Source organism: Duganella sp. CF402, from assembly GCF_900109645.1.
Lineage (GTDB): Bacteria > Pseudomonadota > Gammaproteobacteria > Burkholderiales > Burkholderiaceae_D > Rugamonas.
Map to the genome: position 1 here is coordinate 563,476 of NZ_FOBG01000001.1, position 457,740 is coordinate 1,021,215.

A 457,740-nucleotide genomic window follows, 5' to 3' on the forward strand; every position below is an offset into this window, starting at 1 on the left:
ACCCAGCGCGCCATGTTGAGCAACTGGCGCTGCGACGAGATCCAGGGCTATCACTACAGCCGTCCGTTACCGGCGGCATCCGCATTGAACTTCCTCGAAGGAAGCCTGCAGCTGCAGGCAGCATAATTAGGAGATTGCCATGAAATGGTTCTGCAACCTGAAGATCGCCAAGAAACTCAACGTGGTGGTCGCCGCCGTGCTGGCGCTGATGATGGCGCTGGGTGTGTTTTCCGTGTTCCAGCTGTATGAACTGGACCGCGTGACCAACGAGATTAACCACCGCTGGGCGCCGGGCGTACGCAATGCGCTCGAAGTCAAGTACGGCCTGACGCGCTTCCGCACCTTTGAGCTGTTCCACGTGGTGTCGACCGAGCCGGACATCCTGCGCAAGTACGAGCAGGACATGGAAAACCAGATGCAGCAGGTGCAGCAGTCCCTCACCGCGTATGGATCGCAGCCGCGCAGCAGCGAGGAGATGGCGATTATCGGCCGCTTGCAAACCTCGCTGAGCGCCTATCGCGGCGCGGTGCGGCAAGTGGTGGCGCTGTCGCGCAGCGGCGATGACATCGGCGCGCTGGCGGTGGTGCGCGGCGAGTCGCGCAAATATGATTTCGAGGCCATGAACCTGATTGACAAGCTGGTGGCGATCAACGAGAGCGGCAGTGCGCAGGCGGCGCAATCGGCGGACCAGACCTACCTGCATGCGCGCCACCTGATTTTCGGCTTCATGGCGGGGGCGCTGGTGCTTGGCCTGCTGATGGCCGGCCGGGTGGCGCGACTGATCTCGGCGCCCTTGGCGCGCGCCGTGGAAGTGGCGCGCCGCGTGGCGGAGGGCGACTTGCGGGTTGATCCTGAGGTGGCGGGCAAGGATGAAACGGCGGAACTGCTGCGCGCCATGAACAAGATGAGCGCCAACCTGCAAGTCATCGTGACGCAGGTGCGCAGTGGCACCGACACCATCGCCACGGCGTCGGCACAGATCTCGGCCGGCACTGCCGATCTGGCGCAACGCACCGAGGGGCAGGCGGCCACGCTGGAAGAAACCGCAGCCACGGTGGAAGAACTGACGACGACCGTCGCCGCCAACGCCGACAAGGCGCAGCAAGCCTACAAGCTGATGGATCAAACCGCGACGGTGGCGCGCGAAGCGGAAGTCGCGGTATCGACGGTGACGGCGATCATGGAGCGTATCAATACATCGTCGCGCAAGATCGGCGACATCGTTGGCCTGATGGACAGCATCGCGTTCCAAACCAATTTGCTGGCCTTGAACGCTGCGGTGGAGGCGGCGCGCGCCGGTGAGCATGGCCGTGGTTTCGCCGTGGTCGCCGGCGAGGTAAGGGCGCTGGCCCAGCGCAGCGCGCAGTCGGCCAAGGAAATCAAGGACTTGATCGCGCACTCGCTGCAAGAGGTCAGCGGCGGCAGCCGCGCGGTGCAAGACGCCGGCGCCACCATCGACGATGTGGTAAAGGGCGTGCTGCGCGGCGCCGCGCTGATGGGCGACATCAGCAACGGCACGCGCGAGCAAAGCCTTGGGCTGCAACTGGTGAACCGCACGCTGGCCACGATGGACGGCGTCACCCAGCAAAACGCCACCCTGGTGGAAGAATCGCTGGCCGCCATCGTCTCCCTGCAAGAACAAGCCGAACGCCTGGCCCGCAGCGTGAGCCTGTTCAAACTGGCCGCTCCGCGCGAAGCGTTGACCGTGATCGAAATGCCGGTAACGGCAACGCCAAGGGCGAAAGCTCGCCCGGTACCGTCGAACAACGGCCTCAATTACATCGCGGGGCTGGTCTGAATGTATTTGATGTATGCTGGCGTTTTAGGTACCGGAGCATACAGGCCATGCGGCGCATCTATCTGAGTTTAATGCTGATGTTCGGCGCGGCAGGCGTGCAGGCCGCGCAAGTTGCCGGCGTGGTGGTGCAAGCCAGCGGCGCGATGAGCGCGCGCTCGCCGTCTGGCGCGGTCAAGGCTTTGCAGGTGAAGTCGGAAGTGGAGAGCGGCGATACGCTGGTCACTGCCGCCGGCGCTTATGCGGTAGTGCGGTTCATCGACAACAGCGAGCTGGCGCTGAAGCCGGGAACCACGGTGAAGATCGACCAGTTCGCGTTTGATGAGGCCAAGCCGGAAACGGATCGCGCAGCCTATACGCTGGTGAAGGGCGGCCTGCGTTCCATTACCGGCCTGCTGGGCAAGCGTAACAAGGACAAGTTTGCGATGAAGACGCCCAGCGCCACCATCGGCATACGCGGCACCACTTTCTTCCTCGAATACCTGACCGGCAAGGGTGACGTCGATGCCTCGCCCGGCCTGGAGCCGGGCTTGCATGTCCACGTGAGTACCGGCGGCATCTCCATCGTCAACGGCGCCGGCGAGTTTCGCTACGATACCGGGCAGTTTGGTTTCATCAAGGATGACAAGACCAAGCCGGTGAAGATGTTCACCAATCCGGGCATGCAGTTCACTCCACCTGCATCCTTCGGCGATGCCGAACGCCTCGCACCGTGATGGACAGGCTGGATGCATTGAAGGTGTTTTGCGCCGTGGTGGACACGGGCGGTTTTAGCCGCGCCGCCGCCAAGCTGGGGATTTCAACATCGTCGGTCACGCATCAAATCGGCCAGCTTGAGACGCACTTTGGCGTCAAGCTATTAAACCGCACCACGCGCAGCATGTCGCTGACCGACGAGGGCCGCCGCTGCGTCGAGCAAGCGCGCCGCCTGCTGGACGAGATGGATGACCTGGAGTCGAGTTTGAGCGACTCGCTGCACGAGCCGCGCGGCAGCCTGCGTGTCGACATGCCCGGCATCCTGGCGCAGCGCTACGTGGCGCCGGCCTTGCCGCGCTTCCTGGCCGCCTATCCTGAACTGAGCGTGCGCCTCACGGCCAGCGACCGCTTGATCGACATGGTGGACGAGGGCGTGGACGTGATGCTGCGGATCGGCGAGCTACCCGATTCCTCGCTGGTCGGCCGCAGCATCTTCAAGAATCACTACGTCTGCTGCGCCTCGCCCGATTTCCTCGCCCGGCACGGCAAGCCGGAACACCCGGACGATCTTGAGCTGCTGCCATGCCTGACCTTCCTCTATCCCAAGGCGCGCCAGTTGCGGCCCTGGAGCTTCCAGCAAGACGGCCAGCCATTCACCACCATGCCGCGCGGCGCGGTCGCTATGGATCACGTGGATTCGCTGATTGAAATGGCGGTGCAGGGCGGCGGCATCGTGCAGCACCTGTCGGTGTCGCTGATTGCGCAGCTACGCAGCGGCGCGCTGGTGCCCGTGCTGGAACAGTGGCAGGCTGCGGGGCCGGACGTCTCTGCGCTGTACCCGCAGCGTCAACAGCGCGCCGCCAGGATCAAGGTGTTTGTCGATTTCGTCGAGGACGTGTTCAAGTCCGCCGCAGCTTCTTTGCCGCCATCGGCTTGATGGTGGCTGCGCACTCGGCGCAGAAACCGTACAGCGACAGCGAGTGCTCGTGCAGCACGAAATTGCGCTCGGCCGCTATCGCCTCCTGGCGCTGCTCGATCTCGGTGTCGCAGAATTCCTCCATGCGGCCGCAGTTGGTGCAGATCAGGTGATCGTGGTGGCCGCCTTCGTTCAGCTCAAACACCGAGGCCACCGATTCGAAATGGCGTCGGATCAGGATGCCCGCGTCGGCAAACTGCATCAGCACGCGGTAGACCGTGGCCAGGCCCATGTCGATGTTTTCGTCGTGCAGCAGGCGGTAGACATCATCCGCGCTTAAATGCTTGCTCTTGGTTTCCTGGAACAGTTGCAGGATGCGTAAGCGGGGCAGGGTGGCCTTCAAGCCAAGTTTGCGCAGTTCTTGTGGGATATCCATGTGCCTTGAAATGATAATGATTCCTATTCTCACTATATCTGAAAAATATTTTCTTGGCAATGGATGACTGGATTCCATGTCTTTCTATCATCAGAGTTGGCGTAAATGCAGCCAAAAGTGTGATTTTTTGTGAGAATTTGCTCCAAAGTATCGACAGTTGCCACAAGGAAGGATAAAGTTGCCGACTCCCCTCTCCAACTGAACGAGCGCTGTGCTGCGCGGATTGTGCTCGCGCGTAAGGAACATGTGTATGAACGCCAATATTGCATCGCTGCGGTCCACCGTGGCCGTCTTTTCCCTGCTGGGCTGCGCTGCCGCCCTGGCAGGCGAAGACGCGCCATCGGTGAACATCGGCGGCTTTGGCACACTGGGCGTGGTACACAGCAATAATAATCAGGCCGACTTTACCGCCAACGCCCTCAATCCGGGCGACGCCGGCGCCACGCGCGGGTGGAGCGCGGCGGTCGATAGCCGCCTGGGCGTGCAGATGGCGCTGAATGTGGACAGCAAATGGTCGGCAGTGCTGCAGCTGGTGTCCGAGCGCACGCTGCGCAACGGTTACGCGCCGGTGGTGGAGTGGGCCAATGTGCAGTACCAGGCGACGCCGGATTTGAGCGTGCGCGTGGGCCGCATCGCGCTGCCGCTGTTCCTGGCCGGCGATTATCGCAAGGCCGGCTATGCGCTGCCGTGGGTGCGTCCGCCGGTGGAGCCGTATGGCGCGATTCCGCTGTCGAACAGCGACGGCGTGGACCTCAACTACCGCTGGCAAGCGGGCGATGTGCACAACGTGACGCAGGTTTCGTTCGGCCGCGCCGACATGTCGTTGACGCCTGATGCGCGTGCGCAGGCGCGCGGCTTGGCTGGCATCGCCAACACCGCCACCGCTGGTGCGTTGACTGTGCGTGCCAGCGTGCTGACGGCGGAACTCAGCGTTGATATCGCGCGTCCGTTGTTCGATGGCTTGCGTGGCTTCGGCGCGCCGGGCCATGCGCTGGTCGAGCGTTACGAGCCGTCGGCCAAGCGCGCGTGCGTGGCGTCGCTCGGTTTTAACTATGACCCGGGCCAGTGGTTCATGATGGGCGAGATCGGCCGCATGAACACGCGCTCCTACCTCGGCGACAAAACCGCCGCTTATCTCGGCGCCGGCCGCCGCTACGGCGACTTGACGCCGTACGCAGTGTATTCGGTCTCGCGCGCCAACATGGAAACCCGCGTGGCGGGCGTCGATGTGAGCGGCCTGCCTGCACCGCAGGCGACGGCGGGGGCGCAGCTGAACGCAGGGCTGAACCAATTGCTGGCGGCGATTCCACGCCAGCGCAGCGTCAGCGCCGGGCTGCGTTGGGACCTGTATCCGAACTACGCCCTCAAGCTGCAATACGACCGCATCACGCCGCAGCAGGGCTCCACCGGCACCTTCATCAACGTGCAGCCGGGCTTTAAATCCGGCCAGCCGATCACGGTGCTGAGCGCAGCCCTCGACTTTGTGTTCTGACCATGCGGAAGCTATTCTCATTATTCCAATGTGGGCTGGCGTGCGTGCTGCTATGGTGTGCGGCGGCGTCGGTATCGGCTGCGGAATTCGTGGTGGTGGTGTCGGCTAAAAATCCGGTGGCCACGCTGCGTGCGGAGCAGGTGGCGGCCATCTTCCTGTCGCAGACCGGGCGCTTCCCCGGCGGCGAAGAAGCGACGGCGCTAGACCTGCCGGTCGGCAGCCCGCTGCGCGATGAGTTCTACAACAAGATCGCGGCACGTACGCCGGCACTGATGAAGGCCTACTGGACCAAGATGGTGTTCACCGGCCGCGGCCAGCCGCCGCGCGAATTGCCCAACAGCGCCGCCGTGCGCAGGATGGTGGCCGACAACCCGGCCATGATCGCCTACATCGACCGCGCGGCGCTGGACGCCAGCGTCAAAGCCATACAGGTGACGCCATGAGCCCGAACAAAGAATCGCTGCGCGCGCGCTGGTTGCGGCGCGGCCTCGATACCCACGTGTCGCTGCCGCTGTTTGCCTTGCTGCTGCTGGTGGCGATCTGGGTGGTGACTTTCCATGAGATCGACGCCGAGCGCGAACACGCGCAGGAAGCCGCCGCCGACTCGCTGCAGGAAATGCTGGGCACCTACGAAGCGCAGGTGGCGCGCAGCCTGGATGGGATCGACCAGACCTTGCGCATGCTGAAGTACGCGGTGGAGCGCAAGGGCGCGCTGGGCGCCTTGCCGGAGCTGGGCCGCGAAGGCTTGCTGCCGCCGGGCGTGGTGTTCGTGGTTAGCATCGTCGACCGCAACGGCATGACGGTGGCCAGCAATCCGCGCGCGCAGCCGATTTCGGTGGCGGACCAGAATTACTTTAAATTCCACATGGAGCGCGACAGCGGCACCACCTACGTCAGCCCGGCCACGCGCGACGCCGCCAATAGCGAGTGGCATTTGCACTTCACGCGCCGTCTTGACGACGCCAGTGGCAACTTCGCCGGCATCGTCATCGTGGAAACCGATCCGGCCTACTTCACCAGCAGCTATGAGCGCAGCCGTCTGGGCGAGCATGGCATGCTGGGACTGGTGGGCGCGGACGGCATAGTGCGCGCGCTGCGCAGCGGCGACAAGATGACTTTCGGCCAGCAGCTGGACGGCAGCATTGGAAAATATAGCGGCGTGCGCGAGCTGCATGGCATCGGCCTGAATGTGCTGATTGGGCTGAGTGAAACAGAATTGATGGCCGGCTTTGAACGCCAGCGGCGCGAGAAACTGATTCAGGCGAGCGCCCTGAGCGCTGGCCTGCTGGTGCTGAGTGGCGTGCTGTGGCTGTGGTCCTGGCAGGGCGCGCGCAGCCGCGCACGCATGCGGCGCGCGCAGGAAACCTATGCGGCGGCCTCGGCGGCCAGCCTCGACGCCTTCTTCGTGATGCGCGAAGTGCGCAACCAGCAGGGCGAGATCGTCGACTTCAAGGTCATCGACGCCAACCAGCGCGCGGAGCAGATGACCGGCTGCAGCAAACACTATTTGTGCGGTACCACCTTGTGCACCCTGATCCCGGAAGCGCGCGACAACGGCATGCTGGAGCACCTGATCGATGTAACCCGCAAGGGCGGAGTGCATGAGCAGGAGTGGCAAAGCACCTTGCCGCAGTTGCGCGCGCGCTGGCTGCATCAGCAGGTGGTGGCGGTGCGCGGCGGCCTGGTGGCCATCGTGCGCGATATCTCGGAGCGCAAGCTGGCAGAGGAACGCATGGTGCATCTGGCGCACCACGACACGCTCACCGGCCTGCCGAACCGCAGCCTGATCTCCGACCGTCTGGACATGACCATCGCGCAGGCGCAGCGCAATGGCGGCTCGGTCATGGTGGCCTTTATCGATCTGGATGGCTTCAAGCTGGTGAACGATGGCCTCGGCCACAACGCCGGCGACGAGTTGTTGAAAGTGGTGGCCGAACGCATGTCCGGCTGCCTGCGCGCTACCGACACCGTGGGCCGCTTCGGCGGCGATGAATTCGTGCTGCTGCTGACCGAGCCGGGCCCCGTGGTTGACGCGGCGCCGGTGCTGGAGCGCGTACGCGAAGCGGTGCTGCAGTCGATCAGCCTTTGCGGGCAGGAGGTGCAGGTCAGCTGCAGTATCGGCGTGGCCGTGTACCCGAACGACGGCCATGACGTTGAAACCCTGCTGATGAACGCCGATGCAGCGATGTACCGCGCCAAGGAGCTGGGCAAGAACAACTGCCAGTTCTACACCCGCGAGATGAACGCCAGTATCGAAGAAAAGCTGGTGCTGCTGGAAGGCTTGCGCAATGCGCTGGACGATGGTCAGTTCCGTCTCGTGTATCAGCCCAAGGTGGACCTGAACACAGGCCGCGTGTTCGGCGTGGAGGCGCTGGTGCGCTGGGACCATCCAGAGCACGGCACCATCGGGCCTGATCGCTTTATCCCGCTGGCCGAGGAAAGCGGCATGATTATCGCGCTGGGCGAGTGGATCCTGCGCAGCGCCTGCCGCCAGAACCGCGCCTGGCAGGACGCCGGCTTGCCGCCGCTGTGCGTGTCGGTCAACGTGTCGCCGCGCCAGTTTGAGGAAGCGCGACTGGTCGAGCGCGTTCAGCAGGCCTTGAAAGACAGCGGCCTGGCGCCGCAATGGCTGGAGCTGGAAGTGACGGAGGGCGTCATCATGCGCGACCTGCAGCAGGCCGTGGGCAAAATGGCGCAGGTGAGGGCGATGGGCGTGGCCTTGTCGATTGACGATTTCGGCACCGGCTATTCGAGCCTGTCGGCCCTGAAGTCGTTCCCGATTTCGACGCTGAAGATCGACAAATCCTTTGTGCGCGACCTTGGCCGCAGCAGCGGCGACGAGGCGATCGCCAGCTCCATCATCGGGCTGGCGCACCGCCTGCGCTTGCGCGTGATCGCGGAAGGCGTGGAGACCGAACAGCAGCGCGCCTTCCTGCGCGAGAACGGCTGCGATGAAATGCAGGGCTATCTGTTCAGCCGTCCATTGCCCCCGCAGCAGCTGGAGGCGTTACTGCGCGCCCCAGCCATGTTGGCCGCTTAGTAGGACCAAGTCAACGTCGCGCTACCGTTGCGCGGCGCGGCGTAGTAAGCCTGGGTCCAGTACAAACTGGTCAGGTGCTTCTTGTCGTTGACGTTATTCAGATTGACCGACAACGACAGGTGCTTGTCGATCTCGTAGCGCGCCATCAAACCCAGCGTCGCATACGATGCCTGCACGGTGCGAATGCCGCTGCCCTGGTCGATCGACGTCTCGCTCTGCCATGCCAGTGTGCCGCCTACCTTCAGCGCCGGCAAGGCAGGCACGCGGTAGGTGGTGTTCACACGCAGCGTGGTACGCGGCACGAAGGTACGCACCGCCTGGCCGTCGTCGCCTTTCAGCGAAGTCAGTCGGGTCAGGCCCGCGCTGGCTTGCCAGCCTTTGCTTAACTCACCGGACAGATCGAACTCAAAGCCCTGCGATTCCGCGTTCACGCCACGGTAGTAGTTCTTGGTGCCGATCACGCCCGCCGCTTCGGCGGTGTTGTCCTGCTGCGTCTTGAAGATCGCGGCCGAGGCATTCAGCTTGTCGTCGAACAGCGCGGCTTTCAGGCCTGCCTCGGTGGTCTTGCCTTCGATCGGATCGAGCGGCGTGCCGGTGGCGTCGATTTCGCTTTGCGGATTGAAGATCGCCGTGTGGCTGGCGTAGGCCGACAGTTCGCGGTTGATGTCATACACCACGCCCACGTACGGCGTGGTCTTGCTGGCCGACTTGTACTTGCTGGTGCCGTAGGAATTGCCGTTGCTCTTGGCGCGGGTGGAATTGAAACCGGTCAGCACCTTCCAGTCGTCGGCCGGGTTGAAGCGCGCCGCCAGATACACGGTGTTGCGGCGGTCTTCGTAGCTGCTGCCGTCGGTGGCGGCGTCGAAGCTTGGCATCGGGTAGCTGCCGTCGAAGGCGCTCTGGCCCAGCATCTCGGTGCCGATGCCCTGGCCGTAGCGCGAGACGTCATTCAGCTTGGAGCGCGACCAGCTATAGCCGAAGCTCAGGTCATGCTGGCGGCCGCCCAGGTTGAATTTGCCGTCGACCGAAATATCGGCCAGCGTTTGCTTCTGGTCCGCCGCGTATTGCGATGGGTAAGAATAGAGGCCGCCGCCTACCTTGTTCGGCGTGCCGTAGACGTACAGCAGGTCCGAATCCGATTTGTCGGTGATGTAGCTGACGGTGCCTTGCACGGCCCAGCCCTGGCCCAGGTTCTGGTGCAGTTCCGCGAAGGTTTTATTGGTGGTGGTGTCCCAGCGCGACCAGTTGGCCGACGTGCTGGCCGATATCGGATAGTTGGTCGGGCTGCCGTCCGGGTAGTACAGCGGCAGCGCCCCCCACATCACGCCCTTGCTGCGATTGGCCTCGTAGGTGTGGCCGACGGTCAGCAGGCTGTCCTTGCTTAGCTGCGCTTCGACCACGGCGTAGGCCACGGTTTTCTTCGGCGAGTAGCGGTCGAGGTAGGAATCACTTTCCTGCTGCACCAGTACGGCACGGCCATTGACGGTGCCGCTCTCATTCAGCTTGGTGCTGACGTCGCCCTCGATGCGGCGCTTGTTCCACGAGCCGAGTGTGACGCTGGCGCTGGCCGTGGTGGTGGCGGTCGGGCGCTTGCGGATGAAGTTGACGGTGGCGGACGGATTGCCGGTCGACGCCATCAGGCCGTTGGCGCCGCGCACGATGTCGATGCGCTCATACAGCGCGGTGTCGATATCGCCCTGTACATTGCCGAACACCTGCGGCATGCCGACGCCGTCGTACTGGAAGTTGACCACGTCGAAGCCGCGCGCGGTGTAATAGGTGCGGCTGGTTTCGACCTTTTCCACGGTCACGCCGGTGGTGGCGGCCAGCACCGAGTTGATGTCGTCGAGCTTGAAGTCGTCCATCAAGGCGCGGGTGACGACCGACACCGATTGCGGCGTTTCGCGCAGCGTCAGGTCCAGCTTGCCGGCCGACTTGGTGGAGCGGGTGGTGTAGTTAGTGTCGTCTGCCGTGCCGGTCACCGTGACGGTTTGCAGCTGGGTGTCGGGTGCATCGGCTGGGACGTCGTCGGCGGCGACGCTATGGCCGGCATAAATCAACGACAGCGCCAGCAACATCGGGCGCAACGGCAGGTGACGGGGCATGCGGAACTCCTTGAATAAGAATGAGAATGATTCTTATTATAGTTCCTTGATGACGTACACGCAACGTCTGGCCCCCGACAGCATGTGTTCGACCCGGCCGACCGAGCAATCCGGGCCCAGCACGCGCTGGAATACGTCCAGCTCGGAGCGGCAGAATTTCTGGCATTGTTTGGCGGCGGCGCAGATCGGGCAGTGATTTTCGATCAGCAGCAGGCTGCCGTCGTCCTGCGCTTCGAGCGCGGCCATGTAGCCCTCGGCGCTGCGCGCTTGCACCAGCGCCTGCACGCGTTCGGGCAGGGTGCGGGCGGCGGCCAGGTGCTGGCGGTAATCGCGCTCGCTGGCCGCTTCGCGCGAGCCGATCAGCTTGTCGAGGCCGGCGTCGCCGAACAGCGTGCGCACCTGGTCGATCAGTTGCAAGGTCAGCTCGGCGTGACGGTCGGGGAAGCGGGCGTGGCCGGCCTCGGTCAGCAGCCAGCGGCGCGACGGGCGGCCTGGCTTGTCGGCCACGTCTTCGTAGGTGACCATGCCCTTGTCCTGCCAGGCTTCCAGTTGCTTGCGCGCGCCCATCGAGGTCAGGTTGAGCAGCGCGGCCAGTTGCTGGGCGGTTTGCGGGCCGCGCGTCTTGATCAGGAACAGCGTCTGTTCGGCGGTATTCATGGCAGCGCGCCTTCCACGCGGGCGCTCATGCTGCGGTGCCAATGCTGCATGCGCCAGGCCGACCAGGCGCTGAGGGCGGCGCCGAGCAGCAGGATCAGGCGGGTGTCGATCAGCGTCAGCACCGCGCCGGCCAGCGCCATGATGATGTTGGCGAGGCAGAAGGTGGTCGAAATCAGACCCATCACCGCGCCCTGGCCATGCGCGCCGCCGAAGCGTTCGGCGCAGTAATTGGGCACGATGGCGTTGTAGAACGAATGGGGAATCCCGTACAGGATGATGCAGGCGAGGCCGAGCGTGGCGTTGCTGGCGGCCAGCAGGGCAATGATGGCCGCCACCGTGAATGCATAGCGGCGCGCGCGCAGCAGCGGTTCGCCGGTGAACGGGCGGCCGGCGACGATGGTGGTGGCCGTCATCACGGCGCACATGGCGGCGGTGACCCATGCGATGCCTTGCGCGCCGTAGCCGGGCACCTCCACCAGCCACAGCGGATAGAACTCGTAGAACGCCGTCACGCCGCAGGTGTAGGCCAGCGTCACGATGAACAGGCTGCGCAGGTCTGGTTCGCGCAGCAGATTCAGTGAGTGCTGGTCGCGCGCCACCTGCCACCACGAGGTGGTCGCATGTGAGGCGGCTTCGCGCGGCAGGGTAACGGCCACCAGCGCTGCCACCAGCAGCAGGGCGGCGACCGCGACCCAGAATGGCGTGGTGATGCCGAATTGCAGGGTCGCGCCGGCCAGCAGCGGGCCGGCCAGCCAGCCCATGTAGAAGGCGCCGTTCAGCCAGGACAGGGCCTTGCGGCGCAGATCGCCGTCGAGGCGGTCGGCCAACAGGGCGCGCGCGACCGAGCCGCTGCCTTCCAGCAGGCCGGTGGCGAAGCGGGCAATGATGAACAGCGGGTAGTTCTCGATAATCAGCGCCCCGGCGGTGACGGCGTGGCCGATGGCGGCGCCGACGGCGGTAATCAGCAGCACGGGGCGGCGGCCGTAGCGATCAGACATCGGGCCAAGCAGGGCGGAGCCGATCAGCAGGCCGAGCGGATTAATCGTCAGCGCCAGGCCGAACAGCAGCTTGGGCGGCAGGCCAAGAAAAGTATTGAGGCCGTTGGTAGCGCCGGCGGCAAACAGCGGCGGCAAGATCGGATAAGGCAGCGCTGCGCCAATGGTGGACAACAAGGCCAGCAGGCAGGCGGAAGCAATCAGCAGATGAGTTTTCATGCCCTCCACTGTACGCCTTGCTCAACAATAAGTAAACAAAAGCGTTTATAAATTAAAAGCTGACCCTGAATTGGGTATGATGCGTTTTTTCGATTGGGCTTGGTATGAAGGACTGGTTTGCCGGCGAGCGTGGGGCGTATTTTTTCTTGTGGCTGGGCATCGGCCTGATCGCGCTGTTTGGCGTGCTCGAATATCGCTTTCCCAAGGCGGAGCAGTTGGAGGCGGCGAATGGGCGTGTGACCTGGCAGCAGGAGACGCGCGGGGCGCTGTATTTCCGCTTGGCGGACCAGCAGCAGTTGGTGTTGTACGCCAAGGGCGATGCCGACGGCAAGCAGCGCGCGGCGATCCGCGACGCGGCCATGTATCCAATCACGGTGCAGTTCCTGCGGGCGCAGAAAACTGGCATCGGCTTTGCGCCCGGCGAGTTCTATACCGCTTACACGGTGGCGGTCGGCGGCAAGCAGGTGGCCAGCCTGGCCGCAGTGCGCGGCGACTATCGCCATGACAATCTTATCGCGCTGGTGATGGGGATTGCCGCCGCACTGGCTGGCTGTTGGCGCCTGCGCGCGCTCGGCGCGGCTACGTCACGTCGCGCTGGCGGCGGAAGGCCAGCCAGCCGGCGATCACGGTAAAGCTCGCCACTATCACGACCACGATCAGGAAGCCGTGCGCCGATTGCGCCAGCGGGATCCCGCCGACGTTCATGCCCAGCAGGCCGGCGATGATGTTGATCGGCAGCGCCAACACGGTCACCACGGTCAGCACGAACAGGCTGTGGTTGTTGGCCTCGCTGGCCAGTGCCGCAATTTCCTCTTGTATCAGCTTGATGCGCTCCTGCAGCGACGCCATGTCCGCCAGCACCATCGAGAATTCCTCGGTCGATTGACGCAGTTCTTGCACGTCGCTCTCGGCCATCCATGCCGGCGGCTTTTGCAGCAGGCGGAATAGCGCCGCCGGCTCCGGCGCCAGCAGACGTTGCAGCCGCACCAGTACCCGCCGCAAGGCGCCCAGGCTGGCGCGCTTGGTGGTCAGTTTGCCGGCCAGCAGATTGTCTTCGATGCTGTCCACCGTGCTGATGGCGTCGCGCACGATTTTGATCAGGGCGTCGGCCTGATCGCGCAGCAAATGGGTCAGCAGTTCCACTGATGAGTGGATCGGTTCGCCGCCGCGCACGGCGTTGCGCAGGCTGTCCACCGCGCGCAGCGGCTTGCGGCGCGCGCTGATGACGATTTGCCGGTCCACGCTGAGCCACAGGGTCGAGATGTCGGACGGCTCGAACGAGAAATCGTGCAGCACGTCGTTGACCACCGCGATCAGGGTGTCGTCGGCCAGTTCGATGCGGGTCGAGCGCGGGCCTTCGTGCAGGCTTTCGTAGAATTCCTCCGGCAGCGCCATGTGCTCGTGCAGCCACTTTTCGCTGGCGGTGTTGGCCAGGTTGTAGTGCAGCCAGATGAACTCCTGCGGATGCTGCTCGCGCTCCTTGAGCCACGCGCACGCAGCATCGGTGTCCAGCGGCTGGCCTTTGCCGTCGGCGCTGCGGCCGAACAGGTAGCCGCATACCAGGCCGGATTGGTCGGAACCGTAGGACTGCGGCGCGCTCTGCATCCGGCCTACACCAGCAGCGCGGCGCTCATCTCAGCCGCATCGCGCTTGGCTTCTTCCAGCATGGAGGCCAGCCGGTGCTCGTCGATGAACAGGTCGATGGCGGAGTCGGAGTGCGGCGGCAGGTCGCGCTGCGGTTCCTGCAGCGGCGATTTCACCGGCGTCAGGTGATTGGCCAGCAGCAGGGTGTCGAGCAGGGTGTCGGGCGGGATCGACATGAAGCTGTCACGCAGGCCTTCGATGGCGTCGGCCACCGGCTCCGGGATGCACAGCTTGCGCATCACTTCGCGGGTGATGATTTCCTCGCTGGCCGAGTGCCAGTTTTCCGGATCCTCGTCCAGCAGGCCGGGGAATTCCTCGGCGCGCGACAGCAGGTAGAAGCCGCCCACCTCGTGCACGATGCCGGCGAACAGCGCGGTGTCTTCGTTCACGCCGGTCACGTGGCGCGCGATCAGGCGCCCCAGCGCGGCCACAGCGATGGTGTGGTCCCACAGTTTTTCGGCCTTGTTGCGCAGCGCCGGGTCGGAGATCTTGCTGCCGAACTGGCGCACCACCATCGCCGCCGCCAGCGCGAACAGGTTCTGGTAGCCGATGCGCATGATGGCGCCGCGCACATTGGTCACCACCGGCGCGCCGGCGCGGGTGAACATGGCGGAATTCGAGATGGCCACGGTTTTGGCGGCCAACAAGGGCTCGGCCAGTACCAGGCTGATGGCGGTATCGATAGGGCAGTCGGGGTCGTCCAATGCCAGTTGCACGCGCAGCGCCGCGTTGACGCTGGTGGGGAAGACGAGTTCGCCACGGATGGCCAGGGCCGCGATGTGGCCATATGCTTCGAGTTTGTTCATGGTCAAAATTATACGCAGGTGTGGCCTCAATCTCAACGCCATGCGGCAGGTTCTCGTCGGCGATGCGACAGAATGGCGGCGCGCAGGATGCGCGGAGGGGGCAAGGCGTGCGCGGGGAGGCGGCGCGGAAGGGAGGCATTCGCGGCGCCGGGATGGGGGCGCCGCGAACGAGGGGAAAGCTAAATCAGGCGTTGACCAACTCGGGATGGCGCGCGCCGCGCTCGTTGCTGTAGCGGCTGACCGACAGGTCGTCGGCGCGGATCGCCGGACGGCGCGACGAGATCAGGTCCGACAGCAGTTGCGCCGAGCCGCAGGACATGGTCCAGCCCAGCGTGCCGTGGCCGGTGTTGATGTACAGGTTGCGCAGGCCGGTGCGGCCGACGATCGGCGTGCCGTCCGGCGTCATCGGGCGCAGGCCGGTCCAGAAGCTGGCCTGGGCGGTGTCACCGGCGCCGGGGAACAGGTCGTTGACCACCATTTCCAGCGTTTCGCGGCGGCGCGGATTCAGGGTGCGGTCGAAGCCGGCGATCTCGGCCATGCCGCCGACGCGGATGCGGTCGTCGAAGCGGGTGACGGCGATTTTGTAGGTTTCGTCCAGGATGGTCGACACCGGCGCGGCGTCGGCGTTCACGATCGGCACGGTGATCGAGTAGCCTTTCAGCGGGTACACCGGGATCTTCACCAGATCTTTCAGCAGCGCGGTCGAGTAGGCGCCCATCGCCACCACGTAGGAATCAGCGGTGACCAGCTCTGGGCCGCACTGCACACCCTTGAGCTGCTCGCCTTCGCTGACCAGGCCGGTGATATCGACGCCGTAGCGGAACTTCACGCCCAGCTCTTCCGCCATCGCGGTCAAGCGGGTGGTGAACAGCTGGCAGTCGCCGGTTTCATCGTTGGGCAGGCGCAGGCCGCCGACCAGCTTGTTGCGGGCCAGGCCCGGCTCAGCGCTGATCAGTTGTTCGCGGCTCAGCAGTTCATACGGTACGCCGGTTTCTTCCAGCACGGCGATGTCCTTGGCGGCGGCGTCCATTTGCTCCTGGGTGCGGAACAGCTGGGTCGTGCCTTGCTGGCGGCCTTCGTATTCGATGCCGGTGGAGGCGCGCAGGGCTTTGAAGCAGTCGCGGCTGTACTCGGCCAGGCGCACCATGCGTTCCTTGTTGACGGCGTAGCGTTCGGCATTGCAGTTCTGCAGCATCTGCCACATCCATTGCAGCTGGAACAGGGTGCCGTCCGGGGTGATGGACAGCGGTGCGTGACGCTGCAGCATCCATTTCATGGCTTTCAGCGGGATGCCGGGGGCGGCCCACGGCGAGGCGTAGCCGGGCGAGATCTGGCCGGCGTTGGCGAAACTGGTTTCGAGGGCGGGGCCGGCTTGGCGGTCGAGCACGGTGACGTCGTGGCCGGCCTTAGCCAGATAGTAGGCGCTGGTGACGCCGATGACACCGCTACCCAGAATGACTATACGCATGCTTGCCCCCGATTATTTAACTGCATTAGATTCCGCTATGGTATTCTCGTTATCGTAGTGTTTGTTACTGTATATATTCGATAAAACAGTGGATTTTCATGAGAATTCAGAAAGAATCGGTCCGGGGCCTGGACAAGCTTGATCGAAAGATATTGCAGATCCTGCAGGAGGATGGGCGCATCTCGATGAAGGACCTGGGCGAGCAGGTGGGTTTGTCGACCACGCCGACCATCGAGCGCGTCAAGCGGATGGAGCGCGATGGCGTGATTACCGGCTACCACGCGCGCATCGATCCGCCGTCGCTGGGGGCCAAGCTGCTGGTGTTTGTGGAGATCACGCTGAACCAGAAGTCGGGGCCGGCGTTCGAGCAGTTCCGGCGCGAGGTGCTGCGGATACCGGAGGTGCAGGAGTGTCATCTGGTATCGGGCGATTTCGATTATTTGATCAAGGCGCGCATCCACGAAATGGCCGAGTACCGCAAGCTGCTCGGCGAAATGCTGCTCAGCCTGCCTGGCGCGGCGCAGTCGAAAAGCTATGTGGTGATGGAGGAAATCAAGGAGACGCTGACGCTATCTACCGAGGTAGTGCAGGGCTGATCTATATCAAAGTGTGCGGCTTGCATTCGCCGAAGGGCGGCGCATACTGTTCCCATGAACTCCGTCGACTCCACCAAATGCCGTAAGACGCCTGAAGAGGGCGGCGTGCCCCCCGAGCAGGCGACCGCGCATGCGGACGCGCTGGGAGAGGTGCTGGAGGGGCTTGCTTCCAAAGAGTGGGTGCGGACGGAGCTCGCGCAGCAACTAGGGGCGCTCAAGTTCGATATGTTGAAGTGGATGATCTCCTTGTTCGTCGCCCAGAGCAGCCTGACCATTGGCGCTGTCATTGCGCTTATCCGCTACCTGCCGCACTAAGCCCGCTTCAGTTACAATGCCATAATGGCATCACAACCAACTGGAGCAGGCGTGAATCCTCCCTCGCAGCTCGTCGTGCGTTCGCTGGACGAGCATTTGTCGTCCGACCAGAGCTTCAGCTCCGCCTACGCGCGGGCGGTGGGCGCGATCGCCGGTAATGAAGGCAGCCTCACGCTGGCCCAGTTCGCCGCCGTCACCGACCTTGCCGGCGATGGCCAATCCTCTGCCGTCTTCACTGCACTCGTCTTGAACGCCATCGAATCTGGCGTGGAAGTTGACTGGGCGCTGAATGCGCTTAGTCGCAGCTGCACCGGTATCGACCAGGCCGCGCGCGAACAGGCGCTGGATATGACCATCCCGCTGCTGGCGCTGCACGGCGCCGAGGCGCGCGCACTGGCGCAGCGGCTGGCCAAGGCGCTATCGGTGCGCTTGTCGCCGGAAAACCTGGAACGCCTGCCGGCCGCCGAAGAGCGCGGCATCCTCGCCAACCTTGGCGAACAGGCGCGCCGGCTGGTGCGCGGCCGTTCGCTGGCAGATGCGGTGGCGGATTTCGGCCGCACCGCAGGCCAGCGCGAACTGGTCGATCACGCGCGCCATTTCCAATCCGGCGAGATCGACCAGGCCGCGCTGCGTGAAGTGGTCAGGAGCACCACCGCCGCCATCGCGCAGGACATCAGCATCTATCAGGAGCAGGCGCGTCTGCTGTCGGTGGGCGAGGCGGCGGCCAGTTCGCTGGTCAACGCCGCCGGTGATCTGAAAAGCCAGGTGACCCAGCGGCTGGTGCTGGTCGAACAGCGCATCGCCCACGAGCGCCGCCTGATGATCGAGGAAATCGACGACGCCGTGCATGATGCCGGCAACGCCATTGAACTCGCCATGACGGACCGCCTCAACACCGACAAATGGAAAGATGAAGACGTGTGGGCCAGCATGGGCCGCAACCAGTTCGGGCAGGAGATGGAGCGGCGGCTGGACCGCATCGTGCGGCGCAAGGAACAGGCCTTGCTGCTGTTGCAGGAGGATTTGCGGCTGTTCCAGTCGGGGATGAAGCTGGGGCAGGCGACGGTGTTCCAGCGTCAGCACCACGCGGCGCTGGCCAAGCTGATGCCGCGCCTGCGTATTGGTACGCGTATCGTCAACAAGCTGGATACGGCGGCGAATATCACGCTGGCCGGTGGGGCGGCGGTGGCGGCCAGCACCGGCACGGCGGCTTACCTGATCGGCGCAGCGGTGGTGTTGCCGGTGGTGGCGCCGGTGGCGCCGTTTGTCGGCGGCGCCGTGCTGCTGGCTGGCGCGTTCAAGTGGTTTACAGATGGTGGTAAGCGCAAGCGCACCGAAATCCGCGACAAGCGCATCGCGTTTGAAGAGGAGCTGCGCAAGCAGCTGATGGCGGCAGAGCAGTCGTTCAATGCGCAGTTGGAGCAGGTGGCTGAAGGCTTCCGCGATTCGGCCGTGCAGCTATTGACACCGATCCTGCTGGAAGCCGAAGCCGCCGGCCGCGTGCCCGGCATGCGCCAGCGCATCGCCGATCGCGTCATCACCCAAGCCCAAGCCGCAATCCGTCAGCTGGATGCCGAACTGCGCTAGCGAATTCGGGGTCAGAGCCGACAATCGGACAAATGTCCGATTGTCGGCTCTGACCCCGAATTTTTAGAGGTTGCGGGCGATGATGGCGTCGGCGGCGGTGGCGGCTTGTTGCAATGGCTGTGCCAGCGCTTGGGTGGTGTAGACCGGCGTTTGCGGCATCGCCGCGCCCAGCACCGCGCCGTCGGTTTTGCTGATGTCCACCGAGACGGTGGTCGACAGGCCAATACGCAGCGGGTGCTCTTTCAACTCCTTCGGATCCAGCGCAATGCGCACCGGCAGGCGCTGTACCACTTTGATCCAGTTGCCGCTGGCATTCTGCGCCGGCAGCAGCGAGAACGCGCTGCCTGTACCTGCCGACAGCCCCACCACGCGGCCGTGGAATTCGACTTTGCTGCCATACATATCCGCTTCCACTTTGGCCGGCTGGCCGACGCGGATATTCTTCAGTTCCGATTCCTTGAAGTTGGCGTCCACCCACAGCTGGTCCAGCGGCACGATCGCCATCAGCGAAGTCCCCGGCGTGGCGCGCGCGCCAATTTGCACGCTGCGCTTGGCCACGTAGCCCGACACCGGCGCCAAGATCGTATTGCGGCGCGCCGCCAGCCACGCCTGCACGTAATCAGCTTTGGCCGCCTGCACCGCCGGATGCTGCGCCACGCTCACGCCGCTGACGCCAGCCTTGGCCGCCTCTTCCTGCTTGACCGCCACCGCAATCGCGGCGCGCGCATCTTCCACTGCCTGGCGCGCGTGCTCCACTTCTTCGCCCGACACGGTATGGTCGGCCGCCAGGGGCTTGCGGCGCGCCAGGTCGGCTTCGGCATTCTTCAGCTGCAGCTTGCGCAGCGCGACGGTGGCATCGTACTGCGCCACGTCGGCAAAGCGCTGGCGCTGCTGGCGCACGGCAGCGCCCAGTTTGGCTTCGGCTTGCGCCAGCGCGATGTCGGCATCGGCCGCATCGAGCTGGATCAGCGGCGCGCCTGCTTGCACCATCTGCGTTTCATCGGCGCGGATCTCGGTCACATTGCCGGTCACTTGCGACGACAGGTTGACCAGGTTGCCGCCCACGTAGGCGTTGTCGGTCTCCTGCACTTTGGACAGTACGCTCGCGTAGTAAACCGCGTAAGCCGCACCGACGGCGATGAAGGCCAGCGTGATCCCCGCCAGCATGGCCTTGCGTTTTCTCTCGTTTGGTTTGGTGATTTCAGTGCTCATGATGTGATGTCCTTATTTGATCGCGGTCGCCAGCGGCGCTTCTTCGTGATAGCCGCCGCCCAGCGCATTGGTCAGCGCGACTTCGGCCAGCAGTTGTACTTGTTGCAGATACAGGTCCGCATCGCGCTGTTTGAGCAGCGACAGGCGCGCATTCAGCACGCTGCTGTTGTTGGCCAGGCCGTGGTCCATGCGCGCTTGCGCCGACGCCAGCTGCGCGCGCGCCAACGTGGTAGCCGCAGTTTGCTGCACGATTTGCTGCTCGATGCCTTGCAGTTGCGCGCCGCCTTGCGCCACTTCGCGCACGGCTTCGACGATGGTCTGGTTGTATTCGGCGATGCGCTCGTTGCGGTTGGTGCGCGCGCCGTCCAGTTGCGCATCGAGGCGCTTGCTGTCGAACAGCGGCAGCGACACGCTCGGGCCGATGTACAGGGTGCGGCTGGCCAGTTGCAGCAGGTCTTCGGCCTTGACGCTATTCAGGCCGATGGAGCCGGTCAGGTTGACGTCGGGATAGAACGCGGCCTTGGCGGCGTCGATCTTGCTGAGCGAGGCTTCCAGCGTCCAGCGTGCCGCTTGCAGATCCGGACGGCGCGCCATCAGTTCCATGCCGAGGCGTGCGGGCAGGGCGTGCGGCGCGGGGGACACCGCCACCGGCTTGAGATCGGCCAGCGCTGTGTTGTCGGCGCCTGCCAGCGCGCGCAGGGCTTCGCGTTCATATTCGATATCGGCCCGGAGCTGAGCCTGCTGTTTGCGGATCAGGTTCAGTTCCGCTTCGGCGGCGCGCTGCTCGTCGGCGCTGGCCAGGCCGCGCGCGATGCGCTTGGCCCTATCTTGCACCAGCGCGGTTTGCGTGGCCGCCAGTTGATCGGTATTTTCCAATCGCGCCCACGCGCCTTGCAGGCGGAAGTAGCTTTGCGCAATCGATGCTGCCAGCGCCTGTTCGGCTTCGGCATAGGCGGCGCGGCCGGCATTCAGTTCGCCGACGGCAGCCGACACTTGCGCGCGGTTCTTGCCCCACCAGTCGAAGTTGTAGCGCAGGTCGAGGCGCAAGGTCTCTTCGGTAAAGTAAGCGCCGCCGATCGGCGCCGGGAACAAGCCGGTTCCCGAGTAGCGCTGGCGGTTGGCGTTGCCGTTCACCGTGCCGGAGATGCCCAGGTCGGCCACGCTGCGCGACAGCGAGGAGCGCGCGCTGCCGATGTGCGCCGCCGCCACTTCCAGCGACGGGCCGGAGGCCAGCGCCTGCTTGATGATGGCGTTGAGCTGCTCGTCATGGTAGGCGGTCCACCATTGCACTTGCGGCCAGCCTTCCTGCGCGAGCTTGATGTTGGCCGACAGTTCGGCGCCGGCGATGTCGCGCTTGGCCAGCGCGTTGCGGTCCGGCGGCACGCTGGCGCAGCCGGCGAGGGCGATCGCCACGGCGGCCGCCACGACCAGTATGGTTGGTGTTTTCATTTCGGTTCTCCTCATTCCATCGCAGCGTGATCGACTGCGGCCGGCGCGTTCTTAGCCGGCGGTTTAATCAGCAACAGCAGCGGGATCACGCACAGCGTCGCAATCATCATCAGCCAGAAGTCGTCGACGTAGGCGATCATCGAAGCCTGGCGCGTGATCTCGTTGTTGAGCGAGGCCGCCGCTTGCGGCGTGGCCAGGTTGTCCAGCAAGGCCGGGTTGGCGCTGGTGACGTGTTCCGTCAGCGAGGCGTGCACGGTCTGCGTGTTCCGCGCCAACAGCGTCTGCACCAGCGCGATGCCGATCGAGCTGCCGATATTGCGTATCAGGCTGTAGATGGCCGTGCCTTCGGCGCGCATTTCGGGCGACAGGGTGGCGAAGGTGGCGGCGCTCAGCGGCACGAACACCAGGCCCAGGCCCAATCCCTGGATCACGCCCGGCCACACGATGTCGCTTTGCGACAGCACCAGCGTGTACTGGGTCATCTGCCACAGCGAGAAGGCGGTGATCAGGAAGCCGGTGCCCAGCAGCACGCGCAGGTCGATCTTGCCGACCAGCCGGCCCACCACCATCATCGCCACCATCGTGCCGATGCCGCTTGGCGCCGTCACCAGCCCGGCGATCTTGGCCGGATAGCCCATCAGGCTTTGCAGCATCGAGGGCGTCAGCGCGCGCGTTGCGTACAGCACCAGGCCGACGATGAAGATGAACAACAGCCCGCTGACGTAGTTGGAATTGCGCAGCAGGCGGTAATCGAAAAAGGATTTGCCGGCAGGGCGGGTGGCCGTGTGGGCGACAAAGTAGGCAAAGCTCAGCGCCAGGACGATGGCTTCGATCCAGGTTTCGGTGGAGCTGAACCAGTCGTTCTGTTCACCACGGTCGAGCAGCATTTGCAGCGCGCCGATGGCCAGGCTCAGGGTGGCAAAGCCGAATGCGTCGAACTGCATCTTGCGTGGCGCCTCGGTCTTCTTGATGTAGCGCCAGATGCCGTAGAACGCCATCGCACCCACCGGCACGTTGATGAAGAACACCCAGCGCCAGTCGTAGGCGTCGGTCAGCCAGCCGCCCAGCGTCGGCCCGAGAATCGGGCCGATCATCACGCCCATGCCCCACACCGCCATCGCCGAGCCGTGCTTTTCGCGCGGGTTGATGTCGAGCAGGGTGGCTTGCGACAGCGGCACCAGCGCGGCGCCGAAAATGCCTTGCAGCAGGCGCGCGATGACGATTTCCACCAGCGAGCCGGACAGGCCGCACAGCACCGAGGCGACGGTGAAGCCGGCCACCGAGGCCAGGAAGATGTTTTTCTGGCCGAAGCGGTCGCACAGCCAGCCGGTCAGCGGCGTGGCAATCGCAGCCGCCACGATGAAGGAGGTCAGCACCCAGGTGATCTGGTCCTGCGAGGCCGACAGGCTGCCCTGCATGTGCGGCAGCGCGACGTTGGCGATGGTGCCATCCAGCGCCTGGATAATGGTCGCCAGCATGATCGAGATGGTGATCATGCGGCGGTTCAGGCCGTCGTCCACGGTGCTCATGGCTGGGTCTCGATGTTGGCCTGGAGGGCCTCAAGGAAGGTGGTCACGGTGCGCAGGGTCTCGGGATCGACATTGCCCAGCAGTTCACGGCGCAGCGCGTCGGCTTCCTGCCACACGCTGTGGTAGACCTCCTGCCCGGCCGGGGTCAGGCTCAGCAGTTTGACGCGGCGGTCGGTGGCGGAGGGCGTGCGCACCATGTAGCCGGCTTTCACCAGCCGATCGACGGTCGACACCATCGTCGGGTCTTCCACGCCGGCGCGCGCGGCCAGCCGGGTTTGCGAGGGCGGTTCGGTTTCCTTGGCGGTCAGGGCGATGGCCATCCAGCTGGCCTGGCTCAGGTTCAGGTGCTTGAGGCGGCGGTCGATGGCCAGCCGCCAGGCGCGGGCCGAGCCGTGCAGGGCGGCGGAAAAGCGTTCTTCTATAGAAGACATATGATTTTGAGGCTAATGGTTAGATGTCGAACCATTAGTTTAGCACAAGCAATTTATGTTCGCTAGCGCACGGAAATTTAGCCCGGCAGCGGCTATGATAAGAACTGAGCACCTTCGCTCGTACTACAAAAATGAGACTGATCATGAAAGCCAAGTTACTCGCCGCCAGCCTGCTGGCCTTGTCCGCCTCCGCCTTTGCCTCCGATGTGGCGATGTCCATCAGCGTCGGCCAGCCCGGCTTTTACGGCCGCATCGACATCGGCGATTATCCTGCCCCGCAGCTGATTTACCGCCAGCCGGTGATCATCGAGCGTCCAGTACGCTACGTCGAAACCGCGCCGATCTACCTGCGCGTGCCGCCAGGCCACGCCAAGAACTGGGCCAAGCACTGCCGCCACTACAATGCCTGCGGCCAGCGCGTGTATTTCGTGCAGGATAACTGGTACAACAATCAGTACGTGCCGCGCTACCGCGAGCGCCACGGCGGCCCAGGCCCGGACCGCCGCGACTATCGCGACGACCATCGTGACGACCACCGCGACGATCGCCGTGACGACCATCGCGACGATCGCCGCGACGACGGTCCCGGCAAGGGCCACGGCAAAGGTCATGGCCACGGCCACGACCGCCGCGACTAATCACGCGCTCGCCAGCGCCGCCACCAGGAGACAGTTTTGCAGAGCAAATTCGTGATTGTTGGCGGCGGAGCGGGCGGGCTGGAGCTTGCCTGCAAGCTGGGCCGCAAGTTGGGCCCCGAGGCCGTGATGCTGGTGGATAGCCGGCTGTCGCATATCTGGAAACCGTCGCTGCACGAGGTGGCGGCCGGCACGCTGGACGTACACCAGGAAGGGTTGTCGTACCAGATGCTGGCGCACGACAACGGCTTCACCTTTGTCTACGGCCCGATGCAGGCGCTCGATGCCGGGCAGCGCCTGGTGACGGTGGCCGCCATCGGCAGCGGCGAAGAACAAATCCTGCCCGAACGTCACATCCGCTACGACCAATTGGTGATTGCGGTCGGCAGCACTTCCAACTATTTCGGCGTGCCCGGCGCGGCCGAGCACACCATTTCCCTGAATGCCACCGAGGACGCGGAGCGCTTTCGCCTGACCTTGCTCAAGCGCCTGACGCTGGCCGAATTGAAAAAAGATGGGGGCGTGGACGTGGTCATCATCGGCGGCGGCGCCACCGGCGTTGAACTGGCGGCTGAGTTGCGTGAGGCCAGCGGCGTGTATGCCGCCTACGGCTTCCGCCAGTTGCAAGCCGAGCGCGATGTGCGCATCACCTTGCTTGAAGGCGCGCCGCGCATCCTCGCGCCGCTGCCGGAAAAAGTGTCCAGCGCCGCGCTGTCGTTGCTGCGCCAGCGCGCCGTGACGGTGGTGACCGATACCCGCGTCACCGCCATCGATGCTGCCGGCGTGACGGCCGGCGATACCCGCTATCCGGCGCACATGGTGGTGTGGGCGGCTGGCATCAAGGCGCCCGATTTTCTGAAAACACTGGGGCTGCCAACGGTTAAATCCGGGCAGCTGGACGTGGACGGCACGCTGGCCGTCAAGGGCGTGGCGGGCGTGTACGCACTGGGCGATTGCGCCGCTTGTGCCGGCCCGGACGGCAAACTGACGCCGCCACGCGCCCAGGCCGCACACCAGCAGGCCGACTACCTGCTGGAGACTTTCCTGCGCCAGCACAAGGGCCGGCCGCCGCAAGCCGGACCCTACGTCTATCGCGATTACGGCTCGCTGGTGTCGTTCGGCCAAACGACCTCGGTCGGCAGCCTGATGGGATCGTTGAAGGGATTGAGCTGGTTTGTCGATGGCTTCGTGGCGCGCATGATGTATGTCAGCCTGCACCTGATGCACCACCAGGCGGTCTTGGGAACGGTGCGCACGGCGGTGTTGGCGCTGGCGCGCTTCCTGATCAAACGCAGCACGCCGCTGGTCAAGCTACATTAGTTAAGCTACATTAAGCGGCAGCCGGCTTGGGCAGGATCATGGTGAGCGTGACGCCGCCGGTCGCGCCGCTCGTCAGTGTGAGCGTGCCGCCGAGGTAGGCCGCGCGTTCGCGCGCCATGCGCAAGCCGAACTTGCCGGCGGTCTCGCCGGCCGGCACCGGGCCGTTCAGGCCGACGCCGTTATCCTTCACCGTCAACATGACTTCGTCCTCGTTATCGTCGACGATGACGTCGACCTCGGTCGCCTGCGCATGCGCGATGATGTTGCGCAGCGCTTCTTCCAGCGTATGCAGCAAGACGATGCCGTGGCTGCGCGGGCAGTCCAGCTCGTCGTCGGGCAGGCTGCAGCGGGCCGTGATGCCGCGCTGCTCGCCGAACTGCGCGACCAGCTCGTCGAGCGCCACCCGCACGCCGAGGAATTCCAGCTTGTCGTTCCACAGCTTGAGCTGCATCTGGCGGTTGGTCTCGACGATTTGCCCCAGCAGTTTTTTCATGTGGCCGGCGCGGTCCTGCAGCGCCGGGTCGGGCGGCAGCTTTTGCATCAGCAGGCCGAGGTGCATGGTGAGCGCGGTCAGCGACGAGCCGAGCGAGTCGTGCAGCTGGCGCGACAGCGAGCGCCGTTCATTGTCCCAGCAGGTGTGGACGTGGCCCAATAGCTCGCTCAGGTCCGCGCTGCGCAGGGCGTCGTGCTGGGGTGATTGTTGGTCGTGCGAGGCCGGTACGGACATGGTTTTCTCTGTGAAGACAGGGGTTGCTGCGATCATACCCGAGCTTGGGAGGAAAGGGCGCACGGCTACTGCTTGACCGCGACCTGCGCGCAGCTGTCGATGATGTCCATCAGCTGGTCGATGTCGACCGGCTTGACCAGGTGGCGGTCGAAGCCGGCGTCCATCACGCGCCGCAGGTCTTCGGCCTGGCCATAGCCGGTCAGGGCAATCAGCTTGATGGCGCTGGTGGCCGCATCGGCGCGCAGCCGGCGCGCCACTTCATAGCCGTCGATGCCGGGCAGGCCGATATCGACCAGCGCCAGATCGGGCTGCCAGGCGCGCGCGGCGGTCAGGCCCAGCAGGCCGTCGGCGGCCGCTTCTATTTCGTAGCCGTAGCCGCTCAACATCATGGCCATCATTTCGCGGCCGTCGTCGTTATCCTCGATCAGCAGCACGCGCGGCTTGCCGTGGGCGCTGTGCGCCGGCGCCGGCGGCGTGGCCGCCTGCTGCGCAATGCGCGGCAGCCGCAGCGTGAAGGTGCTGCCGTGTTGCGGCCCCGCGCTCTCGGCCTCAATGCTGCCGCCGTGCAGTTCGGCCAGGCGCCGCACCAGCGACAGGCCGATGCCCAGCCCGCCTTGCGAACGGTCCAGCGTGCTGCTGCCTTGCACGAACACGTCGAACACATGCGGCAGCAGCTCGGCCGGGATGCCGACCCCGGTATCGCGCACGCTCAGCACCACCTCGTCATCGTCCTGCCAGGTGCGCACCTCGACGCGGCCGCCGGGCGCGGTGTACTTGAGGGCGTTGTCGATCAGGTTGCTGGTGATTTGCTCCAGCCGCGTGCTGTCGCCATCGACCCAGCCGGGCGCGAGGTCCTGGTCCAGTTCGTAGTCGGTGCTGCGGCCGGTGGCGCGGTAGGTTTCCAGCGTCTGCGCCACCAGCGCGGCCAGGTCGAGCGGCGCGCAGGTCAGCAGGATCTTGCCCGACATGGCGCGCGACAGGTCAAGCAAATCGTCGACGATGCGGCCCAGGTGCTGGCTCTGGCGCTGGATGATTTTCTTGGCGCGCTGCACGCCGTCGACCGACACCCCGGGCAGGCCGATCAGCGAGGCCGCGCTGCTGATGGCGCTGAGCGGATTGCGCAGCTCGTGGCCCAGCATGGCAAGGAATTCATCCTTGGCGTGGTTTTGCCGCTCCACCGTCTGCCGTTCGGCGATCTCGCGCGTCAGGCGCTGGTTGGTGGCGATCAGCTCGGTGGTGCGCTGGCTGAGCTGGCGGGCCTGGTTCTTCAATTCTTCGTTTTTCACGGCCAGCGCCACGAACACGGAAATCTTGGCATACAGGATTTGCGGGATCACCGGCGTGAACAGGAAGTCGACGGCGCCGTGCTGGTAAGCCTTCAGCCGGTCCAGCTCGTCCGCGAGAAACGCGGTGACGAAGATGATGGGAATGTCGGCCGAGCGCGCGCGCGCGTGGATGGCGGCGGCGGTTTCAAAGCCGTCCATGCCGGGCATGTTGACGTCCAGCAGAATTACGGCGAAGTCGTGCAGCAGCACCTGGCGCAGGGCGTCCTGACCCGATGGCGCCGCCAGCACTTCATAGCCCTCCTGCCCCGACCACTGGGCGAGCAGGCTGGTCAGGGCAAACAGGCTGTTGGCGTCGTCGTTGACCACCAGGATCTTTGGTTTGTCCATCAAACGATCATAGCAAGCACATATATGAATGTCAAAACAGCATGGTCAATCGAGCGCAACAATGGGGAGGTGGGCTTGCGCACAGACCCGGCGCGGCCGCGCTGGCAAAGTGGAGCGGGACATTTAAAGGAGGCTGTGATGAATATCGATACTGTCGTGGACAAAGATTATGTGGGTCTGAGCTTCCGTGCGCTGGCCGATGCGCCGACCAGCGCGCTGCGCGGCGTCAGCGCCAAGGACGCCAAGGCGCTGGCGCAGGCATTCAATGTGCATACGGTGCGCGAACTGGCGGCGCTGGACGTGGTGAAGTGGGCGGCGGCCATCACCACCCTAGCGGAGCAGGAGCAGCAAACGCCGGCCGAGCTGGCGGGCGAAACCTTGCTCGACAGCGCCGTCGAGATGACGTTCCCGGCCAGCGACCCGGTGTCGGTGGACGCCGGCATCACGCGCATCGAGGTGGCGCCGGAGACGGTGGATGCGCACGGCGACCATCAGAATGCGCGCCAGGTCGAGCAGAGTACCCGCAAGGGCTTGAAGGAGGGCGCGCAGCACTGAGCGCGCAGCGCCGCCGGGCTCCAGGTGCCTGGCTCAGGCCGGCGTGACTACGCTGGCCGACTGGACATGGCGCTGCTGCGGCGGCGCCGGCAGCGTCTGCGCGGTGCAGCAGCGGTTCTTGCCCGAGCGCTTGGCTTCGTACAGGGCGCCGTCGGCGGCGGCGATCAACGGCGCCACTTCGGTCGCATCGTCCGGGAAAATGCCGACGCCGATGCTGGTCGACAGCTTGAGCGTCACGCCGTTGACCACATAGGGCTGGGAGACGGCGTCGATCAGCTTGTTGCACGGCTCCTGCGTGTCGGCCACGCTGGCGATGCCGCCCATCACGATCACGAACTCGTCGCCACCGACGCGCGCCACCGTATCTTCCTTGCGCGAGCAGCCGATCAGCCGCTGCGCCACCTGCTTGAGGATTTCGTCGCCGTAGGCGTGGCCGTGGGTGTCGTTGATGGGCTTGAAACCGTCCAGATCGAGATACATGACGGCCGCGCGGTGCTGATGGCGCGTGGCGTGCTGCAGCACGGTGGAGATGCGGTCTTCCAGCAGCCGCCGGTTGGGCAGGCCGGTGAGCGGATCGTGCAGCGCCAGTTCCTGCTGCTGGCGGCTGTACTGCGCCAGCTCGCGGTATAGCAGGCGCACTTCCAGCATGTTGTGGATGCGCTTGTGCACTTCCAGCAAATCGAAGGGCTTGCTGATGAAGTCGCGCGCGCCCGCTTCCAGCGCGGCGATCTTGAAGCTCGGCTGCGCGGTCAGGGCCAGCACCGGCAGGTAGCCGCCTTGTTCGATTTCCTTCAGCCCCTTCATGACCTGGAAGCCGTTCAGGCCCGGCATTTGCAGGTCGAGCAAAATCAGGTCGTAGCAATGCTGGCGGTGCAGGGGGCACACCTGCTCCGGCAGCATGGTCGACGCCACATTGGTGTAACCGGCTTCGCGCAAAATCTCCAGCATCAGCTCGACGTTGTCTGCGCTGTCATCCACCACCAGGATTTTGGCGTTCAGGATTTCGTCTCGGCTCGGCATGTTGATGGTCTCGCTTAGTCTCGGTATGGATAGTATTTCGATAATAGCCCAGGTCGTCGTATTGCGGCGCACACAAGTGCGCATCGGTTTCTGTGCGGAAACTATTGTACGCCTATTTTTATATTATTGTAGTCTACCAAGAGATTTTCACATTGCTTGTAGGACATCGCCGCGTCTGCAAGTAGGAGAGAATCATTTCCATGCGGAAAAATCAAACGTCGCGCTGGGTGGCGTGGGTGGCCGCCACCTTGGCGATCAGCTCATCGGGTTCGACCGGCTTGGCCAGATGCGCGAGGAAGCCGCTGGCCAGGGCCCGGCCACGGTCCTCCGCATGGGCAAACGCGGTCAGGGCGATGGCCGGCAGGTCGCCGCCGCGCGACGGTCCCAGCGCGCGGATGCGGTCCAGCAGGCCGTAGCCATCCATGCCCGGCATGCCGAGGTCGCTGACCAGCAGGTCGGGGCGCTCGTGTTGCAGCAACTGCAAGGCTTCGGCGGCGGTGGCGGCGGTCAGCACCTCGGCGTTGCAATCGCTGAGGATGCGCTTGATCAGTTCGCGCGCGTCGTCTTCATCGTCCACCACCAGCACTTGTACCCCGCTCAGATCCTGCACCGCAGCATGCGGCTTGGCCGGGGCCGGCGGCGCGGCCGGCGCCGGCAGGTGGTGGTGGGCCGGCAGGCGCAGGGTGAAGCAAGCGCCCCGGCCTTCGCCCTCGCTGGTCACGGCGATGGTGCCGCCGTGCTGCTCCACCAGGTGCTTGACGATGGCCAGCCCCAGCCCCAGGCCGCCGTGCTGGCGGGTGGTGGTGGCGTCGGCCTGGCGGAAGCGCTCGAACACATGTTGCAGGAAGCCCGGGGCGATGCCGATGCCGCTGTCGCGCACGGTGATGGCGATCTGGTCGCCGTCGCTGCGCACGCCGACCGTGACCGCGCCGCCGCGCGGCGTGAACTTGATGGCGTTGCTGAGCAGGTTCCACAGGATCTGCTGCAGGCGGTTGGCGTCGCCGGACACCATGCCCGGCGTGTGCTGGAAATCCTTGTCGATGTGGATCTGCTTGGCGTCGGCCGCCGGGCGCACCGACTCGATGGCGGCGGCGGCCAGCGCGTCCGGCGCCAGCGGCTGCATTTCCAGCCGCACCTTGCCGGAGGTGATGCTGCTCATGTCGAGCAAGTCCTCGATCAGCTGGGCCTGCGCGCGCGCGTTGCGCTCGATGGTTTGCAGGCCGCGCTGCAGGTCGGCCGCATCGCGGCTGCCGCGCCGCAGCACCTGCGCCCAGCCGAGGATGGCCGTCAGCGGGGTGCGCAGCTCGTGCGACAAGGTGGCCAGGAATTCATCCTTGAGCTGGTTGGTGCGCTCGGCTTCGGCGCGCGCCTGGCGTTCGCTGTCGAGCAGCACCTTGCGCTCCTCGGCGGCCTGGCGCGCCGCTTCGTACAGGCGCGCGTTGTCGATCGCCACGGCGGCCTGGGCGGCGATGCCGGCGATGATGCGCTCGGTGCGCTCGCTGAACATGCCGGGCTGCGGATGGCCGAAGAACAGGCTGCCGATGACATCGCCGTTGCCTAGCGCCACCGGCACCGCCAGGTAGCTGCGCACCGGCGGATGGCCGGCCGGAATGCCGGCGTGCGGCGGGTTGTTGCCGTAGCGCGGATCCTGCAGCACGTCGTCGCAGCGGATGATGCCTTCGCCGCGCAGGCTGGGGCCGAACAGGGCGGTGGCACGCGGCTGGCCGAACTGCGAAAAGGCGGCCGGCGCGCCGGTCGACAAGGTGTGCAATACCAGTGTCTCGCCGGCGCTGTTGGTGCTGTGGTAGAAGAAGGCGCCGAAGCGCGCGCCGGCGATGCTGGTGGCGGCGTCGGTCACTTCCTGCAGCAGCGGCTGCAGGTCGCGCTGCGAGGCCAGCATGGCGCCGGTGCGGTTCAGCAGCTCCAGCACGGCGGTTTCATCGCGCAAGGCTTCCTGCACCCGCTTGACCTGATCGACATCGGTGCTGGTGCCGAACCAGCGCAGCACGTTGCCGTCGCTGCCGTGGACCGGATTGGCGCGCATCAGGAACCAGCGGAATTCGCCGTCGGCGCTGCGGATCGGCACCTCCAGCTCGAACGGCGTGCCGCTGCGGCGCGAGCTGTCCCAGTGCGCGCTCATGGCATCGAGGCAGTCCGGCGCGTACACCGCCTGCCAGCCGTCGCCGGCCATTTGTTCCGGCGTGGTGCCGGTGTAATCGTACCAGCGCTGGTTGTACCACACCATCGCGCCGTCCTGTTCCGCAATCCAGGCCAGTTGGGGCATGGAATTGGCCAGCGCGCGCAATTCCAGCTGGCTTTGCTGCAAAGCTTCCCTCGCGCGCAACAGCTCTTCATGCGCGTCCTGCGCGACAGACGGGCTGGTGATGGGGGCGTTCGGCATCATGCGGCTATTTTAGCGCCAACCTCGGCACCGGCTCCGCACGGTTGGCGGGGCCTGTGCAGGACAATCACTGCGCCGCCAGCCCGGCGGCAATTTGATCGAGCGCCGTTTGCAGGTGTTCGATATCGTAGGGCTTTTGCAGCGAGCGGGCCGGGAATTCAAGGCGGCGGGTCAGCTCGTCGCCATAGCCGGAGGCAAACAGCAGCGCCATGCGCGGATGCTGGCGCAGCGCCTGCCGCGCCAAGTCCACGCCGGACATGCCGGGCAGGCTGACGTCGGTGAACAGCACGTCGAACGGTTGTGCGGCCAGTTGCGGCAGGGCGTCCTCGCCGCTGGCCACCGCCTGCACTTCGTGGCCGAGCGCGCGCAGGGTCTCGCACACCAGATAGCGGGCGTCGGCGTTGTCTTCCACTACCAGCAGCCGCAGCGGCGCGGTGTTGCCTTCCAGCGGCGCGATGCTGGTCGCGGCCAGCGTGCACAGGATGCCGCGCACGTTGTCGCCGTCGCGCACCGGGGTGTAATACAAGTCCAGCGCCTGTTGCTCGATGCGGCCATTGCGCCAGACCGGCAGGCGGCAGCCGTGGTAAGCCTGGCTGCGGCCGTCGTGGGCGGCGGCGATGGCGGCATGGTTCCAGCTCCAGGCGGCCGGCTGCATGGACGGCACGCTGCCGCCGGGCGGGCGCAGGCTGGGCAGTCCGACCAGGTCGGCGTAGGCCTGGTTGTAGACCATGACGGACTCGCTCCCCCACATCAGCAGCATGGCTTGCGGGGAGTTCAGCAGGATGTCGATGGTCAGGCGCAGGGTAGGGGGCCAATGGACGGGATCGCCGAGGGCGGTACTCGACCAGTCGGGGGCGGGTGGCATGACGGCGGATGGGGCGTTCATGCGATGCATCCTACACGGGAAAAAAAAAGCCCGCTACTGGAGCGGGCTAAATCTATTTCCTTGGAGGAGAATAGAGGAGACAGGTGAATGATGCGTTACCGCGCGATCGAAATCCAATTTATATTGATAATGTACGTAATCACTGGCATGAATGAAGCCAGCAAGGAGAGCCAATGGCAACGGTAGTAAAGCATCGGAAAGTCAACATTGTGGTGCTGGCGCAGGGCGAAGAGATCGCCGGGCATTGCCGGGAAGGAGATATTGCCATCCTGACAGACGATGCTGGCTGGTGGGTCAAGTTTGTCGGCGCGGCCGGCCAGGTGGATTGTTACGGCGACCCTTATCCCAGCTATAACGAGGCCTTGTGGTCGGCCAAGGCGGCGGCGGAGTTCGGCACCTGAATTTCGTTGCTTTGCAGACAGTGCTGGACAAGCCAGAGGAGTATCCCTATAATGCTGCTTCTTTCGAACGGCACGCTGTTTGAAAGAAATGCAGCAAAGCAGTTTTGTGAAGTGGTTGATTCGGCGGGCAGTGTGCCGAACCAACTAAACGATAGAAAATATCTAACTTTGCAAAATAAAATTAATGCTTTATAATGCTTGCACAGTGCGGCTGTAGCTCAGCTGGATAGAGTACTTGGCTACGAACCAAGGGGTCGTGGGTTCGATTCCTGCCAGCCGCACCAGAATTTGAAGTTAAGCAGACTGTCGAGTCTGTTTGATAGCAGTGGAAGTTGTAAAAGTTAAGCGGCTGTAGCTCAGCTGGATAGAGTACTTGGCTACGAACCAAGGGGTCGTGGGTTCGATTCCTGCCAGCCGCACCATCAGTTTTACCGGGAGAGTTGGAAGATTCTTCTGTTTTCGGCAAGAAAGTGATGTTATAATTTTCTTGTTTTGCGCGGCTGTAGCTCAGCTGGATAGAGTACTTGGCTACGAACCAAGGGGTCGTGGGTTCGATTCCTGCCAGCCGCACCAAACATGTAGAAGGGCCTGAAGAGAAATCTTCAGGCCCTTTTGCTTTGCACGATTGGATATTCACTTAGTTGAATGCGGATTTGAACAAGCGGCTAGCTCATCACGCTACTAAGGCTGAGCTGGAGCGCGAGAAACAGGATACGCGCAACTGGATGATTACTTTCGGCATCTCCGTCCTTACATTGCAAAATATCCTGTTATTGATCTTCTTCGAGCTGTACATGCATTTGGGCTAGCCGGTTCGCCGCACACATCCCTATTGGCATTTTCTTAAAAATGCCCGATGATCTGTCGATCATTACACTGGGAGACGGCATGACCATCATCACCAATATTGAAGACCTGCGGGTGCTGGCCAAGAAGCGCGTGCCGCGCATGTTTTACGATTACGCTGATGCCGGCTCATGGACCGAGTCCACCTACCGCGCCAACAACGAAGACTTCGCCAGGATCAAATTCCGCCAGCGCGTCGCCGTCAACCTCGAGAACCGTTCGCTCGCCAGCACCATGATCGGCCAGGACGTCGCCATGCCGGTCGCCCTCGCGCCCACCGGGCTGACCGGCATGCAGCACGCCGACGGTGAAATCCTCGCCGCCAAGGCAGCGGAGAAATTCGGCGTGCCGTTCACCCTGTCGACCATGAGCATATGCTCGATCGAAGACATTGCCGCCCACACCAGCAAGCCGTTCTGGTTCCAGCTGTACGTGATGAAGGACCGCGATTTCATCAACCGCCTGATCGACCGCGCCAAGGCCGCCAACTGTTCGGCGCTGGTGCTGACGCTGGACCTGCAAGTGCTCGGCCAGCGCCACAAGGATTTGCGCAACGGCCTGTCCGCGCCGCCCAAGATGACCGTCGCCAACCTGATCGACCTCGCCACCAAGCCGCGCTGGTGCCTCGGCATGCTGGGCACCCAGCGCCGCAGCTTCGGCAACATCGTCGGCCACGCCAAGTCGGTGTCGGACATGTCCTCGCTGTCGTCGTGGACTTCGCAGCAGTTTGACCTCAGCCTGTCGTGGAAGGATGTGGAATGGATCAAGCAGCGCTGGGGCGGCAAGCTGATTATCAAGGGCATCATGGATGAGGAAGACGCGCGCCTGTGCGTGGAAAGCGGCGCCGATGCGCTGATTGTCTCCAACCACGGCGGCCGCCAGCTCGATGGTGCCGAGTCCTCGATCGGCGCGCTGCCGCGCATCGCCGAGGCGGTCGGCAAGCAGATCGAAGTCCACATGGACGGCGGCATCCGCTCAGGACAGGACGTGATCAAGGCTCTGGCGCTGGGCGCCAAAGGCGTCTACATCGGCCGCCCGTTCCTGTATGGCCTCGGTGCGATGGGCCAGCAGGGCGTGAGCAAATGCCTTGATATCATCCGCAATGAACTGGATTTGACGATGGCCTTCTGCGGCCTGCGCGATGTGCGCCAGGTCGATAAAAACATTCTTTTACCGGGGACTTTCTGATGCTGGACCAAGCCCTAGGCCATACCTATATTTTTGCCGAAACGCTGGCGCCAAGCCAGCGCATGCACATGGTGCTGCTGGGCGTGAACGACGTAGCGAACTCGGCGCGGTTTTATGAAGCGCTGGGCTGGAAGCGCTCGCCGACCAGCAGCGACGGTTTCGTTAAATTCAATATGGGCGGCTACGCCATCAGCCTGATCAACCGCAGCGACCTGGCCAAGGATGCGCTGGAGCCAAGCGGCGACAAGGCAGGCTTCTCCGGCGTCGCCTTGATCCACATGGCGCGCAAGCCGGAAGACGTGCCGCGCATCCTGGCGCAAGCCGAGGCGGCGGGCGGCGTCATCGTCAAGCCGGCGACCCGCACCCACTGGGGTATCGCCGGCTACTTCAAGGATCCGGACGGCCACTTGTTTGAAGTCGACTACGAGCCGGTGTGGGTATTCGATGATGCCCACCATCTCGTGGTGGACAAGCTGAATTAGCGGGCTTCCAGCATTTGCAGCACGGCGGTGGTGATTGCTGCCGGTTCTGCTTGTGGCACTTCCATCACGCGGATGTCGCCGAATGGCTTGCGGGCCTTGCGCAGTTGATCGGCGCTGGTGTCCAGACTATCCAGTTCCGAGGCGCGGGCGCGCCAGTAAGTCAGCTTGTTGGTTTGCGCCGCCTGGGCTGCCGCCAATGCCGGGCCGATGTCGCCGTTGATGCTTGATGCAGGGTAGCTGCAGCCGGCGCCCGGCTTGCCTTGTTCGGCCGCGTTCAGGCAGGCGACTACTGCATCGAGTTTGGCTGCGCGGTCAGCAGGCAGCGCATCTTCATGCATCGCATCCACCAGTACCAGTCCGCTGACGCTGGCGCCGCGCGAGCGCAATGCAAAGTGCTGCGCCACCATCGCGCCGTAGCCGGCGCCCACCAGCACGAACGGGCCTTCCATGCGGGCGTTCTTGATCAGGAAGTTGAGATCCTTGCTGGCATTGGCCACCGTCGCTGCGCGGATGATCGGATCGCTGGAACCGAGGCCGGCGCGGTCGTACACGCAAGCGCGCGTGCGCTGTGCTACTTCCGGCAGCACCGCCGACCAATCCCATCCCGCACGGCCGGCGTCGGCCTCGAACAATACTGTCGGCGAGCCCTTGCCGGTGCAGTACAGATTGAGCTTGCGCCCACCGACATCGACCTTGACTTGCGGGCCGGCGAGGGCGTCTTGTCCGGCCGGCGGCGCCGCGTGCGCAATGCCGCCTAGCAATGCCGCGATCAGCACCAGTACCAGGCGCTTCATGGCGTCACCACATTGCGCGGCGCGCCGGCGTGCCAGGCTTCGACGTTGTCGATGAGTTGGTCCACCAGTGTTTGCATGGCTTGCGTGCTGGCCCACGCCGAATGCGGCGTCAGGATGAAATTGGGGAGGCGCAGGTTGAGCAGCACGTTGTCGGGCGGCGGCGGCTCGACGGGTAAAACGTCGAAGCCTGCGCCGGCGATCACGCCAGCGTGCAGCGCATCGGCCAGCGCCACTTCGTCCACCAGTCCGCCGCGCGCGGTGTTGATCAGCAGGGCGTTGCGCTTCATGCGGATCAGCTCTTTGGCGCTGATCATATTGCGCGTCTTGTCCGTCAGCGGCAGGTGCAGGCTGATGACGTCTGAGGTTTCAAGCACTTCGTCGAAGCTGGCTTCGCGCACGCCGTCGGCGGCGGCATCCGGCAGCGGCGAGCGATTGTGCACGATGACCTCCATGCCGAACGCGCGCGCGATCTGCGCCGTCGCCTTGCCCAGCGCGCCGTAGCCGAACAGGCCCAGACGGCTGCCGGCCAGATCGGAGATCGGGTGGCCGAACAGGCAGAATCGCTCGGACTTCTGCCACAAGCCGGCTTCGATATCGGCGCGGTACGCAATCAGCTGGCGGCGCAGTGCAAGGATCAACGCAAACGTATGCTCGGGCAGCGTGTGCACCGCGTAGTTGCGGATGTTGGACACCACGATGCCGCGCTGCGCAGCCGCCTGCAGGTCGATGATGTTGGTGCCGGTCGCCGCCACCGCGATCATCTTCAGATCCGGCAGCTGCGCCAGATCGTCGGCCGACAGGGGCACTTTATTGGTGATGCAGATGGTGGCGCGCGCATCGCGCAGGCGCTGCACGGCCTCGCCAGCGCGCGTGGCCGGATACTCGGTCCACTCATGCGCAAACGACGGCTTGCGCACGTTGGCGATCACGCTGTCGCGGTCAAGGAAAACGATGCGTTGGGTCATATGGTTATCTCCATCGATGGCGTGCGCGCTGGCCCTTTCGGCAGGCGCATCGCCGGGTGATTCGAAAACAGTTCGGCGATCCACTCAACGAACACGCGCACCTTGGCCGACAGGTGGCGGTTCTGCGGGTACACCACGTGCACCGGCAGCGCGTCGCTGATCCAGTCGTCGAGTATCGTCTCAAACAGGCCGTCTTTAATCATGGGCTCCAACAGGAAGTTCGGCATCTGCACGATACCCAGTCCCGCCAGTCCCGCCGCCGTGTAGGAGTTGGTGTCGTTCACTGCGATCAGGCCGGGCAGGGCGACCTGCACACGCTCGCCGTCGCGGGTGAAATCCCAGTCGAAGATTTTACCGGTACGCGAGGAAAAATAGTTCACGCAGCGATGGCGCAGCAAATCGTTCGGATGAGCGGGACGGCCAAAGCGCTCCAGATAGCCTGGCGTGGCGCAGGTGACAAAGTGCAGGATGCCGACCCGCCGCGCGATCAGGCTGGAATCGCCCAGCTGGCCGCCGCGCACCGCGCAGTCCACGCCTTCCTCGACCAGGTCCACCGTGCGGTCGCTGGCGCCCAGCTCCAGTTGAATGTCCGGATAGCGCTCGAAAAAATCGGGCAGGGCGGGGACGATCACCTCGCTGGCCAGGCCGGTCGGCGCATCGACGCGCAGCCGGCCGGAAGGACTGAGCCGGGTGCGCGACAGCGATTCCTCCGCCTCGCGCACGTCCGACAAAATCCGCAAACAGCGTTCATAATAGGCGGCGCCGTCCGCCGTCACGCTGACGTGGCGGGTGGTCCGGTGCAGCAGCTTGGCCGACAGCGAGGCCTCCAGCGACTGGATCAGGGTCGACACCGTGGCCTTCGGCAGTTTCATGTTTTCCGACGCGCGCGTGAAGCCGCCGGCGTCCACCACCTGCACAAACACTTCCATCGCTTGAAGTTTATTCATCTTTCATCCTCATTGTTCGGGATTCTGAACAATCAATTCATCTTTGTCGTATTTATCGGATTGTAGAACAAGTTTAAGATTGCTGTACTGCACAAAGCAAAAGATGAAGAAAGGAGGACTTATCATGAAATATCGGGATGCATTTTTCGCAACGATGGCACTGGCGGTGACGTCGGTGGCACTGGCAGGCGTGGTATACACCGACGCCTATTCACAAACCGCGCAAGCGGAAGTTCATGGCGTACGCGCCCTCACGCTGGTAGCCAGCGGTGACGAGATCAAATGCGATCCTGTTACCATGTTGTCCTCCAACGAATCGGGCACGGTGCAACAATGAACAACCCAGCAGAGAAGCTGCCGACACTGTCGGACCAACTGAAAATCCGCAGTCTTGAAGTCAAAGGTGCGGAAGGTCCCTTGGCGGCGCGTCTCTACACCAGCGGCGAAGCGGGCAACAAGCGCGACACGCTGCTGGTCTTCTTCCACGCCGGCGGCTTTGTCGGCGGCGACCTGGAAGACGCCGACATCTTCCTGCGCCATTTGGCAGACGACAGCCCGCATGTCAGCGTGCTAGCCTCTGCCTATACGCTGGCCACTGAAAAGCCATTCCCGGCGGCGGTGGAAGATGCGCACGCAGTACTGTTGTGGGCCAAGAAGAACAAGGCCAAATTGGGCTGGACCGGCAAGCAGCTGCTGGTGTCTGGTATTGAAGCGGGCGCCAACCTGGCGGCAGTGGTGGCATTAATGTCGCGTGATCGCGGCGGCCCAGCACTGACGGGCCAGATCCTGATCATGCCGATGCTGGATCCGGGCCTGACCACCTGCTCGATGCGCGAGATGCAGGCCGCGCCGGAGCTGCTGGACGTGGCTGACGCTTGCGCGAAAGCCTACCGTGGCTACCTGCCGAATGCCGCCGACCGCACCCACCCGTATGCGTCGCCGCTGCAATCGAGCCGTTTGAAAAACCTGCCGCAGGCATTGATCCTGTCGACCGAAGATGACCCGCTGCGCGACGAAGCGGAACAATATGGCGCCAAGCTGATTTCGTGCGGCGTCAAGACCACTGTCCGGCGTATGCAGCCGGCGCCCCTTAACGATGTTGGGGCACGCAACGAATGCGCTTGTCGATGTCAAGCGCTGGGAGAAATCGCCGGCTTCATCGCTGGCCTGGACCGGTCCGAGACGCCGCCAGCCGCATAGGATTCCCCAAACCTAAAGCAGTAAAGAGTCACGTCCCCACTGGCTTGCCGGCGGGGCGCTAGTACCGTGTTTTCTCGATTTTCCCTGAGACCGCCCGGTGCCGCCTTTTCTATTAATAATTTTCATACAAAAAGGATTTAAAATGAAAAACGTTAAATCAATGACCGCTGTAGCCCGGCCGCTGGCCGCCGCTCTGGCGCTGGCGGGCCTGGCCGCAGTAGCCCTTTCCGGCTGTGGCGAAGCCACCGGCAAGGCAGCAGAAGCACCGGCAGGTGCGGGCGGTCCTCCGATTTCGGCTGCGGCCGTGGTCGAGAAAACCATCATTGAGACGCAGGAGTTCTCCGGCCGTCTGGAAGCCATCGAGCAAGTGCAGATTCGTCCGCGCGTCGGCGGCTTCATCACCGCAATCAACTTCAAGCCCGGTTCGCAAGTGAAGAAGGGCGACGTGCTGTTCGTGATCGATCCGCGTCCGTATCAAGCGGAAGCCAACCGCGCCGAAGCCGCCGCCAACTCGGCGCGCGCCAAGGCCGACCTGGCGAAAGTGGAGCTGGTCCGCGCCGAAAAACTGCTGGCCGATAAAGCCATCGCGCAGCGCGAATACGACGCTTCGGCCTCGGGCTACAAGCAGCTGGACGCCGACGCCCGCGCCGCACAAGCACAGTACGAAGCGGCCAAGCTGAATCTGAGCTACACCCAGGTGACCTCGCCGATCAACGGCCGCGTATCGAAAGCGGAAATCACCCTGGGCAACCTGGTCGACGCCTCGGCCGTGCTGACCTCCGTGGTGTCGCTGGATCAGATCTACGCTTCGTTCGATGGCGACGAAGACACCTACCTGCGCGTCGGCGCCGCTGCCCATCAAGGCAAGCCGGCCACCGTGAAGATCGGCCTCGCCAACGAAACCGGCTTCCCGCATGAAGGCAAACTGGAATTCGTCGACAATCAGCTGGACGTGCGTAGCGGCTCGGTGCGCATGCGCGCCACCCTGGCCAACAAGGACGGCGTGCTGGTGCCTGGCCTGTTCGCCCGCGTGCAGCTGGAAGGCAGCACCGGCGCCAAGCAAGCGATCCTGATCAACGACCGCGCCGTCAACACGGACCAGAACCGCAAGTTCGTGTTCGTGGTCGACAAGGACAACAAGGCCGAATACCGTCCGGTCACGCTGGGCCAGCAAGTCGACGGCCTGCGCGTGGTGCGTGATGGTCTGAAACCGGGCGAGAAGATCGTCGTCAACGGCCTGCAGCGCGTACGTCCCGGCGCTCCGCTGACCCCGACCGTGGTGCCGATGGATTCCGATCCGCTGGCAGCCAACGTGGCCAAAAAAGAAGAGAAAGTCGCCGTTGCTGATACCAAAAAAGCCGGCACCTCCAAGGAATAATTAAAATGAATATCTCTCGATTTTTCGTCGACAAGCCGATCTTCGCGGCGGTGCTGTCGATCGTTATCTTTGTCGCCGGCTTGATCTCCATCTTCAAGCTGCCGATCTCGGAGTACCCGGACGTGGTGCCGCCGTCGGTGGTGGTGCGTGCGCAGTATCCGGGCGCGAATCCGAAGATCATCGCTGAAACCGTGGCCGCGCCGCTGGAAGAACAGATCAACGGCGTCGAGAACATGCTGTACATGTCCTCGCAAAACACCTCGGACGGCGCGCTGGCGCTGACCGTCACCTTCAAGATCGGCACCAACGTCGAGCAGGCCGAAACGCAAGTGCAGAACCGCGTCCAGCGCGCGCTGCCGCGCCTGCCGGAAGAAGTACGCCAGATCGGCGTGACGACCGTCAAGGCATCGCCTAACCTGACGATGGTGGTCCACCTGAATTCGCCGAACGGCCGTTACGACGACCTGTATCTGCGTAACTACGCGGTGCTGAACATCAAGGACCAACTGGCGCGCCTGCCTGGCATGGGTGAGGTGCAGCTGTTTGGTTCGGGCGACTACGCCATGCGCGTCTGGCTCGATCCGCAGAAAGTGGCACAGCGCGGCCTGACCGCAGGCGACGTGGTGAACGCCGTCCGCGAGCAGAACGTGCAAGTGGCTGCCGGTGTGATCGGCCAGGGGCCGAGCAAGGGTGCGGACTTCCAGCTGACCGTGAACACGCAAGGCCGTCTGCAGTCGGAAGAAGAATTCGGCAACATCATCCTGAAGACCAATGCCGACGGCGCGGTAACGCTGCTGAAGGACGTGGCTCGCCTGGAGATGGGTTCGAACTCCTACGCACTGCGCTCGCTGCTGAACAACAAGTCGGCAGTGGCGATCCCAATTTTCGAAGCACCGAACGCCAATGCGCTGCAACTGTCGTCCGACGTGCGTGCGACGATGGCTCGCCTGTCGAAAGATTTCCCGGAAGGCGTCGAATACAGCATTGTGTACGACCCGACCCAATTCGTGCGTGAATCGATCCGTTCCGTGATCCACACCCTGGTTGAGGCTATCATCCTGGTGGCACTGGTGGTGATCGTGTTCCTGCAAACCTGGCGCGCATCGGTGATCCCGCTGCTGGCCGTTCCTGTCTCGGTGGTGGGTACCTTCGCCGTGATGCTGGGCTTTGGCTTCTCGATCAACACGCTGTCGCTGTTCGGCCTTGTGCTGGCCATCGGTATCGTGGTCGATGATGCGATCGTGGTGGTGGAAAACGTCGAGCGTAATATTCATGACGGCCTGGCGCCGCGTGAAGCGACCATCCAGGCGATGAAAGAGGTGAGTGGTCCGATTATCGCGATTGCACTGGTGCTGTGCGCCGTGTTCGTGCCGATCGCTTTCGTATCGGGTCTGTCGGGCCAGTTCTACAAGCAGTTCGCCCTGACCATCGCGATTTCGACCGTGATCTCGGCATTCAGCTCGCTGACCCTGGCGCCAGCACTGGCTGCGGCCCTGCTGAAGCCAACCAACGCACCGAAAGATGCGCTGACCCGTGGCATGGACAAGATCTTCGGCGGCTTCTTCGCCTGGTTCAACCGCTTCTTCAACCGCGCTTCGCACAGCTATGAAACCGGTGTGACCGGCGTGTTGAAACGCAAAGGTTCGTCGCTGGTGGTGTACGCCGTGCTAGCTGTTGCAGCAGGCTTCATGTTCAAGGTAGTGCCACCGGGCTTCGTGCCGGCACAGGACAAGCAGTACCTGATCGGTTTCGCACAGCTGCCTGACGCAGCCTCGCTGGACCGCACCGATGCCGTGATCCGCAAGATGTCGGACATCGCCAAGGAAATCCCTGGCGTGGAGAACTCGATCTCCTTCCCAGGCCTGTCGATCAACGGCTTCACCAACGCGCCTAACGCAGGTATCGTGTTCACTGGTCTGAAACCATTCGACCAGCGTACCAAGAAGAGCGAGTCGGCCGAAGCGATTGCCGCTGAAATCAACAAGCGCATGGGCGCCATTGAAGGTGCGTTCGTGATGGTGCTGCCACCACCGCCAGTCAATGGCCTGGGCACCACCGGCGGCTTCAAGCTGATGGTCGAAGACCGCGACAACCTCGGTTACGACGCGCTGTACAAAGCCGTGCAAGCGGTGCAGATGAAAGCATGGCAGAACCCGAAACTGGCCGGCGTCTTCTCGAGCTACCAGATCAACGTGCCGCAGCTGTTCGCCGATATCGACCGCGCCAAGGCCAAGCAACTGGGCGTGCCGCTGAATACGATCTACCAGACCTTGCAGATCAATCTGGGTTCGCTGTATGTGAACGACTTCAATCAGTTCGGCCGTACCTATCAGGTGCGTGTGCAGGCTGACCAGCAATTCCGTTCGCACGCAGAAGACATCGCCCAGCTGAAAGTCCGCAACGACAAGGGCGAGATGATTCCGCTGTCCTCGCTGATGCGCGTGAAAGACAGCTATGGCCCGGATCGCGTACAGCGCTACAACGCTTACGTGGCCGCAGAGATCAACGGCGCACCGGCTCCTGGCGTATCGTCGGGCGAAGCACAGGCCGAGATGACCAAGATCGTCAACGAAGTCCTGCCGAAGGGTATTGGCTACGAATGGACGGAACTGGTGTATCAGGACATCCTGTCCGGTAACACGATGATTTACGTGTTCCCACTGTGCGTGCTGCTGGTGTTCCTGGTGCTGGCTGCGCAATACGAGAGCTGGACCCTGCCGCTGGCTGTGATCCTGATCGTGCCGATGTCGATCCTGTGCGCGCTGATTGGTGTGAAGCTGACCCACGGCGACAACAACGTGTTCACGCAGATTGCGCTGTTCGTGCTGGTTGGCCTGGCGTCGAAGAATGCGATTCTGATTGTGGAATTTGCACGCGAACTTGAACATCATGGCCGTTCGATCGTGGAAGCCGCGCTGGAAGCTTGCCGCCTGCGTCTGCGTCCGATCCTGATGACGTCGATCGCATTCATCATGGGCGTGCTGCCGCTGGTGTTCTCGCACGGTGCGGGTTCGGAAATGCGTCATGCAATGGGTGTGGCGGTGTTTGCCGGCATGCTGGGCGTGACCTTCTTCGGCCTGTTCCTGACGCCGGTGTTCTACGTCCTGCTGCGTACCCTGGCGGTGCGCATGGAGAAAAAACCAGCCGTGGCGGCTGATGTCGCCCCGGCCAAACTGGAAGGGACCCACTGATATGAACAAGCTGCATATGATCGCAAAAGGCGTCGCGCCTATCCTGGCTGCCTTGCTGATGACCGCGTGCGCTGCACCGGAATTCAAGCAGCCTGCGATGGACGTGCCGACCGCCTTCAAGGAAGCTCAAACGCCGGCGGAGGTGAAGATCGCCGCCGACGGCAGCACCTGGAAACAGGCGCAACCTGCAGAAGCGCAGCCGCGCGGCGAGTGGTGGCTGGCCTTCAATGATCCAGCCCTGAATGAGCTGATCAACGAAGCCACCCGCGCCAATGCCAACCTCGCGGTAGCTGCGGCCCGCGTCAAGCAGGCCCGCGCCATTGCCGGTATCGCCGAAGCGGACCGCATTCCGCAAGTGGGCATCGCAGCCGGTGCGCAGCGCGTGCGCCAGTCGGACGTGGAACTGGGTCTGCCTGCCGGTACGCCGGTGGCGCCGGCCAAGGTGTTCAACGCCAACCTGACGGCCAGTTACGAGGTCGATTTGTTCGGCCGCGTATCGTCCAACGTGGCGGCGGCGCGCGGCGACGCGGCTTCGGTCGAAGCCAACTACCGCTCGGTGCTGCTGGCCGTGCAAGCTGACGTGGCGCAGACTTACTTCCGTCTGCGCTCCACCGACGCCGAGCTGGAAACGCTGAACCGCACGGTGCAGACTCGCGAAGAAAACGTCAAAGTCAACCAGCGTCGTTTCGACCTGGGCGACATTGGTGAATTCGACCTGTCGCGCGCCAAGACCGAGCTGGCGACCGCCAAAGCAGAAGCTATCGGCCTGCAGCGTCAGCGCGCGACCACCGAGCATGCGCTGGCGGTCCTGCTGGGCAAGCCGGCGGCAAGCTATACGGCAGGTAACAGCCCGCTGTTGGATACGGCCCTGCTGCCGGTGATTCCTGCTGGCCTGCCGTCGTCGCTGCTGGAACGTCGTCCTGACATCGCCGCTGCACAGCGTTCGATGGAAGCGTCGAATGCACGTATCGGTGTGGCGCGTTCGGCCATGTTCCCGTCGCTGATGCTGAACGCGAATGCGGGCGGCACCTCGGCCAACACGGTGGCGGATGTGTTCAAGTGGAGCAGCCGTTCGTGGTTGCTGGGCGCGGCGTTGTCGATGCCGCTGATCGATGGTGGACGCAACAAGTCCAACATCCAGCGTAGCGAAGCGGCGTTGGAAGAATCGGTTGGCACCTATCGTCAAAGCGTGCTGACGGCGTTCGCCGAAGTGGAAGACAACCTGGCGGGCCTGCGCATCTTGGCTGGCCAGACCGCGCAGATTGACGATGCCGTGGTATCGGCACGCCGCTCGGCCGACCTGGCGCAGAAGCTGTACACGGCTGGCCGTTCGAGCTACCTCGATCTGCTGGACGCGCAGCGCAACCTGGCTGCGGTTGAACGCAGCGCGGTGCAGTTGCGCGGCAATCGCGCAGTCACCACTGTGGCGCTGATTCGCGCGCTGGGCGGTGGCTGGGGCGATGCGCCGCCAACCACGCTGGCGCAGAAGTAAATGAAAACGGGCCAAACGGCCCGTTTTTTTCGCACGTCATTCCGGCGAAGGCCGGAATCCATGCTGAGCAAGCGTTTTATGAGCTCCGGCTTTCGCCGGAGCGACGGCATTACTTGGTGACGACAGGAGCAGGGGCGCTGGTAGTTGCTGCGGCTTCTGCTTTCGCTGCCTTGGCGTGGGCCTTGGCTTTGGTCTTGGTGGCCTTGGCGTGAGCGTCTGCCTTGTCGGCTTTCTCTTCAGCCTTGGCGACAGCGACGTCTTTCTTGGCGTCGGCTTCTACCTTGGCGGTCTTGGCTTCTGCCTTGATCTCGGCCTTGGTTTCTTTGGCTTCTGCTTTGACGGCAGCCTTGGTTTCTTTAGCTTCGGCTTTAGCGGCAGCAGGCGCTGCAGGGGCTGGGGTCTGTGCGAATGCAGCGGTAGCGAACAGGCCGGCGATCAGGGTAGCGATTACTTTAGTCATGATTCAATCCTTTAGTCTTCAGGTTTCGGGCCCGGGACAATTCCCGCGTCTCTGAGCAAAAAACGCCGGCCGGATTGTGTCCGTTGACGGTCCTTACAATCGCTTACATGTTCGTCACCGCACGGTATGAGCGCTTGCCCGCGCTTACAGTAGGCGCATGAAAGGTTCACTCACCAGCTACAAGGCCAAGCGCAACTTCGCCGTCACGCCGGAACCTGCCGAAGGCGGCGAGGAGGGCGCCGGTGTGTTCGTGATCCAGAAGCACTGGGCCACGCGCCTGCATTACGACTTCCGCCTTGAACTCGACGGTGTGATGATGAGCTGGGCCGTGCCCAAAGGGCCGAGCTACGACACGCACGACAAACGGATGGCGGTGCATGTCGAGGACCATCCGATTTCCTACAACGATTTTGAAGGCACGATACCGCCCAAGCAGTACGGCGCGGGCAAGGTGATCATCTGGGACAAGGGCACATGGCTGCCGCTTGATGATCCGCACAAGGCGCTCAAGGCGGGCAACCTGAAGTTCGAACTGCACGGCCACAAGATGCACGGCCGCTGGGTGCTGGTGCGCATGAAGGGCAAGGGCGAGAAGCAGGAGCCGTGGCTGCTCATCAAGGAGCATGACGAGTACGCGCGGCCCGCCGAAGAATTCAGCGTGATCGACGAGATGCCCGACAGCGTCAAGGCGCTGCCGATGCCAGCAGCTCGCGGCGCCGTGACGCGCGTTGCGGCTGCAAAAGCCGACGAACGCGCTGCGCCAACGATGGCGCTGCCGGAAACGCTGTCGCCGCAACTGGCCACCCTGGTGGATGCGCCACCAGCGTCGACGGAGGATTGGCTGTTCGAGATCAAGTTTGACGGCTACCGGCTGCTGTCACGCATTGAAGGCAAAGACATCCGCCTGATCACCCGCAACGGCAACGACTGGACCCATAAACTGCAACCGCTGCGCGCCGAATTGGCGCGCCTCAAGCTGCCCTCCGGCTGGTACGACGGCGAAATCGTGGTTCACGATGACAACGGCCGTCCAGACTTCGGCCTGCTGCAAAACGCCTTCGACGAAGACCATCCTGGCGACATCGTCTACTTCCTGTTCGACATCCCATTCCACAAGGGCCGCGATCTGCGCGACCTGCCGCTGGAGGAACGCCGGGCGGTCCTGCAGGACATCATGGCCAAACGCGAAACCGACAACGTCCGCTTCAGCGCCGCACTGAGCGCGCCGCCGCAGGAGATGATCGCCGCCGCCTGCCAGATGGGCCTTGAAGGCATCATCGGCAAGCGCAAGGACTCGCGTTACACAGCGCGCCGCAGCGGCAGCTGGATCAAACTCAAATGCGGCCAGCGCCAGGAATTCGTCATCGGCGGCTATACCGACCCGCAAGGCTCGCGCAGCGGTTTTGGCGCGCTCCTGCTGGGTACTTACGATGAAAACGGCAAACTCCAATATGCAGGCAACGTCGGCAGCGGCTTCAACGCCGCCTCGCTACGCGACTTGAAAGCGAAAATGGACAAGCTCCGTGCCGATCAAAGCCCGTTCGCGCCCAGCCGCGACATCGACAAGAAAGCCCACTGGCTCAAGCCCACGCTGGTGGCCGAAATCAGCTTCAGCGAATGGACCCATTCCGGCTCCATCCGTCACGGCGTGTACCAGGGCCTGCGCAAGGACAAGCGCGCCGCCGGCATCACGCGCGAAAGGCCCGTCCACATCGAACAGGAGCAACCCGCCATGCAATCCGCGCTCGCCTCAATGAAGATTACGAATCCGGACCGCGTCATCGACAAGCAAAGCGGCGCCACCAAGATCGCCTTGATACGCTACTATGCGCTGGTCGCGGACCTGATGATCCCGCACCTGAAAGGCCGTCCGGTATCGCTGGTGCGCGCGCCGGAGGGCGTGGGCGGTGAACTGTTCTTCCAGAAGCACGCGGAAATCAACCGTATGCCGGGCGTGAAGCAGTTCAAGCAGTCGCTCGATCCCGATCATCCGCCGATGCTGGAAGTGCCGACCGAGGAGGCCTTGCTGTCAGCTGCGCAAATGAACGTGGTCGAACTGCACACGCAAAACGCCAGCGGCAGCAGCTACGAAAAGCCCAACCGCATGATCTTCGACCTCGATCCGGGCAAGGACGTCAGCTGGGACCAGATCAAGGAAGCGGCCCACCTGATGCGTGCCTTTCTCACCGAGCTTGATCTGCCGGCCTTTCTGAAGACCAGCGGCGGCAAGGGGCTGCACGTGGTGGTGCCGCTCAAGCCGGGGTATGGCTGGGATGACGTCAAAGCCTTTTCGCAAGCCATCGTCGCGCACATGGCGCAGACCATCCCGGAGCGTTTCGTGGTGAAGAGCGGGCCGCGCAACCGCGTCGGAAAAATCTTCATCGACTACCTGCGCAATGGACGCGGCGCTACCACCGTCAGCGCATGGTCGGCCCGCACCCGGCCCGGCCTCGGGATTTCCGTGCCAATTACCTGGGATGAGCTGGATAGCCTGCAGAGCGCCGATCAATGGAACGTCAACAACGTCCACGACCGCCTCGATGTCGGCAACGCGCCGTGGGACGATTACGCCAAGTCAGCCAAAGGCCTGGCCGCCGCCATGAAGCTGATGAAGTTCAAGCCCGGGCAGGGCTAAGCGGCCTTGCGGCTGGCAGCAGGCTTGCGCTTGGCTGCTGCCTGGCTTGTGCTCTTCGCGGCGGACTTGGTGCTGGTGCTGCTCTTGGCGCTCGTGGTCGACGTGCTGCGGCGCGCAGTGCTGCGTGCCTTCGGCTTCGCTTCTTCCTCGTCGTTGTCATCCTCTTCCTCGATCGGTGCCGGCTTGGCCTTGGCAGCCGCACCCTTGCCTCCGCGCTTGCCGAGGCTATTCTGCAGCAGCGCCACCAGATCCACCACGTTGGACGCTTTCGGCGTGGCAGTCTCTTTGTCTGGCGCGGTGATGGTCTTGGTCTGGCCGGCCTTGATTTTTTTCTTCACCAGGGCCAGCACGTCTTCCTTGTAGGTGTCGTGATACTGTTCCGGATTCCATTCCGCGCTCATGCCTTCGACCAGCGACAGCGCCATCTGCAGCTCCTTGTCGCTGATGCCAACCGCCTTCAAGGTCTTGGGCGGCAGCTTGAGTTCCTCGGCGTCGCGGATCTCGGTGGCATAGCGCAGCGTATTGAGCACGATCTTGTCCTCGACGCACACCAGCGCGCACAGGTGCTGCTTGGTGCGCATCACCACCGTGGCGATGCCGATCTTGCCGGCCTTGCGCAAGGTCTCGCGCAGCAGCGCATAAACTTTGTCGCCGCCGCGTGAGGGCGCCAGGTAGTAGGGCGTTTCGTAATACGTGAGCGGCACCTCGGCCGCATCAACAAAGGCGGTGATGTCGATGGTTTGGGTGGCTTCCACGTTGGCGCGCTTCAGGTCTTCGTCCGACAGCACCACATATTCATCGGTCTCGTATTCGTAGCCTTTGACGATGTCGTCCCACGTCACTTCCTTGCCGGTGCTCTTGTTATAGCGCTTGTAGCCGACCGGCGAAAAGTCGCGCTTATCCAGCATGGTCAGATCGAGGTCGTGCTCCTGCACGGCCGTGTACATCTCGACCGGAATGTAGACCAGCCCAAAGCTGATCGCCCCTTTCCATAGCGCGCGCGCGGCCACGATTCAAGCACCCACGGAGCCGGTCACCGGCAGCACGATGCCCGAGATGTAGCTGGAGCAGCAGGGCGCGGCCAGGAACACATAGGCCGGCGACAGTTCCTGCGGCTGGGCGGGGCGCTTCATGTCGGTATCGGCGCCGAACTGCGCGATCTTCTCGGGCGGTGCGTCGGCGGGGTTGAGCGGCGTCCACACCGGCCCCGGCGCCACCGCGTTGACGCGGATCCCTTGCTCCATCAGGTTGGAAGCCAGCGACTTGGTGAACGCGTGGATCGCGCCTTTGGTAGCCGAGTAGTCCAGTAAATGGCCCGAGCCTTCCAGCCCGGTCACCGAGCCAGTATTGATGATGGACGCGCCGCGCTTGAGGTAGGGAGCCACCGCCTTGGCCATGTGGAAGTAGCCATAGATATTGGTTTTCATGGTTTGGTCGAAGCGCTCTTCGGTGATATCGGCCAACTTGTCCGCATGCTGCTGGTAGGCGGCGTTGTTGACCAAAATGTCCAGCCGACCGAAGCGCTCGTGCGCCTGCTGGGCGGCGCTTTGGCAGAACGCCGCATCGCGCACGTCGCCGCGCAACAGCAGGCAGTCCTGGCCCTCGGCCTCGACGTAGCGCCTGGTGTCTTCCGCGTCCTGGTCTTCGTTCAGGTAGATGATGGCGACGTCCGCGCCTTCGCGTGCGTACAGCACCGCTACGGCGCGGCCGATGCCGGAATCGCCGCCGGTGATCAGTGCTGCCATGCCGTCAAGCTTGCCGCTTCCGCAATAGTCGGGTGCGAGAAATTCCGGTTTTTGCTGCATGTCCGCTTCCAGCCCCGGCTTGTCCAGATGCTGGGCCGGCTGCGGCGGATGCGGGTATTGGGGATCGAGATTGGGCATGACGGTTCTCCTCGCGGTTCACTACCAGTATGGCGTGCGCCGGCCGCACGACCGTGCGTGTCCTCACATATGCAGGCAAACCACGCCTGAAGAAAAAAACTGATCTTTAATGCAAAAAATATTGCTATTTATGAACTTTATGGCACACTAGTAGAGCGAGACATTTTTAACATCAAAATTATTAGAAACTAAGGTGGGGAGTATCATCATGGCGGACGTCGTTAGCCGAGTGAATAGCACGGGCGTGTATTTCAACCCCAGCGCCGAACGGCGCGCTGAGTTCCAGTCTATCTGCGCGGAGATGTTTTCCCAGCTGTCGCTGTGCGACAACGTGGACGCCACCGGCGCTGCGCTGGTCAAACGTGACACCGGCCTGCTGATCCTCGACCTGAACGGGTTCGACCATCTGAATGAACTGGCCGGCGTCGGCGCGCTGATCCGCAGCCGAGCGGGCGCCCCGATCCTGATCCTGTGCGCTTACGAACACAGCGCCTGGCTGCCGGAGCTGATGGCCTACGGCACCTTCGATTACCGCATTTGCCCGATCCTGAGCGATGAGCTGCAGCAGGCCGTGAAGCGGGGCCTGACGGAGCCGGACGACCTGGCCGCCGCCATGCAGCAGGAATTGCTGGACAAGGAAAAAGAGTTGCGCGACCTGCTGGGCGTGCAGCGCAGCCTGCAGCGCGCACTGGGCGGCATCGACAATATCGCCATGATGTCGTCGCAGATCTGCCTGGCTTTGTGTAATTTCCCCGGCGTGCGTCACACCTCGCTGCTGCATATGAAAGCGCGCGGCGACCTGCAACTGGTGGCGCAGGAATCGCGCAATCATCTCGATCTCGGCCGCCTGCTGCAACGGCGCGACCGCCTGCTGCAATCGCCGCTGCGCGATACCTTCCCGCCGCTGATGGCGGTGGCGCGCGGCGAATTGGTGCTGCTGGACGCGCCGGAAAAATCGGGCGATCCGGAACTGGCCATGCAGCTGCATGACCGTAACGTGCGCATGGTGCTGGCGCTGCCACTGCGCGCCGAGCCGGGCGGCCCTGAAATCGGCGCGATCTGCCTGATGTTCGACCGTCACATCACCTTCTCGCGCGAGCAGTTTGCCTGCTTCGCCAGTCTGGCGCAGTTCGTCAGCTTCGGCCTCGGTATGAGCGAATTGAAGCATCAGAATGACGCGCTGTCGGGCCAACTGTCGCAGATGAGCACCGTGGACGCGGTCACCGGCGCCGCCAACCGCCGCGCCGGCGAAGACAATCTGGATAACGAAATTCGCCGCGCGCGCCGCTATGGCCTGCCGCTGTCGGTGCTGACCTTCGACGTCGGCAGCTTCCGCTCCGCCAACGATTTATATGGTTCGGCCGTTGGCGATCCGGCGCTGCGCAAGGTCGCCGAAACCGTGATGGGCCGCCTGCGCACCTCGGATACGCTGGCGCGCATGCGCGGCGAAGAATTCCTGATCGTCGCCACCCACACCACTTCGGTGGACGCGGTGCGGCTGGCGGAAAAACTGCGCACCGCGATCACCGAAGCGGATCTGCCGGGCGCTGGTTTTGGCGCCACGGTCAGCATCAGCCTCGGTGTCACGCAGGTGGGTGCGGACGAGGGCGCGGCCACCGTGCTCGATCGGCTCGACACCGCGCTGCACCGCGCCAAGCGCGCGGGCCGCAACTGCATCGAGCTGGCGACGGTTTAGATCTTCTCCAGAATGGTGGCGATGCCCTGGCCGCCGCCGATGCACTGGGCGGCCAGCGCGTAGCGGCCGCCGGTGCGCTTCAACAGCGCCGCCGCCTTGCCGGTGATGCGCGCGCCGGTGGCGCCGAGCGGATGGCCGATGGCCATGCCGCCGCCGTCGATATTCAGCGCCTCCGGCTTGATCCCCAGCTCGCGCACGCAGGCCAGTGCCTGCGAGGCGAAGGCCTCGTTAATTTCCGCCACATCGATATCCTCCGCCTTCAGGCCCGCCAGCCTGAGGGCTTTTTGCGTGGCCGGAATCGGGCCGATACCCATCAGCGCTGGATCGCAGCCCACCGCCGCCATCGAGACGATGCGCGCGCTTGGTTGCAGGCCGTGCTTGCGGGCGAATTCCTCGGTCGTTACCAGCACCGCCGATGCGCCATCGGTCAGCGGCGACGAGGTGCCGGCGGTGACCACGCCGTGTTCCGGATCGAACACCGGCTTCAGTGCTGCCAGCGCTTCCAGCGTGGTGCCGGGGCGGATGCAGCCGTCTTCCGCGATCACCTCGCCCTTGTTGTCAGTGATGGGGATGATTTCGTCTTTCAGCAAACCGGCGGCGCGCGCGGCGGCGGCCTTCTGGTGCGATTGCAGCGCCAGCACTTCCTGGTCGGCGCGCGACACTTCGTATTTGCGGGCGACGTTTTCTGCGGTGTCGCCCATGCTGATGTAGGCGTCGGTTTCGGCCTGCAACTGCGGGTTAGGGGAGAAGTTGAAGCCGCCCTGCGGCACCATCGTCATCGACTCCACGCCGACGCACAGGTAAGCCTCGCCCAGCCCGGCCTCGATATTGGCGGCGGCGATGTGGACGGCCGACATGGACGAGCCGCAGAAACGGTTGATGGTCATGGCGCTGACTTCATGCGGGAAGCCGGCCAGCAGCGAGACGATGCGCGCCAGGTTGTTGCCCTGCGAGGACTCGGGATAGGCGCAGCCGAGAATGACGTCGTCCAGTTCGCGCGGATCGATGCCGGTACGTTGGATCAGGCCTTTCACCACCTGCGCGCCGAGATCGTCGGGACGGACTTCGGCCAGCTTGCCTTTGCGGGAGAAGTGAAAGGGCGAACGCGCGTAGGCGCTGATGACTGCTTTCATGATGGCTTCCTTTAATGATGGTCGTAATGTTTGATATATTACGCTCGTAATGTATAATGTCAATACGGTAGAAGTGGGAGACGAGCATGAAAGTCAGCAGGGAACAAGTGGCGCTCAACCGCGAGCGCATCGTGGAAACGGCAGCAAAGCTATTCCGCGAAAAGGGCTATGACGGCATCGGCGTGGCCGATTTGATGAAGGGCGCCGGCCTGACGCATGGTGGTTTCTACGGCCACTTCGAATCGAAGGAAGACCTGCTGGCCGAAGCCGCCGCGCACGCGCTGAAAAAATCGGTGGCGCGCTGGGAAGGCTATGTTGCCGAAGACCGCGCTACGGCGCTGGACAAAATCGGCGACGGCTACCTGACAGTCCAGCACCGCGACCATCCGGAAAAAGGTTGCTCCGTCACCGCGCTGGGTGCGGACATCGCCCGCCTTGGCCCGAAAGCGCGCCATGCCGTGACCGAGGGCGCCAGCGGCCAGATGGCCGTGCTGCAGCAACTGATGCCGGGCGCGGACGACGCCGAAAAGCGCAAGCAAGCATTGGCCACTTACGCCGCGATGGTCGGCGCCATCGTGCTGTCGCGCGCGGTGGACGACGAAGCCTTGTCGCAGGAAGTGCTGCAAGCCGTGCGCGACTCGCTGCCGGGGTGAGTACTCAATTTCGCCGACGGTTTGGTAAATTTCGTAATTGAGCTGGCGCACTGCTACGCGCAGAATGTGCGGCATGAAAACCACACGCCGCAGTTTTATGATGTCGGCCGGATTGGCGATGGCCTTTCCGGGTTTGGCGCGCGCCGCCGTCCAAGCTACCACGCGTGGCGCGCAGGAGAGCCTGTCGCTATGGTATGAGCAGGCCGCCGGGCCGTGGGTGGAGGCGCTGCCGGTCGGGAATGGCCGGCTTGGCGCCATGAGCTTCGGGCGCATCGCGCAGGAGCGCATCCAGCTCAATGAGGACACGCTGTTTGCCGGCGGTCCGTATGATCCCAATAATCCGCTGTCCGCCGCTGCGCTGCCGCAAGTGCGCGCGCTGATCGACCAAGGGCAGTTCAAGCAGGCGGCGGACCTGATTTCCTCGACCATGATGGCGCTGCCGAACACGCAAATGCCGTATGGCGCGGCGGGCGATCTGCTGCTGGATTTCAAGGGCCTTGCGGAAGGCACGGCTTACCGCCGCTGGCTGGATCTCGATACGGCCATCAGCTCGACGCGCTTCAATAACGGCGCTATCCAGTACAAGCGCGAGGTGTTCGCCAGCGCGCCGGACCAGGTGATCGTGGTGCGCCTGACTGCCACCGGCGGCGTGATGAACTTCGACCTTGGCTATCGCCATCCGATGGAAACCAATTACGGCGTCACTGATTACACTGGCGCCAAGACGGCGACCGTGGCCGCGCCGATGCCGTGGGATTACCGCGAACCGGTGCGGACGTCCGAGCGGCCGGCTACTTTGTCTGTGCGGCCAGATGGCGGCGATGCGCTGCTGATTGAGGGCCGCAACGTGGCCGTCGCCGGCATTCCGTCCGCGCTGCGTTACGCGGTGCGCGTGCAGGCGCTGGGCGATGGCGCCATCACGGCGCGCGAGGACCGTATTGAACTGCGCGGCGCCAGCACCATCACGCTGCTGGTTGCCGCCGCCACCAGCTACGTCAACTACGCCGACGTCAGCGGCGATCCGGTGAAAACGGTGCGCACGCAGACTGCCGCCGCCGCGCGCAAGCCGTATGCGCGCTTACGCAGCGCCCATGTGCAGGCGCACCAGCAGCTATTCCGCCGCCTGTCGCTGCGCATAGGCTCCGGCGCCGCCGATCCTCGCCCGACCAACCAGCGCATCGCGGTGGCCGAGCAGCAGCCAGATCCCGGCCTGGCGGCGCTGTATGTGCAGTATGGCCGCTACCTGCTGCTGTCGTCCTCGCGACCCGGCAGCCAGCCGGCCAATTTGCAGGGGCTCTGGAACGAGGGCACCAATCCGCCGTGGGGCGGCAAGTACACCATCAACATCAACACGCAGATGAACTACTGGCCGGCGCAATCGGCCAACCTGCGCGAATGCGTCGAGCCCTTGCTGCGCATGGTGGAAGACTTGAGCGTGACCGGCGCGGTCGCGGCCCGCAAAGGCTACGGCGCGCGCGGCTGGGTGGCGCATCACAATACCGACTTGTGGCGCGCGGCAGCGCCGATCGATGGTCCGCTGTGGGGCATGTGGCCGTGCGGCGGCGCGTGGCTATGCCAGGCCTTGTGGGATCACTACGAATACAACCTCGATGAGGCGTGGCTGCGCCGCATCTATCCGCTGCTGAAAGGCGCGTCGCTGTTCTTCGTCGACGCGCTGGTGGAGGATCCGCAGGGCAGGGGACTCGTCACGTCGCCGTCCATCTCGCCGGAGAACGAGCATCACAAAGGCGTGGCCACGTGCGCCGGTCCGGCGATGGACCGCCAGATCATCCGTGATTTATTTAGCTGGACGCTACAGGCGCACGCACTGTTGAAGGATGGCGACGCCGCCTTTGCCAGCGAGCTCGCGGCCAAACGCGCACGCCTGCCGGCAGACCGCGTCGGCGCGCAAGGGCAGTTGCAGGAATGGCTGGAAGACTGGGACGCTGGCGCGCCGGAGCAGCAGCACCGCCACGTCTCGCATCTGTACGGCGTCTACCCGAGCGAGCAAATCAACGTGCGCGACACGCCGGCGCTGATCGCCGCCGCCAAGGTCACGCTCAACACGCGCGGCGACAAGTCGACCGGTTGGGCCACCGCATGGCGGCTGGCCTTGTGGACGCGCATGGGCGAGGGCGAGCGCGCCTACGCGATTTTGCTTGGCCTGCTCGGCCCCGAGCGCACCTACCCGAATATGTTCGACGCCCATCCGCCGTTCCAGATCGACGGCAATTTCGGCGGCACGGCGGCGATCCTGGAAATGCTGGTGCAATCATGGGGCGGCGAAATCCACTTGTTGGCGGCCTTGCCGAAAGCCTGGCCAGAAGGCTCGGTACGCGGCGTGCGCGCCCGTGGCGGCGTCGAAGTGGACCTCGACTGGTCACAATGCCGCGTGCAGCGCGTCCAATTGCGCGGCAAGCCGCACCAAAAGCTCAATATCCGCCACTCCGGCCGCCTGACCGCCATCACCCTCGACGCCAAAGGCCGGGCCGCCTTATAAGATTTTTGCATTAGCTAATAAGGAATTCGTATTTAAGGTAAACTGTCGCCATTTTCTGCATCTGGATTAGAAATGCTGCAATGGTTGAAGTTCTACCGGCGTGACCAGCTCCCCGGCGATATCAGTGCCGGGCTGGTGGTGGCGATGATGATGATCCCGCAGGGCATGGCCTATGCCCTGGTGGCCGGACTGTCGCCGGTGGTTGGCATCTATGCCAGCATTCTTCCGCCCATCGTCTACGCGCTGTTCGGCAGCAGCATGACCCAATCCGTCGGCCCGATGGCCATCGTCTCGCTGATGACCGCCGCCGTGATAGGCCCGATGGCGCCGGCCGGTTCGGCGCTGGCCGGTGTGCTGGCCGCGCAGCTGGCGCTGGTGTCGGGTGCGGTGCTGCTGCTGTGCGGCTTGCTGCGCATGGGCTTCCTCGCCAATTTCTTCTCGCGCCCGGTGATGAGCGGCTTCACGGTCGGCTCGGCCATCGTGATCGCGTTCGACCAGGTGCACACGCTGCTCGGCGCCCAGCTGCCGCACGTGCACCTTCCGAGCGCTGCGCTGGGCGTCGGTTCGCTGCTGCTGCTGGTGCTGGCGCGCTTCTATCTCGCGCCGCTGCTGAAACTGTGCGGCCTGCCGCCGGTGGCGGCCGATATCGGCGCCAAGCTCGCGCCGATGGCCGTGGTCCTCGGCGGCATCCTGCTGATGTCCACCACCGGCCTGGCTGAGATGGGCGTGCGTACCACCGGCACGGTGCCTGCCGGCCTGCCGCACTTGAATCTCGCTTCGTCCAGCGCCCACTGGCGCCCCTTGCTGCAACCCGGCCTGCTGATCGGCTTCATCGTGTTCCTGATGTCGATGTCCGGCGCGCAGGCGCTGGCGCAGAAGCGCAATGAGAAGCTGGTCAGCAATCACGAATTGATCGGCCTGGGCGCGGCCAATGTGGCCAGCGCGCTGTCCGGCGGCTTTCCGGTGACGGGCAGCTTGTCGCGTTCGGCTGTCAACTTCGCGGCCGGCGCCAACACGCCGCTGGCCAGCCTGATCACCGCCGTGCTGCTGGCCTGTGCGCTGATGGCGCCGACCGGCTGGCTGGCGCTGCTGCCGCTGCCGGTCTTGGCGGCCACCATCATCGTCGCGGTGCTGGGCATGCTGGAGATGGGCATCCTGCGCACCGCCTGGCAGTACGATCGTGGCGACGCGCTGGCTTGGGGTGCGACCTGTCTCGGCGTGCTGGTGCTGGGCGTGGAGGCCGGCGTGATGATCGGCGTGGCGCTGTCGATGGGCACTTTGATCTGGCGCGCCAGCCGTCCGCACATCGCGGTGCTGGGCCGCATCGCCGGCACTGAGCATTTTCGCAATATCGAACGCTATCCGGCCGAGACCCAGCCGGAACTGCTGGTGCTGCGCATCGACGCCAATCTGTTCTTCGGCAATGTGGAGGCGGTCAACCAGCGCATCGAATGCGAACTGGCGACCCATCAGAGCGCGCGCCACCTGGTGCTGGTGATGTCGGCGGTGAATTCGATCGACACCACCGCCCTGATGGCGCTGGCGGAGCTGAACCAGAGCGCCAAACGGCGCGGTATCGGCCTGCATTTCGCCGAAGTGAAGGGGCCGGTAATGGATCGTCTACGTAATAGTACGTTGTTGCAGGAGCTAAACGGCAAGCTGTTCCTCAGCACCGCCAACGCCTGGGATCAATTGCATACTGCTAAGGATGTTGCTTGAGCGCAAATTTACATGGACTTCATAGGGGATAGCCCCTATGATCTAAGTCGAAGCAGGAAACGATTAACCCCAAAGAATGGTTATCTCCGATGTTGGCCCGACTTGTCCGCCGTTTAGGTAGAGTATCTATCGCCGTTTTCGTCAGTGTGACGTTGACTGCGGTGGTGACTTTGGTGCTGACGACTTTTGCGCTGTATTTCTATCAGGTCGAACGCGCGCAGCGCTGGGAACAGCTGCATAAAACGCTGGCCAACAGCGCCGACGAACTGGCCGCCGCCGTCGCGCTGCCGGCCTGGAACTTCGACGAAACCCAGATCGTCACCATCATGAAGAGCGGTTTGAGCAACCGCGATCTGTACGCCAGCGCGGTGGCCCCGGTGGCCAGCAACCGTCCATTTATCCTGATTCGTAACGCCCAGCAGCAGCTGCTGCCGTCCGAGCATTTGCCGACCGATCCCGAGCTGCTGTCCGAGCAGCGGCCCATCGTTGCTGGCGGCCAGAATATCGGCACCATCACCGTGTATGCCTCGCCGGCGGTGCTGATCGAGCAGTTGCGCCAGCGCCTGTACGCCATCGCCGGCCTGATTTTCGTACTGGACGTGACGCTGGTGTTGTCGCTCTACCTGCTGCTGTGGCAACTGATCCTCAAGCCGCTGACCAATATCGAGCGCTACGCGGCCAGCGTGAAGGCCGGCCAGAATCCCGGCGCTGCGCCGCCGCGCGACTGGTATACCGGCGAGCTGAAAACGCTGAATGCTTCCATCCGCGAGATGGTGCGCCTGATGGAGAGCCGCTACGTCGCCATGCACGCCAGCGAAGAGCGCTTGCAGATCGCGTCCAGCGCGGCGGCGATCGGCATCTGGGACTGGAATATCGCCACCGACGAAATGGTGTGGGACGAGCAGATGTACCGCCTGCACGGGCTGGAAAGCGGCGGCAAGCTGCAACGGCCGGACGACCAGCTGCGCGAGCTGTTGCACCCGGACGACGCCATCCCTACCATCATGCTGTTGCAGCAGGCACTCAAGGGCACGGCCGAATTCGACGTCGAGTTCCGTATCATCTGGCCGGACGGTTCGCTTCACTACCTGAAGGCCGACGCGATGGTGTTCCGCGACGCCGACGGCCAGCCGATGCGCATGGTCGGCGTGAACTACGACGTCACCGCCAGCCGCACGGCGGAGGCGGAACTGCGCCGCCATCGCATCCACCTGGAAGAACTGGTGGCCGAGCGCACCAACGCCTTGTCGGTGGCGGTGCGCCAGGCGCAGGGCGCCAACCGCGCCAAGAGCACCTTCCTCGCCAATATGAGCCACGAGCTGCGCACGCCGCTCAATTCCGTGATCGGCTTCTCGCGCCTGATGGCGGACTCCAAGAACATGCTGCCTGAAGAGAAGCGCAACCTTGCCATCATCCACCGCTCCGGCCAGCACCTGCTTACCCTGATCAACGACATCCTCGAACTGTCCAAGATCGAGGCCGGGCGCGCCGTGCTGCAGACGGAAGTGGTCAACCTGAACGACATGCTGCAGGAAGTGATGGACATGGTCAGCATGCGCGCCGGCCAGAACGGCGTGGAGCTGGTGCTGGACAGCGTCGGCCTGCCGGCCAGCGCGCGCGTGGACGGCACCAAGCTGCGTCAGGTGCTGCTCAACCTGATGTCGAATGCGGTCAAGTTCACCGCGCAGGGCAGGGTGACGCTGCGCGTGCGCGGGACCTCGCGCAACGGCTTGTGCGAGCTGGCGTTCGCCGTCATCGACGACGGTCCCGGCATCGCGGAAGAAGATCAGTCCCGTATCTTCGAACCATTCATCCAGGCCGACGGGCCGGGCGCGAAAGAGGGCACGGGCCTGGGCCTGACCATCTCGCGCGACTTCGTCCAGCTGATGGGCGGCACGCTGTCGCTGCAATCGGTGGTGGGCGCCGGCGCGACGTTCTCGTTCACGGTAGCGGTGCAGGTGACGGACGAAGCGCCGGGAGCGGGCGAGGAAGAAGTGACGCCGCTGGAACCGCAGCAGCGCCGCCGCATCCTGGTGGCGGACGACAACGCGGACGGCTGCACGCTGCTGGAAAGCCTGCTCACGCCGCTCGGCTTCGAGGTGGCGGTGGTCGGCGATGGCGCGCAAGCGCTGGCGATGGTCGATGTCTGGCAGCCCGATCTCGTGTTCATGGACTGGCGCATGCCGGCGCTGGACGGCCTGAGCGCCACGCGCCAGATCCGCGCCAACAAAGAGGGTCCGCAGCCGCGCATTGTGATGCTGACCGCGTCCGCCTTTGCCGAGGAACGCCAGGAAGCGCTGAACGCCGGCGCCGATGAATTCATGCGCAAGCCGGTCGAGCAGGAACAGTTGTACGCGGTGCTGGAACAGCAACTGGACCTGCAATTCGTGCGCCGCCATCACGGCGCGCGCCCGGTCGCGCCGGCGCCGCTGGCGCGCGAGGACTTGCAGCGCCTCGACCCGGCGTTGCGCGCCGAACTGAAGACCGTATTGCAAGAGTTGAACCTGTCGCGCGTCAGCCTGCTGCTGGCGCCTTTGCCGCCGGAGTTGGGCGAGGTGGTGGCACGTATTGAACACATGATCCAGCTGCACCAGTATCCACAATTGTGCGCTTTGCTGGACGAAGTGGGTAACGAGTTGGAATCGCAGGCTTGACGGGTATATCATAGTAGCTCGACCAGGGCGGGAAAGTTTTACATGCATCGGGATTTGTCGGAACAACACACCAAGGGTGAAGTGCTGATCGTGGAAGACACGCCGGCTTCGCTCAAGCTTCTCAGCGACCTGCTGACCGAGGCCGGCTACTACGTGCGCCAGGCGCCGAACGGCGAACTGGCCTTGTGGTCGGCGCAATCGCGTCCGCCGGAATTGATCCTGCTCGACATCCGCATGCCCGGCATCGACGGCTTCGAAGTGTGCCGCCGCCTGAAGGCGACGCCGGAACTGAGCCAGGTGCCGGTGATCTTCCTGTCCGCGCAACACGACACCGACGACAAGGTGCGTGGTTTTGAACTGGGCGCGGTGGACTTCATCGCCAAGCCGTTCCAGACCGAGGAAATCCTGGCCCGCACCGACGCCCACGTGAAGCTGGGCCGCGCGCAGAAAGCGCTGGCCGAGGAGCGCGCCTTGCTGGAAGAGCGCGTGGCCGAGCGCACCGCTGAACTGGCCAAGGAAGTGGAACAACGCCGCGCCAACGAGGAATTCCTGCGCCTCGCCAGCCAGGTGTTCGAAGCGACGCAGGACGCCATCGTGGTGACCGACCGCGACGGGCGCATCGTCGCCACCAATCCGGCTTTTACCCAGATCTCCGGCTACACGGCGGACGAGGTGTTGGGTCAGAACGTGGCCTTGCTGCACGCGGGCGAGCCGGATGCGTCCTCGTTCGGCTCAATGGTGCAGTCGGTGCTCGCCACCGGCCACTGGTCGGGCGAGATCCTGGCGCGCCGCAAGAACGGCGAGACTTACCCCGGCCTGCTGAGCGCTTCCGTGGTACGCGATGAGCTGGGCCACGTGATTAATCACGTGGCGGTGTTCATGGACATCACCGAACGCAAGGCCGAGCAGCACCTGATCGATTTCCTCTCCAATCACGACGCGCTCACCGGCTTGCCGAACCGCATGCTGGCGCGCCAGCGCTTCGTGCAGACGCTGGGCGCCGCGCGCCGCGAGGGCCGCTGCGTGGCCGTCATGTGCCTGGACCTGGACCGCTTCAAGAGCATCAACGATACCTATGGCCACGACATGGGCGACAAGGCGCTGCAGGTGGTGTCCAGATACCTGAGTGAGACCGTGCGCGAAGGCGATACCGTCACCCGCCAGGGCGGCGACGAATTCCAGATCATTGTCGACGACGATGCGCAGCTCACTGCCACCATCGCGCTGGCGCAGAAAATCCTGTCCGGCTTACGCAAGGAACTGGTGATCGACGGCCAGCAAATCACGGTCACCTCGAGCATCGGCATCGCCGTCAGCCTGACCGACGGCGAGAGCTTCGATGAACTGGTGCGCAACGCCGACACGGCGCTGTTCCGCGCCAAGGAAATTGGCCGCGACAACTACGCCTTCTTCACCGAGCGCATGGACGCCGAAATCCGCGATAAGCTGGCGATCCAGGGCCAGTTGCGCGGCGCCATCGCGCGTGACGAATTTGAACTGCACTACCAGCCGCAGGTCTGCCTGAAAACCGGCGCGATGGTCGGCGCCGAAGCGCTGCTGCGCTGGGACAGCGCGGTGCTGGGCAAGGTGCCGCCGAACCGTTTCATCCCGTTGGCCGAGGAATATGGCCTGGTCAATTCCATCGGCGAGTGGGTGCTGGAAAGCGCCTGCGCACAGATGAAGGTATGGCAGGACCAGGGCCTGGGCCAGATCAAGGTGTCGGTCAACCTGGCGGCCGGGCAGTTCGCCAACGACGCCACCGTGCCGTACGTGGAAAGCACGCTGCGCAAGTTCGGCGTGGCGCCGGAGTACATCGGCCTTGAAATCACCGAGGGCACGGTGATGGGCGATCCGAATAAAGCCGTGGCCTCGCTGCGCCGCTTGAAGGATATTGGCGTCAGCATTTCGCTGGACGACTTTGGCACTGGCTATTCAAGCCTGAGCTATCTGAAACGCTTCCCGATCGACGTGCTGAAGATCGACAAATCCTTTGTCGACGATGTGACCACCAACAGCGCCGACGCCGCGATTGCGCTGTCGGTGATCTCGCTGGCGCACAACCTGAACATGCGCGTGATCGCGGAGGGCGTCGAAACGCGCGAGCAAGTGCAGTTCCTGACCGAGCGCGGTTGCGACGAGATGCAGGGCTATTATTTCAGCCGCCCGGTCAACGCCGAAAGCTTTACCGCGCTGCTGCGCGAACGCCGTAATTTATTGGACATGTAATCACTCCCTGGAGCCTTATGGATAAGAAGTTCAGCACCGCCATTGCCGGTGCAGTCATGCTGGTATGCCTCAATGCCGGCGCTGCGCCTGTTGTTAAACCCGGTCCCGCCGACGCCCAGTTCAAGGCGATCTACACGCAGGAATGGAAATGGCGCCTGAGCCAGAAGCAGGAAGACGGCGAGGATGACGATGACAGCGGCGTGTCGCCATCGCTGCCGCGCATCGACCTGGCCACCCAGAACAGCCGCCTGGCCTACTGGCAGGGCGTGATGAAGAAGCTGGATGGCATCAAGGAAGCCAAGCTGTCGGCGCCGGAGCGCATCAACTACCAGGTGTACAAGGCGCAGATCGCGGCCTTCATCGCCGCCCAGCAGTTCCGCGAATACGAAAAGCCGCTGAACGCCGATAGCGCCTTCTGGTCCAACATGGCCGGCACCGCGCGCCGTCCGATGACCAAGGAAAAAGAATTCCGCGACTACCTGAAGCAGCTGACCGACGTGCCACGCTACTTCAACGAGGAAATCGTCAACATGCGCGCCGGCATGGCGCGCGGCTTCACGCCGCCGAAAGTCACGCTGGTGGGCCGCGACAGCTCGATCACCTCGGTGACCGACGCCAAGACGCCGCAGGAAACCGTGTTCTACCTGCCGTTCAAGAAGATGCCGGCCTCCATGCCGGCCGCGCTGCAGGAAGAACTGCGCGCGCAGGCGGTGAAGGTGATCCAGTCCACCGTCATCCCGGCGCACCAGTCGCTGCTGAAGTTCATGCGCGAAGAGTATGTGCCGAAGGCGCGCGAGGAACTGGCGGCGGAAAGCCTGCCGGATGGTAAAGCCTACTACCAGTCGAAGATCGTCGAATTCACCACCACCTCGCTGAGCGCGGACCAGATCCACAATATCGGCGTGGAGGAAATGGCCAAAATCCGCGCCGAGATGCACGAGGTGATGAAGCAGGTTGGTTTCAAAGGCGACCTGCCGGCCTTCCTGCAATTCCTGCGCACCGATCCGCAGTTCTACGCCAAAACGCCGGAAGAACTGCTGATGCGCTCCGCGTGGGTGGCCAAGAAGTTCGACGCCAAGGTCGGCCAGTACTTCGGCTACCTGCCGCGCCGCCGCTTCGCGGTGATTCCGGTGCCGGACGACCAGGCGCCGTTCTACACCTCGGGCCGTGGCGGTCCTGGCGTTTATCTGGTCAACACCTACAACCTGCCGTCGCGCGCGCTGTACAGCATGCCGGCGCTGACGCTGCACGAATCGGCGCCGGGCCATGCGTTCCAGATGCCGGTGGCGCTGGAGCAGAAGGGCCGTCCGCCATTCCGCAACGCCTACATCTCGGCCTACGGCGAGGGCTGGGCGCTGTACAGCGAACGCCTCGGCGTGGAGATGGGCATGTACGAAACGCCGTACGAAGTATTCGGCATGCTGAGCTACCAGGCATGGCGTGCCTCGCGGCTGGTGGTCGACACCGGCGTGCATAGCAAGGGCTGGACGCGCAAACAGGCGCAGGACTACCTGCGCGAAAACACCGCGCTGTCCAATCACGAGATCGAGACGGAGGTGGACCGCTACATTTCGTGGCCGGGCCAGGCGCTGTCCTACTATCTGGGCGAGATGAGCATCATCAATGCGCGCAAGAAGGCCGAGAAAGCGCTGGGCCAGAAGTTCGACATCCGCGCCTTCCACGACACCGTGCTGCAACTGGGCTCGGTGCCGCTGCCGGTACTGGAAGCGCGCATCGACCAGTTCATCGCGGAAGGCGGCAAGAGCCCATATCCGGACCTTGAGTGACAATCCGTGCATTTCTGGAGGGGGTCTGTTGGCTACAATGCTGCATCACAGACCCTCTCCAGTTATGCTTTGAAAAAGACTCTCTTCGCCATTACGGCAGCCAGCGTGATGCTGGCCGCTCCCGTCTACGCAGACAACGAGGTAGCGCCGGCACCGAAGCCGCTGCCCGAAATCCTCACCAAAGAAAACGCCGCCACGCTGGCGCAAGCGGGCAAGGAGCTCCGTGCGGCGCAGGGCAAGGAGCGCAACTTCGCCAAACAGCTGGATATCTACAGCAAGTTCGAATTCTCGCCTGAGTTGCGGCCGAAGCTGAAAGAGATCTTCGGCGCCGAGCGTCCGTTCCCGCTGCAGCGCGCGCCCGGCGCAAAAGGGCAGGTCAACTACGTCGGCAAGCTGGCGCCGCACCTGTTCGTGCAGGGGAATGGCACGGATTTCAGTTGGACCGAACTCACTGCAAAAATCTCCACCGATAAAACCGGGCGCAGCGTCAACGGCGTCGTCGCCTGGCCATCGCTGGTGATCGCGCGCCCGGATGGTTCGGCGCGGCTGCTGGACATGGCAGTGACCAGCCGCCAGCAGCTCGGCGCCGACGGCGTGGCCTACGGCACGGCGGACTTCAGCATCGGCGCGATCACCGTGCATGAAGCGGCGGTCGGCGGCAAGGAGGCGAAAGAGGTGATGCGCTTTGAGGACCTGCGGGCGCGTTCGGAGACGGTGCGTCGCGGCGCCAAGGCGGAAATTGGCTACCGTTCCACGGCCAAGGCCATTGTGTTCGGCAAAGAGCGCGTGGAACGCGTCAGCTTTGCCTTCCGGCTGGTGAATATTCCGGCCAAGGCGATGGCGGAACTGGACCAGTCGCTGCGCGCGCAGCAGAGCCTTGATCTGGCGCCGGGTGCGCAGCAAGAGCTCATGCTGCGCACCTTGAAGGACGCCGGCAAGCGCCTGATCCAAGCCGGCGCCGTGTTGAATATCGAGGATATCAGCGCCGCATTTCGCGGCAACACGGCCTCGATCAAGGGCCGCGTCGCGTTCCAGAAAACGGTGGATTCCGATTTCGAAAGCGTCCCTGCGCTGATGAAAAAACTGGTGGCGCACTTCGATGTACGGGTGCCGGTGGCGCTGATTAAAGACATAGGCCGTGCCGTCGCCGTCGTGCCGCCAGGCGCGCCGGATGCCGACAAACAGGCCGAGGCCGGCGCGGACGGTTTAGTGAGCCTTGTGGTCGGCAAGGCGGTTACCGGCGGCTTCGCCGTGATCGAGAACGGCGAGCTGCGTTCTTCCATCGACTACAAGAACGGCGCGCTGACCGTGAACGGCAAGCCCCTCGCGGTGCCGAACATGAACATCAAGCCAAAAAATGAATAACGAAGAACGACTGAGGCTGATCGCGCGCTCTTCCAAGTGGTTCATGCCGGCCTTGCGTACGGCGCGTGAATTGGGCCTGGCATCGTGGTGCCTCGGCGCCGGTGCGGTGCGCAACCTGGTGTGGGATGCCTTGCACGGCTATTCCACGCCATCCAGTCTTGCTGATCTGGACCTGGCTTATTTCGATGCGTCGGACCTGGATCCGCAACGCGAGCTGGATCTCCAGCATCGCCTGTGCGCGGCGATGCCCGAGATACCTTGGGAAGTCACCAACCAGGCCTCGGTCCATCACTGGTTCGAGCGGTATTTCGGCCACGCGGTCGAGCCCCTGCAGTCCTTGTATCACGCGGTGGGCACGTGGCCGGAATATGCGACGGCGGTCGGGCTGCGCCTGCGCGCCGACGACACGATAGAAATCATCGCACCGCATGGGCTGGACGATTTGTTCAACTGCGTGATCCGGCACAACCCGACGCGCGCCAGCCGCGACACCTACCGCATGCGCGTGCTGCAAAAGCGCTATGATCTGCGCTGGCCGCGAGTCAGCGTGGTTTATCCTTAAGCCGCCAAGGCCAGCACGTATGACGGGTCGTTGGCGCAGGCTCGCGCCTGCACCGACACCGGCTGCTCTTCGCTAAGCAGCGTCACCATCGCCGCCACGTCGACGCCGTTGATGGCGGCCTGGAAGCGGCGCACCAGCTCGCGGTTGAGCTTTTCGCCAGTGCTGCTTTCGTTTGCCGCCTCGCGCAGCCGGCGGCGGGCGCGCGCCAGATGCTGGCGGGCGTTGACAGCCTTGGTGCCCAGCGCCGCCGCAATGTCAGCATGTTCGCATTCAAACACTTCATGCAGCACCAACGCCAGCCGTTCGGACGGCGACAGGCAGGCCAGCAGCCGCGCCAGTGCTTCGCCTATTTCCGCGCGCCGCAGCAGCGTGTCTTCCGGCGGCGCAGGCGCAACGCCGGGCGCCAATTCCATTGCAGCGTTGGCGGCGACGGCATCGCGTCCGCGCTTGCGCAGGCGGTCGATGGAATGGTGCTGTACCACCGTTGTCAGCCACGCCGCAGGCGTCGTCAGGGCCGTCTTCTCCGCGCTCTGCCACTTGAGAAAGCAATCCTGCACGATATCCTCGGCTTCCGCCTCGCTACCGACAATGCGGCAGCTGATGGCCGTCAGGCGTGGACGCATTTGCTCGAAGATGGCGGTATCGATAGTCATGGCGGTTCTCCTGTCATGGGCTGGCCTGCCATGACGCCCGGCGCAGCCCGGATGTGACATGCGGGCGAAATATTTTTTGGTCGGTCACACGGCGAGGGGGCGCAGCGTCAAGCGGGCAGTCGTTCCACTCTACCGCAAAAAGGACCATCATGACCGGCTTGATCCCAACTGTCGTCGAACAAACAGGGCGTGGCGAACGCGCTTTCGATATCTACTCACGCCTGCTGAAGGAGCGGGTGATTTTTCTGGTGGGGGAGGTGACCGAGCAATCGGCAAATCTGCTGGTGGCGCAGCTGCTGTTCCTTGAATCGGATAATCCCGAGAAGGATATTTCGCTGTACATCAATTCGCCGGGCGGCTCGGTGTACGCCGGCATGGCGGTCTACGACACCATGCAGTTCATCAAACCGGATGTGTCGACGCTGTGCACCGGCTTCGCCGCCAGCATGGGTTCCTTCCTGCTGGCGGCGGGCGCCATCGGCAAGCGCTATGCCTTGCCGAATGCCCGCATTATGATCCACCAGCCGCACGGCGGCGCGCAGGGCGTGGCGGCAGATATTGAAATACAGGCGCGGGAAGTGCTGTACCAGCGCCATCGCCTCAACACCATCCTGGCCGAACGCACCGGCAAGACGCTGGCGCAGATCGAAAAGGATTCAGACCGCGACAACTTCATGTCGGCGGCCGATGGCGTAGAGTATGGATTGATCGACCGCGTGCTTACCAGCCGCGAGACGGACTAGCGCAGCATGTCCTTGGCGATCCAGTCCAGCACCGGCGGGCGATGCGGCTGCCAGCCCAACTGATTGCGGGCGCGTTCGCCGCGCACGCGGCTGTTGGAGCCGAGGCCGTAGGAGGCCATCTCGTAGCCCCATTCTTCCTTGGCCTGTTCCAGCGGCCAGTCCTGCGCCTCGCCGAGATTCAGCGCCTTGGCGATAGCGGCGCTCATGTCTCGGAAGGCCGCCTCGCCGCTTTCGACGAAGTAGAAGGCGCCGGCTTCGGTCTTCTCGAGCGCCAGCAGGTACAAGTCCACCACATCGTCGATGTGCACATTCGACCAGATATTGCGGCCCGGTCCCACGTGGCGCACGATGCCGCTCTTGCGGGCTTGCTTGAGCAGGCGTGGCAGCTGCACCGAATCACGCGGCAGCGCGCCGTGGCCGTAGATCAGGGTATTGCACAGCACCGCCGAGCGCACACCCTTGTTGGCGGCATCCAGCACCAGATTATCGATAGCGACGCGCGCGGCCTTGTCCGGCGTTGGATCAGGGAGATGGTCTTCGTGGTAGATCTTGTCGGTGCCTTCGCCGCCGGATGCGTCGCCGACGATGCTGGAGCCGCTGGTGTGCAGGAACACCTTGCCCGAGCCGGCGAGGGCGTCGACAAACGCCTCCACCGCCGCGCGGTTGTCGCTGCTGGCGGCGTTGATGACGGCATCCGCCGCCTGCGCTTGCGCGATCAGCAGATCGCGGTCCGTGAGCGAGCCAAGCACGCCGGTGACGCCGATCTTTTTCACTTCATCGAGTTGTTCCGGCTTGCGCACCAGGCCAACCACTTCATGTCCGGCCTTGACCAGGCCCGCTGCGATCGAGCCGCCGATAAAACCAGCCGCGCCGGTGACGAATACTTTCATGCTGCTCTCCATTCCAATTCTGAAGGCAGCAGTATGGGGACGAAGTCCGGGCGCAAAAAGTCATCAACGCGCAAAGGTCAATTGAGCGAAGGTCAAGAATGGAAACTGTAACTGCAAGAGGAGGATTTCGCGCGGGTTTGGGCGCTGGGTATTGCGGGCGCGTAGCCAGGTTTGCGGGCTGCGGCGGGTAGATCTGATTAGAAGTACACGGTCGCGGTGATGGTCGACTTGTAGGTGTCTGGCTGCGGCGTCGCTTGTGCCGGGATGTTGCCATGCACGGTCAGGTTTTGAAGCGTGCCGGTGCCGGTGCCGGATACGGTGTCGGTGCCTTGCGTGTTGCCCCAGTTGGCGCCGCCCGAGGTTTGGGTCAGGGCATAGCCGACGGTGCTGGTGTTGGCGCCAGTGCCGCTCATCACGCGCGCAGCGATGGTGGAGCCGGTGCCGGTGCCCGCGCTCAGGCCGACGTTATAGGGCGTGGTGTTGGTGCAGGTGACGTTCAGCGTGCTGCTGCCGGTGACTGCAGTGGCCAGCACGCCCTGGGTCTGGCCGAAATCCAGCGTGTTGGTGGCGATGATGCAGTCGGCGATGATCTTCAAAGTGACATCGAAAGTAGCTGTGCGGCTGCCGTTGCTATAGACAGCGGCACCGCTCAGCAGCGGCAGGGCGGTGGCGCCAAGTGCGGCAACCAAGGCTACGCGGGACAGGGACTTGCTGATCATGACGGGCTCCTTAGGGTTAATAGGTCGACGCATGCTGGTACAACTTTTATTTCCGCGCCTCAATGGAATAAATTATTGTCCAACACAAAAAACGGCGCCTTTGTGCGAAGTGGAGAAACTTTTGGTTGCGTAGAAAACGCAAAAATTTTTTGCTGTGCGGCACTTTTTTACAACAGTCGAGATTTTGCCCAATGTGAAAACGCTTGGTTTTAAAGCGAAAAACATTTGATGCACGGAATTGGTGCGCCGCGCTGCATCCTGGTGCGTGCTAGTAAGGGAAGGCCGTATTTCCGCTGGCACAAGGTTTGCATAGGTCAGAACATTATTTATTTTGTTCGACCATATGCCAGACTGCACCGCACCGCGCGACTTTGCCGCCAGCACCAGCCACAGTGCCTGGCAGGCCAGTCTCACCCTCGGTTTTGCAGACGACGAGGGCACCACGCGGCTGTTCAACAAGCTCCACTACGGCCCGCTGCGGGTGCAGAAAGCGCTGTACCCGGAGGACAGCAAGGTATGCCAGGCCATCATCGTTCACCCACCCGGTGGCGTGGTGGGCGGCGACCAGCTGGAGATCGACATCGGCGTCGGCGACAACGCCCACGCCTTCATCACCACGCCCGGCGCGGCCAAGTGGTACAAGGCCAATGGCAAGGTGTCGCATCAGGCGGTGCATCTGCATGTCAATGAAAACGCGGCGCTCGAATGGCTGCCGCAGGAAACCATCTTCTTCGATACCGCCGACGTGGTGCTGGACCAGCACGTGGAACTGGCCGCCGGCGCCACTTTTCTCGGCTGCGAAATCCTGTGCATGGGACGGCGCGGCTCGGGCGAGGTATTCAACACTGGCCGCATCCGCCAGCGCAGCAGCATCCGCCGCGAAGGACGGCTGATCTGGTGGGAGCAGGGCGACATGATCGGCGGACGGCTCGGCAGCCCGCTGGCGCTCAACGGCCGCACCGTGTGCGCCACGCTGGTCGCCGCCGGCAAGCCGCTGCCGGCCGCTGTGCTGAACGACTTACTGGCTCAAATCCGCACCGACATCGCCGCCGACGGCGCGCATGTCTTTGGCGTCACACACACCAAGGGCGTGCTGGTCGCGCGCCATCTCGGCGACGACAGCGAAACCGCGCGCCGCCTGATGCTCACCGTGTGGCGCCGACTGCGCCCGCATCTGCTGGAGCGCGAGGCCGTCACGCCGCGCATCTGGCAAACCTGAAAGAGAACATACACATGGACCTGACTCCACGCGAAAAAGACAAGCTGTTGATTTTTACCGCGGGCATAGTGGCCGAACGCCGCCTTGCCCGTGGCCTGAAGTTGAACTACCCGGAAGCGGTGGCGCTGATTACCTGCGCCATCATGGAAGGTGCCCGCGACGGCAAAACTGTCGCAGAACTGATGTCCGACGGCACGCGCATACTCACGCGCGCCGACGTCATGGAGGGTATCCCCGAAATGATCCCTGACATCCAGGTCGAAGCGACGTTCCCCGATGGGAGCAAGCTTGTGACTGTCCACAATCCCATCCCATAAAGGAGTTCATCATGATCCCAGGTGAATACAAGCTTGAAGAAGGCGAGATCGGCCTGAACGTGGGCCGCGAAACCGTTACCGTCGTCGTCACCAATCAGGGCGACCGCCCGGTGCAAATCGGCTCGCATTTTCATTTTTTTGAAGTCAACTCGGTACTCAAGCTGGAACGCTGGAAGGCCTACGGCATGCGCCTGAATATCGCCGCCGGCACCGCCGTGCGCTTCGAGCCGGGCCAGCAGCGCACCGTCGAACTGGTGAAGCTGGATGGCGACCAGGAAGTGTATGGCTTCAACGGCAAGGTAATGGGCAAGCTGGCTTCCACACCACCCAAAGACTAAAGGCTCTCATGGCTACAATCTCGCGCCGCGCCTACGCGGAGATGTTCGGTCCCACCACCGGGGACCGCATCCGTCTGGCCGATACGGAACTGTTTATCGAAATCGAGAAGGATTACGCCATCTATGGCGAGGAAGTGAAGTTCGGCGGCGGCAAAGTGATCCGCGACGGCATGGGCCAGTCGCAGCGCGTGGCCGCCGACGTGATGGACACGGTCATCACCAACGCGGTGATCGTCGACCATTGGGGTATCGTCAAGGCCGATATCGGCCTGAAGAACGGCATGATCGCCGCCATCGGCAAGGCCGGTAATCCGGACATCCAGTCGCATGTGACGATGGCGATTGGCGGCGCTACTGAAATCATCGCGGGCGAGGGCATGATCGTCACCGCCGGCGGCGTCGACACGCACATTCACTTCATCTGCCCGCAGCAGATCGAGGAAGCGCTGATGAGCGGCGTGACCACCATGATCGGCGGCGGCACCGGCCCGTCGGCCGGCACCTCGGCCACTACCTGCACGCCGGGACCGTGGCATTTGCATTCAATGCTGCAGGCGGCCGATGCGTTCCCGATGAACCTCGGCTTCCTTGGCAAGGGCAATGTCAGTTTGCCGGCGCCGCTGGAGGAGCAGATCCGCGCCGGCGCGATTGGACTCAAGCTGCATGAGGACTGGGGCAGCACTCCGGCCGCCATCGATAACTGCCTGACGGTGGCGGACGAAATGGATATCCAGGTTGCCATCCACTCCGACACGCTGAACGAAGGCGGCTACCTGGCCGACACGCTGGCCGCGTTCAAGGACCGTACCATCCACACCTTCCACACCGAGGGCGCGGGCGGCGGCCATGCGCCGGACATTATCGCGGCGGTGGGCGAATCGAATGTGCTGCCGTCGTCGACCAATCCTACCCGGCCTTATACCGTCAACACGCTGGACGAGCACCTCGACATGCTGATGGTATGCCATCACCTCGATGCCGCCATTACCGAGGACGTGGCGTTTGCCGAATCGCGCATCCGCCGCGAGACTATCGCGGCCGAAGATATCCTGCACGACATCGGCGCGATTTCGATGATGTCGTCCGACTCGCAGGCGATGGGCCGCGTTGGTGAAGTCATCATGCGCACGTGGCAGACGGCGCACAAGATGAAGGTGCAGCGCGGGCCGCTGGCGCCGGATTCTTCGCGCGCCGATAACTTCCGCGTCAAGCGCTATGTCGCCAAGTACACCATCAATCCGGCCATCACGCATGGCATCGGGCATGCGGTGGGCTCGGTCGAAGTGGGCAAGATCGCTGATCTGGTGCTGTGGAAGCCGGCTTTCTTCGGCGTCAAGCCGACTACGATTCTCAAGGGCGGCATGATCGCCGCCGCGCTGATGGGCGATCCGAATGCTTCGATCCCGACGCCGCAGCCGGTGCACTACCGGCCGATGTTCGGCTCCTACGGCGGCGGCTTGAAAAAGTCGTTCACCTTCGTGTCGCAAGCCGCGTACGATGCCGGCATCGGCGATCAGCTCAAGCTGAATAAGACGCTGATCGTGGCCAAGGGAATGCGCGCGTTGCGCAAGTCGGACATGATCCACAATTCGCTGGCGCCGAAGATGGACGTCAATCCTGAAACCTATGAAGTGCGCGCCAATGGCGAGTTGCTGGTGTGCGAACCGGCTTCCATTCTGCCGATGGCGCAGCGTTATTTCCTGTTCTGATTATGCTGACTTTACACACGAAAATTCCGCAAGCCGAGACGATCGCCGCGCAACTGGTGCTGCCGTACGAATTGCGCGAAAAGTGCCGCCTGCGCGCCACGCTGGATACCGGCGAGGACGTGGCGGTGTTCACCGTGCGCGGTACCGTGCTGCGCGACGGCGACTTGCTGACCGGCGAAGACCAGCGCGTGGTGCGCGTGGTCGCTGCGCCGGAGCCGACTTACAAAGTCACCTGTGCCGATGCTCACGCTTTGCTGCGTTGCGCTTTCCACCTCGGGAACCGTCACACGCAGGCGCAGGTCGGTGATGGCTTCCTGCGCATTCGCGCCGATGCGGTGCTGAAGGAAATGCTGGTTGGCCTGGGCGCGACGGTGGTGGAAGAGCAGGCCGCGTTCGAGCCGGAGTCCGGCGCGTATGGCGGCGGCCACGGTCACCATCATGATGGTCCGCTAGCGCCTATCCCGCTGCGCCAAAAGATCCACCGTCCGGGCGACGCCAAATAATGCAAGCTTCCGCGCTTCTGCATCTGCTGCAATTCGCCAGTCCGGCATTGCCGATTGGTGCGTACAGCTATTCGCAAGGGCTGGAGGCGGCGCTGGAAAGCGGCGAGGTGCGCAATGCCGACACCGCGCGTGCGTGGATCGTGCGTCACCTGCATGAAGTAGTCGCGCAATGGGAAGCCCCCATCACATGGCGCCTCATGCAGGCCTGGTCGGCGCGCGACTGGCGTGCGGTCAGTGAGTGGAGCGAGAAATTCATCGCCTCGCGCGACAGCGCCGAATTCCGCGCCGAGACTATCCAGATGGGCTACTCGCTCACCAAGCTGGTGGCGGAGCTGGGCATTACCGACACCGAAACGCTGGTGCAGCTGCAAGCCGAAAACGAAGTCGCACTGCCAACGGCCTTCGCCTGCGCCGTCGCCGCGCTGGACATTCCGCACGCCGAAGCGCTGCTGGCCATGCTGTTTGCATGGGCCGAAAATCAGGTGCTGGTGTGCGTGAAGTCCGTGCCATTGGGGCAGGTGGCCGGGCAGCGCATGCTGTTGTCGCTGCGCGAAGAGATCGAAGCCGCCGCCCGCTACGCGCAAACCGTCAGCGACGACGACATGTGCAACTGGGCGCCGGGCCTGTCGCTGCTGTCGATGCAGCACGAAGTGCAATACAGCCGTTTATATAGATCGTGAAAGAAGAAAATATGACTACCTCCAATCCTCTGCGGGTCGGCATCGGCGGCCCTGTGGGCTCGGGCAAGACCGCGCTGTGCGAAATGCTGTGCAAGGGCATGCGCGACCATTACGACATGGCCGTCATCACCAACGATATCTACACCAAGGAAGACATGGAAATCCTGCTGCGCGCCGATGCGCTGCCGGCCGAGCGCCTGATGGGCGTGGAGACCGGCGGCTGCCCGCACACCGCGATCCGTGAAGACGCCTCCATCAACCTGGAAGCCATCGCCCGCATGCAGGCCGACTTCCCGGACCTCGATTTGATCTTGGTGGAATCGGGCGGCGACAACCTGGCCGCCACCTTCAGCCCGGAGCTGTCGGACCTGACCATCTACGTCATCGACGTCGCCGGCGGCGAGAAAATCCCGCGCAAGGGCGGCCCCGGCATCACGCGTTCGGACCTCCTGATCATCAACAAGACCGACCTCGCGCCGCACGTGGGCGCGGACCTCGACATCATGGCGCGCGACGCCAGGCAGCAGCGCGGCAGCCGTCCCTTCATCTTCACCAACCTGCGCAGCGGCGAAGGCGTGACCAAGGTGATCGACTTCATTCGCGAACAAGGCCTGCTGGGCCAAACCCCACACTAAGGAACAGACCATGAAGAAAATCGCAGCCTTCGCTGTTGCCACCACGCTGGCCCTTATCAGCACCGCCGCCTTCGCCCACACCGGCGCAGGCGCGCACACGCACGGTTTCCTGGCCGGCTTCGCGCATCCATTCACCGGCCTCGATCACCTGCTGGCGATGCTGGCCGTGGGTGCGTGGAGCGTGCGCCAGCCGAACGCCAAGTGGCTGCCGGCCACCTTCATCGGCATGCTGCTGGTGGGGATGGCGACCGGCGCTGCCGGCTTGACCGTACCGGGTCTGGAAACCGGCATCGCCTTGACGGTGGCGTTGATGGGCGTCCTGCTGGCCGCCGCCGCGCGCCTGCCTGCCGCCGCCGGCGCCGTGATGGTCGGCGCCTTCGCCGTCTTGCACGGCAATGCGCATGGCCATGAACTGCCGCAGGCGATCAGCGCGGTGGGCCTGTTGGCCGCCAGCCTGCTGTTGGTCTATGGTGGGAATCTGTTGGGCCGCGTCAGCCCGGCGCTGGCCGTGAAGGCCTCGGGTGCGGCAATCGCCGCCACCGGCGTGATGCTGGCGGCGACGGCTTAAGAGGACTTAGTTGCGCAGTTACTTGCGCTCGTCGCTACGGCGTTCCTGCAGCACGATGGGCGCTTCATTTTCCGGATAGCGGCCGTGATGGCCGGCGTAGACGGCGGCAATTGCCGCCATGTCGGCCTGCTGGTCGCCGGTCAGGTGCAGGTGGTCCACCACGGCCAGCGTCTTGTTCGGATAATCGATGTAGACCAGGCACAATGGCACCTTGGCTTCCAGCGCCAGGTGATAGAAGCCGCTCTTCCAGTGCGGGCGATAGCCGCGTGTGGCTTCCGGCGTGATGCCGACCCAGTACCAGTCGGCCGCGTTCATGCGTTCAGCCTGGGCGCGGATCATGCCTTGCGGCGCGCTGCGGTCGACCGGCTCGCCGCCGAGATAGCGGAACCAGCCGCCCAGCGGCGACTTGAACAGCGAGTCCTTGGCCAGCCAGCGGAACGGCAGGTTCAGCGCCCACTTGCCGAACAGGCCGATCATGAAGTCCCAGTTCGAGGTGTGCGGGTACACCACCGCGATGCCGCGCGGACCCGGCAGCGGGCGGTACAGCATGCGCCAGCCGAACAGGTTCAGCGTGCGCAAAGCCGCGCGCTGGCCCCAGCGGGGCAGTGTCGCCGGCTTTAATTCGTATTCGTTCATCTCACTACATCCCGTTATTTTTAATTTATTTGAACTATTGACCTATTGACAGGTTGTTATCCACCTGTTCAAAAAAGCAGCGCGCATTCTATATTGGCCTCGGCGGTGGCACAAGCTTGAACTTTCCTCATCATTGCCCGTCCAATAAGCATGACGACGAAATCGATACTCTGCGTGGGCGTCGGCGTACCGCGTCTGCCGGCGGACTGGGAGCTGATTGCAGCGGCCACGCCGGCTGAAGCGCGCCGTCATTACAAGGCGCGGCCGTGCGCCGTTGGCCTATTAATAGTGCAGGAGGTCGATCGCTGCGACGACCTGCACGCCTTCCTGCTCGACCATTGGGCGGTGCACTGGATCGCCGTGCTGCCGCCGGCCGCGCTGGAACAGCCGGCATGGCGCCAGCTGGTGCGCGATCACTGTATCGATTACCACACCACGCCGGTGGATCACGAGCGGCTGCGCCATGCGCTGGGCCACGCGCTCGGCATGGCCGCCTTGCGTCACGACGCTGGTCCACCGCGCGCCAATGACGACGCCATGCTGGCCGGGCAAAGCACGGCCATCCAGCGCCTGCGGCGGCACATCGTGAAAGTGGCGGCCGCCAGCGCGCCGGTGCTGATCTGGGGCGAGAGCGGCAGCGGCAAGGAGCTGGCGGCGCAAGCCGTGCATGCGCACTCGCCGCGCCGCAAGGGACCGTTCGTGCCGATCAACTGCGGCGCGATTCCGGCGGCGCTGATTCAGTCGGAACTGTTCGGCCACGAACGCGGCGCCTTCACCGGCGCGGCGCGCGACAAGCGCGGCCTGATTGAAAGCGCGCAGGGCGGCTCGATCTTTCTCGATGAAATCGGCGATCTGCCGATGGAGCTGCAAGCCAACCTGTTACGCTTCCTGCAGGAGAAAACCATCTACCGCGTCGGCGGCACGCGCAGCATTGCGGTCGACGCGCGCGTGATCGCCGCCTCGCACGTCAACCTGGCGCAGGCCGTGCAGCGCGGCGCTTTCCGCGAAGACCTGTACTACCGCCTCAATGTGCTGGCGCTGGATGTGCCGCCGCTGCGCGAACGGGGCGAAGACTTGCTGCCGCTGGCCGAACATTTTTTCCATGCCTTTGCCAGCGAGCGCGCGCCGCGCGTGAGGGGCTTCAGCAGCCGCGCCGCGCAATCCATGCGCGACTATCACTGGCCCGGCAATGTGCGCGAGCTGATTAACCGTGTGCGCCGCGCGATGGTGATGGCGGAAGGACGGCTGATCCAGCCGCAAGACCTCGGCCTCGGCGCGGCGGCTGCAGCACCAGCGCCGCTGCAGCTGGACGACGCCCGCATCCGCGCCGAGCGCGACGCCATCGACGCCAGCCTGCTGCGCGCCGGCCGCAACATCACGCTGGCGGCGCGCGACCTGGGCGTCTCGCGCATGACGCTATACCGCCTGCTGGCCAAGCATGGGATAGCTGCGCCGTCGCACGCAAGTTACACCGACGGCCAGAGTGAGTGAGCGTCCTGGCTGTCACGCCGGTGTGACGTAACGCGGCCGCAGCGCGCGCCACACGCTGGCGGCGACGGCGCTTAGTCCTTGCAGATCAAGGCCTTGCCGCCGCTGGCATCGGGCTTGCGAAAGAAGTGAGACCGGGGATAGACGCCCTGGTCCCATCCCTCAACCAGTCAGGTAGGAGCAACCATGAAAAAAACGTTGATCGGCGCGGTAATCGCGCTGGCCTTTACGCAGGCTTATGCACAAACGGCGACCACGCAGAACGGCGCAGGCGCCAGCGCCAACGATAATTCCAGCGCCTCGCAAGATAGCAGCACCAGGAATGCAAACGGTAATAACAACAGCGTCGGCGCCGCCACGGCCGCAGCGCAGGCCGGCGTGGCTGCCAACAATGGCGGCACTGCCACTTCGGCGTTCAGCAATTCGTACAACACCACCAGCGCCAACGCCACCAGTACCCTGAACGGCACGGTGGGTGGCAACACGGTAAGTGCGATCGGCAACTACGCCGACAACAGCGGCAGCAGCAGCGGCGGCCTTGGCTACGGCGGTATTGGCGGCGATGCGCGCGGCGGCCGGGCCTGGTCGAGCGGCGGATCGGGCGGCGAAGCTTATGGCGGCAACGGCGCCAGCGGCGGTAGCGGCGGCGGCGCCAGCAATGGCAGCGCCTCGAACGGCTCGCCGTACGTGGGGGCGACCTCCGGCGGTAGCGGTGGCAGCGGCGGTGGCGGTGGCTGGGGTGGCGATGGTACGGCAGGCGATACCGGCGCTGTATCGGGCAACGGTGGTGCTGGCGCTGCGGCGGGTGCCGGTGCTGCCGGCACGGGCGGCACCGCCAGCAACGGCAATCCGACCAATGGCAGCTCCACCGGAGGCGCCGGCGCAGCTGGCGGCGCTGGTGCGTCCGGTACCGGCGGTGCAGGCGGGATCACCGGCGCCACCACCGGCGGCGCGGCTACCGCCGGCAATGGCGCAGGCGGCACTGGCGGGGCTGGCGGTCCGGTCTCGGTCGATGCGGGCACCTTCAATCTGTCCAACAGCATGAGCAGCGTCGGCCAGTCGGCGGCGGGCATCATGGTGGCGGCGCAGAACAGTGGCATTTCGGCGCTGATCCAGCAAAGCGTAAACGTGCAGTCCAACCTGACGCTGGGCCATTAAACCAAGGGCGGGGCGCTTGCGTCCCGCCTTTTCACGGAAGGGAGGACAGGTATGCTCATCGCTTCAATTACCGTGGCGGCGGTGCTGGCCTTCGACAGTGCGCCGGTGACGGACGAGCGTCTCGCCACGCTGCATGCCGGCACCGACACGGTCAGCAACGAGATGCGGCTGAACGGCGCGGTCACCGGGAACACCACGTCGAATGTCGTCAGCGGCGCCAACACCATCAGCAATGGCGCGTTCAGCAATGCGTCCGGTCTGCCGGTCGCAATACAGAACTCCGGCTCCAATGTGCTGATCCAGAACGCCACCATCATCAACATCCAGATGCAATGAAGACCATCGCCTTGCTGATGCTGGCGTGCGGCGCACATGCCAATGCCGCCGAGCTGCCGGTCCCGAACGGCAGCTACACGCTGCGCGTCACCAGCCTGAAGGAAGCGCGCTTTCTCAGCACCGTGCGGCAGCAGTTCGATTTCAGCTGCGGCTCGGCGGCGGTGGCGACGCTGCTCAGCTATCACTACAACACGCCGGTGTCGGAACAGCAGGTGTTCAACGCCATGTATGCGCAGGGCGACCAGCAGAAGATCCAGCGCGAGGGCTTCTCGCTGCTGGACATGAAGCGCTACCTTGCGCAGCAAGGCTTCCTGGCCGACGGCTACGCGCAGCCGTTGCAGAAGCTGGCGGAAGCGGGCTTTCCCGCCATCGTGCGACTGGTGGAAAACGGCTATTTGCATTTCGTCGTCATTAAGGGCGTGGCTGAACAGCGAGTGCTGATCGGCGATCCGGCCGGCGGCACGCGCGCCATGCGGCGCGATGCGTTCGAGGCGGCGTGGCCGGACCGCTTGCTGTTTGTAATCCACCACTGGGCCGGCAAGCCGCTGTTCAACCAGGCCAGCGACTGGAATGTGGCGCCGCGTGCGCCGCTAGGCGAGGCCATCAACCGGTCCAGCCTGACCGATATCACGCTGCCCAAGAATGGCAGCGGCAATTTTTGAAAGGAGGTGACGGCATGCGCAAGATCTTGTCGGGCTTGCTGCTGGCCTGCGCGGCGGCGGCAGGCCATGCCGATCCCACCGATGACTGGGCCGCCGTCGACGACCGTCAGCTCGAGCAGGCGTGCGGCGGTTTTGATCTCGGCAACGGCATGTTGGTGTCATTAGGTGTCGAACGTTTGGTTTCGATCAATGGCACTGTTGTAGCGAGTACCCATTTTTCCATCCCCGATATGACACAGTTGAGTGCTGCGGACGCACTGACGGCCAGCGACACGATGGCCGCCGTGCTGGTGCAGAACAGTCTCAACGACCAGGCCATCCGCACCCAGACCACGATCAACACCACGGTCGCGAATCTGGCGCTGCTCAAGGCCGTTAACTTTGAAAGCAGCCTGCGCAACGCACTCAGTGGCGCAGTCGGCAAATAGGGGGATGCATATGCAAGCAAAGGCAATCTGGGTGGCCGCAGCGATGCTGGCCAGTGGCACCGTCATGGCCGAACCGGATCCGGTGGGCAGCGCGCCGCCGCAGGATGGCCGGCCGCCGGCTGTGGCGCCGTTGTTCGAGCAGCCGGGCGTGCTGACGCCGCGTGGCCGTATCGTGCTGGAGCCGTCGCTGCAGTTCGGCTATTCGTCCAGCAACCGCGTGGTACTGGTGGGCTACACAATTATCCCGGCGCTGCTGATCGGCCTGGTCGATGTGCGCGAGGTCAAGCGCAACACCACCACTGCCGCGCTGACGGCGCGCTACGGCTTGAATAATCGCACCGAACTGGAGATGAAGGTGCCGTATGCCTACCGCTCCGACTCCACCGTCAGCCGCGAGCTGTTCACCGGCACCGGCGTCGACCGCGTGTTCGACACCAGCGGGCGCGGCGTTGGCGACGTGGAGCTGGCGGTGCGCTACCAGCTCAATGCCGGCGGCCCGGACCGGCCGTACTACGTGGCCGGGCTGCGCTTCAAGTCGCGCACCGGCACCGATCCGTTCGATGTGGTGACCGATTGCAGCAAGCGCTGCGTCGGTCCCAACGCCACCGGTACCGGGCTGCCGCAGGAGCTGCCGACCGGTTCCGGCTTCTACGCGCTGCAGCCGAGCCTGACATGGCTGTATGCCAGCGACCCGGCCATCCTGTTCGGCACGGTAAGCTACCTGCACAACTTCAAGCGCAACAACGTGAGCCGGCAGGTATTGGCAGGGGAGTTCGAGGCGTTGGGGAAAATTGAACCGGGCGCGGTGATCGGCTTTAACTTCGGCGTCGGCCTGGCGCTGAACGAGCGGGCGCTGATCAGCTTTGGCTACGACCACAGCTCGATTGCGCGTACCCGGCAAAACGGCGTGCCGGTGGCCGGTTCGGTGCGCACGCAATTGGGCACGCTGCTGACGGGGTTCTCCTACCGCATCAACGACAAGCGCACACTCAACATCGCGGTCGGCGCCGGGCTGACGCGCGATACGCCGGACGTGCAACTGTCGTTCCGCTTGCCCATCACGTTTTAACAAACTTCCGGTATTTGCGGTATTGTAGTGCTCCTGACAATTTTTAAAATAGGGGAGTCATGAGCAAACGTACGTTGACCGTCATCGCAGCGCTGCTGGCCAGCGCCTCTGTGCAGGCCGCAGCGCCGATGGCCAGGTTCCAGGCGCCGGGCTTTTATCGCACCACGCTGGGCGACTTCGAAGTGACGGTGCTGAACGACGGCACGCTGGATCTACCGGTGGAAAAACTGCTCAAGCAGCCGCCGGCCAAGACCATTGCCGCGCTCGACAAATCGTTCCAGAAAAGCCCGCTACAAACCTCGGTCAATGGCTTCCTGATTAATACTGGTAGCAAGCTGGTGCTGATCGATACCGGCGCGGCTAGCCTGTTCGGGCCGACGCTGGGGCAGCTGGTAGGCAACCTGAAGGCGGCCGGCTACAAGCCGGAGCAGGTCGATGAAGTCTACATCAGCCATATGCATGGCGACCATGTAGGCGGGCTGGCGTCCAACGAGCAGCGCGTGTTCCCGAATGCGGTGGTGCGGGCCGGCAAGCTGGATGCGGATTACTATTTGAATCAGGCCAATCTGGACAAGGCGTCGGCCGAGGCCAAGGATAACTTCCAGGGGCCGATGGTGTCGATCAATCCGTACGTCAAGGCGGGCAAGTTCCAGCCTATCGTGGCCAACAGCGAGTTGGTGCCGGGGATTAAATCGTACTTCAATGGCGGGCATACGCCGGGCCACATCACGTATGTGGTGGAGAGCAAGGGGCAGAAACTGGTGCTGCTGGGCGACCTGCTGCATGTGCAGGCGGTGCAGTTTGACGATCCGGGCGTAGGCATCCAGTTCGACACCGACAGCAAAATCGCCATAGCCGAACGAAAAGAAGCGTTTGCTGCGGCGGCCAAAGAGGGGTACCTGATCGGCGCGCCGCACTTATCCTTCCCTGCGCTGGGCCATGTGCGGCCCAACGGCAAGGGCGGTTACGTGTTCGTGCCGGTGACGTACACGCAACCGCGCTAGCTACTTAGGCCAGTGCCGGGTAGTCGGTATAACCTTCTTCGGTGGCGCCGTAGAAGGTTTCGGCTTTCCACGGATTCAGTGGTGCGTCGGTTTTCAGGCGCTCCACCAGGTCCGGGTTGGAGATATAGTCCTTGCCGAACGCGATCGCATCGGCATTGCCGCTATCCAGCACGCTCTGCGCCACTACCTTATCCATCTTCTCATTAGCGATGAAGATGCCGCCGAACTCCTTCTTCAGCAGCGGGCCCAGGCTGTCTTCGCCAACCGCTTCACGCGCCGCGATGAAAGCGATCTTGCGCTTGCCCAGCTCGCGTGCCACATAGCCGAAGGTCTCTGCCGGGTTGGCATCGCCCATATCGTGCGAATCGCGGCGTGGCGCCAGATGCATGCCGACGCGGTTGGCGCCCCAGACTTCGATCACGGCGTCAGTCACTTCCAGCATCAGGCGCGCGCGGTTCTCGATCGGACCACCGTACTGGTCGGTGCGCTGGTTGGTTTTCGATTGCAGGAACTGGTCCAGCAGATAGCCATTGGCGCCGTGAATCTGCACGCCGTCGAAGCCGGCCTTCTTGGCGTTTTCAGCGGCCTTCTTGTAAGCGGCCACAACGCCGGCCAGCTCTTCGGTGTCCAGCGCGCGCGGCACCGGGTAAGGGCGTTGTGGGCGCAGCAGGCTGACATGGCCCTCGGCCGCAATCGCGCTGGCCGACACCGGTGCTTCGCCATTCAGGAAGCTCGGATCCGAAATACGGCCCACGTGCCACAGCTGGGCGAAGATCACACCGCCCTTGGCGTGCACGGCGGCGGTGACTTGCTTCCAGCCTTCCACCTGCTCATCGGACCACAGGCCCGGCGTGTCGGCATAGCCCACGCCTTGCGGGGTGACGGCGGTGGCTTCGCTCAGGATCAGGCCGGCGCTGGCGCGCTGCTCGTAGTACTTGGCCATCAGCGCGTTCGGCACGCGGCCGTCGCCGATGGCGCGGGCACGGGTCAGCGGCGCCATGACAACGCGGTTTTTCAGGGTGAGGTCGCCTATGGTGATCGGATCGAACAGGGTTGGCATGATAAAGATTCCTTATAGTTGCATTTGGTCGACGAAGGCCTTGATGACTTCTTCGTCACGTTTAAAGTAATTCCACTGGCCGACGCGCTGCGACGTCACCAGCCCGGCCTTGACCAGCACGGCAAGGTGGGCCGACATCGTCGACTGCGACAGGCCGGCGCGCCGGTCTATCATGCCGGCGCAGACTCCCAGGCTCAGCGGATGCTGCTGCTCCGAGAAGAAAACGTCCGGCTCCTTCAGCCACGCCAGAATCTGGCGCCGCATCGGGTTGGCGAGAGCTTTGTGGATCGCGTCTATGTCCATGATGGCCTATATGTATCGTGTTTTTCCGATTTCAATATCGCCATCTTACGATATAAAAGAAAATCGTGCTGGCGGCTGAAAAATCCTTTATGTTATGGGAATATTGCTGGAAATCTAACGAGGGCGGAATGTCGAGTCATTATCTGGACGTGGCGGTGGGGCTGTCCTACACCTTCCTGGCCGTGAGCCTGCTGTGCAGCGCCACGCGGGAGGCGATCGCCTCGCTATTCCAGACCAGGGCCAAAGTGCTGCTGGACGGCGTGCTGACCATGCTGCACGAATCGGCGGCGCGGCCCAGGCTGCGCGGCGTGTGGCCGTCGGTACTGCGCCTGTTGCGGATCGAGGGCGGTTTCGGGCTCGACAAACTGGACGACCAATCGCTCACGGCGCAAGTGATGCAGCATCCGCTGATCACCGGCATGGCGCAGCAGGGGCGCATGCCGTCGTATATTCCATCGGCCATCTTTGCGCGGGCGTTTGTGTCGACGCTGACCACCAGGTATGGCAAGGAGCAGACCGCCGTGGCGTTGCTCAATAGCGTCGGCAACCAAGGCCTGACACGGACCCTGCTGGCGTTGATGGGCGAGGGGCCTGGCGATGCTGCCGCGCTGGAGAACGCCGTGCGCATCTGGTACGACACCGTGATGGAGCGCATCAGCGGCTGGTACAAGCGGCGCTCGCAGTTCGTGCTGTTTTTGGTGGGATTGTTTTACGCGTGCGTGATGAACATCGACGCGCTGCAACTGTCGCAGCGCCTGTGGAACGACTCGGCGCTGGCGGCGCAACTGGTGCAGAAAGCCGAGCGCGTCACGCCCGCAGTCGCGCCGGCGCCGGACGCCACACCGCTGGAGCTAACCAAACAAGCCAAGGCACAAGCGCAGACCGTGCAAGCGTTGCCGATCGGCTGGCCATCGGCGCGCTTTGAGAACATCAGCGGCTTCTACGCCATCAGCGCCGCGCTATTTTTCGCCGTGCTGGGCTGGATCGCCACCGCCTTCGCCGCTTCGCTCGGATCGCCATTCTGGTTCGACGGCATCGGCTGGCTGCTGGCTCTGCGCGGCACCGGCGCCAAACCGGAAACCACCACCACGCCAGCCCCGGCGATCACACTGCCGAGTTTGAGAAAAACTGAATGAACGATTTTGAACGGAAAAAAGAAGCTTCGCTCACCCTGCTGCGCAGAACCCGCATCAAGGAAAGGAACTACCTGCCGCCGACGTTCGCGTTCCTGTGGAAGTTCGGGGTGAAAATTCCGCCTCCACACTTCCTCAAGATCGTTCCCTTGGTACTCATCATGGGCTTACCGTTTGGCTTTTGCGGCTTGGGCCTGTACATGATGGACCTGGATAGCAAACCATTTTCATTCGAGGCAGCGAGCTCTCTGGTGCTGCTGGTGACGGCATTCTTCGGCGGCGGAATCAGCTTTTACTACCGCACCAGCGCACGACTGCACCGTCTGCCACGGTGGACCGAACTGTAGCTTTAGCAGGATTATCTTCAATGAAGTACGTGCTGCGTACACCTTTACCACATCATCATGCTGAGCTGGGCGGTTGGATCAGCGATGCGGAGCAGTGCCTGCGCTGGGCAGGGCCCGCGCTTGCTTTTCCTTTCGACAGTCAGATGCTACCGGCATTGCTTGAGACGGAAGTCTGCGATTCATACGCGCTGGTTGACGAGGATGATCGCCTGGCGGGATTCGGCCAGATTTTTCGGCGCGAGCCGGAAACAGGGCATTTGGGCCGCATCATCATCGACCCGCAGCGCCGTAAGCAGGGCGTGGGGCAAATTCTGTGCAAAGAGCTCATCGACGCAGGCGCGCACCGGCACGGGTTCCGTTCAATGACGCTGTGGGTCTTCACCGACAACTCGGCAGCTGTTCGCCTCTACAGCGCGCTGGGGTTTTTGCCGGAAGCACGTGAAGGCATGGCGGGATGCCAGTTCATGCGGCTAAGTTTCGCTGTACCTGATGGGGCTGATTAATCTGAGTTTGCACAAGTGCTGGCGGACTATCATTGCCCTCTTCAAAAGTTGGTCAGCCGATCTGTGCGATAGGAGCATCCTTTGCATGAAGTCGACTCGCCAATTGCAGCGTTACGCTTCCACGTTAGTTACCAACTAGGTGAATACCTGAGGATAGTTACAGCCCATGTTATTGCCGAGCTGGAACGCAAAAAAATTGAATAGACGTTCAATTTTTGTATGAATATTAAACTGCCTGAAGAACTTCCAACTCTACAGACCCGCAGGGTAGAACTCAGGAGCATGGTCTATAGTGATAGCTTGGCGCTTTATGAAATTTACAGTGACCCTACAGTAATGCGCTATACGGACGAGACACCATTCGAAAGTTTGGTAACGGTCTCGGTGATGCTTAATAGTATTGAAATGCTTCTGAGAGAAGGCAAGTCGTTGGAATGGGGCATCGTAGTTAAATCAAGCAAAAAGCTAGTTGGGACATGCGGATTACATCGCTTTAATGAGTCACTTCAGATGGCAGAGATTGGCTGCCTGCTAAACGTGTCCGCATGGGGATATGGTTATATGGCGGAGGCACTCGGCCTCATAATTTCGTATGCGAGGGACGTAGTTCGTTTAAAAAGACTTGCGGCAGATGTCAGTAATGAAAACGAACCTGCGCAACGTCTCTTTACTAGCTTGGGATTTCACCGAGTCGGTCTAGAGTCTTGGGAAATGCCGATCGCGCTTTCAGTGTAATCTGAATCTGCAACGTGGCATCAGCGAACGCGGTTAGCTGTTCGCACAAATGAAAAAGCCGGAGCAGTGCCCCGGCTTTTTGTTTGCTGCGTCGGCGATTACGACGACTTGATCAGGCCCGAAATGTAGGTCAGCGAGGCGGTGATCTTCGGGCCCAGGATGGCCAGGCCGGCGGTGATGGCTGCGGCGATGGCCGCTGCCATCAGGGCGTATTCGATGGCGGTGATGCCGGCTTCGTCGTTGATGAAGTTTTTGACTGCGTTCATGATGGACCTCGTTTAAGTTGATAGAGTAGGGTTTTTACTGCTCAACTAAAACGGGGTTCAGGTTTTAGGTGCTGCTTGTTTGTGTACTGCCGATGAGATGCATTCTACGCACCGTCATGCGCCACATCATCGGACAAACGTCACTTTGTTTCGTGACATTTATCACTCCCTACAGCGTTGGCCCAGCTAGCGATGCCAGGCGTGCACGATTAGCAGCGACCCAAGCTGGTAAGTCGTCGGCAGGCATCGGCTTTGCAATGAGAAAGCCTTGTGCCAAATCACAGCTAAGGTCGCGCAGTAAATGCCAATCCGATAGCGACTCAACTCCTTCTCCAACCGTGGTCACGGCCAGCTTTACCCCCATTTCGATGGAGGTTTCCAGAATCGCTCGCCGGTTGGGCCGCTCAGCGGCGCCGTCGACGAAAGCCCGGTCTATTTTCAGTTCCGTGAACGGGCAGCGGGAGAGCTGTTGCATCGACGAGTAGGGCCGGTAATGCAGTCGATGAAGCCACGATCGCTCAGGTTCTCGGCAGAGAGATTGATAGACACATCGATAGACAATTCGCTGCTGCGCCACGCCGCCATATCACGCAGCACCTGCTCAATCAGCAAGAGCGTCATCTTTGCCATTAATGGTGTGCCCTCCAGAATGGGGATGAAGAAAAACGGCGAGACGATCCCCTGTACCGGATCCCCAGCAGTGGCAGCTTGGCATCCTCTGCGCCCATACTTTCCACCACTTCCAGCAATCGCGGATCGCGGGCGCTGGTGGCAATGATGTGCTGAGCATAGGCGGCATCGGTGATACGTTGGGTCAGCTCGATGCCATCCATGCCGGGCATGTCCAGGTCAGTGATGACGAGGTAGAGTGGTTCGGACGCGACTTCCTTCAATTGACGTAGCGCTTCGACGCCGTCGGTCGCCGCCAGCACACGGCCGAAGCCCAGCTCCTGGAGCAATCTGATCAGGTGAACGCGCTGCGTTAAGCTGTCCTCGACAACCATCACCGTGTAGTTTGACCAAGTGTGCATATAGACTTTTCCTTGGCTGATCTTATGTGCCTGACTCTACGATAAGCCAGAAAGCTTATTGGGTGGCGCTCGCTTTGAGGAATATTCAGTCGCTACAAATAAAAAAGCCGGAGCTAGCTGCTCCGGCTTTTAGTTTGCTACGCTCATGATTACGACGATTTGATCAGGCCCGAGATGTAAGTCAGCGAGGCGGTGATCTTAGGACCCAGGATGGCCAGGCCGGCGGTGATCGCGGCGGCGATGGCGGCGGCCATCAGGGCGTATTCGATGGCGGTGATGCCGGCTTCGTCGTTGATGAAGTTTTTGACTGCGTTCATGATGGACCTCGTTTAAGTTGATTGAGTAGGGGTTTTTACTGCTCAACTAAAACGGGGTTCAGGTTTTAGGTACTGCTTGTTTGTGTACTGCCGATGAAATGCATTCTACGCACCGCCATGCCGCTCATCATCGGACAAACGTCACTTTAATCAGTGACATTTGTCACTTCTGCAGTTGCGCGCACCTGGAGGACTGGATCGCGCGCTCGGTGATGCTGTCGATACTCTTGATGGCATCCGCCGTGCACGAGGCGTGGTCGACGGTGTGGACTTGCGGCTTGCTATTCATTTCCTTGTAGCCGGTGACGACCAGCGCCGCTGTGGCGCAGGCGAGCAGGATCCAGTTGAATTTGGTTTGCATGCTCAGGCGGCGAAGTGCAGGGCCAGGCCGATCACGGCGGGCAGGGTTTGAATCAGCAGGATGGAGCGCTTGACGGTCACGCCGCCCCACACGCCAGCCACCGCCACGCAAGCCAGGCCGAACACGGTGAAGGCCGAAGCGGTCGCCGCATCAGGGTGCACGAAGCCGACCACCAGCGCGGCGACCAGGAAGCCGTTGTAGCAGCCCTGGTTGGACATTGCCGGTTGCACGATCTCGGCCTTTTCTTTACTGAGCCCGAACACGCGGCGCCCGCGCGAATTGAACAATACTGTTTCCAGCAAAACGATGTAGACGTGGATCAGCGCCACCAGGGCGGTGACGATTTGCGCAGCCAGCTGCATGAGGGTTCCTTTTTCTTAGAATAATAAATTGGCGCGGGTGAGATAGTACCATTCGCTGTTGGCCCCGGCTTCGCTGTCGGGGAACAGGATGCGGCCGTCGAACCCGGCCAGCACCGGCGTGCCGTCCACGCGGCGGCCGATTTCTTCGCCTTGCCGCACCGGATCGAAGCTGGCCCAGTTGCGGCTGAAGGTGTCGCCGGCGTCCTGTTTGTCGTAAACGGAGACCATGCTGAGCGCTTCCATGTTTTCAGGCGCGACCGGTTCCGGCGCGGGTGCGTCGACCAGGCCGAGGAAGGCGAGGGTGTTGAGGATGGCGCGGTACGCCACTTCCGGCGCTTGCGGATCGGTGTGCTGGCCGCATTCGAGCGTGAGCGCGTAGCCGCCGGTGGTGCGCATGTATTCGGTGGTGCCCATGCCGTAGCGCAGGACGGTTTGCAATTCACTGCTGCCGCTCATGCGGCGCTGCACGCCGGCGCCGTAGGTGCGCAGCCAGCCATCGACGAAGCGGCGTACGCCGAGACGACGTGCCAGCGCGCGTTCCTGCTCTTCATGATTGAACGGCTCGAGCGGACCATCGTTGTTGCGCGGACCGACCATGACAAACGGCTCGCCGCTACCGCTGAACGAATGCAGGTCGAGCAGCACCTCATGCTGTGCCAACAGAGGGCACAGCCAGTTGGCCACGCGGTCTTCGAAATCCTGCGGATCCGCGTTCGGGAATAGATTGCGGTTCAGATTACGTTCGCCAGCGCGCTCGCCCTTGGCATAGGCCAGTGGGTTGGTGACTGGCACAAACGTCACCGCGCCACGGCGCACCAGCAGCGCGCCGCTATCCAATTCCTGCATCACGCGCTGGATCGCCTTGGAGCCGCAGGTTTCATTGCCATGCACGGCGCCGGTGACAATCAGCTTGACGCCGGGATATTGGGCGCTGTACTGGTGGGACTTGAACTGCAGGCGATCAGTCCTGAGGATCATTTTTAACTTGAGGATCGTGCTTGAACTCGAGACCGTCAGCATCCTTGAAGTTGAGCGTAAAACTGATCGTAACGTCGGACGTATTGGCGTCACTGAACGTCAACTGCTTGCCGCTGAGGCTGACGCTTGCTGGGCTCAGTTGGTCGTTACCCAAGGTCTGGATCGTCATGCCGGTGAAAACGATGTTCTGGTTGTCATCGTCGTAGATCTGGTAGTTGATAATGGTGTCTTTTTGCGTCACGGCGGGCACTTTTGGGGCGGTCTGCACATCATAAGTACCGGGCGTGTCGCCAGCTTTGACCTTGACCATAACGTTGAGGAACGGTGTGGAGGCTTTAACTTTGCTCATGAGTTCGCTTTCTTGGAGGGGTGGGTGGAGATATATTGCAGATAGGTGGTATCGCGATAGGGCATTGCTTCCAATTGCTTCTTGATAGGACCTACTTGCTCGCTTTGATTCATGCAGACGTGGGCTTTCACCCAAGGCGCCAGCAAAAGAAAATCGGAACTATTGTTTACTAACGGACGCAGCAGCGTGCGTACCGTATCGCAGTGGCTTTGTGCAGTGGCGCTGGCGCGCAGATGCTCAAGGTCGGCATTGAGCAGCAGTGCCTCGATGAGCACCTTCATAATCACTTGGTCGGATGGGACTGCGCCATGCAGCTGGCGCAACTTGTCCAAGGCTGGCTGTAATTCTTTGGCAGCGGCAGTGGCATCCCCTTGCTGCAATAGCACGGCGGCTTTGCGCTGCTGCACCTTTGCAACCAGCATTTGCAGGTTTAAGTGTTTGGGATCCAGGCTGCTCAGCTCGGAGAAGTGCCGTTGCAGTTGCCCTAGCTGTGCTAATGCCTGTTCGGGAGTTCGTGATTGGGTGTCAGTGTCGAATAGACGTAATTCTGCGATGTACAGATTGCGTTGCCAGTTGCGATTGCTTCGGTCCTTGTCAACGATGGCCTGCAGCAGCGATTGCGCCTGGCGAGCATCCTCGTGGGCGCCACTCAGTTGACCTAGCGCCTGTTTCAGGTCGGATTGGTGGGACCAGGTCGCGGCCAGTTCATTCACCCACGATACTTCGTCGGGATAGTTCTGGTGGAGGGTTTGCAGCAGCGCCAGGCTACGGGAATACAGGGCTTTGGCTTCTGCCAGCTTACCTTGCTGCATCCTGGCACTTGCCTGCCAGGACAGGCTGTCAGCCAGATCGGCAGCAATTTGCTTGTCCGTGGGTTTGTGAGCGTAAGCCCGGGTTTTTAGTTCCACCGACAGCGCAAATTCGTCGGCCGCATTGGCTACGTCGCCGCGTCTCAGCGCTACCGTGCCCAAGCTGCTGTGGGCGAATGACTGCTCAATCCAGCTATCGACGTCGGCCGGTGCGGCGGCTGCCAGTTGATCGCTGTGGTCGCGGTACTCGCGGAAGTAGCGCTCGGCCGGCTCCCATTCTTTTTGATCGAGGTGAATTTGCCCCAGCCAGAACGCGTTTTCCCCGGCGCTCTTGCGCAGAGCGAGGTCTGTTGGGTGGTTTTGCAATTGCTGCAGCAAGATGGCGCGGCCTGCCAGCAACGCGGTGTTGGCGCCCACCGGGTCGGCGCGGGCGATGCGCACCTCGGAAATCAGCTGTAATGACTTGGCGCGCTGGGCCAGTGCGGTATCGCTATCTGTCATACGCGCTGGATCAGACAGGTATTTCAATGCGCGTGTGCTAACGCTGTCGAGCAGGTCGAGTTTGCCGAGGGGCCGCAGTTTATCGGCAAATTCGCCGAGCATATAGCCCATCAGTCCTTCCGCCTCTGCCCGATGCGCTTCGGCCTGCGTTTGCGCTGAGCGGGCGGTAAGACCGAGGACGCCGGCGAGGACTGCCAGGCTGGTGACGACGGCCATCACAGCCATCCGCACGCGTTCGCTGCGGCGTTCGCTTTGCAGGGAGAGTTGGATGAACTGCTGCTCTTGCGGTGTCAGGCTGAGGCTGCTTGCAGTTTGCAGCTGGCGCGCCTGGTTGGTCTGGGTGCCGGACGGCAGCAGCATGTCGCGCTTGCGGCCGCTTTCTTGCCAGCGTTTGGCCTGGGCGCTGATGCGGCTGCGCACTTGCAGCGCTTGCCGGTGCTCTTCGACCCATGCCACCACGCGCGGCCAGCGCCGCAGCAGGGCTTCGTGGGCCAGGCCGAAGGTGGGCGCGCCGCCTTGCAGGTCGCTGACGAACAGGTGGGCGTCCACCAGCGCCTGCACCAGCTGGTTCTCGGCCTCGTTGCGCAAGGCCGACCACGGCACGCGGCGCGAGCTGACGGTGGTTTCGTCTTCCGCCACCAGCACCAGCTGCGACAGCACGTGGGGCAGGGCGGCGATCTGCGCCGTGCCCAGCGCGGAAATGACTTGCTCGGCGCGCGCACCGATCGAGCCTTCCAGCCCGCCCATCGCACGGAAGGCCTCGTGGCTCAGCTCGCCCTCGGGACTGCGCTGGCGGTACAGCTCCTGCAGACAGTATTGCAGCAGCGGCAGGCTGTCGGCGCCGGACAGCGCGGCCCGGCACAACAGCTCGTCCAGCCCTTCGCCATGCTGATCGACCGTGTAGCGCAGCTGCGCCACCTGCGCCGGGTGGCGCACGATCTGGCCGATGTCGGCGCTGCCGGGCGGCGTCAGATCGTAGTGGCCGCCGCTCAGTTTCAGGTTCATCAGCGCCGGATAGGACGCCAGCTGCGGATAAAAATCGTTGCGGCAGGCCAGCACCAGTTGCATGCTGCCGGAGCGCGCCCACTGGTCCAGCACATTGATGAAGACGGCGCGCTCGGCGTCGCTCACCTGCGGCAGCCGGAACACGGCCTCGAAACGGTCGATGAACAGCAGCAGCTGGATGGTCGGCAGCTGGCGCTGCACGTGTTCGATCAGCCCCGGCAAGTCATGCGCCAGACGCTGGGCCAGTGCGGCCGCGCTGGTGTTTTCAAACAGCAGCTTGCCGTCGATTTCCGCATCGAGCAGCACGCTGGCCAGGGTTTCCAGCAAGCCGGACTGCCCCATGTCGGCGCAATCGAGCTGCACATGCGCGCTGATGGCGATGCCGGACTCGGCCGGCGCGGCGCCGGCCTTCAGCGCCGGGATCAAGCCGGCCTGCACCAGCGAGGTCTTGCCGGCGCCGGACGGCCCCAGCACCAGCACCATCGCACAGGCGGCCTGGGCCTGCGCGACCACCACCTGCACCAGTTGGTCCACGCTCAGCTTGCGGCCGAAGAAGATGGCGGCGTGCTGTTCCTCAAACGCTTCCAGCCCGCGGAACGGTGAAGCGTGCAGCCAGCTGCCCTGGCTCACTTCATCGTCGTAGCTGAGCTCGGCCAGCAGGCGGTAGCCGCGCTTGCGGATGGTCTCGATGTAGCGCGGTTCGGTGGCCGAATCGTCCAGCGCGCGGCGCAGCTGGGTGATGATTTTGTGGATCGCATTGTCGCTCGGGGACACATCGCCCCAGCAAGCGTCGAGCAGGGTTTCGGCCGAAACGACCACGTGCGGGTGGCGGCAAAGATACAGCAGCACGTCCATAGCCCGTGGTTCCAGCTGCCGGTTGAGCACCCCGCAGCTGAGTGTATTGGTGGCGGGATCGACTCGCCACTGGCCAAAACGGAAACTCTTGTGCTTCATCCTGCCTCGAATAATTCTATTCCAATCAACGGCTTAGGTTCCGGAAGGTTTTCGGAAGGCCCGCTTGGCGACGCTTCGGTAAAGTTATTGCGAGGAAAATATTAACATTATCCCGTTACAAATAGTTAGACAATGACCACGGAGTTTCAATGACCGTTTTAACCGGCGTCCAGGCACCATTTGAATTGACTCAGTACGCCATCGCGATCAAGCAGCAGGGGATCGATTTTGTGATTCGGCACTACAGCCACCAGTCCGGCAAGAGCCTGTCGCTGGCCGAGGCGCGCGCGCTGACCGACGCCGGGTTGCAGATCGGCGTGCTGTGGGAGGGGCCGGACATGCAGCTTGGCTACTACAGCCGGGCCCAGGGCTGCGCCGATGGCGCGGCGGCTTACCTGATGGCGCAGTCGGTGATCGCCCAGCCTTCCGGCTCGGTGATTTACTTTGCCGTGCCGGATGCGGCCGCGCCGGACGGCGCAGCCGTCCGCTACTTCGCGGGCGTCAACCAGGCCTTCGGCGCCGCCGCGCCGGGCGAGCGGCAGTATCAGGTCGGTGTCTACGGTTCGGCCGCCATTTGCGAGGCGATGCTGGCGCACGGGCTGGCCACGCTAAGCTGGCTGGGCGAAGACGGCGAGCAGGCCTACGACGGCTACAGCCTGCGCCAGCGGCGCGGCGCAGTGCTGCCGGTGGACGACGGACAGCGCATCAGCGTGGGGATGTTGTGCAATAGTCCGGGGCGTCCGGCCGGCCTGTTCCGGGTGCTGTGACGATGAATATCTGCTTTACCGAGACGCCGTCGCGCAAGACGGTCAAGCCGTCACGCACGGTTTTCCTGAACAATACGGGGCACGATCTGACCCTCCACTTTGTCACCGCGCCGGATCTGCAACTGGCCGCGTACACCATCAGCCCCGGCGTCAGCGCGGCGATAGACCGCATCCGGCTGGGGCCGACGGAGTATTTTTCCTGCCACAGCCAGAACGTCGCCATCCCCGGCGATTGCACGGCGGTGCTGACCATCGCCAACAGCGTGCTGACCATGAGCATTTCAGGTTGATGTTCTGCTATCATCCGGCCCATGAATCCCACGCTCACCGGCCGCAACTACGGCCTCGACACCTTGCGGGCGCTGGCCATTGTGCTGGTGTTTACCAACCACTACATGATCTTCGTCAGCGGCGGGCCGACGTTTGGCTGGGTGAGCGAGATCGGCTGGGCCGGCGTCGACCTGTTCTTCGCGCTGAGCGGCTATTTGATCGGCAATCAGATCTTGACTGGCATCCGCAAGGAGCAGGCGGGCACAGGGCGCTTCTCGCTGGCGCGGTTTTATGCGCGCCGCCTGCTGCGCACTTTGCCGAACTTTTACGTGGTGCTGGCGCTGTATGCCTTGTGGCCGGCCATGCGCGGCACCAGTTCGATGCCGCCGCTGTGGCAGTTCCTGACCTTTACACAGAATGTCGACCTCAAGCCGGGGACGGCGTTTTCGCACGCATGGTCGCTGTGCGTGGAAGAGCAGTTCTACTTCCTGCTGCCGGCGCTGGCCTTGCTGATTGCGATGCTGCGCAAGTCGCTGGTGTGGGCTTGGGCGGCGGTATTAGCCGCACTGGTCGCGGGCATGGTCACCCGCAGCACCCTCTGGAGCGGGCTGACCGAGGCGGAACTGGGCAACGGGATTTACTACACGAAGATCTATTACGCCTCGTGGTGCCGTTTCGATGAACTGGTATGCGGTGTAGCGGTGGCGCTGCTGAAGAATTATCACGCTGGCGCCTGGACGCGCGTGACTTCGTTCGGCAACTGGACACTGGCGGCCGGCGCTGCTTTGCTGGCGCTGAGCTGGAACCTGCTGCTGGAAGATCACTACGGCTACGCGATGACAGTCTACGGCTATCCGCTGCTGGGCCTGAGCTACAGCCTGCTGCTGGTGGCGGCGCTGAGTTCTGGCTCGCTGCTGCAGCGCTGGCGCGTGCCGGGTGCGGCCAGCCTGGCATTGTGGTCCTACGCCATCTACCTGACCCACAAGCAGTTGTGCGTGCTGCTGCGCGCGCCGTTGCTGGAGCAGGGCTGGGGGCCGGAAAGCTGGCAGGCGCTGGTCATCATGAGCGCGGCCAGCGCCTTGGTGGGCTGGCTGCTGTACTGGCTGGTCGAGACGCCGTTCATGAAACTGCGCGACCGCTACGTGCCATCCAACTTTGCTAGTTCATCTCAATCACATCGAACGGTGACTGCGTAGAGCCGAGGAAGGCCATCACCGCGCGGGCGCGATCGCCGGGATCGTGGTCGCGGGTGGAGTCCACCACGCTGCGCAGGCCGGGGATGATCTCGCTGATGTGCGGGCTTGCGTAGGCTTGTACCAGCAGCACCGCCAGCTCGGTGGCGCGGCCGCGATTATTGCGCATGCGTTCTTCCAGCACTGCCAACAGCGCGCGCTGCATGCGCGGCGTCGGGTTGACGATATAGCCGAACACCAGCGGCGTATTGCTGATCGCATCGCACAAACGGCGCTCAATATCATCCGGCTTCACATCGGAAGCAATATCGAAATACGCGCCATTCCAGCGCGTGCGTTCATACGGGTGACCTGGCGGGAAAGAGTCCGCCGTCTCAAAGCCAAGAATGTGGCTCAGGCGGCGCAGCCATTTAAGTAGAGTTTCCATCATCCCGGCATTTTATCCTCAGATTCGTGAGATCGCTCAATCGACCCTCGGCTTACTCTGGATATGCTTCCTGAACCGCTGCTGTTTAATTTTCAGCTGCGTAAGCAGGTTCGCGGTTTGCTGGCGGAGCGCGAGCGTAAGACTGCGCGAAAAAAAGGGCCGGGGGTAGCCCGGCCCAAGTAGGGAGAGTGTATTCGGCAGCCGCAGGCGCGGGCGGTCCCCGCCTGCTGGCTGTTGTAACTTTTACGCCTGGGCTTCTTCGCCCAGTTTGCCGGCGCGGAAATCTTCCACGGCAGCGAAGATTTCGGCTTGGGTATTCATCACGAACGGTCCGTATTGCGCGATCGGCTCGTTCAGCGGCTGGCCGGCGATCAGGATGAAGCGGCTGGCCTCATCGGTGCTGACGATCACCCCATCTGAACCCTTGGTGTTGGCCAGAATCGCCATGCGGCCCGTCGCCACTGCCTTGCCGTCCACATTCACCGATCCACGATAGGTAAAGATGAAGGCGTTGTGACCTTCCGGCAGCACCTGGCTGAAGCTGGCGCCAGCTGGCAGGTGCACGTCGAGGTACAGCGGTTCGGTGACTTCGCGCTGCACCGCGCCGTCCACGCCGTGGCTGCGGCCTGCAATGACCTTCACCTTCGCGCCTTCGGCGGTTTCGAACACTGGCACGTCGGCGCCGTTGAAGTCGCGGTACCACGGGTCACGCAGCTTGTCCTTGGCCGGCAGGTTGAGCCACAGCTGGAAGCCTTCCATCACGCCGTCTTCCTGCTCCGGCATTTCGGAGTGGATCACGCCACGGCCGGCGGTCATCCACTGCACGCCGCCGTTGGTCAGCAGGCCTTCGTTGCCGGCGCTGTCTTTGTGGCGCATGCGGCCTTCGATCATGTAGGTCACCGTCTCGAAACCGCGATGCGGGTGGCTAGGGAAACCGGCGATGTAATCGTTGGCCTGATCGCTGCCGAAGTTATCCAGCATCAGGAACGGGTCGAGGCGGCGTTGCAGCGTCTGGGTCAGGACACGGTTGATCTTCACGCCCGCGCCGTCCATGACGGCCTGGCCGGTGATGATGCGCTCCACGCTGCGTGCGGTGTTTACTTGATCGGTCATGTCCTTCTCCTTTTTTAAACCAGAATGGAGTTGATTTCTGCTTCTGCCTCGGCTTGCGCTTTGGCTACTGCTTCCGGACCCATGCCCAGGCCTTCGGCGAATACGTACTGCACATCGGTCAGGCCGACAAAGCCCAGGAAAGTCTTGATGTGCGCCAGTTGGGTGTCGCTGGGGCCGTCGCGGTGGATGCCGCCACGCGACAGGGTTACGTAGACTTTTTTGCCGGTCAGCAGGCCGACCGGGCCGGTTGGGCCGTACTTGAAGGTCACACCGGCGCGGGCAATCGCGTCGAACCAGGTTTTCAGCTGGGCGGTGATACCGAAGTTGTAGGTCGGCGCGCCGATCACGATCACGTCGGCCGCTTGCACTTGGGCGATCAGGGCGTCGTCCAGTGCCACGCGGGCAGCTTGTTCGGCGCTGCGCTGGTCAGCCGGGGTGAACAGGGCCTGCAGGGCAGGCTCGTCCAGCACCGGGTGTGGATCAGCGGCCAGGTCGCGGCGGGTTACTTGGGCGCCGGCGTTGGCGGCGGTGATTTTGGCGACCAGTGCATCAGCCAGACGGGTCGATTCGGAACCGGTGCTACGGGCGCTGGAATTGATTTGCAGGATGTTCATGGTGTTACTCCTTGTGTTTGGTTGAGTGCTGCGTCGATGGAGTAACTTTAATCGTTTCAAATACGATGCGGAAGCCGTTAAAATGGATAACATTAATCCACTGATGGAACAATCAATATGGAAATCGATCCCGGCGACCTGCTTTTGTTTGCCCGCATCGTCGAATGCGGCAGTTTCAGCCTGGCGGCGGAGCGGGTGCAACTGCCCAAGTCCACCGTCTCACGGCGCATCACGCTACTGGAAGGCAAACTCGGTGAACGCCTGCTCCAGCGCACCACGCGCAAGCTGGTGCTGACCGAATTCGGCGCCAGCCTGCTGGAGCATGCGCGCAAGGTGGCCGACGAGACCGAGGCGGCCGGGGCGCTGGCCCAGCACCGGCAGGGTGCGCCGAGCGGTTTATTAAGGGTATCGATGCCGGCCGACTTCGCCAACGTGGCGATGAGCGAGGTGCTGGCGCAGTTCATGGACCGTTATCCGGCCATTTCGCTGGAGCTGGACTTATCGCCGCGCAGGGTGGATCTGGTGGCGGAAGGCTACGATCTGGCAATCCGCATGGGCAATTTGCCGGACGACGCCACGCTGGCGGCGCGGCGCATCACCTTCAGTTCGCTGGCGCTGTATGCCTCGCCCAAGTACACCAACTTCCGTGGCTTGCCCGAGCATCCGGATGATTTGTTCAAGCATGATCTGCTGAGCTTGCCTCCGCGCCTGAATGGCTTGATCCGCTGGCATCTGCTGCGCGGGAAAACGTCGTGGGAGCGCGAGCTGCCGGTGCGGCTGCTGGCCAATTCGCCGGAACTGCTGGTGCGCATGGCGGCCACCGGCATCGGCATCGGCGCGTCGACCGAGGCGATTGCGCGGCCTTATGTGCAAACGGGGGAGTTGGTGCGGGTGCTGCCCGAGTGGGGCTTCCCGCAGGTGACGGGTTGGGCGGTGTTCCCGGGACGGCGGCTGATGCCGGCCAAGACCCGGGTCTTCATCGATATGCTGGAAGCGGCCTTTGCGGGCCAGGATGGACTTACTTGAGCTGTGCCATTTCCTCGCCCAGCTGCACCGGACCGGCAGGCTGCCAGGCCGGGTTGAACTTCAGCACATCCTTCTGGAACAGCATCACCACGGTGGAACCGAGCAGGAAGCGGCCCAGTTCATCGCCTTTTTTCAGCACGATGTTTTGGTCGTCGTATTTCCATTCGGTGACTTGCGCCAGGCGCGGCGGGTTGACCACGCCGTGCCATACGGTGGCCATGCTGCCGACGATGGTGGCGCCGACCAGCGTCATCACGAACGGGCCGTGGGCGGTGTCGAACACGCACACCACGCGCTCGTTGCGGGCGAACAGACCGGGAATGCCGCGCGCGGTGGTCGGGTTGACCGAGAACAGCTCGCCTGGCACGTAAATCATGCGCGTCAGCTTGCCGTCGATCGGCATGTGGATGCGGTGGTAGTCGCGCGGGCTAAGGTAGAGGTTGGCGAAGCTGCCGTGCTGGAATTGCGCGGCCAGTTGGGCGTCGCCGCCGACCAGCGCGGTGGTGCTGAATTTGTGGCCCTTGGCCTGGAAAATCTGGTCGTCTTCAATGTTGCCGAACTGGCTGATGCGGCCGTCGACCGGGCAGATGTAGGCGGCGTCGGCCAGCGGGCGGGCGTCGGGGCGCAGGGCGCGGGTGAAGAACTCGTTAAAGGTCTTGTAATTGGCGATATTCGGATCGAGCGCCTCGTCCATATTGACGTTGTAGCGGCCGACGAACCAGCGGATCAAGCCAGTCGTATATTTACCGGCCTTGGCGCCGGCGACACGGCCGGCGAAATTGGTCAGCGCGCTCTTCGGGAGCAAATATTGCGGCAAAACGGCAAGACGATCGGACACGATAGCAAATCCATACAAATTAGCGATCGCGCATTATAGCGCCCGACTCCGGGGTCAGGTCCCCCATTTCAGCATGAGCTTGTGTAGAAATGGGGGACCTGACCCCGGAGTTGGGGCATAATTGCTAAATTAACTCATCCTACAACTTGCCAAATACGTATGACGCCGATTCGTGTGATGCCTGTCGCTGTGCTTTCCGTTTGTGTAGCCGCCGGGACGGCGCGTGCCGAGGTGGAGAAGCCCAAGCAGGAGGAAATGCAGCAGGTGGAGATCAAGGGCTCCGCCGCCAAATATGATGCGCGCCGCGATGATACCGCTAGCAAGACCGTGGTCAACGCCGAGGAAATCCAGAAATATGGCGATACCTCGGTCAACGACGTGCTCAAGCGCCTGCCCGGGATTACCATCGGCGGCGCGGCCGGTCGCGGCGGCGGCGAGATCCGCATGCGCGGCCTCGGCGCCGGCTACACCCAGATCCTGATCAACGGCGAACGCGCCCCGGCCGGTTTCTCCATCGACAGCCTGGCCCCGGATGTGATCGAGCGCATCGAAGTGCTGCGCGCCGCCAGCGCGGAGTTCAGCACCCAGTCCATCGCCGGCACCATCAATATCGTGCTGAAGAAGTCGCTCAAGCCGGCCCAGCGCGAGCTGAAAGTCAGCTACGCCACGGGCAGCAAGGGCACCACGCCCAGCGCCAGCCTGCAGATGTCGGACAAGGACGGCAGCATCTCGTATTCCTTCGGCGCCAACGCATGGCACTTCGAGTACGACCGCATGACGCCAACCTGGGAAAACGGCACCAACGCCGAGGGTACGCCGAACCTGTCGCGCGCCTCGACCTGGGATGACCACGGCCACGGCGACGGTTTCAATCTCTCGCCGCGCATCAACTGGCTGCTGGACAACGGCGACACGCTCACCTCGCAAACCTTCTTCAACTGGAACCGCTTCGCCAGCAGCAGCCACGGCCGTACCCAAACCGAATTCGGCGCCGCGCCCGACTACGACCGCACCGACAACACCTACAGCAACCACAACGCCTTCGGCCGCACCGACCTGAACTGGGTGCACAAGCTGGGCGATGGCGCCAAGCTGGATCTCAAGGCCGCCGTCAGCGAAGCGCGCAACAGCGCCGATTCGCTGCAACTGGCGGGCAGCCGTGGCTTGCCGCCCAACTTGTACCGTACCGTGACCTCGGCCAGCAGCGAGCAGGGTTTCAGTACGCAAGGCAAATTCTCGACCCCATACGCCTTCAGCAAAGCGGCCGAGGGCGAGCCGGAAGCCACCGAGCATGCGTTGTCAATGGGCTGGGACGCCGGGGTGACCCAGCGCGATGACGTGCGCGTCCAGCACGACGCCGATTTGCCGGGCAGCTCGCCGATGAACAGCGACGAGGGCTTCAGCGCCAAGGTCACGCGGCTGGCGCTGTACGGCCAGGACGAGTGGAACATCACGCCGCGCTGGTCGATCTACACCGGCCTGCGCTGGGAAGGCCTGGACACCCGCGCCGACGGCGGCAGCATCGACGCTGTGCAAAACCGCTCCAGCGTGTTCAGCCCGCTGATGCAGACGCTGTTCAAGCTGCCGAACAAGAAGGATCAGCTGCGCCTGGCGCTGACCCGTACCTACAAGGCGCCATCGACCGCCGCCCTGATTCCGCGCAAATTCACCTCGATCAATAACAGTCCGACCGATCCCGACCGTCGAGGCAATCCCAACCTGAAGCCCGAGCTGGCGCTGGGGCTGGATGCGTCGTTCGAGCATTACTGGGGCGACGGCGGCCTGTTGAGCGCCAGCGCGTCGGTGCGCCGGATCGAGAATTACACGCACCAGGGCCTGCTCTACGAAGACCAGCGCTGGTTCTCGACCGCCATCAACGATGGCCGCGCCGAAACCCGGGGCATCGAACTGGAAGCCAAGTTCCCGGCCCGCGCCATCATCGACCATGCACCGAACCTTGACCTGCGTGCCAGCATCAGCCGCAACTGGTCGCGCGTCGACAGCGTGCCCGGCCCGGACAACCGCCTCGACCAGCAAGTGCCGCTGAGCGCCACCCTCGGCATCGACTACAAAACGCCCGACGGCCAGATGAGCACCGGCAGCAATTTCAGCTTCCGCAACGGCGGCCTGGCGCGCCTGAGCGGCACGCAGGGCGGCTACACCTCGGTGCGCCGCGACCTCGACGTCTACGCGCTGTGGAAGCTCGATCCGCAAAACAACCTGCGGGTGGCGGTATCCAACCTGTTGGCCCAGGACTACACCACTGAAAGCCTGTACAACGACGCCAACGGCTCGCTCAACCGCACCACTGTGGCGGGCGGCGAAGCCCAGCTGCGGGTAACGGTAGAGACACGCTTCTGAGGGTGGTATCATGCTCTGGTGAAAACACCGGACGCCACCGATAATTTTCAGACCGACGACGCCAGCCTGCGCCTGGCGCTGGCCGAGGTGCGCGATTTGCAGCGCACCGTGGCGGCCTTGCGCTCCGAACTGGAACGGGCGCACAGCGAGCGCCAGCGGCAGGTGCAGGACGCCGTCTCGGCCGCGCAGGGCGATATCCTGCAACTGCGCGACACTATCGTGGCGCTGCGCACCAGTCTTGAGAAAGCGGCACAGGAGCGCATCGACGCGACGCAAGCCGCCTCCGCCGCCCACCATGCCGAAATCGCCCAGCTGCACGACACCATCCGCGCGATGCGCGACGCGCTGGAGGCCAAGGCATGACCGCCGCCGACCAGCCCGCACTCCACGCCCAGCGCAAGCGCTTGCGCCAGGTGGAGCTGCTGCTGGAAGTCTCGCGCCGCATGGCCGCGTATGACACGCTGGACGAAATCCTCACCGCGCTGGTGGAAGTCACCACCGAAGAACTCGATGCCGAACGCGGCACGCTGTTCCTCAACGATGCCGAAACCGGCGAGCTGTTTTCCCGCGTCGCCCAGGGCAATATCCAGCGCGAAATCCGCTTCCTCAACCACACCGGCATTGCCGGCCACGTGTTCACCACCGGCGAGCCGGTCATCATTGCCGACGCCTACGCCGATGCGCGCTTCAACCGGTCGATCGACGAGCAGACCGGCTTCGTCACGCGCAACATCCTGTGCGTGCCGATCAAGACCTTCAAGGGCGAGATCATCGGCGTGTCGCAGACGCTGAATAAGCGGCGCGGCAAGTTCACCCGCAATGACCTGCAATTGCTGGAAGCGCTCACCACGCAAGGCACGCTGGCGCTGCAGAGCGCGCGCTTCCTTGAAAGCATGAAGAAGATCCGCCGCCAGGAGATGGAGTTCATCGACGTGGTGTCCGAGGTCACGGCCGATATCAAGCTCGGCTCGCTGCTGCAAAAGGTGATGGGCGAGGCCACGCGCCTGCTCAACGCCGAGCGCTCGACGCTGTTCCTCAACGATGAGAAGACCGGCGAGCTGTGGTCTGAAGTGGGGCAGGGGCTGGAGTCGCTGCAGATCCGGCTGCCCAACAGCGCCGGCATTGCGGGCGCGGTGTTCACGTCGGGGAAGACCATCAACATTCCGTACGCTTACGCCGACCTGCGCTTCAATCCGGCATTCGACAAGAAGACCGGCTACTTCACGCGCTCGATTTTGTGTGTGCCGATCGTGAACAAAGCCGGCAAGATCATCGGCGTGACGCAGGTGCTGAACAAACGCGGCGGCCCGTTCAGCGCCGAGGATGAATCGCGGCTGCGCGCCTTCACCGCGCAAATTTCGATCGCGCTGGAAAACGCCAAGCTGTTTGCCGATGTCCAGCAGATCAAGAACTACAACGAGGCCATGCTGGAATCCATGTCCAACGGCGTGATTACGCTGGACAGCCAGGAAAAAATCGTCACCTGCAACGAGGCCGGGCAACGCATCTTGCGCGCCCAGGGTACGGTCATCGTCGGTCAGCAGGCGGGCGAGTTCTTCGGCGCGGCCAATACCTGGATCATGGACCGGCTGCGGCAGGTGGAAGTCAACGAATCGGCCGAGCACCTGATGGACGTCGAGCTGGTGCTGGGCGACGAGAAGCGTTCGGTCAACCTCAGCGTGCAGCCGCTGCTGTCGATGGAAAAAAAGCGCATCGGCTGGATGCTGATGATCGAGGATATTTCGAGCGAGAAGCGGCTGCGCTCCACCATGTCGCGCTACATGGACCCCGGCATCGCCGACCAGATGGTGGCCAACGGCGCCGAAATGCTGGGCGGTAAAAACGTGCTGGCCACGGTGCTGTTCTCCGATATTCGCAGCTTCACCACCATCACCGAGCAGCTCGGCGCGCAGGGCACGGTCACCATGCTCAACGAATACTTCACGCTGATGGTCGATTGCATCCAGCGCGAAGAAGGCATGCTCGACAAGTTCATTGGCGACGCCATCATGGCCGCGTTCGGCATCCCGGTCGGCCACGAGGACGACCCGGACCGCGCAGTGCGCACCGCCATCGCGATGGTCAATGAGCTGCGCAACTGGAACCAGCTGCGGGCCGGGGAGGGCAAGCCGCCGGTGGAGATCGGCATCGGGCTGAACACCGACCTGGTGGTGTCCGGGAATATCGGCTCCAAGAAGCGCATGGACTACACCATCATCGGCGACGGCGTGAACCTGGCGGCGCGGCTGGAATCAGCCTGCAAGCAGTACGGCGCGCGCATCCTGATCAGCGAATTCACCTACCGGGCGCTGCGCGGCACCTACCGTACGCGCGAGGTCGATATCGTGGTGGTCAAGGGCAAGACCAAGCCGGTGTCGATCTACGAGGTGCTCGACTATCACACCGAGGACAGTTATCCCGGGTTGCAGGAGGCGATGGGTCTGTTCCGCAACGGACTGCAAAGCTACCGCAAGCGCAACTGGAACGCCGCCTGCAAGCTGTTCGAGGAAGTGCAGGCGCTGAATCCGAACGATCAGGTGGCGGAGCTGTACGTGGACCGCTGCCGCCACATGGCGGTCAATCCGCCGCCGGCCGATTGGGACGGCACATTTATTATGGAATCGAAGTGAATGAAGATACCCCGGAGTACGCTGGAACAATGGCAGGTGCTGCAAGCGATCGTCGAGTGCGGTGGCTATGCCCAGGCGGCGGAAGCCTTGCATCGCAGTCAGTCCTCGGTCAGCTACATGGTGGCCAAGCTGCAGGAACAGCTGGGTGTGGAATTGCTGGAGATCGACGGCCGCCGTGCGCGGCTGACCAAAAACGGCGAAGCCTTGCTGGCCAAGGCGCGCGAACTGCTGGGAGACGCCTTCCAGCTGGAACAATTGGCCGGCAGCCTGGTCGAGGGCTGGGAGCCTCAGGTCAGCATCGCGGTCGACAGCCTGTTTCCGGTGGAACTGCTGGTGCAGGTGCTGCGCGATTTCGAACCGTGGGCCAAGCATACGCGGGTCAACCTGGAAGAAACGATTTTGTCCGGCTCCGAGGACGCGCTGCTGGAGAAACGGGTGGACCTGGCGATAGTCAGCACCATTCCCAATGGTTTTCTAGGCGACGCGCTGATGGATATTGAATTTGTCGCTGTGGCCCATCCCTGCCATCCGCTGCATGCGTTGGGGCGGGAATTGGAAACCGATGATTTAAGCCGCAACTTGCATATCGTGGTGCGCGATTCCGGTACCAACCCGCGCGATCACGGCTGGTGGTTGAATAGCAGCCAGCGCTGGACTGTCACCAGTCCGCATACTCGGATGGAAATGATTTGTAATGGAATCGGCTTTGGCTGGCTGGCCACCCACAAAATCCAAAAACAATTAGAGGAAGGTTTGCTCAAGCCCTTGCCATTGCGCGTGGGGCAGCGGCGCAAACTCTCCTTATCGCTGGTGGTGACGAATCCGGAATTAGCCGGACCGGCGGCCTGCCGATTGGCGAATTTAATCCGCAAGGTAGTGGTAGATGGAATACAGCGGCGCCCTTTGTGTGAATGAGTGGTAGAAAATATTCATTTTTATCGCTATATTGGGATATAGCTAGAGTGCGGCCGCCAAATTATGGTAAATTGCGCGTATCAAATAACCCCTCGCGATGAAGGAATTAAGATGACGACTTACCAGGAATACAAAGCGAAGATCGCTGAACTGGAAAATCTGGCCGAATCCGCCCGTAAAAACGAAGTTACGCAGGCTAAAGAGAAAATCTTCACCATCATGCGTGAATACGGCCTGACGGTTGCGGATCTGGGCGGCGTGGCCAAGGTAAAAACGTCGAAACCGCGCGCGCCGGTGCCAACCAAGTACCGCGACGACACCACCGGCGAGACCTGGACCGGCCGTGGCCGCGCGCCGAAATGGCTCGAAGGCAAGAACAAAGACGATTATCTGATTAAGTAATTTTCTTTTCAATGCCGGGCAGGCGGAGTTTATATTGAAGCGTAATCGACTTGCAGTATTAATCTCCGTCTTAATCGGCATATTCTCTCCTGCGGCGCACGCCGCAGACACCCTGTTAAGCCCCGCGCGGGTGTGGACTGGCGAGGGCCAGCCGCATACCAATTGGTCGGTGCTTATCAGCGGCAACAAGATCGCCGCCGTCGGGCCGGCCGATAAAATGAATATCCCTGCGGGCGCCGAGCGTATCAACCTGCCGGACGCCACCCTGATTCCCGGTTTAATGGATTTGCACTCGCATGTGCTGCTCCATCCATATAACGAAACCACGTGGGATGACCAGGTCTTAAAGGAATCGGTCGAATACCGGACTTTGCTGGCAGGCCGCCACGCCGCTGCGACTTTACGCGCGGGATTTACCACGCTGCGCGATCTCGGCACCGAAGGCGCCTTGTATGCCGACGTCGCCATTAAAAAAGCGATTAATGACGGCGTGATACCGGGGCCGCGATTATTTATTGCCACCCGGGCGATTGTCGCCAGCGGCAGTTATGGCCCGTCGCCGCGCAGTTATCGCGCCGATGTGGATTTGCCGAAAGGCGCGCAGGAGGCCAGCGGCGTCGACGAGGTCGTAAAAGCGGTGCGCGAGCAGGGCGCGCGCGGCGCCGACTGGATCAAGGTCTACGCCGACTATCGCACCGGTCCTGACGGCAGCGCCCACGCCACCTTCTCGCAAGCGGAACTGAACGCGCTGGTGCAAGCGGCGCATGAATCGGGCCGCAAGGTCGCGGCCCACGCCAGCACCGACGAGGGCATGCGCCGCTCGGCCTTGGCCGGCGTCGACACCATCGAGCACGGCTACGGCGGCAGCGAGGCCACCTTCAAGCTGATGGCCGAGCGCCATGTGGCTTATTTCCCGACCCTGACCGCTCCCGAAGCCACCAGCGAATATTTCCAGAAGCATCAGCGTGGCGGCGCGCCAACCCCGTCCATGCAAGCGGCGGCGCGCGCCTTCCAGCTGGCGCGCAAACTGGGCGTCAGCATCGGCAACGGCAGCGATGTCGGCGTGTTTGCACATGGCGACAATGCGCGTGAGCTGGAGTGGATGGTCAAGCTGGGCATGACGCCGCTGGAGGCCTTGCGCGCCGCCACCGTGGTCAACGCGGCGGTGCTTGGACAGCCTGCATTGGGGCAGCTGCGGGAAGGCTATCTGGCGGACGTGGTCGCGGTGCAGGGCGATCCCACGCAAGATATTTCAGTCTTGCGAAAAGTGCAAATGGTCATAAAAGACGGAACGATTTTCATTCGACCATGAACCGGGGTCAGGCATTTCGTGAGATCATAGCGAAATGCCATCAATCCCTCTTTTTCCGCTGAAAACGATTCTGTTCCCTGACGGCCATTTGCCGTTACAGGTGTTTGAAGTGCGCTATCTCGACCTGGTCAAGCGCTGCATCGCCAAGGGTGAAGAGTTCGGCGTGGTCTCGCTGCTGGACGGCAGCGAAGTGCGCGTCCCCGATCAACACGAAACCCTGTCCGGCTGCGGCACGATGGCGCGTATCCTCGACTGGAGCGCGCCGCTGCCGGGCCTGCTGCAAATCTCCTGCATCGGCACCACGCGCTTCCAGGTCAAGACGGCCGAGCAGCTCAAGCATGGCTTGTGGATGGCCGAGGTGGAGGAGGTGGCGGAGGATATGGTGGTGCCCATCCCGACCGAGCAGCAGGACGTGGCCAACGCGCTGGGCGCGCTGATCCGCTCGCTGCAGAAGAAGCAGATCTCGACCGCCAATATGTCGCTGGCGCCGCCGTATCGGTTGGACGAGGCCGGCTGGGTGGCGAACCGCTGGTGCGAATTGCTGCGGCTCGATATCGAAGAGAAGCAGCGCCTGCTATTGCAGGAAAATCCGGTGCTGCGGCTGGAGCTGATCCAGGATGTGCTGAGCGAGAGCGGCCTGCTCGATAATCACTAAATCAATCGGCGTGCGCTTCGCTCGGATCATCGAGTGCGTGCACGCGCACCGACCACATCACACCCGCAATCAATAACGCCACGGCGGCAATTTCCAGCGCGCGCGGCAACTGCTGCTTGTAGATGAAACCGTACAGCAGCGCGAACAGCGTTTCGAACAGGATCAGCTGGCCGGACAAGGTCAGCGGCACCTTGCGGCTGGCCACGTTCCACAGGTGGTTGCCGATCACCGAGGCGCCCAGTGCCAGCAGCGCGTTGACGATCCAGAACACGGTCCAGTCGCGGCCGCTGGCAACTGCTGCGGCGCCGGTCACGTCGCCGTGGAAGATGGCCAGCGCCACCAGCGCAATCACCATCGCGATCAGACCGCTGGAAATACCGTACAGCGACGACCACTCGCCGCTGCTGAAGTGCGGATTGCGTTTCAGGTAGCGCGCGTTATCGACCGAGTACCAGGTCCAGCAGGCCAGCGCGCCGGCGGCGCACAGCACGCCCAGCAGCTTGGCGTTGAACGGCATGCCGTTGCCGACGTCGTGCGTGAACACATCGATGTTGATGCAGGCGATACCGGCCGCCACCAGCAGCAGCGGCAACACCAACTGCCTGAGCGGCACCGAGCCATGATCCTTGTGGCCCATCAGCGTGACGGAAATCGGCAGCACGCCGATGATCAGAGAGGTGGCGGCCACGCCGGCCAGTTTCACGCCCAGCGCAAGCAGCATGTAGTAGACGATGTTACCGGCCAGCGCGTGCTTGATCATGGCGATGACGTCGTCGCGGTCGAGCCGGCGCAGCAGCGGCGCCAGGCGCGTGCCCATCAGGCTGGCGGCGATCAGGCCGTAGGCGATGTAGCGGCCGCAGGCCATTTCCAGCGGCGTGAAGGCGCTCAGGAACACCGGCGTAATGAACACCATGCCCCACATGGCGCCCGCCAGCAAACCACACAACACGCCGTGCCACATCGTTGAAGTCCTCAGTAGAGTGTGCAAAGCCACCATATCGCCGCCACGTTGGCGACGGCGCTGCACCAGAAAGCGATTTGAAACGAAGTCTTGACCGTTTTATGCCGCAGCGCCTGCTGCGCCAGCCAGCCGCCCGGCCAGCCGCAGCACAGGCCCAGCAGCAGCAAGGTGCGCTCGGAAATGCGGCGGCGCTGGTGGATTGCCGCCGATTTGTCGATGGCGTAGGCGATGAAGCAGGCCACGCTGGCGACGCCGTAGAACGACGCCAGCCACAGCCAGGTCAGCGCCGGCGGCAGCTGCTGGTTCAGAAGTAGCTCAGGCCGAGGGCGGCCTTGACTTCATCGGCGGTCTGGGCCGCCACTTCGCGTGCGCGCATGGTGCCTTCTTTCAGCATCTGCATGATGTAGCCCTTGTCCTGCGCCAGCTCTTCGCGGCGGGCGCGGATCGGCGCCAGCATTTCCTGCAGCACCAGTTCCAGGCGTTTCTTGACGATGGAATCGCCCAGGCCGCCGCGCACGTAGTGGGCTTTCATTTCTTCCAGCTTGTCCTTTTCAGGATCGAAGGCATCCAGGTAGATGAAGGCAACGTTGCCTTCCAGGTGGCCCGGATCTTCCACGCGCAGGTGCAGCGGGTCGGTGTAGACCTTCTTCACGGCGGCGGTGATTTCGGCGGCGCTGGCGCCCAGGTTGATGGTGTTGCCCAGCGACTTGCTCATCTTGGCTTTGCCGTCGATGCCCGGCAGGCGGCCGATGTCCGGCACCAGCGCCTTGCACTCGACCAGGATGTTCTTGTCGGCGATGCGGTTGAAGCGGCGCACGATTTCGTTGGTCTGTTCGATCATCGGGATCTGGTCTTCGCCGACCGGCACCAGCGTGGCCTTGAAGGCCGAGATGTCGGCCGCCTGTGAGGCAGGGTAGGTCAGGAAGCCGGCCGGGATGTCGCGCTCGAAGCCGCGCAGGGCGATTTCGGTTTTCACGGTCGGGTTGCGCTCGAGGCGGGCTACGGTGACCATGTTCAGGTAGTAGAAGGTCAGCTCGGCCAGCTCGGGAATCTGCGACTGGATCAGGATGGTCGACTTGGCCGGGTCGATGCCGACTGCCAGGTAGTCCAGTGCCACTTCGACCACGTTGCGGTGCACCTTGTTGGTGTCGTCCATGTTGTCGGTCAGCGCTTGCGAGTCGGCCAGCATGATGAATTGCTTGAACTGGTGCTGGTACTCGACGCGGTTGCGCAGGCTGCCGACGTAGTGGCCGAGGTGCAGCGGGCCGGTCGGGCGGTCGCCGGTCAGGATGATTTGCGGACCTTTAGGTGCGACGGCGACGGCTTCGGTGTTGGACTGTTCAGGCAGACTCATCAGGGTTCCTTGGGATTGCTAGGTTTTGCCCCGGTCTGGATGTAAAAACGCCACCAGACGAGGGCGGCGTTGATAAAAATATCACATCACTATTGGGAAAGTGGCCGCTCGCGCTAGGAGCGGCGCCAATACATGCAGGCGTGAAGTGGGGCAGAAAAAATCATGGCCGTATGGTTGCAGTTCGTGGCCGGTCTGTCAAGGTGGGGAACTCTCCGGCGCGGCAGGCGGTCTAAGCTTAAAAGGAGAATAATATGGCTAACAACTTCAATATGGTGGCATTCATGGACGCACTGGTGGAAGGTGGATTTAGCGAACGGCAGGCCAAGGCGCTGGCGTTGGCGCTATTTGAGGTCATTGACAGTCACTTGGTCACGAAAGACCATTTGGACATGCGTTTGGCGCAATTGAAATCCGAGATGATTCAATGGATGGTCGGCCTTTTGCTAGCTCAATCAGGCGTCATCGCTGTGCTCTTTAAACTCCTGCATTAATGGTACTATTGCTCCATTGGAAACTTTCCGTTGGAGTCGATATGCGTCGTAGCGTTGTTGCCGCCTTGCTTGCTTTTTCTTTCCCTGCCTTCGCGCAGACGCCGGCGATGGCGCCGGATATTCCGGCCAAGTTCGATACCGTCATCCCCAACGCCGACTACATCAAGCGCGATGTCATGATCCCGATGCGCGACGGCGTCAAGCTGCACACCGTGATCGTGATCCCGAAAGACGCCCAGCGCGCGCCCATCGTCCTCTCCCGCACCCCCTACAACGCCAGCGGCCGCGCCAGCCGCTACAACAGCCCCAGCATCGCCGCCACGGTCGGGCAGGGCGATGAAACGATGGTCGGCGAAGGCTACATCCGCGTGTTCCAGGACGTGCGCGGCAAGTACGGCTCCGAGGGCGACTATGTGATGACCCGCCCGCTGATCGGTCCGCTCAACGCCACCCGCACCGATCACGCCACCGACGCCTGGGATACCATCGACTGGCTGGTCAAGAATGTCCCCGAGTCGAACGGCAAGGTCGGCATGATCGGTTCCTCCTACGAAGGCTTCACCGTGCTGATGGCGCTGACCGACCCGCACCCAGCCCTCAAAGTGGCCGTGCCCATGAGCCCGATGGTCGACGGCTGGCGCGGCGATGACTGGTTCCACAACGGCGCCTTCCGCATGCCCAACCTCGGCTACATTGCCGGCCAGACCGGCGCCAAGAGCGGCGGCAAGTCGCTGGCCACCGGCGTTTATGACGATTACGAAGGCATCCTGCGCGCCGGTTCAGTCTCGGCCTACGCCGCCAGGTTCGGCCTCGACCAGCTGAACTTCACCAAAAAATTGTTTGAACATCCGGCCTACGACAGCTACTGGCAGCACCAGGCGCTGGACAAGATCCTCGCCAAGAAACAGCTGAAAGTACCGACCATGACCGTGGTTGGCTACTGGGACCAGGAAGACATCTACGGCGCCTACGCCGTCTACGACGTGCTGGAACCGAAGGACACCGCCAACAACAAGAACTTCCTGGTGGTCGGCCCGTGGCGCCACAGCGGCGTCAACTACGAAGGATCCGGTCTCGGCGTGTTCAAGTTCACCGGCGACACCGCGCTGGAATTCCGCCGCGACTACATGCAGCCTTTCCTCGACCAATACCTGAAGGATGGCGCACCGGTCGCCGACACGCCGCCGGTGCTGTTCTACCAGACCGGCGTCAATCGCTGGCAGAAGCTGCCGAAATGGCCGTTGGCGCAGCAGCTGAAACCGATCTACCTGCAGAACGGCTTCAAGCTCGGCTTCGACGCCCCGCAAGAGGGTTACGATGAATACGTGTCCGACCCGGCCAAGCCGGTGCCGTTCGTGCCGCGTCCGGTGCGCATGGGCGATGGCAATGTGTGGAAGCCGTGGCTGGTGAGCGACCAGCGCGCCGTGTCCGACCGCACCGACGTGCTCACCTACGTCACCGAACCGCTGAAATCCAAGGTGCAGATCGCCGGCCAGACGATGGTCAACCTGCTGGCCTCCACCAGCGGCACCGATGCCGACTGGGTGGTGAAGCTGATCGACGTGTATCCGGACGAAGTGCCGTCGCAGCCGGAACTGGGCGGCTACCAGCTGGCCATCGCGATGGATATTTTCCGTGGCCGCTACCGCAACAGCCTGGAAACGCCGTCGCCGATTCCGGCCAACGAAGTGCAGCGCTACCGCTTTGCGCTGCCGAACGCCAATCACGTGTTCCTGCCGGGCCACCGCATCATGGTGCAGGTGCAGTCGAGCTGGTTCCCGCTGTACGACCGCAATCCGCAAACCTATGTGCCGAATATCTTCTACGCCAAGCCTGCCGATTTCCAGAAGGCCACGCTGAAGGTGTTCCACAACAGCGCGCTGGAATTGCCGGTGGTGGAAGCCAGATAAAGTGGGTTAGCGCGGACGCACGCTGTCGTTCAGCACGTCCGCGCGGAAGTAGTGCAGATAGCCGTCCATCACCTGGTTCGACTTGCCAGCTTTTTCCAGCGCCTCGCGGATGGTCGCCATGTCCTCCGGCTTGAGCGCATTGGACAGATAGGCGCCGCTGTGGTGCCACGGCAGTTCGGGGATGGCTTCGGTCTTCAGCTTGTCCTGCAGGCCGTGCACGCGAGCATCGCGGCGGATGGCGCCGGCCATCAGCGTCGGTCCCATGATGGTGAGGTCGGCCGAGCCGGCATGCAGCAGGCGCGCGATCCCCACCACATCCACCTCCACGAACAGGCGGCCTTGCTTTTGCAGCTCGTCGATCAGCGCGGTGTACGCCTCGCCGTAGTCGAAGCCGCGTACCACGGCCACCCGCAGTTCCTTGCGCGCCAGCAGATCCTGCGCGCTGGTGATGGGCGCGCGGCCGTTGCTCACCGAGATCAGCATGGCGCGATGGTTAATCATCGGCACGAAGATGCCGAACTTGTCGCGCGCCGGCGTGCGCGATGCCGGCACCAGCACGTCCGCCGTGCCGGCGCTGAACATCGCCACCTGGCGCGCGCGCGGCACCACCGTGAACACGAACTGACAGCCGGCCTTGGGGCCGATGGCGCGCAGCAGGTCGGGATAAATGCCTTTCACCGTCAAGCCTTCGACGATGACGCTGGCGCCGTTGGCCGACACCGGCGCGTTAATCTCGCGCGAGCAGCCGGCCGCCGCGTTTTGTGCGACGAGGGCCGCAAACAGCCACGCCAGCTTCATGCTTGCACCGCGTGCTTGCTGAAGTAGCGCTGCGCCACGAAGATGGCCAGCGTCTGCATCACGGCGCACAGGTAGAAGGTGCTGCCGATGCGCCAGTCGGTGGACGCCAAGTGGCTGACTTCGCCCAAAATGGCGGAGCCCAGCAGCGGCATGAAGATCACGCCCACGCTGCTGATCGATTGCAGCGATCCCATCAACTCGCCTTGCTCGTTGGGCGGCGTCTCTTTGGAAATGATGCTTTGCAGGGCAGGGCCGATGGCAAACGACAGCACGTTGCACAGGATGAGCACATACATCATCCAGCCCTGCGTGGCGAGGCCGTACAGCAGATAGGTGATCGCGCCCGACACCATGCCCAGCACCGACAGCCGCACTTCGCCGAAGCGCTTGATGAGCACCCCGAGCAGGCCGGCCTGCACCACCGCCGCCGTCAGGCCGACGCAGAACAACGCCGCGCCATTCTGGCCCGGCGTCCAGTTGAAGCGGAAGGTGGTGTACAGCACCCAGGTGGTTTGCAGCATCATGGCGGCCAGCGTGACCAGCGTGTAGGTCACCACCAGGCCACGAATATCGGTACGGCGCGCCAGCTTGGCCAGCGCGCCCAGCGGATTCAGCTTGGCCAGTTGCAGCGGTGCGCGGCGCCCCTGCGGCAGCGATTCCGGCACGATGAAATAGCCGTAAATCAGATTGGCGACCGACAGCGCGCCGGCCACGTAGAACGGCAGGTGCAGGTCCACCGTGCCCAGCAGGCCGCCCAGCATTGGGCCGCAGATGAAGCCGAGGCCGAATGCGGCGCCAACCTTGCCGAAGCTCTTGGCGCGGTTGTCGGGTGTCGAAATATCCGAAGCATAGGCCGAGGCCACCGACATGCTGGCCGAGGACATGCCGCCGATCACGCGGCCGATGAACAGGCAAGCCAGGTTGGGCGCCCAGGCGGTGGTGAAGAAGTTGATCGCCATGCCGGCCATCGAATACAGCAGCACCGGGCGGCGGCCAATGCGGTCGCTGATCGCGCCCAGCATGGGCATGAACAGAAATTGCATCAGGCCGAAGGTGGCGCTCATCACGCCATACCAATACGCTTGATTCTCGCGCGTGCCGGTGAATTCGCCCACCAGCACCGGCAGCACCGGCACGATCAGCCCGATGCCGAGCATGTCGATAAATACGCAAATCAGTACAAAATTCAGGTTGCCAGCAGCTACAGGTTTGCTCATGGGTACTCGATATTCGTTACGGCGCGGCCGGGCTCGCAGCCCATTCGGCGATAAAGGTGTCGCGGAAGGCGATCAGTTCGTTCAGCCGGGTTTCGGCCAAGCGACGGCCGGCAGCGGTCTGCATCTTGCCGGGCAGGGTGGCCAGCTTGGTGTCGATGTGGTCCAGCGCGTAGGCCTTGTCGTTCAGATCGCGGTGCAATGCCATCGGATCGTCCGGGTGCGCCAGCGCCGAATCCATGCGGCCGGCGGTGTAGAACAGCCGCGCCAGCCCGACCGCGCCCAGCGCGTCCAGCCGGTCGGCATCCTGCACGATCTTGGCTTCGATGGTTTCCGGGCGGATGCCGGCCGAAAAACTGTGGGTTTCGATGGCGTGCGCCACGGCGGCCAGCTTATTCGGCGGGAAGTCCAGCTCGGCCAGCTGGCGGCTGGCCAGCCGCGCGGCCTGGCGCGAGGCGAGGTGGCGCTCGGGATGATTCTTGGGCAGGTTGACCAGATCGTGGAGATAGCATCCTGCCAACACGATCAACGGGTCGGCTTCGGGATAATCGTCCAGCAGCAGGCTGGCGTTACGCCAGACGCGGTGCAGGTGATTGGTGTCGTGCGCGCCGTCTATCCCTTGGGCTGCGTTAGCCAAAGCGACCAGGCGTGGGTGCCAGCTGTTGAGCAAGCTATTCATCGTTCTCCCTGAGTGTCGACGATTTTTGTCAGATCATACAGGCTCGCGCCGGGCTTGTGCAGGGGAATCAAGGTAGCCGAAATAATAATCTGATTCTTGCAATAAGTTTATTTATTGCTGTGACGCATTTATTTGCTGCATTGGAACTTTACTTGGGGTAACATTACGCCAATCACTTTATCTATGAAGGAAAAACCATGTCTAACGTAAGCGAGCTGCACGCCGCGTCGTCGGTTGGCGCCGAGTATCTGGCCTTTACCCTGGGCCAGGAAGAGTACGGCATCGATATTCAAAAAGTCGGCGAGATCCGCAGCTATGAAGCGCCGACCCGCATCGCCAATGCGCCGGACTTCGTCAAGGGCGTGGTCAACCTGCGCGGCATCATCGTGCCGATCGTCGACATGCGCATCAAGTTCAACCTGGGTACTCCGACCTATGACCAGTTCACCGTGGTCATCATCCTCAACATCGGCCACCGCGTGGTGGGCATGGTGGTGGACCGCGTGTCGGACGTGACCACGCTGCTGCCGGACCAGATCAAGCCGACCCCGGAAATCGGTTCGGCCCTGAACACCGAACACATCGTCGGCCTGGGCACCATCGAAGACCGCATGCTGATCCTGGTCGATATCGACAAGCTGATGTCGAGCGCGGACATGGGGCTGATCGAGACCACCGCACTCGCCGCATAAATTCACGCCGGGCAGGCCCCGATGCTGGATCCGTAGTTTTGTTTTTGATTTACTGTGAGAGGTAGGTGCAAGAATGAATATGTTGGCGAATATCAGTATCGGAAAACGCCTGGCGCTGGGCTTCACGATCATCCTGGCGTTTGCGATGCTCATCACCGGCATCAGCGTATGGCGGCTGCAAGGCGTGGCGTCGGCCACCAGCGAAATGATGCAGGTGCCGCTGGCCAAGGAGCGCATGATCTCCGACTGGTCAGGCAAAATTGATAGCGGTATCCGACGCACCACCGCCATCGCGCGCAGCAGCGACGCCTCGCTCGGCGCCTACTTCGCCGAAGAATCCAAGGCCTCCTCGGCCGCTTCCTCGGAACTGCAAAAGAAAATCGAAACGCTGATTTCGGATGCGGACGAGAAGGAGCTGTTCACCCGCATTGGTGAGCAGCGCAAGGTCTACCTGTCCTCGCGCGACCAGATCGCCAAGCTGAAAACCGCCGGCGAGCTGGACGAAGCCAGCAAGATCTTCGATACCGTGTTCCGTCCGGGCACGGCCAAGTACCAGGAATTGATTGTTGAACTGCTCAAGATGCAGCGCGCGAAGATTGACGCGGCGGCAGAGCATATCGAAGACGTGGCGAACAGCAGCCGTAAGCTGCTGTACACGCTGGCGGTGCTGGTGCTGGCCTTCGGCGTGACTTGCGCGTGGATGCTCACCACCGGCATTACCGGTCCGCTGCAAGAAGCAGTGACGGCGGCGCGCCGCGTCGCCAGCGGCGACCTGACCGGCCATATCGACGATAGCGCCAAGGATGAAACGGGCCAGCTGCTGTCGGCCCTGAAGGAGATGAATTCGGCGCTGCTCGGCATCGTGACCGAGGTGCGCAGCGGGACCGATCACATTACCACGTCGTCGTCTGAAATCGCGCAGGGCAACCAGGACCTGTCGCGCCGCACCGAGCAGCAGGCTGGCGCGCTGGAAGAAACCGCGTCCTCGATGGAAGAACTGACGTCCACGGTCAAGCACAATGCGGACAATGCACGCCAGGCGAATCAGCTGGCGGCATCGGCTGCGCAAGTCGCCGTCAAGGGCGGTGATGTGGTGGCGCAGGTGGTCGGCACGATGGATTCGATCAACCAGTCGTCCAGCAAGATCGTGGACATTATCGCGGTGATCGACGGTATCGCGTTCCAGACCAATATCCTGGCGCTGAATGCGGCGGTGGAAGCGGCACGCGCCGGTGAGCAGGGCCGTGGCTTTGCGGTGGTGGCTTCCGAGGTGCGCAATCTGGCGCAGCGTTCGGCATCGGCCGCCAAGGAGATCAAGGCGCTGATTGGCGATTCGGTGGAGAAGGTTAATCTGGGCAGCAAGCTGGTGGCCGACGCGGGCAGCACGATGGGTGAGATTGTCGCCAGCGTGCAGAAGGTCAGCGACATGATCAGCGAAATCACTGCAGCCAGCAGCGAGCAAAGCGCCGGCATCAACGAAGTGAATCAGGCCATCCTGTCGATGGATGCGGTGACGCAGCAGAATGCGGCGCTGGTGGAGGAGGCTGCAGCTGCGGCGGAATCCATGCAGCATCAGGCGGCATCGCTGGCACAGGCGGTCAGCGTGTTCAAGGTGAATGACAATGTGGCGGCGTTCGCGCCGCGCAGCAGCACCGCTGCTCCGCGCGCGCCATCGTCGAGCCGCTTAGCCCTGAAGCTCGCGAAGCGCGCCTGATCAGCCGTTGATGGCTTGTTGCGACAAGCGGTCCGCGTCGCCGTTGCGGTGGCGCGGCACCCAGCGCAGCTGGACGCCGCCCAGCTTCGCCATCAATTCGACCACGCGCGCGCGATGCTCTTCCACTCCCTTGGCCCCGCGCACCGCGCCGAGATTCACATCATTGACTACCACCTGGCTATCGCCGCATACGGCCAGCCCGGTCGCGCCCATCTCGACGGCCGCTTCCAGCAAGGCCGTTAGCGCCAGATACTCCGCCTCGCTGCTATTGCCATGTCCCGCGCGGCGGCTGATCTCCACGCGCTGTCCGTCCGGCCCGCACAGCAGCGCACCAATCCCGATCTGTCCGGGATTCGGATGCGCCGATCCATCAAACCAGCCGCGCCAGGCCGCCGCCGATGGCTGCAAGCTCGCCTTGCGCAGCGCCAGCTTGTGCGCGGCATGCGCCTGTCTTGCCAAACGCCGTTCCTCATCGCGCATGCGCAACTGCTCGCGCTCGGCCAGCAACTGCGCCAACCCAGCCGCACCGGCGGCCAAAGTCAGCACCTGCAGCAAAGCCTGCGCCTCGCTCAACTGCATGCGCGCCACCAAACGGCGCGCGGCCACGCGCTCGCCCTTGAAGGCGGCCGTGGCCAGCGTATCAAACTCAAATTGTTCCATTAATCGCGTCGACGGTTGTCCGGATGTGCATCATACCTGTTCGGCACACCGTCGCCATCGCGGTCGCGGTCATAGCGGTTAGGGACGCCATCGTGATCGCGGTCGCCGTAGCCACGGCGGTCGCCATGATGGTCGCGGTAGTCGCGCCGGTCGTCATGGCGGTCGTAGCGATTCGGGACGCCGTCATGATCACGGTCACCGTTCGGACCGCGCTCCCAGCGTGCCGCTTCGCGATACCAGCGGCCGTCATGTTCGACCCAGCGTGGCTGCGCATACACGTAGCCTGGCCGCATAACGACCCAGCTGCCGCCTACCCACACATGGCGATTCGATCGCCAATCCCAATAGCCGGGCGACCAGACATAGCCGGGACGCGGATCAGGAATGCGTTCATAGCGCGGCGGTGGCGGTGGATTGCCGATCACGACGCTGACGCCGACTTGGGCCGAAGCGGTTGTTGGTACAAAAGCTGCTGCGCTCAGGGTGAGCATCGTGGCAGCGAAAAGTGGCTTGATCATGATCTGTCCTCCGTCGTTCTATGTACGCTGGTTTCAGCGCTTGGAGGAACTATATCAAGCGGTACAAGGACTCGCCTTGAATGATGCAGTTTTTTACATATGACACAAAGCTGTGCATTACGGCGTGCATCGCAGTGTGCGCTGACGCACAGAGATCAGATTGCGCTGGTTTTTTTGGCTTCGGCGGCCAGGGTGTTGGCGCGTTCTTCCAGTACCGATTGCAGCTTCTGTTCAGGCGTCATGCGCTTGGCGCTGACCACCACTTGCATGTTGTTGTCTTGTGCTGGTGCAGCCGATTTATCCAGGGCGTAGGTAGCGCCGCAAGCCAGGGCCACAGTCACGACGAACAGGGCTTCGAAGTTTTTCAGGACGTTCATTTTGCTTCCTTTCGACGGTTAAAGTGTGTTTCGATGTGTTCACTGTATCCAAAGGCCCGTCAAGCCGCGACGTGATTGCGACGGGCGGTGATTTTTGCGGTGCAAAATGCGTTTTAGCGCGATGAAGAGCGTGTTTTTCCTTGTCCCCCTGCTAAGAAAAAGCGGATTCCAACAAGGGGCGAGGGGCACATGCCGCGATTCATACACACCATCCTGCAAGCCTGGGCCGAGCGCCGCCGCGCCCGTCGCCGCAGCGCCAACCTGCGCGCCGGCCAGCGCAGCCGCCCTGAGATGAAGCTGGTCCGGCCCAGAGCCGCTGCCTGCGCCGTCACCGCCGAACGTGGCCCCGGCGACGGAACTGGCGTGCGCGTGGGCGCCGCCTCGCGCGCTGCACGTCCTCGCCGCACGATGCCTGCGCACGCGGTCTGGATTGCGGCAGCTGGGATGTGCGCCATGCTTGGCGGCGGGGCGCTGATCGCTGGCCATGCGCGCCATCTGGCGGCGTCCACCGCCAGCACACCGCAATCGGCCGCCAATGTCCGCGCGGCCAACGCCTACCAATCCGTCCTGCCAGGCATCGCCTTCAGCGTGCCCGAGCAGGCCGGCATCAGCGCTACACTGCACCCCGGCGGCGCCTTGCTGATCGCCTCCGGCCTGCAAGCCGCACCGCCAGTGCGCGTGGATCTGTGCAGCCAGATGCGCAGCCCAACCGATCCGCGCCTGCTGCCGCTGCGCCTCGGCTACCGCTTCGACGACGTCAAGCGCTGGGTCTCCCGCAACCAGGAGGCCGATGCGCAAATCGCACTGCGCAACGTCCTGCTGGTGGCCGATCGCAGCGCCGACGCCATCCCCGAAATCCAGATCGAAGGCACGGCCCGCGCCGACTTCATCGATCCCCTCAGCGAACCGCTGCAACTGAGCTGGCGCGGCAAGCAAGCCGACATCCGCTGGCTGAGCGACGCCAGCTTCGGCCAGATAGAGCAGGGCGCGAGCGGACAAGTGTCCCTGCGCCAGCAGGGCTGGCTCCTGTGGGGCACAACGTCCGCGCTGCGCATTGAACGTCGCGCCAACGCCATGTGCCCTCAAGCGGGTGAACTGCTGGTTCAGATGTATCGCCCGGCCGCATCGGCCGACGGCCCGGCGCTGGTCACCGCGTTCCCCGCGCGCGGCCGTGCCGTTAATGCCTGGCTGGTGCCTGGCCAGTATCAGGTTCCGCAGGCCGCTGCGGGCGCGCTGGAAGATCAGGCGCTGTTCGAACAACTGCAAGCGCAAGGCCTGATCCGCCTGAACGCAAGCGGCGCGATCGAAATCGCACCGCGCGATTTGCCGCAGTGGCAGGCGGCAGCTGGGAGCGAGCGCGCCGCCGAACTGCGCGACTGGCAGCAAGTCGCTACCGGCCCTGCGACGCAAAAACTCTTTAAGCGCTTGTACTACCAAGCCGACGGCGCCTACGTCCGCCAGCAAATCGATATCTACAACAGCGAACGCCGCCTGCTGGCATGGCGCATCAAGGCGCCCGATGGACTGGCGCTGGACTGGACCGCCAGTATCGGCGGCAACCAAGCGCACCGCGCGGGCACCGTGAATGGCGACGCGCCGGTGATGATCGCGACCACAGGCCAGATGCCGGTGGCTGCATCGCGTCTGTTCGCATCGCTGCCGCAAGGCTGGCAGCAATGGACCCGTATCGCGCGCTGGCCGCAAGCAGGCGAGGGCAATGGCGCCCGTCCGACAGTGCGTCTCACACTGTCCCTGCCCAACGCCGCCAGCGGCGGAGAAACCCTGCACATGCTCATCGCCGGCCGCGTGGGCGATGTCAGCGGCGCCAGCGCCCAATTTGCTCCTGCATGCACCGGCCGCGCGTGCGCCAGCAGCAGCGATGTCCAACAGCTCGCGCTCACGTTGCAGGCCGGCGCGCGCAGCGTGCAACTCGAGGTCCAGCCGCTGGACTTCAACGCACCGGAAGACCAGAAGTACCGCCACCTGCGCGTCACCGGCGGCCGCCTTGCGTGGCAAGCGCTCGCGCCAACCGACAACATCGCCACCCGCAGCAACGCGTCGTCGCCAGTCCAGCTGCAAGACCGCAACGGCACCACCTTATGGGCCGACGGCGCACCGACTGAATCCGCCATCGAAGCCGGCCTGGCGCCGCTGCTCGGGATGAATCCCGAACACGCCAACAGCATCGCTGGCATGCTGGCTCGCCTGCCCGCAAACGATGGCACAGTCAACGCCCGCCTTACACTCGACCTGCCGCTGCAGGCCCTCAGCCAGCGTGTCCTCGATTGCGTCGCCATGCAGCGCGGCCGCTGGGATGGCAGCCGCTGCACCGGCGCCCAGCCAGCACCGGAAGGCCGCCACGCCGGCATCGTCATCCTTGACACCGAAACCGGCGACATCCTCGCCGCCGCAGGCGCCGGAGCAGGCCGCATCACCAGCACCAATTGGCCCGAAGTCCGCGACTTCGACCGCACCAGCCCCGCGCGCAGCCCATTGCGTCTGCCAGCCCTGCAGCACGACGGCGGTGTCCACCAAAGCCCCGGCTCCACCTTCAAGGTGGTGAGCGCGCTCGGACTCGAAATCGCCGCCCAAAACGATCCACAAATCGACGCACTGCTGGGCGGCATGCCGCTGCCCGCGATCAACCGGCTGGCCGCGCAGCGCGGCTTCGGCTTCCAGACCGATGCCGCCAGCTACCCGCTCAATCCGCGCCTCGCCCACATCACCAACTACCGTGAACAAAGCCTTGACCGTCGCGCGCAGGAAGGCCGCCTCGGCCTGGCGCAAGCGCTGACCTACAGCCTGAATACCTGGTTCGCCTGGTCGAGCGAACTCAGTGACGGCAGCCTGTTCGGCCGTCCCGACGGCGGCGCCCCCGACCTGCAAGCGCTTGATCCCGATGCGCTGGACAGCATCCGTCCCATCGTCGCCGCCGCGCACCGGCTCGGATTTGAACAAACCCTGCGACTGGACGGCGGCCTGCTGCCCTCAGACTTCAACTGGCGCGCATGGGACGCACTGCAAGCGACACCAGCCCACATGGATCCGATCCACACCCGCCATGAACTGCGGCAGATGGCGATCGGTCTGCGGATGCAGGTAACGCCGCTGCAAATGGCGCTGGCGTCGGCGGCCGTGGGGCAGGGGCGCGTGGTGGCGCCGCGCATGCTGCTGTCGCTGGGCCGCAAGGACAGCGTTACGCCAGCCGCGCCGCCGCTCGCCATACGGTTGGACCGCATCAAGGCGGGCATGAAAGGCGTGGTCGATGTCGGCACCGGCGCAGGCGCATTCCGTGGCGCGGCATTGGCCGGCGTGCGTCCCGGCTTGTACGGCAAGACCGGCACCGCGCCAAGCGGCGAGGACACCGCCACCGTCTGGTTCACCGGCTGGCTGGAGGCGGGTAGCTTGCCGGGACAAACGCACCGGCTGGCGATGGCGGCTTTCGCCAGCCATTCCGGCGTCACCGGTGGCGAGCATGCTGCGCCGGTGATTGCCGCCATCCTGTCCACGCTGGCCACTCAGAACGTCGAACAGAAGGGGAAATAGCCTTGTAAACGGAACAATGAAGCCCTTCTTTTTATGGCATGCTTGAAGAGCCATTTGATTCATCCAACTTACACAGGACTTTATGCGCTTGCCAGGAACCCGGTATCAGGAGCACGGCTGGGAACAAGTGCGCAAGCTGCTGGGACACTGCTCGTTGCAGGCCTTCCGGCAGATTGAGATGCACCATGTGCTCGAACCCGAGCAGCACGCGGCACTGCTGGACGCCTATACCGATGCGGTAGCGGCGTCTTTGCGCGTCCACGCCCGCCGCGCGCGCGGCGAGGCCGAGGGCAATAGCTACGGCGAGAGCGTGTATGAATTGTCGCTAGGCCTGCTATATGAATTGCAGGCACAGACGTCGTATTGGTCGGCGTTTGTCGCCGCGATGGCGAGCGAGTATGCGCGCAGCGGCGCGTTCTGGCACGATGCCGCCGCCGAGGGCGTGCTGCGCAAGAAGGTCAACGACATGTACGCCACGCTGCGCGACAAGGTCGATGCCGACAACTATATCGTCGCCACTGGGCGCGAGTGCTCGCCCAACAAAATTTATACCTACCGCATGCTGGACACGGCGTATCGCGAGATCGCCGATTTGTTCACGGCGTGGGAGCAGAATGCCGCGCAGGTTGGCGCGATTCTGGGCCGCCCGCTGGCAGGCACGCCGATTGAGGTGCGGCAGATGAAGTCCATCGGCGGCTGCAAGGCCGAGTGGATTATTCGCTGGAGCGAGTCGCAGGAGCAGTTTGGCGGTTCGCCTGGGCCGCTGCATACCAAGTCCAAGCGCTTCGCCAGCCTGAAAAACAGTCCGGAGCGGATCGCGGAGCTGCTGGCGGAGATAGGCGATTACGAGGAGCTGTCCGCCAATATGGACAGCGCCGAGGATTGGCAGGGCGAGGCAGGGGAGGCTGCTGCGTGGCTGGAAGACTATTGGCGCGTGCTGGGCGAGTCCGAGCAGGCCGAGGCCAGCGGCCCGCCGCACGACGATGACCGCATCCTCGCCGCCCCGCCATCGGATGATGACGATCCTGACTACACGCAGGCCGACATCCAGCACCCTGCCGACCTGCCTGACGAGGCCGAATCGGCCATCGAACAGGCGCGGGCGGGCGAGCTTTCCCTGCCCCTCCGCTATCTTGAATTGGCGCGGGCAGCGCAGGATGCCGGCAGCTGGACCATCCGCATGATGCGTGATGAATCGCTGCCGATCCGTCTGGCCGTCTACCACAAGCTGCTGGGTGCATCCGACGATACCTATCCGGACGCCTGGCTGGACCCGGCCACCGGCGAGCTGCCAAGCCTGCAAAAGCTGGCGGCGCTGGACCAGATTTCGATGCCGACGCTGCGCAAGCGCCGGAATGAAGCAATCGCCAGGCTGCAAGCAGCGGGCGCGCGATGAAGGAGAACGATTTGAACTCAGCACAAAATGATCTGGATGCGCGCCTGCGCGAGCGCGTGCTGCTGTCGCGTCCCGCGCCGGGCGACCGCCTGATGCTGGCCGACGCCACGCTGCTGGCGGCGCTGGACGGCACGCGCCCCCTGACGCCGAACGAGCGGCAAGCCTTGTCCGCATCGCCGCTGACCCTGCGCCGGTTCCGGCAACTGTCGCTGGAACGGCATGCAGCCTCGCAGTCCAACATACAACCGGCAGCCAACGATCCGGTGTGGACCGGCAGCAGCGGCATGCTGCGCGCCGCCTCCACCGCATCGGCGGCCGATGAACTGGAAGCGCTGGTAACCGACGATGGTCACTGGACCTTGCACTTCCTGCCGCAGGATGGCGGCTGGCAGGTGATATTGAGCCTGTCGGCGGAGGCGCCTTTCGCGGCACGCCTGCTCAGCGAACAGCCGCAATTGCGGGTGATCGACGGCGGCGGCGCGATTGTGCTGCAAGGCCGCCTCGATGCGGATGGCGAGTGTGAACGCGCATGGCCGTTCGCCACCGCGCCGGGATCGCATTTTCAACTGTATGGAGCCGGCTTTGCCGTTGAACCGGTAGCGCCGTAATTTATGGGATTGTTCAGCCGTCGCCGAAAGCCGGCCGTCGATATGGGCGGACTGGGAGTGTCCTTGATCGCATTGCGGGTCGAGGCGGGTGATGTTGTGCCGGCGTCTTGTACGGTGGTGGTGTTCAATGCGGCCGGCCATGCGCGGCGTGCGGCGGCTGGCAAGGTGTCGTGCGAGCAGGGTGAGATGGCGTTCTGCTTCCATCCGGGGCCGTACACGGTGGACCTGACGCCGTTTGCCGCCGCGCCGGAGTGGGGCTTGCGGCTGCGGTTTGTGGTCGATGCGGCCAATCCACGCGTGTCGCAGCAGCGCTTTGATTTGTATTTGTGCAGCGAGACGGCGGGGCGCTTGATGGTGGCGGATTTTGCGGCGTCGGCGGAACTGGCGTTGCAGGCCGAGTTGGCGCAAGGTGCGCTGGACCTGCCGCCTTGCACCACGCTGGAAGAATGGCACGCCTTCCGCGCTGGCCTGAATCAGTTGATGTACACGCGCTATGGCGTGACCGTGGACGACTGCGTGCCGGTCGACCTGGGCGAGCAAATCGATTACGCCACCATCCTCCGCCGCCGCGCCGAGCAAGAAGCCGCCCGCATCGCCGCAGCCGATGCCGCCGCCGCCGCCGCCGCAATCGCAATGGCGCCCGCGCCGACCGCCGCCGCAACCGCTGACACCGATGCCGTCGCCAGCCCCGCCACCGCAGTTGATGCCGCCGGCGCAGCCATCGCCGACCGCGCCGCCGCCGTCGCCGGTCGGGGCACCGCGCACGATGCCAATGCTGCCGCTGCTGCAGCCGTCCCGGCAACTCGCGGCGCAGCAGAGCAGGACGCGCGCGCGTTGCGCCGCCTGTTCATCGAGTTGCCTGCGCTGGCCAGTGAACTGCGTCTGCTCACGCTGCCCGAAGGATCGACGATCTTCCAGCAGCATCAAGCCTTGCTGCTACGCCTCGGCATGGCCGCGCTGAACGTCAACACCATGCCCGCACTGGCCTGGGCCGCGCCGGACCAGCCGCTATCCGCTGCCGACCAGTCCCGCCGCAGCGCCCAAACACTGATCGCCCAATCCGCGCTGGACGAAAGCTGGTCCCTGCTAGGCCGCCTTCAGCTAGCCAGCCCGCAGCAATGGCCGCAACTGCTGGACGAAGCAGACCGCATCTGCGCCAATCTCGAAACCGGACTGGCATTGCGCCGCGTGCCGCACATCCCGCGCATGGAGCCATCATTATGAGCACTATCTCCACCAGCGCCGTCCCGGCCAACGCCGAATGCCGCAGCGTGCTGGCCGACGGCCGCACCGTCACCATCACCGTCAGCCGCCGCCCGCGCGCCAACCGCGCCGACGTCAAATGCACGGTGCCCAATGCGACGGCGATTGCAGAACGCATGCAGCAAGTCGTCCGCCTCGCACGCCACACCGAAGTGCGGCTCGACAGCCGCGATCAAGTGGTCCTCAGCATGGACATCACACCCGCCGCCACGGAGCGCGACTGGGAACTGGCCGCCGTGCTGGCCGACCGCATGGTGCGCGGCCTGCATCCCGCCGCAACAACCAGCGCCCAAGGCAGCTCTGAAGCCTGGCACCTCGGCCGCGTCACCGGCACCGTGGACGCGCTGCAAATAACCCATCTTGGAGCGCTGAGCGGCCATGCCGACTTGTCGGCCGCCGTCTCCACCGTCCGCACCTGGTTCCCGCTGCACAGCGGCGGCATCAACGATGCGCTGGGCTGGCTCGAAGTCAGCGTCTTCCCGCTGGACGCGCCCGCAGCCAGCGAAGAAGACAGCATCGCCGCCCCGGGGCTCGATCTGGCAGCCCAGCAGGAGGTCCGCCACACGCTGGCCGCCGCCCGTCACTTCGACGGCAAAGGCCTGCACCGCTGGCGCACCGTGGTCCGTTTCGGCCAGCCGCGCTTCCAGGGCGACTCCTACCAACTGGCCCTGGTGATGGCCGACCGCCTTGCGCGCGGCCGCGAGTTCGTGCCGCGCGGCCGCCTGATCGCCACCGGCTGTTCCAGCGCCTGGCACGCCGGCCGTGTCGACACCGTGGAAGGCCGCGAACCCAAGCTGGCGTTAATACTCAATCAAGTAAATAATGGCGACCGCGTGCTGTTGCCCAAGGACTGGCAGGACCAGCTACCTCCCGGATACGCCGCCGGACTGCGCCAGAAAGGCGCCAGCCTGGCCTGTATCGACAAGATTGGCATGATTTAACCGTGCGCAAGAAGCAAACCGGGCGCGCCCTGCTAAAATCGACAGATCGCAGGATGGCCCCAGAGATGAATCGTAGAAGGAGTCTGACATGTTCCAAATGTTTGGTTTTGGCGGCGTTAAATGCCCGCGGTGCGAGCACAAAAACGACGGCCAGTCGGGCTACTGCAAGCACTGCGGCCTGACGCTGGGCGCGCCGCGCAGCGAACCAGTCCTGCGCGACAATCGCTGGATCCCCGGCGATAACGAACTGGCCGTGTACTTCGGCGTCAGTACGCTGTCCGGCATCTTCACCAAGACGCTGCGCGTGCCGGCCACCACCCGCGCCTACATTCTGCAGGCCGACAAGGCCACCGAAGTGCCGCAGGGCGAGTACGAGATCGAAGGTTTCTTCACGCGCCTGAACCATCTGCTGCGCAACCAGAACGCCGAAATCCTGATCACCCGCAGCCTTCCGCTGCCGGTCGAGTTCTCGTTCAGCGACTTGCATACCGCCGAACACCTGAAGATATCGGCCCGCTTCACGGTCTCCATCCGGATCGAGAACGTGCCGGCCTTTGCGCAGCATTTCATGACCGTGCCGGGCGTGGTCAGCACCCTGCATCTGCACGAGCTGCTGGAACCATCGGTGCGCCAGCTGGCGGCAGAATTCGTCGGCAGCCGCTCGATGCGCGAGATGGCCGGCAACGCCGACCTGCGCCTGCAACTGAACGAACGCCTCCAAGCCGCGCTCAAACAGCGCCTGGTCAGCTACGGCTTGGCGGTGGATGGTGTAGAAACGGCCGCGCTGCGTCACGATAAATTCGACCATAACCGCGAACGTGTCGGCACCATGTGGCTGGTAGCCGACGAGCGCCATGTGCAGCTGGAGCACGTCAAGCAGCTGGATGAAATCTACAACGAGGAAGAATGGCAGGGCATCCTGCGTGAAGAGCAGAAGATGCATGCCGATTTCCGTCGCGCCGAATTGCGCCAGGACGCCAGCATCAACAAGGCCGAACTGACCTTGAAAGAGGCCGAGCGCGTGCAGGCCCTGCGCGCGCGCGAAGTGGAACTGTATAGCCGCGTGATGGAATCCAAGACCCGCAAGGTCGCCCTGGATAAAGGCGCCGGCACGGTGCTGGCGGATCTTGAGCACGAACTGGCACGCAACAAGTCGCACCGCGTAGGCGAGCAGGCCGATTGGGAGCATGTGCGCCACCTGGCGCAAATCCGCATGCGTACCGAGCTCGAAGTGCTGCAGCAAACGGCGGCTGAACAGCGCCAGTTGGCGCAGCAGCGCCTGTCGCACCAGCTGCGCCAGCAGGCGATCGAGAACCAGATCGCGCAAGCGCTGCGCATCGAGGAAGAGTCGCAGCGGCGCGCGGAGCTCACCGCCTTGCGCCAGCGCGAGAAGGACGAAAAGGCGCGCGAACTGCAAATCGAAGCGGAAGCGCATGCGGCCCGCATCCACGGCATGACGATGGCCAACGCCGCTCGCCGCCGCGAGGCCGAGCGTGTGCAGGAATGGGAAGACCAGCTGGCGTTGGCCCGCCAGCGCGAACTGCTGCGCGAGGATGCTGTCAAGGACGCGACCAACGCCGTGCAGCTGGCCGAGATCAACCAGAAGATCGAAGACCTCAAGCGCGCCGGCGCCCAGGCCGACGCCGTGGCGCAGTACGAAAAACTGCTGCGCACCATCGAGGCCGACGGCATCCACGCGCGCCAGAACCAGTCCAACGCCAAGCAGGCCATGCTGGACCAGCTGGCGGTGGAGGAGCAGCGCCTGATCCTGCGCCAGCGCGAGCAGGAAGCCGCGTGGCAGCATGAGTTGAAGAAGTTTGAGCAGGAACGCGCTGCGGCGTTCAGCGTCCAGCAATCGCAGCAGGATCACGAGATCCGCCGCATGGAAACCGTCAACCGCCTGAGCGACCTGGCGATTGCCGCTGTCGCCGCGCCGTCGAATGTGGAAGCGGTGGCGCAGATCATGAAGATGCAGATTCAAGGCGGTATGTCGCCGGAGCAGATCCAGGCGCTGGCACAGGTAGTGGCGGCGGAACACGGCGTGTCGCCGCTGGAGGCGGCCAAGCTGGCGTACGAACGCCTGCTGAAAGAGCGCGAACAGCGCGATGCGGAGTAACGGGTAAAGATGCAGACAGCAAGGGACAAGATCCGCGAACTGCGGGCCTTACATGATGACGGTTTGTTGAGCCTGCAGGAGTTCGACCGTCGCAAGAACGCCATCCTCGACGCGGAATACGCGCCGCCGGGAGGCCATGCCGCGCCGGTTGTCCTGCCGCCGCGCCAGGGCACGGAGCTGGGGCTGATGACCGGGCAAGAGATCGGTCCGCAAAACCGCCGCTACCGGCTGGAACGCCTGATCGGTATGGGCGGCATGGGGCAGGTGTGGCTGGCCACCGACCTGGCCACGCACGCGGAACTGGGCCACAGCGACCAGGTGGCGCTGAAGATCCTGCCGCCGCAGCTGACCCAGAGCGCCACCCACGCCAAGCTGCTGATCGAGGAAGCCACGCAGGCGCGCAAGCTGGCGCATGAAAATATCGTCCGCGTGTATGAGTGGGCGCAGGACCCGGCGACCTCCAGTTACTTCATCATCATGGAGTACCTTGAAGGGCAGGATCTGGATGCGTATCTGGCCGAGCAGGGCACGCTGGCGCTGGACGCGGTGATCAAGCTGCTGTCGCCGGTGGGCGATGCGCTGCAATATGCGTGGGACAAGCACAAGCTGGTTCACCGCGATATCAAGCCGGGTAATGTGTTCCTGACCAAACGCGGCGAGATCAAGCTGCTGGACTTCGGCATTGCCTCGCGTGTGCGTAGCGCCGGCAGCAGCCTCGGTTTGCAGACGCCGAATGCCGGCACCGCAGGCTATCGCGCGCCGGAGGCGGGCACGCATCAGCGCCAGCCCGCGCCCAGGCTGGATGTGTATGCGGTGGCGGTGATGATCTACCAGCTGCTGGAAGGCCGCATGCCGTTTGACGATATGCGGACAGCCGACTTTCATCCATCGCCGCCGCGCGGCCTGAATGAGCGACAGTGGAAGGTGCTGCAGGACGGCTTTGCGTATCTGCAGGAGCGCCGGCCGGCGTCGGTGCCTGCGCTGCTGTCTGCCCTGCGCGAAGCGGCCGGCCCGAGCGACGAGGAAGTGGCAGCCCGCGCCGAACAGGCTGCCCGCGACCGCGCTGCCCGCGAGGCGCATGATCAGCAACGCCAGAAGGAGCAGGCGGCGCAAGAGGAGCGTGCACGCGAGCAGGCGCGCGTGCAGGAGGAACAGCGCAAGGCGCAGGCGGCTGAACTGGCGGCGCGCCGTCAGGCCGAGGCCCAGGCTGCGGCGGTGGAAAAGCAGCGGCAGGAGCAGCAGCGCCGCGCGCTGGAAGCCAGGCAGCGCGCCGAAGCCGAAGCAGCGGCGCAGGTACGCAAGCAGCTATTGCGCGAACAACTGCTGGCGCGGCGCGAAGCCGATGCGAAGAAGGCGCGTGAAGAACGCGAAGAGCAGCAGCGCAAGGCTACGCAGTTGAAGGCGGAAGCGGCGTACCGTCAAGAGCAGGAGCGGCATCGCAAGCAGCAGGCCGAGCGCCATGCGGCGGAGCTGGCGGCGGTGGCGTCGCACACGCCGGTGGCCGACGCCAGCGGCGTGCTGCGCGACCGCTTTCTTGACGGCTCGGGTGCAGGGCCGGATCTGGTGCTGATACCGACCGGCCGCTTCCAGATGGGCTCCCACGAGCACGAGCAGGCGGTGGCAATCAAGGCCGGAGCGCAGAAGAACTGGCTGGAGCGCGAGCTGCCGCAGCGCTGGGTGGGCATCGAACAGTCGTTTGCGATGGGGCGCTATCCGGTGACAGTGGCGCAGTGGCGGCAGTTCGTCAAGGACACCGGCTGGGAGTCGCAGTCCGACACCGACTGGCGCGCGCCGGGCTTTGCACAGTCGGACGATCATCCGGTGGTAGGCGTCAGCTGGATGGACGTGCAGCTATATTTGCGCTGGCTATCGCAGAAAACCGGGCAGGTGTACCGCCTGCCGACCGAGGCGGAATGGGAGTATGCCTGCCGCGCCGGCACTAAAACGGCGTTCAGCTTCGGCGACACCATCAGCCCTGACCAAGCCAACTACGACGGCCACTACACCTACAACGGCGGCCAGCGCGGCGCCTACGTGCAGGGCACCAGCAAGGTCGGCGCATACCAGCCGAATCCTTGGGGGCTATTCGACATGCACGGCAACGTGTGGGAGTGGACGCAGGACGTGGTGCACAATAATTACGTTGGCGCGCCAGCGGATGGCCGCGCGTGGGAGGAGGGCGGCGACCCGGTGAGGCGTGTACTGCGTGGCGGATCGTGGCTGTACAACCCGCGCTATCTGCGTTCGGCGGTGCGCAATGGTTTTTCGGCGGTGCTGGCGAACGACATTGTCGGCTTCCGCGTGGCCCGCAAGCTGGCATGAGGTATACTCACGGCCTTTGAAAATCAGGATTCCCTATGAGCACCTTGCCACCATGCCCGAAATGCAGTTCCGAATATACCTATGAAGACGGCGCTAACCTGGTGTGCCCGGAGTGCGCGCACGAGTGGACTGCCGGTGCTGCTGAAGCGGCGGAAGAGGGCGCCCGTGTGTACCGCGACGCGGTCGGCAATCTGCTGCAGGATGGCGATACCGTCACCGTCATCAAGGATTTGAAGCTGAAGGGCGGCGGTGGTGTGGTCAAGGTCGGCACCAAGGTGAAGAACATTCGCCTGGTCGATGCCGATCACGATATCGACTGCAAGATCGAAGGCTTCGGCGCCATGAGCCTGAAGACGGAGTTCGTTAAAAAGGTGGTGTGATCGTCACCGTGGAGAAGTGCGAATGCACGCTCCATCCCAGTGTCGCGTAGAGCCCCCGGCCTGCCTCGGTTGCCACCAGCACGCGCTGCGCGGCTTGTGATTGCTGCGCTGTTCCCAATGCCGCCATGATCGCCGCGCCCAGTCCTTGATGCTGGTGCGCGGGTGCGGTGGCGATGCGGTCGAACACAAATACCCGTTCATATTCCGCTGCATAGCCAGTGGCGGCGAGCGTGTCGTCGTCGGCGAAGATGCGCGCGGTGGTGACGCCGGATTCGGTCTGCATTTGCAGCCAGTAGCCGGGCGGCAGCGACGGCACTGGATTGCGGCCAGTTTCCCTGGTCATCAAATAACCAGTGGGCTGCAGCTGCCAGCGGTGCGGCACCAGCGACTGCAAATGCGCACCCGGCCCGCACATCTTGATAAACACATACGGCTCGTGAATCTCCTGCGCGAGTTGCGTGATGGCGGGCGAGGGGCCCGCGAACACATAGCGCCGCAGTTCTTCCGGCATCGCCGTATCGACGCGCAGCCCGCCGCGATCCGGCACCGGCTGCGGCAAATGCCGCGCCATCGAGCGCGCCCGCAGCCATCCTTCCAGCAGTTCAGCATCAGCCAGTTTGTTCATAGGTTTCGTGAATATCGACAGGATCTTATTTTTGTAGTTTAACTTAGCCGCTCCAGCGCGAAGTCGACGAAGCTGCGGACTTTGGCGCTGGGGCGCGCTTCGGGGCGGCGCAAGATGTGCATGGCGCGTGATGGCAGTTCCCATTTCGGCAGTAGCCGCACCAGTTGGCCGGCTTGCAGGGCTGGCTCCATCAGTACATCCGCTTGCAGCACCACGCCCATGCCGGCTATCGCCGCAACCACCAGCGATGTACCGGTATTGCTGACCAGCGTGCCGCGTGCCTGCACGTCCACTTTTTCTTCGCCGCGCTTGAAGTGCCACGTGGCGCCGGCGCCGGCGAACACCAGGCAGTTGTGCTTCGTCAGGTCAGAAGGATGGCGCGGCGTGCCATGCTGTTTCAGGTATGCCGGACTGGCCGCCACCAGCACGCGCCCAGGCTTCAGCGGACGGGCGATCAGTGTATTGTCGGCGATGGGGCCGGAACGGATGGTGACGTCCACACCTTCCTCCGCCATGTCGATCACGCGATTGCTCAGTACCAGTTCGATGCTGACTTTGGGATAGCGCGCCGCATATTCCGCAATGACTGGCGTCAGGCGCTGCTCGCCGTAGGTGGCCGGCGCCGAGATGCGCAAGCTGCCTTGCGGCTCGGCGCGCAGGTTCTCCGCCACGTGGTCGGCCGCCGCCACGCTGGCCAGCACGTCGCGGCAGCGTTCCAGATAGGCGATGCCGATCTCGGTCAGCGTTTGACGGCGCGTGCTGCGCTCAATCAGTCGCGCGCCAAGCTGCTGTTCCAGCGCCTGCACATGCTTGCCGACCATGACCGCCGATATGCCCAGCGCCTGTGCCGCTGCCGCAAAACTGCCCGCCGTTGCAGCCGACACAAACACTTCCATGCTGCGTAGCTTGTCGCTCATATTCGAAACAATTAATTAGGAATGAATGAAAGTTTAGCGTATTTATCGTTGATCGGCTTGTGATGATAATGAAGCCTCATACATACCAAGGAGGTCATCATGGCAGCATACGCAATTGGATTCGCAACCCTGCGCAGCACGGAATGGCAGAAGGAATATGGCGCTCATATGCCAGCGCTGACGGCAAAGCACGGCGGCAAGCTGGTGGCGAAGTCGGCGCCACAGGCGCTGGAAGGCACGCCGGCACTGCCAGAGGCGATGGTGGTGATCGAATTCCCTTCCGCCGCTGACGCGCAAGCATGGTATGACGATCCGGAACACGTCAGTCTGAAAGCGCTGCGCCAGGACGGCGCCGATTTCTCGATGGTGCTGGTCGGCGCGTAGGCTTTTAGTAGAAGCGCAAGCCCTTCATTCGGTGTACATTGTGGGTTCTGAGTTTATTACCGAACTAGCTGCCACAAGGAACACCGAATGACTATCAAAGCCCTGCGTGATCAATCCCTGCCGATGCGTCACATCCTCCATGTGCGCAATCACATTATCTCGACCGATGGTTCGGTGGAAGAGGGCGGTAATGACGCCGGCCCATCGCCGCACGACCTGTACGACGCCGCCCTGAGCGCATGCAAGGCGCTGACCGTGGTGTGGTTCGCCAAGCGCAAGAACATCCCGCTGGAGCACGTGGAAGTGAGCATGGAGCGCGACGCCAGCGAAGAGCGCCAGGGCATCTACCGCCTGACCGCCACCTTGCACGTCACCGGCGACCTGACCGAAACGCAGCGCGCCGAATTGCTGGCCGCCGCGCAGAAGTGTCCTATCCATAAGCTGATGACTTCCGTGACCACCGAAGTGACCACCGTGCTGGGATAAGACCATGACCATCTCGAATCTGTTGAAGGGCCACGAAAAGGATCTGGGCGGCGGCTTTGTGGTGCGCCGCTACCTGCCGTCCGCCGTCAAGCAGGCGGTGGGTCCGTTCATTTTCTTCGACCATTTCGGCCCGGTCGATGTGCCGGCCGACGCCGACCATGATGTGCGTCCGCACCCGCACATCGGCCTCGCCACCGTGACGTATCTGTTTGAAGGCGCGATGGACCACCGCGACAGCCTGGGCACCTACCAGCGCATCGAGCCGGGCGCCATCAACTGGATGACGGCCGGTCGCGGTATCGTACACTCCGAGCGTACGCCGAAGGATCTGGTTGGCGTACCGCACCGCACGCACGGCTTGCAACTGTGGGCCGCGCTGCCGGCAGCGCATGAGGAAACGGAGCCGGGTTTCTGCCACACGCCATCCAGCGCGATTCCCGAATTGACGGTCGATGGCGCCGACATCCGTGTGCTGATCGGCACCGCCTTCGGCCAGACCTCGCCGGTGCAGACCTACAGCCAGACGCTGTATCTGGACGTCGCACTCAAGGCCGGCGGCGAGCTAGCATTGAGCGATCTGCCAGCCGAGGCGGCGATCTATCCGATCAGCGGTGCACTGGAAGTGGATGGCGCTGCGCTGGAACTACACAACATGGCGCTGCTGGATAGCGCCAACACACGCCGCGTGAAAGCCAATAGCGACGCGCGCTTCGTCGTCATCGGCGGCGAACCGCTGGATGGCCATCGCTATATGTTCTGGAACTTCGTCTCATCGCGCAAGGAACGCGTGGTGCAGGCGGGCGAAGACTGGGAGGCGCAGCGCTTCCCGCAAGTGCCGGGTGAAACGGAGCGGATTCCTCTGCCGGCCAGGAAACCGGCGGCGTAACGAGGATCAGGCGGTGGACATGGCGTTCGCCGCCACGGTGCTGTAGATATCGGTGGCGCCGGTGCGGATGATCCAATGCTCCGGATACGGATCGCTGGCGAAGCGGGTATGGCGCGGCACACGGCTCAGTTTATCCAGAGAGACAGTCGGCGCCAGCGCGGTCTCCTTGCCGGTCAGTTGGTCGAGATGCCAGAAGCCGCCGTCGCGGTGGAACAGCAGCGGCAGCGCGGCCGCATGCGGCGCGGCTGCAAACGACTTGACCGGGTAGCCGGGATGCGTCTCCGGCGCCAGCAGGTAGAAGCTCTCGGCATTGGCGCCGTGGTCCACGCGGTGCAGGATCACGCCGTGCGGCATGATGGCCGATACCGCCAGCGTCACGATGTCCTTGATGCTGGCGCTGAATTCGATGCGCATACCGAGCCGCAGCGCGGTCGGTTTGTGCTTGCCCGGCCAGACGCCATCCAGCAGGATGCCGTAGCGCGACACGTCTTCAATTTCAAACCCCAGGCCGGAACGGCGGATCACCGCATGGCGGCCGGACAGGCGGCGCGTCAGGCCGTTGGTGTCCTGGCCGTCGGCGCTGTAGTGGGTGAGCAGCACGTCCGCTTCCGGATCGACCAGCTCAAAGCGGCCGATCACGCATTCTTCCATCGCGAACAGGCGGATCTGGCGCTGCGCCCCGGCTTCCGGCGCGGCGTTCACCAGCGAGGCGGCGGCGCTTGGATGCGGGTGCAGCGCGGCCGCTTGCGGCATGTCGATTTCGATCAGGTCTTCGTCCCACGCGATGGTGGAGAAGCCCAGGTCCACTTTGCCGGCCGGCGCATTCAGGTCCAGATGGGCGATGCCGGCGTTGCGGGCGGTGACGTCGATATCGAGGCTGTCGCCGCCTTGCGCGCTGACGCGGGCAATCGAGGCATCGTCCGCCATCACGCGCACATTCTTGTGGGTGCTGAGGAAGATGCGGTGGATCTCGGTCAGCGTGGCGTCGAGGCGCGGCACCAGGATCACGAAGGTGCACACCCATTTGCGTGCGGCCATGCCGGCATGCTGGCTAAGCAGTTCGATGCTGATCTGGTACTGGCCGTGCTCCTTGCCGCGCGAGGAAAATTCGACAAACACAGGGCGCCAGTCGCCATCGACGGCGCGCACGAAGTGCTGGCGCGCGGCGCCGTGCGGAATCAGGTCCGACTGCAGTTGCAGCGTCAGTTGCGGCGCGCAAGCTTCGGGCATGCCGCGCAGTTCCATCTTCAGGGTCTGGCGACCGCCAGCGGCGCGCGGGTCGAAGCCGCTGATGTGCAGCTGCGGGCGTTCGGCATGCATGCGCTGCAGCGGACGGGCGTAATGAGTAGGCGTTGGTTCGGAAGCAGGGACGGCATCCAGCGCCGTGGCCGGGGAGGCGGCACGGGTGGTGCGCAGTGCAGTCAGCAGATCGAAGCTGGAGGGTTCCGCTTGGGCGTGGCCGCCTTCGCAGGTTTGCGCTCCTGACATGACCCAATAAGTGCAATGCGGGTGCTGGGCATTACTGCATTTTTTCATGACAAACCGACCGATGGGATACCCGTCAGTTTATGCGGTTTTCACTCTGTTTGGCAAACTTTGCAACTCGTTTTTTTGGTCCGTCTGTGCACTGGTCAAAAATGCGACGGAATTGGTGCGGTGGGCAGTGCTGTTTCGTCAACATTGCGTGCAAAACGGATCACGATCGCGCTCAGGTTGTCGATGTGGAGCTGGGGCGGTGGGTTGTGCGCGTAGTCGCTGAACAGTGCGTCGATGGCGGGACCGGCGGCGCCGCTCAGCAGCGATGGCCAGCGCGCGATCCAGGCTTGAGGACGGGCGCATGACCAGAAGCCGTCGGTGGCCAGCAGGTAGGTGGCGTCCGGATGGACGGTGAGCGCGCGGCGGTCGGCCAGGTGGCGCAGGAAGGGCGGCAGGTTGGATGCATCCAGCGGCAGCAGGCCGTCGTCCAGCACTTGCGGATTGGCGAAGGCGTTGCCGAGGATGTAGGCCTGCGAGATTTGCGCGCGGTGCTCGCCGTGCACTTGCTGCCACCATTCGTCCTCGCCCAGCAGGCCGTGCATGGCGAAGGCGGTGGCGGGCACGTGGTCGATGGTCAGCGGCTGCGCACCTTGTGCGGTGATTTCGTACAGGCGCGAGTCGCCGGCGTGGTACAGCATCGGCGGCTGGCCGGGCGGGATTTCGAGCAGCGTGAGGGTGGTGCCGGGACGGCGGAAGGTGTCGTGGTCGTCCGGGCGGCTGAAGCGGGCCTGCAGTTCGTGGTGCAGTTGGTCGAGGCGGCGGCCCAGTTGTTCCAGCGTGGCGCAGGCGGGGATGGCCAGCAGGCCGGCGGCGACGGCTTCGGCGGCTTCTCGTCCGTGACCGTGGCCGCCCATGCCGTCGAGGACCGCCAGGCGCACGTGGCCTTGCGGCCAGTCGGTCAGCTGGACGGTGTGCGGCGACTGGTCGCGCAGCAGCACGGCGCGGCCGTTGGCGTCGACGAGCAGCAGGTTGTCCTGGTTCTCCGGCGTCTGCAGTTTGCTGATGCTGGCCATGCTGTGGGCGGCGATGTCCAGTGCGGGGCCGAAGTCGAGTTGGTCGGTGATGCGGGTCATCGAGGCTGGCGCCGGAGCGCGGGATGTGAAAGGCCACAGCTTAGCTGAAAATTTGCCGGTGGCGGTGGACGGCGCGTGGGTCATTCGCCGCTCCGGCGCAGCCACAGGCTGCTGGCCCAGCCGGTTTGCGTGCGGCCATCGAGGACGGTGCTGACTTGCCACCAGTCGCCGTCGTGCTGGCCGGTGGGCGTGACGATGGCGCCGGCCGGCACTACGATTACGCGCGTGGATTGCACGCCGGGAGCTGCGCGCAGGTTCAGGTCGCGGTGGACGCGGAATGGCTGGCCGACAGTGCGCGAGTCTCCGGCCCGCACGGCGTCGTCGGCGTGTGAGGGCAATGCGGCGGTGTGTGTCGGTGCCGCGCGCGCGCTGCCGGCTGCTGTGGCCGGGGCGTGCGTGGCGTACAGAATCATGCTGCCGAAGCCCCACGCGCCGGCCACCATGATGAACAGCGCGCGCGCGTTGGGACGCTTCCACCAGCCGCGCGGCGTCAGGTAAGCCGCAAGTACCAGCGTGATGATGAGGCCAGCGACAAACGCGGCGACGGCGTGAAGTGTGATCGCGTCCATGATGGCTCAGGCTTCGAAACGCAGCACGTAATGGCCTGCCACCAGGTGGTGACCGTGCGGCAGCAGGTAGGGCGCTTCGCCCAAGCTGGCGACGAATTGCAGCTTGTCGTCCAGATGGTAGAGCGCTTGCGTGGCGCTGAGGCGGGCGATGGTATAGCCCTTGGCCACGGCCTCGAAGCTGAAGGCGTTGCGCGACAGGCCGATGCGGTCGGTGCTGGTGGCGCCGCCGTTGCCAGCGCCATCGGCTCGTTTGAGGAAGCGCGGCGAATCGAGCAGGCGCAACGCGGAAAGCATAGGCGAGTTGCGGCCGAAGGTGAAGCGCGCGCCGCTGGCGACGCCGTTGCTGACCGCTTGCGCGAGGCAGACGATGGCGCGGTAGCGGTCCGCCATCTCTGGCGCTGCAGGCAGCAGGCGCAGTGTGCGTGCATCCACCGGCGTGAAGGTGGCCGGGGCGTCGATGCGCTGGCGTCCTTCGGCGGTGATGGCGTGCAGCTGGTCGGCCGCGTCCACCATCAGGCTGATGACCGGTTGCGCGTCGGTGGTCAGCGCGAGGTCGCGGTTGAACGGCAGCTCGATGGCGAGCGCGCCGGTCTCGCGATAGCGGCTCAGGCGCGGCAACGCCAGCGCCACCAGGCTGACACGCTGCTGCGCGACCGGCGCATAGGTTGCGTCGCTTTCGCCGGGACGGTTGGCCGGCTTGTGGCTGGCGGCGGCTGGGACGGCGGTCAGGTCGATGGCCTTGGCATTCGTGTCGGCTCGTTTTTGCCAGACGGCGGGAGGTGCGGAGGGCGCGACTGGATGGCTTGCGCGCGCGGGTGCTGCGGTGGTGCGCGCTATTTTCAATAGCAGGCGCTGGCCGTCCGCCGCTTTGACGGTGTAGTAGCCGGCGCGTGGATCGTAGTGGCAGTCGAACGCGCCTTTCGGTCGCATCTGCACGACTGGCGCGGCGTCGGGGCCGTCGTTGAGGATTAACAGCGCCGCATCGGAGCCGAACGGCCAGCCTGGCACCGGCACGCCGCCATCGCCGCCGATCAATGCCAGCCGCTGGTTGGGATAGATGGCGCAGGCGGTATGCCAGATCGCGCTGTCGCGCGAGACGCTGACGTTGTACAGCATCTTTTCGTCCGGCGCGGGCAGGTACACGGCGTGGCCGAATTTGACCTCGATTTCGTCCGGCGCAAGGGTGGCGTCGCCGACCACGTCATAACGCACTTCATCACCGGCCAGCAGATCGCCGAAGTCCTTCTGATGCAAGGCCGCCAGCGTTTGCGCCAGGTCGCGGGCGCGGGCGCCGCGCGTGAGGTGGTAGTCGTCGTCGACTTCTTCCTGCGGCAGCACCAGCGTCACATGTGAGAAGCAGCGCGTGGTTGCGCGGCCCTTGTGTTCGCGAGGGCTGCGTTCCAGCAGATCGCGCAGCAACGGACGGCGCGAGAACAGCGCCAGGCCGGGCGTCTGCCAGATCGCCTCGGCGTTGAAGACGTCCGGAATGCGTCCCAGGACGGCGTGTTGGACATAGGTCGGCATGATTCAGGCTCCTTCGGAAGATATCGCACTGAAGGTAAGCAGGGGGCAGAGGAAAAACAGCAGGTGGCTGCCGCCGGCCGACAGAAAACTCATCGGCTGCCCCATGATCGGGAAGATGGCGAGGTTGGTGCCCCACGAAAGCAGGAAGTGCCCCAGTACGAAGGCGCCGCCGCCGCACAGGGCGAAGTAGCGGAAGCGGCCCAGCCATGCGTGGCGGAAGTTGCGGGCGCCGGCGCCATCGCGGTAGGCGCGCATGGCGGTCAGCAGGATCCCGGCCAGGAAGGCGGCTTGCACGCTCCACAGCAGCAGGCCGCCCAGCAGGCCGTGACGGTTGAGGAAGAAGGAGGCGGCGAAGTCGTCCTGCACGGCGGGGATTTGCGTGACGCTGCCGGCGGCCTGGCCGAGCGTGCGCAATCCGAGCCAGTGATCGGCGCCGAGCCAGCCGCCGTCGCCGATGGCGCGGGCGCCGAGCAGCAGTTGCTGGCCGGTGTGTGGATGCTCGGCGGGATTGAGCCAGACCAGGAAGCGGTCGGCGTAGAAGCCCCAGCGTATCAGGTCGTCGGTGCCGTTGAGGCGCAGCCAGGCGACGGCGCTCACGGCGAGCAACGCGGCGATGAGCAGCAAGGCGGCGAGCCAGCGGTTGCGGGCGGCGATGGCGTAGGCCATGCCCATGCCGGCGCTCCACACCAGCAGCAGGATCAGTGGCGAGAAGTCGTCCACTTGCACCAGCGCGAGGCCGAGCAGGGCGAGGAACAGCAGTGCGGGGGCGATCAGTTGCAGCCAGCGCGCGCTTTGGTCGGCCAGTCGCTGCGGGCCGTTATGCCAGTTGAAGCGCAAGGCGAGACAGTGGGCGGTGAGGGCGGCGAGGGCGAGTTTGCCCAGTTCGACCGGTTGCAGATCGAAGACGCCGGTTTCATCGCCCCACAGGACCTGCGCCGCCAGCGCGGCCAGCGCGACGGCGGCGAACAGGGCGAGCAGCCATTCGATGGTGCGCTGTTGCAGATGCGCGCCGCGTGCTGTGCGAAGTTGTGCCCATAGTTGCAGCAGGCCGCCGAGGCCTGTGCCGATGGCCAGCAGCGCGGCGGATTTCTGGTAGTAGCGCAGCCAGGACGATTCCGGCGCGCCGAGGCCGAGCTCCAGTTGCGCCAGCAGGCCGATGGCGAGCAGGGTGACGCCGGCGGCTTTGGCCAGCGTCAGGCGGCCGGGCAGGGCAAGCCACAGCAGCAACGCGCTGGCGCCGAGCAGCAGCGAGCACGCGGCGGCCGGCGCATATCCCGCCCGTTGCGCCACCAACGCGACCAATCCGGCGGCCAGCAATCCCGTCACAGCCAGCGGGGCAGCCAGGCGAGTGGCGGTGCTGAGGGCGATGCCGGCGGCGCACAGGGCGAGGGCGATGTGGATGGTGTTGGCCGGGCCGCCGCGCCACAGGTCGCGTTGCTGCCAATGCCAGTTCACTTGTGATGGCAGCTTCAGTTCCGGCTCGCTGTAAAGTTTGACGTGGCGGCTGGGATGCAGCGTCAATTGCTTGCCGCTGGCGGTCAGTTGCAAGCGCGTGTGCCCGACCGTGATTGCGTTCACGCCGTCCAGCGCCGACTCCTGCTTGCGCAGGTCCGCTTGATCGGCCAGCACGGCGGCGCGGTCGCCATCTGGATTGCCTGCGGTGAGCTGCAAGCGGCCGTTCGCGCGGCTGATTTGCGCCGCGCCCGGCGTCACCTGCGCCAGGCCTAGCCGGTTATCGCAATGCAAATTGCCGCCGAAGGTCAGCGGACGTGCGATCGTCAACGGCATGACGCGGTTCCACACTGACAGCGCCTTGCTGGCCAGCCGCGCATCCGGGCAATTCGCTTGCGGCACGCCGTCGCGGTATAACAGCGCGCCGTCGTAACGCCATTCGTGGCCATCGCGCGTGAAGGTCACGGAGCGCGCATCGGTGCGACGGACATCGAACACTGCGCCGTCAATCTGGAAGCTAGCCAATCCCTGCAATGCCATGCTGCCCAGCCGCTGCTCCGACGAATCGCGTATCAGCACTACCTGTTTGGCCGCGCTCATATTGCGGACGAACCAATTACCATCAGTGTCGCGGCGCAGCGAGATGTGATTGCGGTCGGTCTGCGGCGCGGCCAGTTCGCGCTGGCCGAGGGTAATGTTTTCGCCGGCAGCCAGATCGACCGTGATCGCCGATGGAAGCCAGGCCGCCGGAGCGCGCAGCAAAGCCAGCGCCTGCAAGCCGCACAGCACGGCCAGCACCGCCAGCGTGAGCGCCATGCCGCTGTGGCGAGCGATGGCGCTGGCAATCATAGGCAGTAAAGAGCGGCGCGGCGCCAGACGATACGATACATTGCGCGTCGCCTGGCGGGAAGGAGAGGAGGAGGCGATCATCATGCCCCCAGCATGGTTTGCCAGCCGTTGATCGCCGACGGGCGATGCATGCCCAGCGCCGGATCCAGCGCGTCAAACGCGCCGCGCAGCGGTTTCGTTCCCTGCACCGCGTTGAGCATGCGGCTGATCTGGATGGCGTGCCGTGGCCGCAGCGCCGGATCCACCTGCAGCAAGGCGCGCAGCAAGGCCAGCGCCGCATCGCGCCGACCGGCCGGGATGGCGGCGGCAAAGCGCTGCTCTTCTTCCGGCATCAACGCGCACGGAATCTCGCCGCCGTGCCGGCCGCGCAGCACATCCGCTCCGGCCACGTGATGCTCACGATAAGCCTGTCCGCAGTCGACGCAATAGCGCAGCGGCAGGCCGGCGATTAAGAAGTACAGCACCGCGCCCAGCGAAAAATAGTCGCTGCGGACGCTGGTGGCATAACCGCCGGCGTCGGCTGGGAAGAACTGCTCCGGCGCCTGCCAGTTGGCGGTGCCGGCATAGGAGTGCGCCTGCAGGCTGCCCAGCGCCCGATTGGTGCCAAAATCCGCCAGCTTGACCGTGCGCAGGTGCGGATCGAGCAGCACATTCGCCGGTTTCAGGTCGAGATAACGCCAACCGTATTGATGCACCTTGGCCAGCGCCTGATTCAGCTGCGCGATCCAGTCCAGCGCCTGCGCCGGCGCTACGTGCTCGCTGCGGCCGCGTAGCGCCACCACGTGCTTGCCGAGGTCAGTCCCCATCAGCTCCAGCGCCAGCACCGGCAAGCCTTCATGCCAGCCGCTATCGAGCAGGCGCACGATGTGGCACTCGTCCCAAGGTTCCAGCGACTGCAAAAACGCGATCTCGTTATTGGCAGCGCTGATCCAGCGTTCGCGCTGCTCCGGCAAGGCGCGCTCCATCTGCTCTTGGTTGATTAATTTGATGGCGACGTCACGCGTCGCCTGCGGCCCGCTGGCGCGCCAGATAATGCCGTAGGCCGAACCGCCGATCTGCTCGCGCAGCCGGTAGTGGCCCAGTTCCAAAGCGATGAATGCGTCTGCTGTCGTCATGTTTTCCCCCGTCGCAGATGCCTAGCGGAGGGACGAAAAAAAGCCCCGGACTTCGGGGCTTTGAGGGGGGTATTAACGATCCCAGCGATCGTGGTGGTGGTGATGGCGACCTTCGCGATAATAAGGGCGGGCCGGTTCAACGTAGACTACACGTGGAGGCGGCTCGTAGTAGCGTACCGGCGGCGCGTAGTACACAGGAGCAGGACGCTCGTAGTACACCGGCGCAGGCTGCGAATACACGCGGGTCTCGACGTAGCCACGATCGTAACCACGGTCACGGCCGCGATAATAGCGGTCATCCGAAGTGCGGATGCTGTTGCCGACCGCCGCGCCAACCAGGCCGCCGACGATGGCGCCATCGCGTCCACCGGCGCTGTTGCCGATTGCCGCGCCGACCACAGCGCCGGCCACCGTGTTGAAATCACGGTCGCCTGCGTACGCCGACGACGATACTGCTGCTACGGCCAGTAACGCTACACCCATCATTTTTTTGCTCAACATGGTAATTCCCCTTGCTGCGGCCCGGATCGGAATGATTCGTTAGCCAGTGACTCCACTATAAATCCCAGCAAAATTATTACCACGTCTTATACACATGCTTACAAACCGGCCTTGCCGGTAATAGCTTGTAACAATTGGAGATGTAATTAAAGATATTGTGCTTCCCACTCGGGGCGCAGCAAACTGAAGATGGTCACATCCTGGTAACGGCCGTTGATGAAGAACGACTGGCGCAGCGTGCCTTCGGCGCGGAAGCCGCATTTCTGCGCCACGCGCACCGAGGCGACGTTCTCCGGCGCGGTCAATAATTCAAGCCGGTGATAGGGATGGACCTTGAACAGGTAATCCACCACCAGCTTGCAGGCCTCAGTCATGTAACCGTGCCCGGCCAGCTTGGGATCGAACAGCCGGTAGCCGATTTCGCGCGTCACCGGCGTACGGCTCTTGAAGTGGGTGATGACGCCAACCACGTGGTGCAGCGCGTCCTCGATCACAAACAGCTCGCTGTCGTCGGTGACAAAGCCGTGTTGCATGAACTCCTTGCGCATGGTTTCCGGCGATTTGAAGTGTGTCGAAAAATAGTCGCCGCGCGACGGCAGGTCGTTGACCAGCGCGATGAAGGTGTTCAGATCGGCGGTCACGAGGTGACGCACGGTGCAGAGTTGGCCCTTGAGCATAGGTGCTTTCTTCCGAAAGTTGAAGTTACATCGTAGAGCAAGTGCGATAGCAAATCAACATGGATGACAAGATCATCATGATCGGTTATCGTTTCTGGCTCATCCCTCTTAATCTGTACAGGAACCGCATGAAATCCGTTCTCCAGAAATCCCTGTCGCTGACCGTGCTGGCCACAAGCCTGCTGAGTGTTGGCGTTAGCGCCGCTCCCAACGACCCCGCCACCCTGGGACAAATCCGTGACAACGCGATACAAAGCGACTGGGCCTATGAACGGCTGGCCGACCTGACCGACCTGGTAGGCCCGCGCCTGTCCGGTTCGGCCGGCGCGGCGGCGGCGGTGGACCAAGTGGCGGCGGCGATGCGCAAAATCGGCGCGACCGTGACGCTGCAGCCGGTGAAGGTGCCGCATTGGGTGCGCGGCGCCGAGACGGCGGAGCTGGTGGAATATACCGGCCGCCCGGCCGGCATCACGCAGAAAGTGGTGCTGACGGCCCTCGGCGGTTCCGGCGCCACCCCGGCCGCCGGCCTGACCGCACCGGTCATCATCGTGCGCAGCTTTGATGAATTGAAGGCCAAAGGCGCGCAAGTGAAGGGCAGCATTGTGCTGTTCGACGTCGCATTCGATCAGGAGATGGCGGATCGCGGCCACGCCGGCCCGGCTTATGGCCGTGGTGCCGGCTTCCGCTTCGCCGGTCCTAAACTGGCGGCCGACATGGGCGCGGCGGCGGCGCTGGTGCGCTCGGTCGGCGGCGCCAATTACCGCATTGCGCACACTGGCGCTACCGGCGTGGTGGACGGGGCGCGCATTCCGGCGGCGGCCGTGACGGCCGAAGACGCGATGCTGATGAGCCGCCTGTCGGCGCGCGGTCCGCTGAAAATGCACCTGACCCTGACCCCGCAAACGCTGCCGGAAGCCGACAGCTACAACGTGATCGCCGACCTGCCGGGCACCGACAAGGCCGATGAAGTGGTGATTGTCTCCGGCCACCTCGATTCGTGGGACCTGGCCACCGGCGCCCACGACGACGGCACCGGCGTGGCTGGCGCGATGGCGGTGATCGACACCCTGAAGAAGCTGAATCTCAAGCCGCGCCGCACCATCCGCGTGATCGCCTGGATGAACGAGGAAAATGGCACCCGTGGCGGCAAGGCCTACTTTGAGGCCAACAAGGATAAGCTGGACAAGCACTTCGCCGCCATCGAATCGGACAGCGGTGGTGGCCGTCCGTTCGGCTTTATCGGTAGCGTGACGCCGCCGATGGTGAAGTATTTCGCGCCGCTGAAAACCGCGCTGGAGCCGATCGGCGCCGGTATCTTCGAGCGTCACGACATCGCCGGTGCTGCCGATACCGGCCCACTGGAGCGCGCGGGCGTGCCGGTGTTTGAACCGCTGGTCGATTCCAGCTCCTACTTCAGCTATCACCACACCCCGGCCGATACGCTGGACAAGGTGAGCCCACTGGAGCTGAAGCGCCACGTGGCGGTGCTGACCGCGCTGACCTGGTATCTGGCGAATATGGAAGAGAACATCGGCCGCGTTCCGCAGCAGCCTGAATAAAAGCAGGCGTTTTGCGATGGTGGTATGCTGGAATCCTGAGTAAGGAGGCCACCATGAGCAAGCTCCATTACAAAGGCTGGGATATTCTCCCAACCGTGCTGCCGACCGCTGATCACAAGTGGTCGGCCAGTTGCGACCTGGTTGAGCACAGGGGTGCCGGCGACACCGAAGTGTTTGAAGGCGCCACCATGCAGTTCGTTCGCGATACCGAGGACGAGGCCCTCGCGGCGGCTTGCCACGAGGCGGCCATCCAGATCGATAACATTCTCGCCAATCCATCCGTGCGGCTGGCGTGAACGATGCACCCGGCTTGTGATAACATTGTCGAATGACCGTTCTGTTTCGATCCTTTGTCGTTTGGCTGATGCTGTTGGCGCTCCCGTACCAGGGCTACGCGTCGGCGCAAATGCTGTTGTGCGTCGCTCCGGCGACGACGGGGGCGGCTGCGGCCATGAAGATGGCAATGCCCGACGGTCCTCACGACCATGCCGCCATGCTGGCCGCGCAAAAGAGTGAAAAAGCCAATCCCCACGCCAATATGAAGTGCAGCGGTTCCGCATGCTGCTCTGCCGCCGCGCCGCTACTGGCGCTGGCCATTCCCGCGCCGCTGCTGCCATCCGCAGCCGTCGTGCCGTTCTATTCCGACTTCCTCCCAGCGGTCGACCTGGCCCACCCTGAACGTCCGCCTCAAGGCCGTCTCGCCTGATCACACCCAAGCTCCGTCTGCGAGCTGCATTTTCATCACCATTTTTTGAGGTAGAGACATGAACTGTCTGTATAAACGCGCCGCTAGCGCTGCTGGAGTTGGCATCGCGCTGCTGCTCGGCGGTTGTGCGTCGCTGTCCGGCGATGGCGGCTTCAGCGCCGCCGCCGGCATCAGCGAATCGCGTACCGGCGCCAGCGCCAGTGTCGCCGGTCGTTTGCCGCGCAATGAAGACGATGCCCGCGCGCTTGCTGCGGTCATCAGTAAGAAACTCGAGCAGCCGCTGGCTGCCGACGATGCAGTGCAGATCGCGCTGCTGAACAACCGTGGCCTGCAGGCCAGCTATTGGTCGCTCGGCGTGGCCGAGGCGGATCTGGTGCAGGCCGGCCGGCTGCAAAATCCGGTGCTGGACTTCAAGCGCAGTCACGGCGGTGGCGAGGTTGGGATCGAACGCACGCTGACCTTCAATCTGGTCAGCCTGATTACCGCGCCGATGGCCAGCCGTATCGAGGGCCGCCGCTTTGAGCAAACCAAACTGCTGGTCGCGAATGAAGCACTAAAGGTCGCCGCTGACACCCGCCGCGCGTGGGTGGATGCGGTGGCGGCCAGCCAGATCGCTGATTATGCGCGGCAGGTGGAAGCGTCGGCGCAAGCCGGCGCCGAACTGGCGGGGCGCATGCGCAAGGCCGGCAACTGGAGCTCGCTCGACCAAGCGCGCGAGCAGGCCTACCACGCTCAGACCGTGGCCGATGCCACGCATGCGCAGAAAGCCGCCGTGTCGGCACGTGAAAAGCTGACTCGCTTGCTGGGTCTGAGCGGCGAGCAGGCGGCGTCCTACCGCCTGCCGGATCGTTTGCCGGACCTGCCGGCGGCGCCGCGCGAATTGGCCGACATCGAGCAACTGGCGGTGAACGAACGCCTGGATATCCAGGCCGCCAGGATCGATACCGAACAAACCGCAGCCACGCTGGGCCTGACCCGCACCACGCGCTTCATCAACGTGCTGGATCTTGGCGCGGTGCGCAACACCGAAGGCGGCACCGCCACGCGCGGCTACGAGCTGTCGCTGGAAATTCCGCTGTTCGACTGGGGCTCGGCCCGCGTCGCGCGCGCGGAGGCGACTTATATGCAGTCGGTGAATCTGCTGGCGCAAGCGGCGGTCGATGCACGCAGCGAAGCGCGCGAAAGCTATGCCGACTATCGCGCATCCTACGAACTCGCGCGCCACTACCGCGACAGCGTGGTCCCGCTGCGCAAGGAAATTTCGGATCAAACCCTGCTGCGCTACAACGGCATGCTGATGAGCGTCTTCGAACTGCTGGCCGACGCGCGCGAACAAGCCACCGCCGTCAGCGGCTACATCGCCGCGCTCAAGGACTACTGGACCGCGCAAGCCAATCTGGAGGCCGCGCTGGGCGGCCGTCTGCCAACCAATAAAGGAGTACAACCATGACCACCCGCAGGAATTTTTTGAGCGGTGCGGCCACCCTGATCGGCGCCGGCATGGTGAGCAAGGCCGGCGCGGCGACGCTGCCGGAGGCGCCGGTGCAATCGTCGGCATCCACGCAAGGCCCGCTGATGCCGCCGAACGGCCGCCCATATAATCCCGTCGTTACCTTGAATGGCTGGACGCTGCCGTGGCGAATGAAGGACGGTGTCAAGGAGTTCCACCTCGTGGCCGAACCGGTGGTACGCGAGATCGCGCCCGGCATGACGGCCAACCTGTGGGGCTACAACGGCCAGAGTCCCGGTCCGACCATCGAAGTGGTGGAGGGGGACCGTGTGCGCATCTTCGTCACCAACAAACTGCCGGAGCACACCAGCGTACACTGGCACGGCCAGCGCCTGCCGAACGGCATGGACGGCGTGACCGGCCTGACGCAGCAGGGCATCGCGCCGGGCAAAACGTTTGTGTACGAGTTTGTCGCCAAAAACGCCGGCACCTTCATGTACCACCCGCACGCCGACGAGATGGCGCAGATGGCGATGGGGATGATGGGCTTCTGGGTCACGCATCCGCGCGATCCCAAGCTGCATGCGGTGGATCGCGATTTCGTGTTCCTGCTGAACGCCTATGACATTGAGCCGGGCAGCTACACGCCCAAGGTCAACACCATGACCGACTTTAACCTGTGGACCTTCAACAGCCGCGCCTTCCCCGGCGTGGATCCGATGGTGGTGCGCAAGGACGACAAGGTGCGCATCCGCGTCGGCAACCTGACCATGACCAACCATCCGATTCACCTGCATGGTCATACGTTTGAAGTCACCGGTACCGATGGCGGCTGGGTGCGGCCATCGGCGCGCTGGCCGGAGGTGACCACCGATATCGCGGTCGGCCAGATGCGGGCTATCGAGTTCGTGGCCGATGAACCGGGCGACTGGGCCTTCCACTGCCACAAATCGCACCACACCATGAACGCGATGGGGCACGATGTGCCGAACATGATCGGCGTGGACCACAGCGGCGTGGCGCGCAAGATCAGCGATCTGGTGCCGGGCTATATGGTCATGGGCGACAAGGGCGGTTCGATGGGCGGCATGCAGATGCCGCTACCGGAAAACACGCTGCCGATGATGATGGGCGAAGGTCCGTTTGGAGATCTCGAGATGGGCGGCATGTTCACGGTGGTGAAAGTGCGGGAAGGGCAGGCGCGCAACGACTACAAGGATCCTGGCTGGTACAAGCATCCGAAAGGCACCGTGGCGCACGAGTGGACCGGCGAACTCCCGGCCGCCCCGCGCGCCCCAGGCGCTCCGCCATCCAAGCCGTCGGAAGCGATGGACGTAAAGCGCGACGGCGATATGCATCGCCATCACTAACCGTAAATTAACTTGGCAGCCATACCCAGGATCGCCAGCACCACGACGATCTGGCTGCCAAGCATCCATCGCATGAAGGTGTTCGTTTCGTTGACCGTGGACTCAATCCGCTCAAATCGGCGGTTCATCTCGTCTTGCATTTCTGCAAACCTCCGGTCCGTGGCTTCCCGCTGTTCCGCAAACCTGCGATCAACATGCTCAAACCTGCCATCAACATGCTCGAACCTGCCATTCATGTCTTCCCGCAGTTCGCGAAATCGCCGATTCGTCTCCTCTCTCATTTCCGTGAATCGCCGCGCCATGTCTTCTCGAATGAGTGCGGTATTGTTGGCTAAGTCTTCGCTGGCTTTTTTAAAATCGCGCTCTTCTGCGCTTCGCAGCATGTCAAAGCGTAGCTCCATGTCCGATCGTATCTCGGCAAAGCGGCGGTTCATCTCGTCTTGCAGGTTGCCGATGCGGTAAAGCGTTGATTCGTTGTCGGCCTTTTTCTGGTGTAGCTCGCTCAGCGCGGTTTCGATACGATTGAATCTGTCGTTCATAGCATTCTCCAACGCAGCAAGCGCGGCGGCGTTGCTGTCGGACTTGGATTCCAGAGTTGTCAGGCGTTCTTCCATCATGAAATCGTCCTCCTGTTGTGCTGTACTGGCAATGGCGGGCCGGTAAGGTGTTAGACCAATCTGCGCCGAGTTTGATCCATCTCAGCGGATTTGTTAGTATCCCTAGCTCTATGAGGAAACTATCCCGCTATCCGGAGCAAATCGCGCTGTTGCCGTACATTGGCAAGTGGACTGCGCTCGCCGGGCTGATTGCGGTGCTGAGTGGCACTGCGTCGGCCTTTTTTTTGTTTGCGCTCGATGTCGCCACCAACTGGCGCGAGGCGCACCGCTGGATTATCTGGCTGCTGCCGCTGGCCGGCTTCGTGGTCGGCTGGGTTTATCTCAAGCTGGGTAGCAGCGTGGAGGCGGGGAATAACCTGCTGATCGACGAAATCCACGATCCTAAAAAAGTGGTCCCGCTGCGCATGGCGCCGCTGGTGCTGATCGGCACCGTGGTGTCGCACTGGTTCGGCGCCTCGGTCGGGCGCGAGGGCACGGCGGTGCAGATGGGCGGCACGCTGGCAGATCAGCTGACCCACATCTTCCGCCTGCGCCACGCCGAGCGCCGCATCGTGCTGATGGCCGGCATCAGCGCTGGTTTTGCATCGGTGTTTGGCACGCCGCTGGCCGGCGCGATCTTTGGCCTTGAAGTGCTGGCCATCGGCCGCCTGCGTTATGACGCCATCTTCCCGTGCATGGTGGCCGCCATCGCCGCCGACCAGGTGGGTATGGCGTGGGGCGTGCATCACACCCATTACGCCATCAGCGCCATCACGCCGATCGGCTTCTGGAGCGTGGCGGCGGTGCTGGTGGCGGGCATTGTGTTTGGATTGGTGGGCATGGCCTTTGCCAAGTCGACGCATGCTGCGTCGGCCTTCATGAAGCGCCACATCACCTACGCGCCATTGCGGCCGATGCTGGGCGGCGCAGTGATCGCGCTGGCCGTGTGGTGGCTGGGCACGCGCTACATCGGCCTCGGGATTCCGGTGATGGTGGAATCGTTCCAGCAGCCGGTGGCGCCGTGGGACTTCCTTGGCAAATTCATCTTCACGGTTGGCTCGCTGGGCAGCGGCTTCAAAGGCGGCGAAGTGACGCCGCTGTTCTACATCGGCGCGACGCTGGGCAATGCGCTGGCGCCGCTGCTGCACCTGCCGTTTGCGCTGCTGGCGGGACTGGGCTTTGTGGCGGTGTTCGCTGGCGCGGCCAACACGCCGCTGGCGTCGACCATCATGGCGATCGAATTATTCGGCCCGCAGATCGGTCCTTACGCGGCGCTGGCTTGCGTGGTGGCCTACCTGTTCTCTGGCCACAGCGGCATCTACCGCGCCCAGCGCGTGGGCCTCGTCAAACACCGCCTGCCGCCGGTGGCGCGGGATCGGAAGCGCTAGCCGGCGCGCGGTGCCATTCTTCTTTTGGGATGACGTGCGGCGAGGGCGGCTCCTGCATGAAGTGCGGAGAGGTCATTTGAACGCCGTACTCGTTGAACACATCGATAATGTTCTGGTGCAGCCGGTTCAGCACATCGGCGCGCTGGCGCGGCGCTTCGGCGGTGACGTAGGCCACCAGCCGGTATGCCGGATAGAAGTCCGTCAGCGCCGTCTGCACCACATACGGCTTGGGCGACTTGGCGATATCGCCGGTGCGGTGCGCCGCCAGTTCCAGCATGGCGTGCACCTGCCGCCACGGCGTGTCGTAGCCGATGGTGACGGTGGTGTCGAGCACGAAGCCGGCGCCGGGATAGGCGCGCGAATAATTCTTGCTGGTGTTGGACAGCACCCAGGCATTCGGCATGGTCACTTCTTCGCCAAGCCCTGTGCGCAGGCGCGTTTCGAACATACCCAGTTCCACCACCGTGCCCTCTGCATCGCCGATGCGCACATATTCGCCCTTGCGCAGCGAGCGCGAATACATCAGGATCAAGCCGCTGGCGCCTTGTCCCACAATGCTGGATGCGCCGATCGACACCATCAGGCCGACCAGCACCGACAAGCCCTGGAACGCCGCCGTCTTTGCGCCTGGCAGATAAGGGTAGGCCATCGCCAGCGCAAACAGCCAGATCACCACATTGGCGATGCGGCGTGTCGGCACGGCGGTGTCCTTGTCCAGCCATCCAGCTTGCAGCTCGCCGCTTTCCACGCGCTGGAACACCGATTCCAGCGTCAGCATCACCAGCCTCGCGATAACGGCGATAACCGCCACCAGCACCAATCCTGGCAGGGCGCCGAGGATACCCTGCGCGACATCGCTTACCACCGCGATCAGGTAATCCTGCAGCCGTTCGCCCCAGCTGCGCGAGTAAGGAATTTTGCCGAGCACGAAGGCCAGCCACAGGTAGGCGGCGATCAGGCGCAGCGCCCAGATCAGCAGGTTCACGCAATGGCGCATGAAGCGCAGATAGTGTTCGGCATCGAGCACGCGCACGTTCTTCACCTTGACGCGGCCCAGATGGCGGCTGATGCCCTGCGCCAGCCGCTTGCCTATCCAGCGATGCAGCATGAGCAGGCCGCGCAGCACCAGCGCCAGGAGCAGGGTGGCAGCGGCGCACAGTGCGCCGGCAATCAGCAGGTAGCGCGGGCTGGCTTGTTCGCGGCGTTCGGCCAGCGCCTTGGACAGCTGCGCCGCGCTTTCGGTGGCGACGCTGTCGGTGGTGTCGCCGGCCAGCGGGTTGATGTCGGCCGGCGTGACGAGGAACAGCAGCGCGCCGTCCAGCATCACCTGCGTGCCTTCGTTGATCGGATGGATGGCCGGGCGCTGCGGGCCGTTGGCGGCGAGGGCGGCGTCGAGCCGCTTGCGCGCGCCGGCGGCGCGGTCTTCTGGCGTGAAGCCGGCCAGCGCGGCGCGGAACAGGAAGATGGTGCGGTTGGCGAATTCCAGCTTGGCTGGCGGCGGCGGAGCTGCGGGGACATCGGCGGCGATAGCGGCGCCGCACAGCAGGGTAATCAGCAGGGCGCACAGCAGGCGGCACAAAGCGGTCATAAACATCCTCGAGGCATCGGTATTAGCAATGATGCCATGTTATCGGATTCTCTAGTTGTCTGGCAGTTATGGATGGTTCATGGCATAATATCGGGCTTGTGTGGGCCTCGATGGTGAAATTGGTAGACACAGGAGACTTAAAATCTCCCACCGCAAGGTGTGCCGGTTCGATTCCGGCTCGAGGCACCACCCCTCTCTTTTCTTCCCTGAAGTCGAGCCGAACATGGCATCTGAAAAAACCGTGAAGTTGGTCATCGCTGTGGCGATGGTGGCCGTGGTGCTGGGCGTGGCCGGCTACGTGGTGGTGTTCTGGCATAACTACACCGGCTGCCAGCAGTTGGAGGCGGAAGCCGCCAAGAACGGCAAGCCGATGTCCTGCGCCGATATCAAGGCCGCCGCGAAAGCGCAGCGTCAATAAAAAAAGCCCGCAGATTTGCGGGCTTTGTCGTCTCAGCAGTGGTGCTTACGCGCTTTCCACCAGCTTGAAGCCGGCCCACGACAGCGTGGTCACCTCCACCACCAGCACTTGCGGCTCGGCCTGGATCGAGCTGGCCAGGCGGAACACGGCGTCGCGCACTTCGTTGATGGTTTCATTGCCGCTGTAGCAGTACTCGCCTTGCGGCAGGTAATAGCCCTTGCCATCGTCCGACTTGATGGCGCCGGCCACGTTGAACTTGGCCAGTTCGACGTTGATGCGGTCGTAGGTGTCGGCGTTGGCGGCAGGGTAGGAAACGCGAATGATGTAGTTAACCATGTTAAATCCTTATTGTTGACACCGGCATCATGGCATAAAAAAACGCGCCGTAGCGCGTTTTTTGTTGAAGCAGGGAACAATCAGCCTTGGCGGCGACGGCGTGCGGCGAAGCCCACCAGGCCCAGGCCGGCCAGCAGCATGGCGTAGGTTTCTGGTTCCGGTACGGCGGCAACGGCCGACACCGCATTGGTGGTGAAGGTGGTGTAGTTGCCGTACTGGTTGTTCACGAAGCTCTGGCTGCCCGGTACGTTGTAGCCGCCGTAGTAGCTGGAAATACCGACGGTGTTTTCACCCACCGAGACATTGCCCAGCTTGATGGTGAAGGTCGCGGTCGAGCCGATCTGGTAGACCGATTCCGTGTACTGGCCCCAGAAGGTGAAGGTCTTGTAACCGGCCAGGGGATCGATATTTTGCGAGGTGTTCGAACCGCCCAGTGCCAGGTCCAGGCCGGTGGTCGAGAAGCCGGTGCTCCAGAAGCCTGGCGCGTTGTTGGCGCCGACGTAGGCGTCCGGCACGGTGGCGCCGAGGAAGCTGGCGCCGGTTGGCACGTAGATGGTCAGGCCGTCCAGGCCGGTCTGGGTGCCGGCATAGCCCTGGCCGACGTTTTTCACGGTGTAGGTGAACACGTACTGGTTGGTCTCGCCGACCACGGCTGCGGCGGACGAAGTGATTTCATATTGGCCGGTCAGGTTGGTTTCAACCGCGCCAGCCAGGCTGCTCATGGCAGCGGCAACAGCGAATGCAACCAACTTGAGGGAAGTTTTTGCCATCATGATATTTCTCCGTGGAATTAATATTTACTGGAATGCATTCACGATAGCATGAACTTAGGATAATGTCGTTATCAGAGTGTAATGATCGTTGCAATTTCGCAAAAAAACAAAGCCCCGATCAGGCAGGGGACCTGTCGGGGCTTTGCGTCAATTGGCGGAGAAAGCTCGTTTGACTGAATGGAAGTGTAATTTTGCTTTCTTAAAACCGCCTTAGTAGAATGCTGGACGGATTCGAAGGATACCTATGCAGATCAAAATTAATGAAACACTGCGCGCTTACATCGAGCCGCTGACTGAAAGTGAATACCAGGCGCTGGAGCGCAGCATTCTGACCGAAGGCTGCCGCGACGCGCTGGTGTTGTGGGAAGACGTGCTGGTGGACGGTCACAACCGCTACCAGATTTGCCAGGAGCACGGCATCCCGTTCAAGGCCATCGAGAACACCAGCTTCCGCAGCCTGGAAGACGTGAAGCTGTGGATGATCGATAACAACCTGGGCCGCCGCAGCATTTCCGACTACCAGCGCGGCGTGCTGGCGCTGCGCAAGAAGGAAATCATGACCGCGCGCGCGCTGGAAATGGCGGCCGAAGCGGCAGCCGAAGACGCCCGCATTGCGCCGGAAGAGGGCGAGGCCGCCGCGAAGAAGCCGGCCGCCATGCCGCTGGCTTCGCGCGAGGACATCGCCCGCGCCGCCCGTTTGAGCAGCGCGACCATCGGCCAGATCGAAAAGATCCAGAAGACTGCGACGCCGGAGCTGGTGGAGGCGGTACGCGCCGGCACCATCTCGATCAACGCCGCCGCCACCGTGGCGTCGTTGCCGGAAGAAGTGCAGCTGGCGGCGGTTGCCGGCGGCAAGAAGGAGTTGCAGAAGGCGGCAAAGGAAGTGCGCGAACTGCGCGCTGCCTCGCGTCCGGCCAAAGAGCCGAAGGAAGGCAAGGCCGCGCCAGCCATCGATTACAGCGATATTCCGACCGACGTGCAGGAACTGCGCACGGAGAACGCCATGCTGCGGCAGAAGAACGCCGCCCTGCTGGAAGAGATCACGGCCCTGCAGCGCCGTATCTCCGAACTGGCGAGCGCTTGATATGCGGACGCCGCTCGCTCTCGTATGTTTAGTTTCGGTGGGCGCAGCGGCTGCAGCAGCTGCAGCGCCTGTGGCTCCGGTGAGCGAAGCGGTGCGCCTGAAGGCCGCCGCCAAACGCGTCATCATCTTGCGTGATAAATGGGGCATCCCGCACATCTACGGCAAAACTGACGCCGACGCGGTGTTCGGCATGGTCTACGCCCAAGCGGAAGATGACTTCCACCGCGTGGAGCTCAACTTTATCAATGCGATGGGGCGGCTGGCGGAAGTGGAGGGCGAGGCCGAGCTGTATAAAGACTTGCGCATGAAGCTCTTCATCAATCCCGATGAATTGAAGCGCCAGTACGCGCAAGCGCCTGCGTGGCTGAAGAAGCTGATGAACGCCTGGGCCGATGGCCTCAACTACTACCTGCAAACGCATCCCGATGTGAAGCCGGCGCTGCTCACCCGCTTTGAGCCGTGGATGGCGCTCAGCTTCAGCGAAGGCAGCATCGGCGGCGATATCGAAACGGTGGACATCAAGCAGCTGCAAGCCTTGTATGCCGATGGCGCCAAACTGCCGCTGATGCCGCCGGTGCTGGTGTCATCCATCGAAGGTATTGACATGGACAAGGAGCCGGGCGGTTCCAACGGCTTCGCCATCGCGCCGTCGAACACCAAAAACGGCCGCGCGCTGTTGATGATTAATCCGCACACCTCGTTCTACTTCCGTCCCGAGATCCAGGTGCGCAGCGAAGAAGGCCTGAACGCGTATGGCGCCGTGACCTGGGGTCAGTTCTTCGTCTATCAAGGCTTCAACGACCGCGTGGGCTGGATGCACACTTCCGGCGGCGGCGATGTGATCGACGAGTACCTCGAGACCATCAGCGAAAAAGACGGCCAGTTCTTCTACCAGTACGGCAGCGAACAGCGCCCGCTGAAGGCCGTGGACATTGCGCTGCCATACAAGACCAAGGACGGCATGGCCAGCAAGACGGTGCGCGTCTACTACAGCCACCACGGCCCGATCGTGCGCGCCAAGGACGGCAAGTGGGTCGCCGTGCGCCTGATGAACGAGCCGTTGAAGGCACTGACGCAATCCTTCATCCGCACCAAGGCCCGCAATTACAAAGACTTCACCAAGTCGATGGAGCTTCGCACCAATTCGTCCAACAACACCGTGTATGCGGACGCCGATGGCAATATCGCTTACTTCCACGGGAACTTCATCCCGCGCCGGGATCCGCAGTTCGACTGGAAGCATCCGGTGGACGGCAGCAATCCGGCCACGGAATGGAAAGGCCTGCACGAGGTGAAAGAGACCATCACGCTGTTCAATCCAAAGAACGGCTGGATCCAGAACACCAACAACTGGCCGTACACCGCTGCCGGTGCCTACAGCCCGAAGGTCAAGGATTATCCGGCCTACATGTCGATGAATCCCGAGAACCCGCGCGGCATCCATGCCGTCCGCGTTTTGGAAAACAAAAAAGACTTCGCCATCGACAGTCTGATCGCCGCGTCCTACGACAACCAGCTGCCGGCGTTCGAGCCGCTGCTGCCGCAGCTGTTCGCCGCCTACGACGAACTGCCGGCCAATGATGCGCGCAAGGCCGCACTGGCGCCGCAGATCGCTGCGCTGCGCGGTTGGGATATGCGCTACACGCTGGAATCGACCGCCACTTCGCTGGCGATCTACTGGGCGCAGGATTTGTGGACCACCTACCAGCCAGCCGCCAAAGCCAAGGAAGTGCAGGTGCTGGACTACATCCAGGCCGCCATCACGCCGCAGCAGCGCATCGAAGCGCTGGAGCGCGCGGTGTCCAGGCTGACCAAGGACTTCGGCCACTGGCAAACGCCGTGGGGCGAGATCAATCGCTTCCAGCGCTTGACCGGCGACGTGGTGCAGCCGTTCGATGACAGCAAGCCTAGCTTGCCGGTGGCGTTTGCCTCGGCCAACTGGGGATCGCTTGCGGCGTATGGCATGACTTCCAAGCAGACCACCAAGCGCATTTACGGCGAGCGTGGCAATAGCTTCGTGGCGGCGGTGGAGTTCGGGCCGCGCATCAAGGCGCGCAGCATTCTGGCGGGTGGGCAGAGCGGCAATCCGGCCTCGCCGCATTTTAACGACCAGGCCGCGATGTACGCGCGCGGGGAATTCAAAGACGTGTTGTTCTACAAGGCGGACGTCGAAAAGAACCTCGAACGCCGCTACCATCCGGGCGAGTAATCAGGCTGCAGGGACCTCGGTTTCTTCAGCCTTGGCCCACTGCAGGTTCTCGACCTTGTTGTTGCGGACATTGCCGTCCTTGTGGCGCACCACCGGATACTTGTTCGGATTGGGCAGGTAAGTCTCGGCCACCAGCTCGTGCACGAAGAACTCGCCGACGCGGGTGCCGCCGCGCAGCTTGACCTTCAGGCCTTCCGGATACAGGGTCGGCTTGAGGGCGCTGACCTTGGAGCCGGCGGCCAGCAGCACGCGGCCGTCCCTGGACACTTTGTAGTAGTCGCTGCCTACCACCGGCTTGGCGCTGGCAACGATGATCGAATAGCCAAAGGCCAGCGCGAGCAGGAGGGCGATAATGAGTATGAATTCCATGCGCAGAATATTAGCAGCTAAATAGCGGCTAGCGAACTGCGAATATCGGCCTTTAAATCCTCTAAATCTTCAATTCCCACGGAAAGCCGGATCAAACCGTCGCCAATTCCCAACGCCGCGCGCTGGGCCGGCGGGATGGTGGCGTGGGTCATCAGGGCCGGGTGCTCGATCAGGCTTTCGACGCCGCCCAGGCTTTCGGCCAGCGCGAACACTTTAAAACTTTCGAGGAAGCGGCGCGCGCCTGGCAGGTCGGTATCAAGATCGATCGAGATGATGCCGCCGAAGCCCTGCATCTGCCGTTTTGCCAGTGCGTGCTGCGGGTGCGATTCAAGACCGGGGTAGAATACTTTGCGTACCTTGGGCTGCTGTTCCAGCCAGCGGGCCAGTTCCAGCGCGCTGGCGCAATGGCGTTCCATGCGGATCGCCAGCGTCTTCACACCGCGCAGCGCGAGGAAGCTGTCGAACGGGCCGGCAATCGCGCCGACGGAGTTCTGCAAAAACGCCACCTGTTCGCACCACACCTTCTGATGCGGCTCGCCGCCCACCACCGCGATGCCGCCGATGATGTCCGAGTGGCCGTTCAAATACTTGGTGGCCGAATGCACCACGATGTCGAAGCCGTGTTCCAGCGGGCGCTGGACCATCGGGCTGGCGAAGGTGTTGTCGGCCACGGCGATGATGCCGCGCTCGCGGCAAATCCGTCCGATCGCCTGCAAATCCGCCAGCTTGAGCATGGGATTGGTCGGTGTCTCAACCCACACCATCTTCGTTTCGGGCTTGATTGCCGCCAGCAGGTTTTCGGGATTGGTCAGGTCGACATAGCTGAAATCGTGGCCGGCGCTGCGGCGGCGTACGCGCTCGAACAGGCGGTAGGTGCCGCCGTACATGTCGTCGCCGGCGATGATGTGCGAGCCGGCGTCGGCCAGTTCCAGTACGGTCGAAATCGCGGCCAGACCGGAGGCGAAGGCGAATCCCTGCGCGCCGCTTTCCAGGTCGGCCACGCAGCGCTCCAGCGCCCAGCGGGTGGGATTGTGCGAGCGGCCGTAATCCAATCCCTTGTGCACGCCGGGGCTGTCCTGCACGAAGGTGGACGTGGCGTAAATCGGCGGCATGATGGCGCCGGTGGACGGATCGGGTGATTGGCCGGCATGGATCACGCGCGTGGCCAGCGCTGATTTTTTCTCATTCAAGATAGCGTCCTTCGCAGGTGGTTGAGCAAATCGTAGCGGGTAATCAGGCCGTAGAAGGTGGCGCCTTCGGCCACCACGGCGGTCAGGCCGCGGTCGAGCGTGTCGCGCAGCGCATGCAGGTCGGAGGAGGGCGAGAGAATCTCCAGCCGCCGCGTCATGGTGGCCCCGACCGGATTGTTGAAGCGCTCCGGCTGCGTGCCGACCGACAGCAGCAAGTCCGATTCGTCGATGATGCCCACCAACTGGCCGCTGGACAGCACCGGCAATTGCGCCACATCGGCCGCGCGCATGCGGTTGAAGGCGATCATCAGCGTATCGTCGGGCGTGACGCTGATGACTTCACCGGCGTCGAAGCGGCGGCCGATCAAATCGCGCAGATCCCGGTGCTGCGGGCGGTCCAGCAAGCCCTGGTCGCGCATCCAGCCGTCGTTGTAGACCTTGGACAGGTAGCGCGTGCCTGTGTCGCACACAAAACTGACCACGCGCTTGGGCGTGGTTTGCTCGCGGCAGTAGCGCAAGGCGGCGGCCAGCAAGGTGCCGGTGGACGAGCCGCCCGGGATGCCTTCTTCCTTCAGCAGCACGCGGGCGGTGGCGAAGCTTTCGCGGTCGTCGATGGTGTAGGCCTGCTTTACCGCCGTCATGTCGGCGATGGCGGGGATGAAGTCTTCGCCAATGCCTTCGACCGCCCACGAACCGCTGGTGTCGGACACGCGGCCGGTCTTCACATACTCGGCGAGGATGGAGCCGGCCGGATCGGCCAGAATGAAATCGACATGCGGCGCAACCTTGCGGAAGTAGCGCGTCAAGCCGGTCAGCGTGCCGGACGAGCCGACGCCGACCACGATGGCGTCCACCTGATGCGCCATCTGCTCCCAGATTTCCGGCCCGGTGGTGGTTTCGTGCGCCAGCGGATTGGCGGGATTGTTGAACTGGTCCGAGTACCACGCGCCCGGCATCTCGGCGGCCAGCCGCGCGGCGTAGTCCTGGTAATACTCGGGATGGCCCTTGCCGACATCGGAGCGGGTGGTGCGGACCTCGGCGCCGAGCGCCTTCAGGTGCAGCACTTTTTCGGTCGACATTTTATCTGGCACCACCAGCAAGACGCGGTAGCCTTTCAGCCGTCCGACCAGTGCCAGGCCGAGGCCGGTGTTGCCGGCGGTGGCTTCGATGATGGTGCCGCCCGGCTGGAGCAGGCCATCGGCTTCGGCCGCCTCGATCATGGCCAGGCCAATGCGGTCCTTGATCGAGCCGCCGGGGTTTTGCGATTCCAGTTTGAGGAATAGTTGGCAAGGGCCGGTGTCGAGGCGGGTAACCTCAACCAGTGGCGTCTTGCCAATCAGGGTGAACAATGCGGGTGTGCGCATGAGAGTCTCCTGGCTGCATGAAAAGCAAGTATGCGCCATTTCCGCTCATGCTGCATTTCCTCAGCCGGCAACGTCGTCCGACGTCTGTTTATGGGTTTTGCGGTAGGCAGCCAGTTCGGCTTTCACCTCGGCGCGGGTTTTAGGCTGCACCGCAGGCAGGCCGACGCGTGGATCGGGATATTGCTCGCCATCGCGCAGCTCGCCACGGGCGATGGCGGCCAGCGTTTCGGCTTTCACTTCGGCGCGGGTCTTGGTCGAGACGAAGCTGGTGTTGCCGGCGTATTCGCCGAATTCTTGCGCCGAGACGGCGGCGGAAGCGAGCAGGGCGGCGGCGGACAGGGCGAGGGCGATGGTTTTCATGGTGAGGCTCCTTAAGTTTTGTTGGCTGGGCGTTGTTGCCCGATGTGTGAATATTAAAGCGTATCCGATTAAAGCGAAAGCGATATATATTAATCGGAGCGATAGAAATAATTGATCGGGGCGCATATAATCCGGGCTTCAAGGGCACAACAACAGAAGGCTTGCAGTGGCAAAACTCTATTTCCGATACTCTGCGATGAACGCAGGCAAATCCACCGCCATGCTGCAAGTGGCGCACAACTATGAAGAGCAGGGCCAGCAAGTGCGCCTGTTCACGGCCGCGATCGACAACCGCTACGGCGTAGGCAAGGTCACGTCGCGGCTGGGACCGCAGCGCGAAACGGAAGTGTTCAACGCCGACACCGACTTCCTGCTCACCATCGACAAGAAAATCGCCTGCCTGCTGGTGGACGAAGCGCAGTTCCTGAGCAAGGAGCAGGTCAAGCAGTTGCACCAGCTGGCGCAAGTGCGCGGCGTGCCGGTGATCACCTACGGCCTGCGCTCGGACTTCCTGGGCGAACCGTTCCCGGGCTCGGCCTACCTGCTGGCGCTGGCGGACGATATCGAGGAAATCAAAAACATCTGCAGCTGCGGCAAAAAGGCGACCATGAATATCCGTGTTGACGAGAACGGCAAGCGCATCAAGGAAGGCGAGCAGATCAGCATCGGCGGCAACGAAAGCTACCGCCAGGCTTGCGGCCGCTGCTTCTACAGCGAGATCCACTAAGCTCATGCGGCCCGCGCTGACCGATCTTCCCGCGCTGGATAATCGGCGCGTCAAAACCAGCACCGAGGATGTGCTGGTGGACCGGGTTATTCCGGGCGAGATATTGGTGATTGCGTTTGGCTTCTTGTCGTGGGATACGCGGCCCGATTTCGATTTCTACGGCCGCCTGAAAAAGCTGGAGCAAAACAGCGGGCGCCACATCAACAAGATCCTGGTGCGCGATTCGGGCAACGCCTGGTATCACCGACGCATTGATGGCTTGGGCATGCACCCGGATGAAACGGCGGAGGGCTTGCGGGCGCTGATCCGCGAGATCCGGCCGAGCAAAGTCATCACCATCGGCCAATCGATGGGCGCATATGCGGCGGTGATGTACGGGCTGCTGCTGGATGTGCAGCAAGTGCTGGCCTTCGGGCCGCTATCCTTCCTCGATCCGCAGCAAGCCTTGCTGTACCACGACCGCCGCTGGCTGTCGGTGATGCGTGACCTGGCCGCGAATCCGCCGGCCTCGGGCTACTATGATTTGCAAGCGCTGGGCCGTGGCAAGACCGGCGCGCTGCCCGACATGCACATCATCTTCGGCACCAAGCCGGACCAGGGTGGCAAGGAGTCGGTCAATCTGGACGCCATGCATGCACAGCGCCTGGCGGCCATCGATAACTGCACACTGTACCCATATCCCTGCTCAGGCCACACCGTGGTCCAGCACCTGATCGACACCAAGCGCATCAACGCATTGCTGGCGAAAATCATCATGAACCTTGAATTGCCGGAAGAGGCGATGGAAGTCACCGCCAACTGGCACAGCTGGATCGCCGACAATCTGCGCCTCGGCAGCCCGCCGGAAGAGCTGGTGGAAATCCTGAAACATCACGGCTTTTCCCACGCCAGCAGCGTCGCTGCGGTGGCTGGGCAGAAACCATAGAGGCTGAATCCGCCCGCATCTCATGAGCGCGAAGTTTTATATTGCGACCGGCGGTTTCCGCCCCTAAGGCGACATTCGGTCTTTCTCGATGGTCACCCGTCATCGTCAAGCGTTGCTGTCTACAGTGACAAAGCACGTACATTCCAAGTTCCGGATCCAAAATACTTTAGCGGGAAGTCGAGGAGACACCTCTCTCACTTTTTTTGACCGACTCACATTGGAAGAGACGGGCATGGGCCAACCGAGGAATGGATGAGTCGCATCGAAACCAATTCCCCCGGAATCCACTCCCTGGCGGTCTACCAACGCCGCACTACATAATTCATCAAGGTCAAAAATATTCTCTTGATCCTCTCTTGTTTGTCGAAAAAACAACCTCAACTCATGCGCATTCGACAAATCAGAGAGAGACATGAACCGATACCCAATCTGGAAGTACGTCCTGATTGCCGTCGCCATTGTGCTAGGTGCGCTATACGCCGCACCGAATTACTTTGGCGAAGTGCCGACGGTACAGGTGATCAGCGGAAAATCCAACGTCAAGATTACACATGAGATTCGCACCCAAGTCGCCGACGTACTAGCGAAAGGGGGCATCGAATACAAAGAGCTTAGCTATGACAACACATGCGCCTACCCCATCATCAGCGCCAGCTTCGCTAGCCCGGATATCCAGTTCCGCGCAAAATCTGTGCTGGACAGAGGCTTGAATTCCGACCTGAATGATCCGGCCTACATAGTTGCCCTGAACCTGCAGGCTGATACGCCCAAGTGGCTGCAAGCGTTACGCGCAGTGCCGATGTATTTGGGCCTCGACTTACGTGGCGGCGTCCACTTTCTCATGCAGGTCGACACCAAGGCCGTGCTCAACAAGCGCATACAGGGAATACAAGCATCCACTCGCAGCATCCTGCGCGACAAGGACGTGCGCCACGCCGGCGTTGCGCGCGAGGGCGATACGATCGAGATCAAATTTCGTGAAGACGCTAACCGGCAGCGAGCGAAAGAGGTATTGGCTGGACAACTCAGTGGAATGGCATTTACCGAGACCGGTGAAGGCAACGACCTGAAAATTACTATGCGCCTAAAGCCGGAAGCACTGAAGCAAATCATTGCCGATGGCCTGCAGCAAAACATAAACACGCTAGCCAAGCGCGTGAACCAGCTGGGCGTCGCGGAGCCGGTAATACAGCAGCAAGGCATCGACCGTATTGTGGTTCAACTGCCAGGGATGCAGGACGTGGCGCGCGCACGTTCGGTAATTGGCCGTACCGCCAGTTTGGAAATTCGCATGGTCGATGACGCGATCACGCCTGGCAGTGAATTGTCCGCAACGATTCCGTTCAACGACGAACTACTCACTGGCGGCAAGGGTGCCCCAGTAGTCGTAAACAAGGACGTGATACTGACTGGAGACTACATCACTAGTGCTATCGCCGCCTTCGACCAGAACCAGCGTCCCGCCGTGAATGTGGATCTAAATAGCGAAGGCCGACGCCGCATCAGTGAAGCCACCACCGGTAAAGTCGGCAAGCATATGGCAATCGTATTATATGAAAAAGCCGACAAGCCAGAAGTTCTGTCCGTCCCTATGATTCAGCAGGAACTCAATGGCAGCGGATTCAATATCACCGGCATGGCGACGTCCGATAATGCCGCAGAGCTGGCACTGCTGCTGCGCTCCGGCGCGCTGTCGGCGCCGATGGAAGTGATCGAGGAACGTACCATCGGCCCGGCACTGGGCGCCGAGAACATCGCCAAGGGTATCCACTCGACCATGTACGGCTTTGCCGCGATTGCAGTCTTCATGATTGCCTACTACATGATCTTCGGTTTCTTCAGCGTGTTTGCGCTGGCGTGCAACCTGCTGTTCCTGCTGGCTATCCTGTCGCAGATGCAAGTGACCCTGACCCTGCCGGGCATGGCCGCTATCGCACTGGCGCTGGGTATGGCGATTGACTCGAACGTGCTGATCAACGAGCGTATCCGCGAAGAGCTGCGCGCCGGCGCTACGCCGCAGGCGGCAATCACGGCTGGCTTCGACCGCGCATGGGCCACCATTATCGACTCCAACGTCACCACCCTGATCGTTGGTGTGGCGCTGTGGGTGTTCGGTTCCGGTCCGATCCGCGGCTTCGCCGTGGTGCACACGCTGGGTATTTTGACCTCGATGTTCTCCGCCGTGTTTGTCTCGCGTGGTGTGGTCAACCTCTGGTACGGCCGCAAGAAGAAGCTGCAATCGATCGCTATCGGTACCGTCTGGGTACCGGGCCAGAAATAATCAGGGGCACAGAAGATGGAATTTTTCCGCATTAAAAAAGACATCCCGTTCATGCGCCACGCGCTGGTGTTCAACGTCATTTCGGCGTTGACCTTCGTGGCGGCCGTGTTCTTCCTGATCAACAACCCGCTGCACCTCTCGGTGGAATTCACCGGCGGCACCGTGATGGAGCTGCGCTACCAGCAGCCGGCCAACCTGGAACGGATACGCCACACGCTGGAAACCATCGGCTACGAACAGCCGGAAGCGACCGGCTTCGGCACCGCGCACGACGTGATGCTGCGTCTGCCGGTGGTGAAGGGCATCACGCCGAACGAAGCGTCGGCACAAGTGTTCGACGCACTGTGCAAAGCCGAAACCGGCAGCCTGAAGCAGATCGACACCGTGACCGCCAAGGGCGAGCACGTGGTCAAGCAATCGTGCGCCGGCGCGAACGATGCCGAGCTGGTGGCGCTGCAGAAGGTGGAATTCGTCGGCCCGCAGGTGGGCGACGAGCTGACCCAGAACGGCCTGAACGCACTGGTGATGGTGGTGATCGGCGTGATGATCTACCTGGCCATTCGCTTCGAGTGGAAGTTTGCGGTGGCGGCGATTATCGCCAACTTGCACGACGTGGTCATCATTCTGGGCTTCTTCGCGTTCTTCCAGTGGGAGTTCTCGCTGACCGTGCTGGCCGGCGTGCTGGCAGTGCTGGGTTACTCGGTGAATGAGTCGGTGGTTATCTTCGACCGTATCCGTGAAAACTTCCGCAAGCAGCGCAAGGCGAGCGTGCATGAAGTGATCGACAACGCGATCACCTCCACCATCTCGCGTACCATCATCACCCACGGCTGTACGCAGATGATGGTGCTGTCGATGCTGTTCCTGGGCGGCCCGACGCTGCACTTCTTTGCGATGGCGCTGACCATTGGTATTCTGTTCGGCATCTACTCGTCGGTGTTCGTTGCTGCTGCTGTCGCCATGTGGCTGGGCGTGAAGCGCGAAGACCTGATCAAGCCGGTCAAGGAAAAAGACGAAACCGACGGCGCCGTCGTTTGAACTAGTGCCACCTTCCACCTTCTCGGACCTTCGAATGGAACCTCGGGGTCGACCTTCGAATGAACCTCGGGGTCAGTTCCGGCAATACGCCGTTTGTCCTGTTGCCGGAACTGACCCAGTCGCGCTGGTGGAAATCCTGAAACACCACGGCTTTTCCCATGCCAGCGGCGTCGCTGCGGTGGCTGGGCAGAAACTTCAGTCTCTTACGCAAGCATAGTAACCATGCGCCTCCTAGCAATAGTAGTCATCCACGTTAGGCGCTTCGCCTGGACTTCCCGCCTCAACCCACGACAATTTCTCTTTTAAGAACGTCAGTGCAACTGCGACGCTTTGCTGCTTTTCTTCCAGCGTGGCGATCTGCTTGCGCAGCACTTGTATGGTTCGTGCCATCGACCTTTTCCCATGCCGGTATTCGGCATTGAGCGCGGCGATTTCCCTCAGCGAATATCCCAGTGACTGCTGTAGCCGAATCATGCGTGCGGCAGTCACGTCCTCTGCCGAAAAAATCTGATATGAGCGAGAGCCGCCGGTAGTGCCGCGCGTTGGATGTAGCAGCCCTTTACTGATGTAGAACCGGACGGTATCCACAGGCAGTCCGGTATGGCTTGCAAATTCTGAGATCAGCATGTTTATCTTGACTATGGACTTAACTCCACAGTTATAACATAAGTCCTGCAACCTATTGGAGAACTATATGACTCTCAAATTGACTGACTTACCGCGCGTAATGCTGGGCGCAGATGGACCGCTGATCGGCGCACAAGGGCTGGGGTGCATGGGCATGAGCGAGTTTTATGGCGCCACCGATGCCGTGGAAGCGCGGGCCACACTGGAACGCGCGTTGGAGCTTGGTGTGAATTTGTTCGATACCGCCGATATGTATGGCACCGGTGCCAACGAACAGTTTCTGGCGCCATTTGTGCGTGCGCACCGCGAAAAAATCGTCATCGCCACCAAATTCGGCTATACGCGTACTCCGCAGACCCCGGACGACTGGAGTGTCGACAACCGGCCCCAATATATCCGCGCGGCTGTGGAGCATTCCTTGAAGCGACTAAACGTCGAGGTGATCGACTTATACTATATGCATCGGCGCAATCCCGAAGTTCCAATCGAAGACTCGGTTGGCGCAATGGCCGATCTGGTCGCTGCCGGCAAGGTGCGTTGGTTGGGTTTGTGCGAGGTGTCGGCTGAGGAACTGCGCGCCGCCCATGCAGTCAGTCCGATCAGCGTCCTCCAATCTGAGTGGTCGCTTTTCAGCCGACAGGTTGAAGGGCCGATACTGTCGGCGGCGCGAGAGTTGAATATTGCGATTGTCCCATACGCGCCGCTTGGCCGCGGACTGTTGGCGGGAAAGGATGCTACTGCCAACCTGGCAGCAGACGATGCGCGACGCAACTTCCCCCGCTTCCAGGGAGACAATCAGCAGGCCAATGCGCAGCTCGTGACACAATTGGAGCAACTGGCTCGCAGCCGCCATATCACTGTTGCGCAGCTGGCATTGGCCTGGATTTACCATCAGGCGCGGCGCTGGGAAGTGCCGGCAGTACCAATTCCGGGCACTCGCCGCCGCAGCCGGTTGGAAGAAAATCTTCATGCTTCAACCATCGTCCTCAGCGAGGCGGAGATGGCCCTGCTCGATGATGTTGCGGCCTCGGTCAAGGGCGTCGCTGTATAGCATGAAGAATCAAACAAACGGGATTAAGCCGCGTCGAAACCTCGGGGGCTGAAGCACCTTAGCGCTCAAGTGGCGTTTTGAAGCGGGGCGATCATCAATCGCGGCATCGGGGTCACGGCATCGGGGGCAGCCCCCCTCTTTACGCGCGAGCTTATCAATGACTGCTATCTAAAGTCGAGAGCGTGTAGAAATGGGGGACCTGACCCTGTTGCCATGATTCATTTTAACTGGCTCTTCTTGGTGCAAAGAGCCTTGTTGAACCAGGTCGCGTTGGCAACATCGATGTAGGCATCGAGATCGGATGGGGGAAGCCCCAGCTCGTCCTGGCTGCTGACTTTGCCAGCAATCGTCCGGTTCAACGTTTCCAGGCATTCTGTCGCGTTGCCATCGTGATATTGCGAGAGTGCGAGGTCATTCAGCATTCTTTCCTTCTCAATCCAAAACAGGAAATCGTCACATTGCGCCATCATTGCGGTGAGCATATTTGTAGCTTCTGCATAATGTTTGGCGCGATACGCGCGCATAAACCGAGCTTGATGCTGCTGTTTACCAGCATCGGTGCACATCGCCGGAGGTTTGCTGTAGATGCCGTAAACATCGGCCCTCATCCCACAATAATCACGGCATGCGTCTTGGGTGATGGGCCCAACAACGACTTTCGTACCGCTGACGGAAATGGAAATGTCACATTCAGCAGAGTCGATGTCTTCGAAAAGCTTATCGGCATGCCCTTTGCTTCCCGATATCGTGCCAGACATTGAGCAAATGTGAGCGTTGTCACCGACGGTGTCGATATGAAAAGTGCCTTTATCTTTTTCGTAAAAACTTACAACAAGTTTTCCGCTGTCTCCGCTGCGGATATACACCCCGGATCGTTGCTCCTGTGATGCGGCGCAAACAACAAGGGAGGCAAGTGTCAATGTGAAGAAGGTTATCGTACGCAGCATTCATTAATCCTTATTCCCAAACTGCACGCTCTGCTTGGCCGGACTCAGTTACTCCTCCAGAGTAGCATGTTGCAGCTTGGGAAGTGCGCGGAAAAAGAAAAAAAGCCCACTCCGAAGAGTGGGCGTTGAGGGATCAACGAGGAGATAAATCAGGCGGCATCGGGCAGCGGCTCGATGTTGCGCATCACCGGGGTCTTGAATTCGAAGCGCTTGATTTCGCCCACCATCAGCAGGTAGCACAGGATGGTGACCAGCGCATTGGCGCCGACGAACACCAGCGCACCCGAGAACGAGCCGGTTTTCTCCAGGATGTAGCCGATCACGATCGGCGTGGTGATGCCGGCCGTGTTGCCGAAGGTGTTGAACAGCGCGCCGCTCATGCCGCCGGCTTCTTTCGGCGAGGTGTCCGCCACCACCGCCCAGCCCAGCGCGCCGATGCCTTTGCCGAAGAAGGCCAGCGACATCACGGTAATCACCAGCCAGTCCGCCTCCACGTAATTGCAGACGATCATCGAAGTCGACAGCAGCATGCCGCCCACGATCGGGATTTTGCGCGCCGCCGATTGCGATTTGCCGGACTTGATCAGGCGATCCGAAATTACGCCGCCCAGCACGCCGCCGAGGAAGCCTGCCACCGCTGGCAAGGCCGCCACGAAGCCGGCCTTCAGAATCGTCATGTGACGCTCCTGCACCAGGTACACCGGGAACCAGGTCAGGAAGAAGTAGGTCAGGGTGTTGATGCAGTACTGGCCGATGTACACGCCCAGCAGCATGCGGTTGCCCAGCAGTTGCTTGATACAGGACCAGGTGTCGAGCTTGGTCGTGGCCGCTGCCTTGTCCTTGCTTTCCAGGTCGACCAGCGCGCCGCCGGCTTCGATGTAGGCCAGTTCCGCCGCATTGACGCGCGGGTGGTCTTTCGGGCCGTACACGGTTTTCAGCCAGACGAAGGCCATGATGATGCCCAGTCCGCCCATCACGAAGAACACGCTCTCCCAGCCGAACGAGTGCACCAGCCAGCCCATGATGGGCGCGAACAGCACGGTCGCAAAATACTGCGCCGAGTTGAAGATGGCGGCGGCCGTACCGCGCTCGCTCACCGGGAACCACGACGAAGCGATGCGCGAGTTGCCGGGGAAGGACGGCGATTCCGCCGCGCCGATCAGCAGCCGCAGCACGAACAGTGCCGTGACCGCCGCCGCGCCGGTGAAGAAGCCAACGCCACCCATAAACATGGTGAACAGCGACCACAGGAAGATGCTGAAGAAGTAGGTGATCTTGGAACCGAAGCGGTCGAGCAGCCAACCGCCCGGCAATTGCGCCAGCACATACGACCAGGCAAACGCCGAAAATACCCAGCCCATTTGCGACGCTGACAGGCCCAGTAGCTTCTTCAGCTCCGGCCCGGCGATCGCGATGGTGGCGCGGTCGGCGTAGTTGATGGTGGTGACGGCGAACAGTACGGCGAGGATCATCCAGCGGACGCGGCTGGCTTGCGGTTGGTGCGAGGTCATGCAGGTCTCCTTACTTTTGGTCCGACGATCATAGCCTAGATATCGGACATCATACAACTTAATATCTGCTTGCATCTCGCTTGTAAACGTTTAACTTGTTGATTTTTATACACATGCACCATGCAGGTGCGCCCTGAGGTTGTATGATGACAAGAAACCCTAGGCTGAGAAGGGCAACGTTTGCACAAACAGGGGGGCAAAGGTTTAAAATAACGGGCGAATTACTCCACAGATCCTTACGAGGGAACGAACATGGCATCACAAAAACCTAAGATCATCTACACGCTGACGGACGAAGCGCCACTGCTGGCGACTTACTCCCTGCTGCCTATCATCAAGAAGTTCACGGCACCGGCAGGCGTCGACGTGGTGTCGAGCGACATCTCGGTCGCGGCCCGCGTGTTGGCTGAGTTCCCGGAATTCCTGACTGAAGGGCAAAAAGTCCCGAACACCCTGGCCGAATTGGGCGCGCTGACCCTCAAGCCGGAAGCCAACATCATCAAGCTGCCGAACATCTCGGCCTCGGTGGCCCAGCTGCAAGCGGCGATCCGCGAACTGCAAGGCAAGGGCTACAAGCTGCCGGACTTCCCGGAAGATGCCAAGACCGACGAAGAAAAAGCCCTGAAGGCCCGCTACAGCAAGTGCATCGGCTCGGCCGTGAACCCAGTGCTGCGCGAAGGTAACTCGGACCGCCGCGCGCCAATGGCAGTGAAGAACTACGCCCGCAAGCACCCACACTCGATGGGCGAATGGAGCCAGGCATCGCGCACTCACGTGTCGCACATGCACGCCGGCGACTTCTACCACGGCGAAAAGTCCATGACCCTGGACAAGCCGCGCAACGTCAAGATGGAACTGATCACCGATTCGGGCAAGACCCTGGTGCTGAAACCGAAGGTCGCGCTGCAAGCCGGCGAGATCATCGACTCCATGTTCATGAGCAAAAAAGCGCTGCTGGAGTTCTACGAGAAGGAAATCGACGACGCCTACAAAACCGGCGTGATGTTCTCGCTGCACGTGAAAGCGACCATGATGAAGGTGTCGCACCCGATCGTGTTCGGCCACTGCGTGCGCATCTTCTACAAGGACGCGTTCGAGAAACACGCCAAGACCTTTGAAGAGCTGGGCGTAAACGTCAACAACGGCATGGTCAACCTGTACGAGAAGATCGAAAAACTGCCAGCATCGCAGAAAGACGAGATCCTCAAAGACCTGCACGCCTGCCTGGAACACCGTCCAAAACTGGCGATGGTGGATTCGGCCAAGGGCATCACCAACTTCCACTCGCCGAACGACGTGATCGTGGACGCATCGATGCCTGCGATGATCCGCATCGGCGGCAAAATGTGGGGCGCCGATGGCCGCACCGCCGACGTCAAGGCTGTGATGCCTGAGTCGACCTTCGCCCGTATCTATCAGGAGATGATCAACTTCTGCAAATGGCACGGCAACTTCGATCCGACCACGATGGGCACCGTGCCTAACGTCGGTCTGATGGCGCAGCAAGCTGAAGAATACGGCTCGCACGACAAGACCTTCGAAGTACCGGAAGGCGGCACCGCCAACATCACCGATCTGGACACCGGCGAAGTGCTGCTGACCCAGACCGTGGAGCAGGGCGACATCTGGCGTATGTGCCAGGTCAAAGACGCGCCAATCCGTGACTGGGTCAAGCTGGCCGTCACCCGCGCGCGCAACTCGGGCATGCCTGCCGTGTTCTGGCTGGACCCATACCGTCCGCACGAAAACGAAGTCATCAAGAAAGTACAGGTCTACCTGAAAGAGCACGACACCAAGGGCCTGGAAATCTCGATCATGTCGCAAGTGCGCGCCATGCGTTACACCCTGGAGCGCGTCTCGCGCGGCCTGGACACCATCTCGGTGACCGGCAACATCCTGCGCGACTACCTGACCGACCTGTTCCCGATCCTGGAACTGGGCACCTCGGCCAAGATGTTGTCCATCGTTCCGCTGATGGCGGGCGGCGGCATGTACGAGACCGGCGCTGGCGGTTCGGCTCCTAAGCACGTGAAACAGCTGGTGGAAGAAAACCACCTGCGTTGGGATTCGCTGGGCGAATTCCTGGCGCTGGCCGTGTCGCTGGAAGAGCTGGGCATCAAGGAAGGCAACAACAAAGCCAAGATCCTGGCCAAGACCCTGGACGCCGCCACCGGCAAACTGCTGGACAACAGCAAGTCGCCATCGTCGCGCACCGGTGAACTGGACAACCGTGGCAGCCACTTCTATCTGGCGATGTACTGGGCGCAGGCACTGGCAGCGCAAACCGAAGACGCGGAACTGGCCGCTTACTTCGCACCGCTGGCCAAAAGCCTGACCGACAACGAGTCGAAGATCGTTTCGGAGCTGAACAGCGTGCAGGGCAAGCCGCAGGATATCGGTGGTTACTACTATCCGGATCCAGCCAAGACCGCAGCGGTGATGCGTCCAAGCGCCACCCTCAACTCGGCGCTGGCCTAAGTACCGCGTCATCCCGGCGTAGGCCGGGATCCAAGCAGAGTGTGCGTATCAGGCGTGCGTTCTATGGATTCCGATCTCCGCCGGAACGACATTGACTGCCTGCGGCGTCCGTGCGAGGATGCCGCATGAGCAGCCTGTTTGAATGTAGCGTGCTGGCGCCCGATTGGCTGTGCCGGCATAGCGACATCCTCATCTATCTGGCGCCGTCGTTGGTATTGGCGCTCCTGATCCGTGCTTTATCGGCGCGGCACCCCTTCTTTTTCCTCTTTACCGTTGCAGGCACGCTGTGCCATGAACTGGCCCATTTCGTCGCCGGCATGCTGACGGGCGCGCGTCCGGCCGCTTTCACGGTGATTCCGCGCCGCGTGGGGCAGGGCTGGGAGCTGGGCTCGGTGCGGCTGACGCGGGTACGCTGGTACAACGCCGCACCCTCGGCGCTGGCGCCGTTCGTGGTGGCGGTGCTGCCGTTCGTCGTCGCTTGGTGGCGCACCCGCAGCGGGCTGGATTTCCAGTGGATCGATGTGGCGCTGGCGTTTGCCGTGGCGCCGCAATTCCTGGCCTGTTGGCCGTCGAGTACCGACTGGAAAATCTCGCTGCGTTCGTGGCCCTACCTGCTGATCGGCGCTGGCGGCTGGTGGGCGATCACTATGTTGCGTTGAGATCGGCGCGCAGCTGCGCCGACCGTTCACGGATGGCGGCGAGGTCTTCCTCGCTGATGCGCTGCAGCTGCTTGTACATCATCGCCATGCGGTGATTGCCTTCCAGGCGTTCCCGGTTGCGGTCCAGGAAGTCCCAGTACAGCGCGTTGTACGGGCAGGCGCGTTCGCCCACGCGCTGCTTCTTGTCGTAGTGGCAGCCCTTGCAGTAATCGCTCATGCGGTCGATGTAGGCCGCGCTGGAGATATAGGGCTTGGTGGCCAGCAGGCCGCCATCGGCGTACTGGCTCATGCCCAGCGTGTTGGGCAGTTCCACCCACTCGAAGGCATCGATGTAAATTCCGAGATACCACTGGTGCAGCTGCTGCGGCGAGAGGCCGGCCAGCAAGGCGAAGTTCCCGATCACCATCAGCCGGTTGATGTGGTGGCTGTGCGCGTGTTCCAGCGACTGGCCGATGGCGCTGGCCAGGCAGCGCATGCGCGTCTCGCCATTCCAGAACCACCACGGCAGCGGCGTCTCATGGCCGAACGCATTCAGCTGGTCGTAGCCAGGCATGCGATGCCAGTAGACGCCGCGCACGTATTCACGCCAGCCGAGGATTTGGCGGATGTAGCCTTCCGCCGCCGCGATCGGTGCCTGGCCGTCGCGCCACGCTTGCTCAACGCGCGCGACCACGGTGTGCGGCGACAGCAGCTTCACATTCATCGCAAACGACAGCAGCGAGTGGAACAGACGCCAGGCCTTGTAGCTCATCGCGTCCTGGAAGCGTCCGAAGTGCGGTAGCGCGTGTTCGACGAAGGCTTCCAGCTGCTGCAGCGCTTCCTCGCGGTTCAGTGGCCAGCGGAAGTTGTCCGCCTGCGGCTGGCCGAAGCTGCGCACGCCGGCCGCCTCGATGGTGGCCCATAGCGCGCCGTGATCGTGGCCTGGTCGCGAATCGCCGGGTTCCCACGGCGTGCCGCGCCAGGCTTCACGGTTGTCGTGGTCGAAGTTCCATTGGCCGCCGGCCGGTGCGCCGGTCTGGCTGACCATCACGCCGTGGCGCAAGCGCATGTGACGATAGAAGTGCTCCATCACCCAACGGCTGCGCTGGCCGAAGAATGTGGCCGCCTCGTCGCGCGCGCTGTAGAAATGCTCGGTGTCGGCTATCTCGGTGTAGATCGACAGAGTGCGCGCGTAGTCGTGCAGCTGTTGGTCGAGCCGCCATTCATCGGGCGCCTGCCATGCCAGTGCGGTGGCGCGGTAGGTGGCGATCAGCGCGTTGAGATTGTCGGGCAGGGACTGCAGGTTGTCGGCATCGTCGATCGCAATGTAATGGACCTTGTGACCATCCGCATGCAAGCGCGCTGAGAAGGCGCGCATGGCGGCGAAGATGGCGATGATCTTCTGCGCGTGGTGCAGCACGTAGTCGGTTTCCTGGCGCACTTCCATCAACACGTAGATGACGTCATCGCGTACTTGCTGGAACCAGCTATGTTCGCAGTTCAGCTGGTCGCCGAGAATCAGGCGCAGCGTGGTCATGCTGTTGCCGACAGTTTGCGGCGCAGCCAGCGGATCGGCGCGCCGACCACCGGCAGTTTTTGCAGCAGCTCTTCCGCCGCGTCCCAGTAATCGCGGTGCAGCGTCACCAGCCCCTCTTCGTTGAAGCGGAAGTGCGATGCGCCGGCGATTTCGTAGACGCGGCCGCGCAGCGTGCAGACAAAGGTCCAGGTGGCAAACGCCTGCTGGCCTTGCACGAAGCGTTCGCCGATGATGAAGTGTGGATGCTCCGTATTGGCGAACATGTGGCGCATGATGGTTTCAATCTTCGCCACGCCGCGCACGTCGTTGAACGGATCGCGGAAGTGGGCGTCGGCGGCGTACAGCTGGCCGGCGCGGGCGATGGTGTCCGGCGTCATGGTGGCGTACCAGTCGAGCAGGGCGTCTAGCTTGGTCATGGGTGTACCAGTCGTGAAATCAGCGGGAATCGCAGGCAATAGGGCAGCCAGCGCAGTAGTTTAAGTGCGAGCGTGAAGCGGCGCGGGAAGTGTATCTCGAATCGCCCGGACGCGAGGCCACGGCGAATCGCGCGCGCGGCCGCTTGCGGCGTTTGCAGGGCCGGCATGGCGAAGTCGTTCTTGGCCGTCAGCGGCGTTTGCACGAAGCCGGGGTTGATCAGGTAGACGCTCAGGCCGCGCGGGCGCAGGTCGACGTACAGCAGTTCGGCCAGGTTGATCAGTGCCGCCTTGGTGGGGCCGTACACGCTGGCGTTGGGCAGGCCCAGATAGCCGGCCACGCTGGCGACGATGGCGATGCCGCCGCTGCCGCGTTCCAGCATCGCTGGCAGCACGGTGGAGAGGCCGGTGTAGACGCTACCGAGATTGGTTTGCAAGGTGCGCGCGGCGCTGGCCGGATCGACTTCCCAGCTGCGTTCGGGGCGGTAGGTGGCGGCGCAGAACACAATCAGGTCGATGGCGCCGAACGCCTGGCAAATCTGCGCGTGACGTTCGCGCCAGGCGTCGACTTCAAGAATGTCGAACGGCGCTACCAGTGCTTGAGGATGGCCGCCTGCCACCGCCTGCAAACGCTCGGCGCGGCGGGCCGACAGCGCCACGCGGGCGCCAGCCTGCAAGGCTTCCTGCGCCAGTGCCGCGCCGATGCCGCTGGAGGCGCCGATCACCCACACGCGCATTCCGGCCCAGTCGCGCAGGGGGAGGTTCAGGGTTCGCATGCGCGCCTCCGGAAGGTCAGCGTCACCTGGCCAAGTTCGATGCCGAACTTGCGCATGCTGGCGCGGTTCATCATGGTGCAGCGGTCGATCAGGAACATCCAGTCGTCGAACTGCATTTCGTAGGTGGTGCCGTCGACCGGCAGCAGCAAGGTGTATTGCCAGCGCAGCGCGTTGCCTGCGACCTCGCCTTGGGCCTCGCCCTTGACGTCGGCCGCTGTGCCGCGCCACAGGCCGTCGTTGCCGAGCGTCAGGCGCCACACGCGCTGTTGCTTGCTGCCGTCGTCATAGCGGAAACGTTCGTCGAGCGTCAGCTTGTTTTGTTCGCGCGTGCCGGTGATCTCGACGTGGAAGCGCTTGACCACTTCGCCATTGCGGCGCTGGAACATGCCCCAGGCGTCGGTGGTGCCGGTGAAGTACTCGGCCAGATCGAGCGCCGGTGTCACCGATTTGTATTGCTGTACGTCGGGACCGGCGCAACCGGCCAGCAGGACGGGGAGTAGGAGCAGGTGTCGTAGCTTCATGTTGGATTCCTCAGGGTTGCCATCGCCAGCAGTTTGAGTAAGCAGGGCAGTACTGCGTAGGCCAGTATCAAACTGGCTCCGCCGCCTGCGCCGGGTTGGTAGCCGAGCCACGCGAGCAAGGGCAGTGACAGGCCGGCCAGCGCCAAGGCCAGTTTGCCCAGCAGGGTGAACAGGCCGAAGCCCGCGCCGGGACCGAGGCGCTCGCCCAACGATTCCGCGAGCAGCACCGGCGGCAGCGCGAGGTCGGCCCCCAGTGCTGCGCCGGCGGCGATGCAGACGGCGGCATATGGCAGCAGGTCGCCTGGGCCGAGCAGCGCTGCGCCGCAAAAGCCCAGCACGGATAGCAGCATGCCGAGTCGCCAGCAGCGCAGCGGGCCTATCTTGCGGGCCAGCGCTGTCCATGCGGGCAGGCCGCAGGCCGCCGCGCCAAAATAGCAGGCGAGGAAAACGCCGGCCATATGCGGCGCGCCTAGCTGGTCTTGAATGTAGAACAGCGCCAGCGTGGCCGGGATGGCGACCGATAGCGCATTGATAAAGTAAGGCAGTAGCAAAGCACGCAGCGCGCGGTTGCCCGCCAACTCGCGCACGGTGTCGCGCCAGCCGTCGCCGCCACTGCGCTTGGCTCCGGACGGCGGCGGTGCGTGACGCAGCAGTGCCAGCATCGCCGCTGCCAGCAGTAGCGCGTAGCCGGTGCTGTAGGCGGCCAGGCTTGGGCGCACTTGCGCGCTGTCGGCGGCGAGGATAGCGGCCGGTATCAGGCTGGCCGCCAGCATGCCCGCCAGTCCCAGGCCTTCGCGCCACGCGACCGGGGCCAGCGCGGCTTGCAGGCGTGCGCCCCAGGACAGGTAGGCGATGTTGACCAGGCTGTGCGCGCCGTAGGCCAGCACCAGCATCAGCGCCAGCCACGCGCCCGGCGAGACGGCCGGCGGCGGCAGCCACAGGGCGGCAAACGCCAGCGCCAGTACCAGCGCGCCGACCATCATCCAGCGGCGCTGGCGACCCTCGGCGCGATCGAGCAGGTGGCCGAGCAGCGGGTCTTGCAGCATGTCGATCAGGCGCGCGGCAAATAGCACGCCACCGAGCGGCGCCAGCGCGACGCCGAGATGGGTGGCGTAGTAGGCAGGCAGTTGCACGAACAGCGGCAGCGCCGCCATCGCCAGTGGCGCGCCCAGCAGGCCGTAAGCGGCGTTGCTCATGGCGCGGCGCCCATCAGACGTTGGCGCAGCCGTTGATCGCGGCTGTCCGGGTTGAGCCAGATGTCGAAGAAGGCGCGGGCCAATGCCTCGTCGTTCAGTTCGGCCAGCAGGCGCTGGCGGTCGTACAGTTGCATGCCTTTGCCGGGCAGGTAGACGCCGGTCAGTTCATCGCCGTCGCGCACATCGACGAAGGCGGTGTTCAGCAGCGCTTCCCAGCGTGTCAGTGTCGCGGCGGGCAGCGGCGTGGGGCTGAGGCGGCGGATTTCATCAATGCTGGTGTTCACCAGCCGTTCACGGCTGATGCTGCGGTAGTAGTGTAGTTGCAGCGCGAATGGCTGCGCGGCGTCGAACGGCCGAGTGGCCGACCACAGGGTGGCGCGGTAGATGCGCAGGCCGAACCACGTCAGGTCGCCGCCGCCAAGCACCTGCGCTTGCGGCAGCTGCGCGCGCCAGTCGGCGGAGGCGGCGCTAGCGCCAGCAGCAGCGGCAGCGTTGGTCGCGCTGGCCACGAGGGCCGCCAGCGTCAGCGCGACCAGCCAGCGGCGGCGCTCAGGCTTTGTGCAGGAGGAATTGGACGACATCGGTACGGCCCTCGTCAAAAGCGGCTTCGCAGTACGCGAAGTACAAGTCCCAGATGCGCATGAAGTGCTCGTCGAAGCCCTGCGCCACCACCTGCGCGTGCGCGGCATGGTAAGCGCTGCGCCAGCGCCGCAGGGTCTCGGCGTAGTCGCGGCCGAATGCGTAGGCATCATCACAGAACAGGCCGGCGCGCGCGGCGCTGCGTTCAAAGCGCTTGACGCTCGGCAGCATCCCGCCGGGGAAGATGTACTGCTGGATGAAGTCGGTGCTGCTGCGGTAGCGCGGGAAGTGACGCTCGTCGATGGTGATCGACTGCACCAGCGCCTTGCCGCCTGGTTTGAGGCGCGCTTGCACGGTGTCGAAATACTGCGGCCAGAAACGTTCGCCAACTGCCTCGAACATTTCAATCGACACCACAGCGTCATACACGCCATCGATATCGCGATAGTCGCGCAGTTCGAGTTGTGCCAGCTCGCCCAGTCCGGCCGCCGCAATGCGCTGCTGCGCGATCGCCAGCTGCGATGGCGAAATGGTCAGGCCGTGCACGTGGATGCCCTGGCGCGCCGCATGCTCGGCAAAACCGCCCCAGCCGCAGCCGATTTCCAGCACGCGGTCGCCCGCGCACAGCCCCAGAGAGTTAATCACGCGCTGGTATTTGCGCTGCTGGGCCAGCTCCAGCGGCTGGCTGTAGTCGCCATCGAAGATCGCTGCCGAGTAGGTCCAGCTGCGGTCCAGCCACAAGCGGTAGAAGTCATTGCCGATATCGTAGTGGCTGTGGATGTTACGGCGGCTGCCGTTGCGTGTGTTGGGACGCAGCCAGTGCCGCAGCCGATACCAGCAACGCGCCAGCACGCCGCCGAACACCGCCGGCTCCAGCGCCGCTTCGTTGCGCAAGGCCAGCCGCAGCAGCGCCACCACGTCCGGGCTGTCGATCCAGCCTGCGCCCCAAGCTTCGCCGAGGCCGATATCGCCGGCGCGCAAAATGCTGGCGCAGGCGCGCCAGTCGTGCACTTCCAGCGTGGCGGCGGGGCCGGCGTGGGCATCGCCAAACACCATGCGCGTGTGGTCGGGCGTGATCAGTTCGAGGTGGCCGTGGTTGAGACGGCCCAGCAGGGTCAGGAACAGCCGGGCGGCGGCGGGCGCGGTCTGTGTGGCGGACGACAGCGTGTGGTTCATCGGAGCGGCTCCTCGTGGATGGTGGTGTGGTTGGCGGAACGCGGCGGCTTGCGAAAGAAGGGCACGCCCTTGATCCAAAGGCGCAAGGCCTGCCAGTGAATTCGGAATACGACGCCAAGGCCCAGCAGCGGATAGCGCAGCAGGGCCAGCGCCAGTGCGCGGTCGCGCATCGGCTCGGCACGGCCAGACAGCGTGGTGCGGATCAGCAGGCCGTCGTGGTCGTGATAATCGAGAGCGGTGCGTGGCGCAGCGCCGGTCGCATGGAAGCGGAAACGGTAGCCACCAGTCAGCGGACAAAACGGCGACACGTGCATGTGCTTGACGCAGGCGGCGCTGCCGTCGTCCGCTACTTGCAGCAGGTAGCGGTGGGTTTCGCCGAAGGTGTTGTTGACCTCCGCCAGCACGGCGCGCAGGCGGCCCTGCGCATCATGGCAGTGCCAGAAGCTGACCGGGTTGAAAGCGTAGCCGAACACGCGCGGGAAGGTTTGCAGCCAGATCTCCCCATCGGCGGCGATGCCGTGCGTGGCCAGCAAAGCGCGCATCCATTGTTGCAGGTCGGAGCCGTCGTGCGGGCCGTAGTCGCGGGTACGCAGCGACAGTGGGCGGCGACGGTCAACGCCGAACCAGCGCGACTGGCATTCGTCCAGCCGTGCCAGGTTCAGGCGCACATAAAACACCGGATAGACAAAGCGATGCAGCACCGGCCGCAGGCGCGCATGCATGACACGCGCGTGGATCAGCTGCGCTGGCGCGGATTGGCTCATGGCAGCGTGGCCCAGGCCGGAGCGGCGTCGAAGGCGGCGGCGACGCGCAGCGCCGACTTCAGGCCGTCCTCGTGGAAACCATAGCCGGTCCAGGCGCCGGCGTACCAGATGCCACCACCGCCCTGGATCTGCGGCAGCGCGCGCTGCGCGTCGATGGCCGGCTGGTCCATGATCGGGTGGTCGTATTCGAAGCGCGCCAGCACCTTGTCGGCCGCCGGCGGCGCAGGCGGATTCAGGGTGACCACCACCGGCTGCTTGAACGGCAGGCTTTGCAACTGGTTCAGCCAATAGCTGACGCACACCGGCTGGCTGCCGTCGCGCTGCCGCGACGACAGGTAATTCCATGCCGACCACACCTTGCGCAACTGCGGCATCAGGCCTGCATCGGTGTGCAGCCATGCGGTGTTGGGCTGGTAGCGCACCGCACCAAGGATGGCGCGTTCACGCTCGCTGGCGTCGGCCATCAGCGACAGCGTAGCTGGCGCGTGGGTAGCAAAGACCACCGCATCAAACGCTTCCACCTGCATCAGCGCACCGTGGCGGACCTGCACCTGCCCGCCGCTGCGGCGCACCTCGTGCACCGGCGTAGTGAGCCGGCAATCGGGCAGGGTGGCGGCGATGGCTTGTACGTAGTTGCGCGAACCGCCGCGCACCGTGCGCCACTGCGGCCGGTCATTGACCTGCAACAGCGCGTGATTCAGGCAGAAGCGCAGGAAGGTCGCGGCCGGAAAGCGCAGGATATCTTGCGGTGAGCTGGACCAGATAGCGGCGGCCATCGGCAGCAGGTAAGCGTCGCGGAACATGCTGCCGTAGCGGTGGCGTGCCAGCAGCTGTTCCAACGTGACGCGGTCCGATTCGCACTCAGCGAGAAAATCCTCGGCATGGCGGTTGAAATGCAGGATATCGCGCAGCATGCCGAGGAAGGCGGGCGAAGCCAGCCGGCGGCGCTGGGCGAACACAGTATCGAGACTGGTGCCGGCCCATTCCAGCGCGCCGTCGTTCATGGACACGCCGAACGACATATCGCTGGCAATGCTGGCCACGCCCAGCTCGTCGAACAGGGCAATCAGGTTGGGATAGGTTTTTTCGTTGTAGACCAAAAAGCCGGTATCGACCGCGCAGCACTGGCCTTCCAGTTCGATGTCCACGGTGTTGGCGTGGCCGCCGAGATAGCTGCCCGCCTCGAACAACACCACGTCGTGGCGGCGGTTGAGGAAGTAAGCCGTGGCCAGGCCGGAGATACCGGCGCCGATCACGGCGATACGTTTGCGTGCTGTAGTCATAGTTATGGTGGCGTTTTTATACCGACGTGGTAATATTACTACCAATAAACCAGAAACGCTACTGATTAGTAGCGAAAATTTACCAATGAGTATTCTTTCCAAATTCAGCTTCAAAGACCAGGCCTTCAAGCTGCGCGAAAACGCCATCCTGGATGCGACCACGTCCGTGCTGGGCAGCAAGGGCTATGACTTGATGACGATGGATGACGTGGCAGGGGCGGTCGGCATCTCCAAGCCGAGCCTTTACAAGCACTTCAAGTCCAAGGAAGACCTGGTGGGCGAGGCGATGATCCGGCTGCTGGATGGCGCGATCGAGCAGGTAGCCGGACTCGATCCTGCACTGGGTCCGGTGGACAAGCTGTCGGCGTTGCTGGAGTGGGCGCTGCGGGTACGGCTGGATGGCGGCTTGCCATTCCTGCCGTCGACCAGTCCGCATGTGCGGGATATGTTGATGCGCAACGTGAAGTACATGCTGCGCGTGGTGAAGTTGAATCGCCAGCTGGAAGCGCTGGTCAAGCAGGGGCAGAAGGACGGGCTGCTGAACAAGGCGCTGCCTTCCGACGCCATCCTGTTCAGCTACTACGCCCGTACCTGCGATCCTGCGGTGGAGTATTTGCAAAAGTTCAGCAAGATGGCGAACGACGATATCGTCCGGCACATGCTGACGGTGACGTTTAGTGGGCTGCGTTGAGCGGCTTGACTGGCGCGTCGACCACCACTTTGCTGCGTACCTTTTTGGCGTCTTCAAATTCCAGCGTCAGCGGGATTTTGTCGCCTTCCTTCAGCGGCTGCTTCAGTTCCAACAGCATCAGGTGATAGCCGCCGGGCGCCAGCTTGACCGGCTGGCCGGCCGGCAGATCCACCGCTGGCATCTGGCGCATGCGCATCATGTCGTTTTCCATTTTCATCTCATGCATTTCGACCACGCCGGCCGCCGGGGAGCTGACGCCCACCAGTTTCACCGGCTGGACCGAGGTCAACGTCATGAAGGCGCCGGTGGCTTTTTGCGCGGCTACGGTGGCGCGTACCCACGGTTCGCCGACCGTCACCTGCGCCAGCGCGGGCAGGGCTGCCATCAGCAGCAGGGAGAGTAGTTTTTTCATTGGAATAGTCCTTTCAGGAAGCCGGTTTCTTTTTTCGGATGCATCAGCAGGCGCACATCGGCAGCGACCTGCTGGGCAGTTTGTTCGTGCTTGACCGCCAGGCGGATCTTGCCGTTGGCGTCGAACACATAGGTGAGGGCGGTGTGGTCCATCGTGTAGGAGCTGCCGCTTGGCACCTTGCGGTAGAAAATCTTGAAGTCCTTGGCGGCCTTGGCGGTCTGCTCAAGATTGCCGCGCACCGCGACAAAGCTCGGATCGAAAGCGCGCATATACTCGGCCAGCAGCGGCCCGGTGTCGCGCTCGGGATCGACGGTGACGAACACCACTTGCAGCTTGTCGCCATCGGCGCCCAGCAGGCGCTTGATTTCGGTGGCGCGCGCCAGCGTGGTCGGGCACACGTCCGGGCATTGGGTGAAGCCGAAGAACAGCATCACATACTTGCCCTTGAAGTCGCGCAGCGAGGCTGGCTTGCCGTCGCTGTAGGACAGCTGGTAGTCCGGGCCGAGGTTGGCGCCGGTGATGTCGATGGCGGTGAAGCCGGCGGCGCGGGCGGAACCAGCCACCAGCGGTAGCGCCACCAACGACGATATGAAGGTACGGCGTTGCATAGAGAATCCTGTCAAACGAATGATGCGAAGGCCGCGCTGGGTGGCAGCACGGCGGAGCGATGCGAGGTTTCGTCTCAGGCTGCGGGTGGTCCGCGCGGCTGGGCAGCCGGGCGGAAGCCTGCCGGCACCGGCGCGGCGCGGTGTGCCAATGGGTAATCGTCGTGGCCTTCCAGTACCGCTAGCAGGCCGGCCGATGGCGGCGGGGCCTCGCTGCCTGCGTGGAACGCGCAGACAACGCAATGCTTGGCGAGATGGGGCGGCAGCTTGGCCGGCGCCTCTTGGCCGTCGCGGCCGGGTGCGGCGCGGCACACTTCCAGTGCCAGCGGATCGGCGACCAGTGTGGTCACCGCTTGCCCGATCGCTGGCGCGCAGGCATTGAACAAGATCGCCATGAAGACGAGCAAGCTGGCCAAGCGTCGATGCTGGAAGAAAATACGCATGCCGCGATTATAACGTCTGCCGGATGACAGTGTATTGAGGGCAGTTGCCATAGTGAAAATTCGTGAACTTTGCCAACAAATAAACATGCTATGCTGAAAGTCAACAGCTTATCGATCAACACGATCAACAACTAACAAGCTCGTCAATATGAACAAAAAATTTCTTGTGAACGTTCCTCTCGGTGCCGGTGTTGGAACTGCAATTTATCAGGCTCTAATGAACGGCATGTCTCATGTCGACTGGTACAGGGTTGCAACCGTGGCGCTAGTTAGCTTCTTCATTGTCGCATTACCGATAGCTTACTTTTCCCGTCCGAAAAAGTAAGCGGCAGCGATCGGCCAGAAGCAGACCACTTACGAATCTATTGAATTTATGTCGCATACCCAAATTACCCATCTACTCTTAGCGATTTGTTTCATGATCTCTTCGTGCTCCGTATTGCCAGGAGATAGTTTGTTTGGAAAATCAGCCAATGAAGTATTCGACGACAAGAAGGTTGTTAGTCTGGTCAATCTGGCAATGCGACATAACGAAATGGGAGTGAAGCAGGAAATTGGTTCGGGAGCAGATATCAACAGCTCTGGCCAGCGCGGAATGACGCCACTGATCTGGGCCATTGTAAAACGGGATCCAGAGGCTGTCTCGTTGCTGCTCAAGTTAGGGGCGAACCCCAATTTTTACCAAGAACAACCCAATGGCACCATTGGATTAGCTCCTCCCGTCTTTTTGGCCGCTTCCGCAGGAGAATCAAAGATTCTTCGCTTGCTTCTCGAGCATGGTGGCGCACCAGGCACCGAACACAATGAAGTTAGTGCACTGATGCATACCTTGGACGCGCAGCATTATGATTGCGCTGAAATTCTATTGGCGCACGGCGCAGACATCAATTTCACCAGCGGCGCATCTGAACTTTCAGCCTTCATAAAGGCGGCGTCGGTCGGCTATTATGATCGCGCACTATGGATATTAAATCATGGATATACCCATCGGATGGATCTAGCACAGCGCGCGTTGCTCCAGAAAACGTCCAAAGTACGTCCTGGTCAGGAAGAATACAGGGAAAAGGTTCTGAAATTCGTCGCGGACTATCTGGCCCAGCATCCCGCCAAACAGAGCAAGAATAAAGATGCACGGTAACGCAGTCGCTGCAACCGGACAGTAGCAGCCATTCCGCCGCCAGAAAGCGAATAATCAACCGAATAACCAATGAAGCCGTACGAAATTTTTGAATTGATCTGTCAGTGGATTGGCATGGCCTCTCTAGTCATTGGCGCCTCGACGTTTTGGGGGGGCTGTCGTTGCTGGCATCGCCAAGGTCTCATTTGACATGGGACCGGGACGAGCACTGCTTCTGGTCGGACTTCCCGTTGCACTGCTGATTGCAGCCTTCCTTATCCCAAGAATTAAGAGCATTATGGGCTATGCATGACGCAATCCGGCCATATTCGGCCAATAGCAGACCACTCCAAACCAATGCTTATACGATCCACAATAATTGCATCCTTTGAAAACGAAACGACTAGGTGAGCGCACAAGTGGCTTGATGTTTGCCCCTATATTCTTTTAGATCGACACCTTCTAGATCGGCAATAGGCCCCATGAACAAATCTTCAAATCCCGAGGGAGTACCCTTGATTATGGCAGTAAGTGCGCCGCTGAAGCTAATAGGAAAAGATGGTCGTGACGCATGGCGGCCAACGCTAGAAGACATAAATCGCCGAACGTACGATTATCTGAAACTCAATAGGGCTAGTGGGTTCATTGATGGAAATGTTGCCCCGTACATGATGTTGGTAGGTTTTGATGGGAGCTTGGCAATGCCCGCGCTTCCTGAGTTCGCAGAACCAGGAAAGGCGCTCAAGATATTCAATCGCGTTTTCCTCGAGATGCTCCTTGGCGGCATCTATACAGAAGGAGCGGCTCCGTCTGATATATGTTCCGGCTGGTTGTTTAATACGGGATATACCCGGCTGCATGGTGGTCGGAACAGAAATTCAGCATTACACTTTGCGCTCAGAGATAAGACGGCAAGCATCAGCGATAATATCGTGCTTCTAGATCGGAAGCCTATTACTCTCTCGGCTCTCGAAAGGGCAATCAAACGTGGGAGAAACATCCTTTCTAAGAGCGAGCCAATAAGTCACGAGGTGGCACTTGCGGGTACCACCCATTACGTCGCGGGTGCGCTTGCAGAGGCGCTGACCTGTTTGTGGACGTGCGTTGAGCAGTTGGTCAGTAAGATTTGGCGGGATGAGGTGGAAGCTAAAGCTCACGGCGACTCGATTCCAAATCGTAGTAGCTTTTTGAAGGATTACAGGGTTTGGACCACCTCTGCACGGATCGAGCTTTTATTTCAAAAGGGGATTTTGAGAGTTGAAACGTACCGTTACTTAAATGAAGCTCGAAAGGCACGTAATGAGTTTATTCATCGAGGTGATCAGCCTAATCTTGATGAGGTGACGGCGGCTCTTTCGGCTATGTTCCATCTCCTATCTGCGTGCGCAACCAAATTCAAGAGCGTAAACCTCCTTGATAAGACCTGCAAAGAAGTAATTGCAAGGTGCGTGATCAGGCCGCGATCGAATGATGAAAAACTTGAGCCGAGCTATTGGCGTGATATGGCGCGAGTACCTGGCGAAGCTCAATTTGAAGGCAAGTTCAAGCCATTTGATTTGAAGCTGCGTCCCATATCTGAAATCGACCCCAACTACGAAAAGAAGGCGTTACGCAAAGGTATATTATCGAAGGAAAGGGCGAAAGATGGACAGTAAGGAGCTTTGGCAACTTAGTCGAATCGTCAACCAAGTACATTTGAGCGATTTTTCTGAGGATGATGTATTTATTTTACTTATGCTACTTCGGCGTTACGCAAAAGTTGGGGGGGCTTTACGTGAGTTTGCCGATTTCCTCGCACATAGAGAGAAGGATAGAGGGCTGATCTTTGACTACATGACAGAAGTAAAAAATGCTCTTGATCGCCCACCACCATTTGACGGAAAAATAGAAATTCGTCCGATATTTACGGTCGATGACATAGCTACGGAAATTAATTCGATTCTCGGACACGAACAGCTAGTCCCTTTTTCCGCATTGCAAATGAATCACCTAATGATCTGCATAATTTCTCTTTTGCAATGTACCGAGATCTGGAAAAAGGACGGTACCTCCATCGGCCAGCTTCATGTAGCTATTTCATCGAAGGAAATTTTTCTTATCGGAAAAATTCGACTCGTCAATTTTGGCTCGATTTACGTAACGTTTGTGGCATTGACTGCAAAAAATGATGTGCTGGATATCGTTGACCAAGACGGCCAAGCTTGGATTCAATTTAACGGTGTGAGCTGGGCGAAAACAAAAAATAATGTCTTTGCTATCAATCAGTACCAAACGACCTTTCTTGGCTGAATTTTCTCTGCCTGCAGCAGCCCATCGCGAGAAGAACATGAAGAACAGCGAGAGAATAGCCAGCGCTTGGGAGGTAAAAATTCTGGCTCCCCTGACCGCCCCATACGCCCAGGTTAAATCGATGTTTTTTGCTTTATAAAACGTTAATCATCATCAAATAAGCACTCATGACGATAAATCAGAAAATCTATAGACAGTTCATTTCATTGGTTTCGCCACGTCGCAAACGAACTTTTCGCCCACTATTTTCGCTTTTCAAAGTTGCTGTCGCTGCAGTAATTTTAGTGTTTATTGTTAATCTTTTTTCGATTAATAAAAGTACATTTGGCGAATGGGGGGATTTTTTTGGCGGCGTACTCAATCCGATTCTTACATTTCTCACTTTCATGGGCTTGTTGATAACGATAGTTATTCAGCAAACCGAGTTGCGCGAATCCCGCGTCGAACTGAAGCGTTCAGCCGATGCTTTGCGGGATCAAAACGACAGCCTGAAAAAACAAAACTTTGAGAACACTTTTTTTCAGATGCTGGAAATTCACAACCAGATTGTCAATTCAATCGACTTGATAGGTGATGGGGGTAAGGTTACGAGAGGCAGAGATTGCTTTAGTGTTTTTTATACGAGATTCAATAAGATTTACCGCGAAAATAAGGAAAAGGCGAATGGCAAGCATAGCGAAGAATCCGTAGTTATGCTGGCATACCAACTATTCTGGAAGGATCATCAAACGGAGTTAGGGCACTATTTCCGTTATCTATACAATGTTTTTAGATTTATCAAGGATGAAAACCAAACAAACGGCCCATATTTGCGTTTAATTCGAGCACAATTGTCCGATCAAGAGCTATTGCTGCTTTTTTATAATTGCATCTCATCCAATGGTGGCAACTTCACGCCATTGGTAGAAGAGTTTGCTCTCTTGGACAATCTTCCCTTAATTCGACTGCTACACAAAAAACATCAAAGCATGATTAGTTCAAAAGCTTTTGGTGTACAACAGGCCTTAAAACAAATCGTTCCACCGGACTTGGCGCAGCACGGTGTCCCAGTTCGGTGAATTCAAACGTCGACCGTCCGCCTTGTAGAGCCACAAAGGTCCGCAACGGGGCGACATCCGCCAGCCAAGCAAGCGTACTACCTCTACTTTGTGAACGAGTGCGCACCAGTTGTCCACGTCGTCGAACAGCCGATCCAGTAACGGTGAAATACGCAAGGGTATCGGATTACCGTCCAGCCCAAGTTGGCGCAAAAACAGTTGTTTGAATAAGAAAAAGGCCGCGCCCGTTTTCACGGGGGCGGCCCAGCTCAGGCGCGAAGGAGCGGATTACTTCAGCGCCAGGTACTGCTTTTGTTCGTTGCGCAGCTGCGGCTTGCCGTCATTGCTGCCCAGCTTAAAGATGCGCACCACGTCTTCCAGTTCGTGCGCCTGTTCCTGCAGCGCGGCTGCCGCTGCGGCGGCTTCTTCCACCAGCGCGGCGTTCTGCTGCGTCACCTGGTCCATCTGGGTGATGGCTTCGTGCACTTGGCCGATGCCGGCGCGCTGCTCTTCGCTGGCGTGGCTGATCTCGGCCATGATATCGGTCACGCGGCGCACGCTGTCCACCACTTCACGCATGGTGGTGCCGGCTTGTTCCACCTGCTTGCTGCCGACTTCCACTTTGCCGACGGAGTCGTCGATCAGTTCCTTGATTTCCTTGGCGGCGGTGGCCGAGCGCTGGGCCAGGTTGCGCACTTCGGAGGCGACCACGGCGAAACCACGGCCCTGTTCACCGGCGCGCGCCGCTTCCACGGCAGCGTTCAGCGCCAGGATGTTGGTCTGGAAGGCAATGCCGTCGATGACCGAAATAATGTCGGCGATCTTGCGCGACGACTCGGTGATCGAGCCCATCGTATCCACCACCTGCGCCACCACTTCTCCACCTTTGGCGGCGATGCCCGAGGCGGCCAGCGCCATCTGGTTCGCTTGCGAGGCGTTCTCGGCGTTCTGGGTCACGGCGCTGCTCAGTTGTTCCATCGAGGCGGCGGTTTCTTCCAGGCTCGACGCCTGTTCTTCGGTGCGGCCCGACAGGTCCAGGTTGCCTTGGGCGATTTCGCTCGAAGCGGAGGTGATCTGCTCGGCGCCACGGCGCACCTGGCCGACCACGTCGGACAGGTTGTCGCTGATGTTGTTCAGCGAGCGCAGCACCAGGCCGATTTCATCCTTGTTGTCGATCACGAGGTGCACGTCGAGGTCGCCCTTGGCGATGCGGTCGGCGGCTTCGGTGGCGCGTGCCAGCGGACGCGACACGACCGAGCGCACCAGCACGAACAGCACGCCGGCAAACAGCACCAGTGCGACCAGGCCCAGCAGCGCGTAGCGGTTGCGTAGCTGGCGCGCTTCCTGGGTGATTTCTTCGGTGTAGGTGCCGCCCACGATCAGCCAGTTCCACGGCTTGAAGGTGTGGAACTCGACCATTTTCTCGCGCGGGGTCTCGCCTTGCTTGTCGGCCCAGTCGTAAGTCATGCTGCCCGATTTGGCTTCCAGCATGTCCTTGACGAAGGGACGGTCGTCGTTGCTCTTGCTGTCCAGCAGGCTGTTGCCTTCCTGGGTAGGGTGGACCAGCGCGAAGCCCTGGTTCTTGCCGGCGGCCGCGTTCAGCACGTAGACATAGCCGGTCTCGCCGATCTTGATGGCCTTGATCTTTTCCTTCAGCATGGCCAGGTTCTTCGAGATATCGAGGCCGATGAACAGCACGCCGATGACCTTGCCGTTGCTGTCCTTGATCGGGTCGTACTGGGTGATGAACTGCTTGCCGAACAGGGTGGCCAGGCCGATGTAGTTATTACCAGCGCGCAGCAGCGGGTAGCTCGGGTGGGCGTGGTCGAGCTGGGTGCCGACGGCGCGGTCGCCGTTTTCTTTTTTCAGCGAGGTGGTGACGCGCACGAACTCTTCGCCGTCGGCGGCAAAGATGGTGGCGATCACGCCGGTCTCGCCGGTGAACTTGTCGGGAATGCTGAAGTCCAGGTTCAGTGCCTTGCCACCGTGCTTGAGGGACGGGGTCGGCTTGCCGCCGATCTCGACAGTAGCGGACGGGTCGAGCGTGAACTGGCCGCCGCTGAACTGGGCGGCAAACAGGCGCGCGAAACTCGACGCTTCATTCATCATGGCGGTGTTGAACACTTCCACCGTATTGGCGATGCCGCCCAGCGTGTTGGCCACATTGGCCTTGGCGCGGTCTTTCAGCATGGCCGAGGTGCTCATGTTGATCAGGGTGAGCAACAGGGCCAGGATCACGCTGATCAGGCCGAAAGTAAAGACGGTAATCTTGCTACCGACGCCCCAGTTACGGGGATTCATTATTGTTTTCATTAGTGGCTTCGAGAAAAAAAACTGCGGTTGAAGTCGCTCGGATTCGAGCATGCTCCGGGGCGCCCGGGAGCAACTGCATGAGACTAGTGGGCGCTGCCGCTGTGATTTCGCGAGGCAGGGCCGTCAGGTGAAACTACATCAAGACCAGAATCATACCAGATTTTTTCCGTAAAGCAACTGTTTGGAGTATGTCCTCGAAAACTTTTGTTTTATAAAACAATGACTTGAACAACGATAGTCGGAATATCTGTTATTGAAAAATTGTATTTCAGCGCGCCTTAAGCTTAGCCAGAGAAACTCGAAATTACCAGTGCCGTGTTGCGGCTGCTATCCTGTAGAATGAAGCAGCAGCAAATATTGATTAATATCGTTTCGGAGTAAGCCGATGAAGAAGCAAATGCTGTTGGTGGCCGTGTTGGCGGCCCTGTCAGTGCAGGCCGGCGCCGCCGTCCCAGAGAAAACGGCTGATACCCAGCTCAAGCCTCAGCCGGGCCAGACCCAGGCTGCCCTGTGGGCCACGCGCGTGCTGAGCAAGCTGCACTACAAACCGGCGCCGCTGGACGACGCCATGTCGGAGAAAATCTTCGACCGCTACTTCAAGTCGCTGGACGCGGAGAAAATGTTCTTCACCCAGGCCGACATCGACCAATACGCCATCGTCCGCACCCGCCTGGACGACGCCATCACCGGCGAAAACCTGAGCGTGCCGTTTGCCATCTTCAACCTGTACCAGCAGCGCTTCAACGAGCGCATCGCCTATGCGCGCGAACTGGTCAAGCAGGGCAAGTTTGAATTCAACTCCGACGAAAGCTACCAGTACGACCGCGAAAAGGCCGAATGGGCCAAGAGCGACGCCGAGGTTAAAGAGCTGTGGCGCAAGCGCGTCAAGAACGAATGGCTGCGCCTGAAACTGGCCGGCAAGGAAGACAAGGCCATCCGCGACACGCTGGACAAGCGCTACGAGGGCTACCTGAGCCCGTCGCGCAAGCTGACCAATGAAGACGTGTTCCAGATCTTCATGAATGCCTACGCCATGTCGATCGAGCCGCACACCAACTACCTGGGCCCGCGCGCGGCCGAGAACTTCGACATCGCCATGCGCCTGTCGCTGGAAGGCATCGGCTGCGTGCTGCAATCGCGCGACGACTACACCGTGGTGCGCGAAGTGGTGACCGGCAGCCCGGCCGGCCTGTCCGGCAAAATCAAGGTCGGCGATAAGATCGTCGGCGTGGCCAAGGACGAGAAAACCCCGATGACCGAAGTGTTGGGCTGGCGCCTGGACGACGTGGTGGCGCTGATTCGCGGCCCGAAAGATTCGACCGTCAAGCTGGAAATCATCCCGGCCGACGGCGGCGCGGATGCCAAGCACCAGTTCGTCTCGCTGGTGCGCCAGAAGATCAGCATGGAAGAGCAGTCGGCCAAGAAGTCCATCTATGAAGTCAAGGATGGCAATACCAAACGCCGCGTGGGCGTGATCTCGCTGCCGACTTTCTACATGGACTTCGAAGCGCGCCGCAAGGGCGACAAGGACTTCAAGTCGGCCACGCGCGACGTCAAGCGCCTGCTGGGCGAGCTGAAGAAAGACAAGGTCGACAACGTGCTGATCGACTTGCGCAACAACGGTGGCGGCTCGCTGACCGAGGCGGTGGAACTGACCGGCCTGTTCATCGACAAAGGCCCGGTGGTCATGCAGCGCAATGGCGAGAACAAGGTCGAAGTCGAAAGCGACACCGATCCGGGCATGGCCTGGGACGGCCCGATGGGCGTGCTGGTCAACCGTGGTTCGGCCTCGGCCTCGGAGATTTTCGCGGCGGCGATCCAGGATTACGGCCGTGGCATCATCATCGGCGAGCCGAGCTTCGGCAAAGGCACGGTGCAAACCCTGTTCGGGCTGGACCGTTTTGCCCAGAACGACAAGGTGCACTATGGCGAGCTGAAGTTCACCATTGCGCAATTCTTCCGCATCAACGGCGGCACCACCCAGCTGCGCGGCGTCACGCCCGACATCAAGCTGCCGACGATGGGCGACTCCGACACCTTCGGCGAATCGAGCTACGAGAACGCCTTGCCGTGGACCCAGATCAAGCCGGCGATCTACATCCCGACTGGCGACATGAAGGAAATCGTGCCGCTGCTGGATAAAAAGCACGAAGCGCGGGTGGCCAAGGACAAGGATTTCCAGTACCTGGCCGAAGACATCGCGCTGGTGAAAAAGCAGCGCAAGGAAAACTCGATCTCGCTGAACGAAGCCGTGCGCCGCAAGGAGCGCGACCAGCAGGAAGCGCGCGCCAAGCTGCGTGAAGCGCGTTTGCTGTCGACCACGCCGGGCGCGGATGATCCTATCCTGGTGCCGGATCCGAAAGAAGCGCTGAAAAACGCGACGGGCGCCAAGCCGGCGAATGGGAAGAAAGTTGCGGCCGTCAAAGGCGCGCTGCGCAGCGATGACGGCCTGCAAGGCGCCGAGCGTTCGCTGGCGGCCGAGCTGGAAGCGGAAAAAGCCGCCAAGGCCGCGAAAGACGTGCTGCTGAACGAAGCGGTCCACATCTTGGCGGACGAAGTGGCGGTCCTGAAAACCGACAACCGCATGGCCTCCCGCGTGCTGCCGTACGCTGCCGATACCAAGTAAGGCTGTTATTCGCTTAGTGAATGTCTGGCATTGGAAAGATAAATTGGACTGATATGCTGTAACGCAGCATACTTCACCTGTCTCCTCTATCTCCTCCAAGGAAATAGACTTCAGCCCGCTCCCTGAGCGGGCTTTTTTTTTGGCCGGAGCCCAGCCCAGGCGTGTTAAGATTTCCATAAGTCAACGTTTAGGTTCTGGCCAGTGTCTCCAATTCAATTCAAACTTATTCTGGCCGCGATCGCCTTGGGCGGTGCGGCGCTTGGCGGCGGTGTCGCTTATGTGGTGGTGCAGAAGCAGGCGGCGCATGACGATGCCGATCCCGGCCCGGTGGCGCGGCCGTCGGCGGCGCAGGGCACGCAGGCCGGCTGGCATGCGCGCGTGACCACGCTGGCAGGCGATGGCTTGCCGGGCGCGCTCAATGGCGGCGGCCGCCGCACGCGCTTTGCCGATCCATTCGGCGTGGTGCTGGACCAGGACGGCAATCTCTACGTCGCCGATGGCGGCGACAACAACACGATCCGCAAGATCGACGCCAACGGCGCTGGCACCGTGCTGGCTGGCGGCACGGAAGGCTATGCGGAAGGCAAGGGCGCCGCCGCGTCGTTCAACACGCCGTCCGGCATGGCGATCGATGCGGCCGGGAACCTGTATGTGGCCGACACCGGCAACAACGCGATCCGCAAGATCACGCCGGACGGCACGGTATCGACGCTGGCCGGGGATGGCCTGGCGGGCGACAAGGACGGCAAGGGCGCCGGCGCGCAGTTCAACGGCCCGGTCGGCGTGGCGCTCGACGGCGCCGGCAATGTCTATGTGGCCGATACCTACAACGACCGCATCCGCCGCATCGCGCCGGACGGCACGGTGACCACCATCGCCGGCGGCAAGCGCGCCGGTAATGCCGACGGCCCGGCGGCGCTGGCGCTGTTTGATACGCCGACCGGCATCGCGGTCGGCGCAGACGGCGACATTTACGTGGCCGACACCGCCAATCACGCCATCCGCAAGATCGGCAAGGGCGGCACGGTCAGCACCATTGCCGCCGCCAGGGAGGACGACCGCGATTCGCTGCTGCGCTCGCCGGTGGGCATCGCCCTGACCAAGGATGGCTTCCTGTACCTCGCCAGCAGCGCGCATGGCCGCGTGGCGCAGATCACGCCGGCCGGCGAGCCGGTGGCGCTGAAGGATGTCGATCATCCGGCCCAGCCGGGCTACGGTGCGGACGGCGGCGTGCGCCTGTATTCGCCGCGCGGCATCACGCTGGCCAGGGACGGCTCGCTGTTCGTGACCGATGGCGCGACGTTCCGCCTGCATCACATTGAGATCGCCAGCGGCGATGAGGAACCGGTGCCGGATGGTCCGGCGCCAGGACTGCCGTCGCGCAGCGCCACCATGAAGTGGCCGGTCGCGCCGCAAAACAAGCCGCATGAAGTGGTCGGCCTGATGGGCGAGGTGCGCGGCAATTTCGACGGCGAGAGCCGCGATCATTTCCACACCGGCCTCGATGTGCAGGCCGCGATCGGTACGCCGGTGCAGGCGGTCACGGCCGGCAAGGTCACCGACCCGCGCGCCAGCTGGGGCTATGGCGAGTTGTCGGAAGGGCTGGCGTTTGGCGGCATGCAGTATGTGCATATGCGCGTCGGCCGCGATCCCAGGGACAAGGCCATCGATCCGCGCTTCCTGTTGTCGAAGAACGAGAAGGGCGTGGCGCAATCGGTGCGCGTCAAGCGCGGCACCCGTTTTGAACAGGGCGAAACGCTGGGCACCATCAACCGCATGGCCCACGTCCACCTCGACTACAAGCCCAATGGCGGCCCGCTGAATCCGCTGCTGCTGCCGTTTATCGATCTGGAAGACACCATCGCGCCGGAGATCAACGGCATCAGCGTGGTGGGCGCGGACGGCAAGCCGCTGACTGAAAAGCGCGATGGCCGCCTGGTGATTCCGCAAGGCCTGAAGGAAGTGCAGATCGTGGTGGACGCCAGCGACCAGATCAACGGCAACCAGAAGCGCCGCCGCCTCGGCGTGTACAAACTCGGCTACCAGTTGCTGAACCAGGATGGCGACACCATCCCCGGTATGACCGAGCCGCTCATCACGCAGCAGTACGACCGCTTGCCGCGCAACCGTGAGGCGGTCAAGCTGGCGTATGCGGCCAATAGCGGCATCACGGTGCATGGCGCAGCGGAGACGCGCTTTGCCTACGCCATCAACAACCGGCTGATCAACGGCAGGCTGACGCCGGGGGCGTGGAAGGTGGGGGAACTGGGGCCGGGCAATTACATCCTGCGCATCACGGCGGAGGACTATGCCGGCAACGCCGCCAATCGCAACCGCGATCTGGCGGTCACGATCGACTAGCGCGGAAACAACTTAGGCGACGTTACCGGACAGCAGGAACGGCACCATGACGGCGGTGGTCTCCAGCTTGGCCTGCAGTTGGTCCTTGTCGGCGGCCAGCGAGGCGGCCGACGGCAGATTGATTTCTTCCGGCACATGGTCCGGATGCAGGGTAATGCCGATGCCGGCCAGCGCGGCCACCGGGTCGGCATGCAGTTGCTCGCGGAACTGGCTGTCTCCTGCCAGTTTGTCGATGATAGCGCTGAGTTCGCTAGAAGTATGCATTGATTGTTATCCCTAAGTTGGATGATTAATGACAGCGCATGGTCGCGCTGCCGAAGGCATGCTACGGCAAACGTATTTCTTTGCCAAGGGGCGATGCCATAGGCTAGACTGCGGGCACCTTTTTTATCCGCCGAACCGACTATGAAGATCCGCCGCTGCGCCGTGCTGTACCTTGAATCCCGCGAAGAATTATCCATCGACTGGCGCGCGGTGCTGGCCGGCAGCAGCGCGCTGGCCGCCAGCACGCATTGGGTGGCGCTGGCGCCGCATCTCGACCAGGAGTTGAAGGTCAGCGCCGATGAGCTGGCCGCGTTGGGCGGCGCCAGCCAGACCGTCTGGCGCGCGCGCGCCGAGGCCGAGCAGCAGTACGGTGCCGACTGCATCGCGCGCTTGCTGGAACTGGGCTTGCTGGTCAGTGACGAGGCGCCGCACACGGCCGTGCGCGAACGCGACGAGACGCTGCGCGCCACACACTGGCGTCCGCTGTCGGCGCTGGCGCACACCTTTGGCCGCTGGCGCGAAGTCAGCAGCGAAACCGGCATGGAGGCACCCAGCTTCCAGGCCTTGCTGGAGCGATTTGGCGAACCGCCGCCACCGACGATGGAACTACCGGCGCAAGGCGCGCTGAAGTTGCCGCCAGCCGGCGGCGGTCGGCTGGACGAGCAGTTATTGCAGCGCTACACGGGCCGCAATTTCGACCTGCAGGCCAGCGTGCCGCTGGACGTGGCGGCGCGTCTGCTACACCGTGCGTTTGGCGCGCAAGAGGTGCGCAAGGTCGGCCCGCATGCCGAGGTGCTGAAGAAGACCAGCCCGTCCGGCGGCGGCCTGCATCCGATTGAAGCGTTTGTGCTGGCGCAGCGCGTGGATGGCGTGGCGCCGGGCTTGTATCACTATCATCCGATCGCGCATGAGCTGCGTCCACTGCGCCAGCTCGACAGCGAGCAGGCGGCGGCGATGGCGCGTGCCATCCTGGCCGACCAGCGCTGGCTGGCCGATGCGCCGCTGCAGGTGCTGCTGGTCGGGCGCACCGAGCGCAGTTTCTGGAAGTACCGCAACCACCAGAAGGCCTACCGCGCGCTGGCGCTCGATGCCGGCCATCTGTCGCAGACCTTTTACCTGCTGGCGTCCGAAGCCGGCATGCCGGCGTTTGTCACGGCGGCGATCAATGATGCCGATATCGAGCAGATGCTGGGCCTCGACCATTTGCGCCACGCGGTGGTGGCGGTGTGTGGCTGCGGCCCGGCACGCGAGGGTGAACGCGCGATGGTGGAACTGCGTTACGGCGAGACCGACGCGATCTGATCGGGTTCGCGGCCGTCCTGCGCCTGCAAGCCGTCCAGCACCAGTTCCAGCGCAGCGCTGAAGGCGGCAAGTTCATCGGTGCATTTGGTGCGGCGCGGCGACAGCAGCAGTTGTTCCAGTTCGCCGGCGGCGCGGTGCAGTGCCTGCATCGACAGGTTGCCGGCGGCGCCGCGTACTTTGTGCACCAGCAGCGCGGCCTGGTCGTAGGCGCCGGCTTCCACGGCCGCCAGCAGGCGCTGTGGCGCGCTCTCGAAATCGAGCAGGAAGCGGTCGAGCAGGGCGCTCAGCAACTGGCGGTTGCCGCCCAGCCGTGCCAGCACGTGCGCCAGCTCGATGCCGGGCAGGTCGTTCATGGCCTCGGCCGCTGCCGATGCCGCGTTCGCGCCAGCCAGGCCGATGGCCGCAACCGGCGCCGCGCCGCGCGTGGCCAATGATCGGCCGATCTGGCCGGCCAGCACCGCGAACAGGCGCTCCGGATCGATCGGCTTGGTCACGTAATCGTTCATGCCCATGCCCAGGCTGCTTTCGCGGAAGCCGGCCACCGCGTGCGCCGTCATCGCAATCAGCGGCAGCTGCGCGTGCTGCGGTTTGCTGCGGATGCGGGCTGCAGCTTCGTAGCCATCCATGCCCGGCATCTGGATATCCATCAGCACCGCGTCGATCGGCTGCTGGTCGACCATCAATACCGCCTCGGCACCGCTGCCGGCCAGCTCCACCAGCACGCCTGCGCGCAGCAGCACTTCGCGCGCCACCTGCTGGTTGATCACATTGTCGTCCACCACCAGCACGCGCGCGCCGGCGATGCGCTGCGCCGCGTCCGACAGCGGGGCTGGCACTGCGCCCGCCCGGCGCTGCGGCAGCGCCAGTCCGAGTCCGACCAGCACCGCCTCCAGCAACTGCTGCGGATGTAGCGGCTTGATCAGTGTGGCCGCAATGCCGGCCTGGCCGGCCGCCTGCGACGCCGGTTCGCGCGTGAATTCGGTCATCATCAGCACCAGCGGCAGCTGGGCGTGCGCGGCGTCGGCGTGGATGCGGCGTGCCGTCTCGCCGCCATTCATCAGCGGCAGATCCCAGTCCAGCAGCACCAGGTCGGCCGGCTGGCGCGACAAGTAATCGAGCGCGGCCGCGCCGCTGTTGACCAGATGGACCGCAAAACCCTCATGCCGCAGCTGGCGTTCCAGCACGTCGCGCAACATGGCGTTGTTGTTGACCACCAGGATGCGCTTGCCGACGGCTTGCGGCGGCAACGGTGCCGATGCCGGCTGCGCGCCCGGCTGGCATGGCAGCGCCAGGTCGAAACTGAAGCGGCTGCCGTGGCCCGGCTGGCTGTCGATGGCGATCTCGCCGCGCATGGCCTGCACCAGCTGCTGCGAAATTGCCAGGCCGAGGCCGGTGCCGCCGTACAGGCGGGTGGTGCTGGTGTCGGCTTGCGAGAAAGCGCGGAACAAGCGCGCCTGTTGCTCGGCGCTGATGCCGACGCCGGTGTCTTCGACGATGAAGCGCAGCCGCACCGGCTGCGCTTGCACGGCTTGCACCAGCTCGACGCGCAAACCGATGTGGCCGCGCGCGGTGAATTTCAGCGCGTTGCCGACCAGGTTGACCAGCACCTGATTCAGCCGCAACGGATCGCCGATCAGCCGCAGCGGCACCTCCGGCGCGGCCCAGGCCACCAGCTCCAGGCCTTTTTCCGCCGCCTGCCACGAGAACATGTCGGCCAGCTGGGCCAGCGTGTCGCCAAGGTCGAACGGCACGGCCTCCAGTTCCAGCTTGCCCGATTCGATTTTGGCGAAGTCCAGCACGTCGTCGATGATGCTGAGCAGGTTTTGCCCGGCGCGGCCGATCTTGGTGAAGTAATCGCGCGGCTTGGGCGGCAGCTCCTGCAGATGCGTGCCCAGCCCGGCAAAGCCGAGAATCGCATTCATCGGGGTGCGGATTTCGTGGCTGATATTGGCCAGGAATTCGCTCTTGGCGCGGGTCGACGCTTCGGCGTCGGCGCGGGCGCGCTGGATGGCGCCGATGGCGCTGGCTTTCTGGAAGGCCGACACGAACGGCTCCTTCAAGGCCTTGAACATCTCGATATCCTTGCGCGCGAACGGCGTGCCTTGCTTGAACACCAGGTAGCCCTGCACCTGCTGCAGTTGCTGTTCCACGCAGATGCGGATCGCCAGCATGGTGCGCTGCTTGAGGAACATGTCGGGTTCGACCACCACGGCGGCGTCGACAAACTGTGCCTGCGCCGCCGCCAGCGACATGCCGGCACGCGCCGACGGCAGCGCGTCGTGGCCCCAGCTGGCGCGGATCGCCAGCGGCCCGCCCGGTGCTTCGCAGATCAGCGCGTAGGCCACGCCGACTTCCCCGATGGCGCTCGATTCGCGCAGGATGGTGTGCAGCAGGGCGTCGAAATCGAGTTCGTCGTTGATCGACTTGACGATGGCGTGCACGCGCTCCAGGTGCAGGGTGCGCGAATACACTTGCTGCTGCAGGTTGCGTACGCGCCAGCGGTAGACGCCGAAGGCCGCCGCCAGCAGCGCCAGCGCGCCGCTGGTGCGGGCCCACCAGGTCTGGTACCAGGCCGGCAGGAAGTGCAGTTCCATACTCAGCTCGTGCGGGCTCCAGGCGCCGTCGCGGTTACTGCCGCGCATCGATAATTTGTAGGTGCCGGGCGGGACGTTGGCGTAGGTGGCGGCGCGGCGCGTGGCGTCGGTTTCCACCCAGTCCTTGTCGTAGCCTTCGAGCTTGAAGGCGTAGCGGTTGCGCGCGCTGGCCGAGTAGTCGAGCGCGGCCACTTCGACTTCCACCTTGCGGGTGCCGGGCGGGATGGCCAGCGCCGGCGCGCCGGGCGCCAGCAGCGGCGCCGCCGCCGCGCTGTCGCGGTCGAGCCGGATCGAGCTGACCACCAGCGGCGGCTGGTAACGCCACGGCTGCGCCAGCTCCGGCTGCACCACCGCATAGCCGCCCGAGGTGCCGAACACATATTCGGACTGCGCCGTCTTGCCCACCGCGCCGGCGATGTAGGGCTGGAACACCAGGCCGGCCGCGCGGTCCAGCACCTGTACTTGCAGCGTGCGGCTGTTGATGGCGGCGATGCCGTCGGCGGTGGCGGCCCACACGCGCTCGCCGGCCCCCGCCTGCAGCGCGGCGATGCTGTTGCTGGGCAGGCCGTTGCCGAGGTCGATGCGGCGGAAGCGCCGCCTGCCGTCGGCATGGCGGCCTTCGAGGACGCCGATGCCGTTGTTCAGGCTGGCGGCCCACAGGCGGCCTTGGGCGTCGAACGTGATGCTGGAGATCATGCTGTGCGGCAGGGTGTCGGCACCGGCGCCGGGCAGGATCTGCTCGGCGCGGCCAGTGGCCGGGTCAAAGCGGTTCAGGCCGTTGCGGGTGCCGACCCACAGCGCGCCGTCGGGATCGGCGCGCAGCACAGTCACGCGGTCATCGGTCAGGCCGCCGCTACCGGCCGGGCCCTGGCCGTACAACTGGGCGCTGCGGCTGCGCAGGTCGTAGCGCAGCAGGCCGCCGGGCACGCCCAGCCACAGCAGCTCACCCTGGCGCAGCAGGGCGCCGATGCGCGGATGCGGATCGGCCTGTGGCAGCGCAACGCGGCTGACGCGGCTGCCCTTGCCGCTGGTGTGGTACAAGCCCATCGCGGTGCCGATCCACGCTTCCTGCGGTTCGGCCTCGACCATGTTGAGGATCAGGCGCTTGGGCAGGGCGCTGTCCGGCCGGGCCGGATCGGGACGCAGGCCGGCGCGGCGGCTGCCGTCGGGCGCGATCAGGTCGATGCCCTGGTCGCCCAGCGCCACCCACAGCCGGCCGGCGCTGTCGTTCATGAAGGCGAAGGCGGAAATCTCGGGCAGGCCGACGCCGTCGAGGATGGTGTCGACGCTATGGTTGGCCGGGTTGTGGATATCGACGCCGCGCTCGTTGGCCACCCACACCAGCCCGCTGCGGTCGCGCCAGATGGCGGCCACGCGGTCGTGGGACAGGCTGATCGGCATGGCCGGGCGGTGCACGATGCGGCGGCCCTGGCCGCTGGTGTTGAACTCGATCACGCCGCCGCCATAGGTGGCGGCCCACCAGGTGCCGGGCAGGGTTTCGACCAGCGACAGCACCATCGCGCTGTTGGCGTCCTCGACCTGGTCGATGGCCAGCAGGCGCGCGCCGTCACCGGCCCGCGCCACGCCGATCCCGCTCTTGAGGGTGCCGAACACCACCTCGCCGGCGCGGCTGCTGGCCAGCGACAGCACGGCGTCGGCCGGACCGTTGACGAACGCCTGATCTTCAATCACGCCGCGGGCCGCATCGCGCCGTGCCAACCCGGCGTTGGAGCCGATCCACAAGGCGCCGGCGCTGTCGACAGCTAGCGCGCGGATCTGGTTGGCGCGCGCGCCGCCGTCGGCGCTGGCGTCGCGCGGGTAGTGGCGGATCAGGCCGCCGTGCGCGAGGTCGATGTAGTCGAGGCCGGCGGCGGTGCCGACCCAGATGCCGTTGGCGTCGCTGGCCAGCGATGAAATCGCCGGGCTGCTCAGGCCGTTCGGCCCGGCCGGGTAGCGCACGAAGCGTTCGGTCTGCTTGTCGTACATGGCGACGCCGCCGGTGGTGGTGCCCAGCCACAGCCGGCCCTGGCGGTCCACATGCAGGGTCTGCACGAAGTCGCCCGGCAGGCTGTGGTTGTCTTCGGCGTTGAAGAAGAAATTGCGCATGCGGTAGCCGTCCCAACGGCCGAGGCCGGACTGGGTGGCAAACCAGATGAAACCGTCGCCATCCTGGGCGATGCTCATGGTGATCGGATTCGGGAAGCCGCGCTCGGCCGGGACCAGGTGCTCAAACAGGGTGGGCGCCAGCTTGTGCCACGGCGTTGGCGCGGCCAGCGCGAGCAGCGGCGTCAGCGTCAGGGTCGCCGCCAACAGTCGGCGGCCGGCAAAAGAAGAAAAGAAATCGCGCACAAAGAACCGTTCAAGATCACCCATGCCCGATGGCAACGGGTATTGCGTCTGGAAGGATACGGAATTGTTGGTCAACTGTCTATTCAATAGCGCAAGTTGTGTAATGTTGTGCACTGTTGCGCACAGGCGTTGACAAAAAATATTTATCAGAATATATTTTGGATTCGCGATTGGAATCGTTTCCAATTTGTTCGGAGTGTGGATAAAGGAGACATAAATGAAACAACAGAAGTTCGTTTTGTCCGCCGTCGCCGCCAGCCTGGTGCTGGCCTATGGCATGCCTGCAAAGGCCAGCGTCACCAGTCCCGTCATCGGCGCCTTGCTGTGGTCGGAGGAGTTCAACGGCACGTCGCTCAACACCAGCTTGTGGAACACCTACGACGGCAACGGCTGCCAGATCAACCTGTGCGGCTACGGCAACCAGGAGCTCGAGTACTACAGCCCGAACAACCTGAGCATCGTCAACGTGCCGTTTGAAACGGCGACGCGGGCGCTGGCGATCCAGGCGCGCAGCCAGACCGTGGGCAGCAACGTCTTCACCTCGGGCAAGATCGATTCCTTCAATAAAGTGCAGGTGCAGTACGGCATGGTGGAAATCCGCATGGCGCAGCCGGCGCTGGGCGTGGGCCTGTGGCCGGCCGCGTGGATGCTGGGCGTGAGCCCGCAAGTGTGGCCGCGCAAGGGCGAGATCGACATCATGGAATCGGGCCACAAGGCCAGCGGCCGCGCCGCCGCCGGCTCGCCGACGCCGTCGATTGATAAGTTTGTCGGCTCCAACGTGATCACCTGGCAGCAGGCCGCCTGCGTGACCGGCAACGAAAGCTGCGCCGCCTCGACCGCGTGGCAGACCAAGAACTGGTACGTGCCGTCGCAATCGTTTGCCAACCGCTTCGTGATCTACCGTTTCTACTGGACCGAATCGCAGATGCGCTTCACCGTGATCGACAACGGCTTGGAATACGACATGTACAACAGCCCGTTGCCGGTCAACTCGACCGCACTGCAGGCGCCGTTCTACCTGCTCTTTAATCTGGCGGTGGGCGGCAACTTCACCGACGCGGCGACGCCGGCGCAGGTGACGGCGCCGCTGCCGGGCACCATGTACGTCGACTACGTGCGGGTGTACCAGCTGGACGGCAAGGGCGCGGTCAAGCTGGGCAACCAGACGCCGGCGGAAGTGGGCAAGTTCGGCGTGTACACCGACAACACCGTGGTCAACAACAAGCTCGAGGCGGGCAATACTTCGGACATCTTCGTGTGGAACACCGCGTCGACCTCGGCCGGGACGATTGCGCCGTATGAGGGCGCGAACGCCATGTCGTGGAGCTTCAACACGCCGGGCTCGTGGTTTGGCGGCAGCGTGCAGTCGAAGCAGGCGCGCGACATGAGCGGCTTCCGCAACGGCAATATGAAGCTGAAGATCAAGATTCCGGCCAACGTGGCGTTCACGGTGGGCATCCAGGATACCTACACCAACCAGAACGCGGTGAAATTCCCGGCCAACGCCACCACCTACGGGCTGGTGCGCAATGGCGACTGGGGCACGGCGACCATCCCGATCACCGACCTGGCCGGGCCGAAAGTGGCGCTGCAATCGATGCTGGACATGTTCCAGATCGCCAGCGATGGCGCGGCCTTGCCGCAGTCGGCGTTCCAGATGTCGATCGACGACATCGTCTGGGACAGCGGCGTACCGGCGCCAACGCCGACACCGACGCCAACGCCGACACCGACGCCAACGCCAACGCCAACGCCTACCCCGACGCCTACTCCAACGCCAACGCCAACGCCTACGCCTACTCCAACGCCGGCGCCGGCCGTCAGCCAGACCAGCTCCACGATGTTGAAATTCACCGTCAATACCTCGAGCTGGGCGGACGTGCACTACACGGTCAACAACGGCGGCCAGCTGAACGTGCGGATGACGCAAGCAAGCGGCGTCAACAGCTACACCGCGAGCGGGCTGAAGGCGGGCGACGTCGTGCGCTACAACTTCACCTACTGGGACACCGCCAACAACTACGCCGTCGACACCGCCCAGCAAACCTACACCATGCAATAAATTCGGGGGCAGGTCTGCCAATCGCACACGGGCTCATGTACCAATGGCAGACCTGACCCGGGTTAAGGTTTAAGGGGCGACGCTGGCCTTGAGCGGGTGGGCGGCGCGGGCGGTTTGGAATTTGATTTTTTCCTGCCACTCGGCCGCCGTTTTCACGTGGCCGGCGCGGTCCCACGCGGCGCCGAGGTAGTAGCGCAGCGGTTTGCCGGATTCGACTGGCGCCAGGATCAGCTCGTTCAAGGCGTCTTCCGTTGTACCGGTCGCGCCCGGCAGCACGATGGCGGTGCCGAATGCGCCTTTGGTGGCTTGCGTCACCCATTGGCTCAAGGCTGCGCTGTCGCGGCCGACGGCGATTTTTTCGTCCTGATTCTTGTCGGCCGGCTTTTTGTTCAGGCCGACCGCCACCACCAGCTGCGCCGGGCCGCTGAAGGTGAAGGTGCTGTCCATCGTATCGAAGTCCTGGCCGGCGTCGACCGTGAAGCGCTTGACTTCGCTGACCTTGGTGCCGGCCGCATCCCAGCTGTCGTACGTCAGCTCAAACACGGTGCGGATCGGGCCGTTGGCCAGCACTTTCCACGCGGCGTAGTTGCGGCCCACGTACAGCTGCTTGCCATCCCATACGCCGGTGCCGCCGGCGCCGCGCGATTTGCCGACGTTGTACATGTCCATGCCTTCACCTTCGTCATGGTGGTAGTGGTCATGGCCTTTGTTGTACCAGCGGTCGACGATGGGGTAGCTTACGCGCTTGAACCAGATGTCCAGCCCGCTCGTCACCAGCACTTCCTTGCCCACGCCGGCGGTGTCCGGCGCACCGAGCGCCGGGCCGTAGGTGCGATGCGCAACGTGGTCGTTTTCCCAGCCGAAGTCATCCAGGCGTTCCGGCACGTAGCGGGCGAAGGTCTTGGCCGGGAACGGCGGCGTCACGGTTTCGGTTTTTTCGACCGTGAAGGTGGCCTGTTTTTCGCCGGCCGCAAAGCTGTGCTGGAAGTACAGCTCGCCATACGCGACGCCGATGCCTTGCGGATCCTTGGCCTGCGGCTTCACATTGCTGACCTGGTAGGGCAGCACATTGCCCTTGCTGTCCTTGACCGCGATTTTCTGGATCAGCGCACCCGGCAGCGCACGGTTGATCTCGCTCCACGGGATGGCGATGGTTTCCGACGGCCGCGCCATGTCGAGGTCGTTGCTGACGGTGATGCGCGCCAGTTCGGCCGCCTGCGCGGCGCCGCCGGCCAGCAGGGCAATAACTGGCAACAGATAAGTACGCATGCGCATCCCCTTATTCGTGGCTGTAGTTGGTGGCGCCCGCATCCTTCGGCACGTAGTGGTAGGTGCGCAGCTTGACCTGGATGTCGATCTTCGGATTGTTGAGCAGCTTGATCATCTCGGCGCCGGCCAGCAGGGTCGGGCCGTAGCCGTGCAGTGCGTCGACGCTGGTCGGACGGTTGTAATAGTAGATGTGATCGCTCGCGAAGGTGGTGCCGACGCAAATGCCTTCCACTTGCCCGCGTGGATTGATGCGGGTTTGCAGGCCGATCCAGCCGGCTTGCGCGATCGAGCCGTAGGTCGCCGGGCTGATCCAGCCTTCGTTGATGGCGTGCGCGATCACGTAGGTGAACATGGCGCTGGCCGAGGTTTCAAGATAGGAATCGTGACGGTCGATCATCTGGTGCCACAGGCCGCTGCCCGATTGCTGCTCGGCCACGCCGCGCAGGGTCAGGCGCAGTTGTGCCAGCACTTTCGGATAGCCAGGATGGTCTTTCGGCAGCACGTCCAGCAGGTCGCTCATGGTCAGCACCGCCCAGCCGTTGGCGCGCGCCCAGTAGAAGCGCGGCGCGTCCGGATTGTTGGCGTTCCAGCCGTGGGTGTACAGATTGTTTTGCGGATTGAACATGTAGCCGGTCATTTGCAGCACGTTCTTCACCGCGTCGTCATAGTATTCACGCTTGCCGGTCAGATGGCCGATTTCACCCAGCGGCATCACGCCCATGTACATATCGTCGGCCCACAGCGACACCGCCTGCGGACGCTCGCGCGCCAGCGTGCCGTCCTTCAGGCGGAACTGTTTCTTGGCCACCCAGTTGCTGCACACGTCGATGAATGGGCTCATGTCCGGGCCGATCTTGGCGAAGCGCGCGCGGATCAGCGCGGCGCACATCGAGCCCGCATCGTCCAGCGAACGCGGTTCGATGAAGCGGGTGAAGCTGTTGGCGCGCTTGAGGTGGAACTGCTCTTCCTGCGCCTTGAAGTAGGGCAGCTTTTCCTGCATGAACTGCAGGTGGCGGGTGGTCATGGCGGTGTATTTGCTGTCGCCGGTGATCGCCGCTGCCTTGATCAGGCCGCTGTGCACAATGCCCATCTCGTAGGCCTGGATATGCCATTCCGCGCTGCTCGGTTCGAGAATCGCGTCGGCCACCGGCTTGCTGAAGTCGGTGATCTGCACGCCCGTGTCCTTGTGTACCACCTTGGTCGGCGTGGTCGCTTCCATGTAGCCGCGGATGCGGTCCAGCGCAGACGTGATTTCCGCCACGGTCGGTTTTTTATAGGGCACGTTGTAGGTGCCTTCACCGGCGTCGTAGACGGATTTGTTGTCGGGATTGCGGTACGGGCCGTCGGCGTGAGCCGGCAGGGCGAGCAGGGTGGCGGCGACAGCCGCGATCAGGGCGGAAGGGGAAGTCACGGTTGGGGTCTCTTTATTGTTAAACGTTTATTTGGTCAGACCATTCTAGATTGGTCCGGCCAATTTTGCAATCCGGACAGGCCACTTTTGTGGCGGGAGAAAAAGCTTGCGAGAAAGTGAACAAAATTGGCCATTCTGTCGCCCTATAAAAAGAAGCATGGGAGTACAATCGTTTTGAACGGTCGTGCTTTTTAGCCGAGCAGAACAATAAGGAGACAGCATGGATTTGACTTACACGGCTGCGGATCTGGCGTTTCGCGACATGGTGCGGGGCTTCCTCGACACCAACCTGCCAAGCGACCTGCAAAAGAAAGTCCGCAACCACCTGCGCCTGAGCCGCCAGGACTACGTGCGCTGGCACCAGATCGTCGCCCGCCAGGGCTGGGCCGCGCCGGGCTGGCCGGTCGAGCACGGCGGCACCGGCTGGAGCGCCACCCAGCGCCACATCTGGGAAGAGGAGTGCGCGCGTGCCGGCACGCCGCCGATCCTGCCGTTCGGCGTCAACATGGTGGCGCCGGTCATCATGGCCTTCGGCAACGAGGCACAAAAAGCCCGCTACCTGCCGCGCATCCTGAGTTGCGAGGACTGGTGGTGCCAGGGCTATTCCGAGCCCGGTTCGGGCTCCGACCTCGCCTCGCTGAAAACCAGCGCCGAGCGCGACGGCGACTACTACATCGTCAACGGCCAGAAAACCTGGACCACGCTGGCCCAGCACGCCGACATGATCTTCTGCCTGGTGCGCACCGACAGCACCGTGCGCAAGCAGGAGGGCATCTCCTTCCTGCTGATCGACATGAAATCGCCGGGCATCACCGTGCGCCCCATCATCATGCTGGATGAGGACCACGAGGTGAACGAGGTCTTCTTCGACAATGTGCAGGTGCCGGTGCAAAACCTGATCGGCCAGGAAAACAAGGGCTGGACCTACGCCAAATACCTGCTGGGGCACGAGCGCACCGGCATTGCGGCGGTGGGGCGTTCCAAGCGCGAGCTGTTGTTCCTGAAAAAAATCGCCTCCGAACACTACAAGCACGGCAAGCCGCTGATGCAGGATCCGGTCTACGCGGCCAAGGTGGCGAGCCTCGAAATCGAGCTGATGGCGCTGGAAACCACGGTGCTGCGCGTGCTGACGCGCGAGTCGCACGCGCCGGGGCCGGAAGCGTCGCTGCTGAAAATTCGCGGCTCGGAGATCCAGCAACAGCTGACCGAATTGATGGTCGAAGCGCTGGGGCCGGACGCGCTGCCGTTCGACACCGATTATCTCGAAGGCAAGGCCGACCACGCCGTCACCGGCGACGACGCGGCTGCGCCGCTGACCGGCTACTACTTCAACTTCCGCAAGACCTCGATCTACGGCGGTTCGAACGAGATACAAAAAAACATCATCACCCAGATGATCCTGGGGCTGTAAGGGAGCGGCGATGGATTTCAATTTGACGGAAGAGCAACAGCAATTTGCCGACGCCCTGCGCCGCTGGGTGGACAAGGACTACGGCTTCGAGACGCGCAAGCGCATCGTGCATTCGGCCAGCGGGGTGTCGGACGTGGCGTGGGATACGCTGGTCGAGCTGGGCATGACGGCCTTGCCGGTGCCGGAAGCGCAGGGCGGCTTCAGCGGCACGGCGGTCGACCTGCTGGTGGTGATGCAGGAACTGGGGCGCGGGCTGGTGGTGGAGCCGTACTTCGCCACCGCATGGGGCGCCAAGTTCCTGCAACTTGCAGGCAACCAGCATCATCGTCTGGAAGATGTGGCGAAAGGCGAACTGAAACTGGCATGCGCGCTGGGCGAAAAGCATGCGCGTCATGACCTTGCTGATATCAAGACCATTGCCAGCATCAATGGCGAAGGCTACCGGATCGACGGCACCAAGACCGTGGTCATCCACGGCGGCCAGGCCGGGGCGCTGATCGTCTCGGCGCGCAGCGCGGGCACCCAGCGCGACACCAATGGCATCAGCCTGTTCGTGGTGCCGGTCGACACGCCGGGCGTGATCATCCGCGACTACCGCACGATTGATGGCCAGCGGGCGGCGACAGTGCAATTCAATCACGTAGCGGTGCCGGCCTCGTCGCTGCTGGGGCGGATGGGCGGTGGCTGGGATTTGCTGGAAGAAGCGGCTGACTATGGCGTCAGCCTGCTGTGCGCGGAGGCGGTGGGGGCAATGGACGCCATCTTCAATGCGACGCTGGAATATGTGAAAACCCGCAAGCAGTTCGGGCTGGCGATCGGCAGCTTCCAGGCCCTGCAGCACCGGATGGCGGACATGTACATCCACCTCGAGCAGGCGCGTTCGATGGCGATGCTGGTGGCGGCGCGCATGTCATGCGATGCCGAGGAGCGGCGGCGGGTGGCGTCGGCGGCGAAAGTGCGGATCGGGCAGGCGGCCAAGTTCATCGGCCAGCAGGCGGTGCAACTGCACGGCGGCATGGGCGTCACCGACGAACTGCCAGCCGCGCATCACTTCAAGCGCCTGAGCATGATCGAACTGACATTGGGCGACGTCGACCACCACCTGGAGCGTTTCACCGCCCAGCGCGGTTTTCAGCAGCACTCGTAATTAATTGCAGACTTATTTCGTCGCATTTACCTGGCGATAAAGGCATCAATTAAATCGAATGAATTAGTAGCCTGGAATAATTCAAAATGAATTACTGGTTATTTAAAATAGAAAAGATATAAGGCGATATTCTTTTTGACCGCAGCGGCCTGTGCCAAATTTTGGTGTAATTGCGCCAATCTTTGGCACGAGGTGAGAGCGATTAAGCACGCATTGGCGAATAGGCGGAGGGAAGTCGCATTGGAAGATTATTACCTAGGTCGAACTTTAAAACTTGGCTGAAATTCAGGGTCAGCTCTGTCATTTGGACATACACGCAAGAGATTTGATAAATATCAATGCGCTCATCCCAAATCCAGGTCATTAACTGGCCTGATTTAGATCAGCAATATATGAGCGTGCTTTGATATTTCGCAATCGTCATTCACGCGTGTCCAAATGACAGAGCTGACCCTGAATTGTTTACAGGCAATAGCGGTTGCGGCCGGTTTGTTTGGCGCGGTAGAGGTTGGCGTCGGCGGTGCGGATGATGGGGTTGGGATCGGTGCTGTCGGGCGTCGGTAGCAGGGTCGCCAGGCCCATGCTCAGGGTCACTTGCGGCGTGGTCGGCGAGGCCGCGTGCGGCAAGGCCAGCTTGCGCACTTCGTCCAGGATGCGGTTGGCCACCACTTCCGTGCCCTCGGCGCCTTCCTGCGGCAGCAGCAGGATGAATTCTTCGCCGCCGTAGCGCGCCAGCAGGTCTTGCGGTCGGGCCGCGCAACGCTTCATGGCCGCGCTGACTTGTTGCAGGCAGGTATCGCCGGCCTGGTGGCCGTAGTGGTCGTTGTAAAGCTTGAAATGGTCGATGTCGATCATGATCACCGACAGCGGCAGCTGCGCCCGCGCGCAGCGGCGCCACTCGGCGTCCACGGTGTCGTTGAAGTTGCGGCGGTTGGCCACGCCGGTCAGGCCGTCCGTCATGCTCAGCTCGCGCATGGCGTCGGCCTGGCGCTTGATGGTCAGCTGGCTGCGCACCCGCGCCCGCACCACCGCCACGTTGAACGGCTTGCTGATGAAGTCCACCGCGCCGCCTTCCAGCGCCCGCGTTTCGTCCTCCGGCTGGCTCAGCGCGGTGACGAAGATCACCGGGATGTCTTGCAGTCGCGGCGAACCGCGCAGGGCCGCCACCACGGCGTAACCATCCATGCCGGGCATGACGGCATCCAGCAGGATCAGGTCCGGTTGTTGGTCAAGCGCGATTTGCAGCGCCTGCTCGCCGTCCAGCGCGAACAGCACTTCGTGCTCGTCGCGCAGCGCGTGGTGCAGGATCTGGATGTTTTCCATTGCATCATCCACCACCAGAATGCGTCCATTCCGGGCCAGATCGGTCCAGCTCATGCACTTTCCTTTCGCTGCAGCATTTCTTCCACCATCTGGCGCGCAACCTTGAAGTTGAGGGTTTCCACTGCCTCGCCGAGCGCTTGCGCTTGCCCGGCCGAGGCCAGCGCCGGACGCAGGGCCCGGAAATGTTCTAGTGCTTTCAGGTTGTTATTTTGAAGCAAACTTTGTAACTCCGCCAGTTTTTGCTCGAGGTCCGGTGTTTCGGTGTTGCTCGCTGGCATGTCCTGGCGTGGCGCGGCCAGGCCGCGCGCGGTGCGGGTGACCAGTTCCAGCGCCTGTTGCAGCCGGTTGAGGGCGGCCGGCAGCGCCAGCGTATCGGCCGCCGGGTCGTGCAGCACGGCTTCGGCGTCGGCGGTCAGGCGCGCCACGTCGGCCGCGCCGAGGTTGGCCGCCACGCCGCGCAGCTTGTGCAGCGCTTGGCCGGCCTGCTGGCGCTGGCCGGCGGACAGCAGGGCGCGCACCTCGGTGACGGCGCCGCCCTGCGATTGCTCGAAACGCTTGAGCAGACCGGTCAGGGCGTCCTGGTTGCCGCCCAGCCGGCCCAGCGCGGCCTCGACGTCGATGCCCGGCAGCGGCGACAGCGGCGGCATCAGGCTGGCGGCCGGCGGCGCTGCGGCCGGGCGCGCCGGCACCGGCGCCACCATGTCGCGCGAGGCGCCGCGGATGGTCACCAGCCGGGTCAGCACGGCGATCAGTTCTTCGACGTCGATCGGCTTGGCCACATGGGCGTTCATGCCGGCCTCGGCCGCACGGCGGCGGTCGTCTTCCAGCACGTTGGCGGTCATGGCGATGATCGGCAGGGTCAGCAAGCCCAGGTTGCGGATTTCGCGGGTGGCGTCGTAACCGTTCATGACCGGCATTTGCACGTCCATCAGCACCACGTCGTAGCGCTCGGGCGCGGCGCTCAGCAGCTCCACCGCCAACTTGCCGTTGGCCGCTACTTCCACCGTGGCGCCCGCGTGCAGCAGCATGTACTGCGCCACCTCCTGGTTGATTTCATTGTCTTCCACCAGCAGGATGCGCATGTCGGCCAGCCGTCCATACAGGGGCGAGTGCTCTACTTGGGGCAGCACGGCGGCCGTGGCCTGGTCGCCGGCCAGCAGCGCGCTGACCCGTTCCAGCAGCCGCGCCGGGCTGACCGGCTTGGCCAGCACGCCGGCCAGCCCCAGCGCCGCCGATTGCTGGCCCAGCGTGACGGCCAGGTGTTCGGAGGTCATCATCAGCACCGGCGGCAGTGCGAGGCCCTCCGGCAGTTGCAGCAGCAGGGCCGGGCCGTCGGTGCCCGGCATGTCGCGGTCCAGCAACAGCAAGTCGTAGTGGCGTTCCTGCAGCAGGGACAGGGCCTGGGCTGCGCCGGCCGCGCATGCCATCTGCCAGCCGAAGCTGCTCCCGGCCGCGTGCAGCGCTTGCCGCACGCTGGCGTTGTCGTCCACCACCAGCACCGACAGCGCCTTGCCGGCCGCCGCCGGCGCCGCCTCGGCCGCCTCGGTGCATTCAAGCGGGCAGGCAAACAGGAATTCGGCGCCGCGTCCCGGCGCGCTGGTGAGGCTGATGGCGCCGCCCATCATGTCGGCCAGCTGGCGGCAAATCGCCAGCCCCAGCCCGGCGCCGCCGAATTGGCGGCTGGTGCCGCTGTCGACCTGCGAGAAGGCGTCGAAGATGCCGGCCTGCTGCTCGGGCGCGATGCCGATGCCGGTGTCGCGCACCACGAATTCCACCAGCAGCGCGCGGTCGCCCGGCCGGGCCGTGCCGCTGGCGCGACGCACCGTCAGCACCACCTCGCCTTGCGCGGTGAATTTGATGGCGTTGCTGACCAGGTTGAGCAGCACCTGCTGCAGCCGCATCGGGTCGCCCGCCAGCCCGGTCGGCATGGCCGGGTCGATGTCGTACACCAGCTCCACGCCCTTGTCGGCGGCGCTGCCGCTCAGCATGACGCTGATGCTGTCCAGAATATGCTGCAGGTTGAAGTTGGCGTGTTCCAGCACCAGCTGGCCGGCTTCCACCCGCGAGAAGTCGAGGACATCGTTCACCAGGCTGAGCAGGGACTGGGTGGCGAACTGGATCTTGTGCAGGTAGCCGCGCTCGCGCGGCGCCAGCGGCGCTTCTTCCAGCAGCCGTGCCAGGCCGATGATGGCGTTCATCGGGGTGCGGATTTCGTGGCTCATATTGGCCAGGAATTCGCTCTTGGCGCGGCTGGCCGCCTCGGCGCGGTCGCGCGCCACCACCAGTTCTTCGTTCACTTCCTGCAGGTGCAATTCGGTTTCCTTGAGCTCGGTCACATCAGAGACTAGCATAAAGAAACCCTTCACGGCACCGCGCTCGTCGATATCGGGAATGTAGTTGATCCAGGTGTGGCTGGTCTCGCCCGACGGCCATTCCAGCTTGCCGGCAAAGCCCTGCGCCTCGCCCGCCAGCGCGGCCTGGATATACGGCAGGCGCTCCTCGTATTGTGCCTGGCCCACCACCTCCAGCATGTGGGCGCCGATGGCCTGCTCCTCGCTGACGCCATGCCAGTCGAGGAAGTAGCGGTTGCCGAAGCGGCAGTGCAGCGCGGCGTCCCAGTAGGCCACCTTGCCGGGCAGGTTGTCGGTCACAGTGCGCACGAAGTGCTCGCTGGCGGCCAGGCGCTCGGCGGTGGCGCGCAGCTGCTCCTTGTCTTGCTTGCGCTCGGTGATATCGAGCGAGATGCCCAGCACGTGCGTGGCCGCGCCGTGCTCGTCGCGCAGCGCCACCTTGCGCGTGGTCAGGTAGCGCGTGCCGCTGGCGGTGACCAGCGGTTCTTCCAGGATCTCGGTCACCGCACCAGGCGCGCTGGCCAGCACGCGCAGGTCGTCGGCCCTGAAGCGGTCGGCTGCGTCGGCCGGCACCAGGTCGTGGTCGGTCTTGCCGACGATGTGCTCGGCGCTGGTGCCCAGCATCTGCGCGCCGTAGCGGTTGAAGATCTCGACGCGCAGGTCGCCGGCGCGTTTCAGGAACACCATCGCCGGCATGTTGTCCAGTACCGAGCTGAGCAGATGGCGCGAGCGCAGCAGCTCGGCTTCCACCCGCTTGTGCGCGGTCACGTCCAGCAGCAGGCCGGTGATGCCGATGATCTGGCCGTCGGTGCCGAACTGCGGGTAGTAGCTGACCACCCAGTGACGCAGCTCGTCGGGCGAGGAGGCCGGATAGCCGCTGCGCTCGATGCCGGTCAGCGGCTTGCCGCTTGCCAGCACGATGCGGTAATCCTCGAGCACGCTGTTGCGCACGGTATGGTCCGGGATCATGTCGCCGATGTGGCGGCCGAGGTGGGCCACCACCTTCTGCTGGTTGAGCGCGGCCAGGTAGTCGTTGATGCGCAGCACCCGCAGCTCGGCGTCGACGTAGCTCAGGCCCACCGGCGCGGTGGCGTACAGGGTTTCCAGCTGCGAACGGTTTTTTTCCAGCTGGCTGGTGCGTTCGGCCACCAGGCTTTCCAGTTCCTGGCTGTGGCGCAGCAAGTCGCCCTCCAGCGCGCCCAGCGCGTGGGCCACCATGTCGGCTTCGTGGAAGGTGGTTTCCGGCATGGCGAACGGCTTGCCGCTGGCCAGCGCCTGCGCCGGGCCGACCAGTTCGCGCACCGAGCGCGCGATACGCCCGCCCACCGACCACGCCAGCGAGAAGCCGGCCGCCAGCACCGCCAGCATGGTCAGCGCGATCAGCGCCACCGCTTCCAGCAAGTGCTGGCTGGCCTTGGCCTGCGGCGTGGCGATCGCCACCACGGCGCCGCTGACCGGCGCCCGGCTCAGGCCCATGTAGACCGCAGTGCCTGCGGCGTCGTCGGTTTCCAGCAGCGTTTCCTGCTGCTTGAGCAGGTGGTCGCGCAGCGCCGGATCGGCCGCATGGCCGAGCAGCAGGCGCGGGCCGCCGTTCTGGGCGATGACGTTGCCGTCCAGGTCGAACAGGGTCATGGCCTGGTCGGCGCTGATATGTTCATCCTTGAGGATGCGCGCCAGCCGGTCCGGCTTGAGCAGCGCGGTCAGGGCATAGGCCACGCGGCTCTCGAGGAACACCGGCACGTCGATGGCCAGCAGCGCGCTGCCTTCCACCACCACCACCGACATGTGCGGCCGGCCATTGCCGAACAGCGGCGCCAGCCGGCGCGCGTTGTTGACCGGGTTGAGGGTGTCCGGCAGCGGCGCGCCGAGGTTGAGCGCGGCTCTGCCGCCGGGTTCGCTGAGGATGAATTGCGAGGCCGGGAATTGCGGACTGAGCAGGGCGCCGGCCTGCAGCCGCAGCGCGGCGAGGTCGCCGGTGCGCAGGCTGGGCGAGGAGGCCAGCACGATCGCCGCGCCTTCGCTTTGCACCAGGTCGCGGTCGATGGCGGCGGCCACCGCGCGCGCGGCCTGCTGCGTGTCCTCCTTGAGGTTGTTGCGCGCGCTGCTGTAGAACTGGATGACCAGCGCGCCGAATCCGATCACCGTCGGCAGCGCGCAGGCCAGTACCAGCAGGGCGATCTGCGAGCGGATGGAGGGCAGCGATTTGCGGGCGGTCTCGGTCACCTCCCGATAGTAGCCGAGGCCGCGCATTTCATAAAGCGGTTTTGTTCAGATGGCCTTGCCGCGTGCGTAGGCCCAGCCCAGTTCGGCCATCGGCTTTGCCATCCGGCCCGATTCGAGCGCCTGGGCGCTGGCAGCGGTGCCGTCGACGTAGCGCTTCATGATGCCTTGCATGATGCTCGCCAGGCGGAACATATTGAATGCCAAATAGAAATTGAAATCGGCCAGCTGGATGGTCTTGCCGGTGCGCTCGGCGTAGCGCGCGATGTATTGCTGCTGCGACGGGATGCCCAGCGCCGCCAGGTCCAGTCCGCCGATGCCGCGGAACTTGCCCGGCTCGATGTGCCAGCTCATGCAGTGGTACGAGAAGTCGGCAAACGGGTGGCCCAGGGTCGACAGTTCCCAGTCGAGCACCGCCAGGATGCGCGGCTCGGTCGGGTGGAACAGCAGGTTGTCGAGACGGAAGTCGCCGTGCACGATGGCAGTGTCTTCGCCGGGCGGGATGTGGGCCGGCAGCCAGGCGATCAGCTGGTCCATCGCCTCGATGGTCTCGGTTTGCGAGGCCTGGTACTGCTTGCTCCAGCGCTCGATCTGGCGCGCGAAATAGTTGCCCGGCTTGCCGTAGTCCGCCAGGCCGATGGCGGTGTAGTCGACCGTGTGCAGCTGCGCCATCACGCGGTTCATTTCATCGTAGATGGCGGCGCGCTCGGCCGGCGTCATGCCGGGCAGGGCCTGGTCCCACAGCACCCGGCCCTCGACGAACTCCATCACGTAGAAGGCGCGGCCGATCACCGATTCGTCGGTGCACAGCGCGTACTGGCGGGCGGCAGGGAAGCCATGTTTTTGCAGCGCGTCCATGACGCGGTACTCGCGCTCGATGGCGTGCGCCGACGGCAGCAGCTTGGCGGCCGGCGCCGGCTTGGTGCGCAGGACGTAATGTTGCACATGCGGCTGGCCGGTGACGGTCAGTTTGAAGGTGGGGTTGGACTGGCCGCCCTTGAACTGCTCGACCGTCAGTTCGCCTTGCGGGTAGCCCTCGACGTGCTGGCGCAGGTAGGCGTCCAGCGCCGCCAGGTCGAACTGGTGGCGCGCCGATACGGCCTTGGTGCCGATGAATTCTTCAAACATGCTGTCTCCTGCTGTTGTAGGTGTGACAGCTATTCTAAACGAATAAAAGTACGGGCGTGCTTTTAATTTCAGAAGAACAGGGCGGTGCGCTGGATCACGCTGCCGTTGTTGGTGTAGGCGCCGGTGGCGCGCACCGAGCCGGTGTTGTATTTGCCGTCGTCGAGCTTGCTGTCGACCTGTTCGGCGAACGAGTCCGGCAGGTTGTCGAGGCGCACGCCGTTGCCGCCGCGTCCGGCCACCACGTCGTTGTAGATGTAGACCGCGCCGCCCTGGGCGCTGGTCATGAAGTCGGTGGTGCCGTTGAACGAGCCGGTGATGAAGCCGGACAGCGCCAGGTGCTGCGGCGCCAGCAGGTATTCGCCGATCTGGCCGTCGCCGTTGCCGTTGCCGGTGGCGCCCGGCGCGTGGGTGGTGCCTTGCACGTCGTCGCCGGGCAGGGCGCGGAATTTGTCCTGGTAGGCGTTGACCGCCGCCGTCAGCGAGGTCGATTGCTGGATGATGTTCTTAACGCGGGCGCTGTCGATCAGGCCCTGGCCTTTCAGCACGCCGCCCAGCAGCAGGCCGATGATGACCAGTACGATGGCGATTTCAACCAGGGTGAAGCCTTGTTGGCGGGCGGTGATGGGGCGCATGGGAGATCCTTTCATTGTTATCTGGGTAGTATAGCAAGCAGCTCAGGGCTGCTTCAATCGATCTGATCGATCTGATCGATCTAAGCGATCTAAGCGGTCGGACAGGAATTGCAGTTCGTGCGGGTCGGTAATCTGGCCGCTGCGCAGCAGGCCGCCGATCAGGGCGCGTGCGGCGTCGCGTTCGTTCATGTCTTCGGCGATGAAGATTTCCAGCTCGCGCGCCCAGGCCGGGACGCCGGGGCCGGTGGCGTGCAGGCGGATCGCTTCGGCGTAGCGGCGCGCCAGCGGCAGGTCGTGCAGGCGGTGCCTGGCCACCAGCGCCGCATGGGCCAGCCACGGCCAACGGCGGTCGGGGTCTTCGAGGTAGTTGGCGTAGACGAAGTCCAGCATCCGGCGCGCGCGCGCCGGGTCGGTGACGGCGCCGTACACCTCGCTGGCGGCCAGCAGCGGGTACTGGCCGCGCGGATCGAGGTCGAGCACGCGCTGCAGCCAGGCGGCGACTTTGCTGTAATCGAGATCGCGCCAGGCGATGCTGATGCCGGCCTGGTCGTCGTAGCCTTGCACGTACAGCATGGCGGCCTTGGACAGCGCGACCGGGTCGCCCAGCGCGGCCAGCCGCAGCGTCGCCAGCGCCGGCGCCGGCGGCAAGTCCTGCGCCCGCGCCCGCGCCGGCGGACGGCTGGCTTGCCAGCCGATTTGCACCATCAGCGCGAGCAGCACCGCCAGCAGCACGCTGCGCGGAGCGGGGCGGATGGCGGATGGCTGCATGGCGGGCCTCAGATATTCTTGCGGTGCAGGTCGAACAGCGCGGCGGCGCTCATCAACGCCACGTAGATCGCAGTTTGCGCGGCGATGCCGGCCAGCTCGCCGCTGCCGCCGCTGTGGTACACCAGCCAGTCGCTGCGGGTGAACTGGTCGAGGTGCGGCAGCAGCAGCGCCAGGCCGTCGATGCCGGTGTTGAGCGCTTGCTGGCTGGCGCTCTGCACGCTGGCGGCGCCGTGGCCCAGCAGCTGCAAGGCGGCAATCACGCGCGCCAGCAGGTAGAAGGCAAACGCCGCCGCCAGCGCCGGCAGCACCTGGTTCAGGGTCAGCATGCACAGCACGCTGAACGCCGCCACGATCCAGCATTCGCACAGCAGCGAGAATGCCCACAGCGCGGCCTGCGCCGGCGGCGCGAAGAACAATCCCAGCGCGCCGAAGCACAGCGCCGGCAGCAGCGCCAGCGCGCCGAAGCCGGCCAGCTTGCCGAACAGGTAGACGGCGCGCGGCATCGGCAAGGCCATCAGCAATTCCAGTCCCTTGTCATTGGCCTCGCGCGCCATGCTGGTGACCACGAAGGTGGCGATCAGGAACACCGCCGCCAGCCGCAGCACCGCGCCCAGCAAGGCCGCCTGCAGTTGCCGGCTCTCGGTCAGCGCCAGTTCATTGAGGAAGCCGCTCATGCCGACCGCGCCGGCCGCTATCAGCAGCAACAGCCACAGCAGCCGGTTGCGCAAGGCTTCCAGCAGCGTGTAGCGGGCGATGGTGAGGGCCGGCCGCATCATGGCAGGCGCTGCGCCGCCACCATGCGGTTGTACAGGATGTTGGGCGAGATCCAGACCACGATATCGTCAAACGTGCCGCCGGGGCTGCGCGGGTCGTCGCTCGGATCGCGCGCGATCAGCGCGGTGCCGGAGCTTTGCAAATTGGTTTTCTCGTCGAGGTTGCCGGCGCCGGCGTCGGCCACCACGGTGTTCTGGTCGCCGGTCGCGCCATAGCCGTTGTGGCCGAACGAAATCAGCGCGGCCGGGATGTCGTTGACGGCGGTGGCCGGCGCCAGCTGGCCGTCGCGCCCACGGGTGGCGATGGTGATGTCGCGGCTGGTGCGCAGCGAGAACAGCGTGGTCGAATCGGCAAACTCCGGCGTGACCGTGTAGCCCATCAAGCGGTTCCAGCCGTCCAGCCGGCTCACGCCCAGCGTGGCCCACGGCAGGTAGCCGTAGCGCTTGTTGCAGTTGTTGTTGCTGCGGTCTTCCAGCCCGTTGCTGGCCGAGATGGCCGGGCAAGGCAGGTAGCCGTTGCGCAGCGCGAAGCCGAACAGCGCTTCGCGCGCCTCGTCCATGACGCGCCGGGTGTCGCTCACGCGGCGCTGCTCCAGCTGCGTCGACAGCGGCGCGACTATCCCGCCGATCATCAGGCCGACGATCACCAGCGCGATGGCGATCTCCACCAGCGTGAAGCCGGATGGGCGGCGGTACACAAACTTAGGGTTCATTGACATCCTTGATGCGGCCGGTATTCAGGTCATAGCGCTGGCCCGGCTTGAGTTTGATTTTTTTCCCGGACGGCATGGTGACGGTCACGCCAGAGGCGGCGGCTTGCAGGCCCGGCTGCGGCACGCCGTTCAGCCACACCACGCTGCGGTTGCTGTTGCTGCTGCGCAGTATGCCGGTCATGGTGACTGCGGGCGGCGGCGGTGGCGGCGCTGCGGGGGCGCCGCCGGGGACCGGGCTGACCTGGCCGGGCAGCAGTTCCTCGAACACCGGTGCGGCGCCGGGCGCCGGGGCGCCGCCGGGCATGCCGGGCGCGGGCGGCTGGCCCTGGGAGTTGGGCAGCAACGCGTTGCGGCTGCCGCGCGCGGCGTCCATCGTGGCGCGTTCGGCCGGCGTGGCGAACAGCCGGCCCAGCGTCACTTGCGCCGGCGCCGGCGCGGCCGGCAGCAGCAGCGCCAGCGCCGACAGGCAAGGCAGCAGCGAGGCGGCGCGCATCATGATTTGCCTTTCGGCGGCATGGCCACGGCCAGTGCGCGCGTTTTCGGCGCGCTGCCGAGGGTGATCCAGTTCAGCGTGCAGTCGGCGCCCAGGGTCGAGGCGCCCGGCGTGCCGGCCGCCACACCCAGCCGCTTGAGCGAGCAGTCCTGCACCGCCACGTAGCCGCGCTCGCGCAACTCCTGCAGGAAGTTGAACAGGTCCAGCTCGTGCAGCAGTTCCATGTGCAGGTGCATGCGGCTGCCGCGCAGCTGGTAGTCGCCGAGGTCGAGCGGCGCCTCCAGCGTCACCACCTGCTGCGCTTCGATTTCGTAGCTGAGCGGCGGCAGCTTGAGCTGGTCCTGGACCTGGCGGATCGCGTCCAGCCAGGCCAGCCGCTGCTCGTCGCCGACCAGGCCGCGCTGGCGCAGCTCGACGAAGCGATGCTGGAAGTTGCGGATGTCGCGCTTTTCATTGTCGACCTGGGCGTAGCGCGAATAGGCGGCGTCGCGCTTGCGCTGCGCATTCTCGGCCCCTTGCGCCGCTTCCTGCAGCTTGATGTAGCTGAGCCATACGCCGACCAGCGCCACCACGATCGCGCCGATCAGGGTCAGCACGGCGGTGCGCAGCAGCGCGAACTCGGTGATCCAGTACGGCAAGGGCACGCTGGCGGCGGGTTTTTTCTTGGCGGCGGCGGAGGTCGGATTCGGGCTCATGGCTTCCACACCAGGTTCAGGGTGAATTTGGCGCGGCCGGCCGCCACGGCTTGCGGCCCGGCCTTGCCGGCCAGCTTGACCGTGGGGCGGGTGTCGACCGGCGGCTTGTCGATTTCCACCGTCAGGCGCGGGTGCCTGGCCAGCGCCTGGGCGAACTGGGTCATGCTGTTGACCGCGCTCCGGTAGTCATCCTGGGCGCCGTCGATTTCCGCTTCCAGCAGCAGCACTTGCGGCGCGCGGCCCGGGATCCCGGCCACCAGCGAGGAAATCGGCGCGGCCGCGTTGTCCTCCTGGCCGGGCGCCGGCGCGTTGGCGGCCGGCAGGCTGACTTTCCAGTCCAGCTGCAGCAGGCGGATCTCCGGCGTGGCTTCCAGCGCCTTGCTGATGACGGTGGCCATGCCCAGCGGCGTGGCCGATTGCGTGGCCAGCATGCGCTCGACGGTGACCGCCGCCCGCATATTGGCGGTGCTGGTCACGCGCGGCGGCATTTCGGCCATCAGGCTGCGGTAGCGGGTGTCGAGCTGCGTGGCTTCCGCCGCCAGCCGCTTGCTGTCGTTGTCGGCGCCGATTTGCTGCCACAGGTTGCTGCCGGTGATGGCGGCGCTGATGATGACGATGGCGGCGCTCAGGCCATACAGGTTGACGCGCGCACGCCACATCTTGAAGTAGCGCTGCCAGTCGCCCAGCGTGTAGTGGGTGTCCGGCTTGCGGCGCGCGAGGAAGGCCAGCAGCATCGGCTCGGCCACTTGCGCGGCCCGTTGTTCGACCTGGTCGTCGCCGGTTTTCAGGCCGACGCGGGCCGCCACCGATTCCAGCGACAGCAGCTGGAATTCGGTTTCCGGGCCGTCTTCGCACTGCGCGTCCAGCGCCTCGGTCTCGGCGGCCGGGGCCAGCACCACGGTCTGCAGCACGCTGCCGCGCCCGAGCAGGCGCTGGCTGGTCAGGAATTGCTGGGTCTTGCGGGTTTCGGCGCCGACGTCGGTGGGGTTGCCGTCGCGGTCGATGGCCGGGGTCAGGCGCGAAAACTTCAGCATGCCGTTCTGGAAGTAGCTCTGGCGCCAGCCGGCCGACTGCTGGGTCACCAGCAGCAGGTGTTCGTCGCGCAGCTTGAGCTTGTGTGCCAGGTCTTCGCTGAGCAGGGTGGTCGAGTACAGGCCGGCCAGCGGAATCTGCAGCCGTTCCAGCGCCTCCACCCACGGCTGCACCGAGGACGGATTGGTCAGCGCCGACAGCAGCACGATATCGTCGCGCCGGCCTTCGCTGTCGCGGCCCTGCACCTCGTGGTGGCGGAACGGCGTTTCGCGGTATTGCTGCAGCAGGCGGCGCTGCAGCAGCTGGCGCGCGGCGCGGCCGCGCACGTGTGGCAGGTTGACGCGCTGGAAGTCTTCCTCGATCAGGTCGGCCAGCAGGTACACCGGCGCGGCGCGCGCGTGGCTGTCGACATAGTCCATGAAATCGTCGATGCCGGCGCGGGTGTTGGCAAAGCTGACGCCGCCGCTCAGGCGGCCGCCCTGCCACAGGTAGGCGCACAGCTGGTCGGCGGTCAGGTAGAAGAGATGTTTGCTGAACACGATGGCCTCAGGTCTTGATCTTGCTGATCGTGTCGTAGATCGGTCCCATCACCGACAGCATGATCCAGCCCACCATCACGCCCAGCACCACGGTGATGGCCGGCTCGATCATGGACTGGACTTTCTCGATCGATTCCTTCACTTCGCGATTGTAAAAGTAGCTGACGTTGCGCAGGGCGCCGTCGAGCGCGCCGGTCGATTCGCCAACCTTGAGCATGCGGATCACCAGCGGCGGGAAGATGCCGGTGTTGGCAAACGCGGCGGTGATGCCGGTGCCCTCGGAAATCTGTTGCGCCGCGCGGCGCAGGCCGGCCGCCACCACGCGGTTGCCGACAATCCCCTCGGACAGCTGGATGCACTCCAAAATCGTGATCCCGGAGGCGTACATCATGGCAAAGAAGGTGGCGAAGCGCGCCAGGATAATCTTGTGCAGCACCGGGCCGATCATCCAGATGCGCAGCTTGAAGCCGTCCGCCGCGTAGCGCGCCTGCTCGCTCCGGTTCAGCCAGTAGCGCAGGCCGAAGTAGGCGGTCACCGGCAGCCCCAGCAAGATGTACCAGTAATCGATGAAGATATTGGACACGAAGATCAGCACCTTGGTGTGCAGCGGCAGCGTGTTGCCCATGTTCTTGACGAAGGAGGTGAGCTGGGGAACCAGGTAGATCATCAGGAAGAACATCACGCCGGTGACGAACACGCCGACGGCGGCCGGGTACATCACGATCTTCTTGGTCTGCGAGGCCAGCTCGTCCTGCCACTTCAGGGTTTCCGACAGGTTTTTGAACACCTCGGTCAGCTTGCCGCTCTGCTCGCCGGCCATGATCAGGCTGGTGAAGGTGACGTCGAACACTTCCGGGTAGGCCGCCATCGAGGCCGACAGCTGCTTGCCGCCTTCAATGTTTTCAATCAGGCCGGTGATCATTTCGCGGAAGCGCGGGTGGTCGATGCTCTCGCGCAGGTCGTTCAGGCCGTCGAGGATGGGCACGCCGGCGCCGGTCATCTGCTCCATGTGGAAGCAGAAATTGATCAAGTCCTTGCGGGTGATCAGGCGCTTGAGGGCGATCACCTTGGCGCGCGAGACGCGGTAGTCGACCAGGTCCAGCCCCATGCGGTGCAGGCGCAGTTCCAGGTCCGGCTCGTTGGCGGCGTCCATATTGCCGGGCTGGATCGCGCCGGCGGCATCCATCGCGCGGTAGAGATATTGCGGCATCAGGCCAGCCTTTCGGTGAGGTCCACCACGCGGCCGACTTCTTCCAGCGTGGTCACGCCTTCCAGCACGCGGCGCAGGCCGTCGTCGATCAGGCTGTGGAAGCCGCTTGCGGCGGCAGCGTTTTTCAGTTCGCGCGAGGAGGCGCGGCGCGCCACCAGTTCGTCCAGCTGCGGCGTCATCTTCAGCAGTTCGATGATGGCGATGCGGCCCTTGTAGCCCTGGTGCGCGCACTTGTCGCAGCCGACCGGGCGGTACAGGGTTTGCGGGCCGCTGTCCTCGGGCAGGCCGAGCAGCTTGCGCTCGATCTCGTCGGCCACATGGGCTTCGCGGCAGCTGGTGCACAGCTTGCGCACCAGGCGCTGGGCGACGATGCCGATGATGTTGCCGGACATGATGTCGCCCAGCACGCCGATGTCGAGCAGGCGCGGGATGGCGCCGATGGCCGAATTGGTGTGCAGGGTGGAATACACCTGGTGGCCGGTCATGGCGGCGGCAAACGCCATTTCGGCGGTTTCCTTGTCGCGGATCTCGCCCACCAGGATCACGTCCGGGTCTTGCCGCATCATCGAGCGGATGCCCTCGGCAAAACCCATCTTGGACGATTCGTTGACCGAGGTCTGGCGGATCATGTTCATCGGGTATTCGACCGGGTCTTCCAGCGTCATGATGTTGACGCTTTCGGTGTTGATGTGGTTGAGGATCGAATACAGGGTGGTGGTCTTGCCCGAGCCGGTGGGGCCGGTCACCAGGATCACGCCGTCGGGGCGGGCGATCATCAGTTTCAGCAGATTCAGTTCTTCTTCCGCCAGACCGAGTCCGTCCAGCGGCACGATGCCTTTCTGGCGGTCCAGCACCCGCAGCACGAAGTTTTCGCCGTGCGTGGTCGGCTGCGCCGAGGCGCGGAAGTCGATCTGGCGGCCGGAAAACTTGATCGCGATGCGGCCGTCCTGCGGCGCGCGCGTCTCGGCGATGTTCATATTCGACATCACCTTCAGGCGCACCGCCATCGCCGGCCAGTAGGATTTGTGCAGGCTGCGGATCTGGCGCAGGATGCCGTCGATGCGGTAGCGGATGCGCAGGAACGATTGCTCGGGCTCGAAGTGCAGGTCGGAGGCGCCGTTCTGCACCGCGTCGGCCAGGATGGCGTCGATCAGGCGCACCATCGGCTGGCTGTACTCGTCCGAGGTGGTGCCGAGGCTGGCGTAATTGACTTCGCCGGTCTCGATCTCGTGCAGGATGCCGTCGATCGACAGCTCGAAGCCGTAATACTGGTCGATGGCGCGCTGGATGTCGGACTCGTTGACCAGCAGCGGCGTGATGGTGATGCCCTTGACCAGCATGGCGCTGATCTGGTCCAGCGCCACGATGTTGCTGGTGTCGGACATGGCCAGGATCAGGTTGTCCGTGGCGCGCTCGTAGACGATCGGGAACACGCGATAGCGCTTGGCCACGTCTTTCGGGATCAGCTTGAGCGCGATGGCGTCCACCACCAGGCTGTTCAGGTCGGCGCTTTGGGTGTTGAGGTTTTCCGACAGTGCCTCGCGCACCGTGGCTTCGGTCACGAAGCCGAGCGCGATCAGCATTTTCCCGAGCGGCTCGCCGGTGCTCTTTTGTTCGATCAGGGCGATGCGCAGCTGGTCTTCGCTGATGATGCCTTTCTGGATCAGCAGTTTGCCGAGCGGGAGTTTGGGTTGTTCAGCCATGAGTTCAGTGTGCGGCGGCGCCTGCGCTGGCGCCCAGTTCATGCAGGCGCTTGCGCAGCGCGTTGCGGTCGAAGCCGACGGCCTTGTCCTGCGCCAGCGCCAGCGCGCGCTGGTAGTAATTGACGGCCAGCTTGGGCTGGTTCAGGCGGTCCAGGCCGATGGCCAGGTTGTAGGCGTAGTCCGGATTGTCCGGCGCGGCGCCGGCGGCGCGGAAGTAGGCTTGCTGGGCATCGCCCCAGCGGCCCTGCTGCGCGTACAGGTTGCCAAGCGCGAACAGCACCGGCGCGGCGTCCGGATTGGTGGCCAGGATGGCTTTCAGGCGCGCTTCGCTGCGGCTGATGTCGCCCTGGCGCAGGCCGATCAGGCCGGCGGTGGCGGCGCCGTCGTTGGGCGCCAGTTCGAGCAGGCGCAGGTAGAACCCGGCGGCCTTGTCCTTCTGGCCCTGGCGCGCAGCCACGGCGGCGGCGCCGAGCAGGGCGTCGCGGTTGTTCGGGTCCTGGCCCAGGGCCTGGTCGTATTGCTGCTGGGCGGCCGGCAGGTCGCCGCTGTTGAAGGCGTTGTAGGCGCCGTCCAGCACCGGGGCCACCGGCGACACCTGCATGCTGCGGGCAACGCGGATTTCACCGCTGTCGGGCGCCGCCAGCGTCGGCATTTGCTCGGCACGCGGCGCGGCGGCAGCCGCAGTCGCGGCCTGGATGGCGCTGCGGGCGGCGGCCAGTTCTTCCTCGGTCCTGGCGATGCGTTTTTCCAGCGCTTGCTGGGCCGAGCGGTTGACGCCGGACGGCGCCAGCATCGGATCGTCGCTGTCGGCCGGGGCGGCCGGCGGCGCGGCGCCGGGGCCGAGCGCGGCCACCACCATCTGGGCCGGGGTGGCGCCGGTGGCGCCGGGCGGCGGCATCGGTACCGGCGGCAGGCCGGCGCCGGCGCCGGGTCCGCTCAGGGCGCGCCAGTAATACAGGCCAAAGCCGCCCACCAGCAGCACCAGCAGGGCAATCAGGCCGATCATGCGCAGGCGTTCCGGATCCATGCCGGTCGGTTCGGCGGTGGCGGCGGCGCGCGCGCGGGCACGGGCGGCCGCACGCGGCTTGTCGCCGCCGGCCGGCGGCGCGGCGGACTTGCCGCCAGCGCCGGCGTGCGGGCCGTTGCCGGCAGCGGCCGGTTTGGCGGCGGACGCAGCAGGGGCGGCAGCGCGCGGCGCGGTGGCCTGCGCGGACGGAGCCGGGGCCAGGCCGGCATCGTCGGCCGGCAGGGCAGCGGCAGTGCCGTGGCCCGCCGCCGTTGCGGCCATTGCGGCCGATGCGCCGAGGCCGCTTGCGGCGGCTGCGCTCGCGGCCGGCGCCGGCGATGCCGGCTTGGCCTGCGCTGCGTTGACCGGATCGGAGGGATCAAGCGCGAAGTCGAGTGTCATGCCCGGCTCCTTGTGGTCGCTGGCGGCCGGGAGCGGGTCGGGCGACGGACGCGGCGCGCTGCTGGCGACCGGCGCCGGCGCGTCGCCGGCCATCGGTTCCAGGCTCAGCGCGTCGAGATTGAACTCGCGCTTGGGCGCCGGGGCCGGTGCGGCTACAGCGTCGGCGGCCTGGGCCGGTTCCGGCGTCAGCGCCAGGATCTCGTCAAACGCTTCCGACGGCTTGTCCAGCTCGTCGTCGGAAAGCGCGTTTTGTTTTGCGCGCTCGGCTTTCTTGAGCGCTTGCATTAGAAGACTCATGATCCATTCGCCTTGGCAGGAACAGGGTATGGTTCGGGATCGGGCGTCTGGCCCGGCAGGATGTAGCGGTAATCCTTGTAGTCGCCGTTGATGCTGGCGTCCTTCACCACCACCGGCCGCATGAAAATCACCAGCTCGGTCTTGGTGGTGTTCTCGTTACGATACGAGAACAGGTCGCCCAGCAGCGGAATGCGGCCCAGCACCGGCACGCTGTCCTTGGCGTTGTCCACCGAATCCTGCATCAGCCCGCCCATGACGGCGATCTGGCCGCTGTTGACCTTCATGATCGATTCCAGCTCGCGCGCCTGGATCACCGGCACTTCGCTGGTGACATTGGCCGACGCCAGCGCCGGGTTCGGATCCCTGACCTTGCCGACCACGCGGGTGATGGTCGGGCGCACATTGAGCGTGACCTCGTCGCTGTCGGAAATCTGCGGCGTCACGCTCATCACGAAGCCGACCGGCACCGTTTCCAGGTGCGACTCGTAGGTGGCCGGGGTGGTCGGTATGCCGTTGGCGTTGAGGATGGCCGGCGTCACCTTGATCGAGAAGAACACATTGTTGTCGACCACCTTGAGCAGCGCGGTCTGGTTGTTCAACACGCTGATTTTCGGGCTCGACAGCACTTTCACCTTGCCGAACGATTCCAGCAGCTGGATGGTGGTGGCGATGCTGCCCAGGCGGCTGGTCGGGTTGGTGTAGTTGAGCACGAAGATGCCGGGCGTGGAGCCGACCGTGACGCCGCTCGGCAAGGTGCCGACCGCGCCCTGCGTCAGCTTGAGCCCGCCGCCGGCCAGGTTGGACCAGTTGATGCCCTGCTGGTAGGCGTTGCTCAGTTTGACCTCGATGATGGTCGCCTCGATCAGCACCTGGCGCTTGGCCGCGCCCAGCACCACATCGAGGAACTGGGCGATCTTCTCGTGCTGGCGCGCGGTCGCGCGCACGGCGATCAGGCCGCCTTCGGGATTGACGATCACCGAGCTGTTGGCGGCGTTGTTGCGCTGGCCCAGCGCGGCCTGGGCGAAGCCGCTGGCCTGTGCGGCCGGGTCGGCGGGGCTGCCGCTGCCGTCGTTCTGGTTGGACGCGCGCAGCATGTCGCGGATGTTCTTCTCGAGATTGAACCAGAAATTATTATCCGAGCGGTTGTTCACCACCGTGGTGGAGTTGTTGTTGCCATTGCCGGCCGGGCCGTTATTGGCCGGCGCTTGCTGGCCCTGGGCGCCGCCGGTATTGGCGGCGCTGTTGAGGTTGCCGGTATTGCCGCTCTGGCTGGTCTGCTGGGTCGATTGCTGTTGCTGGTTGGTCCCGTTGGCGGACGAGGACGCGTCGCCGCTGCCGCCGCCGGTGGTGGAAATCTGGGTCGCGATGTTCACGCTGCTGGAAGTGCTGCGCGCGATGTTGACGTAATCGACCTTGTAGTTGCGCCATTCCGGGCTGTCCGGCAGCACCGTCAGGGTGTCGCCGTGGAGCTCGTAGCGCATGTCGACCTGGCGCTGGATGCGGCTCAACAGCTGCGGCAGGCTCTGGTCGAGCGCGTTCAAGGTGACTTGTCCTTCGATGCCGGGGTGGATGTCGACGTTGAGGCCGGCGTCGCGCGCCAGCGCGAACAGCAGCGACTGCACCGGCGCCTTGTGCACCGTCACGCTGTAGGTGGCGACCTTGGCGGCCGGCTTGGGCGGCGGCAGCGCCACGCTTTGCTGGACCGGCTCCGGAATCACCCCCGCCGGCGGCGGCGCTTCACTGATGTGGGCCGGCGACGGCGTGATCGGCTGGCTGGCGCAAGCACTGAGCAAGACGCTGCAAACCACGGGGACGAAGGGAGAGCGCGGTGTTTTCATCGTTTCAGGTCGCAGGTTTTGTTGTGCTTTTGCAATTATAGATGGCATGATCTTACAAATTCCGCGCCGCCGCAAGGATCAGGCCGCAAATCAGGATGAATGCGCCCACGATAGCAACAGCTTTGGCACTGAGGCGGCCTCCGGTCCGGCGGAACGGCGACTCGGCGATGGCCTGGCGCGCGTGACGCGCCTCGACCATGTCGACGTCGTCGGCAAACGCCGCCAGCAGCGCCTTGTCGGCCAGGATATTGATGCGGCGGACGATGCCTTGCGAGGCGTCGGCGATCAGCTTGGCGGCGGCCGGGCTGAACAGGGCGGGGCCGTCATGGCCGGCCGCGCGCAGGCGGAACGACAGGAAGTCCCCGGTCAGGTCGGCCTGCAGCGGCGGCACCTGGAAGCTGTGGGTGATGCGTTCTTTCAGCTGGCGCATGCTGGCCAACTCCAGATGCTCATCGAGCTCGGGCTGGCCGAACAGCACGATTTGCAGCAGCTTGCTGCGCGCCGTCTCTAAATTAGTGAGCAGGCGGATCGCTTCCAGCGTGTCGAGCGGCATGGCTTGCGCTTCCTCGACCAGCAGCACCACCTGGCGGCCTGCGCTGTGGCGGGCGATCAGCTCGGCGTGCAGGCCGCGCTGGACTTCATCGGCGCGCAAGCCGCCGGTCGGCAGGCCCAGCTCGGCGGCGATGGCGTGCTGCACTTCCAGCGGATTGAGGTTGGGATTGACCAGGTAGATGACGTCGATGTGCGGCGGCATGCGGCTTTCCAGCATGCGGCACAGCATGGTCTTGCCGGTGCCGACCTCGCCGGTCACCTTGATGATGCCTTCGCCTTGGCCGACCGCGTACAGCATCGCTTCCAGGATATCGCCCCGGGTATTGCCGGAGTAGAAGAAGGCCGGGTTGGGCGTGATATTAAATGGCGACTCGCGCAGGCCGAAGTGGGATTGGTACATGGTCGTTGTCACGCTATCAGTCACGCAATGCAAGTCAGGAAGGCTTGTTCCAGCGTCGCCGCGCCGTACTGCGCGCGGCATTCGGCCGGGCTGCCGCTAAATCGGATGGCGCCGTCGTGCAGGATGGCCATGCGGTCGCACAGCTCGTCCACATCGGCCAGCGCGTGCGAGGTCAGGAACATCGTGCTGCCGGACTGGTGCAGGCGGCGCAGCTGGTCCTTGAGCAGCGCGCGCGCTTTCGGATCGAGGCCGCTCATCGGCTCGTCCAGCACGTACAGCGGCTTGGGCGCCAGCAGGCAGGCGGCCAGGCCCAACTTCTGGGTCATGCCTTTGGAATAGCTGCGCACCTCGCGTTTGAGGGCGGCGGGATCGAGGTCGAGCGCGGCCAGCATGGCGGCCACGGCTTGCGGCTGGTAAGTCAGGCCCTGCAAGGTGAGCAGATAGCGGATGAAGTCGGCGCCGGTCAGGTAATAGGGCGGCGTGAAGCGCTCGGGCAGGAAGCCGAGCGGCTGGCGCGCGGCCGGGCGGTGGTGCGGCTGGCCGAAGATCTCGATGCTGCCGTCGTCCAGCGCGCAGAAATCGAGCAGGCATTTGATCAGGCTGGTCTTGCCGGCGCCGTTGACGCCGACCAGCCCGAAGCATTCGCCGGCGCGCAATTCCAGGTCGACGCCGCGCAGCACGCTGGCCGCGCCGTAACGCTTGGTGACTTGCTGGATGCGCAGGGCTGGGTGGTTCATGGCCGACACTGTAGCGCATCCGTCTGAAGAAAGCGACACCTTGGCTCGCGTCGCGCCCGCTTTCTGGACTAGAATGGCCGCAAGTTTTGGTGAGAATCTTCAAGGAGCGGTTTTATGTCGAGGCCCGATAAAGTCCGGCTGGGGGAAATCCTGGTGCAGCAAAAGCTGCTCTCGGAAGAGCAACTGGGGCTGGCGCTGGCCGATCAAAAGCGCAGCGGGCGCAAGCTTGGCCGCGTGTTTATCGAGAACGGCTATGTTACCGAGGAACAGATCGCCGGCGCGCTGGCGCGGCAGTTGAACATTCCTTACCTGAACCTGAAGTTCTTCAACATCAATCCGGAAATTGTGCGGCTGCTGCCGGAAACCCAGGCCCGCCGCTTCCGCGCGCTGGTGCTGGAAGACCGCCACGGCGCGCTGCTGGTCGGCATGTCCGACCCGACCGACCTGTTTGCGTATGACGAGATCGCCCGCATCGTCAAGCAGGAGATCGAGCTGGCGGTGGTCAACGAGACCGAGGTGCTGGCCGCCATCGATCGCATCTACCGCCGCACCGAGGATATCTCCGACCTGGCGCGCGAGCTGGAGCAGGATCTGGGCGACACCGCCTCAATCGACTTCGGCGCGCTGGCGGCGGCCAATCCCAACCTTGAAGAAGCGCCGGTGGTCAAGCTGCTGCAATCGGTGTTTGACGACGCGGCGCAGGTGCGCGCTTCCGATATCCACATCGAGCCGCAAGAAGGCCGGCTGCAAATCCGCTTCCGCATCGACGGCGTGCTGCACTTGCAGACCGAGGCCGATATCAAGATCGCGCCCTCGCTGGCGTTGCGCTTGAAACTGATGTCGGAGCTGGATATCTCCGAAAAGCGCCTGCCGCAAGACGGCCGTTTCGCCGTACGGGTGAAGAACCAGCGCATTGATGTCCGTATCTCCACCATGCCGACCCAGTACGGCGAATCGGTGGTGATGCGTCTGCTGAACCAGGGCGGCATGCAGCTGCGGCTGGACGCCATCGGCATGCCGCGCGGCGTGCTGGAAAAATTCCGCGCCATCGTCCAGCGGCCGAACGGGCTGGTGCTGGTGACCGGGCCGACCGGCTCCGGCAAGACCACCACCTTGTACAGCGCGCTGGCCGAACTGAATTCGGTCGAGAAAAAACTGATCACGGTGGAAGACCCGGTCGAGTACCGCCTGCCCGGCATCAATCAGGTGCAGGTCAACGACAAGATCGAGCTGAACTTCGCGCGCGTGCTGCGCTCGGCGCTGCGGCAAGACCCGGACATCGTGCTGGTGGGCGAGATGCGCGACCAGGAAACCGCCGCCATCGGCCTGCGCGCCGCCATGACCGGCCACTTGGTGCTGTCGACGCTGCACACCAACGACGCCTGCAGCACGCCGCTGCGCCTGATGGACATGGGCGTGCCGCGCTATATGGTGGGCTCCTCGCTGCAGGCGGTGCTGGCGCAGCGTCTGGTGCGGGTGATCTGCGAAAGCTGCACCACGCCCTACGAACCGACCCCGACCGAGCGCGAATGGCTGACGCTGGAACTGAACGACAAGGTCGACAAGGGCCGCTATTTCCACGGCAAGGGCTGCTCGCACTGCAACGGCATGGGCTATCGCGGCCGTACCGGCGTGTACGAACTGCTGGAAATGACGCGCGCGGTGGTGGATGCCGCCAACGATCCCGACCCGGCCCACTTCCTCAAGGTGGCGCAGGCACAGATGGGCGGCGAAACGCTGCGCCGTCACGCGGTCGCCTTGGTGATACAGGGCCGCACAACAGTGTCGGAAGCCATGCGCATCAGTAACCAGGTCGAGGATTAAACCGTGCCATTTTTCGCCTACAAGGGCCGCAACGCGCGCGGCGAGCTGATGCAAGGCGTGCTGGAAGCGGCCGATAGCGGCGCCGTCGCCGACCAGCTGTTCAATACCGGCGTGACGCCGATCGAGATCGTGGTCACCAAAAAGACCGCCGCCGACAATGGCGAGACCTGGTGGGTCAAGCTGCTGGAAAAGAAAGTCACGTCGATGGACGTGCAGCTGTTCAGCCGCCAGATGTACACGCTGCTCAAGTCGGGCGTGCCCATCATGCGCGGGCTGGCGGGCTTGCAGGAGTCGGCGGTGAGCAAGGCCTTTGGCAAGGTGATCAAGGATTTGCGCGAATCGCTGGACGCGGGCCGCGAGCTGTCGGCCGCCATGCGGCGCCATCCGGATGTGTTTACGCCGTTTTATTTGTCGATGGTGCGGGTAGGGGAGATGACCGGGCGGCTGGAGGAGGTATTCCTGCGATTGTTTGACCACCTCGAGTTCGACCGCGACATGCGCGAGCGGGTCAAGACCGCCACCCGCTATCCAACCTTTGTGGTGATCGCGATGGTGATCGCCATGATCGTGGTGAATATGTTTGTGATTCCGGCCTTCGTCGGCGTGTTTGCCAAGTTTGGCGCCGAGCTGCCGCTGATGACGCGGATCCTGATTGGCACCTCCAACTTCACGGTGCGCTATTGGCCGGTGATGGCGGCGGCGGTGGCGCTGGGCATCTGGGGCTTCCGCGCGTGGATCGCCACGCCCAAGGGCTTGTATGAATGGGACAAGTTCAAGCTGAAGATCCCGGTGGCGGGCAAGATTGTGCTGAAGGCGACGATGGCGCGCTTTGCCCGCAGCTTCGCGCTGTCCAGCCGCAGCGGCGTGCCGATCGTGCAGGCTTTGTCGGTGGTGGCGCAGACGGTGGACAACGCGTACCTGACCGCCCGCGTCGAGCAGATGCGCGACGGCGTCGAGCGCGGCGAGAGTATCCTGCGCACGGCGGCGGCCAGCAATGTGTTCACGCCCATCGTGCTGCAGATGATTGCGGTGGGCGAGGAGAGCGGTTCTATCGATGATCTGATGGACGAGATCGCGCAGATGTATGAGCGCGAGGTGGATTACGAGCTCAAGACCTTGTCGGCGCAGATCGAGCCGATTTTGATTGTGTTCCTGGGCATCATGGTATTGGTGCTGGCGCTGGGCATCTTCCTGCCGATCTGGGATCTGGGCAAGGCAGCCTTGCACCGTTCATAAGTAAATTATGTCTTTCTTGGCAATATCTGTGTCGGCGAAACAACGGGGCGCGAGTTTGTTGGAATTTGCCGTGGCGGTGGCGGTAATCGGCATTTTGATGGGCTTGCTGCTGCAGCGGATCTGGTTTTACCAGGACCAGGCGGAGAAGACGGCCGTAGAGATGACGGTGGCCAACGTCAGGACCGCCTTAGAAATTAAGGTGGTTGAAGCGAATTTGCCGGGCAGGAACGTCGATTTAACGTTTCTGGCCGAAGAAAATCCGTTTAATTTATTAAAAACCAAGCCAGCCAATTACGCCGGCGAGTTATTTCACCCAAGTGACAAGGATATCGGGCCGGGAAATTGGTGTTTCAACCGGGCGGATAAGAGTCTGGTTTATTTGTTAAATAATAGAAATTCTTTTGTAGATGCTCAATCGAAACGCTTGAAGTTCAAGGTAAAATTATTTCGCTTGCCCCAAAGTCCCGCCAAGCCGTCAGCCACACCGGAACCCCAGAGTGTGGCCTTTGAGCAAGTTAAGGACTGACCTTTTTAAGACGATTTGGAGAGACACAAATGAACAAGCCAGCACCGACCGCAATGCGCCAACAAGCCCAAGGCGGCTTCACGCTGATCGAATTGATTGTAGTGATCGTTATCCTCGGCATCCTCGCCGCCACCGCTTTGCCGAAGTTCGCTAATCTGGGTGGCGACGCGCGCATTGCATCGTTGAATGCCGCGCGCGGCGCACTTTCGGCGACTGTGGCGATGATACACGGCCAAGCCCTGGTAGACCCAACACGTACCGAAGTGACTAACGAGGGGCAAAAGACCTCTATTGTGAATGGCTATCCGAAGGCCGATACTGATACGTCAAAAGCGGCGGGCTTAACCGATAACGATTACGTTGTGACGGTAGGCGTTGCCTCAGCTACTGAATATGCTCCTGCCGTGCTCGATAAAACCATACTGATTCAGCCGAAAAGTGTTTCTGCGAATGCCTTCGGCAAGACCTGCTTTATCGTCTATGCGGAAGCCGTCAATTCCACGACGCCGCCGGTCATTACGTCGACCACGACCAACTGCGGTCAGTAATCACGCTGCGGCATAACCGGGTGCTGCGTTGAACCGCGCTGCACTTCGGCGGTCTGGCGGCTTCACGATGGTGGAGCTGATTACCGTGATGGTATTGGTCGGCATACTGGGCGCCATTGGTTACGCCCGGTTTGCCGACACCAAGAGCTTCGCCAACCGCTCCTACGCCGACCAGGCCAAGTCCATCATCCGCTACGCGCAAAAGCTGGCCGTCACGCAAAACCGCAATGTCTTCGTGCGCTCGGAGCCGGCTGGCTTCGCGGTCTGTTTTTCCAACGGCTGCCCTGACGGCGCCTCGCTCGCCTACGCGCCAGGCGGCAGCAACAGCGGCGGCACGGCCACTCGCGCCTACTGCCAACAATACGGCGCCTACGTCGCCAGCTGGATGTGCGAAGGCCGCCCCGATGCCAGCGTGGCCGTCGCCAGCAACACCGTCCGCAATGAATTCGGCAGCGGCGGTTTCTTCTACTTCGACGGCCTCGGCCGGCCACACAACCGCGACGGCTCCACCTTCACCAAGATGATCCTGAGCTTTACCAGCGGGACCACCAGCAACGCCGTCACCATCGAGGCGGAGACCGGCTATGTCCATTAAGCGCCATCGACGCCAGACCGGCTTGACCATGATCGAACTGGTGCTGTTCATGGTCATCGTCGGCGTGGCGGCGGCTGGCATCATGGGCGTGCTCAATATCGGCGGCAGCCACAGCGCCGACCCGGTGCGCCGCAAGCAAGCGCTGATGGTCGCCGAAGCGCTGATGGAGGAAGTGCTGCTGGCCCGCTTCACCTACTGCGACCCGAGCTATGCCAAAGCCGACACCGCCACCTCGCAAGCCGACTGCGGCACCAGCCCGGCCCAGCCGCTGGTTATCGGCACCACGACCGGCGGCCGGCCTTACGGCAACGTCGCCAACTACGGCAGCGCCGCCGGCGCCGCCACGCACAGCTTTGCCGACAGCGTGAGCGGTATCGATGTCGACATCAACGGCCGCGCGCTGGGCGTGAACCAGTCGGGCGGCACCATTGGCAATGCTTCGCTGGCGGGCATGACCACCACGGTCACCTTGCGCTATCTGGTCGCCGACGCCGATCCCCTCAAAGACAGTCGCCTCGGGCCGGGCGGGCGCGCCATCGCCTCGGACCCCAGCGATATCCGCGCCCTGCGCATCACCTTGCGCACCACCTACGGCACCGGCGCCAACGATTTCGTTGAGCTGGACGCCTACCGCACGCGCTACGCGCCGAACTATCTGCCATGACGACCTCGCGCAAACACACGCTCAAGCAGCACGGCTTCACGCTGGTGGAAGCCGTCATCGTCATGGTGGTGACCGGGGTGCTGGCCGGCGTGATGGTGCTGTTCATCCGCCAGCCGGTGCAAAACTATGTCGACGCCGCCGGCCGCGCGGAACTCAGCGACACCGCCGACCTGGCGCTGCGCCGTATGGCGCGCGAATTGCGCGGCGCGCTGCCCAACAGCATCCGCACCAACTTCAACAATGGCGTATGGTATGTGCAGTTCATTCCGGCCAAAGCCGGTGGTCAATACCTGGCGGTGGAGGACAATCCCACCGTGACCGGCGCCACGCCATTGAGCTTTACCTCGACCAGTGCGAAGTCCTTCAACATCGTCGGTCCGTTGCCGGTCGGTGCTGCGGCGATCGTGCCGAACACCGATTACATCGTCATCTACAACCTCGGCAACGGCATCGCCGGCGCCGATGCCTACGATGGTGGCAACATCGCGCAGGTGGCGGCGCTGAATATCGTCAATCTGAATCCATTGTTGACCATGACAAGCAATCCCTTCGCTCTGGCCGCCACGCCGAATGCCTCGCCAGGCCACCGCTTCAATGTGGTCAATACGCCGGTCACCTTCCGCTGCGAGGGCAGGGCCGACGGCACGGGCACGCTGGCGCGGATTGAAGATGGCGCTTTTGCGAGCACCCAGCCGCAGCCGGCCGTCGGCGGCAATCCGCTGCTGGCTGCCAACGTGCAGGAATGCGATTTTAGTGCGGCACAAGCGGGCAGCCTGCATAGCGCCCTGATCGGCATGACCTTGTCGCTGGCGCGCCCGCGTGCCGGCGGCGCGGCCAATGGACTGGAGACGGTTACCTTGGTTCACCAAATCCACGTGGACAATACGCCATGAAGACCTTACGCAAACAAGCCGGCGTCGCGCTGGTGACCGCGATTTTCCTGCTGGTGGTGCTGGCCGGGCTGGCCGTGGCCGTGGTATCGCTGAGCAGCGCGCAACAAGATGCCGCCACCAAGGATGAAATGGGCACGCGCGCCTACCTGGCCGCCAGATCCGGCATGGAGTGGGCGCTGTTCACCGCACTGAAGGGCGGCGCCGGCACCCCTCCGGCGAATTTGAATTGCCTGACGGCGACACCGATCACCTTTGGCATGCCGCCGGGGACCTTGTCGGCATTCTCGGTGACGATCACGTGTACCCAGCCCAGCAAAGGTTATGGCGATGACAGCCCCAGCGATCCAACCGCCGGGCATTTCCGCATCACGGTCACTGCGTGCAACCAGTCGCCATGCCCGGCCAACAATAAAGGCCCGGATTATGTGCAGCGCCAGATCACGGCGCAGCTTTAAAGACGCAACTGTGTGGAAATGTGTGTATTTTTGCGGAATCATTGCCATTCTGAGCATATAAATTGGTGCAACTTGAATATAATCAATCATCTAGCGCGTAAACTTCGTGTGTTGAGCTATGGGCTTTTTTAAGCGGGCTAAAAAATCGGATGGATGGCTGACCGTGACGTTTTTGCGGGATGGCGTTTGTGCGGGCCGCGTTCAGCGCCGCCGCGATGCCAAGGCCGTGGTCGAGGTGTCGGCCTTTTATCCGTCCGGTTCCAGCTTTTCGCCCGAGGCGCTCGATAAACTCAACAAGGACCTGAAGGCCGGCGGCTACAACTGCGGCACCATGCTCGGCGGCGGCGAGTACCAGATGCTGATGGTCGATGCGCCCAACGTGCCGCAGGACGAACTGAAAACCGCCGTGCGCTGGCGCTTGAAGGATATGCTCGACTTCCACGTCGACGACGCCACCATCGACGTGCTCGATATTCCGGTCGACGCCAGCAATGCCGCGCGCGGCCACTCGATGTTTGCGATCGCCGCCCGCAATGCGCTGATCCAGTCGCGCCAGGAGTTGTTCAGCGAAGCCAAGCTGGACCTGACGGTGATCGACATTCCCGAAATGGCGCAGCGGAATATCTCCGCGCTGCTGGAAACCGACGGCCGTGGCCTGGCCATGCTGTCCTTCGACGCTGACGGCGGTCTGCTGACCATTACCTATAAAGCCGAACTGTACCTGTCGCGCCGTATCGACGTCACGCTCGAGCAATTGCTGGAGCGCGATTCGGACCGCCAGCAAGTCCACTTCGACAAGATCACGCTGGAGCTGCAACGCTCGCTTGACCACTTTGACCGCCAGTTCCATTACGTGAACGTGATCAAGCTGCTGCTGGCGCCGACCGGCGCCGAAGGCTTGCATGAACACCTGGCCGCCAACCTGTACATGCCGGTGGAGGCGATGACGCTGGACGATGTGTTTGACCTGAGCCGTACGCCGGAGTTGCAGGATCCGGCGCAACAGCAGCGCTTCTTCCTGACCCTGGGCGCGGCGTTGCGGCATGAGGAGGTGCGTCTGTGAGCCAGCAGATCAATCTCTTCAATCCCATCTTCCTCAAGCAGAAGACGATTTTTACCGCCGTGCCGATGGCGGAAGCGCTGGCCATCATCCTGGCCGGCGCGCTGCTGTTGAACTGGTACGCGGTGCGCAGCGTGGACGAACTGGAACAGGAAGCGGCGGCCGGCAAGGCCATGCTGGCCAAACGCGAGCAGCGCCTGAACCAGGCCCGCACGCAATTCGCGCCGCGCGCCAAGGATCCGGCGCTGGCGGCGCAGGTGACGGCGGCCGAAGCGGAATTGAAGGCGCTGCACGATGTGTCGTCGGTGCTGCAGGGCGGGGCGCTCGGCAATACGGCCGGCTATGCCGAATACTTCCGCGCGTTCTCGCGCCAGAATGTGAGCGGCTTGTGGCTGACCGGTGTGAGCATCAACGGCGCCGGCAATGATATCGGCGTGCAGGGCAGGGCCATGCAGGCCACGCTGATTCCAAATTACATCGCCCGCCTGACGGGCGAGCGCGTCATGCGCGGCAAGACCTTCGCCAGCCTCGATATCGGGCGGCCGGATGCGGCGGCGCCCGCAGCCACGCCGGGCGCTGCACCGGCAGCGGCAGCGGCAGCGCCGTTTGTCGAGTTCAGCCTGCAATCGACCGCGCAGGAGGCTGCCAAATGAAACAGCAGCTGCTGCAACAATGGATTAAGCTCAGCACCAAGCTGGACGCCATGACCTTGCGCGAACGCGCGATGGTGTTTGTGGCGGCGGTGGCGGCGGTGCTGTTCCTGCTGTACACGGTGTCGATGGAGCCGTTGCTGAACAAGCAGAAGTTGCTGCGCCTGCAGGTCAAGCAGCAGCAAAACCAGATCAGCGGCATCGATAACGAAATTGCCGCGATGGCGCAGGGCTTTGTGGTCGATCCGGATGCGGCCACGCGCGACAAGCTGAAGGCGGTCCAGCATGAAATCGACACCACCAGCGCCGGCCTGATGGCGGTGCAAAAAGGATTGGTAGCGCCGGACAAGATCGCGCCGCTGCTCGATCATCTGCTGCGCGGCAATGGCAAGCTGAAGCTGATGTCGATGAAGACTTTGCCAGTCGCAGGCTTGAACGAGGCGATGCAGCCAGCCGCTGCCGCCCCGGCGGCCGGCGCCCAGCCCGCCGTGCCGGCGAACCCCGCACCGCAGCCCAAGCCGCGCGAGCTGCTGTATCGGCACGGCGTGGAGATCGTTTTGCAAGGCAGTTACCTGGACATGGTGAATTACATGGAAGCGCTGGAATCGCTGCCGGTGCAGCTGTTCTGGGGCAAAGCCAAGCTGGACGCGCAACAGTATCCGAATTCGCGCCTGACGCTGACCCTGTACACGTTGAGCCTGGACCCGAAATGGATGAAACTATGAAGCGCCTGCTGTGCTCACCTCTGTTGCTGATGCTGCTGCTGGTCGGCGCCGTGCAAGCGCATGCGCAAACGCTGGCCGACCCGACCCAGCCGCCGCCGGAATCGCGCCTGCTGCCGCAGAGCGAAGCGCCGGCCGTGCCGAGAGGCCCGCAGCTGCAATCGGTGCTGATCGGCTCGCGCGGGCGCGAGGTGGCGGTGATCGACGGCCAGACCATCCGCAAGGGTGAAAAATTTAACGGAGCGGTGCTGGTGGAAGTCCGCAAGAACCAGGTAGTGCTGCAAAACGGCCGGAACAGGCAGGTGCTGACCCTGTTCCCGGAACCGGCGCAGAAATAAACGCGAAGAACGCTTATGCAAAAAATTCTGACCATCGCCATCGCGACCATGCTGCTGCTCGGCGGCTGCCAGACGCCGTCCACGCGCGACACCTACGACAAGATCAACACCGAGGTGAACGCGGCCGCCGCCAAGCCATCCGCCGCGCGCCAGAACGATGCCGTGGCCAGCGCCTTGCTGCCGCCGGTGTCGCAACTGGCCGACCAGCTGCCGAAAGCGCGTGCGGTGCTGGATGAGCGTTTCAACGTATCGTTCAACAACGTGCCGGTGCAGCAGTTCTATAACTCCATCGTGGCGGGCACCCGCTACAACATGCTGATCAACCCCGAGGTGAGCGGCAATATCACTGCCAACCTGAAAGACGTAACCCTGTTCGAAGCGCTCGACGCAGTGCGCGAGATGTACGGCTACGACTACAAGGTGGAAGGCACGCGCATCTACATCCGTCCGCTGACCATGCAGACCAAGATGTTCAAGATTAATTACCTGGTGGCGGTACGCAAGGGCGCCTCCAGCCTGCGAGTGTCGTCGACCTCGGTGGCGAATGCGGGCACCAGCAACAGCGGCAACCAGAGCAGCGGCGGGAACAACAATAACAATAACAACAACAGCGGCGGCGGCAACGACTCTGATTCGAACAACCCGAACAGCCGTGGCACATCGCAGCGCGATTCCGCCAACGTCTCGACCCGCTCGGAAAGCGACTTCTGGCTGGAACTGAAGACCGCACTGGAAGCGCTGGTGGAAACCGGCAAGGATGGCCGTAGCGTCACCATCAGCCCGCAATCGGGCGTGATCGTGATCCGCGCCATGCCGGACGAACTGCGCAATGTGGACATGTATTTGAAAGCCACCCAGCTGTCGGTCGACCGCCAGGTAATTTTGGAGGCCAAGATCCTCGAAGTGGAATTGAACAGCAATTTCCAGAGCGGCGTGAACTGGGCGGCGTTCGGCAAGTTCGCTGCGGGTGGAAATAACCGCTTCTCGGCTGGCACGGTCCAGCCGGACACCACGCTCGGCCCGCTGGGCACGGCGTTGAGCAGCGTCGGCAAGTCCGGCATCAATTCGTCGCCGGGCAGCACGCTGGGCGCGGCGGCCGATGCGGCCGGCACGCTGTTCGGCATGGCCTTCCAGACCAGTAATTTCGCCGCGCTGATTTCCTTCCTTGAAGGGCAGGGCACGGTGCACGTGCTGTCCAGCCCGCGCATCGCCACGCTGAACAACCAGAAGGCGCTGCTGAAAATCGGCACCGACGAGTTTTATGTGACCGGCGTCAGCACCACCACGACCACCAGCGGCACCGGCACCGGCGTCAGCTCGCCGACCGTCACGCTGCAACCGTTCTTCTCCGGCGTGGTGCTGGATGTGACGCCGCAGATTGATGAAGACGGCAACATCATCCTGCACGTGCACCCGTCGGTGAGCCAGGTGTCGACCGTGAACAAGGGCTTGAACCTCGGCTCGCTGGGCAATTTCACCTTGCCGCTGGCGGCGTCGTCGACCTCGGAAATGGATAGCATGGTGCGCGGCCAGAACGGACAAGTGGTGGCGATCGGCGGCTTGATGCGCCAGGCCACGACCACCGACCGTTCCGGCGTGCCGGGCGCCAGCAGCGTGCCGGTGCTGGGCGCGCTGTTCGGCAGCAAGAGCGAAATCATCCAGAAGCGCGAGCTGGTGGTGCTGATCAAGCCGACGGTGGTGGAATCGTCGTCGGACTGGAACCAGGACCTGCTCGACAGCAGCCGCCGCATGAAGGAGCTCGATCCCTCACGCGGCAAGGGGCGGAACTGATCATGTACAGCAAACACTTCGGCCTGCGCGAGGCGCCGTTCAGCATCACGCCGGACACCAGCTATTTCTTCACCAGCCCGCATTCGCAGGAGGCGTTGAATACCTTGCTGGTGGCGGCCAAGAGCGGCGAGGGCTTCATCAAGATCACCGGCGAAGTGGGCACCGGCAAGACGCTGCTGTGCCGTAAGTTCATTGCGACGGTGGGGCCGGATTTTGTCACGGCTTACATTCCGAATCCGTATCTGGAACCGCGCACGCTGATGCTGGCTCTGGCCGATGAGCTGGAAGTGCCGCTGGAGCGCGATGTGGATCAGCACCAGTTGCTGAAGTCGATCACCCATCGCTTGATGGATCTGGCGCGCGAAGGCAAGCAGGTATTGCTGCTGCTGGATGAGGCGCAGGCGATTCCGACCGAGAGCCTGGAAGCCTTGCGCCTGCTGACCAACCTGGAAACCGAGAAGCGCAAGCTGCTGCAGATCGTGTTGTTCGGGCAGCCGGAGCTGAACCAGCATTTGCAGGAGAATTCGATCCGCCAGCTGGCGCAGCGCATCACCTTCCATTACCACCTTGGGCCGCTGTCGCGCGATGATATCGAATACTACCTCGCGCACCGCTTGCGCGTAGCCGGGTATGCGGGTGGGCGGTTGTTCAGTCGCGGTGCGATTGCGGGCTTGTACAAATCCAGCGGCGGGATTCCGCGGCTGGTGAACATCATGGCAAATAAAGCGCTGATGCTGTGCTACGGCGAGGGCAAGCAGCAGGTCACGCGCCGCCACGTGAACCTGGCGGCCAGCGATACCGTGACGCCGCAGGGCAGTGCCCTGCGCTGGGCGTGGATGGCGGCGGGGCTGAGTTTGCTGATCGCCGCGTGTGGGCTGACTTGGGCGCTGACCAAATGAGCTTGATCAATAAAATGCTGCAGGATCTGGACGCGCGCGCAAGTGGCGGCGCGGCGTCGGCCGTGCAGCAGGATGAGGTGAAACCAGTGCCTTCGATGGAGCGCGACCGGCGGCCGATGCTGCTGGGCGGCGCGGTGGCCGGTGTGCTGGTGATCGCGGCTGGCGGCTGGTATGGCTGGCAGTACTGGCAAGCGCATCAAGCGCCGCCGCCAGCGCCACCGCAGCCGGTGCGCGTGATCGATAACCGTGTGCCTGGCCAGCCGCGCTTCCAGGAACCGCCGGCCGCCAAGCCGGCCGAACCAGCGAGCGTGGCAGCCGTGTCGGCCGCAAGCGGCGTGAAGCCGGCGCCTGCTGCGCGCGAGGACGACGCCACAGCGGCGCGTGGCGAGGCCAAGTCGCCACGCCCCGCGCGCTCGGCATCATCGCACGCGGCGGAGGGGACGGACGCTCGCGCCGAGCCGGCGCCGCGCAAGGCTGCGCGCGGGCCAGCTGCTGCGCCGTCGACTGGCGAGGGCGTGGTGCAGACGCCGAAACAGCTGTCGGAGAATAGTTATCGCCGCGCGTTGGCGGCGCTGCAGGAAGGTCGCGTCAGTGCGGCGCTGGCGGAGCTGGACAAGGCGGTCGAAATCGATCCGCGCAATGATGCAGCGCGCCAGACCTATGTCAGCCTGCTGCTGGAAAACCGCCGCACCGATGATGCGATCCGTCAGCTTCGCCTCGCGCTCGGCATCGATCCGCGCCAGCCGGGGTTGGCGATGGTGCTGGCACGCCTGCAATTGGAAAAGGGTGGTCCGGCGCTGGACACGCTGTTGAAGACTTTGCCGTATGCCGGCAACAGCGCTGATTACCATGCCTTCCTGGCTGGCGTGCTGCAACGTGAACAGCGCCACACCGAAGCGGCCGATCATTACCGCGCCGCGCTGCAGCTGGCGCCGCAAAATGCCGTATGGTGGATGGGATTGGGGATCTCGCTGCAAGCCGACCAACACCTGCCGGAAGCGCGCGAAGCCTACAACCGCGCCCGCAGCACCGGCGGCCTGACACCGGAACTGCGCAGCTTCGTCGACCGCAAGATCGACCAGCTGTCGCGCTGATCAGTCGCGCGGACTACAGCGCCGCTTGCTCGCCCCAGATCTGCTTCATGCTGAAGCGGATCGAGGCCTGATCCTCACTCAAGGACTCGGCAATGCAGCAACCGTCATCACCAGTGCGGCGCTGCTCGGCCGGCCGCAGCACAGCGCCCGCCGGGTCGCGCAGGCAATGGACGCCGCGTGCCTCGCCACCATTCAAACGCTGGCTCACCACACCGATCTCGCCGCTGGTCAAACGCACCACGCAGCCCGGCGGATAATCCCCCAGCTCGCGCAGGAAGTGCTGCGCCAGTTGCGGATCCACCGGCGCCACCTTGTCCTCGATCAGATTCTTCAAGGCCTGATGCGGCGGCAGCGAACGCCGGTAATTGCGCGCCGACACCTGCGCGCAGTAGCGGTCCGCAATGCTGAGCAGCTTGGCGTTCTGGGTCACCTGCGGACTGGCGATGCCAGCCGGATAACCGCTGCCTTCATCATTCTCGTGGTGCATCAGCACGCAGGAAATCCACTCGTCGTCCTCGATGCCGACGCAGCGCAGCATGTCCACGCTTTCCTCCGGGTGGCGGCGCACGATGGCCATCTCCTCGCTGGTCAGCGGCGTGTTCTTGTTCTGGAAGGTTTCGTGATGGCGCAGCATGCCCACGTTCATGGTCAGCGCGGCGGCGGTGACGGTCAGCGTGTTGGCCGCATCGAGCCCCATCGCGCGCGCAATCACCACCGACACCACGGCCGTTTCGATGCAGTGCCGCACCGCGTAGCTGCCGTTGATCTGGCTGAGGAAAATACAGGCCAGCGCAACGTCCGGATTGATGGCCACCGCTTGAATGAGCTCGCGCGCGATGTCGCGGATATCGCTCTCGGCATTGTGCTCGTTGCGCAGGTTGTGCAGCAGGCGTTCCAGCTCACGGTTGCACAGGTTCAGCTGATGCAGCACCGACGGCGTGGTTTCTGCAAACGCCGGCGCCTCCAGCGGCGATTGCAGTTGATTAGCTTCGGACATTTTGTGATCCCGATCTACACTTTGCCCAGCCTCTCCAATGCGAGTGCCAGGGTCTCATCTTTTTTGGCAAAGCAGAAGCGCACGATGCCCGACTCCTTGCCTTGCTGGTAAAACGCCGAAACCGGGATGGCCGCGACCTTGATTTCGGTGGTCAGCCATTCTGCGAATTCTGCTTCCGTCTGTGTAGAGATTCTATCGTATCGGACGCACTGGAAGTAAGTGCCGTCGGCTGGAAGCAACTCGAAGCGTGTGTTTTTGAGCCCATCGCGGAACAGATCGCGCTTGCGCTGGTAAAAGGCCGGCAGTTCCAGGTACGGTTTTGGATCGGCCATATAGCTGGCCAGGCCGTGCTGCATCGGCGTGTTCACGCTGAAGACGTTGTACTGGTGGACTTTGCGGAACTCCGCCATCAGCGGCGCCGGCGCGGCCACGTAGCCGATTTTCCAGCCGGTGACGTGATAGGTCTTGCCGAAGCTGGACACCACAAAGGCACGCGCCGCCAGCTCCGGGTAGCGGCTCACGGATTCGTGCTGGTGGCCGTCGTAGACCATGTGTTCGTAGACTTCGTCCGACAGGATGAGCACGTCCGTACCGCGCACGATGTCGGCCAGCGCCTGCATGTCGGCGGCGCGCAGCACGGTGCTGGTTGGATTGTGCGGGGTGTTGATGATGATCAGGCGCGTCTTGCTGGTGACAGCGGCGGCCACTTTGTGCCACGGCACGGTGTAGCCATTTGGACCGACTTCCATTTCGACCGCCACCGGCACGCCGCCGGCCAGCGTAATCGCCGGCACATAGCTGTCGTAGACCGGCTCGATGACGATCACCTCGTCGCCCGGATGGACGCAGCAGAAGATGGCCGTGGTCAGCGCCTGCGTGGCGCCGGCGGTGACGGTGATCTCGCTGTCAACGTGATAGGCGTGGCCGTAGATGGCCGCGATCTTGGCGACGATGGCCTGGCGCAGCACCGGTGCGCCGCTCATCATCGGGTACTGGTTGAAATCGGCTTGCATGGCGTCGTTGACGGCGCTGAGCAGGCTGCGCTCGCAACCGAAATCGGGGAAGCCCTGGCCAAGGTTAACCGCACCAGCCTGCGCGGCCAGCATCGACATTCGGGTGAAAACTGTGGTGCCGACCGCCGGCAAACGGGTGGTCAGGGCTGGCGTCGTCGGCAGATTGGAGCGGCTATTCATGATGAAGGCGTAGTTGACAGATAGCCTATTCTAGCGCAATCCACTTCTCCGGCAACATGACCTTGAACATGCCCTCGCGCGCCAGGCGGCGGGCCAGTTTCAGCAGCGCTTTATCTTTCGTGATCAGCACCTCGGCGCCGGCGTCGCGGGCGATTTCCAGGAACTTCTGGTCGGCCTTGTCGCTGCAGACCGGCAGCACGATGCTGGACACGGGCGGCGCCACCACCTTGATCAACTGGTCGAAGCGGGCGGTGGCCAGTGGGCGGCTGTCGTCGTCGAGCGGCAGGTGCTTGTAGTGGAGGACGATGTTGAACTCGTCGCGGCAATCGGAACGGGTGACCGCTTCGACCTCGCCGCTCTCGATGGCGGCCACCAGCTTGGCCCAGCGCGGATCGCTAAACACGAACAGGTCGAGGCAAACGTTGGTGTCGATAACGATTTTCTTTGGAACAGGTATCATGTAGGGCTAGTAATGTTGAAAATGTTTTTGGAATCGTTTTTGGAATCGTTTTTGGAATCTTATGCTGATAGTGCTTTCCCCGGCAAAAAGTCTCGATCTGGAGACCCCGCCCACCACCAAGCTGCACACGCAACCGTCGTTTCTCGACCATTCCGAGCAGTTGATCCACCGTCTGCGCGAATTCTCGCCGACCGAGCTGGGTGAGCTGATGGACTTGTCCGACAATCTGTCGGCGCTGAACGTGGCGCGCTATGCCTCGTGGACCAAGGATACCAGTGAAGCCCGCCAAGCTGTAATGACCTTCAATGGTGACGTCTACGACGGCCTCGACGCCCGCACCCTGAAGCCGGCGCAGCTCGATTACGCGCAATCGCGCATCCGCATCCTGTCCGGCCTGTATGGCATGCTGCGGCCGCTGGACCTGATTCATCCGCACCGGCTGGAAATGGGCACCCGTCTGGACACGCCGCGCGGCAAGAACCTGTACGATTTCTGGGGCGATACCATCGCCAAGGCGCTGAACCAGACGGCGGGCGAGCAGGGTGCTGAGACGCTGGTCAACCTGGCGTCCGAGGAGTATTTCAAGTCGGTCAAGCCGAAAGCGCTGGAACTGCCGGTGATTACGCCGTTGTTCGAGGACTGGAAGAACGGCAAATACAAGATCATCTCGTTCTACGCCAAGCGCGCGCGCGGCCTGATGGCGCGCTACGCCGCCGTCAAAGGCATCACCGATCCGCAAAAGCTGAAGAAGTTTGATGTCGACGGCTACGCCTTCGACAAAGCCAGCTCGGACGATAAAACCTGGATCTTTCGCCGCAAGCTGGAGGCCTGAGCACGTCATCCCGGCGAAAGCCGGGATCCATGCTGAGTGCGACGGGAGGGATTACATCGCGGCGTTGGTGCTCCAGAAGTTCCACCATTTACGCTCGGCTTTCTTGCCTTCGTCGAGGAACTTGGAGTTCGGGTAGTTGAGCTTGAAGACGCGCTCGGTGTCGCTCTTCAGCTCGGTCATGCCCAGCTTGTCGTAGCTGCGGATCATGATGAACAGCGCTTCCTCGATCGATGGCGAGTCGCGGAAGTCGTTCATGATGCCCATTGCACGGTTCGCCGCCGCCAGGTAGGCGCCGCGACGGTAGTAGTAGCGCGCCACGTGGATTTCATACGACGCCATCGCATTCAGCAGATAACGCATGCGGGCCAGCCCATCCGGGGTATACTTACTTTCCGGGAACTTGGTCACCAGCTCTCTGAAGGCCGCATACGCTTCGCGCGTGGCTTTCGGGTCGCGTTCGGTGGCGTCCTGTTCGTAGACGAAGTTCAGGAAGCTGATCTGGTCGTTGAAGTTGATCAGGCCGCGCAGGTAGTACATGTAATCGACATTGGCGTGATTCGGGTGCAGCTTGATGAAGCGCTCAACTGCCGCCAGTGCCTGCGCCTGGTCCTGCGATTTGTAGTAGGCATAGGCGATATTCATCTGCGCCTGCTGGGCGTAGGTGCCGAATGGATAGCTCGATTCCAGCTTCTCAAACAACTGAATTGCGCGCTCGTAGTGCTGGCCTTCCAGTTCTTCGTTCGCCTCCGAGTATAATTTCGTAGCGCTCCAACCTTTTGTTTCGTCGGCCTTTTCAGAGAACAGGCCACAACCGGACAAACCAAGCAGAACAACCGTTGCTGCGACTACCGATAATTTTTTTTGCATATCTTTTGCAAGAAACTGTTTAACCAATGTTTTACGAGGCTAATTATAGCCGATAGGATTACCGTGATATTAAACGCAAAGCCAAATTTGGCCGAATCTTCCTCCGATCACGATGCCGACGCCGAACTGGCGCTCCACGATGACGATGACGACGGTCTGGCGCCGATCGAACTCGAACTGAGCCCAGAACACTGCGGCCAGCGCCTCGACAAGATCATTTCCGGCCTGGTCCCGCAATTTTCCCGTGGCCGCCTGCAAACCTGGATTACCGACGGCTTCGTCACGGTCGACGGCAAAACCGCGAAAAGCACCAAGGATACCGTCTACGGCGACGAGAAGATCGTCATTCTGCCCCAACCGGAGCCGGAAGACGAGGCTTTTAAGCCGGAACCGCTCGAACTTAACATTGTTTTTGAAGATGAGCACCTGATCGTCGTGAATAAACCGGCCGGACTGGTGGTTCACCCTGGTAACGGCAACTGGTCCGGCACCCTGCTGAACGGCCTGCTGCACCACTATCCGCAGCTGAGCGGCGTGCCGCGCGCCGGCATCGTGCACCGCCTGGACAAGGACACCAGCGGCCTGATGGTGGTCGGCAAGACACTGGCCGCCCAGACCGACCTGGTGCGCCAGCTGGCCGCGCGCACCGTCAAGCGCGAATACTTCGCCCTGGTGTGGGGCACGCCGCGCATCAGCGGCACCATCGACGCCGCAATGGGCCGCCATCCGCGCGACCGCGTCAAGATGGCGGTGTCGACCGGCATGGGCTCCAAGCCGGCCATCACCCATTACTCGCTGATCGCCAGCGGCAAGCTGGGCGAGGGCCGTCCGGTCAGCCTGGTGCAGTGCCGCCTTGAAACCGGCCGCACCCACCAGATCCGCGTGCACATGCAGTCGATCGGCTTCCCGCTGGTGGGCGACACCGTGTACGGCAAGCAGCATCTGGCCGACTATTTCCCGCGCCAGGCGCTGCAGGCGCGCCGCCTGGGTCTGGTGCACCCGCACACTGGCGAGCAGTGTGAGTGGATGGTGCCGCTGGCACAGGACTTTGCCGAACTGCTGGCCCGCGCCGGCATCGAGGAACCGGAACAGATTTAATGTCGATACAACAGCAATGGTTGTTCCCGCACTGGCCGGGCCTGCCAGATAACATCGGCGTGCTGGCCACCACCCGGCGCGGCGGCGTCAGTCCTGCGCCGTATGGCGATGGCATGGGCGCCGGCGGTCTGAACCTGGGCACCCATGTGGGCGACCAGCCCCACAATGTGGCGCAGAACCGCGCCATTGTGTGCGCCATGCTGCCGAATGAGCCGGTGTGGCTGTCGCAGGTGCACGGTACGGCGGTGGCCAACCTGGCCGACGTCAAGCCGCAGCAGGTGCCCGAGGCGGACGCCAGCATGACCACCATCCCCGGCAAGGTGTGCGTCATCATGACCGCCGACTGCCTGCCGGTGCTGTTCTGCGACCAGCAAGGCACGACCGTGGCCGCCGCCCACGCCGGTTGGCGCGGCCTGGCTGCCGGGGTGCTGGAAAAAACCGTGGAATCCATGCGCGCGGCAGGCGCCGGCGAGTTGATGGCCTGGATGGGGCCGGCCATCGGCGCCTACCAGTTCGAGGTGGGGGCGGATGTGAAACAAGCTTTCCTCAACGGTGCGCTCGATGCGTCCGGCGTGCGCCATGTCGAGGCGGCGTTCACCCCCATCGACGGCAAGCCGGGCAAATACCTGGCCGACATCTACGCGCTGGCACGCTACGTGCTGCATCGTGCTGGGGTGCGCCAGGTGCACGGCGGCGAGTTTTGCACGGTCTCCAATTCCGGCCGCTTTTACTCCTATCGCCGCGACGGCGTCACCGGCCGCCAGGCCAGCCTGATCTGGATCAAGTAGGCCTATTGTCCGACATTGCGGCGGCGTGCTTTGCGCTTGCCGCTGCCGGCGATATAGAACAAGATCCCAAGGGGCAGCACGCAATAGAACAAAAACGTTACAATTCCCGCAACCACGGAAGTTTCGGTCAAGGCCATCAGGCCGACCACGTAGATCCAAGCAACAGCAGTCATCAGCAGCATTGTGTTTAACTCACTTTAGGGAACCACACATGAATTTGCCCGATCCTCAAGTCATTGCCAGCGCCTGGATGTCGCACATGAGCGACCCCGGACAGTGGCAATCCTGGTTCAATGCGGCGCCGGCGGCGGAAGCCCACCCTTTGGCCGCCATGATGCAGGATGTCGGCGCGCACATCAAGCCAGATGAAATGGAGCGGCTGAAGGCTGAATACCTGAAGGATTTCGGCGAGCTGTGGCAGGATTTCGTCGCCGGCAAGACCCCGGCCATCAAGGACCGCCGCTTCACGTCGCCGGCCTGGCAGGGCAATCCGATGACGGCCTTCAACGCGGCGGCCTACCTGCTGAATTCGAAGTTCCTGATGGCGATGGTGGAGACGGTGGAAGCCACTCCCCAGCAAAAACAGAAAATCCGCTTTGCCGTGCAGCAGATCGTCGACGCCATGTCGCCGGCCAACTTCCTGGCCACCAATCCTGAGGCGCAGCAGAAACTGATCGAAACCAAGGGCGAAAGCCTGACCAAGGGCCTGGCCAATATGCTGGGCGACATGGGCAAGGGCCATATTTCGCTGTCGGACGAGTCGGCGTTCGAGGTCGGCCGCAACCTGGCCATGACCGAGGGCACGGTGGTGTATGAGAATCCGCTGTTCCAGCTGATCCAGTACGCGCCGAAGACCGAGACCGTCAACCAGACGCCGCTGCTGATGGTGCCGCCTTGCATCAACAAGTTCTACATCCTCGACCTGCAGCCGGAAAACTCGCTGGTGCGCTACGCGGTGGAGCAGGGCAATACCGTGTTCCTGATCTCGTGGAGCAATCCGGACAAGTCGCTGGCGCGCACCACCTGGGATGACTACGTGGAGAAGGGCGTGATCGAAGCCATCCGCGTGACGCAGGACATCACCGGCGAAGACAAGCTGAATATGTTCGGCTTCTGCGTTGGCGGCACGCTCTGCTCGACCGCGCTGGCGGTGCTGGCCGCGCGCGGCGAGCAGGTCGCCAACAGCCTGACCCTGCTGACCACTTTCCTCGACTTCAGCGATACCGGCGTACTGGACGTGTTCATCGATGAGACGCAAGTGGCGATGCGCGAGCAGCAGCTCAAGGGCGGCGGCCTGATGCCGGGCCGCGACCTGGCCAGCACCTTCTCCAGCCTGCGTCCGAACGACCTGGTGTGGAATTATGTGCAGTCCAACTACCTGAAGGGCAACGACCCGGCCGCGTTTGACCTGCTGTTCTGGAACTCCGACAGCACCAACCTGCCGGGTCCGATGTTCTGCTGGTACCTGCGCAACACCTACCTCGAGAACAAGCTCAAGACCGGCAAGCTGGTGGTGGCCGGCGAGAAGGTGGACCTGAGCAAGATCGACGCCCCGGCCTTTGTCTACGGCTCGCGTGAGGACCACATCGTGCCGTGGCCGTCGGCCTACGAGTCGCTCGGCATCCTGAAGGGCAAGAACCGTTTCGTGCTGGGCGCCTCGGGCCACATTGCCGGCGTGATCAACTCGCCGGCGAAGAACAAGCGCAGCTACTGGATCAACGACGGCGGCAAGGCCAAAAACGCCGAGGCGTGGATGGACGGCGCCACCGAAGTGGCGGGCAGCTGGTGGCCGGAATGGTCCAGGTTCCTGGAGGCGAATGGCGGCAAGAAGGTCAAACCCAAGGCCAAGCCGGGCAACGCCAAATACAAGCCGATCGAGGCCGCGCCGGGCCGCTACGTGAAAGTGAAAGCGGATTAATTTCGCAGGGGAAAAAGCCAGGAAGTTGCCGAAGTATAAATTTGGTTGCGTTGCAATAAAGGCCAAAAGTTATATCAGATTGTGCAAGACTGGCTTTTTCCACTCTATAATAGGGAACGTAGGCACGCGGGAAGGGGATTATCCATCCGCTTCTTTCCGATTTTTAAGAGACATGCGCTGCGGCGCAATAAACGGACTTGTGATGAGTAGTGCGAAAAAAAATGCTGACCGCCTGATTAAAAAATATCCGAACCGTCGTCTGTACGATACGCAGACCAGTTCCTACATCACGTTGACCGACGTGAAACAGCTGGTGCTGGACAACGAGGAATTCACCGTTGTTGATGCCAAGACCAATGAAGACCTGAGCCGCAGCATCCTGTTGCAGATCATTCTGGAAGAAGAGGCCAGCGGCGCGCCGATGTTCTCCAGCGACGTGCTGGCCCAGATCATCCGTTTCTACGGCCACGCCATGCAGGGCATGATGGGTTCTTACCTGGAAAAGAACGTCCAGGCCTTTACCGACATCCAGCGCAAATTCACCAGCACCGCCGTGGGCGGCCAGCCGTTCAGCCCGGAGATGTGGACCCAGTTCATGAATGTTCAGGGCCCGATGATGCAGGGCATGATGAATAACTACATCGATCAGAGCAAGAGCCTGTTCGTGCAGATGCAGGAGCAGATGCAGAACCAGAGCAAAAACCTGTTCGGTACGTTCCCGTTCGTTCCGCCAACGCCGACCGACAAAAAGTAATTTCGCTACGTTCCTTCGCAGCGCACTAACGGCACAGCACCTCCCGGTGACTGTGCCGTTTTTGTAACTCCACTACAAATTGATTGACACTCCAAATTCTTCGGTAGTACTATCGACAACATCTTGTGGAAGCGCTTCCACTGCAAATAATAAACAAGGAGATGTTGTGGTAGAGCAGACGTTTTCGCCGCCGGCCGACTCGGTCCTGTGGCGCAAGGATTTCCTGATGGGCGCGGCCACCGCCGCCTACCAGATCGAGGGTGCGGTCAACGAAGACGGCCGCCTGCCGTCGATCTGGGACACCTTCTCCGCCACGCCGGGCAAGACGCTGGCGGGCGACACCGGCGAGTTCGCCTGCGATCACTATCATCGCTGGGAAGAGGATGTGGAGCTGCTGGCGTCGCTGAATGTCGGCGCCTATCGCCTGTCGATTTCGTGGCCGCGCGTGATGACGCTGGACGGCCAGCCTAACCAGAAGGGCATCGCTTTCTATAAGAAGCTGCTGAAGGCGCTCCGTGCGAAAGGCTTGAAAACCTACGTCACGCTGTACCACTGGGACTTGCCGCAGCATCTGGAAGACAAGGGCGGCTGGGTCAATCGCGACACCGCCTACAAGTTCGCCGAATACGCAGACATGATCAGCAAGGAACTGACTGGCCTGGTCGACGCCTGGGCCACGCTGAACGAGCCGTGGTGCTCGGCCATGCACGGCTACGGCACCGGCCACCACGCGCCGGGCAAGCAGGACGTGGTGTTTGCCACCCAGGCCATGCACCACCTGCTGCTCGGCCACGGCCTGGCGGTCAAGCACCTGCGCGCCAACGATCCGTCGGCGCAAGTGGGCATCGTCGCCAACGTGGGGCGCGGCACCAGCACCGACGAGAGCCCGGCCGGCCAGCGCGCCGCGTGGCTGTTCGAGCTGCAGCACAATAACTGGATCCTCGATCCGCTGCTGAAGAAGTCCTACCCATCGGCCCTGTGGGAACTGTGGCCGGGAGCCGAGCCGACCATCCTGCATGGCGACATGGATATCATCGGCGCGCCGCTGGACTTTTTGGGCATCAATTACTACTTCCGCACCAACGTGATCAGCGACGGTAAGCATGGCTACACCGAAGTCGATCTGGAAGGCGTGGAGCGCACGCAGATGGGCTGGGAAGTGTACCCGGAAGGCCTGCGCCACCTGCTGGTCGGCTTCCACCGCGATTACCCGAACCTGCCGCCGATCTACATCACCGAGAACGGCATGGCGACCGACGATGCAGTGATTGACGGCGAGGTGAATGACGCGCAGCGCATCTCCTTCCTGAACCGCCACCTGGAAGCCGTGAACCAGGCCGTGAAAGCCGGTGTCGATGTACGCGGCTACTTCATCTGGTCGCTGATGGATAACTTCGAATGGGCCTTTGGTTATGAGCGCCGTTTCGGTATCATCCATGTCGATTACGCTACGCAGAAGCGCACGCTGAAACGCAGCGCAAAACTGGTCACACAATTTTTGGCGGAGCGAGCGGCCCGGAATTAAGCAGTACGCATAGAATAGGGCGCTCGACGCCCACAGGGAGACAGAATGCAGAAAGCATCAAAACTGGGCAGCGCCATTGCGCTTGCCCTGGCAGCCAGCGCCGCTCACGCACAAGCGCCGCTGAAAGCCACCGTGATTCACTGGTGGACCTCGGGTGGCGAGTCGGCCGCCGTCAAGCAGTTCGCGGAAGCCTATAACAAGGCCGGCGGACAGTGGGTGGACCAGGCCATCGCCGGCGCCGACCAGTCGCGCGCCACCACCATCAACCGCATCGTCGGCGGCAATGCGCCGACCGCCGCGCAGTTCAACACCTCCAGGCAGTTCCGCGATTTCGTGGAGCAGGGCTTGCTGAATAACGTCGACGACGTGGCGATCGCCGGCAAGTGGGATCAGGTGATGCCGCCGTCGATTCTGCAGGCGATCAAGATCAACGGCCATTTCTATGCCGCGCCGGTGGACATCCACATGCCGGCCTGGTTCTTCTACTCGAAGGCCGCGTATAAAAAAGCCGGCATCACCAACGAGCCGCAATCGTGGGAAGAATTCCTCGCGCAGTTGGGTAAGCTGAAAGCCGCAGGCGTGGTGCCGCTGGCCTTTGGCGGCCAGGTGTGGCAGGAGAAGATTACCTTCGACGCCATCTTCGCGATGGTCGGCGGTGCGGACCTGTATCTCAAAGTGTATCGTGACCGCGACCAGAAGGCTGTGATGTCGCCGCAATTCAAACAAGTGCTGGTCGAGTTCAAGAAGCTGAAGGGCTTCGTGGACGCAGGCTCGCCGGGCCGCAACTGGAACGACGCCACCGCGATGGTGGTGCAGGGCAAAGCCGGCGTGCAGATCATGGGCGACTGGGCCAAGGGCGAATTCGCCGCCGCCAAGCAGGTGGCCGGCAAGGACTTCGGCTGCTATCCGGGCTTCGGTCCGAAAGCGCCGTACATCGTCGCCGGTGACGCCTTCGTGTTCCCGAAAACGAACGACGCCAATGCGGTCAAGGCGCAAAAACTTTTAGCCAATGTGGTAACGTCTCCAACGGCGCAAGTGGCGTTCGCCGCGCGCAAGGGCGCGATCCCGATTCGCGGCGACGTGGATGAATCGCAGCTCGATATTTGCGCCAAGCTCGGACTGTCCATCATGAAGGACAAGACGCGCCAACTGCCTAACACCGAGATGCTGGCCACGCCGGACACCACCGGCGCGCTGCAGGATGTACTGACCAGCTACTGGAACAAGAACCAGTCTGCGGACGATGCGCAAAAAGCCTTCGCCCGCGCTATCAAGGGCGAATAAGCCATGACTAGGAAACGCCACAACGTTTCATTCGCAGCCTACGTCGCCATCCTGCCGATGGCGTTGACGGTGCTGCTGGCCTACCTCGGCACCATGCTGTGGACGGCGCGCGTGTCGGTATCCAGCTCGCGCACTTTCCCGGCCAGCGATTTTGTCGGCGCCTCGCAGTACATCCGCTTGTTCAACAACGAGCGCTGGCTGCTGTCGCTGCAAAACGTGGCGGTGTACGGCGTGCTGTTTATCGCCGCCTGCCTGATTATCGGCTTCCTGCTGGCGGTGTTCATCGACCAGAAAGTGATGGCGGAAGGCGCGCTGCGCACCATCTTCCTGTACCCGTATGCGATGTCCTTCGTGGCCACGGGCCTGATCTGGCAGTGGATCCTGAATCCTGAACTGGGCATCCAGGAAGTGCTGCATAAACTCGGATGGACCGATGCCCAATTCGACTGGATTGTCGACCAGGATATGGCGATCTACACCATCGTTATCGCCACGGTGTGGCAGGCTTCCGGGCTGGTGATGGCGCTGATGCTGTCCGGCCTGCGCGGCGTGGACGAGGAAATCTGGAAGGCCGCCCGCATCGACGGCATCCCGCGCTGGCGCGTGTATTTGAGCATTGTGCTGCCGATGCTGGGCGCGTCCGTATCGACCGCCTTCGTGCTGCTGTTCGTGATGGTGGTAAAGGTGTTCGACGCCGTGGTCGCGATGACGCAGGGCGGTCCGGGCACGGCCAGCGAAGTGCCGGCCAAGTTCATCATGGATTATCTGTTTGGCCGCGCCAATATCGGCCTGGCTTCCGCTGCTTCGATCGTGCTGCTGCTGACCGTGCTGGCCATCGTCGCGCCGCTGTACTTCGTGCGCAACCGCCGCGCCGCATTGGGGGCATGATGGGACAAGTTGTGAAACTCGATAAAACCGCCGACGCCGCGCAAGCCGCCGAGCAGGCCCGCCTGGCTGCCGCCAACGACGCCAGCATCCCAATGCCGCGTCCGCGCCGCAAGCCTTCGTGGACGCCAGCCCGCATCGGAGTCTATGCCTTCCTGATCGTGGCGGCGCTGTTCTTCCTGCTGCCGCTGTACGTGATGCTGGTGACGTCGGTGAAGCCGATGGAAGAGATCCGCCTCGGCACGCTGTTCGCGCTGCCGCAGCACCTGACGCTGGAGCCGTGGGCGCAAGCCTGGTCGTCGGCATGCACGGGCCTGGAATGCAACGGCATCAAGGGCGGCTTCTGGAACTCCGTCGCCATCGTGGTGCCGAGTACCATCCTGTCGATCGCCATCGGCGCGGTGAACGGCTATGCGCTGTCGTTCTGGCGTCCGCGCGGCGCGGGCTTCCTGTTCGCCATCCTGATGATGGGCGCCTTCATTCCGGTGCAGGTGATGATCTATCCGCTGGTGCGCGTGCTGGCTTACGTGAACCTGTTTAGCTCCCTGCCGGGCATCATCCTGATTCACACCATCTTCGGCATGCCGGTGATGACGCTGTTGTTCCGCAATTACTACGCGGCGCTGCCGCTGGAATTGTTCAAGGCGGCGCGTATCGACGGCGGCGGTTTCTGGCGTATCTTCCTGCAGCTGATGCTGCCGATGTCGACGCCCGTGATCGTGGTCGCGGTCATCATGCAGGTCACCGGTATCTGGAACGACTTCCTGCTGGGTCTTGTGTTTGCAGGCTCCGAGCATTTGCCAATGACGGTCCAGCTGAACAACATCATCAACACCACTACCGGCGAGCGCCTGTACAACGTGAACATGGCGGCGACCATCCTGACTTCGGTCGTGCCGCTGGCGCTCTACTTTATTTCCGGCCGCTGGTTCGTGCGCGGCATCGCTTCTGGCGCAGTGAAGGGTTAAGAACATGTCTAACGTAGCTATTCGTAATTTGCAGATCCAGCTGGGCGGCAACAAGGTCATCGAGTCGCTCAACCTCGACGTGAAAGCAGGGGAGTTCGTGGTGCTGCTCGGTCCTTCGGGCTGCGGCAAGTCGACCCTGTTGCACAGCATCGCGGGCCTGATCGACACCAGCGCCGGCCAGATTGAAATCGGCGGCAAGGACATGACCTGGGCTGACCCGAAGGATCGCGGCATCGCGCTGGTGTTCCAGTCCTACGCGCTGTATCCGACCATGAATGTGGAAGCGAATATGTCGTTCGGCTTGCGCATCAACGGCACGCCGAAAGCGGAAATCGCCCGCCGCGTCTCGCGTGCTTCGGACATGCTGCAACTCGGCCCACTGTTGAAGCGCAAGCCGGCCAACCTGTCGGGCGGCCAGCGTCAGCGCGTGGCGATCGGCCGCGCTATCGTGCGCGAAGCGGATGTGATGTTGTTCGACGAACCGCTGTCCAACCTCGACGCCAAGCTGCGCACCGAATTGCGCCGCGAATTGAAACAGCTGCACAAGCAGCTGGGCGCCACCATGATCTACGTTACGCACGATCAGGTCGAGGCGATGACGCTGGCGCAGCGCATGGCGGTGATGAAGGGCGGCGTGGTGCAGCAGTTCGACACGCCGGACGTGATCTACAACACCCCGGCCAACCTGTTCGTGGCGACTTTCCTTGGCTCGCCGGGCATGAATCTGTTCAAAGGGGAGCTGGAGCAGCAGGGCGCTAAAACCATCTTCACCAACGAGCACCTGTCGGTCGACGTGACCGGCTACCCATTCAAGCAGCCGCTGACCGGCAAGCACGCCTGCGTGCTCGGTGTGCGGCCGGAAGATATCGACGTCGGGCATAGCGACGGCGTCGATGTAAGTGCAGCAGTACGCGCGTCGGTCTCGCTGATCGAGGCGATGGGCGCGCATCGCGTTGTATGGCTGGACTTCCACGGCACGCAAGTCGCGGGCATCGTGCAGGACCAGCAGCAGATTGAAACGGAGAAGGAGATCAGCTTCTCGATCCGTACCAATCGTATTTCCCTGTTTGATGGAGCCAGCGAACAGCGGCTCTAAACATAGCGTAGTTGCATAAGCACCGGGTCTGCCACGGTATGGCCCGACGCCTTCGTGCGTCTCGTGGTGGAAGCGGTTCCACATGGAAGAAAACGAGGAGACAGACCAATGAAAAAAACCATACTGGCGCTGAGCATCGCGCAAATCGCCATGACCACAGCGGCCTACGCGCAGCAGGCGGCCGGCGGCGACGTCGAGAAAATCATCATCACCGCCACCCGCCGCGACACGCTGGTGCAGGACACGCCGCTGGCCGTCACCGCGTACACGCAGGACACGCTGGCCAACAACCAGGTCAAGGACCTGGCCACTATGACGGCGATGGTACCCAGCCTGGTGGTCGAGCCGCACAGCGATTCGGGCGGCGTGCACGTGTACATGCGCGGCGTCGGCTCGGCCAATCACACGGAGCTGGGCGACCCGGCGGTGGCGTTCTATGTGGACGGCATTTACGTCGCGCGTCCGCAAGGCGCGACGGCGCTGATGTACGACCTGAATCACGTCGAGGTGGCGCGCGGCCCGCAAGGCACGCTGAACGGCCGTAACTCGACCGCCGGCGCGGTCAACCTGGTGTCCGGCGCGCCAAGCACCTCGAAAGTGTTTGGCTCCGCCAGCGTGACGGTGGGCGATTATCACCGCCTGCAAACGCAAGCCATGATCAACATCCCGCTGAGCGACGACATCGCGCTGCGCATCGCCGCCATCAAGGACCAGCATGACGGCTACGTCGATTTCCGCAAGGGCTCCAATGTGGCGCCGGGCGCGCAGAAGTACGGCGCCGGCAACCAGCAGGGCGCGCGCGCTTCGCTGCTGTGGAAGTTCACGCCGGACCTGAAGGCCACCTTCATCGCCGACTACTACGCCGACACCGGCGCCGGCAACATCTACCTGGCGGCCGAACCGAAAGCGGGGCAGGAACTGCGCTCGGCGCTGATCGACACGGTGGGCACGCTGGATCAATCCATCATCACCGCCAAGGGCAAGGTGCAATGGCGTCCAGTCGACGGCATTGAGGCGCAATACCTCGGCGCGTGGAGTCGCCTGAAACGCAGTAACGCCAGCGATGCGGATGCCGGTTTCTATCCGGGCTTTAAAGCGGAGAACCGCACCGAGTGGGGCCAGTTCGACAGCGTGTCGAACGAGCTGCAACTGCGCTCGGACAGCGAAGCGCCGCTGCAATGGGTGGGCGGCCTGTTCTTCTTCAAGGAGAAAAACAAGATCCGCTTCGACATCGACCGCAGCCAGATTTCGGAAGAGATGCTGGCGCAGAGCATCGCTACCGGCAGCGTGATCTTCGTGCAGCCGACCGTTGGCCAGTATGCATCGGCCATGTCCTTCATCCAGGGCAATCGCCAGCTGCATTCCAAGGCCGCCTTTGCACAAGCCAGCTATGAGCTGGACCCGGTGTGGAAGCTGACCGCCGGCGCGCGCTACACCAAGGACCACAAGTTCGACATCGGCGGCCAGAACTGGGCTTGCCCGAACTGGCCGGACAACGCGCCGCGCGGCGCGACGCTGACGCCTAACCAGATCGCGCAGCTGGTGACGCCGGGCGTGGGCACCATCAACACCCACAACATCGGCCCGGGCGGCACGGTGAACCAGTCCACCTGCGGTAACACCTACGGCGACAACACCGCCGATCTGGCCTACGGCCAAGGCACGTATCTGGGCCGCGTGGAGTACAAGGTATCGAAAGACATCCTGACCTTCGCCTCGGTGACCACCGGCTTCCACTCGCCGGCGATTGGCGACGGCGGCGCGACCACCAAGCCTGAAAAACTGACCAGCTATGAATTCGGCTTCAAGTCGGACCTGCTGGATCGCCAGCTGTCCTTGAACATCGATGCGTTCTGGATGAAGTACAAGGACAAGCTGGAATCGCAGGTGGTGAACAACACGCTGCAAAACTTCAACGCCGCCGGCGCGACGGTGAAAGGTATCGAGGCTGAATGGGCATGGCGTCCGACCAGCGTGGACCGCTTCAGCGGCAACGCCACCTGGCTGAAAGCGCGCTATGACGATTTCCTGTCCTGCGACGTGGATGCGGCGCGCGCCAACGGCCAGTCCTGCGGCACCACTGCGCCGACCGTCAACGTGGGCGGCAGCGTATTGAAACACGCACCGACGTTTGCATCGACGCTGATGTACGAGCATGACTTCGACACCGGCAAAGGCCGCATCACGCCGCGCATCTCGGCGCATTACGAGACCAAGTCCTTCGTCGGCTCTGGTGCGTTTGCGAATGACGTGCCGGGCCATCCAGGTGTGAAGATGCAGGATTCGTACACCACGCTGGACCTGAGCGTGCGCTACGAGCCGCGCGGCAAGGCCTACACCGCCGAGCTGTTCGTGAACAACGCCACCGACAAGGAAGTGAAGTACGACGCGATCGAAGTCTGCACGCAAGTTGGTGCGCCATGCCAGCCGAAGCAGCAGATCTGGGCGGCGTACTACAACAACCCGCGCACCTTGGGCGCGCGCGTGTCGATGAAGTTTTAAGTTGTAGTAGTAGGGGGTAGTAGTCTCTTGGGCTGGCGGCTCCCCACTGCCAGCCTTTTTTTTGCGTGCTTCGCGCGGCGGTCGTACAATCTGCGTCATGCACAAGAAGCCATTTCTGCCCGAGAAAATATGCCTGCATTGCGGCCGGCCTTATGCCTGGCGCAAGAAGTGGGAGCGCTGCTGGGATGAGGTGAAATACTGCTCCGAGCGATGCCGGCGCGAGCACAAAAGAGACGCGCAATGAGCACAGTCCTGTTCTGGTTTCGCAATGATTTGCGGCTGCACGACCAGCCGGCCTTGCAGGCGGCGTGCGCCGATGGCACGCACCATTTGGTGCCGGTGTTCTGTCTTCCAGACGTCAATGAAATGAGTCGCTGGGGCTTTGCCCGTATCGGCGCACGGCGCCTTGCGTGGCTGGCGCAGGCATTGCGCGATTTGCAGGACCAACTGGCGTACTTGAATTGCCCGCTGCTGGTGGTTCAAGGTCCGGCGTCGCGCACATTGCCGCAGCTGGCGCAGGCGATGGACGCGGACCGCGTGGTGTGCGAGGAAATCTCCGCGCCAGAAGAGCAGGCGGAGGTGGCCGCCTTGCGCGCGGCTGGGCTGCAGGTGCAAACGGTATGGCAAAGCAGTTTGCTCGATCCGGGCCAACTGCCGTGGGATGCCGCCGGTTTGCCGGCGGTCTTCACGCAATTCCGGCAAGCGGTGGAACGCACGCAGCTTGCGCCGCCATCGCCATTACCTGCGCCATCGACACTGCCGCCGTGGCCCGCCGCGTTCACGGTGCCCGCGCTGCCGCCGTCGCAGTCCGGCATCGTCGCCGACGTCCGCTCTTCGCTGGCCGGCTTGGATGGTGGCGAGCGCGCGGGCCTCGCGCACCTGACTCGCTACCTGGCGCGCAAGCTGCCGGACACTTACAAGCAAACACGCAACGGCCTGACAGGACTGGACTACTCCAGCAAATGGTCGCCCTGGCTGGCCACCGGCGCCTTGTCGGCGCGGCGTATCCTCGCCGAGCTGCGGCAGTTCGAAGCCGCGCACGGCGCCAGCGATGGCAGCTATTGGCTGTGGTTTGAATTACTGTGGCGTGATTATTTCCGCTTCCTGCATCTGCAGCACGGCGTCCGCCTCTACCACGGGCGCGGCATCGGCCAGCTTGCACCGCCAACGCACCACGCGGAGAACTTCGCGCGCTGGCGGCACGGCGAGACAGGTCAGCCGCTGGTCGATGCCGCCATGCGCGAACTCAGCGCCACTGGCTACCTGAGCAACCGGCTGCGGCAAGTCGTGGCAAGTTATCTGATCTACGATTTAGAGGCCGACTGGCGCGCCGGCGCAGCGTGGTTTGAATCCCAACTGGTCGACTACGACGTCTACAGCAACCAGGGCAACTGGCTGTACATCGCCGGACGCGGCTCCGATCCGCGCGGCGGCCGCCGCTTCAATCTCGACAAGCAAACCGTCGAACACGACGCCGACGGCGCCTACCGCCGCCTGTGGGGCAAGCAGAACGGCGCAGCCTAGGCTCCGCCCAATACAGCCGCGCCGCTCATCAGCTCATCGATCAGCGCCAGCGAGCTGTCGCCGCTCAGCGTGTACGGGTCGAACACCGGCAACGCCGAGTAGCGCAGCACGGTGCCGTGATTGAGCTTGTCCAGGTTCGTCTGCCCCATCGTCCAGCCGGCGTAGCGGCGCTCGCTGATTTCAGCGTAGTGCAGTAGCGTGACGTCGCTATGGCGCGAGTCAGCCATGATGCGCGCGTACAGCCGGTTGACCTGTTCGCGCCCGCCCTCCAGCACTTGCAGGAACAGGCGCTCGCTGTGGCATAACACGCCGGTGATCCCTGCCGGCGGATTGTGCCGGCGAGACTGCTCGAGGATGGCGCTGACAGCAGCGCTATCGGCCGGCGCGGCGGCACGGCTGGCGTACAACAATCGAACTAGCATACGGTCTCCTTGTTCAACGTTTGATCAGGGCGAGGAACTCGCGCCGCAGGGCGGCATCCTTGAGGAAGGAGCCGTGCATGACGCTGTTGATCATACGTGCGTCGTTGTCCTTCACGCCGCGCCACTGCATGCAGAAGTGATCGGCCTCCATGATGATGGCCAGGCCGTCCGGCTGTACCTTCTCCTGCAGCAGCTCGGCCAACTGCTTCACGGCTTCCTCCTGGATCTGCGGCCGGCTCATGATCCAGCTGGCCAGCCGCGCATACTTGGACAGGCCGATCAGGTTGGAGTGCTGGTTGGGCATCACGCCGATCCACACTTTGCCCATCACCGGGCACAAATGGTGCGAGCAGGCGCTGCGCACGGTGATCGGGCCGATGATCATCAACTCATTCAGATGCGAGACGTTGGGGAACTCGGTCACTGGCGGCGCCTCCGTGTAGCGGCCGCCGAACACTTCCTGCAAATACATTTTGGCCACGCGGCGCGCGGTATCCTGCGAATTGTGGTCGTTGACGGTATCGATCACCAGGCTTTCCAGCACGCCCTGCATGCGCAGGCTCACTTCGTCGAGCAGGGCGTCAAGTTCGCCGGGTTCGATGTAGGCGGAGATATTGTCGTTGGCGTGAAAACGCGTGCCGCTGCGCATCAGGCGGGCGCGGATACGTTCTGACACCGGCGTGGTGTCGGCGCGGTAGGCGGGAGCCAGTTCGTCGGTCATGGTCATTCCTTGTAATTACAGCAGGCCGGGATTGCGCTGCCAGATGGAGAAGCACAGCGCGCTGGCGAAACTAACCCAGGCGATGTAGGGCAGCAGCAGGGCGGCGGCCACCCCGTCGATGCGGCGGAACAGTACGATGGTGGCGGCAATCAGCAGCCACAGCACAACGATGCAGGCAAATGCCGCCGCACCCATGTGCCAGGAGAAGAACAGCCAGCTCCACAGCGCGTTCAACACCAGCTGGACCAAGTAAACGATGAGCGCCGGGCTGCGGCCGGCACGCGCCACCCGCCATGCGGCGACGGCCATCATCAGGTACAGCAGGGTCCAGACCGGGCCGAACAGCCAGGCGGGCGGCGCCCAGTCCGGCTGGTTCAGCTGGGCGTAAAAGGTGGGGGCCTGGAGCGAACCGAGGCTGGCCACCACGGCAAACAGGGCGGTCACGGCGATCCAGCCGGCGAGTGAGAACAAAGGGCGTAGGATAGTTGTCATGATGTGGCAGTGGGTGGTAATTTAACCGGTGTGCTAATATTACTACTGATGAATAAGAAACGCTACTGATTGGTAGCCACTGTTTTCTAATTGGCAATTTTACGGATAACTTATGCAAATCGATTTCGAGCAGCCCGATCTGGCAACGCTGCTGGCAGGCATGGATGAGGCGGCGCTCGACGCGCTGTCGTTTGGCGTGATCGGCTTCGACGCGGAAAACCGCGTACGGCGCTACAACGCGTTCGAATCGCAGGCGGCCGGCTTGCGTCCGGAGCGCGTGCTGGCGCAGGATCTGTTTACTGTGGTGGCGCCGTGCATGAACAATTTCCTGGTGGCGCAGCGCTTCATCGACGCGCGCGAGGCCGGCGTGCCGCTCGACGAGACCATCAACTACGTGCTGACGCTGCGCATGCGCCCGACCAAAGTGCGGCTGCGGCTGCTGTCGGCGCCGGGCGCCGAGTTCTCCTACGTGCTGGTGCAGCGCCTATGAGCGCCGCCGTTGACGCTCCCGAAGTGGAGGAATACGAGGCGCTGCTGCAGTTCCTGTACATGGCGCCGGTGGGGCTGGTGCAACTGAGCGCCGACGGCAACATCCTGATGCTCAATCCGCTGTCGGCCCAATTGATGATGCCGCTCAGCCGTCATGGCGAGCTGACCAACCTGTTCGAAGCGCTGGCGCCGGTGGCGCCCGACCTGCGGCAACTGTGCGCCGCGTATCCGGCCGATAGCGGGCAGATCTGCGACGCCACGCGCCTGTACCTGTATGGCGACCAGGCCGGCCACGGGCCGCAAGTGCTGTCGCTGAGTATGCTCAAGCTGGACGCCAACCGCCTGATGGCCGTGCTCAGCGACGTTACCGAGCAGGACCGGCGCGAGCGCCAGCTGCGCAACACCGACGCCTGGCTGCACGCCATCATGACCAATATTGCCGATTACGCGCTGGTCAGCCTCGATCAGCGCGGCCGCATCGCCGAATGGAACGACAGCATCGGCCGCGTCACCGGCCACGGCCCGGAAGCGGTCGGCCAGCCGTACGCTTTGTTCTCCCCGGAGGACTCGACTACGCCGATGCGCCAGCAGGATCGCCTGCGCGAGGCCGACGAAAACGGCTGGTCCCTCGAGGAAGGCATGCGCCGGCGCGCCGACGGCAGCCAGTTCTGGGCCAGCGCCATGATCGCGCCGCTGCCGGGGCGGCTGGGTGGGGACAGCGGCGAGCCGGCTTACTGCATGATCATCCGCGACATCTCGGACAAGCGCGAGATCAGCCAGAGCCTGCGCCAGGCCGCGTATTGCGACCACCTGACCGGCTTGTCCAACCGGCGCGCGTTCTTCGAGTCGGCCGAGCTGGAACTGGCGCGCAATAAAAAGACGCCACGCCCGATTTCCCTGATCATGCTGGACGCCGATCACTTCAAGGCGATCAATGACAACTACGGCCATCCGGCCGGCGACGCGGTGCTGTGCCGGCTGGCCGCCGCAATGCGCGCCGTCTGCCGCGAGGTGGACGTGCTGGCCCGCATCGGCGGCGAGGAGTTTGCCGTCCTGCTGCCCTCGGTGGGGCTGGCGGATGCGCTGGCGGTGGCGGAGCGCTTGCGCGTGCAGGTGGAGCGCAGCCCTGTGCTGTACCAGCGTCAGCGCATTCCTTGCACCATCAGCCTGGGTGTAGCGGTGCTGGATGACAGCACGGCCGGTTTTGAAGGCTTGCTGGCGCGCGCCGACCAGGCCTTGTACCAGGCCAAGCGGGGCGGGCGCAATCGGGTGGCGGAGTGGTTGGCTGGAGAAGGGATGCAAGATGCAGACTGACGGCGATGATGCTTACGAAACCTTGATGCAGTTCCTGTACCGCGCGCCGGTGGCGTTGATGCAGCTGCGGCTGGACGGCGAGATCGAGATGCTCAATCCGATGGCGTCGCAGTTGCTCATGCCGCTGGCGCCGGATGGCGAGCTGACTAACCTGTTCAAGGTGCTGCGCGCGCACGCACCTGACCTGGCGCAGCAGTGCGCCGACTTCGCGCCCGAACACGGCGTGATTTGCGAGAGCCGGCGCATTTTGCTGTCCGCCGGCGGCGACAAGGGACCGTCGGTACTCTCGCTTGGCTTGCTGAAGGTGGATGGCCAACGCGTGATGGCGGTGCTGCTCGACGTGACGCATGAAGTGGTGCGCGAACAGCGCGTGCTGGCGCGCCGCCTGGCCAGCGCCGCGCGTCTCGATCTGCTGACGCAACTGGCCAATCGCAGCCGTGCGCTGGAGCTGCTGCAGGACATGGTGCAGCGCGCACGCCGTCTCGAAGACGGGCATTGTGCGGTCATGTTCCTCAATCTGGACCGTTTCAAGCAGGTCAACGACACTTACGGCAACGAGGTTGGCGACCAGGTGATGGTGCTGGTGGCCGAGCGCTTGCGCACCACGGTGCGCGCCAGCAGCCGTCCTCCGGGACAGTCGCACGTCACCGAGGTCGCCGCGCGCGTCGGCGGGGATGAATTCGCGCTGCTGCTGGACGGGCTGCCGCAGCCCGACACCGTCGAACGCATCGCCGCGCGCCTGCTGGATCGTTTGACCCTTCCGTACCAGGTAGGCGCTCATGAGCTGACCTGTACCTTCAGCATCGGCATTGTGGTGCTGGAGGCCGGTCAGCAGCAGGCCGACGATGTGCTGCGCGACGCGGCCATCGCCATGCGGGTGGCCAAGGCCGAAGGCGGCAATCAGTTTTCCGTGTTCGCGCGCCACATGCGCGAGCAGGCCATCCTGCGCGGCGGCCTCGAGGCGGACCTGCGCAGCGCCATCGAGCGCGGCGAATTGTTCACGGTGTACCAGCCAGTCGTGGGGCTGCTGCCCGATGGCCACGTCGACCGCGCCGCCGGGGTGGAAGCGCTGGTGCGCTGGCGCCATCCGGTGCGCGGCGAGGTCGGGCCGGTGGAATTCATCGGCATCGCCGAGGACTGCGGTTTGATCGGCGCCATCGGCGAGCAGGTGCTGGCTATGGCCTGCGCCGATTTCGCTCGCTGGCGCCGGCAACTTGGCGACAGGGCGCCGCGCCTGCTGGCGGTCAATCTCTCGCGCGCGCAGCTGAACCAGCCGGGATTGTGCGAGCGGGTCAGCGCCATCATGGCCGCCAACGGCATGGAGCCGGGCAGCCTGCAACTGGAGATTACCGAGAGCCTGGCGGCGCAAGGCAAGGATATCCAGGACCAGCTACTGGGCTTGAAGGCGGTGGGGGTGAAACTGGCGCTGGACGATTTCGGCACCGGCTACTCGTCCTTATCCAGCCTGCATTTGCTGCCGGTGGATACGGTCAAGATCGACCGCTCCTTCATCACCCTGGCCGCCACCAGCCGCCATCACGAAGTGCTGATCGAGGCGACGGTGAAGGTGGCGCGCAGCCTGGGCATGAATACGGTGGCCGAGGGCATCGAGACGCCGCAGCAGGCGGCGGTGGTGTCGGCCCAGGGCTGCGACAAGGGGCAGGGCTATTTGTACAGCCGGCCGATTTCCGGCGCCGCCATCGAGGCATGGCTGGCCGGTCCGGCCTAGCAGGCTTATTTCGGCGCGGCCACCGAGCCGCGCATGGTCACGGTGACCGGGAACTCGCGCGAAATTTCGTGCTGGGTGCCGTAGCACATATTGAGCAGCCAGCGCACGGCGTTCTGCGTCAGCTGCTGCATCGGGATGTGCACCGAGGTCAGGCCCGGCGACGAGAATTCAGCCGAGTAGTCATCGTCGTAGCCGATGATCGAAACATCCTTCGGCACACTGACGCCCGCGCGGTGGAAGCACGACATGGAACCGATCGCCATCTCGTCATTGGCGCAGAACAGGCCCGTGAAATGGCGGCCTTCGTTAATCAGCTGCTGCGTGGCCGCGAAGCCGCCTTCACGGGAGAAGTCCGATGCAATCAGGCGTACCGCGTCACGCGCGATGCCTTGGCGCGCCAGTTCATCAAAGAAGCCGCGCAAGCGCTCCTCGTTGTCCGAGGTGCCGGCCGGGCCGGAAATCACCGCCAGCTGGCGATGGCCCGCATCGAGCAAGGTGCGCGCCGCCAGCTCGCCGCCGTGGTAGTGATCGGGGCAGAATGAAGAAGTCTCCAGCTCCGTACTGCGGCGATTTAAAAACGCCATCTTCGGATGCATCTTGTGCAGCATCTGCATGTCTTCGTCGAGCAGGTCATGGCCCAGCACCACGATGCCGTCGCAATCGCGGCCGATCAAAAACTTGACCGCTTCAATCGCTTCCTCGCGCGGCGTGCCGTCGCCGCAGCCGGTGGCCACCACCACGTGGCGGCGCATGGCGCGCATTTCGATGTCGGTTTGCTTGAGGATGGTGCCGTAGTAGGCGCCGAAGAAGGAGGGGGCGAAAATGCCGATCATGCCCAGCGACTGCGCCGACAAGGAGCGGCCGATGGAAGAGGGGCGGAAGTTCAGTTGTTCGATGGCGGCTTGTACTTTTTTCATCGCCTCGGCCGATACCGGGCCTGCGCCCGAAATGGCGCGCGATGCTGTCGACATGCCTACGCCCGCGAGCATTGCGACGTCTTTCAGTGTTGCCACACAATCTCCTATGAAGAACTCTATAAAACAGGGCGTTAAGCCACTATCGTAACATGGTATAATCGTCGATTGCTCGTAATCTTTGTGACGTTTAAAGCAACCATCATGCAATCGCAACCACTCTCCCGTCTTCCCCAGCCAGCCGCCGGCGCGCCAGCACCGAAAGTGGGCTTTGTATCGCTCGGCTGCCCTAAGGCGCTGGTCGACTCCGAACAGATCCTGACCCAGCTGCGCGCTGAAGGTTACGAGACCGCCAAATCCTATGACGGCGCCGATCTGGTGATCGTCAATACCTGCGGCTTCATCGACGCCGCCGTGCAGGAATCGCTGGACGCCATCGGCGAAGCGCTGGCCGAAAACGGCAAGGTGATTGTGACCGGCTGCCTGGGCGCCAAGAAGGACACCGACGGTTCGGACCTGATCACCAAGATCCACCCGAAAGTGCTGGCCGTAACCGGCCCGCACGCGCTGGGCGAGGTAATGGACTCGGTGCACTTGCACCTGCCGAAACCGCACGAGCCGTTCATCGACCTGATTCCGCCGCAAGGCGTCAAGCTGACGCCGAAGCACTACGCCTACCTGAAAATCTCGGAAGGCTGCAACCACCGCTGCTCGTTCTGCATCATCCCATCGATGCGCGGCGACCTGGTGTCGCGTCCGATCGGCGAATTGCTGCTGGAAGCGGAAAACCTGTTCAAGTCGGGCGTCAAGGAACTGCTGGTCATCTCGCAGGACACCTCGGCCTATGGCGTGGACGTCAAATTCCGCACCGGTTTCTGGAACGGCCGTCCGATCAAGACCCACATGACGCAGCTGATGGAAGCGCTGGGCGAACTGGCCAAGTCCTACGGCGCCTGGGTGCGCGCGCACTACGTTTATCCTTACCCGCACGTGGACCAGGTGATCCCGCTGATGGGCGAGCATATCCTGCCTTACCTCGATATCCCGATGCAGCACGCGCATCCTGATGTGCTGAAGCGCATGAAGCGTCCGGCCAGCGGCGAGAAAAACCTGGACCGCATCCTGGCATGGCGCAAGATGAATCCGGACCTGACCATCCGCTCGACCTTCATCGCCGGTTTCCCTGGCGAGACTGAAGCGGAATTCGAATACCTGCTGGACTTCCTGAAGGAAGCGCAGATCGACCGCCTGGGCTGCTTCGCCTACTCGCCGGTGGAAGGCGCAACCGCCAACGAACTGGAAAATCCGGTACCGGAAGAAGTGCGCGAAGAGCGCCGTGGTCGCGTGATGCTGCTGCAGGAAGAGATCTCGAAAGCGCGCCTGAAAGCGAAAGTTGGTAAAACCGTGCGCGTACTGATCGATGAAGTCAACCGCACCGGCGGCGTAGGCCGCTCGGCCGCCGACGCGCCGGAAATCGACGGCGTGGTGTACGTCAAACCACCGTTCGAACCGCACAAGAAACTGGTGGTCGGCCAGTTCTTTGATGTGAAAATCACGACATCGGACGCACATGACCTGTGGGGCGAGGCGCTTTAAGCGATTCATCCACTATAATAAAGGCGGACTCGCGTAACGGCGGTCCGCCTTTTTTGTTAGATGAGCTTATGCCTGACTTGAGATTCCTGGCGGCGCTTGCCGCTTGCATGTTGATGGCCTCCGCTGCTACGGCCGCCGCCGAAGCGCCGGTCATGCTGGAAGAAATGACCAGCACCGAACTGCGCGCCCGCATCGACGCCGGCGCCACCACGGCGATCATCCCCATCGGCGGCACCGAGCAAAGCGGCCCGTATATCGCGCTGGGCAAGCACAATGTGCGCGCCGCCGCGCTGGCGCGGACGATCGCGCAAAAGCTGGGCAACGCGGTGGTGGCGCCGGTGGTGTCCTACGTCCCCGAAGGCAGCATCACGCCGCCCGCCGGCCACATGAAGTTTGCCGGCACGCTGTCGATCCCTGAATCCACTTTTGAAGACCTGCTGTTCGCGGCCGGCCAGAGCCTGCGCCAGCACGGCTTCCGCCACATCGTCCTGATCGGCGATCATGGCGGCTACCAGAAGAGCGAGACGCGTGTGGCGCAGCGCCTGAACAAGGCCTGGGCCAAGGATGGCAAGGCCGGTGCGCTGGCTCTGCTGGCCTACTATGACGTCACGCAGGATCCGTATATCGCCGACCTTGAAAAGCGCGGCTACAGCAAGGCCGAAATCGGCCTGCACGCTGGCCTAGCCGATGCGTCGCTGATGCTGGCCACCGACAAATCGCTGGTCCGTACCGAAGCATTGGCACGCGGCCCGTCGCCCACCGTGAACGACGGCGTACGCGGTGACGCGCGCCGCGCCAGCGCCGAATTGGGCAAGCTGGGCGTGCAGCGTATCGTCGATACCTCGGTTACGGCTATTTCCGAATTTGCGGCGCATGGCGCGCCGCCCACTTCACATAAAGAGTCAAAATGAAGACTAATCACATCGCTTACGCGGCGCTGGCCGCCGCCGGTCTGATCGCAGCGGGCAGCCTGGCCGCTATTGGCTATTCGCAGTCGGCGCAAGCCGCGCAGGCAGGGCAGGGGGCGCCTGCCGCCGGTCCGGCCGCCGCTTCGGCCAGTGCCCCGCCCAACGTCTACGCCGGCATCGCCCCGGCCAACATGAGTCCTACGGTGCGCGACCATCTGCCGCGCGTCTACGTGCCTAACCTGCGTTCCAACGACGTCTACGTGATCGACCAGGAATCGCTGAAGGTGATCGACAAGTTCAAGGTCGGCGTCGGCCCGCAGCACGTGGTGCCGGGCTGGGACCTGCAAACGCTGTGGGTAGCGAATAACGCCGAGCGCACCAACAAGGGTAGCCTGACGCCGATCGATCCAAAGACCGGCAAGCCGGGCACGCAGACTCCGGTGGACGATCCATACAATATGTACTACTCGCCGGACGGCAAATCGGCCATCGTGGTGGCGGAAGCCTTGCACCGCCTGGACTTCCGCGATCCGAAGACCATGCAGCTGCAGTACGCCATCGACGTGCCGCAATGCGGCGGCATCAACCACGCCGACTTTTCGCCGGACGGACGCTACGCCATGTTCACCTGCGAATTCGCCGGTTCGGTGGCGCGCATCGACCTGCAAACGCGCAAGGTCGAGGGCTACCTGAAACTGTCGATGCCGGCCACGCGCTTCTCGGAAAAGGATCCGATCGACCAGCTGCTGGCAAATGAAGTGTGCAGCAAGAAGAAGGGCATGCCGCAGGATATCCGCGTGTCGCCGGATGGTAAGCGCTACTACATCGCCGACATGGATGCGGACGGCGTGCACATTGTCGATGCGGCGTCGTTCACCAAGGTCGGCTTCATCCCGACCGGCGTCGGCGCGCACGGCCTGTACCCAAGCCGTGACGGCACCAAGCTGTATGTGGCCAATCGTGGCACCCACAACATCCACGGCAAGCCGAAAGGCAAAGGCCGCGTGACGGTGATCGACTTCGCCACCGAAAAAGTGGTGGCGCAATGGCCGGTCCCCGGCGGCGGCAGCCCGGACATGGGCAACGTCAGCGCGGACGGCAAGTACCTGTGGCTGTCCGGCCGCTTTGACGATGTGGTGTACCGCATCGACACCAGCAACGGCGACTTCAAGAAAATCAAGGTCGGCCAGGAGCCGCACGGCCTGACGGTATGGCCGCAACCGGGCCGCTACTCGCTGGGCCACACCGGCAATATGCGATGAGCGTGAAAAAATCCCCGCAGACGGCGCTGATCCACACGGACTATCAAGCGCCGGAAGGCTTTGCGGCGTTCCCGAGCGCGATCCACCATGCGTCCACGGTGCTGTTCAAGAACGTCGCGGCCATGCGTTCGGGCGACTGGAAAGAGAAGAACGCCTATACCTACGGCTTGCATGGCACGCCGACCACCTTCACGCTGGAAGCGCGACTGGCCGAAATCGAAGGCGGCACGCACTGCCTGCTGGCCCCGAGCGGGCTGGCGGCGATTGCGATGGTGGACTTCGCGCTGCTCAAATCCGGCGACGATGTGCTGTTGCCGGATAACGTCTACAACCCGAATCGCGAACTGGGACGCTGGCTGTCGGCCGATTACGGCATCACCGCGCGCTACTACGATCCACTGATCGGCGAGGGCATCGCGGCGCTGATCCAGCCCAACACCAAGTTGATCTGGACCGAGGCGCCGGGTTCGGTGTCGATGGAAGTGCCGGACCTGCCGGCCATCTGCAAGGCGGCGCACGAGCGCGGCGTGCTGGTGGCGCTGGATAACACCTGGTCCGCCGGCCTGGCGCTGCGCGGCTTCGATCTTGGCGTCGACATTATCATGCAGGCGCTGACCAAGTACCAGTCCGGCGGTTCGGATGTGCTAATGGGCGCTGTGATTACGCGCGATCGCGACCTGCACGACCGCATCAGCCTTGCGCACATGCGGCTCGGCATGGGCGTTGGCGCGGACGATGCCTACCTCGTTTCGCGCGGCCTGCCGACCATGCGCTTGCGCTTCGAGGCGCACGATGCGGCGGCACGCAAGCTGGCGGCATGGCTGCAAGCACGGCCCGAGATCACGAAAGTGCTGCACCCGGCTTTCGCCGATTGCCCCGGCCATGAAATCTGGAGGCGCGACTTCAGCGGCGCGGGCGGCCTGTTTTCTGTGATCTTCGACGAGCGCTATACCGAAGCGCAGACCGACCGCTTTGTCGACTCGCTCAAGCTGTTCAAGATTGGCTATAGCTGGGGCGGCGCCAACAGCCTGGTCATGCCGTATCGCATACAGCATATGCGCAAGAACTGGCAGGGCAGCGGCACGCTGGTGCGCTTCAACGTCGGTCTGGAAGACGTGCAGGATTTGATCGCGGATATTGAGCAAGCATTTGGGGAATTGTAATGAGTAAGTTCTGGAGCAAAGTCGTACATGGTTTGACGCCGTACACACCGGGCGAGCAGGTGCAGATGCCCGGCCTGGTCAAGCTGAACACCAACGAAAATCCTTACGGTCCTTCGCCGAAAGCCATCGCCGCGATGCAGGCGGCGGCGGGCGATGGCCTGCGCAAGTATTCCGATCCGTCCAACGCAGGCTTGAAGGATGCGGTGGCACGCCGTTTCGGCCTGACGCGCGAGCAGGTCTTCGTCGGCAACAGCTCGGATGAAGTGCTGGCGCACACCTTCCACGCTTTGCTCAAGCACGACTTGCCGCTGCTGGCGCCCGATATCAGCTACAGCTTCTATCCGACCTATTGCAGCCTGTATGGCATCGAATGCGTGCAGGTGCCGCTGAATGAGCGATTTGAAATCGACATCGCCGATTACAACCGCCCGTGCGGCGCCATCATCATCGCCAACCCGAACGCGCCGACTGGCATTGGCTTGCCGCTGGCGCAGATCGAGGCTTTGGTGGCCGCGCATCCGGAGCAGGTGGTGGTGATCGATGAAGCCTACGTGGACTTCGGCGGCCAGAGCGCCGCTGCGCTGCTGGGACGTTATGACAACCTGCTGGTGATCCAGACCCTGTCCAAATCGCGCTCGCTGGCCGGTTTGCGCGTGGGCTTTGCGCTCGGACATCCAGACCTGATCGCGGGCCTGGAACGCGTGAAGAACAGCTTTAACTGCTACCCGCTGGGCCAAGTGCAGCAAGCCGGCGCCATCGCCTCGCTGGACGACGTGGCCTACACCGAGCAGACCTCCAACGCCATCATCGCCAGCCGCGCGTGGCTGGTGGCGCAGCTGCAAGCGTTGGGCTTTGAGGTGCTGCCGTCGCAGGCCAATTTCGTGTTCGCGCGCCATCCGCAGCACGACGGCGCCAAGCTGGCCAAGGCGCTGCGCGAGCACGCCATCCTGGTGCGTCACTTCACCGCCGTGCGCATCGACCAGTTCCTGCGCATCTCCATCGGCACCGACGAAGAGTGCGGCAAGCTGGTGGACGCGCTCAAGCAAATCCTCGCTTAATCGCGCACCACGCCGGACGGCCCGACGCGCTCTGCGTTGGGCACGTCCGACATGCGGATGCGCACCAGATGCCGGCGCTCGTCCGTGTAGGTGGTGCGGCCGTGCAGCATGCGATGGTTATCGGCCAGCAGCAGCGTGTCGGTCGGAAGCTGTTCCATGAAGCGCACGGCTTCCTGCTCGGCCACGCAGTGCATGATCTCCAGCGCTTCCACCAGCTCCGGGCTGCTCATGTCAGGCCGCGCCTCCAGACCCTTCTTGATCGAATCGTAGCGCCAGCGCATGGTAAACAAGTCGTCGCTGCGCACCGGCGGGCCGAATACCGGTGCGACATGAATTTCCATCTGGTTGCCGGCGTCCGTTTCCGGCCGCGCTTTCACGTCCCATGCGACGCGGCCGGTGCGCTGGTCGGTGGAGGTGGGATAGCCGAGCATCAGCGTCAGCGCATACAGCGCGGCGTTGCGGCGGTCTTCCGGCAAGCCTTGCAATCCCAGTTTTTGCAGCACCACGCCATGCGCATCCAGCGCGCGGATGTGCTCCGCCAGCTTGCGCAGGGTCGACACTTCCTTCAGCTCCTGGCGCAGCGCCACCTCGTCCGGGTGCGGATAAAAGCCATTGTCGTTAAAACTATCAAAACGATTGCTTAAAACCTCAAAGATAATATTTAAATCATTACCCCAGGAGAATTCTCCAAGCGCTTGTACGATTTTTCCCTGGTATTCAATTGAGGTCAGCATGATTAACTCCGGAAGTGTTTTCTGGAATTATTCTAGATTAATTTATTTGAGCTGTGATAAATTTGAAGGCATGTGTCGCGAATTAGGGGAATATCATGAGGATAGCAACCAAGCTCGGCCTATCATTCTGCGCCGTGCTATTGATGACGGCAATTGTGGGTATATTTTCGATATATGAACTGGCAAAAGTGAATGAAATATCGACGCGACTTTCATCTCGCTGGTTACCAAGTGTGAGAATTATTGAGGATGTTAAATCTCAAATAGCGCGCATTCGCACGCGGGAATTCCAATATATTATATCTTCCGATCCGGCGGATATGGATAAATACGACAAAGTGATCGCCACGGATCTGGAAGATTTGAAAAAAATGCAGAATGAGTACGAGGCCTTACTGGACACGCCGGACGAAAAAGCGCTGTACAGCGCATTCACCGAGCAGTGGGGCCGCTACATGGCGGAAGACGCCAAGATCCGCGCCGCCGTGCGCGCCGGCGACGTGGAAGGCGCCAAGAAGCTGATCCGGGGCGAGTCCAACAAGTTGATCGTGTCGATGCGCGGCGTGGTGGATAAGCTGGTCAATTTCTACTCGGACGGCGGCAAGGAGGCGGCGGCGGAGGGCGTGCACCGCTACGAATCCTCACGCTTGCTGATTGTGTCGCTGATCATTGGCAGCATGGCGCTGGGCGCGGCCGGCGCGGTGCTGATTACGCGCCGCCTGATGCGCGGCCTCGGTGGCGAGCCGTCCTACGCCACGGATATCGTCACACGCATCGCCGCCGGCGACCTGTCGGCTCACGTCGAGGTGAAGCCCGGCGACACGCATAGCCTGCTGTATGCGATGAAGCAGATGCGCGACAGCCTGGCCAGGATCGTCACCGACGTGCGCGGCTCGACCCACGTGATTGCATCGGCCTCAGGCCAGATCGCGGCCGGTAACCTGGATCTGTCTTCGCGCACCGAGCAGCAAGCCAGTTCGCTGGAAGAGACGGCGGCGTCGATGGAGCAGTTGACCTCCACTGTGCGCCAGAATTCGGACGTCGCCGCGCAGGCCAATCAGTTGGCCGGCTCCGCGTCCGACGTGGCGCAAGCGGGCAGCGAGGTGGTGGGGCGCGTGGTCAATACGATGGAATCGATCAATGCGTCGTCGCGCAAGATCGGCGACATCATCGCGGTCATCGACGGTATCGCTTTCCAGACCAATATCCTGGCCTTGAACGCCGCCGTGGAAGCGGCGCGCGCCGGTGAGCAGGGGCGCGGCTTCGCGGTGGTGGCTTCCGAGGTGCGCAATCTGGCGCAGCGTTCGGCCGGTGCTGCGCGCGAGATCAAGGAGTTGATCGGCAATTCGGTCAGCCAGGTGGAAGAGGGCAGCAAGCTGGTGGCGGAAGCGGGTAACACGATGGAGCGCGTGGTGGCCAGCGTGCAGCGCGTGACTGATCTGATTTCCGAAATCACCAACGCGGGCCGCGAGCAGAGCCTCGGCATAGAGCAGGTCAATCAGGCCATCGCGGAAATGGATACGGTGACGCAGCAGAATGCGGAGCTAGTGCAGCAGGCGACGACTGCGGCACAGAGTATGCAGGAACAGGCGGCATCGCTGGCGCAACTTGTTAGTGTGTTCCAGCTTAATTCGCACGAGGAGGGCGCGTTGCGGCGTTTGACGACGCCATCGCAACAGCGGCAGCTGTCGATGTCGCGTTAGGCTGTTCTACCGCGCATTTGCTGATATACTGTATATAAACACAGTATATTGGAAGTGCGATGGAGATCAAGGACAAGCTGGAGATATTGGCCGATGCGGCCAAGTACGACGCTTCGTGCGCGAGCAGCGGAGCGCCCAAGCGTAATTCTGTCGGCAAGGAGGGCTTGGGCGCAACCACCGGCATGGGCATCTGCCACAGCTACACGCCGGATGGGCGCTGCGTGTCGCTGCTCAAAGTCCTGTTGACCAATTACTGTTTGTACGATTGCCAGTATTGCGTCAACCGGCGTACATCGAACGTGCCGCGTGCGCGTTTCTCTGTCGCGGAGGTGGTCAAGCTGACGACCGATTTCTATCTCCGCAATTACATCGATGGGCTGTTTCTCAGCTCGGGCATTATCCAGTCGGCGGATTACACGATGGAGCAGCTGGTGCAAGTGGCGCGTCAGCTGCGCGAGGTGCATCAGTTCCGTGGCTATATCCATTTGAAGACGATCCCGGATGCGGATCCGGCGCTGATCGCGGCGGCGGGGCGCTATGCCGACCGCTTGAGCGTGAATATCGAGCTGCCCACGCAGGACAGTGTGCAAAAGCTGGCGCCGGAGAAGAGCGTACATACCATCAAGCTGGCCATGAGCTCCATACGCCGCCAGCTGGACGAACGGGCGGAAGAGCCGAAGGCGCCGCGTTTCGCGCCAGCCGGGCAGAGCACGCAGATGATTGTTGGCGCAGATGCCAGCGACGATCAGCAGATTTTGTCGACTGCCGAGACGCTGTATGGCAGCTATAAACTCAAGCGGGTGTACTACTCGGCGTTTAGTCCGATACCGCAGAGTCCTCGCAGCGTGCCTTTGGCGCCGCCCCCTTTGCTGCGCGAGCATCGGCTGTATCAGGCGGATTTCCTGATGCGTGGTTATGGCTTCCAGGCGGATGAGCTATTGCCGGCGGGCGGCGGCAACCTGGCGCTGGACATCGATCCCAAGCTGGCGTGGGCCTTGCAGCATCGTGAACATTTTCCGCTCGACTTGAATCGCGCCGAGCCGCATATGATTGCGCGCGTGCCGGGCATCGGCTTGCGCAATGCGCAGCGGATTGTTGAGTTGCGGCGTATGCGGCAGGTGCGCTATGCCGACCTTACGCGGCTGCGTTGCAGCATGAAGAAGATTGCGCCCTTCATTATCACGGCGGACTATTTTCCCGCGCGCGACGCCACGCCGTCCGAGCATTTGCGGCGCGCGATGGTGGAGGCGCCGCAGCAGATGAATCTGTGGCCGGAGTTGCAGGCGGCATGATACGCAAGGTGGTGCGATCGTTCGACGAATGGCGTGCGGCGGTGCGCGACCTGATCGCGCGCCAAGTCCCGCCCGAATTCGTAGAATGGGCTGGCAGCGAAAGCGACGGAGACCTGTTCACCGCCGCCGCGCCCGGCGACGCACCGGCTCCGGCCGAGCGGACCGCCATCCGCTACACCGCGCCCGGCGCCGCGTCGCCTGCCGTCGCGCACCCGGCCGAGCCGCCCGCTGCTGCACCGGAGTTGCGCTTGCCGCGCGCGTTCGTGGAGATGCTGGCGACGGCCGCTTGCTTCAGCGCGGCGGATCGCTGGGCTTTTCTCTACAAGCTGGTTTGGCGCTGGCAGCTCGGCGAGCGTGAGGTGATCTCAGCGGCGGACACCGATGGTGCGCGGCTGTATGCGATGGTCAAAGCCGTCCACCGCGAGGAGCATGACATGCACGCCTACGTACGATTCCGCGAACGTCCCGAACGCGCCGGCGATCCACGTTTCGTGGCCTGGTTCGAACCCACGCACGACGTGCTGCCGCAGGTTGCGCGCCACTTCGCCAACCGCATGGGCCGCGCCACCTGGATGATCGCCACGCCCGCCGCCACCGTGCTGTGGGACGGCGAACGCCTGCACGACGCGCCGCCTCGCCTGCGCAGCGCCGCCGACATTGAGGACAGCGGCGAAGCGCTCTGGCTCACCTACTACCGGAGTATCTTCAACCCGGCCCGCCTGAACGCCGACCTGCTGCGCAGCCACATCCCATCGCGCTTCTGGAAAAATCTTCCTGAAGGCGCCATCGTGCCGGCCATGATCAGCGGTGCCGCCAACGGCGAACGCCGCTCCGGCCAGACCGGCACGGTCGGCCGCCGCAGCGGCGCCACCACCATCGCCGTGACGCCCGAACGCGCACAACCGCAGCGCGACGAGCCGGATACGCTGGACCAATGCCGCCGCTGCGACCTGTGGCGCAATGCCACGCAAGCGGTGCCCGGCGTCGGCCCGAAGAAAGCCCGCATCATGCTGGTCGGCGAACAGCCCGGCGATCAGGAAGACCTGCAAGGCTTGCCCTTCGTCGGCCCGGCCGGCGCGGTGCTGGACCGCGCGCTGGCCGAAGCCGGCGTGGAACGCGATCACGTCTACCTGACCAACGCTGTCAAACACTTCAAATGGGAACTGCGCGGCAAACGCCGCCTGCACAAGACACCAGCGCAGCGTGAAGTAAGCGCATGCCACGTCTGGCTGGAAGAGGAGCTGGCGCGCGTGAAACCGGACGTGGTCGTGGCACTGGGCGCCACCGCGCTCAAGTCCGTGATGAAAGACGGCAACGCCACCATGAGCGCCGTGATGGACGCGCCGTTCCAGCACGAAGGCCGCTGGGTGGTGGCGGTCTACCACCCATCATTCGTGCTGCGCGCGCGGGATGAGGAAAGCCGGCAGCAGGCCTACGAGGTGATCGTCGCCGGCCTGCGCGAGGCGCTCAGACTGGCGCCGCCTCGTTCCGGTTGATGCGGGTGACGCCGACGATCAGGCGATACGCCTTCCACAGCCAGGCGCCGATCCAGATCAGCCACGCAACCGGAATCCCGATAATGGTCATGAAGAACACCGCGCCCACCACCACCAGCACGATATACCACCAGAAGGAGCGGATCATCCAGGTGTGATGACTGTGCACGAAGGTGCCTTCGGTGCTGGGCCGTTGCAGGTAGTTGAAGATGAGCGGCAGGATGGAAAACGCGCCCAGCGAGAAGATGAAGCTGACGGCGTGGATCACGTATAACCACCATGCGGTGCTCTTGGCAGATTCAAGCCGATTATCCAGTACCAGTTCTTGCGACATGATTGCTCCTTGGTTGTTTGTCTTTAGTATAACTAATCAGCGGACCATCAGGCGCACAGTGTCCGCCGCAGGAACGCAGTGACGTCGGCGAAAAATTCGGGCTGGATGCTTTCGCGGTCGAAGCCTTCCGGATCTTGCGACGGTTTAAAGCCGGGCCGCGTCATCTCCGGCGGGAACTTGCTCATGAAGGCAAAGTGGCCTGCACCCGGAATATCCTTGTGTTCGACCAGCGCCGGATTGGCCACGCCCTCAATAATGTTGTGCGCGTGCTCGATCGGTGTGAGCTCGTCCTTTTCGCCGGTGCGCAGCAGGATGGGCAGGCGCACCGGTTTGAGCGAGCCGTCGATGAACCAGAAGGTGGCGGGATTGAGCAGCACCAGCGAGCGGATGCGCGCGTCGGGCGTGACTGGCACCGGCGCTGGTTCGGCCGCGCCATCCTTCGCATCCTTGCGCTCATGCGGGCCGCTCCATGCCAGCCCGCCGGCCGCCGCCAGCGCCGTGTAACCGCCGATGGAATGGCCGATCACCGCCACGCGCGGCCCGGCGGCATCGGCGGCGATGTGGGCGCCCAGTGCGGCATCGGCCAGCGCCGCATCGATGGCGAGCGTGAGATGGCGCGGCCGGTTGGCGAGATTGGCGGCGGTGCCGGCCAGCGAATTATCGAGCCGCGTGTTGCCGGTGTGGGCGGGCAGGGCGACCACAAAGCCCGCCAATGCAAGATGTTTGGCCAACTGGCGATACGCCCACGGCGTGCCGGAATTCCCGTGCGAGATCACCACCAGCGGCCACGCGCCATCCGCCGGCGGCGCGTCGAGCGCCACCTCCAGCGAATAAGGCCCGAACTGCTCTGGCTTCTCCGCGCCGCGCGCGGGATAGAGGAAGGCCGTCGGCACCACTGCGCCCTGCACTTTGTCGTTGATGTTCACCAGCCGGCAGCCGCAGCTCGATGCCAATGTCATTCGGTCTCCTTAAGCGATAAAATGCAATCCTGTCGATTATATAAGGAGTATCCCATGTCCAAGCCGGTATCGGTGCTGTTTGTCTGCATGGGGAATATCTGCCGCTCGCCGACGGCGGAGGGTGTGTTCCGGCACCGCTCGGAGGCGGCAGGGCTGGCGCATCGCTTCCACATCGATTCGGCCGGCACGCACGGCTATCACGTCGGCGAACCGCCCGATGCGCGTTCGATGGAGTACGCCGCCAAGCGCGGCTACGACTTGTCGGCGCAGCGCTCGCGCAAGGTGGCGGCGCAGGACTTCGAGGACTTCGATTACTTGCTGGCGATGGATCATGAAAACCTGAAGTTGCTGAAGGCCGCGTGCCCGCCGCAGCACCAGCATAAACTGGGCTTGATGATGTCGCACGCCACCCGCAGCGGTTCGGACGTGGTGCCCGATCCCTACTACGGCGGCGCCAAAGGCTTCGACCAGGTGTTGGACTATATCGAGGACGCCACAGATGGCTTGATCTCCGCGCTCGGCGGTAAGAAGATGAGGTAGTATTCAGGTACGACAGCTCGGGAGACCATTTTGAAAGAGCCCAGCATACCGGAAGGCGAGGCGCTTCGGCTGGCAACGCTGAAGGCCGCCAATGTGCTCGATACGCCGCCGGAGGAACGCTTCGACCGCGTGACGCGCATGGCCAAGCGCATGTTCCGCGTGCCGATTGCGCTGGTCAGCATCATCGATCAAGACCGGCAGTGGTTCAAATCGAAGCAGGGGCTGGACGCCTGCGAAACGCCGCGCAATATCTCGTTCTGCGGCCACGCCATTCTCGGCGACGACATTTTCCTGATCAAGAACGCGCTGGAAGACGAGCGCTTCGCCGACAACCCGCTGGTGACGGGGGCTCCGCATATCCGCTTTTACGCCGGCTGCCCGCTGCGCGCCCCCGATGGTCAGAAGCTAGGCACGCTGTGCATCATCGACAGCGAGCCGCGCGAATTCGACCAGGACGACGCCGTCGCCTTGCGCGACCTGGCCTCGATGGTGGAAGACGAACTGGCGGCAGTGCACACGTCCACGACCGACGAACTAACCAAGATCTCCAACCGGCGCGGTTTCCTGGAGCTGGCGCAATACGGCCTGAGTTTCTGCGTGCGCAACCAGCAGCCCGCATCGCTGGCCTTCATCGATCTGGATGGCTTCAAGCCGATCAACGACACCTACGGCCACGCGGAAGGCGATCTTGCGCTGGCGGCGTTTGCGGAGGTGATGTGCGCCAGTTTCCGCAGCACGGATTTGTTCGCGCGCCTGGGCGGCGATGAATTCGTGGTGCTGTTGACCGGTGCGAAAGAGGACGTGGCGCAAACCGTTCTGGATAAATTCGGCGCCATGCTGGATGCTTACAACCACAAGGCGCAGCGCGGCTACAGCTTGCGGTTCTCGTGCGGCGTGGTGGAGTTCGATCCCGCCGCGCCGCTCACGCTGGAACAACTGCTGGCCGCCGGCGACGCGAAAATGTACGCGATCAAGGCGGCAAACAAGGAGATCCTGAAGTTAAGTCAGCAGCGGTAGGATGCCATCGAGGCCGACGAAGTTGAGCGCCACGTTGGCCTGCTCGCGCACCACCGGCTTGGCGCGGAACGCCACCGACATGCCGGAAATACTCATCATCTTCAGGTCATTGGCGCCGTCGCCCATGACGATGGCTTGCGACGGCGAGATGCCCAGCTCCGCGCACACGCGTTCCACGGTACGCTTCTTTTCTTCCGCATCGACGATGCCGCCTATGACTTTGCCGGTCAACTTGCCGTCCTTGATTTCCAGCTGGTTGGCGTGGGTGTAGTCCAGGCCCAGGCGCTGCTTCAAGCGCTCGGTGAAGAAGGTGAAGCCGCCCGATACCAGCAGGGTTTTCAGGCCCGCCGCCTGTACCGCCTTCAGCATGTTTTCCGCGCCCGGCGACAGTTGCAGGCGCTCTTCGTACACGCGTTCCAGCGCCGACGCATCCAGGCCTTCCAGCAGCGCCACGCGGCGCTTCAGGCTTTCCGAGAAATCGAGCTCGCCGCGCATGGCCGCTTCGGTGATTTCCGACACCTGTTTTTTCAAACCCTGCATGTCGGCGATTTCGTCGATGCACTCGATGGTGATCAGGGTCGAATCCATGTCCATCGCCACCAGTTTGAACTCGCTCATCTTGTGGTAGCCGATCGAGTAGGTGGCGTCCAGCTGCGCCGCCTGCGCCGCCACTTCGATAGTCTGGCGCAGCGCCGGCGAGAAGGTGATCGCTTCGCAGCGCACCGCGCGGTCGCTCAGCCAGGTCAGGTTGGCCGACGCGGTCAGTGCGGCGATGCGTTCGAGGCGTGCCTTGCAATCGTCTGTGCCTTGCAGCACGAGGTTCATGGCGGTTTTTGCGATAGTCATGTGAGGCGTCGAAGTAGTTAAGTAAGTTGTTTGATCGCTGCTTTGATCTGGTTCACGCGCGCCGACAGGTCCGGCATGGCGGCGGTGATTTTTAATTTATCCTGGCCATTGAGCTTGATCTGGCGGTTCTTCTGTATCAGCTCGATGATGCGCATCGGGTCGATCGGCGGCTTGGGCATGAACTGCAGGTTGGCCGCTTCGGTGTGCGCGTCGATCTTGATGATGCCGACCGTCTTGGCGGCGATGCGCAGGCGATGCGTTTCGATCAGCGCCTTGACCGGGTCCGGCAGCTTGCCGAAACGGTCGATCAGCTCTTCCTGCATGTCGTCGATCTTGTCCTGCGAGGCGCAGTTGGCCATGCGCTTGTAGATGGATAAACGCTCGTGCACATCGCCGCAGAAGTCGGCCGGCAGCAGGGCCGGCACGTGCAGGTTGATTTCGGTGGTGGTGGCCAGCGGCGCGGCGAGGTCCGGCTCCTTGCCGGCCTTGAGCGAGCGTACCGCCTCGTTCAGCATGTCGGAGTACAGCTGGAAGCCGATCTCGGTCATCTCGCCGGACTGGTTGTCGCCGAGGACTTCGCCGGCGCCGCGAATTTCCAGGTCGTGCATGGCCAGATAGAAGCCCGAGCCCAGTTCTTCCATCTGCTGGATGGCGTCGAGGCGGCGCTGCGCCTGTTTGGTCAGCGACTGCACATCGTGCACCAGCAAATACGCATACGCCTGGTGGTGCGAACGGCCGACGCGGCCACGCAACTGGTGCAGCTGCGCCAAACCGAATTTGTCGGCGCGGTGCATGATGATGGTGTTCGCGGTCGGCACGTCGATACCGGTTTCGATAATCGTGGTGCACAGCAGGATGTTGAAGCGCTGGGCCACGAAGTCGCGCATCACTTTTTCCAGGTCGCGTTCGTGCATCTGGCCGTGGGCCACACCGATGCGGGCTTCCGGCAGTAGCTCGGTCAACATCGCCAGGCGGTTCTGGATGGTCTCCACCTCGTTGTGCAGGAAGTAGACCTGGCCGCCGCGCTTGAGTTCACGCAGGCAGGCCTCGCGGATGATGGATTCCTGCTCGCTGCGCACGAAGGTCTTGATGGCCAGGCGCTTTTGCGGCGCGGTGGCGATGATCGAGAAATCGCGCAGGCCTTCCAGCGCCATGCCCAGCGTACGCGGGATCGGCGTGGCGGTCAGCGTCAGCACGTCCACTTCGGCGCGCAGCGATTTCAACGCTTCCTTCTGGCGCACGCCGAAACGGTGCTCCTCGTCGATGATGACGAGGCCGAGGCGCGTAAATTTCACGTCGTCCGACAGCAGCTTGTGGGTGCCGATGATGATGTCCAGCGTGCCGTCGGCCATGCCCTTGATGGCTTGCGCGATTTCTTTGCCGGTACGGAAGCGCGACATTTCGGCGATGCGCACCGGCCAGTCGGCGAAACGGTCGGCGAAGGTTTGCGCGTGCTGCTCGGCCAGCAGTGTGGTCGGCGCGAGAATCGCCACCTGCTTGCCGCCCATGACGGCGATGAAGGCCGCGCGCAGCGCCACCTCGGTCTTGCCGAAGCCGACGTCGCCGCAGACCAGACGATCCATCGGTTTGCCCGATGTCATATCGCGCACCACGTTGTTGATGGCTTCCTGCTGGTCCGGCGTTTCGTCGAAGCCGAAGCTGTCGGCGAAGCGTTCGTAGTCGTGCGCCGAATATTCAAACGCGTGGCCCTGGCGCAGCGCACGGCGGGCGTAGAGGTTGAGCAGTTCGGCGGCGGTGTCGCGCACCTGTTCAGCGGCTTTGCGCTTGGCTTTTTCCCACTGGCCGGAACCCAGCGTGTGCAGCGGCGCGTCGTCCGGCGAAGCGCCAGAGTAGCGCGAAATCACATGCAGTTGCGAGACCGGCACATACAGCTTGGTCTCCTTGGCGTATTCGAGGTGCAGGAATTCCGCTTCGCCTTCGCCGAGGTCCATGCTGGTCAGGCCCATGTAGCGCCCGATGCCGTGGTTGACGTGCACCACCGGATCGCCGATCTTCAGTTCCGACAGGTCGCGCACCATCGATTCGACCTGGGTGACGGCTTCCTGCTTCTTCTTGCCGACGCGGCGGCCGGAGCCCGCGTACAACTCGGTCTCGGTGATGAAAATCAGTCGAGCGCCATCGGCGGCCAATTCAAAGCCGGCGTGCAGCGGCGCCACGCCCAGTGCCAGCTTGGCGTCCGAGGCGACGAAGCCGTCGTAACCTTCCACGCCGGCCAGCGGCAAATCGTATTCGCTAAAGTACTGCTGCAGCGTTTCGCGGCGGCCGTTGGATTCGGCGCAGATCATCACGCGGCTGCCGGACTGCATCAGGTAGGCGCGCAGATTGGTCAGCGGATCGTCGAGATGGCGGTTGACGGCGATATCCGGCACCGGCGCCGACAGCTCGGACGCACCTGCATCCGCGTTGTTGCGGATGGCGATCTGCGGATACGGCTTGGCCAGCACGAAGAACTGTTCTTCGTTGAGGAACAGCTCTTCCGGCGCCATGATCGGGCGCTCGCGGTCGGCCTTGATGAAGCGGTAGCGCGACGAGGTGTCGGTCCAGAAGCGCTTGATGGCCGCTTCGATATCGCCCACCGTGGCTACCACCGCGCCTTGCGGCAGGTACTCGAACAGCGTGGCGGTTTGCTCGAAGAACAGCGGCAGGTAGTACTCGATACCGGCCGAGGCGATGCCCGCGCCGATGTCCTTGTAGATCACGGCGCGCGACGGATCGCCTTCGAAATGCTCGCGCCAGCGGCTGCGGAAGGCGGTGCGCGAGGCCTCGTCCATCGGGAATTCGCGGCCCGGCAGCAGGCGCACTTGCTTGACCGGGTACAGCGAGCGCTGGGTGTCGGCATCGAAGGTGCGGATGGTTTCGATGGTGTCGCCGAACAGGTCAAGGCGATACGGCAGCGCGGAGCCCATCGGGAACAGGTCGATCAAGCCGCCGCGCACCGAGTATTCGCCGGGCGACATCACCTGCGTGACGTGGGTGTAGCCGGCCAGCGTGAGCTGGGCCTTGAGCTGGGCCTCGTCCAGCGATTCGCCTTGCTGGAAGAAGAAGGTGTAGGCGGCCAGGAACGACGGCGGCGCCATGCGCACCAGCGCGGTGGTCGCCGGCACCAGCATCACGTCGCACTGGGCGCTGGTGATTTCGTGCAGCGTCGCCAGACGCTCGGACACCAGGTCCTGGTGCGGCGAGAAGGCGTCGTAGGGCAGGGTTTCCCAGTCCGGCAGCAGGTGGCAGCGCAGCTGGTCGCCGCCGAACCACGGGATTTCATCGCGCAGGCGCTGGGCGTCGCTGGCGTTGGCCACCACGATGGCCAGCATCTGGCCACGGGATTTCAGTTCGAGCGCGATTTGCGCGAGGGCGTAAGCGTCCGCCGAGCCATGCAGCGCGGGCAGGGCAAAACGATTGCCGGGTTTGGGAATGGATTTAGTTAAGGCTGACGACACAACATACATTCAACGGTTAATCTAAGCGCCACATTATACGCGGTTAGCCACACCGAATGGGATGTGCACCATAGGGATATTCCCGGCCGGGGATTTCAGGTGGCTTAACTGGTCGTCGAAGAACATGTGCGGCTTGAAGATGCCCAGCACGCGCGCTTTTTCCATCCCGCCCAGGAAGAAGGTTTCGTTGGCCGATACGCCCCAGCTTTTCAGCGTGGTCACCACGCGCTCGTGCGCCGGCGCGCTGCGCGCCGTGATGATGGCGATGCGCAGGATTTTCTTGTAGGCCGGGTCGGCGCGCTGGGCGTCTTCCTCCAGCTGCTGCATCAGCGACAGCTTGCGGAACAGGTCCGCCAGTGGCCCCGGCTGGTGCGGAATGGCGGCGCGCTCGGTTTCGTGGGCGTGGAATTCATCGACGTCGTTGTTGCGCTTGAAGACGGTCTCCGACTCGTCGTCGGCGATCACGCCGTCGAAGTCGAAGGCGATGCGCAGTTCGCCGTCGTTTTCATCGTCCTCGGTGCGCGAGGGCAGCACCAGGCCGGCGGGATAGTTGGCGTCGACCGCGCGGCGCACGTCTTCCTCATTCGCGCTCAGGAACAGCGAGGTGTTAAAGGCGGGCAGGTAGGTGTAGGGCGACTGGCCGGTGAGGAAGCAGGCGCGCGAAATGTCCAGGCCGTAGTGGGCGATCGAATTCATCACCCGCAGCCCGGTCTCCGGCGAGTTGCGCGAGAACAGCACTACTTCCACCGGAGAACTTTGCGGATGGTGCTTGTTGATGCTCAGGAAGCGGCGGATGAAGGGGAAGGCGACACCCTTGTCGAGCACGGTGCCGATTTGCTGCTCCTGGTACTTGCGGTAGGCTTCGGGGCCGCCTTCCAGGTACACCTGGTGCGAGGCGGTCAGGTCAAACAGGGCGCTGGAGGCGATGCCGATCACCAGCTTGTGCTCAATCGGATAGGGCATGGGACGATGGTTGGTCTAGGATGAGCCATACTTTACCCGAAGCGCACACGATTCACCTGATTTCTTTCCTGCAATTTAATCATTGCCTCGGCGCGGTCCCTGCGCTACATTGACAGTTCCTTATGATGGATGCTGGCGTGCTGAATACCGATACTCTTTTGCTGGTGCAAATCTGCGTGACGCTGCTGACCACGGCGTTGCTGGTCGCCTCCGCCTGCTACGCCGACAGCCCGCCCGAGCAACGCTGGTGGGCGGCCGGGAATGTGGCGGCGTCGGCGGGTATGGTCATGTGCAATGTCGACAGCCTGCCGCTGGTGGTCCACAGCATTCTCGGGTACGGCGTGATCGCCTTCGGCATCGGCCTGGTGCTGCGCGGCTTGCGCGTGTATTGCGCCAGCACTTTGTCCTGGACTGCGATCGGCATCATCACCGGCATTGCGCTGGTGGTGGCGAGCTACTACACGCTGGCGGCGCCGAGCCTGCGCGCGCGGCTGTGCTTCAGCGGCTTCTATTTCGCCATACTCAACTGGATTTGCGCGGCGGCGATCGCGCGGCGTCGCACCTGGCGCGTGTCGGGCATTGCCGTGGCCGGCTTCGTGCTGCTGGGCGTAGCCCTGTTTTTACGCGGTACGCACTTGCTGTACGCGGATTCCGCCGACAACGCCAATTCGATGGTGATTGCGCTCAGCGCGCTGGTGGTGCCGCTGGCGCAGGTGGCCATCGCCTTCGGACTGATTTTTATGGTGATGTGGCGCTACGCCGAGCGCTTGCGGCGCCTGTCGACGCTGGATGCGTTGACCGGGGCACTCAATCGCGCCGGGCTGGAAATGCAAGGCAAGCGCACCGGTTTGCGCGCCCAGCGCGGCGGCCGCAGCCTGGCCGTGATCATGATCGACGTCGACTTCTTCAAGGTCATCAACGATACCTACGGCCACCCGGTGGGCGACGAGGTGCTGCGCCACCTGGCGCGGCTGGTGCGGCTGGAGCTGCGTCCGAACGACTTGCTGGCGCGTTTTGGCGGCGAGGAGTTCGTGCTGGTGCTGGACGGGGTCGACCGGGCGGCGGCGCTCAAGGTGGCCGAACGCCTGCGTGCCCGCATCGAATACGAGATGGTCGAGATGGACCAGCTGTCGGTACGCTACACCGCCAGCATGGGCGTGGTCTGCTCGGATCAGCATGATTACGACCTGATCCGCCTGATTTCGGCCGGCGACGCCGCCATGTACGAAGCCAAGCGCGGTGGCCGCAACCGCGTGGTTGCGGGCTAAATTGTGAACGCCAAGCCACAATCTTCATAAATCTGATTGACGCCGTCACAGAGGCAGCCGAATATTAGTTGCAAATAGTCAATTCTCACCAAATTTAACAGTTGGCCTGTGACGGAGTGCGTGATGTTCAAGAATCTGCTGATCAAATGGAAGCTGGCGACCCTGGTGGCCATCATGATGGTGGCCCTGGTAGTGGTGGGGGCGGCCGGATATCGCGGCATTGCAAAGGTGGGTGGCGCGGTCAATGAGATCGGGGTGGTGCGCTTGCCGTCGATTCAGGGCTTGCTGGTGATGAGCGAGGGGCAGACGGCAGTGTCGGCCGCCACCCTGTTTGCCGGCACTTATGACAACGATTTCCAGGCGCAGGACAAGTTCGCCGAGGCGGTCGAGTTGCGCAAGAAGGCTTGGGCCAATATCGACCGTGGCTGGAAGCGCTACGAGCCGCTGCCGCAAACGGCGGAAGAGGCGGTGATGTGGAAGCAGTTCACCGGCGAGTGGGCCGAGTGGAAGGCGGTCGACGAGAAGATCGGCAACATCATCGCGGCGCTGGCGGCCAACAAGGATGAGCAGAAACAGAAGGATTTGTTCGTCGATTTCTACAAGCTGTACAACCAGTCGCGGCCGCTGTTCCAGAAGGCCGAAACCAGCCTGATGAAGATCGAGAAACTGAATGAGCAGATTTCCGAGGACAGCGTGGAGGAAGGCCAGGCAGCGGTGACCAGCGCCGAATGGGCGATGGTGCTGTCGGCGGTGATCGCGGCGCTGATCGCGATTGCCTGCGCTGGCTATATCACCGGCGCTATCACCACGCCGATCAATCAGGCCGTGAAGGTGGCGCAGACGGTGGCCTCGGGCGACCTGACCAGCCGCATCGAGGTGAACACCACCGAGGAAACCGGCCAGCTGCTGGGCGCGCTGAAGGATATGAACGATAGCCTGATCAGCATCGTCGGCCAGGTGCGCAGCGGTACGGATACCATCGCCACGGCGTCGGCGCAAATCGCCAGCGGCAATCTCGATCTGTCCTCGCGCACCGAGGAGCAGGCCAGCTCGCTCGAAGAGACCGCGTCGTCGATGGAAGAGCTGACCAGCACGGTGCGCCAGAACGCCGACAACGCGCGTCAGGCCAATACGCTGGCGGCCTCGGCTTCCGGTGTGGCACAGCGCGGCGGCGATGTGGTCTCGCGCGTGGTGGAGACGATGGATTCGATCAACGCTTCGTCGTCCAAGATTGTCGACATTATCGCGGTGATTGATGGCATCGCCTTCCAGACCAATATCCTGGCGTTGAATGCTGCAGTGGAAGCGGCGCGCGCCGGTGAGCAGGGCCGTGGCTTTGCGGTGGTGGCGGGCGAGGTGCGCACGCTGGCCCAGCGTTCGGCGGCGGCGGCCAAGGAAATCAAGGAGTTGATCGGTGATTCGGTGGACAAGGTCGGCGCCGGCAGCAAGCTGGTGGAGGAGGCCGGCTCCACGATGGGCGAGATCGTCAGCAGCGTGGCGCGGGTGACCGACATCATGGGCGAGATCAGCATGGCGACGCAGGAGCAAAGCACCGGCATCGACCAGATCAATATGGCGGTGGGGCAGATGGATACGGTGACGCAGCAGAATGCGGCGCTGGTGGAGGAAGCGGCGGCTGCGGCGGCCTCGCTGCAGGAGCAGGCGGCGCGGCTGGCGGAGGTAGTGAGCGTGTTCCGTATCGACCAGTCGTCGGTGCCGCGTCCGCAAGCGATGGCGGTGCGCAAGACCGCCGTGGCGCCAGCGGCCACGCCACGCCCGGCGTTGAAAACCCCAGCGCCGAAAGCGGCGCCGGCCAAGCCCAAGCAGGCGGCGACGGCCTCATCAGACGATTGGGAAGAGTTCTAAACAAAGCAGCCTCCGGGCTGCTTTTTCATTTGAGGCAGATCAAACGCGGCATAGTGGTGAGTGGTAGTTTGGTAGCTCATCGAAGGAGAGCGATCATGCCGGACACCAATGGAAACGAAAGCGTTGAAAAGGGCGGACGTACCATTTATGATGGACGTGTCGCCGCTCTCGAAACCCGTACTGCGGCAGTGGAGACTGATGTGGCCGTGATACAGGCGAGTTTTGCTACCAAGGACGATATTCTGCGGCTGCGTTCAGATTTGCTCGCTAGCGATGAGCGCATCTTGACCTTGCTGCATGAGCACAAGATGCAGATGCTGTCAGCAATGGCGCAGTTGCGTGAAGATTCTAGTATCGCCCAGTTCAAACTGCGGGAAGAATTTAGTGCGGCGTTGACCAAGCAGCGGGAAGAATTTAGTGCAGCGCTGGCCAAGCAGCGGGAAGATTTTCATGATGCTTTGGCCAAAACGCACCATGACTTCTATACCTTCCTCACGAATCAAGCCTGGAAGCTTTACGGCTTTGCATCGCTGGTGGTGGGCGGCGTGTACTTCATCGCGCGGTATGTGCATTGATTATTCGTAGGCTGGTAGGCGCTTTTGTTCTTCGGTGCTGAAGGTGCTGTCGCGCAGCTGCTGCAGGGAGGCGTCGTTGGCGGCGCTTTGTTGTAGCTGACGGCGCTGCGATTGGTAGGTGCTGATGCGGCGCTGCCAGTCGGCTTCTTCGCGGTCAAGGTCGGCCAGGCGTGCGGCGGCTGCTGGCGAGATGGCAGCGGAGCGTATGCGGTAGATCTCATTGTCGTCGGCCCCCTGCGTGCGCGCAGTGGCGACGGCTTCTTCCAGACGTAACACACGAGTCGGCGCCTCGCGTTCCGAGCGGGCCGAGGGCGGCAGGGCAGCGTCCAGCGCCGCCAGTTTCTGCTTGCGCTGCGCGTCGCTCAGGCTAGCATCGCTATTAATTTCCAATCGCGCGATGGCATCCATATCGTAAGCATTGCTGGCGCCAAACAAGCCGTTGATTTCGTCAGGCGTGAAATAGGCGCCGCGCAGTTGCTGCATGGACGCCAGCCGCTGGCGCGCCCGTAGTGCGGGATCGGCCTGCGTTGGCAAGCCGCGCTCCACGTCCACCAGCGCGCGTTTGTAGGCCAGCCAGTTGTCCAGCAAACGGCGTGCTTGCACGGCCGCCGCTGCCGGCAGGCGACGATCCAACTCGCGAATGATCTCGGCCTTGATCGCCTCCAGCGGCCGCTCGCCCAGCCCGGCCAGATAGTAATCGAACAGATAAGCCAGTTCCGCATTGACTTGCAACTGCCCATCGGCGCCCGCCCGCGCTGCGCCATCCGGCCGCGTGCCGGCCATCGAACGCACAAACGGGAAGTAATCCGGCGACGAACCCTGCGCCGGCGCGGCGCGCGCCACCGGCGTCTCCTGCCGCACCAGCAGCAGATAGGCGCCAACGGCCGCCGCAGCGGCCAGCACGGCGATGCGCAATCCAGCCCGCATCAAAGCCCCAGTCCTTGCAGACGATTGGCCTGCTGGCGGTAGATGGTCACCGGATTGGTCTCGAACAGATTGGTGATGCCGATCAGCTGATTCACCTCATCCAGATGGTTAAGCGCATAGTCATCGCGGATCACGCGCCCGAGGTGGCTGGAGCAGCTGCTGACCAGGCCATCATTCTTGGCGCCGTCGAATGCCAGCGCTGTCAGCGCCAGCACCGGATCGCTGGCATCCAGCACATTGGTGTACGGCTGCGCACCGCTCCACGAGAAGTAATACACGCTGCCCACCTGATACGCGCCTTCGCCGCAGGCCGACGTCGGCACGCCCTGCGGATGGCGGGCATTGAAAGCCGCCGTTCCGGCCGTGCTGAGCGAGGTCGCCGCCGCACGCGCATTCTGCGGCAAGGTCGGGCTGCCAGACAGGAAACTGATCAAGCCCGACACCGCATTCGCCACGCTGTAAGTCACATTGGGCACCGCACCGATCAGCACATCGGCCACGCGCGAGCCCTTGTTGACGCCGCCCACGCTGGTGACCGACGCCACCAGGTCCGGCCGCACCGAAGCCACATAACGCGAGGTCGGCCCGCCGTGGCTGTGGCCCACCAGATTGACCTTGCTTGCGCCGGTGGCGGCCAGGATCTGCTTCACCTGCAACAGCAGCTGCTCGCCGCGCACCTCGGTGCTGTTGGCGGCCGAGACCTGGGTCACGTACACATCGGCGCCGCCGCTGCGCAATGCCGAAGCGATGCCGTAGAAGTAGTCGACCGGTCCCACGCTGTCAAAGCCGAACAGGCCGTGCACCAGCACGATGGGATACTTGGTCTGAGTGTAGCCGGCCGCCCAGGAAGGCGCGGGCAGGGCGGTGAACAGGGCGAGGCATAACGTGAGGGTGCTCCAGATGCGTCGTGTCATGATGGTCTCCGGTGGTTATGATTGTCTGCAAAATGTAGCACCGGCGCGCTGGCCTTGCAGTCCGCACGCACGGCCCTGCGAGCCAATCTGCGGGCGTCATGAGCATGCACAGGCTCCTGCGCTATAATCATTTGAGAAAAAACCACAACAGGGACAACCTTGCCGGCGCAATTCAACTTCCAACAATTCAAGGCCGTGACGCCGCTGGATGGCGTCAATATATGGGCCTATCTGCTCGACCGTTATGCCGACCGCATCACGGTGAAGCGCCGCAAGCCGGCGCTGGAGAACCTCGAGAAGATTTTCAACGCCACCTTCAAGCTGGCCAACGAGGTCGGCTTCCGCACCATGAATCTGCGCGACCTGTGCGGCGAGACCGGGCTGTCGATGGGAGGCTTGTACGGCTACATCAGCAGCAAGGACCAGCTGGCCGAAATGATCGAGGACGTGGTGCGCCACGCGACGCACGAGGTGCCGAAGATGTACACCGACATCACCGATCCGCTGGACCGGCTGGAAGCGCTGATCCGCGCCTCGATCTACGTGTCGGAGATTTTGCAGCCGTGGTTTTATTTCGTGTTCATGGATTCGCGCGTGCTGCAGGCGGAACAGCGCAGTACGGCGAAGGAGTCTGAGATGCACGTGCAGGCGCTGTTTGCCGACGTGATTGCCCAGCTGCCTACACGGCCGCCGGGTAGTCCGGATTTGATAGCGGCCCACATCATGGCCATGTTCCAGGATTGGTACGTCAAGCGCTGGAAGTACCGCGCCGCCGATGTGAGCCCGGACCGATTCGCCGACAGCGCCGTGCGCATGATGCGCGGCTACCTGTCGGCTTAAGTCAGGATCAGCGCACCGGCCCGGTCGGCACTGGTTTGATGTTTTCCGCGTTCGGTGCGGCTGGTGCAGGCGGTGCCGCTGGCGCGGGAGCCGCAGCGCCACCCGGCGCCGGCTCCACATTCTCGGCGCCAGCCGGCTCCTCATCCATGTCCAGCGAGTGGCGCGCGGCGTCGCCGGTGAATTCGTCGTACAGCCACTCACCATTCACCTGCGTCAGGCCGACAGGCGCCGGACGCTCTTGCGGCGGACGGCTCTGCATCGCCACGCGCATGTAATCGATCCAGATCGGCAGCGCCACCGTGGCGCCGAACTCCTTGCCGCCCAGCGACTTGGAATCGTCATAGCCCATCCACGACACCGCCACGATGCCGCCGCCATAGCCGGCGAACCAGCCGTCGACCGCATCGCTCGAGGTGCCGGTCTTGCCGGCCAGGTCAGGGCGGCCGAGGCGCGCCACCGCGCCGCCGGTGCCGCTACGCGTCACTTCGCGCATCATGGTATCCATCACGAACACATTGCGCGGGTCGAGCACGCGGGCTTCGTCCGGCAGCGTGGTGCGCGGCTTGGCTTCCTGGATCACCTTGCCGTCGCCATCGACGATCTTGGCGATCAAATAAGGCTCCACCGAATAGCCGCCGTTCGCGAACACCGCGTAAGCGCCGGCCAGCTGCGCCGGCGTCACCGAACCGGTGCCCAGTGCCAGCGTCAGATTCTTCGGATGCTTGGCCAGATCGAAGCCGAACTTGCCGAGGTAGCTGTGCGCATAAGGCACAGTGATGGAGCGCAGGATGCGCACCGACACCACGTTCTTCGATTCCGACAACGCGGTGCGCATCGAAATCGGACCGTCGTACTTGCCGTCGTCATTGCGCGGCGACCAGGCTTCATTGCCGGTTTCGGCGCCGGTCAGGTTGAGCGGCACGTCATTGATGATGGTGGCCGGCGAGAAGCCGCGTTCCAGCGCCGCCGAATACACGAACGGCTTGATCGAGGAACCCGGCTGGCGCCAAGCCTGCGTGGCGTGGTTGAACTTCTGCAGGCGATAATCGAAGCCGCCGACCATCGCGTGATAACCGCCGTTGACCGAATCGATCGACACAAACGCCGCAGATACCAGCGGCACCTGCGTGACGATCCAGCCGTTCTTATCGTTTTGCATGATGCGGATAACTGCGCCCGGACGCAGGCGCACGGTATCCTTGGCTTTCTCGGTCAGCGCGTTGGCCACGAGGCGCAGGCCGTCACCGGTGATCGTGATTTCTTCGCCCGATGGATTCTGCACCTTGAGCGCTTTCGGGCTGGCGTCCAGCACCACGGCCGGAATCAGGCCGTCGCTGCTCGGACGTTTTTGCAGTGCGTCCTCGATGGCGTCGTCGCGTTCATCTTCGTTGGATGGCAGCGTGATGAAGGCTTCCGGGCCGCGATAGCCGTGGCGCTGGTCGTAGTTCAGCACATTGCGGCGCATCGATTCGTAGGCGGCTTTCTGGTCGGCCTTCAGAATCGTGGTGTAGACGCTGATGCCCTTGGTGTACGAATCTTCCTTGAACTGTGCGTACACCACCTGACGCGCCAGCTCGGCCACGTATTCAGCGTGGACGTCGAAGTCCTGGCCCTTGCGGCTGATGTGCAGGGTTTCTTTGGCAGCCTTCTTGTACTGATCCTCGGTGATGAAATCGGCATCGCGCATGGCACGCAGCACCAGTTGCTGGCGTTGTTTGGCGCGCTTCGGATTGACGGCCGGATTGTGGCGCGCAGGATTCTGCGGCAGGCCGGCCAGCATCGCCATCTCGGCGATCGACAGCTCTTTCAGCGACTTGCCGAAGTAGGTCTGGGCAGCGGCGCCGAAGCCGAACGAGCGCTGGCCGAGATAGATCTGGTTCATGTACAGCTCAAGGATCTGATCCTTGCTGAGCGTAGCCTCGATTTTCAGGGCCAGCATCACTTCATTCAGCTTACGGCCGTAGAATTTGTCGCGCGTCAGGAAGAAGTTACGCGCCACCTGCATGGTGATGGTCGAACCGCCCTGGCGCATGGCGCCGCCGAGATTGGCCTTGGCCGCACCCAGCGCGCGCAGCCAGTCGATACCGTTATGTTCGTAGAAGCGCTTGTCCTCGATCGCCAGCACCGATTTTTTCATCAGCTCCGGGATATCCTTGACCGGCACGAAATCGCGGTGCTCCTCGCCGAATTCGCCGATCAGGGCGTTGTCGGCGGTGTAGATGCGCAACGGGATCTTTGGGCGGTAATCGGTAATGGTCTCCAGCGACGGCAGGTTGGGCGCCACATACAGCAGCAGGTAGGCGAGCAGCAGGCCGCCGGCGACCAGCGCGGCAAGACCGGCGGCAATGGCGGCACGTATCATATTGCGGCGATTGATCCAGGCGGGTAGGGAGTTCGAGGTTGTCAAAACATCATCTCTTGGTTGCAGAAGTATTCGCGATTATAGATCAAGCCTATTGTTACTTGACGTCACTTGTCGTAACGTACAGGTATACAGCTCCAAAGGGACCATATGGCGGAACCGCAGCACATACTCGATTGCGATGTCCTGATCATCGGCGGCGGCATCAACGGCGCCGGGATCGCCCGTGATGCGGCGGGACGCGGGCTATCGGTGGTGCTGTGCGAGAAGGACGACCTGGCCTCGCATACTTCGTCCGCCTCCACCAAGCTGATTCACGGCGGGCTGCGTTATCTCGAATACTACGAGTTTAACCTGGTGCGCAAGGCGCTGATCGAGCGCGAAGTGCTGCTGCGCGCCGCGCCGCACATCATGTGGCCGCTGCGTTTCGTGATGCCGCATGCGCAGGGGCAGCGACCGGCGTGGATGATCCGCGCCGGGCTATTTTTGTACGACATGCTGGCGCGGCGCGAACTGCTGCCGGCATCGGCCGGCATCAACCTGCGCAGCCACGTGGCGGGCAAGCCCTTGAAGTCCGAGTTCACGCGCGGCTTCATTTACTCGGATGGCTGGGTCGACGATGCGCGGCTGGTGGTGCTGAACGCCATCGACGCCTGCGAGAAGGGCGCCACCATCCTCACGCAAGCGGTATGTCAGAAACTGGAACGCAAGACCGCCGACTGGGAAGCCACGCTGTTCAAGCCGAGCTGCGGCGAGATCCGCGTCAACGCGCGCTACGTGGTGAATGCGGCCGGGCCGTGGACCGCTGGATTGCTGCAATCGGCGCTGCCGAAGCAGGAGAGCGGCCACCTGCGGCTGATCAAGGGCAGTCACATCGTGGTCAAGCGCATCTTCGAGCATGACAACGCCTACATCTTCCAGCATCCAGACGGGCGCATCGTGTTTGCGATTCCGTACGAACGCGACTTCACGCTGATCGGCACCACCGACCTCGATTATCAGGGCGACGCCAACTCCGTCGCCATCAGCCAAGACGAGATCAGCTACCTGTGTGGGCTGGCAAGCCAATACTTCACCCAGCCGATCACGCCGGCCGACGTGGTGTGGACCTATTCCGGCGTCCGTCCGCTGGTGGAGGACGGCGCCGACGCCAAAGCCGTCACGCGCGACTACCGCTTGGAAGTGGATGACGACGGCCCGCCGATCCTGAGCGTCTTTGGCGGCAAAATCACCACCTTCCGCAAGCTGGCGGAAGAAGCTGTCGACCAGATCGCCAAAGCACTGGACAACCGCCACGGCAGCTGGACCCACAACGCCTGCCTGCCAGGCGGCGACCTGTTCGGCGCCGAGCCGCACAACCGCTCCGTGCTGGAATTCAGTAAATGGCAGGAAGCGCAACTCGCCCGCTACAGCGGCCTGCCATCGACGCTGGTAACCCGCTACTGCCGCACCTACGGCACCCGCATCCACACCCTGCTGGCCGACCGCACCGATGTCGCCTCGCTGGGCGACGAAATCGCCCCCGGCCTGTACGCCACCGAAGTCGAATACCTGCGCCGCTACGAATGGGCCCGCACCGCCCAAGACATCCTCTGGCGCCGCACCAAGCTCGGCCTGCACCTGCCGGCCGATGCCGCCGCCCACCTCCAAACCTGGCTCACCGCCCATCCACTGGCTCGATAGCACGAAGCCAGTGAGATTTCACGCATTTTGCAGACGAGCAATTCCCATATAGGACCACACTCACAGAATGTTCAATTGGCTTAAGTCACTTGTAGCGCCGTCTCCTTCCGCTGGCGTCTCCGTCCAAGTCGAAGCCCTCCTGACCGTTGAGGATATTTTTACTCAGGCGTTGCAAGCTGAGGGATATGCTTGGCGATTGGAGAACGGTGAGATCTCTCTTTCTCAAGGATTTATTGCGTCGGTGGAGTATCTCGAGTCGCAGCCAATAGGGGAAAATGCGATACGCACCAGTTCAAAAATAGTGTGTAAGCATGCGGTTCATTTTCCCGAGGGGATATTTGAGTTCCAACACGCTTCCGGTGCATCGGAACAGGAGTCGCTGCTGAACGGGTTTCGATCTTGGGCGCAGACTGATCTTGCCACCCTCATCGATGCGGTCTCCGATACGAGCGAAACCTGTTTGGTGATGGAGATGTCGTGGCCGGCGATAGATGCACAAGCGGAGCTGAAGCGAAAAATCTTTATGGGGCCGTATATTCACAGCGCTGCGGAATCCATTGTGAACGTCGATGGTTGTGAGGGCGAGTGCCATGACTTTTGTCCCTGCTGCCTGTTCACTAAGTCTTTGGATGCGTTCACGGAGCAGCTAAACTCGCGTGAATTCGTTGGTGTGCGCCTCTACGCCTCTCGTTATGCGGATGGCACGGTCGTGGCAGACTGCCGGATCAATGGTGATGAGTATCCCTTGGGCGTAGAGCATCTTAAAAAATACGCCGAGACCTGGCCGCATCGAGGGTTGGAATTCCGAAAGCAGTATGTCGCTATTCGTACAATAGATTGAGCCCTGCTTCATTTGGAGAAAACATATGGCCTTGGTCGCCAAAGTATTGCTAGCCCTAGCCGCCGTGACCGGCTGCGCGCAGGCACACGACGCTCCCGTGAACTGCGACAGTTGCGCGGAATGGAACCAGCCGGTCAAGCCGTTTAACGTGTACGGTAATACCTGGTACGTGGGCGTCGATGGCCTGTCGTCAGTCCTTGTGACGGGGCCGCAGGGCCACATCCTGCTGGATGGCGGGCTGCCGCAATCGGCGCCGCTCATCGAGGCCAACATCAAGGCGCTTGGATTTCGGATGCAGGACGTGAAGCTGATCGTCAACTCGCACGCGCATTGGGATCACGCGGGCGGCATCGCGGCGCTGCAGCGTGCCAGCGGCGCCATCGTGGGGGCCAGCCAGTCAGGCGCGCTGGTACTCCAAAGCGGCACCAACGGCGTGGACGATCCGCAGTATGAGGCTAATCCGGTGGTACACGTCGCCAAAGTGGCGAAGGTCAAAGTGGTGCAGGAGGGAGAGGTACTGAAGGTCGGCAGCATTGGCGTCACCGCGCACATGACGCCAGGCCATACGCCAGGCAGCACCACCTGGACCTGGACTTCCTGCGAAGGCCACCGTTGCCTGGATGTGGTGTACGCCGATAGTCTTAATCCGTACGCCAGCGGTAAATTCAGCTTCACCGGCAAAGGCAAGACGCCTGACATCTCGGCATCGTTCGCGGCCAGCATCGCCAAGGTCGCGGCGCTGAAATGCGACATCATTCTCTCCGTGCACCCGGATGCTACCGGCATGATGGAAAAGGCGGCAGCGCGCACACCGGACAGCAATCCGTTCATCGGCGCTGATGGCTGCCGCGAGTATGCCGCCATTGCCGGCCAGCGCTTGACCAAGCGCATTGCCCAGGAACGAGGCGAGTAGACGGATCTGCACTTGTTTTTTTGAAAACTGGCACGAGATGAGGGCCTCTCCATTCATAGAAAGGTCCTCATGCGTTGTTTCGTTCTGGCTCTCCTGGCCACCTCGCTGTTTTTAAGTAGCGCAGTTGATGCTGCTCCGGCTTACATCGGCAAGCATATCTCCACGCCCGAAGACACGCGGGCAATCAACAAGGTCGTTGAGGATTTCCAGACTGCGATCAAGACCAAGGATCGGAAGCTGCTCTCGACGCTTGTTCTGAATTCCAACATCCTGTTTGACTCGCCCATGAATCCGGAGGATATCGCCTTCGTGCGTAATGTGCATGACACTACGTTCGACGGCCTGCGTGCTGGCGGCTATAACGAATTTGCGCGCGTGATCGGTATGTCCAAGGAAGCGCTCGAGGAGAAGTTTTACAACGTGAAGATTACCCAGGACGGCAACGTGGCGTGGGTAATGTTCGACTATGAATTCATCCGCGATGGGAAGACGCAGAATTATGGGATTGAGACCTGGCAGATGATGAAAGTCGCCGACGACAGCTGGAAGATCGCCAGCGTCATGTGGACGATGAATCGTCCATAGAAACGAGATAGGGGGAGGTGGTCGCAAACTACGACATCCTTGCGAGGCTGCTGCAGCAAAGGCTTTCCCCTAACATTCCTGATGTTCGCCCGCGTCAGTTTGATTTATATCATACCGATGGCTTTGCAAGCGGACTAGAGTCAACGGTGCCCGTCTACCGGAGACTGACATGAAATCGGTGAACTCCCCTTCAGCTCCTGCTGATACTTCTCTGATGGCAATTGAGGGGCGCATCATGGTGATACGTTCTCAAAAGGTGATTATTGATGCTGACCTTGCCTTCTTGTACGGCGTGCCGACCAAGAGGCTGAACGAGCAGGTCAAGCGCAATATCGAGCGTTTCCCCTCTGATTTCATGTTCGCGCTGACTCAGGCGGAAAAGGTGGAGGTGGTCGCAAATTGCGACCACCTCGCAAAATTGAAATTTACTAAAGCGATGCCATTTGCTTTTACCGAGCACGGCGCCATTCAAGCGGCGAATGTCCTTGGTTCTCTGCAAGCAATCCAGATGGGGGTATACGTTGTGCGCTCATTCGTGCGCTCGCGCGAAATGCTAGTCGCCCACCGCCTGCCCCACGTCCCAAGCGAACCATCGGCTTCGTTTCTCAGCCAGGCAAATTAAAACGGCGCCAGAGGCGCCGTTTGCAGTCTTACTTCACACCGTGCATCAACTTCTGGATCAGCGGGGCGATCAGGAACAGCAGCACGCCGCCGATGATCAGCGACCAGAACCCGAAGGTGTAGCCCGACAGCGCCGATGGCACCGACATGCCGCCTTCACCCGACACCGCCGAAGCGAAGATGCCCGACAGGTTGTTGCCGATACCGGTCGACAGGAACCAGCCGCCCATGCCCAGACCCACCAGACGGGTCGGCGCCAGCTTGGTCACCATCGACAGGCCAATCGGCGACAGGCACAGCTCACCAATCGATTGCAGCACGTAGACCATGAACAGGGTCCAGAACGGGATCTTGTTGTTGGCGTCCACCAGCGACGACAGCGCGAACATCAGCAGCAGGAAGGCGGTGCCGTTGAAGATCAGGCCCAGGCCGAATTTGCGCGGGATCGACGGATTCTTGCGGCCCATCGCCACCCAGATGAACGCGATCAGCGGTGCGAAGGCGATGATGGCCAGCGAGTTCACGGTCTGGAACCAGGCCACAGGGAAGGTCCAGTTGAACATTTCACGGTCGATGATTTTCTCGGCCAGGAAGGTGAACGAGCTGCCTGCCTGCTCGAAGAAGCACCAGAACATGATGTTGAAGAAGAAGATCACCAGCATGGCGATCACTTTGTCGCGCGCCACTTTGCCGTTCTTGATGCCTTCGACCAGCAGCATCACCGCCAGCAGCACGAACAGAATCGACAGCACGATCTGCAGGTTCTTGGCGCCCGCCGCCAGCAGCGAGTACACCACCGGGATCACGCACAGGGAACCCAGTACCACGTAGACCATGCGTTTCGGATCGCCGTTCTGCGCATCCGGTGCGCCGATGCCTTTCAGGCCGCGACGGCCGATGTAGAACCACACCAGGCTAATCAGCATGCCGACGCCGGCCGACATGAACACCACTTTATAGGCCGGCATGCCGCCGGTGCCGAAGATGGCGGAGGCCAGCCATTCGGTCAGTACCGGTGCGACCAGCGCGCCGGAGTTGATGCCCATGTAGAAGATGGTGAAGCCGGAATCGCGGCGGGTATCGGCGGTGCTATACAGCTTGCCGACCATCGTCGAGATATTCGGCTTGAACATGCCGTTGCCGACGATGATGGTGGCCAGGCCGAACTTGAACACGGTCTCGTCCGGGAAGGCAATCATGAACAGGCCGGCCGCCATGAAGGAGGCGCCGACCAGAATGGAGCGCTGGTAACCCAGCACGCGGTCCGCAACATAGCCGCCGAACAGCGCGGCGGCATACACCAGCGCGAGGTAGGATCCGTACACCAGGTTGGCCGACGATTCGCCAGCAGCATCGCCGTTATAGAACTGGGCGACGACGTAGAGCACCAGCGCCCAACGTATGCCGTAGAACGCAAAGCGCTCCCAGAACTCGGTCATGAACAACATCCACAGCGGGGCCGGGTGGCCCATGATTTGCTTGAACTCCGGGATCGAAGCTTCTGTAGGTTGGGTGGTCGCACCGCTCATGCGGCTTCTCCTGTAATTATGGTCAATCGGGACTGACTTCCCTTGTGGGGCAGCCAAATTGGGCGCCATTTTAATCTACAAATCGCTCCCGACGCACTTTTTGATAGCCTACCTGCAAAGTTGTGTCATTTGTGTTAAGAATTTCCAGCGCACAAATCTTCCACTTGTCGTATATTGGTGGCGCAGGACCAACAGAAGCAGAAGAGAAACTGAAGAAACTGAATAGGACTTAGCATCATGGAACATGACGTTGTCGATACCCTGATTTCGCCCGAAGGCCAGCTGGAAATCCTTTCGAAGGCGGAAGTGAACAAGCTGCTCGATACTAGCCAGGGCGGCCTTTATAACGTCTTCCGCAAATGCGCACTGGCGGTGCTCAATTGCGGCAGCACTATCGACGATGGAAAGGAATTGCTGGAAAAGTACCAATCGTTTGACATCAGCATCGTGCAGCGCGAGCGTGGCATCAAGCTCGATATCAAGGGCGCGCCAGCCATCGCTTTCGTGGACGGCAAGATGATCAAGGGGATCCACGAGCACCTGTTCGCGGTGCTGCGCGATATTATCTTCGTCAGCAACGAGGTGACGGACAATCCGAAGTTCGACCTGAGCAAAAATGAAGGCATCACCGACGCCGTGTTCCACATCCTGCGCAACGCGGGCGTGCTGAAGCCGATGCTCAACCCGAACCTGGTGGTGTGCTGGGGCGGGCACTCGATCAACCGCGAGGAATACAACTACTCGAAGAAGGTGGGCTATGAAATGGGCCTGCGCGATCTCGATATCTGCACCGGCTGCGGTCCCGGCGCAATGAAGGGCCCGATGAAGGGCGCCACCATCGGCCACGCCAAGCAGCGCCTGCATCGCGGCCGCTATCTCGGCATCACCGAGCCGGGCATCATCGCGGCGGAGTCGCCGAACCCGATCGTCAATGAGCTGGTCATCATGCCGGACATTGAGAAGCGCCTGGAAGCGTTCGTGCGCACTGGCCACGGCATCGTGGTGTTCCCTGGCGGCGCCGGCACCGCCGAGGAAATCCTGTACATCCTTGGCATCCTGCTGCATCCGGATAACGCCGAGATCCCGTTCCCGCTGGTGTTCACGGGTCCGGAAACGTCGCGCGAATACTTCGTGCAGATTAACCAGTTCATTCACGACACGCTGGGTCCTGAGGCGCAAAGCCGCTACAAGATCATCATCGACGATCCGGAGCTGGTGGCGCGCGAGATGCAGGCCGGGATCAAGGCGGTGCGCGAATTCCGCAAAACGCGCAGCGATGCCTATTACTACAACTGGGGCCTGAAGATCGACACCGAGTTCCAGCGCCCGTTCCCGCCGACGCACGAGAACATGCGCAACCTCAGCCTGCACAAGAACCAGCCGGTGCACATGCTGGCCGCGCACCTGCGCCGCGCCTTCTCGGGCGTGGTGGCGGGCAATGTGAAGGAAGAGGGCATCCGCGCCATCGAGCAGTACGGCCACTTTGAAATCCACGGCGACAAGGAGATCATGGGGCCGATGGATGCGCTGCTGGCGTCGTTCGTGGCGCAGCATCGCATGAAGTTGGCCGGCAAGCCGTACACGCCGTGCTACCGCGTGATCCAGTAACTGGAGCGGCGGAGGAAACGTAATTACTGGTTATTGCCTTGGTGTAATTACTGTTTCCTCCATTCTAAAGAATGGTGACGATCTACCATCCTTGGGGGTAAGCTAAACAACAGGCTTTCAACTTGGAGAACCGGTCACCGTGCTTGATTTTGTCGCGCAAAAACTGATACCGCCGCAGACGGCGGGCACGCTCATGGCGCGTCCCGACGTGCTGGCTCGCTTGGGCCAGGCCGGAGGACATCGCATCATCCTGCTGCGTGCACCGGCCGGCTATGGCAAAACTTCCGTGCTGCGGCTGCTGCGTGCCGGCCTGTCCACCGCCGATGCGCCGGTGGCGTGGCTGACCTTCGACCAGGCTGACCGTGATCCGGCGCGCTTGCTGCTGAGCCTGCGCGCCGCCTTGCTGGGTGACGCGGCCGAGGCCCACATGCCGCGCCTGCACGGCACCGCCGTGCGCCATCTGTTCCTTGACGATGTAGAACAGCTGGACGAAGGCGCGATCCGCCTGCTGTTGTCGGTGATCGTGGAAGTGCTGCCGCCGGACCTGCGCGTGTACCTGGCTGGCCGTGGCCTGCACCAGGTCAGCGTGGCCTCGCTCAAGGCCAAGCAGATGCTGCTGGAGCTGAACCTTGAAAGCCTGCGCTTCGTTCCGGCCGAAACAGAAATCTACCTGCGCCAGTCGCACCTGTTCCTGTCCGACGAGCACGTGCGATGGCTGCACCAGGCCACTGAAGGCTGGCCGGCCGCGCTGGAATTGCTGGTGCTGGCGTGGAAGCGCATTCAAGGCAATGCGGAGTCGCTGCCCGACCTGCACGGTACCGAGGACCTGAGCGACTATCTGGCCGAGGAAGTGCTGCGCGCCCAGCCCGAGGAGGTGCAAGCCTTCCTGATCGCCACCGCGCCGCTGCAATCGTTTTGCGTGGAGCTGGCAGATGCCGTGCGCGGCAGCGACGACAGCCGGGAGCTGATCGTCCGCACCCGTTTGTCCGGCTTGCCGATCCAGCCGATCGGCGAGCACTGGTTCCGTTATCATCCGCTGTTTGCCGGCCACATTGTGCGGCACCGCTTGCCGGCCGGCGCCGGCCGCGCGCTGGTGTACGCGCGCGCAGGGCAATGGCTGGCCGCGAACGACCGCGGCCTGGACGCCTTCGATTGCTATATCAAGGCCGGCCAGCACGAGGCGGCGGCCGACGTGCTCGAAGCCCTGGGCGAGACACTGCTGGTGCGCGCCCAGTTCCCCAGCATCACGCATTGCTGCGGCCAGTTGCCGGAAGCCTTGCTGCGGCGGCGCCCGGAGATCTTGCGGGTGCTGCTGGTAGCGCTCACTTATTCACCGCGCCACGAGGACGGAGCGCACTGGCTGGAATATTTCCGCGCCCAGGCGGCGCAGCCTGATGCCGACCGCGTCTACGGCGACGTCCTGCGTGGGTTCGAGCCGGTGCAGGCTTTCCTCGAAGGCGATGTGACGCGCGCCATCGGCCTGACCGAGCGCTATTGGCCTGCGCAGCAGCAGGCGCGCCCCGTCGAGCGCGGCATGCTGGCCACCAGCAGTGCCTGCGCCTACCTGATACGCGGCATGCTGCCGCAAGCGGTGCAAATGCTGATCGAGGCGCGGCGCACCTGTGCAGAATCCGGCAGCCTGACCACAATGGCGGTGGTGGTCTACCTGCAAGCCTATATGGACGCGATGCAGGGCCGCTTCGACGCGGCGCTGCAGCAGATCGCACTGATTGACGAGATACAGAAAAAGCACAGCAGCGCCATTCCGGCTGCCTTCCTGTACCGCTACAGCGCCGGGCTGTTCCTGATGGTGCTGTACGAAACCAACCGCATCGACGATGCGCAGCTGCGCGTGAAGTTCGCGCGCGGCATCGCCGGCATCGGCCTGCCGTGGGACACCGTGGCTGGCGTGCAGGTGACGCAGGCGCGCCTGATGGCGCTGCAGATGGGGCCGGCGGCCGCCAAGCGCTGGCTGGAATGCGAGATCATGCGGGTGCGCAAACAGCCCACGCCGCGGCTGCGCGCGGCTTTGGAGAGCGAATTGTCGCGGCTGGTGGTGTTGGGCGGGAATCGTGCCGCCATCGCCGGCTACGCGGCGCTGCTCAATGCCGATCCTGCCGAGGCGGTCGGCGTCGATGGCAACGGGCCGCTGCCGGAATGGATGTTTTCCAGCCAGGAGATCGATGGCGGCGGCATAGCGCAAGCGCGGCTGGCGATCGCCGACGGCCGCACGCAGGCGGCGCAAGTGCGCTTGCAGCGCTTGCTGCGCCAGGCTGAGGAAAGCGGGCGGCGTTGGCGTGCAGTGAAACTGCGCGTGTTGCTGGCGTTGGCCGCCGCGCGCGGCGGCGATCCGCTTGAAGCGTTGGCGCGCATGGCCTTGGCGCTGGAGCAGGGCGCACAGTGCGGCATGGTGCGCAGCTTCCTTGACGAAGGCGAGGGCGTGGTCGGCTTGCTGGAACAGCTGCGCAGCGCGCCGCCCGCCCCCTTGAGCAGCGCCGCCAGCGCCCACCTGAATATCCTGCTGGCCTGCGGCGCGCGCGCCGGCGACGCCGCCCGGCCGCCGGTGGCGGAATTGACGCCCGCTGAAGCCAGCTTGCTGGAGCTGGTGGCGCAGGGTTTGAGCAACCGCGAAGTGGCGGACAGCCTTGGGCTGTCGATCAATACCGTGAAGTGGCACATGGCGCAGATCTTCAGCAAATTCGGCGTCGCCAACCGCGTGCAGGCGGTGAACCTGGCGCGCCAGGGCGGCATGCTGGGACGCAGCCGCTGATTTACCGCTGCGGCTTGCGCTTGACGGCTGGCGCCACCAACGCCGTGTTGAAGCGCGCGATCAACTCATTTTCCACGCGTTTGCTGCACATCAGGTGGCGCGCATAACCGGGCGGCATGTCGCGGAACATCACGATCTTCGTTTCGCTGTCGCTGTTCGAATAGTGGCCGAGGTAGTGCAGGATTTCCTCGATCGGCGCGAAGGTAATCTGCGCGCGGCCGACTTCAATCATGCGCAATACCTGCGGCATGTCGGCGTGGGTCTCCTTGCGCTGGGCGCGCATGACGGCGATTTCGCGGTCGAGGTAATCGCCGTACACAAAGCCGGTCTTCAGCAAAACCGTTACCGCTGGATCGGCCAGCACCGCACGCACCGTGACATCGCGCGGCAGTTGCACCTGCGGCCCGGCGAAACCGGCCCACGGCGAATCCTGCGTAATCGGTTGGCTGAATTTGGCGAACTGCTGGCGTTCCTCCGTCTTGTACCAGCCCACAGAGCAGATGCGCTCCTCATTCTTCTTCACGCGCAGCACCTGCCGCACCGCCGGCACTTCCTTCCAGAAGACCTGGATACCGGCTTTGCGAAACGCTGCCACAGTGGGCGCCACGGTGATGCCGCCGACTGTGCCGTCCGGGTGCACCTCAAGATAAGGTGGACGCTGCACGATCTGCAGTTCCAGCGGTTCGATGGCGTTAGCCGCATGGGGCAGGAGCAGCAGGGGGAGGAGGTGGCGGGTGTGAAGCATCATGCCGATATGGTAAGAGCGTGCCCGGCATGCCGCACCACACCAAAGCATGGGCGCCGCAAAAAATCATCCGCATGGATTAATGCCCATGCTTTGGGATGGTGACAGGGGCTGTTGCGGGCGGCAGAATCGCACGTTACATTCATGCTGGAGAAGAGTTAATGCCTACCGAACGGGCGCTGTCGCCCTTGCCCGGCACCTTGAAAAAGCTGGGCGTGATCACCGCGATACGCGATACCCAGTTGGTCGAACAGAGTTTGCTGCGCACCCTGGCGCCCATCCTCGGCGTGCTGGAAACCTCGCTGTACCGCATCAATGGCCAGCACCAGATCACCCACATCCTGCATCACTCGCGCACCGGCACGCGCGACAGCGCCGGGGCCGAGCGCATCGCCGAGCGGATCGAGGCGATCCGCAACGAAACCAACCTGCCCGAGCATATCGCGCTGTTGATCGACAACGTGCGCCTGCTGGGGCAAGCCTGCAACCGGCCCGGCCCGGAAGGGCTGGTGTTCTGCTATCCGCTGCGCAGCGGCGAGCAGCAATGCGGCTACCTGGTGTTTGAGCGCCGCCGCCAGTTGACGGCGATGGAGGACGCGGTGGTGACCGGCGTGCTGCAGGTGTACTCCAACTATTACGCGCTGCTGGACTCGAGCCAGCGCGACCGCCTGACCGGGCTGCACAACCGTTATGCGATGGAAGTCAGCCTCGATCGCCTGTGGGAAGAACTGTCCAACCACCTGCCGCCGCGCGACGGCTATTGGCTGGCGGTGCTCGATATCGATCACTTCAAGAACATCAACGACCAGTATGGGCATGTGATCGGCGATGAAATCCTGCTGCTGGTGTCGCGTGTGCTGGGAAAGACTTTGCGCCGTACGGACATGCTGTTCCGCTACGGCGGCGAGGAGTTCATCGTCATCGTCGAAGCGCGCGACCTCGAACTGGCGACGCAGTTTTTCGAACGCTTGCGCAAGGCGGTCGAGTCGTATCGCTATCCGCAAGTGGGGCAGGTGACGCTCAGCGGCGGTTTCAGCGCGGTCGCCACCACCGTGCTGCCGAAGAGCATACTGGAACGCGCCGACCGCGCCATGTACGAAGCCAAGAAGGCCGGCCGCAACCGCGTCTTCCACTACCAAGCCCTGCTCGATCAGGGCGTGCTGGAAGAACTGGAAACCGGCAGCATCACGCTGTTTTGACGTAAAAAAAGCCGCCCGGTGGGCGGCTTCTCGTTTTGGTGATTAGTCTTCGCGGCGCAGGTGCGGGAAGAGCAGGACGTCGCGGATGTTTGGCGAGTCGGTCAGCAGCATCATCAGGCGGTCGATGCCGATGCCGCAACCGCCGGCTGGCGGCATGCCGTATTCCAGCGCGCGGATGTAGTCGGCGTCGTAGAACATAGCCTCTTCATCGCCCGCATCCTTGGCCGCCACTTGCGACAGGAAGCGTGCCGCCTGGTCTTCCGCATCGTTCAGCTCCGAGAAGCCGTTGGCGATTTCGCGGCCAACCATGAACAGCTCGAAGCGCTCGGTGATGCCTTCGCGGGTGTCCGAAGCACGCGCCAGCGGCGATACTTCGACCGGGTAGTCGATGATGAAGGTCGGCTCCCACAGCTGCGCTTCGGCGGTTTCTTCGAACAGCGCCAGTTGCAGCGCGCCCAGACCGGCGGTGGCGAAAGGCTTCACACCGAACTTCAGCAGTTCTTTCTTGATGAATTCCGCATCGTTCAGCTGCACGTCGGTGTAGTGCGGCGCGAACTTGTTGATGGCGCCGACGATGGTCAGGCGGTGGAATGGCTTGGACAGGTCCAGCTCACGGCCGCCGTAGGTCAGCACTGCGGTGCCTTTGGCGTCGATTGCGGCCTGGCGGATCACGGACTCGGTGAAGTCCATCAGCCACTGGTAATCGGTGTAGGCCGCGTAGAATTCCATCATGGTGAATTCTGGATTGTGACGGACCGACACGCCTTCGTTACGGAAGTTGCGGTTGATCTCGAACACGCGGTCGAAACCGCCCACCACCAGGCGCTTCAGGTACAGCTCAGGCGCGATACGCAGGAACATCTGCATGTCGAGCGCGTTGTGGTGGGTGATGAATGGCTTGGCCGCCGCGCCGCCCGGAATCGGGTGCAGCATCGGGGTTTCCACTTCCATGAAGTCGTTCTTTTCCATGAAGCGGCGGATCGACGACATCGCGGCGGTACGCGCCTTGAAGGTGCGGCGGGTTTCCTCGTTCATGATCAGGTCCACGTAGCGCTGGCGGTACTTGGTTTCCTGGTCGGCCAGGCCGTGGAACTTGTCCGGCAGCGGGCGCAGCGACTTGGTGATCAGACGCAGTTCGGTGACCTTGATGGTCAGTTCATCGGTCTTGGTCTTGAACAGGGTGCCGACCACGCCCAGGATATCGCCCAGGTCATAGTGGTGCAGCGCGGCCATCGCGGCTTCGCCGGTCAGGTCCAGCGTGGCGTAGATCTGGATACGGCCGTCGGCGTTAGGGCCCGAGGCGTCTTGCAGGGTAGCGAAAGCGGCCTTCTTGCCGGCTTCGCGCTTCAGCATCATGCGGCCTGCCAGCTTGACGGTGACCGGAGTGGCTTCCAGATCTTCACGCGATTTCTCGCCGTACTGCGCGTGCAGGTCGGCAGCCTTGTGCTCCGGCTTGAAGTCGTTCGGGAAGGCGACGCCCTGGGCGCGGATGGCGGCCAGTTTGGCGCGGCGTTCTGCGATGATTTTGTTTTCGTCCGGGGCGGCTGCTTGGTCTTGAAGATCCGTAGTCATGGTCTTTACTTTTGTTGAGGTGATTATTTAGTTAGTGGCGGGTGCGTACGAAGAAAGCAGCTCGTCCACATCCAGCTCGCTGAAGTCGCGCACGACGGCGATGACGTTGTCGAATTCCTTAAACGCTTCAGCCGGCAAAGTGGTTGTCAGCACCACGGCGCGCATGCCTGCGCGGCGCGCCGCTTCCACGCCCAGCGGCGCGTCTTCGAACACGATGCTGTCCGCCGGCAGGGCGCCTGCGCGCTCGGCCGCCAGCAGGAACACGTCCGGATTCGGCTTGCCGCGCGCCACATCGGCGGCGCCGGCGATGGCGTTGAATTCCTTGCGCAGGTCCAGACCATCGAGCGTGAAATCGATGTTCTCGTTCGGCGCGGCGGTAGCCACGGCCAGCTTGATGCCGGCCGCCTTGGCGCGCGTGATGAAGTCGACGAAGCCGGTGGTCGGCGCCAGGTGCGGCGCGTACATCTCGCGGTACAGTTCTTCCTTCTCGAAATCGAGCGCCGCGCTTTCTTCCTTGGTCAACTGCTTGCCAAAGTAGGTGCTCATGATTTCGTGGCCCTGGCGGCCGGCGGTATTGCGGAAGAATTCATCCGCATCGACCACGTGGCCGCGGCGCTGGAAAAACTCCAGCCACGACTTCACGTGGAAGGACATGTTGTCGACAATGGTGCCGTCCATGTCGAAGATAAATGCGCGCTGGGTCATGGATTACACGCCTTGCTTCAGCGAGGCTGAAATGAAGTCATCCAGGTCGCCGTCCAGCACACCCTTGGTGTTGCCGGTTTCGAAGTTGGTACGCAAGTCCTTGATGCGCGACTGGTCCAGCACATACGAGCGAATCTGGTGGCCCCAGCCCACGTCGGTCTTGGAGTCTTCCAGTTTCTGCTGCTCGCTCATGCGCTTGCGCAGTTCCAGTTCGTACAGCTTCGCCTTCAGCATTTCCATCGCTTCGGCCTTGTTGCGGTGCTGCGAACGGTCGTTCTGGCACTGGACCACGATGCCCGACGGGCCGTGGGTCAGACGCACTGCGGAGTCGGTTTTGTTAATGTGCTGACCACCGGCGCCCGATGCGCGGTAGGTGTCGATACGCAGGTCGGCAGGATTGATCTCGATATCGATCGAATCATCCACTTCCGGATACACAAACAGCGACACGAACGAGGTGTGGCGGCCGCCTGCCGAGTCGAACGGCGATTTGCGTACCAGGCGGTGCACGCCGGTCTCGGTGCGCAGGAAGCCGTAGGCGTATTCGCCTTCCACTTTCAGGGTGGCGGTCTTGATGCCGGCGACCTCGCCGTCGGATTGCTCCATGATCTCGACCTTGAAGCCTTTGCGTTCGCAATAGCGCAGGTACTGGCGCAGCAGCATGGAAGCCCAGTCTTGCGCCTCGGTGCCGCCGGCGCCGGATTGGATGTCGACGAAGCAGTTGTTCGGGTCCATCGGATTGTTGAACATCCGGCGGAACTCCATGCCTTCGATGACTTTGCGGACGTCTTCAATATCGACGATCAGCGCCTCCAGCGTGTCGTCGTCGCCTTCTTCCTTGGCCATGTCGATCAGGTCGGCCATGTCTTTCAGGTCGGCGTTAGCCTTGGTCAGCGCGTCGACCACCGCTTCCAGCGATTTTTTCTCTTTGCCCAGATCCTGAGCTTTTTTAGGATCGTTCCAGACCGCAGGATCTTCCAGCTCGCCGTTTACTTGTTCGAGCTTGTCGACTTTGCGATCGAAGTCAAAGATACCTCCGAAGTTCAGCTTCGCGCGTGGTCAGATCGGCGAGCAGGGAGGTGAGGGCGTTGATGCGTTCGGCTTCCATGATGTTCTTCTTCTCTAAGGCTGAAATCAAACCTTGGATTATACCGTAACCGGCTACGCTCTCCCAGTGCTGTACGGCGGCTACCCCGACGGCCCTGAAATCCTGCCATTTAAGCCACAAAACGTATAGAATATTGCAGCCTGCAACTTATCCAGTCGTCCATGCGCCCAAACCACCGCGCCTGCCTGCTTTTGCCCGTTTTGCTGACCGGCTGCGCCCTCGCGCCGCAGGGCAGCGTGACGCCGTCCGGCGCCGAGGCCACGCTGGCGCTGCTGGAGACCACGGATTTGCACGCCAATGTGCTCAGTTATGATTATTACAAGCTGCAGGCCGATCCCGCCATCGGCCTGGAACGCACCGCGACGCTGATCAAGCAGGCGCGCGCCGAATACCCGAACAACCTGCTGCTCGATAACGGCGACGCCCTGCAAGGCACGGCGCTGGCCGACTATCAAGCCTTGGTCAAACCGGTGGCTTGCGGCGAAGCGCCGGCCATCTACAAGGCCATGAACCAGCTGGGCGTGGACGGCGCGGGCATCGGCAACCACGAATTCAACTACGGCCTGCCGTATTTGCAGCAGGTGACGTCGGCCCGCTGCGGCGGCCCGAACTTCCCCATCGTGTTGGCGAACATTGTTGACGTGAACACGAAGCAGCCGCTGTTCGCGCCCTACAAAATCCTGACGCGCCAGATACAGGCCACCGGCGCGGATGGCAAGCCGCTGACGGCCACCATCAAGGTCGGCATCATCGGCTTCACGCCGCCGGGCGTGCTGTCGTGGGATAAGCAATGGCTGGCCGGGAAGGTCTACGCCGAGGGCGTGCGCGAGACGGCGCAAAAATACATCCCGCAGATGCGTGCCGAAGGCGCGGACCTGATCGTGGCCATCTCGCACGGCGGCATCGATGGCGCGCCGTACACGCCAGACATGGAAAATGCCAACTACTACCTGGCGCAGGTACCCGGCATCGATGCCATGCTGATCGGCCACGAACACCTGCCGTTCCCGGATGCGGCCAGCGCACGCGCAGGCTTCAACTTGCCGGGCGTCGACAAGGCCAAAGGCACGGTCTACGGCGTGCCGGCCGTAATGGCCGGCCTGTGGGGCAAGCACCTCGGCGTGATCGGCCTGCACCTGAAATATGACGGCACGCGCTGGGTGGTCGACAAGAGCCGCACCACGGTGGAGGCGCGCGGCATCAAGCAAAAGGACGGCAGCTTTGTCGCCGCCGATCCGGCCATCGCGCCGCTGGTGGCGGCCGAACACGCGGCCACCATCCGCTACGTGCAAACGCCGGTCGGCATCAGCGACTTCCGCATGAGCAGCTACTTTGCCGACGCGGGCGACATCAGCGCCATCGAGTTGGTCAACCAGGCGCAAACCGCCTACGTGCAGGACTACGTCAAAGCCAGCTTGCCGCAGTACGCGGGGCTGCCGGTGCTGTCGATGGCGTCGCCGTTCAAGACCGGCGCGGCCGGCGTGGCCGATTACACCGACGTCAAACCGGGCCCGGTGGCGCTCAACAACGCGGCCGACCTGTATCTCTACCCGAACGCGCTGCACGCCGTGAAGATGGACGGCGCGGGCCTGAAAGCGTGGCTGGAAAAATCCGCCGAGCGCTTCAACCGCATCGATCCGGCCAGCGGCGCGCAGCAGGAACTGGTCAACACCGGCTTTTATGGCTTCAACTTCGACATGCTGACCAGCGCCGACGTCAGTTACCAGATCGACGTGACCCAGCCGGCAGGCCAGCGCATCGTCACCTTGCACTATAAAGGTGCGCCGCTGTCGCCGTCGCAGGAATTCCTGATCGCGACCAACAGCTATCGCGCCGGCGGCGGCAGCAATTTCCCCGGACTGGATGGCAGCAAGACCGTGATCGCCGCGCCGGATTCCAGCCGCGATGTGCTGATTGCTTACATTCAGAAGGCCAAACAGCTGAGCCGCGCCCGCAACGGGGCCACCCGCAGCTGGCGTTTTGCGCCGGTGGCAACCAAGGGGGCAGTGGTGTTCCATTCCGCACCGGGCCTGCTGGACCTCGCGCGCGAAGCCGGGCTGGCTGGCGTCTCCCAACTTAAATCGGACGATGGCAGCGGCAAAGGCTTTGCCCTGTACGCCATCGATTTGAGCAAATGAAGCTCCGCCACGCCATCGCTGCATGTGCCATCGCATTCGCCGGTGTGGCGGCCGCCGGCCCGGTGGAAGAAGGGCGCCTGGCGCTGCGCGGCGCCGACGGCGTGCCGGCCAACCTGCCGCGCGCTTTTGAACTGTTCAGCAGCGCCGCCAAAAAAGGCGATGCGCTGGCCGCCTATTATCTGGGCATGATGTACCGTAACGGCATGGGCGTGGCGCGCGACCTGAAAGCAGCCGCACACTGGCTGCAGTTCTCCGCCAACCGCCAGACTCCGGCCGCGATGTACGCGCTGGCCAAGCTCTATCTCAGCGGCGAAGGCGTCAAGCGCGACGAGCTGGCGGCGCGCCGCTGGATCGAAAAAGCCGCCGACCTTGAATATCCCGAAGCCGTGATGGCAATGGCCATCGGCCTGCGCGACGGTTCGATGGGTTTTGAGCGCAACGAAGCGCTGGCCGAAACCCAGATGCGCTTCGCCAACCGCGCCCTCAAACAAGCCACGCCGGGCATGTAATCCGCTCTTGCTGCGACGCCGCACATCTATCTGTTGCCGATGCTGTACTACTAACCTACAATCGGTCTCCGATGGGGCGACTTTCCAGCGTACGACTAATACAAAAAACGTTGTATCTACAGGAGATGGCACATGAATTTCAAATTGAAATTGCTCGTTGCAGGTGTAGCACTCGGTTTCGCGGCTGCCTCCCAGGCGGCTGATCCCATCAAGATCGGCGTGTCCGGTCCGTTCACCGGCGGTTCCGCGCCGATGGGCGTGTCGATGCGCGACGGCGTCAAGCTGGCCGTGGCCGACATCAACGCCAAGGGCGGTGTTCTGGGCCGCCAGATCCAGCTGGTCGAACGCGACGACGAAGCCAAGCCGGAACGCGGCGTGCAGATCGCGCAGGAACTGATCAACAAAGAAAAAGTGGTGGCCACTGTCGGCTACATCAACACCGGCGTGGCGCTGGCCTCGCAGCGCTTCTACCAGGACGCCAAAATCCCGGTGATGAACAACGTGGCCACCGGCTCCATCATCACCAAGCAGTTCGCCGACCAGCCGGAGAACTACATCTTCCGCAATTCCGCCAATGACCAGATCCAGTCGCACATGATCATCAAGGAAGCGGTCGACAATCGCAAATTCAAGAAGGTCGCCATTCTGGCCGACTCCACCAACTACGGCCAGCTGGGCCGCGAAGACCTGGAAAAAGCACTGGCAGAGAAAGGCCTGAAAGCGGTCGCCACCGAGAAGTACAACATCAAGGACGTCGACATGACGGCCCAGCTGCTCAAGGCCAAGCAGGCTGGCGCGGAAGTGGTGCTCACCTACGGTATCGGCCCTGAGCTGGCACAGATCGCCAACGGCATGGAAAAACTGGGCTGGAAAGTGCCGCTGATCGGCAGCTGGACCCTGTCGATGGCCAACTTCATCGACAACGCCGGCAAGAACGGCAACGGCACCCGCATGCCGCAAACCTTCATCCAGGACCCGAACACGCCGAAGCGCAAAGCCTTCATCGACGCTTACCTGAAGGCCTACAACCCGCCGCAAGGCCGCATGCCGTCGCCGGTGTCGGCGGCGCAGGGCTATGACTCGATCTACCTGCTGGCTGCCGCCATCAAGCAGGCCGGCAGCACCGACGGCCCGAAAGTGAAGGCGGCGCTGGAAAACCTGTCCGAGAAAATCGACGGCGTGGTGACCACCTACAGTAAGCCGTATAGCAAGGACGATCACGAAGCCATCAACGCCGAAATCACCGTGTTCGGCGAAGTCAAAGACGGCAAAGTAGTCTTGGCCAAGTAAGGCCGCCTAGCGCCACAGTGGCCAGACTTGTTGAGACAAGCCTGGCCATTTTTCTTGTCGGGGGAAATGATGGAAATTTTGCTGCAACTGGTGTTCAGCGGTATCGCGCTGGGCATGATCTACGCGGTGATCGCCTTTGGTTACCAATTGACGTTCGCGACCTCCGGCACGCTGAACTTCGGCCAGGGCGAATCGCTGATGCTGGGCGCCTTGGTGGGCCTTAGCCTGGTCGGGAACATCCACGGCGGGCCTTACATGGGCTACCTGCTGATGATTCCCATCGTGATCCTCTTCGGCGCGCTGCAAGGCATGCTGGTGGAGTGGATCGGCGTGCGGCCGGCCATCAAGATCAAGTCCGAATTCGGCTGGATCATGTCCACCATCGCGCTGGCCATCATCTTTAAAAACGTCGCCGAGAATATCTGGGGAAAGGACGACCTGACTTTCCCTTCGCCGCTGTCCTCCGCACCGATTGACATCATGGGCGCCAATGTGCAGCCGATGCAGATTGCAGTAGTGGTCGGCGCGCTGGCCATCATGGCGGCGGTCGAAATCTTCAACCGCAAATCCATCTACGGCAAGGCGGTAGTGGCCACCGCCAACGACCGCGACGCGGCAGGTCTGATGGGCATTAACACCGGCATGGTGATTACCTTCTCGTACGCACTGTCCTCGGCGGTGGCCGCGTTTGCCGGCGTGCTGGTGGCGCCGCTGACGCTGACCGGCGCCACGATGGGCGCGTCGCTCGGCCTGAAAGCCTTCGCCGTGGCGATTATCGGCGGCCTGACTTCGGGCGTGGGCGCCATCGTTGGCGGCCTGATTCTGGGCGTGGTCGAAACCACCGCCGGCTACTACATCTCCACCGGGTACAAAGACGTACCGGGCTTGCTGCTGCTCCTGCTGGTGCTGGCGGTGAAGCCGTCCGGCCTGTTCGGCAAAGCCGCCATCAAAAAGGTCTGACCCATGAAGAAGACAATCATTGCAGCAAGCGTGGCGGGACTGGCGGTGCTGGTGCTTTATCCAACGCTGATTCCTAATCCTTACTATATCCATCTATTCGAAACGATTTTAATCTACGCGATACTATTGTTCGGGCTCGATATCGTGGTCGGCTACACCGGGCAGGTGTCGCTGGGCCATGCGGGTCTGTTCGGCATCGGCGCCTATGTGACCGGAGTGCTGGTGATGAAACTGGCCGCGCCGTTCTGGATCACGATACCGGCGGCGATTCTCGTGGCGGCGCTGTTCGGCGCCATTCTCGCGCTGCCGGCCTTGCGCGTCACTGGTCCGTACCTCGCAATGGTGACGCTGGCCTTTGGCACCATCATCCAGATCCTGATCAACGAGATGACCTGGCTGACCGAAGGGCCGATGGGCATCAAGATCGCCAAGCCGGTGCTGTTCGGCGCCAAGCTGAACGAAGTGCAGTACTACTACATGGTGGCGGCGCTGATGGTGGTGTCGCTGGTGGTGGTGCACCGGATTTTGAAATCAAATCTCGGCCGCGCCTTCGAAGCGCTGCGCGACAGCCCGATCGCGTCGGACTGCATGGGCGTGTCGGTGTATCGCTACAAAGTGTACGCCTTCATCATCAGCGCCGGTTTCGCTGGGCTGTCGGGCAGCCTGTATGCGTATTCGGAGGAGTACATCAATCCGAGCAGCTACACCTTCGAGCTGACCATCCTGTTCCTGCTGGCGGTGATCATGGGCGGCCGTAAAACGCGCTCCGGCTCCCTGATCGGCGCGATGATCGTGGTGATGCTCCCAAGTCTGCTGGCCGATATTGAACTGTTCCGCCAGATCGCCGTGGCGGCGGCGGTGCTGGGCGTGATCGGCTCCGCGCTGGCGATTGCGCGCAAGCGCTCGACGCCGCGCGGTGTGCTGGTGCCGCTGGTGGCGACCATCGGCATGGCGGCGTTCTCGTACAAACTGGAGAACATCGTCGACTGGCGCCTGACCATCTTCGGTTTGATGACGCTGTTCGTGGTCTACTACCTGCAGGATGGTATCGTCGGCTTCCTGCTTGGACTGCTGGGGCGTGGCACGGTGCACGCCAAGGCGGTGGAGGCCAGCGGCGCCGAGCCGTTCCCGCGCGCGCAGGGCGGCAAGACCGGCGACAGCCTGCTCAAGGTCGAGCAAATCCTGATGCAGTTCGGCGGTCTGAAAGCGCTGAATCAGGTGGACCTCAACGTGATACAAGGCTCGGTGCATGGCCTGATTGGTCCCAATGGCTCGGGCAAGAGCACCATGATGAACGTGCTGACCGGGATCTACAAACCGACCGCCGGCAAGGTGGCGTTTTCCGGTGCCGTGATTTCGGGCCGCACGCCGTCCGAGATCGCGCTGGGCGGCGTGGCGCGCACCTTCCAGAACGTCCAGCTGTTTGGCGAAATGACCGCCACCGAGAACGTGCTGGTCGGCCTGCACAACACCTTCAAATCGAATGTGCTGGACGTGATGCTGCAAACGCCGCGCTACAAGCGTGAAGAGAAGGCGGCGCGTGAACGTGCCGCCAGCATCCTGGAATTCGTCGGCCTGTCGGATCTGGCCAACGAAGAGGCGCGCAACCTCCCGTATGGCAAACAGCGCCTGCTGGAAATCGGCCGCGCGCTGGGACTGAGTCCGCGCCTGCTGCTGCTGGACGAACCTGCGGCCGGCCTGACCGCGCCGGACATCAAGGAACTGATGGCCATCATCCGCAAAATCCGCGACCACGGCATCACCATCATCCTGATCGAGCACCACATGGACGTAGTGATGGCGCTGTCCGATACCGTGACAGTGCTGGACTTCGGCCAGAAGATCTGCGAAGGCGCGCCAGCTACGGTGCAATGCGATCCTAAAGTGATCGAAGCCTACCTTGGTGGCAGCGACGCAACGGCGCCTGCGGCGCATTAACGAGGACACGACCATGCTATCGATCTCCAATCTGCACGCGGCCTACGGCAAAGTCGAAGTCCTGCACGGCATCTCGCTGGACGTCCCGAAAGGGAAGCTGGTGACGCTGATCGGCTCCAACGGCGCCGGCAAAACCACCACCATGCGCGCCATCTCCGGCATGATCAAACCGAAAGGCGGCAAAGTGACGCTGGACGGCAAGGACATTACCGGCCACGACTCGCACAAGATCGCCCGCGCCGGGCTGGCGCATTCGCCGGAAGGCCGGCGTGTCTTCGCCTCCATGAGCGTGACCGACAACCTGCTGCTGGGCGCCTTCCCGCGCTTCACGCATGCGCGGCCGAAGGGTGACGTCAAGCGCGATCTGGAAAAAGCGCTGGAGCTGTTCCCGCGGTTGAAAGAGCGCCAGACGCAATTGGCCGGTACCCTGTCCGGCGGCGAGCAGCAAATGCTGGCAATGGCGCGCGCCGTGATGCTGAATCCGGACGTGGTGCTGCTGGACGAACCGTCGATGGGCCTGGCGCCTATCCTAGTGGAAGAAGTGTTCCGCATCATCCAGCGCCTGAAGTCCGAGGGCGTAACGATGCTCTTGGTGGAACAATTCGCCGCCGCCGCGCTGAACGTCGCCGACTACGGCTACGTCCTCGAAAACGGTAGCATCTCCGTCCACGGCCCGGCCGAAAGCCTGAAAACCGACCCCAAAGTCATCGCCGCCTACCTCGGCGGAGGCCACTAAATTCGGGGTCAGAGCCGACAATCGGACATTTAGCCTGGTTTATGTTTCTTCACAGCTCGGCTGACGGTCTTCGAGGAAACGCCGAAGTGAAGGCCGATTTCCTCCATCGTGTAGGCGGTGGAGTGATAGGCGGACGCCATTGCTTCCTCGATGGTGTGGTATTGCGTGGCATAGTAGTTTAGTGATTGTGCTACTGCGCGACGTTGCGCTTTGATTATTGCTCCGTCCTGAATATGCGAGGAGGTATGGCGTACTTTCTCTATAAATTCGTCGTCTCCGAGGATGAGTTGATGCTTGATGTTGAGCAGCGGGCTAGCTTTGCCGATACCCGCGTGCACAAATTCTCGATAGGCTTCCCGCGCGGCTGCTGGTTCGGTTCCGAATCTCAAGAGTGTTGAGTTGGCGTCCAGCCATGCCGGGGGAGTCTGGATGCCCATGAGGCAGAGGTGGCTACTCCATTGCCACTCCTCAGGCAGGAGTACGAGTTGGGCCCGAACCGGATTTAACACGATGTAGCGCGCGAGTTCCAATAAGTATTGCTCGCGTTGAACGAGTATCCCCTTGTAGCGGCCTTGGAAAACGTGCCCTACCAAGTTGTGCTGCCGGTTGAAGTATTGGGAGTACAAACCGTTGAGCTGCTGCATCCCTTGCATTAGGTTACCCTCTACTGTTTCCAGCAAGATATGATAATGATTGTTCATCAGGCAGTAACTATGCACGACGAAGTTGTAGCGGAAGCATACCTCCTGCAATATCGAGAGCCAGACAAGACGATCAGAGTGATCCATATAGATAGCAGCTCTCCGGTCCCCTCGCGCGGTGAGGTGATAGATTGCTCCGGGAAATTGTAGTCTTAGAGGGCGGCTCATCTGATAATCCTATTCGCCTGAATGGAGTTAACAATGAGGCAGCTCAAGTCGTGTGAAGGCCGTATCGTTGAGTCTGTGTCCGATTGTCGGCTCTGACCCCGAACTTTTGTGGAGGCATGAATGAAGGTGGCTAGTTTTTTGTCGGGTCCGGTTGTGCCGGCACTTGGGCAGGGCACGTGGAATATGGGCGAGAAGGCGGGGCGCAGGCAGGATGAGGTGCGCGCGTTGCAATTGGGACTTGATCTGGGCTTGACCTTGATTGATACCGCCGAGATGTACGGCGAGGGCGGCGCGGAGGAGGTGGTCGGCGCGGCCATCGCCGGCCGACGCGATGAGGCGTTCATTGTCAGCAAGGTGTATCCACATAACGCCAGCTTTGATGGCGTGCAGCAGGCCTGCGAACGTAGCCTGAAGCGCCTGAAGATCGAGACCATCGATCTGTATTTGCTGCATTGGCAGGGCCATCACCCGCTGGCCGAAACCTTCGACGGCTTCGAGGCGCTGAAGAAGGCCGGCAAGATCAAGGCCTACGGCGTCAGTAATTTTGATCTTGAAAACATGGAGGAGGCGCAAACTTACGGCGCGCCTGCCACCAATCAAGTCTTGTACAACCTGATGAAACGCGGGATCGAGTTCGACCTGCTGCCGTGGGCGCGTGCGCAGGGCATGCCCATCATGGCGTACTCGCCGTTGGAAACCTCGGGCCGCGAGCAGGCGGCGTTGCTGCAAAATCCCGGCCTCAAGGCGGTCGCCGACGCGCATGGCGTCACGCCGGCGCAGATCGCGTTATCCTGGGTGCTGCATCAGGACGGCGTGATTGCTATCCCCAAGGCCGTCGATCCTGTACACTTGCGCGCCAACCGCGCTGCGGCTGATCTCCGGCTTTCCGCCGATGATCTGGCCGCATTGGATAAGGCATTCCCGCCGCCGCGACGTCGCCGCGCGCTCGACATGCGATAAATGAATAAATTGTTATGCTAAATCGACTCAAGCAGCTGTTTTCTCCGAAGGATATCAGCAACCACGTTCTGCTCAACGCCTACTGCACCGTCGGCGATGTGCCCAAGCCGTCCTTCCCGCATGTGGTGAACGGCCGCCGCGATTTGTCCGGCAAGGAGCTGGCGCCGCACCTGAACGGCATGATGCACCTGCTGGCCGAGCAGGGGCAGGGCGCGATGAGCTGCACCCGCTATCACGTGATTCGCCACTTGCAGCGCGCGCAGCATCACATCAGCCTCGCGGTCGATCCGGCCTACATGGTGGATTTCCACGTATGGGCCGAAGCGGCCAACGCCATCGCTTTCATGGCCGATGGCAGCGTGCGTGATCCACAGGGCCGCATGCTGCTGGCCGTCACTGGCGAAGGCGATCCAAAAGCCGTGGTGCCATATCCGCCGCAAGCCTGGCAGCGCAAGGCGCGCAGCGAGGAACAGCTGGCCGCCCGCAAGATTAGCGTCCCGGCCGATTTGCCGCCGCTGGTGTCCGAGCCTGAGCTGCGCATGCGAGCGCCGGAGGATATCTTGCGCCGCATGCTGGCGCTGTACGTGGTCGCCATCCGCGCCGAATCGTTGAACAGCAAGACGCCGCTCACGGTGGCCGAACTGCAGCAAAGCTTCCCGCCAGCCTTCGCCGGCCTGACCGACGCCGAGCGCGATTTCCTCGCGCAGGAAGCGCCATCGGAGCAGGAGATCACCAAGTTCCTGTGGCGTTACGAAGCCATCCTGGTGCTGCAATGGGCGCTGGGCCTGCAGTCGGAGCTACCGTTTGCGGATACGATCTGCGACGTGTCGTCGATTTCCAGCACGGTAATCGATCGTGGCACCGACGGCTTGCGCAAGCAGCCAGTCGCGCGCGCGGCCACGGAGCTGCTGGATGCGCTGGACCTGCACTACCGCCAGCACTGGGCCAGCCGCCAGGCCATCCTGAAGAAAACCCCCGTTCCCGCCAATCTGAACGACGGCGTGCTGCAAGAACGCCACCACGCCTTGAACTGGCTGGTGCGCTTTGAAGACCGCGAGTGGGACGACGTCGATACCCCAACCTGATACCAGCCTATGAGCCTGCAATCCGTACGCGAATTTTTCCACTCCCGCGATATCCAGCTGCCCATCATCGAGACTGAAGCCAGCACCGCCACCGTGGCGCTGGCGGCGGAAGCGCATGGCGTGGAGCCGGGCCGCATCGCCAAGACGCTCGCCTTCCGCATCTCCGGCGACAAGGTGATCCTGCTAGTCGCCAGCGGCGTCGCGCGCGTGGACAACCGCAAGTTCAAGGAAACCTTCGGCAAGGGCAAGATGCTCGGACCGGACGAGGTGGTGGAGCTGACCAGCCATCCGGTCGGCGGCGTTTGCCCATTCGGTTTGCCGCAACCGCTGCCGATCTACCTCGATCACTCGCTGAATAATTTCGACGAGGTGATGCCGGCCGCCGGCTCTGTCAACAGCGCGATCCGCATCACACCGGCGTTGCTGGCGTCCGTCACGGAAGGACAGTGGGTAGACGTCTGCTAAGTAGCTTGCTAGGATAGGCGCTTTGCATATCGGGAGCGCGGGATGAAACGCAAGTTGGCTTTGTTGGCGATGGCGGCAGCAGTAAGCACGGCGCATGCCGCAGTCGAACGCATTCAAGTAGTTGAACGCGTGCCGTTCGCTCCCGGCGTCACTTTCCGCGAATACGGCGCGTATGAAAAGATACGCGGCATCGCTTACTACGCGCTCGATCCCAAGGCCGCTGCCAATGCGGCCATCGTCGATCTGAAAAAAGCGCCGCGCGACAAGCAGGGGCGCGTGCTGTTTTCCAGCGAGTTTGTGCTGCTGCGGCCAACCGCCGCGCAGCCGACCACCTTGCTGTATGACGTGAACAATCGCGGCAACATCGCCATCCTCGGCCAGGTCAATGGCCGCAGCCCAGCCAACAACGATCCCACCACCGCTGCCGATGCTGGCGACGGTTTCCTGATGCGTCACGGTTTCTCGTTGCTGTTCTCCGCTTGGACGTGGGACGTGGCGCCAACTGTGCCGGCGGCCGGCGCTGCACCACGGCCGCTGGTGTTTGCGCCGCCCGTGGCCAAGGGTGTGAAGGGCAAGGTGCAGAACGAGTTCACCGTCAATGCGCCGGCCGATGTCGTCACCTACGCCGGCATGCGCGGCCTCACTTACGAGCCGGCGACGCTCAACGATCCGCACGCCCAGCTGACCGAACGTGCGCGTCAGGGCGACAAGCGCAAGCCGATCCCACGCAGCGCATGGCGCTTCGTCGAGCCGGAGCTGAAGGGCGGTCCGGGCCGCGTGCAGCTGGAAGGCGGCTTCAAGCCGGATACGATTTACGAGATTACTTACGTCGCCAAGGATCCGTACGTGACCGGCGCTGGCCTGGCCGGCATCCGCGATTTGCTGTCGTACTTCCGCGATCATCCATTTGAAGGCGCTGCCGCGCCGCGCAATGTGCTGATGTTCGGTATCAGCCAGTCCGGCCGCGTGATCGGCCGCATGATGCGCGATGGCCTCAACGTCGATGAAGGCGGCAAGCTGGTATTCAACGGCGCTTACCTGCAAGTGCCCGGCGCCGGCGGCTCCGCAGGCTTCAACAGCCGCTTCGCGCAGCCGACCCGCCATCCTTCGATGATGGAGGAACACGACTATCCGGCCGACGCCTTCCCGTTCACCAGCACGCCGACGCGCGATCCGGTCACCGGCAAGACCGCGTCCACGCTGGACAAGGCGCGCGACAAGCAAGGCAATCTGCCCAAGCTGTTCTACGCTAACACCTCCACCGAATTCTGGAACCGTGGCGCTTCACTGATCGCTACCACCGCCGACGGCGAGCGTGATGTGGCGCCGGCGGACAATGTGCGCATCTACGGTTTCATGGGCGCGCAGCACTACGTCGGCCGCTCCAAAACGCGCGCGCCGTTCACCGCTTGCGTGTCGACCAGCGACCATTATCTGCCGATGCGCGCGTTGATCCTCGCGCTGGATGACTGGACCACCAAGGGCAAGCAGCCACCCGCCAGCGCCTACCCGCAACTGGCCGACGGTACGCTGACCACCGTGGCGGACTACCGCGCCATCTTCCCCAAAGGCTTCGGCCTGACGCCGCCGGAACAAAACCTGCGTGAACCGCGCCTGGACTTCGGCCGCCGTTTCGCCGCTCAAGGCATTGCCGACACCGTGCCGCCGAAGCATGGCGATGATTACGAAACCCGCGTGCCAGCGCCGGATGCCGACGGCAATGACAAAGGCGGCGTGCGCCTCGTGGAACTGCAAGCGCCGCTCGGCACCCACACCGGCTGGAACCTGCGCGCACCGGATACCGGCTTCGCCTGGGCGACTTCGCGTTTCGACGGCAGCTTCGTGCCGTTTGCCCGCACCGAGGCGGAGCGCGTGGCTGTTGGCGATCCGCGTCCTAGCCTCGAAGCGCGCTACGCCACGCGTGACGCCTACGTGGCCGCCGTGCGCGCCGCCGCCGAACGACAGGTCGCGGCAGGCCTGCTGCTGCAGGAAGACGTTGAGCGCACCATGAAGGAAAACGTCGGCCTGTACGACCGTATCATCGCCCGCGATCCCTCCGACCAAGCCTGCAACTACCTGTTCGCGCAATGAAGACACTGCTTATCAAAAATGCCCGCGTGCTGGTCACGATGGACGACACGCGCCGCGAAATCGCCAACGGCGCAGTCTTTATCCGCGATAACGTGATCGAGCAAGTCGGCGCCAGTGCAGACCTGCCTCAAACCGCCGACGAAGTGATCGACGCCACCGGCCACGTGGTGATGCCAGGCCTGGTCAACACCCACCACCACATGTACCAGAGCCTGACGCGTGCCATTCCCGCCGCACAGAACGGCGAGTTGTTCAACTGGCTGACCAACCTGTATCCGCTGTGGGCCGGTCTCACCGCCGAAATGGTGCACGTCTCCACGCTGACAGCGATGGCTGAGCTGATCCTGTCCGGCTGCACCACCAGCAGCGACCATCTCTACATCTACCCGAACGACTGCAAGCTCGATGACAGCATCGAAGCGGCGCAGAAAATCGGCATGCGCTTCCACGCCTCGCGCGGCAGCATGAGCGTGGGCCAGTCGAAAGGCGGCTTGCCGCCGGACCGCGTGGTTGAGGAAGAGGGCGCGATCCTGAAAGACACCCAGCGCCTGATCGAAACCTACAACGACGCCAGCCGCCACGCCATGCAGCGTATCGTGGTCGCTCCATGCTCGCCGTTCTCGGTATCACAGCACTTGATGAAGGAATCGGCCAAACTGGCGCGCAGCTACGGCGTGTCGATGCACACGCACCTGGCGGAAAACGTCAATGACATCGCCTACAGCCGCGAGAAATTCAATATGACGCCGGCCGAATACGCCGAGGATTGCGGCTGGGTAGGCCCGGATGTGTGGCACGCCCACTGCGTGCAGCTGGACGACGACGGCATCTATCTGTTCGCCCGCACCGGCACCGGCATTGCGCACTGCCCATGCTCCAACATGCGGCTGGCCTCCGGCATCGCGCCGATCCGCAAGATGCTGGATCGTGGCGTATCGGTGGGCCTTGGCGTGGACGGCAGCGCCTCCAACGACGCCGGCCACATGATGGGCGAAGTGCGCCAGGCCATGCTGCTGCAGCGCGTCGGCTTCGGTCCGGATGCGATGACGGCACGCCAGGCGCTGGAAGTGGCCACGCTGGGCGGCGCGAAAGTGCTGAACCGTGACGACATCGGCGCCATCAAGCCGGGCATGTCGGCGGATATCGTGATGTTCAAGCTGGATGGCATCGGCATGGCTGGCGCGCTGCATGATCCGGTGGCGGCGCTGGTGTTCTGCACGCCGCCGAATGTCGCTTGCAGCATCATCAACGGCAAGGTGGTGGTGCGTGATGGGCAGCTATGCACCATCGATCTGCCGGTTATTATCGAGCGCCACAACAAGCTGGCGTCTCAGTTGGCCATCGGCGCGGCGGGATAGGGCACCGGCGCGGCGCGGGAGGCGGCGTCGCGCAACACCTGTTGCATGTGCGCGCGGTGCTGCGCTTCTTCTGCTTCGGATGCCGGCCCGACTTGCGGCTGCGTGGCTTCGGCCAGCGCCTGTTGCAGGTAGGTGTCTTCTGCGCCAAACCATTCTTCGGTCACGCGCTCGCCCAGCAGGCGTATGCGCAACTGGCGTCGCTGCTGCTGCCAACCGGCCAGGCGTACTGGGTCGGGCGTCTCCGGAAAATTCTGCGCGGCCAGCAGCGCGTCATGCTGTGCCAGATATGCGCTGTAGCGCTCCGCCAGTTGTAGCGCATCCTGCGCCGCTGCTGGCGGCAGGCGTCCCACGAGGTAGTCGCGCAGCGCTGGAAGACGGCTTTCATCGCTGCGTCCCAGCAGGTAGGAATCCATGATGGCGCGTAGCGCGCCGTCGGTGATCAGTTGCTTTGTGTCGGTCAGCGATATCTCGATCTGCGGGCCGGGAAGGCTGCTTCCCAGCTCGCGGAAGAAGCGGTTGTTGGCGGCGCCGGGCACCATCGCCATATCGCCCGGCGGCGATGTACTGGCCGGCGCCGGCGCCGCCGTCCGCTGTGGCGCGAACGAAGACGGCGCCACGACGGCCACGAACGCCAGCAGCGCCGCAGCGCCGGCCAGTGCATGCGCGCGTTTCATCAGTAGGTCGGCCAGCCGTTGGTGAAGGTCAAGTCGCTGATGAACAACACCGGGTTGTAATTGTTCTGGCTATCCAGCTCATGCCGCGCCATCACGCCGTTGTTATAGGATTCGCCGCCCGGTGCGATGAAACGCCCGCCGCCCGCATCGAGCGTGGTGCCGCCGCCGTTCAGCATGTTGACACCGTTCTTGTCGAGGTAAGGTCCGGTGACACTGGTCGACCGGCCGTAGGAGATATGGTAGGTACTGTTCGCGCCAGCGCAGCAAGTGCCCTTGGAGACGAACAGGTAGTAGTACGAGCCGTTCTTCATAATGAACGGATTCTCGATACCACTGCTGTCAGCTGCCAGGTGGTAGCGCGAGCCGGTTGGTTTCAGTGTGCTTGGGTCGACGCGCGTGGTGTAGATGCCGGTCCAGAACGAGCCATAGGTCAGCCACGGCTGGCCCGCGCTATCGACGAAGAAGTTGGGATCGATGGCGTTGAAGTCGCCGCCGCTGGCGGAGGTCAGCACCGCGCCCTTATCGACCCAGTTGCCGGCGGCGATGCTGGACGCCGTCGCCAGGCCGATGGCCGATTTCTGCGAACCGAAGGTGGACACGGCGTAGTACAGGATCGCCTTGCCGTTCCAGACTTTGATGTCCGGCGCCCACACGGTGTTGGTGTTGCCGTTGTAGGTCTTCCACCACGACAGGCCGCTGCCGAAGATGCTGACGCCCTGCGTCCACGCCGTGCCGTTGGCCGAGTATTTGACGCCGATGCCGTTGTCGCTGGTCTCCACGATCCACCAGGTGCTGCCTTCCTTGTAGATATCGGGATCATGGGTGGTGAGGGCGCCGCTCAGGGTCCAGGTGGCGGCTTGCGCCGACAGGGCGAGCAGGGCGATAGCGCACACCGCCCCTTGTTTCAGGTGCTTGTACATATGGTCTCCATTGTTGTTTGTTGTGGATTCATGCTGCGCCGCTCGTATCTCGACCGTCCAATGACTTTTTGCGCGTGCCCGATATGCAGATCCGTATCGCTGTTGTACTTTGATTACACGATTTCAAGTGGCACCGGTTCCAGCTGCTGCGCACGATTGCTGTTTACTGTAGTTCTGCTACATTTTGTTGGGGGCAGTATTTCCCAAAACATAACTACATGGAGACAACACGATGGCAATCATGAAACATTTACTGGCCGCAGGGGTACTCGGCAGCGCAGCGCTGGCGCCGGCGCATGCCGCCTTCAACCCGGCCGATACCTCGGTCCAGATGTTCCGCTGGAAGTGGAACGACATCGCCAAGGAATGCACCAACTGGCTCGGACCGCAGGGCTTTGGCGCGGTACAGGTATCGCCGCCGCAAGCCTCGGCCAGCCTGGGCGCGTGGTGGGATGTGTATCAGCCGGTGAACTTCGTTTCGTTGAAGAGCAATATGGGCACCGAGGCCGAATTCCAGGCGATGGTGAACACCTGTCACGCCGCCAAGGTGCGCGTGTATGTGGACGTGGTGGTCAACCATCTGGCCGCAGGTTCGGGTACAGCGACCGACGGCTCGACGTGGAATTCGTCGTCGCTCACTTATCCGTACTTCAGCAGCAGCGACTTCCACCCGGCCTGCGATATCGCCGGCGGCGACTACGGCTCGCCGGGCAATCGCTCGAATGTGGTCAACTGCCGCCTGAGCGGACTGCCGGACCTGAAGACCGATGGCGCCTACGTGCAAGGGCAAGTCAAGAACTACCTCACCAAGTTAATCAACCTTGGCGTGGACGGTTTCCGTTTCGACGCGGCCAAGCATATGTGGGCATCTGACCTGACGTCCATCCTGAACGGCGTCACGCACACCACCACTTCCGGCGAAACGCTGTGGGTGACGCAGGAGGTTATCCCAGACAGCAATGTGGTGCGCTCGGATTACTACGGCAACGGCACGCTGAACGAATTCCAGTTCACCTTTGCGATGAAGGCAGTATTCCGCAACGAGAACGGCGCCAACCTGTCGCAGATCCGCTCCATCATGGGCACGCCGGGCAACTGGGGCGGCACCTGGGGCTTTGTGCCGAGCGATAAGGCGACGGTGTTCGTCAACAACTGGGACACGGAGCGCAACGGCAGCTCGCTGGTCGCCAGCAATTACGTCTCGGGCACCACCAACGATACGCAAGGCACCAAGCGCTACGACCTTGCCAACATCTTCATGCTGGCATGGCCGTACGGTCATGCGCAGCTACATTCGGGCTTCCGCTTCACCAATTACGACCAGGCGCCGCCGAGCGCCAGCCCGTTCGACGCCAGCGGCAATCCGCTGATCAACCAGAACTGGGACTTCATCCACCGCTGGAGCGATATCGCTAGCATGGTGGCCTTCCGTTCGACCACCTCGGGGCAGGGCGTGGACTACTTCACCAACGGCACCGGCAACCAGATCGCTTTCGGCCGTGGCGCCAAGGGCTACGTCGCGATTAACAATGAAGGCTCGGCGTGGAACGCGACGCTGCAAACGGCGCTGCCTGCGGGGACTTACTGCAACGTGGTGCACGGCGTGTTGAATAGCGCCGGCACCGCCTGCACCAGCGACAGTGTCACGGTCGGCAGCAATGGCATGATCACGGTCAGTATCCCAGCCAATGGCGGCTCGGTGGTGCCGGCGGTGGCGCTGCACGTCAACCAGAAGATCGGCGGCAGCGGTGGTGGTGGCGGTACTTGCACCACCGTGCCGGTGACCTTCCGCGTGGCGAACGCCAACACGGTGGTCGGCCAGAATGTCTACGTGGTGGGTAATCGTGCGGAGCTGGGCAACTGGGTGCAGGGCACCAGCAACCAGTTGAACATTGAAGGCAGCGGCGCCAATGTGCCGTGGTCGCGCACCTTCCAGTTGCCGCCGTCGACGGCAATCCAGTACAAGTTCATGAAGTACGGCGTGAGCACCGTCTGGGAAAGCAATCAGTCGACTGCCAGCGGCAATCGTGAAGCTACCACGCCAGCTTGCGGCGGCACGCTGACGCTGGACGCCGGCAGCTTCAAGTTCTGATCAGTGAATGCCGGTGGCGGCCGCCTTCTGTTCCTGCACCAGGATGAAGGGGCTGACCACGGAGGCCCACAGCTCGGCGTTCGCTTCGAGCCAGGCCTGCGCCTGCTGGTCATTCACTTTGGCGAGCAGGCCGGCGTTCATCCACTGGCTGATGTTGGCTTTGTCGTCGTGCGAGATACGCACGGCGACATCGACCAGGTCCAGCGAGTTGGCGACCCACACCACATTCCCCTGCGCGAAGTGCTTGAGCAGTTCGGTCCACGGCAGGCGGGCCGTTTCGCGGTTTACTTTGTCACGGAGTTCGAGGTCTTTTTCTGGTTTGGTTTGCATGGTTAAGTAATTTCTATCTCGGGTACTGGGCTACCCCGCCATGTTAACCGATAGGCCGCGCCTTTGCGAACATTGCCCACCAGCGCGGGGCGGAAGCAGGCCAGGTTGGTGCCGCCCTCATGCCGCACGCTTGGGTAGATCACGCCCAGCGAGCCGTTGTCCAATAGCCGTTCCGCCAGCGTTTGCGAGGCCACGTAGCTGTCCGGCGCAAGGCAGTTGGCAAAGTGCGGCTGATCGCGCAAGTCGTGGAAGGGCGCGGTGAAATCGGCCAGCATGCATTGATATTGCACGCTGTCGTCGAAGCGGTTGATCTCCGCGTACTCCACCGCTTTGTGGAAGCTCACTTCCGCCAGTGCCGTCTCCACGTCAAAGGCGCAGTACCACGCGCCGCGCAGGCCGTCGTTGAATCGGCTGCCTTCGGGGCGAGCGTAGGTAAAGGCGGCGTTGATGATGCGGAAGTTCGGCACGCCGAATACCAGTTCATCGACATTGATGCCGGCCGCGCCGCCGTTCTGCGTGCGCAGGCGGGCGTTGGTGGCGTTATCGAGGTCGAACAGGTCCCGCAGGTGGTCGTCGCTGTCGGCCAGCGGCGACAGCACCGAATCCTCGACATCGGCAAAGCGCGAGGGCAGCAGGCGGCAGGTGTCGAACTGGCGCAGCGCAGTCAGGGGCAGGGATGGAACGAGACTGACCGGCACTTACAGCCCTCCGCGACGGGCGTCCAGCAACTGGCGCACGGTTTGCATGGCCAGCATGCCGCCGCCCAGCATGTAGGCCAGCGGCGTGCGGCCTTCGAAAATTTGGTTGGTGTTGGGCAGGCTGACCCATTCATCGGCCAGCTTGTCGCCGTAGATGATGTGCAGCGCCTTGTAGATGCCGAGCAGGTAGGAAATGCGCGTGATGCAGTCGACTTCCAGCGTGCGCTCGGGGTTTTTCTTCCAGTCGTAGTAGGTGCTGTTGGACAGGCCCCCCAGCAGTTGGCGTGCGTCTTCGTCGCGCACCTTCCAGGCGGCGGCCAGCTTGAAAAAGCCTTTCAGGGCGGATTTGGACAGCCGTTCGCGCTCCGCCTTGGCGTTCAGGTCTACCATGACGGTTGGTTCGAAGCGGCTGCGGGGGTAGGCGTAGGTTTGCATAAATCCTCCGGTAATGGATTATTTATACTCCGTTTTCGTATAAATAGCAAACAGTGTTAGGATTTATTTGTCTACAAACGGGGAGATGGCGATGAAATGGATGGCTTTTCCGCTGGCCGTTGTGCTGGCGGCCGGGGTACAGGCGGCGCCCGTATTTACCGGGATTCAGGAGGAAGTGGCCAATGTTGAGCGCGCGTTTGCCGCCACTATGAAGGCGCGCGACCACGCGGCCTTCGTCAGTTTCCTGTCCGAGGAGACAATTTTTGAGACGGGTGAGCGGGCCCAGCGCGGCAAGAAAGCGGTAGCGGACGGCTGGAAGAAGTTCTTCGACAAGCTGGACGCGCCATTCTCATGGGAGCCGGATCAGGTCGATGTGCTGCCGTCCGGCACGCTGGCCCGCACCTCGGGCCCGGTCTACAGCCCGGACGGCAAGCTGATTGCGCGCTTCAATTCCATCTGGCGGCTGGAAGCGCCCAAGACCTGGCGCATCGTGTTCGACGGCGGCCAGGAAGTATGTAAATGATTACGCCGCTTCGGCGTGCTCCACCAGCAGTTGCACCTTGGTGACGCCGTTGTATTCATTGGCGTCGAGACGGAAGGCGACGCGCGCGCGCTCGCCCAGTGCGTCGACATGGCCGAACCAGATGGCGTCGTAGCGGGCGCCGTTCTTCTCCAGCAACAGCTTGAGGTGGCGTTCCTTCAGGATGCGCTGGCTGACCACGCGGAACTCGTCGCAGAAAACCGGCGGCGCAAAGCCCTGGCCCCACACCTGGCCGTCCATCTCCTTGATGAAGGTGGTGGTGTAGTAGGCGTCTTCCAGCGGGCCGTCGGTTTCGATCACGCGTTCCAGCTGCTGCTTGCTCAGCCATGAGCGGCCGACTTCCTCGAACGCCTCGGCAAACGCGTCGAAGGCCTCGGCGCGCAGGGTCAGGCCGGCCGCCATTGCGTGACCGCCGAATTTGTCGATCAGCGAAGGCGCTTTCTTATACACCAGATCCAGCGCATCGCGCAGGTGGAAGCCGGGGATCGAACGGCCGGAGCCCTTGATCCAGCCGTCCGCGCCCGGTGCGAAGGTGATGGTCGGGCGGTAGAACTTCTCCTTCAGGCGCGACGCCACGATGCCGATCACGCCCTGGTGCCACGAGTCGTCGAACACGCAGATGGTGCTACGCTCTGCCGGCTCAAAGTCGTCCAGATGCAGCATGGCCGTGTCCTGCATATCGGCTTCGATTTCGCGGCGTTTCAGGTTGATGTCGTTGAGCTGCTGCGCCAACTGCCATGCGCGGCCTTCGTCGTCGGTGATCAGGCATTCGATCCCGAGCGACATGTCTTCCAGCCTGCCGGCCGCGTTCAGGCGCGGGCCGAGCGCGAAGCCCAGATCGAACGGATTGGCGTTGTGCGGATCGCGTCCCGCCACGCGGAACAGCGCCGCCACGCCCGCGTGCATGCGGCCGGCGCGCATGCGCTTCAGGCCTTGCGCCACCAGGATGCGGTTGTTGGCGTCGAGCCGCACCACGTCGGCCACGGTGCCCAGCGCGACCAGGTCGAGCAGGGCGTCCAGTTTTGGCTGGGTTTGGGCGTCGAACACGCCGCGCTTGCGCAGCTCGGCGCGCAGGGCCAGCAGCACGTAGAACATCACGCCCACGCCGGCAATGTGCTTGCTCGGGAAGCCGCACTCCGGCTGGTTCGGGTTGACGATCACGCGCGCGGCGGGCAGGGTGTCGGCCGGCAGGTGGTGGTCGGTCACCACCACTTCGATGCCGCGCCGGTTAGCCTCGGCCACGCCGTCGATGCTGGCGATGCCGTTATCGACGGTGATGATGATGTCGGGCTGCTTTTCGCGCGCCGTCAGTTCGACGATTTCCGGCGTCAGGCCGTAGCCGTACTCGAAGCGGTTCGGCACGATGAAGTCGATGTTCGCGCCCATCGAACGCAGGCCGCGCAGGGCGACGGCGCAGGCGGTCGCGCCGTCGCAGTCGTAGTCGGCGACGATCACCATGCGCTTGTTGGCGGCGATGGAGTCGGCCAGGAACACGGCGGCGGCATCGATGTGCAGCAGGCCCGATGGCGGAATCATGGCCGCCAGCTCGCTCGACAGTTCTTTCGGATCGGTCAGCCCGCGCGAGGCGTAAAGTCGCGCCAGCACGGGGTGGACGCCGTTCTGGCGCAGCATTTCGGATTCGCGGAACGGGCAGGGACGGATGGCGATGCGGGTCATGATTGCTTCAACAGAGGAGTCAGGGACGGCTTGCGCCAGAATTTGCGTTGTGCCATGCCGGTGCTGACGGCGCTGGTCCAGCCGTTGCGGTGGCTGAGCCACAGCGTCACGCGCGAAATACGGCCAGCTTTCAGGGCGGCCAGCAGCGGCGCAAACCATTCCTGCTCGATGCGCTGCATGCGCGCCAGCCAGTCGGCCCAGTCGCCCACCTGTGCCGGAGCGATCAGGTCGGCCAGCATGACCGTGCCTGGCGCGGGCTGGGCCAGCAACTGCTCGACGGTCGCTGGCCCGGCGCTGGCGCTGGACAGCGCCGCCATCCATTCCGAGCCGCCGTCGATGGTCACGCGGCCGGCCGGTGCTGCGGCAGGACCGGCGCCGCCCCACAGCCAGCACGAGTTCACCGGCTGCAGGCCGCGCGCCTGGCGCGCCTCGTTGACCGGATGCTCGTGCCACAGCATCTGGATTTCGTTTTGCAGCTTGCGGAAGTCGCGCGCGTGCTCGCCCTCGGGCAGCCAGTCGCTCATGCTCTGGGTGACGGTGGCGTCGGGCGAGGCGGTGCGCAGGCCGGCCCAGTCGTCGGCGCGCAGGAACCACAGGCCGGGCGCGCCGTGCAGCAGCGGCTTGCCGACTTCCTCGCAATACGGGCGCGCCAGCTCGTACAGCGCGCGCGAGTCGGCCTCGCTCAGCTGCAGGCCGCGCAGGTCGGACAGCAGCATGTGGGTGCGCGAGATATGCACGTGGGCCGGTTGCAGCATGAACCAGTGGCCTTCAGCCGCCTCGGCCTGCAAGCCGCAGCCCCGCATCACGGCGGTGGCCAGCGGCGCGCCGGTGTCCGGCTGGTCCGGCGCGCTGGCCAGGCCGAGCGCGTGTGCCAGCCAGGCTTCGTGCGGCAGCACGCGGCTGTCGTTGTCATAAATGCTATGTTTGAAGTTGCTATGCCGCGCCAGCAGGGCGGCCAAGGCCGGCGTTTGCAGTGCGCGTACCAAATCGGTGGCCAACTCGGGGGGAGGTAAGGCGAAGGGAAGTGCGAGGGTAATTTCAGTCATCCCGAGATTGTAGGGCATAGTGGCCCCGTGCGGCTGTTTTGTGGCACACTTCGGGCTGACCAAGTTTGATCCCTCCCGGAGCCCATGAGTATTCTCAAGAATCTGCCGTTCGAATGGCTGGTCGGCCTGCGCTACACGCGCGCCGGCAAGCGCAGTGGACGCAATAGCTTTATCTCGTTTATTTCGCTGATATCGATGGCTGGCATCGGCCTCGGTGTGGCGGCGCTGATCGTTGTGCTGTCGGTGATGAACGGCTTCCAGAAGGAAGTCACGGACCGCATGTTGTCGGTGCTGGCCCACGTCGAAATCTTCGACGCCCGTGGCTCCATGCCGGATTGGCAGCAGGCGGCCGCCGAGGCGCGCAAGAATCCCGAAGTAATCGGCACCGCGCCGTTCGCCGAAACCCAGGGCATGCTGGTGCGTGACGACGTGCTTCGCCCGGCCATCGTGCGCGGCGTGCTGCCGGAAGAAGAGCCGAAAGTCTCGGACGTGGCCAAGCAGACCAAGCGTGGCAGCTTCAACGCGCTGCAGCCGGGCGCCTACAACATCGTGCTGGGCATCGAACTGGCGCGCACCCTGCGCGTCAACCTCGGCGAGAAAGTGACGCTGGCGCTGGCGCAAGGCCAGCCGACACCGGCCGGCGTGCTGCCGCGCGTACGCTCGTTCACCGTGGTCGGCATCTTTGAGGCGGGCCACAACGAGTTCGACTCGGCGCTGGCCTTCGTCCACCTGACCGACGCTGAAAAGCTGCTGCGCATCGACGCGCCGGCCGGCCTGCGCCTGCGCCTGCAGGACATGCACCGCGCGCCGCAAGTGGCGCAAGACTTGAAGAATTCCATGCCGGGCGACCTGTTCGTACGCGACTGGTCCAAGCTGAACGCCAATTGGTTCGCCGCTGTACAGACCGAGAAGCGCATGATGTTCATCATCCTGACCCTGATCATCGCGGTGGCGGCCTTCAACCTGGTGTCCACGCTGGTGATGACCGTGACCGACAAGCAGGCCGACATCGCCATCCTGCGCACGCTGGGCGCCTCGCCGCGTTCGATCATGAAGATCTTCATGATCCAGGGCGCGCTGGTGGGCATCCTCGGCACCTTGATTGGCGTTAGCCTCGGCGTGCTGGTGGCGCTCAACATCGACGTCATCGTGCCGTTTATCGAACATTTATTGGGAGTGCAGTTCTTGTCCAAGGATATTTACTACATCAGCACCGTGCCTTCGGACCTGCGTTGGCCGGATGTCTTCAAGATCGGCGGCGTGGCCGTGGTACTGGCCTTCGTTGCGACCTTGTATCCAAGCTGGTGGGCCGCCCGCGTGAAACCTGCGGAGGCGCTGCGCTATGAGTAACAGCAACGAACCAGTCATCCTGTCCTGCCGCAATCTCGGCAAGACCTTTACCCAGGGTTCGTATTCGGTGCAGGTATTGGCCGGCATCGATATCGACGTGCGGCGCGGCGAACGTGTTGCGATCGTCGGCGCTTCCGGCTCCGGCAAGTCGACCCTGCTGCACCTGCTGGGCGGCCTCGATACGCCAAGCACCGGCAGCGTGACCTTGCAGGACAAGGACTTCGCCAGCCTGAGCGAAACCGCGCGCGGTGATTTGCGCAATGCGGCGCTGGGCTTCGTCTACCAGTTCCACCACTTGCTGCCGGAATTCAGCGCGCTCGATAACGTTGCGATGCCGCTGATGATCCGTCGCGTGAAACGTGACGAGGCGCAATCGGCGGCGCTGCAAATCCTCAAGCGGGTGAGCCTCGGCAAGCGCGTCACGCACGTGCCGGGCGAGCTGTCGGGCGGCGAACGGCAACGCGTGGCGCTGGCGCGCGCGCTGGTCACGCAGCCGGCCTGCGTGCTGGCCGACGAGCCGACCGGTAACCTCGATCACGCCACCGCGCAGCAAATCTTCGACCTGATGCTGGAGCTGTCGCGCACCTTGGGCACGGCCTTCGTGATCGTCACCCACGATATCGAATTGGCGCGCCGCTGCGACCGCGTGCTGCGCATGACCGACCAAGGGCTGCAGCCGGACGAGGGGTAAGCCCATGTGGATCGACACTCACTGCCATCTGGATGCGCACGAATTCGGCGGCGAATCCGCAGCGCAGGCCGCGCTGGCCAAGGCGCAGGGTGTCGGCATGATCGTGCTGCCGGCGGTGGAGGTGGCCAACTTCTCCATAGTCGCCGGGCTGGCGGCCGGCGTGGACAACGCTTGCTACGCGCTCGGCATCCATCCGATCTACGTGCCCCATGCCGAAGAGGACCACCTGCGTGTGTTGCGCGAGCAGGTGGCTGCCGCCATCAGCGATCCGCGTTTCGTGGCGCTGGGTGAGATTGGCCTCGACTTCTTCATCCCCATGCTGACCGAGCCGGCCATGCGCGAGAAGCAGATCTTCTTCTTCCGCGAGCAGTTGAAGATCGCCCGCGACTTCGACTTGCCGGTGCTGACCCATGTGCGCCGCTCGCAGGACGTGGTGCTCAAGCACGTGCGCCAGATCCGCCCCAATGGCGGCATCGCCCACGCCTTCAATGGCAGCGAGCAGCAGGCCAAGGGATATATCGATCTCGGTTTCAAACTCGGTTTCGGCGGAGCGATGACTTTTACGCGCGCCCTGCAAATCCGCCGGCTGGCGGCCGAACTGCCGCTGGAGGCCATCGTGCTGGAGACCGACGCGCCGGATATCTCGCCGGCGTGGGTTCATCCGGGACGCAACAGCCCGGACCAGATTCCCCGCATCGGTGCCGTGCTGGCCGAACTGCGCGGCCTGACGCTGGAAGAGGTGGCCGCCGCAACCAGCGCCAACGCGCGCGCGGTCTTGCCTCGCATGCCGGGTGTGTAGCGTGGGATTTGGATAGATTTAACAATCGCTTTGCGGTGCATAATTGGCAATCTTATTTGTCAACCAATGGAGCGCCGCATGAAACCACACGTCATTCACACTACTCTGGCAGCTCTCTTGCTGGTTCCCGCCCTCGGCATGGCCGGGCCGAGCGAGGTATCCGAACGCGCCATCGACGTGCCGAAGTGCACCGCGCCGGCCGCCAAGGTGGTATTCACCGAATTCAAATGCAAATCGGCCGATTGCTCGTCGGGCTCTGGCCAGCAGGACCCGCGCCAGTACCGCTGGTGGGAGCGCCAGGGCAATGTCGCGCAGCCGACGTACACCGGCGTCGGCACCGGCATGACCGAAATGCTGGCCACCGCGCTGACCCAGACCGGCTGCTTCGACGTGCAGGAGCGCGCCGAGCTGGACGAAATCAACAAGGAACTGGCGCTGATTGGTAAGAAGGTGGAGGCCGAGGCGGCCGATTACATGATCACCGGCTCGATCACCTCGCTGGGCTTTGAGCAAAGCTCCACCGGCCTGGGCGGCGCCAGCTTCCTGCGCGGTCCGCTGGCGCTGCTGGCCGGCTCGGTCGACTACAAGAAATCCAAGGTGCACATGAACATGGACATCCGCGTGGTGGACGTCAAGCGCGCCAAGATCATCGCCTCCAAGACCTTCCAGGCCAATAACGAGAAAACCGGTTTCGGCATCTCGGCGCTGGGCTGGGGCGGCGGCACCGCGTTGGGCGGCAACCACGCTTCGATCAGCGGATCGCCGCTGGAAGAAGTGGCGCGCGACCTGCTGGTGAAATCGACCTCGTTCCTGACCGAGACCATCGCCGCCAAAAACATCACCGAACACGTGGCGGTGAAGGCGACCGACGTCAGCGTCAAATAAGGCGTGATATTTAAAACAGTATCAAAGGGCGCATAAAATTGATTGGATTGGTTGTTGCGATCTCCATAAGATGATTTGAGAGCGGTGTTCAACACCGCATCAAAAAAACGACAAGGGAGACTTCATGCACGACCAATCTATCCGCACCGCGGCGATTTTCGCACGCCCCCTCCACCTGAAATTATCTGTCGCTGCGCTGATGGGCGCAGGCCTGCTCAGCAGCGCATCAGTGTGGGCGCAAGCGGCCGCCGACAAGACCGAGCCGGCCGATACCACCGTGGTGGTCACGGGCGTCAAGGCCTCGCTGATCAAGAGCCTGGCGATCAAGCGCACCAATGACCAGGTGGTGGAATCCATCGTTGCCGAAGACATCGGCAAGCTGCCCGATAACAATGTGGTCGAAGCGCTGCAGCGCGTGACGGGCATCCAGGTCACCAACCGCGCCGGCGGCGAAGTCGGCACCTTGTCGATCCGTGGCCTGCCTGATGTCCAGACCACCTGGAACGGCCGCAATATCTTTACCGCGTCCGGCACGCAGGTCGCGCTGCAGGACATTCCTTCGACCCTGGTGCGCCAGATTGACGTCTACAAGACGCGCGACGCCAGCCAGCTGGACACCGGCATTGCCGGCCAGGTGGACGTCAAGTCGCTGCGGCCGTTCGATTTCAAGGGGCCGAAAGTCTCGCTGTCGGCGCGTGAAACCTATCTCGATCCAGCGAAAAAAGCCAACCCGCAACTCAGCGCCATGTTCAGCAACCGCTGGGAAACCGGCATCGGCGAAGTCGGCGCCTTGGTCAACCTGTCGGCCAGCGAGACGAAATACCGCAACGAGAGTGTGACGCCGGGTGCGATGGTGCCGTTCACCAGCCCCAATGCCGCCGAAGTTCCGCCAGGTTACACGCCCTTGCAGCGCATCTTCGACAACGCCATCTGGACGCCTGGCACCCATACCGGCTTGCCGATGGCGGCGGGGTCCACGCTGAATTTCAACGGCAAAGCTTATCCGTACTACCTGGCGCGCGATGCTGTTTTCCAGAGCGACCTGCAGGGCAAGCGCGAGCGTCCTGCCGCCAATCTTGCCTTGCAGTGGAAACCGAACAGCGATGCGGTCTACACCTTCGAATCGATGTACAACGGTTATCGTGACAAGGCTTTCAACCAGTTGCTGTTCAGCTTTGTTGACTGGTGGGGCGATCTCGGCAGCAACCCTGCGAGTACGATTACGACCTATCCGGGAACCAACGTGATCAAGAGCCGTACCGTCAATAACGTGTATGGCTTCAACAGTGGCGACTACACCACGTCGGCAACCGATTCCTACGTGTATGCGCTGAACGGCAAGTGGAACATTGGCGACCGCCTGAAACTGGAAGGCGATCTGTCGTACCAGACCAGCACCTATCACTCGGAATTTACCGCCACCCGGATTGATCGCGTTGCACCGTCGATCAACGTCGCCTTCAATGACGGCGGCAACAACACTTCCTTCCACTTCAATAACGACGCCGACCTGACCAACCCGGCCAAGTGGAATGTCGCGCAGTTCTACGACAACGCCAACCGCAACAAGGGCAGCGCCGCGACCGCCAATCTGACCGGCGTCTACGATGCGGACTGGGGCGCGCTGCAGACCGTTCACTTCGGCGCGCGCTTCGACGACCGCAAGGCGTCCGAGGCGAACCGTACGCAATCGGGCAATTTGAACCGCAACCTCGCCACGCTGGGTTCGGATTATTCCATCACCAACTCGAACTTCGGCACGGCCATCTCGGACGTTCCACGCTCGTGGGTGGAGCCGAATGCCTACTACATCCGCGACCATATCGACGAATGGCGCAAGCTGTATAACTCGGTCGATCCGAACTTCCTGACCACGGACAAACTGAGTCTGCAGAAGACCTTCGAGGTCGATGAAAAGACCAGCAACCTGTTCGTGATGGGGAATTTCCAAAACGAGCTGTTCGGCCATCGCCTGCGCGCCAATGTTGGCGCGCGCTACGTCAAGGTCGATACCGATATGACCTTCTACAAGGTCGATGCCACCACCAAGGCGGTCACGCCGTCCAGTGCCAGCAAGTCGACCAGCAAGGTGCTGCCAAGTGCGACCCTGATTTACGACCCATCCAAGGACGTCGTCGTGCGCATGAACTATGGTGAAACCCTGCGCCGCCCGAACTTCGGTGATCTGAATCCGGTTTTGCAACTGGGTGACGACGTGTCGAAGGTGGGTTACGGCTCGGGCAGCGGCGGCAATCCGGACCTGAAACCGACGCGCTCCAAGAACCTCGACCTGACGGCCGAGTGGTACTTCCAGAAGGACAGCGCACTGTACGGTACTTTGTTCAAGCGCAAGATCGATGGTCTGGTGGTGGGCTTGCGCCACCGGGTGCACGTTGATCCGGCGAACGACCCGTTCCGCAACTCGACCGGTGGCGGCGACCATACCAACGGCTATGACTACGTCATCAACTCGCCGGTCAACGCCTCCGACGGCAAGATCAGCGGCGCCGAGCTCGGCTTGATCTACTTCCCGAAAGGGCTGCCGAGCCTGCTGGACGGCCTGGGATTCCAGGGCAGCTACACGCGACTCAGCTCGTCGCAGAACGTACCTGACGCCAATGATGCAGGCGTGGTAGTGGCCCAGCTCGAGACCCCGTTCTTCGGCGTGTCCAAGAGTTCCTACAACGCCACCCTGGCGTATGAAAAGGGTCCGGTCAGTGCGCGCTTGTCGTACGTCTGGCGCTCGGGCTTCCTGGCCGCCAACGAAGCCGCCTTGTTTGCCAATCCGATTGGCATCTGGCGTCATCCTGAAAAGAGTGTCGACATGCAAGTGTCGTACAAAATCAACGACAACATGTCGGTCGATATCAGTGGCGTGAACCTGACTAACGAAATGCAGCAGCAGTACTACCACTTCGGCAATGCCGGTAACGCGCAGCTGACCAATTTCGGCACGCTCCAGATCGGACGTTCGGTCTCGGTAGGCTTGCGCTGGAAAATGTAAGCTGAACTGAGCCACATCAAACGGCGGCAGGCTTCACGGCCTGCCGCCGTTTTTGTTTGCGTAGTATCGCAGGATGGGAGGCGATGCTATGCGAATGGTGCTGATTGGTTTGGCGGTTGGAGCGGCTTGCCTGCAGGTGCAGGCGGCCTTGCCGTCGCCGCTCGCGATGGCTGTGACTCTGGCGCTGCTGCTGGCCCTGTTGCTGGCGTCGACGTTTGCTCGGCGCCGTTTTTCCTTGCAGGTGCGGCCTGTGGTGCGCGGCGTGGCAGGGCTGCTCGCGGGGTGCGTGCTGGGATTTGTATGGGCCGCGTGGATGGCGCATCGTGCGCTGGGGCCGCAGTTGGCCTTGGCGGATGAAGGCCGCGACCTGCATATCGTCGGCACGGTTGATAATCTGCCGTACCGGTTTTCGCAAGGTGTGCGGTTCAATTTTGCGGTGGAAAGCGCGGATGGCGTGGTGCCGCCGAGGATTGCGCTGTCGTGGTATGCCGGCTATCGTGACCAACGTGCCGAGGTGCCGGATGTGCAGCCCGGCGAGCGCTGGCAGTTGACGGTGCGCTTGCAGCGGCCGCACGGCAATGCCAATCCCTACGGCTTCGATTATGAAGCGTGGCTGCTGGAGCAGGGCGTGCGTGCCACCGGCTATGCGCGCGTGGCGCGCGACAACCAGCGCTTGGATGGTTTCGTATTCAGCATCGGCAACGCGGTGGAGCATAGCCGCGCGGTGCTCAGGCAGCGCATCCTCGCCGCCTTGCCAGGCAAACCGTATGCCGGCGTGATCGTGGCGCTGGTGGTCGGCGACCAGCGCGGCATCGATCAATCGGACTGGCAGGTCTTCAATCGCACCGGAATTGGACACCTGATTAGCATCTCTGGTTTACATATCACGATGGTCGCAGGACTGTTTGCGTGGTGCGCTTTCACGCTGTGGCGCTGGTCGTTTTTCACGCGCTTGCAATTGCCGTTGCTACTGCCTGCGCAGAAGGTTGCGGCGCTGGTGGGGGCTGGCGTGGCGTTGTTGTATGTGCTGCTGGCCGGCTTTGGCGTGCCAGCGCAGCGCACCTTATACATGCTGTGTGTTGTCGCTGCCGCGCTGTGGCTCGATCGGCTGACCAGCATTTCGCACGTTCTGTGCACCGCGCTCGGCGTGGTGGTGCTGATCGATCCTTGGGCGGTATTGTGGCCTGGCTTCTGGCTGTCGTTTGGCGCGGTGGGCATCATCCTGTACGCCACCGTAGGCCGTACCACGCCGCCCATGCAGCATGCGCCGCCGCCGGGCGGACCGCATGTACCGATCCAGTTGTCGCGCCGCGAGCGGCTCATGCTGGCGTTACAGGTCGGTGCGCACACGCAGTACGTGGTGACGTTCGGACTGGTGCCGATCACCATGCTCTTGTTCGGACAGGTCTCCGTCGTTAGCCCGCTGGCAAACGCGCTCGCGATTCCCTTGATCAGCCTCGTAGTCACGCCGCTCGCGCTGGTGGGCAGCCTGCTGCCGCAGGTACTGGCCGTACCGATGCTGGGCTTGGCGCACCTGCTGGTCGAAGCACTGGCGCAATGCCTTCAGTGGTTCAGCGCCATGCGCTACGCCGTGTGGAACGCGCCGGTGCCGCCGTTCTGGCTATTCTGCTGGGCGATGTTCGGCACTCTGTGGCTGCTCGCACCGCGCGGATGGCCGGTGCGCTGGCTGGGCCTCGCCACGTGGATACCGCTGCTGGCCGCCGAACCATCACATCCCGCGCCCGGCCGCATGACCGTCACCGCCTTCGATGTGGGGCAGGGCATGGCGTTGCTGATCGAAACCAGCGGCCACCGCCTGCTGTACGACACCGGCCCCGCCTACACGCCCGAAACCAACGCCGGCAATCGCATCCTGCTGCCGTACCTGCGGGCGCGTGGCATCGGCGCATTGGACGGCATGGTCGTCTCGCACAGCGATGCTGATCATTCCGGCGGCGCGCTGTCGCTGCTGGATGGCGTGCGTACCGGCTGGGTGCTGTCATCGCTGCCGCAGCGGCACGCCATCGCGCTGGCCGCGCGGCGGCACGTGCAGTGCGCGGCCGGGCAGCAATGGACATGGGACGGCGTGCGTTTTGAGGTGCTGCATCCGCAAGCGGCCAGCTACGCCGACGCCACACTCAAGCCCAACGCGCGCGGCTGCACGCTGAAGATCACGGCAGGCGGCAAATCCATCCTGCTGGCCGGCGACATCGAAGCCGAGCAGGAAGTGCAACTGGTGCGCCAGGGCGGCCTGCAAGCCGACGTCCTGCTCGCGCCGCACCACGGAAGCGGCACCAGCTCCACCCGCGACTTCCTGCTGGCCGTGCATCCACAGGCGGCCATCTTCCAGGTCGGCCACCGCAATCGCTACCGCCATCCCAAGGCCGAAGTCTACGAGCGCTACGGCGCCCTGCAAATCCAGCGTTACCGCACCGACCAAAGCGGCGCCTTGACGCTGGAATTTGATGAAACTATACGAATTTCCAGCGAGCGAAGCACCCATGCCCGCTATTGGCAAGCGCGTTAATTAGAGCGGTTCCACCAACCGCCATCCCGCACTCACATTACAATGGGGCAAAAATAACCATACGGGAGACCGCTTGTGAGCAAGCCCAAGCTGCATTTTGCGCACGCCAACAGCTATCCGGCGGGCGTGTATCGCCAGTTCTTTGCGCTGTTGTCCGAGGATTTCGAGATCCAGTCGCTGGACATGCACGCCCATAATCCGCTGTACCCGGTCACCGACTGCTGGCCGAACCTGGTGGACGAATACATCAACGAACTGACCACGCGCTACACCGAGCCAGTGATCCTGGTCGGCCACTCGCTGGGCGGGATGCTGAGCATGATGGTGGCGCACCAGCGCCCGGACCTGGTGCGCTGCGTGGTGATGCTGGATGCCCCGGTGGTCGGCGGCTGGCGCGCCTTCGCCTGGCGCATGATCAAGCTGCTGGGCCGTGCCTACAGCGTGCCGCCGGCCAAGTTCTCCGTCCGCCGCCGCAACGTCTGGCCGGATGCGCAAGCCGCCCACGACCATTTCGCCGCCAAGGACTTGTTTGCCGCTTGGGCGCCCGGCGTGCTGGCCGATTACATGGACAGCGGCCTGAAACCGCATCCGGATGGCGTCCAGCTGCGGTTTACGCGCGAGCAGGAAACCGCCGTCTACGCCACCTTGCCGCACCACTTGCCGAAGCTGCTGGCCAAGGGCTATCCGGTGCCGATCGGCTTCATCGGCGGCGACAATTCGTGGGAGACCAGCCAGTCCGGCCACCAGCACACGCAGGCGCTGGTGGGGCAGCATTTCCGCATTCTGCCGGGCGGCCACCTGTTCCCGATGGAGAACCCGCGTCTGGCCGCGCACGCGACCAAGGAAATGATTGCCGACCTGTTATCCGTGCAATCTGGTAAAAAGGTTCTTAAAAAAGAAGCTTTAGCGTAAAATCTCGGGCATTGTAAAACTCATGGGTGCCTTGCGATGACGATTAAAAGCGATAAATGGATACGCCGTATGGCGGAAGAACACGGGATGATCGAGCCTTTCTTCCCGGACCAGGTACGCCAGGAGGACGGCCGCAAGGTAATTTCCTACGGCACCTCGTCGTACGGCTACGATATCCGCTGCGCCGATGAGTTCAAGGTGTTCACCAACATCAACAGCACCATCGTCGACCCGAAGAACTTCGATTCGAATTCCTTCGTGGACGTGAAAAGCGACGTCTGCATCATCCCGCCGAACTCGTTCGCGCTGGCCCGCACGATGGAATACTTCCGCATTCCGCGCAGCGTGCTGACCGTCTGCCTGGGCAAGTCGACCTACGCCCGCTGCGGCATCATCGTCAACGTGACGCCGTTCGAGCCGGAATGGGAAGGCTACGTGACGCTGGAGTTTTCCAACACCACGCCGCTGCCAGCCAAGATCTACGCCGGCGAAGGCTGCGCGCAGGTGCTGTTCTTTGAAAGCGATGAAGTCTGCGACGTGTCTTACAAGGACCGCAACGGCAAATACCAGGGCCAGCACGGCGTGACCCTGCCGAAGGCCTGATAAGCCGACTGCCGGTCAGCGCTTGACCGGCAGGATCATCTCCACGCACAGGCCGCCGCCGGCACGGTTGCTGGCCTTGATGCTGCCGCCGTGGGCTTCGATCACGTGCTGGGCGATCGCCAGGCCGAGGCCGTGGCCTTCGGTGCTGGCGTTACTCGAACGGAAGAAGGGCTGGAAGATGGTTTCCAGATCGGCCGGCGACACGCCCGGTCCACGATCGAGCACGCGGATCACCAGCTGGCTGGCTTCTGGCAGCGAGCGCGTCTGTAGCTGCACTTCGCCGCCTTCCGGGCTGTGCTTGATGGCGTTGCGCACCACGTTTTCAATTGCCCGGCCCAGCAGATCGGGCTGGCCGATCATTTGCACGTCCGCTTCACCCTCCCGTATCACGCTGCGGTTCTGGCTGGCCGCTTCGTAGTGGGCGTCGTCGGCGATTTGCTCCAGCAGGTCGGCCATACTGATTTCCTCCTGACTGGCCTTGATGGCGCCGGCTTCGAGGCGCGCCAGCGTCAACAGTTCTCCCACCAGTTTGTCCATACGTACGCTTTCGCGCTCGATGCGCTCCATCGACGCGCTCCATTTTTCCGGTTGCTGGTGCGCCAGGCCGATCGCCGCCTGCAGCCGCGCCAGCGGCGAGCGCAGCTCGTGCGAGACGTCGTGCAGCAGGCGGGTCTGGCCGTCGATCAGGCTGCGCAGGCGCGCGGTCATACGGTCGAAATCGCGGCCGAGGTCGTTCAGTTCGTCGCCGGCCTTGCCGCCTTCCTTGGTGAAGCGCGGCGCCAGGTCGCCGTTGGCGGCGGCGTCGAAGGCTTGCCGCAGGGCGCGGATCGGGCGCGAGAAATACCAGGCCAGCAGTACCGCGAACAGCAGGCTGGCGGCGGTGGCGGCGGCGATCGGCACCCACGGCCCCATCGGCTGGAAGCGCGGCCCCCAAGGACGGTCGCCCATATCGCGGCGCTCATCCATGCCGGGGCCGCCCGGCGGCGGGCCTGGCGGACGGCGCTCGTCGCGGCGATTGTCGTCGCCCTGCAGCACCGAGGCCGCCTTCATGGCCATCTGTGCGCCGCCGCCCAGGTTGGCCAGCAGCGGACGGGTTTCACTTTCCAGCGTACGCATGCGCTCGCCCGATGGCAGGAATAGCAGGTAGCCTTTGCCGTCGTCACCGGCTACCTGGCGCACTACGCGGCGCTTGCCGTCTTCCTTGAGGCGCTCGCGCGATTCCTGCAATGTACGCGGATTGACGGCGCGTCCCAGCAGTTCCTGCCCCTGTTCATCGACCGCATACACGCGGTGCCGCTCCATGTTTTCCAACATGCGTTTCAGGGCCTTCACGCCGCCGAATTCCAGCGTCGAGGCGGCCGCGTTGATCGCCATTTCGGCCGGCGGGCTCATGTCGAGGCTGACCTGCTGGCTGCCGAATTGGTTGCGGTTTTTCAGCCAGACCGCGCCGCCGATACACACGGTGGCCGCCAGCTGCGCCAAAAAGATGGACAGGAAGAACTTCCAGAACAAACGGCCCAAGGCTTACTCCTTGATCAGCTGGTAGCCCAGGCGATATACGGTCTGCAGGCAGGAGCGGCCATCGGCGATGGTGCCGAGCTTGTGTCGCAGCGAGCTCAGGTGAACGTCGATGTTGCGGTCGAAGCGCGCCAGCGGCCGGCCCAGGCCTTGCTCGGACAGGGTGTTCTTGCTGACCGGACGGCCGGCGTTGCGCGCCAGCACTTCCAGCAGGTTGAATTCGGTGCTGGTCAGTTCCAGCTTGTCGCCGGCCCAGGTGGCGCGGCGCTGTTCCGGCCACATGATCAATTGGCCGACGGTGATGGCGGTCTGCTGGCTGGTGTCGGCCGGCACGCTCTGCGCACGGCGCAGGATGGCGCGGATGCGGGCGGTCAGCTCGCGCGGGGTGCACGGCTTGGCCACGTAATCGTCGGCGCCCAGTTCCAGGCCAACAATGCGGTCGGTATCGTCGCCGCGCCCGGTCAGCATCAGGATCGGCAGCTGGCTGTTGGTGCGGATGCGGCGCAGGGTTTCCAGGCCGTTCATGCGCGGCATCATCACATCGAGGATGGCGATGGAGTACAGGCCGGTAAAGGCTTCGGCGGTGCCGGCCTCGCCGTCGTGCACGGTTTTGACGTCAAAGCCTTCCTGTTCGAGGTATTCCTTAAACATGCCCACCAGTTCGATGTCGTCGTCTATCAGCAGTACTTTGCTCTTCATTGCAGCGATTTTCTTTGGATACAGATCGCTCATCATAACAGCCGCACCTCGCACGGCGGCACGCTTTTACCCCGTTTTACAACGTATTTCCACATGGGAATTGCATGTCAGATAAGCATCTTTACGCCGATTTACGTTGCCCTTACGGCACTTAACACAGGGGAATCACAGAATGGTGCTCACTACCAATCAAGGGATTCTTTGCATGAAAACATCAAAACCAAGCGTACGCAATGTCCTGCTGGCTGCCGTCCTGGCGCTGCCGCTGTTTGTCATGGGCAATAGCGCTCGCGCCGACGAGATGGGCGCCGGGCGGCCGCCGATGGCGCAAGGGGAACATGGTCCGCATGGTCCTGAGCATGATGGTCCTGGCCCGTTCGCCCCCGGCTTCGGCCCTGGCCGTCCACCATTCTTTCACGGCCTGGACCTGAGCGAAGCGCAGCAAGACAAGGTCTTCGCCATTGTGCACGCGGAAGCGCCGTACCTGCGCGAACAGTCCAAGGCGGCGGCCAAGGCGCGCGAAGCGCTGCGTGCGCTGGCCAGCGCCGACAAGTACGACGACGCCAAGGCCGCCGCGCTGGCCAAGGACCTCGCCACCGCCGAAGCCAACCTCGCCCTGCAGCACGTGCGTACTCAACAGAAATTGCTGGCCGTGCTCACGCCGGAACAGCGCAACAAGCAAGCGGACGAAAAGCCGCGCCATCCGCAGCGCCCTTAACGTTGTTTTGCAAAGTCGTACCCGTAGTCCCCCTCAAACCTAATAAGCGGAGAACCGTATGTCAATCAGCGCCCTGAGTTCCAGTAGCGCTGCCAGCGCGCTCAGTTTCCTGAGCCGTTTGAGCAGCACCAACAGCACCAGCAGCACCAGTACGAACAGCACCGAGGGAGTGCGCCCGCCACCGCCGCCACCGGATGACGGCGGCGGTTTCGCCGACGCCATCGCCGAAGCCTTGAAAGCGATCGGCATCACCGATACCAGTTCGAGCAGCACCAGCAACACCGACAGCTCGACTGCATCGGCCTCGGCCAGCAGCGATACCAGCGACACCACCAGCGCCGACGACGTGGCCGCTGCGCTGGGCAGCTTCCTGCAAAGCCTGATGGGCGCGCTGCATGCGCAGAACAGCGAAGGCGCCGATGCGCCGCCACCGCCGCCATACGGCGAGCAGGGCGGCCCTGGCGGTCCGGGCAAGCTGGAATCGGACCTGCAAAGCCTGATGTCGGAACTGAGCTCGGGCACCAGCACCACCGATAGCACCAGCAGCGACAGCGATGCGGTCGATCAGCTGGAAAGCGCGTTCGCCAATCTGCTGGACAAGCTGGGCGTCAGCACCGACACCACCAGCGCCGACAGCACTGATAGCACTGATAGCACCAGCAGCACCAACACGGATGCAGCCACCAAACTGGCCGCCTTCCTGCAAGCGCTGTCGAGCAAGGTCGGCAGCAACGGCACCAGCGGCAATCTGGTCAACACCACAGTTTAAGCCTTCGTAGTAGCGGCCGCCGTGCGAGCGCGTGCGGCGGCCTTTTTTTCACCCAAGCAGGAGTAGGTAATGGATTCTCACGACGATCACCACGAACACAGCCTGGCGGCCGATTTGACCGCGATGCTCAATCTGAATAGCGACCGCCGCCAGACGCTGCGCTGGCTGCTGGCTGGCGCCTCGGCGTTGCCTGTGCTCGGATGCGGCGGCGGTTCGGGCAGCGACAGCAGCACCACGACCACCACTTCGTCGACCAGCACCACGACCACCGGCAGCACCACCACCGGCACCACCGGCACCACGACCACCACCACCACGCCGACCACCGGCTCGTGCTCGGTGATCCCGGAAGAAACCGGCGGCCCCTATCCAGGCGACGGCACCAACAGCAACAGCAGCGGCGTAGTGAACGTGTTGACCCAGTCGGGCGTGGTGCGCAGCGACATCCGCAGCAGCTTCGGCAGCGCCAGCGGCACGGCGGCCGGCGTCCTGCTGACCATCAAGCTGCAGATCGTCAATGCCAACAACAACTGCGCGGCGCTGGCCAATGCCGCCGTCTACCTGTGGCACTGCGACCGCGACGGCAACTACTCGCTGTACTCGTCCGGCGTGACCAACCAGAACTACCTGCGCGGCGTGCAGGAAGCCGACAGCAGCGGCAACGTCACCTTCACCACCATTTTCCCCGGCTGCTATTCGGGCCGCGTGCCGCACGTGCACTTCGAGGTGTACCCGACGCTGGCCAAGGCCAACAGCGCCGCCAACCGCATCAAGACCTCGCAATTCACCTTCCCGGTGGCGACTTGCAACGAGGTGTACGCCACCACCGGTTACAGCGCCAGCGTGAAGAATATGGCGGCGATCAGCCTGAGCAGCGACGGCATCTTCAGCGATGGCTATTCGCTGCAAATGGTCAGCATCACCGGCAATACCACCGACGGTTATGTGGCGACGCTGACCGTAGCGGTGAACGGCTAAACGGCGTTCATGAAGCCCAGGTTGCGGGTGCTGAAGTTGCCGATGTTCGGGAACACATCCGTAATCTGCGTGGCCGACAAGCCGAACCAGCTGGCCAGCGTGGCGCCGTACTGGTCGACCGAAATGGTCGGCAGCAGGGCGCCCGAGCCGACATCCAGTTCGTGCCCCAAGCCGGTAACCGGCATGCTGCCGTAGATGTTCTTGCCTTTGACGGCGCCGCCCACCACAAAATGGTGCGAGCCCCAGCCGTGGTCGGTGCCGTCGCCATTGCTGCTGAAGGTGCGGCCGAAATCGGAGGCTGTGAACAGCGTCACCTGCTTGCGCACGTCGGTGCCTTGCAGGCTGGCCAGCGTGGTGTCGAAGTAAGTAATCGCGTGAGACAGCCGCGCCAGCAAGTCGGCTTGGTTGGCGCGCTGGAAATCGTGCGTGTCGAAGCCATTGAGGCTGACATAAAACACTTGCCGCTTGAGCCCCAGCGCGCCATGTGCGGCAATGATGCGTGCCACCGTCTGCAACTGCACCGCCAGCGGATTGACCGCCGTCCCCCCTGTATTGGGGTTGATGTACAGGCCCGGATCGGCCACGCCGCCAGCGCCGGCCGGCGGCAACACGCTGCTCAGTTTTGCCTCAGCGTCGATGGCGCGCGCCGTTACCGCCGCATGCTCTTTTCGCAGCAGTTCGGACGTGTCCGCAGTGATGATCTGCCGCAGCGGGTTGGCGGCGGCCGACAGTCCATACAGCGAGTCGTTCAGGCGCCGGATGGGCGCCGGTCCGGTGCCGCTGACCTGGTATTGACGGGCCTCCTGTCCGCTCAGGAACAGCGCGTTGCCGGCGGTGGAAATCGCGGTGAAGGCGGAGGCCGTGCTGGCGCTGATCAGGTCTGCCATCCGGCCGCCCCAGCCGAAATCGGTCCCGCCACCCGGCTGGGAGGTTTGCCATTGCGCTTGCTGATCGTTGTGCGAGAACAGGCGCGGCGGCAGCGCCACGGCGCCGGCCTTGTACTGCGCCAACGTGGTCGGCCGCAATAGCGTACCGACGTTGGTCACGATAGCGGCGCGCCCGCCATCGAACAAGTTCTTCATCGCCTGCATGGATGGATGCAGCGCGAAGTTGCGGCCAGCGTGCGCGGTGGATGGCGTAATCGGCAATACGCCGCCGGCCAGGCCTGCCGCCGGCAGGGCGATGGAACCGGTGTCGGTGGTAGTGCGGATGCGCTGGTAAGCGCTCCACGAGTCGGGATCTGTGGCCAGCACAGTGTTGAAGTGGTCGTTGCCGCCGTGGAGGAACAAGCAGACCAAGGCTTTGTAGTCGCCGGCTTCCTGCGCGGCGGCGCTGCCCATAGCGGCCAGGTTGAGCGTGAAGGGCAGGCTGCTGCCGCCGGCCAGTGCCAGCATGTTGCCGACGAAACGACGGCGTGATGGATGGTGTTGAGACATAGTGAGTCCTTATCGTTGCGCCAGGTATTCGGGAGATGCCATCGTCAGGAAAATCGCCATGTAGACACGGTTCTTGCGCGCGTTCTCGGTGGCGACAACGTCGCCGCTGGCGGGTGGGGTAATGGCGCTGACGGCGCTGATGATCTGGTTGCGAAGCGTGGTCGACATGCCGCCGCCCATCAGCAGCAGTTGGACGCGGTCCACCAGCTGCTCGGGCGAGCCGATCAACGCCAGTTCATTCGTATAGTCGGGCACGACGTCGAGCTTGGTGCCGGTGCCGTTCGGGATGGTGATAAGCATGAAATTGAGGTAGCCGGTCACGCTGGGCTCGCCCGTGATCTGCATTTCCGGCGCCACCAGGCGCGCCGCCGACAGCGTAGTGTTGGGCGGCGAGTAGGATGGGCGGTAGAAGTTGAATACGGATAGGGAGCGCAGCGGCGCTTGGCCGATGCCAGTCAGCGGGTCGTCCAGATTGCCTATCAGGAAACGCCCGCTGGTCGACTTTACGTTGAAGGCGCGCATCCAGTTGGCCAGCCGCACCACCGGCTCGCGCAGCTTCCTTGGGTGGCCTTTGTCTGCCGCCTCCGGATCGAGCAGAATGGCGCGCAGCACCGCGCGCATGTCGCCGCGCACGCCGTTGCCGTTGTTGTTGAAGGCGGCCGCCACGCGGCTGATGTAGGCGGCGTTCGGATTGCTGGTGACCAGCCGCTGAATCAATTGGCGGCCGATGAAGGGGCCGACATTGGGATGGTTGAACAGGGTGTCCAGTGCCACCTTCAGATCGGCTTCTCCGGTGCCGTTGGTGCTGACACCCAGGAAGGTCTTGGTCGAGGTCGAGTGGAAGGCCGGATACATTTGCATCGGCGTCCATTCGCGCGCGGGATCGGGAGCGCCGCTGAAGAAGCGCAGGGTGCTGCGGTCCGGACCACTCCAGCTCCAGCCGGTGAAGACCTTGGCCAGGCCAGCCACGTCGTCGTGGGTGTAGGTTTCAATTGGGACACCGCCGCTGGTCTTGACGCTGCCGTCCTGGTTCAGCTGGTACAGACCGATGGTCATCAGCTGCATGATCTCGCGTGCAAAATTTTCATCCGGCACGCGGGTACCGTTTTCCTTCTGGTTGTGCATATGGCTGAGGTACGCCCCCATCATTGGATGCAGCGCCACCGCTTGCAGCAGGTCACGGAAATTGCCGAAGGCGTAACGACCCAGCGTGTCATAGTAGTCGGCCATGCCGGTGACGCGACCGGCGACGCTGCTGTCCATGAACGACACCACGAAAATTTGCGACAAGGCGTAAGTAACGCGCTGGCGCAGCTGGTCGTCGCCCTGGGCAGCCTGACGCCAGAACGACTCCTGGAACAGGGTGGACGACAGCGCTGCGCCGGTGAATTGCTGGACGTAGTCGCGGTGCAGGACTTGTGGCTTGGTGAACTGGGCAGTGATCCAGGCGGATTTGCCCAAGCTGCTTAGCTCATTAATGGTGGCGGAGGTCGCGCCGAAACTCGCCTGCCCCAGGAAGTGTGCGGCCGCAGCGGGTGCCAGGGTGCCCGTTCCGCTGGTTGCGGTGCCGCTGGTGGTGACGCCAGCCGTGATGTTGGGGCTGTGCTGAGGGGCGGTGCTTGCCGGTTCGTTGCCGCCGCCACAGGATGCCAGTAGTAGCAATCCGGCAAATGTGAATCGATTACAGTTCATTACCCGTTACCTTGTCGATGAGAAAGGCTTTCGATTGTAGAAGAGCCTGTCGCCTGCGTCGGGGTAATGTTTATTATTGTTACGTAACTATTTAATTTTAAAGAATTTTTTATCCGAAGTTAGCGGTATCTTGGCGGTAATTTCGGCGAACTTATTTAGGTGGAAATGTAAATTTCTTTTTGCAAATGTCAATTCCGCGCAACAGAAAATTAAAAAAAAAGCAGCGAAAGCTGCTTTTTTGGGGAACGGTAAACTTACTGCTTGACGCAATCGACGAAGTAGCCGCGCTTGCCGTCTACTTCGCGCTTGACCAGGCCGTGCACGTCGGTCTCGAAGCCCGGGAAGCGCTCGTTGAAGTCGCGTGCGAAGCGCAGGTAGTCAACGATGGTTTTGTTGAAGCGTTCGCCCGGAATCAGCAGCGGAATGCCCGGTGGGTACGGGGTCAGCAAGATCGAGGTGATGCGGCCTTCCAGCTCATCAATGGCAACGCGCTCGATTTCACGGTGCGCCATCTTGGCGAACGCGTCCGACGGCTTCATGGCCGGTACCATGTCCGACAGGTACATCTCGGTGGTCAGGCGCGCCACATCGTAGGCCTTGTAGAAATCGTGGATCTGCTGGCACAGGTCGCGCAGGCCGATTTTCTCGTAGGTCGGGTTGGCGGCTGCGAATTCCGGCAGGATGCGCCACATCGGCTGGTTCTTGTCGTAGTCGTCCTTGAACTGTTGCAGTGCGGTCAACAGGGTGTTCCAGCGGCCCTTGGTGATGCCGATGGTGAACATGATGAAGAACGAGTACAGGCCGCACTTCTCAATGATCACGCCGTGCTCGGCCAGGTACTTGGTCACGATCGACGCCGGGATGCCGGTCTCGTCGAACTTGCCGTCCAGCGACAGGCCAGGGTTGACGATGGTGGCCTTGATCGGGTCCAGCATGTTGAAGCCCGGCTTCAGGTCGCCGAAGCCGTGCCATTCCTTGCTTTGCTCGGTGAAGATCCAGTCGGCTTGCGAGCCGATGCCTTCTTCGGCGAACTCGTCCGGGCCCCACACCTTGAACCACCAGTCTTTGCCCCATTCGGCGTCGATCTTCTTCATGGCGCGGCGGAAGTCCAGCGCTTCCAGGATGGATTCTTCCACCAGCGCGGTGCCGCCCGGTGCTTCCATCATGGCGGCAGCGACGTCGCACGAGGCGATGATCGAGTACTGCGGCGAGGTCGAAGTGTGCATCAGGTAGGCCTCGTTGAAGGCGTCCTGGTCCAGCTTGACGGTTTCCGATTCGCGCACCAGCACTTGCGAGGCCTGCGACAGGCCGGCCAGCAGCTTGTGGGTCGACTGGGTCGAGAAGATCATCGACTCTTTCGCGCGCGGGCGGTCCTTGCCGATCGCGTGCATGTTCTTGTAGAAGTCGTGGAAGGTGGCGTGCGGCAGCCAGGCTTCGTCGAAGTGCAGGGTGTCGATCTGGCCGTCCAGCAGCTCGCGCAGGGTTTCCACGTTGTAGACCACACCGTCGTAGGTCGACTGGGTGATGGTCAGGATGCGCGGCTTCTTGTTCACGGCTTCGCGCGCGAACGGATTGGCTTCGATCTTGCGCATGATGCTCTCCATCGAGAACTCTTCCAGCGGGATCGGGCCGATGATGCCGAGGTGGTTACGCGTTGGCATCAGGAACACCGGAATCGCGCCGCACATGATGATCGAGTGCAGGATCGATTTGTGGCAGTTGCGGTCAACGACCACGATGTCGCCTGGCGCCACGGTCGAGTGCCACACCATCTTGTTCGAGGTGGATGTGCCGTTGGTGACGAAGTAGCAGTGGTCGGCGTTGAAGATGCGCGCGGCGTTGCGCTCGGACTTGGCGACCGGGCCGGTGTGGTCCAGCAGCTGGCCCAGTTCTTCCACCGCGTTGCAGACGTCGGCGCGCAGCATGTTCTCGCCAAAGAATTGGTGGAACATCTGGCCGATCGGCGATTTCAGGAACGCCACGCCGCCCGAGTGGCCAGGGCAGTGCCACGAGTACGAGCCGTCGTTGGCGTATTCCACCAGCGCGCGGAAGAACGGCGGCGCGAGGCCGTCCAGGTAGGACTTGGCTTCGCGGATGATGTGGCGCGCCACGAATTCCGGCGTGTCCTCGAACATGTGAATGAAGCCGTGCAGCTCGCGCAGGATATCGTTGGGGATGTGGCGCGAGGTGCGGGTTTCGCCGTACAGGTAGATCGGGATGTCGGCGTTCTTGTAGCGGATTTCCTCGACGAAGGCGCGCAGCGATTTCAGCGCGGTGTCGGTGTCTTCCACCGAGCCCGAGCCGAATTCTTCATCGTCGATCGACAGCACGAAGGCCGACGCGCGCGATTGCTGCTGGGCGAACTGGGACAGGTCGCCGTAGCTGGTCACGCCCACCACTTCCATGCCTTCTTTTTCCATTGCATCGGCAAGGGCGCGAATGCCCAGGCCGGACGTGTTCTCGGAACGGAAATCCTCGTCAATGATGACGATGGGGAAACGAAATTTCATGCATGTCTCCAAAAAAGCAAGCCGCCCCTGACTTATGTGGAGGGGCGGACTAGGGGCGCGACCGCTCAGGTGAGCTAGCCGCAAAAAAATAAGAACGGGATTCTCGCAGAAATAGCGGCTCTGCGGGAAAAAATTATCGTACCAGAATGCACGACAGGCATGACGCCCTTGTTACAGGGGCACATGCCGTCCGATTAATGTTGTGCGAATGTTACTTAGTGGCCGCCAAACCAGGCCAGTGTGCCCAGCACGAGGCCGACGCCGGCCACGCCGTAGGCCAGGCCCATCATCCATTTCTTGCGGGTCAGCAGGGTGATGGCGGCCAGCGAGATGGCGATTTGCTCGGCGGTGGTGGCCAGCGCCCACTGGTGGTGCTTGTGCATGGCCTCGTCCGACTTGCGGTTCCACTCCTTGGCGGATTCCTCGAACTTCTCGGCATCCTTCTTGATTTCTTCCTTGTCGTGCTTGTAGCGGGCGGCGTCCGCCTCGTAGCGCTTCGGATCGACGCCTGGCAAGGTCATGACCACCTCGGCCAGATTCTGGCGGGCGTTCTTGGCCTGGTAGTAGTTCCATTTGTTGGCCGCCTCGGTCTTGTCGATGGCAGCGTTGTTCTTGAACAGGGCGGCGTCGTTTTGCGTCGCGCCGCCGAGGTAGCCGAACGCCGCGCCGACGGTGGCGAGGATGGCCGTCATCACGGCGATGTTGTTGGAGAAGCCGTCATTGCCGTGCGCGGCGTGTTCGACAGCGTGATCGTGCGGACCGTGCACGTGGAAGCCTTGACCAGACATGGGTATCCTTAAATCTAAAACTTATGCCTTGCGGCTGAAAGTAACAAAAGCGTAGTGCAGACCGGACGCCTCGGAGACGTGGGCTTCTCGGGCGGTTTCCTGCCACGCGGCGCCGATCTCGGGGAAGAACGCATCGCACTCGAAGGTATGGGCGATCTCAGTGATAATCAACTGGTCAGCCAGTTGCAGCGACAGCTTGTAGATCTCGGCGCCGCCGATGACGAAGCCCTCGGCGCCGTCCAGCAGCGCGATAGCGGCCTCGATCGAGCCGACCACCTCCACGCCGTCGTGCTTCCACTCGGCGTTGCGGGTGATGACGATGTTGCGGCGATTCGGCAGCGGGCGGCCGATCGAATCAAAGGTCTTGCGGCCCATGATGATCGGATGGCCGGTGGTCAGGCGCTTGAAGTGCGCCAGATCCTCCGGCAGCTTCCACGGCAGCGTATTGTTAATCCCGATGCCCCGCTGGGCATCGGTGGCGACGATGATGGTGAGTTTGCTCATGTTTTTAATTGTAGAAGGCCAGCAGGTGGTTCGCTAGCGCCTGAGGGGCTTCCAGCGGGATCATGTGGCCGGTGCCCTCGGTCAGCATGTGCAGCTGGGCGGCTGGGTTGTAGGTGGTGAATTCGCGTACGTCGTCGGCGGCGACCAGTTTGTCCTGCTCGGAGGCGACGATCATCACCGGGCAACGCAGTTCGCCGGTGCGGCTCATCAGGTCGGGGCGTTCGATGGTGGTGCGGAATTGGGTCAGCAGGACGTCTTTGCCCAGTTCCACCGCCATCGCTTGAATGACGTCGACGATGGCTGGATCGTCCATGTGTTCCGGTGCGAGGATCTCGCGCAGGCGCATTTGCGTCATGCCGGTGTAGATGTTCTTTTCCAGCAGCGGGATGATGCGCAGCCGCGTGGCTTTTTCTTTTTCCTGCAGGCCCTTGGCGGAGCTGGCGATGATGGTCAGCGAAGTCACGCGGTCCGGATTGGCCAGCGCGAATTCCACCGCCAGATAGGCGCCCAGCGAGAACGCCACCAGATTGGCTTTCGGCGCGGCGTGTGCGCCGATCAGTTCCTGCATCTGCTCGCGCGAGCGCGCCTTGTGCAGCGGGATGTGGTTGAATTCAAAACCGTCGCCCAGCAGCGGCAGCAGGCGGCCCCACATGCGCTCATCGCACAGGGTGCCTGGTACAAAATCCAGACGCATCATACCGCCATTGCTGCGGTTATCGGGGCGTGGTGCTGGTAGCCTTCGAGCGCGAAGTCGCTTGGTTCGATTTTTTCCAGCCACTCAGGCTCGTACTTGCCGGTCTGCGCGAACGACGGCACGCGGTCGGAGATGATCAACTGCGGCAGCGGGAACGGCTCGCGCTTGAGCTGTTCCTGCACCATCTCCATGTGGTTCTCGTAGATGTGCGCATCGCCGATGAAGTAGGTGAACCAGCGCGGCGTGTAGCCAGTCAGGCGTCCGACCAGATGCATCAGCGCGGCGCCTTCCGCCAGGTTGAATGGCGTGCCGAGGCCAAGGTCGTTCGAACGCACGTAGAGGCACATCGACAGTTCCTTGGTCACCGGGTTCGGAATGAACTGGTAGAGCAGGTGGCAGGCCGGCAGGGCGACGGCGTCCAGCACCGCCGGATTCCAGCCGTGGAACAGGATGCGGCGGCTGCCCGGATTGTTCATGATGGTGTCCAGGCACTCGCGCAGCTGGTCGATGGCTTTGTACAGCAGGATTTTTTTCACGCCGTTTTCTTCAATCGGCGCGACCACGGTGAAACCGTTCTTTTCGGCGTTGGCCAGTTGGGCGGCGTTGTCGGCGTCGATCACTTTGTAGCCGGGCCATTGGCGCCACTGCACGCCGTACACCGGCCCCAGGTCGTCGGTGCCGAGGCGGTAGGGATTGTCCAGCCATTGCTGGTTTTCGTTGGCGTTCTGGTCCCAGACTTTGCAGCCGAGAGCGCGGAAATCGGCGGCGCTGCGGGAGGCGCGCAGGAAGGCGCACAGCTCGCCGACGACGGATTTGAATGCCAGCTTTTTGGTCGTCACTGCAGGAAAACCTTTGGTCAGGTCGAAGCGCATCATCGCGCCCGGCACGCTCAGGGTGCGGATGCCGGTGCGGTTGTCCTGCCAGCTGCCGGTGTCGATGACGGTCTGGATCAATTCCTGGTATTGCTGCATTCAGTTCTCCAACGTGGGGTGTCGCTCAAAAGATGGCTATTTTAGCAGGGCGGGGCGTTCGTCAGCGAGAGCCCGGTTTGGATTTGCGGCCGCCTGGCTTTGCAGCGGCGCGACCATCAGAACGTGCCAGTGACTTGGCGCCGCGTCCACCAGCGACCACCACCGCACCCTTCGGCGCGCCGCCGCCAGCGCTACGTCCGCCACCGAAACCGCCGCCAGATCCGCCACGCGGGCCGCTGGCTTTGCGGCCGGATTTGTGGCCAAAGTTCGGTTCAATGTCGGTCGCACGGTCGCGGCCCGACGATTTCGATGGCTTTTCTGGCGGGATGTAAGTGCCCAGCGATTCATTGCCGCCGGCCGGCCGTGCTTCGACCTTGGCTGGCGTCTTGCCGCCGACTGGCGCAGCGGCAAGGCGCTTGGCGCTTGCTGCCGGTTTGCCGCCTGCTTTTTTGCCGGCGCCAGGCGCCGACAGCTTTTGCACTGCAACCGCGCTGCCTTTGGGCGCGGTCTCCGGCACGCGGTGATCGGCCTCGAAGCCCGCTTCCTCAAAGCGCTGAATCACCTGGCGCGTCAAGGTTTCAACCGCCTTCAGCATATCCACTTCATCCGCACACACCAGCGACACCGCTTCACCCGTCATGCCCGCCCGGCCAGTACGTCCGATGCGGTGAATGTAATCCTCCGCCACCGTCGGCAAATCGAAGTTCACCACCAGCGGCAGCGCTTCAATATCCAGGCCGCGCGCCGCCACGTCGGTGGCGATCAGCAGCTGCACTTCCTTGCGCTTGAAACGATCGAGCGCGCGCAAACGCGCTGGCTGCGTCTTGTCGCCGTGGATGGCGTCCGCAGTCAGGCCGTGCTCCTGCAACTCCTTGACCAAGGCCTCCGCACCTTTCCGCGTCTTGACGAACACCAGCGCCTGCGCCCATCCCAGCTTGTTCAGCAGATGCAGGAACAGCTCCGGCTTGCGGCGCTTGTCGGTCGTGACCAGCCATTGCTTGACCGATTTCACCGCCGTATTCGCCGCCTCAACCTGAATTTGCACCGGATCGCGCACCATGCCCTTGGCCAGTTTGCGCACCTCGTCCGAGAAGGTGGCCGAGAACATCAGGGTCTGGCGCTGCTTCGGCAAAGCCTCCAGCAGAATATCCAGATCGCGCTCAAAGCCCAGATCCAGCATGCGGTCCGCTTCATCGAGCACCAGCGTTTGCAGCAGTTCAAAGCTGATCGCGCCCTGATCGTGCAGGTCGATCAAGCGCCCCGGCGTCGCCACCAGCACATCCAGCCCCTTGCGCAGCTTGGCGATCTGCGGCACGATATCCACGCCGCCATACGCCACCGAGCTGCGCAGCGGCAGATTGCCGCCGTAGCTGCGGAAGCTTTCAAAAACCTGCTCGGCCAGTTCGCGGGTCGGCACCAGCACCAGCGCGCGCACGCAATGGGGAGCAGTGACGCCATCGAGCGTCAGGCGCTGCAGAATCGGCAGCGCGAAACCGGCCGTCTTGCCGGTGCCGGTCTGCGCGGCCGCCATCACGTCGCGGCCCGCCAGTACGGCAGGAATGGCTTGCTTCTGAACTGGCGTAGGCTGCTTGTAGCCCAGCGAAGAAAGCGTAAGCAGTAAAGGGTCGATCAGACCCAGTGTTTGAAAAGTCATGAGAAATCCAAAGAATTAGTTGGCCAGCGCGGCAGACCACAAGGTCAAAATTTCGCGTATGCGCTGGTCCGGCATATGCAGCAGGTTGTCGCCGATGTACAGTTCGACCGAGCAGCGCCCCGGCAGCGCGGCATGACTGGCGCCATTGAACAGCCACACGCTGTGCTGCTCGGCGAAGCGATTGCGGATCTCCAGCGCGCGTTCACGGCTCACCGGCAGATGCAGATGCAGCATATTGGCTTGCGGCTGCGCCGGATTCGGCGTCAGCAGCGGAAAATCGCGCAGTGCATCATACAGCCATTGCGTGCGTTTGAAATAATCGGGCATGGCCGCCAGCCGCGCATCGAACTGCATGGCCGCAGCCACCACGTAAGGCGTGCGATGATACACGTTGCCGCCCTGGCGGCGGAACCACTCCTGCGCCTTGGCGACAAAGGCCGCGCTACCGGCCAGCATCGCGCCGCCCATGCCGCCGATGCCCTTGTACAGCGAGACGTACACGCTGTCGAAGCCTGCCGCGATCTCGCTCGCTGGCCGGCCATACGCCGCAGCCGTTTCCCACAAGCGCGCGCCGTCCATGTGCAGGTGCGCCCCTTGCTCGCGCACATACTGCTTGATGGCCGACAGTTCGTCCCAGTCCGGGCATTGGCCGCCAATCTCGCGCGCCGGCAGTTCCAGCGATACCGCGCCGAGTTTGTCCGGGATGCCTCGCAGTTCGTCCAGCGTCCACGGCCGATGCGGATCGCCGATCTGCAGCGCATGGAAATGGTCGAATAGCTGATGGTTGCCACGCTCGTGCTTCAAAATGTGCGAGCTCGGATGCAGCGCCACCAGCTTGCTGCCGCGTTCCGCGCAGGCGATGCGCAGCGCGGTCGCCTGCGTCATGGTGCCGGTGATGCAGAACACCGCCGCCTCAAAGCCCAGCAGCCGTGCGATCTTCTGCTCGAATTCCTGTATCAGCGCGCCGCTGCCGTAGACATCATGCGCGACGTCGCGGGCCTGGCACCAGTCGCCCATCGCCGCGAACAATTCGGCGGGCGTGAGGACGCGATGGCCCGGCAAGTGCTGGCGGCAGCGTTGCTTCAATTCTGCGTCGGTCATGGCGTGCTCCTGAAAGATACGCTCAATGCTCCACGTGCACGTTGTGGAACTGCAGGGCCGCCAGGTTGGCGTAGATGCCGCCCAGCGCCACCAGCGATTTATGGGTGCCGGTTTCGACGATTTTACCGTCTTCCATCACGATGATGCGGTCCGCGCGCTGCACGGTCGCCAGACGGTGCGCGATGATGACGGTGGTGCGGCCGACCATCGCCGCTTCCAGCGCCTTCTGCACCAGTCGTTCCGATTCCGCATCCAGCGCGCTGGTGGCTTCGTCCAGCAGCAGCAACGGCGGGTTTTTCAGCAGAGCGCGCGCAATCGCGATACGTTGACGCTGGCCGCCAGACAGGCGCACGCCGCGCTCACCGAGGAAGGATTGGTAGCCCTGCGGCAGGCGTTCGATGAATTCGTGGGCAGCAGCCAGCCTGGCGGCGGCGATCACTTCTTCGTCGCTCGCATCGGCGCGGCCGTAGCGGATGTTTTCCATCGCGTTGGCCGAGAAGATCACCGTATCCTGCGGCACGATGCCGATGGCGCCGCGCAGCGTGTGCAGGTCCAGCTGCGTGATATCGACGCCATCCAGCTTGATGCTGCCGCTTTGCGGATCGTAGAAGCGCAGGAACAGCTGGAACAGGGTGGTCTTGCCGGCGCCGGAGGGGCCGACCACGGCCACCGTTTCACCGGGCTTGATATCCAGCGCGAGGTGGCTCAGCGCATGGGTTTCGGGACGCGAAGGGTAGGAAAACACCACGTCGCTCAGCGTCAGCGCCGCGCCGTTGGCCGCACGCGGCGGCAGTGGCAGCGGCACGGCTGGCGATTGGATCTTGGATTTCACCGACATCAGTTCCAGCAAGCGCTCGGTGGCGCCGGCGGCACGCTGCGCTTCGCCCATCACTTCCGACAGAGCACCGATGGCGCCCGCCGTAATGGAGGCGTACAGGATGAACTGACCGAGGTCGCCACCGGTCATTTCGCCCGACAGCACGGCGTGCGCGCCGAGCCACAGCACGAACACGATGGCGCCGAACACCAGCACAATCGCCAGCATGGTCAGGATGGCGCGGGCGCGGATACGGTTCATCGCGGTCTGGAACGCGCCTTCGACCGAGCCGCCGAAACGCTGCGATTCGATTTTTTCGTGGGTGAAGGCCTGCACGGTCGGCATGGCGTTGAGGATTTCGCCGGCCATTGCGGAGGCGTCGGCCACGCGGTCCTGCGAATCGCGCGACAGCTTGCGCACGCGGCGGCCGAACATCACGATCGGCAGCACGGTCAAAATCAGCAGGCCGATGATGATGGCCGACAGTTTAGGACTGGTCACGAACAGCATCACCAGGCCGCCGATAAACAGCAGCATATTCCGCAGCGCCATCGAGATGCTGGTGCCGACCACGGACTGAATCAGCGTGGTGTCGGTGGTGATGCGCGACAGGACTTCGCCGGTCTGCGTGGTTTCAAAGAATTCCGGGCTTTGCGTGACCACGTGCCGGTACACGGCGGCACGGATGTCGGCCGTTACGCGCTCGCCCAGCCAGGACACGCTGTAAAAACGCGCCGCCGTCGCCAGCGCCAGGATGGTGGCGAGGCCGAACAGCGCCAGGAACACCAGATCCACATGCTGGATGCTGCGCGCACCGCCGCCGAAGCCAAGGTCGATCATCTGTTTGAACGCGGCCGGTATCGCCAGCGTGGCGCCGGCAGCCACCAGCAGCGCGATGCCGGCAACGGCGAAGCGCTTTTTGTAGGGAGCGAGGAAGGGCAGCAGGCCGCGCAGGGTGGCGAGGCTGCCTTTCTTGAGTTCCCGGCTGGTGGACGGTGCGGCTGCGGACATCGTGCTGGCGGTGGTGCTGTTGGTCATCGTGTGGCTGCGGTTGCGTTGTTATGCTGATGTTGACGATTGGTGCTGCTTTATATTGTTCTTACTATTGTTCTTACAACTTCATCGGACTCACATAGCCGGTCAATTCCAGATAGGCGCGGCCGGCCGGCTTGCCGTCCCGGTTCACGGTCACCGCACCTTCCCAGTACACCGCACCGGTCGAGCGGCGCGAATCCAGCTCCTGATCGTCCTGCAAAGGCACGAGGTCCCACACGGCGCTGCCGGTGGTGAGCTGGGTCGCAACGGGATACTCGGCATTGGTGCGCGGCGATCGCCAGCGCCTTTGCGGGGTAAATGTGACCTGTTCCGGGGCAAACTGCGTGATCTTACCGGAAGCATCGCGCCATGTCGCGTGCGCCCATAGTTTAGCACCTGTCTTGCTGCGGATCTGGAAAGCCATCAGCGCACCGCCGTCATTGAGGTTGGCGCCGACCCAATCCCAGCCGTTGGCGTTCGGATCGACGTACTCGCTGAACCATTCGTGGTCTAGCCATGCGGCGCCGGTGACGGCAGTGGGTTTGCCGTTGCGTGTGACATTTCCGCTAACTTTCAGGTGCGGCTCGCTGTAGTAGTAGCTGGCCTGGCCGGGGCGCGGGCCTTTGCGCGAGTAGCCACGGTCGTCCTCGGGCAGCACTGGCTGCGAAGACGCCAGTGTGATATCAAATTTGAACTGTGCGCTGTCGACATGGACGGTGTAGCTGCCATCGGCGGCGCGCAACATGTGCCAGTCTTCCAGCTTGACGTTGGTGTCGCCGGTTTTGGCGTAGGACAGGCCGAAGCCTTCGCGCGCGCTGCGCTGGTCGTGCAGCAGCTTGCCGTTGGCCGGATCGGACAGCGCGGCGTGGCCGATGATCAGCTGCTTGGGCGCGAACTGGCTGGGATTGGCGCGGTCATGGCCACTGGCGCTGCGGAAGAAGGTGACCTGGAAACCGAGCGGCTTGCCATCCGGCGTGTTGACCCAGCCGGTGACGTACCACCATTCGGTTTTGTAGTCAGGATGGGCGCCGTAGTCCTTGGGGAAGGTCAGCGCGGCGCCGGGCGGCAGTGGCGTGACGGCGGTGAATTGCGGCCCGGCCGCGCGGACCTGCAACGTGACGGTGGCTGCGAGCGCGATGGCGATGGCGGTGGCCGCGTGCGCGGCGCGGGATAGCAGGCGACGCAGCATTACCAGTCCTCCCTGACGGCGCGTATCGGTCCGCCGGACAGCGACTGGCGGCCGGCCAGCAGCGCGGTGAGCGCGGCGGCGGCCAGCAGCAGGCCGGCCACGCCGCCCAGCAGCGGCCAAGGCAGGTGCAGTTGCATGGTCCAGTGGAACGATTGCGGATTGACGACAAAAACCAGAATCAGGCTAATCACCCATCCCAGCACAAAACCTGTGACGATGCCGAGCGCGGTCAGCGAGCCGCCTTCAATCGCCAGTATCGCCAGCACTTGCTTGCGGGTGACGCCGACGTGGCGCAGCATGCCGAACTCCTTTGCCCGCGCCAGCGTTTGCGCCGAGAAGGTCGCGGCCACGCCGAGCAGGCCGATGACGATGGCGATCGCTTCCAGCAAATAGGTGATGGCGAAGCTGCGGTCGAAAATCTTCATGCTCATGGCGCGGATCTCGGACGGCTCGCTGGCTTCCAGCAGCGCGGCAAACGGCAGCCGCTTGAGCGCGGCCAGCGTGTCCTCCGCCTTGGCGCCCGGCTTGAGCGACAGCGCCACGCCGCTCGCGTCCCGGTCGGCGGTGATGGCACGGTAGTCGCTCAATCGCATCTGGATAGTGCCGGTCGGCCGCGCATAGTCGCGCCAGACGCCGGCCACCTGGAATGCGTGCTGCGCGCCGTTGAGCGGCAGCTCGATGCGCTGGCCAACCTGCATGCCGTACAAATCCACCATCGCTTCCGATACCCACACTGGCCGCGTGCCCGGCGCAGGCGCGCGCGTTTCGCCGACGATGGCCAGCGTGCGGTCAGGATGGGCCGCATCGACATTGCGCGCCATGAGCACGACCGGCGGCCGGTCTGGCGCCAGCGACAAGCTGCGCGTGCGCAGGAAGTCTGCATTGTCGACGCCGGGCAGTGCGGCCAGCGCGGTCTGTTCCTGTGGTCGCAGGCCCGCCGTCGCGCCGCCGCTGGCGGTGCCGACGTAGATATCGGCCGGCAGGATGTGCAGCAGCCAGTCATCCAGCGACACGCGGAAACTCGCGACCATGATGGCCATCGCCACCATCAGGCTAAAGCTGGACAGCACGCCGCCGAGCGCAATGCCGGCCTGGCTGGAGGCGTTGGCGAGCCGCGCCAAGGTCAGCGTCACCACTGCGGAGGCTTGCGGATGCGTCGCCGTGGCCGCGCTCCAGCGCCGGTGAGCAAAGCGGAACACGACGGCCGCAAGGCGCGGCATCAGGCCGATGGCGCCGATCAGTAGCAGCGCAATCGACAGGTAGCCGAACAGCGGCAGCTCGAAGACCGGCGGCGCTTGCGATAGCAGCGCGGCCAATGCCATCAGCAACAGCGATGGCCAGGCGCGCGCGAGACGGGACATAGCGGCTTCCTCGCTACCGGATTTGAGCGCGACGGCGGGCTTGGCGCGGGCCGCGTCCAGCGCCGGCGCGGCGCAGCCCAGCAAGGCGACGGCGACGCCGAGCGCGAAGTAGACGGCGGCGGCCACCGGTGTGAAGTGCACCGCCGGGCGCACGCCGGAGAAGAAGCCGGCGCCAAGGTCTGCGCCCATGAAATGCAGCGCGGTCGCGGCCATGCCGTAGCCGGCTGCGATGCCGATGGCCGATCCGGCCACGCCCAGGCACAGGCCTTCGAGCAAAATCTGGCGCAGCAGGCGATGGCGGTCCATGCCCAGCACGCGCAGCAGCGCGAACTGGCTGCGGCGACGGATCACGGACAGCGCCTGCGTGGAGAACACGAGGAAGGCGCCGGTGAACAGCGCCACCAATGCCAGCACGGTCAGGTTGACCCGGTAAGCACGGCTCATGCCTTCGTTGCGGTTGTTCTGTTCTTCGTCGTTGGGCTGATTGACGCGGAAGCGGCCGGGGTACTGGCGTTGCAGGTCCTGCTGCAGCTGGGCCTTGAAGGTTTCGCGGTTGACGCCATCGCGCAGTTTGAGATCGATACGTGAAAGCTGGCCGAGTTTTTCGAAGCGCCATTGGGCGGCTCCGATATCCATCACGGCGATGCGCTGGCCTGCGCGCGCGCCAGGCATTGGGCCGGCCACGCGCAGGGTGAGTTGATTGGTGCCGACTTGTAGCGCAATCGCGCCGTTCTTCGACTGCAGCCATTGCTGGGCGGCGGGGGAGAGGAACAGGGCGTCGTCGGCGAGTGTGTCTTCAAGGCGGCCGTCAGCGGGCGTGCCTAGCAGGTCGGGCGAGACGTAGCTGGCGCGGAAAGCGTCTACACCGATGATCTTGAGGGCGGTGCGCTGGCCGGGCACGGAGGCGTCGAATTCCAATACCGGCGAGGCGACCACCACGCCATCGCGCTGCGCCAGTGTCGGGTAGATTGCTTCATCGAAGAACGCCTCGCTGCCGCGCACCTGGATGTCGGCGACGCCGGACAGGCTTTTCACAGCGGCCGAGAACTCGTTGAAGGCGGCCGCGTTAATCAGATGGATGGCGAAGCCGAGCGAGATGCCGACCGCGATAGCGGCAATCGCCACCAGCGCCCGCACCGGATGTGTGCGCCACTCTCCCAGCAGGAGCCAGCGCGACAAGCGGCGCATCGACACGGAAGGCGCGCTCGCGATGGCCGGCGCGGGCGGCGTGGCTGGCGGCGCATGGACGTGCATCAGCGCGGGCACTCCAGCGCCATTGCTTCGCCGGCGCGATGGGCGCGCAGGCGGGCGGTTTCGGTGGCGGAGCCGGTGGCGCGGCGGGCGTCTTCGTCGGCCCAGCGTTTCTTCAGCTTGAGCTGATCGCACTTTTTGCGCTGCACGGCGGCGTCTTTTGCTTCGCGAGCGGCTTCGCGCTCCTCACGCTCTTCGCGCTTGAGCCGCGACTTCTGCAGCGTGTCGGCTTGCTTTTGCTGGTTGCGCAGTGCGGCGCCTGCGGCAGGATCGGCCGGCGGCGCGGCTGGCGTTTCCAGCACCACGCTGGCGCCGGCAGCGCAAGGCGAATCGCTGTAAGTGACCTTGCCGTCCACCGTACATTTGTAGACAGCGCCCGCCAGCGCCGCAACGATCAGGATATTCATCTCAGCCTCGCTCAAAGGATTTTACCGGGATTCATAATACCCAGCGGATCCAAGGCCGCTTTGATGGCTCGCATCATATTGAGTTCTACCGGCGATTTATAGCGCGCCAATTCATTGCGCTTCAACGCACCGATGCCATGTTCTGCCGAAATCGAACCGCCGAACGCCGCCACGCTATCGTGCACCACGCGGTTGACCTGATCCTGATTCCGCAGGAAGTCCTCGTTCGACACGCCCGCCGGCGGCGCAACGTTGAAATGCAGGTTGCCATCGCCCAGATGGCCGAAGCACACCAGCTGGCAGCCGGGGAAGGCCGCATCCAGCAACGGCTCGGTAGCCGCAATAAAGTCCGCAATGCGCGACACCGGCAGCGAAATATCGTGCTTGATGTTCTTGCCCGCCTTGGCCTGCGCCAGCGGAATATGCTCGCGCAGCTGCCACAAGCCAGCCGATTGCGCGACCGACGTCGCCACCACCGCATCATCGATCGCAGCGCGTTCCAGCGCTGCCCCGATGGCGCGTTCCAGCAGCCCGACCGCATGCTGCTCCGACTCGCTGCTCGACAATTCCAGCAGCACGTACTGCGCATGCGGCCCGGCGAAAGGACGCGGCAACTGTGGGAACTGCTGCGCCACCAGTTCAAGGCAGTAGCGCGACATCAGCTCAAAGCCGGTCAGGCTGGACCCGCAATGATCTTGCATCAGCACCAGCAGCTGCTGCGCATGCGCAGGCGAGGGCAGCGCCGCCAGCGCCGTGATGCAGGCCTTGGGCTGCGGATAGAGCTTGAGCACCGCGCCGGTGATGATGCCCAGCGTGCCTTCCGCGCCGATGAACAGGTCGCGCAAATCGTAGCCGGTATTGTCCTTGCGCAGGCCGCGCAAGCCGCTCCAGATCTCGCCCTGCGGCGTGACGATTTCCAGCCCGAGGCACAACTCGCGCGTGTTCCCGTAGCGCAGAACCGCAGTGCCGCCCGCATTGGTGGCGAGATTGCCGCCGATAGTGCAGCTGCCTTCCGCTGCCAGCGACAGCGGGAACAAGCAGCCCTCGGCGGCCGCCGCTTCCTGGATATGTTGAAGTATGCAGCCCGCATCCACCGTCATGGTGCGGTTGACCGGGTCGACCTGGCGAATGCGGTTCAGCCGCGCCAGCGACAGCACCACCTGCGCGCCGCTGGCATCGGGCACGCTGCCCAGCACCAGTCCCGTATTGCCGCCTTGCGGCACCAGCCCTACGCGATGTTCGGCGCAAGCGCGCACCAGCGCCGCCACTTCCTCCACGGAACCGGGACGCAGCACCGCCAGCGCCTTGCCGGTAAAGCGTCCGCGCTGGTCGGTGAGGAAGGGCGCCATGCCGTCCGGCGTATCGAGCACATACTGCTCACCGATGGCGGCGCGGCATTGCGTGAGGAAGTCCATCATTTAACCGTGTTGACCTTCACCTTTTCGAGCAGCTCCCTGGCCATCTTCCTGGCGGCGCGCTTGTAAGGACGGAGGTACAGCACCGCGCACACAAAGTACACGCAGACCACCGCCGCTTCGCCCCAGCCCAGCCAGGCCGACAGGCTGCCGGTGTCGCTCCATCCGCGCACCACGCCTTCGGTGAAGTAGAGCAGGATCATCATCGACGTCCACTGTAGCGTGTAGATATCGCGCTTGTAGACGCCGTACAGCGGCAGCAGCAGTGGCGCAGCCTTCAGCACCAGCCACGAACCGCCCGGTTTCAGCGGCGCCAGCACCATCTCCCACAACACACACCAGAGAATCAGTGTCACCAGGCTGCCCATCGCGCCCCAGTGAAAATATTTTTGCATTGTGGTTTCCATGACGCTTATCCGTGTAATTTGACTGCGGTTTCGGCCAGCCGCTTGCCCAGTGCGATGGCGAGGCGTTTCTCGTCTTCGGTGATGACCTTCTTGCCATCGAGGCCGGACCAGTGGCTGGCGCCATAGGGCGTGCCGCCGCTGGCTGTGGTCATCAGTTCAGGATTAGTGTACGGCAGGCCGAGCACCATCAGGCCGTGATGGAACAGCGGGATCATCATCGACAGCAGCGTGGATTCCTGGCCGCCGTGCAGGCTGCCGGTGGAGGTGAACACGCAAGCAGGCTTGCCCGCCAGCGCGCCGGACAGCCATTGGCTGGCGGTGCCGTCCCAAAAATACTTCATGGCCGAGGCCATATTGCCGAAGCGGGTAGGCGAGCCGACTGCGATGCCGGCGCACTCGGTCAAGTCTTCCAGCTCCACATAAGGCGCGCCGTCGGCCGGCACTTCCGGCTCGGTGGCCTCGGTGACGGTGGAGACGGCCGGCACGGTGCGCAGGCGCGCGTCGCAGCCCGGCACGCTCTCAATGCCCTGGGCGATCAACTCGGCCAGCTTGCGCGTGGCGCCGTGACGGGAATAAAACAAAACGAGAATAGTCAGAGAGTTCATCGGCGTTATTATAGGGCGCTTTAGCAGGTGGCATCATTGCCACTGTTGTAATACGATACGCCCCATGTACGAAAAATATCTCCAATGGTTTGCCCAGTATGTTGTCCGTAGCTGCAAAAGCGGCTGGGAGACAGCGCGTTCCCTGTCCTGGCCCGAAGTGCGGGACCTGTTCCTGTTTGCTCATCGGCGCCTGCGCGAAGAGAGCCTGCCGCAGATCGCCGGCAGTCTGACCTTCACTACCGTGTTCGCGCTGGTGCCGCTGCTGACCATCGCACTGGCGATATTCACCACCTTCCCGATGTTCACCACGCTGCGCCAGACGCTGGAAGCGTACTTCGCGCAGAGTGTGATGCCGAAATCGATTTCGGGCCCCATCCTTAACTACCTGACCATGTTCGCGGCCAAGGCCACGCGCTTGTCGGCGGTGGGGGCGGTGATGCTGATCGTGACTTCGATCGCGATGATGAACCTGATCGAACGCGTCTTCAACCGCATCTGGCGCGTGCGCGGCCAGCGCAGCTGGAGCAAGCGTATCCTTGTCTACTGGGCCTTGATTACGCTCGGCCCTTTGCTGATCGGCGTGTCGCTGACGCTGTCCTCGCAAGTGTTCATGGCCACCAGCGATCTGGTCGGCCACGTGCCGGTGCTGGGGGCGCTGATCTACACCGTGCTGTCGCTGGCGCTGACCACGGCCACCTTCACGCTGCTGTACGTGGCGGTGCCGAATCGCGATGTGGACTGGCGCGATGCGGCCTGGGGCGGATTGGTGGCCGGTCTCGCGTTCGAGCTGGCCAAGCGCGGCTTCGCGATTTTCATTACCCAGTTCCCGACCTATTCCAAGATCTACGGCGCGCTGGCGGCGGTACCGCTGTTCCTGCTGTGGGTGTACTTATCGTGGCTGATCACCTTGTTCGGCGCCTTGCTGGTGGCCGCGCTGCCGGTGGTGAAGTACGAACGCTGGTGGCACGAGGCGCAGCCGGGCGGCGAGTTTGTCGACGCGATGGCGATCCTCAAAGTGCTGCACGTGGCCTGCAAGTGCGGCGACACCGCCTTGGTCAGCGCCGGCCAGATCCGCGCCCGCACCCGCCTCGGCTTCGATGAAATGGACAATCTGCTGGAACGCATGATGGCGGAAGGCTGGGTGGGGCGTGTGGCGGTGGCCACGCCGCCGCGCGTCCAGTGGGGCAAGCGCGTGAGCGAGGGCTCCGACCACTGGGTCATCCTCGCCAACGTCGACAAGCTGACGCTGGCCGACGTCTACCGCTTGTTCGTCTTCGCCGGCATGCCGCTCAATGCCGGCGTGGTGGCGGACAGCGATGACGAACGCGACCTGCAAGCCGCGCACGACGCCGCGTCCCTCGCCCGTGAAGTGGAAAGCGCCGTCGAAGCAGGCCTCGGCAAGACCCTCGCCGACCACTTCGGTCCTATCGACTGCCGATAAGTGCCAGCAGGGCCTCGTTGACGGCGTCGGCTTGCTCGGTCATCAAAGCGTGGCCGCTTGCTAGTGTGATGGTTTGGGCTTGCGGGATGGCAGCGGCGAGGGCGGATGCGGATTTGGGGGGCGTCATGACGTCGTTCGTGCCGAAGATGAACAGGGTGGGGCAGCGCAATAAAGCCGCTGCGGTTTGGCCGCCCGCGTAGTTGTTGCAGGCGGCTAGGTCGGTGTGCAGCAGTTGTTTGCCCGCGAGCCGCAGCATCAGCTGGCGCAGTGGTTCGGTGTCCGCATAGCCTGGGCTGTGCGACCACTTGGTGACCATGTTGATGGCTTTCGCTTCGTCGTCGCGCGCGGTGTCCAGCAGCGCATCGGCCACTTTCATCGGGTAGGTTGAGCCCAGCAGGGCGAGGTGCGTGACGCGTTGCGGCGCGCGGGATGCTGCTTCGAGCGCGATCAGGGAGCCCATGCTGTGGCCCACCAGCGCTGCCTGCGTGACGCCCGCCGCATCGAGCGCCGCCAGCAGCCATTCGGCCATCTCCGGTACGCTAGCCAGCGCCGGTGCGGTGTTGCCGTGGCCCGGCAGGTCCACCGCCAGCACCGGATAGCCGCGCTCCTTGAAATAGCTGCTTTGCGCCGCCCACACACGATGGTCGTTGAGGGCGCCGTGGATGAACACCAGCTGCATTGTCGTCTCCTGTTTTTGCGGCCATCCTACCGTGAAAACCAGCGTGGCAACAGTGCCACAACAATGTTATGTTTTGCTTATCCATATCACTGGCTTTTTTGCCGGGCATAGGCTACATTCGCAACAAAGGCTACAACAATTAGAACTCCCATTCACAGAGCGTATATCAGCGGAAGGACGGCCCAAAATGAAAGTATCGGAAATTCTCCAAGTTAAAGGCTCGATCCTTTACACCATCTCTCCAGATCAACCCCTGGCCGATGCCGCCAACACGATGGCCGAGAAGGACATCGGTTCGCTGGTCGTCATGGAGTTCGGCGATCTGGTCGGCATGCTGACCTTCCGCGAAGTGCTGCGCGCGTTGCACGAGAACCAGGGCAATGTCGGCGCCGGCACGGTGCGCAAGCACATGGAAGACCACCCGATTACCGTCACGCCCGATACCGACGTCAACGAAGTGCGCCGCATCATGCTGGAAAAGCACGCGCGCTACCTGCCGGTGATGAACGCCAAGACCATTCTCGGCGTGATTTCCTTCTACGACGTGGCGCGTGCAGTGCTGGAAGCGCAAAGCTTCGAAAACCGCATGCTGAAAGCCTATATCCGCGACTGGCCGGCCGAAGCCGAGCAAGCTGCCGATTAACCGAGTTCCTTCGGCAAAATCAGGGCGCTACCGGGTCTCCGGCAGCGCCTTTTTTTTTGTTGGCTTGGGTGATGTTTTATTGCAACATGAATAATTATTGATTTTTATTTATTTTGCCGTTGTAAAATTGCGACGTTTTATTTTATGAAAATATTCCACGTAAAGGAATTAAATTTCGTGGAAATTAAAATTAACCGAACACATGATCGTTGTTGAATATTTCATTCACAAATGTATCAAACTGTGTCGCGTTCCCGCGATAATAAGTTTATCGAAGAGCAAACGCTGCCCCTTCGACCACTGAACTACCAGGTTGTTGTGCTTTGCCCCAGCCGATGTTGCCAGTTGTCTGGGATGGACCGTCTTGCTCTCGATTTTTATGTCATCTCGGGAGTATTAATGGTATTGCAAGAAAAAATTGGCGTGCGCTCGGTGCGTGTTGCCCTGAGCCTGTTGGCCGGTTCGGCCGTGTTTGCTGGTCACGCTTATGCGGACGAGCAGATCCAGAAAGTTGAGATCACCGGTTCGGCGATCAAACGTATCAACGTCGAAGGCGCACTGCCAGTGCAGCGCCTGACGCAAGAGCAGATCGCCAAGACCGGCGCCGCCACCGTGGCCGACCTGATCCAGGCGCTGCCTTCGATGCAAGGTTTCACCATTGCCGCTGTTGCAGCCGGCTCCAACTCGGGCGGCCGTGTGTCCGCTTCGATCCACAACATCGGCGAAAGCTACACCCTGGTGCTGCTGAACGGCCGCCGCATCGCGCCGCAAGGCTCGGGCTCCGCGATCAACCTGAACGCCATTCCGATGAGCGCGGTTGAGCGCGTCGAAATCCTGACCGACGGCGCTTCGGCCCTGTACGGCTCGGACGCGATTGCCGGCGTGATCAACTTCATCCTGAAGAAAAACCTGCAAGGCGGCTCGATCGAAGCCACCCTGTCCCAGCCTGGCAAGAGCCACGCCGGCGACAGCAGCAACTTCAGCGCCACCTACGGCTTCGGCGACCTGGAAGAGAACCGCTACAACGTCATGCTGTCGATGCGTCACGACGAGCAAAGCCAGGTCAAAGCGACCGACCGTTCGTTCGCCAACACCTCGTTCCGTCCATTCAGCTGGAACGGCAACAACTACATCTGGGACCGTTCGAGCAACTCCTCGGTCCCGGGCAACGTGACCGCCACCTACAAGGACGGCAAGTCCCCGACCTCGACCTCGTCGGTCGCCTTCAACCCGTACTTCAACGTCAACGGCAACTGCGGTCCGATGCAGCGTCCGCAGTACGCTAATAACGCGACCGCGCAGAACTGCGGCTTCGATTCGACCGCCACCATCGAGATCGTGCCGGAAAGCCGTCGTGACAGCCTGTTCGGCAAAGCCACCTGGCGCGCCACCGACAGCATCGACGTGTTCGCTGAAGCGGCGTACTCGCGCTATGACCTGACCGCGCGTATCGCACCGAACACCGCCTCGATCTCGGTGGCCAAGGGTTCGAACCTGTACAACAACTACGTCCGTCCCTACCTGAGCGACTTCCAGGACGCCAACCTGACTGCGGCCGTCATCAACTACCGTACCTACGACTGGGGCACCCGCAACAGCCAGACCATCACCGAGTCGAAAAACTTCGTGGTCGGCGCGGAAGGCGAGATCGGGTCGTGGAATTTCGGCACCGGCCTGACCTGGTCGCAGAACTCGATCGACGAGCGCTATAAAGGCGGCTACATCAAGAACGCCGATTTCCGCAGCATGCTGGCCAATAACCAGTTCAACCCGTTCCTGCCAGCTGGCCAGCAAAGCGATGCCACCAAGACGCTGATCGCCAACTCGGTCTTCAACGGTTCGATCCGCGAAGCGTCGACCACCCTGAAGGGGATCGATGCGCACGCCTCGCGTGAAGTGTTCCAGCTGCCGGCCGGCGCAGTCCAGGTTGCAGTGGGCGGCGACTACCGCAACTACCACTACAAGCAGACCCCGAACGCCACCTCGTCGGACATTTACGGTTTCAGCACCTCGGCTGCCTACGACATGGAGCGGAACAACTACGGCGTGTTCGGCGAGCTGAACGTGCCAGTGGTGAAGTCGCTGGACGTCACCGCCGCTGCGCGTTACGACGCCATCGAAGCGGTGAAGAACAACCTGGCGAACCGCGACATGGGCCAGAAGGAAACGGCCAACACGTACAAAGTGTCGGCCCGTTGGCAGCCTACCCAGTCGTTCCTGCTGCGCGGTTCCTACGGCACCGGCTTCAAGGCGCCTTCGATGCTCGATATCGGCCAGCCGCTGGTGGCTGCCGGCTTCACCTCGGCATCGTACCCTTGCCCGGTCAATCTGGCTGCGGAAAACCAGGCCTACTGCCGCGCCGGCAGCAGCCAGTACTACGTGGTTTCGGGCGGCAACGAAAACCTGAAGCCAGAGAAGTCGAAGCAGTACACCGTCGGCTTCCGCTTCGAGCCGAGCACCACCTGGTACGTCCAGGCTGACCTGTGGGATGTGAAGATCCGCGACGCCGTGTCGTCGGTGTCGGAAGCGCAGATCTTCAATGATCCAGTGCAGTTCCGCCAGCTGTTCACCACCTTCGTGAACCCAGGCAGCGGCCAGACCGAGTGGGCCAAGAAGACCCTGTCGATCAACATCGGCCAGACCCACAATCAGGGTATTGACTGGGAAACCGGCTACCGCCACAAGTTTGGCTTCGGCACCTGGACCAACACCCTGAACGGCACCTATCTGATGAAATCGGATTACACCGAACCGGGCAGTGCGGACAAATGGACCAACAGCATGAACACCTTCGGGATCGACGATAACGTCGCCTTCCGCAACGTGGTTCGCCTGTCGAGCGCCCTGGAAACCGGCGCGTTCTCGAACTCGCTGATCGTCAACTACCGTAACGGCTACACCGATGCGAAAGCGACCGCTTACAACCTGGCGACCCTGAAGAGCGAAACCCTGCGTATCCACGTGCCGTCGTACATGACCTTCGACTGGCAAGGCAAGTGGCAAGTCAGCAAAGTGCTGGCGCTGCGCGCTGGCGTGAAGAACCTGGCTGACCGCAATCCACCGCTGTCGCTGCGTTCGTCGTCGGGCCACCAGGTTGGCTACGATCCACGCTACGCCGATCCAATGGGCCGCACCTTCTACATGACCGGCAACTACAGCTTCTAATCAGCTGACTGTCGCCTGACATGCACAGCCCCCGCGCTGCCGTTGGCAGCCGGGGGCTTTTTTTATACGAACAGGTAATCAGCTACAGTGGTGCTGGCGGCGCCGGTCAGCGTCGCCAGCTGGGTCAGTTCGCCGGCGCTGACCACGGCGTCCGCGCCGTTCGAGGTGAACAGGTAGACCGTGGTGTTGCTGCCGCTGTGCAGCGCGAACAGTGCTTTGTCGCCCGCCGCGTATGCGCCGTTGGCCGCACCGATGGCCGCTGCCGCCGAGTCAAGCGTGAGCTTGGCCACGTTCTGCGTCAGGATCACGAGCTCCGCATCGTTGGCAAAGCCACCCGGCCCGGCCTTCGTTACTGCGTGGTCGAACACCAGGTCGCCGCCGATGCCGAATACCGACTGGGCCAGCACCAGCTTGTCGGTGCCGCTGACGAAGTCCATCACCGTATCCACGCCCACGTTCGACGACAGCACGAAGCTATCCGCGCCGGTGCCGCCGGTGAGGGTGTCGGCGCCGTCGCCGCCGGTCAGCAGGTCATCGCCGTCGCCGCCCAGCAGCTTGTCGTTGCCGGCGTTGCCGGTCAGCGTGTCGTTGCCGGCCAGGCCGTTGAGCACGTCCGCGCCGCTGCCGCCGCTCAGGCGGTTGGCCAGTATGTTGCCGTTGCCGGTGAAGGCCGTGGCGCCGCTGAATACCAGGTCTTCCACTTCCGACGACAGGCTGTAGCTGCTCAGGCCCTTGACGGTGACGAGGTCGCGCCCGCCGCCAACCAGCTCCGTGATGGTGTCGCCCGAGTTGTCGACCGTGTAGCTGTCATCGCCGCTGCCGCCGTCCATCTTGTCGGCGCCGGCGCCGCCATCCAGCGTATCCTTGCCGGCGCCGCCGATCAGAATGTTGGCCGCGCCGTTGCCGCTCAGGATGTTGTCCAGGCCGTTGCCGGTCAGGCTGACTGCCACCGAAGCGGACGCCGTCACGGTGGCGTTCTCGATGTCATCGCCCAGCACGAACGTGCCGGCCTTGGTGTAGGCCACGTTGACCAGGTCGTTGCCGGCGTCGGCGCTTTCCACGATCACGTCGCCGACTTGGTCGATGGTGTAGGTGTCGTCGCCAATGCCGCCGGACATGGTGTCGGCGCCGGCGCCGCCGTCGATGCTGTCGTTGCCGTCGGTGCCGGTGAGACTGTCGTTGCCGGTGCTGGCCGCATTGACCGCCACGTCGCTCATGGTCTTGCTGTCATCGGCAAAGATGAACAGCTCGACGTTACGCACGGTGATGCTTTCCTTGGTGATGGTGTTGACCAGCACCAGCTCGTTGGCGTTCGGCAGGCTGCGGCTGTAGTCGCTGAACTTGCCCAGCAAGGTCAGTGTGTCCATGCCGCTGCCACCGTCGACCACGTCGGTGCCGGTGCCGGCATCCAGCTGGTCGTCGCCGTTGCCGCCCAACAGCGCGTCGTTGCCGACGCCGCCGCTCAGGATGTCGTCGCCGCCCATACCGCTCAGCGTGTCGTTGCCGATGCCGCCGGTGATGCTGTTGCCCAGCTCGTTACCAGTGCCGGCGAAGGCAGGCGTGCCCTTGTACAGCAGGTCTTCGACGTTGGCGCTCAGGGTGTACTTGGTCAGTGTGGTTTCGATGCGGTCCGTGCCCTGGCTGGCCAGTTCGGTGACCGCGTCGCCAGCGTTGTCGACCAGGTAGACGTCGTCGCCCAGGCCGCCGGTGAGCTTGTCCGCGCCGGCACCACCATCGAGGGTGTCGTTGCCGGCGCCGCCAATCAGGATGTTGGCGGCGGCGTTGCCGGTCAGCGCGTTGTCGAGCGCGTTGCCGGTGACGCTGGCCGCAATGCCGGCCGCCGCAGTGATGGTGGCGTTTTCGACGTTGTCGCCCATGATGAAGGTCTCGGCCTTGGTGAACGCCACCAGCACCAGGTCGTCCCCGCTGTCGGCCGATTCGAACACCTTATCGCCGGCCTGGTCGACCGTGTAGCTGTCGTCGCCTTTGCCGCCCATCATCTGGTCGGCGCCGGCCAGGCCGTTGATGGCGTCGTCACCGTCGCCACCGAAGAGGCTGTCGTTGCCGGTGCTGGCGGTATTGTAGGCCAGGTCGGCCAGCACCTTGTCGCCGTCGGCGAACTTGAAGTTCTCGACGTTGCGGATGGTGATGCTTTCCTTGGTGACGGTATTGACCAGTACCATGTCGGTGGCGTTCGGGCGGCTGCGCGTGTAGTCGGCGAAGTCGCCCAGCAGCACCAGCGTGTCGCTGCCGGTGCCGCCGTCGACCACGTCGGTGCCGGCGCCCGCGTCCAGCTGGTCGGCGCCGTCGCCGCCCAGCAAGGAGTCATTGCCAGTGCCGCCGACCAGGGTGTCGTCGCCGGCCAGGCCGCTCAGGGTGTCGTTGCCGCTGCTGCCTTCGATGCTGTTGGCCAGCTCGTTGCCGGTGCCGGTGAATGCCAGTGTGCCTTGATAGGCCAGGTTTTCGACGTTGGCGCTCAGGGTGTACTTCGCCAGTGTAGTCTCGACTTTGTCCGTACCTTGCGCGGCCAGTTCGGTGATGGCGTCACCGGCATTGTCGACCTTGTACAGGTCGTTGCCGGTGCCGCCGATCAGCTTGTCTGCACCAGTCGCGCCATCCAGCGTGTCGTTACCGGCGCCGCCGGTCAGGATGTTGGCTGCGGCGTTGCCGGTCAGGGTGTTGTTGCCGTCGTTGCCGGTGAGGCTGACGGCGACACTGGCTGCCGAGGTCACGCTCGCGTTCTCGACGTTGGCGCCCAGCGCGTAGGTGCCGGCCTTGAGCAACGCCACTTTCGCTTCATCGAGGCCGCCATCGGCGGTTTCGACGATGGTGTCGCCGATGTCGTCGATCAGGTAAGTGTCATTGCCATCGCCGCCGGCCAGATTGTCGGCCCCGGCATCGCCGCCGTCCAGCGTGTCGTCGCCGCTGCCGCCACGGATGTAGTCGTTGCCCGGGCTCTTGATGCCGAGTTGCACATCCTGGATCGCCATCAGCGTGCCGTTGAAGATGACGTACTCGACGTTGCGCAGGATGAGGCTTTCGCCGGTGTCGGCATTGGTCAGCACGGTGTCGGTGGCGTTCGGGCGCTTCACGCTGTAGGCACTGAAGTCGGCCAATGCGACGGCCGTGTCGCTGCCGGCGCCGCCATCGAGCAGGTTGGCGCCGATGCTGCCTTCGAGGCGGTCGTCGCCGTCGCCGCCCAGCAGGGTGTCGTTGCCGACGCTGCCGAGCAGGGTGTCGTTGCCGGCCAGGCCGGACAGGGTGTCGTTGCCGAGGCCGCCGTTGAGCACGTTGTTGAGGGCGTTGCCGGTGCCGTTGAGCACGCCGTTGCCGGGTCCGAACAGGTTTTCCATGTTGGCGCCGAGGGTGTAGCTGGACAGCTTGGCGTACACCGTGTCGATGCCTTCGTTCAGGCCTTCGGTGACCACGTCGGCGGCGTTGTCGACGCGGTAGGTGTCGTTGCCGACCCCGCCGATCAGCTTGTCCGCGCCGGCGCCGCCGTCGAGGATATCGTTGCCGGCGCCACCGCTCAGCGTATTGGCGGCGGCGTTGCCGGTCAGGGTGTTATCGAGCTCATTACCGTTGACGTTGACCGCCACCGTGGCGGCGGCCGTTATCTCGGCGTTCTCCACGCTGGCGTCCAGCGTGTAGGTGGCGGCCGCTTTGAAGAGCAATTCGGCCGTGTCATTGCCTTCGCCGGTCAGTTCCCTGATGGTGTCCTTGACGTGGTCGACGACGTAGCGGTCGTCGCCGGTACCGCCGGACATGGTGTCGGCGCCGGCCAGGCCGTTGATGCTGTCGTCGCCATCGGTGCCGGCCAGGTAGTCATCGCCGTCGCTGACCTGGTTGAGCAGCAGGTCGCTGATGGTGCGCGTGGCATCCGTGAACACCACAGTTTCGATGCCCCTGAGGTTGATGCGCTCGCCGAGGATGGCGTTCTCCAGCGTGACCACGCCGTTGGCGCGCGAGATCGTGTAATGCTCGCTGATGTCGCTCAGCAGCACGGTATCGTCGCCGTCGCCGCCGTCGATCGCATCGATGCCGCCGCCGCCGGCCAAGGTGTCGTTGCCGGCGCCGCCCAGCAAGGTGTCGTTGCCGCTGCCGCCGCGGACGCGGTTGGCCAGGTCATTGCCGCTGCCGGCAAAGGCGGAAGTGCCGGTGTAGCGCAGGTCTTCGACGTTGGCGGCCAGCGTGTACTTGGTTGCCGTGGTTTCCACAGTGTCGTGGCCTTCGTTGGCCAGTTCGGTGATGGTATCGCCGGCGTTGTCGACCAGGTACAGGTCGTCGCCCTTGCCGCCGCTGAGCTTGTCGGCAGCGGCGCCGCCATCGAGAGTGTCGCTGCCGGCGCCGCCATTGAGGGTATTGGCTGCGTCGTTACCGATGAGGTAATTGTTAAGATCGTTACCGGTCAGACTGCCGGCCGCCGCTGCGCGGGTGAGCGTGGCGTATTCGACATTGGCGGCCAGGGTGTAGGCCGCATTGGCGTAGCTGACCTGCACCAGGTCGTTGCCGCCGTCAGCTACTTCGATCACGCGGTCGGTGGCGCTGCGCAGCACGTAAATGTCGTCGCCGCCCAGGCCGGTGAGGAGGTCGCCGCCGCCGTTGCCGTCCAGCGTGTCGTTGCCTTCGCCGCTGGTAATTATGTTGCTGCTGGCGTTGCCCATACCGTAGAAATCGCTGTCGCCACTGTATTGCAGCGCTTCCAGGTTGGCGCCCAGCGTGTACGAGGCCAGGCTGGTGCGTACCGTGTCGAGGCCGCCGTTCGCAGCCTCGACGATGGTAGTGTTGGCGTTGGCGTCGAGGACGTAGACATCATTGCCGCTGCCGCCGAGCAGGGTGTCGGCGCCGCCGCCGCTGACCAGGGTATCGTCGCCGCCGCCGGCCTCCAGGCGGTTGGCGCCGGTGCCGCCTTCCAGCAGGTCGCTGCCGTAGGTGCCGTAGCCGTCACCCCAGGGCGCGGCAACAATGCGCCCGGCGAAGTTGTTGGCGGTCAGAGTGCCGACCTTGACGTTGTCCAGGATCAGGATAGTGCGCGGGGGCGTGCCGCTGCCGTTGCCGTCGGTGTCGAACTGCACCAGCACGTTCGGGCCCTGCTGCACCAGTTTCAGGTAGCCGGCCGCCATCGGGTCGAGCAGCAGCTTGCCGTCGGGGACGTACAGCTGCAGGAGGCTGATCAGATCGAGCTGGTCGCCGCCGCCGCCGGCGGCGAAGTCGGTGATGTGCGTATTGTTGCTGAACGCCGGGCTGTCGAGGTAGTAGGTGTCGACGCCGGCGCCGCCGCTGAGGGTCAGTTTGGACGCGCCGAGATCATTGCCGCGAATCTCGACCCGGTCGTTCCCGGCGCCGCCGTCGAAGCGCAGGTTGATGGTAGGCGCGTAAATGGCGTACACCGAGAGCGCGTCGTTGCCGGCGCCGCCGCTGACCGTGCTGTTGCCGCTGCCCTCGACCGAGATGCCATCGTCGCCGTCGCCGCCGTCGACGCTGTCGTTGCCGCCGACGATGTGGAGTGCATCGTCGCCACCGCCGCCGGACAGGCGATTGTTACCCTCGTATCCGCTGAGGTCGTCGTTGCCGTCGCCGCCGACCAGGGTGTCATTGCCGTTGGCGCCGTTCAGACGGCTGCCGGCCTGGCCGGCCCCGACGTCGCCGGCCACCATCAGGTCGTCCCCGGCGCCGCCGTTGAGGGTGTCGTTGCCGCCGTTGCCATGCAAGGTATCGTTGAAATAGCCGCCGGCCAGGTATTCGCTGCCGGCCGTGCCTTCGCGCAGTACGCCCGGCACCACGTCGCCCTTGGGATTGGCGCCGACCATGTTTTGCGCGGTCAGGTCGCCCAGCGTGACGTTGCGCAGCACCGCCACCGTGTTCATGGCATAGCCGTCGCCGCCGCCGAAGGGGTTGAATTGCAGCAGGACGTCGGCGCCGCTTTGCTGCAGGCGCAGGAAGCCGAGGCTGTCGCTGAGCGGGTTGCCCCCGGTATAGCCGTAATCGGCGGCGACGGTCATCAGCGCGGTGACGTCGAGGATGTCGCCGCCGTCGCCGGCGCTGAAATCGCTGATCTCGATATAGGCGGTGGCGGAGTTGTAGCTGCCGATGGTGTAGGTATCGCGACCAGCGCCGCCGCTCAGCAGGGCGCTCAGGCCCTGAAGGTAGACCTCGGTACTGAAGTAGTCGTCGCCGTCGCCGCCGCGTGCGGTGGTGACGTTATCGACCGAGCCCTGGCGGATGTCGAAGCGGTCGTTGCCGGCGCCGCCTTCAAGCGTGTTGTTGTAGCCGAAGTTGTTGAGCAGGACGTCGTCGCCGGCGCCGCCTTGCAGCAGATTGCTGCCTTCTTCGCCATCGAGGACGTCGTTGCCGTCGCCGCCAATCAGGGTGTCGTTGCCGTGGCCGCCCCACAGGCTGTCGCCCTGACCCCTGGCATCGCCGCTGCCGGCCTGCAACAGGTCGTCACCGCCAAAGCCGAGCAGCTCGTTGTTGCCACCGGTGCCGGTCAGGGTGTCGTCTAACTTGCCGCCTTCCAGCCGGTGCTCGGTGGCGCTGGCGCTGAGGGTGAGGCCGGCGACGTGGCTGCCGTCCGGTTTCAGGCCGTCGATGAAATTGTCTGGCGTGAGCGTGCTCTTGTCGACACCCTGCAGGGCCAGCACCGTGTAATAGGGGCCGCCGCCGTCGGGGCTGATTTGCACCAGGGTATCGGCCCCCAGTTGCACCAGGCGCGCATAGGCGCTGAACGGATTGCCGCCGGTGTAGCGGGTGCTGATCAGCACTTCGCTCAGGTCGATCAGGTCGCCGCCGGCGCCGGCCAAGAAGTCGCTGACGGTGAAGCCATCGTTGCGCCCGGCGGTCCAGCTGTAGACGTTGCCGGGCCGGAATACGTCGTGGCCGGCGCCGCCGATGGCGAGCGCCTGCGTTGCCTCCGGGTTGACGCCGATCAAGAACAGGTCGTCGCCATCGCCGCCTTGCAAGGTATCGTTGCCCAGCGCGCTGTAGCCGCCGTCGCCCAGGGTGTCATTGCCGCCGCCGCCCTGTACCAGGTCGTTGCCGGTGCCGCCATACAACTGGTCATTGGCGTCACCACCGATCAGGGTGTCGTTGCCGGCGCCGCCAGACAGCAGGTCGCCGCGGCCGTTGGCGGCGCCGCTGCCGGCCACCAAAGTATCCTCGCCGCCATTGCCGATCAGGGTGTTGGCGCCGCTGATGGCGGTCAACTGGTCATCGAAGTTGGCGCCAGTCAGTTGCTGGCCGCCGCTGACGCTGGCTACCACGCCAATCACCGATGAGCCGTCCGGCTTCAGGCCGTCGACGAAGTTGTCAGCGGTGAGCGTGCTGGCGGTGAAGTTTTTCAGTGTTAGGAGGGTGACGTAGGTGTAGCCGCCCCCGGCGGCCCCATCTGTGTCCAGCTGGATCCTGGTGTCGGCGCCATCCTGGACCACGCGCAGGTAGCCATTAGCGGCGCTGAAAGGATTGCCGCCGGCGTAGCTGGTGTTGCTGTTCAGCTGCGCCATCAGGTCGATCTTGTCGCCGCCGGCGCCGGCCGTGAAATCTGTTACGTTGAGGTTGGTCGGTACGATGCGGCCAGAATAGCCCGTGCTGTCCGGGCGATAGATATCCTGACCGGCGCCGCCGGTGGCGGTGGCTTGCTGGCCGCGCACGCCGTACACGAACACGTCGTCGCCAGCGCCGCCCAGCAGGGTGTCCTTGCCGGCGTAGCTGGTGTTGCCGTTGTAGAAGTAGTCGTTGCCGTCGCCGCCGTCGATCAGATTGTCGCCGCCGTCGCCGCTGAGGGTGTCGCTGCCGCCGCCGCCGTACAAGGTGTCGTTGCCGTAGCCGCCAAGCAGGCTTTCGTTGCCGCTGCCGCCGGTCAGCAGATCATCGCCGCCGAAGCCGTATAGGGTGTTGTTGTAGCTGTTGCCGGTAATCGTGTCATTAAAGCTGTCACCGATCAGCTTGGTGACCGTGGCCTGGTCGGCAGTGAGGACTTTGCCTGCGGTGCCGGCGCCGTCGGGACTCCAGCCGCCCGCAAAGTTGGCGCTGGTGAGGCTGCTGGCGTCGACGTTTTTCAGCACCAGGATGGTCTGGACGTTTTTGTCGTAGTAGGCCAGTCCCTGCACCAGGGTGTCATTGCCGGCTTGTATCAGCTTGAGTTGGCCTGCAGCGAAGGGGTTGCCGCCGTGGTAGAGGTTGTAGTCGCTGCTGTTTTCGCGGTAGAGCTCGCGGAAATCAATGCGGTCGCCGCCAGCGCCGACGGTGAAATCGCTCACCGTCAGGGGCTGGAAATCGGCGCAGAAGCCAAACGTGTAGGTGTCGACGCCGGCACCGCCGGTGACCTCAGGCAGCTTGCCGAAAGTCGATTGGCCAAAGCTCACACGGATGGTGTCGTCGCCGTTGCCAGCGTCGATCTTGTCCAAGGCATCCTCGGAGAACGAGGGGGTGTAACCGTAACGCAGGTTGAACGTGTCGTTGCCGTTGCCGCCTGACATGGTGTCGCTGCTGCCGTCATTATCGGCGAAGAACAGGTCGTCGCCATCGCCGCCCTCGAGCCAGTCCGCGCCCGTACCGCCGACGAGGGTGTCGTTGCCGGCCAAACCCAGCAGGGTGTCGCTATCGTTGCTGCCTACCAAGCTGTCATTGCCGGATGTTCCCTTGTAGCTCCCCACGTTGCCATTCCCTTACACTAATTTAACTCGCGCGGAGCATACCATGCAACAAGGGTGGTAATTCTATCAATCCATCACATTTTGTTACAATTGTGAGTAAACACCCTATAGTTTCGTGATCTCAATAAAAAAAAGCCGCGATCAACGCGGCTTTTGTCACTAAATCAGGGGAAGCTCAGGCCGCGCCCTCCAGCGCTTCATTGCTGAGCCAGCCGTTGAGGGCGGTGGCGGTCATCGGGCGGGCGAACAGGAAGCCTTGCGCCAGCGGACAGCCCAGCGATTGCAGGATCTGCGCCTGGCGCTCGTCTTCCACGCCTTCGGCAATCACCGCCAGGCCGAGGTTGCGGCCCAGCTGGATCACCATTTCGGCGATGCTGCTGCCGCGCGCCGAGCCGGTGATTTCGGTGACGAAGGCGCGGTCGATTTTCAGGCGGTCGATCTGCAGGCGCTGCAGGTACGACAGCGACGAGAAGCCGGTGCCGAAGTCGTCGATCGCAATGCTGACCCCGGTCTGCTTGATCTGGCCCAGCATCTTGATCAGCAGGTCCGGCTCTTCCATCGCCATCGATTCGGTGATTTCGAGCTCGATGTTCTGCGGCGGCGCGCCGGTGTCGTCCAGCGCGCGCTTGAGCATGTCGAGGAAGTGCGGGTGACGGAACTGTACCTGCGAAACGTTAATCGACATCATGAAGTCATGGTGGCCGGCCTTGCGCAGGTCGACCAGCTCGCGGCAGGCGGTGCGCATCACCCATTCGCCGAGCTCGATGATCAGGCCGGAATACTCGGCGATCGGGATGAAGCGGTCGGGCGAGATGAACTTGCCGTCCGGCGTCTGCCAGCGCAGCAGCGCTTCGGCGCCCATCGGCCGGCGCGTGACCAGGTCGATCTGCGGCTGGTACACCACGAACAATTGGTTCTGACCGAATGCGGTGCGCAGCGCGTGCATCATGCGCACCCGCTCGCGGATCTCCACGCCCATCGAGCGCGAGAAGTAGAAGTGGCCGGCGCGCTGCTGCGACTTGGCGCGCTTCAGCGCGATGTCGGCGTCCTTGAGCGCGTCGGCGCCGCTGCCTTCGTGCTCGCCCAGGCGCACCAGGCCGAGCGTGGCCGACAGCTGCACGTCCTGGCCATCAATGCTGAAGGCACGCTGGAACAGCGCCAGGATGTTGCCTGGATTAACCTGGGACGAATCGCCCAGCACGCAGAAAATATCGCCGCCGATGCGCGCCACCGTCAGTTGGCCGCCCAGCTCGGTTTGCAGGCGGCCGGCCACGGCCACCAGCAGCGCGTCGCCGAACTGGTGGCCGAGGGCGTCGTTGGTTTCGGCAAAGTGGTCGAGGTCGACCAGCGACAGGGTGGCGTCTTCGCGCGCCGGACCGGACAGGGTGGCGTCGAGGATTTCCACCAGCCTGGTGCGGTTCGGCAGCTTGGACAGCTGGTCGTAGAAGGCGGCGTTGTGCAAATGGCTGACCAGCTCGACGTTGTCCAGCCCGACCGCCACGTTGGCGCAAAATACTTCCAGCAGGCGCTCGTCGATCTCGGTCGGCGCGCGCCGGGTGTCGAGGAAGGCGACGAAATCGCGGCTGGCCTTGCCGGCGAAATACAGCGTGACGTAATCCGGGCCGTAGCTGTTGCGGCGCTGCGCCAGCGCGGCTTCCAGCGCGTCGTGGATGCGCTGGTCTTCGCGCACGGTCAGGGTGATGTTGTCGAGGTGGCGGTAGCTGCCGGCGGTGGCCATCACCATCAGTTCGTGGCAGCCGGTGTCCGGGCATTCCTGCACGCACAGCACGCCGTTGGCTTCCAGCCCCAGCAGGTCGGCGCTCTGGGCCAGCACGCCGGCGGCGAAGTTCTGCACGCCGTGCAGCGCCATCAAGTGGGTGCTGGCGTGGACAATTTGGTTGAGGCCGCGCCGGCTGTCGTTGATCTTGCGGATTTGCTCGTAGGAGCGGATCGCCGCCGTCACGGTGGTGAACAGCTTGATGCGGGTCAGCTCGGACTTGGTCTTGTAATCGTTGATGTCGAAATCGCGGATGGCGTCGATTTCAGGGGCGTAGCCCGGCTGGCCGGTGCGCAGGATGATGCGCACGTCGTGCAGTTTCAGGGTTTCGCGGATGTAGCGCACCAGGTGCAGGCCGGCGTCGTCCTGTTCCATCACCACGTCCAGCAGGATGACGGCGATTTCGGTCTCGTGTTTTAACAATTCGCGCGCTTGCCCAGCCGAATACGCATGCACGAATTCGAGCGGACGATGCTGCATGTCGAGGTTGCCCAGCGCAAAGGTGGTGGTCGAGTGGACGTCTTCGTCGTCGTCGATAATCATGACCCGCCAAACATTGCGCGCGCCCGTCGCAGCAGGCGCAGCCGGATGCTCTTCTAAGAATACCAAATCGTCTTGATCATCCTTGGACTGCTCAAGGGGTGAAACCGGTGGGGGCATGTGTAGCTTCTCCAGAGTACTCGGTGTTCTTGCGTTCCAGTATATAGCGAATTGTCAAAAAGAATGCAGTTTTCCACGGGTTTAAGCCGAAGCTTGTGCGCCCATGTGTAAATGGCACCATATTTGTACCAAAATAATTATATTTTACCAAGTGAAACTTGCTTTATGGAAATTATTTCGCAAACAGGACGGCATAGGGCGCCGGCTGGTAGAATGAGGGACTTTTCCACTTTTTTCCGAAGATTCTTTTCCTATGTCCGGTAATACTTTTGGCAAATTGTTCTCCGTCACTACGTTTGGTGAGTCGCACGGTCCCGCGATTGGTTGTGTGATCGATGGCTGCCCACCGGGCCTACCGTTGTCGGAAGCGGACATTCAGCCGGAACTGGACCGCCGCAAACCGGGCACGTCGCGCCACGTGACCCAGCGCCAGGAATCGGATACGGTGGAAATCCTGTCCGGGGTGTATGAGGGCGTCACCACCGGCACGCCGATCGCGCTGCTGATCCGCAACGAAGATCAGCGCAGCAAGGATTACGGCAACATCGCCGAATCGTTCCGTCCCGGCCATGCAGATTACACCTACTGGCATAAATACGGCGTCCGCGACCCGCGCGGCGGCGGCCGTTCGTCGGCGCGCCTGACGGCGCCGGTGGTGGGTGCGGCGGCGATTGCCAAGAAGTGGCTGCACCAGCAATACGGCACGGTGTTCAAGGGTTGCATGAGCCAGCTCGGCGATATCGTGGTGCCGTTCCAGGACTGGCAGCACGTGCCGGACAATCCGTTCTTCGCCGCCACCGGCGACGCGGCGGTGATCGCCAGCATGGAAACGTATATGGACGAGCTGCGCAAGGCCGGCGACTCGATCGGCGCCCGCATCGATGTGGTGGCGCAGAATATCCCGGTCGGCCTCGGCCAGCCGATCTACGATAAGCTCGATGCCGACATCGCGTATGCCATGATGGGCATCAACGCCGTCAAGGGCGTGGAAATCGGCGCCGGCTTCAAGTCGGTGGCGCAGAAGGGCACCGAGCACGGCGACCCGCTGACCCCGCAAGGCTTCGTCGGCAACAACGCCGGCGGCGTGCTGGGCGGCCTGTCGACCGGCCAGGACATCACGGTGTCGATCGCCATCAAACCGACGTCGTCGATCCGCACCCCACGTCCATCGATCGACAAGGCGGGCAATCCGGTGATGGTGGAGACCTTCGGCCGCCACGACCCGTGCGTGGGCATCCGCGCCACGCCGATCGCCGAGGCGATGCTGGCACTGGTGCTGATGGACCATGCGCTGATGCACCGCGCGCAGTGCGGCGACGTCAAGGTGTCGACCCCCAACATAGAGCTGTAAGCGGTGCCCGCGCAAGCGTTCAGCTTCGCCTTATTCCTCTTCTGCTACTACGCACACGCCGGCACCTGGAGCACCTACGCGACGCTGTTCTTTGCCGATAAAGGCATGACGGTCGCGCAGATCGGCGTGCTGATGTCGATGATCCAGGTGCTGCGCATCGTCGGTCCCAATGTGTGGGGCTACGTGGCCGATCACTACGACCGCCGCGTGCTGGTGCTGCGCATGGCCGGCTTTGCCGCGCTGGCGGGATTCTCGGGCTTCTTCATCGGCGATACGTTCGGCCACTTCATGCTGGCCATGATCGTGCTCAACCTGTTCACCAGCGGGCAGGCGCCGATTTGTGAAGCGTTGATGCTGTCCGAGATGAAGGGCGATCTCACTTACTATGGCCGCATCCGCATGTGGGGCTCGATCGGCTTCATCGTGTCGGTGACGCTGGCCTCGCTCGCGCTCGAACATTACGGCATTATCACGCTGCCGTGGGTGGCGGCGGCGCTGCTGGTGGCGACCATCGCCGCCGCGTTCCGCTTGCGCGACGTGCCGCGCCGCACCCACAAGACGGCGCCGCCGGCTTTGCTGTCGCTGCTGCGCCGGCGCGAGGTGATAGCCTTCTTCGCCTCGACCGCGCTGATGGTGTCGGCGCACGCCTCGCTCTACACTTTTTATTCGCTTTACCTTGAGCGCAGTGGCTACAGCAAGACCGTGATCGGCGCCATGTGGTCATTGGGCGTGCTGGCGGAAGTGATGCTGTTCTATTTTCAGGCGCCGCTGTTCAAGCGCTGGGGCGCGATGCGCATGATGTATCTGGCGCTCGGCATCGCCGTGGTGCGCTTCCTGATGATCGGCTTCGGTTCGCACATCCTTTGGCTACTGATTGTGGCGCAGCTGATGCACGCGGCGACCTTCGCGCTGCATCACTCGTCGTCTGTGATGTCCTTGCAGCGCTGGTTCTCCGGGCCGTTGCAGGCGCGCGGGCAAGCGCTGTATATGAGCATCTCGTACGGCATCGGCGGCTCGCTGGGCGGCTTGTTCCTGGCGCAGTGGTGGGAGAGGGCGGGCGCCGAGACGGTATACTACGTGGCCTCGGCGCTGGTGGTTTTGTCGGCGCTGGCGGCGACGTTGTCGTTCCGCTGGCAGCAGCGCGACGGGCATTGATCAGCGGCTGACTGCCTCGGGCGCGACGCCGTGGCGGCGTTCCACCGCGCGCACCACCATCGCGCGCATATCGTTCAGCAGCGAGAACTCGGTGGCGCTCAGTGAGATCGGCGGGAAGGAATCGTCCCAGTCGCCGTACAGGAAACCGGCCGGCTGGCCGTTGGCCGACAGCGGCAGGATCACGAAGCTGCGCGCTTCCGACAGCGACGACTTCCACCACAGCGGCAGCTTGGCCGCGAACTTGGCGTCGTGCGCGTTCTCGATGAAGATCACGCGGTCGCTGTTGAGCGCAGCGTGGAATACATTTGGTTCGTAAGCGTCGTCGAACGTCATCGCCGGCAGCAGTTCGCGCGTGCCCTCGCCGAAGCTGATCTTGGCCGAGTAGGTGGCGTCCTTGCGGTTGCGTACGAAGGCCACGGCGCGCGAGAAATCCAGTCCCTTGTACACCGTCTCCAGCGCGATCTGCACCATCTGGCCTGGGCTGGCGGTATCGAGTACGTCGCGCATGTCGGCCAGGCCGCTGAGCAGGATCTTGTTGCCGGCGGCGCGCTGGCGCGTCTTGGCCAGCGCCTTGGCACGACGCTCGGCAGGGCGCGACAGCGGCGCGATAGTCAGGTCGTTGGCCGCCACCACCTTGGCTTGCTCGATGGCGTTCATCAGATTGGGGGCTTCCACGCCCAGCATGCCGGCGTAGCTTTCGGCCAGCTGCTGCACTCTTTCAGCGCCGGCGGCGTCGTCGTGCCACAGCGATTCCGCGCATCGCGAGGCCATCGTCGACAGGCCTGCGATCCAGTCGGATGGTGATATTTCCGTTCCCGGCGCGGCCGGCGCCAGCGTGCGCATGCCGTTCAGCAGTGCTGCGGGCAGGCCCCAGTGCAGCGCAGCGGCGTGGCCGACTTCTTCCAGCGAGAGGCCGAGCAGTTCCGGCGCGGCGTCTTCCACCGAGCGCGAAGTCTGGTCGGCCAGGCGTTGCAGGTCGTGCCAGCGCTCCGGCATGTAAAAGGTCAGCATCATGCGGCCCAGCGTGTGCAGCATCGAACACACCACGGCTTCTTCGCCATGCCGGCTTTCGGCGGTGTAGGCGATCTGCTGCGCCACGATCCCGGCCAGCACCGCCTTCTCCATTTCGATATGGGCGATGGTGGTGTCGGTCGACGTGGCGGCCAGTTCTTCGATCAGCTTCAGGCCCAGCGCCAGATGGCCGATGGCTTCGGTGCCCAGCACCAGCACCGCTTTCGATACCGTGTTCACATGCTGGCCGAAGGCCGAGTACATGCCGCTATTGGCCAGCCGCAGCACCTTCTGTGTCAGCACCGGATCGGACAGCACGGTGCGCGTCATGTTGAATTCCTGGTCGTCCTCGCCGCGCATGGCGCTGAGGATGGCGGTGATGGCCTTGGCGAATCCCGGCATGTCGCCGCGCCGGCGCGTGCAGTCGCCTAATTCGCTCAGGGTCTGGTTGCCGAGCGGGGTGGCGGCCTGGTAACTGCGGATCATTGCGCCACCTGTCGCAGTTCCGCCGGCACCACGTTGGCGTGGATGCTTTCCTTGAGTGCCGCCAGCGCCACGTTGGCCGGCATTGGCTTGCCGGTCAGGTAGCCCTGGATATATTGGCAGCCTCGTTGTTCAAGGTAGAGCAGCTGCTCTTCGGTCTCCACGCCTTCGGCCACCACCGACAGGTTGAGGTGCTTGGCCAGGTCGAGTACCGCGTTGCAGATCGCGCCATCCTTCTGCGAGCCTGGCAAGTCGCGGATGAAGGTGCGGTCGATTTTGAGCACGGAGATCGGGAAGCGTTTGAGGTAGGCCAGCGAGGAGTAGCCGGTGCCGAAATCGTCGATCGCGATGCGCGCGTTACGTTCGGCCATTTTGGACAGGATGGATTCGGCATGCACCGGGTCGATCATCAGTGTGCCTTCTGTGATTTCTAAAACCAATTGCTCACCAAGCAGGCCGGAAAACGCGATGGCATCATCCAGCACATCCAAGAATTTATCATTGCGGAATTGTCGCGGGCTGATATTAACAGAGATGTACAAGCTGCGCTTGGCCACTTCTTCAAATTGTTTCAGCTGCACGCAGGCCGCTTTCAGCGCCCATGCGCCGAGCAGGTTAATCAGGCCGTTGGTCTCGGCGATCGGGATGAAGCGGGCCGGCGGCACCATGCCGAGCGTCGGATGCTTCCAGCGCATCAGCGTTTCAAAGCCCTGGATCTCGCGCGTCTGCGCGTCGACGATGGGCTGGTAGTACAGCTGGAATTCGCCCTCGCGCACCGCCTGGAACATCGCCGCTTCCAGCGAAATGTCGTGCTGCGGCGGGCCGGCGAGCGATGGGTTGTAGACCACCGCGCGCGCCTTGCCTGTTTCCTTGGCGCGTGACATGGCGGCATCGGCCAGCGCCAGCAGGCGGATCTCGTCTTCCGCGTGCTGTGGATAGACCGAGACGCCGACCGAGGCACCGACGTAAATGGTGTGGTTCTCGATTTCAAACGGCGACTGCAGTGTGGCGATCAAGCGGCCCGTCACCAATTTGATTTGCGCTTCGGTGGCGGTGCCGGGCAGGATGGCGACGAATTCATCGCCGCCGACGCGCGCCAGGGTGTCGCTGTCGCGCAGCGTTTTGCGCAGGCGCTGCGCGGCCATGCGCAGCATGGCGTCGCCGATCGGATGGCCGAGGCCATCGTTCACTTTCTTGAAGCCGTCCAGGCCCACCGTGGCGACCGAAAAGCCCTGGCCCGAGCGGCGCGCGTTGGCGATCACCATGCGCATGCGGTCGGACAGCAGCAGGCGGTTCGGCAGTTCGGTGAGGCCGTCGTGGGTGGCCATGTGGCGCAGGCGTTCTTCGGTGGCGTGCTGCATGGTCATGTCGCGGCCGACCACCAGCAGTTCCAGCGCGCCGTTGGCGTTGTTGTAGGCCGAGATGCGCAGCTCGTGCCAGATCTCGATATCGACTGTTTTAATGCGCACTTCCACCAGCTTGGGCGCGCGCGATTCGCTGACTTCGGCCAGTGCGGCCGCCAGCGCGGCCTGATCGCCATCCGCCACCAGTTTAGCCAGGGCACTTCCGGCCAGCGGCGCGCTGCCGCCGATGCGGGCAATGGCGCGTTGGCTGGCAAACAGCAGCTGGCCAATCTGGTTCAGGCGGAAAACAACATCGCCAGCCTCCTCCAGGAGGTTGTCCAATTCTTGGCGCGGCTGGGATGAAACACTGGTTGGCATCGCGAAAATCTATTCTTTCAAAGAAGCTTGCTAACTAAGCATGTAACAATTGGAGTGGCCTAATCTTGCAAAACCATAACGAAATGTATCACTGATGAGAAACAAATTGCATGAAAAATGACAACATTACAGCGACTTTTTGAGAAATCTCTTGAGATCGTTAAAAAAACCGTCGCTCAGAGTGAAAAACCGCCTTTTCGTTGCGCTGGATTGATGGCGGTTTGGCAAAAATATCGGCTCTCGATGCGCAGTGCATTGTCGAAATCCACCTGCATGCTTTCGACCATTGCACAAAGTACCGCTTCGGCCGCCGGCGACGGTCCGTTGGCGCGCTGGCGCAGTTGTGCCGGAGCGGTCAGCAGCAGGGCCCGCACCGGCGCGGCATCGAGCCCACCGCCGGGCAGGCGGTAGTTCTTGTGCTCCCAAGGCTGCGCGGCGATTGACTTGTCCTGGACATTTGCCGCGAGTTCCGCATCGTTGGTGGCGATGGCGTGCAGCAGGCCTGCCTCCAGCGCTTGAGCGGCGCTCAGCGTCGTGCCTTCCAGCAGCAGCGGCATCGCTGCCTGCAGTCCCGCCAATCGCACGCTGCGAACGATTTCGCCGGCTACCGGCGCCAGTCCCTGATGTACCTGCGGCAAGCTGAAACGTGCGTCCGCCAAGGCGATGCGGCGATGGCAGGCCAGCGCCAGGCCGAAGGCGTGGCCGCTAATCTCGCCGGCCAGCGTGGCGATCACCGGCACGCCGAGGTTTTCCAGCCGGCGCAGCAGGGCGTTGTAGGCGTCCAGCATGTGCATGCAGTCGGCCGCCTGCGCGGGCGTCAGCGCCATCAGGTGATCGAGCTCGTGGCTGCTGCCGGCCGGTTCGGCGTCGAAGCCGATGATGACCGCGCCCAGCTGCGGCCGGCGCGATTCCAGCTGGTCGAGCAGGGCCCCCAGCTCGCGCTGGAACAGGCGGCTCAGCGGATTGATGTTGCGCGCCGCCAGCAGCACGCTGACGTTACCGCCGTTCTGGTGGGTGGTGATCATGCTCACACCCGCTCGACGATAGTGGCGATGCCCATGCCGCCGCCCACGCACATGGTCACCATGCCGCGCCGCAGGTTGCGCGCTTCCAGTTCGTCGAGCAGGGTACCGAGCAGCATGCAGCCGGTGGCGCCGAGCGGGTGGCCGAGCCCGATGGAGCCGCCGTTGACATTGACCTTGTCCTCAGGGATTTCCAGCTCGTTCATGAAGCGCAGCACCACCGAGGCGAAGGCTTCGTTTACTTCGAACAGGTCGATATCGCTGATCGACAGGCCGGCTTTCTGCAAGGCCTTGCGCGCGGCGGGCGCCGGACCGGCCAGCATGATGGTCGGCTCGCTGCCGGTGACGGCGGCGGCCACGATGCGGGCGCGCGGCTGCAATCCGATGCGTGCGCCAGCCGCCTTGCTGCCGACCAGCGCCAGCGCCGCACCATCGACGATGCCGGACGAGTTGCCGGCCGTGTGCAGGTGGTCGATCTTTTGTAGCTGCGGGTACTGGCGCAGCGCCACGCTGTCGAAGCCGGTCTGGCCGAGCGCGGCAAAAGCCGGCTGCAGGTTTTCCAGCCCATCCATCGTGGTGTTGGGCTTGATGAATTCGTCTTCGGCGAGGATGACCACGCCGTTCTGGTCGCGCACCGGCACGATGGAGCGGAAGCGGCCGGCGGCGCGCGCGGCGGCCGCCTTGTGCTGCGAGCGCAGCGCGAAGGCGTCCAGCTGTTCCCGGCGGTAGCCGTCCAGCGTGGCGATCAGGTCGGCGCCGATCCCTTGCGGGACGAAGTTGGTTTTCAGGCTGGTTTCGGGATCCTGCGTCCAGGCGCCGCCGTCCGAGCCCATCGGCACGCGCGACATGGACTCGATGCCGCCGGCCACCACCAGGTCTTCCCAGCCGGAGCGCACTTTTTGCGCGGCCAGGTTGACCGCATCCAGCCCGGAAGCGCAGAAGCGGTTCAGCTGCACGCCGGCCACTTTCCAGTCCCAGCCGGCGGCCAGCGCGGCGATCTTGGCGATGTCGGCGCCTTGCTCGCCGATCGGCGTGACGCAACCCAGCACCACGTCGTCGACCAGTGCGGTGTCCAGCTGGTGGCGCTGTTGCAGCTCGCCCATCAGGCCGGTCAGCAGGGAAATCGGCTTGACGCTGTGCAGGCTGCCATCCTTTTTGCCCTTGCCGCGCGGGGTGCGGATGGCGTCGTAAATATACGCGTCGGTCATGCGGTCTCCTTGTTGTTATGCGATTATCATAGGATATTGTTCAACAAAACAAAAAACAGCGGTTTGAACGGAGACAAAATGCAGCCTTTCGATACCCACGAAGTGCGCAATACTGTTGCGCCGTTTGCGAATATCAACCTGTTTGCGGCCGATCCGGCCTTGCAGGAAGCCTTGCAGCGCGAAGGCGCGGGCGATGCGGCCGCCTCGCTGCACGCGCTGGGCGCCGAATTGGGCAAGGCGGAAACGCTGGACCTGGCGCGTATCGCCAACCTGTACACCCCCAAGCTGCACAATTACGACCGCGAAGGCCATCGCATCGACGAGGTGGAGTTCCATCCGTCCTGGCACCAGTTGATGGGGCTGCTCATCGGCCACGGTACGCACTCCTCGCCGTGGCAGGGCGGAGCGGGCGCGCAGGTGGCGCGGGCTGCGCGCTATCTGTTGTTCGGCCAAGTGGAAAATGGTGCGCAGTGTCCGGTCACGATGACCTACGCTTCGGTGCCGGCGCTGAAGCAGGCGCCGCGTATCGCCGCCAAATGGCTGCCGAAGATCCTGTCCAACGACTACGACCCACGCTCGCTGCCGGTCGAGCAAAAGACCGGCGCCATCATCGGCATGGGCATGACCGAGAAGCAGGGCGGTTCGGACGTGCGCGCCAACACCACGCGCGCCGAGCCGGTGCCGCCGTCGGAAGCGCGCGCTCTGTTCGGCGACGACGGCGAGGAGGTGTTCCGCATCGTCGGCCACAAGTGGTTCTTCTCGGCGCCACAAAGCGATGCGCACCTGATCCTGGCGCAGACCGACGAGGCGGGCAGTGCCGGGCTGTCGTGCTTCTTCCTGCCGCGCTACCTGCCCAACGGCGAGCGCAACGCGATCCGCGTGCAAAGGCTCAAGGACAAGCTCGGCAACCGCTCGAATGCATCATCGGAAGTGGAGTTCACCGGCGCCTACGGCTGGCTGATCGGCAAGCAAGGGCGCGGCATCCCGACGATTCTGGAAATGGGCGGCTATACCCGGCTCGATTGCGTGCTGGGCAGCGCCGGCACCATGCGCGCCGCGCTCACGCATGCGCTGCATCACGCGCGCCGCCGCGTGGCGTTCGGCCGACCTCTGGCGCAGCAGCCGCTGATGCAGAACGTGCTGGCCGACCTGGCGCTCGAATCAGAGGCCGCCACCGCACTGGCCATGCGCCTGGCGCGCTGCTTCGATGAGGTCCACGATCCGGCCCAGGCCATGCTGGCGCGCGTGCTGACACCGGCCGCCAAGTACTGGATCTGCAAGCGCGGTCCCGGCTTCGGCGCCGAGGCGATGGAAGTCATCGGCGGCAGCGGCTATGTGGAAGAGAGCCCGCTGGCGCGGCTGTACCGCGAACTGCCGGTCAATTCGATCTGGGAAGGTTCGGGCAATGTGATGTGCCTGGATCTCTTACGCGCATTCGCCAGGTCGCCGGAAGCGCGCGATGCGCTGGCGGCCGAACTGGCGCTGGCCGGCAGTTCGGATATCTTCTTCGTCGCCTATCGCACCACCTTGCTGGCCGATCTGGCGCAGCAGCAGCCCGATGAATTCAGCGCGCGCGTGCTGGCCGAGCGCGTAGTGTTGGCGGTGCAGGCGGCGCTGTTGCTGCGGCACGCTCCGGTGTATGTGTCGTCGGCCTTCGTCGCCTCACGTCTGAAGCGCGAGCCGGGCGGCGCTTACGGCCGCTTGCCACAGGGCCTGGAGTGCGAGGCGATTCTGGCGCGGGCGTTGCTTGAGTCAGTATAATGCGCTGTAAAATCCATCTAAAAAGAGCATAAAGAATGAAACAAGATCCGCGTTTTCCTAACCTGTTCATCACCGACCACCCGCTGATCCAGCACAAGCTGAGCCACATGCGCGCCAAGGACACGTCGACCCGTACCTTCCGCGACCTGCTCAAGGAAATCACGCTATTGATGGGTTACGAGATCACCCGCGACCTGCCGCTGACCACCCGCACCATCGAAACCCCGCTGATGACCATCGACGCGCCGGTGATTGCCGGCCGCAAGCTGGCCATCGTGCCGATCCTGCGCGCCGGTATCGGCATGAGCGACGGCCTGCTGGATCTGGTGCCGTCGGCCCGCGTTGGCCACATCGGCGTGTTCCGCGATCCTGAAACGCACCAGCCGGTAGAGTATCTGGTGCGCCTGCCGGACACCGTTGAACGTACCTTCATCCTGTGCGACCCGATGGTTGCCACCGGCAATTCCGCCGTCCACGCTGTCGACGTGCTGAAAAAGCGCGGCGTCACCGACGATCAGATCATCTTCCTGGCGCTGGTCGCCGCGCCGGAAGGCGTCACCGTGTTCCAGAACGCGCATCCGAACGTGAAGCTGTACTGCGCCTCGCTCGATTCGCACCTGAACGATCATGCCTACATCATCCCTGGCCTGGGCGACGCCGGCGACCGCATCTTCGGTACCAAGTAAATGGCGACGCCCGTCGACCCCGACTTCCGCGCGCGGCTGGCGGCGCTGAACGACAAGTTCGCCGCCACCGTGCCGGGCACGCTCGACAAGATCCGTACTGCGCTGGCTGCGTGTCTGGCCAGCGGAGAGCCGCCGTCGCAGGATGCGCTGCACCAGCTGCATGAAGTGCTGCACGGCGTGGCCGGATCGGCCGGCACCTTTGGCTTCACCGTGTTCGGCCAGGAAGCGCGCCGCATTGAGCAGATGGTGCGCGGCGTATTGAATACCGGCGAAAGCTGGGCGCCGGTGGTGCCAGAAGTGGAAAAATTGCTACAGTGGGCTGCTCGCGACGCCAAATCAAGCCAATACGATTGATCTAGCTCAAAGCATGCGGTATTTTGTTGTCTACCATGACACATATACCCGGATGCGAACGGTTTCTACCAAAAAATGCGACGGTTTGCATTTATTTTCGTGAAAACGTGCTTTTCTCTCGTAAATGGGTATAATGCGGGATCGTTTAGATTCAAGAGTAGTGCAGTATGTTCTTTCTTGCCTCAAAAACGATATCACGGGCGCAAGCCCAAATTAACTGAAATAGGAATTGTAATGGCAACTGGTATCGTAAAATGGTTCAATGATTCGAAGGGTTTTGGCTTCATTACCCCTGACGAAGGCGGCGAAGATCTGTTCGCTCACTTCTCGGCGATTCAAACCGCAGGCTTCAAATCCCTGCAAGAGAACCAACGTGTTTCTTTCGAAGTAACCGCCGGCCCTAAAGGCAAGCAAGCTTCGAACATTCAGCCTATCTAATACGCTGGATCTAACGATCAAGAAATCCTCGGAGTCCGAGGATTTTTTTTTGCCTGTCTATTTTGCTTTGCGCCAGTAATCGGGCAGGGCGTAGCTGTGGCGCAGGAAGTCGACGAACGCCCGGATCCGCAATGGCAGGTGGCGGCGTTGCGCAAACACCGCGTAGATATCGTTGCCCGGCGCCGCATAGTCATCCAGCACCGTTTGCAGCTTGCCGGCCTCGATCGCGCTGCCCACTTCCCACATCGAACGCCATGCCAGCCCTTTGCCGGCCAGCGCCCACTCGTGCAGCACCTGGCCGTCGTTGCAGGCCATGTTGCCGTTCACCTTCAACACCACGTTCTTGCCGCCCTCGCGGAAGGTCCAGCCGCGCTGGCTGCCTTCGCTGCTGATCGCCAGGCAGTTGTGCTTGCTCAGGTCGGCCAGCGTTTCCGGCTTGCCGTGGCGTTTGAGATAGGCTGGCGAACCGACCACCACGCGCTCGTTGTCGGCCAGCTTGACGCTGACCAGGCTGGAATCGGACAGGCTGGCGATGCGGATCGCCACATCGATGCCTTCGCCGACGATGTCCACCACGCGGTCGCTCATATTGAGCGTGACCGTGACATCGCGGTGCTCGGCCAGGAAAGAGGGCAGTAGCGGCGCCACATGCTGGCGGCCGAAGCCCGCAGGCGCCGAGATCATCAGGTGACCTGTGGCATGCGCGCTACGTTCCGACACCGCCGATTCCGCTTCTTCGAGCTCGGCGAGGATGCGCTGGCAGTCCTCAAGGAAGGCCGCACCCTCGTCGGTCAGGGCCAGTTTGCGCGTGGTGCGTTGCAGCAGCTTGACCCCGAGACGGGCCTCCAGCGCATCCAGCCGCCTGCCTATCATGGCCGGGGCAATGCCCTCGGCACGTGCAGCGGCCGAGAGCGAGCCTCGCGCCACCACCTCAACAAAAGTAGAAATCTGCCTGAATTGCCCCATGAATCCCTGTCTCCGTCACTTTTTACAAAAACGCATAGATGAAGTGATTTTTAATCTTGTTTGCATAACTAACGAGTGAATATACTGTAAAACAATTCAGTGTGTAACTGAGCCGATACACTAAAAACACTGCACCGCAACAAGCATATAATTAGCTGATTCGTTGACATTTTTTTACGGAGACCACCCATGACGCAGTCCACTATCACGCTGCCAGCAGGCATGCAAATCACCGGCGACATCAAGCCGGGCTACGAAACCATCCTGACGCCGGACGCGCTGTCGCTGGTGGCCAAGCTGAGCCGCGAGTTCGAGTCGCGCCGTCAGCAACTGCTGGCGGTGCGCGTGGAGCGCGCCAAGCGCCTGGATGCCGGCGAGCGCCCGGACTTCCTGAAAGAAACCGCTCACATCCGTAACGGCGACTGGACAATCGCGCCGATCCCGAAAGCGCTGGAATGCCGCCGCGTGGAAATCACCGGCCCGGTCGAGCGCAAGATGGTCATCAACGCCCTGAACTCGGGCGCCGACAGCTACATGACCGACTTCGAAGATTCGAATTCGCCGAGCTGGGACAACCAGATCACCGGCCAGATCAACATGAAGGACGCCGTGCGCGGCACCATCTCGCTGGAGCAGAACGGCAAGTCGTACAAGCTGAACGAAAAGACCGCCACCCTGGTGGTGCGTCCGCGCGGCTGGCACCTCGATGAAAAACACGTGCTGGTGGACGGCAAGCGCATCTCGGGCGGCATCTTCGACTTCGCGCTGTTCATGGTCCACAACGCCAAGGAGCAACTGGCACGCGGCGCCGGCCCGTACTTCTACCTGCCGAAGATGGAATCGCACCTGGAAGCGCGCCTGTGGAATGACATCTTCGTCATGACCCAGAATGAGCTGGGCCTGCCGCAAGGCACCATCAAGGCCACCGTGCTGATCGAAACCATCCTGGCCGCGTTCGAGATGGACGAAATCCTGTACGAACTGCGCGAGCACAGCTCGGGCCTGAACGCCGGCCGCTGGGATTACATCTTCTCGTGCATCAAGAAGTTCAAGCTGGACAAGGATTTCTGCCTGGCCGACCGCGCCAAGGTCACCATGACCGCGCCATTCATGCGTTCGTATGCCTTGCTGCTGCTGAAAACCTGCCACAAGCGCAACGCACCGGCGATCGGCGGCATGGCCGCGCTGATCCCGATCAAGAACGATCCGGAAAAGAACGAAATCGCAATGGGCGGCGTGCGCAACGACAAAGCGCGCGATGCGACCGACGGCTACGACGGCGGCTGGGTGGCGCACCCGGGCCTGGTGGACCTGGCGATGGCCGAGTTCAAGAAAGTGCTGGGCGATAAGCCGAACCAGATCGACAAGCAGCGCCTGGACGTGGAAGTGCACGCCGAACAGCTGCTGGACTTCAAACCGGAGACGCCGATCACTGAAGCCGGCCTGCGCTACAACATTAACGTCGGCATCCACTACCTGGGCAGCTGGCTGAACGGCAACGGCTGCGTGCCGATCCACAACCTGATGGAAGATGCGGCCACCGCCGAGATCAGCCGTTCGCAGGTGTGGCAGTGGATCCGTTCGACCAAGGGTGTGCTGGATGATGGCCGCAAGGTCACCGCCGACATGGTGCGCGCGATGATTCCTGAAGAGCTGGCCAAAGTGCAGGTCACCGCGCCGGACGGCAACACGCCAGCCTACCCGCGCGCCGCGCAGATCTTCGAACAGATGTCGACCTCGGAAGCGTTTGAAGAATTCCTGACGCTGCCGCTGTACGAAGAGATTTAATTAGAAGTCATTCTTCCATAAACGCAGCGCGGTGAAGGTGGCAAGCGGCGTATCGATCCGATCGAGACGCCCGGCCTTCACCAGCTGTTCCGCCAGCGCCGGCTCGCGATAGCGCAAGAAGGGATTGGTCGCCTTCTCGAGGCCGATGGTGCTCGGCACGGTCGGCAGATCGTGCTCGCGCTTGTCCGTTTCCACCTTCACCCGTTCCTGCAAGGCCACATTGTCCGGATCCACCACGCGCGCAAAGCGCAGGTTGGACAGCGTGTACTCGTGCGCGCAAAACACTTGCGTGTCGTCGGGCAGCGCGGCCAGCTTGCCGAGCGAGGAAATCATCTGCGCCGGCGTGCCTTCAAACAGGCGGCCGCAGCCGCCGGCGAACAGCGTGTCGCCGCAGAACAGCCAGGTCGGCTGGTCGTCCACCGGTTCGCGCACGTAGGCGATATGGCCCATCGTGTGGCCCGGCACATCGAGCACATTCAGCTTCAGCGCCATGCCCGGCACCTCGATGGTCTTGCCTTCGCCCACCGGCAAAGTGACCGCAGCAATGGTCTCGTTGCGCGGGCCGAAAACAGGAACCTGATAATGCTGTAATAATTCAGGAACGCCGCCGATGTGGTCAGCGTGGTGATGGGTGAGTAGAATGGCGGTGAGCTTGAGTCCATTCGCCTGCAACGCCGCCAGAATTGGCTTGGCGTCGCCGGGGTCGACTGCGGCGGCATGTGTGCCATCATGTATCAACCACAGGTAGTTGTCGCGGAATGCCGGTACCGTTAAAACACTGAGAGCTTGAGTAGAAGATATGGTCATTGGATCGCTAAAGGCTAAGCATGGATAAGGCGGGGTCGGAGAAATCCATTATAGCGCTGGAAGGCTGGCTGCAAACGCCCGCAGGTGTGTACATGCGTGCGTGGGAACAAAGCTGTCTCGATAATTTAACAGCCGATATCTTTGGCTTCAACGCGGTGCAAATCGGCATGCCCGAAATTGATGCATTGGCTGCCAGCCGCATGCCCTACAAACTGATGGCCGACCGCAAGACCCACACCGGCCGCAGCATCGATGTTACGCTCGATTACACCGAACTGCCGTTCGCTACGCAAAGCGTGGACTTGATCGTGCTGCCGCACGTGCTGGAATTTTCCACCGATCCGCACCAGGTGCTGCGTGAGGTCGAGCGCGTGCTGATCCCGGAAGGGCAGGTCATCATCTGCGGTTTCAATCCGGCCAGCCTATGGGGTGCGCGCCACGTGCTGCGGCGCGTCGGCGGCACCTCCTTCCTGCCGCGTACCGAAGAGTTGATCTCTATGCCACGCATGAAAGACTGGTTAAAATTGCTGAATATGAGCGCCAGCCAGAGCCACTTCGGCTGCTACGCGCCAGCCTGTCGCACAGAAAAGTGGCTGCATCGCTACACCTTCATGGATAATGCCGGCTCGCGCTGGTGGCCGTATCTGGGCGGCGTCTACGTCATACAAGCGGTCAAGCGCGTGAAAGGCATGCGTTTGATCGGTCCGGCATGGACCAGGAAAGCAGCGGCCGCCCCGGTGGGCGTGCCGGTAACGAACAAAAGAAGAGAGCAGCAAGATGGATAAGGTCGAAATTTTTACCGACGGCGCATGCAAGGGCAATCCCGGCCTGGGCGGCTGGGGCGCATTGCTGGTGGCCGGCGAGGCCGAGAAGGAAATCTGCGGCGGTGCGCGCGACACCACCAATAACCGCATGGAATTGCAAGCCGTGATTGAAGCGCTGAGCGTGCTGAAGCGGCCATGCAACGTGGTGCTGCATACCGATAGCCAGTATGTACAAAAAGGCATCAGCGAATGGATCCACGGCTGGAAGGCGCGCGGCTGGAAAACCTCGACCAAGGAGCCGGTCAAGAACGAAGACCTGTGGAAGGCGCTCGACGCGGCGCAGCAAATGCACACCGTGGAATGGCGCTGGGTGCGCGGCCACAATGGCCATCCTGGCAACGAACGGGCCGACATGCTGGCCAATCGTGGCGTGGAAGTGGCGCGCGGCCGCTGATATACTGCGCTCTGCAATTAATTACGGAACACTATGCGCCAAATCGTCCTCGATACCGAAACCACCGGTATCAACCCCAAGCTGGGCAACCGCATCCTGGAAATCGGCTGCGTTGAACTGAACAACCGCATGCTGACGGGGAATAATCTCCACTTCTACATCAACCCGGAACGGGAGTCGGAAGAGGGCGCGCTGAACGTCCACGGCCTGACCACTGAATTCCTGAGCGATAAGCCGAAGTTTCGCGAGATCGTCGACCAGCTGCGCGAGTACATCCAGGGCGCCGAAGTCATCATCCACAACGCGCCGTTCGACCTGGGCTTCCTGAACCACGAGTTCAAGCTGCTGAACCTGCCGGACTTCACCGAGCACATCGGCGGCGTGATCGATACCTTGGTGCAGGCCAAGGAACTGCATCCGGGCAAGCGCAACTCGCTGGACGCGCTGTGCGACCGCTACGGCATCTCCAACTCGCACCGCAAACTGCACGGCGCGCTGCTGGACGCGGAATTGCTGGCCGACGTCTACCTGGCCATGACGCGCGGGCAGAACAGTCTGGGCATGGATGTGGAAGAGGAAGTGGTCAATGTCGGCGAGCTGCTGGAGCCGGTGGCGCTGGCCGAGGTGATTTTCGTGCCGGCGTCGGCAGACGAACTGGCCGCGCACGCGGAAACGCTGGCGGGGCTGGACAAGGCGGTGAAAGGCCAGTGCATCTGGACTGCAGCGCTGAATCCGCCTGCGCCGCAGGAAGCTGCATAATCGGTACTTGCACTTTTCGGGGGCGGGCTCTATAATGCTCGCACTCAACGGGAGGTTAGCTCAGGGGTAGAGCACTGCATTCACACTGCAGGGGTCGCAAGTTCGAAACTTGCACTTCCCACCAGAATTCAGAAAAAGCCGATCTTTAAACAGATCGGCTTTTTTGCTTATGGTGTACATTAATCTTCGCAAGATCCGTGACTTTCAAAGCTACCCGGCACTCCGAGACCGTAATTTCCAGCAATAGGGCGGGCTGCTCCAGCTGCTGAATCGCTGGTTTTTTGCTTTACGCGGCGACGCCACGTCAGTTACCGCGATATGTCGAATAGCCATACTGGCTGAGCAACAACGGTATGTGATAATGCTGCACGCTGCCGTCGGCATTGAAAATGACCGGAATTTCAGGGAAGAAGCTCTTGCTGTTGTGCTCGGCAAACCATTTTTCGGTCTTGAATGTCACGCGATAGACGCCCTTGCCAATCTCGGTATTTTTAGGGAAAAGCTCTGCAATACGGCCTTGCTCATTCGTGACGCCGCTATTCAGCAGTGTCCATTGTTCACCATTGCGCTTTTCAAGTGTCACGACCACGTCTGCCGAGGGCAGACCATCCACCAGATTTAACACATGCACGCTGAGTGGATTGGCCTGTGCGCTGGCGATCTGGGTAAAGCTGGCGAAGGTTATTCCCGCCAGCATGGTTTTGATGAGATGCATTGATTCCTCCGTTACTTTCGTGTGCCATCTGAAGCTTGGCATTCTAAAAGGCAGTCGGCTCAGGAAGATCACGTTTCTATCACGGTTTTATAACGATTCTGTAACGGTGCGATCGAGCGCAGCCTTAGGTCAGGAAGCGTTGCAGCGCGAACGGGGAGGACATACAATTGCGGCCGTCGGGTGTTCTATGCCCTTATTTGAACAAGGAAAATAATGAGTCTGCCGCAATACGTCACGATCAATGGAACTTCGTATGCTTCGGAAAAGCTGAGCGCTGCCGCCAAGGCACAGGCCGCCAATGTGCAGGTGGTGGATGCAGAACTGGCCCGCTTGCAGCAGCAAATCGCGATCGCCCAGACCGCGCGCAATGCCTACGTTGCGGCGCTGATCGAGGCTGTCAAAGGCAAGGGCGAGGCAGTTGCCGCCGCCGTTGAAAAACCAAAGAAACCACGCGCCCCGCGCAAGCCTAAGGCAGTTGCCGAGGCCAAGTGATCCTTCATATCGCCGGCGCCTGCTGGAGCTTCGAAATCTTCTCCGCCTGCTCGAACACGCTGCGGGCGGTGAGGTTGAAACCGGAGACCGGCACGCCGGCCGCCTGCAGCGCCCCCGCCACCCACGAATTGCAGTTGTTGAACACGCTGTAATTGCCGGTCGCCTGATAGAAGCGGTCGGGACTGCCTTCCTGCTTGCCCAGATAGATCGGCTTGCCGTCCGCGTCGGCGGCGATGCTGCGGTCGATGTACTCCGCCAGTTGCTGATAGCCGTGCTCGGTAATCGCCAGCGCCACGGTGTCGCGCGCCTGCGCGCCCAACGGCGGATTGGTATCGCGGCCGCCGGCCTGCAGCGCCGGGTAATCGGATGCCACCAGCGCCTTCACGGCAGTGGACCACGGCGGGTTCTCGGCGACGAAATACGCGCCATCGCCCCAGCCCAGCAGCATGTAGCGGTGATCGTGGAAATCGGCACGCAGCCTGGCGCTGCGGGCGAGGATGGCCGGGCCGTCGAACAGCAAGGCGGTGTGCCAGCCGTACTGCACCACGTAGACCGTGTGCGGCGCCGGGCCCGCAGGCAAGTCCGAACGGGCCGGGGCGCCGGCGCATCCCGCCAGCAAGGAGAACAGGGTGAGGACAACCAGCTGCTGGAAAATCGGTCTCATATATGGCCATGTGTGGCAAGGTCGGTCATTTTAACGTATTAACTCAGGATAATATTGCAGTATGTAAAGTAGTTGATTGACCGGGGCGTCCTCACCAGCCACACTGGCGCCCTTATGCCCACCTTGTTGTCCCGTTCCTCCCCGCTCGATCCTGCTGCGCCGGTGCCCCAATACCGGCAGGTGGGCTGGTTGCTGCTGATCGCGCTGGCGCTGCTGCTGGGCGCCTCCATTTCCCTGATCGTCCAGAAGCGCGCGGCGGTGTGGGAGCATGCGTTCAAGAGCACGCGCGACCTGTCGCTGGGGATGGAAGCGCTGGCCAGCGCCAGGCTGGCCCAGTCCGACGCCAGCCTGCGCGGTATTGCCAGCGACCTGCGCGAGCCGCCCATCACCGCCGGCACGGCCCAGGCGGCGGTGCGCAATGCCATGCGTTACGATCCGTTTTCCGCCTACCTCGGCGTGGTCGACACCGCGCAGCACACGGTGTTGGCGCTGGTGGCGCAAGGCGGTCCGGCCGAGCCAGCCGTGGCGGCGACGCTGGCCAACGCCATCGTGGCGCGCGCTCCGGGCGCGCTGGGCTTCCAGCAAATGCTGCGCCTGCCCGGCAGCGATGACTGGTTCCTGCCGCTGACCTTGCAACTGCCGCCGGCCGGCCAGCAACGCCTGACCGTGTTCGCGCTGGTCCCGGCCCGCAAGCTGATCGAGGGCGCGGAAAGCCTGCAACTGCTGCCCAGGGGCTATGTCACCTTCGCTGATGAGAACGGCGTGCGGCTGATGCGCTATGCCAAGGAGCTCAACCACCTTGATGTCAACGGGCCGCCGTTCCTTGCCACTACCCTGACCAGGCTGCGCGCGCAGACACACGGCAGTTTTGAAGCCTACAATCCGGTAGTCGGCTACCCGGTGGTGTTCGGCCACAGCCGCAGCAGGGACTTGCCGCTGTACGTTGGCGCCGGGCTGCCGGCCAGCGAGGTGACGGCGCAATGGCTGCGCGAGTCGATCGCGCCGTGTGCCTTGCTGGTGCTGGGGGTGGCCGGGGTGGTGGTGTTTGCCTACCGCTTGCGGGAGGCGCTGCAACGCCAGCATGCCAGCCATCAGCGCCAGCAGTACGAGGCGCGCCACGACCACCTGACCGGGCTGCTCAACCGCGACGCCTTCGCCCGCAGTGTCAAGGCCGGCTTGGCAGGGGCCAGGGGCGGCCAGCTGGCGTTGGTCCAAATCGACCTGAGCAATTTCAAGGACATCAACGACACGCTCGGCCACAGCGCCGGCGACCAGTTGATGCGCATCCTGGCGCGCCGCTTCGCGGCCTTGCTGCGCGGTTCGCCGGCGCAGGTGGCGCGCACCGGCGGCGACGAATTCGGCATCTTGCTGCGCGTTGGGCGCATCGATGAAGAACTGGCGGCACTGGAGCAGCGCTTGCGCGCCGGCCTGAAGCGGCCGATCACGGTGCAGGGCGTGGAGGTGGAACTGACCGCCAGCATGGGCGCGGCCATCTATCCGGCCGATGCCGGCGAGGCGGGCGAACTGTTTCGCTGCGCCGATATCGCGCTGTACGCCAGCAAGAACAGCCTGCAGCGTTTCACGCGCTACGCGCGCAGCATGGATAATTTTTCCGCAGACAGCCTGGCCATGAAGGCCGAGCTGGCCAAGGCGCTGCGCGACGGCAGCCTGAGCGTGGTGTACCAGCCCAAGCTGCGGCTGGACGACGGCAGCCTGGCCGGGGTGGAAGTGCTGTCGCGCTGGCGCCATCCGGTCAAGGGCATGGTGTCGCCGGCGGTGTTCATTCCGCTGGCGGAAAACACCGAGTTGATCCATCCATTCACGCGCTGCGTGCTGCAGACGGCGATTGCGCAAGCCAGCCAGTGGCAGGTGCGCGGCCGCGCGGTGCCGGTGGCGGTCAACGTCAGCACCAACAATCTGCTCGACCCCGGCTTCACCGATACCGTGGCCGAACTGCTGGCGGCCAACGGCCTGCCGCCGCAGCTGCTGGAGCTGGAAATCACCGAAAGCGCCATCATGCGCCACCCCGAGATGACGCTCAAGCGGCTGCACGCCTTGCGCGAACTGGGCGTGCGCCTGTCGATCGACGACTTCGGTACCGGCTACACCTCGCTGGCCTACCTCAAGCTGCTGCCGGTGCACACCCTGAAGATCGACCAGCTGTTCGTGCGCAATCTGGACCGCGACGCCGGCGACCAGCGCATCGCGCGCAGCGCCATCCAGCTGGGCCACGGTTTCGGCATGACCGTGGTGGCCGAAGGCGTGGAGTCGGGCGACGTGGCAGCCATGCTGCGCGACTATGGCTGCGATTACGTGCAAGGCTACCACTACAGCCGGCCGCTGCCGGCCGACGAGTTCGAGGCGCAATGGCTGGCGTGAGGCCCGCTACTGGTGCAGTGCGCACCGCGCTGGTGCGTTTATGCTGTGCGGCTAACACCACCGCCACTACTCCAGCAGCAATATTGTCTGGCACACATCCTGCTTGATAGAAAACCAGCGAGAGGCGCGGCAGACTTTGCCATGTAGCGCTTCTTGAGCATGGACGCTAGGGTTCCGATCGCGCAACGCGATGCCTGGACCGAGAGCATCCGGCTTCGAAGGCAGTTGGTTCGAAGCTCCACGGAGGGATAAAAGCCCGGGAGGTCGTCACATTCGCAATGTGATGCTCGCCTCTCGTTCTTTCAATCCTAACGGGAGTGTGCTCATGCCAAATCGCTTCGCCCCGCGCGTTCTGCGCAACTTAATCTCCGCCGTTGTTTGTGCCGTGCTGACCTTGGGCGCGTTCGCTCCCGCCAAAGCCGAAGTCAAAGTGGGCGTCTCCGATTGGCCGGGCTGGGTGGCCTGGTACGTGGCCGAGCAAAAGGGCTATTTCGCCGCGCATGGCGCCAAGGTCAAGCTGGTGTGGTTCGCCAATTACACCGATTCGATTTCGGCCCTGTCCAGCGGCCAGCTGGACGGCAACTCGCAAACCTGGTCCGACACCATGACGCCGCTGGCGCGCAAGGTGAAGGTCAAGACCATCCTCGTCAACGACAACTCGGCCGGCAACGACGCGCTGATGGTCAGCCCGAAAATCCGCAGCTTCGCCGATTTGAAGGGCAAGTCGGTGGCGCTGGAGCAGTACAGCATCTCCCACTTCGTGCTGGCCAATGCGCTCAGCCGCAACGGCATGTCGATCCGCGACGTCAAGATCGTCAACCTGTCGGCCGGCGATGCGGCGGCAGCTTTCATGTCCGGCCGCGCCGATGCGGCGGTGGTGTGGAACCCGTGGGTGTCGCGCATTGAGAGCAGCGGCAAGGGCCGCGCGCTGTTCACCTCCAAGGACATGCCGGGACTGGTGCCGGACCTGCTGGTGGCGCACGAAAAAGCCCTCGGCGACAAGGCCAAGCGCGCCGAATTGGTGGGCATGATCAAGGCCTGGTTCGACACCGAGGAATTCATCCGCAGCCATCCGGACGAAGCGCTGAAGATCATGTCCAAGGTGGTGAGCCTGAAGCCTGCCGAATATCAGGTGTTCATGCCGGGCACGCGCTTCTTCAACGCCGCCGACAACCTGGCGGCGATGGATGCGGCCAATCCGAAGTCGCTGGTGGCGGTCGGCCCGACCATCCACCAGTTCCTTAGCTCGAACAAATTGGTCGACGGCGCGGTGGACTTCAGCAGCGGCATCGACAAATCCCTGCTGCTCGACGCACAAAAGAAATAAGAGGCTGCCATGTCGAACATGAATGAAGGTCCGGCAGCGTCGGGAGGCGTGTCGCGCGTGCGCAACCGCCGCTCGCCGTGGTCGGTGCGCGGGCAACTGCCGCGCGGCGTCCTGCTGGCACTGGCGCTGCTTGGTTTCCTGCTGCCGTGCGTGAGCTGGCTGGTGGTGTCGGGTTACGGCCTGGTGGACGGCGTGTTCCTGCCGACGCTGCCGCAGGTGCTGCACAGCGCCCGCGAATGGGCGCTGGACGGCGACCTGCTGGGCGACACCGGCATCAGCATCGCCCGCGTCTACGGTGGCTTTGCGCTGTCGGTGGTGGTGGCGCTGCCGCTGGGGATCCTGCTCGGCGCCATGCCGCCGGCGCGCGCCTTGCTGGAACCGGTGATCGATTTCAGCCGCTACCTGCCGGCGGTGGCCTTCATTCCGCTCATCATGCTGTGGATCGGGATCGATGAAAGCGCCAAGGTGGCGGTGATTTTCATCGGTACCTTCTGCCAGATGATTTTGCTGATTGCCGCCGACATCGCCCGCGTGCCGGATGCGCCGATCGAGGCGGCCCGCACGATGGGCGCGACCAACGAGGAAATCATCCAGCACGTGCTGATTCCCGCCGCCTGGCCGGCCATGTTCGACACCCTGCGCGCGATGATGGGCCTCTCGTGGACCTACCTGGTGGTGGCGGAGTTGGTGGCGGCCAGTTCGGGCTTGGGCTTCTCCATCCTCAAGGCGCAGCGTTTCCTGCAGACCGACAAAATCTTCGCCGGCATTCTGCTGATCGGCCTGGCCGGCCTGCTGACCGACCAGGCGTTCCGCTGGCTGCACCGCCGCGCTTTCCCTTGGCATCACCTGCGGACCTGAACGATGAAAAACAACGTGAACAAAATCTGCATCCGCAATCTCGACAAGCATTACGGCGCCGGCGCGCGCCGCACGCAAGCGCTCAGCGATGTGAACCTCGATATCGCACCGGGCGAGTTCGTGACGCTGGTGGGCGCGTCGGGATGCGGCAAGTCGACCTTGCTGCGCACGCTGGGCGGGCTGGAAGAATACGAGAGCGGCAGCATGGACTGCAATGGCCGGCCAGTCGACGGTCCGGGGCCGGACCGCGCGATGGTATTCCAGAGCTACAGCCTGTATCCGTGGCTGACGGTGCAGGAGAATGTGCGCTTCTGCCGCCGCCTGCATCACCACCGCGACGACACCACCTCGGCCGACGTCGAACGCGCCTCCGGCCGCGCCGATGCTTTGATTGCGCTGATGGGGCTTGGCCACGTGCGCCATGCCTATCCATCCGAACTGTCGGGAGGCATGCAGCAGCGCGTCGCCATCGCCCGCGCGCTGATGGTGAAGCCGGAAGTGCTGTTGATGGACGAACCATTCGGCGCGCTCGACGCGCAAACGCGCGAAGTGATGCATGACCTGATGCGCTTCCTCTACCTGCGCGAGCAAACCACCGTGGTGTTTGTGACGCACGACGTGGAGGAGGCCATCTACCTGGGCCAGCGCGTGGTGGTGATGGCGCCGCGCCCCGGCCGCATCGACTCTATTTTTGACGTGCCATTTGGTACGCAGCGCGACCAGGACTTGAAGCTGTCGCCCGAATTCACCGATCTGAAACGCCGGATATTGGACCGCATCCGCGAAACGTCCGGCATGAAAACCGACCTCGAACAACTGCAGAAATGTACCGGAGACCTGGCATGAGCAATCAAGAACTGTTATGGGAAGAAGTGGTACCGGGCGGCGGCCACCTGTCGTTCCGCTTGCGGCGCGGCACGACGCTGCGCTTCACGGACCTGGACGGCGGCGCCAACCTGTCGCTGATGCTGTACCGCGCCGACGAACGGCTCGAGCGCCTCAACCTGCCGGATACGCTAAAAGCCCAGCACACCGCGCACCTGACCGCCGGCCACGTGCTGTACTCGGACATGGGGCGCATCCTGGCCGCCATCACTGCCGACACGGTGGGCTGGCACGACCCGCTGTGCGGCGTGTCGGATGCGGCGCAAGTGGCGGCCAAGTACGGTCCCAGCCGCTATCAGGAAGACCGCAACGCCATGCACCGCAACGGCAAGGACAGCCTGCTGGTGGAGTTGTGCAAGTGGGGTCTGGGCTGGCGCGATCTGATGCCTTCGCTGAATCTGTTCTCGAAAGTGGTTGTCAACGACGGCGGCTACTTCGAGTTCGTAGAAGGTCATTCGCCGGCCGGCGGCTGCGTCGACCTGCGCTTCGAGATGGATACGCTGGTGGCCTTGTCCGCCGCGCCGCATCCGCTGGCGCCAGCGGGCCAATATCAGCCAGGCCGCGTCGGCATCGCCGCCCGCCACACCGGCGTGGCCGGGCCGGAAGACTTCTGCCGCCTGTCCTGCGCTGAAAACCAGCGCGGCTACGCCAACACCGAACTCGCATTCCGCTAGGAGAATTTCATGCAATCGCTACAAACCAGCCAGCTCGATCCGGCCCACGCCATCTTCGACCATGTGCACGCCGCCGGCGAACCTTGGACCCACACGCTGAAGCGCGGGCAAATCTTCCGCATCATCGACCTGGAAGGCAATCAGGCGGTGGACACGCTGTTCTACAACGCGCATGACACCAGCGAAAGCTACAGCGCCACCGACACCTTGCAGCGCCAGGGCAGCGTGTACCTGAGCAGCGGCTCGGTGCTGCGCTCGAACCGTGGAAACGCCATGCTGACCATCGTGGCCGACACCTGTGGGCGCCACGACACGCTGGGCGGCGCCTGCGCCTCCGAGAGCAACATCGTGCGCTACGCGCCGGAGAAGAAGTACATGCACAGCTGCCGCGACAACTTCCTGCTTGGCCTGGCGCGGCTGGATCGCGGCATGGGCAAGCGCGACCTCGCGCCCAACATCAACTTCTTCATGAACGTGCCGGTGACCCCGCTGGGCGGCCTGACGTTTGAAGATGGCGTGTCCGGCGCCGGCAAGTACGTCGAACTGCGCGCCGAAATGGACGTGCTGGTGCTGGTATCCAACTGCCCGCAGTTGAACAATCCATGCAATGCCTACAACCCGACGCCGGTGCGGTTTGTAGTGTGGGAGGGTTAAACCGATGTTCAGCAAAATACTGATCGCCAATCGCGGCGAAATTGCCTGCCGCGTCATCCGCACCGCCCGCAAGATGGGCATCAAGACCGTGGCGATTTACTCCGAAGCCGACCTGGAATCGCTGCACGTGCGGCTAGCCGACGAAGCAGTGTGCATCGGCGCGCCTGCGGCCAGCGAAAGCTACCTGAATGCGCGCGTGGTGCTGGATGCGGCGCTGAGCACCGGCGCGCAGGCTATCCACCCCGGCTACGGCTTCATGAGCGAAAACGCCGGCTTTGCGGAGGCATGCGCGGAAGCGGGCATCACTTTCATTGGTCCGCGTCCATCGCAGATGCGCGAGTTTGGCCTCAAGCACACGGCGCGCGCGCTGGCGCAGCAGGCGCTGGTGCCGCTGCTGCCGGGTACGGAACTGCTGCCGGATCTGCCGTCCGCGCTGGAACATGCGGAGCGCATCGGCTATCCGGTCATGTTGAAGAGTACCGCCGGCGGCGGCGGCATTGGCATGCGCCTGTGCGCCGATGCGGAAGAACTGAAGGCGGCCTACGCCTCGGTCAAGCACCTGTCGGAGAACAACTTCAAGAACAGCGGCATGTATCTTGAAAAATTCGTCCGCAACGCACGCCACGTGGAGGTGCAGATCTTTGGCGATGGACGCGGCAACGTGGTGTCGCTGGGCGAGCGCGATTGCTCGGTGCAGCGCCGCCACCAGAAGGTGATCGAAGAGACTCCGGCGCCCGGCATCAGCGAGGTTACCCGCGCCGCGCTGGCCGAAACGGCGGTGCGGCTGGCGCGTTCCATCAGCTATCTGTCGGCCGGTACGGTGGAATATGTGCTGGACGCAGACAGCGGCGAATTCTACTTCCTCGAGGTGAACACGCGCCTGCAGGTGGAACACGGCGTGACGGAGCTGGTATTCGGCGTCGACCTGGTGGAGTGGATGATACGCGCAGCCGGCGATGGCTTTGAGCTGCCGCCGCAAGACTCCTTGCACAGCAGCGGCCACGCCATGCAACTGCGCGTGTACGCGGAAGATCCGGCCAAGAACTTCCAGCCATCGTCCGGCGTGCTGACCGAGGTGCAGTTTGCGCCGGACCTGCGGGTGGATACGTGGGTCGAGCGCGGCGTGACGGTCAGTCCGTACTACGATCCGCTGGTGGCCAAGCTGCTGGTGTACCGCGCCAGCCGCGCCGAATCGATCGCCGCGCTGGCCGGGGCGATGCAGCACACGCGCATCGACGGTATCGAGACCAATCTCGCGTATCTGGCGACGATTCTGGACTATCCGTTGTTCCAGCAAGGCCGCCAGACCACGCAGTTCCTGGCTTCCATGCCGTACCAGCCGCGTACCGTGGACGTGCTGGATGGCGGCATCCAGACTACGCTGCAGGATTATCCGGGCCGGGTGGGCCTGTGGGCGGTCGGCATCCCGCCATCCGGTCCGATGGACGCCTACGCGCATCGCTACGCCAACCATCTGCTTGGTAACGACGCCGCCAGCGCGGTGATGGAGATGACGCTGCAAGGCGCCACCGTGCGCTTCAACTACGCCACCCACATCGCACTGGCCGGCGCCGACATGGGCGCGCTGCTGGAAAGCGGCGGCGAGGAACGCGCGCTGGACACCTGGCGCGCCCATTCGGTGCAGGCGGGCGACACGCTGCGGCTGTCCGGCATCAAGGGCGCCGGCTTACGCGGCTATCTTGCGGTCAGTGGCGGTTTTGATACGCCGGAATACCTCGGCAGCCGCGCCACCTTCACGCTGGGGAATTTCGGCGGCCACGGTGGCCGTGCGCTGCGCAGCGGCGATGTGCTGAAGCTGAATGCGCCGCTGCCATTGCCTGCAATGGACGCATCGACCGCATCGACCGCATCGGCTGCATCGGCCACCCTGGCCGCGCCGCCGCAGTACGCTCACACGTGGCAGATCGCCGTGCATTACGGCCCGCACGGCGCGCCCGACTTCTTCACCGACGAAGATATCGACATGTTCTTCGGCACCGACTGGGAAGTGCACTTCAATTCCAGCCGCACCGGCGTGCGCCTGAACGGTCCCAAGCCGCGCTGGGCGCGTACCGATGGCGGTGAGGCGGGCCTGCATCCGTCGAATATCCACGATAACGCCTACGCCATCGGCTCGATCGACTTCACCGGCGACATGCCGGTGATCCTCGGACCGGATGGCCCAAGCCTGGGAGGCTTCGTGTGCCCGGCGGTGATCGTGTCGGCCGATTTGTGGAAGATGGGCCAGCTGAAACCGGGCGACAAAGTGCGCTTCATCCGCGTCACGCCGGAGCAGGCGGTGACGATGCGCGATGCGCTGGAAAGCAGCTTTGACCACACGCACGACGCCTTGCCGCTGATTGCGCCAGTGCAGAGCGAGGAAGGCGATCGCTCACCAGCCATCGCCGGCGAGGGCGCCTACAGCGACGGCACGCGCGTGCTGTTCCGCCGCGCCGGCGACGACTACCTGCTGGCCGAATTCGGCGACATGGTGCTCGACATCACGCTGCGCTTTAAGGTGCACGCGCTAATGCAGGCCATCGAACACGCCGCGCTGCCGGGCGTGATCGACCTGACGCCGGGTATCCGCTCGCTGCAAATCCACTTCGACCACCGCAAGCTGCCGTCGGCAAAGCTGATGGACGTGATCGACGGCCTGCTGCGCAACGCGCCGTCGATTGACGCCATCGTGGTCCCGTCGCGCATCGTGCACCTGCCGCTGGCGTGGAACGACAGCCAGACCCAGCTCGCCATCCGGAAGTACGAAACCACGGTGCGTCCCGGCGCGCCCTGGTGCCCGAGCAATATCGAATTCATCCGCCGCATCAATGGCCTGACCAGCGAGCGCGATGTGTACGACGCCGTGTTCGGCGCCAGCTACATGGTGCTGGGCCTCGGCGACGTTTATCTCGGCGCGCCGGTGGCCACGCCGGTCGATCCGCGCCATCGTCTGGTCACCACCAAGTACAACCCGGCGCGCACCTGGACGCCGGAAAATGCGGTAGGCATCGGCGGCGCTTACATGTGCGTGTATGGCATGGAAGGGCCGGGCGGCTACCAGTTCGTCGGCCGCACGGTGCAGATGTGGAACCGCTATCGCCAGACCGGCAGCTTCCGCGACGGCCAGCCGTGGCTCCTGCGCCTGTTCGACCAGATTCGCTTCTATGAAGTGAGCGAGGAGCAACTGCTGCGCCATCGGCAGGACTTTCCGCTGGGCCGCTTCGAGGTGCGTATCGAGGAAACCACGTTCTCGCTGGCGGACTACAAGCAGTTCCTGCAGCGCGAGCAGCAATCCATCGCCGCGTTCAAGGAGGTGCAGCAGGCTTCCTTCCACGCCGAGCGCGAACGCTGGATCGCCAACGGCCAGGCCGATTTCGTCAGCGAGGAGGCGGGCGGCAACGACGCCGACGGCGCCGAGCTGGAAGACGGCAGCGAATACCTGACCGCCGAAGTTCCCGGCAGCGTGTGGCAAATCCTTGCCGAGCCGGGACAAGAACTCAAGCGCGGCGACGTGATCGCCATTTTCGAATCCATGAAGATGGAAATTTCGCTCAAGGCGCGCAGCGCCGGCGTGGTGTCCGACTGGCTGGTGGCCAAGGGAACGCCGGTCAACGCCGGCCAGCGCATTGCAGTTTTCAAACCACATCAATAACCGGGAGAGTGCTTATGTTTTATCGCAAAATCGTTGTGACCGCCGTTTCGATCGCTTGCCTGAGCCAGATGAACGCCGTACTGGCGGAGGATGCGGCGCCGCCGGCGCCATCGTGGACCGGGCATGTGGATCTGGTGAGCCGCTACGTCCTGCGCGGGATCACGGAGACTTATGGCCCGGGCGCGCCGCTCGGCAACGTTGGCGCCGATGCGCCGGAGTCGGACCGCGCGGCATTGCAGTGGGGCGCGGATTGGTCGGATCCGTCGGGCTTCTATGCCGGCTACTTCGGCAGCACCATCAACTATTCGTATCGCCGCCTGGGCGAGTCGTACGGCAACCGCAACATCGCCGACTTCCAGTCGAAGAAATCGGTGGAGAACGATCTGTATGGCGGCTATAACGGCAAGGCGGGGGACTTCAGCTACTCGGTCGGCGCCACCGGCTACGTGTACATCAACGGCAAGTCGTCGAACGCGCTGGAGACCAAGCTGTCGGTGGGCTACGGCGACTTCACGCTGGGCGCGCAGACGCTGCTCAACGATGTCGTGTGGGGCAACAAGGGCGATACTTACTGGACGCTGAACTTCGCACATCCGCTGCCGGCCGGGATCAATTTCACGGCGTCGCTGGGATACTACACCTATCACAAGGAGGGCAAGTTCATGGGCACGCGCGATACGGCACTGGGCGTCGCTTGCCCGGCGGGCCAGAGCTTTATCGTGAACGGTTGCTTGCCGGGTGGCGCGCCGATATCGGGCGGCTTTCGTCACTTGATCGTGGGCGTGGCGCAGCCGATCGGCGAGACCGGCTTGACGTGGGGCTTGCAAGGCATCCTTGGCGGCGATAACCGCTACGGCGTGCGCCAGAAGAACCAGTTGCTGGCGACGCTCAGCTACGGCTTTTAAACGGGAGTGAGCGATGCAGAATAATTCACCACACGCGCCGTCGGCGTGGATTACGCGCTTCGATGCGCTGGTTGGCGCCGATGCTGCCGCCAATGCGCCGCTTGCCGGATTGCGGTTTGCGGTCAAGGATAATATTGATGTCGCGCAGGTGCCGACGACGGCGGCTTGTCCGGCCTATTCCTACACACCGGTGAAGCATGCGCATGTGGTTGAGCGCTTGCTTTCTGCTGGCGCGCTGGCGGCGGGCAAGACCAATCTGGATCAATTTGCCTGCGGCTTGAATGGTACGCGCTCGCCATATGGCGCGGTGCCGAACAGCTTCGATGCGCGGTACGTCAGCGGCGGTTCCAGCTCCGGGTCGGCCTATGTGGTGGCGACCGGGCAGGTTGATTTTGCGCTTGGCACCGATACTGCGGGTTCGGGACGCGTACCGGCGGGCTTGAATAACATCGTTGGCCTGAAGCCGTCGCGTGGCTTGCTCAGCGCACGCGGCGTGGTGCCGGCTGCGCCGAGCGCGGACTGCGTGTCGATTTTTGCCCGCACAGTTGGCACGGCGGTGCAGGTGTTGAAGGCGGCGCTGGGCTACGATGCGGCCGATCCGTACTCGCGTGAACTGACGCTGGATGCGGCGCCGTTCGCGCCGCGCTTCCGTTTCGGTGTGCCGGATGTCCTGAACTTCTTCGGCGATGCGCAGGCGGAGCAGGCGTTCAAGGAGGCTATCCAGCGCATGGAGGCGCTGGGCGGCGTGCGCTCCGATATCGCCTACGCACCGCTGGCCGAGGCGGCGGGTCTGCTGTACGACAGCGCGCTGGTGGCTGAACGCTACGCCGCCTTGCGCGAGTTCGTCGATCAGCAGGAAGGGGAAGTGATTGAGCCGGTGCGCAGCATCCTGGCGGGTGGGCGGCGCTACTCTGCGGCCGATCTGGTGGATGCGCAGTTGCGCCTGCGGGCGCTGGCGCAACGTGTGGCGCCGATGTGGCAGGGTGTCGATGTGCTGCTGGTGCCGACAGCGCCGACGCATTACACGATCGAAGCCATGCAGCAGGATCCTGTGACGCTGAACCGCAATCTCGGCGCGTACACCAACTTCGTCAACCTGCTCGATTACGCGGCGATTTCGGTCCCGAGCAGCATGCGCCCGGACGGCCTGCCGTTCGGCGTCACGCTGATCGCGCCATGCGGCGCCGACCTTCGGCTTGCAGACCTCGGCCAGCGCTATCACCACGCCACCGGCCTGCCGCAAGGCGCAACCGGCCAGCCGTTGCCCGATCCCGTGCCAGTGCTTGGGAAGGGAGGGGCGACGGTCCGCGTGGCGGTGGTCGGCGCGCACCTGTCGGGGATGCCGCTGAACGGGCAGTTGACGGAACGCGGTGCGACGCTGGTGGCGGCCACGCAGACGGCGGCCGAGTATCGCCTGTACGCGTTGCCCGGCACCGTGCCGCCGAAGCCCGGCATGGTGCGGGTCGCAGCGGGCGAGGGGCACGCGATTGCAGTAGAGGTGTGGGAGATGCCGGCCGCGCACTACGGCAGCTTCGTCGCGCTGATCCCGTGGCCGCTTGGCATCGGCACCATCACACTGGCTGACGGTTCAACGGTGCAGGGCTTCGCCTGCGATGCGCTCGCGCTGAACGGTGCGGAAGACATCTCGCACCACGGCGGCTGGCGCGCCTACATCGCCTCACGCTGACGGTCACCGCGCGCTACTGCGCTTTGACTTCACTCCAGTTGAAGCGCACGCCATCGCTGCCGTCCGGGATCGGCCCCGGACTGTCGGCGATCAGCGCGCCGGTCTGCGGATGGATGCGCAGATAGAAGTTGGTCTGCAAGGACATTAACAGCAGCTCGCCGGTCGGCGTTTCCATCCACTGGAAGCTCTGCGCGAGACCGGGCCGCACGGCTTGCACCGCCGCGCCGCCATCGGCGCCGATGCTGAGGAAACCGCCGCCGGCTTGCAGCGCGACGCGGCCGAGACCAACGTCACGCACGGTGAATGTCAGCGGCTGCGTCGCCGCCCGTCCCACGGCGGCGCGCAGCTGAATGGTCTGCTCATACGGGATAGGCCGCCTCAAGCCGTGCGGGTAGGGCTGATCGACGGTGATGCTGTCGAAGTCCGCCGCACCCCCATTCTGCTCGCCGGTGTTGTAGTTGAACAGCGCGTAGCGCACACCCTGGAAAGTGGTCAGCTGGAAGATCATGGTGAATTCCTGCCCGATCGGCTGGAAGTTTTCGCCATCGGTGGAATAGCTGAAGCGCGCCTTCTCGGTCATGAAATCGCACTCGGCGCGCAGCCACAGACGCGTTGCGGTGATGGGCACGCGCACCGTCTGGTTGCGGGCCTGGTCGAACAAGGCCAGCGCCAGCTTGCCGCCCTTGCGTTCCACGCCCAGCGTGGCATAGGGCAGATTAAGCAGGGCGAGTCCGGCTACGTCGTTTTCCAGCAGACCCGCCGCGTCCAGCGCCACCGTTGGCGACGACATCGGGCCGATGGCGCGCTGCGTCAGCGTATTGCGCGCTTCCCAGAACGAAGCGGCCGGCATGGAGCGCAGCCGCAGGAAGCCCGGCCGCTCGCTCAGCGACCAGCGATCCTCCACCGGCACATGATTCCACTGCCACACCGGCTTGAGGGCCGTCTCGGAGAAGTCGTCATTGCGCTCGAATGGCGTCTTGATCTGCTGCCGCTCGGCCACGCGCGGCTTGACCCAGGTGCGTGGATTGCGTCCCGGATTGCCGGGCAAGCCGAAATACGGCCAGCCATCCTTCCACGTCACCGGCGCGAGACTGGTGAGGCGACCGACCGAGTTATAGTCCATCATCGAGAAGCCCCACCACTCGCCAGCCTCGGTCAGCACGATACCGCCTTGATGCATGGCGGTAGCGTCGCGCGAGGCCGGATTCGGCGGACTGACTTCAAACGGATACTGCTTGTTATTCAAGCGGTAGCCGCGCACCAGGCCAAAGCCTTCATCCTTGCTGATCGCCTGATTGACCTCATACGGTCCGTAGACGTTGTCCGCCCGCGCCGCCGGCATGCGGAAGCCGCCCGCGTAGTTGGAGCTGAGGATGTAGTACTTGCCGCCGATCTTGTAGAAATGCGCGCCTTCGCCCATGCCGTCGGTCTTGGCAAACAAGATCTTCTCGGTGCTGGGCACAATGTCGAGCAGGTCGTCAGTCAGCTGCGCGATGTGCATGTCCTGATGGCCCCACACCGCGTAGGCCTTGTTGTCGTCATCGAACAGCACCGACAAATCGTGCAGGCTGCGTTTCATCTCCCAATGCACCCACGGCCCGCGCGGATTGATGGCGGAGTAGATTTGGGTACCGCGCCCATTCACATTGGTGAAGATGTAGAACACGCCGTTGCGGTAGCGTAGGCTCGGGGCCCAGATGCCTTGCCCGTAAATGTTCTTGCCGCCTTCGAGATGGTAGGCCGGGCCGAAGTCCAGCCGGTCGGCGGCGTAGCTGAGGAATTCCCAGTTGACCAGATCCCTGGACCTCAGCACCGGCAGGCCGGGCATGGCGTGCATGGTGGTGCCGGTGAGGTAGAACCATTCGTTCACGCGAATGATGTCCGGGTCGGAGAACTCGTCGTAAAACAGAGGATTGGTGAAGGTGCCGTTGCCGTTATCCGGCGTCCAGGTGCGCGCTGGCTGTGCGTGCGCGGCGCCGGCCAGCAGCGCTGCGGCCAGTAACAACAAGGCGGCTTTCTTCATCCTCAGTCTCCGTTAGTCGGCGCGCAGCGTGACCGTTGCCGGTTGCAGTCCTTCCGCTGTGGCGCGCACCGTGATGTTACCGCGCTTGCCAGGCACCGCGCGCACAATCGCAAGCGCCAGGCCATTGAACGCCGCGCGCTCCGGTGATTTGAACGATTCCAGATTGGTCGGATCGCCATTGTCGGTGGCCACCAGTTCGCCCGGGCCTTCCACCGTAAAGCGGATGCGCTGGTCGGCGCGCGGCGCGGTCACGCCGTTGGCGTCGGCCACGCGCACCGTGACGAAGGACAGGTCGCGGCCATCGGCGGCGATGGTGCTGCGGTCGGCCGTGGCATGCAGCGCTGCGGCGGCTTGCGCGGTCTTGACCGACGAACGCGCCCATTCCTTGCCATCCTTGTAGGCGATCACGCTGATTTCACCCGGTTCGTAGACTACGTAGTCCCAACGCAGGCGGTACTCATAAGGCGCCTTCTTGCGGCGGCCCTGCGATTTGCCGTTGACGAACAGCTCCGCCTCATCGCCCGACGTGAACAGGTGCACCGGCGTGACTTCGCCGACGCGCTCCGGCCAGGTCCAATGCGGCAGCAGGTGCGCCAGCGGCAGGTCCGGCCGCCAGCGCGACTGGTACAGGTAGTAGCGGTCTTTCGGGAATCCGGCCAGGTCGATGATGCCGGAATACGAACTGCGCGCGCCGTAGTAGGGCGTTGGCTCGCCGAGATAATCCCAGCCGGTCCACACAAATTCGCCCGCCACGTAAGGGTTCTGATCCTGCGCCGCCCACGAGCGGTCGGCCGAGCTGCCGAAATCGGCGGCAAACAATTCGTAGGCGCTGACCTGCTGGCGTTTCGGATCGCCGCCGACACCGGGCCGCACCGGTGCGCTAATCACGCCCGGCACCGGGAACTGGTACTCGCCACGGCTGCTCAGGGCTGATGCGCTTTCCGTCGACAAGATCATCTTGTCCGGGAACTTGGCGTGGAAAGCCGGGAACTGGCCGGGCAGGCTGCGGATGCCGGCACCCTGGTAATTCAGGCTGATGACATCGACGGTAGCCGGCAGCGGCATGTCGGACTTGGCGTAGTTCATGGCCACGGTGGCAGGCCGGGTCGGATCCTCCTGATGCGCGATGCTCACCAGTTTGGCGCCGATCGCCGCGCCGGCCTCGCCGGTGTACTGTTCGCCCACCTCGTTCCCCACGCTCCACATGATGATGGAAGGGTGATTGCGGTCGCGCCGCAGCATGGCGCGCAAGTCCTGCTCGTGCCAGTCGGGGAAGATCAGGTGGAAGTCCAGCGGCGTTTTCTTGCGTTCCCACGAATCGAATACTTCGTCCATCACCAGGATGCCCATGCGGTCGGTCAGCTCCAGCAGTTCCGGCGAAGGCGGATTGTGGCTCATGCGCACCGCGTTGGCGCCCATTTCCTGCAGCATCTGCAGCTGGCGTTCGGCGGCGCGGCGGTTAAAGGCCGCACCCAGTGCACCGAGGTCGTGGTGGTTATTGACGCCGTTGATCATGATCTTTTCGTCGTTGACGAACAGGCCCTGGTTCGGATCGAAACGCAGCGAGCGGACGCCAAACGGCGTTTCATAAGTGTCCACGGCCTTGCCGTTGCGGCTGACCGTGGTGACGGCCACGTAGCGGTGCGGCCGCTGTTGCGGCAGCGGGCCCCACAAGCGCGGCTGCGCAATGCGCGCGCCGGCGTTGACGGTAGCGGAGCCGCGCGCGGCCACGGTGACGCGCTGCGTTGGCATGCTGGCGACGGCGCTGCCGGTGCGGCGACCATCATCGCCCAGCGCATACAGCTGCGTATTGATGTCCAGCGTGGCGGCGTCCTTGCCGTCGTTGTCGACCGTGACGGCCAATTCCACTTGCGCCGCCGCGCGGCTCACCTCCGGCGTGCGGATCACGGTGCCCCAGTGGGCGACGTGTACCGGATTGCTGACCGTCAGCCACACATCGCGGTACAAGCCCGCGCCCGGATACCAGCGCGCCGATTCGGCCGGGTTGTCGAGGCGGATCGCCAGCTGGTTGTCGCCGCCCGGCACCGCGTAAGGCGTCAGGTCGAGGCGGAAGGAGTTGTAACCGTATGGCCAGCCGCCGACCAGCCGGCCATTGAGCCACACGGTCGCATGCGACATGGCGCCGTCGATATCGAGGAAGATGGACTGGCCCTTGTCGCGGGCCGGGATGTCGAGCTTCTTGCGATACCAGGCCGGTCCCCATGTGGTGAGCCGCCCCATGCCGCCATACGGGCCGGTGGCGAGGAAGGGGCCTTCAATGGCCCAGTCGTGCGGCAGCGTGACGGCGCGCCAGTTGCGGTCATCAAAGTCCTTGCGCAGCAGTGGCGGCGAGACGGCGGGATCGGCGGCGGGACGTTGCGAGCGCTGGGCGGGGTTGGCGACGAAGGCGTTACCGCTTGGGAGTATCCACGGTTTTAGCAGGCCGTCGGCCGGGCGTTGCAGGTGTTCCGCTTCGTCGGGGCGGGCGTCCGCCACCTTGCCGTCGGCGCTCTCGCGGATCACCGGGCGCACATCATATTGAAGCTGCGGGCCGTAGCCATCCGGATCGCCGCGCTGGAAGCGCCAGCCGTCGTTGATGGTATGGCGCTCCGCGTGGATGGGAGGATGGATCAGGGCGAAGCCGAGCAAGCCGGCGTAAAGATAGCGGTGCATAGTCAAGATGTCTCCTTTTATCCGGATAATGATAGCGCAATCATTGTAAATTGTCAGTTAGAATGGTTACGCTATCAACGTCATGGAAGAAAAGATGCCGGCAACCCCCGTAACACTGATTGATGTCGCCAAGGCAGCTGGCGTTTCACCGATTACTGTCTCGCGCGCGCTGAATGAACCGCAATTGGTGAAGCCGGCGACGCTGGCCAAGGTGCAGGAAGCGGTCAAGCGCACCGGCTACGTCAAGAACATGCTGGCTGGCGGACTGGCGTCGAGCCGCAGCAAGCTGGTGGCGCTGGTGCTGCCGACTATCTCGACCCAGACCTTCGCCGACATGGTGCAGGGCGCAACCGACCGCCTGACCGCCGCCGGCTACCAGCTGCTGCTGGGTATCGTGGGGTATGAAACCTGGCGCGAGGAGATGCTGGTCGAGACCATCCTCAGCCGCCGCCCGGACGGCGTGATCCTCACCGGCTCGCAGCATACCGAGAACACGCGCCAGCGCCTGCTGCAAATCGGCACGCCGGTGGTGGAGACCTGGGACATGACGCCGCACCCGATCGACATGGTGATCGGCTTCTCGCACGAGGAAGTAGGCCATGCGTGCGCGCGCCATTTGCTGGAACGCGGCTATCGGCGCTTCGGCATGCTGACTGCGAACGATGCGCGCGCGGGCCAGCGTACGCAGGGTTTCCAGGTAACGCTGGCCAAGCAGGGCGTGAATGTCGTCTGCGCGCGGCAAGTGCAGGCGCCGGGTGGACTGCCGCAGGGCAGGCTGGAGGCGGTGCAGCTGCTGGACCAGCATCCGGAGCTGGACGCGATTTTCTGCAGTTCCGACACGCTGGCGCACGGCGCGCTGATCGAGGCGCAGAGCCGTGGCCTGCGCGTGCCGGAGGACCTGGCCATCATGGGCTTCGGCGACCTGAATTTTTCCGGCTATACCAATCCGCCGCTATCCACCGTCAAGGTGGATGGTGCACGCATCGGCGCCATGTCGGCGCAGGCTTTGCTGGATAGGCTGAACGGCGACGAATCGGCGCCGCGCATCGTCAACACCGGCTTTGAACTGATCCAGCGCGGCAGCACTTAATTAGCTTAACGCGCCAGCGGCGCGCTGACGCCGCGCACGCCCACCAGGCCGAGGATGGTCAGCAGCACGTTCTGCGGCGCGGCGTGGGCGTTCTGCGGCGACCACCATTCCAGTTTTTCCGAGTGATAGCCGCCCGAGCTGCCGCCGCCGGACATGGTGAGGGCCGGGATGCCAAGGCTCATCGGCAGGTTGGCGTCGGTCGAATGCGCACTGTCCAGCAGCGCCGGGCGGCCTTGCACGGTGGCCGCCGCCAGCGCGGTCTTGACGATCATGGAGTCCTTGCTCATTTGGCCCGCCGGACGGTCGCCGATCAGCGCCACGTCGGCCGTGATGGCGCTGCTGTTCCAGCGCTGGTTGGTGTCGGCCACGCCTTGCTGCACGGCGTCCTTGATCTGCTGCTCCACCTTGGCCAGCAGCGGCGCGTCGGCCGAGCGGATATCGATCAGCATCGAGGCCTCGGCCGAAATGCTGTTCACCGATTGCCCGCCTTGGACCACGCCGACATTGAACGTCACCTTCGGCTCGGCCGGTACGCGGATCTCGTCGATGCGCGCAATCACGCGGCCCGCCGCATGAATCGCCGACGGCAGGCCGAAGCCCTCGTAGCTATGACCGCCCGGGCCATGAATGCTTACCTTGAAACGCCGGCTGCCGGTGCCGATGTAGGTCACTGGATCACCGCCCGTACCCAGCGCCGGCTCAAGGCCGACGAACGCCTTGATGTCCTTGCGCTGGCTAAACAGATGCTTCACGCCTTTCAAATCGCCGAGGCCTTCCTCGCCGACGTTGGCGACAAACAGCACATCGCCCACGGTCTGCACCTTGGCATCACGCAGCGCATGGGCGATGGTCAGCATGGCGGCCAGCGAACGGCCGTTGTCGGCGATGCCGGGCGCGTAGTAGCGGCCATCCTTTTCGTGTACGGTAAGGTCGGTGGTGGCTGGATACACCGTGTCCAGGTGCGCTGCCAGTACCACGGTCGGGCCTTTGCCGCTGCCGCGCCAGGTGCCCAGCACATTGCCCGCTTCATCGGTCCGCACATCCTGCAGGCCGGCCGCTTTCAGGCGTTCGGCGTAATCGCGGGCGCGTGCCGCTTCGGCGAAGGTTGGCGCGGGAATGGCGTTGATGGCCAGCGTGTTGGCGGTGGTAGTGGCTTCGTTCTTTTCGATGTAGGCCAGCGCCTGTTTCACCGCAGGCTGCGCGGCGATGCGCGCCAGCTCCTGCTGTTGCGCGTGGGCCGGCAGTGCGGCGGCGATGGCGAGGCTTAATAATAGGTGCTTCATGGTGCTCCGGAGGTGAGGGGGAGGCCGGCGATCAGCGCCAGCAGCGCGTCCACATCCACCGGTTTGACAAAGTATTCATCGAAGCCTGCGGCGCGCGCTTGTTCGCGGTCTTCGCGGCGGCCGTAGCCGGTGATGGCGACCATCGTCGCGCCAGCGGTGGCAGGCAGGGAGCGCAGAGCACGCACCAGTTCATAGCCGCTGATGCCGGGCAGGCCAATATCGAGCAGGCACAGTTGCGGCGCGTGAGCTTGCGCCGCTTCCAGCGCATCCACCGCGCTGTGCGCCGTGATGACGCGGTGGCCGGCCGTTTCCAGCAGCAGCTGCAGCGTTTGGGCGGCATCGACATTATCGTCCACCACCAGCACGCGCAGCTGGTGCGACGGCGTCGCGGGCTGGCCGGGCTGCGTCGGCGGCGCCGCTTGCCGCGTGGCGGGCAGGGTGATGGTGAAGGTGCTGCCTTTCTGCTCGCCGGCGCTGTCCGCCGCCACGCTGCCGCCGTGCAGTTCGACCAGTGACTTGACCAGCGCCAGGCCAAGTCCCAAGCCGCCTTGCGAGCGGTCGGCGTGACGTTCGGCCTGCGCGAACAGGTCGAACACATGGCTGCGCAACTCGGCCGACATGCCGATGCCGTTGTCGCTCACCACCAGCACCACGTGGTCACCGCTGAAACGCGCCGCCAGTTTGATAATGCCGCCGCTTGGCGTGTACTTGGCAGCGTTGTTGAGCACATTGACCAGCACCTGCACCAGCCGCTTATGGTCGCCGGTGACCATCAGCGCAAACGGCGGCAGCGCCACCTCGAAATGGTGCTGGCGCGCTTTCATCAGGGGTTCCGCCTGTTCCACCGCGTCGGCCACGATGTCGCGCGCATCCAGCGGCGCGCGCGCCAGCGTCACCAGCCCGCGCGTGACGCGCGAGACGTCGAGCAGGTCGTCCACCAGCCGCGTCATGTGATGCACCTGCCGCACGATGATGGCGGCGGTGCGCTGCACCACCGGCTCGCTGGCATGGCCGGCTTGCAGCAACTGGGCGCCGGCGCTGATCGGCGCCAACGGGTTGCGCAGTTCGTGCGCCAGCATGGCGAGGAATTCATCCTTGCGGCGGTCGGCCTCGCGCAGCTGGTTTTCGGCGCGCTGGTGCTGGCGTTCCTTGTCCTGCAGCGCGGCCGCCATCGCGTCGAGCGCGTGCGCCAGTTCGCTGATTTCTTCCTTGCCGTAGGAGATGCCGGTGCGCGCGTCGAGCGCGCCGGAGGCGATGCTGTTGGCGGTGTTGGCCAGCCGTTTCACGCGGCGCAGCACCAGCACGTCGCCGACGAACCAAGCGGCCGCCAGCGCCAGGCCGATGGTCGCGGCCAGCGCCGCCCAGTCCAGCATCTGGTCGTGGCGCGCGTTGGCGGTGATCTGCTCGACCGGGATGCCGATGGTGACGGTGTAGTCGGTCAGGCCGTTGTTGCCGACGCGGGCGAAGCGGTGCAGGCGCTCGACGCCGTCCGGGCCGGTCAGCAGCACCGGCTTGCCCGGTTCGGCCGCCATCGCGTTGCGCATCTCGGGCGCGACCTGCTTGCCGTACCAATTGTCCGGATCAGGCTTGCGCGAAATGATCTTGCCTTCGGAATCGGCGGTCAGCAGCAGCGAGTCGGGAGGCAGCTGGATGTCGGCCACGAAGCGGTCCAGCCGGCTCAGGTCGAGCGAGGCGAATACCACGGCTTTCACACGCTGTTCGTCGTCCAGCACTGGATAGGTCAGGTTGACGGTGTGTTTCTGGATCACGCGGCCGAAGACATAGCCGCCGGCCACAAAACGGCGCAGGTGCACGGCGCGGCGGAAGTGCGAGCGGTCGGCCAGGTTGACCGGTGTGCTGAACGGCACGGCACTGCAGCTGACGTCGCCGTTCAGCTGTATCAGGCCGAGGTTGGAGTAATCGGGATTCTGGCGCAGCAGATTGGCCATCAGCCGGGTGCATTCGGCCGCGTCGCCGGTGATGCCGGGAACGCCGGCCATGTCGCGCAGCATCTGGCGCGCGCCCGCAATCAGTTGCGCCTCGTTGGCGGCGGCCAGGTTGGTCAGGCGTTGCAGGTTTTCCTGGGCGGTCTCCACTGCATGGTCCCGCTCGCGCTGGCCGTTAATCAAGGTCATCACGGTGATGGGGGCGATTGCCAGCAGCACCAGCAGCACCAATCGGCTGCGCAGGCTGTTGAGCTGGAAGAGCAGGAATGCCATGCGTCTGCGATTCATTTTGGGAAAGATTAATTCTACTTCAATCAGCCCGGCGCGCAAGCCTCTGGTATCCTATTGGACTCTACCAATGAGGATTTTATGCAGTTCACAACAAAAACAGTTTGCCGCGCAGTTGCGCTGGCCTTTATCGGCGCTGCGGGCGCCGCCACCGCGCAGGCGGAAGACATCATCAAGATCGGCCACGTGGCTGCCACGTCCGGCCCGATCGCCCACCTCGGCAAGGACAATGAAAACGGCGCGCGCATGGCGGTCGATGAATTGAACGCCAAGGGTGTGCTGATCGGTGGCAAAAAATACAAGGTGGTGCTGCTGGCCGAAGACGACGCCGGCGATCCGAAGCAGGCCACCTCGGCCGCGCAGAAGCTGGTCGACGCCAAGGTGCAGGGCGTGATCGGCCACGAAACCTCGGGCACCGCGATTCCGGCCTCGCGCATTTACTACGATGCCGGCATTCCGCAGATTACGCCGTCGGCCAGTTCGCCAGCCTACACGCGCCAGCGCTACAACACCACCTTCCGCAACATCGCCAACGACGAGCAGCTCGGCCCCGCGCTGGCGCGCTACGCCATGCAGAACATGCAGGCCAAGCGCATCGCCGTGGTGGACGACCGTACCGCCTACGGCAAGGGCCTGGCCGATGAATTCAGCAAGACCGTCAAGCGTACCGGCGCGGCGACCGGTTCGAGCATCGTCTCGACCCAGTACACCAACGACAAGGCGACCGACCTGACGGCCATCCTGACCGCCATCAAGGCCACCAAGCCGGACATGATTTTCTTCGGCGGCATGGACGCGGTGGCCGCGCCGATGCTGCGCCAGATGAAGCAGCTGGGCTTCCCGATCAAGTTCATGGGCGGCGACGGCATGTGCTCGGACTCGGTGCCGCGTTTGGCGGGCGAGGGCATGAGCGACGGCCAGGTGATCTGCGCAGAGGCGGGCGGCGTCGAGCCGGCGCAGGAAAAAGGCATGGCCGATTTCCGCGCGGCTTACAAGAAACGCTACGGGATTGAGGTGCAGACCTACGCGCCGTACACCTATGATGCGCTGATGACGATGGTGGAGGCGATGCAGAAAGCCGGTTCGCCGGATCCGGCGAAATACCTGCCGGTGCTGGCCAAGATCAAGCACAAGGGCGTGACCGGCAATATCTCGTTCGATGCGCGCGGCGACGTGCAGGATGGTGTGCTGACCATCTTCACCTTCAAGAACGGCAAGCGCCAGAAGCTTGCCGTCATGAAGTAAGGTCAGGCGCCTGGCGGCGGGCCGCCGAAGCCGGCGCCAGGAGGCCCCCCGGGACCACCCGGACGTGGTCCGCCCCAGCCGCCTTCTTCCTTGTCCGAGGACGAGGAGGGGCCGCCGAAGCGGTATGACAGGCCGACGTAGACCACGCGGCCGTCGAAGCGGCGGGTGCTGGTTTCACGCAGCGTCGCGCTGTTGATCACGGTTTCCATCTTGTTGGTGCTGAAGATGTCGGTCACGTTGGCCACCAGCGTCAGCGCCGGCGTCACGGTGTGGCGCAGGCTCAGGTTGATCGAGTGGTTCGGCGAGCGATAGCCCTGGCCCGACAAGGTCTTGCCCATCATTTGCAGCGCCAGCTGGATCTGGTTGGCGGCGTCGTACTGGTAGTTCAGGCGCGCGCGGCCGCTCAGGGAGTTGGCGGTGCGCGTCACCAGCACGCCGGTGTCGTCATAGAAGCTTTGCTGTGCGCGCATCAGGTTGCCGCTGGTGTTCAGCGTCAGCGACGGCGTCAGCTTGCCGCTTACAGTAAATTCCATCCCGCTCGAATGACTGCCTTCGCCGTTGGCCTTGGTGGTCAGCAGCACGTTCGGCGCCACGAAGTAGCGGTAGTCGACGATGGCGTCGGTGTCGCGGCGGTAGTAGCCGCGCAGATTGGTTTCCAGCCCGCCGAACTTGGTCTCGTAGCCCACTTCGAACGAATCGGTCTTGGTCGGCTTCAGATTCGGGTTGCCCGAGGAGACGTTGAATTCATCGCGGTAGGTCACATACGGATTCAGGTCGTTGGCGTTCGGACGGCGGATCCGGCGCGCGTAGGCGAAGCGGATGTTGGCGGTGTCGGTCGCCTTGTAGGTGGCGAAGAAACTAGGTATATAGTTTATATAGTTATTGCTCGCTTTGACGCCGCCGGTGATCTGGTTGATGTCCATGTCGGTGTACTCGGCGCGCAGGCCGGCCAGCGCACCCCAGCGTTCGTTCAGGCGCATCTGGTAGCTGCCATACAGCGCGTAGACGGTTTCATCCAGCTCGTAGGCGTTGGTGCGGCCGTTGTTGACCGTGGCCGTGCCAGTGACCGGATCGATATCCGTGTACAGCGTGTTGAAGCTGCTGTCGTTGGTGGCGATCTTGTAGCCGGCCTTCATGGTGCCGCCCCAAAGCGGACGCTCGTAGTCGCCGGTGAAGTCGACGATGCGGGTGCTGAAATCGTTATGCTGGCTGGCGCGGGTGTCGGCCATGCCCGGCGTGGCGTAGTCGTTGGTGTACTGGTTGACGTTGTCGTTTTCCGAAGCCGATACGCGCAGGTCGATCTTCAGCGTTTCGCCCGGCAGTTCGCCCTTGTGGTCGTAGCGGCCGCCCCAGGCGAAGTTCTTGCTGTCGCCGTTACGGGTGGTGCTGCGCACGTAGTCGCTGGCCGGCGTCAGGCTGGTGGCGCCGTTCAGGTAGTGGTCGCTCGAACGTTGGTCGTTGGTGCGGCTGTTGTAGTTGACGCTGCCGGTCAGGGTGTCGGTCTGGCTCAGGTTGTAGCTGACCTGGCCGTTCAGGCCGGCCATGTCGTTCAGGCCCTTGCCGACCGATTGCTGGCTGCTGTGCACGAACTCGCCGGTGCCGGCGTCGTAGCGGTCGCGGCTGACCTCGGCCACCGAGTTGCGGCCGTCATGGCGCACGTTGGCGCTGCCCTGGAAGCCCCAGGCGCCTTCGTTGTAGGTGGTGTTGACGGCGCTGTTGTAGCGGCCGGCGGTGCCGGTGTTGGCGTTGACGGTGGTGAAGCCGCCCGGCTTGCGGTTGCGGCGCATCACCAGGTTCAGGATCGGGCCGCCACCGGCTTCGTTGCCGAACTGGGCGCCGGGGTTGTTGATGACTTCGATCGATTCGATATCGTCGGCCGCCATCGCCTGCAGCGCCGGGCCACGGTTATCGCCTTGCAGCATGGCCGACGGCTTGCCGTCCACCATGATCTGCACATTGGCGCTGCCGCGCAGGGTGACGCTGCCGTCCGGATCGACGTTCACGGATGGCACGTTGTTGAGGGCATCGGCAGCGGTGCCGTTGGTGCTGGAGACATCGGACTTGACGTCGTAGACCTGGCGATCGATGCGGTTGGTGGGGCGCTCGGCGGAAACAGTTACCTCCGGAACGACGGCCTCCTTGGGCTTGGCGGTCGTAGCGGGCTTGATGGCTGGCTTTTCGGGAGAGGCGGTTTGGGCGTAAGCTGGCAGAATAGCGCTGCCGGTCAGGCAGCAGGTAAGCAGTATCTTTTGCATGGTTTCGACGGCACCCCGTCACTGTACGGTGGAATTGCCATTATATCAGCGCCAAATTGATGAAATAACGGCATTTACGCTTCTTTACCTTGGCTTTACAAACGAGAGGATGATGGTATGGCACGCGGTTCAGCGCACATTGGAAAAGACAGTTACACCACCCGGATCAAGGTCAACGGACACGCGCTGGTTGGCGACGAGCCGGCCCGCAATGGCGGCCAGGATGCCGGTCCGGCACCCTACGATTATCTGCTGGCCGGTCTCGGCGCCTGCACCGCGATCACGCTGCGCATGTATGCCGACCGCAAGCAGTGGCCGGTGGACGGCGTCGACATCGCCCTGCACCTGACCCACGGCGACGACGGCGCCATGCTGATCCGCCGCACGCTGGCCATCAGCGGCGCGCTCGACGCCGCGCAAAAAGCCCGCATGGCCGAAATCGCCGAAAAAACCCCCGTCACGCTCACCCTCAAGGCCGGCCTGCGCATCGATACTGAGTTGGTCTGATTTTTTTCGATCTCGCGCGGAACCTGCGCATGGCTCGCTTGGTCTAACAGCAAGTTGAGCCGTGTGACGATTCCTTGGGGGATGATATGAACTGGATCAAAACGCTGGTGGGGTTGCTTGCGGTCGCTGCCGGTTGCTCTGCAGTGGCGGCGCCTTTGTTGTCGGAAGGATTTGATGATGTGGCGGCGCTGCCGGGCAAGGGCTGGGTGCTCCTCAACCAGTCGACGCCACCCGGCAGCACCGGCTGGTTCCAGGGCGAGCCGTCGTTCTTTCCCGCTGCGGCGGGACCGGCCGATTCCTACATCGCCGCCAATTTCAACAACGCCGCGTTCGGCGGCTCGGTCAGCAACTGGCTGTTGACGCCGCAGGTGTTGCTGGCCAATGGCGAGTCCATCAGGTTCTCGCTGCGCCTGCCGGGCGAAGGCTTGCTTGACCGGGTGGAAGTCTACCTCGGCGGCAACGGCGCCAGCACCGACGTCGGTCGCGACTTCACGCTGCTCGCCGCTTACGAGTCCGACAGCGACACTGGCTGGCAGCAGCAATCGCTGCTGGTCGATGGCCTCGTGGCGCCCGCCAGCGGCCGCCTGGCGTTCCGCTACGTGGTCGATGACACCAGCCTCAACGGCGACTATATCGGTATCGACAGCGTCAGCCTGTCCGCGATTCCCGAACCTGCCACGGTGGCGCTGGTGTGCCTCGGCATGATCGCGCTGCATGCGGCGCGGCGGCCGCGCAGACACTGGCTGGCGGCGGCAGGCCTGTACGCCGGCGCACTTGCGGCGCAGGCCGGGCAGAATGGCGTGATGCATTTTCCAAACGTGCAGGTGGTGCAGCAGCAGGCCGCGCCATTGACGGCGGAGCACGGCGGTTTCATGGCCTACAAGGATCCCGTCACCGGCCAGCTGACAGGTCCCGATCCCGAACGGGCTGCCTTGCTGACCGCCGCCGCGCGCGCGCCGGCGCCGTTGATGCGCCTTGTCCGGCCGGTACCGAAGCTGGCCCAGCGCGGCGGCGTCAGCCTGATGCTCGATGAACGTCAGACCCGCTACGCCATCGCCCGCAAGGCCGGCGACGGCAGCATCACGCACAGCTGCGAGCCAGCGGCGGGAGAGCACAAATGAAGCTGCTGCTTGCCATCGCCACACTGTCGGCGGCATTGCTGGCGACCTCGGCCAGTTGGGGCGCCGCCACCATCACTATCGTCAACGGCGACCCGCCCGGCACCGGCTTCAACGACTCCACGCCGGCGACGCCGGTCGGCGGCAACACCGGCACCACGCTGGGTGCGCAGCGCCTGAATGTGTTCCAGGCGGCCGCCAGCAAATGGGGCGCGACGCTCGATAGCAGCGTGCCGATCCGCGTGCTGGCGACCTGGGACGCCTTGCCCTGCACCGACAGCGCCGCCGTGCTGGGCAGCGCTGGGGCGCTCGAAGTGTTTGCCGATTTTCCCGAGGCGCCGCAACGCAACGCCTGGTTTGGCAAGGCGCAGACCAACAAGCTGATCGGTTCCGACGCCGATCCGACCACGCCCGACCTGCGCGCGCGCTTCAACGTCAACCTCGGCCAGCCGGGTTGCTTCAGCGGTTCGCCTTTCTACCTCGGTCTGGACAACCACCACGGCAGCAACCCCGACCTGGTGACGGTGCTGCTGCACGAATTCGCGCACGGCCTGGGCTTCCAGACCTACACCGACGACCAGACCGGCGAACTGCTGGCAGGCATTCCCAGCATCTGGGACTACTTCCTGCTCGACACCAGCACCGGTAAGGTCTGGAAGGACATGAGCAACGCCGAACGCGCCGCGTCGGCCGTGAAGTCGGGCAAGCTGGTGTGGAGCGGCGTGCAAGTCACCAGCGCCGCCGTGACGGTGCTGCAAGCCGGCACGCCGATCCTGACCATCCTGTCGCCGCCGGAAGTGGCGGGCGTGATCCAGGTTGGCACCGCCGCTTTCGGCCAGCCGCTCAATACGCCCGGCCTGACCGGCGAGGTGATGCCGGTGGTCGATACGCCGCCCGACCTTGGCCTGGCTTGCGAGCCGCTGTCGGCGCTCAATGCGCTGGCGGTCAAGGGCAAGATCGCGGTGGTGGATCGCGGCACGTGTACCTTTGTGGTCAAGGTGCGCAACTTGCAGGATGCCGGTGCCATTGGCGCAATCGTCGCGGACAATGCCGTTGGTGCGCCGCCGCCGGGACTGGGCGGCAGTGATCCGCGCATTGCCATCCCGGCGGTGCGCATCACGCGCGAAGATGGCCAGGCGTTGAAGGATGCGCTGGCTAAGCGCACGCGCACGCATTCCGGCTTGCTTGCCAATCTCGGAGTGAACCTGGCGGTGCGCGCCGGCACCGATGCGCTGGGCAGGGTGCTGATGTACGCGCCGCGCCCCAACCAGCCGGGTTCGTCGGTGTCGCACTACGACACCAGCGCCACGCCCAACCAGCTGATGGAACCGGCCATCAACGCCGATCTGCGGCACGCGGTGCAGCCGCCGGTCGACCTGACCTTGCCGCTGCTGCACGATATCGGCTGGTAGGCTCAGGCGCCGGCCGGCGCCGTGGTCACGTATTCGAAGATGCGGTCGGCGCAAGCTTCGGAAATGGCGATGAAGCGCGCGCCGTTGCGGAAGCGGCCGTGCGAGCCGATGGCGGCGCTGTGCAGCACCGTGAGCGTGATTTCGTTGCGGATGGCGCTGCCGGGGAAGCTGAAATTGAGCACAAACTGCTGGTCCGTGGACATGGGTTGATCGCTGACGAATGCTACGCCCATGCGCGAGATATCGATAATCTGCGCCGGCAAGGTGCTCTTTCCATGAATGTCAGTGATGTAGGCGTCCGCCTGTAGCAGGCGCCTGACATGCTCGCGTCTCGGGTCCATCGGGTTTGGGATAGCCACTAAAAGCAATAGTATGACAGATCCGCCGCCTACACCGCCAGCGCCGTGCGCTGCCGCACAGTACAGTGTTGTGTTCTTTGCTACGTTGGCGGCATGGCTATCTCTCAACACCAACGGATCGAACGCTTGCTGCGCGCGGTGTTCGGCATCGACGCGCTGCGCGACGGCCAGCGCCGCGTGATCGACGCCGTGCTGGCCGGCCGCGACACCCTGGCCGTAATGCCGACCGGCAGCGGCAAGTCGCTGTGCTACCAGTTGCCGGCGCGCTTGATGAAGAAAGGCCTGACGGTGGTGGTCTCGCCGCTCATCGCGCTGATGAAGGATCAGGCGGAAAAGCTGGAGGAGGCCGGCATCGCCAGCGCCGCCCAGGTCAACAGCAGCCTGTCGCGCAGCGACGAACTGGATGCCCTGCAAGCGATAGAAAACGCCGGCAAGAATATCGTGTTCTGTACCCCCGAGCGCCTGGCGATGCCCGAATTCCGGGAGCTACTGCAGCAGGCCGGCGTCGGCTTGTTGGTGATCGACGAAGCGCACTGCATCTCCCAATGGGGACACGACTTTCGCCCGGCCTATCTGGAAATCGGCGCGGCGCTGGCGGCACTGGGCCAGCCGCAAGTGCTGGCACTGACCGCCACCGCCACGGACGACGTGATTGCCGATATCCGCACCCAGCTGGCGCGTCCCGGCATGCGGGTGGTGAACACCGGCGTCTACCGGCCCAACTTGCAGTATCGGGTGCGGCAGGTCACCAATCCGGACGAGAAGCTCGCCGCCTTGCTGGAGCTGGTGCACGCCACGCCGGGCGTGGGCATCGTCTACGCCGCCACAGTCAAGGCGGCAAAAGAGGCCTGTGAGATGTTGCGGGAGGCCGGCGAGAGCGTCACGCTCTATCACGGCAGGTTGAAGGCCGCTGAGCGCAGCGGGAACCAGGAACTGTTCATGAACGGCGAACGGCGCGTGATGGTGGCCACCAACGCCTTTGGCATGGGCATCGACAAGAGCGACACGCGTTTCGTCATCCACCTGCAAGTGCCGGGCAGCCTGGAATCCTATTACCAGGAGTCGGGCCGCGCCGGGCGTGATGGCGAGGATGCCGAATGCACGCTGCTGTACTTCCACGACGACACGCGGCTACAGAAATTCTTCCTCATGAAGAGCAAGGCGCCGGACGCCAGGCATGAACTCGACCGCGAAAAGCTGGAGCGCATGATCGGCTATGCGCAAAGCGGCTTTTGCCGCTGGAAGCTGCTGCTCGATTACTTCGACGACGCGGTGCCGGGCTTTGAGCGCTGCTGCCGCTGCGATAACTGCCTGTCGCCGCCGGTCATTTCAGGGGAGCAGTTCGAACAACAGCAGCTGGGTGACCTGGGTCTTGCTGAAGTTGTCGTCGGAGATCAGTACCAGGCTGGCGTGGCCGTTGGCCAGGCGCGGTCCGAAGGCCATGCCCTCGAGGTTGTCGACGATCGGCAGGTGTAGCGTGCCGATATCCAGCACCAGCCGCTTCTTCACCAGCGTGTAGGCGGCGTCCTTCAGCGTAGGCAGTTGCTGGATATCGGTCGCGCCCTCGGTGTCGATTTCGTACAGGCGCACGTAGTCCTTGTAAGTGCCGTCGTCGGCTTGCACGCCGGAGCGCTCCATCACCAGCATGCGCCGCTCGCTCAGCGACAAAATTTCCGAGATGCCGTTGTCGGCATATTTGCCTTTGCCTGGCGCGGCGGGAATCGGCTCCAGCGGATAGGCATACTGGCCCAGCACCTTGCCGTCGCGGGTGAAGTGGGTGATGCGGTTGATCGCGCCCTGCGTTGGCGTCGGCTCCGGCCCGTCCTGGTACATCGGACCTTCCAGCGACACCCACAGCGTGCGGCCATCAGGCGTGAAGCTCAGGCCTTCGAAACTCTGGTTGTTGCGCGGGCCGGATTGGTGCTGCTTCGACACCGTGAACAACGGCGGCTGCGGCAGCGTGTATTCATGCCGCCCGCCCGGCGTGGCGCGGCGAATGAAAGGATCGAGCGACAAGCCGACATCGCCCTCGCTGCCGTACCAGATGCTGCCGTCCTGCGGATCGACACGTACGGCTTCCAGGTCGGGCACCACGCCGATGCCGCGTTTGGACTCCTCGCGCGACGGGTAGGGCGTGCCGTCCGGTTGCAGCAGCGTGACCACGCCGGTGACTTCCACCGATTTGAATGACTGCGCGTCATAGGCCAGTTTGGCGCGGTAATAGCGCGCTGGATTGATTTGCGAGCGGTCGTCGCTGATCATTACCCATTCATCGTTGGCGGCGTCGTAATCGATGCCGGACAGGCCGCCGATCACCGTGCCCTGGAACGGATGGCGCCACGGCAGGCGTTGCTCGCCGATGAAGCGCAGGCTGGAGACGGTGAGATCGGCCGATACCGGCGGCTGTGGCGCGAACGGCGCGCAGGCGGTCAAAAGCAGCGCGCTTGCAAACGCACTTGCAAAAATGTTGAGCGTGTTTTTCATGGCGCCGCATCATAACATTAATGCATGCTGGCGCATTCAGTGCGCTTACGGTTAGAATACTCGCCATGTTGCGCCGCTTACCAATAGTTCATGTGTTGTTCGCGCTCCTGCTGCTCCTGACGCAGCAGGTCGGGGTCACGCACGTCTACTCGCACTGGAGCGGCGCCGAACAGCAGAATGTCGCGCTGACCGACGAAGACCAGGCCGAGCACCGCAAGCGCGTGGCCGTCCACAAGGTCTGCGCCGAATGCGTCTCGGTGGCGCAGATGGCGGCGGCGATTGTCAGCACGCCGCTCACGCTGGCCATTTCCACCCTCAGCACCGGACCGGTCACCATCCCGGTCACGCTGGCCGCGTGCGAGCGGACGACCTGCGTCTTCCAGTCCCGCGCACCCCCTCTGGCCTGACACCCAAAATCCGTCCCGATTTTTATTCGCTGCGGCTTTAAACAGCTTTGCCGCGCGAGTGTCACCATTTTTGCTAGAGGTTTTACATGAAGATTCAACGTACGCTGCTGGCCAGCGCGATCCTGTCCGCCTATTCGTCGCTGGCTTTCGCCGCTGACCCTGCGCCGCTTCAACAAGTTGTCGTTACGGCTACTCCATTCGGCAATACTGCCAATGAACAAATCCTGGCGCCAGCCAAGGTGCTGGCCGGCGATGAACTGCGTGACAAAGCCGGCAGCTCGCTGGGCGAGACGCTGTCGCAGGAGCTGGGCGTGTCGGCTTCGGCCTTCGGCGCCGGCGCATCGCGTCCCATCATTCGCGGCATGGAAGGCGCCCGCGTCAAGATGCTGGAAAACGGCATGGCCGTTTCCGACGTTTCCGGCCTGTCCAACGACCACGCGGTGGCGGCGGAAGGCGCGACCGCGCAGCAGATCGAAATCCTGCGCGGCCCGGCGGCGCTGTTGTATGGCTCCGGCGCGATTGGCGGCTTGGTCAATGTGGTCAATGAGCGCATTCCCACCGCGCTGGAACCGCATCTGACCGGCCAGCTGGAAGCGCGCGGCAGCACCGTCGATAGCGGCCGCAATGTCTCCGGCACGCTGGATGGCGCGGTCGACAAGCTGGCATGGCACATCGACGGCAACCTGCGTAATGCCGACGACTACAACACGCCGGTCGGCCGTCTGGCGCATTCGGACACGCGCTCGCGCGCCGGCGGCATCGGCGGTTCGTACATCGACAGCTGGGGCTTCGTCGGCGTATCGGCTTCGCGCCTGTCGAATGTCTACGGCATTCCAAGCGCGGAAGGCTCGAAGATCGACCAGAAACAGAACCGCTACGATATCGACAGCCTGGTGAAAGCGCCGTTCGCCGGCTTCGAGACCTTCAAATTCAAGGCCGGCTACACCGATTACAAGCACGCCGAAATCGGCGAGGACGGCATGCCGGAAGTGCAGTTCAAGAACCACTCGCTGGAAACGCGCTTCGAGCTGACCCACAAGCCGGTGGCCGGCTGGCACGGCACCTTCGGCGTGCAGACCGAGAACACCAACTTCTCGGCATTGAGCGCGGAAGGCGGTCCGGATACTGTGCCGGTCACGCACTCGACCTCGAACGCGGCCTTCCTGGTGGAAGAGCGCGATATCGGCCCGGTCAAGTTCAATGCCGGCGCGCGCGTGGAGCGCGTCAAGCGTGAGCCGGTGACCGGTGCGAATCGTTCGTTCAACCTGCAATCCGGCTCGGTGGGCGCACTGTGGCCGTTCGTGCATGGCTATGCGCTGGGCGCGACCTTCTCGTATGCGCAGCGTGCACCGTCGACCGAAGAACTGTATTCGAGCGGCCCGCACGACGCCACCGTCACCTTCGATATCGGTAACGCCGATTTCAAGAAGGAGACTTCGCGCAATATCGAGCTGAATGTGCAAAAGACCACGGGTCTGGTGCGCTGGAAGGCGAACGTGTTCCGCAACAAGGTTAGTGATTTCATCTACGGCCACATCACCGGCAACTTGCTGGATGAAGAGGGCAATCCGGGCGAGGAACTGCGCGAGCGCATTTTCGAGCAGGCCGACGCCACGATTCAAGGTGCGGAAGCGGAGCTGGAATACAACCCGACCGGCGCCGGCTGGTCCGGTCGTCTGTTCGCCGACACCTCGCACGGCAAGCTGGAACGCGGCGGCAATCTGCCGTTACAACCAGCTACTCGCGTTGGCGTGAGCACCGCGTACAAGATGGGCGCGTGGCGCGCAGGTTTGTCGCTGGTGCACGCGCAATCGCAAGATCGTCTGGCGTCGTTCGAAACCAGCGACACGCCTTCGTACAATCAGCTCAACGCCAACCTGTCGTACACGCAGAAGCTGGGCGATTACGATGTGACGTGGTTCCTGCTGGCGAAAAACCTGACCAACGACGAGATCCGCGCATCGACTTCGGTGCTGAAGGATATCGCGCCGCTGCCGGGTCGTAACGTGGTGTTCGGCGTGCGCGCCAAGTTCTAAACCTGCAAGCTGTCGAGGATTGCGGCCTTTAACCGGGCCGCGTCCAGGTCGCCGCGCTGGCGCGGGGCCGGGCCGGGATGGAACTCGGTCAGGCCACCGTCCAGCAGCACGATACGGTCGCTCAGATAGAGTGCTTCGTCGATATCGTGTGTCACCAGCAGCACGGTGAGCCGGTGTTCAAGGGCTACTTTCAGCAGCAGCTCTTGCAGTTTCATGCGCGTGAAAGCGTCGACGGCGGAGAAGGGCTCGTCGAGCAGCAGCACGCGCGGTTGCGTGAATAGGCCGCGCGCGATGGCGGCACGTTGCGCCTGTCCGCCGGACAGCTGTTTCGGCAACGCCCCGGCGTGGTCTTGCAGGCCGACTTCGGCCAGCAGTCGCGTCACGAGCGTTGGGTTGTCGCCGCTGAAGGCGACATTCTGCGCTACCGTCAGCCACGGAAACAGGCGCGGTTCCTGGAAGATGAAGCCGATGTCGCCGCTGACGCCTTGCAGCGCTTCACCGCCCAGTTTTATCTCGCCGCTGAAATCGCGGTCCAGTCCCGATGCAATCGACAGCAGGCTGCTTTTGCCGCAGCCGCTGGTGCCGATCAGGCTTACCACTTCTCCCTCTTGCAGCTGCAGGCGAATGTCGCGCAGCACGCTGCGCGCGCCGTAGCGTTTTTCCCTGACGTGAATATCGAGTGCAATGCTCATGCGTAGCTGTCGCGCCATGCCAGGCTGCGTTTTTCTATAGCGGCCATCAGCGTGTCGCTGATTTTGCCGAGGATGGCCAGCAGGACAATGGCCGCGAGCACGATGTCGGCGCGGCTGGTTTCGCGGCCATCGGAGAGCAGGTAGCCAAGGCCTTTGCTGGCCGCGATCAGTTCTGCGGCGACCATGAACATCCATGCGAGACTGAGGCCGTTGCGCAGGCCGGTGAGGATGGATGGCAGCGCGGCGGGCAGCAGCACGCGCTTGGTCAGTGCGATGTTGGAGAGGCGATACAGGCGCGCGACTTCAATCAGTTTGCGATCCACGCCGCGTATGCCGGAGGCTACGCCCATGTAGATGGGGAAGAACGCGCCAATCGCGATCAGCACAATCTTTGGGGCTTCGTCGATGCCCAGCCAGAGCAGCAGCAAGGGCACCCATGCCAGCGACGGAATGGCGCGCAATGCCTGGAAAGTCGGATCGAGGATGGCTTCGGCGTGCCGGCTCAAGCCGACCGTGGCGCCCAGCAGCACGGCCAATACAGCTCCACTGGCAAAACCGGCTGCCACGCGCAGCGTGCTGGCGGTGACGTGGCCGAACAGGCCTTGCGCGCCAAGGTCGCGCAGCGTGTCGAGGATTTGTGTCGGTGCGGGCAGTTGATTAGCCGGGATCAGCCCACCGCGCACCGCAAACTCAATCGCCAGCAGCGCCGTCACCGGCAGCAGCAAGGCGAGTATGACTCGCCGCAGCTGTGCACCGCCGATCGCAGCCCGCGCGACGCCGACTGCCCGCGCGAGTTCAGCGGCGTCGGCTACGGATGGCGCGTCCAGCGGTGTGGCGGCTGTGGATGGCGGCGCGGCTAGTTGGCTGCTCATGGTGGGTGCTCTCAGGCGCGCGCGATGTAGGGTTGGGCAAAGCGCGTGTCGACCAGTTCCGCGATGGCGCGGTTCAGGTCTGTGTCGGCTTTGACCAGTGCCTCGTCTTTCAGTATCGGCGCCGCTACCTGCAAGGCTTTCACATGCTCGCTGCCCGGCTGAGGATTGCTGAAATCACTGCGCAGTTTCACTTGCAGCAGCGCCACCGGCAGCGACACCTTGGCTTCTTCCGACAGAATCTTCGCTGCTTCGCTCGGATTGGCACGTATCCATGCACGCGCTTTTTCGTAGGCCTTGATCACGCGCGCTACTTCCGCCGGACGCGTTGCCAGGAAGTCCTCGCGCACGTTCAGGAAGCCGTAGGTGTTGAACGCCACATTCCGGTAAATCAGCTTCGAGCCGCTTTCCAGTTCACTGGCCGCCATGTGCGGATCGAGTCCGGCCCACGCATCCACCTTGCCTTGTTCAAGCGCAGCGCGGCCGTCCGCATGCTGCAAGCTCACATGTTCGATGTCGCTGCGCTTCAGGCCCGCAGTCTGCAAGGACCGCAGCAGGAACAGATAAGGATCCGTGCCCTTGGTGGCGGCAACTTTCTTTCCCTTCAAATCGGCCAGCGTGCGGATATTGGAATCCTTGCGTACCACCAGCGCGGTCCACTCGGGACGCGAGAAAATATAAGGCGTCTTGATCGGATTGCCATTGGCCTTGGCCAGCAAGGCCGCCAGCCCGGCCGAAGAACCGATATCGATGCTGTTCGCATTCAGGTATTCCAGCGCGCGATTGCTGCCGGCGCTCAGCACCCAGCGTACCTGCACGCCATCAGCCTTGAAATCCTCTTCCAGCCAGCCGAAGCGCTTGAGCACCAGGCTGGCGGGCGAGTAATAAGCGTAGTCGAGACGCAGCTCCTTGAGCGGAGCGGCGACGACCAGCGAGACGGGAGCGATGCCGGCAACGGCGGCACTACCGGCCGCCAGCTTCAACAGGGTTCTGCGCTTCATGTTTTCCTTGGGTAGAGGCGTTGATGCTTTTAGTATTGCATCCACGCCGACCCGAGTACACGAAGAAATCCTGCTTTACATAGTTGAAAATCGCATCAGGCCAGCGCTTCGGCCGGGCCGAAGAACTCGTAGTGAGTCTGCGTGGCAGGCACGCCCAGCTCCAGCAACTGCGATTTGATCGCCTTCATGAACGGCTTAGGACCGAGGAAGTAGGCGTCGACATCGCGCGTCTCCGGCAGCCATTCAGCCAACTGCTGCGGATTCAGGTAGCCCGTGGCATGCGGCTGCGTGCCGTCAGCATTGGCCTTCTCGTAGCAGTAGAAGCGTTTCAGTTGCGGGTGCTTGGCCGCCAACGCATCGATATGCTCGCGGAAGGCGTGTACGCCGGCGTGACGCGCCGCGTGGATAAAGTGCACCGGACGCGAACCGGCCAGCGCCGCCGTCAACATCGCCAGCGTAGGCGTGATGCCGACGCCACCGCTAATCAGTACCAGCGGCTTGTCGCTGTCGGCCAGTACGAAATCACCAGCCGGCGGGAACAGCGAGAGCGTGTCGCCCACGTGCACCTGATCGTGCAGGTAGTTGGACACCAGACCGCCGTTCTCACGCTTCACGCTGATGCGGTAATCGACGCCATTGCTAGCCGCCGACAGCGAATACTGGCGGCGCTGTTCCTGGCCGTCCACCTTCACGGTCAGGCCGATGTACTGGCCAGGCTTGTGCGTCACGACCTTGCCGCCATCGGCAGGAACCAGCACGAAGGAAGTGATCTCGTCGCTTTCCACCGTTTTCGAAGCGACCTTGAAACTACGGGCGCCGCGCCAGCCGCCCTCGGCCTGCTCATTCTGTTTGTAGATGCTTTCTTCAGCGCCGATCAGGATGTCGGCCAGTTGGCCGTAGGCCGCGCCCCAGGCTTCGATCACCGCATCGGTGGCCACTTCCGCACCCAGCACTTCACGGATGGCCTTCAGCAGCGAAGCGCCGACGATAGGGTAGTGCTTGGGCTGGATTTGCAGCGACACGTGCTTGTTGATGATGGTGCCAACCAGCGGGCCGAGGTTTTCGAGCTTCTCGATATTCTTCGCATACATCAGCACCGCATTGGCCAACGCGCGCTGCTGCGTGCCGCCTGCCTGATTGGCTTGATTGAACAGCGGCTTCACTTCCGGGTAGTCGCGCAGCATGGACGCGTAGAAGTGGCGGGTCAGGGCTTCGCCGCCTTGTTCAAGGATAGGAACGGTGGCGGTGATGATGGCTTTGTGTTCGGTGCTCAGCATGATGATCTCTCGTCTTTATGAAGTTTCGACGTAAAGAAGTATATCATATGAATGTTTAAACGTGCACGAAGGGCCGCCAAAATTTTCGGCGGCCCTTCGTGCGTTACAGGTCGAACTTCAGTTCAGCGACGTAGGTGCGTTGCGGGTACGGGTGGAAATTCCAGTATTGGTAGTTGTTCAGGTTATCCACGCCCAGCGCCATGCTCCATTGCTGATTGAAGCGGTAACGCAGGCGCGCATCGGCCGTGAAGTACTTGCTGGAGCCCTGATACGCAAAGCCGTTGATGTCCGAATTATCCAGCGTCGAATACTGCTTGCCGCTGTAGCGCGCGGCCAGGGTGGCCGATAGCTTGTCGTTGAACTCATACGTCGCCACGCCGGTGGCGCGCCACTCCGGAATGCGCGGCTGCCATTTGCCTACGCTGCCTGGGGCCTTGTCATTGCGGATGATTTTCGAATCGGTCCACGTCAGGCTGGAACTCAAGTCGAAGCCGAGCACCTTGGCGGCGTACGAAACCTCCAGGCCCTTGGTGCGGATCCGGTCCACGTTCTGGATGTTGGTGACGTTAGGCGTCACCAGCACATTGGTCTGCGAATACAGCGCGTCCGTGGTGCGCTCGCCGAAGGCGGTCAGGCGCAGATAGCCGTCGGCCAGTTTGCGTTCGCCGCTCAATTCGGTGGTCCACGATTTTTCCGGCTTGAGGTTAGGATCGTTGTTGGTCAGCTGGCCGGCCGCATTGACGCCGCCCTGATACAGCTCGGACACCGTCGGCATGCGTACCGCGCGGCCCAGCGAGGCTTTCAGCACCCAGTCCTCGCTCGCCTGATACGCCAGCGCTGCTTTCGGCGAGACATGGTTCTCGCTGCGCTCCGGATGTGGCGGAGCGCCGGCGGCGGTTGCCGTCACGCCGTCATGCGCGTGCCAGTGCTCGAAGCGCGCGCCCAGCACCGTCTTCCATTGCGGCGCGAACTTCCATGTGTCCTGCGCATACAGGCTGTTGGTTTCGGTCTTGCCGGTGAAGCGCGAGCTTGGGTCGCCGACCGGGTCGCCGCTGACCCAGTCGTTTGTCGGCGTCTCTTTGGTGCTTAACTTGTAGGCCTCGCGCTGGTAGCCGAATTCCACCACCTGCGCCGCATCCGGACGCCATACGCCCTTGGCGGCAAAGGTGTTCCAGCCGGTGCCGCCCTGATTCACGAGTCGTCCCTTGCCGCCGGTGAGTGCGCCCGGCAGTTCGACAGTGGCTGCGCGCAGCTGGTCCTTGTCGTATTCATACAGGCTGGCAGCGACTTCCCAATCGAATACACCCTTGGTGTTGGTCTTCAGCGTCAAGCCGTGCATGACGTGCTGCAGGTCTTCGTTGGAAACATTGAAATCGGTCTTGCCCAGCGAGTAGCTGCGGCCATCGATATTGATGGCGCCGGTTCCGTAGTAGACCGGCTGTCCGGCTGCATCGCGCAAGTACGTGGTCGGACGGCCCTCGGAATCGTTGCGCCACAGGCCGAAGGTGTAGGTGGCGCGCATGGTCGGCGAGAAGTCATACGCCAGCTTGGCCTTGAGCTGGTCCTGCACGGTGTGATACTGCGTGCCGGCGCCCAGCAGATACCACGGATTGTTGGTGCGGTCCACGCCCGACACCGCGCCAGCGACCGGCGTGCCGGCCGTGCCCACTTTGCCGCTGGCCAGCGTACGGGTAGGGAAAGTCAGCGGCTGGCCTTCGCTGTCGGTGCGGCTCAAGTCGACAAACCACGACCACGCGCCATTGCGGTCGCCGAGTGCGAAGCGGCCTTGCTTGCCGTCGTAGTTCTCATTGCTGCTATACAGCTTGAATGGCTGGTGCGTGAACGTCAGCTTGGCGTGCGCTTCAAATTTGGTCGGCATGCGCGTGACGTAATCGACCACCGCGCCGACCGAGTTGCCGCCGTAGGCCGCCGAGAAAGGGCCATATAGCACATCGACCCGTTCGATTTCCTCCGGGCTGACCATGCCCCAGCGCGGCGCAAACGTCGCGCCGTTGCCGAGATAATTGGATAGTAGGATGCCGTCCGCATACACCATCGAGCGCGCGCTGTTGCCGGTGCCGGAGGCGCGGGTGGACAGCACGGCGTGGTTGTAGTCGCCGATGTAGCGCTTGCGCACCAGGAGGCTGGGCAGGTATTTGAGCGCGTCCTCGGCGTCGGTGGCATTGATATCGCGTTCGATCTCTTCGCGCGTAATGCCTTCGATGGTGGTTGGGATCTGCGTCGGCAGCGAAGTAGGGCGGTTGCCGGTGATGGTAACGGTGCCCAGTTGATGTTGAGGCGCGTCCTCGGCATGGGCGAAGGCGGCAAGCAGCGCCAATGCCAATGGTGACATGGTGTTCTTCATGGTATTCCTGATGATGCGTAGAGATGGCCGCCGTTCACGCGAAGTCTATGCGTGGACAGCGGAAGCAAAGGCTAACGATCAGGAAAGGGCGGGCGGTCCGCGCGGCTTGGCGGCGCTCCACGTGTGCAGCGGCTGCGGCGCGGTGTAGAACAGCGGCGGGTAAAAATCGTGGCCGCCGATGACGGCGAAACCGTGCATCGCGGGCGGCAGCGTTGGTTCGCCGCCGTGGGTGGCGCAGTAAGGGCAGTGCTCCATGCCGTGCATGGTGTTGGACGGCGCCTTCTTGGTGGGGCTGCCGACCGAGCACATTTCCGACAGCACGCCGGTGGTGCTGGCGGCCAGCGCATGCGACACCGTCGGCGCAAGCGCGGCAAACAGGACGGCCAGCATGGCGATCCAGATGTGCAGCGTTTGACGTTTAAGGTGCTTGAGCATTCGACAATTATAGCGGAACGCGCGGAAGCACTGGTAATTGCGAATGAGAAGAGTTATCATTTAGGTCGTTCATTTTAACAACTGTTCTTCACATGCCTGAATTCAAACTGACCGTCGTGGCTGCCGCAGTAGCCGTCCTGCTGGCGCCATCGGCCCACGCGCAACAAACTGACGAGGCGCCGATCGAATCAATCCAGGTGGCGGGCAGCTGGCTGGGTTCCGGCCTGCAGAACAGTGTAAAGAACTTCGCCGGTGCGCGCACGGTAGTCGACAAGGAAGAAATCGCCGAGAGCGGCGCCGCCAATATCGGCGACGTGTTGCGCCGGATTCCGGGCGTGCAGTCGACGGACAACTCCGGTACGGCGGGCAGCGCGATTTCACTCAACATCGGCGTGCGCGGCCTGACCGGGCGCTATTCGCCGCGTTCGACCGTGCTGCTGGACGGGATTCCGCTGGCGGTGGCGCCGTATGGCCAGCCGCAGTTGTCGTTTGCGCCGGTGAGCCTGAACAATATTGAATCGATCGACGTGGTGCGCGGCGGCGGCGCGGTGCGCTACGGCCCGCAGAACGTTGGCGGCATCATCAACTTCCGCAGCCGTGCGATTCCGGAAGGCGAAGGCCTGAGCGGCGACGCCAGCGTGCGCTACAACGACTTCGGCGAGGGCGGCAGCAACCGCCAGTACAGCGCCTTTGTGGGCGGGACCGCCGCCAATGGCCTGGGCCTGGCGCTGATGTACTCGGGCATGGAAGGCCGCGAATGGCGCAAGGGCAGCGATGAGCGCGTCAACGACTTCGCGCTGAAGTTCCGCTATCCGCTGAATAATCACAGCGAGGTGTACGGCAAGCTGACCTACTTCGACGTGCAGTCGCAAACGCCGGGCGGCCTGACGGTGGCGCAATACAACGCCGATCCTTACCAGAACACGCGCCCGACCGATTTCTGGAACGGCGACCGCAAGGGTGCGGACGTCGGCTACCTGAACACGCTGTCGGCCACGCAGGAATTCGAGGTCAAGGCTTACTACAACGAGAGCTTCCGCCAGAGCTCGCTGATCAATGCAGCCAGGACGCAGATCGCCTGGCAGCCGCGCAATTATCAGGTCACCGGCATCGAACCGCGCTACACCCAGCGTTTCGATGGCGGCGGCGCGACGCATGACGTGACGGTCGGCTACCGTTACCTGCGCGAACGCGGCGACGACAACAGCTACACGCAAACCGTGGCCACCGGCGCCAACGGCGCCATCACCAGCTTCATCAACAGCACCGATGCGCATGCGGCCTACATCGACGACCGCATCGCGCTGGGCGCTTGGCGCATCACGCCGGGCGTGCGCTACGAGAGCATCGCGTCGACGCGTAACGACGTGTCCGCCAAATCCACCTTTGAGACCGACAACAACAAGGCGCTGCCGTCGCTGAACGTGGCCTATCTGGTGAACCGCGCGCTGACCGTGTTTGCCAACTACACCACCTCGTTCGGCGCGGTGCAGAACATCCAGCTGAATTCGCAAACGCCGGCCAATCCGCTGAAACCGGAAGTGGCCAAGACGGCCGAACTGGGCGCGCGATGGAAGAGCGGTGCGGTGCATGCGGAGGCGACGGTCTTCCGGCTCAAGTTCGACAACCAGATCGTGCAAGTGCCGGGCATCACGCCGGCGACCTTCCAGAATATCGGCGCGACCAAGCATGAGGGCGTCGAGACGGCGGCCGACTACAGCTTCGACGAAGACGGCGCATTGGCTGGCCTGAACGTCTACGCCAACTACAGCTACACCAAGGCCATCCAGGAATCGGGTGCGACGGCGGGGCTGGATGTGCCGTTCTACTCGCGCAATAGCGATACCGTGGGCGCGCGCTACCGCGTCGGCGCCTGGAGCTTCAACCTGTCGAGCACGCATCAATCGAAGCAGTATTCCGACACCGCCAACACCGTGGCGGAAGCGGCCAACGGCGGCGCCGGCCTGATCCCCGGCTTCCGCGTATGGAACGCGCAGCTGGCATGGAAGCAGCGCGCCTACGACATCACCGCCGGCGTCAACAACCTCGCCGACCACCGCTACTACACCCGCAATGTCGACGGCAACGCCGGCCGCATGGCTGCCGCCCCACGCACTGCTTACGTGCAGCTGCATCTGAGCTATTAAGCTGATGGTTGACGTAGGACTAAGATGACATTTTGCAATGTTCATAGCCTACATAGGACGTCATAGTGCTCCTATACCGGCGGCTTAGGCCGCTGGATATAGTGTCTTCATCGTTTCGACAGACACTATCGGAGGCAAACCATGAATGCGATTCCTGCATCCTCGGCCGTACCGCAGTTCGTTAGCCTGATCTGCGCACAACAGAATGACTTGCTGCGCGCCTTGTCGCGTGAGGATTTGCTGGCCTTATTCGGCGAGCTGGAACTGGTGCCCTTGACCGAAGGCCGCCACCTGTTCGATTACGGCGACGGCATCGAGTACACCTACTTCCCCACCAACGCCATCATCTCGCTGCAGTACGTGATGGAGGACGGCGCCACCACCGAGATCGCCGTGGTCGGCCGCGAGGGCGTGGTCGGTGTCGCGCTGCATTCAGCGGAACGCGCCAGTTTCTCGGCCGTGGTGCAGGTGGGCGGCTATGGCTACCGCCTGAAAGCATCGACGCTGCGCGAAGTGTTCTACACCGGCGGCCCGCTGGCGCAACTGTTAATGCGCTATACCAGCGAAATGTTTGCCCGCCTGGCGCAAAGCGTCGCCGAGAGCCGCCACACCAGCATTGAGCAGAAGCTGTGCCGCTGGCTGCTGGAACGGTTGGACCGTTCGCTGTCCAACGAGCTGCGGGTGACGCAGGAGACCATCGCCAATATGCTGGGCGTGCGGCGTGAAAGCATCACCGGAGCGGCCGGCAAGCTGGCGCAGGAAGGCTTGATCAGCTACCGGCGTGGTTGCGTGACGGTGCTCGATCGTGAGGGCATGGAACAGCGCGCCGGGACGTGTTATCACGGCCGCAGCGGCAGCATGGTCAGTGTAACAAGCGGGATGGTGTCGCAATAAGGAAGCCGTCGAACTGTGGAACCGGCGGCATCCGGCTGGCCAGATCCTGGTCTAGCTTGCGCTGTACCAGTTTGTGCCAGGCGCTGGCCCAGCGGGCCGCCAGCAGCGATTCTTCGGCCGAACGCGCATACAGCGTCCGTTCCACGGCAAGTTTCTGTCTTTGCAGGGCGTAGCTGGCGGAGTGCAGGGTAGTCATGGCGTAGTTCGACTGGCTGGGTTGATCGGTCAGGCCTCGCCATTGTGCCCATGTCGACCCCATCCTGAATGTGCGCCATTTCACCTAAGGCGATGAGTAAACCGGACAGCCCGTGTAAAATACGCGGGCTGTTGCATTTTTGCATCGTTTCTTGCCTGTTTCCTCTCATGTGGTCTTCCAAATTCTCTCAAAACGCGCTGGCGGGTCTGACCACGTCGTTTGCCCTGGTTCCTGAATGCATCGCTTTTGCGCTGGTGGCGCATCTGAATCCGCTCGCCGGCTTGTACGGCGCATTCTTTATTTGCACGTTGACGGCGCTGTTCGGCGGCCGGCCGGGCATGATTTCCGGTGCCGCCGGCTCGATGGCGGTGGTGATCGTGGCGCTGGTGGCCCAGCACGGTTTGCAATATTTCCTTGCCACGGCGGTGCTGAGCGGGGCCATCATGCTGCTGTTTGGCCTGCTGCGACTGGGTAAGCTGGTCAGCATGGTGCCGCATCCTGTGATGCTGGGCTTCGTCAACGGGCTGGCGATTGTGATCGCGTGGTCGCAACTGCAACATTTCAAGGCCGATGGCGCCTGGCTGCAGGGAGTGGCGCTGGCGTGGATGGGCGGGCTGGTGCTGCTGACGATGGCCATCGTCTACTTGGTGCCGCGCGTGACCAAGGCCTTGCCGCCGGCGTTGGTGGCGATCCTTAGTGTTGGCGTGTTGTCGCAGATGCTGCATCTGCCGGTGCGCACCTTGGGCGACATGGCGCATATCGCCGGCGGTCTGCCGCAGTTTGCATTGCCTGCTGTGCCGATGGATCTGGAAACACTGCGCATCGTGCTGCCGTATGCGGCGCTGATGGCGATGGTCGGCCTGCTGGAGACGCTGCTGACTTTTAATCTGACCGACGAAATTACCGGCACGCGCGGTCTGCCGGATCGCGAATGCGTGGCGCTGGGCGTAGCCAACGTGACTTCCGGTTTGTTCGGCGGCATGGGCGGCTGCGCGATGATCGGCCAGACCATGATTAATCTCGGTTCCGGCGGCCGCACGCGGGTGTCCGGCGTGGTTGCGGGAGTAATGATATTACTGTTTATACTGTTCCTGTCGCCGTGGATCGAGCGCATTCCGCTGGCGGCGCTGGTGGGCGTGATGTTCGTGGTGTCGCAGCAGACGTTTGCGTGGAGCTCCTTGCAGGTGCTGGGCAAGGTGCCGCGCCACGATGCTTTGCTGATTGTCGCAGTCACCGCGATCACGGTGGCGACTGATCTGGCGACGGCGGTGCTGTGCGGGATTGTGATCGCGGCGCTGAGCTTTGCCTGGCGCCATGCGCGCGAAATCCGCGCCGATATCACGGTGGCGAACGGCGTCAAGACTTACACGCTACACGGCACGCTGTTCTTCGCCTCGATCGCGCAGTTCAACGATTTGTTTGATCCGCAGGAAGATCCGCAGCAGGTAACGCTCGATTGCCGCCACCTGCGGCTGGTGGACCACTCCGCCGTGGTGGCAGTGGCCGCGCTGAGCGAGCGCTACGCCAAAGCCGGCAAGATGCTGCAAGTGCTGCACCTCTCCCAGCGCTGCGCCGCGCTGCTGCAACGCTCCGGTGCGATGGCTACGGTATAAAATTGTCGTCCAGTATCTGCTCGACCGAGTAGGGAAGCTGTGTCGGGAAAATGCTGGCATCCAGATGTGTTTCGAACGCAGCGCGGCGGCGCGCACTGGGGTAGCAGTCCAGCGCAAACGCCAGGACAGAATTGCGCATGCTGGGCGCATCTTTGAGCAGGAACGCGATTCTGCGGCGCTGTTCGATCAAGGTCGAGTGCCATTTACCCGGTGGATGGTTTTTTTGATACTGGCACTTGAGCAGGTGCATGATGAGCACCGTCAGCCGGCTGTCCAGTTCGTTCGCATATTGCTTCTTCATGCCGTCGAGCTCATCGACCAGGTTTTCGATATCGAGTTCCGAAAACCTGTTTTCCAGTAGCAGATGGATTTGCGCATCTATCCATTGCACCAGATCGTCGTCGTAGCTTGGACTGCTGCGGGGTTGAACTAGCGTTTGCATCGCGCACCTCCAGAAAGGCATAGCTTAATCGTACGCGCTTTCTGTGGTTTGACACCACTCAATAGTAATAGGGCGTCTTCGCTGCCCATTCGGTTTTGCCGTAACGCTTGTGCAGCAGCGTGAACGCGGCTTTGGACAAGCTCTTCGCATCGCTATCCAGACAGCCGCCGCGCGTGGATTGGACGGTGGCGTAGAGCAGCCACGGCAGCTCCGGGTCGTTCGGCATTGATGAGGCGCGCTGCATGACGGTGTCGCCGATGTAGCCGGTGGCGGTTTTCAACGTTGCCAGCTTGCTCAGCTCTTGATCGCGTACCGCCGTGTTGCCGAGATCCGGCATCGGCAGCGACGATTCCGCTTCGGTATTTTCGGAGTACGCGGCGCCCGGTTTGGCGGGCAGCTTGCACCACATGTCCGCCAGCGCGTCGTCGGCATTGCGTTTTGACGGCAGCGTGATGACGCCGTTGAATACTGGCGACAGTCCATAGCGCAGGGCGTCCACCATCAAGCGATAGTGGCGTTCCTGCGCCTTGGGCTGGCTGCCATATTGTTTCGCCAATGCGGCCAGTTCCGGTGTTGATTGCTCCATTTGCGCAGCCGCCGCCAGCGCCGCTTGCTCTTGCCCCAGCAAGTCAAAACGCATCCATGCGGCGATGACTATCTGCGTGCGAACCGCCGATGGAAGTTTGGTATTGCTTGCCAACGCCATGAGATCCGCAGCCGACAGGCCACTGTTCAACCAACGCACCCCATCGGCTGCGATGTCGGTGATCACCGCAGACTCAGTCGCCACTTCGCCGGTATCCGGATCCAGATTGCCGGCGTGCGCGCGCAGCAGATAGCTGGCGGCATCGGCAGGCGAAGACGCCACCGCAAAGCGCTCTTGCAGGAACTGGTTGCGCGCACTGAAGGAGTTGGCGCTTGCCAGCTGCGGCCCCGCCAGCACAGCGTCGCTGATGGCGCGCGCCTTGTCTGCCTGCTTGTTCAGGCGGTAGTGACGCGCCAGTGCATGGCGCAGCGTCAGGTATTCCGGCGCGGAAGGGGCGACTTCCAGACTGGCTTTTTCCAGTTCCGGCGGCATCACGCCAGACAGCATGGCGGCTGCCAGCATCCAGCTTCGCGCCAGCGGCTGATTGCCTTGCTTGCGGTAGGTTTGCCATTGCTCCAGTGCGTGCTGCTGCTCGCTGGCGCAGTCGGTCTTGGCCTGATACTCGCGGCATTGCTGCAACGTCTGCATCCAGTCGACGAAGACGGCGTTCTTGCGCAACGCGGCGCGGTGATCGGGCGTTTCGCCGTATGGCTGCCGCAGCGCTTCATCCGCCAGAACATGCCAGTCGCCCAGATGGTCTTCCTGATACGGGTTGGCGCGCGGATCGTCCAGCAGCTTGCTCAATTCCGCAAAGCGCAGCGATGGCGTCAGGCGCGCTTGCATGGCGCGGCCTATCGCACGGCTGGCCTCATGCAGCTGCGCCAGCTCGGGATTGGCGACGATATGCGCCACGCTGGCCTGAATGGCCGCCAGCTTCTTCTGCTGCGCGGCCAGCCGCGCCGCAGCTTGCGCCGGGCCTTCTGTACGCATCTCCTGTTCTTCTTTCCAGCGCGCCTGCATGGCGTTCGGGCCGGGGAGGTAAGTGGCGGCACGCGCCAGCGAGCGCAGGCTCAGATACTCGCCCCACACGCGCAGCGGATGTTTGTCGGTCGCGCCGATTTGCGCAAACAGGCTGCCGCTCAAGGCATAGTTTTCATCGTAGAAGGCAGCGGAAGCCAGCTGGTACTGCTGCATCTGGCGCCAGTACAGCGGCTCGCTGTCAGGCAGCGCTGCCGGCGCCGGAATCACTGGTTTTGTGTCGCTGTAGCGGTCGCGCGGCGCGGCCGGGTCATCGCCGCAGAACTTGAACACTTGCTGCTGCGTTGCCACCCATGCAGCCAGGCGCGCCGGCGTGGCGTCGCTGCGTTTTGCGAGGTCGTTGAGTGTCGCGGTCGCGAAGGTATAGCTGCCGATCGGGCAGTTCAGGTATCCGTAAGCCAGGCCGCTCCCCGGCTTTTCCACGACCGGCGCTTGCTTCAAGGTCGTGCTCACCGCCGCCTTCCATGCTTGATACGCTTCTTTGTCTGACGCTGAGCCGCTCCAGCCGCCGTTGCGACTGCCCGCTGCGCGCAGCAAGCCGCCGGTGGGATTGGCCGCCGTCTTCAGGCCATCGCTCCCCAACATCACGCTGCGCCAGGCCTGGTACAAATAGACCCGGTTATAGCTGCCCATGACGACGCCTAGCTCGCCAGCCTGATAGCGGCTCAAGCCGATATCGGGAATGCTGCGATTGACGTAAGCGTCCCAACTGCCGCCACCGCTGGCATGCGCTCCCGCGCACGAGGCGGCAACCGCGATGGCCAGTATGCAGCGTAAGGTGGTTTTCATGGTGTGCTCCTTGAGAGTGGCGGCAGGTCGGCGCCGTCGCGCTTCCATGCGCGGCGGTCGAACCAGTAGGTTTTGGCATAGCGCTGCGCAACAGTGGGCGCAAAGGGCTCTTGCGGCGAGAAACCCGCGCTGCCGGCACGGCAGCTGGCATGCAGGCTGGCGGGGGATTGTTCGAGGATGGCGCGCATGGCCGTACTGTCTTTGCCCATGCGGAAAAACATCGGCACCACTTCATCGGCCGCCAGTTGATCCAGCCATGCAGGCGCACGGCACCACCATGCCAGCGCGGTGACGCTGAGTTTTACGCGTGGCGGCAACTCCCTGCGCAACTGCTGGACCAGCGAACGGTAAAACACGCGCTGCGAGGGCCGGGCTTCCATGTCCAGTTGCACCCAGCCGGAAGTGCTGGCTGCGGCGGCATCCAGCATCGCATGAATGATCATGGTGCGGCTGCGCTCAATATGCAGGGGAGGGTTGACTGTGCTGACTTCGACATGCAGCACTGGCGTCACCAGCACCGACGGCGGCAGCGCCGGCCAACGCATGCGCGGGCGTGTCAGGGCGTCGTCGCCACTGAGCAGGATGTGGCGTTGCAGGATGGCCGCTTCTTGCGCCGACCATGCCGGCAAACGGGCTTCATCCCAAAGCCATGCCACCTGCTGCGCAAAACAGGCGGGGCACAGCAGTGCAAGCAGGAGAAAGACAAAGGGCATCGGGCTATGAGGCGGCGGCAAAGTAAACGCCGCCCCATTGTACCGATTTTATTTACCTTCGAGTGCGGCTATGGCGGCGGCGACGCCGGCGCCGTAGGCTGGATCGGCCTGGGTGCAGTTGTCGATGTGGCGCTGCTGGACTGGCTTCGACACGCCGTGGATCGCGCGCGCCGTGTTTTCAAACAGCAGTTGCTTCTTCTCGGCGGTCAGCAGGCGGAACAGGTTGCCCGGTTGCGAGTAGTAGTCGGTGTCGACGCGATGGTTCCAGTGGTCGGCCGCGCCTTCCAGCGACAGCGGCGGTTCCTTGTACTGCGGGCTTTCGGTCCATTCGCCACGGCTGTTCGGCTCGTACGGCGTGCTGCCGCCTTCGTTCGGCAGGATGCGCATGGCGCCGTCGCGGTGGTAGTTGTGGAACGGGCACTTCGGCGCATTCACCGGAATCTGGTGATGGTTAACGCCGAGGCGATAGCGCGCAGCATCGCCATACGAGAACAGGCGCGATTGCAGCATCTTGTCCGGCGAGAAGCCGATGCCCGGCACCACATTGGCCGGCGAGAAGGCTGATTGCTCCACTTCCGCATGATAGTTTTCCGGATTGCGGTTCAGCTCCAGTATGCCGACGTCGATCAGCGGGTAATCCTTGTGCGGCCAGATCTTGGTCAGGTCGAACGGGTGGTACGGCACTTTGGAGGCCTCGGCTTCCGGCATGATCTGCACTGCCAGTTTCCAGCGCGGGAAGTCCTTGCGCTCGATGGCGTCGAACAGGTCGCGCTGCGAGCTTTCGCGGTCGACGCCGATCAGGGCGGCCGATTCGGCGTCGCTCAGGTTTTCAATCCCTTGCTGCGACACGAAGTGGAACTTGACCCAGAAGCGCTCATTGGCGGCGTTGATGAAGCTGAAGGTGTGGCTGCCGAAACCGTGCATGTGGCGGTAGCCTTTCGGAATGCCGCGATCGCTCATGACGATGGTGACCTGGTGCAGCGCTTCCGGCAGCAGGGTCCAGAAGTCCCAGTTGTTTTCGGCGTTGCGCAGGTTGGTTTTCGGATCGCGCTTGACCACGTGGTTCAGGTCCGGGAATTTCAGCGGATCGCGGAAGAAGAACACCGGCGTGTTATTGCCGACGATGTCCCAGTTGCCTTGCTCGGTGTAGAACTTGACCGCGAAGCCGCGAATATCGCGCTCGGCATCGGCCGCGCCGCGCTCGCCGGCCACGGTCGAGAAGCGCAGGAACACGTCGGTCTTCTTGCCGACCTGCGAGAACAGCGCCGCTTGCGTGTACTTGGTGATGTCGTGGGTGACGGTGAAGGTGCCGTAGGCGCCCGAGCCCTTGGCGTGCATGCGCCGCTCCGGGATGACTTCGCGGGCGAAGTGGGCCAGCTTTTCCAGGTGCCATACATCTTGCAGCAGCACCGGGCCGCGCGGACCGGCGGTCTGGGTATTCTGGTTGTCAACGACCGGCGCGCCGGCAGCAGTAGTGAGGTTTTTCATGAAACTTCCTTCGCCTGTTTTGGGGATGAATGGAAACTTCCAGCATAACTACACCAATAACTTTTTACCGCTCTCAAAAGGCAGAGCCGCAATGAAAAACGCCCGGCACTGCCGGGCGTTCAATGATACTACTTTGAATTACTTGCTTGGGTAGATGATGTCGTCACGACGGTCGTGAGCGCGGGCAGCGTTGTCGGTGCCGGTCACTTTTTCTTTACCGTACGATACGGCTTCCATCTGACCTTCTTTCACGCCTTGTACTTTCAGGGCGGTGATCAGGGCTTGAGCGCGCTTCTGGCCCAGGGCCAGGTTGTACTCTGCGCCGCCGCGGTCATCGGTGTTACCTTCGACTTTGATAGCGACGTTCGGGTTAGCGGCCAGGAATTTGGCGTGATCAGCAACCAGGGTGTCGAACTCTGGCTTGACGTTGTACTTGTCGAAGTCGAAGTAGACGCTACGGTTTTTGTAGATCGAGCTGTTAGGGTCCAGGTAGGCTGGCAGTGGAGCAGCTACTGGAGCAGCAACTGGAGCGGCTACTGGCGCTGGCGCCGGGGCCGGAGCTGGTGCTGGGGCTGGAGCAGGTGCCGGAGCTGGTGCAGGGGTGGAGCAGGCGCTCAGCAGAGCGATGGTGCAGGCTGCCAGCAGAATATTGGTTTTAGCTTTCATCGTAAAACTCCCGAATTGGTTTTGTTTGTGGGACAAGGGACACACAAGGGTGTGAGGCTGTACCTCCAGCCGCGACCGGTATTATATAAGGGTTTCCCTTGGAAATATTGGTCCCATGCATTATTTTTTCAGCCAAGGCGCAAATGGCTTTAAATCCGTATCACTTTCGACATACCAGGCACGGCGGGCGATATCGAATTTGGCCCCCAGCGCCTTGACCTGATCCTTGTCATTATAACCAGCAGTGAGGTAATGACGGGCGGCCGGCGCGGCCACCGGTGCGCGCTCATTGCGTTCCAGGGCCGCC

Annotated in this window: 401 protein-coding genes, 5 tRNA genes, 1 pseudogene and 1 riboswitch (2 of these 408 cut by a window edge); of the genes and pseudogenes, 221 read left to right on the plus strand and 186 right to left on the minus strand. The window is 63.2% G+C overall.

Going from position 1 to position 457,740, the window contains the following annotated elements:
- The 4 genes in view from BMZ70_RS02575 to BMZ70_RS02590 are tightly spaced (at most 47 nt apart) and all read left to right on the plus strand, a layout consistent with a single transcriptional unit that may run on beyond the window.
- Window positions 1–126, plus strand: partial view of a putative bifunctional diguanylate cyclase/phosphodiesterase gene (locus tag BMZ70_RS02575; protein WP_092269504.1) — the end only. Its footprint begins 1,803 nt before the window's first position; 126 of the gene's 1,929 nt are visible here — the last part of the coding sequence; the start codon falls outside the window, past its left edge; the stop codon is at window positions 124–126.
- Window positions 127–139: 13 nt separating this feature from the next.
- Window positions 140–1,798, plus strand: a complete 1,659-nt coding sequence (locus BMZ70_RS02580; protein ID WP_092269507.1) for a methyl-accepting chemotaxis protein — start codon at window positions 140–142, stop codon at window positions 1,796–1,798.
- A gap of 47 nt (window positions 1,799–1,845) precedes the next feature.
- Complete coding sequence (locus BMZ70_RS02585) at window positions 1,846–2,511, plus strand: FecR family protein (RefSeq protein WP_092269510.1); 666 nt, start codon at window positions 1,846–1,848, stop codon at window positions 2,509–2,511.
- The gene (locus BMZ70_RS02590) at window positions 2,511–3,428 is read left to right on the plus strand and encodes a LysR family transcriptional regulator (protein WP_092269513.1); all 918 of its coding nucleotides are present in this window, start codon (window positions 2,511–2,513) and stop codon (window positions 3,426–3,428) included. Before BMZ70_RS02585 ends, BMZ70_RS02590 begins: the two co-directional genes overlap by 1 nt.
- Here the strand turns inward: BMZ70_RS02590 and fur are convergent.
- Complete coding sequence (gene fur, locus BMZ70_RS02595) at window positions 3,391–3,843, minus strand: ferric iron uptake transcriptional regulator (protein ID WP_092269516.1); 453 nt, start codon at window positions 3,841–3,843, stop codon at window positions 3,391–3,393. The two genes, BMZ70_RS02590 and fur, sit on opposite strands and share 38 nt — an antisense overlap.
- A 250-nt stretch (window positions 3,844–4,093) precedes the next feature.
- Here fur and BMZ70_RS02600 point away from each other — a divergent pair, with 250 nt between their 5' ends.
- Genes BMZ70_RS02600 through BMZ70_RS02610 form a run of 3 tightly spaced genes read left to right on the plus strand, consistent with a single transcriptional unit; the run spans window position 4,094 to window position 8,375 of the window.
- Window positions 4,094–5,335: a hypothetical protein gene (locus tag BMZ70_RS02600; protein WP_229205262.1), complete on the plus strand. Its 1,242-nt coding sequence runs from the start codon at window positions 4,094–4,096 to the stop codon at window positions 5,333–5,335.
- A 44-nt stretch (window positions 5,336–5,379) separates the two neighbouring features.
- The gene (locus BMZ70_RS02605) at window positions 5,380–5,778 is read left to right on the plus strand and encodes a phosphate ABC transporter substrate-binding protein (protein WP_229205263.1); all 399 of its coding nucleotides are present in this window, start codon (window positions 5,380–5,382) and stop codon (window positions 5,776–5,778) included.
- Window positions 5,775–8,375, plus strand: a complete 2,601-nt coding sequence (locus BMZ70_RS02610) for a bifunctional diguanylate cyclase/phosphodiesterase (RefSeq protein WP_092269521.1) — start codon at window positions 5,775–5,777, stop codon at window positions 8,373–8,375. Before BMZ70_RS02605 ends, BMZ70_RS02610 begins: the two co-directional genes overlap by 4 nt.
- On the opposite strand, the gene BMZ70_RS02615 is transcribed toward BMZ70_RS02610, so the two are convergent.
- Genes BMZ70_RS02615 through BMZ70_RS02625 form a run of 3 tightly spaced genes read right to left on the minus strand, consistent with a single transcriptional unit; the run spans window position 8,372 to window position 12,351 of the window.
- Window positions 8,372–10,480 carry a TonB-dependent siderophore receptor gene (locus tag BMZ70_RS02615; protein WP_092269523.1) on the minus strand — a complete coding sequence of 703 codons (2,109 nt, stop codon included), beginning with the start codon at window positions 10,478–10,480 and terminating at the stop codon, window positions 8,372–8,374. The two genes, BMZ70_RS02610 and BMZ70_RS02615, sit on opposite strands and share 4 nt — an antisense overlap.
- A gap of 36 nt (window positions 10,481–10,516) precedes the next feature.
- The gene (locus BMZ70_RS02620) at window positions 10,517–11,137 is read right to left on the minus strand and encodes a helix-turn-helix transcriptional regulator (protein ID WP_092269526.1); all 621 of its coding nucleotides are present in this window, start codon (window positions 11,135–11,137) and stop codon (window positions 10,517–10,519) included.
- The gene (locus tag BMZ70_RS02625) at window positions 11,134–12,351 is read right to left on the minus strand and encodes an MFS transporter (RefSeq protein ID WP_092269529.1); all 1,218 of its coding nucleotides are present in this window, start codon (window positions 12,349–12,351) and stop codon (window positions 11,134–11,136) included. The genes BMZ70_RS02620 and BMZ70_RS02625 overlap by 4 nt, the downstream gene beginning before the upstream one ends.
- 104 nt (window positions 12,352–12,455) lie before the next feature.
- Here BMZ70_RS02625 and BMZ70_RS02630 point away from each other — a divergent pair, with 104 nt between their 5' ends.
- The gene (locus BMZ70_RS02630; RefSeq protein ID WP_092269532.1) at window positions 12,456–12,983 is read left to right on the plus strand and encodes a hypothetical protein; all 528 of its coding nucleotides are present in this window, start codon (window positions 12,456–12,458) and stop codon (window positions 12,981–12,983) included.
- Here BMZ70_RS02630 and BMZ70_RS02635 read toward each other — a convergent pair.
- From BMZ70_RS02635 to BMZ70_RS02645, 3 genes are all read right to left on the minus strand, one after another.
- On the minus strand, window positions 12,931–13,956 hold the full coding sequence (locus BMZ70_RS02635; protein ID WP_092269535.1) for a transporter: 1,026 nt from the start codon (window positions 13,954–13,956) through the stop codon (window positions 12,931–12,933). The two genes, BMZ70_RS02630 and BMZ70_RS02635, sit on opposite strands and share 53 nt — an antisense overlap.
- 5 nt (window positions 13,957–13,961) lie before the next feature.
- Entirely contained in the window at window positions 13,962–14,801 is an 840-nt protein-coding gene (locus BMZ70_RS02640; RefSeq protein ID WP_092269538.1) for an HDOD domain-containing protein, read from the minus strand.
- Between the two features lie 184 nt (window positions 14,802–14,985).
- Window positions 14,986–16,269, minus strand: coding sequence for a D-amino acid dehydrogenase (locus BMZ70_RS02645; protein WP_092269541.1), 1,284 nt, complete (start codon window positions 16,267–16,269; stop codon window positions 14,986–14,988).
- 98 nt (window positions 16,270–16,367) lie between these two features.
- Between BMZ70_RS02645 and BMZ70_RS02650 the strand changes: the two genes are divergently transcribed.
- From BMZ70_RS02650 to BMZ70_RS02660, 3 genes are read left to right on the plus strand one after another with little or no spacing between them, the layout of a single operon-like run.
- Window positions 16,368–16,865: an Lrp/AsnC ligand binding domain-containing protein gene (locus BMZ70_RS02650; RefSeq protein ID WP_072788401.1), complete on the plus strand. Its 498-nt coding sequence runs from the start codon at window positions 16,368–16,370 to the stop codon at window positions 16,863–16,865.
- Between the two features lie 54 nt (window positions 16,866–16,919).
- Window positions 16,920–17,180 carry a hypothetical protein gene (locus BMZ70_RS02655; protein WP_092269544.1) on the plus strand — a complete coding sequence of 87 codons (261 nt, stop codon included), beginning with the start codon at window positions 16,920–16,922 and terminating at the stop codon, window positions 17,178–17,180.
- Window positions 17,181–17,231: 51 nt separating this feature from the next.
- A complete protein-coding gene (locus BMZ70_RS02660) occupies window positions 17,232–18,767 on the plus strand; it encodes a hypothetical protein (protein ID WP_229205264.1) in 1,536 nt (511 codons plus the stop codon).
- A 63-nt stretch (window positions 18,768–18,830) separates the two neighbouring features.
- Here the strand turns inward: BMZ70_RS02660 and BMZ70_RS02665 are convergent, their stop codons facing one another.
- Genes BMZ70_RS02665 through BMZ70_RS02680 form a run of 4 tightly spaced genes read right to left on the minus strand, consistent with a single transcriptional unit; the run spans window position 18,831 to window position 23,388 of the window.
- The gene (locus BMZ70_RS02665; protein WP_092269550.1) at window positions 18,831–19,979 is read right to left on the minus strand and encodes an HlyD/EmrA/EmrK family protein; all 1,149 of its coding nucleotides are present in this window, start codon (window positions 19,977–19,979) and stop codon (window positions 18,831–18,833) included.
- 12 nt (window positions 19,980–19,991) lie between these two features.
- Entirely contained in the window at window positions 19,992–21,428 is a 1,437-nt protein-coding gene (locus tag BMZ70_RS02670; protein ID WP_092269553.1) for an efflux transporter outer membrane subunit, read from the minus strand.
- A gap of 11 nt (window positions 21,429–21,439) precedes the next feature.
- Window positions 21,440–22,957, minus strand: coding sequence for a DHA2 family efflux MFS transporter permease subunit (locus BMZ70_RS02675; protein ID WP_092269555.1), 1,518 nt, complete (start codon window positions 22,955–22,957; stop codon window positions 21,440–21,442).
- Window positions 22,954–23,388 (minus strand): MarR family winged helix-turn-helix transcriptional regulator, encoded by a 435-nt coding sequence (locus tag BMZ70_RS02680; RefSeq protein ID WP_092269557.1) that lies wholly within the window; start codon window positions 23,386–23,388, stop codon window positions 22,954–22,956. Before BMZ70_RS02680 ends, BMZ70_RS02675 begins: the two co-directional genes overlap by 4 nt.
- Window positions 23,389–23,531: 143 nt before the next feature.
- On the opposite strand from BMZ70_RS02680, the gene BMZ70_RS02685 reads away from it, so the two are divergent.
- Window positions 23,532–24,026: a hypothetical protein gene (locus BMZ70_RS02685; RefSeq protein WP_092269560.1), complete on the plus strand. Its 495-nt coding sequence runs from the start codon at window positions 23,532–23,534 to the stop codon at window positions 24,024–24,026.
- Window positions 24,027–24,062: 36 nt separating this feature from the next.
- A complete protein-coding gene (locus tag BMZ70_RS02690; RefSeq protein WP_092269563.1) occupies window positions 24,063–25,343 on the plus strand; it encodes an NAD(P)/FAD-dependent oxidoreductase in 1,281 nt (426 codons plus the stop codon).
- A gap of 10 nt (window positions 25,344–25,353) precedes the next feature.
- On the opposite strand, the gene BMZ70_RS02695 is transcribed toward BMZ70_RS02690, so the two are convergent.
- Together BMZ70_RS02695 and BMZ70_RS02700 are read right to left on the minus strand one after the other, a co-directional pair.
- A complete protein-coding gene (locus tag BMZ70_RS02695) occupies window positions 25,354–26,070 on the minus strand; it encodes a sensor histidine kinase (protein WP_092269565.1) in 717 nt (238 codons plus the stop codon).
- Window positions 26,071–26,135: 65 nt separating this feature from the next.
- Window positions 26,136–27,743 (minus strand): response regulator, encoded by a 1,608-nt coding sequence (locus BMZ70_RS02700; protein ID WP_092269568.1) that lies wholly within the window; start codon window positions 27,741–27,743, stop codon window positions 26,136–26,138.
- A 138-nt stretch (window positions 27,744–27,881) separates the two neighbouring features.
- Between BMZ70_RS02700 and BMZ70_RS02705 the strand changes: the two genes are divergently transcribed.
- Window positions 27,882–28,298, plus strand: a complete 417-nt coding sequence (locus tag BMZ70_RS02705) for a hypothetical protein (RefSeq protein WP_092269571.1) — start codon at window positions 27,882–27,884, stop codon at window positions 28,296–28,298.
- 33 nt (window positions 28,299–28,331) lie between these two features.
- On the opposite strand, the gene BMZ70_RS02710 is transcribed toward BMZ70_RS02705, so the two are convergent.
- The 3 genes from BMZ70_RS02710 to BMZ70_RS02720 form a co-directional block, all read right to left on the minus strand.
- Window positions 28,332–29,318 carry a GGDEF domain-containing response regulator gene (locus BMZ70_RS02710; protein ID WP_092269574.1) on the minus strand — a complete coding sequence of 329 codons (987 nt, stop codon included), beginning with the start codon at window positions 29,316–29,318 and terminating at the stop codon, window positions 28,332–28,334.
- A gap of 211 nt (window positions 29,319–29,529) precedes the next feature.
- Window positions 29,530–31,722, minus strand: a complete 2,193-nt coding sequence (locus tag BMZ70_RS02715; protein ID WP_229205265.1) for a hybrid sensor histidine kinase/response regulator — start codon at window positions 31,720–31,722, stop codon at window positions 29,530–29,532.
- 64 nt (window positions 31,723–31,786) lie between these two features.
- A complete protein-coding gene (locus BMZ70_RS02720; protein WP_092269576.1) occupies window positions 31,787–32,605 on the minus strand; it encodes a response regulator in 819 nt (272 codons plus the stop codon).
- A gap of 173 nt (window positions 32,606–32,778) precedes the next feature.
- Here BMZ70_RS02720 and BMZ70_RS02725 point away from each other — a divergent pair, with 173 nt between their 5' ends.
- From BMZ70_RS02725 to BMZ70_RS02750, 6 genes are all read left to right on the plus strand, one after another.
- Window positions 32,779–33,006: a hypothetical protein gene (locus BMZ70_RS02725; RefSeq protein ID WP_092269579.1), complete on the plus strand. Its 228-nt coding sequence runs from the start codon at window positions 32,779–32,781 to the stop codon at window positions 33,004–33,006.
- 207 nt (window positions 33,007–33,213) lie between these two features.
- Window positions 33,214–33,290, plus strand: a tRNA-Arg gene (locus tag BMZ70_RS02730).
- A gap of 61 nt (window positions 33,291–33,351) precedes the next feature.
- Window positions 33,352–33,428: transfer RNA gene (locus tag BMZ70_RS02735), tRNA-Arg, on the plus strand.
- Between the two features lie 74 nt (window positions 33,429–33,502).
- Window positions 33,503–33,579 (plus strand) — tRNA-Arg (locus BMZ70_RS02740).
- A gap of 315 nt (window positions 33,580–33,894) precedes the next feature.
- Window positions 33,895–35,040 (plus strand): alpha-hydroxy acid oxidase, encoded by a 1,146-nt coding sequence (locus BMZ70_RS02745; protein WP_092269582.1) that lies wholly within the window; start codon window positions 33,895–33,897, stop codon window positions 35,038–35,040.
- Window positions 35,040–35,522, plus strand: coding sequence for a VOC family protein (locus BMZ70_RS02750; RefSeq protein WP_207231528.1), 483 nt, complete (start codon window positions 35,040–35,042; stop codon window positions 35,520–35,522). Before BMZ70_RS02745 ends, BMZ70_RS02750 begins: the two co-directional genes overlap by 1 nt.
- Here BMZ70_RS02750 and BMZ70_RS02755 read toward each other — a convergent pair.
- The 3 genes from BMZ70_RS02755 to BMZ70_RS02765 are packed head-to-tail and all read right to left on the minus strand — an operon-like array spanning window position 35,519 to window position 38,228.
- Complete coding sequence (locus BMZ70_RS02755; RefSeq protein WP_092269585.1) at window positions 35,519–36,316, minus strand: alpha/beta fold hydrolase; 798 nt, start codon at window positions 36,314–36,316, stop codon at window positions 35,519–35,521. The two genes, BMZ70_RS02750 and BMZ70_RS02755, sit on opposite strands and share 4 nt — an antisense overlap.
- Complete coding sequence (locus tag BMZ70_RS02760) at window positions 36,313–37,281, minus strand: D-2-hydroxyacid dehydrogenase (RefSeq protein ID WP_092269588.1); 969 nt, start codon at window positions 37,279–37,281, stop codon at window positions 36,313–36,315. The genes BMZ70_RS02755 and BMZ70_RS02760 overlap by 4 nt, the downstream gene beginning before the upstream one ends.
- Window positions 37,278–38,228, minus strand: a complete 951-nt coding sequence (locus BMZ70_RS02765; protein ID WP_092269590.1) for a LysR family transcriptional regulator — start codon at window positions 38,226–38,228, stop codon at window positions 37,278–37,280. The genes BMZ70_RS02760 and BMZ70_RS02765 overlap by 4 nt, the downstream gene beginning before the upstream one ends.
- A 124-nt stretch (window positions 38,229–38,352) precedes the next feature.
- On the opposite strand from BMZ70_RS02765, the gene BMZ70_RS02770 reads away from it, so the two are divergent.
- The 5 genes from BMZ70_RS02770 to BMZ70_RS02790 all read left to right on the plus strand — a co-directional run bounded on the left by BMZ70_RS02770 (window position 38,353) and on the right by BMZ70_RS02790 (window position 45,489).
- Window positions 38,353–38,565, plus strand: coding sequence for a hypothetical protein (locus tag BMZ70_RS02770; protein ID WP_092269593.1), 213 nt, complete (start codon window positions 38,353–38,355; stop codon window positions 38,563–38,565).
- A complete protein-coding gene (locus tag BMZ70_RS02775) occupies window positions 38,562–39,428 on the plus strand; it encodes an alpha/beta hydrolase (protein WP_092269597.1) in 867 nt (288 codons plus the stop codon). The genes BMZ70_RS02770 and BMZ70_RS02775 overlap by 4 nt, the downstream gene beginning before the upstream one ends.
- Window positions 39,429–39,570: 142 nt before the next feature.
- Entirely contained in the window at window positions 39,571–40,806 is a 1,236-nt protein-coding gene (locus BMZ70_RS02780; protein ID WP_092269600.1) for an efflux RND transporter periplasmic adaptor subunit, read from the plus strand.
- A 5-nt stretch (window positions 40,807–40,811) separates the two neighbouring features.
- A complete protein-coding gene (locus BMZ70_RS02785; RefSeq protein ID WP_092269603.1) occupies window positions 40,812–43,997 on the plus strand; it encodes an efflux RND transporter permease subunit in 3,186 nt (1,061 codons plus the stop codon).
- Window position 43,998: 1 nt separating this feature from the next.
- The gene (locus BMZ70_RS02790) at window positions 43,999–45,489 is read left to right on the plus strand and encodes an efflux transporter outer membrane subunit (RefSeq protein WP_092269606.1); all 1,491 of its coding nucleotides are present in this window, start codon (window positions 43,999–44,001) and stop codon (window positions 45,487–45,489) included.
- Between the two features lie 109 nt (window positions 45,490–45,598).
- On the opposite strand, the gene BMZ70_RS02795 is transcribed toward BMZ70_RS02790, so the two are convergent.
- A complete protein-coding gene (locus BMZ70_RS02795) occupies window positions 45,599–45,949 on the minus strand; it encodes a hypothetical protein (RefSeq protein WP_092269608.1) in 351 nt (116 codons plus the stop codon).
- Between the two features lie 157 nt (window positions 45,950–46,106).
- Here BMZ70_RS02795 and ligD point away from each other — a divergent pair, with 157 nt between their 5' ends.
- A complete protein-coding gene (gene ligD, locus BMZ70_RS02800) occupies window positions 46,107–48,584 on the plus strand; it encodes a DNA ligase D (protein WP_092269611.1) in 2,478 nt (825 codons plus the stop codon).
- Here the strand turns inward: ligD and BMZ70_RS02805 are convergent.
- A complete protein-coding gene (locus BMZ70_RS02805; protein ID WP_092269614.1) occupies window positions 48,581–49,594 on the minus strand; it encodes a non-homologous end joining protein Ku in 1,014 nt (337 codons plus the stop codon). The genes ligD and BMZ70_RS02805 overlap by 4 nt on opposite strands.
- A gap of 3 nt (window positions 49,595–49,597) precedes the next feature.
- Window positions 49,598–50,467, minus strand: coding sequence for an SDR family oxidoreductase (locus BMZ70_RS02810; protein ID WP_092269616.1), 870 nt, complete (start codon window positions 50,465–50,467; stop codon window positions 49,598–49,600).
- Window positions 50,468–50,675: 208 nt separating this feature from the next.
- Between BMZ70_RS02810 and BMZ70_RS02815 the strand changes: the two genes are divergently transcribed.
- Window positions 50,676–52,163, plus strand: coding sequence for a GGDEF domain-containing protein (locus tag BMZ70_RS02815; protein ID WP_229205266.1), 1,488 nt, complete (start codon window positions 50,676–50,678; stop codon window positions 52,161–52,163).
- On the opposite strand, the gene BMZ70_RS02820 is transcribed toward BMZ70_RS02815, so the two are convergent.
- Window positions 52,160–53,296, minus strand: a complete 1,137-nt coding sequence (locus BMZ70_RS02820) for a thiolase family protein (protein ID WP_092269619.1) — start codon at window positions 53,294–53,296, stop codon at window positions 52,160–52,162. The genes BMZ70_RS02815 and BMZ70_RS02820 overlap by 4 nt on opposite strands.
- Window positions 53,297–53,382: 86 nt before the next feature.
- On the opposite strand from BMZ70_RS02820, the gene BMZ70_RS02825 reads away from it, so the two are divergent.
- The 8 genes from BMZ70_RS02825 to BMZ70_RS02860 all read left to right on the plus strand — a co-directional run bounded on the left by BMZ70_RS02825 (window position 53,383) and on the right by BMZ70_RS02860 (window position 66,762).
- The gene (locus tag BMZ70_RS02825; protein WP_092269622.1) at window positions 53,383–53,949 is read left to right on the plus strand and encodes a TetR/AcrR family transcriptional regulator; all 567 of its coding nucleotides are present in this window, start codon (window positions 53,383–53,385) and stop codon (window positions 53,947–53,949) included.
- A gap of 73 nt (window positions 53,950–54,022) precedes the next feature.
- Window positions 54,023–56,449 carry a glycoside hydrolase family 95 protein gene (locus tag BMZ70_RS02830; protein WP_207231527.1) on the plus strand — a complete coding sequence of 809 codons (2,427 nt, stop codon included), beginning with the start codon at window positions 54,023–54,025 and terminating at the stop codon, window positions 56,447–56,449.
- A gap of 72 nt (window positions 56,450–56,521) precedes the next feature.
- Window positions 56,522–58,168 carry a SulP family inorganic anion transporter gene (locus tag BMZ70_RS02835; protein ID WP_092269628.1) on the plus strand — a complete coding sequence of 549 codons (1,647 nt, stop codon included), beginning with the start codon at window positions 56,522–56,524 and terminating at the stop codon, window positions 58,166–58,168.
- A gap of 173 nt (window positions 58,169–58,341) precedes the next feature.
- Entirely contained in the window at window positions 58,342–60,822 is a 2,481-nt protein-coding gene (locus BMZ70_RS02840) for a response regulator (protein ID WP_229205267.1), read from the plus strand.
- A gap of 42 nt (window positions 60,823–60,864) precedes the next feature.
- Window positions 60,865–63,048, plus strand: a complete 2,184-nt coding sequence (locus BMZ70_RS02845) for an EAL domain-containing response regulator (RefSeq protein WP_092269633.1) — start codon at window positions 60,865–60,867, stop codon at window positions 63,046–63,048.
- A 17-nt stretch (window positions 63,049–63,065) separates the two neighbouring features.
- Entirely contained in the window at window positions 63,066–64,835 is a 1,770-nt protein-coding gene (locus BMZ70_RS02850; protein ID WP_092269636.1) for a DUF885 domain-containing protein, read from the plus strand.
- Between the two features lie 69 nt (window positions 64,836–64,904).
- Window positions 64,905–66,200, plus strand: coding sequence for a DUF945 family protein (locus BMZ70_RS02855; RefSeq protein ID WP_130300928.1), 1,296 nt, complete (start codon window positions 64,905–64,907; stop codon window positions 66,198–66,200).
- A complete protein-coding gene (locus tag BMZ70_RS02860) occupies window positions 66,193–66,762 on the plus strand; it encodes a nucleotidyltransferase family protein (protein WP_092269641.1) in 570 nt (189 codons plus the stop codon). Before BMZ70_RS02855 ends, BMZ70_RS02860 begins: the two co-directional genes overlap by 8 nt.
- Here the strand turns inward: BMZ70_RS02860 and BMZ70_RS02865 are convergent.
- Window positions 66,759–67,415 carry a sigma-70 family RNA polymerase sigma factor gene (locus BMZ70_RS02865; RefSeq protein WP_165403534.1) on the minus strand — a complete coding sequence of 219 codons (657 nt, stop codon included), beginning with the start codon at window positions 67,413–67,415 and terminating at the stop codon, window positions 66,759–66,761. The genes BMZ70_RS02860 and BMZ70_RS02865 overlap by 4 nt on opposite strands.
- A 149-nt stretch (window positions 67,416–67,564) precedes the next feature.
- On the opposite strand from BMZ70_RS02865, the gene clpP reads away from it, so the two are divergent.
- The gene (gene clpP / locus BMZ70_RS02870; RefSeq protein WP_092269647.1) at window positions 67,565–68,158 is read left to right on the plus strand and encodes an ATP-dependent Clp endopeptidase proteolytic subunit ClpP; all 594 of its coding nucleotides are present in this window, start codon (window positions 67,565–67,567) and stop codon (window positions 68,156–68,158) included.
- Here clpP and BMZ70_RS02875 read toward each other — a convergent pair.
- Both BMZ70_RS02875 and BMZ70_RS02880 read right to left on the minus strand, forming a co-directional pair.
- Entirely contained in the window at window positions 68,155–69,048 is an 894-nt protein-coding gene (locus BMZ70_RS02875; protein ID WP_092277465.1) for an NAD-dependent epimerase/dehydratase family protein, read from the minus strand. The genes clpP and BMZ70_RS02875 overlap by 4 nt on opposite strands.
- 197 nt (window positions 69,049–69,245) lie before the next feature.
- The gene (locus BMZ70_RS02880; protein WP_092269650.1) at window positions 69,246–69,767 is read right to left on the minus strand and encodes a Csu type fimbrial protein; all 522 of its coding nucleotides are present in this window, start codon (window positions 69,765–69,767) and stop codon (window positions 69,246–69,248) included.
- Window positions 69,768–70,110: 343 nt separating this feature from the next.
- Here BMZ70_RS02880 and BMZ70_RS02885 point away from each other — a divergent pair, with 343 nt between their 5' ends.
- From BMZ70_RS02885 to BMZ70_RS02920, 8 genes are read left to right on the plus strand one after another with little or no spacing between them, the layout of a single operon-like run.
- Complete coding sequence (locus BMZ70_RS02885; protein ID WP_092269653.1) at window positions 70,111–70,986, plus strand: urease accessory protein UreD; 876 nt, start codon at window positions 70,111–70,113, stop codon at window positions 70,984–70,986.
- Between the two features lie 14 nt (window positions 70,987–71,000).
- On the plus strand, window positions 71,001–71,303 hold the full coding sequence (locus BMZ70_RS02890; RefSeq protein ID WP_092269656.1) for an urease subunit gamma: 303 nt from the start codon (window positions 71,001–71,003) through the stop codon (window positions 71,301–71,303).
- Between the two features lie 11 nt (window positions 71,304–71,314).
- Window positions 71,315–71,641 carry an urease subunit beta gene (locus BMZ70_RS02895; protein ID WP_092269659.1) on the plus strand — a complete coding sequence of 109 codons (327 nt, stop codon included), beginning with the start codon at window positions 71,315–71,317 and terminating at the stop codon, window positions 71,639–71,641.
- An 8-nt stretch (window positions 71,642–71,649) separates the two neighbouring features.
- A complete protein-coding gene (ureC, locus tag BMZ70_RS02900; RefSeq protein WP_092269662.1) occupies window positions 71,650–73,350 on the plus strand; it encodes an urease subunit alpha in 1,701 nt (566 codons plus the stop codon).
- A 2-nt stretch (window positions 73,351–73,352) separates the two neighbouring features.
- Window positions 73,353–73,853, plus strand: a complete 501-nt coding sequence (ureE, locus tag BMZ70_RS02905; RefSeq protein WP_092269665.1) for an urease accessory protein UreE — start codon at window positions 73,353–73,355, stop codon at window positions 73,851–73,853.
- Window positions 73,853–74,533: an urease accessory protein UreF gene (locus BMZ70_RS02910; RefSeq protein ID WP_092269667.1), complete on the plus strand. Its 681-nt coding sequence runs from the start codon at window positions 73,853–73,855 to the stop codon at window positions 74,531–74,533. The genes ureE and BMZ70_RS02910 overlap by 1 nt, the downstream gene beginning before the upstream one ends.
- A gap of 11 nt (window positions 74,534–74,544) precedes the next feature.
- On the plus strand, window positions 74,545–75,168 hold the full coding sequence (gene ureG / locus BMZ70_RS02915) for an urease accessory protein UreG (RefSeq protein ID WP_092277468.1): 624 nt from the start codon (window positions 74,545–74,547) through the stop codon (window positions 75,166–75,168).
- Window positions 75,169–75,178: 10 nt separating this feature from the next.
- On the plus strand, window positions 75,179–75,736 hold the full coding sequence (locus BMZ70_RS02920) for a HupE/UreJ family protein (protein ID WP_092269670.1): 558 nt from the start codon (window positions 75,179–75,181) through the stop codon (window positions 75,734–75,736).
- Window positions 75,737–75,754: 18 nt separating this feature from the next.
- Here BMZ70_RS02920 and BMZ70_RS02925 read toward each other — a convergent pair whose 3' ends face one another.
- Window positions 75,755–76,372, minus strand: a complete 618-nt coding sequence (locus tag BMZ70_RS02925) for a 1-acyl-sn-glycerol-3-phosphate acyltransferase (RefSeq protein WP_092269672.1) — start codon at window positions 76,370–76,372, stop codon at window positions 75,755–75,757.
- Window positions 76,373–76,522: 150 nt separating this feature from the next.
- Here BMZ70_RS02925 and BMZ70_RS02930 point away from each other — a divergent pair, with 150 nt between their 5' ends.
- The 7 genes from BMZ70_RS02930 to BMZ70_RS02960 all read left to right on the plus strand — a co-directional run bounded on the left by BMZ70_RS02930 (window position 76,523) and on the right by BMZ70_RS02960 (window position 82,517).
- Window positions 76,523–77,863, plus strand: a complete 1,341-nt coding sequence (locus tag BMZ70_RS02930; RefSeq protein WP_092269675.1) for a sigma-54 dependent transcriptional regulator — start codon at window positions 76,523–76,525, stop codon at window positions 77,861–77,863.
- 183 nt (window positions 77,864–78,046) lie between these two features.
- The gene (locus BMZ70_RS02935; RefSeq protein ID WP_092269678.1) at window positions 78,047–79,018 is read left to right on the plus strand and encodes a hypothetical protein; all 972 of its coding nucleotides are present in this window, start codon (window positions 78,047–78,049) and stop codon (window positions 79,016–79,018) included.
- Between the two features lie 51 nt (window positions 79,019–79,069).
- The gene (locus BMZ70_RS02940; protein ID WP_207231526.1) at window positions 79,070–79,354 is read left to right on the plus strand and encodes a hypothetical protein; all 285 of its coding nucleotides are present in this window, start codon (window positions 79,070–79,072) and stop codon (window positions 79,352–79,354) included.
- Window positions 79,351–80,016, plus strand: coding sequence for a C39 family peptidase (locus tag BMZ70_RS02945; protein WP_092269681.1), 666 nt, complete (start codon window positions 79,351–79,353; stop codon window positions 80,014–80,016). The genes BMZ70_RS02940 and BMZ70_RS02945 overlap by 4 nt, the downstream gene beginning before the upstream one ends.
- 14 nt (window positions 80,017–80,030) lie before the next feature.
- Window positions 80,031–80,444, plus strand: coding sequence for a hypothetical protein (locus BMZ70_RS02950; RefSeq protein WP_092269683.1), 414 nt, complete (start codon window positions 80,031–80,033; stop codon window positions 80,442–80,444).
- A 10-nt stretch (window positions 80,445–80,454) separates the two neighbouring features.
- On the plus strand, window positions 80,455–81,513 hold the full coding sequence (locus BMZ70_RS02955) for an acetate kinase (RefSeq protein ID WP_373922456.1): 1,059 nt from the start codon (window positions 80,455–80,457) through the stop codon (window positions 81,511–81,513).
- A gap of 59 nt (window positions 81,514–81,572) precedes the next feature.
- The gene (locus tag BMZ70_RS02960) at window positions 81,573–82,517 is read left to right on the plus strand and encodes an MBL fold metallo-hydrolase (protein WP_092269686.1); all 945 of its coding nucleotides are present in this window, start codon (window positions 81,573–81,575) and stop codon (window positions 82,515–82,517) included.
- Between the two features lie 4 nt (window positions 82,518–82,521).
- On the opposite strand, the gene BMZ70_RS02965 is transcribed toward BMZ70_RS02960, so the two are convergent.
- Both BMZ70_RS02965 and BMZ70_RS02970 read right to left on the minus strand, forming a co-directional pair.
- Entirely contained in the window at window positions 82,522–83,577 is a 1,056-nt protein-coding gene (locus tag BMZ70_RS02965; RefSeq protein WP_092269689.1) for an alkene reductase, read from the minus strand.
- Window positions 83,578–83,589: 12 nt separating this feature from the next.
- On the minus strand, window positions 83,590–83,880 hold the full coding sequence (locus BMZ70_RS02970; protein WP_092269691.1) for an ArsR/SmtB family transcription factor: 291 nt from the start codon (window positions 83,878–83,880) through the stop codon (window positions 83,590–83,592).
- A 128-nt stretch (window positions 83,881–84,008) separates the two neighbouring features.
- Between BMZ70_RS02970 and BMZ70_RS02975 the strand changes: the two genes are divergently transcribed.
- The 4 genes from BMZ70_RS02975 (at window position 84,009) to BMZ70_RS02990 (ending at window position 86,598) form a co-directional block, all read left to right on the plus strand.
- Window positions 84,009–85,016, plus strand: coding sequence for a hypothetical protein (locus tag BMZ70_RS02975; RefSeq protein WP_092269694.1), 1,008 nt, complete (start codon window positions 84,009–84,011; stop codon window positions 85,014–85,016).
- Window positions 85,013–85,360 carry a DUF6404 family protein gene (locus BMZ70_RS02980; protein ID WP_092269697.1) on the plus strand — a complete coding sequence of 116 codons (348 nt, stop codon included), beginning with the start codon at window positions 85,013–85,015 and terminating at the stop codon, window positions 85,358–85,360. The genes BMZ70_RS02975 and BMZ70_RS02980 overlap by 4 nt, the downstream gene beginning before the upstream one ends.
- A gap of 20 nt (window positions 85,361–85,380) precedes the next feature.
- Window positions 85,381–85,863, plus strand: a complete 483-nt coding sequence (locus tag BMZ70_RS02985; RefSeq protein ID WP_092269700.1) for a GNAT family N-acetyltransferase — start codon at window positions 85,381–85,383, stop codon at window positions 85,861–85,863.
- A 219-nt stretch (window positions 85,864–86,082) separates the two neighbouring features.
- Window positions 86,083–86,598: a GNAT family N-acetyltransferase gene (locus BMZ70_RS02990; RefSeq protein ID WP_092269702.1), complete on the plus strand. Its 516-nt coding sequence runs from the start codon at window positions 86,083–86,085 to the stop codon at window positions 86,596–86,598.
- Between the two features lie 98 nt (window positions 86,599–86,696).
- On the opposite strand, the gene BMZ70_RS02995 is transcribed toward BMZ70_RS02990, so the two are convergent.
- The 10 genes from BMZ70_RS02995 to BMZ70_RS03040 all read right to left on the minus strand — a co-directional run bounded on the left by BMZ70_RS02995 (window position 86,697) and on the right by BMZ70_RS03040 (window position 93,531).
- Window positions 86,697–86,864, minus strand: a complete 168-nt coding sequence (locus BMZ70_RS02995; protein WP_092269705.1) for a Flp family type IVb pilin — start codon at window positions 86,862–86,864, stop codon at window positions 86,697–86,699.
- 169 nt (window positions 86,865–87,033) lie between these two features.
- The gene (locus BMZ70_RS29265; RefSeq protein ID WP_092269708.1) at window positions 87,034–87,339 is read right to left on the minus strand and encodes an EAL domain-containing protein; all 306 of its coding nucleotides are present in this window, start codon (window positions 87,337–87,339) and stop codon (window positions 87,034–87,036) included.
- A complete protein-coding gene (locus tag BMZ70_RS28260) occupies window positions 87,303–87,542 on the minus strand; it encodes an EAL domain-containing protein (protein WP_307184020.1) in 240 nt (79 codons plus the stop codon). The genes BMZ70_RS29265 and BMZ70_RS28260 overlap by 37 nt, the downstream gene beginning before the upstream one ends.
- Window positions 87,494–87,895 carry a response regulator gene (locus BMZ70_RS03010; protein WP_092269714.1) on the minus strand — a complete coding sequence of 134 codons (402 nt, stop codon included), beginning with the start codon at window positions 87,893–87,895 and terminating at the stop codon, window positions 87,494–87,496. The genes BMZ70_RS28260 and BMZ70_RS03010 overlap by 49 nt, the downstream gene beginning before the upstream one ends.
- 149 nt (window positions 87,896–88,044) lie before the next feature.
- The gene (locus BMZ70_RS03015; protein WP_092269705.1) at window positions 88,045–88,212 is read right to left on the minus strand and encodes a Flp family type IVb pilin; all 168 of its coding nucleotides are present in this window, start codon (window positions 88,210–88,212) and stop codon (window positions 88,045–88,047) included.
- A gap of 163 nt (window positions 88,213–88,375) precedes the next feature.
- A complete protein-coding gene (locus BMZ70_RS03020) occupies window positions 88,376–88,573 on the minus strand; it encodes a hypothetical protein (protein WP_092269717.1) in 198 nt (65 codons plus the stop codon).
- Window positions 88,574–88,575: 2 nt separating this feature from the next.
- Window positions 88,576–88,935 (minus strand): DUF1304 domain-containing protein, encoded by a 360-nt coding sequence (locus tag BMZ70_RS03025; RefSeq protein ID WP_092269720.1) that lies wholly within the window; start codon window positions 88,933–88,935, stop codon window positions 88,576–88,578.
- Between the two features lie 15 nt (window positions 88,936–88,950).
- Complete coding sequence (locus BMZ70_RS03030; RefSeq protein WP_092269723.1) at window positions 88,951–89,913, minus strand: M14 family metallopeptidase; 963 nt, start codon at window positions 89,911–89,913, stop codon at window positions 88,951–88,953.
- On the minus strand, window positions 89,897–90,262 hold the full coding sequence (locus BMZ70_RS03035) for a hypothetical protein (protein ID WP_092269726.1): 366 nt from the start codon (window positions 90,260–90,262) through the stop codon (window positions 89,897–89,899). The genes BMZ70_RS03030 and BMZ70_RS03035 overlap by 17 nt, the downstream gene beginning before the upstream one ends.
- On the minus strand, window positions 90,259–93,531 hold the full coding sequence (locus BMZ70_RS03040; RefSeq protein ID WP_092269728.1) for an nSTAND1 domain-containing NTPase: 3,273 nt from the start codon (window positions 93,529–93,531) through the stop codon (window positions 90,259–90,261). Before BMZ70_RS03040 ends, BMZ70_RS03035 begins: the two co-directional genes overlap by 4 nt.
- A 149-nt stretch (window positions 93,532–93,680) precedes the next feature.
- Between BMZ70_RS03040 and BMZ70_RS03045 the strand changes: the two genes are divergently transcribed.
- The 3 genes from BMZ70_RS03045 to BMZ70_RS03055 are packed head-to-tail and all read left to right on the plus strand — an operon-like array spanning window position 93,681 to window position 95,764.
- Window positions 93,681–94,298: a glycoside hydrolase domain-containing protein gene (locus tag BMZ70_RS03045; protein ID WP_092269731.1), complete on the plus strand. Its 618-nt coding sequence runs from the start codon at window positions 93,681–93,683 to the stop codon at window positions 94,296–94,298.
- A gap of 2 nt (window positions 94,299–94,300) precedes the next feature.
- Complete coding sequence (locus BMZ70_RS03050; protein WP_092269733.1) at window positions 94,301–94,588, plus strand: hypothetical protein; 288 nt, start codon at window positions 94,301–94,303, stop codon at window positions 94,586–94,588.
- A 21-nt stretch (window positions 94,589–94,609) separates the two neighbouring features.
- The gene (locus BMZ70_RS03055; RefSeq protein WP_092269736.1) at window positions 94,610–95,764 is read left to right on the plus strand and encodes an acyltransferase family protein; all 1,155 of its coding nucleotides are present in this window, start codon (window positions 94,610–94,612) and stop codon (window positions 95,762–95,764) included.
- Here the strand turns inward: BMZ70_RS03055 and BMZ70_RS03060 are convergent.
- The 3 genes from BMZ70_RS03060 to BMZ70_RS03070 all read right to left on the minus strand — a co-directional run bounded on the left by BMZ70_RS03060 (window position 95,727) and on the right by BMZ70_RS03070 (window position 97,915).
- Window positions 95,727–96,191: a hypothetical protein gene (locus tag BMZ70_RS03060; RefSeq protein WP_092269738.1), complete on the minus strand. Its 465-nt coding sequence runs from the start codon at window positions 96,189–96,191 to the stop codon at window positions 95,727–95,729. The two genes, BMZ70_RS03055 and BMZ70_RS03060, sit on opposite strands and share 38 nt — an antisense overlap.
- 240 nt (window positions 96,192–96,431) lie before the next feature.
- Entirely contained in the window at window positions 96,432–97,301 is an 870-nt protein-coding gene (locus BMZ70_RS03065) for a pirin family protein (RefSeq protein ID WP_092269741.1), read from the minus strand.
- A 14-nt stretch (window positions 97,302–97,315) separates the two neighbouring features.
- On the minus strand, window positions 97,316–97,915 hold the full coding sequence (locus BMZ70_RS03070; RefSeq protein WP_092269744.1) for an FMN-dependent NADH-azoreductase: 600 nt from the start codon (window positions 97,913–97,915) through the stop codon (window positions 97,316–97,318).
- Window positions 97,916–98,032: 117 nt separating this feature from the next.
- Here BMZ70_RS03070 and BMZ70_RS03075 point away from each other — a divergent pair, with 117 nt between their 5' ends.
- On the plus strand, window positions 98,033–98,941 hold the full coding sequence (locus BMZ70_RS03075; RefSeq protein ID WP_092269746.1) for a LysR family transcriptional regulator: 909 nt from the start codon (window positions 98,033–98,035) through the stop codon (window positions 98,939–98,941).
- Here BMZ70_RS03075 and asd read toward each other — a convergent pair.
- Window positions 98,934–99,779, minus strand: coding sequence for an archaetidylserine decarboxylase (asd, locus tag BMZ70_RS03080; protein ID WP_092277476.1), 846 nt, complete (start codon window positions 99,777–99,779; stop codon window positions 98,934–98,936). The genes BMZ70_RS03075 and asd overlap by 8 nt on opposite strands.
- Before the next feature lie 159 nt (window positions 99,780–99,938).
- On the opposite strand from asd, the gene BMZ70_RS03085 reads away from it, so the two are divergent.
- The 7 genes from BMZ70_RS03085 to BMZ70_RS03115 all read left to right on the plus strand — a co-directional run bounded on the left by BMZ70_RS03085 (window position 99,939) and on the right by BMZ70_RS03115 (window position 108,054).
- Window positions 99,939–102,140, plus strand: coding sequence for a TonB-dependent receptor plug domain-containing protein (locus BMZ70_RS03085; protein WP_092269749.1), 2,202 nt, complete (start codon window positions 99,939–99,941; stop codon window positions 102,138–102,140).
- Between the two features lie 18 nt (window positions 102,141–102,158).
- The gene (locus BMZ70_RS03090) at window positions 102,159–102,503 is read left to right on the plus strand and encodes a translin family protein (protein WP_229205268.1); all 345 of its coding nucleotides are present in this window, start codon (window positions 102,159–102,161) and stop codon (window positions 102,501–102,503) included.
- Entirely contained in the window at window positions 102,500–104,770 is a 2,271-nt protein-coding gene (locus BMZ70_RS03095; protein ID WP_092269752.1) for a GAF domain-containing protein, read from the plus strand. The genes BMZ70_RS03090 and BMZ70_RS03095 overlap by 4 nt, the downstream gene beginning before the upstream one ends.
- Entirely contained in the window at window positions 104,771–105,685 is a 915-nt protein-coding gene (locus BMZ70_RS03100) for a LysR family transcriptional regulator (protein ID WP_092269755.1), read from the plus strand.
- A gap of 111 nt (window positions 105,686–105,796) precedes the next feature.
- The gene (locus tag BMZ70_RS03105) at window positions 105,797–106,087 is read left to right on the plus strand and encodes an H-NS histone family protein (RefSeq protein WP_092269757.1); all 291 of its coding nucleotides are present in this window, start codon (window positions 105,797–105,799) and stop codon (window positions 106,085–106,087) included.
- A 217-nt stretch (window positions 106,088–106,304) separates the two neighbouring features.
- On the plus strand, window positions 106,305–107,399 hold the full coding sequence (locus BMZ70_RS03110) for a metal-dependent hydrolase family protein (protein WP_229205269.1): 1,095 nt from the start codon (window positions 106,305–106,307) through the stop codon (window positions 107,397–107,399).
- A gap of 34 nt (window positions 107,400–107,433) precedes the next feature.
- Window positions 107,434–108,054 (plus strand): LON peptidase substrate-binding domain-containing protein, encoded by a 621-nt coding sequence (locus BMZ70_RS03115; protein ID WP_092269762.1) that lies wholly within the window; start codon window positions 107,434–107,436, stop codon window positions 108,052–108,054.
- 1 nt (window position 108,055) lies between these two features.
- On the opposite strand, the gene BMZ70_RS03120 is transcribed toward BMZ70_RS03115, so the two are convergent.
- From BMZ70_RS03120 to trpS, 3 genes are all read right to left on the minus strand, one after another.
- Complete coding sequence (locus tag BMZ70_RS03120) at window positions 108,056–109,015, minus strand: DMT family transporter (protein ID WP_092269764.1); 960 nt, start codon at window positions 109,013–109,015, stop codon at window positions 108,056–108,058.
- A gap of 11 nt (window positions 109,016–109,026) precedes the next feature.
- Window positions 109,027–109,257, minus strand: a complete 231-nt coding sequence (locus tag BMZ70_RS03125; protein WP_229205270.1) for a DUF1294 domain-containing protein — start codon at window positions 109,255–109,257, stop codon at window positions 109,027–109,029.
- 62 nt (window positions 109,258–109,319) lie between these two features.
- Window positions 109,320–110,369 carry a tryptophan--tRNA ligase gene (gene trpS, locus BMZ70_RS03130; protein ID WP_092269770.1) on the minus strand — a complete coding sequence of 350 codons (1,050 nt, stop codon included), beginning with the start codon at window positions 110,367–110,369 and terminating at the stop codon, window positions 109,320–109,322.
- A 251-nt stretch (window positions 110,370–110,620) separates the two neighbouring features.
- Between trpS and BMZ70_RS03135 the strand changes: the two genes are divergently transcribed.
- Window positions 110,621–110,860 (plus strand): CCDC90 family protein, encoded by a 240-nt coding sequence (locus tag BMZ70_RS03135; RefSeq protein WP_092269773.1) that lies wholly within the window; start codon window positions 110,621–110,623, stop codon window positions 110,858–110,860.
- Between the two features lie 41 nt (window positions 110,861–110,901).
- Window positions 110,902–112,770 carry a CocE/NonD family hydrolase gene (locus tag BMZ70_RS03140; protein WP_092269776.1) on the plus strand — a complete coding sequence of 623 codons (1,869 nt, stop codon included), beginning with the start codon at window positions 110,902–110,904 and terminating at the stop codon, window positions 112,768–112,770.
- 6 nt (window positions 112,771–112,776) lie between these two features.
- On the opposite strand, the gene BMZ70_RS03145 is transcribed toward BMZ70_RS03140, so the two are convergent.
- Genes BMZ70_RS03145 through BMZ70_RS03155 form a run of 3 tightly spaced genes read right to left on the minus strand, consistent with a single transcriptional unit; the run spans window position 112,777 to window position 115,461 of the window.
- Window positions 112,777–113,568, minus strand: coding sequence for a substrate-binding periplasmic protein (locus BMZ70_RS03145; RefSeq protein ID WP_092269779.1), 792 nt, complete (start codon window positions 113,566–113,568; stop codon window positions 112,777–112,779).
- Window positions 113,565–114,785, minus strand: coding sequence for a TCR/Tet family MFS transporter (locus BMZ70_RS03150; RefSeq protein ID WP_092269782.1), 1,221 nt, complete (start codon window positions 114,783–114,785; stop codon window positions 113,565–113,567). Before BMZ70_RS03150 ends, BMZ70_RS03145 begins: the two co-directional genes overlap by 4 nt.
- Window positions 114,786–114,801: 16 nt before the next feature.
- Window positions 114,802–115,461: an HD domain-containing protein gene (locus BMZ70_RS03155; RefSeq protein ID WP_092269785.1), complete on the minus strand. Its 660-nt coding sequence runs from the start codon at window positions 115,459–115,461 to the stop codon at window positions 114,802–114,804.
- 197 nt (window positions 115,462–115,658) lie between these two features.
- On the opposite strand from BMZ70_RS03155, the gene BMZ70_RS03160 reads away from it, so the two are divergent.
- Window positions 115,659–116,153, plus strand: coding sequence for a chemotaxis protein CheW (locus BMZ70_RS03160; RefSeq protein ID WP_092269788.1), 495 nt, complete (start codon window positions 115,659–115,661; stop codon window positions 116,151–116,153).
- 73 nt (window positions 116,154–116,226) lie between these two features.
- The gene (locus tag BMZ70_RS03165; protein WP_092269791.1) at window positions 116,227–117,867 is read left to right on the plus strand and encodes a methyl-accepting chemotaxis protein; all 1,641 of its coding nucleotides are present in this window, start codon (window positions 116,227–116,229) and stop codon (window positions 117,865–117,867) included.
- Here BMZ70_RS03165 and BMZ70_RS03170 read toward each other — a convergent pair whose 3' ends face one another.
- From BMZ70_RS03170 to BMZ70_RS03180, 3 genes are all read right to left on the minus strand, one after another.
- Complete coding sequence (locus tag BMZ70_RS03170; protein ID WP_092269794.1) at window positions 117,868–118,527, minus strand: ribonuclease HI family protein; 660 nt, start codon at window positions 118,525–118,527, stop codon at window positions 117,868–117,870.
- Window positions 118,527–119,045, minus strand: a complete 519-nt coding sequence (locus BMZ70_RS03175; protein WP_092269797.1) for a YXWGXW repeat-containing protein — start codon at window positions 119,043–119,045, stop codon at window positions 118,527–118,529. Before BMZ70_RS03175 ends, BMZ70_RS03170 begins: the two co-directional genes overlap by 1 nt.
- Window positions 119,046–119,200: 155 nt before the next feature.
- A complete protein-coding gene (locus tag BMZ70_RS03180; protein ID WP_092269800.1) occupies window positions 119,201–119,422 on the minus strand; it encodes a hypothetical protein in 222 nt (73 codons plus the stop codon).
- A 189-nt stretch (window positions 119,423–119,611) separates the two neighbouring features.
- Between BMZ70_RS03180 and BMZ70_RS03185 the strand changes: the two genes are divergently transcribed.
- The 8 genes from BMZ70_RS03185 (at window position 119,612) to BMZ70_RS03220 (ending at window position 131,994) form a co-directional block, all read left to right on the plus strand.
- On the plus strand, window positions 119,612–122,968 hold the full coding sequence (locus tag BMZ70_RS03185; protein ID WP_092269803.1) for a penicillin-binding transpeptidase domain-containing protein: 3,357 nt from the start codon (window positions 119,612–119,614) through the stop codon (window positions 122,966–122,968).
- Between the two features lie 82 nt (window positions 122,969–123,050).
- Window positions 123,051–124,364, plus strand: coding sequence for a hypothetical protein (locus BMZ70_RS03190; protein WP_092269806.1), 1,314 nt, complete (start codon window positions 123,051–123,053; stop codon window positions 124,362–124,364).
- 11 nt (window positions 124,365–124,375) lie between these two features.
- Entirely contained in the window at window positions 124,376–124,972 is a 597-nt protein-coding gene (locus BMZ70_RS03195) for a hypothetical protein (protein WP_307183268.1), read from the plus strand.
- A gap of 57 nt (window positions 124,973–125,029) precedes the next feature.
- Window positions 125,030–126,196, plus strand: coding sequence for a hypothetical protein (locus BMZ70_RS29075; protein ID WP_255372211.1), 1,167 nt, complete (start codon window positions 125,030–125,032; stop codon window positions 126,194–126,196).
- Complete coding sequence (locus tag BMZ70_RS03205; protein ID WP_092269815.1) at window positions 126,193–127,176, plus strand: hypothetical protein; 984 nt, start codon at window positions 126,193–126,195, stop codon at window positions 127,174–127,176. The genes BMZ70_RS29075 and BMZ70_RS03205 overlap by 4 nt, the downstream gene beginning before the upstream one ends.
- 88 nt (window positions 127,177–127,264) lie before the next feature.
- On the plus strand, window positions 127,265–129,292 hold the full coding sequence (locus tag BMZ70_RS03210) for an SPFH domain-containing protein (RefSeq protein ID WP_229205271.1): 2,028 nt from the start codon (window positions 127,265–127,267) through the stop codon (window positions 129,290–129,292).
- A 9-nt stretch (window positions 129,293–129,301) separates the two neighbouring features.
- Window positions 129,302–131,614, plus strand: a complete 2,313-nt coding sequence (locus BMZ70_RS03215; protein WP_092269818.1) for an SUMF1/EgtB/PvdO family nonheme iron enzyme — start codon at window positions 129,302–129,304, stop codon at window positions 131,612–131,614.
- A gap of 35 nt (window positions 131,615–131,649) precedes the next feature.
- A complete protein-coding gene (locus BMZ70_RS03220) occupies window positions 131,650–131,994 on the plus strand; it encodes a zinc ribbon domain-containing protein YjdM (RefSeq protein ID WP_092269821.1) in 345 nt (114 codons plus the stop codon).
- Here BMZ70_RS03220 and BMZ70_RS03225 read toward each other — a convergent pair.
- Window positions 131,978–132,619 carry a GNAT family N-acetyltransferase gene (locus tag BMZ70_RS03225; RefSeq protein WP_092269823.1) on the minus strand — a complete coding sequence of 214 codons (642 nt, stop codon included), beginning with the start codon at window positions 132,617–132,619 and terminating at the stop codon, window positions 131,978–131,980. The two genes, BMZ70_RS03220 and BMZ70_RS03225, sit on opposite strands and share 17 nt — an antisense overlap.
- A 38-nt stretch (window positions 132,620–132,657) precedes the next feature.
- Entirely contained in the window at window positions 132,658–133,536 is an 879-nt protein-coding gene (locus BMZ70_RS03230; RefSeq protein ID WP_092269826.1) for a LysR substrate-binding domain-containing protein, read from the minus strand.
- Window positions 133,537–133,635: 99 nt separating this feature from the next.
- Here BMZ70_RS03230 and BMZ70_RS03235 point away from each other — a divergent pair, with 99 nt between their 5' ends.
- From BMZ70_RS03235 to BMZ70_RS03245, 3 genes are all read left to right on the plus strand, one after another.
- Window positions 133,636–133,920, plus strand: a complete 285-nt coding sequence (locus BMZ70_RS03235) for a DUF1330 domain-containing protein (protein ID WP_092269829.1) — start codon at window positions 133,636–133,638, stop codon at window positions 133,918–133,920.
- An 87-nt stretch (window positions 133,921–134,007) separates the two neighbouring features.
- Window positions 134,008–134,406: an OsmC family protein gene (locus BMZ70_RS03240; RefSeq protein ID WP_092269832.1), complete on the plus strand. Its 399-nt coding sequence runs from the start codon at window positions 134,008–134,010 to the stop codon at window positions 134,404–134,406.
- Between the two features lie 4 nt (window positions 134,407–134,410).
- Window positions 134,411–135,292 (plus strand): pirin family protein, encoded by an 882-nt coding sequence (locus BMZ70_RS03245; protein WP_092269835.1) that lies wholly within the window; start codon window positions 134,411–134,413, stop codon window positions 135,290–135,292.
- 6 nt (window positions 135,293–135,298) lie between these two features.
- On the opposite strand, the gene BMZ70_RS03250 is transcribed toward BMZ70_RS03245, so the two are convergent.
- From BMZ70_RS03250 to BMZ70_RS03285, 8 genes are all read right to left on the minus strand, one after another.
- A complete protein-coding gene (locus BMZ70_RS03250; RefSeq protein ID WP_092269838.1) occupies window positions 135,299–136,780 on the minus strand; it encodes an FHA domain-containing protein in 1,482 nt (493 codons plus the stop codon).
- A 143-nt stretch (window positions 136,781–136,923) separates the two neighbouring features.
- Complete coding sequence (locus tag BMZ70_RS03255; RefSeq protein ID WP_307183278.1) at window positions 136,924–137,985, minus strand: PP2C family protein-serine/threonine phosphatase; 1,062 nt, start codon at window positions 137,983–137,985, stop codon at window positions 136,924–136,926.
- Window positions 137,982–138,470, minus strand: a complete 489-nt coding sequence (locus BMZ70_RS03260; RefSeq protein WP_092269841.1) for an SH3 domain-containing protein — start codon at window positions 138,468–138,470, stop codon at window positions 137,982–137,984. Before BMZ70_RS03260 ends, BMZ70_RS03255 begins: the two co-directional genes overlap by 4 nt.
- A gap of 6 nt (window positions 138,471–138,476) precedes the next feature.
- Entirely contained in the window at window positions 138,477–139,994 is a 1,518-nt protein-coding gene (locus tag BMZ70_RS03265) for a hypothetical protein (protein WP_092269844.1), read from the minus strand.
- 3 nt (window positions 139,995–139,997) lie between these two features.
- A complete protein-coding gene (locus BMZ70_RS03270; RefSeq protein WP_229205272.1) occupies window positions 139,998–142,379 on the minus strand; it encodes an FtsW/RodA/SpoVE family cell cycle protein in 2,382 nt (793 codons plus the stop codon).
- Window positions 142,376–143,410, minus strand: coding sequence for a serine/threonine-protein kinase (locus BMZ70_RS03275; RefSeq protein ID WP_092269847.1), 1,035 nt, complete (start codon window positions 143,408–143,410; stop codon window positions 142,376–142,378). Before BMZ70_RS03275 ends, BMZ70_RS03270 begins: the two co-directional genes overlap by 4 nt.
- A 72-nt stretch (window positions 143,411–143,482) precedes the next feature.
- Window positions 143,483–143,911 (minus strand): glycine zipper domain-containing protein, encoded by a 429-nt coding sequence (locus BMZ70_RS03280; RefSeq protein WP_092269850.1) that lies wholly within the window; start codon window positions 143,909–143,911, stop codon window positions 143,483–143,485.
- Between the two features lie 146 nt (window positions 143,912–144,057).
- Window positions 144,058–144,588 carry a GNAT family N-acetyltransferase gene (locus tag BMZ70_RS03285; RefSeq protein ID WP_092269853.1) on the minus strand — a complete coding sequence of 177 codons (531 nt, stop codon included), beginning with the start codon at window positions 144,586–144,588 and terminating at the stop codon, window positions 144,058–144,060.
- A gap of 128 nt (window positions 144,589–144,716) precedes the next feature.
- Here BMZ70_RS03285 and BMZ70_RS03290 point away from each other — a divergent pair, with 128 nt between their 5' ends.
- From BMZ70_RS03290 to BMZ70_RS03310, 5 genes are all read left to right on the plus strand, one after another.
- Window positions 144,717–146,147 carry a M20/M25/M40 family metallo-hydrolase gene (locus BMZ70_RS03290; RefSeq protein WP_092277487.1) on the plus strand — a complete coding sequence of 477 codons (1,431 nt, stop codon included), beginning with the start codon at window positions 144,717–144,719 and terminating at the stop codon, window positions 146,145–146,147.
- 53 nt (window positions 146,148–146,200) lie between these two features.
- Window positions 146,201–146,443: a hypothetical protein gene (locus BMZ70_RS03295; RefSeq protein WP_092269856.1), complete on the plus strand. Its 243-nt coding sequence runs from the start codon at window positions 146,201–146,203 to the stop codon at window positions 146,441–146,443.
- Between the two features lie 68 nt (window positions 146,444–146,511).
- Entirely contained in the window at window positions 146,512–146,853 is a 342-nt protein-coding gene (locus BMZ70_RS03300; RefSeq protein ID WP_130300926.1) for a hypothetical protein, read from the plus strand.
- A 58-nt stretch (window positions 146,854–146,911) separates the two neighbouring features.
- Window positions 146,912–148,303, plus strand: a complete 1,392-nt coding sequence (locus BMZ70_RS03305) for a TolC family protein (RefSeq protein ID WP_092269862.1) — start codon at window positions 146,912–146,914, stop codon at window positions 148,301–148,303.
- A complete protein-coding gene (locus tag BMZ70_RS03310) occupies window positions 148,300–149,673 on the plus strand; it encodes a multicopper oxidase family protein (protein WP_092269865.1) in 1,374 nt (457 codons plus the stop codon). The genes BMZ70_RS03305 and BMZ70_RS03310 overlap by 4 nt, the downstream gene beginning before the upstream one ends.
- On the opposite strand, the gene BMZ70_RS03315 is transcribed toward BMZ70_RS03310, so the two are convergent.
- Window positions 149,670–150,290: a hypothetical protein gene (locus BMZ70_RS03315; protein ID WP_092269868.1), complete on the minus strand. Its 621-nt coding sequence runs from the start codon at window positions 150,288–150,290 to the stop codon at window positions 149,670–149,672. The two genes, BMZ70_RS03310 and BMZ70_RS03315, sit on opposite strands and share 4 nt — an antisense overlap.
- 110 nt (window positions 150,291–150,400) lie before the next feature.
- Between BMZ70_RS03315 and BMZ70_RS03320 the strand changes: the two genes are divergently transcribed.
- On the plus strand, window positions 150,401–151,657 hold the full coding sequence (locus BMZ70_RS03320; RefSeq protein WP_092269871.1) for a voltage-gated chloride channel family protein: 1,257 nt from the start codon (window positions 150,401–150,403) through the stop codon (window positions 151,655–151,657).
- Here the strand turns inward: BMZ70_RS03320 and BMZ70_RS03325 are convergent.
- Window positions 151,614–153,245, minus strand: a complete 1,632-nt coding sequence (locus BMZ70_RS03325) for a mechanosensitive ion channel family protein (protein WP_092277490.1) — start codon at window positions 153,243–153,245, stop codon at window positions 151,614–151,616. The two genes, BMZ70_RS03320 and BMZ70_RS03325, sit on opposite strands and share 44 nt — an antisense overlap.
- A gap of 104 nt (window positions 153,246–153,349) precedes the next feature.
- Between BMZ70_RS03325 and BMZ70_RS03330 the strand changes: the two genes are divergently transcribed.
- A tRNA-Leu gene (locus BMZ70_RS03330) sits at window positions 153,350–153,434 on the plus strand.
- Between the two features lie 34 nt (window positions 153,435–153,468).
- Entirely contained in the window at window positions 153,469–153,663 is a 195-nt protein-coding gene (locus BMZ70_RS03335) for a hypothetical protein (protein ID WP_092269874.1), read from the plus strand.
- A 45-nt stretch (window positions 153,664–153,708) separates the two neighbouring features.
- Here the strand turns inward: BMZ70_RS03335 and BMZ70_RS03340 are convergent, their stop codons facing one another.
- Together BMZ70_RS03340 and BMZ70_RS28525 are read right to left on the minus strand one after the other, a co-directional pair.
- Window positions 153,709–153,999, minus strand: coding sequence for a hypothetical protein (locus BMZ70_RS03340; protein ID WP_092269877.1), 291 nt, complete (start codon window positions 153,997–153,999; stop codon window positions 153,709–153,711).
- A gap of 80 nt (window positions 154,000–154,079) precedes the next feature.
- Complete coding sequence (locus BMZ70_RS28525; protein WP_229205273.1) at window positions 154,080–154,772, minus strand: PEPxxWA-CTERM sorting domain-containing protein; 693 nt, start codon at window positions 154,770–154,772, stop codon at window positions 154,080–154,082.
- Between the two features lie 244 nt (window positions 154,773–155,016).
- On the opposite strand from BMZ70_RS28525, the gene BMZ70_RS03350 reads away from it, so the two are divergent.
- Entirely contained in the window at window positions 155,017–155,856 is an 840-nt protein-coding gene (locus BMZ70_RS03350; protein ID WP_092269880.1) for a hypothetical protein, read from the plus strand.
- Window positions 155,857–155,926: 70 nt separating this feature from the next.
- Window positions 155,927–158,065: an acylase gene (locus BMZ70_RS03355; protein WP_229205274.1), complete on the plus strand. Its 2,139-nt coding sequence runs from the start codon at window positions 155,927–155,929 to the stop codon at window positions 158,063–158,065.
- Here the strand turns inward: BMZ70_RS03355 and BMZ70_RS03360 are convergent, their stop codons facing one another.
- The 4 genes from BMZ70_RS03360 to BMZ70_RS03375 are packed head-to-tail and all read right to left on the minus strand — an operon-like array spanning window position 158,066 to window position 161,348.
- A complete protein-coding gene (locus BMZ70_RS03360; protein WP_092269885.1) occupies window positions 158,066–158,434 on the minus strand; it encodes an HNH endonuclease in 369 nt (122 codons plus the stop codon).
- A gap of 17 nt (window positions 158,435–158,451) precedes the next feature.
- Window positions 158,452–159,624 carry a trans-sulfuration enzyme family protein gene (locus tag BMZ70_RS03365; RefSeq protein ID WP_373922459.1) on the minus strand — a complete coding sequence of 391 codons (1,173 nt, stop codon included), beginning with the start codon at window positions 159,622–159,624 and terminating at the stop codon, window positions 158,452–158,454.
- Complete coding sequence (locus tag BMZ70_RS03370) at window positions 159,621–160,988, minus strand: pyridoxal-phosphate dependent enzyme (RefSeq protein WP_092269891.1); 1,368 nt, start codon at window positions 160,986–160,988, stop codon at window positions 159,621–159,623. The genes BMZ70_RS03365 and BMZ70_RS03370 overlap by 4 nt, the downstream gene beginning before the upstream one ends.
- 60 nt (window positions 160,989–161,048) lie before the next feature.
- Window positions 161,049–161,348, minus strand: coding sequence for a DUF4148 domain-containing protein (locus tag BMZ70_RS03375; RefSeq protein WP_165403533.1), 300 nt, complete (start codon window positions 161,346–161,348; stop codon window positions 161,049–161,051).
- Window positions 161,349–161,514: 166 nt separating this feature from the next.
- Here BMZ70_RS03375 and BMZ70_RS03380 point away from each other — a divergent pair, with 166 nt between their 5' ends.
- The 4 genes from BMZ70_RS03380 to secF all read left to right on the plus strand — a co-directional run bounded on the left by BMZ70_RS03380 (window position 161,515) and on the right by secF (window position 166,319).
- The gene (locus tag BMZ70_RS03380; RefSeq protein ID WP_092269897.1) at window positions 161,515–162,075 is read left to right on the plus strand and encodes a thymidine kinase; all 561 of its coding nucleotides are present in this window, start codon (window positions 161,515–161,517) and stop codon (window positions 162,073–162,075) included.
- Between the two features lie 4 nt (window positions 162,076–162,079).
- Window positions 162,080–163,000 (plus strand): hypothetical protein, encoded by a 921-nt coding sequence (locus BMZ70_RS03385; RefSeq protein WP_092269900.1) that lies wholly within the window; start codon window positions 162,080–162,082, stop codon window positions 162,998–163,000.
- Between the two features lie 412 nt (window positions 163,001–163,412).
- A complete protein-coding gene (gene secD, locus BMZ70_RS03390; RefSeq protein ID WP_092269903.1) occupies window positions 163,413–165,281 on the plus strand; it encodes a protein translocase subunit SecD in 1,869 nt (622 codons plus the stop codon).
- A gap of 15 nt (window positions 165,282–165,296) precedes the next feature.
- A complete protein-coding gene (secF, locus tag BMZ70_RS03395) occupies window positions 165,297–166,319 on the plus strand; it encodes a protein translocase subunit SecF (protein WP_092269906.1) in 1,023 nt (340 codons plus the stop codon).
- A gap of 231 nt (window positions 166,320–166,550) precedes the next feature.
- Here secF and BMZ70_RS03400 read toward each other — a convergent pair whose 3' ends face one another.
- On the minus strand, window positions 166,551–166,946 hold the full coding sequence (locus tag BMZ70_RS03400; protein WP_092269909.1) for a helix-turn-helix domain-containing protein: 396 nt from the start codon (window positions 166,944–166,946) through the stop codon (window positions 166,551–166,553).
- A gap of 67 nt (window positions 166,947–167,013) precedes the next feature.
- On the opposite strand from BMZ70_RS03400, the gene BMZ70_RS03405 reads away from it, so the two are divergent.
- A complete protein-coding gene (locus BMZ70_RS03405; protein ID WP_092269912.1) occupies window positions 167,014–167,997 on the plus strand; it encodes an aldo/keto reductase in 984 nt (327 codons plus the stop codon).
- Window positions 167,998–168,215: 218 nt separating this feature from the next.
- On the opposite strand, the gene BMZ70_RS03410 is transcribed toward BMZ70_RS03405, so the two are convergent.
- Both BMZ70_RS03410 and BMZ70_RS03415 read right to left on the minus strand, forming a co-directional pair.
- A complete protein-coding gene (locus BMZ70_RS03410; RefSeq protein ID WP_092269915.1) occupies window positions 168,216–168,944 on the minus strand; it encodes a hypothetical protein in 729 nt (242 codons plus the stop codon).
- Window positions 168,945–169,093: 149 nt separating this feature from the next.
- Window positions 169,094–170,455, minus strand: a complete 1,362-nt coding sequence (locus BMZ70_RS03415) for an MFS transporter (RefSeq protein WP_092269918.1) — start codon at window positions 170,453–170,455, stop codon at window positions 169,094–169,096.
- Window positions 170,456–170,707: 252 nt separating this feature from the next.
- Between BMZ70_RS03415 and BMZ70_RS03420 the strand changes: the two genes are divergently transcribed.
- Both BMZ70_RS03420 and BMZ70_RS03425 read left to right on the plus strand, forming a co-directional pair.
- Window positions 170,708–172,933, plus strand: coding sequence for an NADP-dependent isocitrate dehydrogenase (locus BMZ70_RS03420; RefSeq protein ID WP_092269921.1), 2,226 nt, complete (start codon window positions 170,708–170,710; stop codon window positions 172,931–172,933).
- 125 nt (window positions 172,934–173,058) lie between these two features.
- A complete protein-coding gene (locus BMZ70_RS03425; RefSeq protein WP_092269924.1) occupies window positions 173,059–173,592 on the plus strand; it encodes a hypothetical protein in 534 nt (177 codons plus the stop codon).
- Here the strand turns inward: BMZ70_RS03425 and BMZ70_RS03430 are convergent.
- Genes BMZ70_RS03430 through BMZ70_RS03470 form a run of 9 tightly spaced genes read right to left on the minus strand, consistent with a single transcriptional unit; the run spans window position 173,579 to window position 181,816 of the window.
- Window positions 173,579–175,108, minus strand: coding sequence for a cryptochrome/photolyase family protein (locus BMZ70_RS03430; protein ID WP_092269927.1), 1,530 nt, complete (start codon window positions 175,106–175,108; stop codon window positions 173,579–173,581). The genes BMZ70_RS03425 and BMZ70_RS03430 overlap by 14 nt on opposite strands.
- Window positions 175,105–175,524, minus strand: a complete 420-nt coding sequence (locus BMZ70_RS03435; protein ID WP_092269930.1) for a nuclear transport factor 2 family protein — start codon at window positions 175,522–175,524, stop codon at window positions 175,105–175,107. Before BMZ70_RS03435 ends, BMZ70_RS03430 begins: the two co-directional genes overlap by 4 nt.
- Entirely contained in the window at window positions 175,521–176,297 is a 777-nt protein-coding gene (locus BMZ70_RS03440) for an SDR family NAD(P)-dependent oxidoreductase (RefSeq protein ID WP_092269933.1), read from the minus strand. The genes BMZ70_RS03435 and BMZ70_RS03440 overlap by 4 nt, the downstream gene beginning before the upstream one ends.
- Window positions 176,285–176,818, minus strand: a complete 534-nt coding sequence (locus BMZ70_RS03445) for a DUF3833 domain-containing protein (protein ID WP_092269936.1) — start codon at window positions 176,816–176,818, stop codon at window positions 176,285–176,287. The genes BMZ70_RS03440 and BMZ70_RS03445 overlap by 13 nt, the downstream gene beginning before the upstream one ends.
- Complete coding sequence (locus BMZ70_RS03450; RefSeq protein WP_092269939.1) at window positions 176,815–178,014, minus strand: MFS transporter; 1,200 nt, start codon at window positions 178,012–178,014, stop codon at window positions 176,815–176,817. Before BMZ70_RS03450 ends, BMZ70_RS03445 begins: the two co-directional genes overlap by 4 nt.
- On the minus strand, window positions 178,011–178,595 hold the full coding sequence (locus BMZ70_RS03455) for a chalcone isomerase family protein (RefSeq protein ID WP_092269942.1): 585 nt from the start codon (window positions 178,593–178,595) through the stop codon (window positions 178,011–178,013). Before BMZ70_RS03455 ends, BMZ70_RS03450 begins: the two co-directional genes overlap by 4 nt.
- Window positions 178,564–179,769: an SAM-dependent methyltransferase gene (locus tag BMZ70_RS03460; protein ID WP_092269945.1), complete on the minus strand. Its 1,206-nt coding sequence runs from the start codon at window positions 179,767–179,769 to the stop codon at window positions 178,564–178,566. The genes BMZ70_RS03455 and BMZ70_RS03460 overlap by 32 nt, the downstream gene beginning before the upstream one ends.
- Window positions 179,766–180,533 (minus strand): DUF1365 domain-containing protein, encoded by a 768-nt coding sequence (locus BMZ70_RS03465; RefSeq protein ID WP_092269948.1) that lies wholly within the window; start codon window positions 180,531–180,533, stop codon window positions 179,766–179,768. Before BMZ70_RS03465 ends, BMZ70_RS03460 begins: the two co-directional genes overlap by 4 nt.
- The gene (locus BMZ70_RS03470) at window positions 180,530–181,816 is read right to left on the minus strand and encodes an NAD(P)/FAD-dependent oxidoreductase (RefSeq protein ID WP_092269951.1); all 1,287 of its coding nucleotides are present in this window, start codon (window positions 181,814–181,816) and stop codon (window positions 180,530–180,532) included. Before BMZ70_RS03470 ends, BMZ70_RS03465 begins: the two co-directional genes overlap by 4 nt.
- An 85-nt stretch (window positions 181,817–181,901) precedes the next feature.
- Here BMZ70_RS03470 and BMZ70_RS03475 point away from each other — a divergent pair, with 85 nt between their 5' ends.
- Window positions 181,902–182,507: a TetR/AcrR family transcriptional regulator gene (locus BMZ70_RS03475; protein WP_092269954.1), complete on the plus strand. Its 606-nt coding sequence runs from the start codon at window positions 181,902–181,904 to the stop codon at window positions 182,505–182,507.
- Here BMZ70_RS03475 and BMZ70_RS03480 read toward each other — a convergent pair.
- The 3 genes from BMZ70_RS03480 to BMZ70_RS03490 form a co-directional block, all read right to left on the minus strand.
- Entirely contained in the window at window positions 182,491–182,919 is a 429-nt protein-coding gene (locus BMZ70_RS03480) for a copper chaperone PCu(A)C (RefSeq protein ID WP_092269957.1), read from the minus strand. The two genes, BMZ70_RS03475 and BMZ70_RS03480, sit on opposite strands and share 17 nt — an antisense overlap.
- Entirely contained in the window at window positions 182,916–183,527 is a 612-nt protein-coding gene (locus tag BMZ70_RS03485; protein WP_092269960.1) for an SCO family protein, read from the minus strand. Before BMZ70_RS03485 ends, BMZ70_RS03480 begins: the two co-directional genes overlap by 4 nt.
- Window positions 183,528–183,601: 74 nt before the next feature.
- A complete protein-coding gene (locus BMZ70_RS03490; RefSeq protein ID WP_229205276.1) occupies window positions 183,602–183,940 on the minus strand; it encodes a DUF2946 family protein in 339 nt (112 codons plus the stop codon).
- A 481-nt stretch (window positions 183,941–184,421) separates the two neighbouring features.
- On the opposite strand from BMZ70_RS03490, the gene BMZ70_RS03495 reads away from it, so the two are divergent.
- The 4 genes from BMZ70_RS03495 to BMZ70_RS03510 all read left to right on the plus strand — a co-directional run bounded on the left by BMZ70_RS03495 (window position 184,422) and on the right by BMZ70_RS03510 (window position 188,431).
- On the plus strand, window positions 184,422–185,105 hold the full coding sequence (locus tag BMZ70_RS03495) for an ankyrin repeat domain-containing protein (RefSeq protein ID WP_165403532.1): 684 nt from the start codon (window positions 184,422–184,424) through the stop codon (window positions 185,103–185,105).
- A gap of 461 nt (window positions 185,106–185,566) precedes the next feature.
- Entirely contained in the window at window positions 185,567–186,739 is a 1,173-nt protein-coding gene (locus tag BMZ70_RS03500; protein ID WP_130300922.1) for a hypothetical protein, read from the plus strand.
- The gene (locus tag BMZ70_RS03505; RefSeq protein WP_092269972.1) at window positions 186,729–187,373 is read left to right on the plus strand and encodes a hypothetical protein; all 645 of its coding nucleotides are present in this window, start codon (window positions 186,729–186,731) and stop codon (window positions 187,371–187,373) included. The genes BMZ70_RS03500 and BMZ70_RS03505 overlap by 11 nt, the downstream gene beginning before the upstream one ends.
- A gap of 167 nt (window positions 187,374–187,540) precedes the next feature.
- Window positions 187,541–188,431 (plus strand): putative phage abortive infection protein, encoded by an 891-nt coding sequence (locus tag BMZ70_RS03510; RefSeq protein WP_092269975.1) that lies wholly within the window; start codon window positions 187,541–187,543, stop codon window positions 188,429–188,431.
- Window positions 188,432–188,698: 267 nt separating this feature from the next.
- Here the strand turns inward: BMZ70_RS03510 and BMZ70_RS03515 are convergent, their stop codons facing one another.
- Window positions 188,699–190,711 carry a methyl-accepting chemotaxis protein gene (locus tag BMZ70_RS03515; protein WP_092269978.1) on the minus strand — a complete coding sequence of 671 codons (2,013 nt, stop codon included), beginning with the start codon at window positions 190,709–190,711 and terminating at the stop codon, window positions 188,699–188,701.
- 397 nt (window positions 190,712–191,108) lie between these two features.
- Between BMZ70_RS03515 and BMZ70_RS03520 the strand changes: the two genes are divergently transcribed.
- Together BMZ70_RS03520 and BMZ70_RS03525 are read left to right on the plus strand one after the other, a co-directional pair.
- Window positions 191,109–193,349 (plus strand): carboxy terminal-processing peptidase, encoded by a 2,241-nt coding sequence (locus BMZ70_RS03520; protein ID WP_092269980.1) that lies wholly within the window; start codon window positions 191,109–191,111, stop codon window positions 193,347–193,349.
- 201 nt (window positions 193,350–193,550) lie between these two features.
- Window positions 193,551–195,710, plus strand: coding sequence for a gluconolaconase (locus BMZ70_RS03525; RefSeq protein ID WP_092269983.1), 2,160 nt, complete (start codon window positions 193,551–193,553; stop codon window positions 195,708–195,710).
- Window positions 195,711–195,722: 12 nt separating this feature from the next.
- Here the strand turns inward: BMZ70_RS03525 and BMZ70_RS03530 are convergent, their stop codons facing one another.
- Window positions 195,723–195,974, minus strand: coding sequence for an NHLP-related RiPP peptide (locus BMZ70_RS03530; protein WP_092269986.1), 252 nt, complete (start codon window positions 195,972–195,974; stop codon window positions 195,723–195,725).
- 141 nt (window positions 195,975–196,115) lie between these two features.
- On the opposite strand from BMZ70_RS03530, the gene BMZ70_RS03535 reads away from it, so the two are divergent.
- On the plus strand, window positions 196,116–197,276 hold the full coding sequence (locus BMZ70_RS03535) for a putative peptide maturation dehydrogenase (RefSeq protein WP_092269989.1): 1,161 nt from the start codon (window positions 196,116–196,118) through the stop codon (window positions 197,274–197,276).
- Here BMZ70_RS03535 and BMZ70_RS29165 read toward each other — a convergent pair.
- Window positions 197,252–202,294, minus strand: a complete 5,043-nt coding sequence (locus tag BMZ70_RS29165; protein WP_092269992.1) for a hybrid sensor histidine kinase/response regulator — start codon at window positions 202,292–202,294, stop codon at window positions 197,252–197,254. The genes BMZ70_RS03535 and BMZ70_RS29165 overlap by 25 nt on opposite strands.
- A 142-nt stretch (window positions 202,295–202,436) precedes the next feature.
- Here BMZ70_RS29165 and BMZ70_RS03545 point away from each other — a divergent pair, with 142 nt between their 5' ends.
- Window positions 202,437–204,281, plus strand: a complete 1,845-nt coding sequence (locus BMZ70_RS03545; RefSeq protein WP_092269994.1) for a glycoside hydrolase family 16 protein — start codon at window positions 202,437–202,439, stop codon at window positions 204,279–204,281.
- Window positions 204,282–204,350: 69 nt separating this feature from the next.
- Here the strand turns inward: BMZ70_RS03545 and BMZ70_RS03550 are convergent, their stop codons facing one another.
- Window positions 204,351–205,550, minus strand: coding sequence for a DUF4861 family protein (locus tag BMZ70_RS03550; RefSeq protein ID WP_229205277.1), 1,200 nt, complete (start codon window positions 205,548–205,550; stop codon window positions 204,351–204,353).
- A 10-nt stretch (window positions 205,551–205,560) separates the two neighbouring features.
- Complete coding sequence (locus tag BMZ70_RS03555; protein ID WP_092270000.1) at window positions 205,561–206,961, minus strand: glycoside hydrolase family 88/105 protein; 1,401 nt, start codon at window positions 206,959–206,961, stop codon at window positions 205,561–205,563.
- Between the two features lie 220 nt (window positions 206,962–207,181).
- On the opposite strand from BMZ70_RS03555, the gene BMZ70_RS03560 reads away from it, so the two are divergent.
- Together BMZ70_RS03560 and BMZ70_RS03565 are read left to right on the plus strand one after the other, a co-directional pair.
- The gene (locus BMZ70_RS03560) at window positions 207,182–208,372 is read left to right on the plus strand and encodes an acyl-CoA dehydrogenase family protein (RefSeq protein WP_092270003.1); all 1,191 of its coding nucleotides are present in this window, start codon (window positions 207,182–207,184) and stop codon (window positions 208,370–208,372) included.
- Between the two features lie 10 nt (window positions 208,373–208,382).
- Window positions 208,383–209,519 carry an acyl-CoA dehydrogenase family protein gene (locus BMZ70_RS03565; RefSeq protein WP_092270006.1) on the plus strand — a complete coding sequence of 379 codons (1,137 nt, stop codon included), beginning with the start codon at window positions 208,383–208,385 and terminating at the stop codon, window positions 209,517–209,519.
- 462 nt (window positions 209,520–209,981) lie between these two features.
- Here the strand turns inward: BMZ70_RS03565 and BMZ70_RS03570 are convergent, their stop codons facing one another.
- The 16 genes from BMZ70_RS03570 to BMZ70_RS03645 all read right to left on the minus strand — a co-directional run bounded on the left by BMZ70_RS03570 (window position 209,982) and on the right by BMZ70_RS03645 (window position 230,331).
- Complete coding sequence (locus BMZ70_RS03570; RefSeq protein WP_092270009.1) at window positions 209,982–210,896, minus strand: diguanylate cyclase domain-containing protein; 915 nt, start codon at window positions 210,894–210,896, stop codon at window positions 209,982–209,984.
- Window positions 210,893–215,443 (minus strand): response regulator, encoded by a 4,551-nt coding sequence (locus BMZ70_RS03575; RefSeq protein ID WP_092270012.1) that lies wholly within the window; start codon window positions 215,441–215,443, stop codon window positions 210,893–210,895. Before BMZ70_RS03575 ends, BMZ70_RS03570 begins: the two co-directional genes overlap by 4 nt.
- 18 nt (window positions 215,444–215,461) lie before the next feature.
- Entirely contained in the window at window positions 215,462–216,541 is a 1,080-nt protein-coding gene (locus BMZ70_RS03580; RefSeq protein WP_092270015.1) for a phosphotransferase, read from the minus strand.
- 68 nt (window positions 216,542–216,609) lie between these two features.
- The gene (locus BMZ70_RS03585; protein ID WP_092270018.1) at window positions 216,610–217,173 is read right to left on the minus strand and encodes a prepilin-type N-terminal cleavage/methylation domain-containing protein; all 564 of its coding nucleotides are present in this window, start codon (window positions 217,171–217,173) and stop codon (window positions 216,610–216,612) included.
- 42 nt (window positions 217,174–217,215) lie between these two features.
- A complete protein-coding gene (locus BMZ70_RS03590; RefSeq protein ID WP_092270020.1) occupies window positions 217,216–217,941 on the minus strand; it encodes a hypothetical protein in 726 nt (241 codons plus the stop codon).
- 8 nt (window positions 217,942–217,949) lie between these two features.
- A complete protein-coding gene (locus tag BMZ70_RS03595) occupies window positions 217,950–218,717 on the minus strand; it encodes an ABC transporter permease (RefSeq protein ID WP_092270024.1) in 768 nt (255 codons plus the stop codon).
- Window positions 218,714–219,427 carry a type II secretion system protein gene (locus tag BMZ70_RS03600; RefSeq protein WP_092270027.1) on the minus strand — a complete coding sequence of 238 codons (714 nt, stop codon included), beginning with the start codon at window positions 219,425–219,427 and terminating at the stop codon, window positions 218,714–218,716. The genes BMZ70_RS03595 and BMZ70_RS03600 overlap by 4 nt, the downstream gene beginning before the upstream one ends.
- Window positions 219,417–219,923: a hypothetical protein gene (locus BMZ70_RS28265; protein WP_165403531.1), complete on the minus strand. Its 507-nt coding sequence runs from the start codon at window positions 219,921–219,923 to the stop codon at window positions 219,417–219,419. The genes BMZ70_RS03600 and BMZ70_RS28265 overlap by 11 nt, the downstream gene beginning before the upstream one ends.
- Window positions 219,920–220,615 (minus strand): hypothetical protein, encoded by a 696-nt coding sequence (locus BMZ70_RS03610; RefSeq protein WP_092270032.1) that lies wholly within the window; start codon window positions 220,613–220,615, stop codon window positions 219,920–219,922. The genes BMZ70_RS28265 and BMZ70_RS03610 overlap by 4 nt, the downstream gene beginning before the upstream one ends.
- Window positions 220,612–222,186 carry a hypothetical protein gene (locus BMZ70_RS03615; RefSeq protein ID WP_092270035.1) on the minus strand — a complete coding sequence of 525 codons (1,575 nt, stop codon included), beginning with the start codon at window positions 222,184–222,186 and terminating at the stop codon, window positions 220,612–220,614. Before BMZ70_RS03615 ends, BMZ70_RS03610 begins: the two co-directional genes overlap by 4 nt.
- 7 nt (window positions 222,187–222,193) lie before the next feature.
- Window positions 222,194–223,396 (minus strand): type II secretion system F family protein, encoded by a 1,203-nt coding sequence (locus tag BMZ70_RS03620; protein ID WP_092270038.1) that lies wholly within the window; start codon window positions 223,394–223,396, stop codon window positions 222,194–222,196.
- The gene (locus BMZ70_RS03625) at window positions 223,396–225,141 is read right to left on the minus strand and encodes a GspE/PulE family protein (RefSeq protein ID WP_229205278.1); all 1,746 of its coding nucleotides are present in this window, start codon (window positions 225,139–225,141) and stop codon (window positions 223,396–223,398) included. The genes BMZ70_RS03620 and BMZ70_RS03625 overlap by 1 nt, the downstream gene beginning before the upstream one ends.
- Window positions 225,104–226,804, minus strand: coding sequence for a tetratricopeptide repeat protein (locus tag BMZ70_RS03630; protein WP_229205279.1), 1,701 nt, complete (start codon window positions 226,802–226,804; stop codon window positions 225,104–225,106). The genes BMZ70_RS03625 and BMZ70_RS03630 overlap by 38 nt, the downstream gene beginning before the upstream one ends.
- Complete coding sequence (gene mshL / locus BMZ70_RS03635) at window positions 226,801–228,642, minus strand: pilus (MSHA type) biogenesis protein MshL (RefSeq protein ID WP_092270043.1); 1,842 nt, start codon at window positions 228,640–228,642, stop codon at window positions 226,801–226,803. The genes BMZ70_RS03630 and mshL (BMZ70_RS03635) overlap by 4 nt, the downstream gene beginning before the upstream one ends.
- Before the next feature lie 52 nt (window positions 228,643–228,694).
- Window positions 228,695–229,594: an ExeA family protein gene (locus BMZ70_RS03640; RefSeq protein ID WP_092270046.1), complete on the minus strand. Its 900-nt coding sequence runs from the start codon at window positions 229,592–229,594 to the stop codon at window positions 228,695–228,697.
- A 20-nt stretch (window positions 229,595–229,614) separates the two neighbouring features.
- Window positions 229,615–230,331 carry an ABC transporter ATP-binding protein gene (locus BMZ70_RS03645; RefSeq protein ID WP_092270049.1) on the minus strand — a complete coding sequence of 239 codons (717 nt, stop codon included), beginning with the start codon at window positions 230,329–230,331 and terminating at the stop codon, window positions 229,615–229,617.
- A gap of 114 nt (window positions 230,332–230,445) precedes the next feature.
- Between BMZ70_RS03645 and BMZ70_RS03650 the strand changes: the two genes are divergently transcribed.
- The 15 genes from BMZ70_RS03650 (at window position 230,446) to BMZ70_RS03720 (ending at window position 243,626) form a co-directional block, all read left to right on the plus strand.
- Window positions 230,446–232,155: a GspE/PulE family protein gene (locus tag BMZ70_RS03650; protein WP_092270052.1), complete on the plus strand. Its 1,710-nt coding sequence runs from the start codon at window positions 230,446–230,448 to the stop codon at window positions 232,153–232,155.
- Between the two features lie 3 nt (window positions 232,156–232,158).
- Complete coding sequence (locus BMZ70_RS03655) at window positions 232,159–233,391, plus strand: type II secretion system F family protein (RefSeq protein ID WP_092270055.1); 1,233 nt, start codon at window positions 232,159–232,161, stop codon at window positions 233,389–233,391.
- A gap of 28 nt (window positions 233,392–233,419) precedes the next feature.
- Window positions 233,420–233,917, plus strand: a complete 498-nt coding sequence (locus tag BMZ70_RS03660; RefSeq protein ID WP_130300920.1) for a type II secretion system protein — start codon at window positions 233,420–233,422, stop codon at window positions 233,915–233,917.
- A gap of 29 nt (window positions 233,918–233,946) precedes the next feature.
- Window positions 233,947–234,465 (plus strand): type II secretion system protein, encoded by a 519-nt coding sequence (locus BMZ70_RS29170; RefSeq protein ID WP_092270061.1) that lies wholly within the window; start codon window positions 233,947–233,949, stop codon window positions 234,463–234,465.
- A gap of 28 nt (window positions 234,466–234,493) precedes the next feature.
- Window positions 234,494–235,060, plus strand: coding sequence for a pilus assembly FimT family protein (locus tag BMZ70_RS03670; RefSeq protein ID WP_255372212.1), 567 nt, complete (start codon window positions 234,494–234,496; stop codon window positions 235,058–235,060).
- Entirely contained in the window at window positions 235,050–235,724 is a 675-nt protein-coding gene (locus BMZ70_RS03675) for a type IV pilus modification PilV family protein (RefSeq protein ID WP_092270067.1), read from the plus strand. The genes BMZ70_RS03670 and BMZ70_RS03675 overlap by 11 nt, the downstream gene beginning before the upstream one ends.
- Window positions 235,721–236,617: a type II secretion system protein gene (locus BMZ70_RS03680; RefSeq protein WP_092270070.1), complete on the plus strand. Its 897-nt coding sequence runs from the start codon at window positions 235,721–235,723 to the stop codon at window positions 236,615–236,617. The genes BMZ70_RS03675 and BMZ70_RS03680 overlap by 4 nt, the downstream gene beginning before the upstream one ends.
- Window positions 236,614–237,072 (plus strand): pilus assembly PilX family protein, encoded by a 459-nt coding sequence (locus tag BMZ70_RS03685; RefSeq protein WP_092270073.1) that lies wholly within the window; start codon window positions 236,614–236,616, stop codon window positions 237,070–237,072. The genes BMZ70_RS03680 and BMZ70_RS03685 overlap by 4 nt, the downstream gene beginning before the upstream one ends.
- 163 nt (window positions 237,073–237,235) lie before the next feature.
- Complete coding sequence (pilM, locus tag BMZ70_RS03690) at window positions 237,236–238,135, plus strand: type IV pilus biogenesis protein PilM (RefSeq protein ID WP_307183327.1); 900 nt, start codon at window positions 237,236–237,238, stop codon at window positions 238,133–238,135.
- Window positions 238,132–238,785: a hypothetical protein gene (locus BMZ70_RS03695; protein ID WP_092270079.1), complete on the plus strand. Its 654-nt coding sequence runs from the start codon at window positions 238,132–238,134 to the stop codon at window positions 238,783–238,785. Before pilM ends, BMZ70_RS03695 begins: the two co-directional genes overlap by 4 nt.
- Entirely contained in the window at window positions 238,782–239,507 is a 726-nt protein-coding gene (gspM, locus tag BMZ70_RS03700) for a type II secretion system protein GspM (protein ID WP_092270082.1), read from the plus strand. Before BMZ70_RS03695 ends, gspM begins: the two co-directional genes overlap by 4 nt.
- Window positions 239,504–239,842, plus strand: coding sequence for an MSHA biogenesis protein MshK (locus BMZ70_RS03705; RefSeq protein ID WP_229205280.1), 339 nt, complete (start codon window positions 239,504–239,506; stop codon window positions 239,840–239,842). Before gspM ends, BMZ70_RS03705 begins: the two co-directional genes overlap by 4 nt.
- 15 nt (window positions 239,843–239,857) lie before the next feature.
- On the plus strand, window positions 239,858–241,633 hold the full coding sequence (gene mshL / locus BMZ70_RS03710) for a pilus (MSHA type) biogenesis protein MshL (protein ID WP_092270084.1): 1,776 nt from the start codon (window positions 239,858–239,860) through the stop codon (window positions 241,631–241,633).
- Between the two features lie 2 nt (window positions 241,634–241,635).
- A complete protein-coding gene (locus tag BMZ70_RS03715) occupies window positions 241,636–242,532 on the plus strand; it encodes an ExeA family protein (RefSeq protein WP_092270087.1) in 897 nt (298 codons plus the stop codon).
- The gene (locus BMZ70_RS03720; RefSeq protein WP_229205281.1) at window positions 242,529–243,626 is read left to right on the plus strand and encodes a tetratricopeptide repeat protein; all 1,098 of its coding nucleotides are present in this window, start codon (window positions 242,529–242,531) and stop codon (window positions 243,624–243,626) included. Before BMZ70_RS03715 ends, BMZ70_RS03720 begins: the two co-directional genes overlap by 4 nt.
- A 13-nt stretch (window positions 243,627–243,639) precedes the next feature.
- Here BMZ70_RS03720 and BMZ70_RS03725 read toward each other — a convergent pair whose 3' ends face one another.
- Genes BMZ70_RS03725 through BMZ70_RS03735 form a run of 3 tightly spaced genes read right to left on the minus strand, consistent with a single transcriptional unit; the run spans window position 243,640 to window position 246,276 of the window.
- Window positions 243,640–244,623 carry an HD-GYP domain-containing protein gene (locus tag BMZ70_RS03725; protein WP_092270089.1) on the minus strand — a complete coding sequence of 328 codons (984 nt, stop codon included), beginning with the start codon at window positions 244,621–244,623 and terminating at the stop codon, window positions 243,640–243,642.
- Window positions 244,624–244,637: 14 nt separating this feature from the next.
- Window positions 244,638–245,816, minus strand: coding sequence for a pyridoxal phosphate-dependent aminotransferase (locus tag BMZ70_RS03730; protein WP_092270092.1), 1,179 nt, complete (start codon window positions 245,814–245,816; stop codon window positions 244,638–244,640).
- 25 nt (window positions 245,817–245,841) lie between these two features.
- Entirely contained in the window at window positions 245,842–246,276 is a 435-nt protein-coding gene (locus tag BMZ70_RS03735) for a putative toxin-antitoxin system toxin component, PIN family (RefSeq protein WP_092270094.1), read from the minus strand.
- Between the two features lie 61 nt (window positions 246,277–246,337).
- Between BMZ70_RS03735 and yaaA the strand changes: the two genes are divergently transcribed.
- Window positions 246,338–247,108: a peroxide stress protein YaaA gene (gene yaaA / locus BMZ70_RS03740; protein ID WP_092270097.1), complete on the plus strand. Its 771-nt coding sequence runs from the start codon at window positions 246,338–246,340 to the stop codon at window positions 247,106–247,108.
- 51 nt (window positions 247,109–247,159) lie between these two features.
- Here the strand turns inward: yaaA and BMZ70_RS03745 are convergent, their stop codons facing one another.
- Window positions 247,160–247,975, minus strand: coding sequence for an outer membrane protein assembly factor BamD (locus tag BMZ70_RS03745; protein ID WP_092270099.1), 816 nt, complete (start codon window positions 247,973–247,975; stop codon window positions 247,160–247,162).
- Window positions 247,976–248,062: 87 nt separating this feature from the next.
- Between BMZ70_RS03745 and BMZ70_RS03750 the strand changes: the two genes are divergently transcribed.
- Together BMZ70_RS03750 and pgeF are read left to right on the plus strand one after the other, a co-directional pair.
- Window positions 248,063–249,073, plus strand: a complete 1,011-nt coding sequence (locus BMZ70_RS03750; RefSeq protein ID WP_229205282.1) for an RluA family pseudouridine synthase — start codon at window positions 248,063–248,065, stop codon at window positions 249,071–249,073.
- Complete coding sequence (pgeF, locus tag BMZ70_RS03755) at window positions 249,073–249,861, plus strand: peptidoglycan editing factor PgeF (protein ID WP_092270104.1); 789 nt, start codon at window positions 249,073–249,075, stop codon at window positions 249,859–249,861. The genes BMZ70_RS03750 and pgeF overlap by 1 nt, the downstream gene beginning before the upstream one ends.
- 2 nt (window positions 249,862–249,863) lie before the next feature.
- On the opposite strand, the gene BMZ70_RS03760 is transcribed toward pgeF, so the two are convergent.
- On the minus strand, window positions 249,864–250,043 hold the full coding sequence (locus tag BMZ70_RS03760; protein WP_092270107.1) for a hypothetical protein: 180 nt from the start codon (window positions 250,041–250,043) through the stop codon (window positions 249,864–249,866).
- A gap of 29 nt (window positions 250,044–250,072) precedes the next feature.
- Between BMZ70_RS03760 and phaC the strand changes: the two genes are divergently transcribed.
- The 10 genes from phaC to BMZ70_RS03810 all read left to right on the plus strand — a co-directional run bounded on the left by phaC (window position 250,073) and on the right by BMZ70_RS03810 (window position 262,317).
- Entirely contained in the window at window positions 250,073–251,779 is a 1,707-nt protein-coding gene (phaC, locus tag BMZ70_RS03765; RefSeq protein ID WP_092270110.1) for a class I poly(R)-hydroxyalkanoic acid synthase, read from the plus strand.
- Window positions 251,780–251,981: 202 nt separating this feature from the next.
- Complete coding sequence (gene phaR, locus BMZ70_RS03770) at window positions 251,982–252,533, plus strand: polyhydroxyalkanoate synthesis repressor PhaR (protein ID WP_092270113.1); 552 nt, start codon at window positions 251,982–251,984, stop codon at window positions 252,531–252,533.
- A 166-nt stretch (window positions 252,534–252,699) separates the two neighbouring features.
- On the plus strand, window positions 252,700–254,058 hold the full coding sequence (locus BMZ70_RS03775) for a GH1 family beta-glucosidase (RefSeq protein WP_255372213.1): 1,359 nt from the start codon (window positions 252,700–252,702) through the stop codon (window positions 254,056–254,058).
- A 45-nt stretch (window positions 254,059–254,103) separates the two neighbouring features.
- Window positions 254,104–255,342, plus strand: a complete 1,239-nt coding sequence (locus tag BMZ70_RS03780) for an ABC transporter substrate-binding protein (RefSeq protein WP_092270116.1) — start codon at window positions 254,104–254,106, stop codon at window positions 255,340–255,342.
- 3 nt (window positions 255,343–255,345) lie between these two features.
- The gene (locus BMZ70_RS03785) at window positions 255,346–256,230 is read left to right on the plus strand and encodes a carbohydrate ABC transporter permease (RefSeq protein ID WP_092270119.1); all 885 of its coding nucleotides are present in this window, start codon (window positions 255,346–255,348) and stop codon (window positions 256,228–256,230) included.
- Between the two features lie 92 nt (window positions 256,231–256,322).
- Window positions 256,323–257,195 (plus strand): carbohydrate ABC transporter permease, encoded by an 873-nt coding sequence (locus BMZ70_RS03790; protein WP_092277508.1) that lies wholly within the window; start codon window positions 256,323–256,325, stop codon window positions 257,193–257,195.
- Window positions 257,196–257,199: 4 nt separating this feature from the next.
- Window positions 257,200–258,291, plus strand: coding sequence for an ABC transporter ATP-binding protein (locus tag BMZ70_RS03795; protein ID WP_092270122.1), 1,092 nt, complete (start codon window positions 257,200–257,202; stop codon window positions 258,289–258,291).
- 108 nt (window positions 258,292–258,399) lie between these two features.
- Window positions 258,400–260,793 carry a TonB-dependent receptor gene (locus BMZ70_RS03800; RefSeq protein ID WP_092270125.1) on the plus strand — a complete coding sequence of 798 codons (2,394 nt, stop codon included), beginning with the start codon at window positions 258,400–258,402 and terminating at the stop codon, window positions 260,791–260,793.
- Window positions 260,794–260,890: 97 nt separating this feature from the next.
- Complete coding sequence (locus tag BMZ70_RS03805; protein WP_092270128.1) at window positions 260,891–261,037, plus strand: DUF2256 domain-containing protein; 147 nt, start codon at window positions 260,891–260,893, stop codon at window positions 261,035–261,037.
- Window positions 261,034–262,317: a DASH family cryptochrome gene (locus tag BMZ70_RS03810; protein ID WP_092270131.1), complete on the plus strand. Its 1,284-nt coding sequence runs from the start codon at window positions 261,034–261,036 to the stop codon at window positions 262,315–262,317. The genes BMZ70_RS03805 and BMZ70_RS03810 overlap by 4 nt, the downstream gene beginning before the upstream one ends.
- Here BMZ70_RS03810 and BMZ70_RS03815 read toward each other — a convergent pair.
- The 3 genes from BMZ70_RS03815 to BMZ70_RS03825 are packed head-to-tail and all read right to left on the minus strand — an operon-like array spanning window position 262,314 to window position 263,952.
- The gene (locus tag BMZ70_RS03815; protein ID WP_092270134.1) at window positions 262,314–262,739 is read right to left on the minus strand and encodes a BLUF domain-containing protein; all 426 of its coding nucleotides are present in this window, start codon (window positions 262,737–262,739) and stop codon (window positions 262,314–262,316) included. The two genes, BMZ70_RS03810 and BMZ70_RS03815, sit on opposite strands and share 4 nt — an antisense overlap.
- A 13-nt stretch (window positions 262,740–262,752) precedes the next feature.
- Entirely contained in the window at window positions 262,753–263,460 is a 708-nt protein-coding gene (gene folE, locus BMZ70_RS03820) for a GTP cyclohydrolase I (RefSeq protein ID WP_092277511.1), read from the minus strand.
- A gap of 15 nt (window positions 263,461–263,475) precedes the next feature.
- Window positions 263,476–263,952, minus strand: a complete 477-nt coding sequence (locus BMZ70_RS03825; RefSeq protein WP_092270137.1) for a TspO/MBR family protein — start codon at window positions 263,950–263,952, stop codon at window positions 263,476–263,478.
- A gap of 112 nt (window positions 263,953–264,064) precedes the next feature.
- On the opposite strand from BMZ70_RS03825, the gene BMZ70_RS03830 reads away from it, so the two are divergent.
- From BMZ70_RS03830 to BMZ70_RS03840, 3 genes are read left to right on the plus strand one after another with little or no spacing between them, the layout of a single operon-like run.
- Window positions 264,065–264,442: a phosphonate transporter gene (locus tag BMZ70_RS03830; RefSeq protein ID WP_092270139.1), complete on the plus strand. Its 378-nt coding sequence runs from the start codon at window positions 264,065–264,067 to the stop codon at window positions 264,440–264,442.
- Entirely contained in the window at window positions 264,439–265,755 is a 1,317-nt protein-coding gene (locus BMZ70_RS03835) for a sensor domain-containing diguanylate cyclase (protein WP_092270142.1), read from the plus strand. Before BMZ70_RS03830 ends, BMZ70_RS03835 begins: the two co-directional genes overlap by 4 nt.
- The gene (locus BMZ70_RS03840; protein WP_092270144.1) at window positions 265,745–267,484 is read left to right on the plus strand and encodes a putative bifunctional diguanylate cyclase/phosphodiesterase; all 1,740 of its coding nucleotides are present in this window, start codon (window positions 265,745–265,747) and stop codon (window positions 267,482–267,484) included. Before BMZ70_RS03835 ends, BMZ70_RS03840 begins: the two co-directional genes overlap by 11 nt.
- A 5-nt stretch (window positions 267,485–267,489) precedes the next feature.
- On the opposite strand, the gene BMZ70_RS03845 is transcribed toward BMZ70_RS03840, so the two are convergent.
- Window positions 267,490–268,497 (minus strand): LacI family DNA-binding transcriptional regulator, encoded by a 1,008-nt coding sequence (locus BMZ70_RS03845; RefSeq protein ID WP_175500751.1) that lies wholly within the window; start codon window positions 268,495–268,497, stop codon window positions 267,490–267,492.
- Window positions 268,498–268,602: 105 nt separating this feature from the next.
- Between BMZ70_RS03845 and rimO the strand changes: the two genes are divergently transcribed.
- From rimO to hisC, 5 genes are all read left to right on the plus strand, one after another.
- A complete protein-coding gene (gene rimO / locus BMZ70_RS03850; protein ID WP_092270147.1) occupies window positions 268,603–269,994 on the plus strand; it encodes a 30S ribosomal protein S12 methylthiotransferase RimO in 1,392 nt (463 codons plus the stop codon).
- 68 nt (window positions 269,995–270,062) lie between these two features.
- Window positions 270,063–270,905: a creatininase family protein gene (locus BMZ70_RS03855; RefSeq protein WP_092270150.1), complete on the plus strand. Its 843-nt coding sequence runs from the start codon at window positions 270,063–270,065 to the stop codon at window positions 270,903–270,905.
- On the plus strand, window positions 270,902–272,164 hold the full coding sequence (locus tag BMZ70_RS03860) for a YncE family protein (protein ID WP_092270153.1): 1,263 nt from the start codon (window positions 270,902–270,904) through the stop codon (window positions 272,162–272,164). Before BMZ70_RS03855 ends, BMZ70_RS03860 begins: the two co-directional genes overlap by 4 nt.
- Window positions 272,161–273,327 (plus strand): cystathionine beta-lyase, encoded by a 1,167-nt coding sequence (locus tag BMZ70_RS03865; RefSeq protein WP_092270156.1) that lies wholly within the window; start codon window positions 272,161–272,163, stop codon window positions 273,325–273,327. The genes BMZ70_RS03860 and BMZ70_RS03865 overlap by 4 nt, the downstream gene beginning before the upstream one ends.
- Window positions 273,327–274,385 carry a histidinol-phosphate transaminase gene (gene hisC, locus BMZ70_RS03870; RefSeq protein ID WP_092270159.1) on the plus strand — a complete coding sequence of 353 codons (1,059 nt, stop codon included), beginning with the start codon at window positions 273,327–273,329 and terminating at the stop codon, window positions 274,383–274,385. Before BMZ70_RS03865 ends, hisC begins: the two co-directional genes overlap by 1 nt.
- Here hisC and BMZ70_RS03875 read toward each other — a convergent pair.
- Window positions 274,382–275,119 carry a TauD/TfdA family dioxygenase gene (locus tag BMZ70_RS03875; protein WP_092270162.1) on the minus strand — a complete coding sequence of 246 codons (738 nt, stop codon included), beginning with the start codon at window positions 275,117–275,119 and terminating at the stop codon, window positions 274,382–274,384. The genes hisC and BMZ70_RS03875 overlap by 4 nt on opposite strands.
- Window positions 275,120–275,214: 95 nt before the next feature.
- Between BMZ70_RS03875 and BMZ70_RS29175 the strand changes: the two genes are divergently transcribed.
- From BMZ70_RS29175 to BMZ70_RS03890, 3 genes are read left to right on the plus strand one after another with little or no spacing between them, the layout of a single operon-like run.
- Window positions 275,215–276,822, plus strand: a complete 1,608-nt coding sequence (locus tag BMZ70_RS29175; RefSeq protein WP_092270164.1) for a methyl-accepting chemotaxis protein — start codon at window positions 275,215–275,217, stop codon at window positions 276,820–276,822.
- Between the two features lie 59 nt (window positions 276,823–276,881).
- Window positions 276,882–278,114: a putative DNA modification/repair radical SAM protein gene (locus BMZ70_RS03885; protein ID WP_092270167.1), complete on the plus strand. Its 1,233-nt coding sequence runs from the start codon at window positions 276,882–276,884 to the stop codon at window positions 278,112–278,114.
- Window positions 278,111–279,610, plus strand: coding sequence for a UdgX family uracil-DNA binding protein (locus tag BMZ70_RS03890; protein ID WP_092270169.1), 1,500 nt, complete (start codon window positions 278,111–278,113; stop codon window positions 279,608–279,610). The genes BMZ70_RS03885 and BMZ70_RS03890 overlap by 4 nt, the downstream gene beginning before the upstream one ends.
- Here BMZ70_RS03890 and BMZ70_RS03895 read toward each other — a convergent pair.
- A complete protein-coding gene (locus BMZ70_RS03895; RefSeq protein WP_092270172.1) occupies window positions 279,582–279,944 on the minus strand; it encodes a DUF4870 family protein in 363 nt (120 codons plus the stop codon). The two genes, BMZ70_RS03890 and BMZ70_RS03895, sit on opposite strands and share 29 nt — an antisense overlap.
- Before the next feature lie 47 nt (window positions 279,945–279,991).
- Window positions 279,992–280,903 carry an alpha/beta hydrolase family protein gene (locus BMZ70_RS03900; protein ID WP_229205283.1) on the minus strand — a complete coding sequence of 304 codons (912 nt, stop codon included), beginning with the start codon at window positions 280,901–280,903 and terminating at the stop codon, window positions 279,992–279,994.
- Window positions 280,904–280,957: 54 nt separating this feature from the next.
- Between BMZ70_RS03900 and BMZ70_RS03905 the strand changes: the two genes are divergently transcribed.
- Together BMZ70_RS03905 and BMZ70_RS03910 are read left to right on the plus strand one after the other, a co-directional pair.
- Window positions 280,958–281,443, plus strand: a complete 486-nt coding sequence (locus BMZ70_RS03905) for a low molecular weight protein-tyrosine-phosphatase (protein ID WP_092270175.1) — start codon at window positions 280,958–280,960, stop codon at window positions 281,441–281,443.
- 30 nt (window positions 281,444–281,473) lie between these two features.
- Window positions 281,474–282,460, plus strand: coding sequence for a sensor domain-containing diguanylate cyclase (locus BMZ70_RS03910; protein WP_092270178.1), 987 nt, complete (start codon window positions 281,474–281,476; stop codon window positions 282,458–282,460).
- Here BMZ70_RS03910 and serB read toward each other — a convergent pair.
- Genes serB through BMZ70_RS03925 form a run of 3 tightly spaced genes read right to left on the minus strand, consistent with a single transcriptional unit; the run spans window position 282,443 to window position 287,727 of the window.
- Window positions 282,443–283,285 (minus strand): phosphoserine phosphatase SerB, encoded by an 843-nt coding sequence (gene serB / locus BMZ70_RS03915; protein ID WP_092270181.1) that lies wholly within the window; start codon window positions 283,283–283,285, stop codon window positions 282,443–282,445. The genes BMZ70_RS03910 and serB overlap by 18 nt on opposite strands.
- Window positions 283,286–283,323: 38 nt before the next feature.
- Window positions 283,324–286,773, minus strand: a complete 3,450-nt coding sequence (gene mfd / locus BMZ70_RS03920; RefSeq protein WP_373922462.1) for a transcription-repair coupling factor — start codon at window positions 286,771–286,773, stop codon at window positions 283,324–283,326.
- Between the two features lie 24 nt (window positions 286,774–286,797).
- Entirely contained in the window at window positions 286,798–287,727 is a 930-nt protein-coding gene (locus tag BMZ70_RS03925) for a 5'-nucleotidase (RefSeq protein ID WP_092270184.1), read from the minus strand.
- Window positions 287,728–287,864: 137 nt separating this feature from the next.
- On the opposite strand from BMZ70_RS03925, the gene BMZ70_RS03930 reads away from it, so the two are divergent.
- The 3 genes from BMZ70_RS03930 (at window position 287,865) to BMZ70_RS03940 (ending at window position 291,436) form a co-directional block, all read left to right on the plus strand.
- Window positions 287,865–288,995 (plus strand): GGDEF domain-containing protein, encoded by a 1,131-nt coding sequence (locus BMZ70_RS03930; protein ID WP_229205284.1) that lies wholly within the window; start codon window positions 287,865–287,867, stop codon window positions 288,993–288,995.
- A gap of 123 nt (window positions 288,996–289,118) precedes the next feature.
- Window positions 289,119–290,861: a methyl-accepting chemotaxis protein gene (locus BMZ70_RS03935; protein WP_092270187.1), complete on the plus strand. Its 1,743-nt coding sequence runs from the start codon at window positions 289,119–289,121 to the stop codon at window positions 290,859–290,861.
- A gap of 95 nt (window positions 290,862–290,956) precedes the next feature.
- A complete protein-coding gene (locus BMZ70_RS03940) occupies window positions 290,957–291,436 on the plus strand; it encodes a hypothetical protein (protein ID WP_092270190.1) in 480 nt (159 codons plus the stop codon).
- Here BMZ70_RS03940 and BMZ70_RS03945 read toward each other — a convergent pair whose 3' ends face one another.
- Window positions 291,437–292,363 (minus strand): lipase secretion chaperone, encoded by a 927-nt coding sequence (locus BMZ70_RS03945; protein ID WP_092270193.1) that lies wholly within the window; start codon window positions 292,361–292,363, stop codon window positions 291,437–291,439.
- A complete protein-coding gene (locus BMZ70_RS03950; protein ID WP_092270196.1) occupies window positions 292,363–293,277 on the minus strand; it encodes a lipase family alpha/beta hydrolase in 915 nt (304 codons plus the stop codon). Before BMZ70_RS03950 ends, BMZ70_RS03945 begins: the two co-directional genes overlap by 1 nt.
- A 159-nt stretch (window positions 293,278–293,436) precedes the next feature.
- Between BMZ70_RS03950 and BMZ70_RS03955 the strand changes: the two genes are divergently transcribed.
- Window positions 293,437–294,117 (plus strand): TetR/AcrR family transcriptional regulator, encoded by a 681-nt coding sequence (locus BMZ70_RS03955; protein WP_229205285.1) that lies wholly within the window; start codon window positions 293,437–293,439, stop codon window positions 294,115–294,117.
- Window positions 294,118–294,124: 7 nt separating this feature from the next.
- On the opposite strand, the gene BMZ70_RS03960 is transcribed toward BMZ70_RS03955, so the two are convergent.
- Window positions 294,125–296,479 carry a penicillin-binding protein 1A gene (locus BMZ70_RS03960; protein ID WP_092270198.1) on the minus strand — a complete coding sequence of 785 codons (2,355 nt, stop codon included), beginning with the start codon at window positions 296,477–296,479 and terminating at the stop codon, window positions 294,125–294,127.
- A 150-nt stretch (window positions 296,480–296,629) separates the two neighbouring features.
- Here BMZ70_RS03960 and glpD point away from each other — a divergent pair, with 150 nt between their 5' ends.
- The 5 genes from glpD to BMZ70_RS03985 all read left to right on the plus strand — a co-directional run bounded on the left by glpD (window position 296,630) and on the right by BMZ70_RS03985 (window position 301,123).
- Window positions 296,630–298,162: a glycerol-3-phosphate dehydrogenase gene (gene glpD / locus BMZ70_RS03965; RefSeq protein ID WP_092270201.1), complete on the plus strand. Its 1,533-nt coding sequence runs from the start codon at window positions 296,630–296,632 to the stop codon at window positions 298,160–298,162.
- A 67-nt stretch (window positions 298,163–298,229) separates the two neighbouring features.
- Entirely contained in the window at window positions 298,230–299,003 is a 774-nt protein-coding gene (locus tag BMZ70_RS03970) for a DUF6348 family protein (protein WP_092270204.1), read from the plus strand.
- Window positions 299,004–299,028: 25 nt separating this feature from the next.
- Window positions 299,029–299,916 carry a subclass B3 metallo-beta-lactamase gene (gene bla / locus BMZ70_RS03975; RefSeq protein ID WP_092270207.1) on the plus strand — a complete coding sequence of 296 codons (888 nt, stop codon included), beginning with the start codon at window positions 299,029–299,031 and terminating at the stop codon, window positions 299,914–299,916.
- 69 nt (window positions 299,917–299,985) lie between these two features.
- Window positions 299,986–300,501 carry a Cif family virulence factor gene (locus tag BMZ70_RS03980; RefSeq protein WP_092270210.1) on the plus strand — a complete coding sequence of 172 codons (516 nt, stop codon included), beginning with the start codon at window positions 299,986–299,988 and terminating at the stop codon, window positions 300,499–300,501.
- Window positions 300,502–300,670: 169 nt separating this feature from the next.
- Window positions 300,671–301,123: an ORF6N domain-containing protein gene (locus BMZ70_RS03985; RefSeq protein WP_229205286.1), complete on the plus strand. Its 453-nt coding sequence runs from the start codon at window positions 300,671–300,673 to the stop codon at window positions 301,121–301,123.
- Window positions 301,124–301,151: 28 nt separating this feature from the next.
- Here the strand turns inward: BMZ70_RS03985 and BMZ70_RS03990 are convergent, their stop codons facing one another.
- Entirely contained in the window at window positions 301,152–302,651 is a 1,500-nt protein-coding gene (locus BMZ70_RS03990; protein WP_092270216.1) for a peptide MFS transporter, read from the minus strand.
- A gap of 237 nt (window positions 302,652–302,888) precedes the next feature.
- Between BMZ70_RS03990 and ppnN the strand changes: the two genes are divergently transcribed.
- A complete protein-coding gene (gene ppnN / locus BMZ70_RS03995) occupies window positions 302,889–304,259 on the plus strand; it encodes a nucleotide 5'-monophosphate nucleosidase PpnN (protein ID WP_092270219.1) in 1,371 nt (456 codons plus the stop codon).
- Window positions 304,260–304,398: 139 nt separating this feature from the next.
- A complete protein-coding gene (locus BMZ70_RS04000) occupies window positions 304,399–307,029 on the plus strand; it encodes a winged helix-turn-helix domain-containing protein (RefSeq protein ID WP_092270222.1) in 2,631 nt (876 codons plus the stop codon).
- A 1-nt stretch (window position 307,030) separates the two neighbouring features.
- Here the strand turns inward: BMZ70_RS04000 and BMZ70_RS04005 are convergent, their stop codons facing one another.
- Window positions 307,031–307,777, minus strand: coding sequence for a transporter substrate-binding domain-containing protein (locus tag BMZ70_RS04005; RefSeq protein ID WP_092270225.1), 747 nt, complete (start codon window positions 307,775–307,777; stop codon window positions 307,031–307,033).
- Between the two features lie 158 nt (window positions 307,778–307,935).
- Between BMZ70_RS04005 and BMZ70_RS04010 the strand changes: the two genes are divergently transcribed.
- A complete protein-coding gene (locus BMZ70_RS04010; RefSeq protein ID WP_092270228.1) occupies window positions 307,936–308,973 on the plus strand; it encodes a GGDEF domain-containing protein in 1,038 nt (345 codons plus the stop codon).
- A gap of 42 nt (window positions 308,974–309,015) precedes the next feature.
- On the opposite strand, the gene lysS is transcribed toward BMZ70_RS04010, so the two are convergent.
- The 3 genes from lysS to prfB form a co-directional block, all read right to left on the minus strand.
- Entirely contained in the window at window positions 309,016–310,545 is a 1,530-nt protein-coding gene (gene lysS, locus BMZ70_RS04015; RefSeq protein WP_092270231.1) for a lysine--tRNA ligase, read from the minus strand.
- Between the two features lie 27 nt (window positions 310,546–310,572).
- The gene (locus BMZ70_RS04020) at window positions 310,573–311,250 is read right to left on the minus strand and encodes an HAD family hydrolase (RefSeq protein ID WP_092270234.1); all 678 of its coding nucleotides are present in this window, start codon (window positions 311,248–311,250) and stop codon (window positions 310,573–310,575) included.
- 3 nt (window positions 311,251–311,253) lie between these two features.
- A protein-coding gene (gene prfB, locus BMZ70_RS04025; protein ID WP_130300916.1) for a peptide chain release factor 2 occupies window positions 311,254–312,358 on the minus strand; the annotation gives its coding sequence in 2 pieces (ribosomal slippage) (window positions 311,254–312,276 and window positions 312,278–312,358; 1,104 coding nt in all).
- 161 nt (window positions 312,359–312,519) lie between these two features.
- On the opposite strand from prfB, the gene BMZ70_RS04035 reads away from it, so the two are divergent.
- The 6 genes from BMZ70_RS04035 to BMZ70_RS04060 all read left to right on the plus strand — a co-directional run bounded on the left by BMZ70_RS04035 (window position 312,520) and on the right by BMZ70_RS04060 (window position 319,929).
- Window positions 312,520–314,496 carry a bifunctional 2',3'-cyclic-nucleotide 2'-phosphodiesterase/3'-nucleotidase gene (locus tag BMZ70_RS04035; protein ID WP_092270243.1) on the plus strand — a complete coding sequence of 659 codons (1,977 nt, stop codon included), beginning with the start codon at window positions 312,520–312,522 and terminating at the stop codon, window positions 314,494–314,496.
- Entirely contained in the window at window positions 314,493–315,005 is a 513-nt protein-coding gene (locus BMZ70_RS04040) for a tetratricopeptide repeat protein (RefSeq protein WP_092270245.1), read from the plus strand. Before BMZ70_RS04035 ends, BMZ70_RS04040 begins: the two co-directional genes overlap by 4 nt.
- 132 nt (window positions 315,006–315,137) lie before the next feature.
- On the plus strand, window positions 315,138–316,295 hold the full coding sequence (locus BMZ70_RS04045; protein ID WP_092270248.1) for an ABC transporter substrate-binding protein: 1,158 nt from the start codon (window positions 315,138–315,140) through the stop codon (window positions 316,293–316,295).
- Window positions 316,296–316,364: 69 nt separating this feature from the next.
- Window positions 316,365–317,255, plus strand: coding sequence for a branched-chain amino acid ABC transporter permease (locus BMZ70_RS04050; protein ID WP_092277529.1), 891 nt, complete (start codon window positions 316,365–316,367; stop codon window positions 317,253–317,255).
- A 3-nt stretch (window positions 317,256–317,258) separates the two neighbouring features.
- Window positions 317,259–319,193, plus strand: coding sequence for a branched-chain amino acid ABC transporter ATP-binding protein/permease (locus BMZ70_RS04055; protein ID WP_092270251.1), 1,935 nt, complete (start codon window positions 317,259–317,261; stop codon window positions 319,191–319,193).
- Between the two features lie 13 nt (window positions 319,194–319,206).
- Entirely contained in the window at window positions 319,207–319,929 is a 723-nt protein-coding gene (locus BMZ70_RS04060) for an ABC transporter ATP-binding protein (RefSeq protein WP_092277532.1), read from the plus strand.
- A 29-nt stretch (window positions 319,930–319,958) separates the two neighbouring features.
- Here the strand turns inward: BMZ70_RS04060 and BMZ70_RS04065 are convergent, their stop codons facing one another.
- Complete coding sequence (locus BMZ70_RS04065) at window positions 319,959–320,798, minus strand: transposase (protein WP_092270254.1); 840 nt, start codon at window positions 320,796–320,798, stop codon at window positions 319,959–319,961.
- A gap of 120 nt (window positions 320,799–320,918) precedes the next feature.
- Here BMZ70_RS04065 and BMZ70_RS04070 point away from each other — a divergent pair, with 120 nt between their 5' ends.
- The 5 genes from BMZ70_RS04070 to BMZ70_RS04090 are packed head-to-tail and all read left to right on the plus strand — an operon-like array spanning window position 320,919 to window position 326,757.
- A complete protein-coding gene (locus BMZ70_RS04070) occupies window positions 320,919–321,758 on the plus strand; it encodes an aldo/keto reductase (protein ID WP_092270258.1) in 840 nt (279 codons plus the stop codon).
- 14 nt (window positions 321,759–321,772) lie between these two features.
- Window positions 321,773–322,843 (plus strand): DUF4272 domain-containing protein, encoded by a 1,071-nt coding sequence (locus tag BMZ70_RS04075; protein WP_092270261.1) that lies wholly within the window; start codon window positions 321,773–321,775, stop codon window positions 322,841–322,843.
- Between the two features lie 9 nt (window positions 322,844–322,852).
- Window positions 322,853–323,308, plus strand: a complete 456-nt coding sequence (locus BMZ70_RS04080) for a YbaK/EbsC family protein (protein WP_092270264.1) — start codon at window positions 322,853–322,855, stop codon at window positions 323,306–323,308.
- Between the two features lie 42 nt (window positions 323,309–323,350).
- Window positions 323,351–325,399 (plus strand): alpha/beta hydrolase domain-containing protein, encoded by a 2,049-nt coding sequence (locus BMZ70_RS04085; RefSeq protein WP_092270267.1) that lies wholly within the window; start codon window positions 323,351–323,353, stop codon window positions 325,397–325,399.
- The gene (locus tag BMZ70_RS04090; RefSeq protein ID WP_092270270.1) at window positions 325,396–326,757 is read left to right on the plus strand and encodes an 8-oxoguanine deaminase; all 1,362 of its coding nucleotides are present in this window, start codon (window positions 325,396–325,398) and stop codon (window positions 326,755–326,757) included. The genes BMZ70_RS04085 and BMZ70_RS04090 overlap by 4 nt, the downstream gene beginning before the upstream one ends.
- On the opposite strand, the gene BMZ70_RS04095 is transcribed toward BMZ70_RS04090, so the two are convergent.
- Together BMZ70_RS04095 and BMZ70_RS04100 are read right to left on the minus strand one after the other, a co-directional pair.
- Window positions 326,730–327,431 carry a lipase secretion chaperone gene (locus BMZ70_RS04095; RefSeq protein WP_092270273.1) on the minus strand — a complete coding sequence of 234 codons (702 nt, stop codon included), beginning with the start codon at window positions 327,429–327,431 and terminating at the stop codon, window positions 326,730–326,732. The two genes, BMZ70_RS04090 and BMZ70_RS04095, sit on opposite strands and share 28 nt — an antisense overlap.
- A complete protein-coding gene (locus tag BMZ70_RS04100; RefSeq protein WP_092270276.1) occupies window positions 327,431–328,351 on the minus strand; it encodes a glycoside hydrolase family 43 protein in 921 nt (306 codons plus the stop codon). Before BMZ70_RS04100 ends, BMZ70_RS04095 begins: the two co-directional genes overlap by 1 nt.
- Window positions 328,352–328,592: 241 nt before the next feature.
- On the opposite strand from BMZ70_RS04100, the gene BMZ70_RS04105 reads away from it, so the two are divergent.
- Window positions 328,593–330,443 (plus strand): carbohydrate-binding module family 20 domain-containing protein, encoded by a 1,851-nt coding sequence (locus tag BMZ70_RS04105; RefSeq protein ID WP_229205288.1) that lies wholly within the window; start codon window positions 328,593–328,595, stop codon window positions 330,441–330,443.
- Here the strand turns inward: BMZ70_RS04105 and BMZ70_RS04110 are convergent, their stop codons facing one another.
- The 3 genes from BMZ70_RS04110 to BMZ70_RS04120 are packed head-to-tail and all read right to left on the minus strand — an operon-like array spanning window position 330,444 to window position 331,906.
- Window positions 330,444–330,773 carry a DUF2288 domain-containing protein gene (locus BMZ70_RS04110; RefSeq protein WP_092270278.1) on the minus strand — a complete coding sequence of 110 codons (330 nt, stop codon included), beginning with the start codon at window positions 330,771–330,773 and terminating at the stop codon, window positions 330,444–330,446.
- A 2-nt stretch (window positions 330,774–330,775) separates the two neighbouring features.
- Window positions 330,776–331,471, minus strand: coding sequence for an RES family NAD+ phosphorylase (locus BMZ70_RS04115; protein WP_092270281.1), 696 nt, complete (start codon window positions 331,469–331,471; stop codon window positions 330,776–330,778).
- Window positions 331,472–331,906, minus strand: coding sequence for an antitoxin Xre/MbcA/ParS toxin-binding domain-containing protein (locus tag BMZ70_RS04120; protein WP_092270284.1), 435 nt, complete (start codon window positions 331,904–331,906; stop codon window positions 331,472–331,474).
- Between the two features lie 91 nt (window positions 331,907–331,997).
- On the opposite strand from BMZ70_RS04120, the gene BMZ70_RS04125 reads away from it, so the two are divergent.
- Window positions 331,998–332,429 (plus strand): YybH family protein, encoded by a 432-nt coding sequence (locus BMZ70_RS04125; protein WP_207231524.1) that lies wholly within the window; start codon window positions 331,998–332,000, stop codon window positions 332,427–332,429.
- Here the strand turns inward: BMZ70_RS04125 and recJ are convergent, their stop codons facing one another.
- Both recJ and BMZ70_RS04135 read right to left on the minus strand, forming a co-directional pair.
- A complete protein-coding gene (gene recJ, locus BMZ70_RS04130; RefSeq protein WP_092270286.1) occupies window positions 332,430–334,124 on the minus strand; it encodes a single-stranded-DNA-specific exonuclease RecJ in 1,695 nt (564 codons plus the stop codon).
- Entirely contained in the window at window positions 334,121–335,170 is a 1,050-nt protein-coding gene (locus BMZ70_RS04135) for a hypothetical protein (protein ID WP_229205289.1), read from the minus strand. The genes recJ and BMZ70_RS04135 overlap by 4 nt, the downstream gene beginning before the upstream one ends.
- Before the next feature lie 84 nt (window positions 335,171–335,254).
- On the opposite strand from BMZ70_RS04135, the gene BMZ70_RS04140 reads away from it, so the two are divergent.
- The 8 genes from BMZ70_RS04140 (at window position 335,255) to dcd (ending at window position 345,941) form a co-directional block, all read left to right on the plus strand.
- Complete coding sequence (locus tag BMZ70_RS04140) at window positions 335,255–336,520, plus strand: lipoprotein-releasing ABC transporter permease subunit (protein WP_092270291.1); 1,266 nt, start codon at window positions 335,255–335,257, stop codon at window positions 336,518–336,520.
- Window positions 336,513–337,211 carry a lipoprotein-releasing ABC transporter ATP-binding protein LolD gene (gene lolD / locus BMZ70_RS04145; RefSeq protein ID WP_092270294.1) on the plus strand — a complete coding sequence of 233 codons (699 nt, stop codon included), beginning with the start codon at window positions 336,513–336,515 and terminating at the stop codon, window positions 337,209–337,211. Before BMZ70_RS04140 ends, lolD begins: the two co-directional genes overlap by 8 nt.
- 4 nt (window positions 337,212–337,215) lie before the next feature.
- The gene (locus BMZ70_RS04150; protein WP_092270296.1) at window positions 337,216–338,010 is read left to right on the plus strand and encodes a TatD family hydrolase; all 795 of its coding nucleotides are present in this window, start codon (window positions 337,216–337,218) and stop codon (window positions 338,008–338,010) included.
- Window positions 338,011–338,088: 78 nt separating this feature from the next.
- The gene (locus BMZ70_RS04155; RefSeq protein WP_092277540.1) at window positions 338,089–338,895 is read left to right on the plus strand and encodes a CsgG/HfaB family protein; all 807 of its coding nucleotides are present in this window, start codon (window positions 338,089–338,091) and stop codon (window positions 338,893–338,895) included.
- A gap of 124 nt (window positions 338,896–339,019) precedes the next feature.
- A complete protein-coding gene (locus BMZ70_RS04160) occupies window positions 339,020–341,899 on the plus strand; it encodes a TonB-dependent receptor (protein ID WP_092270299.1) in 2,880 nt (959 codons plus the stop codon).
- A gap of 88 nt (window positions 341,900–341,987) precedes the next feature.
- Window positions 341,988–344,426, plus strand: coding sequence for a DNA internalization-related competence protein ComEC/Rec2 (locus BMZ70_RS04165; protein ID WP_092270302.1), 2,439 nt, complete (start codon window positions 341,988–341,990; stop codon window positions 344,424–344,426).
- 75 nt (window positions 344,427–344,501) lie between these two features.
- Window positions 344,502–345,338, plus strand: a complete 837-nt coding sequence (locus BMZ70_RS04170; protein WP_092270305.1) for an alpha/beta fold hydrolase — start codon at window positions 344,502–344,504, stop codon at window positions 345,336–345,338.
- A 36-nt stretch (window positions 345,339–345,374) separates the two neighbouring features.
- Window positions 345,375–345,941: a dCTP deaminase gene (gene dcd, locus BMZ70_RS04175; RefSeq protein ID WP_090185512.1), complete on the plus strand. Its 567-nt coding sequence runs from the start codon at window positions 345,375–345,377 to the stop codon at window positions 345,939–345,941.
- Window positions 345,942–345,956: 15 nt separating this feature from the next.
- On the opposite strand, the gene BMZ70_RS04180 is transcribed toward dcd, so the two are convergent.
- Both BMZ70_RS04180 and BMZ70_RS04185 read right to left on the minus strand, forming a co-directional pair.
- Window positions 345,957–347,462, minus strand: coding sequence for a sensor histidine kinase (locus tag BMZ70_RS04180; protein WP_092270308.1), 1,506 nt, complete (start codon window positions 347,460–347,462; stop codon window positions 345,957–345,959).
- A gap of 3 nt (window positions 347,463–347,465) precedes the next feature.
- Entirely contained in the window at window positions 347,466–348,158 is a 693-nt protein-coding gene (locus BMZ70_RS04185) for a response regulator transcription factor (protein WP_092277544.1), read from the minus strand.
- Between the two features lie 205 nt (window positions 348,159–348,363).
- Between BMZ70_RS04185 and BMZ70_RS04190 the strand changes: the two genes are divergently transcribed.
- The 3 genes from BMZ70_RS04190 (at window position 348,364) to BMZ70_RS04200 (ending at window position 350,623) form a co-directional block, all read left to right on the plus strand.
- Window positions 348,364–348,876, plus strand: coding sequence for a Spy/CpxP family protein refolding chaperone (locus tag BMZ70_RS04190; protein ID WP_092270311.1), 513 nt, complete (start codon window positions 348,364–348,366; stop codon window positions 348,874–348,876).
- A 58-nt stretch (window positions 348,877–348,934) separates the two neighbouring features.
- Window positions 348,935–349,645 (plus strand): hypothetical protein, encoded by a 711-nt coding sequence (locus BMZ70_RS04195; RefSeq protein ID WP_092270314.1) that lies wholly within the window; start codon window positions 348,935–348,937, stop codon window positions 349,643–349,645.
- A gap of 69 nt (window positions 349,646–349,714) precedes the next feature.
- A complete protein-coding gene (locus BMZ70_RS04200; RefSeq protein ID WP_092270316.1) occupies window positions 349,715–350,623 on the plus strand; it encodes a dioxygenase family protein in 909 nt (302 codons plus the stop codon).
- On the opposite strand, the gene BMZ70_RS04205 is transcribed toward BMZ70_RS04200, so the two are convergent.
- The 16 genes from BMZ70_RS04205 to wrbA form a co-directional block, all read right to left on the minus strand.
- A complete protein-coding gene (locus tag BMZ70_RS04205; protein WP_092270319.1) occupies window positions 350,620–352,059 on the minus strand; it encodes a DUF1501 domain-containing protein in 1,440 nt (479 codons plus the stop codon). The two genes, BMZ70_RS04200 and BMZ70_RS04205, sit on opposite strands and share 4 nt — an antisense overlap.
- A gap of 9 nt (window positions 352,060–352,068) precedes the next feature.
- Window positions 352,069–353,751, minus strand: a complete 1,683-nt coding sequence (locus tag BMZ70_RS04210; protein ID WP_092270322.1) for a DUF1800 domain-containing protein — start codon at window positions 353,749–353,751, stop codon at window positions 352,069–352,071.
- 254 nt (window positions 353,752–354,005) lie between these two features.
- Window positions 354,006–356,261: an arginine/lysine/ornithine decarboxylase gene (locus BMZ70_RS04215; RefSeq protein ID WP_092270325.1), complete on the minus strand. Its 2,256-nt coding sequence runs from the start codon at window positions 356,259–356,261 to the stop codon at window positions 354,006–354,008.
- A gap of 215 nt (window positions 356,262–356,476) precedes the next feature.
- Complete coding sequence (locus tag BMZ70_RS04220; RefSeq protein WP_092270328.1) at window positions 356,477–357,049, minus strand: DUF4337 domain-containing protein; 573 nt, start codon at window positions 357,047–357,049, stop codon at window positions 356,477–356,479.
- 21 nt (window positions 357,050–357,070) lie between these two features.
- Window positions 357,071–357,553: a dihydrofolate reductase gene (locus BMZ70_RS04225; protein ID WP_092270331.1), complete on the minus strand. Its 483-nt coding sequence runs from the start codon at window positions 357,551–357,553 to the stop codon at window positions 357,071–357,073.
- 4 nt (window positions 357,554–357,557) lie between these two features.
- Window positions 357,558–358,250, minus strand: a complete 693-nt coding sequence (locus BMZ70_RS04230) for an alpha/beta fold hydrolase (RefSeq protein ID WP_092270334.1) — start codon at window positions 358,248–358,250, stop codon at window positions 357,558–357,560.
- Window positions 358,247–359,218 carry a thymidylate synthase gene (locus tag BMZ70_RS04235; RefSeq protein WP_092270337.1) on the minus strand — a complete coding sequence of 324 codons (972 nt, stop codon included), beginning with the start codon at window positions 359,216–359,218 and terminating at the stop codon, window positions 358,247–358,249. The genes BMZ70_RS04230 and BMZ70_RS04235 overlap by 4 nt, the downstream gene beginning before the upstream one ends.
- Window positions 359,219–359,279: 61 nt before the next feature.
- Window positions 359,280–360,872: a DEAD/DEAH box helicase gene (locus tag BMZ70_RS04240; protein ID WP_092270339.1), complete on the minus strand. Its 1,593-nt coding sequence runs from the start codon at window positions 360,870–360,872 to the stop codon at window positions 359,280–359,282.
- Window positions 360,873–360,887: 15 nt separating this feature from the next.
- Window positions 360,888–361,973: a threonine aldolase family protein gene (locus BMZ70_RS04245; protein WP_092270342.1), complete on the minus strand. Its 1,086-nt coding sequence runs from the start codon at window positions 361,971–361,973 to the stop codon at window positions 360,888–360,890.
- Window positions 361,974–361,995: 22 nt separating this feature from the next.
- Complete coding sequence (locus BMZ70_RS04250; protein WP_092270345.1) at window positions 361,996–363,828, minus strand: ABC transporter transmembrane domain-containing protein; 1,833 nt, start codon at window positions 363,826–363,828, stop codon at window positions 361,996–361,998.
- 73 nt (window positions 363,829–363,901) lie between these two features.
- Window positions 363,902–365,014 carry a lipocalin-like domain-containing protein gene (locus tag BMZ70_RS04255; RefSeq protein ID WP_092270348.1) on the minus strand — a complete coding sequence of 371 codons (1,113 nt, stop codon included), beginning with the start codon at window positions 365,012–365,014 and terminating at the stop codon, window positions 363,902–363,904.
- Window positions 365,014–367,563, minus strand: a complete 2,550-nt coding sequence (locus BMZ70_RS04260) for an FtsX-like permease family protein (protein WP_092277547.1) — start codon at window positions 367,561–367,563, stop codon at window positions 365,014–365,016. The genes BMZ70_RS04255 and BMZ70_RS04260 overlap by 1 nt, the downstream gene beginning before the upstream one ends.
- A 65-nt stretch (window positions 367,564–367,628) precedes the next feature.
- On the minus strand, window positions 367,629–368,033 hold the full coding sequence (locus BMZ70_RS04265) for a DUF4124 domain-containing protein (RefSeq protein ID WP_092270351.1): 405 nt from the start codon (window positions 368,031–368,033) through the stop codon (window positions 367,629–367,631).
- 11 nt (window positions 368,034–368,044) lie between these two features.
- Complete coding sequence (locus BMZ70_RS04270) at window positions 368,045–369,451, minus strand: FAD-binding oxidoreductase (protein ID WP_092270354.1); 1,407 nt, start codon at window positions 369,449–369,451, stop codon at window positions 368,045–368,047.
- Window positions 369,448–369,855 carry a DUF2069 domain-containing protein gene (locus tag BMZ70_RS04275; protein WP_092270357.1) on the minus strand — a complete coding sequence of 136 codons (408 nt, stop codon included), beginning with the start codon at window positions 369,853–369,855 and terminating at the stop codon, window positions 369,448–369,450. The genes BMZ70_RS04270 and BMZ70_RS04275 overlap by 4 nt, the downstream gene beginning before the upstream one ends.
- Before the next feature lie 5 nt (window positions 369,856–369,860).
- Window positions 369,861–370,460, minus strand: coding sequence for an NAD(P)H:quinone oxidoreductase (gene wrbA / locus BMZ70_RS04280; protein ID WP_092270359.1), 600 nt, complete (start codon window positions 370,458–370,460; stop codon window positions 369,861–369,863).
- Between the two features lie 64 nt (window positions 370,461–370,524).
- Here wrbA and BMZ70_RS04285 point away from each other — a divergent pair, with 64 nt between their 5' ends.
- On the plus strand, window positions 370,525–371,901 hold the full coding sequence (locus BMZ70_RS04285; RefSeq protein ID WP_092270363.1) for a YihY family inner membrane protein: 1,377 nt from the start codon (window positions 370,525–370,527) through the stop codon (window positions 371,899–371,901).
- On the opposite strand, the gene BMZ70_RS04290 is transcribed toward BMZ70_RS04285, so the two are convergent.
- Complete coding sequence (locus BMZ70_RS04290; RefSeq protein ID WP_092270366.1) at window positions 371,885–372,580, minus strand: alpha/beta fold hydrolase; 696 nt, start codon at window positions 372,578–372,580, stop codon at window positions 371,885–371,887. The two genes, BMZ70_RS04285 and BMZ70_RS04290, sit on opposite strands and share 17 nt — an antisense overlap.
- 187 nt (window positions 372,581–372,767) lie before the next feature.
- On the opposite strand from BMZ70_RS04290, the gene BMZ70_RS04295 reads away from it, so the two are divergent.
- Window positions 372,768–373,223 carry a CBS domain-containing protein gene (locus BMZ70_RS04295; protein WP_092270369.1) on the plus strand — a complete coding sequence of 152 codons (456 nt, stop codon included), beginning with the start codon at window positions 372,768–372,770 and terminating at the stop codon, window positions 373,221–373,223.
- A 399-nt stretch (window positions 373,224–373,622) separates the two neighbouring features.
- Window positions 373,623–376,388, plus strand: coding sequence for a TonB-dependent receptor (locus BMZ70_RS04300; protein ID WP_092270372.1), 2,766 nt, complete (start codon window positions 373,623–373,625; stop codon window positions 376,386–376,388).
- 62 nt (window positions 376,389–376,450) lie between these two features.
- Here BMZ70_RS04300 and BMZ70_RS27875 read toward each other — a convergent pair whose 3' ends face one another.
- Window positions 376,451–385,039 carry a calcium-binding protein gene (locus tag BMZ70_RS27875; protein ID WP_130300914.1) on the minus strand — a complete coding sequence of 2,863 codons (8,589 nt, stop codon included), beginning with the start codon at window positions 385,037–385,039 and terminating at the stop codon, window positions 376,451–376,453.
- Window positions 385,040–385,214: 175 nt separating this feature from the next.
- Window positions 385,215–387,476 (minus strand): putative bifunctional diguanylate cyclase/phosphodiesterase, encoded by a 2,262-nt coding sequence (locus BMZ70_RS04340; protein WP_092270375.1) that lies wholly within the window; start codon window positions 387,474–387,476, stop codon window positions 385,215–385,217.
- Between the two features lie 253 nt (window positions 387,477–387,729).
- Between BMZ70_RS04340 and aroC the strand changes: the two genes are divergently transcribed.
- Together aroC and BMZ70_RS04350 are read left to right on the plus strand one after the other, a co-directional pair.
- The gene (gene aroC, locus BMZ70_RS04345; RefSeq protein ID WP_092270377.1) at window positions 387,730–388,827 is read left to right on the plus strand and encodes a chorismate synthase; all 1,098 of its coding nucleotides are present in this window, start codon (window positions 387,730–387,732) and stop codon (window positions 388,825–388,827) included.
- Between the two features lie 3 nt (window positions 388,828–388,830).
- The gene (locus BMZ70_RS04350; protein ID WP_092270380.1) at window positions 388,831–389,982 is read left to right on the plus strand and encodes an MFS transporter; all 1,152 of its coding nucleotides are present in this window, start codon (window positions 388,831–388,833) and stop codon (window positions 389,980–389,982) included.
- On the opposite strand, the gene BMZ70_RS04355 is transcribed toward BMZ70_RS04350, so the two are convergent.
- The 4 genes from BMZ70_RS04355 to BMZ70_RS04370 all read right to left on the minus strand — a co-directional run bounded on the left by BMZ70_RS04355 (window position 389,983) and on the right by BMZ70_RS04370 (window position 395,427).
- On the minus strand, window positions 389,983–391,479 hold the full coding sequence (locus tag BMZ70_RS04355; protein WP_092270382.1) for an HDOD domain-containing protein: 1,497 nt from the start codon (window positions 391,477–391,479) through the stop codon (window positions 389,983–389,985).
- On the minus strand, window positions 391,476–393,197 hold the full coding sequence (locus tag BMZ70_RS04360; protein WP_092270385.1) for a putative bifunctional diguanylate cyclase/phosphodiesterase: 1,722 nt from the start codon (window positions 393,195–393,197) through the stop codon (window positions 391,476–391,478). The genes BMZ70_RS04355 and BMZ70_RS04360 overlap by 4 nt, the downstream gene beginning before the upstream one ends.
- Before the next feature lie 176 nt (window positions 393,198–393,373).
- Complete coding sequence (locus tag BMZ70_RS04365; RefSeq protein ID WP_092270388.1) at window positions 393,374–394,222, minus strand: enoyl-CoA hydratase/isomerase family protein; 849 nt, start codon at window positions 394,220–394,222, stop codon at window positions 393,374–393,376.
- 2 nt (window positions 394,223–394,224) lie between these two features.
- The gene (locus tag BMZ70_RS04370; protein WP_092270391.1) at window positions 394,225–395,427 is read right to left on the minus strand and encodes an acetyl-CoA C-acetyltransferase; all 1,203 of its coding nucleotides are present in this window, start codon (window positions 395,425–395,427) and stop codon (window positions 394,225–394,227) included.
- 78 nt (window positions 395,428–395,505) lie between these two features.
- Between BMZ70_RS04370 and BMZ70_RS04375 the strand changes: the two genes are divergently transcribed.
- From BMZ70_RS04375 to BMZ70_RS04390, 4 genes are all read left to right on the plus strand, one after another.
- Complete coding sequence (locus tag BMZ70_RS04375; protein WP_092270394.1) at window positions 395,506–397,188, plus strand: isovaleryl-CoA dehydrogenase; 1,683 nt, start codon at window positions 395,506–395,508, stop codon at window positions 397,186–397,188.
- Between the two features lie 35 nt (window positions 397,189–397,223).
- Window positions 397,224–397,874, plus strand: coding sequence for a uracil phosphoribosyltransferase (upp, locus tag BMZ70_RS04380; protein WP_092270397.1), 651 nt, complete (start codon window positions 397,224–397,226; stop codon window positions 397,872–397,874).
- The gene (locus tag BMZ70_RS04385) at window positions 397,875–398,228 is read left to right on the plus strand and encodes an Hpt domain-containing protein (RefSeq protein WP_092270400.1); all 354 of its coding nucleotides are present in this window, start codon (window positions 397,875–397,877) and stop codon (window positions 398,226–398,228) included.
- A 234-nt stretch (window positions 398,229–398,462) separates the two neighbouring features.
- The gene (locus BMZ70_RS04390) at window positions 398,463–398,666 is read left to right on the plus strand and encodes a cold-shock protein (protein WP_092270403.1); all 204 of its coding nucleotides are present in this window, start codon (window positions 398,463–398,465) and stop codon (window positions 398,664–398,666) included.
- A 57-nt stretch (window positions 398,667–398,723) separates the two neighbouring features.
- Here BMZ70_RS04390 and BMZ70_RS04395 read toward each other — a convergent pair whose 3' ends face one another.
- Window positions 398,724–399,632, minus strand: a complete 909-nt coding sequence (locus tag BMZ70_RS04395; protein ID WP_092270406.1) for a LysR family transcriptional regulator — start codon at window positions 399,630–399,632, stop codon at window positions 398,724–398,726.
- 189 nt (window positions 399,633–399,821) lie between these two features.
- Here BMZ70_RS04395 and aceB point away from each other — a divergent pair, with 189 nt between their 5' ends.
- Window positions 399,822–401,420, plus strand: coding sequence for a malate synthase A (aceB, locus tag BMZ70_RS04400; RefSeq protein ID WP_092270409.1), 1,599 nt, complete (start codon window positions 399,822–399,824; stop codon window positions 401,418–401,420).
- Here aceB and gloB read toward each other — a convergent pair whose 3' ends face one another.
- Window positions 401,421–402,227 (minus strand): hydroxyacylglutathione hydrolase, encoded by an 807-nt coding sequence (gene gloB, locus BMZ70_RS04405; RefSeq protein WP_092270412.1) that lies wholly within the window; start codon window positions 402,225–402,227, stop codon window positions 401,421–401,423.
- A gap of 20 nt (window positions 402,228–402,247) precedes the next feature.
- Between gloB and BMZ70_RS04410 the strand changes: the two genes are divergently transcribed.
- From BMZ70_RS04410 to BMZ70_RS04425, 4 genes are all read left to right on the plus strand, one after another.
- Entirely contained in the window at window positions 402,248–403,012 is a 765-nt protein-coding gene (locus BMZ70_RS04410; protein WP_092270415.1) for a class I SAM-dependent methyltransferase, read from the plus strand.
- On the plus strand, window positions 403,005–403,445 hold the full coding sequence (gene rnhA, locus BMZ70_RS04415) for a ribonuclease HI (RefSeq protein ID WP_092270418.1): 441 nt from the start codon (window positions 403,005–403,007) through the stop codon (window positions 403,443–403,445). Before BMZ70_RS04410 ends, rnhA begins: the two co-directional genes overlap by 8 nt.
- A 33-nt stretch (window positions 403,446–403,478) precedes the next feature.
- A complete protein-coding gene (gene dnaQ / locus BMZ70_RS04420) occupies window positions 403,479–404,204 on the plus strand; it encodes a DNA polymerase III subunit epsilon (protein ID WP_092270421.1) in 726 nt (241 codons plus the stop codon).
- 49 nt (window positions 404,205–404,253) lie between these two features.
- Window positions 404,254–404,328, plus strand: a tRNA-Val gene (locus BMZ70_RS04425).
- 180 nt (window positions 404,329–404,508) lie between these two features.
- Here BMZ70_RS04425 and uraH read toward each other — a convergent pair.
- A complete protein-coding gene (gene uraH / locus BMZ70_RS04430) occupies window positions 404,509–404,919 on the minus strand; it encodes a hydroxyisourate hydrolase (RefSeq protein WP_092270423.1) in 411 nt (136 codons plus the stop codon).
- 213 nt (window positions 404,920–405,132) lie between these two features.
- Between uraH and BMZ70_RS04435 the strand changes: the two genes are divergently transcribed.
- Window positions 405,133–405,411, plus strand: a complete 279-nt coding sequence (locus tag BMZ70_RS04435) for a DUF6447 family protein (protein WP_092270426.1) — start codon at window positions 405,133–405,135, stop codon at window positions 405,409–405,411.
- A gap of 4 nt (window positions 405,412–405,415) precedes the next feature.
- Here BMZ70_RS04435 and BMZ70_RS04440 read toward each other — a convergent pair whose 3' ends face one another.
- Entirely contained in the window at window positions 405,416–406,075 is a 660-nt protein-coding gene (locus BMZ70_RS04440; protein ID WP_092270429.1) for a DUF2459 domain-containing protein, read from the minus strand.
- Window positions 406,076–406,189: 114 nt separating this feature from the next.
- Between BMZ70_RS04440 and BMZ70_RS04445 the strand changes: the two genes are divergently transcribed.
- The 9 genes from BMZ70_RS04445 to atzF all read left to right on the plus strand — a co-directional run bounded on the left by BMZ70_RS04445 (window position 406,190) and on the right by atzF (window position 419,096).
- Entirely contained in the window at window positions 406,190–408,454 is a 2,265-nt protein-coding gene (locus tag BMZ70_RS04445) for a putative bifunctional diguanylate cyclase/phosphodiesterase (RefSeq protein WP_092270432.1), read from the plus strand.
- 155 nt (window positions 408,455–408,609) lie between these two features.
- A riboswitch (guanidine-I (ykkC/yxkD leader) is annotated at window positions 408,610–408,719 on the plus strand.
- Between the two features lie 60 nt (window positions 408,720–408,779).
- Window positions 408,780–409,781 (plus strand): ABC transporter substrate-binding protein, encoded by a 1,002-nt coding sequence (locus BMZ70_RS04450; RefSeq protein ID WP_092270435.1) that lies wholly within the window; start codon window positions 408,780–408,782, stop codon window positions 409,779–409,781.
- Window positions 409,782–409,790: 9 nt separating this feature from the next.
- On the plus strand, window positions 409,791–410,639 hold the full coding sequence (locus tag BMZ70_RS04455) for an ABC transporter permease (RefSeq protein WP_229205290.1): 849 nt from the start codon (window positions 409,791–409,793) through the stop codon (window positions 410,637–410,639).
- Window positions 410,640–410,642: 3 nt separating this feature from the next.
- Entirely contained in the window at window positions 410,643–411,485 is an 843-nt protein-coding gene (locus BMZ70_RS04460) for an ABC transporter ATP-binding protein (RefSeq protein WP_092270438.1), read from the plus strand.
- The gene (locus tag BMZ70_RS04465) at window positions 411,482–412,198 is read left to right on the plus strand and encodes an urea amidolyase associated protein UAAP1 (RefSeq protein WP_092270441.1); all 717 of its coding nucleotides are present in this window, start codon (window positions 411,482–411,484) and stop codon (window positions 412,196–412,198) included. The genes BMZ70_RS04460 and BMZ70_RS04465 overlap by 4 nt, the downstream gene beginning before the upstream one ends.
- Before the next feature lie 9 nt (window positions 412,199–412,207).
- On the plus strand, window positions 412,208–412,852 hold the full coding sequence (locus BMZ70_RS04470; RefSeq protein ID WP_092270444.1) for an urea amidolyase associated protein UAAP2: 645 nt from the start codon (window positions 412,208–412,210) through the stop codon (window positions 412,850–412,852).
- Between the two features lie 4 nt (window positions 412,853–412,856).
- Window positions 412,857–416,504: an urea carboxylase gene (gene uca, locus BMZ70_RS04475; RefSeq protein ID WP_092270447.1), complete on the plus strand. Its 3,648-nt coding sequence runs from the start codon at window positions 412,857–412,859 to the stop codon at window positions 416,502–416,504.
- Between the two features lie 14 nt (window positions 416,505–416,518).
- A complete protein-coding gene (locus BMZ70_RS04480) occupies window positions 416,519–417,409 on the plus strand; it encodes a TorF family putative porin (protein ID WP_092270450.1) in 891 nt (296 codons plus the stop codon).
- 13 nt (window positions 417,410–417,422) lie between these two features.
- A complete protein-coding gene (gene atzF, locus BMZ70_RS04485) occupies window positions 417,423–419,096 on the plus strand; it encodes an allophanate hydrolase (protein WP_092270453.1) in 1,674 nt (557 codons plus the stop codon).
- A gap of 13 nt (window positions 419,097–419,109) precedes the next feature.
- Here atzF and BMZ70_RS04490 read toward each other — a convergent pair whose 3' ends face one another.
- Both BMZ70_RS04490 and galB read right to left on the minus strand, forming a co-directional pair.
- A complete protein-coding gene (locus BMZ70_RS04490) occupies window positions 419,110–421,119 on the minus strand; it encodes a glycoside hydrolase family 43 protein (RefSeq protein ID WP_092270456.1) in 2,010 nt (669 codons plus the stop codon).
- Window positions 421,120–421,131: 12 nt separating this feature from the next.
- Window positions 421,132–423,792 carry a beta-galactosidase GalB gene (gene galB / locus BMZ70_RS04495; RefSeq protein ID WP_092270459.1) on the minus strand — a complete coding sequence of 887 codons (2,661 nt, stop codon included), beginning with the start codon at window positions 423,790–423,792 and terminating at the stop codon, window positions 421,132–421,134.
- Between the two features lie 94 nt (window positions 423,793–423,886).
- Here galB and BMZ70_RS04500 point away from each other — a divergent pair, with 94 nt between their 5' ends.
- Window positions 423,887–424,882, plus strand: coding sequence for a LacI family DNA-binding transcriptional regulator (locus BMZ70_RS04500; protein ID WP_229205291.1), 996 nt, complete (start codon window positions 423,887–423,889; stop codon window positions 424,880–424,882).
- Window positions 424,883–424,887: 5 nt separating this feature from the next.
- On the opposite strand, the gene BMZ70_RS04505 is transcribed toward BMZ70_RS04500, so the two are convergent.
- Window positions 424,888–426,165 (minus strand): M20/M25/M40 family metallo-hydrolase, encoded by a 1,278-nt coding sequence (locus tag BMZ70_RS04505; protein ID WP_092270465.1) that lies wholly within the window; start codon window positions 426,163–426,165, stop codon window positions 424,888–424,890.
- The gene (locus BMZ70_RS04510; protein WP_092270468.1) at window positions 426,162–428,384 is read right to left on the minus strand and encodes a hybrid sensor histidine kinase/response regulator; all 2,223 of its coding nucleotides are present in this window, start codon (window positions 428,382–428,384) and stop codon (window positions 426,162–426,164) included. The genes BMZ70_RS04505 and BMZ70_RS04510 overlap by 4 nt, the downstream gene beginning before the upstream one ends.
- Window positions 428,385–428,480: 96 nt before the next feature.
- Between BMZ70_RS04510 and BMZ70_RS04515 the strand changes: the two genes are divergently transcribed.
- Window positions 428,481–429,644 carry a branched-chain amino acid ABC transporter substrate-binding protein gene (locus tag BMZ70_RS04515; RefSeq protein WP_092270471.1) on the plus strand — a complete coding sequence of 388 codons (1,164 nt, stop codon included), beginning with the start codon at window positions 428,481–428,483 and terminating at the stop codon, window positions 429,642–429,644.
- A 2-nt stretch (window positions 429,645–429,646) separates the two neighbouring features.
- Here BMZ70_RS04515 and BMZ70_RS04520 read toward each other — a convergent pair whose 3' ends face one another.
- Window positions 429,647–431,899, minus strand: coding sequence for a TonB-dependent receptor domain-containing protein (locus tag BMZ70_RS04520; RefSeq protein WP_092270473.1), 2,253 nt, complete (start codon window positions 431,897–431,899; stop codon window positions 429,647–429,649).
- A gap of 117 nt (window positions 431,900–432,016) precedes the next feature.
- Here BMZ70_RS04520 and BMZ70_RS04525 point away from each other — a divergent pair, with 117 nt between their 5' ends.
- The 3 genes from BMZ70_RS04525 to BMZ70_RS04535 all read left to right on the plus strand — a co-directional run bounded on the left by BMZ70_RS04525 (window position 432,017) and on the right by BMZ70_RS04535 (window position 434,936).
- Entirely contained in the window at window positions 432,017–432,406 is a 390-nt protein-coding gene (locus BMZ70_RS04525; RefSeq protein ID WP_092270476.1) for an OsmC family protein, read from the plus strand.
- Window positions 432,407–432,492: 86 nt separating this feature from the next.
- Window positions 432,493–433,527 (plus strand): choice-of-anchor J domain-containing protein, encoded by a 1,035-nt coding sequence (locus BMZ70_RS04530; protein WP_092270479.1) that lies wholly within the window; start codon window positions 432,493–432,495, stop codon window positions 433,525–433,527.
- Window positions 433,524–434,936: a PA domain-containing protein gene (locus BMZ70_RS04535; protein ID WP_092270482.1), complete on the plus strand. Its 1,413-nt coding sequence runs from the start codon at window positions 433,524–433,526 to the stop codon at window positions 434,934–434,936. Before BMZ70_RS04530 ends, BMZ70_RS04535 begins: the two co-directional genes overlap by 4 nt.
- Before the next feature lie 2 nt (window positions 434,937–434,938).
- Here the strand turns inward: BMZ70_RS04535 and BMZ70_RS04540 are convergent, their stop codons facing one another.
- Window positions 434,939–435,277, minus strand: coding sequence for a PilZ domain-containing protein (locus BMZ70_RS04540; protein WP_092270484.1), 339 nt, complete (start codon window positions 435,275–435,277; stop codon window positions 434,939–434,941).
- Between the two features lie 111 nt (window positions 435,278–435,388).
- On the opposite strand from BMZ70_RS04540, the gene BMZ70_RS04545 reads away from it, so the two are divergent.
- Window positions 435,389–436,771: a RecQ family ATP-dependent DNA helicase gene (locus BMZ70_RS04545; protein WP_092270487.1), complete on the plus strand. Its 1,383-nt coding sequence runs from the start codon at window positions 435,389–435,391 to the stop codon at window positions 436,769–436,771.
- Here the strand turns inward: BMZ70_RS04545 and BMZ70_RS28710 are convergent.
- Window positions 436,733–437,779: pseudogene (locus BMZ70_RS28710) on the minus strand (esterase-like activity of phytase family protein); the annotation flags it as partial. The gene BMZ70_RS04545 and the pseudogene BMZ70_RS28710 sit on opposite strands and share 39 nt — an antisense overlap.
- 65 nt (window positions 437,780–437,844) lie before the next feature.
- On the opposite strand from BMZ70_RS28710, the gene BMZ70_RS04555 reads away from it, so the two are divergent.
- Both BMZ70_RS04555 and BMZ70_RS04560 read left to right on the plus strand, forming a co-directional pair.
- Window positions 437,845–438,186 carry a hypothetical protein gene (locus BMZ70_RS04555; RefSeq protein WP_130300912.1) on the plus strand — a complete coding sequence of 114 codons (342 nt, stop codon included), beginning with the start codon at window positions 437,845–437,847 and terminating at the stop codon, window positions 438,184–438,186.
- 86 nt (window positions 438,187–438,272) lie between these two features.
- Window positions 438,273–440,222, plus strand: coding sequence for a TonB-dependent receptor (locus BMZ70_RS04560; RefSeq protein WP_092270496.1), 1,950 nt, complete (start codon window positions 438,273–438,275; stop codon window positions 440,220–440,222).
- Here BMZ70_RS04560 and BMZ70_RS04565 read toward each other — a convergent pair.
- From BMZ70_RS04565 to BMZ70_RS04590, 6 genes are all read right to left on the minus strand, one after another.
- Window positions 440,219–440,914, minus strand: coding sequence for an ABC transporter ATP-binding protein (locus BMZ70_RS04565; RefSeq protein WP_092270499.1), 696 nt, complete (start codon window positions 440,912–440,914; stop codon window positions 440,219–440,221). The genes BMZ70_RS04560 and BMZ70_RS04565 overlap by 4 nt on opposite strands.
- A complete protein-coding gene (locus BMZ70_RS04570; protein WP_092270502.1) occupies window positions 440,911–441,786 on the minus strand; it encodes an ABC transporter permease in 876 nt (291 codons plus the stop codon). The genes BMZ70_RS04565 and BMZ70_RS04570 overlap by 4 nt, the downstream gene beginning before the upstream one ends.
- Window positions 441,787–441,797: 11 nt before the next feature.
- Window positions 441,798–442,784 carry an aliphatic sulfonate ABC transporter substrate-binding protein gene (locus tag BMZ70_RS04575; RefSeq protein WP_092270504.1) on the minus strand — a complete coding sequence of 329 codons (987 nt, stop codon included), beginning with the start codon at window positions 442,782–442,784 and terminating at the stop codon, window positions 441,798–441,800.
- Window positions 442,785–442,879: 95 nt separating this feature from the next.
- Window positions 442,880–444,061 carry an NO-inducible flavohemoprotein gene (gene hmpA / locus BMZ70_RS04580; protein ID WP_092270507.1) on the minus strand — a complete coding sequence of 394 codons (1,182 nt, stop codon included), beginning with the start codon at window positions 444,059–444,061 and terminating at the stop codon, window positions 442,880–442,882.
- A 103-nt stretch (window positions 444,062–444,164) separates the two neighbouring features.
- A complete protein-coding gene (locus tag BMZ70_RS04585) occupies window positions 444,165–446,426 on the minus strand; it encodes a TonB-dependent receptor (protein WP_092270509.1) in 2,262 nt (753 codons plus the stop codon).
- A gap of 78 nt (window positions 446,427–446,504) precedes the next feature.
- Window positions 446,505–446,861, minus strand: a complete 357-nt coding sequence (locus BMZ70_RS04590) for a DUF2946 domain-containing protein (RefSeq protein ID WP_092270512.1) — start codon at window positions 446,859–446,861, stop codon at window positions 446,505–446,507.
- Between the two features lie 92 nt (window positions 446,862–446,953).
- On the opposite strand from BMZ70_RS04590, the gene BMZ70_RS04595 reads away from it, so the two are divergent.
- Both BMZ70_RS04595 and BMZ70_RS04600 read left to right on the plus strand, forming a co-directional pair.
- Window positions 446,954–449,008, plus strand: coding sequence for a TonB-dependent receptor family protein (locus BMZ70_RS04595; RefSeq protein ID WP_092270515.1), 2,055 nt, complete (start codon window positions 446,954–446,956; stop codon window positions 449,006–449,008).
- Window positions 449,009–449,149: 141 nt separating this feature from the next.
- The gene (locus tag BMZ70_RS04600) at window positions 449,150–449,902 is read left to right on the plus strand and encodes a Crp/Fnr family transcriptional regulator (RefSeq protein ID WP_092270518.1); all 753 of its coding nucleotides are present in this window, start codon (window positions 449,150–449,152) and stop codon (window positions 449,900–449,902) included.
- Here BMZ70_RS04600 and BMZ70_RS04605 read toward each other — a convergent pair.
- Window positions 449,871–450,098, minus strand: coding sequence for a hypothetical protein (locus tag BMZ70_RS04605; protein WP_092270521.1), 228 nt, complete (start codon window positions 450,096–450,098; stop codon window positions 449,871–449,873). The genes BMZ70_RS04600 and BMZ70_RS04605 overlap by 32 nt on opposite strands.
- Before the next feature lie 167 nt (window positions 450,099–450,265).
- On the opposite strand from BMZ70_RS04605, the gene BMZ70_RS04610 reads away from it, so the two are divergent.
- Window positions 450,266–451,711, plus strand: coding sequence for a SulP family inorganic anion transporter (locus BMZ70_RS04610; RefSeq protein WP_092270524.1), 1,446 nt, complete (start codon window positions 450,266–450,268; stop codon window positions 451,709–451,711).
- Here the strand turns inward: BMZ70_RS04610 and BMZ70_RS04615 are convergent.
- The 6 genes from BMZ70_RS04615 to BMZ70_RS04640 all read right to left on the minus strand — a co-directional run.
- Entirely contained in the window at window positions 451,701–452,153 is a 453-nt protein-coding gene (locus BMZ70_RS04615; RefSeq protein ID WP_165403529.1) for a DUF29 domain-containing protein, read from the minus strand. The genes BMZ70_RS04610 and BMZ70_RS04615 overlap by 11 nt on opposite strands.
- A gap of 58 nt (window positions 452,154–452,211) precedes the next feature.
- Complete coding sequence (locus tag BMZ70_RS04620; RefSeq protein ID WP_092270530.1) at window positions 452,212–454,566, minus strand: hypothetical protein; 2,355 nt, start codon at window positions 454,564–454,566, stop codon at window positions 452,212–452,214.
- Entirely contained in the window at window positions 454,563–455,222 is a 660-nt protein-coding gene (locus tag BMZ70_RS04625) for a DUF3142 domain-containing protein (RefSeq protein ID WP_229205292.1), read from the minus strand. The genes BMZ70_RS04620 and BMZ70_RS04625 overlap by 4 nt, the downstream gene beginning before the upstream one ends.
- A gap of 105 nt (window positions 455,223–455,327) precedes the next feature.
- Window positions 455,328–456,767 carry a catalase gene (locus tag BMZ70_RS04630; RefSeq protein ID WP_092270536.1) on the minus strand — a complete coding sequence of 480 codons (1,440 nt, stop codon included), beginning with the start codon at window positions 456,765–456,767 and terminating at the stop codon, window positions 455,328–455,330.
- Window positions 456,768–456,905: 138 nt separating this feature from the next.
- The gene (locus BMZ70_RS04635; protein WP_092270539.1) at window positions 456,906–457,433 is read right to left on the minus strand and encodes an OmpA family protein; all 528 of its coding nucleotides are present in this window, start codon (window positions 457,431–457,433) and stop codon (window positions 456,906–456,908) included.
- A 120-nt stretch (window positions 457,434–457,553) separates the two neighbouring features.
- Window positions 457,554–457,740: the 3' portion of an ATP-dependent helicase gene (locus tag BMZ70_RS04640; RefSeq protein WP_092270542.1), read on the minus strand. Its footprint extends 1,988 nt past the window's final position; only the last 187 of its 2,175 coding nucleotides appear in the window; its start codon lies off the right edge, out of view — the gene reads right to left on this strand; it ends in the stop codon at window positions 457,554–457,556.

Coding starts and splice junctions, on each gene's coding strand:
- BMZ70_RS02810 (WP_092269616.1), bottom strand. CDS start 50,467: ATGCCCAATCTCGATCCCCAATACCCGCATCCGCCGCAGCCGGCCCAG.
- BMZ70_RS03885 (WP_092270167.1), top strand. CDS start 276,882: ATGGAGATCAAGGACAAGCTGGAGATATTGGCCGATGCGGCCAAGTAC.
- BMZ70_RS02675 (WP_092269555.1), bottom strand. CDS start 22,957: ATGAGCACCGTGGACGACGGCCTGAACCGCCGCATGATCACCATCTCG.
- BMZ70_RS03250 (WP_092269838.1), bottom strand. CDS start 136,780: ATGTCAGGAGCGCAAACCTGCGAAGGCGGCCACGCCCAAGCGGAACCC.
- BMZ70_RS04370 (WP_092270391.1), bottom strand. CDS start 395,427: ATGACCGACGCGTATATTTACGACGCCATCCGCACCCCGCGCGGCAAG.
- BMZ70_RS03510 (WP_092269975.1), top strand. CDS start 187,541: ATGACGATAAATCAGAAAATCTATAGACAGTTCATTTCATTGGTTTCG.
- BMZ70_RS03305 (WP_092269862.1), top strand. CDS start 146,912: ATGAACTGTCTGTATAAACGCGCCGCTAGCGCTGCTGGAGTTGGCATC.
- BMZ70_RS02935 (WP_092269678.1), top strand. CDS start 78,047: ATGAAAAAAACGTTGATCGGCGCGGTAATCGCGCTGGCCTTTACGCAG.
- ureE (WP_092269665.1), top strand. CDS start 73,353: ATGCTGACTTTACACACGAAAATTCCGCAAGCCGAGACGATCGCCGCG.
- ligD (WP_092269611.1), top strand. CDS start 46,107: ATGAAAGGTTCACTCACCAGCTACAAGGCCAAGCGCAACTTCGCCGTC.
- BMZ70_RS03315 (WP_092269868.1), bottom strand. CDS start 150,290: ATGATGGAAGAACGCCTGACAACTCTGGAATCCAAGTCCGACAGCAAC.
- BMZ70_RS02895 (WP_092269659.1), top strand. CDS start 71,315: ATGATCCCAGGTGAATACAAGCTTGAAGAAGGCGAGATCGGCCTGAAC.
- BMZ70_RS03835 (WP_092270142.1), top strand. CDS start 264,439: ATGAGCGCCGCCGTTGACGCTCCCGAAGTGGAGGAATACGAGGCGCTG.
- BMZ70_RS03535 (WP_092269989.1), top strand. CDS start 196,116: ATGAAGATCCGCCGCTGCGCCGTGCTGTACCTTGAATCCCGCGAAGAA.
- BMZ70_RS03260 (WP_092269841.1), bottom strand. CDS start 138,470: ATGGACGCGATCACACTTCACGCCGTCGCCGCGTTTGTCGCTGGCCTC.
- BMZ70_RS02940 (WP_207231526.1), top strand. CDS start 79,070: ATGCTCATCGCTTCAATTACCGTGGCGGCGGTGCTGGCCTTCGACAGT.
- BMZ70_RS03550 (WP_229205277.1), bottom strand. CDS start 205,550: ATGCGTACTTATCTGTTGCCAGTTATTGCCCTGCTGGCCGGCGGCGCC.
- BMZ70_RS03950 (WP_092270196.1), bottom strand. CDS start 293,277: ATGACACGACGCATCTGGAGCACCCTCACGTTATGCCTCGCCCTGTTC.
- pgeF (WP_092270104.1), top strand. CDS start 249,073: ATGTCGATACAACAGCAATGGTTGTTCCCGCACTGGCCGGGCCTGCCA.
- BMZ70_RS03045 (WP_092269731.1), top strand. CDS start 93,681: ATGACCGTTTTAACCGGCGTCCAGGCACCATTTGAATTGACTCAGTAC.
- ureG (WP_092277468.1), top strand. CDS start 74,545: ATGACTACCTCCAATCCTCTGCGGGTCGGCATCGGCGGCCCTGTGGGC.
- mshL (WP_092270084.1), top strand. CDS start 239,858: ATGCAAAAAATTCTGACCATCGCCATCGCGACCATGCTGCTGCTCGGC.
- BMZ70_RS03575 (WP_092270012.1), bottom strand. CDS start 215,443: ATGCGCGGCCTCGGCTACTATCGGGAGGTGACCGAGACCGCCCGCAAA.
- BMZ70_RS03645 (WP_092270049.1), bottom strand. CDS start 230,331: ATGAACCACCCAGCCCTGCGCATCCAGCAAGTCACCAAGCGTTACGGC.
- BMZ70_RS03960 (WP_092270198.1), bottom strand. CDS start 296,479: ATGATACGTGCCGCCATTGCCGCCGGTCTTGCCGCGCTGGTCGCCGGC.
- BMZ70_RS03370 (WP_092269891.1), bottom strand. CDS start 160,988: ATGCGCACACCCGCATTGTTCACCCTGATTGGCAAGACGCCACTGGTT.
- BMZ70_RS03095 (WP_092269752.1), top strand. CDS start 102,500: ATGACCGCCGCCGACCAGCCCGCACTCCACGCCCAGCGCAAGCGCTTG.
- BMZ70_RS03425 (WP_092269924.1), top strand. CDS start 173,059: ATGAGCAGCCTGTTTGAATGTAGCGTGCTGGCGCCCGATTGGCTGTGC.
- BMZ70_RS03805 (WP_092270128.1), top strand. CDS start 260,891: ATGCACAAGAAGCCATTTCTGCCCGAGAAAATATGCCTGCATTGCGGC.
- BMZ70_RS02820 (WP_092269619.1), bottom strand. CDS start 53,296: ATGAAAGCAGTCATCAGCGCCTACGCGCGTTCGCCCTTTCACTTCTCC.
- BMZ70_RS04160 (WP_092270299.1), top strand. CDS start 339,020: ATGCACGACCAATCTATCCGCACCGCGGCGATTTTCGCACGCCCCCTC.
- BMZ70_RS04190 (WP_092270311.1), top strand. CDS start 348,364: ATGAAAACATCAAAACCAAGCGTACGCAATGTCCTGCTGGCTGCCGTC.
- BMZ70_RS02815 (WP_229205266.1), top strand. CDS start 50,676: ATGGCGGACGTCGTTAGCCGAGTGAATAGCACGGGCGTGTATTTCAAC.
- BMZ70_RS03385 (WP_092269900.1), top strand. CDS start 162,080: ATGCGGCCCGCGCTGACCGATCTTCCCGCGCTGGATAATCGGCGCGTC.
- BMZ70_RS02685 (WP_092269560.1), top strand. CDS start 23,532: ATGAAAGCCAAGTTACTCGCCGCCAGCCTGCTGGCCTTGTCCGCCTCC.
- BMZ70_RS03925 (WP_092270184.1), bottom strand. CDS start 287,727: ATGCCCTATCCGATTGAGCACAAGCTGGTGATCGGCATCGCCTCCAGC.
- BMZ70_RS02845 (WP_092269633.1), top strand. CDS start 60,865: ATGCATCGGGATTTGTCGGAACAACACACCAAGGGTGAAGTGCTGATC.
- BMZ70_RS03085 (WP_092269749.1), top strand. CDS start 99,939: ATGACGCCGATTCGTGTGATGCCTGTCGCTGTGCTTTCCGTTTGTGTA.
- clpP (WP_092269647.1), top strand. CDS start 67,565: ATGACCGGCTTGATCCCAACTGTCGTCGAACAAACAGGGCGTGGCGAA.
- BMZ70_RS04140 (WP_092270291.1), top strand. CDS start 335,255: ATGAGTATTCTCAAGAATCTGCCGTTCGAATGGCTGGTCGGCCTGCGC.
- BMZ70_RS04105 (WP_229205288.1), top strand. CDS start 328,593: ATGAAACATTTACTGGCCGCAGGGGTACTCGGCAGCGCAGCGCTGGCG.
- BMZ70_RS04210 (WP_092270322.1), bottom strand. CDS start 353,751: ATGAACTGTAATCGATTCACATTTGCCGGATTGCTACTACTGGCATCC.
- BMZ70_RS04285 (WP_092270363.1), top strand. CDS start 370,525: ATGTACGAAAAATATCTCCAATGGTTTGCCCAGTATGTTGTCCGTAGC.
- BMZ70_RS04545 (WP_092270487.1), top strand. CDS start 435,389: ATGGCTATCTCTCAACACCAACGGATCGAACGCTTGCTGCGCGCGGTG.
- BMZ70_RS04085 (WP_092270267.1), top strand. CDS start 323,351: ATGAAACGCAAGTTGGCTTTGTTGGCGATGGCGGCAGCAGTAAGCACG.
- BMZ70_RS02835 (WP_092269628.1), top strand. CDS start 56,522: ATGCTGCAATGGTTGAAGTTCTACCGGCGTGACCAGCTCCCCGGCGAT.
- BMZ70_RS03900 (WP_229205283.1), bottom strand. CDS start 280,903: ATGACATTGGCATCGAGCTGCGGCTGCCGGCTGGTGAACATCAACGAC.
- BMZ70_RS03610 (WP_092270032.1), bottom strand. CDS start 220,615: ATGAGCCCGAATCCGACCTCCGCCGCCGCCAAGAAAAAACCCGCCGCC.
- fur (WP_092269516.1), bottom strand. CDS start 3,843: ATGGATATCCCACAAGAACTGCGCAAACTTGGCTTGAAGGCCACCCTG.
- BMZ70_RS02865 (WP_165403534.1), bottom strand. CDS start 67,415: ATGACTATCGATACCGCCATCTTCGAGCAAATGCGTCCACGCCTGACG.
- BMZ70_RS03795 (WP_092270122.1), top strand. CDS start 257,200: ATGTCTAACGTAGCTATTCGTAATTTGCAGATCCAGCTGGGCGGCAAC.
- BMZ70_RS04065 (WP_092270254.1), bottom strand. CDS start 320,798: ATGAGCCGCCCTCTAAGACTACAATTTCCCGGAGCAATCTATCACCTC.
- BMZ70_RS03185 (WP_092269803.1), top strand. CDS start 119,612: ATGCCGCGATTCATACACACCATCCTGCAAGCCTGGGCCGAGCGCCGC.
- upp (WP_092270397.1), top strand. CDS start 397,224: ATGAAACAAGATCCGCGTTTTCCTAACCTGTTCATCACCGACCACCCG.
- BMZ70_RS04080 (WP_092270264.1), top strand. CDS start 322,853: ATGAGCCTGCAATCCGTACGCGAATTTTTCCACTCCCGCGATATCCAG.
- BMZ70_RS04530 (WP_092270479.1), top strand. CDS start 432,493: ATGAACTGGATCAAAACGCTGGTGGGGTTGCTTGCGGTCGCTGCCGGT.
- BMZ70_RS03545 (WP_092269994.1), top strand. CDS start 202,437: ATGAAACAACAGAAGTTCGTTTTGTCCGCCGTCGCCGCCAGCCTGGTG.
- BMZ70_RS03590 (WP_092270020.1), bottom strand. CDS start 217,941: ATGCAGCCATCCGCCATCCGCCCCGCTCCGCGCAGCGTGCTGCTGGCG.
- BMZ70_RS04570 (WP_092270502.1), bottom strand. CDS start 441,786: ATGAGCAGCCAACTAGCCGCGCCGCCATCCACAGCCGCCACACCGCTG.
- BMZ70_RS03105 (WP_092269757.1), top strand. CDS start 105,797: ATGACGACTTACCAGGAATACAAAGCGAAGATCGCTGAACTGGAAAAT.
- BMZ70_RS03050 (WP_092269733.1), top strand. CDS start 94,301: ATGAATATCTGCTTTACCGAGACGCCGTCGCGCAAGACGGTCAAGCCG.
- BMZ70_RS03265 (WP_092269844.1), bottom strand. CDS start 139,994: ATGCCGACCTATGTCCAACACGCCGTCCTGGGACGCATTCCGGACGTC.
- BMZ70_RS03210 (WP_229205271.1), top strand. CDS start 127,265: ATGTTCCAAATGTTTGGTTTTGGCGGCGTTAAATGCCCGCGGTGCGAG.
- BMZ70_RS04090 (WP_092270270.1), top strand. CDS start 325,396: ATGAAGACACTGCTTATCAAAAATGCCCGCGTGCTGGTCACGATGGAC.
- BMZ70_RS04360 (WP_092270385.1), bottom strand. CDS start 393,197: ATGCCAACCAGTGTTTCATCCCAGCCGCGCCAAGAATTGGACAACCTC.
- BMZ70_RS02680 (WP_092269557.1), bottom strand. CDS start 23,388: ATGTCTTCTATAGAAGAACGCTTTTCCGCCGCCCTGCACGGCTCGGCC.
- BMZ70_RS03475 (WP_092269954.1), top strand. CDS start 181,902: ATGAGTATTCTTTCCAAATTCAGCTTCAAAGACCAGGCCTTCAAGCTG.
- BMZ70_RS03675 (WP_092270067.1), top strand. CDS start 235,050: ATGTCCATTAAGCGCCATCGACGCCAGACCGGCTTGACCATGATCGAA.
- hisC (WP_092270159.1), top strand. CDS start 273,327: ATGAGTAAGTTCTGGAGCAAAGTCGTACATGGTTTGACGCCGTACACA.
- mshL (WP_092270043.1), bottom strand. CDS start 228,642: ATGAAAACACCGCGCTCTCCCTTCGTCCCCGTGGTTTGCAGCGTCTTG.
- gloB (WP_092270412.1), bottom strand. CDS start 402,227: ATGACCATATCTTCTACTCAAGCTCTCAGTGTTTTAACGGTACCGGCA.
- BMZ70_RS04455 (WP_229205290.1), top strand. CDS start 409,791: ATGTCGAACATGAATGAAGGTCCGGCAGCGTCGGGAGGCGTGTCGCGC.
- BMZ70_RS03100 (WP_092269755.1), top strand. CDS start 104,771: ATGAAGATACCCCGGAGTACGCTGGAACAATGGCAGGTGCTGCAAGCG.
- BMZ70_RS04205 (WP_092270319.1), bottom strand. CDS start 352,059: ATGTCTCAACACCATCCATCACGCCGTCGTTTCGTCGGCAACATGCTG.
- BMZ70_RS03040 (WP_092269728.1), bottom strand. CDS start 93,531: ATGAAGCACAAGAGTTTCCGTTTTGGCCAGTGGCGAGTCGATCCCGCC.
- BMZ70_RS02700 (WP_092269568.1), bottom strand. CDS start 27,743: ATGGACAAACCAAAGATCCTGGTGGTCAACGACGACGCCAACAGCCTG.
- BMZ70_RS04255 (WP_092270348.1), bottom strand. CDS start 365,014: ATGCTGCGTCGCCTGCTATCCCGCGCCGCGCACGCGGCCACCGCCATC.
- BMZ70_RS03215 (WP_092269818.1), top strand. CDS start 129,302: ATGCAGACAGCAAGGGACAAGATCCGCGAACTGCGGGCCTTACATGAT.
- BMZ70_RS04005 (WP_092270225.1), bottom strand. CDS start 307,777: ATGATGCTTCACACCCGCCACCTCCTCCCCCTGCTGCTCCTGCCCCAT.
- BMZ70_RS02990 (WP_092269702.1), top strand. CDS start 86,083: ATGAATATTAAACTGCCTGAAGAACTTCCAACTCTACAGACCCGCAGG.
- BMZ70_RS02665 (WP_092269550.1), bottom strand. CDS start 19,979: ATGAGCACTGAAATCACCAAACCAAACGAGAGAAAACGCAAGGCCATG.
- BMZ70_RS02590 (WP_092269513.1), top strand. CDS start 2,511: ATGGACAGGCTGGATGCATTGAAGGTGTTTTGCGCCGTGGTGGACACG.
- BMZ70_RS03150 (WP_092269782.1), bottom strand. CDS start 114,785: ATGAGCAAACCTGTAGCTGCTGGCAACCTGAATTTTGTACTGATTTGC.
- BMZ70_RS03375 (WP_165403533.1), bottom strand. CDS start 161,348: ATGAAAACCATCGCCCTCGCCCTGTCCGCCGCCGCCCTGCTCGCTTCC.
- BMZ70_RS03360 (WP_092269885.1), bottom strand. CDS start 158,434: ATGGAATTCATACTCATTATCGCCCTCCTGCTCGCGCTGGCCTTTGGC.
- BMZ70_RS03465 (WP_092269948.1), bottom strand. CDS start 180,533: ATGAGCCAATCCGCGCCAGCGCAGCTGATCCACGCGCGTGTCATGCAT.
- BMZ70_RS03800 (WP_092270125.1), top strand. CDS start 258,400: ATGAAAAAAACCATACTGGCGCTGAGCATCGCGCAAATCGCCATGACC.
- BMZ70_RS03155 (WP_092269785.1), bottom strand. CDS start 115,461: ATGAATAGCTTGCTCAACAGCTGGCACCCACGCCTGGTCGCTTTGGCT.
- BMZ70_RS02650 (WP_072788401.1), top strand. CDS start 16,368: ATGAGAATTCAGAAAGAATCGGTCCGGGGCCTGGACAAGCTTGATCGA.
- BMZ70_RS02970 (WP_092269691.1), bottom strand. CDS start 83,880: ATGGACATAGACGCGATCCACAAAGCTCTCGCCAACCCGATGCGGCGC.
- BMZ70_RS04515 (WP_092270471.1), top strand. CDS start 428,481: ATGCAGTTCACAACAAAAACAGTTTGCCGCGCAGTTGCGCTGGCCTTT.
- wrbA (WP_092270359.1), bottom strand. CDS start 370,460: ATGAACTCTCTGACTATTCTCGTTTTGTTTTATTCCCGTCACGGCGCC.
- BMZ70_RS03780 (WP_092270116.1), top strand. CDS start 254,104: ATGCAGAAAGCATCAAAACTGGGCAGCGCCATTGCGCTTGCCCTGGCA.
- BMZ70_RS03595 (WP_092270024.1), bottom strand. CDS start 218,717: ATGATGCGGCCGGCCCTCACCATCGCCCGCTACACGCTGCTGGAAGCC.
- BMZ70_RS02825 (WP_092269622.1), top strand. CDS start 53,383: ATGAAAGTCAGCAGGGAACAAGTGGCGCTCAACCGCGAGCGCATCGTG.
- BMZ70_RS03815 (WP_092270134.1), bottom strand. CDS start 262,739: ATGCTAGTTCGATTGTTGTACGCCAGCCGTGCCGCCGCGCCGGCCGAT.
- BMZ70_RS03285 (WP_092269853.1), bottom strand. CDS start 144,588: ATGCTCAAGGGCCAACTCTGCACCGTGCGTCACCTCGTGACCGCCGAT.
- lolD (WP_092270294.1), top strand. CDS start 336,513: ATGAGTAACAGCAACGAACCAGTCATCCTGTCCTGCCGCAATCTCGGC.
- BMZ70_RS04605 (WP_092270521.1), bottom strand. CDS start 450,098: ATGACTACCCTGCACTCCGCCAGCTACGCCCTGCAAAGACAGAAACTT.
- BMZ70_RS03145 (WP_092269779.1), bottom strand. CDS start 113,568: ATGAAGCTGGCGTGGCTGTTTGCGGCCCTCGTCGCACAAAACGCGGCG.
- BMZ70_RS03685 (WP_092270073.1), top strand. CDS start 236,614: ATGAAGACCTTACGCAAACAAGCCGGCGTCGCGCTGGTGACCGCGATT.
- BMZ70_RS03940 (WP_092270190.1), top strand. CDS start 290,957: ATGCCGGACACCAATGGAAACGAAAGCGTTGAAAAGGGCGGACGTACC.
- BMZ70_RS02885 (WP_092269653.1), top strand. CDS start 70,111: ATGCCAGACTGCACCGCACCGCGCGACTTTGCCGCCAGCACCAGCCAC.
- BMZ70_RS02950 (WP_092269683.1), top strand. CDS start 80,031: ATGCGCAAGATCTTGTCGGGCTTGCTGCTGGCCTGCGCGGCGGCGGCA.
- BMZ70_RS02890 (WP_092269656.1), top strand. CDS start 71,001: ATGGACCTGACTCCACGCGAAAAAGACAAGCTGTTGATTTTTACCGCG.
- BMZ70_RS03445 (WP_092269936.1), bottom strand. CDS start 176,818: ATGAAGCTACGACACCTGCTCCTACTCCCCGTCCTGCTGGCCGGTTGC.
- atzF (WP_092270453.1), top strand. CDS start 417,423: ATGCAGAATAATTCACCACACGCGCCGTCGGCGTGGATTACGCGCTTC.
- BMZ70_RS04185 (WP_092277544.1), bottom strand. CDS start 348,158: ATGAAGAGCAAAGTACTGCTGATAGACGACGACATCGAACTGGTGGGC.
- BMZ70_RS04480 (WP_092270450.1), top strand. CDS start 416,519: ATGTTTTATCGCAAAATCGTTGTGACCGCCGTTTCGATCGCTTGCCTG.
- BMZ70_RS04630 (WP_092270536.1), bottom strand. CDS start 456,767: ATGAAAAACCTCACTACTGCTGCCGGCGCGCCGGTCGTTGACAACCAG.
- BMZ70_RS04295 (WP_092270369.1), top strand. CDS start 372,768: ATGAAAGTATCGGAAATTCTCCAAGTTAAAGGCTCGATCCTTTACACC.
- BMZ70_RS03270 (WP_229205272.1), bottom strand. CDS start 142,379: ATGATGATCGCCTCCTCCTCTCCTTCCCGCCAGGCGACGCGCAATGTA.
- BMZ70_RS03580 (WP_092270015.1), bottom strand. CDS start 216,541: ATGTTTGAAGAATTCATCGGCACCAAGGCCGTATCGGCGCGCCACCAG.
- BMZ70_RS04045 (WP_092270248.1), top strand. CDS start 315,138: ATGAATTTCAAATTGAAATTGCTCGTTGCAGGTGTAGCACTCGGTTTC.
- BMZ70_RS04600 (WP_092270518.1), top strand. CDS start 449,150: ATGAATGCGATTCCTGCATCCTCGGCCGTACCGCAGTTCGTTAGCCTG.
- BMZ70_RS03435 (WP_092269930.1), bottom strand. CDS start 175,524: ATGACCAAGCTAGACGCCCTGCTCGACTGGTACGCCACCATGACGCCG.
- BMZ70_RS02775 (WP_092269597.1), top strand. CDS start 38,562: ATGAACAACCCAGCAGAGAAGCTGCCGACACTGTCGGACCAACTGAAA.
- BMZ70_RS04410 (WP_092270415.1), top strand. CDS start 402,248: ATGGATAAGGCGGGGTCGGAGAAATCCATTATAGCGCTGGAAGGCTGG.
- BMZ70_RS03175 (WP_092269797.1), bottom strand. CDS start 119,045: ATGATCAAGCCACTTTTCGCTGCCACGATGCTCACCCTGAGCGCAGCA.
- BMZ70_RS03830 (WP_092270139.1), top strand. CDS start 264,065: ATGCAAATCGATTTCGAGCAGCCCGATCTGGCAACGCTGCTGGCAGGC.
- BMZ70_RS04150 (WP_092270296.1), top strand. CDS start 337,216: ATGTGGATCGACACTCACTGCCATCTGGATGCGCACGAATTCGGCGGC.
- BMZ70_RS03295 (WP_092269856.1), top strand. CDS start 146,201: ATGAGCAAGCTCCATTACAAAGGCTGGGATATTCTCCCAACCGTGCTG.
- BMZ70_RS03060 (WP_092269738.1), bottom strand. CDS start 96,191: ATGATGGAAACTCTACTTAAATGGCTGCGCCGCCTGAGCCACATTCTT.
- BMZ70_RS04070 (WP_092270258.1), top strand. CDS start 320,919: ATGAAGGTGGCTAGTTTTTTGTCGGGTCCGGTTGTGCCGGCACTTGGG.
- BMZ70_RS02980 (WP_092269697.1), top strand. CDS start 85,013: ATGAACGATTTTGAACGGAAAAAAGAAGCTTCGCTCACCCTGCTGCGC.
- BMZ70_RS03235 (WP_092269829.1), top strand. CDS start 133,636: ATGGCAGCATACGCAATTGGATTCGCAACCCTGCGCAGCACGGAATGG.
- BMZ70_RS04520 (WP_092270473.1), bottom strand. CDS start 431,899: ATGCAAAAGATACTGCTTACCTGCTGCCTGACCGGCAGCGCTATTCTG.
- BMZ70_RS03220 (WP_092269821.1), top strand. CDS start 131,650: ATGAGCACCTTGCCACCATGCCCGAAATGCAGTTCCGAATATACCTAT.
- BMZ70_RS03725 (WP_092270089.1), bottom strand. CDS start 244,623: ATGTCCGAAGCTAATCAACTGCAATCGCCGCTGGAGGCGCCGGCGTTT.
- BMZ70_RS03240 (WP_092269832.1), top strand. CDS start 134,008: ATGACTATCAAAGCCCTGCGTGATCAATCCCTGCCGATGCGTCACATC.
- BMZ70_RS03505 (WP_092269972.1), top strand. CDS start 186,729: ATGGACAGTAAGGAGCTTTGGCAACTTAGTCGAATCGTCAACCAAGTA.
- BMZ70_RS03650 (WP_092270052.1), top strand. CDS start 230,446: ATGTCGAGGCCCGATAAAGTCCGGCTGGGGGAAATCCTGGTGCAGCAA.
- BMZ70_RS03720 (WP_229205281.1), top strand. CDS start 242,529: ATGAGCTTGATCAATAAAATGCTGCAGGATCTGGACGCGCGCGCAAGT.
- BMZ70_RS02850 (WP_092269636.1), top strand. CDS start 63,066: ATGGATAAGAAGTTCAGCACCGCCATTGCCGGTGCAGTCATGCTGGTA.
- phaR (WP_092270113.1), top strand. CDS start 251,982: ATGAGTAGTGCGAAAAAAAATGCTGACCGCCTGATTAAAAAATATCCG.
- BMZ70_RS04240 (WP_092270339.1), bottom strand. CDS start 360,872: ATGACTTTTCAAACACTGGGTCTGATCGACCCTTTACTGCTTACGCTT.
- BMZ70_RS02630 (WP_092269532.1), top strand. CDS start 12,456: ATGAAGGACTGGTTTGCCGGCGAGCGTGGGGCGTATTTTTTCTTGTGG.
- gspM (WP_092270082.1), top strand. CDS start 238,782: ATGAAACAGCAGCTGCTGCAACAATGGATTAAGCTCAGCACCAAGCTG.
- BMZ70_RS04365 (WP_092270388.1), bottom strand. CDS start 394,222: ATGATCACCACCCACCAGAACGGCGGTAACGTCAGCGTGCTGCTGGCG.
- uca (WP_092270447.1), top strand. CDS start 412,857: ATGTTCAGCAAAATACTGATCGCCAATCGCGGCGAAATTGCCTGCCGC.
- aceB (WP_092270409.1), top strand. CDS start 399,822: ATGACGCAGTCCACTATCACGCTGCCAGCAGGCATGCAAATCACCGGC.
- BMZ70_RS03020 (WP_092269717.1), bottom strand. CDS start 88,573: ATGCAAACCAAATTCAACTGGATCCTGCTCGCCTGCGCCACAGCGGCG.
- BMZ70_RS03165 (WP_092269791.1), top strand. CDS start 116,227: ATGAATATGTTGGCGAATATCAGTATCGGAAAACGCCTGGCGCTGGGC.
- BMZ70_RS03340 (WP_092269877.1), bottom strand. CDS start 153,999: ATGGTTAACTACATCATTCGCGTTTCCTACCCTGCCGCCAACGCCGAC.
- rnhA (WP_092270418.1), top strand. CDS start 403,005: ATGGATAAGGTCGAAATTTTTACCGACGGCGCATGCAAGGGCAATCCC.
- BMZ70_RS04490 (WP_092270456.1), bottom strand. CDS start 421,119: ATGAAGAAAGCCGCCTTGTTGTTACTGGCCGCAGCGCTGCTGGCCGGC.
- BMZ70_RS03400 (WP_092269909.1), bottom strand. CDS start 166,946: ATGCTGATCTCAGAATTTGCAAGCCATACCGGACTGCCTGTGGATACC.
- BMZ70_RS02615 (WP_092269523.1), bottom strand. CDS start 10,480: ATGCCCCGTCACCTGCCGTTGCGCCCGATGTTGCTGGCGCTGTCGTTG.
- BMZ70_RS03565 (WP_092270006.1), top strand. CDS start 208,383: ATGGATTTCAATTTGACGGAAGAGCAACAGCAATTTGCCGACGCCCTG.
- BMZ70_RS04525 (WP_092270476.1), top strand. CDS start 432,017: ATGGCACGCGGTTCAGCGCACATTGGAAAAGACAGTTACACCACCCGG.
- BMZ70_RS03905 (WP_092270175.1), top strand. CDS start 280,958: ATGTCCAAGCCGGTATCGGTGCTGTTTGTCTGCATGGGGAATATCTGC.
- BMZ70_RS03460 (WP_092269945.1), bottom strand. CDS start 179,769: ATGAACCACACGCTGTCGTCCGCCACACAGACCGCGCCCGCCGCCGCC.
- BMZ70_RS03320 (WP_092269871.1), top strand. CDS start 150,401: ATGAGGAAACTATCCCGCTATCCGGAGCAAATCGCGCTGTTGCCGTAC.
- BMZ70_RS03410 (WP_092269915.1), bottom strand. CDS start 168,944: ATGCTGCGTACGATAACCTTCTTCACATTGACACTTGCCTCCCTTGTT.
- BMZ70_RS04375 (WP_092270394.1), top strand. CDS start 395,506: ATGCAGCCTTTCGATACCCACGAAGTGCGCAATACTGTTGCGCCGTTT.
- secF (WP_092269906.1), top strand. CDS start 165,297: ATGGAATTTTTCCGCATTAAAAAAGACATCCCGTTCATGCGCCACGCG.
- BMZ70_RS04270 (WP_092270354.1), bottom strand. CDS start 369,451: ATGATGGACTTCCTCACGCAATGCCGCGCCGCCATCGGTGAGCAGTAT.
- BMZ70_RS03585 (WP_092270018.1), bottom strand. CDS start 217,173: ATGCGCCCCATCACCGCCCGCCAACAAGGCTTCACCCTGGTTGAAATC.
- BMZ70_RS03075 (WP_092269746.1), top strand. CDS start 98,033: ATGGAAATCGATCCCGGCGACCTGCTTTTGTTTGCCCGCATCGTCGAA.
- BMZ70_RS02860 (WP_092269641.1), top strand. CDS start 66,193: ATGAATAACGAAGAACGACTGAGGCTGATCGCGCGCTCTTCCAAGTGG.
- BMZ70_RS03030 (WP_092269723.1), bottom strand. CDS start 89,913: ATGATCCTCAGGACTGATCGCCTGCAGTTCAAGTCCCACCAGTACAGC.
- BMZ70_RS03275 (WP_092269847.1), bottom strand. CDS start 143,410: ATGACGACAGCAGACGCATTCATCGCTTTGGAACTGGGCCACTACCGG.
- BMZ70_RS03280 (WP_092269850.1), bottom strand. CDS start 143,911: ATGTTGAGCAAAAAAATGATGGGTGTAGCGTTACTGGCCGTAGCAGCA.
- BMZ70_RS04560 (WP_092270496.1), top strand. CDS start 438,273: ATGAAGATTCAACGTACGCTGCTGGCCAGCGCGATCCTGTCCGCCTAT.
- BMZ70_RS04230 (WP_092270334.1), bottom strand. CDS start 358,250: ATGATGCGTCTGGATTTTGTACCAGGCACCCTGTGCGATGAGCGCATG.
- BMZ70_RS04385 (WP_092270400.1), top strand. CDS start 397,875: ATGGCGACGCCCGTCGACCCCGACTTCCGCGCGCGGCTGGCGGCGCTG.
- BMZ70_RS04075 (WP_092270261.1), top strand. CDS start 321,773: ATGCTAAATCGACTCAAGCAGCTGTTTTCTCCGAAGGATATCAGCAAC.
- BMZ70_RS03970 (WP_092270204.1), top strand. CDS start 298,230: ATGTTCAATTGGCTTAAGTCACTTGTAGCGCCGTCTCCTTCCGCTGGC.
- BMZ70_RS02910 (WP_092269667.1), top strand. CDS start 73,853: ATGCAAGCTTCCGCGCTTCTGCATCTGCTGCAATTCGCCAGTCCGGCA.
- BMZ70_RS03405 (WP_092269912.1), top strand. CDS start 167,014: ATGACTCTCAAATTGACTGACTTACCGCGCGTAATGCTGGGCGCAGAT.
- BMZ70_RS29170 (WP_092270061.1), top strand. CDS start 233,947: ATGAACAAGCCAGCACCGACCGCAATGCGCCAACAAGCCCAAGGCGGC.
- BMZ70_RS04585 (WP_092270509.1), bottom strand. CDS start 446,426: ATGAAGAACACCATGTCACCATTGGCATTGGCGCTGCTTGCCGCCTTC.
- BMZ70_RS03470 (WP_092269951.1), bottom strand. CDS start 181,816: ATGACTACAGCACGCAAACGTATCGCCGTGATCGGCGCCGGTATCTCC.
- BMZ70_RS04575 (WP_092270504.1), bottom strand. CDS start 442,784: ATGAAGCGCAGAACCCTGTTGAAGCTGGCGGCCGGTAGTGCCGCCGTT.
- yaaA (WP_092270097.1), top strand. CDS start 246,338: ATGCTGATAGTGCTTTCCCCGGCAAAAAGTCTCGATCTGGAGACCCCG.
- BMZ70_RS04040 (WP_092270245.1), top strand. CDS start 314,493: ATGAAGCTCCGCCACGCCATCGCTGCATGTGCCATCGCATTCGCCGGT.
- BMZ70_RS03825 (WP_092270137.1), bottom strand. CDS start 263,952: ATGACAACTATCCTACGCCCTTTGTTCTCACTCGCCGGCTGGATCGCC.
- BMZ70_RS04265 (WP_092270351.1), bottom strand. CDS start 368,033: ATGAATATCCTGATCGTTGCGGCGCTGGCGGGCGCTGTCTACAAATGT.
- BMZ70_RS02580 (WP_092269507.1), top strand. CDS start 140: ATGAAATGGTTCTGCAACCTGAAGATCGCCAAGAAACTCAACGTGGTG.
- BMZ70_RS02755 (WP_092269585.1), bottom strand. CDS start 36,316: ATGAAGCGCCTGGTACTGGTGCTGATCGCGGCATTGCTAGGCGGCATT.
- BMZ70_RS02645 (WP_092269541.1), bottom strand. CDS start 16,269: ATGCGTATAGTCATTCTGGGTAGCGGTGTCATCGGCGTCACCAGCGCC.
- rimO (WP_092270147.1), top strand. CDS start 268,603: ATGCAATCGCAACCACTCTCCCGTCTTCCCCAGCCAGCCGCCGGCGCG.
- BMZ70_RS03440 (WP_092269933.1), bottom strand. CDS start 176,297: ATGCGAACCCTGAACCTCCCCCTGCGCGACTGGGCCGGAATGCGCGTG.
- BMZ70_RS02745 (WP_092269582.1), top strand. CDS start 33,895: ATGACCATCATCACCAATATTGAAGACCTGCGGGTGCTGGCCAAGAAG.
- BMZ70_RS03990 (WP_092270216.1), bottom strand. CDS start 302,651: ATGAGCGGTGCGACCACCCAACCTACAGAAGCTTCGATCCCGGAGTTC.
- uraH (WP_092270423.1), bottom strand. CDS start 404,919: ATGCATCTCATCAAAACCATGCTGGCGGGAATAACCTTCGCCAGCTTT.
- BMZ70_RS03160 (WP_092269788.1), top strand. CDS start 115,659: ATGTCTAACGTAAGCGAGCTGCACGCCGCGTCGTCGGTTGGCGCCGAG.
- BMZ70_RS03450 (WP_092269939.1), bottom strand. CDS start 178,014: ATGAGCAACGCCGCTTACGGCCTGCTGGGCGCGCCACTGGCGATGGCG.
- galB (WP_092270459.1), bottom strand. CDS start 423,792: ATGCACCGCTATCTTTACGCCGGCTTGCTCGGCTTCGCCCTGATCCAT.
- BMZ70_RS04155 (WP_092277540.1), top strand. CDS start 338,089: ATGAAACCACACGTCATTCACACTACTCTGGCAGCTCTCTTGCTGGTT.
- BMZ70_RS03760 (WP_092270107.1), bottom strand. CDS start 250,043: ATGCTGCTGATGACTGCTGTTGCTTGGATCTACGTGGTCGGCCTGATG.
- BMZ70_RS02770 (WP_092269593.1), top strand. CDS start 38,353: ATGAAATATCGGGATGCATTTTTCGCAACGATGGCACTGGCGGTGACG.
- BMZ70_RS03025 (WP_092269720.1), bottom strand. CDS start 88,935: ATGCAGCTGGCTGCGCAAATCGTCACCGCCCTGGTGGCGCTGATCCAC.
- BMZ70_RS03135 (WP_092269773.1), top strand. CDS start 110,621: ATGGCTAACAACTTCAATATGGTGGCATTCATGGACGCACTGGTGGAA.
- BMZ70_RS03945 (WP_092270193.1), bottom strand. CDS start 292,363: ATGCGGGCTGGATTGCGCATCGCCGTGCTGGCCGCTGCGGCGGCCGTT.
- BMZ70_RS03055 (WP_092269736.1), top strand. CDS start 94,610: ATGAATCCCACGCTCACCGGCCGCAACTACGGCCTCGACACCTTGCGG.
- BMZ70_RS03170 (WP_092269794.1), bottom strand. CDS start 118,527: ATGGAACAATTTGAGTTTGATACGCTGGCCACGGCCGCCTTCAAGGGC.
- BMZ70_RS03110 (WP_229205269.1), top strand. CDS start 106,305: ATGAATATCCCTGCGGGCGCCGAGCGTATCAACCTGCCGGACGCCACC.
- BMZ70_RS04355 (WP_092270382.1), bottom strand. CDS start 391,479: ATGATCCGCAGTTACCAGGCCGCCACCCCGCTCGGCAACCAGACCCTG.
- trpS (WP_092269770.1), bottom strand. CDS start 110,369: ATGAGTCTGCCTGAACAGTCCAACACCGAAGCCGTCGCCGTCGCACCT.
- BMZ70_RS03455 (WP_092269942.1), bottom strand. CDS start 178,595: ATGTCGTCCAATTCCTCCTGCACAAAGCCTGAGCGCCGCCGCTGGCTG.
- BMZ70_RS03680 (WP_092270070.1), top strand. CDS start 235,721: ATGACGACCTCGCGCAAACACACGCTCAAGCAGCACGGCTTCACGCTG.
- phaC (WP_092270110.1), top strand. CDS start 250,073: ATGAATTTGCCCGATCCTCAAGTCATTGCCAGCGCCTGGATGTCGCAC.
- BMZ70_RS28525 (WP_229205273.1), bottom strand. CDS start 154,772: ATGATGGCAAAAACTTCCCTCAAGTTGGTTGCATTCGCTGTTGCCGCT.
- glpD (WP_092270201.1), top strand. CDS start 296,630: ATGGCGGAACCGCAGCACATACTCGATTGCGATGTCCTGATCATCGGC.
- BMZ70_RS03790 (WP_092277508.1), top strand. CDS start 256,323: ATGCCGCGTCCGCGCCGCAAGCCTTCGTGGACGCCAGCCCGCATCGGA.
- BMZ70_RS02785 (WP_092269603.1), top strand. CDS start 40,812: ATGAATATCTCTCGATTTTTCGTCGACAAGCCGATCTTCGCGGCGGTG.
- BMZ70_RS04610 (WP_092270524.1), top strand. CDS start 450,266: ATGTGGTCTTCCAAATTCTCTCAAAACGCGCTGGCGGGTCTGACCACG.
- BMZ70_RS02930 (WP_092269675.1), top strand. CDS start 76,523: ATGACGACGAAATCGATACTCTGCGTGGGCGTCGGCGTACCGCGTCTG.
- BMZ70_RS03520 (WP_092269980.1), top strand. CDS start 191,109: ATGAAGAAGCAAATGCTGTTGGTGGCCGTGTTGGCGGCCCTGTCAGTG.
- BMZ70_RS29265 (WP_092269708.1), bottom strand. CDS start 87,339: ATGCAACAGCTCTCCCGCTGCCCGTTCACGGAACTGAAAATAGACCGG.
- BMZ70_RS04095 (WP_092270273.1), bottom strand. CDS start 327,431: ATGAAACGCGCGCATGCACTGGCCGGCGCTGCGGCGCTGCTGGCGTTC.
- BMZ70_RS03180 (WP_092269800.1), bottom strand. CDS start 119,422: ATGAACGTCCTGAAAAACTTCGAAGCCCTGTTCGTCGTGACTGTGGCC.
- BMZ70_RS03335 (WP_092269874.1), top strand. CDS start 153,469: ATGGCATCTGAAAAAACCGTGAAGTTGGTCATCGCTGTGGCGATGGTG.
- BMZ70_RS02965 (WP_092269689.1), bottom strand. CDS start 83,577: ATGCCAACCCTGTTCGATCCGATCACCATAGGCGACCTCACCCTGAAA.
- dcd (WP_090185512.1), top strand. CDS start 345,375: ATGACGATTAAAAGCGATAAATGGATACGCCGTATGGCGGAAGAACAC.
- BMZ70_RS02670 (WP_092269553.1), bottom strand. CDS start 21,428: ATGAAAACACCAACCATACTGGTCGTGGCGGCCGCCGTGGCGATCGCC.
- BMZ70_RS04635 (WP_092270539.1), bottom strand. CDS start 457,433: ATGAAAGCTAAAACCAATATTCTGCTGGCAGCCTGCACCATCGCTCTG.
- BMZ70_RS03140 (WP_092269776.1), top strand. CDS start 110,902: ATGCGTCGTAGCGTTGTTGCCGCCTTGCTTGCTTTTTCTTTCCCTGCC.
- BMZ70_RS04555 (WP_130300912.1), top strand. CDS start 437,845: ATGTTGCGCCGCTTACCAATAGTTCATGTGTTGTTCGCGCTCCTGCTG.
- BMZ70_RS02985 (WP_092269700.1), top strand. CDS start 85,381: ATGAAGTACGTGCTGCGTACACCTTTACCACATCATCATGCTGAGCTG.
- BMZ70_RS04450 (WP_092270435.1), top strand. CDS start 408,780: ATGCCAAATCGCTTCGCCCCGCGCGTTCTGCGCAACTTAATCTCCGCC.
- BMZ70_RS02705 (WP_092269571.1), top strand. CDS start 27,882: ATGAATATCGATACTGTCGTGGACAAAGATTATGTGGGTCTGAGCTTC.
- BMZ70_RS03035 (WP_092269726.1), bottom strand. CDS start 90,262: ATGAGCAAAGTTAAAGCCTCCACACCGTTCCTCAACGTTATGGTCAAG.
- BMZ70_RS04595 (WP_092270515.1), top strand. CDS start 446,954: ATGCCTGAATTCAAACTGACCGTCGTGGCTGCCGCAGTAGCCGTCCTG.
- BMZ70_RS02765 (WP_092269590.1), bottom strand. CDS start 38,228: ATGAATAAACTTCAAGCGATGGAAGTGTTTGTGCAGGTGGTGGACGCC.
- BMZ70_RS04510 (WP_092270468.1), bottom strand. CDS start 428,384: ATGGCATTCCTGCTCTTCCAGCTCAACAGCCTGCGCAGCCGATTGGTG.
- BMZ70_RS04435 (WP_092270426.1), top strand. CDS start 405,133: ATGAGTCTGCCGCAATACGTCACGATCAATGGAACTTCGTATGCTTCG.
- BMZ70_RS04540 (WP_092270484.1), bottom strand. CDS start 435,277: ATGGACCCGAGACGCGAGCATGTCAGGCGCCTGCTACAGGCGGACGCC.
- BMZ70_RS03350 (WP_092269880.1), top strand. CDS start 155,017: ATGCAGATCAAAATTAATGAAACACTGCGCGCTTACATCGAGCCGCTG.
- BMZ70_RS03640 (WP_092270046.1), bottom strand. CDS start 229,594: ATGTACCAATCCCACTTCGGCCTGCGCGAGTCGCCATTTAATATCACG.
- BMZ70_RS04615 (WP_165403529.1), bottom strand. CDS start 452,153: ATGCAAACGCTAGTTCAACCCCGCAGCAGTCCAAGCTACGACGACGAT.
- BMZ70_RS04055 (WP_092270251.1), top strand. CDS start 317,259: ATGAAGAAGACAATCATTGCAGCAAGCGTGGCGGGACTGGCGGTGCTG.
- BMZ70_RS04010 (WP_092270228.1), top strand. CDS start 307,936: ATGCCTACCGAACGGGCGCTGTCGCCCTTGCCCGGCACCTTGAAAAAG.
- BMZ70_RS03325 (WP_092277490.1), bottom strand. CDS start 153,245: ATGACCGCTTTGTGCCGCCTGCTGTGCGCCCTGCTGATTACCCTGCTG.
- BMZ70_RS02640 (WP_092269538.1), bottom strand. CDS start 14,801: ATGAACAAACTCGAAGCATATGGCCACATCGCGGCCCTGGCCATCCGT.
- BMZ70_RS02945 (WP_092269681.1), top strand. CDS start 79,351: ATGAAGACCATCGCCTTGCTGATGCTGGCGTGCGGCGCACATGCCAAT.
- BMZ70_RS02625 (WP_092269529.1), bottom strand. CDS start 12,351: ATGAAAACTCATCTGCTGATTGCTTCCGCCTGCCTGCTGGCCTTGTTG.
- BMZ70_RS02695 (WP_092269565.1), bottom strand. CDS start 26,070: ATGTCCGTACCGGCCTCGCACGACCAACAATCACCCCAGCACGACGCC.
- BMZ70_RS04590 (WP_092270512.1), bottom strand. CDS start 446,861: ATGCTCAAGCACCTTAAACGTCAAACGCTGCACATCTGGATCGCCATG.
- BMZ70_RS02635 (WP_092269535.1), bottom strand. CDS start 13,956: ATGCAGAGCGCGCCGCAGTCCTACGGTTCCGACCAATCCGGCCTGGTA.
- BMZ70_RS03245 (WP_092269835.1), top strand. CDS start 134,411: ATGACCATCTCGAATCTGTTGAAGGGCCACGAAAAGGATCTGGGCGGC.
- BMZ70_RS02955 (WP_373922456.1), top strand. CDS start 80,455: ATGCAAGCAAAGGCAATCTGGGTGGCCGCAGCGATGCTGGCCAGTGGC.
- BMZ70_RS03620 (WP_092270038.1), bottom strand. CDS start 223,396: ATGCCGCAATATCTCTACCGCGCGATGGATGCCGCCGGCGCGATCCAG.
- BMZ70_RS03890 (WP_092270169.1), top strand. CDS start 278,111: ATGATACGCAAGGTGGTGCGATCGTTCGACGAATGGCGTGCGGCGGTG.
- BMZ70_RS03065 (WP_092269741.1), bottom strand. CDS start 97,301: ATGACCGATCAAGTAAACACCGCACGCAGCGTGGAGCGCATCATCACC.
- BMZ70_RS04500 (WP_229205291.1), top strand. CDS start 423,887: ATGCCGGCAACCCCCGTAACACTGATTGATGTCGCCAAGGCAGCTGGC.
- recJ (WP_092270286.1), bottom strand. CDS start 334,124: ATGACCCGCATCGCCATCCGTCCCTGCCCGTTCCGCGAATCCGAAATG.
- BMZ70_RS03515 (WP_092269978.1), bottom strand. CDS start 190,711: ATGAATCCCCGTAACTGGGGCGTCGGTAGCAAGATTACCGTCTTTACT.
- bla (WP_092270207.1), top strand. CDS start 299,029: ATGGCCTTGGTCGCCAAAGTATTGCTAGCCCTAGCCGCCGTGACCGGC.
- BMZ70_RS03255 (WP_307183278.1), bottom strand. CDS start 137,985: ATGACCCACGCGCCGTCCACCGCCACCGGCAAATTTTCAGCTAAGCTG.
- BMZ70_RS02710 (WP_092269574.1), bottom strand. CDS start 29,318: ATGCCGAGCCGAGACGAAATCCTGAACGCCAAAATCCTGGTGGTGGAT.
- BMZ70_RS04340 (WP_092270375.1), bottom strand. CDS start 387,476: ATGCCCCCACCGGTTTCACCCCTTGAGCAGTCCAAGGATGATCAAGAC.
- BMZ70_RS03785 (WP_092270119.1), top strand. CDS start 255,346: ATGACTAGGAAACGCCACAACGTTTCATTCGCAGCCTACGTCGCCATC.
- aroC (WP_092270377.1), top strand. CDS start 387,730: ATGTCCGGTAATACTTTTGGCAAATTGTTCTCCGTCACTACGTTTGGT.
- BMZ70_RS04535 (WP_092270482.1), top strand. CDS start 433,524: ATGAAGCTGCTGCTTGCCATCGCCACACTGTCGGCGGCATTGCTGGCG.
- BMZ70_RS04060 (WP_092277532.1), top strand. CDS start 319,207: ATGCTATCGATCTCCAATCTGCACGCGGCCTACGGCAAAGTCGAAGTC.
- BMZ70_RS04395 (WP_092270406.1), bottom strand. CDS start 399,632: ATGGGGCAATTCAGGCAGATTTCTACTTTTGTTGAGGTGGTGGCGCGA.
- BMZ70_RS02780 (WP_092269600.1), top strand. CDS start 39,571: ATGAAAAACGTTAAATCAATGACCGCTGTAGCCCGGCCGCTGGCCGCC.
- BMZ70_RS03895 (WP_092270172.1), bottom strand. CDS start 279,944: ATGTCGCAAGAACTGGTACTGGATAATCGGCTTGAATCTGCCAAGAGC.
- BMZ70_RS02830 (WP_207231527.1), top strand. CDS start 54,023: ATGAAAACCACACGCCGCAGTTTTATGATGTCGGCCGGATTGGCGATG.
- BMZ70_RS03600 (WP_092270027.1), bottom strand. CDS start 219,427: ATGAACCCTAAGTTTGTGTACCGCCGCCCATCCGGCTTCACGCTGGTG.
- BMZ70_RS03480 (WP_092269957.1), bottom strand. CDS start 182,919: ATGAAAAAACTACTCTCCCTGCTGCTGATGGCAGCCCTGCCCGCGCTG.
- BMZ70_RS04235 (WP_092270337.1), bottom strand. CDS start 359,218: ATGCAGCAATACCAGGAATTGATCCAGACCGTCATCGACACCGGCAGC.
- BMZ70_RS04125 (WP_207231524.1), top strand. CDS start 331,998: ATGAAATGGATGGCTTTTCCGCTGGCCGTTGTGCTGGCGGCCGGGGTA.
- BMZ70_RS04200 (WP_092270316.1), top strand. CDS start 349,715: ATGGATTCTCACGACGATCACCACGAACACAGCCTGGCGGCCGATTTG.
- serB (WP_092270181.1), bottom strand. CDS start 283,285: ATGAACCTCGTGCTGCAAGGCACAGACGATTGCAAGGCACGCCTCGAA.
- BMZ70_RS04215 (WP_092270325.1), bottom strand. CDS start 356,261: ATGAAATTTCGTTTCCCCATCGTCATCATTGACGAGGATTTCCGTTCC.
- BMZ70_RS03115 (WP_092269762.1), top strand. CDS start 107,434: ATGCCATCAATCCCTCTTTTTCCGCTGAAAACGATTCTGTTCCCTGAC.
- BMZ70_RS03420 (WP_092269921.1), top strand. CDS start 170,708: ATGGCATCACAAAAACCTAAGATCATCTACACGCTGACGGACGAAGCG.
- BMZ70_RS03875 (WP_092270162.1), bottom strand. CDS start 275,119: ATGCTGACCTCAATTGAATACCAGGGAAAAATCGTACAAGCGCTTGGA.
- BMZ70_RS04195 (WP_092270314.1), top strand. CDS start 348,935: ATGTCAATCAGCGCCCTGAGTTCCAGTAGCGCTGCCAGCGCGCTCAGT.
- BMZ70_RS03205 (WP_092269815.1), top strand. CDS start 126,193: ATGAGCACTATCTCCACCAGCGCCGTCCCGGCCAACGCCGAATGCCGC.
- BMZ70_RS04100 (WP_092270276.1), bottom strand. CDS start 328,351: ATGTACAAGCACCTGAAACAAGGGGCGGTGTGCGCTATCGCCCTGCTC.
- BMZ70_RS02610 (WP_092269521.1), top strand. CDS start 5,775: ATGAGCCCGAACAAAGAATCGCTGCGCGCGCGCTGGTTGCGGCGCGGC.
- BMZ70_RS03625 (WP_229205278.1), bottom strand. CDS start 225,141: ATGAACTGGGCGCCAGCGCAGGCGCCGCCGCACACTGAACTCATGGCT.
- BMZ70_RS03415 (WP_092269918.1), bottom strand. CDS start 170,455: ATGACCTCGCACCAACCGCAAGCCAGCCGCGTCCGCTGGATGATCCTC.
- BMZ70_RS02875 (WP_092277465.1), bottom strand. CDS start 69,048: ATGAAAGTATTCGTCACCGGCGCGGCTGGTTTTATCGGCGGCTCGATC.
- BMZ70_RS02655 (WP_092269544.1), top strand. CDS start 16,920: ATGAACTCCGTCGACTCCACCAAATGCCGTAAGACGCCTGAAGAGGGC.
- BMZ70_RS02790 (WP_092269606.1), top strand. CDS start 43,999: ATGAACAAGCTGCATATGATCGCAAAAGGCGTCGCGCCTATCCTGGCT.
- dnaQ (WP_092270421.1), top strand. CDS start 403,479: ATGCGCCAAATCGTCCTCGATACCGAAACCACCGGTATCAACCCCAAG.
- BMZ70_RS03840 (WP_092270144.1), top strand. CDS start 265,745: ATGCAGACTGACGGCGATGATGCTTACGAAACCTTGATGCAGTTCCTG.
- BMZ70_RS03230 (WP_092269826.1), bottom strand. CDS start 133,536: ATGAGCGACAAGCTACGCAGCATGGAAGTGTTTGTGTCGGCTGCAACG.
- BMZ70_RS03500 (WP_130300922.1), top strand. CDS start 185,567: ATGAACAAATCTTCAAATCCCGAGGGAGTACCCTTGATTATGGCAGTA.
- BMZ70_RS03225 (WP_092269823.1), bottom strand. CDS start 132,619: ATGAACAAACTGGCTGATGCTGAACTGCTGGAAGGATGGCTGCGGGCG.
- BMZ70_RS04290 (WP_092270366.1), bottom strand. CDS start 372,580: ATGCAGCTGGTGTTCATCCACGGCGCCCTCAACGACCATCGTGTGTGG.
- BMZ70_RS03855 (WP_092270150.1), top strand. CDS start 270,063: ATGCCTGACTTGAGATTCCTGGCGGCGCTTGCCGCTTGCATGTTGATG.
- BMZ70_RS03745 (WP_092270099.1), bottom strand. CDS start 247,975: ATGCAAAAAAAATTATCGGTAGTCGCAGCAACGGTTGTTCTGCTTGGT.
- BMZ70_RS28265 (WP_165403531.1), bottom strand. CDS start 219,923: ATGATGCGCGCCGCCTCGCTGCTGCCTTGCCTGTCGGCGCTGGCGCTG.
- BMZ70_RS04250 (WP_092270345.1), bottom strand. CDS start 363,828: ATGACCAACAGCACCACCGCCAGCACGATGTCCGCAGCCGCACCGTCC.
- BMZ70_RS03810 (WP_092270131.1), top strand. CDS start 261,034: ATGAGCACAGTCCTGTTCTGGTTTCGCAATGATTTGCGGCTGCACGAC.
- BMZ70_RS04275 (WP_092270357.1), bottom strand. CDS start 369,855: ATGGAAACCACAATGCAAAAATATTTTCACTGGGGCGCGATGGGCAGC.
- BMZ70_RS04465 (WP_092270441.1), top strand. CDS start 411,482: ATGAGCAATCAAGAACTGTTATGGGAAGAAGTGGTACCGGGCGGCGGC.
- BMZ70_RS02620 (WP_092269526.1), bottom strand. CDS start 11,137: ATGAATACCGCCGAACAGACGCTGTTCCTGATCAAGACGCGCGGCCCG.
- BMZ70_RS02920 (WP_092269670.1), top strand. CDS start 75,179: ATGAAGAAAATCGCAGCCTTCGCTGTTGCCACCACGCTGGCCCTTATC.
- BMZ70_RS04300 (WP_092270372.1), top strand. CDS start 373,623: ATGGTATTGCAAGAAAAAATTGGCGTGCGCTCGGTGCGTGTTGCCCTG.
- BMZ70_RS03860 (WP_092270153.1), top strand. CDS start 270,902: ATGAAGACTAATCACATCGCTTACGCGGCGCTGGCCGCCGCCGGTCTG.
- BMZ70_RS02960 (WP_092269686.1), top strand. CDS start 81,573: ATGAGCAAACGTACGTTGACCGTCATCGCAGCGCTGCTGGCCAGCGCC.
- BMZ70_RS02760 (WP_092269588.1), bottom strand. CDS start 37,281: ATGACCCAACGCATCGTTTTCCTTGACCGCGACAGCGTGATCGCCAAC.
- BMZ70_RS03310 (WP_092269865.1), top strand. CDS start 148,300: ATGACCACCCGCAGGAATTTTTTGAGCGGTGCGGCCACCCTGATCGGC.
- BMZ70_RS04225 (WP_092270331.1), bottom strand. CDS start 357,553: ATGAGCAAACTCACCATCATCGTCGCCACCGATGCCCAGCGGGGCATC.
- BMZ70_RS04505 (WP_092270465.1), bottom strand. CDS start 426,165: ATGAAGCACCTATTATTAAGCCTCGCCATCGCCGCCGCACTGCCGGCC.
- BMZ70_RS02750 (WP_207231528.1), top strand. CDS start 35,040: ATGCTGGACCAAGCCCTAGGCCATACCTATATTTTTGCCGAAACGCTG.
- BMZ70_RS03070 (WP_092269744.1), bottom strand. CDS start 97,915: ATGAACATCCTGCAAATCAATTCCAGCGCCCGTAGCACCGGTTCCGAA.
- BMZ70_RS04220 (WP_092270328.1), bottom strand. CDS start 357,049: ATGTCTGGTCAAGGCTTCCACGTGCACGGTCCGCACGATCACGCTGTC.
- ppnN (WP_092270219.1), top strand. CDS start 302,889: ATGGAACATGACGTTGTCGATACCCTGATTTCGCCCGAAGGCCAGCTG.
- BMZ70_RS02720 (WP_092269576.1), bottom strand. CDS start 32,605: ATGAACGCCCCATCCGCCGTCATGCCACCCGCCCCCGACTGGTCGAGT.
- hmpA (WP_092270507.1), bottom strand. CDS start 444,061: ATGCTGAGCACCGAACACAAAGCCATCATCACCGCCACCGTTCCTATC.
- BMZ70_RS03530 (WP_092269986.1), bottom strand. CDS start 195,974: ATGCATACTTCTAGCGAACTCAGCGCTATCATCGACAAACTGGCAGGA.
- BMZ70_RS02975 (WP_092269694.1), top strand. CDS start 84,009: ATGTCGAGTCATTATCTGGACGTGGCGGTGGGGCTGTCCTACACCTTC.
- BMZ70_RS04165 (WP_092270302.1), top strand. CDS start 341,988: ATGCGAATGGTGCTGATTGGTTTGGCGGTTGGAGCGGCTTGCCTGCAG.
- lysS (WP_092270231.1), bottom strand. CDS start 310,545: ATGACTACGGATCTTCAAGACCAAGCAGCCGCCCCGGACGAAAACAAA.
- BMZ70_RS02880 (WP_092269650.1), bottom strand. CDS start 69,767: ATGATCAGCAAGTCCCTGTCCCGCGTAGCCTTGGTTGCCGCACTTGGC.
- BMZ70_RS03715 (WP_092270087.1), top strand. CDS start 241,636: ATGTACAGCAAACACTTCGGCCTGCGCGAGGCGCCGTTCAGCATCACG.
- BMZ70_RS03015 (WP_092269705.1), bottom strand. CDS start 88,212: ATGAACGCAGTCAAAAACTTCATCAACGACGAAGCCGGCATCACCGCC.
- BMZ70_RS03980 (WP_092270210.1), top strand. CDS start 299,986: ATGCGTTGTTTCGTTCTGGCTCTCCTGGCCACCTCGCTGTTTTTAAGT.
- BMZ70_RS04620 (WP_092270530.1), bottom strand. CDS start 454,566: ATGAAAACCACCTTACGCTGCATACTGGCCATCGCGGTTGCCGCCTCG.
- BMZ70_RS04120 (WP_092270284.1), bottom strand. CDS start 331,906: ATGCAAACCTACGCCTACCCCCGCAGCCGCTTCGAACCAACCGTCATG.
- secD (WP_092269903.1), top strand. CDS start 163,413: ATGAACCGATACCCAATCTGGAAGTACGTCCTGATTGCCGTCGCCATT.
- BMZ70_RS04260 (WP_092277547.1), bottom strand. CDS start 367,563: ATGCGCCGCTTGTCGCGCTGGCTCCTGCTGGGAGAGTGGCGCACACAT.
- ureC (WP_092269662.1), top strand. CDS start 71,650: ATGGCTACAATCTCGCGCCGCGCCTACGCGGAGATGTTCGGTCCCACC.
- BMZ70_RS04470 (WP_092270444.1), top strand. CDS start 412,208: ATGCAATCGCTACAAACCAGCCAGCTCGATCCGGCCCACGCCATCTTC.
- BMZ70_RS04050 (WP_092277529.1), top strand. CDS start 316,365: ATGGAAATTTTGCTGCAACTGGTGTTCAGCGGTATCGCGCTGGGCATG.
- folE (WP_092277511.1), bottom strand. CDS start 263,460: ATGACCGACGAACTGGCTCCCGCCTACCGCGCCGACACCACGCCGGTG.
- BMZ70_RS03865 (WP_092270156.1), top strand. CDS start 272,161: ATGAGCGTGAAAAAATCCCCGCAGACGGCGCTGATCCACACGGACTAT.
- BMZ70_RS03985 (WP_229205286.1), top strand. CDS start 300,671: ATGAAATCGGTGAACTCCCCTTCAGCTCCTGCTGATACTTCTCTGATG.
- BMZ70_RS04110 (WP_092270278.1), bottom strand. CDS start 330,773: ATGCAAACCAAACCAGAAAAAGACCTCGAACTCCGTGACAAAGTAAAC.
- BMZ70_RS03430 (WP_092269927.1), bottom strand. CDS start 175,108: ATGACCACGCTGCGCCTGATTCTCGGCGACCAGCTGAACTGCGAACAT.
- BMZ70_RS03290 (WP_092277487.1), top strand. CDS start 144,717: ATGAAATCCGTTCTCCAGAAATCCCTGTCGCTGACCGTGCTGGCCACA.
- BMZ70_RS03560 (WP_092270003.1), top strand. CDS start 207,182: ATGGATTTGACTTACACGGCTGCGGATCTGGCGTTTCGCGACATGGTG.
- BMZ70_RS03190 (WP_092269806.1), top strand. CDS start 123,051: ATGCGCTTGCCAGGAACCCGGTATCAGGAGCACGGCTGGGAACAAGTG.
- BMZ70_RS03705 (WP_229205280.1), top strand. CDS start 239,504: ATGAAGCGCCTGCTGTGCTCACCTCTGTTGCTGATGCTGCTGCTGGTC.
- BMZ70_RS02715 (WP_229205265.1), bottom strand. CDS start 31,722: ATGATGCCGAACGCCCCCATCACCAGCCCGTCTGTCGCGCAGGACGCG.
- BMZ70_RS03120 (WP_092269764.1), bottom strand. CDS start 109,015: ATGTGGCACGGCGTGTTGTGTGGTTTGCTGGCGGGCGCCATGTGGGGC.
- BMZ70_RS29175 (WP_092270164.1), top strand. CDS start 275,215: ATGAGGATAGCAACCAAGCTCGGCCTATCATTCTGCGCCGTGCTATTG.
- BMZ70_RS03485 (WP_092269960.1), bottom strand. CDS start 183,527: ATGCAACGCCGTACCTTCATATCGTCGTTGGTGGCGCTACCGCTGGTG.
- BMZ70_RS02600 (WP_229205262.1), top strand. CDS start 4,094: ATGAACGCCAATATTGCATCGCTGCGGTCCACCGTGGCCGTCTTTTCC.
- mfd (WP_373922462.1), bottom strand. CDS start 286,773: ATGTATGTTGTGTCGTCAGCCTTAACTAAATCCATTCCCAAACCCGGC.
- BMZ70_RS03300 (WP_130300926.1), top strand. CDS start 146,512: ATGCTGTTGGCGCTCCCGTACCAGGGCTACGCGTCGGCGCAAATGCTG.
- BMZ70_RS04020 (WP_092270234.1), bottom strand. CDS start 311,250: ATGACCCAGCGCGCATTTATCTTCGACATGGACGGCACCATTGTCGAC.
- BMZ70_RS04245 (WP_092270342.1), bottom strand. CDS start 361,973: ATGACCGACGCAGAATTGAAGCAACGCTGCCGCCAGCACTTGCCGGGC.
- BMZ70_RS03935 (WP_092270187.1), top strand. CDS start 289,119: ATGTTCAAGAATCTGCTGATCAAATGGAAGCTGGCGACCCTGGTGGCC.
- BMZ70_RS02585 (WP_092269510.1), top strand. CDS start 1,846: ATGCGGCGCATCTATCTGAGTTTAATGCTGATGTTCGGCGCGGCAGGC.
- BMZ70_RS02725 (WP_092269579.1), top strand. CDS start 32,779: ATGGCAACGGTAGTAAAGCATCGGAAAGTCAACATTGTGGTGCTGGCG.
- BMZ70_RS02795 (WP_092269608.1), bottom strand. CDS start 45,949: ATGACTAAAGTAATCGCTACCCTGATCGCCGGCCTGTTCGCTACCGCT.
- BMZ70_RS03010 (WP_092269714.1), bottom strand. CDS start 87,895: ATGCACACTTGGTCAAACTACACGGTGATGGTTGTCGAGGACAGCTTA.
- BMZ70_RS04445 (WP_092270432.1), top strand. CDS start 406,190: ATGCCCACCTTGTTGTCCCGTTCCTCCCCGCTCGATCCTGCTGCGCCG.
- BMZ70_RS03735 (WP_092270094.1), bottom strand. CDS start 246,276: ATGATACCTGTTCCAAAGAAAATCGTTATCGACACCAACGTTTGCCTC.
- BMZ70_RS04440 (WP_092270429.1), bottom strand. CDS start 406,075: ATGAGACCGATTTTCCAGCAGCTGGTTGTCCTCACCCTGTTCTCCTTG.
- BMZ70_RS03630 (WP_229205279.1), bottom strand. CDS start 226,804: ATGAGTCTTCTAATGCAAGCGCTCAAGAAAGCCGAGCGCGCAAAACAA.
- BMZ70_RS03570 (WP_092270009.1), bottom strand. CDS start 210,896: ATGAGCTGGACCGATCTGGCCCGGAATGGACGCATTCTGGTGGTGGAT.
- BMZ70_RS04565 (WP_092270499.1), bottom strand. CDS start 440,914: ATGAGCATTGCACTCGATATTCACGTCAGGGAAAAACGCTACGGCGCG.
- BMZ70_RS04035 (WP_092270243.1), top strand. CDS start 312,520: ATGCGCCCAAACCACCGCGCCTGCCTGCTTTTGCCCGTTTTGCTGACC.
- BMZ70_RS04390 (WP_092270403.1), top strand. CDS start 398,463: ATGGCAACTGGTATCGTAAAATGGTTCAATGATTCGAAGGGTTTTGGC.
- BMZ70_RS04135 (WP_229205289.1), bottom strand. CDS start 335,170: ATGACTGAAATTACCCTCGCACTTCCCTTCGCCTTACCTCCCCCCGAG.
- BMZ70_RS04460 (WP_092270438.1), top strand. CDS start 410,643: ATGAAAAACAACGTGAACAAAATCTGCATCCGCAATCTCGACAAGCAT.
- BMZ70_RS02925 (WP_092269672.1), bottom strand. CDS start 76,372: ATGAACGAATACGAATTAAAGCCGGCGACACTGCCCCGCTGGGGCCAG.
- BMZ70_RS03730 (WP_092270092.1), bottom strand. CDS start 245,816: ATGAATAGCCGCTCCAATCTGCCGACGACGCCAGCCCTGACCACCCGT.
- BMZ70_RS02995 (WP_092269705.1), bottom strand. CDS start 86,864: ATGAACGCAGTCAAAAACTTCATCAACGACGAAGCCGGCATCACCGCC.